Annotated in this window: 402 protein-coding genes and 6 pseudogenes (1 of these 408 running past the window's edge); 219 read left to right on the top strand and 189 right to left on the bottom strand. The window is 60.2% G+C overall.

Features of this window, described 5'->3' with window-relative positions; genetic code table 11:
* Window positions 1–230 precede the first annotated feature (230 nt).
* The gene (locus tag J4E63_RS26620; RefSeq protein WP_092167619.1) at window positions 231–1451 is read right to left on the bottom strand and encodes a CaiB/BaiF CoA-transferase family protein; all 1221 of its coding nucleotides are present in this window, start codon (window positions 1449–1451) and stop codon (window positions 231–233) included.
* A 13-nt stretch (window positions 1452–1464) separates the two neighbouring features.
* Window positions 1465–2646, bottom strand: a complete 1182-nt coding sequence (locus tag J4E63_RS26625; RefSeq protein WP_014335919.1) for an acyl-CoA dehydrogenase — start codon at window positions 2644–2646, stop codon at window positions 1465–1467.
* A gap of 156 nt (window positions 2647–2802) precedes the next feature.
* On the opposite strand from J4E63_RS26625, the gene J4E63_RS26630 reads away from it, so the two are divergent.
* The 10 genes from J4E63_RS26630 to J4E63_RS26675 all read left to right on the top strand — a co-directional run bounded on the left by J4E63_RS26630 (window position 2803) and on the right by J4E63_RS26675 (window position 12618).
* Window positions 2803–3699: a LysR family transcriptional regulator gene (locus J4E63_RS26630; RefSeq protein WP_060739787.1), complete on the top strand. Its 897-nt coding sequence runs from the start codon at window positions 2803–2805 to the stop codon at window positions 3697–3699.
* A 434-nt stretch (window positions 3700–4133) separates the two neighbouring features.
* The gene (locus J4E63_RS26635; RefSeq protein ID WP_060739788.1) at window positions 4134–5255 is read left to right on the top strand and encodes a Re/Si-specific NAD(P)(+) transhydrogenase subunit alpha; all 1122 of its coding nucleotides are present in this window, start codon (window positions 4134–4136) and stop codon (window positions 5253–5255) included.
* A gap of 15 nt (window positions 5256–5270) precedes the next feature.
* Window positions 5271–5594 carry an NAD(P) transhydrogenase subunit alpha gene (locus tag J4E63_RS26640; RefSeq protein WP_003187010.1) on the top strand — a complete coding sequence of 108 codons (324 nt, stop codon included), beginning with the start codon at window positions 5271–5273 and terminating at the stop codon, window positions 5592–5594.
* A complete protein-coding gene (locus J4E63_RS26645) occupies window positions 5594–7030 on the top strand; it encodes an NAD(P)(+) transhydrogenase (Re/Si-specific) subunit beta (RefSeq protein WP_207283810.1) in 1437 nt (478 codons plus the stop codon). The genes J4E63_RS26640 and J4E63_RS26645 overlap by 1 nt, the downstream gene beginning before the upstream one ends.
* Before the next feature lie 198 nt (window positions 7031–7228).
* Complete coding sequence (locus J4E63_RS26650) at window positions 7229–8722, top strand: acetyl-CoA hydrolase/transferase family protein (RefSeq protein ID WP_207283811.1); 1494 nt, start codon at window positions 7229–7231, stop codon at window positions 8720–8722.
* Between the two features lie 319 nt (window positions 8723–9041).
* On the top strand, window positions 9042–9257 hold the full coding sequence (locus J4E63_RS26655) for a DUF1127 domain-containing protein (protein ID WP_003187014.1): 216 nt from the start codon (window positions 9042–9044) through the stop codon (window positions 9255–9257).
* Between the two features lie 322 nt (window positions 9258–9579).
* The gene (locus tag J4E63_RS26660) at window positions 9580–9897 is read left to right on the top strand and encodes a DUF2388 domain-containing protein (RefSeq protein WP_003196441.1); all 318 of its coding nucleotides are present in this window, start codon (window positions 9580–9582) and stop codon (window positions 9895–9897) included.
* Between the two features lie 106 nt (window positions 9898–10003).
* Window positions 10004–10312 carry a DUF2388 domain-containing protein gene (locus J4E63_RS26665; protein WP_060739791.1) on the top strand — a complete coding sequence of 103 codons (309 nt, stop codon included), beginning with the start codon at window positions 10004–10006 and terminating at the stop codon, window positions 10310–10312.
* A gap of 27 nt (window positions 10313–10339) precedes the next feature.
* Window positions 10340–10660, top strand: a complete 321-nt coding sequence (locus tag J4E63_RS26670; RefSeq protein WP_003187020.1) for a DUF2388 domain-containing protein — start codon at window positions 10340–10342, stop codon at window positions 10658–10660.
* Window positions 10657–12618 (top strand): DUF4105 domain-containing protein, encoded by a 1962-nt coding sequence (locus J4E63_RS26675; RefSeq protein WP_207283812.1) that lies wholly within the window; start codon window positions 10657–10659, stop codon window positions 12616–12618. The genes J4E63_RS26670 and J4E63_RS26675 overlap by 4 nt, the downstream gene beginning before the upstream one ends.
* A gap of 99 nt (window positions 12619–12717) precedes the next feature.
* Here J4E63_RS26675 and trpA read toward each other — a convergent pair whose 3' ends face one another.
* Both trpA and trpB read right to left on the bottom strand, forming a co-directional pair.
* Window positions 12718–13530 carry a tryptophan synthase subunit alpha gene (gene trpA, locus J4E63_RS26680; protein ID WP_207283813.1) on the bottom strand — a complete coding sequence of 271 codons (813 nt, stop codon included), beginning with the start codon at window positions 13528–13530 and terminating at the stop codon, window positions 12718–12720.
* Window positions 13530–14762, bottom strand: a complete 1233-nt coding sequence (gene trpB / locus J4E63_RS26685; protein WP_053127073.1) for a tryptophan synthase subunit beta — start codon at window positions 14760–14762, stop codon at window positions 13530–13532. The genes trpA and trpB overlap by 1 nt, the downstream gene beginning before the upstream one ends.
* Before the next feature lie 112 nt (window positions 14763–14874).
* Here trpB and J4E63_RS26690 point away from each other — a divergent pair, with 112 nt between their 5' ends.
* Window positions 14875–15792 (top strand): LysR family transcriptional regulator, encoded by a 918-nt coding sequence (locus J4E63_RS26690; RefSeq protein WP_060739794.1) that lies wholly within the window; start codon window positions 14875–14877, stop codon window positions 15790–15792.
* On the opposite strand, the gene J4E63_RS26695 is transcribed toward J4E63_RS26690, so the two are convergent.
* Window positions 15765–16091 (bottom strand): YqjD family protein, encoded by a 327-nt coding sequence (locus tag J4E63_RS26695; RefSeq protein ID WP_025211165.1) that lies wholly within the window; start codon window positions 16089–16091, stop codon window positions 15765–15767. The genes J4E63_RS26690 and J4E63_RS26695 overlap by 28 nt on opposite strands.
* Window positions 16092–16247: 156 nt before the next feature.
* On the opposite strand from J4E63_RS26695, the gene J4E63_RS26700 reads away from it, so the two are divergent.
* Entirely contained in the window at window positions 16248–16463 is a 216-nt protein-coding gene (locus J4E63_RS26700; RefSeq protein WP_003177209.1) for a dodecin, read from the top strand.
* A gap of 116 nt (window positions 16464–16579) precedes the next feature.
* Window positions 16580–16801: a DUF1161 domain-containing protein gene (locus J4E63_RS26705; RefSeq protein WP_207283814.1), complete on the top strand. Its 222-nt coding sequence runs from the start codon at window positions 16580–16582 to the stop codon at window positions 16799–16801.
* A 54-nt stretch (window positions 16802–16855) separates the two neighbouring features.
* On the opposite strand, the gene J4E63_RS26710 is transcribed toward J4E63_RS26705, so the two are convergent.
* On the bottom strand, window positions 16856–17857 hold the full coding sequence (locus J4E63_RS26710; RefSeq protein WP_060739796.1) for an LLM class flavin-dependent oxidoreductase: 1002 nt from the start codon (window positions 17855–17857) through the stop codon (window positions 16856–16858).
* 238 nt (window positions 17858–18095) lie between these two features.
* On the opposite strand from J4E63_RS26710, the gene J4E63_RS26715 reads away from it, so the two are divergent.
* Both J4E63_RS26715 and J4E63_RS26720 read left to right on the top strand, forming a co-directional pair.
* Window positions 18096–18527, top strand: coding sequence for an OsmC family protein (locus J4E63_RS26715; protein WP_060739797.1), 432 nt, complete (start codon window positions 18096–18098; stop codon window positions 18525–18527).
* A gap of 149 nt (window positions 18528–18676) precedes the next feature.
* The gene (locus tag J4E63_RS26720) at window positions 18677–18910 is read left to right on the top strand and encodes a DUF1161 domain-containing protein (RefSeq protein WP_092150682.1); all 234 of its coding nucleotides are present in this window, start codon (window positions 18677–18679) and stop codon (window positions 18908–18910) included.
* 6 nt (window positions 18911–18916) lie between these two features.
* Here the strand turns inward: J4E63_RS26720 and J4E63_RS26725 are convergent, their stop codons facing one another.
* Together J4E63_RS26725 and J4E63_RS26730 are read right to left on the bottom strand one after the other, a co-directional pair.
* Window positions 18917–19342 carry a hypothetical protein gene (locus J4E63_RS26725; protein WP_207283815.1) on the bottom strand — a complete coding sequence of 142 codons (426 nt, stop codon included), beginning with the start codon at window positions 19340–19342 and terminating at the stop codon, window positions 18917–18919.
* A 41-nt stretch (window positions 19343–19383) separates the two neighbouring features.
* Entirely contained in the window at window positions 19384–19797 is a 414-nt protein-coding gene (locus J4E63_RS26730) for a hypothetical protein (RefSeq protein WP_207283816.1), read from the bottom strand.
* 57 nt (window positions 19798–19854) lie between these two features.
* On the opposite strand from J4E63_RS26730, the gene J4E63_RS26735 reads away from it, so the two are divergent.
* Complete coding sequence (locus J4E63_RS26735; protein WP_207283817.1) at window positions 19855–20946, top strand: aminopeptidase; 1092 nt, start codon at window positions 19855–19857, stop codon at window positions 20944–20946.
* 276 nt (window positions 20947–21222) lie between these two features.
* Here the strand turns inward: J4E63_RS26735 and J4E63_RS26740 are convergent, their stop codons facing one another.
* The 3 genes from J4E63_RS26740 to J4E63_RS26750 all read right to left on the bottom strand — a co-directional run bounded on the left by J4E63_RS26740 (window position 21223) and on the right by J4E63_RS26750 (window position 23030).
* Window positions 21223–21498 (bottom strand): HU family DNA-binding protein, encoded by a 276-nt coding sequence (locus tag J4E63_RS26740; RefSeq protein ID WP_060739802.1) that lies wholly within the window; start codon window positions 21496–21498, stop codon window positions 21223–21225.
* Window positions 21499–21689: 191 nt separating this feature from the next.
* Window positions 21690–22838, bottom strand: coding sequence for an NAD(P)/FAD-dependent oxidoreductase (locus J4E63_RS26745; protein ID WP_060739803.1), 1149 nt, complete (start codon window positions 22836–22838; stop codon window positions 21690–21692).
* Between the two features lie 24 nt (window positions 22839–22862).
* Complete coding sequence (locus tag J4E63_RS26750; protein ID WP_003177199.1) at window positions 22863–23030, bottom strand: rubredoxin; 168 nt, start codon at window positions 23028–23030, stop codon at window positions 22863–22865.
* Window positions 23031–23206: 176 nt separating this feature from the next.
* Between J4E63_RS26750 and J4E63_RS26755 the strand changes: the two genes are divergently transcribed.
* Window positions 23207–23770 (top strand): chorismate lyase, encoded by a 564-nt coding sequence (locus J4E63_RS26755; RefSeq protein WP_060743098.1) that lies wholly within the window; start codon window positions 23207–23209, stop codon window positions 23768–23770.
* Window positions 23770–24660 carry a 4-hydroxybenzoate octaprenyltransferase gene (gene ubiA, locus J4E63_RS26760; protein ID WP_207283818.1) on the top strand — a complete coding sequence of 297 codons (891 nt, stop codon included), beginning with the start codon at window positions 23770–23772 and terminating at the stop codon, window positions 24658–24660. The genes J4E63_RS26755 and ubiA overlap by 1 nt, the downstream gene beginning before the upstream one ends.
* Before the next feature lie 152 nt (window positions 24661–24812).
* On the opposite strand, the gene J4E63_RS26765 is transcribed toward ubiA, so the two are convergent.
* Window positions 24813–25196: a hypothetical protein gene (locus J4E63_RS26765; protein WP_207283819.1), complete on the bottom strand. Its 384-nt coding sequence runs from the start codon at window positions 25194–25196 to the stop codon at window positions 24813–24815.
* Window positions 25197–25348: 152 nt separating this feature from the next.
* Between J4E63_RS26765 and phoB the strand changes: the two genes are divergently transcribed.
* The 3 genes from phoB to J4E63_RS26780 all read left to right on the top strand — a co-directional run bounded on the left by phoB (window position 25349) and on the right by J4E63_RS26780 (window position 28859).
* Entirely contained in the window at window positions 25349–26038 is a 690-nt protein-coding gene (phoB, locus tag J4E63_RS26770) for a phosphate regulon transcriptional regulator PhoB (protein WP_003177195.1), read from the top strand.
* Window positions 26039–26118: 80 nt separating this feature from the next.
* The gene (gene phoR / locus J4E63_RS26775) at window positions 26119–27405 is read left to right on the top strand and encodes a phosphate regulon sensor histidine kinase PhoR (RefSeq protein WP_219734551.1); all 1287 of its coding nucleotides are present in this window, start codon (window positions 26119–26121) and stop codon (window positions 27403–27405) included.
* Window positions 27406–27518: 113 nt separating this feature from the next.
* Window positions 27519–28859, top strand: coding sequence for a hemolysin family protein (locus J4E63_RS26780; protein ID WP_014335895.1), 1341 nt, complete (start codon window positions 27519–27521; stop codon window positions 28857–28859).
* A 203-nt stretch (window positions 28860–29062) separates the two neighbouring features.
* Here the strand turns inward: J4E63_RS26780 and J4E63_RS26785 are convergent, their stop codons facing one another.
* The 8 genes from J4E63_RS26785 to J4E63_RS26820 all read right to left on the bottom strand — a co-directional run bounded on the left by J4E63_RS26785 (window position 29063) and on the right by J4E63_RS26820 (window position 39872).
* Window positions 29063–29959, bottom strand: coding sequence for a M23 family metallopeptidase (locus J4E63_RS26785; protein WP_192264179.1), 897 nt, complete (start codon window positions 29957–29959; stop codon window positions 29063–29065).
* Window positions 29960–30178: 219 nt separating this feature from the next.
* Complete coding sequence (locus J4E63_RS26790) at window positions 30179–31126, bottom strand: response regulator (protein ID WP_207283820.1); 948 nt, start codon at window positions 31124–31126, stop codon at window positions 30179–30181.
* A gap of 169 nt (window positions 31127–31295) precedes the next feature.
* Window positions 31296–32057: a phosphate signaling complex protein PhoU gene (gene phoU / locus J4E63_RS26795; protein ID WP_060739809.1), complete on the bottom strand. Its 762-nt coding sequence runs from the start codon at window positions 32055–32057 to the stop codon at window positions 31296–31298.
* A gap of 97 nt (window positions 32058–32154) precedes the next feature.
* On the bottom strand, window positions 32155–32988 hold the full coding sequence (gene pstB, locus J4E63_RS26800; RefSeq protein WP_058544183.1) for a phosphate ABC transporter ATP-binding protein PstB: 834 nt from the start codon (window positions 32986–32988) through the stop codon (window positions 32155–32157).
* Window positions 32989–33144: 156 nt separating this feature from the next.
* Window positions 33145–34815 (bottom strand): phosphate ABC transporter permease PstA, encoded by a 1671-nt coding sequence (gene pstA, locus J4E63_RS26805; RefSeq protein WP_207283821.1) that lies wholly within the window; start codon window positions 34813–34815, stop codon window positions 33145–33147.
* A 15-nt stretch (window positions 34816–34830) separates the two neighbouring features.
* The gene (locus tag J4E63_RS26810; RefSeq protein WP_207284192.1) at window positions 34831–36864 is read right to left on the bottom strand and encodes an ABC transporter permease subunit; all 2034 of its coding nucleotides are present in this window, start codon (window positions 36862–36864) and stop codon (window positions 34831–34833) included.
* Window positions 36865–37337: 473 nt separating this feature from the next.
* Complete coding sequence (locus J4E63_RS26815; RefSeq protein ID WP_106274475.1) at window positions 37338–38336, bottom strand: phosphate ABC transporter substrate-binding protein PstS; 999 nt, start codon at window positions 38334–38336, stop codon at window positions 37338–37340.
* Window positions 38337–38573: 237 nt separating this feature from the next.
* Complete coding sequence (locus tag J4E63_RS26820; RefSeq protein WP_207283822.1) at window positions 38574–39872, bottom strand: MFS transporter; 1299 nt, start codon at window positions 39870–39872, stop codon at window positions 38574–38576.
* 375 nt (window positions 39873–40247) lie between these two features.
* On the opposite strand from J4E63_RS26820, the gene J4E63_RS26825 reads away from it, so the two are divergent.
* A complete protein-coding gene (locus tag J4E63_RS26825) occupies window positions 40248–40652 on the top strand; it encodes an acyl-CoA thioesterase (RefSeq protein WP_003177184.1) in 405 nt (134 codons plus the stop codon).
* Between the two features lie 57 nt (window positions 40653–40709).
* A complete protein-coding gene (locus J4E63_RS26830; protein ID WP_207283823.1) occupies window positions 40710–41609 on the top strand; it encodes a D-hexose-6-phosphate mutarotase in 900 nt (299 codons plus the stop codon).
* Between the two features lie 137 nt (window positions 41610–41746).
* Here the strand turns inward: J4E63_RS26830 and J4E63_RS26835 are convergent, their stop codons facing one another.
* The 5 genes from J4E63_RS26835 to J4E63_RS26855 form a co-directional block, all read right to left on the bottom strand.
* Window positions 41747–42283 (bottom strand): DUF3299 domain-containing protein, encoded by a 537-nt coding sequence (locus J4E63_RS26835; protein ID WP_207283824.1) that lies wholly within the window; start codon window positions 42281–42283, stop codon window positions 41747–41749.
* A gap of 89 nt (window positions 42284–42372) precedes the next feature.
* Complete coding sequence (locus tag J4E63_RS26840; RefSeq protein ID WP_003187057.1) at window positions 42373–42618, bottom strand: GlsB/YeaQ/YmgE family stress response membrane protein; 246 nt, start codon at window positions 42616–42618, stop codon at window positions 42373–42375.
* Window positions 42619–42721: 103 nt separating this feature from the next.
* Window positions 42722–43807 carry a 5-(carboxyamino)imidazole ribonucleotide synthase gene (locus J4E63_RS26845; protein WP_060739813.1) on the bottom strand — a complete coding sequence of 362 codons (1086 nt, stop codon included), beginning with the start codon at window positions 43805–43807 and terminating at the stop codon, window positions 42722–42724.
* Window positions 43808–43819: 12 nt separating this feature from the next.
* On the bottom strand, window positions 43820–44311 hold the full coding sequence (purE, locus tag J4E63_RS26850) for a 5-(carboxyamino)imidazole ribonucleotide mutase (protein ID WP_003196369.1): 492 nt from the start codon (window positions 44309–44311) through the stop codon (window positions 43820–43822).
* A gap of 332 nt (window positions 44312–44643) precedes the next feature.
* Window positions 44644–45561, bottom strand: coding sequence for a LysR substrate-binding domain-containing protein (locus J4E63_RS26855; protein ID WP_192264172.1), 918 nt, complete (start codon window positions 45559–45561; stop codon window positions 44644–44646).
* A gap of 180 nt (window positions 45562–45741) precedes the next feature.
* Between J4E63_RS26855 and aspA the strand changes: the two genes are divergently transcribed.
* The 4 genes from aspA (at window position 45742) to J4E63_RS26875 (ending at window position 51420) form a co-directional block, all read left to right on the top strand.
* Entirely contained in the window at window positions 45742–47166 is a 1425-nt protein-coding gene (gene aspA, locus J4E63_RS26860; RefSeq protein WP_003196363.1) for an aspartate ammonia-lyase, read from the top strand.
* A 488-nt stretch (window positions 47167–47654) separates the two neighbouring features.
* Window positions 47655–49106 carry a sodium:alanine symporter family protein gene (locus J4E63_RS26865; RefSeq protein WP_207283825.1) on the top strand — a complete coding sequence of 484 codons (1452 nt, stop codon included), beginning with the start codon at window positions 47655–47657 and terminating at the stop codon, window positions 49104–49106.
* Window positions 49107–49238: 132 nt separating this feature from the next.
* The gene (locus J4E63_RS26870) at window positions 49239–50243 is read left to right on the top strand and encodes an asparaginase (RefSeq protein WP_207283826.1); all 1005 of its coding nucleotides are present in this window, start codon (window positions 49239–49241) and stop codon (window positions 50241–50243) included.
* Window positions 50244–50427: 184 nt separating this feature from the next.
* Window positions 50428–51420, top strand: coding sequence for an AraC family transcriptional regulator (locus J4E63_RS26875; protein ID WP_192264164.1), 993 nt, complete (start codon window positions 50428–50430; stop codon window positions 51418–51420).
* A 184-nt stretch (window positions 51421–51604) separates the two neighbouring features.
* Here J4E63_RS26875 and J4E63_RS26880 read toward each other — a convergent pair whose 3' ends face one another.
* On the bottom strand, window positions 51605–52255 hold the full coding sequence (locus tag J4E63_RS26880; RefSeq protein ID WP_207283827.1) for an HAD family hydrolase: 651 nt from the start codon (window positions 52253–52255) through the stop codon (window positions 51605–51607).
* Between the two features lie 80 nt (window positions 52256–52335).
* Window positions 52336–52881 carry a gamma carbonic anhydrase family protein gene (locus J4E63_RS26885; RefSeq protein WP_060739819.1) on the bottom strand — a complete coding sequence of 182 codons (546 nt, stop codon included), beginning with the start codon at window positions 52879–52881 and terminating at the stop codon, window positions 52336–52338.
* Window positions 52882–52953: 72 nt separating this feature from the next.
* On the opposite strand from J4E63_RS26885, the gene prlC reads away from it, so the two are divergent.
* From prlC to J4E63_RS26900, 3 genes are all read left to right on the top strand, one after another.
* On the top strand, window positions 52954–55032 hold the full coding sequence (gene prlC, locus J4E63_RS26890; protein ID WP_207283828.1) for an oligopeptidase A: 2079 nt from the start codon (window positions 52954–52956) through the stop codon (window positions 55030–55032).
* Window positions 55029–55307 carry a YheV family putative zinc ribbon protein gene (locus J4E63_RS26895; RefSeq protein ID WP_047230061.1) on the top strand — a complete coding sequence of 93 codons (279 nt, stop codon included), beginning with the start codon at window positions 55029–55031 and terminating at the stop codon, window positions 55305–55307. Before prlC ends, J4E63_RS26895 begins: the two co-directional genes overlap by 4 nt.
* Window positions 55308–55423: 116 nt before the next feature.
* A complete protein-coding gene (locus J4E63_RS26900; RefSeq protein ID WP_207283829.1) occupies window positions 55424–57475 on the top strand; it encodes a M3 family metallopeptidase in 2052 nt (683 codons plus the stop codon).
* On the opposite strand, the gene J4E63_RS26905 is transcribed toward J4E63_RS26900, so the two are convergent.
* Entirely contained in the window at window positions 57417–58097 is a 681-nt protein-coding gene (locus tag J4E63_RS26905; RefSeq protein ID WP_207284193.1) for a tyrosine-protein phosphatase, read from the bottom strand. The two genes, J4E63_RS26900 and J4E63_RS26905, sit on opposite strands and share 59 nt — an antisense overlap.
* 182 nt (window positions 58098–58279) lie before the next feature.
* Between J4E63_RS26905 and J4E63_RS26910 the strand changes: the two genes are divergently transcribed.
* The 3 genes from J4E63_RS26910 (at window position 58280) to J4E63_RS26920 (ending at window position 62052) form a co-directional block, all read left to right on the top strand.
* Window positions 58280–59338 carry a PA0069 family radical SAM protein gene (locus J4E63_RS26910; RefSeq protein WP_207283830.1) on the top strand — a complete coding sequence of 353 codons (1059 nt, stop codon included), beginning with the start codon at window positions 58280–58282 and terminating at the stop codon, window positions 59336–59338.
* Between the two features lie 364 nt (window positions 59339–59702).
* Complete coding sequence (locus tag J4E63_RS26915; protein WP_060739823.1) at window positions 59703–60434, top strand: carbonic anhydrase; 732 nt, start codon at window positions 59703–59705, stop codon at window positions 60432–60434.
* An 88-nt stretch (window positions 60435–60522) separates the two neighbouring features.
* Window positions 60523–62052 carry a SulP family inorganic anion transporter gene (locus J4E63_RS26920; RefSeq protein ID WP_207283831.1) on the top strand — a complete coding sequence of 510 codons (1530 nt, stop codon included), beginning with the start codon at window positions 60523–60525 and terminating at the stop codon, window positions 62050–62052.
* Window positions 62053–62581: 529 nt separating this feature from the next.
* Here J4E63_RS26920 and J4E63_RS26925 read toward each other — a convergent pair.
* Window positions 62582–63232, bottom strand: coding sequence for a hypothetical protein (locus tag J4E63_RS26925; RefSeq protein WP_060739825.1), 651 nt, complete (start codon window positions 63230–63232; stop codon window positions 62582–62584).
* Between the two features lie 373 nt (window positions 63233–63605).
* Between J4E63_RS26925 and coxB the strand changes: the two genes are divergently transcribed.
* The 4 genes from coxB (at window position 63606) to J4E63_RS26945 (ending at window position 67994) form a co-directional block, all read left to right on the top strand.
* Window positions 63606–64733 carry a cytochrome c oxidase subunit II gene (coxB, locus tag J4E63_RS26930; protein ID WP_092334156.1) on the top strand — a complete coding sequence of 376 codons (1128 nt, stop codon included), beginning with the start codon at window positions 63606–63608 and terminating at the stop codon, window positions 64731–64733.
* A gap of 82 nt (window positions 64734–64815) precedes the next feature.
* A complete protein-coding gene (gene ctaD / locus J4E63_RS26935; protein WP_207283832.1) occupies window positions 64816–66408 on the top strand; it encodes a cytochrome c oxidase subunit I in 1593 nt (530 codons plus the stop codon).
* 122 nt (window positions 66409–66530) lie between these two features.
* A complete protein-coding gene (locus tag J4E63_RS26940) occupies window positions 66531–67082 on the top strand; it encodes a cytochrome c oxidase assembly protein (RefSeq protein WP_092167719.1) in 552 nt (183 codons plus the stop codon).
* 24 nt (window positions 67083–67106) lie between these two features.
* Window positions 67107–67994 carry a cytochrome c oxidase subunit 3 gene (locus J4E63_RS26945; protein WP_207283833.1) on the top strand — a complete coding sequence of 296 codons (888 nt, stop codon included), beginning with the start codon at window positions 67107–67109 and terminating at the stop codon, window positions 67992–67994.
* Between the two features lie 8 nt (window positions 67995–68002).
* On the opposite strand, the gene J4E63_RS26950 is transcribed toward J4E63_RS26945, so the two are convergent.
* Window positions 68003–68206: a twin transmembrane helix small protein gene (locus J4E63_RS26950; RefSeq protein WP_092205492.1), complete on the bottom strand. Its 204-nt coding sequence runs from the start codon at window positions 68204–68206 to the stop codon at window positions 68003–68005.
* A gap of 70 nt (window positions 68207–68276) precedes the next feature.
* Here J4E63_RS26950 and J4E63_RS26955 point away from each other — a divergent pair, with 70 nt between their 5' ends.
* From J4E63_RS26955 to J4E63_RS27015, 13 genes are all read left to right on the top strand, one after another.
* Window positions 68277–69014, top strand: coding sequence for an SURF1 family protein (locus J4E63_RS26955; RefSeq protein ID WP_207283834.1), 738 nt, complete (start codon window positions 68277–68279; stop codon window positions 69012–69014).
* Window positions 68980–69573, top strand: coding sequence for a hypothetical protein (locus J4E63_RS26960; protein ID WP_060743101.1), 594 nt, complete (start codon window positions 68980–68982; stop codon window positions 69571–69573). Before J4E63_RS26955 ends, J4E63_RS26960 begins: the two co-directional genes overlap by 35 nt.
* Window positions 69574–69583: 10 nt before the next feature.
* The gene (locus tag J4E63_RS26965; RefSeq protein WP_060739832.1) at window positions 69584–70663 is read left to right on the top strand and encodes a heme A synthase; all 1080 of its coding nucleotides are present in this window, start codon (window positions 69584–69586) and stop codon (window positions 70661–70663) included.
* The gene (gene cyoE, locus J4E63_RS26970) at window positions 70651–71550 is read left to right on the top strand and encodes a heme o synthase (RefSeq protein WP_060739833.1); all 900 of its coding nucleotides are present in this window, start codon (window positions 70651–70653) and stop codon (window positions 71548–71550) included. Before J4E63_RS26965 ends, cyoE begins: the two co-directional genes overlap by 13 nt.
* Window positions 71547–72182, top strand: a complete 636-nt coding sequence (locus J4E63_RS26975; protein WP_207283835.1) for an SCO family protein — start codon at window positions 71547–71549, stop codon at window positions 72180–72182. Before cyoE ends, J4E63_RS26975 begins: the two co-directional genes overlap by 4 nt.
* A gap of 752 nt (window positions 72183–72934) precedes the next feature.
* Complete coding sequence (locus J4E63_RS26980) at window positions 72935–73297, top strand: DUF6124 family protein (protein ID WP_207283836.1); 363 nt, start codon at window positions 72935–72937, stop codon at window positions 73295–73297.
* A 553-nt stretch (window positions 73298–73850) separates the two neighbouring features.
* Entirely contained in the window at window positions 73851–74276 is a 426-nt protein-coding gene (locus tag J4E63_RS26985) for a hypothetical protein (RefSeq protein WP_207283837.1), read from the top strand.
* A gap of 242 nt (window positions 74277–74518) precedes the next feature.
* Window positions 74519–75511 carry a hypothetical protein gene (locus J4E63_RS26990; RefSeq protein ID WP_207283838.1) on the top strand — a complete coding sequence of 331 codons (993 nt, stop codon included), beginning with the start codon at window positions 74519–74521 and terminating at the stop codon, window positions 75509–75511.
* A 2-nt stretch (window positions 75512–75513) separates the two neighbouring features.
* On the top strand, window positions 75514–76146 hold the full coding sequence (locus J4E63_RS26995) for a DUF2997 domain-containing protein (RefSeq protein WP_207283839.1): 633 nt from the start codon (window positions 75514–75516) through the stop codon (window positions 76144–76146).
* Window positions 76147–76668 (top strand): 4Fe-4S single cluster domain-containing protein, encoded by a 522-nt coding sequence (locus J4E63_RS27000; protein ID WP_207283840.1) that lies wholly within the window; start codon window positions 76147–76149, stop codon window positions 76666–76668.
* 27 nt (window positions 76669–76695) lie between these two features.
* Window positions 76696–78306, top strand: a complete 1611-nt coding sequence (locus J4E63_RS27005; RefSeq protein WP_207283841.1) for an AAA family ATPase — start codon at window positions 76696–76698, stop codon at window positions 78304–78306.
* 150 nt (window positions 78307–78456) lie between these two features.
* A complete protein-coding gene (locus tag J4E63_RS27010) occupies window positions 78457–79005 on the top strand; it encodes a hypothetical protein (protein WP_207283842.1) in 549 nt (182 codons plus the stop codon).
* 186 nt (window positions 79006–79191) lie between these two features.
* The gene (locus tag J4E63_RS27015) at window positions 79192–79851 is read left to right on the top strand and encodes a hypothetical protein (protein ID WP_207283843.1); all 660 of its coding nucleotides are present in this window, start codon (window positions 79192–79194) and stop codon (window positions 79849–79851) included.
* Window positions 79852–79946: 95 nt separating this feature from the next.
* Here the strand turns inward: J4E63_RS27015 and J4E63_RS27020 are convergent, their stop codons facing one another.
* Complete coding sequence (locus J4E63_RS27020; protein WP_207283844.1) at window positions 79947–80384, bottom strand: hypothetical protein; 438 nt, start codon at window positions 80382–80384, stop codon at window positions 79947–79949.
* A gap of 954 nt (window positions 80385–81338) precedes the next feature.
* Here J4E63_RS27020 and J4E63_RS27030 point away from each other — a divergent pair.
* Together J4E63_RS27030 and J4E63_RS27035 are read left to right on the top strand one after the other, a co-directional pair.
* Window positions 81339–82034: a DUF1963 domain-containing protein gene (locus J4E63_RS27030; RefSeq protein ID WP_207283845.1), complete on the top strand. Its 696-nt coding sequence runs from the start codon at window positions 81339–81341 to the stop codon at window positions 82032–82034.
* Window positions 82035–82106: 72 nt separating this feature from the next.
* The gene (locus J4E63_RS27035; protein ID WP_207283846.1) at window positions 82107–82589 is read left to right on the top strand and encodes a hypothetical protein; all 483 of its coding nucleotides are present in this window, start codon (window positions 82107–82109) and stop codon (window positions 82587–82589) included.
* Between the two features lie 118 nt (window positions 82590–82707).
* On the opposite strand, the gene J4E63_RS27040 is transcribed toward J4E63_RS27035, so the two are convergent.
* A complete protein-coding gene (locus tag J4E63_RS27040) occupies window positions 82708–83547 on the bottom strand; it encodes an SDR family oxidoreductase (RefSeq protein ID WP_207283847.1) in 840 nt (279 codons plus the stop codon).
* Between the two features lie 86 nt (window positions 83548–83633).
* Here J4E63_RS27040 and J4E63_RS27045 point away from each other — a divergent pair, with 86 nt between their 5' ends.
* The 7 genes from J4E63_RS27045 to J4E63_RS27075 all read left to right on the top strand — a co-directional run bounded on the left by J4E63_RS27045 (window position 83634) and on the right by J4E63_RS27075 (window position 92587).
* The gene (locus J4E63_RS27045) at window positions 83634–84044 is read left to right on the top strand and encodes a helix-turn-helix domain-containing protein (RefSeq protein ID WP_310650718.1); all 411 of its coding nucleotides are present in this window, start codon (window positions 83634–83636) and stop codon (window positions 84042–84044) included.
* A 359-nt stretch (window positions 84045–84403) separates the two neighbouring features.
* Window positions 84404–85552 (top strand): ImmA/IrrE family metallo-endopeptidase, encoded by a 1149-nt coding sequence (locus J4E63_RS27050; protein ID WP_207283848.1) that lies wholly within the window; start codon window positions 84404–84406, stop codon window positions 85550–85552.
* The gene (locus J4E63_RS27055; protein WP_207283849.1) at window positions 85539–86018 is read left to right on the top strand and encodes a DUF4411 family protein; all 480 of its coding nucleotides are present in this window, start codon (window positions 85539–85541) and stop codon (window positions 86016–86018) included. The genes J4E63_RS27050 and J4E63_RS27055 overlap by 14 nt, the downstream gene beginning before the upstream one ends.
* Window positions 86019–86246: 228 nt before the next feature.
* The gene (locus J4E63_RS27060; RefSeq protein WP_207283850.1) at window positions 86247–87368 is read left to right on the top strand and encodes an AAA family ATPase; all 1122 of its coding nucleotides are present in this window, start codon (window positions 86247–86249) and stop codon (window positions 87366–87368) included.
* A 5-nt stretch (window positions 87369–87373) separates the two neighbouring features.
* Entirely contained in the window at window positions 87374–87811 is a 438-nt protein-coding gene (locus tag J4E63_RS27065; protein WP_207283851.1) for a hypothetical protein, read from the top strand.
* On the top strand, window positions 87811–89646 hold the full coding sequence (locus J4E63_RS27070) for a hypothetical protein (RefSeq protein WP_207283852.1): 1836 nt from the start codon (window positions 87811–87813) through the stop codon (window positions 89644–89646). The genes J4E63_RS27065 and J4E63_RS27070 overlap by 1 nt, the downstream gene beginning before the upstream one ends.
* A complete protein-coding gene (locus tag J4E63_RS27075) occupies window positions 89633–92587 on the top strand; it encodes a bpX6 domain-containing protein (protein WP_207283853.1) in 2955 nt (984 codons plus the stop codon). Before J4E63_RS27070 ends, J4E63_RS27075 begins: the two co-directional genes overlap by 14 nt.
* Before the next feature lie 61 nt (window positions 92588–92648).
* Here J4E63_RS27075 and J4E63_RS27080 read toward each other — a convergent pair whose 3' ends face one another.
* The 4 genes and pseudogenes from J4E63_RS27080 to J4E63_RS31420 all read right to left on the bottom strand — a co-directional run.
* Window positions 92649–92978 (bottom strand): antibiotic biosynthesis monooxygenase, encoded by a 330-nt coding sequence (locus tag J4E63_RS27080; RefSeq protein WP_207283854.1) that lies wholly within the window; start codon window positions 92976–92978, stop codon window positions 92649–92651.
* 31 nt (window positions 92979–93009) lie between these two features.
* A complete protein-coding gene (locus J4E63_RS27085; protein WP_207283855.1) occupies window positions 93010–93984 on the bottom strand; it encodes a zinc-dependent alcohol dehydrogenase family protein in 975 nt (324 codons plus the stop codon).
* A 64-nt stretch (window positions 93985–94048) separates the two neighbouring features.
* Complete coding sequence (locus J4E63_RS27090) at window positions 94049–94351, bottom strand: helix-turn-helix transcriptional regulator (RefSeq protein WP_060742867.1); 303 nt, start codon at window positions 94349–94351, stop codon at window positions 94049–94051.
* Between the two features lie 85 nt (window positions 94352–94436).
* Window positions 94437–94607, bottom strand: a pseudogene (locus J4E63_RS31420) (hypothetical protein); the annotation flags it as partial.
* A gap of 423 nt (window positions 94608–95030) precedes the next feature.
* On the opposite strand from J4E63_RS31420, the gene J4E63_RS27095 reads away from it, so the two are divergent.
* The 3 genes from J4E63_RS27095 to J4E63_RS27105 all read left to right on the top strand — a co-directional run bounded on the left by J4E63_RS27095 (window position 95031) and on the right by J4E63_RS27105 (window position 98379).
* Window positions 95031–96005: an aKG-HExxH-type peptide beta-hydroxylase gene (locus J4E63_RS27095; protein ID WP_207283856.1), complete on the top strand. Its 975-nt coding sequence runs from the start codon at window positions 95031–95033 to the stop codon at window positions 96003–96005.
* Between the two features lie 3 nt (window positions 96006–96008).
* A complete protein-coding gene (locus J4E63_RS27100; protein WP_207283857.1) occupies window positions 96009–96917 on the top strand; it encodes a DMT family transporter in 909 nt (302 codons plus the stop codon).
* A gap of 289 nt (window positions 96918–97206) precedes the next feature.
* The gene (locus J4E63_RS27105) at window positions 97207–98379 is read left to right on the top strand and encodes a hypothetical protein (protein ID WP_219738803.1); all 1173 of its coding nucleotides are present in this window, start codon (window positions 97207–97209) and stop codon (window positions 98377–98379) included.
* 156 nt (window positions 98380–98535) lie between these two features.
* On the opposite strand, the gene J4E63_RS27110 is transcribed toward J4E63_RS27105, so the two are convergent.
* The 5 genes from J4E63_RS27110 to def form a co-directional block, all read right to left on the bottom strand.
* Window positions 98536–98847 (bottom strand): tetratricopeptide repeat protein, encoded by a 312-nt coding sequence (locus tag J4E63_RS27110; protein WP_192261842.1) that lies wholly within the window; start codon window positions 98845–98847, stop codon window positions 98536–98538.
* Window positions 98848–99024: 177 nt separating this feature from the next.
* Entirely contained in the window at window positions 99025–100398 is a 1374-nt protein-coding gene (trkA, locus tag J4E63_RS27115; protein WP_060739847.1) for a Trk system potassium transporter TrkA, read from the bottom strand.
* A 24-nt stretch (window positions 100399–100422) separates the two neighbouring features.
* On the bottom strand, window positions 100423–101733 hold the full coding sequence (gene rsmB / locus J4E63_RS27120) for a 16S rRNA (cytosine(967)-C(5))-methyltransferase RsmB (protein ID WP_207283858.1): 1311 nt from the start codon (window positions 101731–101733) through the stop codon (window positions 100423–100425).
* Window positions 101730–102689, bottom strand: coding sequence for a methionyl-tRNA formyltransferase (gene fmt / locus J4E63_RS27125; RefSeq protein ID WP_207283859.1), 960 nt, complete (start codon window positions 102687–102689; stop codon window positions 101730–101732). Before fmt ends, rsmB begins: the two co-directional genes overlap by 4 nt.
* Before the next feature lie 72 nt (window positions 102690–102761).
* On the bottom strand, window positions 102762–103268 hold the full coding sequence (gene def, locus J4E63_RS27130) for a peptide deformylase (protein WP_003196300.1): 507 nt from the start codon (window positions 103266–103268) through the stop codon (window positions 102762–102764).
* Window positions 103269–103438: 170 nt separating this feature from the next.
* Here def and J4E63_RS27135 point away from each other — a divergent pair, with 170 nt between their 5' ends.
* From J4E63_RS27135 to J4E63_RS27145, 3 genes are all read left to right on the top strand, one after another.
* Window positions 103439–104464, top strand: coding sequence for a LysM peptidoglycan-binding domain-containing protein (locus J4E63_RS27135; RefSeq protein ID WP_207283860.1), 1026 nt, complete (start codon window positions 103439–103441; stop codon window positions 104462–104464).
* An 80-nt stretch (window positions 104465–104544) separates the two neighbouring features.
* Window positions 104545–105639, top strand: a complete 1095-nt coding sequence (gene dprA / locus J4E63_RS27140; protein ID WP_207283861.1) for a DNA-processing protein DprA — start codon at window positions 104545–104547, stop codon at window positions 105637–105639.
* Window positions 105640–105700: 61 nt separating this feature from the next.
* Complete coding sequence (locus J4E63_RS27145; RefSeq protein WP_014335849.1) at window positions 105701–106258, top strand: L-threonylcarbamoyladenylate synthase; 558 nt, start codon at window positions 105701–105703, stop codon at window positions 106256–106258.
* A gap of 691 nt (window positions 106259–106949) precedes the next feature.
* Here J4E63_RS27145 and J4E63_RS27150 read toward each other — a convergent pair.
* Window positions 106950–107927, bottom strand: a complete 978-nt coding sequence (locus J4E63_RS27150) for a quinone oxidoreductase (RefSeq protein ID WP_207283862.1) — start codon at window positions 107925–107927, stop codon at window positions 106950–106952.
* Between the two features lie 163 nt (window positions 107928–108090).
* Between J4E63_RS27150 and hemF the strand changes: the two genes are divergently transcribed.
* Window positions 108091–109005, top strand: a complete 915-nt coding sequence (gene hemF, locus J4E63_RS27155) for an oxygen-dependent coproporphyrinogen oxidase (RefSeq protein WP_192261837.1) — start codon at window positions 108091–108093, stop codon at window positions 109003–109005.
* Between the two features lie 13 nt (window positions 109006–109018).
* A complete protein-coding gene (gene aroE, locus J4E63_RS27160) occupies window positions 109019–109840 on the top strand; it encodes a shikimate dehydrogenase (protein ID WP_207283863.1) in 822 nt (273 codons plus the stop codon).
* A 112-nt stretch (window positions 109841–109952) separates the two neighbouring features.
* Here the strand turns inward: aroE and J4E63_RS27165 are convergent, their stop codons facing one another.
* The 3 genes from J4E63_RS27165 to betC form a co-directional block, all read right to left on the bottom strand.
* Window positions 109953–111521 (bottom strand): SulP family inorganic anion transporter, encoded by a 1569-nt coding sequence (locus J4E63_RS27165; protein WP_207283864.1) that lies wholly within the window; start codon window positions 111519–111521, stop codon window positions 109953–109955.
* Window positions 111522–111685: 164 nt separating this feature from the next.
* Entirely contained in the window at window positions 111686–112606 is a 921-nt protein-coding gene (gene choX / locus J4E63_RS27170) for a choline ABC transporter substrate-binding protein (RefSeq protein WP_207283865.1), read from the bottom strand.
* A gap of 16 nt (window positions 112607–112622) precedes the next feature.
* Entirely contained in the window at window positions 112623–114137 is a 1515-nt protein-coding gene (gene betC, locus J4E63_RS27175) for a choline-sulfatase (protein WP_207283866.1), read from the bottom strand.
* Window positions 114138–114251: 114 nt separating this feature from the next.
* Between betC and J4E63_RS27180 the strand changes: the two genes are divergently transcribed.
* Entirely contained in the window at window positions 114252–115202 is a 951-nt protein-coding gene (locus J4E63_RS27180) for a choline sulfate utilization transcriptional regulator (RefSeq protein WP_207283867.1), read from the top strand.
* Between the two features lie 84 nt (window positions 115203–115286).
* On the opposite strand, the gene J4E63_RS27185 is transcribed toward J4E63_RS27180, so the two are convergent.
* Window positions 115287–115946, bottom strand: coding sequence for an NAD(P)-dependent oxidoreductase (locus J4E63_RS27185; protein ID WP_207283868.1), 660 nt, complete (start codon window positions 115944–115946; stop codon window positions 115287–115289).
* A gap of 84 nt (window positions 115947–116030) precedes the next feature.
* Here J4E63_RS27185 and J4E63_RS27190 point away from each other — a divergent pair, with 84 nt between their 5' ends.
* The 10 genes from J4E63_RS27190 to J4E63_RS27235 all read left to right on the top strand — a co-directional run bounded on the left by J4E63_RS27190 (window position 116031) and on the right by J4E63_RS27235 (window position 127194).
* Complete coding sequence (locus J4E63_RS27190) at window positions 116031–116369, top strand: DOPA 4,5-dioxygenase family protein (protein WP_060739861.1); 339 nt, start codon at window positions 116031–116033, stop codon at window positions 116367–116369.
* Between the two features lie 383 nt (window positions 116370–116752).
* On the top strand, window positions 116753–118060 hold the full coding sequence (locus J4E63_RS27195; protein ID WP_060739862.1) for a CitMHS family transporter: 1308 nt from the start codon (window positions 116753–116755) through the stop codon (window positions 118058–118060).
* A 75-nt stretch (window positions 118061–118135) separates the two neighbouring features.
* Window positions 118136–118903, top strand: a complete 768-nt coding sequence (locus tag J4E63_RS27200; RefSeq protein WP_060739863.1) for a TerC family protein — start codon at window positions 118136–118138, stop codon at window positions 118901–118903.
* Window positions 118904–119227: 324 nt separating this feature from the next.
* The gene (locus tag J4E63_RS27205) at window positions 119228–120886 is read left to right on the top strand and encodes a Na/Pi cotransporter family protein (RefSeq protein WP_207283869.1); all 1659 of its coding nucleotides are present in this window, start codon (window positions 119228–119230) and stop codon (window positions 120884–120886) included.
* A gap of 185 nt (window positions 120887–121071) precedes the next feature.
* Complete coding sequence (locus J4E63_RS27210) at window positions 121072–122463, top strand: pitrilysin family protein (protein ID WP_207283870.1); 1392 nt, start codon at window positions 121072–121074, stop codon at window positions 122461–122463.
* 135 nt (window positions 122464–122598) lie between these two features.
* Window positions 122599–123624, top strand: coding sequence for a DUF5924 family protein (locus J4E63_RS27215; protein WP_207283871.1), 1026 nt, complete (start codon window positions 122599–122601; stop codon window positions 123622–123624).
* Between the two features lie 52 nt (window positions 123625–123676).
* Window positions 123677–124825, top strand: coding sequence for an ABC transporter permease (locus tag J4E63_RS27220; RefSeq protein WP_207283872.1), 1149 nt, complete (start codon window positions 123677–123679; stop codon window positions 124823–124825).
* Window positions 124822–125625 carry an ABC transporter ATP-binding protein gene (locus J4E63_RS27225; protein ID WP_060739868.1) on the top strand — a complete coding sequence of 268 codons (804 nt, stop codon included), beginning with the start codon at window positions 124822–124824 and terminating at the stop codon, window positions 125623–125625. The genes J4E63_RS27220 and J4E63_RS27225 overlap by 4 nt, the downstream gene beginning before the upstream one ends.
* A gap of 1 nt (window position 125626) precedes the next feature.
* Complete coding sequence (locus J4E63_RS27230; RefSeq protein ID WP_092167824.1) at window positions 125627–126565, top strand: MlaD family protein; 939 nt, start codon at window positions 125627–125629, stop codon at window positions 126563–126565.
* Window positions 126562–127194: an ABC-type transport auxiliary lipoprotein family protein gene (locus J4E63_RS27235; protein WP_060739870.1), complete on the top strand. Its 633-nt coding sequence runs from the start codon at window positions 126562–126564 to the stop codon at window positions 127192–127194. The genes J4E63_RS27230 and J4E63_RS27235 overlap by 4 nt, the downstream gene beginning before the upstream one ends.
* Window positions 127195–127199: 5 nt before the next feature.
* On the opposite strand, the gene J4E63_RS27240 is transcribed toward J4E63_RS27235, so the two are convergent.
* The 5 genes from J4E63_RS27240 to J4E63_RS27260 form a co-directional block, all read right to left on the bottom strand.
* The gene (locus tag J4E63_RS27240) at window positions 127200–128429 is read right to left on the bottom strand and encodes a nucleoside recognition domain-containing protein (RefSeq protein ID WP_192261824.1); all 1230 of its coding nucleotides are present in this window, start codon (window positions 128427–128429) and stop codon (window positions 127200–127202) included.
* Between the two features lie 203 nt (window positions 128430–128632).
* Window positions 128633–129964 carry a glutamate/aspartate:proton symporter GltP gene (gltP, locus tag J4E63_RS27245; protein ID WP_092167836.1) on the bottom strand — a complete coding sequence of 444 codons (1332 nt, stop codon included), beginning with the start codon at window positions 129962–129964 and terminating at the stop codon, window positions 128633–128635.
* Between the two features lie 702 nt (window positions 129965–130666).
* Window positions 130667–131131 (bottom strand): inhibitor of vertebrate lysozyme family protein, encoded by a 465-nt coding sequence (locus J4E63_RS27250; protein ID WP_207283873.1) that lies wholly within the window; start codon window positions 131129–131131, stop codon window positions 130667–130669.
* A gap of 2 nt (window positions 131132–131133) precedes the next feature.
* Window positions 131134–131298 carry a DUF1328 domain-containing protein gene (locus tag J4E63_RS27255; protein WP_003177151.1) on the bottom strand — a complete coding sequence of 55 codons (165 nt, stop codon included), beginning with the start codon at window positions 131296–131298 and terminating at the stop codon, window positions 131134–131136.
* 80 nt (window positions 131299–131378) lie between these two features.
* Window positions 131379–131663, bottom strand: coding sequence for a hypothetical protein (locus J4E63_RS27260; RefSeq protein ID WP_207283874.1), 285 nt, complete (start codon window positions 131661–131663; stop codon window positions 131379–131381).
* 437 nt (window positions 131664–132100) lie between these two features.
* Here J4E63_RS27260 and algB point away from each other — a divergent pair, with 437 nt between their 5' ends.
* Both algB and J4E63_RS27270 read left to right on the top strand, forming a co-directional pair.
* Complete coding sequence (gene algB / locus J4E63_RS27265; protein WP_053126909.1) at window positions 132101–133447, top strand: sigma-54-dependent response regulator transcription factor AlgB; 1347 nt, start codon at window positions 132101–132103, stop codon at window positions 133445–133447.
* A gap of 10 nt (window positions 133448–133457) precedes the next feature.
* Complete coding sequence (locus J4E63_RS27270; RefSeq protein WP_207283875.1) at window positions 133458–135248, top strand: ATP-binding protein; 1791 nt, start codon at window positions 133458–133460, stop codon at window positions 135246–135248.
* Window positions 135249–135267: 19 nt separating this feature from the next.
* Here J4E63_RS27270 and J4E63_RS27275 read toward each other — a convergent pair whose 3' ends face one another.
* The 7 genes from J4E63_RS27275 to J4E63_RS27305 form a co-directional block, all read right to left on the bottom strand.
* A complete protein-coding gene (locus J4E63_RS27275; protein WP_207283876.1) occupies window positions 135268–136881 on the bottom strand; it encodes an EAL domain-containing protein in 1614 nt (537 codons plus the stop codon).
* Between the two features lie 75 nt (window positions 136882–136956).
* Entirely contained in the window at window positions 136957–137736 is a 780-nt protein-coding gene (locus J4E63_RS27280; protein WP_092167853.1) for an N-acetylmuramoyl-L-alanine amidase, read from the bottom strand.
* A 104-nt stretch (window positions 137737–137840) separates the two neighbouring features.
* Window positions 137841–139946 (bottom strand): GGDEF domain-containing protein, encoded by a 2106-nt coding sequence (locus J4E63_RS27285; protein ID WP_207283877.1) that lies wholly within the window; start codon window positions 139944–139946, stop codon window positions 137841–137843.
* Entirely contained in the window at window positions 139943–140821 is an 879-nt protein-coding gene (locus J4E63_RS27290; protein ID WP_192261820.1) for an endonuclease/exonuclease/phosphatase family protein, read from the bottom strand. Before J4E63_RS27290 ends, J4E63_RS27285 begins: the two co-directional genes overlap by 4 nt.
* A gap of 15 nt (window positions 140822–140836) precedes the next feature.
* On the bottom strand, window positions 140837–141478 hold the full coding sequence (locus J4E63_RS27295) for a thiol:disulfide interchange protein DsbA/DsbL (protein ID WP_207283878.1): 642 nt from the start codon (window positions 141476–141478) through the stop codon (window positions 140837–140839).
* Between the two features lie 186 nt (window positions 141479–141664).
* The gene (locus J4E63_RS27300; RefSeq protein WP_060739880.1) at window positions 141665–142276 is read right to left on the bottom strand and encodes a cytochrome c; all 612 of its coding nucleotides are present in this window, start codon (window positions 142274–142276) and stop codon (window positions 141665–141667) included.
* A gap of 46 nt (window positions 142277–142322) precedes the next feature.
* On the bottom strand, window positions 142323–142613 hold the full coding sequence (locus J4E63_RS27305) for a cytochrome c5 family protein (RefSeq protein ID WP_003196231.1): 291 nt from the start codon (window positions 142611–142613) through the stop codon (window positions 142323–142325).
* Window positions 142614–142804: 191 nt separating this feature from the next.
* On the opposite strand from J4E63_RS27305, the gene yihA reads away from it, so the two are divergent.
* On the top strand, window positions 142805–143446 hold the full coding sequence (yihA, locus tag J4E63_RS27310) for a ribosome biogenesis GTP-binding protein YihA/YsxC (RefSeq protein ID WP_192261818.1): 642 nt from the start codon (window positions 142805–142807) through the stop codon (window positions 143444–143446).
* A gap of 436 nt (window positions 143447–143882) precedes the next feature.
* On the opposite strand, the gene polA is transcribed toward yihA, so the two are convergent.
* Window positions 143883–146651 carry a DNA polymerase I gene (gene polA / locus J4E63_RS27315; protein WP_207283879.1) on the bottom strand — a complete coding sequence of 923 codons (2769 nt, stop codon included), beginning with the start codon at window positions 146649–146651 and terminating at the stop codon, window positions 143883–143885.
* 74 nt (window positions 146652–146725) lie between these two features.
* On the opposite strand from polA, the gene J4E63_RS27320 reads away from it, so the two are divergent.
* Together J4E63_RS27320 and J4E63_RS27325 are read left to right on the top strand one after the other, a co-directional pair.
* Window positions 146726–147013, top strand: coding sequence for a DUF2782 domain-containing protein (locus J4E63_RS27320; protein WP_018602771.1), 288 nt, complete (start codon window positions 146726–146728; stop codon window positions 147011–147013).
* A 59-nt stretch (window positions 147014–147072) separates the two neighbouring features.
* Window positions 147073–148023, top strand: a complete 951-nt coding sequence (locus J4E63_RS27325) for a homoserine kinase (protein WP_207283880.1) — start codon at window positions 147073–147075, stop codon at window positions 148021–148023.
* Window positions 148024–148186: 163 nt separating this feature from the next.
* Here J4E63_RS27325 and znuA read toward each other — a convergent pair whose 3' ends face one another.
* Window positions 148187–149116 (bottom strand): zinc ABC transporter substrate-binding protein ZnuA, encoded by a 930-nt coding sequence (znuA, locus tag J4E63_RS27330; RefSeq protein ID WP_207283881.1) that lies wholly within the window; start codon window positions 149114–149116, stop codon window positions 148187–148189.
* Window positions 149117–149182: 66 nt separating this feature from the next.
* Here znuA and zur point away from each other — a divergent pair, with 66 nt between their 5' ends.
* The 4 genes from zur to J4E63_RS27350 are packed head-to-tail and all read left to right on the top strand — an operon-like array spanning window position 149183 to window position 151979.
* The gene (gene zur, locus J4E63_RS27335; protein WP_207283882.1) at window positions 149183–149665 is read left to right on the top strand and encodes a Fur family transcriptional regulator; all 483 of its coding nucleotides are present in this window, start codon (window positions 149183–149185) and stop codon (window positions 149663–149665) included.
* A complete protein-coding gene (gene znuC, locus J4E63_RS27340) occupies window positions 149665–150447 on the top strand; it encodes a zinc ABC transporter ATP-binding protein ZnuC (protein ID WP_060739886.1) in 783 nt (260 codons plus the stop codon). The genes zur and znuC overlap by 1 nt, the downstream gene beginning before the upstream one ends.
* Window positions 150440–151228, top strand: a complete 789-nt coding sequence (gene znuB, locus J4E63_RS27345; protein ID WP_003196213.1) for a zinc ABC transporter permease subunit ZnuB — start codon at window positions 150440–150442, stop codon at window positions 151226–151228. The genes znuC and znuB overlap by 8 nt, the downstream gene beginning before the upstream one ends.
* Before the next feature lie 37 nt (window positions 151229–151265).
* Window positions 151266–151979, top strand: a complete 714-nt coding sequence (locus J4E63_RS27350) for a PA5502 family lipoprotein (protein WP_207283883.1) — start codon at window positions 151266–151268, stop codon at window positions 151977–151979.
* 129 nt (window positions 151980–152108) lie between these two features.
* Here J4E63_RS27350 and katE read toward each other — a convergent pair whose 3' ends face one another.
* Window positions 152109–154247, bottom strand: a complete 2139-nt coding sequence (katE, locus tag J4E63_RS27355) for a catalase HPII (RefSeq protein ID WP_207283884.1) — start codon at window positions 154245–154247, stop codon at window positions 152109–152111.
* 262 nt (window positions 154248–154509) lie between these two features.
* On the opposite strand from katE, the gene J4E63_RS27360 reads away from it, so the two are divergent.
* The 5 genes from J4E63_RS27360 to J4E63_RS27380 all read left to right on the top strand — a co-directional run bounded on the left by J4E63_RS27360 (window position 154510) and on the right by J4E63_RS27380 (window position 158324).
* Window positions 154510–155517 carry a methionine ABC transporter ATP-binding protein gene (locus tag J4E63_RS27360; RefSeq protein WP_207283885.1) on the top strand — a complete coding sequence of 336 codons (1008 nt, stop codon included), beginning with the start codon at window positions 154510–154512 and terminating at the stop codon, window positions 155515–155517.
* Entirely contained in the window at window positions 155517–156191 is a 675-nt protein-coding gene (locus tag J4E63_RS27365) for a methionine ABC transporter permease (protein ID WP_003196204.1), read from the top strand. Before J4E63_RS27360 ends, J4E63_RS27365 begins: the two co-directional genes overlap by 1 nt.
* Before the next feature lie 79 nt (window positions 156192–156270).
* The gene (locus J4E63_RS27370; RefSeq protein WP_063323628.1) at window positions 156271–157044 is read left to right on the top strand and encodes a MetQ/NlpA family ABC transporter substrate-binding protein; all 774 of its coding nucleotides are present in this window, start codon (window positions 156271–156273) and stop codon (window positions 157042–157044) included.
* A 220-nt stretch (window positions 157045–157264) separates the two neighbouring features.
* The gene (locus J4E63_RS27375) at window positions 157265–157822 is read left to right on the top strand and encodes a hypothetical protein (protein ID WP_207283886.1); all 558 of its coding nucleotides are present in this window, start codon (window positions 157265–157267) and stop codon (window positions 157820–157822) included.
* A 127-nt stretch (window positions 157823–157949) separates the two neighbouring features.
* Complete coding sequence (locus J4E63_RS27380; protein WP_033062452.1) at window positions 157950–158324, top strand: lysozyme inhibitor LprI family protein; 375 nt, start codon at window positions 157950–157952, stop codon at window positions 158322–158324.
* A 160-nt stretch (window positions 158325–158484) separates the two neighbouring features.
* Here J4E63_RS27380 and J4E63_RS27385 read toward each other — a convergent pair whose 3' ends face one another.
* Window positions 158485–159180: a glutathione S-transferase gene (locus tag J4E63_RS27385; RefSeq protein ID WP_207283887.1), complete on the bottom strand. Its 696-nt coding sequence runs from the start codon at window positions 159178–159180 to the stop codon at window positions 158485–158487.
* 150 nt (window positions 159181–159330) lie between these two features.
* On the opposite strand from J4E63_RS27385, the gene J4E63_RS27390 reads away from it, so the two are divergent.
* The 3 genes from J4E63_RS27390 (at window position 159331) to J4E63_RS27400 (ending at window position 162026) form a co-directional block, all read left to right on the top strand.
* Complete coding sequence (locus J4E63_RS27390) at window positions 159331–159894, top strand: TetR/AcrR family transcriptional regulator (protein WP_060739893.1); 564 nt, start codon at window positions 159331–159333, stop codon at window positions 159892–159894.
* A 185-nt stretch (window positions 159895–160079) separates the two neighbouring features.
* Entirely contained in the window at window positions 160080–161204 is a 1125-nt protein-coding gene (locus tag J4E63_RS27395) for a diguanylate cyclase (RefSeq protein WP_207283888.1), read from the top strand.
* 402 nt (window positions 161205–161606) lie between these two features.
* The gene (locus J4E63_RS27400) at window positions 161607–162026 is read left to right on the top strand and encodes an organic hydroperoxide resistance protein (RefSeq protein WP_003196182.1); all 420 of its coding nucleotides are present in this window, start codon (window positions 161607–161609) and stop codon (window positions 162024–162026) included.
* Between the two features lie 72 nt (window positions 162027–162098).
* Here the strand turns inward: J4E63_RS27400 and J4E63_RS27405 are convergent, their stop codons facing one another.
* The 4 genes from J4E63_RS27405 to J4E63_RS27420 form a co-directional block, all read right to left on the bottom strand.
* On the bottom strand, window positions 162099–162887 hold the full coding sequence (locus J4E63_RS27405; protein ID WP_103310553.1) for an SDR family NAD(P)-dependent oxidoreductase: 789 nt from the start codon (window positions 162885–162887) through the stop codon (window positions 162099–162101).
* 272 nt (window positions 162888–163159) lie between these two features.
* Complete coding sequence (locus J4E63_RS27410) at window positions 163160–163885, bottom strand: hypothetical protein (protein WP_207283889.1); 726 nt, start codon at window positions 163883–163885, stop codon at window positions 163160–163162.
* Between the two features lie 359 nt (window positions 163886–164244).
* A complete protein-coding gene (locus J4E63_RS27415) occupies window positions 164245–165132 on the bottom strand; it encodes a lysophospholipid acyltransferase (protein ID WP_207283890.1) in 888 nt (295 codons plus the stop codon).
* A gap of 43 nt (window positions 165133–165175) precedes the next feature.
* Window positions 165176–165733 (bottom strand): DNA-3-methyladenine glycosylase I, encoded by a 558-nt coding sequence (locus J4E63_RS27420; RefSeq protein ID WP_060739899.1) that lies wholly within the window; start codon window positions 165731–165733, stop codon window positions 165176–165178.
* A gap of 81 nt (window positions 165734–165814) precedes the next feature.
* Between J4E63_RS27420 and glyQ the strand changes: the two genes are divergently transcribed.
* The 4 genes from glyQ to J4E63_RS27440 all read left to right on the top strand — a co-directional run bounded on the left by glyQ (window position 165815) and on the right by J4E63_RS27440 (window position 170216).
* Window positions 165815–166768, top strand: coding sequence for a glycine--tRNA ligase subunit alpha (gene glyQ, locus J4E63_RS27425; RefSeq protein WP_003177094.1), 954 nt, complete (start codon window positions 165815–165817; stop codon window positions 166766–166768).
* Complete coding sequence (gene glyS, locus J4E63_RS27430) at window positions 166765–168819, top strand: glycine--tRNA ligase subunit beta (protein ID WP_060739900.1); 2055 nt, start codon at window positions 166765–166767, stop codon at window positions 168817–168819. The genes glyQ and glyS overlap by 4 nt, the downstream gene beginning before the upstream one ends.
* 3 nt (window positions 168820–168822) lie before the next feature.
* Window positions 168823–169356 carry a D-glycero-beta-D-manno-heptose 1,7-bisphosphate 7-phosphatase gene (gmhB, locus tag J4E63_RS27435; RefSeq protein ID WP_060739901.1) on the top strand — a complete coding sequence of 178 codons (534 nt, stop codon included), beginning with the start codon at window positions 168823–168825 and terminating at the stop codon, window positions 169354–169356.
* Between the two features lie 80 nt (window positions 169357–169436).
* Entirely contained in the window at window positions 169437–170216 is a 780-nt protein-coding gene (locus J4E63_RS27440; RefSeq protein WP_207283891.1) for a 1-acyl-sn-glycerol-3-phosphate acyltransferase, read from the top strand.
* A gap of 189 nt (window positions 170217–170405) precedes the next feature.
* Here J4E63_RS27440 and J4E63_RS27445 read toward each other — a convergent pair whose 3' ends face one another.
* Together J4E63_RS27445 and J4E63_RS31425 are read right to left on the bottom strand one after the other, a co-directional pair.
* Window positions 170406–171677, bottom strand: coding sequence for an ATP-binding protein (locus J4E63_RS27445; protein ID WP_404943349.1), 1272 nt, complete (start codon window positions 171675–171677; stop codon window positions 170406–170408).
* A gap of 114 nt (window positions 171678–171791) precedes the next feature.
* Window positions 171792–171923, bottom strand: a pseudogene (locus J4E63_RS31425) (hypothetical protein); the annotation flags it as partial.
* Between the two features lie 233 nt (window positions 171924–172156).
* On the opposite strand from J4E63_RS31425, the gene J4E63_RS27450 reads away from it, so the two are divergent.
* Window positions 172157–172891, top strand: a complete 735-nt coding sequence (locus J4E63_RS27450) for a response regulator transcription factor (RefSeq protein WP_103310551.1) — start codon at window positions 172157–172159, stop codon at window positions 172889–172891.
* Window positions 172892–173019: 128 nt separating this feature from the next.
* Here the strand turns inward: J4E63_RS27450 and gabP are convergent, their stop codons facing one another.
* The 5 genes from gabP to dnaA all read right to left on the bottom strand — a co-directional run bounded on the left by gabP (window position 173020) and on the right by dnaA (window position 180934).
* Window positions 173020–174414, bottom strand: coding sequence for a GABA permease (gene gabP / locus J4E63_RS27455; RefSeq protein ID WP_072407671.1), 1395 nt, complete (start codon window positions 174412–174414; stop codon window positions 173020–173022).
* Between the two features lie 303 nt (window positions 174415–174717).
* Entirely contained in the window at window positions 174718–177135 is a 2418-nt protein-coding gene (gene gyrB / locus J4E63_RS27460; RefSeq protein WP_072407669.1) for a DNA topoisomerase (ATP-hydrolyzing) subunit B, read from the bottom strand.
* Window positions 177136–177140: 5 nt separating this feature from the next.
* On the bottom strand, window positions 177141–178244 hold the full coding sequence (recF, locus tag J4E63_RS27465) for a DNA replication/repair protein RecF (RefSeq protein ID WP_003196148.1): 1104 nt from the start codon (window positions 178242–178244) through the stop codon (window positions 177141–177143).
* Between the two features lie 20 nt (window positions 178245–178264).
* Window positions 178265–179368: a DNA polymerase III subunit beta gene (dnaN, locus tag J4E63_RS27470; RefSeq protein ID WP_003196145.1), complete on the bottom strand. Its 1104-nt coding sequence runs from the start codon at window positions 179366–179368 to the stop codon at window positions 178265–178267.
* Window positions 179369–179407: 39 nt separating this feature from the next.
* Entirely contained in the window at window positions 179408–180934 is a 1527-nt protein-coding gene (gene dnaA / locus J4E63_RS27475; protein ID WP_060739907.1) for a chromosomal replication initiator protein DnaA, read from the bottom strand.
* Between the two features lie 567 nt (window positions 180935–181501).
* On the opposite strand from dnaA, the gene rpmH reads away from it, so the two are divergent.
* The 23 genes from rpmH (at window position 181502) to J4E63_RS27590 (ending at window position 203836) form a co-directional block, all read left to right on the top strand.
* The gene (gene rpmH / locus J4E63_RS27480; RefSeq protein ID WP_003213577.1) at window positions 181502–181636 is read left to right on the top strand and encodes a 50S ribosomal protein L34; all 135 of its coding nucleotides are present in this window, start codon (window positions 181502–181504) and stop codon (window positions 181634–181636) included.
* Between the two features lie 16 nt (window positions 181637–181652).
* A complete protein-coding gene (gene rnpA / locus J4E63_RS27485; RefSeq protein ID WP_003207107.1) occupies window positions 181653–182054 on the top strand; it encodes a ribonuclease P protein component in 402 nt (133 codons plus the stop codon).
* Window positions 182047–182292, top strand: coding sequence for a membrane protein insertion efficiency factor YidD (yidD, locus tag J4E63_RS27490; protein WP_080921994.1), 246 nt, complete (start codon window positions 182047–182049; stop codon window positions 182290–182292). The genes rnpA and yidD overlap by 8 nt, the downstream gene beginning before the upstream one ends.
* A 2-nt stretch (window positions 182293–182294) precedes the next feature.
* The gene (gene yidC, locus J4E63_RS27495) at window positions 182295–183977 is read left to right on the top strand and encodes a membrane protein insertase YidC (RefSeq protein WP_060739908.1); all 1683 of its coding nucleotides are present in this window, start codon (window positions 182295–182297) and stop codon (window positions 183975–183977) included.
* 79 nt (window positions 183978–184056) lie between these two features.
* Window positions 184057–185427 (top strand): tRNA uridine-5-carboxymethylaminomethyl(34) synthesis GTPase MnmE, encoded by a 1371-nt coding sequence (mnmE, locus tag J4E63_RS27500; RefSeq protein ID WP_207283893.1) that lies wholly within the window; start codon window positions 184057–184059, stop codon window positions 185425–185427.
* A gap of 566 nt (window positions 185428–185993) precedes the next feature.
* Window positions 185994–187892 carry a tRNA uridine-5-carboxymethylaminomethyl(34) synthesis enzyme MnmG gene (gene mnmG, locus J4E63_RS27505; RefSeq protein WP_207283894.1) on the top strand — a complete coding sequence of 633 codons (1899 nt, stop codon included), beginning with the start codon at window positions 185994–185996 and terminating at the stop codon, window positions 187890–187892.
* A gap of 5 nt (window positions 187893–187897) precedes the next feature.
* Window positions 187898–188533 (top strand): 16S rRNA (guanine(527)-N(7))-methyltransferase RsmG, encoded by a 636-nt coding sequence (rsmG, locus tag J4E63_RS27510; protein ID WP_192261863.1) that lies wholly within the window; start codon window positions 187898–187900, stop codon window positions 188531–188533.
* A gap of 18 nt (window positions 188534–188551) precedes the next feature.
* Window positions 188552–189349, top strand: coding sequence for a ParA family protein (locus J4E63_RS27515; RefSeq protein WP_003207100.1), 798 nt, complete (start codon window positions 188552–188554; stop codon window positions 189347–189349).
* 9 nt (window positions 189350–189358) lie between these two features.
* Window positions 189359–190231 carry a ParB/RepB/Spo0J family partition protein gene (locus tag J4E63_RS27520; RefSeq protein WP_003187197.1) on the top strand — a complete coding sequence of 291 codons (873 nt, stop codon included), beginning with the start codon at window positions 189359–189361 and terminating at the stop codon, window positions 190229–190231.
* 148 nt (window positions 190232–190379) lie between these two features.
* Window positions 190380–190787, top strand: a complete 408-nt coding sequence (locus tag J4E63_RS27525) for a F0F1 ATP synthase subunit I (protein WP_053126821.1) — start codon at window positions 190380–190382, stop codon at window positions 190785–190787.
* 16 nt (window positions 190788–190803) lie between these two features.
* Window positions 190804–191673, top strand: coding sequence for a F0F1 ATP synthase subunit A (gene atpB, locus J4E63_RS27530; protein ID WP_039593180.1), 870 nt, complete (start codon window positions 190804–190806; stop codon window positions 191671–191673).
* A 131-nt stretch (window positions 191674–191804) separates the two neighbouring features.
* On the top strand, window positions 191805–192062 hold the full coding sequence (atpE, locus tag J4E63_RS27535; protein ID WP_003097235.1) for a F0F1 ATP synthase subunit C: 258 nt from the start codon (window positions 191805–191807) through the stop codon (window positions 192060–192062).
* Window positions 192063–192120: 58 nt separating this feature from the next.
* Window positions 192121–192591: a F0F1 ATP synthase subunit B gene (locus J4E63_RS27540; protein ID WP_047230097.1), complete on the top strand. Its 471-nt coding sequence runs from the start codon at window positions 192121–192123 to the stop codon at window positions 192589–192591.
* 12 nt (window positions 192592–192603) lie between these two features.
* Window positions 192604–193140 (top strand): F0F1 ATP synthase subunit delta, encoded by a 537-nt coding sequence (locus J4E63_RS27545; protein WP_060739913.1) that lies wholly within the window; start codon window positions 192604–192606, stop codon window positions 193138–193140.
* 21 nt (window positions 193141–193161) lie between these two features.
* Window positions 193162–194706 (top strand): F0F1 ATP synthase subunit alpha, encoded by a 1545-nt coding sequence (atpA, locus tag J4E63_RS27550; protein WP_053126819.1) that lies wholly within the window; start codon window positions 193162–193164, stop codon window positions 194704–194706.
* Between the two features lie 50 nt (window positions 194707–194756).
* Window positions 194757–195617 (top strand): F0F1 ATP synthase subunit gamma, encoded by an 861-nt coding sequence (atpG, locus tag J4E63_RS27555; protein ID WP_060739914.1) that lies wholly within the window; start codon window positions 194757–194759, stop codon window positions 195615–195617.
* A gap of 27 nt (window positions 195618–195644) precedes the next feature.
* Window positions 195645–197021 carry a F0F1 ATP synthase subunit beta gene (atpD, locus tag J4E63_RS27560; RefSeq protein ID WP_003187186.1) on the top strand — a complete coding sequence of 459 codons (1377 nt, stop codon included), beginning with the start codon at window positions 195645–195647 and terminating at the stop codon, window positions 197019–197021.
* A 45-nt stretch (window positions 197022–197066) separates the two neighbouring features.
* On the top strand, window positions 197067–197492 hold the full coding sequence (locus tag J4E63_RS27565; protein ID WP_060739915.1) for a F0F1 ATP synthase subunit epsilon: 426 nt from the start codon (window positions 197067–197069) through the stop codon (window positions 197490–197492).
* 115 nt (window positions 197493–197607) lie between these two features.
* Window positions 197608–198975, top strand: a complete 1368-nt coding sequence (glmU, locus tag J4E63_RS27570) for a bifunctional UDP-N-acetylglucosamine diphosphorylase/glucosamine-1-phosphate N-acetyltransferase GlmU (protein ID WP_092473813.1) — start codon at window positions 197608–197610, stop codon at window positions 198973–198975.
* 208 nt (window positions 198976–199183) lie between these two features.
* The gene (locus J4E63_RS27575) at window positions 199184–199960 is read left to right on the top strand and encodes a DeoR/GlpR family DNA-binding transcription regulator (protein ID WP_060739917.1); all 777 of its coding nucleotides are present in this window, start codon (window positions 199184–199186) and stop codon (window positions 199958–199960) included.
* Between the two features lies 1 nt (window position 199961).
* Window positions 199962–201794, top strand: coding sequence for a glutamine--fructose-6-phosphate transaminase (isomerizing) (gene glmS / locus J4E63_RS27580; RefSeq protein WP_158454954.1), 1833 nt, complete (start codon window positions 199962–199964; stop codon window positions 201792–201794).
* 334 nt (window positions 201795–202128) lie between these two features.
* The gene (locus J4E63_RS27585; RefSeq protein ID WP_103307929.1) at window positions 202129–202587 is read left to right on the top strand and encodes a helix-turn-helix domain-containing protein; all 459 of its coding nucleotides are present in this window, start codon (window positions 202129–202131) and stop codon (window positions 202585–202587) included.
* Window positions 202580–203836 (top strand): type II toxin-antitoxin system HipA family toxin, encoded by a 1257-nt coding sequence (locus J4E63_RS27590; RefSeq protein ID WP_207283895.1) that lies wholly within the window; start codon window positions 202580–202582, stop codon window positions 203834–203836. Before J4E63_RS27585 ends, J4E63_RS27590 begins: the two co-directional genes overlap by 8 nt.
* A gap of 3 nt (window positions 203837–203839) precedes the next feature.
* Here J4E63_RS27590 and J4E63_RS27595 read toward each other — a convergent pair whose 3' ends face one another.
* Window positions 203840–204547: an NUDIX hydrolase gene (locus J4E63_RS27595; protein ID WP_092200224.1), complete on the bottom strand. Its 708-nt coding sequence runs from the start codon at window positions 204545–204547 to the stop codon at window positions 203840–203842.
* Complete coding sequence (locus J4E63_RS27600; protein WP_060739922.1) at window positions 204537–205094, bottom strand: adenylyltransferase/cytidyltransferase family protein; 558 nt, start codon at window positions 205092–205094, stop codon at window positions 204537–204539. Before J4E63_RS27600 ends, J4E63_RS27595 begins: the two co-directional genes overlap by 11 nt.
* 182 nt (window positions 205095–205276) lie before the next feature.
* Between J4E63_RS27600 and J4E63_RS27605 the strand changes: the two genes are divergently transcribed.
* The 4 genes from J4E63_RS27605 to nudK are packed head-to-tail and all read left to right on the top strand — an operon-like array spanning window position 205277 to window position 208637.
* Window positions 205277–205924, top strand: a complete 648-nt coding sequence (locus J4E63_RS27605) for a nicotinamidase (protein ID WP_207283896.1) — start codon at window positions 205277–205279, stop codon at window positions 205922–205924.
* 9 nt (window positions 205925–205933) lie between these two features.
* Entirely contained in the window at window positions 205934–207163 is a 1230-nt protein-coding gene (gene pncB / locus J4E63_RS27610) for a nicotinate phosphoribosyltransferase (protein WP_060739924.1), read from the top strand.
* Window position 207164: 1 nt separating this feature from the next.
* Complete coding sequence (gene nadE, locus J4E63_RS27615; protein WP_207283897.1) at window positions 207165–207998, top strand: ammonia-dependent NAD(+) synthetase; 834 nt, start codon at window positions 207165–207167, stop codon at window positions 207996–207998.
* A 42-nt stretch (window positions 207999–208040) separates the two neighbouring features.
* Window positions 208041–208637, top strand: a complete 597-nt coding sequence (gene nudK / locus J4E63_RS27620) for a GDP-mannose pyrophosphatase NudK (RefSeq protein WP_060739927.1) — start codon at window positions 208041–208043, stop codon at window positions 208635–208637.
* A 13-nt stretch (window positions 208638–208650) separates the two neighbouring features.
* On the opposite strand, the gene J4E63_RS27625 is transcribed toward nudK, so the two are convergent.
* The gene (locus J4E63_RS27625; RefSeq protein WP_207283898.1) at window positions 208651–210864 is read right to left on the bottom strand and encodes an LTA synthase family protein; all 2214 of its coding nucleotides are present in this window, start codon (window positions 210862–210864) and stop codon (window positions 208651–208653) included.
* Window positions 210865–211197: 333 nt separating this feature from the next.
* Between J4E63_RS27625 and J4E63_RS27630 the strand changes: the two genes are divergently transcribed.
* Window positions 211198–212100, top strand: a complete 903-nt coding sequence (locus tag J4E63_RS27630; protein ID WP_072407627.1) for a LysR family transcriptional regulator — start codon at window positions 211198–211200, stop codon at window positions 212098–212100.
* A gap of 125 nt (window positions 212101–212225) precedes the next feature.
* A complete protein-coding gene (locus tag J4E63_RS27635; RefSeq protein ID WP_207283899.1) occupies window positions 212226–212852 on the top strand; it encodes a glutathione S-transferase family protein in 627 nt (208 codons plus the stop codon).
* A gap of 154 nt (window positions 212853–213006) precedes the next feature.
* Here the strand turns inward: J4E63_RS27635 and J4E63_RS27640 are convergent, their stop codons facing one another.
* From J4E63_RS27640 to J4E63_RS27675, 8 genes are read right to left on the bottom strand one after another with little or no spacing between them, the layout of a single operon-like run.
* Entirely contained in the window at window positions 213007–214137 is a 1131-nt protein-coding gene (locus tag J4E63_RS27640; RefSeq protein WP_207283900.1) for a glycosyltransferase family 4 protein, read from the bottom strand.
* The gene (locus tag J4E63_RS27645) at window positions 214138–215268 is read right to left on the bottom strand and encodes a glycosyltransferase family 1 protein (protein ID WP_207283901.1); all 1131 of its coding nucleotides are present in this window, start codon (window positions 215266–215268) and stop codon (window positions 214138–214140) included.
* Window positions 215259–216626 carry a glycosyltransferase family 1 protein gene (locus J4E63_RS27650; protein WP_207283902.1) on the bottom strand — a complete coding sequence of 456 codons (1368 nt, stop codon included), beginning with the start codon at window positions 216624–216626 and terminating at the stop codon, window positions 215259–215261. Before J4E63_RS27650 ends, J4E63_RS27645 begins: the two co-directional genes overlap by 10 nt.
* The gene (locus tag J4E63_RS27655; RefSeq protein WP_207283903.1) at window positions 216623–217888 is read right to left on the bottom strand and encodes an ABC transporter ATP-binding protein; all 1266 of its coding nucleotides are present in this window, start codon (window positions 217886–217888) and stop codon (window positions 216623–216625) included. Before J4E63_RS27655 ends, J4E63_RS27650 begins: the two co-directional genes overlap by 4 nt.
* Window positions 217888–218685 (bottom strand): ABC transporter permease, encoded by a 798-nt coding sequence (locus tag J4E63_RS27660; protein WP_060739935.1) that lies wholly within the window; start codon window positions 218683–218685, stop codon window positions 217888–217890. The genes J4E63_RS27655 and J4E63_RS27660 overlap by 1 nt, the downstream gene beginning before the upstream one ends.
* A complete protein-coding gene (locus tag J4E63_RS27665; protein WP_207283904.1) occupies window positions 218685–220127 on the bottom strand; it encodes a mannose-1-phosphate guanylyltransferase/mannose-6-phosphate isomerase in 1443 nt (480 codons plus the stop codon). The genes J4E63_RS27660 and J4E63_RS27665 overlap by 1 nt, the downstream gene beginning before the upstream one ends.
* Window positions 220128–220130: 3 nt before the next feature.
* On the bottom strand, window positions 220131–221099 hold the full coding sequence (gene gmd / locus J4E63_RS27670; RefSeq protein WP_060739937.1) for a GDP-mannose 4,6-dehydratase: 969 nt from the start codon (window positions 221097–221099) through the stop codon (window positions 220131–220133).
* On the bottom strand, window positions 221096–222010 hold the full coding sequence (locus tag J4E63_RS27675) for a GDP-mannose 4,6-dehydratase (RefSeq protein WP_207283905.1): 915 nt from the start codon (window positions 222008–222010) through the stop codon (window positions 221096–221098). Before J4E63_RS27675 ends, gmd begins: the two co-directional genes overlap by 4 nt.
* Before the next feature lie 424 nt (window positions 222011–222434).
* Between J4E63_RS27675 and J4E63_RS27680 the strand changes: the two genes are divergently transcribed.
* The 7 genes from J4E63_RS27680 (at window position 222435) to J4E63_RS27710 (ending at window position 231649) form a co-directional block, all read left to right on the top strand.
* A complete protein-coding gene (locus J4E63_RS27680; protein WP_207283906.1) occupies window positions 222435–224048 on the top strand; it encodes a glycosyltransferase in 1614 nt (537 codons plus the stop codon).
* Window positions 224042–225334, top strand: a complete 1293-nt coding sequence (locus J4E63_RS27685; protein WP_207283907.1) for a glycosyltransferase — start codon at window positions 224042–224044, stop codon at window positions 225332–225334. Before J4E63_RS27680 ends, J4E63_RS27685 begins: the two co-directional genes overlap by 7 nt.
* The gene (locus J4E63_RS27690; protein ID WP_207283908.1) at window positions 225331–226200 is read left to right on the top strand and encodes a bifunctional 2-polyprenyl-6-hydroxyphenol methylase/3-demethylubiquinol 3-O-methyltransferase UbiG; all 870 of its coding nucleotides are present in this window, start codon (window positions 225331–225333) and stop codon (window positions 226198–226200) included. Before J4E63_RS27685 ends, J4E63_RS27690 begins: the two co-directional genes overlap by 4 nt.
* On the top strand, window positions 226197–227351 hold the full coding sequence (locus J4E63_RS27695) for an acyltransferase (RefSeq protein WP_207283909.1): 1155 nt from the start codon (window positions 226197–226199) through the stop codon (window positions 227349–227351). Before J4E63_RS27690 ends, J4E63_RS27695 begins: the two co-directional genes overlap by 4 nt.
* Window positions 227345–228157 carry a class I SAM-dependent methyltransferase gene (locus tag J4E63_RS27700; protein ID WP_207283910.1) on the top strand — a complete coding sequence of 271 codons (813 nt, stop codon included), beginning with the start codon at window positions 227345–227347 and terminating at the stop codon, window positions 228155–228157. Before J4E63_RS27695 ends, J4E63_RS27700 begins: the two co-directional genes overlap by 7 nt.
* Window positions 228158–228318: 161 nt before the next feature.
* A complete protein-coding gene (locus J4E63_RS27705; protein WP_207283911.1) occupies window positions 228319–229512 on the top strand; it encodes a DUF3142 domain-containing protein in 1194 nt (397 codons plus the stop codon).
* Complete coding sequence (locus J4E63_RS27710; protein WP_207283912.1) at window positions 229499–231649, top strand: hypothetical protein; 2151 nt, start codon at window positions 229499–229501, stop codon at window positions 231647–231649. Before J4E63_RS27705 ends, J4E63_RS27710 begins: the two co-directional genes overlap by 14 nt.
* A 135-nt stretch (window positions 231650–231784) precedes the next feature.
* Here J4E63_RS27710 and lpdA read toward each other — a convergent pair whose 3' ends face one another.
* On the bottom strand, window positions 231785–233185 hold the full coding sequence (gene lpdA, locus J4E63_RS27715) for a dihydrolipoyl dehydrogenase (RefSeq protein ID WP_103307947.1): 1401 nt from the start codon (window positions 233183–233185) through the stop codon (window positions 231785–231787).
* A gap of 222 nt (window positions 233186–233407) precedes the next feature.
* Here lpdA and J4E63_RS27720 point away from each other — a divergent pair, with 222 nt between their 5' ends.
* The 5 genes from J4E63_RS27720 to cfaB all read left to right on the top strand — a co-directional run bounded on the left by J4E63_RS27720 (window position 233408) and on the right by cfaB (window position 240740).
* Window positions 233408–235369: a protease modulator HflK gene (locus J4E63_RS27720; RefSeq protein ID WP_207283913.1), complete on the top strand. Its 1962-nt coding sequence runs from the start codon at window positions 233408–233410 to the stop codon at window positions 235367–235369.
* A complete protein-coding gene (gene hflC, locus J4E63_RS27725; RefSeq protein WP_207283914.1) occupies window positions 235366–236406 on the top strand; it encodes a protease modulator HflC in 1041 nt (346 codons plus the stop codon). The genes J4E63_RS27720 and hflC overlap by 4 nt, the downstream gene beginning before the upstream one ends.
* Window positions 236403–237455 carry a protease modulator HflK gene (gene hflK, locus J4E63_RS27730; protein ID WP_060739949.1) on the top strand — a complete coding sequence of 351 codons (1053 nt, stop codon included), beginning with the start codon at window positions 236403–236405 and terminating at the stop codon, window positions 237453–237455. Before hflC ends, hflK begins: the two co-directional genes overlap by 4 nt.
* Window positions 237452–239371, top strand: coding sequence for a heavy metal translocating P-type ATPase (locus tag J4E63_RS27735; protein ID WP_207283915.1), 1920 nt, complete (start codon window positions 237452–237454; stop codon window positions 239369–239371). The genes hflK and J4E63_RS27735 overlap by 4 nt, the downstream gene beginning before the upstream one ends.
* 181 nt (window positions 239372–239552) lie before the next feature.
* On the top strand, window positions 239553–240740 hold the full coding sequence (gene cfaB, locus J4E63_RS27740; RefSeq protein WP_207283916.1) for a C17 cyclopropane fatty acid synthase CfaB: 1188 nt from the start codon (window positions 239553–239555) through the stop codon (window positions 240738–240740).
* Here cfaB and cls read toward each other — a convergent pair.
* Window positions 240737–242176 carry a cardiolipin synthase gene (gene cls / locus J4E63_RS27745; protein ID WP_207283917.1) on the bottom strand — a complete coding sequence of 480 codons (1440 nt, stop codon included), beginning with the start codon at window positions 242174–242176 and terminating at the stop codon, window positions 240737–240739. The two genes, cfaB and cls, sit on opposite strands and share 4 nt — an antisense overlap.
* A gap of 141 nt (window positions 242177–242317) precedes the next feature.
* On the opposite strand from cls, the gene J4E63_RS27750 reads away from it, so the two are divergent.
* The gene (locus tag J4E63_RS27750) at window positions 242318–242839 is read left to right on the top strand and encodes a DUF3617 domain-containing protein (RefSeq protein WP_063323704.1); all 522 of its coding nucleotides are present in this window, start codon (window positions 242318–242320) and stop codon (window positions 242837–242839) included.
* Window positions 242840–242963: 124 nt separating this feature from the next.
* Here the strand turns inward: J4E63_RS27750 and J4E63_RS27755 are convergent, their stop codons facing one another.
* From J4E63_RS27755 to J4E63_RS27775, 5 genes are all read right to left on the bottom strand, one after another.
* Complete coding sequence (locus J4E63_RS27755; RefSeq protein ID WP_207283918.1) at window positions 242964–243839, bottom strand: metal ABC transporter substrate-binding protein; 876 nt, start codon at window positions 243837–243839, stop codon at window positions 242964–242966.
* Window positions 243840–243850: 11 nt separating this feature from the next.
* Window positions 243851–244717 carry a metal ABC transporter permease gene (locus tag J4E63_RS27760; protein WP_207283919.1) on the bottom strand — a complete coding sequence of 289 codons (867 nt, stop codon included), beginning with the start codon at window positions 244715–244717 and terminating at the stop codon, window positions 243851–243853.
* The gene (locus tag J4E63_RS27765; protein ID WP_192261772.1) at window positions 244717–245385 is read right to left on the bottom strand and encodes a metal ABC transporter ATP-binding protein; all 669 of its coding nucleotides are present in this window, start codon (window positions 245383–245385) and stop codon (window positions 244717–244719) included. The genes J4E63_RS27760 and J4E63_RS27765 overlap by 1 nt, the downstream gene beginning before the upstream one ends.
* The gene (folE2, locus tag J4E63_RS27770) at window positions 245382–246278 is read right to left on the bottom strand and encodes a GTP cyclohydrolase FolE2 (RefSeq protein WP_207283920.1); all 897 of its coding nucleotides are present in this window, start codon (window positions 246276–246278) and stop codon (window positions 245382–245384) included. The genes J4E63_RS27765 and folE2 overlap by 4 nt, the downstream gene beginning before the upstream one ends.
* Window positions 246279–246393: 115 nt before the next feature.
* Window positions 246394–246786 carry a glutamine synthetase gene (locus J4E63_RS27775; protein WP_207283921.1) on the bottom strand — a complete coding sequence of 131 codons (393 nt, stop codon included), beginning with the start codon at window positions 246784–246786 and terminating at the stop codon, window positions 246394–246396.
* A gap of 144 nt (window positions 246787–246930) precedes the next feature.
* On the opposite strand from J4E63_RS27775, the gene zigA reads away from it, so the two are divergent.
* Together zigA and J4E63_RS27785 are read left to right on the top strand one after the other, a co-directional pair.
* Window positions 246931–248139: a zinc metallochaperone GTPase ZigA gene (gene zigA, locus J4E63_RS27780; RefSeq protein ID WP_207283922.1), complete on the top strand. Its 1209-nt coding sequence runs from the start codon at window positions 246931–246933 to the stop codon at window positions 248137–248139.
* Entirely contained in the window at window positions 248139–248789 is a 651-nt protein-coding gene (locus tag J4E63_RS27785; RefSeq protein WP_207283923.1) for a DUF1826 domain-containing protein, read from the top strand. The genes zigA and J4E63_RS27785 overlap by 1 nt, the downstream gene beginning before the upstream one ends.
* On the opposite strand, the gene J4E63_RS27790 is transcribed toward J4E63_RS27785, so the two are convergent.
* Complete coding sequence (locus J4E63_RS27790) at window positions 248786–249139, bottom strand: NADH:ubiquinone oxidoreductase (protein WP_192261769.1); 354 nt, start codon at window positions 249137–249139, stop codon at window positions 248786–248788. The two genes, J4E63_RS27785 and J4E63_RS27790, sit on opposite strands and share 4 nt — an antisense overlap.
* Window positions 249140–249166: 27 nt before the next feature.
* Between J4E63_RS27790 and J4E63_RS27795 the strand changes: the two genes are divergently transcribed.
* The gene (locus J4E63_RS27795) at window positions 249167–250132 is read left to right on the top strand and encodes a GTP-binding protein (protein ID WP_207283924.1); all 966 of its coding nucleotides are present in this window, start codon (window positions 249167–249169) and stop codon (window positions 250130–250132) included.
* A 12-nt stretch (window positions 250133–250144) separates the two neighbouring features.
* Here the strand turns inward: J4E63_RS27795 and J4E63_RS27800 are convergent, their stop codons facing one another.
* Window positions 250145–250567, bottom strand: coding sequence for a DUF3301 domain-containing protein (locus J4E63_RS27800; protein WP_060739962.1), 423 nt, complete (start codon window positions 250565–250567; stop codon window positions 250145–250147).
* A 119-nt stretch (window positions 250568–250686) separates the two neighbouring features.
* On the opposite strand from J4E63_RS27800, the gene pdxY reads away from it, so the two are divergent.
* The gene (gene pdxY, locus J4E63_RS27805) at window positions 250687–251559 is read left to right on the top strand and encodes a pyridoxal kinase PdxY (protein WP_207283925.1); all 873 of its coding nucleotides are present in this window, start codon (window positions 250687–250689) and stop codon (window positions 251557–251559) included.
* Window positions 251560–251681: 122 nt separating this feature from the next.
* Here the strand turns inward: pdxY and J4E63_RS27810 are convergent, their stop codons facing one another.
* Window positions 251682–252167, bottom strand: coding sequence for an acyl-CoA thioesterase (locus J4E63_RS27810; RefSeq protein ID WP_060739964.1), 486 nt, complete (start codon window positions 252165–252167; stop codon window positions 251682–251684).
* Window positions 252168–252446: 279 nt separating this feature from the next.
* Between J4E63_RS27810 and J4E63_RS27815 the strand changes: the two genes are divergently transcribed.
* Window positions 252447–254210, top strand: coding sequence for a cation:proton antiporter (locus J4E63_RS27815; protein ID WP_207283926.1), 1764 nt, complete (start codon window positions 252447–252449; stop codon window positions 254208–254210).
* A 13-nt stretch (window positions 254211–254223) separates the two neighbouring features.
* Here the strand turns inward: J4E63_RS27815 and J4E63_RS27820 are convergent, their stop codons facing one another.
* The 3 genes from J4E63_RS27820 to uvrD all read right to left on the bottom strand — a co-directional run bounded on the left by J4E63_RS27820 (window position 254224) and on the right by uvrD (window position 258123).
* On the bottom strand, window positions 254224–254631 hold the full coding sequence (locus J4E63_RS27820; protein ID WP_003187120.1) for an SMI1/KNR4 family protein: 408 nt from the start codon (window positions 254629–254631) through the stop codon (window positions 254224–254226).
* 138 nt (window positions 254632–254769) lie between these two features.
* Complete coding sequence (locus tag J4E63_RS27825) at window positions 254770–255645, bottom strand: Tim44 domain-containing protein (RefSeq protein WP_207283927.1); 876 nt, start codon at window positions 255643–255645, stop codon at window positions 254770–254772.
* 297 nt (window positions 255646–255942) lie between these two features.
* The gene (gene uvrD / locus J4E63_RS27830) at window positions 255943–258123 is read right to left on the bottom strand and encodes a DNA helicase II (protein ID WP_207283928.1); all 2181 of its coding nucleotides are present in this window, start codon (window positions 258121–258123) and stop codon (window positions 255943–255945) included.
* A 261-nt stretch (window positions 258124–258384) separates the two neighbouring features.
* On the opposite strand from uvrD, the gene J4E63_RS27835 reads away from it, so the two are divergent.
* Entirely contained in the window at window positions 258385–261258 is a 2874-nt protein-coding gene (locus J4E63_RS27835) for a bifunctional diguanylate cyclase/phosphodiesterase (protein WP_207283929.1), read from the top strand.
* Window positions 261259–261326: 68 nt separating this feature from the next.
* Here J4E63_RS27835 and J4E63_RS27840 read toward each other — a convergent pair whose 3' ends face one another.
* Window positions 261327–261641 (bottom strand): hypothetical protein, encoded by a 315-nt coding sequence (locus J4E63_RS27840; RefSeq protein ID WP_207283930.1) that lies wholly within the window; start codon window positions 261639–261641, stop codon window positions 261327–261329.
* A gap of 431 nt (window positions 261642–262072) precedes the next feature.
* On the opposite strand from J4E63_RS27840, the gene hexR reads away from it, so the two are divergent.
* Both hexR and J4E63_RS27850 read left to right on the top strand, forming a co-directional pair.
* On the top strand, window positions 262073–262939 hold the full coding sequence (gene hexR / locus J4E63_RS27845) for a transcriptional regulator HexR (protein ID WP_003187110.1): 867 nt from the start codon (window positions 262073–262075) through the stop codon (window positions 262937–262939).
* 253 nt (window positions 262940–263192) lie between these two features.
* Window positions 263193–263402 (top strand): PA3496 family putative envelope integrity protein, encoded by a 210-nt coding sequence (locus J4E63_RS27850; protein WP_060739970.1) that lies wholly within the window; start codon window positions 263193–263195, stop codon window positions 263400–263402.
* On the opposite strand, the gene J4E63_RS27855 is transcribed toward J4E63_RS27850, so the two are convergent.
* On the bottom strand, window positions 263344–264306 hold the full coding sequence (locus J4E63_RS27855) for a LysR family transcriptional regulator (protein ID WP_060739971.1): 963 nt from the start codon (window positions 264304–264306) through the stop codon (window positions 263344–263346). The genes J4E63_RS27850 and J4E63_RS27855 overlap by 59 nt on opposite strands.
* A gap of 187 nt (window positions 264307–264493) precedes the next feature.
* Here J4E63_RS27855 and J4E63_RS27860 point away from each other — a divergent pair, with 187 nt between their 5' ends.
* Window positions 264494–265909: an acetyl-CoA carboxylase biotin carboxylase subunit gene (locus J4E63_RS27860; protein ID WP_025216234.1), complete on the top strand. Its 1416-nt coding sequence runs from the start codon at window positions 264494–264496 to the stop codon at window positions 265907–265909.
* 13 nt (window positions 265910–265922) lie between these two features.
* A complete protein-coding gene (oadA, locus tag J4E63_RS27865) occupies window positions 265923–267731 on the top strand; it encodes a sodium-extruding oxaloacetate decarboxylase subunit alpha (protein ID WP_207283931.1) in 1809 nt (602 codons plus the stop codon).
* A 199-nt stretch (window positions 267732–267930) separates the two neighbouring features.
* On the opposite strand, the gene J4E63_RS27870 is transcribed toward oadA, so the two are convergent.
* From J4E63_RS27870 to J4E63_RS27880, 3 genes are all read right to left on the bottom strand, one after another.
* The gene (locus tag J4E63_RS27870) at window positions 267931–269973 is read right to left on the bottom strand and encodes an autotransporter domain-containing protein (protein ID WP_310650719.1); all 2043 of its coding nucleotides are present in this window, start codon (window positions 269971–269973) and stop codon (window positions 267931–267933) included.
* Between the two features lie 498 nt (window positions 269974–270471).
* Window positions 270472–271305: an amino acid ABC transporter permease gene (locus J4E63_RS27875; RefSeq protein ID WP_060739974.1), complete on the bottom strand. Its 834-nt coding sequence runs from the start codon at window positions 271303–271305 to the stop codon at window positions 270472–270474.
* The gene (locus tag J4E63_RS27880; protein ID WP_207283933.1) at window positions 271302–272123 is read right to left on the bottom strand and encodes an ABC transporter substrate-binding protein; all 822 of its coding nucleotides are present in this window, start codon (window positions 272121–272123) and stop codon (window positions 271302–271304) included. Before J4E63_RS27880 ends, J4E63_RS27875 begins: the two co-directional genes overlap by 4 nt.
* A 113-nt stretch (window positions 272124–272236) precedes the next feature.
* On the opposite strand from J4E63_RS27880, the gene J4E63_RS27885 reads away from it, so the two are divergent.
* Entirely contained in the window at window positions 272237–273136 is a 900-nt protein-coding gene (locus J4E63_RS27885; RefSeq protein ID WP_207283934.1) for a homocysteine S-methyltransferase family protein, read from the top strand.
* 283 nt (window positions 273137–273419) lie between these two features.
* Entirely contained in the window at window positions 273420–278372 is a 4953-nt protein-coding gene (locus J4E63_RS31015; protein ID WP_259334260.1) for an OTU domain-containing protein, read from the top strand.
* Between the two features lie 61 nt (window positions 278373–278433).
* On the opposite strand, the gene J4E63_RS27895 is transcribed toward J4E63_RS31015, so the two are convergent.
* The 3 genes from J4E63_RS27895 to J4E63_RS27905 are packed head-to-tail and all read right to left on the bottom strand — an operon-like array spanning window position 278434 to window position 280206.
* A complete protein-coding gene (locus tag J4E63_RS27895) occupies window positions 278434–279105 on the bottom strand; it encodes a GNAT family N-acetyltransferase (RefSeq protein ID WP_060739977.1) in 672 nt (223 codons plus the stop codon).
* A 10-nt stretch (window positions 279106–279115) separates the two neighbouring features.
* Window positions 279116–279562, bottom strand: coding sequence for a GNAT family N-acetyltransferase (locus J4E63_RS27900; protein ID WP_207283935.1), 447 nt, complete (start codon window positions 279560–279562; stop codon window positions 279116–279118).
* A 2-nt stretch (window positions 279563–279564) separates the two neighbouring features.
* Entirely contained in the window at window positions 279565–280206 is a 642-nt protein-coding gene (locus J4E63_RS27905) for an FMN-binding negative transcriptional regulator (RefSeq protein WP_207283936.1), read from the bottom strand.
* Between the two features lie 100 nt (window positions 280207–280306).
* Between J4E63_RS27905 and J4E63_RS27910 the strand changes: the two genes are divergently transcribed.
* Window positions 280307–281851 carry a PLP-dependent aminotransferase family protein gene (locus J4E63_RS27910; protein WP_207283937.1) on the top strand — a complete coding sequence of 515 codons (1545 nt, stop codon included), beginning with the start codon at window positions 280307–280309 and terminating at the stop codon, window positions 281849–281851.
* Window positions 281852–282070: 219 nt separating this feature from the next.
* Here J4E63_RS27910 and J4E63_RS27915 read toward each other — a convergent pair whose 3' ends face one another.
* The 10 genes from J4E63_RS27915 to J4E63_RS27960 form a co-directional block, all read right to left on the bottom strand.
* Window positions 282071–286684 (bottom strand): dermonecrotic toxin domain-containing protein, encoded by a 4614-nt coding sequence (locus J4E63_RS27915; RefSeq protein WP_207283938.1) that lies wholly within the window; start codon window positions 286682–286684, stop codon window positions 282071–282073.
* 244 nt (window positions 286685–286928) lie between these two features.
* Window positions 286929–288029: a polyamine ABC transporter substrate-binding protein gene (locus J4E63_RS27920; RefSeq protein ID WP_207283939.1), complete on the bottom strand. Its 1101-nt coding sequence runs from the start codon at window positions 288027–288029 to the stop codon at window positions 286929–286931.
* 11 nt (window positions 288030–288040) lie between these two features.
* Window positions 288041–289072 (bottom strand): histone deacetylase family protein, encoded by a 1032-nt coding sequence (locus J4E63_RS27925; protein WP_207283940.1) that lies wholly within the window; start codon window positions 289070–289072, stop codon window positions 288041–288043.
* Between the two features lie 173 nt (window positions 289073–289245).
* A complete protein-coding gene (locus tag J4E63_RS27930) occupies window positions 289246–289830 on the bottom strand; it encodes a hypothetical protein (RefSeq protein ID WP_207283941.1) in 585 nt (194 codons plus the stop codon).
* Between the two features lie 65 nt (window positions 289831–289895).
* A complete protein-coding gene (locus tag J4E63_RS27935; protein ID WP_207283942.1) occupies window positions 289896–290924 on the bottom strand; it encodes a hypothetical protein in 1029 nt (342 codons plus the stop codon).
* A 73-nt stretch (window positions 290925–290997) separates the two neighbouring features.
* The gene (locus J4E63_RS27940; protein ID WP_207283943.1) at window positions 290998–291561 is read right to left on the bottom strand and encodes a hypothetical protein; all 564 of its coding nucleotides are present in this window, start codon (window positions 291559–291561) and stop codon (window positions 290998–291000) included.
* A gap of 316 nt (window positions 291562–291877) precedes the next feature.
* The gene (locus tag J4E63_RS27945; RefSeq protein ID WP_207283944.1) at window positions 291878–292237 is read right to left on the bottom strand and encodes a DUF6124 family protein; all 360 of its coding nucleotides are present in this window, start codon (window positions 292235–292237) and stop codon (window positions 291878–291880) included.
* Between the two features lie 579 nt (window positions 292238–292816).
* Window positions 292817–293425: a hypothetical protein gene (locus tag J4E63_RS31020; protein ID WP_256587181.1), complete on the bottom strand. Its 609-nt coding sequence runs from the start codon at window positions 293423–293425 to the stop codon at window positions 292817–292819.
* Window positions 293426–293696: 271 nt separating this feature from the next.
* On the bottom strand, window positions 293697–294830 hold the full coding sequence (locus tag J4E63_RS27955; protein WP_207283945.1) for a type IV toxin-antitoxin system AbiEi family antitoxin: 1134 nt from the start codon (window positions 294828–294830) through the stop codon (window positions 293697–293699).
* Between the two features lie 213 nt (window positions 294831–295043).
* Window positions 295044–295664: a hypothetical protein gene (locus J4E63_RS27960; RefSeq protein ID WP_207283946.1), complete on the bottom strand. Its 621-nt coding sequence runs from the start codon at window positions 295662–295664 to the stop codon at window positions 295044–295046.
* Window positions 295665–295867: 203 nt separating this feature from the next.
* Here J4E63_RS27960 and J4E63_RS27965 point away from each other — a divergent pair, with 203 nt between their 5' ends.
* The 3 genes from J4E63_RS27965 to J4E63_RS27975 all read left to right on the top strand — a co-directional run bounded on the left by J4E63_RS27965 (window position 295868) and on the right by J4E63_RS27975 (window position 300835).
* Complete coding sequence (locus tag J4E63_RS27965) at window positions 295868–297301, top strand: hypothetical protein (protein WP_207283947.1); 1434 nt, start codon at window positions 295868–295870, stop codon at window positions 297299–297301.
* Between the two features lie 309 nt (window positions 297302–297610).
* Complete coding sequence (locus J4E63_RS27970) at window positions 297611–299044, top strand: P-loop NTPase fold protein (protein WP_207283948.1); 1434 nt, start codon at window positions 297611–297613, stop codon at window positions 299042–299044.
* A gap of 342 nt (window positions 299045–299386) precedes the next feature.
* The gene (locus J4E63_RS27975) at window positions 299387–300835 is read left to right on the top strand and encodes a hypothetical protein (RefSeq protein WP_207283949.1); all 1449 of its coding nucleotides are present in this window, start codon (window positions 299387–299389) and stop codon (window positions 300833–300835) included.
* A gap of 400 nt (window positions 300836–301235) precedes the next feature.
* Here the strand turns inward: J4E63_RS27975 and J4E63_RS27980 are convergent, their stop codons facing one another.
* Together J4E63_RS27980 and J4E63_RS27985 are read right to left on the bottom strand one after the other, a co-directional pair.
* Window positions 301236–301775 carry a hypothetical protein gene (locus tag J4E63_RS27980; RefSeq protein ID WP_207283950.1) on the bottom strand — a complete coding sequence of 180 codons (540 nt, stop codon included), beginning with the start codon at window positions 301773–301775 and terminating at the stop codon, window positions 301236–301238.
* A 567-nt stretch (window positions 301776–302342) separates the two neighbouring features.
* Window positions 302343–302702 (bottom strand): DUF6124 family protein, encoded by a 360-nt coding sequence (locus tag J4E63_RS27985; RefSeq protein ID WP_207283951.1) that lies wholly within the window; start codon window positions 302700–302702, stop codon window positions 302343–302345.
* A 1425-nt stretch (window positions 302703–304127) separates the two neighbouring features.
* Between J4E63_RS27985 and J4E63_RS27990 the strand changes: the two are divergent.
* Window positions 304128–304391, top strand: a pseudogene (locus tag J4E63_RS27990) (Fic/DOC family N-terminal domain-containing protein); the annotation flags it as partial.
* 38 nt (window positions 304392–304429) lie between these two features.
* Here the strand turns inward: J4E63_RS27990 and J4E63_RS27995 are convergent.
* The 16 genes from J4E63_RS27995 to tssA form a co-directional block, all read right to left on the bottom strand.
* The gene (locus tag J4E63_RS27995) at window positions 304430–305446 is read right to left on the bottom strand and encodes a hypothetical protein (protein WP_207283952.1); all 1017 of its coding nucleotides are present in this window, start codon (window positions 305444–305446) and stop codon (window positions 304430–304432) included.
* Between the two features lie 6 nt (window positions 305447–305452).
* Window positions 305453–309847: an RHS repeat-associated core domain-containing protein gene (locus J4E63_RS28000; RefSeq protein WP_259334261.1), complete on the bottom strand. Its 4395-nt coding sequence runs from the start codon at window positions 309845–309847 to the stop codon at window positions 305453–305455.
* A gap of 82 nt (window positions 309848–309929) precedes the next feature.
* Complete coding sequence (locus J4E63_RS28005) at window positions 309930–310208, bottom strand: hypothetical protein (RefSeq protein WP_060740010.1); 279 nt, start codon at window positions 310206–310208, stop codon at window positions 309930–309932.
* Between the two features lies 1 nt (window position 310209).
* Complete coding sequence (locus J4E63_RS28010) at window positions 310210–314649, bottom strand: RHS repeat-associated core domain-containing protein (protein WP_207283953.1); 4440 nt, start codon at window positions 314647–314649, stop codon at window positions 310210–310212.
* A 12-nt stretch (window positions 314650–314661) separates the two neighbouring features.
* Entirely contained in the window at window positions 314662–315096 is a 435-nt protein-coding gene (locus J4E63_RS28015) for a DcrB-related protein (protein WP_072407508.1), read from the bottom strand.
* Between the two features lie 18 nt (window positions 315097–315114).
* A complete protein-coding gene (tssI, locus tag J4E63_RS28020; RefSeq protein ID WP_092168355.1) occupies window positions 315115–317052 on the bottom strand; it encodes a type VI secretion system tip protein TssI/VgrG in 1938 nt (645 codons plus the stop codon).
* 158 nt (window positions 317053–317210) lie between these two features.
* On the bottom strand, window positions 317211–319901 hold the full coding sequence (tssH, locus tag J4E63_RS28025) for a type VI secretion system ATPase TssH (protein ID WP_207283954.1): 2691 nt from the start codon (window positions 319899–319901) through the stop codon (window positions 317211–317213).
* Window positions 319894–320946 carry a type VI secretion system baseplate subunit TssG gene (gene tssG / locus J4E63_RS28030; protein ID WP_060740015.1) on the bottom strand — a complete coding sequence of 351 codons (1053 nt, stop codon included), beginning with the start codon at window positions 320944–320946 and terminating at the stop codon, window positions 319894–319896. The genes tssH and tssG overlap by 8 nt, the downstream gene beginning before the upstream one ends.
* The gene (gene tssF, locus J4E63_RS28035; RefSeq protein WP_060740016.1) at window positions 320910–322769 is read right to left on the bottom strand and encodes a type VI secretion system baseplate subunit TssF; all 1860 of its coding nucleotides are present in this window, start codon (window positions 322767–322769) and stop codon (window positions 320910–320912) included. Before tssF ends, tssG begins: the two co-directional genes overlap by 37 nt.
* Window positions 322766–323278, bottom strand: coding sequence for a type VI secretion system baseplate subunit TssE (gene tssE / locus J4E63_RS28040; RefSeq protein ID WP_058542707.1), 513 nt, complete (start codon window positions 323276–323278; stop codon window positions 322766–322768). The genes tssF and tssE overlap by 4 nt, the downstream gene beginning before the upstream one ends.
* Window positions 323272–323697: a hypothetical protein gene (locus tag J4E63_RS28045; RefSeq protein WP_060740017.1), complete on the bottom strand. Its 426-nt coding sequence runs from the start codon at window positions 323695–323697 to the stop codon at window positions 323272–323274. Before J4E63_RS28045 ends, tssE begins: the two co-directional genes overlap by 7 nt.
* Entirely contained in the window at window positions 323697–324152 is a 456-nt protein-coding gene (locus J4E63_RS28050) for a type VI secretion system amidase effector protein Tae4 (RefSeq protein WP_060740018.1), read from the bottom strand. The genes J4E63_RS28045 and J4E63_RS28050 overlap by 1 nt, the downstream gene beginning before the upstream one ends.
* An 81-nt stretch (window positions 324153–324233) precedes the next feature.
* The gene (locus tag J4E63_RS28055) at window positions 324234–324722 is read right to left on the bottom strand and encodes a type VI secretion system tube protein Hcp (protein ID WP_025216165.1); all 489 of its coding nucleotides are present in this window, start codon (window positions 324720–324722) and stop codon (window positions 324234–324236) included.
* A 220-nt stretch (window positions 324723–324942) separates the two neighbouring features.
* Window positions 324943–326439 carry a type VI secretion system contractile sheath large subunit gene (gene tssC, locus J4E63_RS28060; protein WP_060740019.1) on the bottom strand — a complete coding sequence of 499 codons (1497 nt, stop codon included), beginning with the start codon at window positions 326437–326439 and terminating at the stop codon, window positions 324943–324945.
* A gap of 2 nt (window positions 326440–326441) precedes the next feature.
* The gene (gene tssB, locus J4E63_RS28065) at window positions 326442–326948 is read right to left on the bottom strand and encodes a type VI secretion system contractile sheath small subunit (protein ID WP_003206923.1); all 507 of its coding nucleotides are present in this window, start codon (window positions 326946–326948) and stop codon (window positions 326442–326444) included.
* A gap of 81 nt (window positions 326949–327029) precedes the next feature.
* Entirely contained in the window at window positions 327030–328073 is a 1044-nt protein-coding gene (tssA, locus tag J4E63_RS28070; RefSeq protein ID WP_207283955.1) for a type VI secretion system protein TssA, read from the bottom strand.
* 415 nt (window positions 328074–328488) lie between these two features.
* Between tssA and tagH the strand changes: the two genes are divergently transcribed.
* The 12 genes from tagH to tagQ all read left to right on the top strand — a co-directional run bounded on the left by tagH (window position 328489) and on the right by tagQ (window position 345884).
* Entirely contained in the window at window positions 328489–330012 is a 1524-nt protein-coding gene (gene tagH, locus J4E63_RS28075; protein WP_207283956.1) for a type VI secretion system-associated FHA domain protein TagH, read from the top strand.
* A 56-nt stretch (window positions 330013–330068) separates the two neighbouring features.
* Window positions 330069–330575: a type VI secretion system lipoprotein TssJ gene (gene tssJ / locus J4E63_RS28080; protein ID WP_060740022.1), complete on the top strand. Its 507-nt coding sequence runs from the start codon at window positions 330069–330071 to the stop codon at window positions 330573–330575.
* Between the two features lie 15 nt (window positions 330576–330590).
* The gene (tssK, locus tag J4E63_RS28085) at window positions 330591–331925 is read left to right on the top strand and encodes a type VI secretion system baseplate subunit TssK (protein ID WP_072407490.1); all 1335 of its coding nucleotides are present in this window, start codon (window positions 330591–330593) and stop codon (window positions 331923–331925) included.
* A gap of 6 nt (window positions 331926–331931) precedes the next feature.
* Window positions 331932–333245 (top strand): DotU family type VI secretion system protein, encoded by a 1314-nt coding sequence (locus tag J4E63_RS28090; protein WP_060740024.1) that lies wholly within the window; start codon window positions 331932–331934, stop codon window positions 333243–333245.
* Window positions 333242–336742, top strand: a complete 3501-nt coding sequence (tssM, locus tag J4E63_RS28095) for a type VI secretion system membrane subunit TssM (protein WP_207283957.1) — start codon at window positions 333242–333244, stop codon at window positions 336740–336742. Before J4E63_RS28090 ends, tssM begins: the two co-directional genes overlap by 4 nt.
* Window positions 336739–337392: a type VI secretion system-associated protein TagF gene (tagF, locus tag J4E63_RS28100; protein ID WP_207283958.1), complete on the top strand. Its 654-nt coding sequence runs from the start codon at window positions 336739–336741 to the stop codon at window positions 337390–337392. The genes tssM and tagF overlap by 4 nt, the downstream gene beginning before the upstream one ends.
* Window positions 337393–338124, top strand: a complete 732-nt coding sequence (locus J4E63_RS28105) for a PP2C family serine/threonine-protein phosphatase (RefSeq protein ID WP_060740027.1) — start codon at window positions 337393–337395, stop codon at window positions 338122–338124.
* Window positions 338121–341225 (top strand): serine/threonine-protein kinase, encoded by a 3105-nt coding sequence (locus J4E63_RS28110; protein ID WP_310650720.1) that lies wholly within the window; start codon window positions 338121–338123, stop codon window positions 341223–341225. The genes J4E63_RS28105 and J4E63_RS28110 overlap by 4 nt, the downstream gene beginning before the upstream one ends.
* On the top strand, window positions 341225–341941 hold the full coding sequence (locus J4E63_RS28115; RefSeq protein ID WP_060740029.1) for an ABC transporter ATP-binding protein: 717 nt from the start codon (window positions 341225–341227) through the stop codon (window positions 341939–341941). Before J4E63_RS28110 ends, J4E63_RS28115 begins: the two co-directional genes overlap by 1 nt.
* Window positions 341941–343137, top strand: coding sequence for an ABC transporter permease (locus tag J4E63_RS28120; protein WP_060740030.1), 1197 nt, complete (start codon window positions 341941–341943; stop codon window positions 343135–343137). The genes J4E63_RS28115 and J4E63_RS28120 overlap by 1 nt, the downstream gene beginning before the upstream one ends.
* Window positions 343130–344857: an SUMF1/EgtB/PvdO family nonheme iron enzyme gene (locus tag J4E63_RS28125; RefSeq protein ID WP_207283959.1), complete on the top strand. Its 1728-nt coding sequence runs from the start codon at window positions 343130–343132 to the stop codon at window positions 344855–344857. Before J4E63_RS28120 ends, J4E63_RS28125 begins: the two co-directional genes overlap by 8 nt.
* An 85-nt stretch (window positions 344858–344942) precedes the next feature.
* Window positions 344943–345884, top strand: a complete 942-nt coding sequence (gene tagQ / locus J4E63_RS28130; RefSeq protein WP_060740032.1) for a type VI secretion system-associated lipoprotein TagQ — start codon at window positions 344943–344945, stop codon at window positions 345882–345884.
* A gap of 882 nt (window positions 345885–346766) precedes the next feature.
* Here tagQ and J4E63_RS28135 read toward each other — a convergent pair.
* Window positions 346767–347150, bottom strand: a complete 384-nt coding sequence (locus tag J4E63_RS28135) for a DUF6124 family protein (protein WP_207283960.1) — start codon at window positions 347148–347150, stop codon at window positions 346767–346769.
* Between the two features lie 524 nt (window positions 347151–347674).
* Here J4E63_RS28135 and J4E63_RS28140 point away from each other — a divergent pair.
* The 3 genes from J4E63_RS28140 to J4E63_RS28150 all read left to right on the top strand — a co-directional run bounded on the left by J4E63_RS28140 (window position 347675) and on the right by J4E63_RS28150 (window position 351097).
* Window positions 347675–348058, top strand: a complete 384-nt coding sequence (locus tag J4E63_RS28140; RefSeq protein ID WP_060740034.1) for a hypothetical protein — start codon at window positions 347675–347677, stop codon at window positions 348056–348058.
* Window positions 348059–348200: 142 nt separating this feature from the next.
* Window positions 348201–349565 (top strand): delta-60 repeat domain-containing protein, encoded by a 1365-nt coding sequence (locus tag J4E63_RS28145; RefSeq protein WP_207283961.1) that lies wholly within the window; start codon window positions 348201–348203, stop codon window positions 349563–349565.
* A gap of 224 nt (window positions 349566–349789) precedes the next feature.
* The gene (locus J4E63_RS28150) at window positions 349790–351097 is read left to right on the top strand and encodes a hypothetical protein (RefSeq protein ID WP_207283962.1); all 1308 of its coding nucleotides are present in this window, start codon (window positions 349790–349792) and stop codon (window positions 351095–351097) included.
* Between the two features lie 68 nt (window positions 351098–351165).
* Here J4E63_RS28150 and J4E63_RS28155 read toward each other — a convergent pair whose 3' ends face one another.
* The 6 genes from J4E63_RS28155 to exbB all read right to left on the bottom strand — a co-directional run bounded on the left by J4E63_RS28155 (window position 351166) and on the right by exbB (window position 357979).
* Window positions 351166–352563 carry an aminoacyl-tRNA deacylase and HDOD domain-containing protein gene (locus J4E63_RS28155; RefSeq protein ID WP_060740037.1) on the bottom strand — a complete coding sequence of 466 codons (1398 nt, stop codon included), beginning with the start codon at window positions 352561–352563 and terminating at the stop codon, window positions 351166–351168.
* Between the two features lie 79 nt (window positions 352564–352642).
* A complete protein-coding gene (recG, locus tag J4E63_RS28160) occupies window positions 352643–354718 on the bottom strand; it encodes an ATP-dependent DNA helicase RecG (protein ID WP_103309438.1) in 2076 nt (691 codons plus the stop codon).
* A gap of 9 nt (window positions 354719–354727) precedes the next feature.
* Window positions 354728–355648 carry a hydrogen peroxide-inducible genes activator gene (locus J4E63_RS28165; protein WP_053126577.1) on the bottom strand — a complete coding sequence of 307 codons (921 nt, stop codon included), beginning with the start codon at window positions 355646–355648 and terminating at the stop codon, window positions 354728–354730.
* 169 nt (window positions 355649–355817) lie between these two features.
* Window positions 355818–356576: an energy transducer TonB gene (locus tag J4E63_RS28170; protein WP_207283963.1), complete on the bottom strand. Its 759-nt coding sequence runs from the start codon at window positions 356574–356576 to the stop codon at window positions 355818–355820.
* Window positions 356573–357001 carry a TonB system transport protein ExbD gene (gene exbD / locus J4E63_RS28175; RefSeq protein ID WP_060740040.1) on the bottom strand — a complete coding sequence of 143 codons (429 nt, stop codon included), beginning with the start codon at window positions 356999–357001 and terminating at the stop codon, window positions 356573–356575. The genes J4E63_RS28170 and exbD overlap by 4 nt, the downstream gene beginning before the upstream one ends.
* Window positions 357002–357007: 6 nt before the next feature.
* Window positions 357008–357979 carry a tonB-system energizer ExbB gene (gene exbB, locus J4E63_RS28180; protein WP_207283964.1) on the bottom strand — a complete coding sequence of 324 codons (972 nt, stop codon included), beginning with the start codon at window positions 357977–357979 and terminating at the stop codon, window positions 357008–357010.
* 187 nt (window positions 357980–358166) lie between these two features.
* On the opposite strand from exbB, the gene J4E63_RS28185 reads away from it, so the two are divergent.
* Entirely contained in the window at window positions 358167–359024 is an 858-nt protein-coding gene (locus J4E63_RS28185; RefSeq protein WP_207283965.1) for an SDR family oxidoreductase, read from the top strand.
* A gap of 142 nt (window positions 359025–359166) precedes the next feature.
* Here J4E63_RS28185 and argJ read toward each other — a convergent pair whose 3' ends face one another.
* Genes argJ through J4E63_RS28220 form a run of 7 tightly spaced genes read right to left on the bottom strand, consistent with a single transcriptional unit; the run spans window position 359167 to window position 366459 of the window.
* The gene (gene argJ, locus J4E63_RS28190; RefSeq protein WP_207283966.1) at window positions 359167–360324 is read right to left on the bottom strand and encodes a bifunctional glutamate N-acetyltransferase/amino-acid acetyltransferase ArgJ; all 1158 of its coding nucleotides are present in this window, start codon (window positions 360322–360324) and stop codon (window positions 359167–359169) included.
* Window positions 360321–361778, bottom strand: coding sequence for a class I adenylate-forming enzyme family protein (locus J4E63_RS28195; RefSeq protein WP_207283967.1), 1458 nt, complete (start codon window positions 361776–361778; stop codon window positions 360321–360323). Before J4E63_RS28195 ends, argJ begins: the two co-directional genes overlap by 4 nt.
* A gap of 19 nt (window positions 361779–361797) precedes the next feature.
* A complete protein-coding gene (locus tag J4E63_RS28200; protein ID WP_207283968.1) occupies window positions 361798–362625 on the bottom strand; it encodes a GNAT family N-acetyltransferase in 828 nt (275 codons plus the stop codon).
* A gap of 15 nt (window positions 362626–362640) precedes the next feature.
* On the bottom strand, window positions 362641–363384 hold the full coding sequence (locus tag J4E63_RS28205; protein WP_207283969.1) for an NRDE family protein: 744 nt from the start codon (window positions 363382–363384) through the stop codon (window positions 362641–362643).
* Window positions 363385–363386: 2 nt separating this feature from the next.
* Window positions 363387–364250, bottom strand: a complete 864-nt coding sequence (locus J4E63_RS28210; RefSeq protein ID WP_207283970.1) for a TauD/TfdA family dioxygenase — start codon at window positions 364248–364250, stop codon at window positions 363387–363389.
* 11 nt (window positions 364251–364261) lie between these two features.
* Window positions 364262–365650: an asparagine synthase C-terminal domain-containing protein gene (locus J4E63_RS28215; protein WP_207283971.1), complete on the bottom strand. Its 1389-nt coding sequence runs from the start codon at window positions 365648–365650 to the stop codon at window positions 364262–364264.
* Window positions 365647–366459, bottom strand: a complete 813-nt coding sequence (locus tag J4E63_RS28220) for an enoyl-CoA hydratase/isomerase family protein (RefSeq protein ID WP_092174372.1) — start codon at window positions 366457–366459, stop codon at window positions 365647–365649. The genes J4E63_RS28215 and J4E63_RS28220 overlap by 4 nt, the downstream gene beginning before the upstream one ends.
* A 220-nt stretch (window positions 366460–366679) precedes the next feature.
* Between J4E63_RS28220 and gntB the strand changes: the two genes are divergently transcribed.
* The 3 genes from gntB to J4E63_RS28235 all read left to right on the top strand — a co-directional run bounded on the left by gntB (window position 366680) and on the right by J4E63_RS28235 (window position 369403).
* On the top strand, window positions 366680–367654 hold the full coding sequence (gene gntB / locus J4E63_RS28225; RefSeq protein ID WP_207283972.1) for a guanitoxin biosynthesis L-arginine gamma (S) hydroxylase: 975 nt from the start codon (window positions 366680–366682) through the stop codon (window positions 367652–367654).
* Complete coding sequence (locus J4E63_RS28230; RefSeq protein WP_060740050.1) at window positions 367644–368543, top strand: DMT family transporter; 900 nt, start codon at window positions 367644–367646, stop codon at window positions 368541–368543. The genes gntB and J4E63_RS28230 overlap by 11 nt, the downstream gene beginning before the upstream one ends.
* A gap of 143 nt (window positions 368544–368686) precedes the next feature.
* A complete protein-coding gene (locus J4E63_RS28235; RefSeq protein ID WP_207283973.1) occupies window positions 368687–369403 on the top strand; it encodes a LuxR family transcriptional regulator in 717 nt (238 codons plus the stop codon).
* A 3-nt stretch (window positions 369404–369406) separates the two neighbouring features.
* Here J4E63_RS28235 and J4E63_RS28240 read toward each other — a convergent pair whose 3' ends face one another.
* Window positions 369407–369637 (bottom strand): hypothetical protein, encoded by a 231-nt coding sequence (locus J4E63_RS28240; RefSeq protein WP_060740052.1) that lies wholly within the window; start codon window positions 369635–369637, stop codon window positions 369407–369409.
* Window positions 369638–369773: 136 nt separating this feature from the next.
* On the opposite strand from J4E63_RS28240, the gene J4E63_RS28245 reads away from it, so the two are divergent.
* Window positions 369774–370400, top strand: coding sequence for an acyl-homoserine-lactone synthase (locus J4E63_RS28245; RefSeq protein WP_103309428.1), 627 nt, complete (start codon window positions 369774–369776; stop codon window positions 370398–370400).
* 158 nt (window positions 370401–370558) lie between these two features.
* Here J4E63_RS28245 and J4E63_RS28250 read toward each other — a convergent pair whose 3' ends face one another.
* The 7 genes from J4E63_RS28250 to J4E63_RS28285 all read right to left on the bottom strand — a co-directional run bounded on the left by J4E63_RS28250 (window position 370559) and on the right by J4E63_RS28285 (window position 377390).
* Window positions 370559–371692, bottom strand: coding sequence for a hypothetical protein (locus J4E63_RS28250; RefSeq protein WP_207283974.1), 1134 nt, complete (start codon window positions 371690–371692; stop codon window positions 370559–370561).
* Between the two features lie 392 nt (window positions 371693–372084).
* Entirely contained in the window at window positions 372085–372825 is a 741-nt protein-coding gene (locus J4E63_RS28260) for a hypothetical protein (protein WP_207283975.1), read from the bottom strand.
* Window positions 372826–372880: 55 nt separating this feature from the next.
* Window positions 372881–373261 carry a RidA family protein gene (locus tag J4E63_RS28265; RefSeq protein WP_014340863.1) on the bottom strand — a complete coding sequence of 127 codons (381 nt, stop codon included), beginning with the start codon at window positions 373259–373261 and terminating at the stop codon, window positions 372881–372883.
* A gap of 36 nt (window positions 373262–373297) precedes the next feature.
* Window positions 373298–375403, bottom strand: a complete 2106-nt coding sequence (gene spoT, locus J4E63_RS28270; protein ID WP_053126562.1) for a bifunctional GTP diphosphokinase/guanosine-3',5'-bis pyrophosphate 3'-pyrophosphohydrolase — start codon at window positions 375401–375403, stop codon at window positions 373298–373300.
* A 60-nt stretch (window positions 375404–375463) separates the two neighbouring features.
* The gene (rpoZ, locus tag J4E63_RS28275) at window positions 375464–375727 is read right to left on the bottom strand and encodes a DNA-directed RNA polymerase subunit omega (protein ID WP_003177259.1); all 264 of its coding nucleotides are present in this window, start codon (window positions 375725–375727) and stop codon (window positions 375464–375466) included.
* Window positions 375728–375895: 168 nt separating this feature from the next.
* Window positions 375896–376516 carry a guanylate kinase gene (gene gmk / locus J4E63_RS28280; protein WP_207283976.1) on the bottom strand — a complete coding sequence of 207 codons (621 nt, stop codon included), beginning with the start codon at window positions 376514–376516 and terminating at the stop codon, window positions 375896–375898.
* 10 nt (window positions 376517–376526) lie between these two features.
* The gene (locus tag J4E63_RS28285; RefSeq protein WP_060740055.1) at window positions 376527–377390 is read right to left on the bottom strand and encodes a YicC/YloC family endoribonuclease; all 864 of its coding nucleotides are present in this window, start codon (window positions 377388–377390) and stop codon (window positions 376527–376529) included.
* Window positions 377391–377664: 274 nt separating this feature from the next.
* On the opposite strand from J4E63_RS28285, the gene rph reads away from it, so the two are divergent.
* From rph to gltS, 3 genes are all read left to right on the top strand, one after another.
* Window positions 377665–378387, top strand: coding sequence for a ribonuclease PH (gene rph, locus J4E63_RS28290; protein WP_060740056.1), 723 nt, complete (start codon window positions 377665–377667; stop codon window positions 378385–378387).
* A 34-nt stretch (window positions 378388–378421) separates the two neighbouring features.
* Complete coding sequence (locus J4E63_RS28295) at window positions 378422–378790, top strand: DUF4870 domain-containing protein (protein WP_207283977.1); 369 nt, start codon at window positions 378422–378424, stop codon at window positions 378788–378790.
* A gap of 363 nt (window positions 378791–379153) precedes the next feature.
* Complete coding sequence (gltS, locus tag J4E63_RS28300; RefSeq protein ID WP_207283978.1) at window positions 379154–380362, top strand: sodium/glutamate symporter; 1209 nt, start codon at window positions 379154–379156, stop codon at window positions 380360–380362.
* A 95-nt stretch (window positions 380363–380457) separates the two neighbouring features.
* On the opposite strand, the gene J4E63_RS28305 is transcribed toward gltS, so the two are convergent.
* Complete coding sequence (locus tag J4E63_RS28305; RefSeq protein ID WP_013694557.1) at window positions 380458–381237, bottom strand: exodeoxyribonuclease III; 780 nt, start codon at window positions 381235–381237, stop codon at window positions 380458–380460.
* Between the two features lie 82 nt (window positions 381238–381319).
* Here J4E63_RS28305 and pyrE point away from each other — a divergent pair, with 82 nt between their 5' ends.
* Window positions 381320–381964, top strand: a complete 645-nt coding sequence (gene pyrE, locus J4E63_RS28310; protein WP_072406083.1) for an orotate phosphoribosyltransferase — start codon at window positions 381320–381322, stop codon at window positions 381962–381964.
* Between the two features lie 170 nt (window positions 381965–382134).
* Here pyrE and argB read toward each other — a convergent pair whose 3' ends face one another.
* The 4 genes and pseudogenes from argB to coaBC all read right to left on the bottom strand — a co-directional run bounded on the left by argB (window position 382135) and on the right by coaBC (window position 386393).
* Entirely contained in the window at window positions 382135–383040 is a 906-nt protein-coding gene (gene argB, locus J4E63_RS28315) for an acetylglutamate kinase (RefSeq protein ID WP_025216133.1), read from the bottom strand.
* A gap of 27 nt (window positions 383041–383067) precedes the next feature.
* Window positions 383068–384471: pseudogene (locus J4E63_RS28320) on the bottom strand (phosphomannomutase/phosphoglucomutase); the annotation flags it as partial.
* Window positions 384472–384723: 252 nt separating this feature from the next.
* A complete protein-coding gene (gene dut / locus J4E63_RS28325) occupies window positions 384724–385179 on the bottom strand; it encodes a dUTP diphosphatase (protein WP_053126549.1) in 456 nt (151 codons plus the stop codon).
* 5 nt (window positions 385180–385184) lie between these two features.
* Entirely contained in the window at window positions 385185–386393 is a 1209-nt protein-coding gene (coaBC, locus tag J4E63_RS28330) for a bifunctional phosphopantothenoylcysteine decarboxylase/phosphopantothenate--cysteine ligase CoaBC (RefSeq protein WP_003206865.1), read from the bottom strand.
* 144 nt (window positions 386394–386537) lie between these two features.
* Here coaBC and radC point away from each other — a divergent pair, with 144 nt between their 5' ends.
* Window positions 386538–387212: a DNA repair protein RadC gene (gene radC / locus J4E63_RS28335; protein WP_192262501.1), complete on the top strand. Its 675-nt coding sequence runs from the start codon at window positions 386538–386540 to the stop codon at window positions 387210–387212.
* 135 nt (window positions 387213–387347) lie between these two features.
* Here the strand turns inward: radC and J4E63_RS28340 are convergent, their stop codons facing one another.
* A complete protein-coding gene (locus J4E63_RS28340) occupies window positions 387348–388934 on the bottom strand; it encodes an ABC transporter substrate-binding protein (RefSeq protein ID WP_207283980.1) in 1587 nt (528 codons plus the stop codon).
* A gap of 437 nt (window positions 388935–389371) precedes the next feature.
* Between J4E63_RS28340 and rpmB the strand changes: the two genes are divergently transcribed.
* Window positions 389372–389605, top strand: a complete 234-nt coding sequence (rpmB, locus tag J4E63_RS28345; RefSeq protein ID WP_003177273.1) for a 50S ribosomal protein L28 — start codon at window positions 389372–389374, stop codon at window positions 389603–389605.
* Window positions 389606–389616: 11 nt separating this feature from the next.
* Window positions 389617–389772, top strand: a complete 156-nt coding sequence (rpmG, locus tag J4E63_RS28350) for a 50S ribosomal protein L33 (protein ID WP_003177274.1) — start codon at window positions 389617–389619, stop codon at window positions 389770–389772.
* Between the two features lie 88 nt (window positions 389773–389860).
* On the opposite strand, the gene J4E63_RS28355 is transcribed toward rpmG, so the two are convergent.
* From J4E63_RS28355 to J4E63_RS28365, 3 genes are all read right to left on the bottom strand, one after another.
* Window positions 389861–390079: a peptidase inhibitor gene (locus J4E63_RS28355; RefSeq protein ID WP_103310997.1), complete on the bottom strand. Its 219-nt coding sequence runs from the start codon at window positions 390077–390079 to the stop codon at window positions 389861–389863.
* 232 nt (window positions 390080–390311) lie between these two features.
* Complete coding sequence (locus tag J4E63_RS28360) at window positions 390312–390515, bottom strand: hypothetical protein (RefSeq protein ID WP_060740064.1); 204 nt, start codon at window positions 390513–390515, stop codon at window positions 390312–390314.
* 85 nt (window positions 390516–390600) lie between these two features.
* Window positions 390601–390963: a cupin domain-containing protein gene (locus tag J4E63_RS28365; RefSeq protein ID WP_060740065.1), complete on the bottom strand. Its 363-nt coding sequence runs from the start codon at window positions 390961–390963 to the stop codon at window positions 390601–390603.
* Window positions 390964–391197: 234 nt separating this feature from the next.
* Between J4E63_RS28365 and J4E63_RS28370 the strand changes: the two genes are divergently transcribed.
* Window positions 391198–392691: an aldehyde dehydrogenase gene (locus J4E63_RS28370; RefSeq protein ID WP_060740066.1), complete on the top strand. Its 1494-nt coding sequence runs from the start codon at window positions 391198–391200 to the stop codon at window positions 392689–392691.
* Window positions 392692–393150: 459 nt separating this feature from the next.
* Window positions 393151–394293 carry an MFS transporter gene (locus J4E63_RS28375; RefSeq protein ID WP_207283981.1) on the top strand — a complete coding sequence of 381 codons (1143 nt, stop codon included), beginning with the start codon at window positions 393151–393153 and terminating at the stop codon, window positions 394291–394293.
* A 37-nt stretch (window positions 394294–394330) separates the two neighbouring features.
* Here J4E63_RS28375 and J4E63_RS28380 read toward each other — a convergent pair whose 3' ends face one another.
* Together J4E63_RS28380 and J4E63_RS28385 are read right to left on the bottom strand one after the other, a co-directional pair.
* Complete coding sequence (locus J4E63_RS28380) at window positions 394331–395896, bottom strand: phospholipase D family protein (protein WP_103309573.1); 1566 nt, start codon at window positions 395894–395896, stop codon at window positions 394331–394333.
* Window positions 395897–395957: 61 nt separating this feature from the next.
* Window positions 395958–397391, bottom strand: coding sequence for a PLP-dependent aminotransferase family protein (locus tag J4E63_RS28385; protein WP_192262505.1), 1434 nt, complete (start codon window positions 397389–397391; stop codon window positions 395958–395960).
* Window positions 397392–397570: 179 nt separating this feature from the next.
* Between J4E63_RS28385 and J4E63_RS28390 the strand changes: the two genes are divergently transcribed.
* Window positions 397571–397816 carry a DUF1127 domain-containing protein gene (locus J4E63_RS28390; protein ID WP_207283982.1) on the top strand — a complete coding sequence of 82 codons (246 nt, stop codon included), beginning with the start codon at window positions 397571–397573 and terminating at the stop codon, window positions 397814–397816.
* Window positions 397817–397933: 117 nt separating this feature from the next.
* Here J4E63_RS28390 and J4E63_RS28395 read toward each other — a convergent pair whose 3' ends face one another.
* The gene (locus J4E63_RS28395) at window positions 397934–399247 is read right to left on the bottom strand and encodes an FAD-binding oxidoreductase (RefSeq protein ID WP_207283983.1); all 1314 of its coding nucleotides are present in this window, start codon (window positions 399245–399247) and stop codon (window positions 397934–397936) included.
* Between the two features lie 145 nt (window positions 399248–399392).
* Between J4E63_RS28395 and J4E63_RS28400 the strand changes: the two genes are divergently transcribed.
* The gene (locus tag J4E63_RS28400) at window positions 399393–399746 is read left to right on the top strand and encodes a YkgJ family cysteine cluster protein (protein WP_092442997.1); all 354 of its coding nucleotides are present in this window, start codon (window positions 399393–399395) and stop codon (window positions 399744–399746) included.
* A 135-nt stretch (window positions 399747–399881) separates the two neighbouring features.
* Here J4E63_RS28400 and J4E63_RS28405 read toward each other — a convergent pair whose 3' ends face one another.
* Window positions 399882–400370, bottom strand: a complete 489-nt coding sequence (locus J4E63_RS28405; protein ID WP_003206849.1) for an Lrp/AsnC ligand binding domain-containing protein — start codon at window positions 400368–400370, stop codon at window positions 399882–399884.
* Window positions 400371–400526: 156 nt separating this feature from the next.
* Between J4E63_RS28405 and dadA the strand changes: the two genes are divergently transcribed.
* The 6 genes from dadA to J4E63_RS28435 all read left to right on the top strand — a co-directional run bounded on the left by dadA (window position 400527) and on the right by J4E63_RS28435 (window position 406668).
* Window positions 400527–401831, top strand: a complete 1305-nt coding sequence (gene dadA / locus J4E63_RS28410) for a D-amino acid dehydrogenase (RefSeq protein ID WP_060743108.1) — start codon at window positions 400527–400529, stop codon at window positions 401829–401831.
* The gene (locus tag J4E63_RS28415; RefSeq protein WP_060740072.1) at window positions 401803–402156 is read left to right on the top strand and encodes a RidA family protein; all 354 of its coding nucleotides are present in this window, start codon (window positions 401803–401805) and stop codon (window positions 402154–402156) included. The genes dadA and J4E63_RS28415 overlap by 29 nt, the downstream gene beginning before the upstream one ends.
* Window positions 402157–402250: 94 nt before the next feature.
* Window positions 402251–403324 carry an alanine racemase gene (alr, locus tag J4E63_RS28420; RefSeq protein WP_207283984.1) on the top strand — a complete coding sequence of 358 codons (1074 nt, stop codon included), beginning with the start codon at window positions 402251–402253 and terminating at the stop codon, window positions 403322–403324.
* A 128-nt stretch (window positions 403325–403452) separates the two neighbouring features.
* Window positions 403453–404001: a cupin domain-containing protein gene (locus J4E63_RS28425; RefSeq protein WP_017135864.1), complete on the top strand. Its 549-nt coding sequence runs from the start codon at window positions 403453–403455 to the stop codon at window positions 403999–404001.
* Between the two features lie 183 nt (window positions 404002–404184).
* The gene (locus J4E63_RS28430) at window positions 404185–404598 is read left to right on the top strand and encodes a cytochrome c5 family protein (protein ID WP_092174467.1); all 414 of its coding nucleotides are present in this window, start codon (window positions 404185–404187) and stop codon (window positions 404596–404598) included.
* Between the two features lie 135 nt (window positions 404599–404733).
* A complete protein-coding gene (locus tag J4E63_RS28435) occupies window positions 404734–406668 on the top strand; it encodes an acetyl-CoA hydrolase/transferase C-terminal domain-containing protein (RefSeq protein ID WP_207283985.1) in 1935 nt (644 codons plus the stop codon).
* A gap of 107 nt (window positions 406669–406775) precedes the next feature.
* On the opposite strand, the gene J4E63_RS28440 is transcribed toward J4E63_RS28435, so the two are convergent.
* Both J4E63_RS28440 and rep read right to left on the bottom strand, forming a co-directional pair.
* Complete coding sequence (locus J4E63_RS28440) at window positions 406776–407348, bottom strand: xanthine phosphoribosyltransferase (protein ID WP_014340844.1); 573 nt, start codon at window positions 407346–407348, stop codon at window positions 406776–406778.
* Between the two features lie 57 nt (window positions 407349–407405).
* Window positions 407406–409415 carry a DNA helicase Rep gene (rep, locus tag J4E63_RS28445; protein ID WP_060740076.1) on the bottom strand — a complete coding sequence of 670 codons (2010 nt, stop codon included), beginning with the start codon at window positions 409413–409415 and terminating at the stop codon, window positions 407406–407408.
* 272 nt (window positions 409416–409687) lie between these two features.
* Between rep and J4E63_RS28450 the strand changes: the two genes are divergently transcribed.
* Entirely contained in the window at window positions 409688–411361 is a 1674-nt protein-coding gene (locus tag J4E63_RS28450) for a bifunctional diguanylate cyclase/phosphodiesterase (RefSeq protein ID WP_207283986.1), read from the top strand.
* 111 nt (window positions 411362–411472) lie between these two features.
* On the opposite strand, the gene J4E63_RS28455 is transcribed toward J4E63_RS28450, so the two are convergent.
* Window positions 411473–412867 carry a NorM family multidrug efflux MATE transporter gene (locus J4E63_RS28455; protein WP_207284198.1) on the bottom strand — a complete coding sequence of 465 codons (1395 nt, stop codon included), beginning with the start codon at window positions 412865–412867 and terminating at the stop codon, window positions 411473–411475.
* 158 nt (window positions 412868–413025) lie between these two features.
* On the opposite strand from J4E63_RS28455, the gene J4E63_RS28460 reads away from it, so the two are divergent.
* From J4E63_RS28460 to J4E63_RS28470, 4 genes and pseudogenes are all read left to right on the top strand, one after another.
* Window positions 413026–413946 carry a LysR substrate-binding domain-containing protein gene (locus J4E63_RS28460; RefSeq protein WP_060740079.1) on the top strand — a complete coding sequence of 307 codons (921 nt, stop codon included), beginning with the start codon at window positions 413026–413028 and terminating at the stop codon, window positions 413944–413946.
* 345 nt (window positions 413947–414291) lie between these two features.
* Window positions 414292–415206: pseudogene (locus tag J4E63_RS31430) on the top strand (Cache 3/Cache 2 fusion domain-containing protein); the annotation flags it as partial.
* 180 nt (window positions 415207–415386) lie between these two features.
* A complete protein-coding gene (locus J4E63_RS31435; RefSeq protein WP_371914151.1) occupies window positions 415387–416109 on the top strand; it encodes a methyl-accepting chemotaxis protein in 723 nt (240 codons plus the stop codon).
* A gap of 374 nt (window positions 416110–416483) precedes the next feature.
* On the top strand, window positions 416484–417698 hold the full coding sequence (locus tag J4E63_RS28470; protein ID WP_192262515.1) for an aldose 1-epimerase family protein: 1215 nt from the start codon (window positions 416484–416486) through the stop codon (window positions 417696–417698).
* Window positions 417699–417704: 6 nt separating this feature from the next.
* On the opposite strand, the pseudogene J4E63_RS28475 reads toward J4E63_RS28470, so the two are convergent.
* Window positions 417705–418355 (bottom strand): annotated as a pseudogene (locus tag J4E63_RS28475) (ATP-binding protein); the annotation flags it as partial.
* A gap of 255 nt (window positions 418356–418610) precedes the next feature.
* Between J4E63_RS28475 and J4E63_RS28480 the strand changes: the two are divergent.
* From J4E63_RS28480 to J4E63_RS28500, 5 genes are all read left to right on the top strand, one after another.
* Window positions 418611–419159, top strand: coding sequence for a TnsA endonuclease N-terminal domain-containing protein (locus J4E63_RS28480; protein ID WP_207284199.1), 549 nt, complete (start codon window positions 418611–418613; stop codon window positions 419157–419159).
* Window positions 419156–421078: a Mu transposase C-terminal domain-containing protein gene (locus J4E63_RS28485; RefSeq protein WP_207283988.1), complete on the top strand. Its 1923-nt coding sequence runs from the start codon at window positions 419156–419158 to the stop codon at window positions 421076–421078. Before J4E63_RS28480 ends, J4E63_RS28485 begins: the two co-directional genes overlap by 4 nt.
* The gene (locus tag J4E63_RS28490) at window positions 421075–421965 is read left to right on the top strand and encodes a TniB family NTP-binding protein (protein ID WP_207283989.1); all 891 of its coding nucleotides are present in this window, start codon (window positions 421075–421077) and stop codon (window positions 421963–421965) included. The genes J4E63_RS28485 and J4E63_RS28490 overlap by 4 nt, the downstream gene beginning before the upstream one ends.
* Window positions 421923–423044, top strand: coding sequence for a TniQ family protein (locus J4E63_RS31440; protein ID WP_207283990.1), 1122 nt, complete (start codon window positions 421923–421925; stop codon window positions 423042–423044). The genes J4E63_RS28490 and J4E63_RS31440 overlap by 43 nt, the downstream gene beginning before the upstream one ends.
* Window positions 423045–423549: 505 nt before the next feature.
* Window positions 423550–424476, top strand: coding sequence for a hypothetical protein (locus J4E63_RS28500; protein WP_259334262.1), 927 nt, complete (start codon window positions 423550–423552; stop codon window positions 424474–424476).
* Window position 424477: 1 nt separating this feature from the next.
* Here the strand turns inward: J4E63_RS28500 and J4E63_RS28505 are convergent, their stop codons facing one another.
* The 3 genes from J4E63_RS28505 to J4E63_RS28515 form a co-directional block, all read right to left on the bottom strand.
* Window positions 424478–425914: a hypothetical protein gene (locus tag J4E63_RS28505; protein WP_310650721.1), complete on the bottom strand. Its 1437-nt coding sequence runs from the start codon at window positions 425912–425914 to the stop codon at window positions 424478–424480.
* A 622-nt stretch (window positions 425915–426536) separates the two neighbouring features.
* Entirely contained in the window at window positions 426537–428609 is a 2073-nt protein-coding gene (locus J4E63_RS28510) for a HAMP domain-containing sensor histidine kinase (protein WP_207283991.1), read from the bottom strand.
* Window positions 428585–429274: a response regulator transcription factor gene (locus J4E63_RS28515; RefSeq protein WP_207283992.1), complete on the bottom strand. Its 690-nt coding sequence runs from the start codon at window positions 429272–429274 to the stop codon at window positions 428585–428587. The genes J4E63_RS28510 and J4E63_RS28515 overlap by 25 nt, the downstream gene beginning before the upstream one ends.
* A 281-nt stretch (window positions 429275–429555) precedes the next feature.
* Between J4E63_RS28515 and J4E63_RS28520 the strand changes: the two genes are divergently transcribed.
* Window positions 429556–429891, top strand: coding sequence for a YegP family protein (locus J4E63_RS28520; protein WP_207283993.1), 336 nt, complete (start codon window positions 429556–429558; stop codon window positions 429889–429891).
* A 72-nt stretch (window positions 429892–429963) separates the two neighbouring features.
* Complete coding sequence (locus tag J4E63_RS28525) at window positions 429964–430236, top strand: hypothetical protein (protein ID WP_207283994.1); 273 nt, start codon at window positions 429964–429966, stop codon at window positions 430234–430236.
* Between the two features lie 382 nt (window positions 430237–430618).
* Here the strand turns inward: J4E63_RS28525 and J4E63_RS28530 are convergent, their stop codons facing one another.
* From J4E63_RS28530 to J4E63_RS28540, 3 genes are all read right to left on the bottom strand, one after another.
* Window positions 430619–431065 (bottom strand): hypothetical protein, encoded by a 447-nt coding sequence (locus J4E63_RS28530; protein ID WP_207283995.1) that lies wholly within the window; start codon window positions 431063–431065, stop codon window positions 430619–430621.
* Window positions 431066–431262: 197 nt separating this feature from the next.
* Window positions 431263–431871 (bottom strand): MbcA/ParS/Xre antitoxin family protein, encoded by a 609-nt coding sequence (locus J4E63_RS28535; RefSeq protein ID WP_259334263.1) that lies wholly within the window; start codon window positions 431869–431871, stop codon window positions 431263–431265.
* Between the two features lie 50 nt (window positions 431872–431921).
* Complete coding sequence (locus tag J4E63_RS28540; RefSeq protein ID WP_207283996.1) at window positions 431922–432323, bottom strand: DUF6957 family protein; 402 nt, start codon at window positions 432321–432323, stop codon at window positions 431922–431924.
* Window positions 432324–433191: 868 nt separating this feature from the next.
* On the opposite strand from J4E63_RS28540, the gene J4E63_RS28545 reads away from it, so the two are divergent.
* Complete coding sequence (locus J4E63_RS28545; protein WP_207283997.1) at window positions 433192–434259, top strand: hypothetical protein; 1068 nt, start codon at window positions 433192–433194, stop codon at window positions 434257–434259.
* Window positions 434260–434407: 148 nt separating this feature from the next.
* Here the strand turns inward: J4E63_RS28545 and J4E63_RS31445 are convergent, their stop codons facing one another.
* The gene (locus J4E63_RS31445; protein ID WP_404943348.1) at window positions 434408–434851 is read right to left on the bottom strand and encodes a S8 family serine peptidase; all 444 of its coding nucleotides are present in this window, start codon (window positions 434849–434851) and stop codon (window positions 434408–434410) included.
* Between the two features lie 692 nt (window positions 434852–435543).
* The gene (locus J4E63_RS28550; protein ID WP_207283998.1) at window positions 435544–435726 is read right to left on the bottom strand and encodes a hypothetical protein; all 183 of its coding nucleotides are present in this window, start codon (window positions 435724–435726) and stop codon (window positions 435544–435546) included.
* A gap of 268 nt (window positions 435727–435994) precedes the next feature.
* Here J4E63_RS28550 and J4E63_RS28555 point away from each other — a divergent pair, with 268 nt between their 5' ends.
* Window positions 435995–436570: a DNA adenine methylase gene (locus J4E63_RS28555; protein ID WP_259334264.1), complete on the top strand. Its 576-nt coding sequence runs from the start codon at window positions 435995–435997 to the stop codon at window positions 436568–436570.
* On the top strand, window positions 436570–437403 hold the full coding sequence (locus J4E63_RS28560) for an 8-oxoguanine DNA glycosylase (protein ID WP_207284000.1): 834 nt from the start codon (window positions 436570–436572) through the stop codon (window positions 437401–437403). Before J4E63_RS28555 ends, J4E63_RS28560 begins: the two co-directional genes overlap by 1 nt.
* Here J4E63_RS28560 and J4E63_RS28565 read toward each other — a convergent pair.
* The 4 genes from J4E63_RS28565 to J4E63_RS28580 are packed head-to-tail and all read right to left on the bottom strand — an operon-like array spanning window position 437338 to window position 440146.
* Window positions 437338–438018 carry a nitroreductase family protein gene (locus J4E63_RS28565; RefSeq protein WP_207284001.1) on the bottom strand — a complete coding sequence of 227 codons (681 nt, stop codon included), beginning with the start codon at window positions 438016–438018 and terminating at the stop codon, window positions 437338–437340. The genes J4E63_RS28560 and J4E63_RS28565 overlap by 66 nt on opposite strands.
* Window positions 437996–438601, bottom strand: coding sequence for a 7-cyano-7-deazaguanine synthase (locus J4E63_RS28570; protein ID WP_207284002.1), 606 nt, complete (start codon window positions 438599–438601; stop codon window positions 437996–437998). Before J4E63_RS28570 ends, J4E63_RS28565 begins: the two co-directional genes overlap by 23 nt.
* On the bottom strand, window positions 438598–439806 hold the full coding sequence (locus J4E63_RS28575) for a PfkB family carbohydrate kinase (protein ID WP_207284003.1): 1209 nt from the start codon (window positions 439804–439806) through the stop codon (window positions 438598–438600). Before J4E63_RS28575 ends, J4E63_RS28570 begins: the two co-directional genes overlap by 4 nt.
* 19 nt (window positions 439807–439825) lie before the next feature.
* Window positions 439826–440146 carry a hypothetical protein gene (locus J4E63_RS28580; RefSeq protein ID WP_207284004.1) on the bottom strand — a complete coding sequence of 107 codons (321 nt, stop codon included), beginning with the start codon at window positions 440144–440146 and terminating at the stop codon, window positions 439826–439828.
* Window positions 440147–440997: 851 nt separating this feature from the next.
* Between J4E63_RS28580 and J4E63_RS28585 the strand changes: the two genes are divergently transcribed.
* The 4 genes from J4E63_RS28585 to J4E63_RS28600 are packed head-to-tail and all read left to right on the top strand — an operon-like array spanning window position 440998 to window position 445664.
* Entirely contained in the window at window positions 440998–442164 is a 1167-nt protein-coding gene (locus J4E63_RS28585; protein WP_207284005.1) for an SAVED domain-containing protein, read from the top strand.
* On the top strand, window positions 442164–443417 hold the full coding sequence (locus J4E63_RS28590; RefSeq protein ID WP_207284006.1) for a nucleotidyltransferase: 1254 nt from the start codon (window positions 442164–442166) through the stop codon (window positions 443415–443417). The genes J4E63_RS28585 and J4E63_RS28590 overlap by 1 nt, the downstream gene beginning before the upstream one ends.
* Window positions 443401–445185: a ThiF family adenylyltransferase gene (locus tag J4E63_RS28595; protein WP_207284007.1), complete on the top strand. Its 1785-nt coding sequence runs from the start codon at window positions 443401–443403 to the stop codon at window positions 445183–445185. The genes J4E63_RS28590 and J4E63_RS28595 overlap by 17 nt, the downstream gene beginning before the upstream one ends.
* Window positions 445182–445664, top strand: coding sequence for a Mov34/MPN/PAD-1 family protein (locus tag J4E63_RS28600; RefSeq protein ID WP_207284008.1), 483 nt, complete (start codon window positions 445182–445184; stop codon window positions 445662–445664). Before J4E63_RS28595 ends, J4E63_RS28600 begins: the two co-directional genes overlap by 4 nt.
* Before the next feature lie 17 nt (window positions 445665–445681).
* On the opposite strand, the gene J4E63_RS28605 is transcribed toward J4E63_RS28600, so the two are convergent.
* Window positions 445682–446230 (bottom strand): 3'-5' exonuclease, encoded by a 549-nt coding sequence (locus J4E63_RS28605; protein WP_207284009.1) that lies wholly within the window; start codon window positions 446228–446230, stop codon window positions 445682–445684.
* Between the two features lie 822 nt (window positions 446231–447052).
* Between J4E63_RS28605 and J4E63_RS28610 the strand changes: the two genes are divergently transcribed.
* Window positions 447053–447412 (top strand): hypothetical protein, encoded by a 360-nt coding sequence (locus J4E63_RS28610; protein ID WP_207284010.1) that lies wholly within the window; start codon window positions 447053–447055, stop codon window positions 447410–447412.
* Window positions 447413–447822: 410 nt separating this feature from the next.
* Here J4E63_RS28610 and J4E63_RS28615 read toward each other — a convergent pair whose 3' ends face one another.
* The 4 genes from J4E63_RS28615 to J4E63_RS28630 form a co-directional block, all read right to left on the bottom strand.
* Entirely contained in the window at window positions 447823–448875 is a 1053-nt protein-coding gene (locus J4E63_RS28615; protein ID WP_259334267.1) for a hypothetical protein, read from the bottom strand.
* A 76-nt stretch (window positions 448876–448951) separates the two neighbouring features.
* Complete coding sequence (locus J4E63_RS28620; protein WP_207284011.1) at window positions 448952–451276, bottom strand: S8 family peptidase; 2325 nt, start codon at window positions 451274–451276, stop codon at window positions 448952–448954.
* A 188-nt stretch (window positions 451277–451464) separates the two neighbouring features.
* Complete coding sequence (locus tag J4E63_RS28625) at window positions 451465–452454, bottom strand: AAA family ATPase (protein WP_207284012.1); 990 nt, start codon at window positions 452452–452454, stop codon at window positions 451465–451467.
* Window positions 452455–452520: 66 nt separating this feature from the next.
* Complete coding sequence (locus J4E63_RS28630) at window positions 452521–453162, bottom strand: DUF6088 family protein (protein WP_207284013.1); 642 nt, start codon at window positions 453160–453162, stop codon at window positions 452521–452523.
* An 806-nt stretch (window positions 453163–453968) separates the two neighbouring features.
* Here J4E63_RS28630 and J4E63_RS28635 point away from each other — a divergent pair.
* The 3 genes in view from J4E63_RS28635 to J4E63_RS28645 are tightly spaced (at most 10 nt apart) and all read left to right on the top strand, a layout consistent with a single transcriptional unit that may run on beyond the window.
* Complete coding sequence (locus J4E63_RS28635) at window positions 453969–454454, top strand: hypothetical protein (protein ID WP_207284014.1); 486 nt, start codon at window positions 453969–453971, stop codon at window positions 454452–454454.
* A 4-nt stretch (window positions 454455–454458) separates the two neighbouring features.
* Window positions 454459–455826: a Dyp-type peroxidase gene (locus J4E63_RS28640; RefSeq protein ID WP_207284015.1), complete on the top strand. Its 1368-nt coding sequence runs from the start codon at window positions 454459–454461 to the stop codon at window positions 455824–455826.
* 10 nt (window positions 455827–455836) lie between these two features.
* Window positions 455837–456278: the start of a cytochrome P450 gene (locus tag J4E63_RS28645; RefSeq protein WP_207284016.1), read on the top strand. The gene runs 836 nt beyond the window's last position; the window shows 442 of its 1278 coding nt (coding positions 1–442); the start codon lies at window positions 455837–455839; its stop codon lies beyond the right edge, outside the window.

Raw genomic sequence — 456278 nt, forward strand, 5'->3', positions numbered from 1 at the left:
TCTGCTCCTTCCTGGCTTCGATGAACTGAAGCCCCGCACCTCCGAAACCTACTTAACTCGTTGAATATCAAGGAGTTTTCCGTTTCGACTGCGCCGGAAGTGGGGCGAATTATAGACGTCCAGAATTTGCCGTCAACCCTTAATTTCGCTTTTCTATCAATAAGTTGCACAGCACCGGTAAACCTGTCGCTTTTGCCCTTCAACACGCTCCTCTATATAGAAGAGAAGACTCACAGCACCCCAGCCTCTCTGAACGCCATGACCGCAGCTTCGTCCAACCCCAACACTCGCTGCAGCACCTCTAACGTATGCTCTCCTAATAAAGGCGGCGCATTGCGATACTCCACTGGCGTCTCGGACAGTCGAATCGGACTGGCCACCTGCGGCACTTTACCCGCCAGCAGGTGAGGCAATTCCATCGCCAACCCACGAGCCTGTACCTGAGGATCGGCAAACACCTGGGCCAGGTCGTTGATAGGCCCACACGGCACACCCGCCTGCTCCAACTGAGTCACCCATTCAGCGGTGGTCTTGAACACCGTCGCCTGGCGAATCAATGGAATCAACACCGCCCGGTTCGCCACCCGCACCTTGTTAGTGGCAAAACGCGGATCATCAGCCCACTGCGGTTGACCGGCAACCTCGGCGAACTTTCGGAACTGACCGTCATTACCCACCGTCAGGATGAAATCGCCATCAGCCGTAGGAAAATCCTGATAAGGCACGATATTCGGATGAGCATTACCCAGCCGCTTCGGCGCATTGCCCGTGGTCAGGTAGTTCATCGCCTGGTTGGCCAGGCAAGCCACTTGAACATCCAGCAGGGCCATATCGATGTGCTGCCCGCCGCCGGCATGATCACGATGGGCCAACGCCGCCAGAATGGCAGCGGTCGAATAGAGCCCCGTGAGAATGTCCGTCAGCGCGACCCCTACCTTCACCGGCCCCGCGCCCTCATCGCCCTCAGGGCGACCGGTCAGACTCATCAAGCCCCCCAGTCCCTGAATCATGAAGTCATACCCGGCGCGCTTGGCATAAGGGCCGGTCTGGCCAAACCCGGTTATCGAGCAATAGATCAATTGCGGATTGATTGCCTTTAGCGAGTCATAGTCCAAGCCATACGCCGCCAGGCCGCCCACCTTGAAGTTCTCGATCAGGATGTCGGACTTGGCTGCCAGCTCTCGCACCAGCCGCTGCCCCTCTGGCCGCGTGAAGTCGATGGTCACCGACTGCTTGTTGCGATTGGCTGAAAGATAATAAGCGGCCTCGGTCGTGTTCTCGCCTCGGGCATCCTTCAGGAAGGGCGGCCCCCAGGCGCGGGTATCGTCACCATTGCCGGGACGCTCGACCTTGATGACATCAGCCCCCAGGTCCGCCAGGATCTGTCCGGCCCAAGGCCCGGCCAATACCCTCGATAAATCCAATACCCGCAGATGCGAAAGCGCGCCCATGACCGTTCTCCTATTAGTAGAACGCCTGGATACCGGTTTGCGCACGCCCCAAAATCAGCGCATGCACATCGTGCGTGCCTTCATAGGTGTTCACGACTTCCAGATTCACCAGATGACGCGCGATGCCGAACTCATCGGAAATACCGTTGCCGCCCAACATGTCCCGCGCCATGCGGGCAATATCCAGGGACTTGCCGCAGGAGTTGCGCTTCATGATCGAGGTAATCTCGACCGCCGCCGTGCCCTCGTCTTTCATACGCCCCAGACGCAGGCATCCCTGCAGGGCCAGCGTGATTTCAGTCTGCATATCGGCCAGTTTCTTCTGGATCAACTGATTCGCAGCGAGCGGGCGACCAAACTGCTGGCGGTCCAGCGTGTACTGGCGAGCGGTATGCCAGCAGAATTCAGCCGCCCCCAAGGCGCCCCAGGAGATGCCGTAGCGTGCCGAGTTCAGACAAGTAAACGGGCCCTTCAGGCCGCGGACATCCGGGAAGATGTTCTCTTCTGGAACGAATACGTTGTCCATGACGATTTCGCCAGTGATCGAGGCGCGCAGCCCGACCTTGCCATGAATGGCCGGCGCACTCAGCCCCTTCCAGCCTTTTTCGAGAACGAAGCCGCGGATATCACCGGCGTCGTCCTTACCCCAGACGACAAATACGTCAGCGATCGGGCTGTTGGTGATCCACATCTTGCTGCCCGTCAGGCTGTAGCCGCCTTCCACTTTGCGCGCACGAGTAATCATTGCACCCGGATCGGAACCATGGTTCGGCTCAGTCAGACCAAAGCAGCCGATCCATTCACCGGACGCCAGCTTCGGCAAATACTTCTGTTTCTGCGCCTCAGTCCCGAATTCGTTGATCGGCACCATGACCAGCGAGGATTGCACGCTCATCATCGAGCGATAACCGGAATCGACCCGTTCTACCTCACGAGCGATCAGGCCATAGCTGACGTAGTTCAACCCACTGCCGCCGTACTGTTCAGGAATGGTTGCCCCCAGCAGGCCGACTTCACCCATCTCACGGAAAATCGCCGGGTCGGTTTTCTCATGACGGAACGCTTCCAGCACTCGTGGTGCGAGCTTCTGCTGGGCAAACTGCTCGGCAGTGTCGCGGATCATGCGTTCTTCTTCGGTGAGCTGCTGATCCAGCAACAACGGATCGATCCAGTTGAAGCTCGCTTTACCGGCCATGAAAGAGTCCTCGCCAATTAAATGAAAATCGTGGATTGATCCTAGGCGCGGTTTCCTACAAGGGCAAACGAGGATTACGCACTAACCTGTGCTAATTTCTCACTCCGTAAACGCTACGAACCCCGTTTACATAGGCATTGAGTGAGGCTTACGTACATGCGCCGTAAAATCCCCAGCACCGCCGCCCTGGTCAGTTTCGAGGCTGCCGCGCGCCATGAAAGCTTCACCAAGGCAGCGCAGGAGCTTTCTCTCACGCAAGGCGCTATCTGCCGACAGATCGCCAGCCTGGAGGACTTCCTCAGCGTGGAGCTTTTCCGACGCTCGCGCCGCGGCGTCAAACTGACCGAAGCAGGTCTTTCCTACAGCCGACGCGTTGCCACCCAACTGGATGCCGTCGAGCGCGACACACTCTCAGTGATGGGGCACACCGGTGCGAACGTGATCGAACTGGCCGTGGTTCCGACCTTCGGCACCCAATGGTTGCTGCCACGCCTCAAGGACTTCCAGCAGCAGCACCCGGAAGTCACCGTCAACCTGACCAACCGCACGCGCCCCTTTCTCTTTGCCGATACGGAGTTTGATGCCGCCATCTATTTTGGCGATGCGGACTGGTCCGGTACCGAATCCCACAAGCTGATGGGCGAAAATCCGATGCCTGTATGCAGCCCCGCCTTGCTAGACGGTCGCAAGGGCCTGACACCAGAGGAAATCGCCGAACTGCCCTTGCTCCAGCAGACCACTCGTCCATATGCGTGGCGCCAGTGGTTCAACGCCCAGAACCTGAATATTGCGCGAGACCTGACAGGGCCGCGTTATGAACTATTCTCCATGCTCGCCCAAGCGGCTATGCATGACATGGGTATCGCGCTGATTCCGCCCTTTTTGATTCAACGCGAACTGGCAGAGAAACGACTGGTCGTGGCCAACCGTAACGCGCTGTCGAGCATCAAGGCCTACTACCTGATGATTCCGGAGCGAAAAGTCGAATCCGCCTCCCTTCGAGCTTTTCGTGACTGGCTCGTGAAACAAGCCGACAACTATCTTCTTGATTAATAAGGAAAAAACAAAAACCTACTTAGGTAGTAAACTAACAGAAGTCGCTACAGATATAAGTTTATGTCGCATTCAGTCAATCTGTTATCAAGCCCGTGCAGTAGTCTCCAAAGCGTCTAAATACATGGCTTCGAGCCATATCACGCAACGCATCAGCGCTTATTCATCTGGCCGATGGGAAAAATTGTCAATTTGAACCTGAATCCTTGGAAAGCACGGCCCACAAGGGCTGCCGATCGATAATCGCGACATTCGGTCACAGGGTGACTTGTAGTTAATTTTCCGTCACCCGTCATAATCTCTTGAAGGGCTGAATTTTCGCCTGCAAAATGCCGCGCCCCGCCTGATTTGGTGGGACCGTGCTGATCGGCCGCCCCAGCCGCACCATCCGAAGTGCCTGGGTTTACTCAATAAGATCACGCAGGAGATTTGACGTGCACATTGGTGTTCCCCTCGAAACCCAAACGGGTGAAACACGGGTTGCTGCTACCCCGGAAACCATCAAGAAGTTGATCGGCCAAGGCCATAAAGTCACTGTTCAAAGCGGCGCCGGTATCAAAGCCAGCGTTATCGACAGTGCCTATGAGGCAGCGGGCGCAACCATTGGCAGCGCCAGTGATGCATTCGGGGCCGAGCTGATCCTCAAGGTAGTGGCTCCCAGCGACAGCGAACTGACGCTGATCAAGAGCGGCACCGTTCTGGTGGGCATGCTCAATCCGTTCAACAACGAAACCATCGCCAAGCTGGCCGAGTGCGGTATTACCGCTTTCGCCCTTGAGGCCGCGCCACGTACGTCCCGAGCCCAGAGCCTGGATGTGCTGTCGTCTCAAGCGAACATCGCCGGTTACAAAGCCGTGTTGCTGGCCGCTCATTACTATCCGCGCTTCATGCCGATGCTGATGACTGCCGCAGGTACCGTGAAAGCGGCGCGCGTGCTGATTCTCGGTGCGGGCGTCGCCGGGTTGCAGGCGATTGCCACGGCCAAGCGCTTGGGCGCGGTGATCGAGGCTTCGGATGTGCGTCCGGCGGTCAAGGAGCAAATCGAGTCCCTCGGCGCGAAGTTCGTCGATGTGCCTTACGAGACCGACGAAGAGCGCGAGTGCGCCGTCGGCGTCGGCGGTTACGCCCGGCCGATGCCGGCCAGCTGGATGCAACGCCAGGCCCAAGCCGTGCACGAGCGCGCCAAACAGGCTGACATCGTCATCACCACCGCACTGATTCCGGGCCGCAAGGCACCGACGTTGCTGAGCGCCGAAACCGTCGCGCAGATGAAACCCGGCTCGGTGGTCATCGACCTCGCGGCAGCCCAGGGTGGTAACTGCCCGCTGACCGTGGCCGATCAGGTCGTGATCGAGAATGGCGTGACCATTTGCGGCCCGACCAACCTGGCCGGCGAAGTCGCGGCCGACGCGTCGGCGCTGTATGCCCGTAACCTGCTGGACTTCCTGAAGCTGGTCTTTACCAAGGAAGGTCAGTTCGACGTGAACCTGGAAGACGACATCGTCGCCGCGTGCCTGATGTGCCGCGACGGCCAAGTCATCCGCAAAAACGCCTAAGCAGGGATTCAGACAATGGAAGAGCTTATCTCCCCCGGTATCTACAACCTGATCATCTTCGTGCTGGCGATTTATGTCGGTTACCACGTGGTCTGGAACGTAACGCCCGCGCTGCACACACCGTTGATGGCGGTGACCAACGCCATTTCGGCGATCGTGATCGTCGGCGCCATGCTCGCTGCCGCGCTGACCGTGACGCCGCTGGGCAAGACCATGGGCACCCTCGCCGTGGCCCTGGCCGCGGTGAACGTCTTCGGTGGCTTCCTCGTGACGCGCCGCATGCTTGAGATGTTCAAGAAAAAAGCCCCGAAAGCCGTAAAAGAAGAGGCGCCCAAGTAATGAGCATGAACCTGGTAACGACGCTCTACCTGATCGCGTCGATCTGCTTCATCCAGGCCCTCAAAGGCCTGTCGCACCCCACCACCTCCCGCCGAGGCAACCTGTTCGGCATGCTCGGCATGGCGTTGGCGGTGCTGACCACTGTGGGCCTCATCTACAAACTGGGGGCCGAACTGGCAACCGCCGGCATTGTCTACGTGATCGTCGGCCTGCTGGTCGGCGGTACCGCCGGCTCGATCATGGCCAAGCGCGTCGAAATGACCAAGATGCCGGAACTGGTGGCGTTCATGCACAGCATGATCGGCCTGGCGGCGGTGTTCATTGCCATCGCGGCTGTCGTCGAGCCGCAGTCCCTGGGTATCGTCAAGCAATTGGGCGATTCGATTCCAGCCGGTAACCGTCTGGAGCTGTTCCTCGGCGCAGCCATTGGTGCAATCACCTTCTCCGGTTCGGTGATCGCGTTCGGCAAGCTTTCGGGCAAGTACAAGTTCCGCCTGTTCCAGGGCGCACCAGTACAGTTTGGCGGCCAGCACAAGCTCAACCTGATCCTGGGTCTGGCGACCCTGGGCCTGGGCCTGATGTTCATGTTCACCGGCAACCTCGGCGCGTTCGCCTTGATGCTGGCCCTGGCCTTTGTCCTGGGCGTGCTGATCATCATCCCGATCGGCGGCGCCGACATGCCGGTAGTGGTGTCGATGCTCAACAGTTATTCCGGTTGGGCCGCAGCGGGTATCGGCTTCTCGCTGAACAACTCGATGCTGATCATTGCCGGTTCGCTGGTGGGCTCGAGCGGTGCGATCCTGTCGTACATCATGTGCAAGGCGATGAACCGTTCGTTCTTCAACGTGCTGCTCGGCGGTTTCGGCAATACCGCAGATGCTGCTGGCCCGGCAGGCTCCAAAGAAGCCCGTCCGGTGAAATCCGGCTCGGCTGACGACGCAACCTTCCTGCTGACCAACGCCGATACCGTGATCATCGTGCCGGGCTATGGCCTGGCGGTGGCCCGGGCGCAGCACGCGCTGAAAGAACTGACCGAGAAGCTGACCCATCGCGGCGTGACCGTCAAATACGCGATCCACCCGGTGGCCGGTCGCATGCCCGGACACATGAACGTGCTGCTGGCCGAGGCCGAAGTGCCTTACGACCAGGTGTTCGAGATGGAGGACATCAACTCCGAGTTCGGCCAGGCCGACGTGGTGCTGGTGCTGGGCGCCAACGACGTGGTCAACCCGGCGGCGAAGAACGATCCGAAGTCGCCGATTGCCGGCATGCCGATCCTCGAAGCGTTCAAGGCCAAGACCATCATCGTCAACAAACGCTCGATGGCCAGCGGCTATGCGGGCCTGGACAACGAGCTGTTCTATCTCGACAAGACCATGATGGTGTTCGGTGACGCCAAGAAGGTCATCGAAGACATGGTCAAAGCGGTGGAATAACCTCGCTGCTTCACCCAAAACGCCCCGACCTGTCGGGGCGTTTTGATTTGTATCAAGGCAAAATGTTACCGATCCGGTAATGATGTTTTGCCTGAGACCCTCGTAATAGACGCCTAAAATGCGACCTTTGTAGCGGGTCGGGCACAGCGCTAATTCACTAGACTGCGCATCTTGCTTTCCAGCCCGAGATAACCACCTATGTACCGTGATCGCATCCGCTTGCCTTCGTTATTGAATAAAGTGATGAGCGCTGCCGAAGCAGCCTTGTTGATTCAGGACGGCATGACCGTCGGCATGAGCGGCTTTACCCGCGCCGGAGAAGCGAAAGCAGTACCCCACGCCCTGGCTGAACGCGCCAAGGTCACCCCGCTGAAAATCAGCCTGATGACCGGCGCAAGCCTGGGCAATGACCTCGACAAGGAGCTCACCGAAGCCGGCGTACTGGCGCGACGCATGCCGTTCCAGGTCGACAGCACGCTGCGCAAGGCGATCAACGCAGGCAAGGTGATGTTCATCGATCAACATCTCTCGGAAACTGTCGAGCAACTGCGCAACGGCCAGCTCAAACTGCCCGATATTGCCGTGATCGAAGCCGTGGCCATTACCGATCAAGGACATATCGTACCCACCACATCGGTGGGTAATTCCGCCAGCTTCGCCATTTTCGCCCGACAAGTGATCATCGAGATCAACCTGGCTCACAACCCGAATCTGGAAGGGCTGCACGACATCTATATCCCGACCTATCGCCCCACCCGTACACCCATCCCCCTGGTGAAAGTCGACGACCGTATTGGCAGCCCCGCCATTGCGATCCCGCCGGAAAAAATCGCCGCCATTGTCATTACCAACCAAGGCGACTCGCCTTCGACCGTCGCGCCACCGGACAGCGACACCCAGGCCATTGCCGATCACCTGATCGATTTCTTCAAGCAGGAGGTTTCGGCCGGACGCATGACCAACAAGCTCGGGCCGTTGCAGGCTGGTATCGGCAACATCGCCAATGCCGTGATGTGCGGGCTGATCGATTCCCCGTTCGAAGACCTGACCATGTATTCCGAGGTTTTGCAGGACTCGACATTTGACCTGATCGACGCCGGCAAGCTGAGTTTCGCCTCCGGCAGCTCGATCACGCTGTCGGATCGACGTAATGCCGATGTGTTTGGAAACCTGGAAAGATACAAGGACAAGCTGGTCCTGCGCCCACAAGAGATCTCCAACCATCCCGAGGTCGTGCGTCGCCTGGGCATCATTGCTATCAACACCGCGCTGGAGTTCGACTTGTACGGCAACGTCAATTCCACCCATGTCTGCGGCACGCGGATGATGAATGGCATCGGCGGCTCAGGGGATTTCGCCCGCAATGCCCACCTGGCGATTTTCGTCACCAAGTCGATTGCCAAGGGTGGGGCCATTTCCAGCGTCGTGCCGATGGTCAGCCATGTGGACCATACCGAACATGACGTCGACATCCTGGTCACCGAGATCGGCCTGGCCGACCTGCGGGGCCTGGCGCCAAGGGAACGCGCGCGAGTGATCATCGACAATTGCGTGCACCCTACCTACCACCAAGCCTTGAATGAGTATTTCGACGCCGCGTGCGCCCTGGGCGGACATACCCCGCATATCCTGCGCGATGCACTGAGTTGGCACCTGAACCTCGAAGAAACCGGGCGCATGTTGGCCGTCTGATACAACTGGATCACCGCTATCGCAAATACAGTTTTGGTTGAAGTCCGTCATACGCGCCTAACTCAGCAAAAACTGTACTGCTGTACCGGTGTTTTCTTACAGTCTTTTCCCACAAAACTACCCACAACACGCAAAAATGCACCAATAGCGTGCGGATAGGTACAGTTGCCTCAATATCGACCAGTACACCGCTCTTTAACAGTTAACTGGTCTCTCACAATACAGGTGAACTGTATCTAGAGAGACTGGCCAAACGAGAGGATCATGGGCACCAGTCAAACCACTACCTAATCCCGCCACAAGCGGAAGGATGTCAACCATGGAACGTACACTCAGTTCCGAGCTGTTTTTCGAAGACAAAGCTGAAAAAAACCAGGCTTCCCTGCCTCTTCGCGTTATCGCCAACCTGATGTTGTGGCAGCGCCGCATCGCCAGCCGTCACCAACTGGCTCGTCTGGATTCGCGCCTGCTGGCTGATGCCGGTATCAGCGAAGCACAACGCTACGAAGAGCTGAGCAAGCCGTTCTGGCGCTAACTCAGCGTCGCTGGCCCTGACCCACCGGGTCCACCGCCAGCACCGAATTGAACACACAAGACCCGTCGCGGGTAACCGCGACGGGTCTTGTCGTTTCGGGGGCCTGATTTTGACGAGAGCCTTGGAGACATAACAGTTTAAACAAGATATAAAACATACCAGTACAGTACGCCGACCCCATGCAGTCAACGAGCACCGCAAGGGCTGTCAGCCAACGCGTTCCTGTCCTAATATCGAGGCGAACGTGGCGAAGCGAGTCGAGCATGCGTCTCCTCTTCCAGCTACACGCACCTGCATCACCCATCATTCAAGGAGTTTCATCATGATCCGTCTTCGCCTGCTCAGCGCAGTTGCCCTGCTGGCCGTAGCCGCCCACTCCAACGCCAGCAGCTTCATCGTCACCACCGACTCCATCGTCGGAGCACTCAAGGCCACCTCCGACGTGACCTCCGATGCAACCTCATCCCTGCGTGACAACAAGATCGTTCAAGCCGCCCGTGATGATGCCGCCAGCTTCGTCGCCAGCGAAGGCGCCATCCGTGGTGTGAAACTGGAAAGCGCCCTGGATTACATCCGCCAGCAGGCACCGCAGCTCAACGCCACCGATGCGCAATTGGCCCAGGCCATCCTGGTGATCTGATGCAACATGAAACATCGGGCGCCAAATGGTGTTCCGATGTTTCAGCGCTGGCTCTGGCCCGCAGGTTTGCGCTAGCCTTCAAACTCGCCATCAACCGTCGAGTCCCATGCGTTTCTACTCAGATCTGTTCATCGCGTCTTTCTTCATCGTTTTTTGCTGGTCTGCTCCGGCCCATGCCTTCGATGTGTCCACCCAGCAAGTGGTGGTCAGCGGCTATGCCACGAGCATGGTGACCTCCGCGCCCTTCGACCATAAACTGATCGTCGCCGCTCACGATGACGCTGCGGCATTCGTCGCCAGCGACGGGCAACTGCGAGGAGCACAACTGGAATCGGCCCTGGATTACCTGCGCCGGGCCCAGCCAAAACTTCACGTCAGCGACCTTGAACTGGCACAGGCAATTCTCGTCCAATAGTTATCCTTATTTTTCCGGAGTCGTTCCATGCGTAGCCCGCTGATTGCTGCCGCCTTAGGCCTGCTGGTGTTGGCCGATGTGGCCCAGGCACATACCCTGGTAGCCACCAGTAACATCATCGTTCGCGCTTCCCAGCGCACGATCGATTTCACTTCCGACACCACCACGTCCATCCGTGATTCGAAAATCGTCCGCGAAGCCCATGACGATGCGGCCAGTTTTGTCGCCAGCAATGGTGAAATTCGTGGCGCTCATCTCGAGGCCGCCTTCGACACCTTGCGCACCCGCGTGCCGGAAGCCCGCGACGCCAGTGACCAGGTTCTCGCCGAAGCCATCCTCGCATTGTGAGGCGGTTCGCCGCCTGGCTGGCGGCCGGGGTCTTGCTGCTCACGGGCAGCATGGCCCAGGCCGGCCTGCAATTGCACCTCAACATCGAAGGCCTGAGCCCGGCGCAACAGCAGGCCAGCCAGGCGCTGCTCGATGAAGCCATGCAGGCCCTGCCGCCGCGCTTCATCGAGCGGCTGGACCGGCGCATCGATGTCGGCTGGACCGACCAGATGCCCGCCAATGCCTACGGCCAGGCCTCGCTGGTGTCGCAACTGGACCTCAATAGCAACCTGCTCGACAGCCTTGTCGACGGCAGCGCCGCGACACAAAAGACCCATCGCCCCCACGGCACCGTGCGCCGGGAAATGCTCGCCACGGTCCTGCACGAACTGACCCACATCTATGACCGCTCGCGTCTATGGCCAGAGACCGAACGCGCACTGATCCAGCGTTGCACCCGACGCAACAGCAGCGCCGGGTTGATCGGTCTTCCCGATGAATGCCGGGGCCAGAACGACCGCCGTTTCACCCTCAGCGATGATCCTCGCTTGTTGGACCTCGCCGGCTGGCCACAATACGTCGGCCGTCGCGGCGAACGGGAACAGCACAACCGCCAGGTCGCCCGCAGCCCGGATCTCTATGAAACGAGCAGCCCCAAGGAGTTCGTCGCGGTCAACATGGAGTACTTCCTCCTGGACTCCAGCTATGCCTGCCGACGCCCCGCTCTGTATCGCTATTACCAGGAACACTTCGGTTGGGCCCCCGCCGCCAAGGACACCTGCGCCCAATCGTTCGCCTTCCTCAACGCCGGAAACGATTTCGCCAAGACACCGCTGGGCAAGGTCGATCCGGAACGGGTCTATGCCATCGATTACCTGCTGGCCGAGGCCAATCAGAACTGGGTGAGCCGCTGGGGCCACAGCATGCTCCGGCTGGTGATCTGCGCACCGGGCCGCCCACGTGGCCCGGACTGCCGACTGGATCTGGACCAACACCTGGTGCTGTCATACCGCGCCTTCGTGGGCGATGTGCAGTTGTCGAGCTGGGACGGGCTGGTCGGCAAATACCCGTCGCGCCTGTTCGTATTGCCGTTGGCCCAGGTGATCGACGAATACACCAAGACCGAGCTGCGCAGCCTGGCATCGGTGCCGCTGAACCTGTCACGCACCGAGATCGAGGAAACGGTCGAGCACGCCGCCGAAATGCATTGGAGCTACGACGGCAACTATTACTTCCTGTCCAATAACTGCGCCGTGGAGAGCTTGAAACTGTTGCGCAGCGGCAGCAATAACGAGCAACTCAAGGGCCTGGACAGCATCATGCCCAACGGCCTGCTGGAGGTACTCAAGGGCCGGGGCCTGGCGGATACCAGCGTGCTGGATGATCCCAAGGAAGCCTTGCGGCTGGGCTACCGCTTCGACTCATTCCGCGAGCGGTACCAGGCGATGTTCGATGTGCTGAAGAAGTATCTGCCGATCAAGCAACAAACGGTGGAAGACTGGCTGGCCCTGGACGCCGCCGAACGTCGGGTCTGGTTCGAACAGGCCGACCTGCGCACCAGCGCGGCGTTGTTGCTGCTGGAACAAGCCAGTTATCGCCGGCAATTGTTGTTGGCGCAGGATGAAGTCAAACAGCGCTACCTCGGCGCCCGTGAATTGCAGAACGGCGGGATGGAAAGGGCCAATGCGACGCTGCAGCAGATCCTCGCCAACAGCGGTTTCCTGAGCCGTCCGGCCGAACTGTTGGGCAGCAGCGGCTACGGCTTGCCGCAACCCAGCGAATGGCAACGCTTGGAATCGGAAAGCAGCTTACGGCAGAAACAACTGCAAACGCTGACAGGCGATCTGGACAAGGAAGTCCGGGCATTGCTCGAGCCGAGCCGCGCGGCTGAAATTGCGGCGAGCGAGGCCAATGTGAAAGAGATTGGCGAGCATTTGCGCAAGCTGCACAAGGCCGGAGGCGGGTTGGAGTTGCCTTGACCTTGCAAAAAGCAGCGTCAAGACTGCTCCAGGTGGAATAAAAAAAGGGTTCAGAACCCCGTTCTGAACCCTTTTTTCGTGGCTGTCAGTTGAATCAAATCAGCTGAGACGCGCCTTGCGCACACCATCGGCCAGGGCGGCACACAAGCTCAACACCCCATCAATGGCCTGTTCCGATGTTTCGGCGCTGGCGATATGGTCGATCAGCGCCGAGCCCACCACCACCCCATCAGCCAATCGTGCGATGGCGGCAGCCTGCTCCGGCGTACGAATGCCGAAACCAATGCTGATGGGCAGATCGGTATGGCGACGCAGACGCGCCACGGCTTCTTCCACATGCTCCAGCGTCGCGGCACCGGCACCGGTCACGCCCGCCACCGACACGTAGTACACAAAACCCGAACTGCCGTTAAGCACCGTCGGCAAACGCACATCGTCGGTGGTCGGCGTCGTCAGGCGGATGAAGTCCAAGCCAGCCGCCTGGGCCGGATCGCACAGTTCGCTGTTGTGCTCGGGCGGCATGTCCACAACGATCAGGCCATCGACACCGCAATCCAGCGCTTCGCCAATGAAACGTTGCACGCCATAACGGTGGATCGGGTTGAAGTAGCCCATCAGCACCAGCGGCGTCTCAGTATTGTCCTTACGGAACTCGCGAACCATCTGCAGGGTTTTCGCCAGGTTCTGCTGGGCGCCCAAGGCACGAATATTCGCCAACTGGATCGCCGGGCCGTCGGCCATCGGGTCGGTAAACGGCATGCCCAACTCGATCACGTCGGCACCGGCCGCCGGCAGCCCCTTGAGAATCGCCAGCGACGTGTCGTAGTTCGGGTCGCCGGCCGTGACGAAAGTGACCAGGGCAGCGCGGTTCTGTTCCTTGAGTTCGGCAAAACGGGTTTGCAGGCGGCTCATCAGTGTTTCTCCTGCTGGGACTGTTCCATGTGGTGCATCACGGTTTGCATGTCTTTGTCGCCACGGCCGGACAGGTTGACCACCATCAGGTGATCTTTCGGCAGGTTGGGTGCGCGCTTGAACACTTCCGCCAGGGCATGGGCGCTTTCCAGTGCAGGAATGATCCCTTCCAGGCGACAGCATTTGTGAAAGGCTTCCAGGGCTTCGGCGTCGGTCACCGAGGTGTACTGGACGCGACCAATGTCGTGCAACCAGGCATGTTCCGGGCCGATACCGGGGTAGTCGAGACCTGCGGAAATCGAATGGGCATCGATGATCTGGCCGTCGTCGTCCTGCAACAGGAAGGTGCGGTTGCCGTGCAGTACACCCGGAACGCCGCCGTTCAGGCTCGCCGCGTGCTTGCCGGTCTCGATGCCATAACCGGCGGCTTCGACGCCGATGATCTCGACACTCTTGTCGTCCAGGAACGGGTGGAACAGGCCCATGGCGTTGGAGCCACCGCCGATGCACGCCACCAGGCTATCCGGCAGGCGACCTTCCTGGGCTTGCAGTTGATCGCGGGTTTCCTTGCCGATCACGGCCTGGAAGTCGCGCACCATGGCCGGATACGGATGCGGGCCTGCCACAGTGCCGATCAGGTAGAACGTGCTGTCGACGTTGGTGACCCAGTCGCGCAGGGCCTCGTTCATGGCGTCCTTCAGCGTGCCGGTACCGGCGACCACCGGGATCACTTCGGCACCCAGCAGCTTCATGCGGAACACGTTGGCCTGCTGACGCTCGATGTCGGTGGTGCCCATGTAGATCACGCAATCCAGACCGAAACGCGCGGCCACGGTGGCGGTGGCCACGCCGTGCATGCCGGCGCCGGTCTCGGCGATGATGCGTTTTTTGCCCATGCGCCGCGCCAGCAGGATCTGGCCGATGCAGTTGTTGATCTTGTGCGCGCCGGTGTGGTTCAGCTCTTCACGCTTGAGATAGATCTTGGCGCCGCCGCAGTATTCGGTCAGGCGCTCGGCGAAGTAGAGCGGGCTTGGGCGACCGACGTAGTCGCGCTGGAAGTAGGCCAATTCCTCAATGAAGGCCGGATCTTCCTTCGCCACTTCGTATTCACGGGCCAGATCAAGGATCAGCGGCATCAGGGTCTCGGCCACATAGCGGCCGCCGAATGCACCGAACAGGCCGTTGGCGTCGGGGCCGCTGCGCAGGTTGAAAGGGGTCGTAGGCTGGGTCATCGGGCGCTCCAGGCAAATGCGTTGAAAGACTATGAGGTTCACTCTACCCCTGACATCCCCCAGTGAAAACCGATAAGATCGCCACAACCTGTCAGGAAAACTCACAGATAAAATGAGCCATGATCTTCCCCCGCTCAACGCCTTGCGCGCCTTCGAGGCTACCGCCCGCCTGAATAGCGTAAGCCAGGCGGCCGAACAGCTGCATGTCACCCATGGGGCCGTGAGTCGACAGCTGAAGGTGCTGGAAGAGCATTTGGGCGTCAGCTTGTTCATCAAGGACGGGCGCGGCCTTAAACTCACAGATGCAGGCATGCGCCTGCGGGACGTCAGCGCCGATGCGTTCGAGCGGTTGCGCGGCGTTTGCGCGGAGCTGATGCAAAGTACGGCAGATGCCCCGTTTGTCCTGGGCTGCTCGGGAAGCCTGCTGGCGCGCTGGTTCATTCCCCGCCTGGGCAGGCTCAACGCCGACCTGCCGGATTTGCGCCTGCACCTGTCCGCCGGCGAAGGCGACCTGGACCCCAGGCGACCGGGGCTGGACGCCTTGCTGGTCTTCGCCGAGCCGCCGTGGCCGGCCGATATGCAGGTGTACGAACTGGCGAGCGAGCGGATCGGCCCCGTGATGAGCCCCCACTACGCCGGATTCGCCCGCTTGCAAGCCGCACCGGCCAACGCGCTGCTGGACGAGCCGTTGCTGCACACCACGTCCCGCCCCCAGGCCTGGCCGACCTGGGCACGACAAAACGCCCTGGAACCCCAGGCACTGAAGTTCGGGCAAGGATTCGAGCATTTGTATTATTTGCTGGAGGCCGCCGTCGCGGGGTTAGGCGTGGCGATCGCGCCCGAGCCGCTAGTGGCCGAGGACGTACGCGCCGGTCGCCTGGTCGCGCCATGGGGCTTCGATGAAACCGCGGCGCGACTGGCGTTGTGGCTGCCCAAGCGCGCCGCAGACGGGCGCGCTCGGCAATTGGCCCAGTGGCTCAGGCATGAGCTGAGCCAACCGACTCAGTCACCGCGCTTGCACAGCAGGTAAGCAGCCAGCAGACCCAGTGCACCGACTGCGACACCGGCCGTGGTCCATGGGTGTTCCTGCGCGTAGTCGCGTGTGGCGATCCCGGTTTCACGGGTTTTCACCTTGACCTCTTCATAGGCATCGCTGAGCAGATGACGAGAATGTTTCAGCGCGCTCTCGGCATTGGCCTTGAGCGACTTGAGGGTCTTACGCGACTCGTCCGAGGCGTCGTCCTTCAGGCTTTCCAACGACTTGAGCAGACTCTCGATCTCCGCTTCCATGCTTTGCAACGAGGCTTTGCGTAACGAATTGCTGGCCATGGTGGCTCTCTCCTGCAGTGGTTGAGTGGCGTGTGTGAATTGGGACTCCAGTCGTTTCTGAAAGTGCAGTAAATCTGAACTTCAGCGCGCGAACGACGACACACGTAAGGCGAAAAATCGCTGCTAGGCTGTTAAACACAACCAAGGAGAATCCCCATGAGTGATCATCACACTTACAAAAAAGTCGAGCTGGTCGGCTCGTCCCCCACCAGCATTGAAGATGCCATCAACAACGCCTTGGCCGAAGCCAGCAAAAGCCTCAAGCATCTGGAATGGTTCGAAGTCACGGAAACCCGCGGCCACATCGAAAATGGCCGGGCCGCGCACTTTCAGGTGACCATCAAAGTCGGGTTCCGGATAGCCAATAGCTGAGGTTCTTTTGAACTTGCACGCTGGCGGAGTGCCATAGGGAGTGGCGATGCGCTATGGTCTGCGCATTACGTTTTTCCAATACCTGCCCTATTTGATCCGACCAAGGAGTGCGAGCGATGAAAAAGTTGATGGTGGCCCTGGGTTTGCTGAGCCTTGCCGGTGGTGCGTTTGCGGCCGGTAAGCCCTGCGAAGAGCTGAAAAACGAGATCGCAGCGAAGCTGGACGCCAAGGGTGTGTCAGGTTATTCGCTGGAAATCGTCGATAAAGGCGCAGCGACTGACGGAAAAGTCGTCGGCACCTGTGAGGGCGGAGCGAAAGAAATCATCTATAAAAAGTGATTCTTTTCGAACATCAAAGCCGACGCATTGCGTCGGCTTTTTCATGGGCGGCATTCAGCCTTTCATGACCTGCGCCAACAACTCGTATGAGTGCAAGCGATCGGCGTGTTCGTACAGGTCACTGGTGAAAATCAGCTCATCGGCCTGGGTTTGCTCGATCAATACCTGCAGCTTGGCGCGAATCTTCTGCGGACTGCCGACCATGGCCAGGCCCAGGAAATCGCCAACCGCCTCTTTCTCATGGGGCAACCAGAGACCGTTCATGGTTTCCACCGGCGGACGCTGCACCAGGCTCTGGCCCCGCATCAGCGCCAGGATCCGCTGGTACACCGACGTTGCCAGGTAATCGGCCTGTTCATCGGTATCCGCCGCGACCAGCGGCACGCCGAGCATCACATAAGGCTTGTCGAGCACCGCCGACGGTTTGAAGTGGTTACGGTAGATGCGAATCGCCTCGTGCATGAAGCGCGGTGCGAAATGGGAGGCGAATGCGTAGGGCAAACCGCGCTCACCGGCCAATTGCGCACTGAACAGGCTCGAACCCAACAGCCATACCGGCACGTTGGTCCCGGTGCCGGGCATGGCGATGATGCGTTGATCCGGGGTACGCGGGCCGAGATAGCGCATCAGTTCGGCCACGTCCTCGGGGAAATCGTCCGCACTGCCGGAACGCTCGCGACGCAGCGCCCGCGCGGTCATCTGGTCGGAACCTGGCGCACGTCCCAGGCCCAAATCGATTCGACCCGGGTAGAGGCTTTCCAGCGTGCCGAACTGCTCGGCAATGATCAACGGCGCATGATTGGGCAGCATGACGCCCCCGGAGCCGACGCGAATGGTCGAAGTGCCCCCCGCCAGATAACCCAGCAGCACTGCCGTCGCCGAACTGGCGATACCGTCCATGTTGTGGTGTTCGGCCACCCAGAAGCGGGTGTAGCCGTATTTTTCCACGTGCTGCGCCAGGTCCAGCGAGTTGCGCAAGGACTGGGCGGCATTGCCATCGGCGCGGACAGGCACCAGGTCGAGGGTTGAGAATTTCACGTCGGACAGCTGTTTCATGGGCCGGGATCTCCAACGGCGTTCCGGGCTTTTCCTACGGGCAAAAGCCTGCCGTTTCTATAGGTGTGTTCCATGCAATGTGGGCATATACCCGAGTTTCAATAGCAGAGACGAAATTTCCTACTAAATTCGTCGGCTAATCGACAGGGTGAACTTTTACAGGCGGTCTATCCTCACAACCCAGACAGCTAAAAAACACCCAGGCGCGGCTTTCGCGCCGAATCTTCAGGAGGCAGACATGGCTATCATCAAGAAAGCATCGGCTCATTGGGAAGGTGACCTGAAAACCGGTATCGGCTCCATCTCCACGGAAACCGGTGTGTTGCGCGAAGCGCCCTATGGCTTCAAGGCACGATTCGAAGGCGGCAAGGGTACCAACCCCGAGGAGTTGATCGGCGCGGCCCATGCTGGCTGCTTTTCCATGGCCTTTTCGATGATCCTCGGCGATGCCGGGCTCAAGGCCGACAGCATCGACACCAACGCCGAAGTGACCCTGGACCAGGTCGAGGGCGGTTTTGCGATCACGGCGGTCAAGCTGGTGCTCAAGGCGAAAATCCCCGGTGCCAGCCAGGCGCAATTCGATGAGCTGAGCAAGAAGGCCAAGGAAGGGTGTCCAGTTTCCAAGGTGCTGAACGCCAACATCACCCTGGATGCGACGCTGGTGAGCTGACGCATGCAAGGATCGCAGCCTTTGCAGACGCTGGCGAAGGCTGCGATTTATTGAATGCGGTCGAGCTGTTTACCCTGGCGCAATTATGGTCGAATGAAGCCTGCAGTTTCAGCGCACAGGCAGTGCGCGCTGCCATGAGGAATTCGAACATGAAACGATCAGCCCTGGTGGTCATCGGCTGCGCATTCGCAGCATCAGCCCTTGCCGAACCGAAATCCTGTGAAGAGCTGAAAGCGGAAATCGAAGCGAAGATCCAGGCCAACAACGTGTCGTCCTACACGCTGGAAATCGTCACGAATGATGAAGTCCACGACCAGAACATGGTGGTAGGCACTTGCGAAAACGGCACGAAAAAAATCATCTACCAGAAGAACGACCGCTAAGACGTCCTATGGCATGCAGCGGGCTTGTCGATCTTCGGCAACGATTTCTCGCTTGGCGTCATAAAGCCGGGCGCTTGGCGTGTATGCCAGGTTACGCGCCTCCAAACGATAGCGCTGGCCGGCCTTGAAATGATCGTATCGCACGGTCAGATAACACAGTCGTTCTTGCGGCTCGCTCATCAAACCCAGCCCACCGCCACCAAACACCTCGAAGTCGAAGCGCACTTCCAATTCATGGCTACCCGGCGAAACCTGGAAGAAGCGCCCGTCTCGCAGCCGCTGGCCATCCAGCTTTTCAGCCATCAGTACCTTGCCACCCGGCGTAGGCGTCGCGAAATCGACCCAGGCCATGTTCGGATCGACCGATGGCAACGGGGTCGCTGTGCAACCGCCCATGGCAACGGAGGCCAGTAACAGCATGTGAAGGCGCATGGTGAGTTTCCTGAATAGTCAGGTCTTGAGCATAACGCCGATCAACTTTGCTGGCAGCCCGCCGGTGTACCCTGCCCCACTACTTTGCGCTGCTGATCGTAAAGCTTGGCCCACGGTCGGAAACCAATGCTGCCGGCCTGCAACTGGTAACGTTGGCCGGCGTTGAAGTCCTTGAATTTCAGGTTCAACCGGCAATCGCGCCACAGCGGCTCGGCATCCGGGCCGATGTTGCCGGGTTCGACGGCAAATTGATAACGCACCGTCAGCTCATGGCTGCCGGGTTGCACTTCGAAATAACGTCGGTCAATGGACATCTTGTCATCGACTTCCAGCGCTTGTAGCGCGGTGTCCTGCTGGCTTCCCAGGTCGATCCACGCCTGGGAGGGATCAGGATCAGGCAAACCGGCGCAACCGGTCAGCAGCAACAGGCCACTCGTCAGCATCAACACGCGCATAGCGAAGCTCCAGGCAAGCGAGATAGTCTGTGGGCAGACTTCCCAGGGTGATTCCAATTGATCAGGCCGCGTTCAAGCCATCGGTTACTCGACCGTGTTTTCCAGATTTTGTTTCCAGGCCTCCTGCTTTTGTTACTGAACGGTTGCAGTAGCGTCGGTTACTACAGCCAGCTCGTCGGCGGACAGCTGCGGTTGTTGCAAGCCCGAGAGCCTATCGACCAAGTCATCGCCGACCCCACCCGCGATCCCCAACTCAAGGCGCACCTGGCCCAGGCGCGCGAGGCACGGGCGTTTGCCAGCGATCACCTGCGTTTACCGGACAATCGAAGCTATCGCCTGTATGCGGATATAGGCCGGCCATTCGTAGTGTGGAATGTCTTTGCCACGCCAGAATTTTCCCTGGCGCCGCAGAATCATTGTTTCCCCATTGCCGGTTGCGTGGCTTATCGCGGTTATTACAGCCAGGGCGCCGCCCGTGGCGAGGCCGCGTTGCAGCGCTTGCAGGGCATGGACGTGGCAATTGGCGGTGTGGAGGCCTATTCGACGCTGGGCTGGTTCAACGACCCGATCCTGAGCTCGATGATGCACTGGGGCGACGAACGCCTGGCGACGCTGATCTTTCATGAACTGGCGCACCAGCGGTTTTATGTAAAGGACGACACCGAATTCAACGAATCCTTCGCCACCTTCGTTGAACAGGAAGGCACCCGGCAATGGCGTGCCAGTCGTGGCTTGGCGCCGGATAACGGCAAGCAGGTGCGCCAGCGCGACCAGTTCATCCAACTGATCCTCGACACCCGCCAGCGCCTGGAAACCCTCTACGCCCAGCCCCTGACAGCCGAACAGATGCGCCAACGCAAAGCTGCGGAGTTCGAGCGCCTGCGTGCCGACTATGTGCAAATGCGCGACACCCAGTGGGCGGGCGACAAACGCTATGACGCCTGGGTCTACGCGCCACTGAACAATGCGCGACTATTGCCGTTCGGGCTGTATGACCAGTGGGTGCCGGCATTTGCGGCGCTGTTCAGGCGCGAGGGCGGTGATTGGGTTGCATTTTATGCGGCGGTGGAAAAGCTGGGCGAATTGCCGATCGAAGCGCGCAAGGCGGCCTTGAAGGTATTGGCGCAGCCGAAGACTTCCGCTGACTAGGCGGACGTCATCGCGAGCAAGCTCGCTCCCACACTTGTTCGTCGCTATGCATGCCATCAGGCTTGACGCAGTTCCGATGTGGGAGCGAGCTTGCTCGCGATGACGACAGTACCGACACCCTTGAAGCAAGCTGACCCACCGCTATCGCGAGCAAGCTCGCTCCACATTGGATGCCTGGCTACAGCCAGCAACCCCGCACAAAAAAGGGCATACCGACTCATCGATATGCCCTTTTGATTGCCGCTTTCTTCCCCCCGGCCGAGGTACTCGTAGCGATTATGGGTTGACGCTTTCTTTCAAGGACTTGCCTGGTTTGAAGGCAACGGTGTTGCTGGCCTTGATCTTCACCGGCTCACCGGTCTGTGGGTTTTTGCCAGTGCGGGCGCCGCGGTGGCGTTGCAGGAAAGTGCCGAAGCCCACCAGGGTAACGCTGTCCTTGCGGTGCAGGGCGCCGGTGATTTCTTCCAGGACGGCGTTGAGGACGCGGTTGGCTTGTTCTTTGGTGAGGTCTGCTTTTTCCGCGATAGCGGCGGCGAGTTCTGGTTTACGCATGAATGAAGCCCCTTTGACGGTTTTTTTGTTGTTATGTCCGTGCTGCTCTCTTTGGAACAGCCCCTAAGGCGCCGCAGGCTCTACTCTGCGGCAGACGGAAGTGAGGATGGCACGGTGCCGAAAACGGCGCCAGTGTCCGGGCGACCTTTGTGGGACCAAAAGTAGGGTTTTTGCGACAGAACGACCAGTATTTACGCCAGCAGGGCTGGAAGCTCCTTGTTCAGCGCCAGTTTCTCCATCACCGCCGTGCCTGTCAGGGCATAACCCAACAGGTTGCCTTGAGCGTCGCGGCACAGCGCCTTGATGTCCGCCCCCTGCCCTTCGACGCTCCACACGCCCTCGCGGCCTCGCGGTGGCGGCGACACCACCAAGGGGCACACCGGGGTTTTTACGGTAATCGGCATGGGGCCGTAGCTGACGGCAGTCGGGTTGCCGGCCAGGGTTTGGGCCAGGGCCCGGGCGCAGCTCATCAGCGGCATGACATACAGCAGGTTCAAGCCGTCGACCTCGGCGCAGTCGCCCAGGGCGTAGATATTGGCGTGAGAGGTCTTCAGGTGACGGTCGACCACGACGCCGCGGTTGACCACCAGGCCAGCCGCGGCTGCCAGGTCGATACGGGGACGCAGGCCGATGGCCGAGACCACCAGGTCGCAGGCGATCACCTGGCCGTCGGACAGGTGCGCCTCCAGCCCGTCGGCGACCTTCTGCAAGCGGTTGAGCACAGGGCCCAAGTGGAAGCGCGCACCTAGGCTTTCCAGCCCGGCCTGGACCGCTGCCGCGGCGGCCGGGTGCAGCAGCGTCGGCATGACTTGCTCGCACGGCGCCACCAGTTGTACTTCGTAGCCACCCAGGCTCAGGTCGTTGGCGAACTCGCAGCCAATCAGGCCGGCCCCCAGCAGCAACACCCGACGCTTGCCGGCCGCCGCGGCCCTGAAGCGTGCGTAGTCTTCCAGGTCATTGATGGGGAAGATCAAGTCCGCCCCATCGCCCTGTACCGGCACGCGCACGGTTTCGGCACCCCAGGCCAGGATCAGGTCGCGGTAGTTCACCGCCTCTTCGCCGATCCACAGCCGTTTGTGGCCCGGATCGATGCCGCTGATGCGGGTATGGGTCCGCACTTCGGCCTTGAGTTGCTCGGCCATGGCCCCCGGCTCGGCCATGCTCAGGCCGTCGGCGTCTTTGTTCTTGCCAAAGCCTGTGGAGAGCATCGGCTTGGAATACGAGCGACCGTCGTCCGCAGTGATCAGCAGCAACGGGGTTTCGCTGTCGAGCTTGCGAAACTCCCGGGCCAGGTTATAACCGGCCAGGCCTGTACCGACGATGACGACAGGTGCGCTCATGTTGCTCTCCATTTGATGAAACGATCAGTTGATTTCGATCATTTCGAAATCCATTTTGCCGACGCCGCAGTCCGGGCACAGCCAGTCTGCCGGTACATCCTCCCAGCGGGTGCCGGGCGCGATGCCATCGTCAGGCCAACCGTCAGCTTCGTTGTAGATCAGGCCGCAGACGATACATTGCCACTTCTTCATTCCAATACTTCCTCAAGATGTCAGGCCTTGGCCGGTATTTTCCGGCTCAGGGCCGTTTTGTACTGATCGGTTGCGACAGATGCAAGCACGATCAGCAGGGCAGCCGGCCGGGCCCGTCAAAACCCGCGACCGACATGGTAAGCTCGCGGCCTCATTTGCTGCCATTCAAGACCTCTGTGCCGCATACAAATTCGATATTTCCTACACTCCAATGGCTGCCCCAGCACCTGCTGTCGCCCCGCCCCGATGCGGGTGTGCTCGATTGGCTGTTCGACGAAGGCTCCCTGACCCGGCGCCTCACGCGCCTGTCGGACGGCCATTTCAGCGTGACGCCGCTGTTCGAAGGCTGGCAGCCGTTACGCGCCGACGAATGTGCCGCCCTGGACCTGGCCGAGGGCAGCGAGGGCTGGGTACGCGAAGTGTATCTGCGCGGCCGCGACCAGCCTTGGGTGTTCGCCCGCAGTGTGGCGGCGCGCAGCGCCTTGCAGGGTGACGGGTTGCAGATGGACGAACTGGGCAGCCGCTCCCTGGGCGAATTGCTGTTTTGCGACCAGGCGTTCCAGCGCCGGGCCATCGAGGTTTGCCATTACCCCGAGGCCGGGTTGCCGGAAGACGTCCGCGCCAGCGGGCTGTGGGGTCGCCGTTCACGTTTCGATCGCGGTGCGTTGAGCGTGCTGGTGGCGGAAATCTTCCTGCCACGCTTGTGGACCGTCGCCCGCGCCTATTCGGAGAATTTCTGATGTACGTGCAACTGCTCAAATCCTTGAATCGCCTGAATCCACGGGCGTGGGACTTCGTGCAACTGACCCGTATGGACAAGCCCATCGGCATCTACCTGCTGCTGTGGCCGACGCTGTGGGCGTTGTGGATTGCCGGTGAAGGCTCGCCGTCCATCGCCAACGTGGTGATTTTCGTCCTCGGCGTGGTGCTGACCCGCGCCGGCGGCTGTGTGATCAATGACTGGGCCGACCGCAAGGTCGACGGCTACGTCAAACGCACCGAGCAGCGCCCGCTGGTGAGCGGCAAGATCAGTTCGAAAGAAGCGCTGGTGTTCTTCGCCGTGCTGATGAGCGTGAGCTTCCTGCTGGTGCTGTGCACCAATGCACCGACCATCCTGTTGTCCCTCGGGGGCCTGGCGCTGGCGTTCAGCTACCCGTTCATGAAGCGCTATACCTACTACCCGCAAGTGGTGCTGGGCGCGGCGTTCTCCTGGGGCATGCCGATGGCGTTCACTGCCGAAACCGGGCATCTGCCGGCGGCCGCGTGGTTGCTGTACATCGCCAACCTGCTGTGGACGGTGGGCTACGACACCTATTACGCCATGACCGACCGGGACGATGACCTGCGCATCGGCGTGAAGTCCACGGCGATCCTGTTTGGCGATGCCGATCGGGTGATCATCCTGACGCTGCAAGGCCTGGCCTTGGCTTGCCTGCTGCTGGCCGGATCGAAATTCCAGCTGGGCGGCTGGTTCCACCTGGGGCTGGTGGCCGCTGCCGCATGCTTCGCCTGGGAATTCTGGTACACCCGTGGCAGGGACCGGATGCGTTGCTTCCAGGCGTTCCTGCACAACCACTGGGCCGGGTTGGCGATTTTCGTGGGGATTGTGCTGGATTACGCGTTGCGCTGAGGCCGCCGGTCCAACACTGAACCTTGGGTCATGAAAGGCTTTGTGGCGAGGGAGCTTGCTCCCGCTCGGTTGCGCAGCGACCGCAAGATTTTGGGACTGCTTCGCAGCCCAGCGGGAGCAAGCTCCCTCGCCACAAAAGCGTTTCGGGGTGGTCAGTCGGGCTTGGCGACCTTCCAGGCGCCGTCCATTTTGCCGTCACCGGTCATGTCCCCCGCCTTCTTGTCCATGACGAAGGTGTACAACGGCTTGCCATCGTAGGCCCACTGCTTCGTACCGTCGTCACGGTTGATCACCGTCCATTCGCCCGTGGACTTGTCGTCGCTTTCAGCCTTGAGCGGTGGCCAGTTGGCGGCGCATTTGTCGTTGCACATCGACTTGCCGCCCGTGTCTTTGGCAAACGTATACAGCGTCATGCCTTTGTGATCGGTGAACATGCCGTCTTTTTCCATCGCCGGTTCAGCCGCGAACGCCCAGGTCGGCAGCGCCAGTGCAGCTGTGACCGCCAGAACCTTGATGGATTGGGTGAAGTAAGTCATGGAAACCTTCTTTTGTGGTTGTCAGGATTCGGACTGAAAAGCTTAGTCCAGGATCCCCCTTGCTGCCGGGCCAGGAAATAACTGTCACACGACTGCAATAATTCCGTTATCTAATGCGGCGCAAGACAGTTAAATGACAAGAGGATTACCCCATGGTTGGCAGGAGCATTCTGATCGTCGACGACGAGGCACCCATCCGCGAGATGATCGCCGTTGCGTTGGAGATGGCCGGCTATGACTGCATGGAAGCAGAAAACTCTCAACAGGCCCACGCCATCATCGTCGACCGCAAGCCCGACCTGATCCTGCTGGACTGGATGCTTCCCGGCACGTCAGGTATCGAACTGGCGCGACGCCTCAAGCGCGACGAGCTGACCGGGGATATCCCGATCATCATGCTCACCGCCAAGGGCGAAGAGGACAACAAGATCCAGGGCCTGGAAGTCGGCGCCGACGACTACATCACCAAGCCGTTTTCCCCACGGGAACTGGTGGCGCGCCTGAAAGCCGTGCTGCGCCGCGCCGGGCCGACCGATGGCGAAGCGCCGATTGAAGTCGGTGGCCTGCTGCTCGACCCGATCAGCCACCGCGTGACCATCGACGGCAAACCCGCCGAGATGGGGCCGACCGAATACCGCCTGCTGCAATTCTTCATGACTCACCAGGAACGTGCCTACACCCGCGGCCAATTGTTGGATCAGGTCTGGGGCGGCAACGTCTACGTCGAGGAACGCACCGTGGACGTGCACATCCGGCGCTTGCGCAAGGCCCTCGGCGATGCTTATGAAAATCTGGTACAAACCGTGCGCGGCACCGGTTATCGTTTTTCGACCAAGGCCTGATCCGAGCCCTTACCGCCCGACAAGCTGACAAGGACGCGCGTCACGTGAATCAAAACTGGCATGGCACCCTGATTCGCCACATGTTGTTGCTGGTGACCGGTTGTTTGCTGATCGGCCTGATCAGCGGTTATTACGGCTGGAGCCTGGCCGCCGGGCTGGGGCTTTACCTGGCCTGGACCCTCAAGCAATTGCTGCGCCTGCATGAATGGCTGCGCCTGCACCAACCCGACGAAGCCCCGCCCGACGGCTATGGCCTGTGGGGTGAGGTGTTCGACAGCATCTACCACCTGCAACGGCGCGACCAGCGCGTTCGCGGCCGCCTGCAGGCGGTGATCGACCGGGTCCAGGAGTCCACCGCCGCGCTGAAAGACGCGGTGATCATGCTCGACAGCGACGGCAACCTGGAGTGGTGGAACCGCGCCGCCGAGACCCTGTTGGGCCTCAAGACGCCCCAGGACAGTGGCCAGCCGGTGACCAACCTGGTGCGACATCCGCGCTTCAAGGAATATTTCGAGCAAGCCAACTACGCCGAGCCGCTGGAAATCCCTTCGCCCACCAACGATCGGTTGCGCATCCAGTTGTACATCACCCGCTACGGCAACAACGAGCACCTGATGCTGGTGCGCGATGTCACGCGGATCCATCAGCTGGAACAGATGCGCAAGGATTTCATCGCCAACGTTTCCCACGAACTGCGCACGCCGTTGACGGTGATCTGCGGTTACCTGGAAACCCTGCTCGACAACGTCGAGGAGGTGAACCCGCGCTGGACCCGGGCCTTGCAGCAGATGCACCAGCAAAGCGGGCGCATGCAGACCCTGCTCAACGACTTGTTGCTGCTGGCGAAACTGGAAGCCACCGACTACCCATCGGACAACCAGCCAGTGCCCATCGACGACCTGCTGCAAACCATTGCCGAAGATGCGCAGGAACTGTCCGGCCCCAAGCAGCAGACCATTACCCTGGAAGCCGACCCGGCCGTGCAGCTCAAAGGCAGCGAGGCGGAACTGCGCAGTGCGTTTTCCAACCTGGTGTTCAACGCGGTCAAGTACACACCGGAGCAAGGTCGGATCCATGTGCGCTGGTGGGGCGATGAGCAAGGCGCGCACCTGAGCGTGCGCGATTCGGGCATCGGTATCGACAGCAAGCACCTGCCGCGCCTGACCGAACGCTTCTACCGCGTCGACTCCAGCCGCAACTCCAACACGGGGGGCACCGGGCTGGGCCTGGCCATCGTCAAACACGTCCTGCTGCGCCATCGTGCCCGCATGGAAATCAGCAGCGTACCCGGCCATGGCAGCACCTTTACCTGCCATTTCGCCCCGGCCCAGGTGGTTCGCGCACGCCTCGCCCGCCCCGCTGATTGAGCACGCCCCCTAGGCAATCGCCGAGTCAGCCGCTACATTGACTGGCTTGCGCCTGCCTTTTCGGGCGCCCATTTCCAATTCCTACGACTATTCGGAACCCGCAAAACCCCATCATGGACCCTTCCCCTGGCTTGTCCCTCGTTACACTCTTCGCCGAATTCGGCATGATTCTTTTCGCTCTGATCCTGGTTTTGCTCAACGGCTTTTTCGTTGCGGCCGAATTCGCCATGGTCAAGCTGCGCTCGACCCGGGTCGAAGCCATTGCCGAGCAGAACGGCTGGCGCGGGCACATCCTGCGCACCGTCCACAGCCAGCTCGACGCTTACCTGTCTGCGTGCCAACTGGGTATCACCCTGGCGTCCCTGGGACTGGGCTGGGTCGGCGAGCCGGCGTTCGCCCACATCCTCGAGCCGTTGCTGGGCGCAGTTGGCGTACAGTCGCCGGAAGTGATCAAGGGCGTGTCGTTCTTCACCGCATTCTTCATCATTTCTTACTTGCACATCGTGGTCGGTGAACTGGCGCCCAAATCCTGGGCCATCCGCAAACCCGAGCTGCTGTCGCTGTGGACCGCCGTGCCGCTGTACCTGTTCTATTGGGCCATGTACCCGGCGATCTACCTGCTCAACGCCAGCGCCAACGCCATCTTGCGCATCGCCGGCCAGGGTGAACCCGGCCCGCACCATGAACACCATTACAGCCGCGAAGAACTGAAACTGATCCTGCACTCCAGCCGTGGCCAGGACCCGAGCGACCAGGGCATGCGCGTGCTGGCCTCGGCCGTGGAAATGGGCGAGCTGGAAGTGGTGGACTGGGCCAACTCCCGGGAAGACCTGGTGACGCTGGAGTTCAACGCGCCGCTCAAGGAAATCCTGGCGATGTTCCGTCGCCACAAGTTCAGCCGTTATCCGGTGTACGACAGCGAGCGCCAGGAGTTCGTCGGCCTGCTGCACATCAAGGACCTGCTGCTGGAACTGGCAGCCCTGGATCACATTCCCGAGTCGTTCAACCTGGCCGAACTGACCCGGCCGCTGGAGCGGGTGTCGCGGCACATGCCGCTGTCGCAGTTGCTGGAGCAGTTCCGCAAGGGCGGCTCGCACTTCGCCTTGGTCGAGGAAGCCGACGGTAACATCATCGGCTACCTGACCATGGAAGACGTGTTGGAAGTGCTGGTGGGCGACATCCAGGACGAACACCGCAAGGCCGAACGCGGCATCCTGGCCTACCAGCCGGGCAAGCTGCTGGTACGCGGCGACACACCACTGTTCAAGGTCGAGCGCCTGCTGGGGATCGACCTGGACCACATCGAAGCCGAAACCCTGGCCGGCCTGGTCTATGAAACCCTCAAGCGCGTGCCGGAAGAGGAAGAAGTGCTGGAAGTCGAAGGCCTGCGGATCATCATCAAGAAGATGAAAGGACCGAAGATCATCCTGGCGAAGGTGTTGATGCTCGATTGAGTCGTTGACTGAAGGTCGGCGGTGCTGCCTTCGCGAGCAAGCTCGCTCCCACAGGGGATCGCATTTCGGCCTGGAACAGCCAGCCCCTGTGGCGAGGGAGCTTGCTCCCGCTGGGTCGCGAAGCGGCCCTAAAGCGACAACTGCTTCGCAGCCGAGCGGGAGCAAGCTCCCTCGCCACAGAAGCGCCTTGGCTTGTGCAGAGGCTACTGCTTGCCCAACGCAAAGTTGGGCAAGTCGCCCACCGGCTGATTGAACTGGTAGGGAATCGACACCAGTCCCAACCCGGTATTGCGCTGCACCACGAAATGCAGGTGCGGGCCTGAGCTGTTGCCGGTATTGCCCGACAACGCCAGCGGCGTGCCCACCCCGACCCGCTGCCCTTCCCGTACGCTCACCGAGCCCTTCTGCAGGTGCAGATAGACACCCATGGTGCCGTCATCGTGTAGCACCCGCACGAAGTTGCCCGCGGGGTCGTCCCCGCGGCCGGTCTGCTCGTTTTCGGTCTTGATGACCACGCCGCCCCTCGCGGCGATGATCGGCGTGCCGACGGGCATGGCGATGTCCATGGCGTAGCGGTTCTTCGGGCCGTAATGGCTGTATTGGCCGTTGGCCCCCTGGCTCAGCCGGAACGGCCCGCCGCGCCAAGGCAGCGGGTACCGATAGGCCTCGGCGGCGCCTGCAGGGTCGCCCAGGGAATATTCGAACCGTGGGGTATACACCAGCGGCCTGCCGGGCCGGGTGGCCGTGAGCAGCACCAGACGCAGGTTGCTGCGCGCCGGCAGCACCCGACGAATCGGCCGGCTCGGCGCCCCGCTGACATTGCGCAGCCCGGCGAAACTCAACTCGATCTCCACCGGCGCGTACAGATCGTTGCGCACGAACACCGCGTCCGCGCCGTTCTGTTTCTTGATATCCAGAAACACCTGCCGCTCCAGGCGTTCGACCATGCGGTCGCGGAACACGAACACCTGGGCGCCCTTGCTGGGGCGGTCGCTATAGGACACCACGCCATTGGCATCGGTGGATTTGTAGATCGTCATGGCCACGGCCGAGGTGGAGGCCAGGACAAGACCACAGGCAAACAGCAGGGGCACGAGCATGGGCAAAGGTTCTGTCGAAAATGAAGGCCTGCACAGCAGCCTAGCAGCTGGGATGGACCAGCGTAGTCGACGGATGTTTCAAAATTGGATCAGCGATCGGTGTTGGATCTTATGGCCCCATCGCGAGCAAGCTCGCTCCCACACTCGATCCAGTGAATACTGAAGACCCCGTGTGGGAGCGAGCTTGCTCGCGATAGCGGCCTCAAAGGCGCCGCCGAATCAGGCGCCCGGCACGAAATGTTTCTGCGCCGTGCCGCGGGCGATCAGGCGGGAGATGTAGTCGAGTTTCTGCGGGTCTTTGTCGACGAAGCGGAACGTCAGTTGCAGCCATTCACTGTCGGGGGTCTGCTCATGGGCGACGATGGCATGCAGGTAGCCGTTGAGACGGGCCGTTTCGGCGTTGTCGCCCTGTTCCATGTCCAGCACTGCGCTTTCGAGCACTTGTGGCAGGGTGTCGGTGCGCTTGACCACCAGCAGCGCTTCCTTGAGGCTCAAGGCCTTGATCACGCATTGCTGGGTGCCGCTGGACAGGCGCAACTGGCCTTGGCCACGGTTGGTCGTCGAAGCGGCGGCTACCGGCGCCTTGACCGGTGGGCTGTTGAGCAGTCCACGGGCCGGGGCAGCCGCGGCTGCGGGAGCGGCCGCCGGCTTGGCAAACGGATTCGCCGCTGGCGCCGAAGCAACAGCCGCAACCGGCGCCTTATTGCCCGTCAGGGCGCTGAGGGAATCATTACCGAACGCCGAGTTCATCTTGGTCGGGGCACTGTTCATCAGCGTGTCGAGCTTGCCGACCTTGTGCAGGGCCTGCTTGACCTTGGTCAGCAACTGTTCGTTGGTGAACGGCTTGCTGACGTAGCCGGAAACGCCGGCCTGGATCGCCTGGACCACGTTTTCCTTGTCGCCGCGGCTGGTGACCATCACGAAGGGCATGCCCTTGAGGGTGTCCTGCTGGCGGCACCAGGTCAGCAGTTCGAGGCCGGACATTTCCGGCATTTCCCAATCGCACAGCACCAGATCGAATGCCTCGCGAGCCAGCAGGGCCTGGGCTTTCTTGCCGTTCACCGCGTCTTCGATACGCACGCCCGGGAAGTAGTTGCGCAGGCACTTCTTCACCAGGTCACGAATGAACGAAGCATCGTCCACGACCAACACACTGACCTTACTCATCCAGATACACCTCTAAAAAATCCCGGCAAGCATACCGCTTTTACTGATGGCATATTGCCAAAAAAACCGTCAGTCACGCCGGGACTTTTCGTTCGCGGGGTGCTGCTTTCGATTAAAAAAAACCCAAAAAAAAGCCCGACCAAAAGGCCGGGCGCTTTTCTTGGCAATCTTACTTATCGTCAGTTTCGCCCGGAACATTAGCGGTTTCGGACGGGGTGCCCTGAACTTCTTCCTTCATCCGCTTGAGCCCCAAATGGCGCACATCGGTGCCGCGCACCAGGTAGATGACAAGTTCCGAGATGTTGCGCGCATGATCGCCGATACGCTCCAGAGAACGCAGCACCCAGATAATGCTCAACACCCGGGAAATGGAGCGCGGGTCTTCCATCATGTAGGTCGCCAGCTCGCGCAGGGCGGTCTTGTATTCGCGGTCGATGATCTTGTCGTACTGGGCCACCGACAACGCCAGGTCGGCGTCGAAGCGGGCAAAGGCGTCCAGTGCGTCACGGACCATGTTGCGCACCTGGTCGCCGATGTGGCGAACCTCGACGTAGCCGCGGGGCGCCTCGCCCTCTTCGCACAACTGAATGGCACGACGGGCGATCTTGGTGGCTTCGTCGCCGATCCGCTCAAGATCGATCACCGACTTGGAGATGCTGATGATCAGGCGCAGGTCGGACGCAGCCGGCTGACGACGGGCCAGGATCCGCAGGCACTCCTCGTCGATGTTGCGTTCCATCTGGTTGATCTGGTCATCGATTTCGCGCACCTGCTGGGCCAGGCCGGAGTCGGCCTCGATCAGTGCGGTCACCGCGTCGTTGACCTGCTTTTCCACCAGCCCGCCCATGGCCAGCAAGTGACTGCGCACTTCCTCCAGCTCGGCGTTGAACTGTGCGGAAATATGGTGAGTAAGGCCTTCCTTCGAAATCATCTTGTTCGCTCCGCGAAAGTTGCAAGCTTCAAGCTGCAAGCTTCAAGCAGTTAAATGTTGATCCTGATAGCGCAGTGCGGCTATGCAGTTGCCTCGACTAGCCGTAGCGACCGGTGATGTAGTCTTCGGTCTGTTTCTTCGCCGGATTGGTGAACAGCGTATCGGTATCGCCGAATTCCACCAGTTTGCCCATGTACATGAACGCGGTGTAGTCGGAAACCCGCGCCGCCTGTTGCATGTTGTGGGTCACGATGACGATGGTGAACTTGGACTTGAGCTCGTAGATCAGCTCTTCGACTTTCAGCGTCGAGATCGGGTCGAGGGCCGAGCAGGGTTCGTCGAGCAGCAGCACTTCCGGTTCCACGGCGATGGTGCGGGCGATCACCAGACGTTGCTGCTGGCCGCCGGACAGACCGAGGGCCGACTCATGCAGACGGTCCTTGACCTCGTCCCACAGCGCGGCACCCTTGAGAGCCCATTCCACGGCTTCGTCGAGGATGCGCTTCTTGTTGATGCCCTGGATGCGCAAGCCGTAGACCACGTTCTCGTAGATGGTTTTCGGGAACGGGTTCGGCTTCTGGAACACCATGCCGACGCGACGGCGCAGCTCGGCCACGTCTTCGCCCTTGCGGTAGATGTTGTTGCCATAGAGGTTGATTTCACCTTCTACGCGGCAGCCGTCCACCAGGTCGTTCATGCGGTTGAAGGTGCGCAGCAAGGTTGACTTGCCGCAGCCCGATGGACCGATGAACGCGGTGACGCGCTGTTTCGGGATATTCAGGCTGACGTCATACAGCGCCTGCTTCTCGCCGTAGAACAGGCTCAGGCCGGGTACTTCGATGGCGACGGTTTCCTGCGCCAGATCCAGGCTCTGCTTGTCGCGGCCCAGGGCCGACATGTTGATGCCGTGTGTATGTGCTTCGTGTTGCATGGGAGGCTCCCTGTGCTAACAAATTCGGTTCGGAACGCCTGTGTGGCGGCCCCATGAAATTCCAGTGAACGCCGATCAATGTGGGAGCGAGCTTGCTCGCGAAGGGGCCCTCGAGGCCGCCAGAAGCTTCGCGAGCAAGCTCGCTCCCACAGACCATCAACTATCCAGTGCCTTGTACTTCTCGCGCAGGTGGTTACGGATCCACACCGCCGACAGGTTGAGCGTGGCGATCACCAGCACCAGCAGCAGCGCCGTGGCATAGACCAGCGGTCGCGCCGCTTCGACGTTCGGGCTCTGGAAACCGACGTCATAGATATGGAAGCCCAGGTGCATGATCTTCTGGTCCAGGTGCAGGTACGGGTAGTTGCCGTCCAGCGGCAGCGACGGGGCCAGTTTCACCACGCCTACCAGCATCAACGGCGCCACTTCACCCGCGGCACGGGCCACGGCGAGGATCATGCCGGTCATCATTGCCGGGCTGGCCATGGGCAGGACGATTTTCCACAGAGTCTCGGCCTTGGTCGCGCCGAGGGCCAGGGAGCCTTCGCGCACGGTACGCGGGATCCGCGCCAGGCCTTCTTCGGTGGCCACGATCACCACCGGCACCGCCAGCAGCGCCAGGGTCAGGGACGCCCAGAGCAGGCCCGGGGTGCCGAAGGTCGGTGCCGGCAAGGCTTCGGGGAAGAACAAGCGATCGACCGAACCACCCAGCACGTAGACGAAGAAGCCCAGGCCGAACACGCCGTAAACAATGGCCGGAACGCCCGCGAGGTTATTCACCGCGATGCGGATCAGCCGGGTCATCGGGCCCTGGCGGGCGTATTCACGCAGGTAGACAGCCGCCAGCACGCCGAACGGCGTCACGATCATCGCCATGATCAGGGTCATCATCACGGTGCCGAAAATCGCCGGGAAGATACCGCCTTCGGTGTTGGCTTCACGGGGGTCGTCGCTGAGGAACTCCCAGACCTTGCTGAAGTAGAAACCCAGCTTGGTGAACGTGCCCATGCCGTTTGGCTGGTAGGCGTGCACCACTTTGCCGATTTCGATCTCCACTTCCTTGCCGTTGGCATCGCGGGCCGTCAGGCTGTCGCGGTTGAACTGCGCATGCAGGTCGGCCAGGCGCACTTCGATGTCCTTGTAGCGGGCGTTGAGCTCGGCGCGCTCGCTTTCCAGATCGGCCTGGGCCGAAGCGTCGAGCTTGCCGTCCAGCTCCAGCTTGCGACCGTGCAGGCGGACACGCTCCAGGCCGGCATTGATGGCGCCGATGTCGACTTTTTCCAGGGTCTTGAGCTCGGCGGCCAACTGGTTGACCCGCTGTACGCGAGCCTGCAGTTGCGGCCAGGCCGCTTCGCCCTCGGCGATGACCTTGCCGCCTTCCTTGACGTTGACCAGGTAACCGTAGAAGTTGCCCCACTCACGACGCTCGATGGCCATCAGTTCCGGCGGCGTGGTCTGGTTGGTCAGCCAATCGCCGACGATCCAGGTGAAGTCAGTGCCATTCAGGTCTCGGTTACCGACCTTGATCAGTTCGCGGGTCATGAACTCGGGGCCTTCGTCCGGCACCGGCAGGCCGGCGCTTTTCAGGCGCTCGCGAGGCACTTCTTCTTTCTGCACGACTTCGCCAACCACCAGGTGCGCAGGCATGCCCGGCACGTTGTAGTTGGCGTGGATCAGGTCTGCCGGCCAGAAGTGGCCCAGGCCGCGCACAGCGATCACCGCCAGCAGGCCAATGGTCATGATGACCGCGATGGACACCGCGCCACCGCTGATCCAGACGCCGGGGGCGCCGCTCTTGAACCATCCTTTCAGGGAGTTCTGTTTCACAGACTTCTACCTTTCTTAAAGCGACGAATATTTCTTGCGCAGACGCTGACGGATCAGCTCGGCGAGGGTGTTCATGACGAAGGTGAACAACAGCAACACCAGGGCCGACAGGAACAGCACGCGGTAGTGGCTGCCGCCGACTTCCGACTCGGGCATCTCCACCGCCACGTTGGCCGCCAGGGTGCGCAGGCCTTCGAACAGGTTCATTTCCATGACCGGCGTGTTACCGGTGGCCATCAGCACGATCATGGTCTCGCCCACCGCACGGCCCATGCCAATCATCAGCGCCGAGAAAATGCCCGGGCTGGCGGTGAGGATCACCACGCGGGTCATGGTCTGCCACGGCGTGGCACCCAGGGCCAGGGAGCCCAGGGTCAGGCCGCGCGGCACGCTGAACACGGCGTCTTCGGCGATGGAATAGATGTTCGGGATCACCGCGAAGCCCATCGCCAGGCCCACCACCAGGGCGTTGCGCTGGTCGTAGGTGATGCCCAGGTCATGGGAGATCCACATGCGCATGTCGCCGCCGAAGAACCAGGCTTCCATGTACGGGCTCATGTACAGCGAGAGCCAGCCCACGAACAGGATCACCGGGATCAACAGGGCGCTTTCCCAGCCCTCGGGCACTCTCAAGCGAATGGATTCCGGCAGGCGGCTGAAGGCGAAACCGGTGACCAGGATGCCGATCGGCAGCAACATCAGCAGGCTGAAGATGCCCGGCAGGTGCCCTTCGACATACGGCGCCAGGAACAGGCCGGCGAAGAAACCGAGGATCACCGTCGGCATCGCCTCCATCAGCTCGATCACCGGCTTGACCTTGCGGCGCATGCCCGGGGCCATGAAGTAGGCGGTGTAGATCGCTGCGGCAACCGCCAGCGGCGCGGCCAGCAGCATCGCGTAGAACGCCGCCTTCAGGGTACCGAAGGTCAGCGGCGAGAGGCTCAGCTTGGGCTCGAAGTCGGTGTTGGCGGCGGTCGATTGCCAGACATATTTAGGTTCGTCGTAGTTTTCGTACCAGACCTTGCTCCACAACGCGCTCCACGACACTTCCGGGTGCGGGTTGTCCAGCGTCAACGGTTGCAGCTTGCCGCCCTGTTCAACGATCAGGCGGTTGGCCCGTGGCGACATGCCGAACAGGCCCTGGCCGTCGACCACCTGGTCCACCAGCAGGGTGCGGTGGGCGGTGCTGTGGAACACGCCGAGCTTGCCGGCGGCGTCGAGCGCCACGAAACCCTTGCGACGCTCTTCGGCGCTGATCTCGACGATGGGCGCGCTGCCCATCTGGAAGGTTCGAATCTGCTTGAAGCGCAGCTCACCGTCCGGATCCCGGGCCATGAACCATTGGGCCAGGCCGCCCTTGGAGTCGCCGATGATCAGCGAGATCCCACCCACCAACTGGGTGGCGGCGGTGACTTGGGCGTCGGCGTTTTCCAGCAGCTTGTAACGGCCGTTGAGGCTCTTGTCCCGCAGGCTGAACACATCGGCCTGGGCACGTCCGTTGACCACATACAGCCATTGCTGGCGCGGGTCGACGAAGATGTTCTTCACCGGCTCGGTCATCTGCGGCAGGTCGATACGCGTCTGCTCGCTGGTGACTTCACCGGTCATCATGTTTTCTTCGCTGGTGAGCGACAGCACTTGCAGCTGGGCGCCGCTGGAGCCGGCCAACAGCAGGGTCGAATCCGTGGCGTTGAGGCTGACATGCTCCAGGGCCGCGCCCTGTTCGTTCAAGGCGATCGGCGTCTCGCCGTAAGGGTATTCGACGGCGGGCGAGATGGTTTTCTTGCCGTCCGGGTAGGTGACCTTATAAGTGTGACGGAACACCAAGGCTTGGCCGTTGGACAGACCGATCGCCACCAATGGGCTGCCGGGCTGGTCCTCGCCAATGGCGGTCACGCTGGCACCGGCCGGGATCGGCAGGTCGACACGGCGCAGTTCGGCGCCACTGCTGACGTCGAAAAACAGCGCCTGGCCCTTGTCGGAAACCCGCATGGCGACCTGGTTCTGTTCTTCGATAGAGATCATCAGCGGTTTGCCGGCGTCTTGCATCCAGGCCGGGGTGATCGAGTCCTTGGCGGTCAGGTCCGCGCCCTGGAACAGGGGCAGCACCACGTAGGCCAGGAAGAAGAAAATCAGCGTAATGGCCGCCAGGACGGCGAGTCCGCCGACCAGCACGTACCAGCGGGTCAGGCGATCCTTGAGCGCGCGGATGCGACGCTTGCGTTGCAACTCAGGCGTATTGAAATCAATGCGCTTGGGAGGGGAAGTCGTAGTCATTGTGGAGTTGGCCAGATCATTCATGCGCACACCCTAGCGATCCTGTATGACAGAAAGATGACAGTGAAGTGACGCAACAAATCCGCCGCCAGCTAGAAGCGGCAGCGGACGGAAAATTCGTGTCTGTGGGAGCGGGCTTGCTCGTGAAGGGGCCAGCACATTCGACATGGATGCCGACTGATCCACCGCATTCGCGAGCAAGCCCGCTCCCACAGAGAGCCCGGGCGTTGGCCCGGGCTCAGGTATTACTGCTTGGCGACGTTGCCGCCTTCCTGCAGACCCAGGTCAGCCAGTGCCTTGGCGGCGACTTTGGCAGGTACCGGGATGTAGCCGTCCTTGACCACGACTTCCTGGCCTTGCTTGGACAGGATCAGCTTCACGAACTCGGCTTCCAGCGGGGCCAGAGGCTTGTTCGGCGCCTTGTTGACGTAGACGTAGAGGAAACGCGACAGCGGGTACTTGCCGTTCAGGGCGTTTTCTTCGGTGTCTTCGATGAAGTCAGTGCTGCCTTTCTTGGCCAGGGCCACGGTCTTCACGCTGGCGGTCTTGTAGCCGATGCCCGAGTAACCGATGCCGTTCAGCGAAGAGCTGATCGACTGCACGACCGAAGCCGAGCCTGGTTGTTCGTTGACGTTTGGCTTGTAGTCGCCTTTGCACAGGGCTTCTTCCTTGAAGTAGCCGTAGGTGCCGGATACCGAGTTACGACCGAACAGTTGCACTGGCTTGTTGGCCAGGTCACCGGTCACACCCAAGTCACCCCAGGTTTTCACATCGGCTTTGGCGCCGCACAGACGAGTGGACGAGAAGATCGCGTCGACCTGTTCCATGGTCAGGTGCTGGATCGGGTTGTCCTTGTGCACGAATACGGCCAGGGCGTCCACGGCAACCGGAATAGCGGTTGGCTTGTAGCCGTACTTCTGTTCGAAGGCCTGCAGTTCGTTGTCCTTCATCTTGCGGCTCATCGGGCCCAGGTTGGCGGTGCCTTCGGTGAGCGCGGGCGGCGCGGTGGAGGAACCGGCGGCCTGAATCTGGATGTTTACGTTCGGGTATTCTTTCTTGTAGTTCTCGGCCCACAAGGTCATCAGGTTGGCCAGGGTATCGGAGCCGACGCTGGAGAGGTTACCCGACACACCAGTGGTCTTGGTGTAGCTCGGGATCGCAGGGTCAACAGCGGCAACCGCGTTGGCAGTCGCAACGCCAGCAGCGACAAAAGTCATTGCCGCCATCAAACGCTTCAGTTTCATGCCTTACTCCTAGCAGATAGGTGTGTTAAGTCGGCCAAGTATTGGTAAGCCGTGTGAACACTCTATGGCTGAAATATGACAATTGGATGAAAGGCCAGCATTGAGTTTTACAGGATGATTCATGCCGCCCCAATCGCGAGCAAGCTCGCTCCCACAGTGGATTTGCGGTGAACGCAGCCCTCTGTGGGAGCGAGCTTGCTCGCGATGAAGCCTATGCAGTCAGCGAAAGATTCGGACCTAGCGCCCCTTCTTCCAGAGATAACCGCCCACGGCAATTCCGATACCGCAGATCACCGCCACGTAATAGGCCGGTCCCAGCGGGCTTTCCTTGAGCAGCAGGGTAACGATCATCGGGGTCAAGCCGCCGAAGATGGCGTACGCCAGGTTGTAGGAGAACGACAGGCCGCTGAAGCGCACCACGGCCGGGAACGCCTTGACCATGACGTAAGGCACCGCGCCGATGGTGCCCACCAGCAGGCCGCTCAGCGCATAGAGCGGGAATAGCCAGTCGGGGTGGTCGAACAGGCTGTGATAAAAGGTCCAGGAGGTGATCAGCAGCAACGCGCTACCGAAGACAAATACCCGCCCGGCGCCGAAGCGGTCGGCCAGCACGCCGGAGCCGATGCAACCAAAGCTCAGGAACACGATCGCCAGGCTGTTGGCCTGCAACGCGGTGGTCGGGCTGAAGTGGTAAACGGTCTGCAACACCGTCGGGGTCATCAGGATGATCACGATGATGCCGGCCGACAGCAGCCAGGTCAGCAGCATCGAAATCGCGATGGCGCCGCGATGATCGCGCAGCACGGCCCGCAGCGGTATTTCCTCGGCCAGGGCCTTGCGCAGTTGCAGCTCGGCGAACACCGGGGTTTCGTGGAGCCAGCGGCGCAGGTACACCGAAAACAGACCGAACACACCGCCCAGCAGGAACGGGATCCGCCAGGCGTAATCCGCCACTTCCACCGGCGTATAAATGCTGTTGATGGCTGTGGCGACCAGCGAACCCAACAGAATCCCCGCCGTCAGGCCGCAGGTCAGGGTGCCGCAGGCATAGCCGATGTGGCGCGCCGGAACATGTTCAGAAACGAAGACCCAGGCCCCCGGCACTTCCCCGCCGATGGCCGCGCCCTGGATCACCCGCATCAGCAACAGCAGGATGGGCGCCCACATGCCGATCTGCGCATAGGTGGGCAACAGGCCCATGATCAGGGTCGGCACAGCCATCATGAAAATGCTCAGGGTGAACATTTTCTTGCGCCCCAGCAGGTCGCCGAAGTGGGCCATGATGATCCCGCCCAGCGGCCGGGCCAGGTAACCGGCGGCAAAAATGCCGAAGGTCTGCATCAGGCGCAGCCACTCGGGCATTTCGGCAGGAAAGAACAATTTGCCGACCACGGTGGCAAAGAACACGAAGATGATGAAATCGTAGAACTCCAGCGCACCGCCCAAAGCTGAAAGCGACAGGGTCTTGTAATCGTTGCGGGTCAGTGGACGTGCTGGTTGTGCGGGCGTCGCCGTGCTCGAAGGCGCAGTGGTCATGGCAAGGGCTTCTCTTATAGTCAATTCTGCAACCCTGGCAATACGGGTTGGGGCCTGGGCAGGTCCGGCACGATAGCAAATTGTTCGAAAAAGCACATAGAGGCGCGTATTTGATAGTCGAAATCAGAACCGAGTGGTCGTCTCGACGTCTATCGCCCGATATACTCGCAACCTTGCAGTACTCTGTAAGGGGTTGCTGTGCGAAAACGTCGTTGGTGGTGTAATACCAGAACCAGCCGGTTTCGCAGAGTTTCCCTTTGGCACGCCTTTACGAAAAACGTGACGAACGCAGTATGTTCGGGCTGAATCGTTTTTTTCAAAGACGGCTATTCACCTGAAGTACCAGACAGCGTTACGGGTCAGAGGCCCCCCGGCATGATAGAGCTCGAACAAGAAGATCCAATCCCGCAAGGCGACCTGGCCCTGCAAATCACCGCGCTCCCTCGCGAGACCAACGGCTTCGGCGATATTTTCGGCGGCTGGCTGGTGTCCCAGATGGACCTGGCCGGCACCGCCATGGCCAGCAAAGTAGCCGGCGGACGCGTGGCCACCGTGGCGATCGATCGCATGGCGTTCCTGGTGCCGGTGGCGGTGGGTGCGCAGCTTTCCTTTTATACCCAGGCGCTGGAAATCGGCCGCAGCTCGATCCAGATGATGGTCGAGGTCTGGAGCGACGACCCGCTGTCCAGTGAATGGCGCAAGGTGACCGAGGCGGTCTTTGTCTTTGTCGCCATCGACGGCAGCGGTCGTACCCGCTCGGTTCCGCCGCGCGCCCGTTAAACACGGCGGCCGTTTTGCGGTCCATTGCAGTCCCTGTTCCCGAGCGAGATTTGCAACATGCCTACGCCCAACGTCGAAGCGGTCAAACTGGATGAACTGAACGCCTGGCGCATCCGTCACGGTCAGGCCGAGTTGCTGGTAGCCCAGCAAGGCGCGCACATCCTCAGTTATCAAGTGGACGGCCAGCCGCCACTGATCTGGCTCAACGACCAGGCCACGTTCAAGACCGGCAAGAGCATCCGCGCGGGCGTGCCGGTGTGCTGGCCGTGGTTCGGCAACCTGACGCGCAACCCCGACAGCGTACAGGCCATGCGCGTGAGCGACGACCCGGCCACGGCCCACGGCCTGGTGCGGGCGATGGATTGGGAATTGAAGGGCATCGAAGCCGAAGGCGAAAGCCTCAAGGTGGAGTTCGTGCTGCCTTACCCTGAAAACGGCCTCTCGGGCTGGCCTCACCAGGTCGACCTGACGCTGACCATCGTGATGGACGAGCAGTTGCACATCCGCCTCACCAGCCATAACCGTGGCAGCGAAACCGTCAGCCTCAGCCAGGCGCTGCACAGCTACTTCGCCGTGAGCGACGTGCGCAACGTGCAGGTCGAAGGGGTGGATGGCTTGAGCTACATCGAGACCCTGGACGACTGGAACACCCACACCCAGGCCGGCGACCTGACATTTGCCAGCGAGACCGACCGCATCTACCTCGACACCCCGCCGACGCTGAGCATCATTGACCCGCACTGGGAACGACGGATCGAACTGACCAGCAGCGGTTCGCGCTCGGCGGTGATCTGGAACCCCTGGACCGAACGCGCCAAGGCCTTCAGCGACATGGCCGACGATGGCTGGCAGCGCATGTTGTGCATCGAGACGGCGAATGTGATGGACGACGTGGTGACGTTGTTGCCGCAGGCCAGCCATACCCTTGGCGTGAGCATCTGCAGCAAGCCGCTCTAAACCCCACCACAAAAACCACTGTGGGAGCGAGCTTGCTCGCGATAGCGGACGGACAGTCAACCTCAGCGTCGACTGACACACCGCCATCGCGAGCAAGCTCGCTCCCACATTGGGTTTGGGTCAAGCCAACCAGCCGGTTACAAATCCGCCTCCTGCACCACCCTCACCTTCTCCGCCTCCAGCGCATACGCCGCACTCGCCAGGTCGTTGTCGACCTTTTCGATCTTCAGCGTGCCCGTCACCCAGAGCGGCGTGTAGATGTCGTCCAGCTTCAGGCCCTTGGGATAGCGCACCAACACCAATTGGTTAGGCGGCGGTGGCGGGACGTGGATGCAGGCGCCAGGGTAGGGCACCAGGAAAAACAGCGTGCTGCGGCCCTTGGCGTCGGTTTCCAGCGGCACCGGGTAACCGCCGATGCGGATGTGCTTGTCGTTCATCGTCGCCACGGTCTTGGTCGAATACATCACCGCCGGCAAGCCCTTGCTTTGCTTCAGGCCGCCCTTTTCGGTGAAGGTGCCGTTGGCTTCCGGGGAGTTGTGGTCGATCTCGGGCATGGCCTCGAGGGCTTTCTGGTCCGACTTGGGCATCAGTTCGAGCCAGTCGGTTTCCGGCAGCTCGGCGGCATGGGCCAGGCCACTGCCCAGCAGAAGAAGGGTCAATACTAGACGGCGCATGAAAGGGCTCGGCAATGAATGAAAAGTGAAACGCCGAGCATTCTAGCCCCCTCTGCTCGCCACGCAGAGAGGGCCTTGCTGCATTTGGATCAGTTTCTTTTGATCAGGCCGTAGATCACCAGCAACACGATCGCGCCCACCAGGGCACCGATGAAACCTGCGCCTTGGCCGGCCTGGTAGATGCCCAGGGCCTGGCCGCCGTAAGTGGCTGCCAACGAACCGCCGATACCGAGCAGGATGGTCATGATCCAGCCCATGCTGTCATCGCCCGGTTTCAGGAAGCGCGCCAGCAGGCCAACGATCAAGCCGATAAAGATGGTTCCGATGATTCCCATGGCATTTCCCCTCTCATTGAGTCGCTAAGCCAAAGCCCGGTCAGGCTTTGGCACTTAGCCATGAGAAAGATTAGCCGACGAATGGTTCCACCGCCGTTCCAGATTATTGTTCGGCGATCAGCGTCTCGACCTTGATGATCTGCTGGGCCAGCGTGGCCCGGTCAGCGCAGCGCAGGTTGGCGTGACCGACCTTGCGCCCGACCTTGAACGCCTTGCCATAGTGATGCAAATGACAGTCGGCAATCGCCAGGACCTTGTCGCTGTCCGGAACCTTGCCGATGAAATTGAGCATCGCGCTTTCACCGACCTTGGCGGTCGACCCCAGTGGCAGCCCGGCCACCGCTCGCAGGTGGTTTTCGAACTGGCTGCACTCGGCGCCTTCGGTGGTCCAGTGCCCGGAGTTGTGTACCCGCGGTGCGATTTCGTTGGCCTTGAGGCCGCCGTCCACTTCGAAGAACTCGAACGCCATCACGCCGACATAATCCAGTTGCTTGAGCACCCGGCTGGAGTAGTCCTCGGCCAGGGCCTGCAACGGATGATCGGTGCTGGCGACGGACAGCTTGAGGATGCCGTCCTTGTGGGTGTTGTGCACCAGCGGATAGAAGCGGATCTCACCGTCGCGGGCACGCACGGCGATCAGCGAGACTTCCCCGGTGAACGGCACGAAACCTTCCAGCAGGCAGGCCACGCTGCCAAGCTCGGCAAACGTACCGACCACGTCCTCAGGCTTGCGCAGGACTTTCTGGCCCTTGCCGTCGTAACCCAGGGTACGGGTCTTGAGCACGGCGGGCAGGCCGATGGCGGCGACAGCCGCGTCCAGGTCGGCCTGGGACTGAATGTCGGCGAAGGCCGGCGTGGGGATACCCAGGTCCTTGAACATGTTCTTTTCGAACCAGCGGTCACGGGCGATCCGCAAGGCTTCGGCGCTCGGGTAGACCGGAACGAACTGGGACAGGAAGGCCACGGTTTCGGCCGGGACGCTTTCGAATTCGAAGGTCACCAGATCGACTTCATCGGCCAACTGGCGCAGGTGATCCTGGTCGCCGTAGTCGGCCCGCAGGTGTTCACCCAGCGCCGCGGCACAGGCGTCAGGCGCCGGGTCCAGGAAAGCGAAGTTCATCCCCAGCGGCGTACCTGCCAGGGCCAACATGCGACCCAACTGGCCGCCACCGATTACACCGATCTTCATTCGTCAACAACCTCAGGCAATGCGTGGGTCTGGATTGTCCAGGACGCTGTCTGTCTGCTCAGCGCGGAATTTTTTCAGCACGGTATGAAACTGTGGGTGCTTGGCGCCCAGGATGCTCGCCGACAGCAGGGCCGCGTTGATCGCGCCAGCCTTGCCGATGGCCAGGGTCGCGACCGGGATACCGGCCGGCATCTGCACGATCGACAGCAACGAGTCGACGCCCGAGAGCATCGACGACTGGACCGGTACGCCCAGCACCGGCAGGTGGGTCTTGGCCGCGCACATGCCCGGCAGGTGGGCCGCGCCACCGGCACCGGCGATGATCACCTCGATGCCACGTGCCTCGGCCTCTTCGGCGTACTGGAACAGCAGGTCCGGGGTACGGTGGGCGGAGACCACTTTCACCTCGTAAGGGATGCCGAGCTTTTCCAGCATATCGGCGGTGTGGCTAAGGGTGGACCAATCGGACTTGGAGCCCATGATCACGCCAACCAGTGCACTCATCGTCGTGCCTCTTCTCTCTGGGCGCCCGCAGGCGCGTCAAAAAACAACAAGCCACGCAGGAAACCGGCGTGGCTTGTTGTACGAATTATGGCCGGGCGAACCGACCGAAGGCCGGGCAGTATACCGAAAATGGTGCGTTAAACGCACTTTCGCCGACCATCTGTCATTTGGGGTGAAGTGGCGGTTTTATTGACTCGCAGGTCAGCGAGCCAACAACCTAAATCCCCTGTGGGAGCGGGCTTGCTCGCGAATGCGGAGTGTCAGTCGCCACCTACATGACTGACACTCCGCATTCGCGAGCAAGCCCGCTCCCACAGGGGGGTCCGTTATTGTCAGACCCCGGCCACACCCTGCGCCGCACCGCCCTCAAGCTTGCGCCACAACAGCCGCACATTGGCCTTGCGCACCAGGGCGCAGCGGTACAGGCGGATCTCCAGGGGCACGTGCCATTGCGTGCCACCGCAGATCACCAGTTCGCCCCGGGCCAGTTCGGCGCGTACGCTCAGGTGCGGCACCCAGGCGATGCCCAGGCCTTCCAGGGCCATGCTTTTCAGGCTATCGGCCATGGCCGTCTCGTAGATCGTGGTGAACCGCAGCGCCCGCTGGCGCAACAACTGGTTGACCGAACGTCCGAGGAACGCCCCGGCGCTGTAGGCCAGCAGCGGCACGCTGGCCTCGCCTTCAAGGTCGAACAACGGGTTGCCGTTGGCATCGGCGGCGCACACCGGGAGCATTTCGGTCTGGCCCAGGTGCAGCGAAGGGAAGATCTCCGGGTCCATCTGCATGGCCGAATCCGGATCGTAGAAGGCCAGCATCAAATCGCAGCCACCTTCACGCAGGGCGTGGACAGCGTCGCCGACGTTGGTCGCCACCAGCCGCGTGGCGATGTTCATCCCTTCGTTGCGCAGTTGCGCGATCCAGCGTGGGAAGAAGCCCAGCGCCAGGGAGTGGGCGGCGGCCACTTGGATGACTTCGCCCTGCCCGCCTTCCAGGTGATGCAAATGGCGCAGCACTTCGCCCAATTGCTCCACCACGGTACGTGCCGTCACCAGGAACAACTGCCCCGCCGCCGTCAGCTCGACGGGCGTACGGGAGCGGTTGACCAGGGTCAGCCCCAGCGCAGCCTCAAGGCTGCGAATTCGCCGGCTGAATGCCGGTTGCGTCACGAAACGCCGCTCGGCCGCCTGGGAGAAACTGCGGGTCGCGGCCAGGGCACTGAAGTCCTCGAGCCATTTGCTTTCAAGATTCATCACGTCCTCCCCTACATGCACCAAAACAGGTCACACGTTCGCCGCACCGTCGGCGTCACACCGGCATTATGCCGAATATGCATAGGCCAGTGTTTAACAGCATTGGCCCTATTTTTTCCCAGAGCCTAGGATCCACAGCGTTCCGGCTCAGACCGGGTCCTTATCGAGATGATTTCCGTCATGTCCTCCGCTGCATCATTCCGCACAGAAAAAGACCTGCTTGGCGTACTCGAAGTACCAGCGCAAGCGTATTACGGCATCCAGACCCTACGAGCGGTAAACAACTTCCGTCTCTCCGGCGTCCCGATCTCGCATTACCCCAAGCTGGTGGTCGGTCTGGCAATGGTCAAACAGGCCGCCGCTGACGCCAACCGCGAACTGGGGCAGCTCAGCGAAGCCAAGCACGCCGCCATCAGCGAAGCCTGTGCACGATTGATCCGCGGCGACTTCCACGAAGAATTCGTGGTGGACATGATCCAGGGCGGCGCCGGCACGTCGACCAACATGAATGCCAACGAAGTCATCGCCAACATCGCACTGGAGGCCATGGGCCACCAGAAAGGCGAGTACCAGTACCTGCACCCCAACAACGACGTGAACATGGCGCAGTCCACCAACGACGCCTACCCGACCGCGATCCGCCTGGGTCTGCTGCTGGGTCACGACGCGTTGCTGGCCAGCCTCGACAGCCTGATCCAGGCGTTCGCGGCCAAGGGCGAAGAATTCAGCCACGTCCTGAAAATGGGCCGCACCCAGCTGCAGGATGCCGTGCCGATGACCCTCGGCCAGGAATTCCGCGCCTTCGCCACCACCCTGAGCGAAGACCTGGCACGCCTGAAAACCCTGGCGCCTGAACTGCTCACCGAAGTGAACCTGGGCGGTACCGCCATCGGCACCGGCATCAACGCCGATCCGCGCTACCAGGCCCTGGCCGTGCAGCGCCTGGCGACCATCAGCGGCCAGCCGCTGGTTCCGGCTGCCGACCTGATCGAAGCCACCTCCGACATGGGCGCCTTTGTGCTGTTCTCCGGCATGCTCAAGCGCACCGCGGTCAAGCTGTCGAAGATCTGCAACGACCTGCGCCTGCTGTCCAGCGGCCCACGCACCGGCATCAACGAAATCAACCTGCCGGCCCGCCAGCCAGGTAGCTCGATCATGCCCGGCAAGGTCAACCCGGTGATCCCGGAAGCGGTCAACCAGGTGGCATTCCAAATCATCGGCAACGACCTGGCCCTGACCATCGCGGCCGAAGGCGGCCAACTGCAACTGAACGTGATGGAGCCGCTGATCGCCTTCAAGATCTTCGACTCGATCCGCCTGCTGCAACGGGCCATGGACATGCTGCGCGAGCACTGCATCGTCGGCATCACCGCCAACGAAGCGCGCTGCCGCGAACTGGTCGAGCACTCGATCGGCCTGGTCACCGCCCTGAACCCGTACATCGGCTATGAAAACGCCACCCGCATCGCCCGTGTTGCCCTGGAAAGTGGCCGCGGCGTGCTGGAACTGGTGCGCGAAGAAGGCTTGCTCGACGACGCCATGCTCGACGACATCCTGCGCCCGGAAAACATGATTGCTCCGCGTCTGGTCCCGCTCAAAGCGTGATCGACACGGCCACCGCTCACCAGGTCGAGGGACTAGACACCTCTCACCTTTTGAGGGCTTGGGGATCTTCCCCAAGCCCTTTTTTTAATTGATAGCAGCCAAGGATGACCGAACCTGTGGGAAGGAACCTGCTCGCGATAAACGACGACGCGCTGCCCGTTGTAAACCGTGTCGCCAGCCAACGCGAGCAGGCTCGTCCCCACAAGAACCTGACCGTAAGGCCAGGTGTTTCAACGGGTCCGCTTCGTCGGACGCACCACAACTGTGCAGACGGGCACCGCACTGATAGGTATAGTGCCGCCCCTCTTCGCATGAGCGGTCGTCCGCAACGAGACCCTTAAACATGCGAAAACCGAACTAATAACAAACCCGCGAAAATGGACCGGGACGAAACTTCGCCTCACCTGTCGGGCCGCGCGCCGACCGATGTAACGCGATATTTCCAAATGGCCAGCATTTGCTTAAACAAAAAACAGCGAGGAATACTCATGCTCGAAGTCATCAACGACTTCCTATCAGGGAAAGTGCTGATCGTGCTCATTGTCGGGCTCGGTGGCTACTTCACGATCCGCTCGCGTTTCGTCCAGTTCCGTCACTTCTTCCACATGTTCACGGTGTTCCGTGACAGCCTGAAAAGCAGCACTGACCAGCTCAGTTCCTTCCAGGCCCTGATGCTCAGCCTGGCCGGTCGTGTCGGCGCGGGCAACATCGCCGGTGTCGGCATCGCCGTAACCCTCGGTGGGCCTGGTGCGGTGTTCTGGATGTGGGTAACCGCCCTGGTCGGTATGTCCAGCAGCTTCTTCGAGTGCTCCCTCGGCCAGCTCTACAAGCGCTGCGACTCCGAAGGCCAGTACCGTGGCGGCCCGTCCTATTACATCCAGCACGGCCTGCAGAAACGCTGGTTGGGCATGATCATGGCGTTCCTGCTGCTGGTCACCTTCGGCTTCGCCTTCAACGGCCTGCAAGCCCACGCCGTCACCCATTCCCTGAACAACGCCTTCGGCCTCGACACCACTTACACAGGCCTGGGCCTGGCCGTGCTGCTGGGCCTGGTGTTCATCGGTGGGATCAAGCGTATCGCCAAGGTTGCCGACCTGCTGGTACCGGTCAAGACCCTGGTGTACATCGGCGTGACCATCTACGTGATCGTGCTGCAGTTCGACCACGTACCGGCCATGCTGGCGACCATCGTCAAAAGCGCCTTCGGGCTGGACCCGGCCTTTGGCGGCCTGATCGGCAGCGCCATCGTCATGGGCGTCAAGCGTGGCGTCTTCGCCAACGAAGCCGGCCTGGGCAGTGCCCCTAACGTGGCCGCCGTAGCGTCGGTCGAGCACCCGGTAGCCCAGGGTGTGGTCCAGGCGTTCAGCGTGTTCCTGGACACCTTCGTGATCTGCACCTGCACCGCGCTGCTGATCCTGCTGTCGGGTTTCTACACCCCGGGTTTCGAAGGCGACGGCATTGCCCTGACCCAGAACTCCCTGGCAGCCGTGGTCGGTGACTGGGGCCGGATGTTCATCTCCGTGGCCCTGGCGTTGTTCGTCTTCACTTCGATCCTCTACAACTACTATCTGGGCGAGAACAACCTGCGCTTCATGCTCGGGGAGAACCGCAAGGCACTGATCGCCTACCGCGCGCTGGTGTTGGTCCTGATTTTCTGGGGCGCCATCGAAAACCTCAGCACCGTGTTCGCCTTCGCCGACATCACCATGACGCTGCTGGCGTTCGTGAACCTGATCGCGCTGTTCCTGCTATTCAAGGTCGGCATGCGCATCCTGCGTGACTACGATGACCAGCGTTCGGCCGGCATCAAGGTTCCGGTCTTCGACTCCAGCAAGTTCCCGGACCTGGATCTGGACCGCAAGGCGTGGCCAGCCACCCCGTCGGCGCCGGTTGCCAAGCCTGACGCCGCGACTGCTGGCGTGGCCGCAGCGCAACGCTGATCGGCAGGCCGATTGTAAAAAACCGGGCGCATCCCCTGCGCCCGGCGTGACACAGCGTAGGGTCGGCGTCATGCTCGGCCTTATGTTGTGGCGGCTGACCCAAGCTGCCGTTTTCGTCCTCGGAGAACAACCATGAATTCCTCGACCTACCCTGCCGCCCAGCACGTCATGGTGCTCTACACCGGCGGCACCATCGGCATGCAGGCCAGTGCCCACGGCCTGGCCCCGGCATCCGGTTTCGAAGCGCGGATGCGCGATTACCTGCACAGCCAACCCGAACTCGTCGTGCCGCAATGGCGCTTCCGGGAAATGTCGCCGTTGATCGACAGCGCCAACATGACCCCGGCCTATTGGCAGCAACTGCGCGAAGCGGTAGTCGATGCCGTGGACGTGCAGGGCTGCGACAGCGTACTGATCCTGCACGGCACCGACACCCTGGCCTACAGCGCGGCGGCGATGAGCTTCCAACTGCTGGGCCTGCATGCGCGGGTCTGCTTCACCGGCTCGATGCTGCCCGCCGGCGTGACCGACAGCGACGCCTGGGAAAACCTCAGCGGCGCCCTGGTCGCCCTCGGCCAGGGCCTGGCGCCGGGCGTGCACTTGTACTTCCACGGTGAGCTGCTGGCACCAACCCGTTGCGCGAAGGTGCGCAGCTTCGGTCGTCATCCGTTCAAGCGCCTGGAACGCCAGGGCGGCGGCACCCCGGCGCCGACCCTGCCAACGCAGTTGAACTACAACCAGCCCAAGCAACTGGCGAATATCGCGGCGCTGCCGCTGTTTCCCGGCATCAGTGCGCAGATCCTCGATGGCCTGCTGGGCAGCGGTATCCAGGGCTTGGTGCTGGAATGCTACGGCAGCGGCACCGGGCCGAGCGACAACCCGGCCTTCCTCGCCAGCCTCGAGCGGGCGCGGGACAGCGGCGTGGTGGTCGTGGCGGTGACCCAATGCCACGAAGGTGGCGTCGAGCTGGACGTGTATGAAGCCGGTAGCCGCTTGCGCGGTGTCGGCGTGCTGTCCGGCGGCGGCATGACCCGCGAGGCCGCGTTCGGCAAATTGCAGGCGTTGATCGGCGCTGGCCTGCCGGTGGAAGAGGTTCGGCGGCTGGTAGAGCTGGATCTGTGTGGCGAGCTTATCTGACACCCGGCAATCCCTGTGGGAGCGAGCTTGCTCGCGATAGCGGGCTGACAGTCGACTTCAGCGGCGACTGACACACCGCCATCGCGAGCAAGCTCGCTCCCACATTGGGTGTTGTATTGAGCTTCCGATTTTCATCCGGCATATAACTTGCTCCGTTTCCAGCTTCCCCTGGCTGGAAACGGACATGCTTCATTCCCACCTCACCACCCTCAACGCCGTCTCGCTGGTACTGAGCACCTTTAAAAGCGAAGGCTTGCCCAGTGATGCCTTGTTGGCCGGCAGCGGCATCAGCGCGGCGGACCTGAGCCGGGCCGATACGCGCATCACCACCAACCAGGAAATGCAGGTCTGCGCCAACGCCGTGGCCCTCAAGCGCGACATCGGCCTGGAATTGGGCCTGCGCATGCACGTTTCGTCCTACGGCATGCTCGGCTATGCCCTGCTCACCAGTGCCACCTTAGGTGACGCTTTGCGCCTGGCACTGCGCTATCCGGCGCTGTTGGGAACACTCTACGAGCTGAATCTGGACGACGATGGCGAGCACATCTGGTTCAGCGCCAGCGATTATCGGGAGAACCCGGCCCTGGCGGTGTTCAACGCCGAGTTCTGCATGGTTTCGCTGAAGGTGATCTGCAATGACCTCCTCGGCCATGCACTGCCGTTGCACGCTGCGCGCTTCGAACACCCGGCGCCCGATTACCAGGCGCGCTACACCGCGCTCTTCGACTGCCCGGTGCGCTTCGACAGCATCGATAACGCTTTCGCCTTCGACCGTCACTGGCTCGAGCAACCCTTGCCCCTGGCCGACCCCATCACCCATCACGCCATGGCCGAACGCTGTCGCCGGCAGAACACCGAATTCACCGGACGCCAAGCCTGGCTGGGACGGATCCGCCAGTTGCTCGACACCCAACTGGACGCCGCCCCCGGCCTGGAGGGCCTGGCCGAACAGATGAACTGCTCGGCGCGCACCTTGCGCCGCCACCTCAAGGACCTGGGCTGCAGCTACCAGGAATTGCTGGACGAACTGCGCTTCGAGCGGGCCAAGCAGATGCTCTGCGAGGACCAATTGCCGATCTATCGAATCGCCGAACGACTGGGCTTCAGCGAAACCGCCAGCTTCCGCCATGCCTTCGTGCGCTGGAGCGGCGTGGCGCCCAGCCAGTTCAGGGCCTGAATCAGCGCGTTCGTATACAGCGAGCCCCGTTTGGACCGGGACACGGCTACACCTTGGGGCCGGGGGTGTCTGTGCTGCCGCCATCGCGAGCAAGCTCGCTCCCACAGGCGTTGGGGCTGCTCGCAACATTTGTGAACAATGGCAATCCTCTGTGGGAGCGAGCTTGCTCGCGATGGCGACCCGGTCAGCGCCGCAAAAACGCCTGATGCAACGCTTCCACCGTCTGGAAGTGATACGCCGGGCGCTCGGTGCTGAGTTCTTCGTGGCTGCCAAACCCATACCCGACCGCTGCCGCATCCAGGCCATTGCTGTGGGCACCGATCAGGTCGTGTTTGCGGTCGCCGATCATCAGGGTGCTAGCCGGGTCGAGGCCTTCTTCGGCCAGCAGGTGGGCGATCAGCTCGACCTTGTTGGTACGGGTGCCGTCCAGTTCGCTGCCGTAGATCACCTTGAAGTGCCGGGCGAAGTCGAAGTGGCGGGCGATTTCCCGGGCGAAGACCCAGGGTTTGGAGGTGGCGATGTACAACTGACGCCCTTGGCCGCCCAAGGTTTCCAGCAGCGGCATCACGCCGTCGAAGACGCGGTTTTCGTACAGCCCGGTGACCTTGAACCGCTCACGATAGAAATTCACCGCTTCCCAGGCCTTCGCTTCGTCGAAGGCGTAGAACTGCATGAAGGCCTGCAACAGCGGCGGGCCGATGAAGTGCTCGAGGCGGGTCAGGTCGGGTTCGTCGATGCCCAGCTTGCTCAAGGCGAACTGGATCGAACGGGTAATCCCTTCCCGGGGGTCGGTGAGGGTGCCGTCGAGGTCGAAGAGTACGGTTTGGTAATGCATGGCAGTTCCTGGGGAATATCACTGACAAGCGGGAGCAAGCTCCCTCGCCACGATGAATGAGGGGATGGCAGGCGACCCCTTCAGGCCTGGTCGTAACCTTCGGCCAGATGCAGGTCCTTGAGCTTCACGTAGTTCGCCGCGCTGTAGGTGAAAAACGCGCGTTCCTTGTCTGTCAGCGGCCGGACCTGTTTCACCGGGCTGCCCACGTACAAAAAGCCGCTTTCCAGGCGCTTGCCCGGCGGTACCAGGCTGCCGGCGCCGATGATCACGTCATCTTCGACCACCGCGCCGTCCATGACGATGCTGCCCATGCCGATCAGGATCCGGCTGCCCACCGAACAACCATGGAGCATGACCTTGTGGGCGATGGTCACGTCGTCACCGATCAGCAACGGGAAGCCATCCGGATTGAAGGGCCCGGCGTGGGTGATGTGCAGCACACAACCATCCTGGACGCTGGTACGCGCACCGATACGGATGCGGTGCATATCGCCGCGAATGACCGTCAGCGGCCAGACGGAGCTGTCTTCGCCGATTTCGACGTCGCCGATCACCACCGCGGTGCTGTCGACAAAAGCGCCACGGGCTAGCCGCGGGCTGTGGTTCTGGTACGTGCGAAGGGTCACGATAGGCTCTCTCTTATCCGGTGATAGGCGCTGCTAGCTGCGGTGAACGCCGATTGTAATTAAGATGGGCCAATGTTTCTTCCAGCCAAGGTGTCGACCGTGAGCGTGAACAACCCTCTTTTGCAGCCCTATGACCTGCCGCCATTCTCGGCGATCCGTGCCGAGCACGTGCAACCGGCCATCGAGCAGATCCTGGCTGATAACCGTGCGGCCATTGCCGAAATCCTCAAGACCCAAGGCCAGCAGCCTACCTGGGCCCGCCTGGTTTTGGCGATGGACGAGCTCAATGATCGCCTGGGCGCCGCCTGGAGCCCGGTCAGTCATTTGAACGCCGTGCGCAACAGCCCGGAACTGCGCGAAGCCTACGAGGCCTGCCTGCCGGCGCTGAGTGCCTACTCCACCGAACTGGGCCAGAACCGCGAACTGTTCCAGGCCTTCGAAGCCTTGGCGAACAGCCCGGAAGCCGCCGGCTTCGACGTGGCGCAGAAAACCATCCTCGAACATTCCCTGCGTGATTTCCGTCTGTCGGGCATCGACCTGCCGCCCGAGCAGCAGAAGCGCTACGCCGAGGTGCAGAGCAAACTGTCCGAGCTGGGCAGCCGCTTCTCCAACCAACTGCTGGACGCGACCCAGGCCTGGACCAAGCACGTCACTGACGAAACCGCCCTCGCCGGCCTGACCGATTCGGCCAAGGCACAAATGGCCGCGGCCGCCCAGGCCAAGGAGCTGGACGGCTGGCTGATCAACCTGGAATTCCCCAGCTACTACGCCGTGATGACCTACGCCGAAGACCGCGCCCTGCGTGAAGAAGTCTACGCCGCCTACTGCACCCGCGCCTCGGACCAGGGCCCGAACGCCGGCCAGAACGACAACGGCCCGGTGATGGAACAGATCCTCGACCTGCGTCAGGAACTGGCCCAATTGCTCGGTTTCGCCAACTTCGCCGAGTTGAGCCTGGCGACCAAGATGGCCGAATCCAGCGACCAGGTCCTCAGTTTCCTGCGTGACCTGGCCAAGCGCAGCAAGCCGTTCGCGGCCCAGGACCTGGAACAGCTCAAGGCCTATGCCGCCGAACAGGGCTGCCCCGACCTGCAAAGCTGGGACAGCGGTTTCTACGGTGAAAAACTGCGCCAGCAGCGTTACAGCGTGGCCCAGGAAGCCCTGCGCGCCTACTTCCCGATCGACAAGGTCCTCAGCGGCCTGTTCGCCATCGTCCAGCGTCTCTACGGCATCGAGATCGCCGAACTGAAAGGCTTCGATAGCTGGCATCCGGATGTGCGCCTGTTCGAAATCAAGGAGAACGGCCAGCACGTCGGCCGCTTCTTCTTCGACCTCTATGCCCGCGCCAACAAGCGTGGCGGCGCCTGGATGGACGGTGCCCGTGACCGTCGTCGCACCTTCGAAGGCGTCCTGCAAAGCCCCGTCGCGAACCTGGTGTGCAACTTCACCCCGGCCGACAGCGGCAAGCCGGCGCTGCTGACCCACGATGAAGTCACCACCCTGTTCCACGAGTTCGGCCATGGCCTGCACCACCTGCTGACCCGCGTCGAACACGCTGGCGTGTCCGGCATCAACGGCGTGGCCTGGGATGCGGTGGAACTGCCGAGCCAGTTCATGGAGAACTGGTGCTGGGAACCCGAAGGCCTGGCGCTGATTTCCGGTCACTACAAAACCGGCGAACCACTGCCCCAGGACCTGCTGGAAAAAATGCTCGCGGCGAAAAACTTCCAGTCCGGCCTGATGATGGTCCGTCAGCTGGAGTTCTCGCTGTTCGACTTCGAGCTGCACGCCACCCACGGCGATGGCCGTAGCGTGCTGCAAGTGCTCGAAGGCGTGCGCGACGAGGTGTCGGTCATGCGCCCACCGGCCTACAACCGCTTCCCCAACAGCTTCGCCCACATCTTCGCCGGCGGGTACGCGGCGGGCTATTACAGCTACAAGTGGGCGGAAGTGCTGTCGGCCGATGCCTTCTCCAAGTTCGAAGAGGACGGCGTGCTCAACGCCGACACCGGGCGTGCCTTCCGTGAGGCGATCCTTGCCCGTGGCGGCTCCCAGGAACCGATGGTGCTGTTCGTCGACTTCCGTGGCCGTGAGCCATCGATTGACGCACTCTTGCGCCATAGCGGCCTGAGTGAGGACGCGGCAGCATGAGTGAGGGGCCTGTGATTACCAAACGACGCTTCATCGCCGGGGCGGTCTGCCCGGCGTGCAGTGAACCGGACAAGTTGATGATGTGGAACGAAGACGGCGTGCCGCACCGCGAATGCGTGGCCTGCGGTTATTCCGACACGCTCAACGAGCAAGGCCTGTCCGTGCCCAAGGAATTGGGCACCCGTGTGAACACCTCGGCGCTCAAGGTGCCGGACGCCAAGGTCCAGGCGGTGCAGTTTTTCCCCAACCCCAAGTTGAAGAAAAAAACCGACTGACATCTGCGGCATCACCTTCCGGGCCGCCCGGCCCGGAAGCGATACATATTTACCGCCGGGCCCGGGCCCTTCCTTTACAGACTGTCCAGCAAGTACAGACTGACCGGAAGGTTCCCATGCTCGACGCTGACAATCCGCTGTTGCAGGCCTATGACCTGCCCCCGTTTGCCCACATCCAGGCCCGACATTTCTCCCCGGCCCTGGACCGGATCCTGGTGGAAAGTCGCGCCCAAGTGGCCGATATCATCAAGACCCAGACCCCCTTTCCCACCTGGGATGACCTTGTACTGGCCGTGGACGAAATCCATGCACGCCTGGAGAGTTTCGGCTACCTGCTGCATCTGCTGACCACGACCAGGCCAGGGACGGCCTGGGCGCAGGCTTCCCTGGAATGCACTGAACGGCTGCATGACTTCCAGGTTGAACTCAAACAACACCCCACGCTGTTCACGCTTTACCAGCGCTTGGCAGACAGCCAGATCGCCGAGCATTTCGCCCCGGCTCGTAAACGGGTCCTGAAGAAAATCCTCGGCCAGTTTCACCAGAACAGGTCGGCAGAGCACCTGTCGGCCGACCTGAATCTGTTGAAGTTGCGCACCAACGAGCTCCAGGGGTTGTTCCTGGAAAACCTGCACATGGCCAATCAGGCCTGGAGCAAAGCGTTTGACGATGAAGCCCCGCTGAGCGGCCTGCCGTCGCGCTTCAAACAACAGATGGCCCAGCGGGCACGTGACGCTGGGCACACGGGATGGTTGCTGACGCTCAGCGAGGAATCGTTTGGCGTCGTCACTCAATACGCCGACAACCGCGCCCTACGTCAGCAGATGTACGAGGCTTACAGCACCCGCGCATCGGATCAGGGCCCCCAGGCGGGCCATTTCGACAACAGCGACATCCTCAGGCAGTTGTTGGAAGACCGTCATCGGTACGCCACCGTCCTGGGCTATGGGGATTTCGCTCAAATGGCGATCGAGAACGAGCAAGCCGTGTCGACCGAAGAAGTCCTGGCGTTCCTGCGGGCCCAACTCAAACGACAGCACGGCGCTTTCGACCGGGACGCGCGCCAGCTCAAGGCCTTTGCCACGCAACAGGGTTTCAACGAACTCCAGCCGTGGGACTATCCCTACCTGGCGAATCAACTTCGCCAGCAGGCAGCGGGCCTTTCCAAGGAAGCGCTGAGCGTCTGGTTCCCCTTGGAATCCACCTTCGCCCAGCTACTGCAGATAGCGACGGAGCTGTTCGGGGTGAGCTTCGCCGAGCGACATGACGTGGCGACCTGGCACCCGGATGTGCGCCTTTTCGAAGTCAGCGAATGGGGAGCGGTCATTGGCTACCTCTATTTCGATCCGTTTGCGGATGCAAGCCGAGACGGCTACCCCCATACCACCACCCTGAGAAGCCGCCGCATCACCGCCGAGGGACGCCCGCGACACCCCATTGCGACGCTGCATGCCTGGCTGCCGCGCAGCGTAGGGGCGGACCCGGTCCTGCTCGATCATCTGCAACTGCGGATTCTTTTCCATGAGTTCGGTCATTGCCTGCAGCATGTCCTGACCCGTGCCGAGTACCGTGACCTGTCGGGCGTCTCTGGCCTGTCCCGCGACACCGCCGAGTTTGCCGGGGTGTTGTTCGAGCAATGGTGCTTCTCCAGGCAATGCCTGCTGCGTGTCTCAAGGCACTATCAAACCGGGGCGACGATGCCTGACAAGGTCGCCGGCCAACTGCTGACCTTTGCCACCACCCAGGCCAGTTGGGAAACCGCCGTCCTGTTGCGCAACGCGTTATTCGATATGGAGCTGCACCGCACCCACGGCGATGGGCGGACCGTCCAGCAGGTGTTCGATCAAGCCAGTGCGCAGGTGGGGCATTTACCGGTGTCCGCGAACGAGCGCTGGCCCAATGGCCTGGATTACCTGGTGACCGGCTATGGCGCGCGGATCTACGCCTATGCCTGGTCGAAGGCACTGGCCGCCAACGTGTTCCAGCGATTCCAACGTGACGGGCTGTTCAACCCGGCAACAGGCCGGGCACTGCGCGAAACCGTTTTTGCCCCGGGCGACTTGCGACCGTTGTCCGAATCCATCGCCGCCTTTACCGGCACGCCGCCGATCAATGCTGCGGTAGCGCCACCTGGGGGTCGAGGTGCTGCGCCGGCGCCGTTGAATTGACCCAGCTTTCCAAGGAGCAAAGGGCAAAGACGCTGGTGCTGCAATCGCCGTTCGCCAGCGCCGTGCGGAGTTTGTCGATGTCGGCCTGCATCATGTAGCGCACTCCGTCCTTGAAGTGATGACTGTCACCGAAGCCACCCTCGGTCATTTCATTCAGGGCGTCTTCTTTGCTCCAGCCCTGGACCACCACCCGGTACATGGCGGCCACCAGCCCGGTGCGGTCCGAGCCGTGCTTGCAGTGCATCAGCACCGGCCCCTTGGCTTCGGCCGCCTGGACGGCGCGCAAGGCCCTGAGTATGTCGCTGTCATCGACGTGATTGGTGCGATAGGGCAACTGCACTTGCTCGATGCCGGGGGTGGACAGCCAGCGCTTGTCCGACTCCGGCAGGAAGGTGATGACCGTGCCGATCCTGAGCTTCGTCAGCAAGGGCACCGCCCCGCCGTCCGGCAGGGAGCTGCGGTAGAGCGTGGGGGACATCTGGTAGAGGTTGTAGTCCTTTTCCACCGGCTGTGCCCATTCAGCGGGCCTCGTCTCAGGGGAATCGGCCGCTTGAGCGGGTACCTCGGCCAGCCCGGTGAGCAAGGCCAGGCAGAGCAACGAACGGGAGCAGAACTTGAGCATGCACGGACGACCGACAATGAAGAAATACGAAAGGCTCAGTTTCGGCTCGCTGCGGTTAAAAGCCTGTGAGCAGAACGTCAAAGCGTTGTGAACGCCGATCCGGTATTTGGGCTGCTGAATGGCACTGGCCTTAATCGAATACAGCGAATACTGTATGCACATACAGCTTTCGGAGTATTCCCATGCCAGCCCCCCTTCCACCGCGCGGCCGCGGCACCGCGACCAACCCGCACAACCGCTTCGCCCCGAGTCGCTCGGTGGCCGAAGATGACGGCTGGTATCAGGAAGTCCCGCAGACCCAGGGCACCGAAGTGCGCATCGAAACGGCGAAGACCATCGTTACCCGCAACACCTCGTCCGATATCCCGTTCGACCGCTCGATCAACCCGTACCGAGGCTGCGAGCACGGCTGCATCTACTGCTATGCACGCCCCAGCCATGCCTATTGGGACCTGTCGCCGGGGCTGGATTTCGAAACGAAGCTGATCGCCAAGACCAATGCCGCCGATGTGCTGGAAGAGCAATTGTCCCGGCGCGGCTATCAATGCGCACCGATCGCGCTGGGGTCCAACACCGATCCCTATCAGCCTATCGAGCGCGAACAACGGATAACCCGCCGGATTCTCGAGGTGCTGCTGCGTTATCGGCATCCGGTGACCATCGTCACCAAGGGTTCGCTGATCCTGCGCGACCTGGACCTGCTGACCGAACTGGCGCAACAACGCCTGGTGCACGTGATGATCAGCCTCACCACCCTGGACGATGAACTCAAGCGCATTCTCGAACCCCGCGCGGCGGCGCCCAAGGCGCGGCTGCGGGCGATCAAGGTCATGCGGGAGGCGGGGATTGCCGTGGGAGTTCTGTGCGCACCGATGATCCCGATGATCAACGACAGCGAGATCGAGAGCCTGCTGGCCGAAGCCCACGCCGCCGGCGCGCAGAATGCCGCCTACGTCATGCTGCGCCTGCCGCTGGAAGTCGCGCCGCTGTTCGAGCAGTGGTTACAGGCGCATTACCCGCAACGCGCCGCCCACGTGCTGAGCCTGGTGCGCCAGAGCCGCGGTGGCGAACTGTATGACAGCCGCTTCGGTGCGCGGATGCGCGGCGAAGGCCCGTTCGCCGACCTGCTGGCCCAGCGATTCGCCAAGGCACTCAAGCGCCTGGGGCTGGAGCGTCGCGACGGCTACAATCTTGACTGCGATGCCTTCTGTCCGCCGGGCCGACAGATGTCGTTGATTTGATTAAAGTTGAACCTGGAACCGCTACTGGGGATGAACTGCGCCAGCGTTTCGCCACCCCTGGAATCATTGTCCTAGAGCCTTCGATTTCAGTTTGAGTTAAGTTTCGGCCGCTACCTTGTTCAGCGAGTGACTGACAGGTCGGGGATTACGACCTGGACGTATTTTAACCAGCCACGGGGTGGCCTGTGTGGTTAGTTCTGTTAGTTCAAATTCGGATGCCAGAAAGCCATAGCCAAGGCGCTGTGACGAGTCATAGCCCGCTATGGCGAGGAGCAGCAACGCAGGATATGGATTTCTGGCGCCGAAGTTGAGCTAAACAGAACTGACCACACAGGTCACAAATACCGTCAAAAGAGGATGAATCATGAGTGACAAGGATAAACAGCCGTTGGCTGCGTCGGCTTCAGCCCAACCCGAGGCGGAAACCGCCGATGCAGCGCTGCAGCATATTGTTGACGGCTTTTTGCATTTCCATCACGAGATCTTTCCGCAACAGGAAGAACTCTTCAAGAAACTCGCCACCGCCCAAGCGCCCCGGGCGATGTTCATCACCTGCGCCGATTCGCGCATCGTGCCCGAGTTGATCACCCATAGTTCCCCCGGCGACCTGTTCGTGACCCGTAACGTCGGCAACGTCGTGCCGCCTTACGGGCAGATGAACGGCGGCGTCTCCACCGCCATCGAATACGCCGTGCTGGCCCTCGGTGTGCAACACATCATTGTCTGTGGCCATTCCGACTGCGGCGCCATGCGTGCCGTACTCAACCCCGACACCCTGGAAAAAATGCCCACGGTCAAGGCCTGGCTGCGCCACGCCGAAGTGGCCAAGACCATGGTCCATGACAACTGCCCGTGCGGCGACGAAAAACAGACCATGCCCATTCTCACCGAAGAGAACGTGATCGCGCAGCTGCAGCATTTGCGAACGCATCCCTCGGTAGCGTCGCGCATGGCCAGCGGTCAGTTGTTCATCCATGGCTGGGTGTACAACATCGAGACCAGCGAGATCAAAGCCTTTGATGCGGACCAGGGACGTTTCCTGCCGCTCGATGGCAGCCATCCGATACCGGTGGCGACGCCCAAAGCGCGCTTCTAACCACTCTTAAACTTGTGTGGTTCAAGCCTTGCCGCCATTTGCGCGGTAGGGCTTCGCCATGCCTGAAGAAAACTTCGGGAGAGTTGCCATGCGTGCTGCTCAATTAAAAGCTGTTCTGCCACGGGAGCTGTTGGCTTCGGTGGTTGTGTTTCTGGTGGCCCTGCCTTTGTGCATGGGCATCGCCATCGCCTCTGGCCTGCCACCGGCCAAAGGTTTGATCACCGGCATCATCGGTGGTTTGGTGGTGGGTTTCCTGGCCGGCTCGAAGCTGCAAGTCAGTGGCCCGGCCGCCGGCTTGGCGGTGTTGGTCTTCGAACTGGTGCGCCAACATGGCGTGGCGATGCTCGGGCCGATCCTGTTGCTGGCCGGTCTGCTGCAATTGTTGGCCGGGCGTTTTCGCCTGGGCTGCTGGTTCCGGGTCACCGCGCCGGCCGTGGTGTACGGCATGCTCGCGGGTATTGGCGTGCTGATCATACTGTCCCAGGTCCATGTGATGCTCGACGCCGCGCCCAAGCCTTCCGGGCTGGATAACCTGGCGGCGTTCCCGGCGGCAGTGGCCCAGGCCTTGCCGTCCTTCGGCTGGCAGGCGGGCCTGCTCGGTCTGTCGACGATTGCGGTGATGTGGCTGTGGGAAAAGTTTCGCCCCCACAGTCTGCGCTTCGTTCCCGGTGCTTTGCTGGGTGTCGGCCTGGCGACCGTCGCCAGCCTGCTGCTGGCCTTGCAGGTCAAGCGGGTGGAAGTGCCGGAGAACATGGCTGAAGCCATTGATTGGCTGCGCCCGGCGGACCTGCTGAACCTGGCCGACCCGACACTGCTGATCGCCGCGTTCGCGGTGGCTTTCATCGCCAGCGCCGAAACCCTGCTGTCAGCGGCCGCCGTGGATCGCATGCACAGCGGTGAACGGGCAGACTTCGACCGGGAACTGTCGGCGCAAGGTATCGGCAACATGCTCTGCGGCCTGCTCGGCGCCTTGCCGATGACCGGGGTGATCGTGCGCAGCTCGGCCAACGTCCAGGCCGGGGCCACCACGCGGATGTCGACGATTTTCCACGGCCTGTGGTTACTGCTGTTCGTGCTGTTGCTGTCCAGCGTGCTGCAAAGCATTCCGGTGGCGAGCCTGGCGGGTGTGCTGGTCTACACCGGTTTCAAACTGGTAGACCTCAAGGCGTTTCGCAGCCTGGGCCGTTATGGCCGGATGCCGATGTTCACCTACGCCGCAACGGCCCTGGCGATCATCTTCACCGACCTGCTGACCGGTGTGCTGATCGGCTTCGGCCTGACTCTGGCGAAACTGGCCTGGAAAGCCTCGCGCCTGAAAATCAGCCTGATCGACCTGCCCCAGGAAGGTGAGATGGAACTGCGCCTGGTCGGAGCCGCCACCTTCCTCAAGGTGCCGGCATTGACCCAGGTACTGGGCACCATACCGACCGGCGCCACCGTGCATGTGCCGCTCAATAACCTGAGCTACATCGACCACTCGTGCCTGGAGTTGCTGGAAGAATGGGGCCGGGCGAATGCCAGCAAGGGTTCGAAGCTGCTGATCGAATCCCGCGGGCTCAAGCGTAGGTTGGAGGGGCGGTTGCGCACGACCGTGGGGGTTGGCGCGGCGTCCGCCTGACACCCAATAAACCCTGTGGGAGCGAGCTTGCTCGCGATAGCGGTGTATCAGCCAACTGTGATGTTGCTGGTCCAATGCAATCGCGAGCGAGCTCGCTCCCACAGGGGGCTGCTGCTGGACACATGCTTTATGAACAACCCGGATTCAATGTGGGAGCGAGCTTGCTCGCGATGGCGGTGTACCAGGCAACTGCGATGTTGCTGATGCAATGCCATCGCGAGCAAGCTCGCTCCCACAGGGGGCTGTTGCTGGACACATGCTTTATGAACAACCCGAATTCAATGTGGGAGCGAGCGTGCTCGCGATGGCGGTGTATCAGCCAACTGCGATGTTGCTGGTCCAATGCAATCGCGAGCGAGCTCGCTCCCACAGAGGGCTGCTGCTGGACACATGCTTTATGAACAACCCGGATTCAATGTGGGAGCGAGCTTGCTCGCGATAGCGGCGTATCAGTCAACTGTGATGTTGCTGATGCAATGCAATCGCGAGCAAGCTCGCTCCCACAAAGGTTTTAAGTTGTCCTGATGGATCAAGCCGCCGGCTGATCCAGCTCCAGTCCCACGCCCAGACGACGGGACATGCACGGCCAGCGCTTCCAGGCCGCACCGGTTTCCGGGCTGCTGAGCTTCTCGCGGTAGGTTTCCACCGACTCCAATGCAAACGTCTCGTCGTTGAGCATCTCATCGAACGTGTGATGGACCACTTCATCGAGTTGGTTGGCAAATGCCTCACCGATCAACTGGTGAGCGATCAGATTGGCGACCGTCATGTCCAAGGGGATCAATGGCTGGCCGAAATGCTTGATGTACAGGTCGTTGACCTCTTCGACGAACCGATGTGCCAGGTAGGCTTCGTCCAGAAGGCTGTCGAGCCCGACATGCCCGGCCATGATGGTCGGCGGTTGGAGGAAGTACTGTTCGGCAATCTTCAGTACCGGTTTGATCTGCGACTCGATACCCGCCTCCCTGGCGACATCATTGGCTGCATCCAGCAGGTCGGGTACTTCATCAATGTAGGCGGCGACAAAACGCGCCAGGACGTCGTTGGCGTTCGCGTCCGGCAATTGAATGGCTCGGTGCAGGTTCGGCAGTTGGGCCGTCAACTGACGGCTCAACTGACCGGTCTCGGCTTCGTGTTGTTGGGCTTTTTGGATCTGCTCGCGCAATGCGGCGGTGTTCATGACAACTCCAGGAAACAAAGGCAAAGAAATAGGGAAGACATAACTTAGCTGGCCCAAAAACACTCCTAAGACCTATTTTTCATAACCGCCTCATCCTTGCTGCGTCGCAGTTATATCGGTTTGCCATCACTCAGGCTCGCATCCTTCTCCATTCGTGGGCTCTAGCGCAAGCCCCGGCTGTTTCAAACGATTTACGCCATCGCGTTGCGAGGTTGCAGGTGCTGTCTATACTCGGGTTGGAATGGAGTTAGCTGATGAACCCGATACATAGGCAGCAAGGCACGGCGGTCGAGTTCGTAGTCTGATGTAGCCGCTCTCCCTTGCCGCAGGCGTTACGCCTACGGGATAACAAGAACGATAAGGGGAACCCGCAATGACGCGACATCCACACGTATGGATGGGCCTCCTGTTGTGGTCGATTTTCAGCCAGGCACAAGCGGCCTGGACTGTGAATATGGCGCCTGGAGCGACACAGATCAGCAACGCAGTGTTCGACCTGCACATGACCATCTTCTGGATCTGTGTGGTCATCGGCATCATCGTCTTCGGCGCCATGTTCTGGTCGATGATGATGCACCGCCGCTCAACCGGCCAGAATGCCGCGCATTTCCACGAAAACACTCGCGTCGAAATCCTCTGGACCATCGTGCCCTTCGTGATCCTGGTGCTGATGGCGATTCCCGCCACCGCCACCTTGATCAAGATGTACGACTCCAGCGAGTCGGACATCGATATCCAGATCACTGGCTATCAATGGAAGTGGCACTACAAGTACCTGGGCCAGGACGTCGAGTTCTTCAGCAACCTGGCGACCCCCGCCGAACAGATCCATAACCAGAGCGCCAAGGGCGAGCATTACCTGCTGGAGGTCGACAAGCCGCTGGTGCTGCCGGTCGATGCCAAGGTGCGCTTTCTGGTGACCTCCGCCGACGTGATCCACTCCTGGTGGGTGCCGGCCTTCGCGGTCAAGCGCGATGCGATCCCCGGGTTCGTCAACGAAGCCTGGACCCGTGTCGACAAGCCCGGCCTGTACCGCGGCCAATGCGCCGAGCTGTGTGGCAAGGACCACGGTTTCATGCCGATCGTGGTGGAGGTCAAGAGCAAGCCCGACTACGAGAAATGGCTGGGGGAACGCAAGGCCGAAGCCGCGCAGCTTAAAGAGCTGACCAGCAAGGAATGGACGCGCGAAGAACTCGTTGAGCGTGGCGACAAGGTCTACCACACCACCTGCGTAGCCTGTCACCAGGCCGAAGGCCAGGGCCTGCCGCCGATGTTCCCGGCGCTCAAGGGCTCGAAGATCGCCACCGGGCCCAAGGCCGACCACCTGAGCATTGTCTTCCACGGCAAGCCTGGCACCGCCATGGCCGCGTTCGGCAAACAATTGTCGGAAGTCGATATCGCCGCGGTCGTGACCTATGAACGCAACGCCTGGGGCAACAACAAGGGCGACATGGTGACGCCGAAAGAAGTGCTGGAACTCAAACAGGCGGAAAGCCAATGAGCCGGCCTGACGTGTGTTCCCGTAACCGGTCGGGGCTTGCCGCCCCGCACCGTCCAGCCCACTCGTTCGAAGGAGACAGGACATGAGTGCTGTGATCGATGACCACGGTCATGCCGGTGCCGACCACGCCCACGGCCCCGCCAAGGGCCTGATGCGCTGGGTACTGACCACCAACCACAAGGATATCGGCACGCTGTACCTGTGGTTCGCCTTCTCCATGTTCCTGCTAGGCGGCTCGTTCGCCATGGTGATCCGCGCCGAGCTGTTCCAGCCCGGCCTGCAGATCGTGGAGCCGGCGTTCTTCAACCAGATGACCACCATGCATGGCCTGGTGATGGTCTTCGGCGCGGTGATGCCAGCCTTCGTCGGCCTCGCCAACTGGATGATCCCGCTGATGATCGGCGCGCCGGACATGGCCCTGCCGCGCATGAACAACTTCAGCTTCTGGCTGCTGCCGGCGGCGTTCCTGATGCTGGTGTCAACGCTGTTCACCCCCGGCGGCGGGCCGAACTTCGGCTGGACCTTCTACGCGCCACTGTCCACCACCTATGCGCCGGAAAGCGTGACGTTCTTCATCTTCGCCATCCACCTGATGGGCATCAGCTCGATCATGGGCGCAATCAATGTGATCGCCACCATCCTCAACCTGCGCGCCCCCGGCATGACCCTGATGAAAATGCCGCTGTTCGTCTGGACCTGGCTGATCACCGCGTTCCTGCTGATCGCGGTGATGCCGGTACTGGCCGGCTGCGTGACGATGATGCTGATGGACATCCACTTCGGCACCAGCTTCTTCAGTGCCGCCGGTGGCGGTGACCCGGTGCTGTTCCAGCACGTGTTCTGGTTCTTCGGCCACCCCGAGGTGTACATCATGATCCTGCCGGCCTTCGGTGCCGTCAGCTCGATCATCCCGGCGTTCTCACGCAAGCCGTTGTTCGGCTACACCTCGATGGTCTACGCCACGGCCGCCATCGCGTTCCTGTCGTTCATCGTCTGGGCGCACCACATGTTCGTGGTCGGCATTCCGCTGGTGGGCGAGCTGTTCTTCATGTACGCCACCCTGCTGATCGCCGTGCCCACCGGGGTGAAGGTGTTCAACTGGGCCAGCACCATGTGGCAAGGCTCGCTGACCTTCGAGACGCCGATGCTGTTTGCCGTGGCGTTCGTGATCCTGTTTTCCATCGGCGGTTTTTCCGGGCTGATGCTGGCCATCGCCCCGGCGGACTTCCAGTACCAGGACACCTACTTCGTGGTCGCGCACTTCCACTATGTGCTGGTGCCCGGCGCGATCTTCGGGATCTTCGCCTCGGCCTACTACTGGCTGCCGAAATGGACCGGCCACATGTACGACGAAACCCTCGGCAAGCTGCACTTCTGGCTGTCGTTCGTCGGGATGAACCTGGCGTTCTTCCCGATGCACTTCGTCGGCCTGGCGGGCATGCCCCGGCGGATTCCCGACTACAACCTGCAGTTCGCCGACTTCAACATGGTCTCGTCCATCGGCGCGTTCATGTTCGGCACCACTCAGATCTTCTTCCTGTTCATCGTGATCAAGACCATCCGCGGCGGCGAGCCGGCACCGGCCAAACCGTGGGATGGGGCTGAAGGGCTGGAGTGGAGCGTGCCGTCGCCGGCGCCGTATCACACCTTTACCACGCCGCCGGAAGTGAAATGAGATGACTCATGGAATCCCTGTGGGAGCGAGCTTGCTCGCGATGGCAGCGACTCGGTGTGACAGACACACCGCTATCGCGAGCAAGCTCGCTCCCACAGGGTTCCTGGTAGGGACTGGAAATCATGGCTGATTCGATTTCGATGAAGAAACTGGTCACCCGCCTGTTGCTGGTGGTGGTGGCCATGTTCATCTTCGGGTTTGCCCTGGTGCCGATCTACGACGTGATGTGCAAGGCGTTCGGCATCAACGGCAAGACCGCCGGGCAATACGAAGGCGAGCAGACCGTCGATGAGTCGCGCCAGGTTCGCGTGCAGTTCCTGTCGACCAATTCGGTGGACATGCCCTGGGACTTCTACCCCAAGGGCGATCAGTTGGTGGTTCAGCCGGGGGCGGTGAACGAAATGGTCTTTGTCGCCCACAACCCCACCGACCGGCCGATGAGTGCCCAGGCGGTACCGAGCATCGCGCCGAGCACCGCGGCGGCGTATTTCCACAAGACCGAATGTTTTTGTTTTACCCAGCAAGTGCTGCAACCCGGCGAACGCATCGAAATGCCCATGCGCTTCATCGTCGACCGGGACATGCCCAAGGAAGTGAAGCACCTGACGCTGTCCTACACGCTGTTCGATATCACCGCTCGTCATCCACCGGTGGCTTTAAACACTGACCGATAGCGTGCCCGATAAGGAGAACAATAAATGGCAACTCATGAACACTATTACGTTCCGGCCCAGAGCAAATGGCCGATCATCGCCACGGTCGGGATGTTCGTCACGGTGTACGGCCTGGCGACCTGGTTCAACGACCTGAAAGCCGCCCGGCCCGAATCCCACGGCCCGCTGATCTTTTTCGTCGGCGGCCTGCTGGTGGCCTACATGCTGTTCGGCTGGTTCGGCGCGGTGATCAAGGAAAGCCGCGCCGGGCTGTACAGCGCCCAGCTCGACCGCTCGTTCCGCTGGGGCATGAGCTGGTTCATCTTTTCCGAAGTGATGTTCTTCATCGCGTTCTTCGGCGCGCTGTTTTACGTGCGCACGATCTCCGCGCCAGGTTTGGCCGGTGAAGGCGCCAAGGGCATTTCCCATATGCTCTGGCCGACCTTCGAGTTCGCCTGGCCGTTGCTGAACAACCCCGACCCGAAACTCTTCCCGGCGCCCAAGGAGGTCATCAGCCCCTGGGGCTTGCCGCTGCTCAACACCATTCTGCTAGTCAGCTCCAGCGTCACCGTCACCATCGCCCACCATGCCTTGAAAAAAGGCCATCGCGGCGCGCTGAAAATCTGGTTGGCGATCACCGTGCTGCTGGGTTGCGCCTTCCTGGGTTTCCAGGCCGAGGAATACATCCACGCCTATAAAGAGCTGGGCCTGACCCTGGGCTCCGGCGTCTACGGCGCGACCTTCTTCATGCTCACGGGCTTTCACGGCGCCCACGTCACCATCGGCACGATCATCCTGTTCGTCATGCTGATGCGGATCCTGCGCGGGCACTTCGACAACGAGCATCAGTTCGGCTTCGAGGCCGCGAGCTGGTATTGGCACTTCGTCGATGTGGTGTGGATCGGCTTGTTCATCTTCGTCTACGTGCTCTGAGGCAAACGCTACCAGGGCGCGTGGGACACCAACTGGCCACTGAAGAAACCCCAGGCGATCAAGCCGACGGTGACGGCGGCCAGGCTGACCCGAATCGCGAGGGCGATGACCAGGCGATTGGAATCGCTGTCGTCCTTGACCAGAAAAAACAGGCCGCTGAACAGGCTGGCAATCGTGGCAATCAGCATCAGGACGATGGCTGCTTTTAGCATCAGGAACACTCCGGGGGGACGCGATGCACGTGAGTATAGCTATCCCGTTCGACGGCTTTCGGACGGCGCCATGAAAGGTTTCCGGCCAGGCATCGTGCCGTCTCTGGTGGTGGCCGTGCTGGTGCCGGTGATGGTGTGCCTGGGGTTCTGGCAATTGAGCCGTGGCGAACAAAAACGCGTGCTCATGGACACTTACGCCGAGCGCCGCGTGGCGCCGCCGTTGGACAGCACCGAGCTGGCGCACACCACCGACCCAGCCTTTCGAGCGGTCACGCTGCAGGGCCAGTTCGACGCCGAGCACAGCATCCTGCTGGATAACCGCCAACACGACGGCAAGGTCGGCGTCGAATTGCTGCAGCCGTTCCTCGACCACCGCACCGGGCTGTGGCTGCTGGTCAATCGCGGCTGGCTGCCCTGGCCGGACCGGCGTACCCCGCCGGTCTTCGACACGCCGGAACAATCCATCAGCCTCCAGGCCTGGGTCTATGTCGCACCGGGCGCGACGTTCCAGCTCCACGCCGACCCGGCGGGCGCCCCCTGGCCGCGACTGGTCACTGCCATCGAGCCGGACAAGCTCTGGGCCGACCTGGGCCGCAGCGGCTTCGCCTATGAAATGCGCCAACAAAGCGGCCCCGGCGCCTACCGGACCGATTGGCCGGTGGTGGCCATGGGTCCGGAAAAACACCTCGGTTATGCCGTGCAGTGGTTCGCCATGGCGGCGGCCCTGTTCGGCCTTTTTCTTTATCTCGGATGGCACAACGCAGGGAGACACCATGGGAAGCACCATGAATCCAACCAACACGTCTGAGGCGCCCGCGGCACACAACCGTCGCAAGGGCCGCGTGCAATTGCTGCTGATCGTGCTGGGGGTGATCGGCCCGATGATCCTGGCCACCGGCATGTACAAGTTCCAGTTCTGGGTGCCCGACAGCCGCAGCTACCACGGCGAACTGATCGGCACCGGCCAGACCCGCGCCGAGATTGGCGTGCAGGCCGATGAACAGCGCTGGCAGATCCTGGTCACGGCGCCACAGGAATGCTCAGTGGATTGCCGGCAACTGGTGTACCTGGCCCGGCAGGTGCAGATCGGCCTCGGCCGCGACGCCTCCCGCGCCAGCCACGCCTTGGCTATCGCACAACCGCTGGACGCTGAATATGACGGGCAATTGCAGCGCGAATACCCGCAATTGCAACGTTATCCACTGGACCTGCCGGCCTATCAGAAAGGCGCCCAGGGCTCCGGCGGCGCCCAACTGTGGATCATCGACCCCCACAGCAACCTGGTGCTGCGCTACGACGCCCGGGTCAAGGGCAAGGACCTGCTCAACGACCTGCGCCATTTGCTGAAACTGTCGAACATCGGATGAGGGCATCGACATGGCCAAACCTGGATTTCGCCTCGCGCTGTTTGCCACGCTGCTGGCATTGATCGTCGTCCTGCTGGGCGCCTACACCCGGCTGACCCACGCCGGTCTCGGCTGCCCCGACTGGCCCGGTTGCTACGGGTTCATCAGCGTGCCCAAGAGCGAAGCCCAACTGGCCCATGCCGAGTTGCACTTTCCCGACACCCCGGTGGAAGCCCACAAGGGCTGGAACGAGATGGTCCATCGCTACTTCGCCGGGGCCTTGGGCTTGATGATCGTAGCGTTGGCGGCACGGTCCTGGATGAACCGCCACCGCCCGGGCCAACCATTGAAGTTGCCGCTATTTCTGCTGGCGGTGGTCTTCGCGCAAGCGGCATTCGGCATGTGGACCGTGACCCTGAAGCTCTGGCCGCAGGTGGTCACCGGGCATTTGCTGGGCGGCTTCGCGACGTTGAGCCTGTTGTTCCTGCTGACCTTGCGATTATCCGGCGTGCTGCCGGCGCTGACCGTGCCCAAGCGCCTGCAACATTGGGCCACCGCCGGGCTGCTGCTGGTGATCGGCCAGATCGCCCTCGGCGGCTGGGTCAGCTCCAATTACGCCGCCGTGGCCTGCATCGATTTCCCCACCTGCCACGGCCAATGGCTGCCACCGGCCGACTTTGCCAACGGTTTCCACCTGACCCAGCACATCGGCCCCAACTATCTGGGCGGGCAACTGGACAGCGACGCCCGCACCGCCATCCACCTGACCCACCGCATCGGTGCCTTGCTGGTGACCGTGGTGCTGCTGGGCCTGGCCTGGCAATTGAAGACCGTCGGCATGACCCGGCTGGCCGGCCTGGTGTTGATCGCACTAGGAGCGCAAATCACCCTGGGCATCAGCAACGTGCTGTTCCATCTGCCGTTGCCGGTGGCCGTCGCCCACAACGCCGGGGGCGCCGCACTGCTGCTGACCCTGGTCTTGGTCAACTATCACGCCCGTACCAGCCTGGTCCGGGTCAAGCATCAAGTCCCGCTGCGCTGGCGGTTCAACCCGCATAAACACGGCGCCAGCCCCCTAACAATAAAAGGAGAGATGCCATGGCAACCTTGACCGGTGAACGCCACAGCCAAGCGATCTGGCGCGATTACCTGGAGCTGACCAAGCCGAAAGTGGTGGTGCTGATGCTGATCACCTCGCTGGTGGGCATGTTCCTCGCCACCCGCGCCGGCGTGCCGTGGACGGTGCTGGTGTTCGGCAACCTGGGCATCGCCCTGTGTGCCGGCGGCGCGGCGGCGGTCAACCATGTGGTGGACCGGCGCATCGACGCAGTCATGGCCCGCACCCACAAACGGCCACTGGCCGAGGGGCGGATCTCCCCCGCCGCCGCACTGACCTTCGCCCTGGCCCTGGCCGTGATCGGCCAAGCCTTGCTGCTGGCCTTCACCAACCCACTGACCGCCTGGCTGACCCTCGCCTCACTCCTGGGTTATGCGGTGGTCTACACCGGCTTCCTCAAACGCGCGACGCCGCAGAACATCGTCATCGGCGGCCTCGCCGGCGCGGCGCCGCCATTGCTGGGCTGGGTGGCGGCCACCGGGCATGTCAGCGCCGAACCGCTGCTGCTGGTGCTGATCATCTTCGCCTGGACCCCACCGCATTTCTGGGCCCTGGCAATCCACCGCAAAGAGGAATACGCCAAGGCCGACATCCCGATGCTGCCGGTGACCCACGGCGAGCACTACACCAAGATCCATATCCTGCTGTACACCCTGGTGCTGCTGGCGGTGAGCCTGATGCCATTCGTGATCCATATGAGCGGGATGCTCTATCTTGTTTGCGCGCTCGTACTGGGCGCCAGGTTCCTGCAATGGGCCGTGGTGTTGTACCGTGGCAGTCGGCCGCACGCGGCGATCAACACGTTCAAGTACTCTATTTATTACTTGTTCCTGCTGTTCATCGCCCTGCTTGTAGATCATTACTTACTGTTGAGCCTATGACTCGAACCCAGAAAACCGTCTTCATCCTCGTGGCCGTGATCGCACTGATCCTGGGCCTGACCATCAACAAGGTGCTGTCGGGCAAAGGCCAGGGCGACCCGACCGCGCTGATCGACGCCGGCATCATCCTGCTGCCCCAGAGCCGCAGCCTGCCGGACGTGAAAATGACCGACCAGGACGGCCAGCCCGTGGCAATCGATGGCTTGAAGGATAAATGGAGCCTGCTGTTCTTTGGCTACACCTTCTGCCCGGACATCTGCCCCACCACCCTCGCCCAACTGCGCCAGATCAAAAGCGAGTTGCCGAAAGAGGCTGTGGATAAGTTGCAGATCGTACTGGTCAGCGTCGACCCGAACCGCGACACGCCCAAGCAACTGAAGCAGTACCTGGGGTACTTCGATCCGCAGTTCGTAGGCCTGACCGCGTCATCCGTCGAAGACCTGCAGAAACTGGCGAATGCGGTGAGCATTCCGTTCATTCCGGCGGATACCAGCAAGCCCAACTATACGGTTGATCACAGTGGCAACCTCGCGGTGATTGGCCCGGACGGTACTCAGCGCGGGTTTATTCGTGCGCCGTTGAATAATCAGAAGCTGGTGGCCCAGTTGCCGGAGATGCTGAAGCGCAAATAACCCTCCCAGGGGCACACCGTTCAGTTAAGCCATGCCGATTCCTTGTGGTGGGGGAAATTCCTTGTGGCAATGAAATCCACTGTGGCGAGGGAGCTTGCTCCCGCTGGGCTGCGCAGCAGTCCCCAAAAGGCTGAATGCGATCTACATGGCACAACCCGGCGGCTGCGTTCAGGACGAGGGACCTCCTGCCCCCAATCTCTCTGTGGGAGCGGGCTTGCTCGCGAAAGCGGCAGGTCAGCTTGCATCAATATTGAATGTGCCGCCCTCTTCGCGAACAAGCCCGCTCCCACACTGGGTGGTGGCGAACACAGCATCTGCAACAGCCCCCAATCCCTGTGGGAGCGAGCTTGCTCGCGATGAAATCGACACGCTTCCAGACCAAAACAAGTCTCCTGCATCGCCGGCAAACCCTGCTCCTACAGTCCCCACCTACACACCTCCACCAACCCACGCATCCTTGCGCCTTTGCCTACAACTACGCCAGAATCCGCCCGCTTGTGCGCCTTGTCCCGGAGTTCTATCGTTTCCTTGCCACTGCCCATCAGTGGTCGGGTTTAGTAGCCCGGTTAAGGATACGGTCGCATGAGTCTCATCAGTCGGGCATTGCCCGCACTCGATGGTGGCTGTGCGCATGGCGCCTTCGGGCGCGCCGGGTTTTCCGTTGTCCTACCGGTCTACTAACTTGCGCACAGCTGCCTCCCTTTCGTTTAGTAGCGAGACGGTAGCGGCCTACTAACAAAGGAAACGTGAAAATGTTCAAAGCAACTCCAAATCCCCCAGATGCAGACCCCACGCGGCAATCCGCAAAAACCAAAGCCAAGCAGCAAGACGAAACCACCAAACGCGTGCTCGATCACTACTTGCTACCGAAATCGGAAAAACCTCAAGACGACCCCAAACCGGGTCAGCTCTTCACCGTCGTGAAAGGCCTCGATAACGAATGCCTGCTCGCCAACCTCAGCGAAACCTTGGCTTCCGCTGATGCGATGGTGAGTGATCTGGCGTTTGATCTGGATGGATCGAGGCGTCATGTGGCGCAGGGAATCCAGCAGTTGATTGAGCTGAGTTCGTTGTTGGCAAATCGGGTGTTGGATAACGTAGAACCGCGGCAATAGTATTTATTCGCTAACGAAAACCCGACGTCTTGCGTCGGGTTTCTCGTTTTTCATCCCTAAAAGTGGACGGATAGGCTCTAAACATCCTCAATTTCTTAAACCTTGCCCGGTATGACGAACGACTCAGCGACGATGATGATCAGCCCAAACTCCTTGGAAATGTGGATGGATATATTTTCTAAGAAAACCTAGCGCATGGCAGAAAAAAAAGGATGCCTAAGCGCCCGTTTTCTTTCACCCCTTAGCCTGGTCGAGCCACCACATCCATCAAGTCACAGCCGTCACGCAAGGGGATGGCGAGCAGCTGCGAACAATCCTTGAGCACCACCATGTCGCAATCGAGTTCGGCACGAAAGGCAGTGTTTCCAGTGCCTGCGCAACGGATCGTCGTCAAGCAATGGGCAGCAGCTGTGCGCAGGTTGGCGAGCTGCGCCCCTCATATTCGATCATGGAACTTATCCATGGAATGATGTCAATATGATATCTTTTCTTGCCGCGAATTATCTTGGATCAATAAGCGCCGGGGGCGCCCTGGCAATCAATGGAGAGGAAGATGAAGGTCATCATTGCAGTGTTAATGATGTTAAGTGGATACGCTTATGCTGGTTGCGGTAACATCAGTGACAGCGATCAACGCAATTATTGCTATGCAAAGACTAAGGGGGAAAGCTGCGGCATTATCAACGACAGTGACCTGCGTAATACCTGCTATGCCGAAACCAAGGGCGAGAGCTGCGGTAACATCAGCGACAGCGACCAGCGCAATTATTGCTATGCCAAGACGAAGGGGCAAAGCTGCGGCATGATCAACAACAGTGACCTCCGTAATACCTGCTATGCCGAAACCAAGGGCGAGAGCTGCGGTAGCATTAGCGACAGCGACCAGCGCCTTTTTTGCTATGCCAAGACGAAGGGGGAGAGCTGTGGCTCTATCAGCAATAGCGACTTGCGTAACGAGTGTGAAGCCATGAAACGCTGATTGACGAGCTCGCCGAACGAACTGGAGTAAGCGGTAAAAGAGCGTCTTCGCATGATCCGTTTTGGATCGACTCATCACTTTCAAAATCGGCAATGGTCGAAATGAGCTCGAAACGCATGGCTACTTCAGACCATTCCTAGTGCGTGATAAACCAAAGATCGTCATGTAGCATAGACCGATGAGTAGTTCTGCAGTCATCCCCTCCCTGCCGCGCTTCTGCACCCAATCTAGAAGGTTTGTGAATGATAAAGACTATCCCGATGTGGGCTATGATGATGGCCACCAAAGGTAAGAAAACCGGACTTGCAGTACTGGCATCTTTTCCTATTTTCATCGTTACCGGTACGTGGATGTTTCTTGACGGGTTGCAAAATGGGCAAAAGCGCCAAGCTGCAATTGGGCTAATTTGTCTGGTTTTTTTTGGTGCATGCACCCTGCTATTTGCACCTTCAAAAAAATATATTCCCGGCAAAACATTTCAGGGTTATAGAAATAAAAAACTCAGCACAAAGACGGCCATAAATTACGGTTACGGGATCGTTGTTTTCATTTTCGCAGTTTTTTTATTTCTCGCACCAGAACACGCGCTGAGCATAATAGTTTCTGGTCTAGCAGGCCTATTTAGCCTTTATATTCTGTCAAAAAGCTTAAAGTTTCATGCCGATATCGACTTTTCGACTAATGAATACTTGGCAACCGCTCTGGGATTTCCTGTAGGGGAGAAAATTCTGGTTAGCTACCAGAATTTTGATGCGGACGGGGTTGAAATTGGTAGCAATGCTTTTGCCGCAACAGCGACAAGATTAACTCTAGCGTCGTTTGATGGTGAGCATTGGAGAAAACTGTCACGGGATCTGAGTCAGGTCTCGCGCATTGGCATCATTGGCGATGAAAATCAAAATTACTTCGTTAAATTGCAATTCAATGATGGAGCCGATGCTTTGTTGCGCATTGGACTATATGAAAAGCTCACATCAAATCCAACTCTGGTAATAAGAAAGCTGTTGGAAACGATTGATGCAGGTCTCCTTGGTGATAGTGGTACATCACCGGCAGCCCAAAGACGTCGAGTGGTTGTCAACTCTGGAACACCCATCTCGGTTTCAAAAACCGTTGCGCCTGAGGCTACGCTTGTATCCAAGGCACCTATGCGCAACCTTGAGGTTGCCCCTGACGTATTAATCGCTATCCAGAGCGCCGAAGAAGATGTTCTCCGGCGCAGGCTGGAGCTTTAACAATGTCTCATTGTACGACGTTTGAATTTTCTTATGTTGATGAAGAAGCCATTGCCAAAGCATTCGGCAAGATGGGCCTTAGCCCAACGACCGGTCTGGTTTCGGTATTTGTCAGCGACTTTAGTAAAAAGGTGTTGAGCAAAATAGGTTACATGGGCAAGCAGCAATTTAGAGCTATTTGTGGCCAAACGGCTGATAAATTCAATCTATTTGTCTGCCAAATTGAGAAGGGCTCCTATAAACTCCTCATCGAACGTGGAACTCTTTCGGCCGGCGATGAAGCGATAATGGCTGATTTGGCTTTAAACTTTCAGAAAGCGTACATCAGCGTAGCCATCGATGAAACCATCAAGCGCATAGAAGCATCAGGTGTTCCAGCAAGAGTGAAAGAAACTCTTCAAGGGTTCGAGATTGAATTTGGACCTAACCACGAATACAGCATTTATGTCACCTTTACGGGCGATAAAATTACCGAGGAAGTGCGTGGGGTGAAAGGGGATATCTGCACAAAACTTACTGAAGAGCTTGAATCTCTACTTTCTAGCCCTACTGCGGAGCTTGTGACTGAATGGAAACCGGAATATACCGTAGTTCATGAAGAGCAAACCCTTCAAATTCTCAGTGCGAACTTCTAAATGGAAATCAACGTACACCATATGGAGTTGAGCCGCGTTAACGGCCCTGGGTTACGCTTGACATTATGGGTGCAGGGTTGTGCGCTGAATTGTAAGGGCTGCTTCAATCAGAGCACCCACCCTCGCGAAGCGAGTACGCTGATGCCTATTTATGAATTGGCACAGAAGATAAATGCACTGGACATCGCTGGGGTTACCCTCTCTGGGGGGGAGCCGCTCGACCAGGCGCCGGCCTTGGAGCAATTAATACAGGCCGTGAATGGCGAGAAAAACTGGATACTTTATACAGGCTATACGCCAAAAGAAATATTCCAGAATGAAGCCATGATTCGAGTTGTTAAAGCCGTAGACTTGACGCTGGCGGGGCGGTATCGGCATAACGCGAAACATCCCTATCAGCACAAGCAGATTATCAAAACCAGTGACAGAGTCGATATTGACTTTTTCCGCACAAGAAGAGTCATCGAGTTTGTTATTTCAAATTCTGGCGTTACCAAAACCGGTCTTCCGATGCATGTATAACTCAGTTCAAGCGCAGGGGTAATAGGCATGAGGCGTACCAAGCAGATAACAGATTACCTCAAAGCGCGTTATGCGATTTTGGTGATTGAAACTTTCGAGGAAGAGCGTGCGCTCAATGAAGTTTCTGAAATTGCCAAGGCGCTTAGTCATCGTTTGTTCGTTTGGAACTCGACGCTGGGAGTCCAGATAAATGGCGTCGTGGCTGGGGATAAAACCTTTGATCTGAAAATGGCCTTGGACTTTTGCGAAGAAAAAGCGAAGGAAGAGGGCAGCAAAAATATTTTTGTTTTTTGTGATGCTCATAACTACCTTACCTCAAGCTCAAATCCTGTCTATCGTCGTCGGCTTCGAGATTTAGCCATAAATATCCGCTCACGTGGATATCGCAGCAATTGCATTATCGTGGCGCCCAGCTTTGAAATTGCAAATGATCTTCAAAAGGAAATCACGTTGATTGATTTTCCTTTGCCATCAAGAGATGAAGTTAAGGATCAGATAAATAATTTTGTTAACTCCTGGCAAGGCATTAACAACGTTAAGATTGATCTTTCTAGCGAAACAAAAGATAAACTTATTGATGCCGCTTTGGGCCTCACGGGATTAGAAATTGACAATAGCTTGTCTCGCTCACTGGTATCCAGTCTGAGTTTAAATGAAAGTACAGTAAAGGATCTGCTTTCCGAAAAAAAGCAAATTATACGGAAAACAGGTATCTTGGAATACATAGACTCAAAGGTAAATCTTGAGGATGTAGGAGGCCTGGCGACGCTTAAAAAGTGGCTCCATTTGCGTAGCCAGTGTTTTGGGCAGATTGCTAAGGATTTCGGTGTCGGAACCCCGAAGGGTTTGCTCTTAACTGGAGTTCCTGGTTGCGGTAAGTCTCTAACGGCGAAATGTGTATCGTCGTCATGGAACATGCCCTTATTACGTTTGGACATGGGAAAAATATTCCAAGGGGTGGTTGGCTCTTCAGAATCCAATATCCGTTCAGCGCTACGTACTGCCGAAGCTATTTCACCCTGCATCCTTTGGATCGATGAAATTGAAAAAGGACTTTCCGGCTCTTCCGGAGGATCATCTGATGGTGGCACGGCTACACGCGTATTCGGCACACTGTTGACTTGGATGCAAGAAAAAACGGCGCCTGTTTTTGTATTTGCTACCGCTAACAACATCAACAGCTTACCTCCGGAGTTGTTGAGAAAGGGGCGATTCGACGAAATATTTTTCGTTGATTTTCCGTCGACATTGGAAAGAAAGAAGATTCTTGAAATACATTTGAAAAAATTGAAACGAGACCCAGAAAAATTTGATTTGGATCGATTGTCTGCTCTAGGAGGCGAGTCGAATTTTGGTAAAGACATTGTGCTTTCTGGTGCTGAAATCGAAGCTTGGGTTGGGGACTCGCTGATTGAAGCGTTCTCACGACGGATGAATAACTCTGGCGATGTAAGCGACCTGACCATGGTTGATTTTGAAACTACTATTTCGCGCTTAGTACCCATGAGCAAAATGCGAAAAGACGAGTTTATAAAACTTCGTGATTGGGCGAATCAAAATGCAATTAGCGCTTCGGCTATGATTGCCGGTCAGAATGATACGGAAACTCAAATCGGCGGCAGGAAAATTGATTTTTAATCTGCTGTGATTTTTCAGTGGGTAAGGCTTTCTCCGCATCGCGGCTGATGGTTTGACCGGGGCAACATTTCTTCCCTCGAAACATACCGGTTAATGTTCGGTGCAACTGAATGCAGGCAATCAAAACCTTATTGTGAAAGCGGGTCAACCATGAAAAAAACACGGACGGCAATTCTTCTATTACTACCCGCCGCCGCATGCCTGAACGGTTGCTATGACTATCGCAGTGGTAAACATTGGAACGTCACTGACGACAGCGATTGGAAGTCGGTATCCCCCGTGGAGTGGGTCAATCAGTCCTGTAATTCACCCGCCAAGATCTCAACGGTAAAGGCCAGCGAAGGCTACGCTCATTCGCTATTCCTTATTCCGCTAGGGCTTGGGGGGACTGCTGATAATCCAACAACCACTTCTTTTTTTGTCATTGGAGCAGGTTTGACCGGCCACTGTGACAACACTGCGTTGGTCGTATCAGTAAATGGGCGCACGCGAAATGACACGACAATTTCAGCCTGTTTAAAAACCCAAGACTGCTGCGCAATATCCGTCCCTGTCAGCCGCGATGTCATGGAGTCGTTGCAAGTCGCGATCAACAACACTGTTGCGTCTTGTAGCTATGCCCCACTGCTGCTCAATAGCAGGCGGCACGTTTGCCTGCGTGAAACCCGGTTCGGTGGGTCGAATGGATGTGATTACTGAACAGTCAGGGGGCCAGATTTGTTTTTCTAACTCGATATGTCCGCTTCGGCCAAAAAGCGGTCTCTCAGGTACGCTGGGAACCCTCGGGAAAATCATTGGCCCACGGGAGTGGAGGAGAGCCCCACTCTCGTACACTGCCAATCTGCGGCCTTAATACCTGTAGTAAAAAAGGAGGTTTACATCGCCATGGACATCCAGGAAATCAAGCAACGCCTGGCCCGCCCCGCCGTGAAGCTCATTGCTGGCGGCTTTCGTCCTGCCGGCACCGATGAAGAAAGCTGGCTGGGCAACGTCTTCCTGTTCCGGCCTGATGAAGATGTACCCACCAACCAGGCGGGGCAACCGTTGCTCCCCTATGCGCAGTTTTACCTGCCTGCCCTGCCCATCCACAGCCCGCTGCTGGCGGGGGTTCGTGTATTGACGGTGTTCATTTCAAACCCGTTCCCCGAGCACCTTGAGCCAATGGGAAATAATTGGGTCATCCGCGAATATGGGCCGGATGATGTGCTGGTGCGCAAGTCTTTGCCGGTGGCAGGTACATTCCTCAAACCCTTCCCGCTGACAGCGCAAGTGGTTCCGGAGGACTTTCCACTGTGGGATGGCGGTGGTGTCCCGGAGGACCTTGAGCAAGCAATCCTCACGCTGGAACACCGGGGCGAGATACAGAGCTATTACGACTTGGTCACCCACACTTACGAACACAAGTTCGGCGGTTACCCTTCGTTTTGCCAGTCGGGTGTTGATCCGGGTGAAGGCTTCGAGTTTGTGTTCCAGATCTCATCGGACGCGAAGATCAATCTGAACGTGGTCGACAGGGGAGAAAACGTGGACAGACCACGATTATGAGACGGGCCGATTACAAGTGAACTCAAAATCGTAGTCTGTCCCTAGTTCCACGCTTTGTTGAGGCGCGAGGGGTATCGCATCAGAACGATGCGGCCTTAGAAAGGCCCTCGATTCAGCACAATGTGCCTCAGCTTTTCCAGCGCCTCAGAATAATGGGATGCTTTAACTCCCTCCTCAGGTGAGCCTGCCAACGTACTAGGTCCATGGGTGAAATTATTTAGCGTAGTGTTGATTTCCCCGGCCGCTCCCCCTGCCCCGGGAGTGTGCCAGAGAGTCGGGTTGCGATTTACTCGAACCACTGTCTCGAAGAGAACTGCAATGATGTCACCAGGATTCTCAACATTGAAGCCATCATCTTCAGTCAAAATAAGCTGATCAACCGAGGGCAACGGGGCTTTGTAGCGAGACTGAGCTTGAGCTCGGACCAGTTCCAGCATCTTTACTACATCGGCATCGCTCCCTGACTGAAGGTTGTAAAACCGAATCTCAGGATCACTACAAACGCCTACTGCATAGTCAATTAATTTTTTCACTTGGTGTATCTCTTTGATTGGATCCATATGGATGAGGGCTTAATGCCATCATTTCAAGACCTCTCGAATAAGGGGACGCATTTATTTGCTGATATCCCGTCCGCCCCCTTCGTCTTCTCAGCCAAGCTACTCAAAAGCGCCGCCGCTTGATGAACAATCCCATCCCCAGAGCCACGGCAAAGATTGACAGCAACCCCAGACTTGGCTTGCAGCAAGACAACCAACCGCACCCGCCGTCACCAGGACCATCCCTAGCCCCTTGCGCAGAAACACGGCTTGAGAAGCTGATCGAGCAGGAAGGACAACACCAAGGCAATGACCAGTTGGGTAATTTCGGACATGTGCGTCTCCAGTCAGGTCTTGATGGTCAGTGTCGAGAGGGTGTGCAAGCAGACAGACCGCGTTGGATGTTTGGGGCTGCCGCGCAGCCCAGCGGGGATAAATCCCCTCACCACAAGGTTTTGTGCGTGCTGGCTGCTTGGTTGATTGGCACTCGGGCGCGGTGGAATTTTTTATGAGCGCTTTGCAAGGAAAAACCCGGCCTCCCACGCCAGGTTTTCAGTTCTTCTCGAAGCCACAAACGGGTGAACGAACCGGGCTTTTGGGTCAGTTCACCCGAGTTAGCACGCTCACCCTTTGGAACTACCCTGCGCCGCTTCAATAATCAGCTCCGCGGAAACGGGGACAGACCACGATTATGAGACGGACCGAAGTGAACTCAAGTCGTGGTCCGCCCCTATTTCTCTTACCACTGACCAAGCCGGTATCGATGACACTCAGGTACGCTAGGAGCCCTTGGGAAAATCATTGGCCCAGGGAGCTAGAGGAGGGCCCCCCCTCATCCGTGAAGGAAGCTAATGCGGCCTAGCCCTGGGCAGAAAGCGCTGCTACCCACTCTCGTACACTGCCAATCTGCGGCCTTAATACCTGTAGTAAAAGGAGGTTTACATCGCCATGGACATCCAGGAAATCAAGCAACGCCTGGCCCGCCCCGCCGTGAAGCTCATTGCTGGCGGCTTTCGTCCTGCCGGCACCGATGAAGAAAGCTGGCTGGGCAACGTCTTCCTGTTCCGGCCTGATGAAGATGTACCCACCAACCAGGCGGGGCAACCGTTGCTCCCCTATGCGCAGTTTTACCTGCCTGCCCTGCCCATCCACAGCCCGCTGCTGGCGGGGGTTCGTGTATTGACGGTGTTCATTTCAAACCCGTTCCCCGAGCACCTTGAGCCAATGGGAAATAATTGGGTCATCCGCGAATATGGGCCGGATGATGTGCTGGTGCGCAAGTCTTTGCCGGTGGCAGGTACATTCCTCAAACCCTTCCCGCTGACAGCGCAAGTGGTTCCGGAGGACTTTCCACTGTGGGATGGCGGTGGTGTCCCGGAGGACCTTGAGCAAGCAATCCTCACGCTGGAACACCGGGGCGAGATACAGAGCTATTACGACTTGGTCACCCACACTTACGAACACAAGTTCGGCGGTTACCCTTCGTTTTGCCAGTCGGGTGTTGATCCGGGTGAAGGCTTCGAGTTTGTGTTCCAGATCTCATCGGACGCGAAGATCAATCTGAACGTGGTCGACAGTGGGAGCCTGATGTTCTGGAAGCACAACGAAACTGGGGAGTGGGCGCTTTACTACGACTTTTACTAGGAATAGGGGAACAGATTTATTTTCAGAAAATAAATACCCTTTTTGTCATCGCTGATCCTCAAAGGAAGATGTATGGCAACCGAACTGCATACCGGGACGCACGCCGGCTATAGCACTCTTGACTGGAACGATGGATACGACGTTAACCTGGGCGACCTCATTCGCCAGCTTCCTCAGCTCGTACGTGGCCGTTATGTGGCAATTGCTGCGTCGGATAGCGGGCCCTATAACCTTAGCGCTGCTGAGATCGCTAGCGGGTGGCAACGTGTAGGTGACTTGGCGATCAGCCCTATCATTACGGATATCGCTCAGTTGCCCACACCGGGCTTTGATGAGTGGTATGTTTTTGAGCGCCTACCTGATCAGGTAAAGCTCTCCAAATTTAGCAGCGCTATCGCATTTCAACCGTTCGGAGAGAGCGATAAGGTCGACAAGTTCTGGTCACAAATTGAAAATTTACAACCAGCGCATGCTCTGCTTGGCGGCTGTAGCCTCTTACTGATAACTCAAGACGCCGCAATACATGAGAACGTACTTACGTTCTATTCAACCTAAGGGCTGAGGCGATGTCTTGCACATATCTGCAGAAATAAGGGGATAGCGCCGTCAGCACTGCGTGCCGGTCGATGTCGACCGGCACGCGAGTCCATTGTCCCAGCCTTGGTTTGGCTGCTTAACCCAAAGACTCCGCAACCGACACAGTCCCCCGCCCAATCAACCGCCCCAACACCCCACTCTCATCAAACAACGCCCCTTTCGCCGCCGCCGCATCAGAATCCGCCAGCAACGCCGCCAACCCCGCTGGTAACCCCACACTGATCAACACCGCCTCAAACTCAGCCTGCGGCAGGTTCTGATAAACCACTGGCTTGCCGGTTTTCTGGCTGATCAACGCAGCCAGCTCGGTCAAGGTGTAGCTGCTATCCCCCGCCAGTTCATAGACTTTGCCCGCCTGCCCTTCAGTGGTCAGCACCACCGCTGCGGCTTGGGCGTAGTCGGCACGGGGGGCGGAGCTGATTCGGCCCTCCCCGGCGCTGCCGAGCAGGACGCCATGTTCCAAGGCGCTCGGTACGTTCGCCAGGTAGTTTTCGCTGTACCAGCCGTTGCGCAGTAATACGTGGGGCACGCCCGAGGCTTTCAAGGCTGCTTCGGTATCGCGATGTTCAGCGGCCAAGCCCAAGGTGGAGGTGTCGGCGTGCAGGACGCTGGTGTAGGCCAGGAGCGTGACACCCGCGGCCTTGGCGGCATCGATCACGGCGCGGTGTTGGGCGGCGCGGTTGCCCAGTTCATTGGAGGAGATCAACAGCAGTTTATCGACGCCTTTGAGCGCGGCAGTCAATGTGGCCGGTTGGTTGTAGTCGGCGGCGCGTACCACCACGTCCCGTGCAGCCAGGTCCTGGACTTTGCCGGGGTCTCTGACCAGGGCGACGATTTGCTCGGCTGGCACGCGTTCGAGCAGGGACTGGATAACAAGACGGCCCAGTTGGCCGGAGGCTCCGGTGATGGCGATCATGACAAATACCTTGATGGAAAAAGGACGAAAAGCCATCCTAGGGACCAAGGTAACTTTTTGTAAGTACGTACATAAAGGTAAGTATCGTGAACACACCCATCGGAAATTCCGAGCCGTTTAGCGCCGCTGTTCGACGCGGCGATGTACTGAGCGCCGATTGCCCTTCTCGGGAGGTCCTCAAGCACATGACCAGTCGCTGGGGCGTGCTGGTGCTGGTCATTTTGCTGGGCGGGATGCACCGCTTCAGCGAGCTGCGCCGCAAGATCGGCGGGGTCAGCGAGAAGATGCTTTCGCAGACGTTGCAGGAGCTTGAGGCGGATGGGTTGGTCAACCGCAAGTCGTTACCGGTGGTCCCGCCGCATGTAGAGTACCGCTTGACGCCGTTGGGTCGGGAGGCGGCGGAGCATCTTGAGGTGATGGTGAATTGGATTGAGGAGAAGATCCCGCAGATTATGGCGGTGCGGCGGAGTCGGTTGGGGGGTGAGGCGCAGGAGTGATTGGGGCTGCTCGGCGACAAGAGACAGGTCTATATTCAAGGGGTGTCCCCCTTCAATAACATTCGCGTGGATGCTTGCTCCTGCTTCTCCACCTTCTGAGAGTCAAGCCAGGGCCTGACCACCGCACCTCCAAGCCACATATCCTTGCGCCTTTGCCTACAACCGCACCAGAATCCGCCGGCTTTTCAGCCTTGCCCTCGGGCTCTATCGTTTCCTTAACACTGGCCGAGCCGGCATCGATGACACTCAGGCATGCTAGCTCCCCCTCGGGAAAGTCATAGGCCCGGCCGCATCAAACTTTCGGCAGCTAGCTTTGGTGGCTCATGTTCACCGGTACACACCGTCTATATACTCAAATCATGGAACGTATCCAATCAATCAATCTCGCGCGGATAGACTGGTGTTGTACCGATCACGGTATGACGCGGGACGAGCTCGCCCGTGAGATCGGTATAGCACCTGCCAGCTTTGAAAAAGTGATGGCCGGCGAGACGGGGCTGACCTTCAACCAGCTGCGTAAGCTGGCGGCCGTTTTCGGGCGAGGTACTTTGTTTTTCATGGAGCCAGGGCCGGTCAACGAGGCAAAGGTGCACTCGCCGCAGTTCCGCACCTTGAGCAATCAGAAACCGGAACTTTCGCACCACCTGAAGCTGCTGGTTGAGCGAGTGGAGCGTCAGCGCGCAGTGTTCCTTGCACTGCGTGAGGAGCTTGAACCGACGGAGGTCGTGCGCTTCTCGCCGCCCGACCTCGCAGGCCTGAGCATCCCCGATGCGGCCAGCCGTGTGCGTGAATGGCTGGGGCTGGCGAACCGTAACAATTTCGACAGTTATCGTAAGGCCATCGAAGCGCGCGGCCTGTTGGTCTTCCGCAGCAATGGCTACAACGGTAAATGGCAGATTGCGAAGGAAAGCCCGATCCTCGGTTTTTCACTCTACGACCCTGAATGCCCGGTAATCGTCATCAAGAAGCAGGATGCAGATACCCGCCAAAGCTTCACGTTGATGCATGAGTTAGGGCACCTGCTTATTCATCGGGCAAGCTCAATTGACGATGAAGAGGATTTGTATTCGGCGGACGATGAAGAGCAAGAGGCGAATGCCTTTGCCGGCCATCTGTTGGTCCCCGATCGGTTTCTGTTGAGCATTCATGACAATGAGCGCCCTGTTGAGGCGGCCGAATTTGATGGCTGGCTGGAACCACAACGCAGGGCGTGGGGTGTGAGTGGCGAGATGATCCTACGGCGTCTGATGGATGCCGGACGTTTGCCAAGCGAAGCCTATGCCGCATACCGACGGTGGAACAAGCAACGAGTGATGCCTGAAAAAGAGGGTGGCAGCCGAGAGCACCGCAATCGCGAGCCCCGGCACATTTTTGGCGATGGTTACGTGCGTACAGTGCTGGAAGCCATGAACGCTCGTCGTATCACTCTCGCCAAGGCAAGCAGCTATCTCGACAACCTTAAGATCTCGGACCTGCACAAGCTGGAACGCTTCTATGCAGGTGTTTGATGCCTCATCCATGCTCTACGCATGGGATAACTACCCTATCGCGCAGTTTCCGGGTCTTTGGGCATGGATGACGGATCGAGTGGCACAAGGTGTGATTCGGATGTCCGAGGTTGCCGCCGAAGAAGTTGGACACAAAGCACCGGAGTGCGTGACCTGGCTGAAGGAGGCAGGTCTGCAAACGATGCCCGTGACAGAGGCGATCCTGTTGGAAGCCTTTCGTATCAAGGGATTGCTTGAGATCGAAGAAGACAAATACGGCGCAGGGGTCGATGAAAACGATCTATATATCATTGCCACCGCGAAGCTACATGGCTGCGAGTTGGTCACGGATGAGGCGTTTCAGCCTTCTGCGAACAAGCACAAACGCAATTGGAAGATTCCCGCTGTTTGCAATATGGAAAGTGTGCAAACCCCCTGGATCAGCTTCCTTGACTACATCAAGCGATCACAAGCGGTTTTCGGGTAATGTCTTTAACTCATTTGAAATGATTCTCTGATTTATTTCCTGATATTCAGTCTACCCCTTCTTCTCCTCAGTCAACCTCCTCAACCCGCCGCCACTTCATAACCCCCCAGCTCCCCAGCAAAGCGCAACACAACGGGCTCAAGCTTGCGCATTGCATGCCGATGACCTTGCCAGCTCACCCTCTCCTTCAGGCAAGATGTGCCCCTCCAGATTCAAGGAAGACGCCCCATGTCCGCTTCGCTCGATCTCGCCGCCAGTCAGATCCGTCATGCCGTTCGCGCAGCCACCGAGGGCCTGGTCGGCCGCGAGCAGTTGGCCGAGTTGATCGTGCTGGCGGCTGTCGCCCAGGAACACATTCTGGTGGTGGGCCCGCCCGGCACGGCGAAAAGCGCCGTGGTGCGTCGGGTCGCGCAGTCCATGGGCGGTCGTTACTTCGAGTACCTGCTGGGACGCTTTACCGAGCCTTCGGAACTGTTTGGCACGGTCGATCTGAAGAAACTGCGCGAAGGCACGGTTGAAACCGATATCAGCGGCATGCTGCCTGAAGCCGACATTGTGTTCCTGGATGAAGTGTTCCTGGGCTCGACGGCCATCCTCAACACCCTGCTTGGCGTGCTCAACGAACGACGTTTCCGCCGTGGTCACACCCAGGTCCAGTGCCCCTTGCGCGTCTGTGTCGCAGCGGCGAACGGCCTGCCCGACGACGAATCGCTGGCGGCCTTCGGCGACCGTTTTTTGCTGCACCTGTTCGTGGACGCGGTACCCGACAACCAGCTCGAAGCGATGCTGGCCGGCGGCTGGCAGTCGGAGCAGCGCCCGGTTCCACAACTGCTGGGGCTGACTCAGCTCGACACGTTGGGCCACGCGCTCAAGGATGTCGATTTGTCACGGGTGCGGCCTGCGCTGGCCCAGGCCATCCGCCGGTTGCGGGAGGCCGGTATACAGCTCTCCGACCGACGTATCGTCAAATCCCAGCGTCTGATCGCAGCGGCGGCTCTGCTGCGCGGGCATCTGGAAGCCAGCGAAGCCGACCTCTGGCCGCTGCTTTACGTGCTGCCGACCCGGGAAATTCAGCAACACGGCCGCGAGGTGTTGCAGGATCTTTTTACCCAATGCAGCAACAGCCATCTGTTCAGTGCCGTCGAGGAAGCGACGCTGCAACCGATGGCTCGCCTGCATCGGCTGCTTGAAACGGCAGAGGATTACCTGGCGCGCAGCGAACCGCCTGCCAGCCCGTTGCTGGAAGCGCTGTTGCGCGAAATCGACGCCAACTTCAACAGCCAGACCATCCCCCAGCGCCTGCATGAAGCACGCGGACAGGTGGCCCATCTGCTGACAACCCAGGCATGACGACTATGGCCACCGCCACTGCCATCGACTGGAACTGGCGAGTGCGCCGCGAGCCCGGTCAACCACAGGCTGCCGTGGCCTGGGGCGAAGTGGCGGCGCGCCTGCACGCACGGCTGCTGCGCATGCCCGAAGACCAGACCGCGCAGTTGCAAGCCACTGCCAACCGTGACGTGCTGATCGTCACGGGCAATGCCGATGACCTGCCGTGGGTCGAGGGTGTCGATTACGCCTGCACCGAGCCCGCCGCACCCGGTCTGTGGCTGCCCACCAGTTGGGAACCCGACGCACCGCTCGACCTGATGGGGCAAGCGCTGCTCGGCAGATTTGCGCGTGCGCCGCTGCTGCTGTGGCATGCCCCCAGGGCAGTGGTGCCGCTCGACCGATGCCTGCCCGTCACGGCCCGGCATCTGCAACGCATTCAGGATGGATGGGCAGGTCGCTGATGCAATTACCGCAATCCCTGCAACCCTGGCGAGATTGGCTGCAATGGTTTCCTCCCGAACAGTTGCCCTTGCTGGCGGATCTGTTCGCACGCCTCAATCCGCTGCTAGGCCCATTGCGCGGCATGCAGCAGGGCGGCGTGCCCGAACCCGACGGCCTTGGCGACCTGCAACGCCGTGGCCCGTATGAACGACTACTCGCCAGCGAGTGGTTGCTGGCCGATGAGCTACCTGACGAATTTCTACGCAGGGCGGTAGTTGGCGAACACCTGTTCCTGGCGCCGCAATATCGCACTCATCAGGCCAACCGCATGATCGTTGTGCTGTTCGATGCTGGCCCGCTGCAACTGGGCGGCCCGCGACTGGTGCACCTGGCGCTGCTGATCCTGCTCGCCCGCCGTGCCAGCGAAGCCGGGGCCGAGCTGCGCTGGGGCATCCTGCAAAACGCGCCACAGTTGCATGAGTTCAAGGGCGCAGCGCATTTAAAGCAACTGCTCGACGCCCGCACATATCAGACCGTCAGTGATGAGCATTGGCATACCTGGCGCGCCTGGCTGTCGGAGCAGGATTACGACAGTGGCGAACGCTGGATCGTCGGCCAGCGACTGCCCGCCACCGACGCCCGCTCCTGCACTCATCGGGTCCAGATACAGCGCAGCCTCGATGGCCGCAGCCTCATGTTCGCGCTGCAAGACGTGGGCACCCGACAAGTTGCCCTGCCCAACCCCGACGAGCGCCTTGCCTTGCAATTGATCAAGGGCGAGTTCGACATCGCGCGGCAGATGGCTCGCACCGCGGTCAAGACCCCCGTTCCACGGGTTGCGCTGACGCTGGCCCCGATCATTGCCAGCAGCGGCTTCCATGTCGCCCTGAAATTACTCGATGAGCCTGGGCTTGTGGTGATCAAGCTTCCGGCTCCCCGGCAGAAAAAGCCGCTCGATGTTCGCCGGACGCTCTGGAACAACCGCAGCACACCACTGGCGATCACGTTCCCGGGCCGCATGCCCGGTGCGATCCTGAGCCTCGACGAGCAACTGGTCTTTTGGAACATGCCTGGCCTCAAGCCCGCCGCCCGGCCTGAGCGTGAACAACTGCAGATGCCCGTGGGCACTGCCACGCTGCTGCCCATGGTGTGGCTGCACAACGGCACCTACGGCCGGGTTTTCCTGCTCGACAACAAAGGTCATTTGGCCTTCTGGGTGGTCGACAACGGCAAGCTGCCCAGCCCGCACCCGCCCGGTGTCACCCACTCGATGGCCGATCAGGTGGTGGGCATGGCGCAGGTCGATCGCAACATGCTGGCCTATCTGCGCCACGATGCCGGTCGATTGTACGTCCACCGGATCAATCCCTGGATCAGCCAATCCATGGGCCATGTGGTCGGCACGGCGAAGGACGTCGACGTCGATCAGGTGTTGTTCCCGGCAAGCCCCCTCTGGGAACGCGCCTTCCACGGCTGTGCGTGGATGCGCCTGGTCGACGGGAAGCAACAGTGGCAAATGGTGGCCCCGGACCTTCAGACTAGCCAGGTAGACCTGGCACCCGGTTGGAAAGGCCTGGGATTGCTGATCGGGGAGGACGAGGTGCTTTCCATGGTCCTGCTCGGCCCCAACCAGCAGACTCTCGCCTTGTACTGCAGGGGTGAGCAACATGTGCTGTTCACCACCAACGAAACCATTGCCAGAATCAGCTTTTGCCCGATGAGCGGGCTGGTCGCCGCCCTGACCAAGGCTCGGGAACTGGTGGTGTATTCGGTCCGGGACGAGCGCAGGGTGTTGCAGGTCATGTGCAATCAGGCACAAACGCAGTCGGAGGACGCGCCTCATGTCCGGACCTGATTCGGTCGTTATTCGCCGTCCGGCACTGAGCGGTTATCAACCGATCGAGGCGCTGTGGTTCCCCGTTGAGCGCTTCAGCGAGCAGGAACGGGCGCGACTGATACTCACCCACTGGCAAACCGACGCCAGGGCCTATCGCTTTGCCGACGGCGACCTGCTGCGTTTTCCCAAGGCACGCGCCATGCTGTGTGAAGGGCTCGCTGGCTGGCCACTGATCCGCCAGGGCCGAGCGCTTTGCTCAGCACGGCTGAGCCCTGAAGAAATGCAGCGCCTGGCCCACGCCGATGTCTGGCTGGTACGCGGCACGCAGGTCAATGCCCTGCACCTGCGCGACGCAACTGCGCTGGCCCCCGCTCGATGGATCGACGTCAGCCAGTACGCCTTGCTCGACACTTACGACTGCCAGGACGTATTGCCGGAACCAGAAGTCGAACCGCTGGCGGTACAGACCGACATACGGGAAATCCTGGGTGACTCACTTGCGCCGGCCAGCCCCGAGCGCGAGGCGGTGATGCAAGCCCTGCTGGAGCGCCAACGTCAGGCCACCGCCCCTGGTGCCTCTACGGCGCGTCACAGCCCTGCGAACAATCCACAGAGTACCGGCTCGTTGCAACACGGCCTGCTAGGTCTCATTGCATTGGCAGTGGGTATGGGCCTTTACCAAATGCTTTCCCTCAACGGTCCGCAGTTACCAGCCGCTACCCGTGCTGCTGAGACAGCCAAGCCGCCACGCTCTGTGGATCCGTCCACGTTCGATCTGGGCAGCGTCTTGATCTGGACGGTAATTGGCGCGGCACTTTTCACCTTGATACTGATGGCGGTGCGTGCCTGGATGCGACGCAACGGTACCCATTCGGCAGCAAGCCACACGCCCCCTACCACGACCGCCAATGCCGCCCGACCATCGAAGCCGCCGGTGCCGCCACGGGCATCGGGCCAGCCACGTGGCCCGGCCAGATGGCGGCGCTGGCTGACGCGTCTGACCCAGAATTCACGCCTGTCAGCGCTTTACGGAAAGCGCCAGGCTGCTTACATGCAACGCATGCTGGAGATGTTCGAAAACGGCGACCTGGAAGAAGCACTGCGCCACGCCATTCCGCTGGGTGGCGGCCAGGGCAATGCAGGTCAAGCCTTCGGCACACCCAGCAGGCGCCAGGATCTGGCGCTCACCCAGCATTCAGGGCCTCGCACCAGCATGCTGTTTGAGGCGGATCTTGAAACCCACCTCAAGCAGGTCTACCGGCAGTCCTTCGAGCGACTGGATCGCGAGGGGCGTATCGAGGAAGCCGTGTTTGTCCTGGCCGAGCTATTGAGGGCACGCCAGGAAGCGCTCGACTATCTGGAAAAGCACCAGCGCTATCAACAGGCGGCTGACCTTGCGCTGGCCTGGGACATGCCCACCTCGACCATCGTGCGTCTGCTGTGCCTGGCAGGGGATTGGCAGCGAGCGCTGCAAGTCGCGCGGCGCGACAATGCGTTCGCCGATGCCGTCATCCTGCTCGAAAAAAATTGGCCGGACGCCGCCGCGCGCCTGCGCCTGGAATGGGCGCTGGCCCTGACCGAAAAAGGATTGTGGTTGCAGGCGGTGGACGTGATCTGGAGTCTACCGGCAGAGCACGAACGCGCCACCCAATGGCTGCTGGCCGCCGAGGCCGCAGGCGGTAGCCTCGCCATCGGCGCGCTGGTTAAACGGGCAGTCCTGCTTCCCGACACCCTCTCGACCTATGAAACCTGGGTCGAAAAACTGCGCAACGACCCCGAGCGGGTCGTGGAGCGCGCCGCGCTGGCCCAGGCGCTGCTGACGCACAAGGCCCACAGTCCCGCGCTGGCTTGGCTGGCTGCCGCGACCGTGCGGGCGATGATCTGTGATCAGGCCGGGCCACACGCTCATCTCACCCAGAATCAGCTTCAAGCGCTGGTAAAAATGAGCAAGGACAAATTGCTACAAGCGGACCTGCCCGGCAGCGCCCTGCCCAAGAACAAACTTCTCAATCAGAGCCTTGAGCGGGTAAGCCCCCCCTTGTCGTTCATGGCGCCAGAAAGGGGCAATCGGACTCTCTGCGATGCCGTACCCTTGACTGACGGACGCTACCTCCTGGCACTGGGCGAAGCTGGCGCGTCGGTGGTCGAGGCGAGCGGCAAGACGGCCTTTCACTTTCCGGTGCCCGCCCAGACCATCGTGCTGGGCCACAGCCGCCAGGTCGCGCTGGCGCTGGCACGTCGCGGCGACGTCTGGCGCATTTGCAAACTGGATCTGGTCAATCGCAGCGCCACCGATCTGGGCGTGCTGATGCTGGACGCTTTCGCCAAGCATTTCGACGGCACGACCTGGACCGTCGGCCGAGGCTCGCAATTGCGCGTCGTGGACGTGGATCGCCGGTTCGAAACGCTCTGGCACGTCGGCGATCTGCCCGGGCGGGTTGGCTTCCTTCGGGATGACGAACGCAACGAATCCGTATTGCTGGACACCCCACAGGACTTCCAGCTCTGGCATTACCGCCTGCCCGACCGCCGATTGCTCAGCCGCGAATCCATGCCCACCAGGCGTGAGGAGCACAGTTGGCAGGTGTATAACGCGGCAGGCCGGATCACTGAGTTCTGGATCGAACATGAAGCCGACAGTGATCCCATGCTGAGGGCGTACGAGGGCGGCACGAGCAAGCGCTATCCCTTGCCTGGCCTGACTCAAGAATTTACCGACCCGTTGAACGTCTACTCGTTCGAGCAGTGGCTGGTCGTCTGCTACGCAACTGGCGACGATGAGGCACGCTGGCACTTTATCCACCGCCAAAGTGACCGGTTATGCGCCGTCCTGCACTGGCCGCTGCATCATGCGCAACTGCGTTGCGTGGGCAATGAATGGGTGCTTTTCGACCATCAGGGCCGGTTGTGGCATATCGACACAACCCGCTCTGTGGTGCGCAGTCTGTCGGTGCAGTGAAGCGCCGCCGAGGTGGGGGGGTATGAGTGCTTCGCAACCCCCTCGCCACGGGCTGTTTGCTTTAAGGCCATAAGGCTCCTGCGGCGCTCGCGCTGGTCTCAAAAGCCGCCCCCTCAACATGGTAAACCTTCGGTTCCTCCGAAAAATATTCCTCCAACCCCATCATGAACAGCCGATGGTCTTCACTCGCTTCGAAGCCCGGAGAGTGGTCTTCCAGTGATTGCCACCGCACGATCAGGTTGAACTGCTCGGGGGTTTCGATCCCTTGCGCCAGCATGTGGCCGCCGTAACCCTTGGCCCGTGTGAGCAATGGAGCGACTTCGGCAAATGCGCGGCGGAACGTTTCGATGCGTTCTTTGTGAACAGGAAGCACTGCGATTTCGTAAACCATGACGCACCTCTGAATTGGTTAAAGTCGGCACTTACGGAATGAGCGATGGCTCGACGGCAATGGCGATTTTTCCTCGAAGACCGTTGTTGGCGCTTTCCAACCGGGCATGGGCCAGGGGAATGTCGGCCAGCGAATAGACGGCGCCGACATGTGGGCGCAGTTGACCGCGGGCTATCAATGCGCTCAGCTCATCGAGCTTGCCGCGGTTCTGCCGGGTAAACACGAAGTGATAGCTCGCATTCTTGCCCCAGGCCTGGACGAGGTTTTGTGGCTGGGCGATGTCCACGATCGAGACGACGCGGCCCAGTTGTGCGAGGACATCGGGGCTGCGGGACAGTGTGTTGCCGCCGATGGTGTCGAATACGACATCCACGCCGTGGCCACCGGTTTCCCGAAGGACAGCGTCGACATAATCTTCTTTCTCATAGTCGATGATCACGTCGGCACCCAAGTTGCGGGCGAACTCCGCGTTTGCTTCGCGCACAGTGGTGAACACCCGGGCGCCCATGGCTTTCGCCACTTGGATCGCGACATGCCCGACGCCTCCAGCGCCGCCGTGGACAAGAATGCTCTCCCCGACCCTGAGTGCCGCGCGCACCACCAGCGCCTCCCACACCGTCCCGCCCACCAGGGTCAGGCTTGCGGCCTCAAGGTGGCTCAACTCGGGCGGTTTCTTCCCGACAATGCTCTCGGCCGCGACGTGGTACTCGGCATAGCTACCTGCCCCTTCAAATATTTGCGGGGTGTACCAGACTTCGTCTCCTGGCGCGAAGGAAGTCACGCCAGGCCCTACGGCTTCGACCACGCCGGAGACGTCGTGGCCGGTGATGGCCGGCAGTGGCACCAGGTCGGGATAGTCGCCGCGTCGAACCTGGTAATCCAGCGGGTTGATGGAAGTGGCGTGTACGCGGACCAGGACTTGCCCCGCTTGCGGAACGGGCTTGGGCACGTCGCGGAGCTCGAACGATTCAGGACCGCCGAATGATTTAAGAATCATCGCTTTCATAGTAACTCCTCGTATCGATAAAAAGGGATATCGAGATATTTCGATATCCTATGTTAAAAAAACGCTATAGGTCTTTCCCAATGATCTCGGCGAGGGCACTGATGGTTGCTTCATTGCGTTTGTAATAGGTCCACTGGCCGATGCGCCTGACGTCGACCAGACCCACCCGTTGCAACGTGGCCAGATAACCGGACACCGTTGACTGCGACAGGCCGATCCCTTCCTGGATACTGCTGACGCAGACGCCGACCGTGTGAACGTCACCCTCATCCTGCGGGGGGAAGTTCTTTGCCGGATCCTTCAAACCTTTCAGGATTTGGAGACGTGTCGGGTTTGAGAGGGCTTTGAATATTTCGAGTAGGTCCATGTGGCGAGGATATCGAGGTTTTTCGATATGTCAATACGTGAATTGGGATAGCTCATGAGCTGGGGGTTTGAGGCTGCTTCGCAGCCTAGCGGGGATAAATCCCCTCGCCACAGGGTTTGTGTGTGGGTTGATTGGTGTTCGGGGAGCGGTGGGCTCGGACGGCTTCAAGGCCTTGTTCCCAGGCTTGGCGGGCCGCCGGTAGGTCGCCCTGGCCGTGGTGGGCCTTACCCAATAGTTTCCATGCCGCCGAATACTTGCATTAAATAAGGGGACAAATTTATTCCAGCCAATAACCCCCTTTTCATCATTGTCCCCTTTTCATGTCTTCGACGGCCAAGCAACAACCTATATTCCTATAAATTGGATCCAATATAGCAAATGAGTATATGGAGCAAAGAAATAATAGTGTCATTTATCAAAATGGCTATGTTAGTTTCGCTCTGCCTTGCAATGAAATGCGAATGGCATAACCTTTCAAAAAGATGGAGCTTTTTATGAAACTCGATATGTCCAAACTGATCGTATCTCAATCCGCACTGAGCCTGACTGCAATGGTTGCGCTGTCGAGCGTAAATAAATCTATCGGCGAATAAATTTCGACGGTGATTTATTAGAAGGACTGCCATATCGCTATGGCGGTCCTTCTTTTTATGGAGAGTCCGTTTCAAGGAGAAATCAATTGAGCATCTTAATCACAAATGAAGAGTATCGCCAAGATTCCTACGCATTGCTCAATCAATACAAAGAGTCGATGACCTACTTGGCAAGCGTGTTTAATGATGACTATCAAAAATCCGACGCTGTGACCAAGCTGCCTTGGAAGTCTTTCGCATTCTACAATAAGTGCATCAAGAGCTTGCAAGCTAATGATGCAGATTCAGGCTTGCATTTTTTTCAAGAAGCCAAGCAAAACGAAAGGCAAGGATCTGAAGGATTCAGGGTTTCTGGATTCTCTGAAAACAACCGAAAAGAAGAAATTGACTTGGTTGTCGATGAAATAAGAGAAGAGGCGTCTGGTAAAATCAGCATTGGTTTCATCGGCGCTGATGTTGTCGAGATCGAGAAAGCCAAATTAATCACAGGAATAGAACTTCTTAAGGCCCAATCGATAGACCTGTACAATGAGGCTGAGATCTTAATAGATGAAATAGTCTTGACGGGGCCTGGTGATGAATACCATATCAGATCGGCCAGCAGTTACAATTTATTAGGGCTGGTTTTGATATGGGCCGATGAAGTCCATAGCCCCATCTATTACGCACAACAGGTAGTCCATGAGGCCGCCCATTTAAGACTGTTTTTAAAAAGCACAGACGACAGGTTTGTCTTGAATCCAGAGAGTGAATTATACACAGCGCCATTCAGGCCTGATGCACGCCCCATGCTAGGTATATTTCACGCACTTTTCGTACTGGCTAGAATTGCACTCGCGATGTCTGGCTTGGGAAAAATAGCGTCTGGAAAACTAGCAGAGGAGGCACTTGAGAAAGGGCGGGTGGCTGAGAAGAGATTTTTTGCGACTGCCGCTCAGATCAAGCGGGACGGGGTGTTGACGCCCATGGGACAACAGATTTTCGATGAATGCTTGCAGGAAATCACCAAAATATCACCTTTTCGCAATGTCTATGATGACATGCTAAAAAGTGGATTCTGACCAATGAACAGTTCTAAAAGAATTGCCCCGCATGATTACGTATTTTTATTGCTAGTGGCGCTGATCTGGGGGGGGAACTTCGCCCTGATCAAAGTAGGGCTTGAACAAATCAAACCATTCGTGATGACATTCATCAGGTTTTCGCTTTGCGTCTTCCCGTTTGTATTTTTCATGCCAAGACCTAAGATTCCAGCGTATGTACTCGCCGCATATGGAATATTGTTTGGGGGCGGAATATGGGGGTGCGCCAACATTGCCATATATACAGGCACCTCCCCCGGCACGGTATCCCTCATCATTCAGCTCAGCGCATTCATTACATTTATCATTGGCCTGATTGCCTTTAAGGAAAGAGCTTCCAACATCAGCATTATCGCCCTCGCAATATCGCTCTCTGGTCTTTTCTTGATGCTTATCAAGAACAATCAGGGTTCAGGCCCGTTGGGCGTCGCTATCTGCTTGCTCGCAGCCTTCTGCTTTAGCTTGTGTACGTTCATTATTCAAAAGTACAAACCTAAAGACCTGCTGCCATTTATGATTTGGAGCTTATTATTCAGCCTTCCAATTCTATTTATTCTTGCCTTGTACTTTGAAGGGGCCGACGCATTCTATAGCCTGAGGGATGTAATGAACTACAAAGTCATAGTGTCGCTGATCTCACAGTCTTACGTGACTACTCTGCTGGGCTACTGGATATGGAACTACAACATAAGAAAATATTCCGGATCCACCGTGGCCCCCATAGGCTTGCTGGTTCCATTTTTCGCCATAATCATTTCCTACCTGTTCTTTAGCTACCCGATAAACGGAACAGTCATTCTATCGATAGGCTTGGTTTTCTGCGGCGTCATCTTGTTCAACCTACGACATAGCATTGAGCAGTTGTTCAACAAGACCGCCATACACAGATAACACGACCTTGCTCAGGTTTAAAATTTGCCGCAAGAGCGCATGCACCACTTCAATGCCGGCGCAGCCAAACCGCCCAAAAAAAGTGCGTTTCGTTTGTCATTTTGGAACGCTTTTTTTTGCTCGTTGATGTAGTTGCAAAGTTTAACTTTCAAAGCGTCTTAAAAACGGGGTTCTAGCGTGCACAAAAACGCTATGGCCAGCATTTATCACGGCCCAGGCGGTAGTTCACAGCGCTCAAGGATGCCGTTCACTTCCGTCATGCCGAAACGCTTACGATAGGGAAATCATCATGAAGCATTTTTCAAAAGAATTAGCTATTTTTTTAGTCTGCTCAACGGCTTACCGTCTATGTTCCGGGGCACTGGTGGTCTCCCTGACGTGGACCATCCTCAACCAGAACGAAGGTGGTTATTTGCCTTTGGCATTGGCGATCTTTTGCTCCTTCATTCCGGCCTTCATCACGCCGGTGGTTATCAAGCGGCTGTCGGCGCGAATGAACGGCCGAAAAATGAGCAGCTGGTTTACGTTTTGTCTGGCCGGTCTCAGCCTGGTGGTAGGGGCAAGCCGAGACATCACCCTTGCATTGCTAGCCGCCAACCTTTTTGTCTGGCTGGTTTTCATGCTGCTCGAAGCCAGCTTGGATATGTGGTTCACCCAGGTTCAGCGCGGTATGGATGAAGCCTCTGTCAGACGAATCAGTGGTGCCACAACTGCAACCGGTCAAGCGGCCCTGATGATTGGGCCGTTGTTGGCAGCCGGCTTGATGCCGATCCTGCCGGGCATGGGGTTCTTCATTTTTCTGGGCGCTGGATTCCTGCTGGTATCAGCGATTTGTTACATCCGCCATGGTCTCTCGGTGGTGACACAAGAGGCTAGCGAGACAGTTGCGCCAGCCAAGCTTCCACTCACCCTGTTTGTGCCAATGGTGCTGATCTGGCCAATCCTCGGTGCCTTCAACTTCATGCTTCCAGTGTATGTGTCGAGCCATGGCTGGGCGCTATTTGAGCTTGGTGTGCTGGATGCAGTGTTTGGCATGGGGATGGCGTTAGTGGGAGTACTGATCATTCTGAGTAATACCGGTCGCAATCTATCGGTATTTCTCTCGGGGCTGATCGGGCTGGCCGTCATTTCCGCAGCGGTATGGTTTATGGTGCCAGATACCCTAGTGCTCAAGGCTCTAAGCCTGCTGATCCTTGGCATGGCCTTTGGCGGTGCGCGGGTGCATATCCGAGCAGCGATTGCCTACCGCTACAGCGAGGCTGCCGTTGGTGCGTGTGTTAGCCGGGCGAACGCCCTCGCAACGCCGGTCTTGCTGTTAATCCTAAGCCTGCAACTGGCATTAATCGAGAGCGCGTGGCTGATACCGTTTCTGATGATTACCTTGTCCATTGTTCTATTGCTACAGACATCGGCGACTCGCTTTGCCCAGGGGCACACGAGCCCGGTAACAGCAGGTGCCTGATAGTCCTTATCCGGGGGCAACATAGTCCCTTAATGCCGGAGTTCAGTGTTGGCTGGTTGGCGGGCTGGTCTTGAGAACGTGGTGGACTTTTTTGTGAGTGCTTCGCACTCAAGCGGGAGCAAGCTCCCTCGCCACAAAAAGCGGTTTTGTGCGAAGTCAGTGGTGGCGATCCAGCTTTTTGAGGAACACGGTCATTTCTTTTTCCGCCTGCTTGTCGCCGTGGGCGCGGGCGGCTTCGAGGCCTTGTTCCCAGGCTTGGCGGGCTGCCGCTAGGTCGCCTTGGCCTTGGTGGGCTTTGCCCAGGAGTTTCCACGCGGCTGAATACTTGGGGTCGAGTTCGACGCAGCGTTGGAAGTGTTCGGCGGCGCGGGGGAATTCGCCGAGGTCGAGGTAGCCTTTGCCCAGGCCGAAGCGTAGCAGGGCGTTATCCATGCCTTTGGCGAGCATTTTTTCCAGGGAGTCGAGCATGGCGGCGTCCTTATCTGTTGTGTCAGGGGTTGATCGGTTGGCTGCTAGATAGCTATCGCGAGCAAGCTCGCTCCCACAGGGGGTTGGGGTTGCTCACGACATTTGTGAGCAATGGCGATCCTCCGGGGGAGCGAGCTTGCTCGCGATGAGGCCCTTTCTGTCACTGCACATCCCAGATCAGAAGAAGCTCAACCCCACATGGAACAGCTTCTCGACATCGCGAATGTGCTTCTTGTCCACCAGGAACAGGATGACATGGTCGCCGGTCTTGATCGTGGTGTCGTCGTGGGCGATCAGGACTTCTTCGTCGCGAATGATCGCGCCGATGGTGGTGCCCGGCGGCAGGCCGATGTCGCGGATGGCTTTGCCGATCACTTTGCTGGACTTGGCATCGCCGTGGGCAATGGCCTCGATGGCTTCGGCCGCGCCGCGGCGCAGGGAGTGGACGCTGACGATGTCGCCGCGGCGCACGTGGGCGAGCAAGGTGCCGATGGTTGCCAGTTGCGGGCTGATGGCGATGTCGATGTCGCCGCCCTGGATCAGGTCGACGTAGGCCGGGTTGTTGATGATGGTCATCACTTTCCTCGCCCCCAGGCGCTTGGCCAGTAGCGACGACATGATGTTGGCTTCGTCGTCGTTGGTCAGGGCCAGGAAGATGTCGGCGTCGGCGATGTTTTCTTCCAGCAGCAGGTCGCGGTCCGAGGCGCTGCCTTGCAGCACCACGGTGCTGTCGAGGGTGTCCGAGAGGTAACGGCAGCGGGCCGGGTTCATCTCGATGATCTTGACCTGGTAGCGGCTTTCGATGGCTTCGGCCAGGCGCTCGCCGATCTGTCCGCCGCCGGCGATGACGATGCGCTTGTAGTTCTCGTCGAGGCGGCGCATTTCGCTCATGACCGCGCGAATATTCGCCTTGGCGGCGATGAAAAATACTTCGTCGTCGGCTTCGATCACCGTATCGCCCTGGGGCAGGATCGGCCGGTCCCGGCGGAAAATCGCCGCGACCCGGGTCTCCACATTCGGCATGTGTTCGCGCAATTGGCGCAGTTGCTGGCCCACCAGCGGCCCGCCGTAGTAGGCCTTGACCGCCACCAGTTGGGCCTTGCCTTCGGCGAAGTCGATCACCTGCAGGGCGCCGGGATGCTCGATCAGGCGCTTGATGTAGTTGGTCACCACCTGCTCGGGGCTGATCAGCACGTCCACCGGGATCGCTTCGTTGTCGAACAGGTCGGCACGGGTCAGGTAGGCGGCCTCGCGCACCCGGGCGATTTTGGTCGGGGTGTGGAACAGGGTGTGGGCGACCTGGCAGGCGACCATGTTGGTTTCGTCGCTGTTGGTTACGGCCACCAGCATGTCGGCATCGTCGGCACCGGCCTGGCGCAGTACCGTGGGCAACGAGCCCCGGCCTTGTACGGTGCGGATGTCGAGGCGATCACCGAGGTCGCGCAGGCGTTCGCCGTCGGTGTCGACCACGGTGATGTCGTTGGCCTCGCTGGCCAGATGTTCCGCCAGCGAACCGCCGACCTGCCCTGCGCCGAGGATGATGATTTTCATCCAGTCACTCCTATCGAATCGGTCTTAACCGCGTGCGGCGGCGATCTTGATCAGCTTGGCGTAGTAGAAGCCGTCGTGCCCGCCTTCCTGGGCCAGCAACTGGCGGCCATGGGGCTGCTTCAGGCCGGCCTGGCTGGCGATGTCCAGTTCCCGGGCGCCCGGGGTGCGGGCGAGGAAGGCCTCGATCACTTCGGTGTTCTCGGTGGGCAAGGTCGAACAGGTGGCGTAGAGCAACATGCCGCCCACTTCCAAGGTCAGCCACAGGGCATCGAGCAGTTCGCCTTGCAACGTGGCCAGCGCGACGATGTCATCCGGCTGGCGGGTGAGCTTGATGTCCGGGTGGCGACGGATCACCCCGGTGGCCGAGCACGGCGCGTCCAGCAGGATGCGCTGGAACGGTTTGCCGTCCCACCAGGTTGCGGTGTCGCGGCCGTCGGCGGCGATCAGTTGGGCGTCCAGGCCCAGGCGTTCGAGGTTTTCCTTCACCCGCACCAGGCGCTTGGCTTCCAGGTCCACCGCCACCACGCCGGCCAGCTTCGGCTCGGCCTCGAGGATGTGACAGGTTTTGCCGCCGGGCGCGCAGCAGGCGTCCAGCACCCGTTGCCCGGGCGCCAGCTCCAGCAGGTCGGCGGCCAGTTGCGCGGCTTCGTCCTGGACGCTGATCCAGCCCTCGGCAAAGCCCGGCAATGCCCGTACGTCACCCGGGGTTTCCAGCACGATGCCGTCGCGGCTGTACTGGCATGGGATGGCCGGGATGCCCGCCTCGCCCAGCAACGCCAGGTAGGCGTCGCGGGTATGGTGGCGACGATTGACCCGCAGGATCATCGGCGGATGGGCGTTGTTGGCCGCGCAGATGGCTTCCCATTGCTCGGGCCAGAAGGCTTTCAGGGATTTCTGCAACCAGCGCGGGTGGGCGGTGCGCACCACCGGGTCGTGTTCCAGCTCGGCCAGCAGGGTTTCGCTTTCCCGTTGGGCGCGGCGCAACACGGCATTGAGCAAGGCCTTGGCCCAGGGCTTTTTCAGCTTGTCGGCGCAGCCCACGGTTTCGCCGATGGCGGCGTGGGCCGGGACGCGGGTGTAGAGCAGTTGATAGAGCCCCACCAGCAGCAGCGCTTCGACGTCGGCATCGGCGACCTTGAACGGCTTCTGCAACAGCTTGGCCGCCAGCGCCGACAACCGCGGCTGCCAACGGGCGGTGCCGAACGCCAGGTCCTGGGTGAAACCGCGATCACGGTCTTCCACCTTGTCCAGTTGGGTCGGCAGGGAACTGTTCAGCGAGGCTTTCCCGCTGAGTACCGCGGCAAGGGCCTTGGCGGCGGCCAGACGCGGGTTCATGAGGCGTCCGTCGCTTGGCCGAGGACGGTGCCGACGGCAAACTTCTCACGGCGGCTGTTGAACAGGTCGCTGAAGTTCAACGCCTTGCCACCGGGCAGTTGCAGGCGCGTCAGGCACAGCGCCTGCTCACCGCAGGCAACGACGAGACCGTCCTTGCTGGCGCTGAGGATTTCACCCGGTGCGCCCTTCCCTTCGGCGTAATTGGCCGCCAGCACTTTCAGGGCTTCGCCGTTCAAGGTGCTGTGGCAGATCGGCCAAGGGTTGAAGGCCCGCACCAGGCGCTCCAGCTCGATGGCTGGGCGGCTCCAGTCGATACGGGCTTCGTCCTTGTTCAATTTGTGCGCGTAAGTGGCGAGGCTGTCATCCTGCACTTCGCCTTCCAGCGTGCCGGTAGCCAGGCCGGCGATGGCCTCGACCACGGCGGGCGGGCCGATGAGTGCGAGGCGGTCGTGCAGGCTGCCACCGGTGTCTTCGGCGCTGATGGGGGTGCTGACCTTGAGCAGCATCGGCCCGGTGTCCAGGCCGGCTTCCATGCGCATCACCGTCACGCCGCTCTCGGCATCGCCGGCTTCCACCGCACGCTGGATCGGCGCCGCACCGCGCCAGCGCGGCAGCAGCGAGGCATGGCTGTTGATGCAGCCCAGGCGCGGGATATCCAGCACCACTTGGGGCAGGATCAGGCCGTAGGCGACCACCACCATCAAGTCCGGTTGCAGCGCCGCCAGTTCGGCCTGGGCCTGGGCGTCGCGCAGGGTCGGCGGCTGCAACACCTGGATGCCGTGTTCCAGGGCAAGCTGCTTGACCGGGCTGGGCATCAGTTTTTGCCCGCGGCCGGCCGGCCGGTCCGGCTGGGTGTAGACCGCGACGATGTCGTGGGGGCTGGCCAGCAGGGCCTTGAGGTGTTCGGCGGCAAATTCGGGAGTGCCGGCAAAGACGATGCGCAGGGGCTCAGTCATGGGAAGCTCTCAATTACAAAGCAGTCGCAAAAAGAAAAAGGCTTGCCGCGGCAAGCCTTTGAAGAGAGGGCATCAAGCATTCTGGCGATGAAGTTTTTCCAGTTTTTTCTTGATCCGGTCACGCTTGAGGGTAGACAGGTAATCCACGAACAGCTTGCCGTTGAGGTGGTCGCACTCGTGCTGGATGCACACCGCCAGCAAGCCTTCGGCGATCAGTTCATAAGGCTGGCCGTCACGGTCCAGGGCCTTGATCTTGACCTTCTGCGGACGGTCGACGTTTTCATAGAAGCCTGGCACCGAAAGGCAGCCTTCCTGATACTGGTCCATCTCGTCGGTCAGGGTTTCGAACTCGGGGTTGATGAACACCCGCGGCTCGCTGCGGTCTTCGGAAAGGTCCATCACGACGATACGCTTGTGCACGTTGACCTGGGTCGCGGCGAGGCCGATGCCTGGCGCCTCATACATTGTTTCAAACATGTCATCGACCAACTGACGCACTTCGTCGTCCACTACGGCCACCGGTTTGGCGATCGTGCGCAGGCGCGGGTCCGGAAATTCGAGAATGTTCAAAATGGCCATAAGCTTGATAAATGCACGTGTGAGGTAAAGTCGGGTGGCTGGCCTGGCGTGTCTTGGGATGCAGGCTACCGTTGTAAAACGTTGCCCTTGGGGAAAACAGCTCCGCAGGGCAGCGAGCCACGGGGGCTCTGGCGTTTCACGCGAACGCACATAATAAAGGGATTCACCGCATGAGGAAATCACTACTCGCCCTGCTGTTCCTGGCTTCGGCCGGTATCGCGCATGGGCAAGTGCAACTTCGGGAAGGTTTTCCCCAGCAATACACGGTGGTGACGGGGGACACATTGTGGGACATTTCCGGCAAATACCTGCGCGAGCCGTGGAAATGGCCCGAACTCTGGCAGGCCAACCCGCAGATCGAAAACCCCAACCTGATCTATCCGGGCGATACCCTGTCGCTGGTCTACGTCAACGGCCAGCCGCGCCTGACCCTCAATCGCGGCGCCTCCCGCGGCACCATCAAGCTGTCGCCGCGCATTCGCAGTTCGCCGGTGGCCGACGCCATCCCGAGCATTCCGCTGCAAGCCATCAACAGCTTCCTGCTGAGCAACCGCATCGTCGACACGCCTGAGGATTTCGACAAGGCGCCCTACGTCGTCGCCGGCAATGCCGAGCGGGTGCTCAGCGGCATGGGGGATCGGGTCTTCGCCCGTGGCACATTCGACTCGAACCAGTCGGCCTACGGCATCTTCCGCCAGGGCAAGGTCTACACCGACCCCGAGACCAAGGAATTTCTGGGCATCAACGCCGACGACATCGGCGGCGGCGAAGTGGTCGCCACCGAGGGCGATGTCACCACCCTGGCCCTGCAACGCACCACCCAGGAAGTGCGCCTGGGTGATCGCCTGTTCAGCGGCGAAGAGCGCTCGATCAACTCGACCTTCATGCCCAGCGCGCCAAAATCGGACATCAACGGGTTGATCCTGGACGTGCCCCGGGGCGTGACCCAGATCGGCGCGCTGGACGTGGTCACCCTGAACAAGGGCCGCCGCGATGGGCTGATCGAAGGCAACGTGCTGGCGGTGATGAAGACCGGTGAAACCGTGCGCGACCGCATCACCGGCGAGCCGGTGAAAATCCCCGATGAGCAGGCCGGCCTGCTGATGGTGTTCCGCACCTACGACAAGCTCAGCTACGGTCTGGTGCTGTACGCCTCGCGCTCGCTGTCGGTGCTCGACAAGGTCCGTAATCCGTAACGGGTCTCACAAGTTACCAACAGAGTTATCCACAGCTTGTTCCCGTTTGTACGGGGCTTATAACGGTCAAGGATGATCGCATGTCATTACCTGAATCTGCTCCGGTTTCCCCTGCGGAACTGGAGGCCCGGCTACGTCTTCACCGCTTGCCGGAACTCGGTCCCAAGCGTTTCATGACCCTGATGGAGGCCTTCGGCTCGGCCTCCAAAGCCATCAGTGCACCGGCCAGCGCCTGGCGAGCGCTGGGCCTGCCCATCGCCTGCGCCGAGGCGCGACGCAACCCGGATGTGCGTGACGGCGCCGCCCACGCATTGGCCTGGCTAGAGCGTGCGGGCCAGCATTTACTGATGTGGGACCAACCCGATTACCCCGCGCTGCTGGCACAGATCAGCGACGCGCCACCGCTGCTGTTCGTCGCTGGCGACGCCACCATTCTGGAAAAACCGCAGCTGGCGATGGTCGGCAGTCGCCGGGCATCGCGGCCGGGCATGGACACCGCGGCGGCGTTTTCCCGCAGCCTGGCCGGGGCCGGTTTTGTCATCACCAGCGGCCTGGCCCTGGGCATCGATGCGGCGGCCCATCAGGCGGCGCTGGACGTTGGCGGGCGCACCGTCGGCGTGCTGGGCACCGGCCTGGAAAATTTTTATCCACAGCGCAATCGTCGGTTGGCGGACGCGATGATTGCCCACGGCAGCGCGGTGCTGTCGGAGTTTCCGTTGGACGCGCCGCCCCACGCCAGCAACTTTCCGCGTCGCAACCGGATCATCAGCGGTTTGTCCCTGGGGGTGCTGGTGGTGGAAGCCAGTGTCGCCAGCGGCTCGCTGATCACCGCCCGACTGGCGGCGGAACAGGGCCGCGAGGTGTATGCCATTCCTGGATCGATCCATCACCCCGGCGCCCGGGGCTGCCATCAGCTGATCCGCGACGGTGCGGCGCTGGTGGAAACCGTCGAGCACATCCTCGAAGCGTTGCGCGGTTGGCAGCAGTTGCCGCTGGCCGCGACGCCTGAGCCGGTGACCCATCCGCTGCTGCGCCTGCTGCACGCCGCGCCGTTGAGCAGCGAGGCGTTGGCCGACGCCAGCGGCTGGGGCTTGCCCAAAGTGTTGGCAGCGTTGACCGAGCTGGAAATGGAAGGACGCGCCACCTGTGACAATGGGCGCTGGTTTGCACGCTAGGTTTTATGGGGAAGATCGGTAAACTGCCCACAGCCTTATTTGCGTTGCGGGAGAAACTTTCATGGTCAACAGTTGGCGTGTGCAACAAGCCGCGCGAGAAATTCGCGCCGGGGCGGTGATTGCCTATCCAACCGAAGCGGTCTGGGGCCTGGGTTGTGACCCGTGGAACGAGGAGGCGGTGGAGCGCCTGCTGGCGATCAAGTCGCGGCTGCCCGACAAAGGCCTGATCCTGGTGGCTGACAACATCCACCAGTTCGACTTCCTGTTCGAAGACTTCCCCGAAACCTGGATGGACCGCATGGCCAGCACCTGGCCGGGGCCCAATACCTGGCTGGTGCCACACCAGAACCTGCTGCCGGAATGGATCACCGGCGTGCACGACACCGTCGCGCTGCGGGTCAGCGATCATCCCACCGTGCGCGACTTGTGCTCGTTGGTCGGGCCGCTGGTGTCCACCTCGGCCAACCCCCAAGGGCGCCCGGCGGCGCGCACGCGGATTCGCGTCGAGCAGTATTTCCGTGGGCAGATCGACTTGGTACTGGGCGGCAACCTGGGCGGGCGCAAGAACCCCAGCGTGATTCGTGACCTGGCTACCGGGAAAGTGGTGCGACCGGACTGAGCCCGCACCCCATTCTGCATCTTGCATAAAACCCCTGTGGGAGCGAGCTTGCTCGCAATGGCGTCAGGTCAGCCAGCATTGATATTGACTGACACACCGCTATCGCGAGCAAGCTCGCTCCCACAGGAATTTGTGGCGAATGCCAGATCTGTGGACACCGCAAAACCTTTGTGGGAGCGAGCTTGCTCACGATGGCGACAGGTCAGCCAGTATTGATATCGACTGACGCACCGCTATCGCGAGCAAGCTCGCTCCCACAGGAATTTGTGGCGAATGCCAGATCTGTGGACACTGCAAAACCTTTGTGGGAGCGAGCTTGCTCGCGATGGCGACAGGTCAGCCAGTATTGATATCGACTGACGCACCGCTATCGCGAGCAAGCTCGCTCCCACAGGAATTTGTGGCGAATGCCAGATCTGTGGACACCGCAAAACCTTTGTGGGAGCGAGCTTGCTCACGATGGCGACAGGTCAGCCAGTATTGATATCGACTGACGCACCGCTATCGCGAGCAAGCTCGCTCCCACAGGAATTTGTGGCGAATGCCAGATCTGTGGACACTGCAAAACCTTTGTGGGAGCGAGCTTGCTCGCGATGGCGTCAGGTCAGCCAGTATTGATATTGACTGACACACCGCTATCGCGAGCAAGCTCGCTCCCACAGGTTCTGCTGGACACCTTCGTCCCTGTAGCTCAAGGCAGGAGAATGGTCGACCCCGTCGTGCGCCGCGCCGACAGCTCGGTCTGGGCCTTGGCCGCTTCCGCCAGTGGATAACGCTGGTTGATGTCCACCGTGAGCTTGCCGCTACTGATCATCCCAAACAGTTCATCGGCCATGCGCTGCAGGTTTTCGGCATTGTTGGCGTACGTCGCCAGGGTCGGGCGGGTGACGTACAGCGAGCCCTTGGCCGAAAGAATCCCCAGGTTCACACCGTCCACCGCCCCCGAGGCATTGCCGAAGCTCACCACCAGGCCACGGGGGGCGACGCTGTCCAGGGAGGTCAACCAGGTGTCCTTGCCAACCCCGTCGTACACCACGGGCACCTTCTTGCCGTCAGTCAATTCCAGCACGCGCTGTGCGACGTTTTCCTTGCTGTAGTCGATGGTTTCCCAGGCGCCGTGGGATTTGGCGATGGCGGCTTTTTCCGACGAGCTGACGGTACCGATCAGCTTCACGCCCAAGGCCTTGGCCCACTGGCAGGCCAAGGAGCCCACGCCACCGGCGGCGGCGTGGAACAGGATGGTTTCGCCACCCTTGAGCTCATAGGTCTGGCGCAACAGGTATTGCACGGTCAGGCCCTTGAGCATCACGCCGGCGGCCTGTTCGAAACTGATGGATTCGGGCAGATGCACCAGGTTGGCTTCGGGCAACACATGGACATCGCTGTAGGCCCCCAGCGGTCCGCTGCCATACGCCACCCGGTCGCCGACCTTGAACCGCGTGACGCCGGGACCAATGGCCTCGACCACGCCCGCGCCCTCGGCGCCCAGGCCCGAAGGCAGCGCCGGTGGCGGATAAAGACCGCTGCGGTAGTAGGTGTCGATGAAATTCAGGCCGATTGCCTTGTTGCTGACGCGTACCTGCTGCGGGCCCGGCTCGGCCGGCTGATAGTCGACGTACTCGAGCACTTCGGGACCGCCGTTGGAACTGAACTGGATACGTTTGGCCATCTTCACTTTCTCCTTGTCGCAGACTTTTTACCAAGCCTGCTATCGGACTCCTAAGCTTGACCGTCGTCAACTGTGGCGTGGGCAAGTGCGGTGGTATCCTGTGCGCCCATTTGCCACCGGCCCGCTATACGCCGCGTAGCGTAGCCCTGATCAAGGTGACGTCATGTCCACTCGTACCGAGGCCGTGAAAGCCTATCTGCTCGACCTGCAAGACCGCATCTGCGCCACCCTGGAAGCCGAGGACGGCGGCACGCGCTTCGTCGAAGATGCCTGGGCTCGGCCCGCCGGGGGAGGCGGTCGCACGCGGGTGATCGAAAACGGCACGGTGATCGAAAAGGGCGGCGTCAACTTTTCCCACGTCTTTGGCAGCGGTCTGCCACCCTCGGCCAGCGCCCATCGGCCGGAACTGGCCGGGCGCGGCTTCGAAGCCCTGGGCGTGTCGCTGGTGATCCACCCGCACAACCCCCACGTACCGACCTCCCACGCCAATGTGCGTTTCTTCATCGCCGAAAAGGAAGGCGAAGAGCCGGTCTGGTGGTTTGGCGGTGGCTTCGACCTGACCCCTTACTACGGCGTAGAAGAGGACTGCGTGCATTGGCACCGCGTCGCCGAGCAAGCCTGCGCGCCGTTCGGCCCCGAGGTGTATCCGCGCTACAAGGCCTGGTGCGACAGCTACTTCCACCTCAAGCATCGCAACGAGCCCCGGGGCATCGGCGGCCTGTTTTTCGACGACCTGAACGAGTGGGGTTTCGACACTTGCTTCGCCTTCATCCGCGCCATCGGCGACGCCTACATCGATGCCTACCTGCCCATCGTGCGTCGCCGCAAGCATGACGCGTTCACCGCCAAGCAACGGGAATTCCAGGAATTTCGCCGTGGGCGTTACGTGGAGTTCAACCTGGTCTACGACCGCGGCACCCTGTTCGGGCTGCAATCGGGCGGACGTACCGAGTCGATCCTGATGTCCCTGCCGCCGCAGGTACGCTGGGGCTATGACTGGAAAGCCGAGCCGGACAGCGAAGAGGCGCGGCTGACCGAGTACTTCCTGCAGGATCGCGATTGGCTGGCGAAGGCCTGAACGGGGATATTCCATGGATCGCTACGTTGTAATGGGTAACCCGATCGGCCACAGCAAATCGCCGTTGATCCATCGCCTGTTTGCCGAGCAGACCGGGCAAACCCTGGACTACAGCACGCTGCTGGCACCGCTGGAGGATTTCTCCGGTTGCGCCCAGGCATTTTTCCGCGAGGGCCGTGGTGCGAACGTCACGGTGCCGTTCAAGGAAGACGCCTTCCGCCTGGCCGACACCCTGACCGAGCGGGCCCAGCGGGCCGGGGCGGTCAATACGTTGAGCAAACTGGCCGACGGCCGCCTGTTGGGTGACAACACCGACGGCGCCGGGCTGGTCCGGGACCTGACCGTCAACGCCGGCTTCAGCCTCCAGGGCAAGCGCATCCTGTTGCTGGGGGCCGGCGGCGCGGTGCGCGGCGCCCTGGAACCGCTGCTGGCCGAAGCGCCGGCCTCGGTGATCATCGCCAACCGCACGGTGGAAAAAGCCGAACTGCTGGCCAAGTCGTTCGCCGACCTGGGCCCGGTCTCGGCCAGTGGTTTCGACTGGCTGCAAGAGCCGGTGGACCTGATCATCAACGCCACCTCCGCGAGCCTGTCGGGGGATGTACCGCCGATTGCCGCCAGCTTGATCGAGCCCGGCAAGACGGTCTGCTACGACATGATGTATGGCAAGGAACCGACCTCATTCTGCCGTTGGGCCAGTGAGCACGGGGCGGCGGTGGCGATGGATGGCCTGGGCATGCTCGCCGAACAGGCGGGCGAAGCGTTCTACCTGTGGCGCGGGGTACGCCCGGACACCGCGCCGGTGCTGGCCGAGTTGCGCCGCCAATTGGCGCTGTAGGAACTGCGTAGGAGCTGTCGAGTGCAACGAGGCTGCGATCTTGCCCCAGACAATTGAGTCGCACATGAAAGAAGATCGCAGCCTTCGGCAGCTCCTACAGGGTTGAATCAGTTCAATCCTCAAAATGGATCGGGCAATGCTCCGGTCCCTCCAGCTTCAACAACTCCTCCACCACCTGGGGCCGGGCCTTGCGCAAGGTCAGGCTACGCCCCTGGCCGCGCAGGCGCCGGGCTTCCTGGTGGAGCATTTCCACCCCGGAATAATCGATGAAGTTGATCTGCTGGGCATCGATGACCACCCGCTGCGCCTGCAGCCGTTGCAGGCGTACTTGCAGGTAATGGCTGGCGCCGAAAAAGATCGAGCCTCCCACCCGCAGGATCTCCGCCTCCCCCTCGCGAAAGTGCTGCACCCGCGGCTGTGAGGTGCGCTTGAGGTAGAAAAACAGCGAAGCCAGTACGCCGGCGTAGATAGCGGTTTGCAGTTCCAGCAGCAACGTGGCCAGGCAGGTCAGGCTCATCACCATGAATTCGGCGCGGCTCACGCGGTACAACGCCCGGATACCACGGTGGTCCACCAGCCCCCAGGCGATCAGCAGGATGCTGCCGGCCATGGCCGGAATCGGGATGTGCGCGATCAGTTTCGCCCCGGCGACCGCAAACAACGCCACCCACAAGGCCGAGAACACCCCGGCCAGGGGCGAGCAGGCCCCGGCTTCATAGCTGAGGCCGGAACGGGTGAAGGAACCGGCCGACAAGGATCCGGAGAAAAATCCGCCAACGAGGTTGGAAAGCCCCTGCGCCCTCACCTCCTGATTCGCATCGAGCAATTGCCCGGAACGTACCGACAACGAACGGGCGATGGACAAGCTGGTGACCAGCCCGAGCATGCCCACCGCGACGGCCCCGGGCAGCAAGCGCAGGATCAGTTCCAGGTCCAGCGGCAGCAGCGTCAGCGGCGGCAGGCGCCCGGCGAAGGCGCTGACCAGCGCCACATGCCCGAACATCGCCGGCCACAGCCAGACCACCAGGCTGCTGATGATTAAAGTTATCAACAGGCTCGGCCAGCGCGGCAGCAAGCGCTTGAGCACCACGCCCAGGAGCAGCGTGCCCAGTCCCAGCAGCAATGACGGTTTATCCACAGCCTCGATATGGCTGACCAACATCAGCAGGCCCTTCAATGCCGTGGCTTCATTGGGCAAATCGAGGCCCAGCAGGTTCGGCAACTGCCCCAATGCGATCACCACCGCCGCCCCCAGGGTGAAACCCAGCACCACCGAGTGGGAGACGAAATTCACCAGCGCGCCGAAACGCAACAGCCCCAGCAGCCACTGGAAAATCCCCGCCAGGACGGTCAGCAGCAGGATCAAGGTGATGTAGTCCTGGCTGGCGGGCACGGCCAACGGACTGACGGTGGCGTACAAGACGATGGAGATTGCCGCCGTAGGGCCGCAGATCAGGTGCCACGACGAACCCCAGAGGCAGGCGATCAGCACCGGCACGATCGCTGCGTACAAGCCGTATTCGGGGGGCAAACCGGCAATCAGGGCGTAGGCGATGGACTGCGGCAACGCGAGAATCGCGCCACTCAGGCCGACGATCAGGTCACGGCCGACACTGGCGCGGGTCTGCCGGGGCAGCCAGCTCAGGAAGGGGAAGAGTGAACGGCGCGTGGGGATTGCCATGGGGCCTCAAGGATGGGGTTTGGCGCAAGAGTATCAGGCGAGGGATCACCCGTGGCGAGGGAGCTTGCTCCCGCTCGGTCGTGCAGCGGCCGCAAAAAATCGGGACCGCTGCGCAGTCCAGCGGGAGCAAGCTCCCTCGCCACAAAAGCCACTCGCCATTATGCCTAGAGCTTGGCCTTCACCGCCGCCAACGCATCCTTGCCATCCAGGGTCTTCACGCCGTCCAGCCACTTATCCAGCACTGCCGGGTTGGCCTTGATCCAGGCCTTGGCCGCATCGGCGTTGCTGACTTTGTTGTTCAGCACCTCGGCCATGATGCTGTTCTCCATTTCCTGGGTGAAGCTCAGGTTGGTCAACAGCTTGCCAACGTTCGGGCAGGCCTGCGCATAACCCTTGCGGGTCAGGGTGTAGACGCTGCCGGTGTCGCCGAAATACTTCTCGCCGCCCTTGAGATAGTGCATTTTCAACTGCACGTTCATCGGGTGCGGCGTCCAGCCGAGGAAGGTCACGAACTTCTGTTTCTTCACTGCCCGGGAGACTTCCGCCAGCATCGCCTGCTCGCTGGACTCCACCAGTTTCCACTCGCCCATGCCGAAGTCATTGGTCTTGATGATTTCTTTCAGGGAGAGGTTGGCCGGGGCGCCGGAGCCGATGCCGTAGATCTTCTTGTCGAACTTGTCGGCGAATTTGTTCAGGTCGGCAAAGTTATGCACACCGGCGTCCCAGACGTAGTCCGGGACCGCCAGGGTGAATTCGGTGCCGTCGAGGTTCTTGGCCAGTTGCGTGACATCGCCAGTGGCCACGAACTTGTCATAGAAGCCCTGCTGCGCCGGCATCCAGTTACCCAGGAACACATCCACCTGGCCGTCCTTGAGGCCACCGAAGGTGATCGGCACCGCAAGGGTGTCGACCTTGGCCTTGTAGCCCATCCCGCCCAACAGGAAACCGGTGATGGCGTTGGTCGCGGCAATGTCGCTCCAGCCCGGATCGGCCATTTTCACGGTCTCGCAGCTCTGCTCGGCCCAAGCCGAAACACTGCTCAACGCCAACAGTCCAGCGGTGAGTACTGTGGATAACTTTTGCATGTGCGTGCCCCTTACGTTATTGGTTTTGGCAGGGTTGTGGATAACGGGCCTTGCGCTCCAGATCGTCGAGGTCGATGTGGTTACGCATGTACTGCTGGCTGGCGTCCACCAGCGGCTGGTGGTCCCAGCTCTTGAGTTTGCCCAGGGTCAGCGCCTGGGCGACAAAACGGCGGCGGCGCTGGCTGGCGAGCACCTGTTGGTGAATAGCCGGAATATCCCACTTGGCGCGCGCCTCGGCGAGAAAATCGGCGAACAGGGATCGATGCTCGGGAGATTGGCTGAGATCTTCCAGCTCCTTGGGATCGTTGCGTACGTCGAACAGCAGGCACGGGTCATCTTCGCTGTAGATGAATTTCCACGGGCCACGACGGATCATCATCAAGGGGCTGATGGTGCCTTCGGCCATGTATTCACCGAAAACTTCGTCATGCCCGCCCTGCCCTTGCAGATGCGGCACCAGCGAACGGCCATCCAGTGGCAAGCCGGGTTCCAGCGTACCGCCGGCCAGTTCCACCAGGGTCGGCAACAGGTCGGCGGTGGACACAGCTGCCCCCACCCGGCCGCTGGCGAACTGCCCCGGTGCGCTGATGAGCAACGGTACGCGGGCAGCCATTTCAAACCAGTGCATTTTGTACCACAGGCCTTTTTCGCCGAGCATGTCCCCATGATCGCCGGAGAAGACGATGATCGTGTCGTCCAGCAGACCGGTATCTTCCAGGGTTTGCAGCAGCTTGCCGACGTTGCTGTCAATGTAGCTGCACGCGCCGAAATAGGCGCGGCGGGCATCACGAATCTTATCCACAGGCAGTGGTTTGTCCCACAGGTCATAGACCTTCAACAGCCGCTGGGAATGTGGATCGAGGTCCGTTTGCGCCGGGGTCTGCGGCAATGGAATGTCGTTGTCGTCATACAAATCCCAGAACGCCTTGGGAATCGTGTACGGGTCGTGTGGGTGGGTCATCGACACGGTGAGGCAGAACGGCTGGTCACCGTCTTCGCGGATGTGGTCGAACAGGTACTGTTGGGCCTTGAACACCACTTCTTCATCGAAATCCAGCTGGTTGGTGCGCACGCAAGGGCCGGCCTGCAACACCGACGACATGTTGTGGTACCAGCTCGGCCGCACGTCCGGCTCGTCCCAGTTCACCGACCAGCCGTAGTCGGCCGGGTAAATGTCGCTGGTCAGGCGCTCTTCGTAGCCGTGCAGTTGGTCGGGACCGCAAAAGTGCATCTTGCCGGACAGCGCCGTGCGATAGCCGAGCCGACGCAGGTAATGGGCGTAGGTCGGCACGTCCGCAGGAAAATCCGCCGCGTTGTCGTAGGCGCCGATCTTGCTGGGCAACTGGCCGCTCACCAACGTGAAACGCGACGGCGCGCACAACGGGCTGTTGCAATAGGCGGCGTCGAACACCACGCCCTCGGCGGCCAGGCGCGACAGGTTCGGCAGCTTGATCGGCGAAGGACCGTAGATCGGCAACATTGGCGCGGCCATTTGATCGGCCATGATGAAAAGAATGTTCTTGCGCTTCATGTATTCGCGGCATTCCATAGTAGGCAGTTATGCGATATTGCTGCGATCGAGCATGTAGCCCCCGGGTTTTGGGGTAAAGCCCATGCAGGATAATGACTAGGATAAGCACAGCTTATGTATGACGCCCTGGGTGATCTGTCTCTGGAACTGTTCCGTGCCTTTGAAGCCGCGGCCCGCCAACAAAGCTTTACGGCGGCGGCGATTGAGCTGGGCACCACGCAACCGGCCATCAGCCAGCAGATCAAGCGCCTGGAGGAGCAACTGGGTACACGGTTGTTCGACCGGATCTACCGTGGCATCGAACTGACCGAGGCCGGGACGATCCTGTTCGAGCAAGTGCAGGCCGGTTTGCAAAGCATCGATGCCGGGCTGAGCGCGATCACCGCCCAACACCAGCATGAGGTGCTGCAGGTGGCCACGGACTTCGCCTTCGCCGCTTACTGGCTGATGCCGCGCCTGCATCGCTTTCACGCCGCCAACCCTCAGGTGGACGTGAGCCTGGTGACCAGCGAACGCAACCACAACATGTTGCGGACCGATATCGACGTTGCCGTGCTGTTCGGCGACGGTCGCTTCAAACAAGGTGAAAGTCGCTGGCTGTTCAGCGAAGAAGTCTTTCCGGTGTGCAGCCCGCTGCTGCTCAAGGATCGCCCCCTGCCCTTGCCCGCCCAGGCCTTGGCGGAATTTCCATTGCTGCACCTGCGCGCGAGCAACAGCAATAGCTGGTTCGACTGGAGCGGCGTATTCCGCGAGCTGGGCATCACGTCGTCGCCAGCCCCCGGGCAATTGCGCTTCGACAACTACACGCTCCTCATCCAGGCGGCGATTGGCGGCCAAGGCGTCGCCATCGGCTGGCGACACCTTGTGGATAACTTATTGGCCCAGGGGCTGCTGTGTCGTCCCATCGCCGAAACAGTGCTGTCGCGGCTGGGGTATTACGTGGTCTTGCCCCAGCGTAAACGACGCGGGGGGTTGATCCGGCTGTTTGTGGACTGGCTGATGGAAGAACAGACCAACAGTGCTGAATCGCTCACGGGGTTGCCGTTGCCTTCGATTGCGGTTTGAGGCCGTGGCGAGCGCCATGTTTTTGGGGCTGCTTCGCAGCCCAGCGGGAGCAAGCTCCCTCGCCACGGATGTGAATGTCGACAGCTAGTGGGCGGCGACAAAGCTGACATGCTCGCCCACATGCAGCTTCAGGCGTAGCTCATCGGCGATGCCGACCGCCACGCGGTTGAGCCGCTCCAGGGATTCGGCCAGGCCGGGTTCGAGGCTGGTGCTGACCTGGCTGAAATGCTCGATGCCCAGGCCAGGCGCAGCGTAAGGGGCGTTGACCAAGGTCCATTGCAAGGTGCTGTTCTTGAGGGCGTCGAGCACTTCTTCGGCGGCATGGCGTTGCAAATCGTCGTCGGCCTGCTCTTCGTCGAGCACGGCGAAGTCGCCGATCAGGAACAACCGGGGCACGTTCACCGCTTGCATGCCGGCGATCAGTGCATCCACCGCCAGGACTTGCTCCACCGGGCCGGGAATCAAGGTGCGCTCCACTTGTTCGCTGTTCATCGGCAACCCCGGCGCGTTCAACAGGCACACCACGGCGCTGGCGCCGGCAACGCTTTGCTTGACCCGCTCCGGGTCGAAAAGATCGCCGGTCTTGGTCCGCAGGCCCGGGCGTGGAGCCAGGGCGGTAAGATCGTCGAGAATCGCAATGACCTCATGCTGGCGCCGCAGCATTTCAGCCATCAACGCACTGCCGAGGCTGCTCATGGCACCATAGAGCACCACTTTGATGACCGGGGTTTCAGCGTTTTTCATGGCTGTTTTCCTCTTTAACGCGCATGTAAAGGCTCTGACCCGCGGCAAACGGCGAGGGTTCGGCCTCTTTTCCAAGGAGTACAGATGCAGCGAATCAAGGGCTACCACGCCCACGTGTATTTCGACGCCAGCACCCTCGACCAGGCGCGGGCCCTGTGCGAGGAAGCGGCGCAGCTGTTCCCGCTGAAAATGGGCCGTGTCCATCAACGTCCGGTCGGCCCGCACCCGGACTGGAGCTGTCAGTTGGCGTTCGATCCGCAGTACATCGGCGTGGTCCTGCCGTGGCTGGCGCTGAATCGCAAGGGCCTGGTGATTTTCCTGCACCCGGAGACCGGCGATGACCTGACGGACCACACCGAGCATGCGATCTGGATGGGCGCGGTGCGGCCGTTGAATCTTTCAGCGTTTAAGGCAAGCACCTGATTGCTGTTGTGGCGAGGGAGCTTGCTCCCGCTCGGTCGCGCAGCGGCCGCAAAATCCTGGGGCCGCTTCGCAGCCCAGCGGGAGCAAGCTCCCTCGCCACAACAGCAACACAGACCCGCTTGACCAACCATCAGCCATTGCAACGGCGAAAGCTTGCTGAAAGCTAGCGCGATTAGGATCACCTCACTTCCGGCAAAAGACCGGTCGGCCAAAAGCGAGTTTTCAAGGCTCGTTCGGCCCTTTTAACAACAACAATGGTGATTCTGATGTCCGCTGCTACCCGTCCCGTTGCACCCACTCCATCCGTCCCCCTCGTGCTTTGCATCTCGCGCTGACCTGACCGGTTCGCCTTTCATAGCCGCGCCACGCCTGGAGTATTTCCCATGCTGACTTTCCTTGGCTTCGCCATGGTCATCACGTTCATGTTCCTGATCATGACCAAGCGCCTGTCCGCGCTGATCGCCCTGATCATCATTCCGATCCTGTTCGCCCTGTTCGGTGGTTTCGCGCCGAAGATCGGCCCGATGATGCTCGAAGGCATCACCAAGCTCGCCCCGACCGGGGTGATGCTGATGTTCGCGATTCTGTATTTTGCCCTGATGATCGACTCCGGCCTGTTCGACCCGGCCGTGCGCAAGATCCTCAAGCTGGTCAAGGGCGACCCGTTGAAAGTTTCGGTCGGTACCGCCGTCCTGGCGCTCGTCGTTTCCCTCGATGGTGACGGCGCGACCACTTACATGATCTGCGTGGCCGCGATGCTGCCGCTCTACAGCCGTATCGGCATGAGCCCACGCATCATGGCCGGCCTGATCATCCTCGCCGGTGGCGTGATGAACATGACCCCGTGGGGCGGCCCGACGGCCCGGGCGGCCAGTGCGCTGCATGTGGACCCGTCCGACATCTTCGTGCCGATGATTCCCGCCATGCTGGCCGGCGTCGTGGCGATCCTGGCGATCTCCTACATGTACGGCAAACGCGAGCGCGCACGCCTGGGTGAATTGCACCTGGCGGGCGACGAGATCGACCACAGCGAAATCAGCGTGTCCCAGTTCCCGGACGCTCGCCGTCCGAAGCTGATCTGGTTCAACGGCGCGCTGACCCTGGCCCTGATGTGCACCCTGATCGCCGGCCTGTTGCCGCTGCCGGTGCTGTTCATGGTGGCCTTCAGTATCGCGATGATCGTCAACTACCCGTGCCTGCAACAGCAGAAAGACCGCGTCGCGGCGCACGCCGGCAGTGTGTTGGCGGTGGTCGGGCTGATTTTCGCCGCGGGTATCTTCACCGGCATCCTGTCCGGTACCGGCATGGTCGACGCCATGTCCAAGAGCCTGCTGGCGGTGATTCCGGAGTTCCTCGGTCCTTACCTGGCAGTCATCACTGCGCTGGTGAGCATGCCCTTCACCTTCTTCATGTCTAACGACGCATTTTATTACGGGGTGTTACCGGTTTTGGCCGAAGCCGCCAGCCACTACGGCATCACCGCCGTTGAAATGGCCCGTGCCTCCATCGTCGGTCAGCCCGTCCACCTGTTAAGCCCGCTGGTTCCGTCGACCTACCTGCTGGTAGCCTTGGCCGGGATCGAGTTCGGCGATCACCAGCGCTTCACCTTGAAGTGGGCAGTACTGGTTTGCCTGTGCATAATGTTCGCCGCCTTGCTGATGGGGATTTTTCCGCTGTTCAGCACTCTATAAAAGCAACGCTCGCCCTGCCGTGCCGATCTGACAAGAAGGCTCGGCTCGGCCTAACACTCGCTCAAAGGAACTCACATGGAATGGCTGACCAACCCGGAAATCTGGGTTGCCTTCTTTACCTTGACCGCCCTGGAAATCGTCCTGGGCATCGACAACATCATCATGATCTCGATCCTGGTCAGCCGCATGCCCAAGCACATGCAGGCGCGCACCCGGATCTTCGGCCTGGCGCTGGCCATGATCACGCGGATCCTGTTGCTGCTGTCCATCACCTGGGTCATGCGCCTGACGGCGGATTTGTTCGAAGTGTTCGGCCAAGGCATCTCCGGTCGTGACCTGATCCTATTCTTCGGTGGCCTGTTCCTGCTGTGGAAAAGCTCCCAGGAGATGTACCACGCGCTGGAAGGCGAAGATGAAACCAACGACGAACCTTCGGGCAAGGGCGGCAACTTCATCTACACCATCATCCAGATCGCGATCATCGACATCGTGTTCTCCCTGGACTCGGTCATTACCGCGGTCGGCATGGTCTCCCATGTACCGGTGATGGTTGCCGCCATCGTCGTTGCCGTACTGGTGATGATGCTGGCTTCGGGCACCATCAGCACGTTCATCGACAAGCACCCGTCGCTGAAGATGCTGGCGCTGTCGTTCCTGCTGGTGGTCGGTACCGTGCTGATCGCCGAGTCGTTCGACGTGCACGTGCCAAAAGGCTACGTCTACTTCGCCATGGCGTTCTCCCTGGCGGTGGAAGCGGTCAACATCAAGATGCGTACCGCGATTGCACGCAAGCGCAAACAGCAGGATCCGGTGAAACTGCGCAAGGATGTTCCGGGCCAGTAATGGCATCGGGCATTTGAATGAAGGGGCTCTTTGGAGCCCCTTTTTCATGCCCATAGAAAGGCCGGTGCGCATAACCCTGTGGGAGCGAGCTTGCTCGCGATAGCGGTCTGTCAGCCAAAGAAGATGTTGAATGTCTGGGCCCCATCGCGAGCAAGTTCGCTCCCACAGGGGCTGCGGGGTATTTTTATGACAGTTTTGTTTCAAACGATTCTTTAGCTGTGCAATGCTGGCGCCCGAACCGTTCGCCAACTACAGCTTAAATACAAGAACGAAGAATGTGGCATCGTCAATTTGTTCCTTTGGGACGCTAACAGGGGGCCTCTCATGCTGACCCTGCTGAATTTGCTCTCCGCCGTGGCCCTGCTGATCTGGGGCACGCATATCGTGCGTACCGGCATCTTGCGGGTCTACGGCTCGAACCTGCGCCATGTCATTGGCCAGAACATGTCCCGGCGCTGGCTGGCGTTTATCGCAGGGATCATGGTCACGGCCATGGTCCAGAGCAGCAACGCCACGGCCATGCTCGTCACCTCGTTCGTCGGCCAGGGCCTGATGGCGTTGACGCCGGCCCTGGCGACCATGCTGGGCGCCGATGTCGGCACCGCGCTGATGGCACGGGTGCTGACCCTCGACCTGTCGTGGCTGTCGCCGCTGCTGATTTTCCTCGGGGTGATTTTTTTCCTCTCGCGCAAACAGACCCGCGTCGGACAAATGGGCCGGGTCGGCATCGGTCTGGGCCTGATCATCCTGGCCCTGCAATTGATCGTCGAAGCCGCCGCGCCCATCACCCACGCCCAAGGCGTGAAAGTGATCTTCGCCTCACTGACCGGCGATATCCTGCTCGATGCGCTGGTCGGCGCGCTGTTCGCGATGATTTCCTATTCCAGCCTGGCCGCCGTGCTACTGACCGCGACGCTGGCCGGTGCCGCGGTGATCAGCCTGCCGGTGGCCATCGGCCTGGTGATCGGCGCCAACATCGGCAGCGGCGTATTGGCGTTCCTCAGCACCAGCATGCAGAACACCGCCGGACGCCAGGTGGCGCTGGGCAGCCTGCTGTACAAGCTGATCGGGCTGTTGTTGATCATTCCGGTGCTCGATCCGCTGGTGGGCTGGCTCGACAGCCTGGATTTCAGCCCCCAGGAAACGGTGATCGGTTTTCATCTGCTCTACAACACCGTGCGGTGCCTGGTGCTGCTGCCCAGCGTCGGCCCGATGGCCAGGCTCTGTGCCTGGCTGCTGCCGGAACGGCCCGAGACCAACGGCACGGCCAAGCCCCGCCACCTGGACCCCACGGCCCTCGCCACCCCGAGCCTGGCGCTGGCGAACGCGGCCCGTGAAACCCTGCGCATCGGCGACCTGATCGAGAACATGCTCGAAGCCATGCTGGACGTGCTGCGCGGCCAGCAGACCGCGGTGACCCAGGACGTGCGGCGCATGAGCGATGACGTCGAGGCGCTGTGCAGTGCAATCAAGTTGTACATGGCGCAAATGCCCCGTGAAGACCTCAGCGAACAGGACAGCCGCCGCTGGGCGGAGATCATCGAACTGGCGATCAACCTCAAACTCGCCAGCGACCTGATCGAGCGCATGTTGCGCAAGGTCCAGCAGCAGAAGACCTCCCAGCGCCGCTCCTTTTCCGATGTGGGCCTGGAAGAGTTGGCGGGGCTGCACAGCCACTTGATCGCCAACCTGCGGCTGGGGTTGTCGGTATTCCTCAGCGCCGACCGGGAAAGCGCCCGCCAGTTGCTGCGTGAGAAACGTCGTTTTCGGGCGCAGGAACGGCGCATGGCCCATGCCCATGTCAGCCGCCTGCAACGCAAAGTCGTCCAAAGCCTGGAGACCAGTTCCCTGCACCTGGAGCTGATTGCCGACATGCGGCGCCTCAATTCGCTGTTTTGCGGCAGCGCCTATGTGGTGCTGGAGACGGCCGAGATCGGTGCGCTGGCGGCGGATGAAATTAGCGACATTACCCATTCGCCTTGAACAACTGGCGCATTGGTCAGTCAGTAACAATGGCTCGGGCCCGAAACCGTTCAGCGGCCCGCCTGCTCCCGTTGTCATGAATACTGCATAGATTCGATAGGGGGAGCGAGCCAACTCCGGGCGCGATCCGCCGATGACGGCCTGCCCAGCACCATGGACCTCCACTCAGCCGCCAGGAAGCCCCTATGCGTTGTCTGTTGCTCGCCTTTCTTTTGCTCGGCTCACTGCCCGTGGTTGCCCTGGACCGGTTCCAGGTCGAAGGCTATACGCTGCCCAACGGCATGCAGCTGATGCTCAAGCCCGGCACCGAGCGCGGGCATGTGGCGATCCGGCTGGTGGTCGGCGTGGGCCTGGACGACTTCAGTTGCGCCGACAAGGAACTGCCACACCTGCTCGAACACCTGCTGTTCAGCGGCGTCGATGACAGTGGTGAAGGCGGCCTGGAAGAGCGCATGCAGGCCTTGGGTGGCGAATGGAATGCCTTTACCAGCAACGCCGACACCACGTTCGTCATCGAGGCGCCGGCGCGCAATCAACGCAAGGTGCTGGACCTGCTGCTGACGCTGTTGACCCGCACCCGTATCGACGAAAAAGCCCTGGAGGCGGCCAAGCGGGTGGTGGAGCGCGAGGACGGTGGTCACTACACCCACCTGCAACGCTGGCTCGATCACCAGGACCTGGGCCACAAGGCCAGCAACCAACTGGCGGTCGAGTTGGGCCTGCGCTGCGCGGAACGGGCCGAGGTCCAGCGCCATACCCTCGCCCGCCTCGAACAAGTGCGCAAGGCCTGGTACGCGCCGAACAACATGACGCTGATCGTGGTCGGGGATCTCGACCGACTGCTGCCCGCCTACCTGGAACGCGCCTTTGGCGAACTCGAGCCGGTGGAACCCAGTGCCCACGAGGCGCTGCCGCAGATCCGCTACAAGGCAGTGACCAAGCGCAACCTGATCCGTGGCCTGGCCGGCGACAGTGCCAAGCTTCACTGGCTGTTCCCGGAACCGGTGCTGGACGAGCAGCATGACGAAACCTTCGACCTGCTCAAGGACTACCTGGATTGGGCACTTTATCGCCAACTGCGCCTGGCCCGCGGCCTGTCCTACGGGCCATGGACCGAGCGCGAAGTATTCGGCGGCGTCGGCTTCTTCAGCCTGAACGCCGACCTGTCCCGCGAAGACTTGCCCGAAGCCGAACAGGCGCTGGAAGAACTGCGCAAGACCTTGCTCAAGGATGGCCTGGACCCCGCCAGTTTCGTGCGCATCAAACGCGCGGCCATCGCCCATCAATCCTGGGCGGTTCAAGGTAACAGCGCGCTGGCCGATTACTACTGGGGCGCCTTGGGCGACTATGAAGACGGTCGCTTCGCCAACCCGGCCGTGCGCCTGCAGGAGGTGAGCCTGGAACAGGCCAACGTGGCCCTGCGCGAACTGCTCAAGGACCCGGGTTACCTGCGCATCGAGAAGCCGTTGCTCAGTGACGATGAGCTCGTCTGGGGGCTGGGCGGCTTGCTGGGGTTGCTGCTGCTCGGCTTGGTGATGTGGCAGGTACGCCGACGGGCCCGACCGAACGAAGACTGAAAGACCGCATCGCGTCCATCATGGGCAAGCCTTGCTCCCACAGAAAAATCCCTCAGCACAAGAGTGCTCGTCACATCGATGCCCTGGCGATACTCTGTCAGGGATATTTCCTACGACTTACTGTGAAACTACCGAATGCAAAACCTGACGGTCTATATCCAGCGCATCCTTGAATTGATGAAGCGCTATCCAGGGGTCATTGCGCTCGGTGGTTTCATCTCCGGGGTCGGCAGTTTCATGCTGGTGGACCGCCAGCAGGGCCTGGCGACCTGGATCGCCATCATGATGCTGGTGAGCTGGCTCTGGCTGATGGTCGAGAACAGCATGACCCGGCTGTTCACGCGGATTTTCAAACGGGAGATCCCCCAACCGCTGTTGCGCTACGCCACGCAGATGATTCACCAGGAAAGCCTGTTTTTCGTCCTGCCGTTTTTCTTCATCACCACCACCTGGAACAGCAGCCAACTGATTTTCACCGGCCTGCTGACGGTCGCGGCGCTGATCTCGATCACCGATCCGCTGTACTACAAATGGCTGGCGCCACGGCGCTGGGCGTTCCTGGCGTTGCACACGCTGACCCTGTTCGCCGCCCTGCTCACCGCGTTGCCGGTCATCCTGCACCTGACCACCGACCAGAGCTTCAAGCTGGCCCTGGGCATTGCCATGCTGCTGTCGTTCCCCAGCCTGGCCTCGATCTTCCCGATCCGCACCGTACGCAACGCCCTGGCCATTTTGTGTATCACCGTCGGGATTGGTGCCGCCGGCTGGGTGCTGCGCTCCTGGGTACCGCCAGCGACATTGTGGATGACCGAGGTGGCGATCAGCACCCAACTGGAAGACCGCACCCCCGGGGCCAGCCTCAAGGAAGTCAGCGCCGCCCAGATCCGCGGCAACGGCCTGTACGCCTACACCGCGATCAACGCGCCACGTGGGCTCGACGAGCGGATCTATCACGTCTGGCAGTTCAACGGTAAGGAAGTGGATCGTATCGCCCTGGACATCCATGGCGGGCGCAAGGAAGGCTATCGCGCATGGACGCACAAACAGAATTTCCCGGACGACCCGACCGGCAAATGGCAGGTGCGGGTGCTGACGGAAAATGGCCAGATGATCGGTGTGCTGCGTTTCAACGTGAGCGCCACTGCACCCGAAGCAAAATGATGGCGATTGTGCTATCAGGTAGCGCTGTTCAAGCCGAACGAGCATGGAGCTTATGACCCCCAGCCCCCACATGGGCAGTGCCCGACTCGACACGTCCGGCTCGCCGGCGCAGCTGTGGATCAGCGGCGACTGGACGCTGGCCCATTACCCACAGCTCAAGCGCCTGGGCGAATCGCTGCGCGGCCGGTACGACGAAAACACCCGGATCGACCTCAACGGCCTCGGCGCCCTCGACACTGCCGGGGCTTCGTTACTGGTGGAACTGCTGGGTTCCGAACGGCTGGGCAAGACCACCGAACACCCGGACTGCAGTTTGCCGGCAGCCGAGCGCGCGTTGTTGCAGACGGTGTACTGCTCGCTGACGGATTTCTGCGTACCGGACAAAGAACCGAAAGTCAGCGTCGTGACCCAGTTGCTGACCCGCATCGGTCGCGCCGTGGAGAAGGTCTGGCAGGACACCCTGCAATTGCTCGGTTTTGTCGGCCTGATCCTGGAAACCCTGGCCCGCGGGCTGTTTCACCCGCGGCGCTGGCGCATTACGCCGATGGTCGTGCACATCGAGCAGACCGGCCTGGACGCGGCGCCCATCGTGGCCTTGCTGACGTTCCTGGTGGGCGCGGTGGTGGCCTTTCTCGGGGCGACGGTGCTGGCGGATTTCGGCGCCAGTATCTTTACCGTGGACCTGGTGGCGTTCTCGTTCCTGCGCGAATTCGGCGTGTTGCTGACGGCGATTCTCATGGCGGGCCGCACCGCCAGCGCATTCACCGCGCAGATCGGCTCGATGAAAGCCAACGAAGAAATCGACGCGATCCGCACCCTTGGCCTCGACCCCGTCGAGCTGCTGGTGGTGCCGCGGGTGCTGGCCCTGCTGGTGGCGCTGCCCATGCTGACGTTCGTGGCCATGCTCTCGGGCATCATTGGCGGCGGTGTCGTGTGTGCGCTGTCGCTGGGCATCTCCCCGGCCATGTTCCTGTCACTGCTGCAATCGGACATTGGCGTGCAGCACTTCGTGGTGGGGATGGTCAAGGCGCCGATCTTTGCCTTCCTGATCGCTGCCGTGGGCTGCCTGGAAGGCTTCAAGGTCAGCGGCAGCGCCGAATCGGTCGGGGCCCACACCACCTCCAGCGTGGTGCAGTCGATTTTCGTGGTGATTGTGCTGGATGCCGTGGCCGCGCTGTTTTTCATGGAGATGAGCTGGTGAGTCGACCTTCCAGAACGCCCGCCGAGGCGGTGATTCAGGTGCGTGGTCTGTGCAATCGCTTTGGCCGCCAGAGCGTGCATGAAAACCTCGACCTGGACGTCTACAAAGGCGAGATCCTCGCCGTGGTGGGCGGCTCCGGCAGTGGCAAGTCGGTGCTGCTGCGCAGCATCGTCGGCTTGAACCAGCCCAGCGAGGGTTCGGTGCGGGTGTTCGGCCAGGACTTGCCGAGCCTGTCTCAGGAGCAGCGTTCGCGGGTGGAACGGCGCTTTGGCGTGCTGTTCCAGAAAGGCGCGCTGTTTTCGTCCCTGACCGTGACAGAAAACGTCGCCCTGCCCCTGATCGAGCACGCCGGCCTCAGTCGGGCAGATGCCGAACACCTGGCGGCGGTGAAACTCGCCCTGGCCGGGCTGCCGCTCTCGGCCGCGGACAAGTACCCCGCCTCGCTGTCCGGCGGCATGATCAAGCGCGCCGCCCTCGCCCGTGCGCTGGCCCTGGACCCGGACATCCTGTTTCTCGACGAACCCACCGCCGGCCTCGACCCCATCGGCGCGGCGGCGTTCGACCAGTTGATCCTGACGCTGCGCGACGCCCTGGGCCTGAGCGTATTCCTGGTCACCCATGACCTGGACACCCTCTACACCATCACCGACCGGGTGGCGGTGCTGGCGCAGAAAAAAGTGCTGGTGGCCGATGTCATCGACAAGGTGTCGGAAACCGACGACGCCTGGATTCATGAATACTTTCATGGCCCTCGCGGCCGCGCGGCTTTATCCGCCGCTACACAGTCCAACGAGGTTTGACATGGAAACCCGAGCCCATCATGTGCTGATCGGCCTGTTCACCGTCATTGTGGTGGTCAGCGCCCTGCTGTTCGGCCTCTGGCTGGCCAAGTCCAGCGTGGACAGCGAGTTCAAGGATTACGAAGTGGTGTTCAACGAGGCCGTCAGCGGCTTGTCCAGGGGCAGCTCGGTGGAATACAGCGGTATCAAGGTCGGTGACGTGGTGAACCTGCGCCTGGACCCGAACGACCCGCGTCGGGTGCTGGCGCGGGTGCGCTTGAGCGGCGAGACACCGATCAAGCAAGACACCCAGGCCAAGCTGGCGCTGACCGGCATCACCGGCACCTCGATCATCCAGCTCAGCGGCGGCACGCCCCAGAGCCCGCCATTGACCGGGCACGACGGCGAGCCGCCGGTGATCATCGCCGCGCCCTCGCCGATCGCCCGCCTGTTGAACAACAGCGATGACGTGATGACCAGCATCAACCTGCTGCTGCACAACGCCAATGAAGTGTTTTCCTCGGACAACGTCCAGCGCCTGAGCAATACCCTCGATCATCTGGAGCAAACCACCGGGGTCATCGCCGATCAGCGTGGCGATATTCGCCAGGCCATGCAGCAATTGGCGGCCGTCGGCAAACAGGCCAGCGCCACGCTGGAACAGACCACGGCGTTGATGCGCAATGCCAATGGGCTGCTCAACGACCAGGGCAAACAGGCCTTCGGCAGTGCCGGCCAGGCCATGGACTCTCTGGCCCGCAGCACCGCGACTCTCGACAAACTGCTGAACGACAACCGCGATTCGCTGAACAACGGCATGCAGGGCCTCAATGCCCTGGCGCCAGCCGTGCGCGAGCTGCGGGAAACCCTGAGTGCCCTGCGCGGTATATCCCGACGCCTGGATGCCAACCCCAGCGGCTATTTGCTGGGCAATGACAAGGACAAGGAATTCACGCCATGAAACCGTTCCATCGATTCGTCTGTCCGGGCCTGGTGCTGGCGGGGTTTATCCTGTTGGCCGGTTGTTCGATCCTGCCCAAGGCCGAGCCTTCGGACATCTATCGCCTGCCCGCCGCCCAGGCACCGGCCTCCGCCGGCACGCCGGTGAGCTGGTCGTTGCGCCTGGCCAGCCCGCAGGCCAGCGAAGTGCTCAACAGCCCGAAAATCGCGGTCATTCCCCAAGGCAACCTGTTCAGCAGCTACGCCGCCTCGCGCTGGAGCGACCCCGCCCCGGTATTGGTGCGCAACCGCTTGCTCGACGGCTTTGCCCAGGACGGGCGGGTCCGGCTGTTGAGTGTCGCTGACAGCAACCTGCAGGCAGACCTGGAGCTGGGCGGGCAATTGCAGGCGTTCCAGACCGAGTACCAGGGCAGCGCCGCCAGCGTGGTGGTTCGCCTGGACGCGTTGCTGGTGCGAGGGTTCGACCAGCGCATCCTGGCCAGCCGCCGTTTCGAAGTGCGCCAGCCATTGAACGATGTGAAGGTGCCGGCGGTGGTGGACGGCTTTGGCCGGGCCAGCGACCGACTGACCGCCGAGGTGGTGAACTGGACGTTGGAGCAGGGCCAGCGTTTCGCAACGCCGGCCCCCTGACGGCCTCAGCCAAAGAACCAGTAGCAGACCCCGATCGCCGACAGGACGCCCGCCAGTTCGGCCAACAGCGCGCAACCCACGGCGTGGCGCGCCCGCTGGATGCCGACGGCGCCGAAGTACACCGCCAGCACGTAGAACGTGGTCTCGGTGCTGCCCTGGATAGTCGCCGCTACCAGGGCCGGGAAGCTGTCCACGCCGGAGGTCTTCATGGTCTCGATCAGCATCGCCCGGGCGGCGCTGCCGGAGAACGGCTTGACCATGGCGGTCGGCAAGGCATCGACGAACCGCGTATCCCAGCCGGCCCACTCCACCAGGTGGCGAATGCCGTCGAGGCCGAAATCCAGCGCCCCCGACGCCCGCAGCACGCCGACGGCGCAAAGCATCGCCACCAGGTACGGCAACAGGTTCTTGGCAACGTCGAACCCTTCTTTCGCGCCTTCGATGAAGGCCTCGTACACCTTGACCTTGCGCAGCGCGCCTACCACCAGAAACATAATGATCAGGCCAAACAGGGTCAGGTTGCCCAGGATCGATGACAACCCCGCCAGGGCCGTGGCCGAGAGCGTCGCCAGCAACGCCATGAAGCCGCCCAGCGCCAGCGCCCCCGGGATCAGGTAGGCCAGCACCACCGGGTCCCAGAGGCGCAGGCGCTGCATGAATGCCACGGACAACAACCCCATCAGGGTCGAGCCGCTGGTGGCGATCAGGATTGGCAGGAACACCAGGGTCGGGTCCGGCGCGCCTTGCTGGGCGCGGTACATGAAGATCGTCACCGGCAGCAGCGTCAGCGACGAGGCGTTGAGCACCAGGAACAGAATCTGCGCATTGCTGGCGATGGTCGCGCTGGGGTTGAGGTCTTGCAGGGCACGCATGGCCTTGAGGCCGATGGGGGTGGCCGCGTTGTCCAGCCCCAGGCCGTTGGCGGCGAAGTTGAGGGTGATCAGGCCGATCGCCGGATGGCCGGCCGGCACTTCTGGCATCAAGCGCAAGAACAGCGGGCCGAGGGCCTTGGCCAGCCAGTCGACGATGCCGGCCTTTTCGGCGATGCGCAGGAAGCCCAGCCAGAGGGTCAGGGTGCCGAACAGCAGGACCATGACCTCCACCGACAGCTTGGCCATGGCGAAAATACTTTCCACCATGGCCGCGAAGATCCCGGCGTTGCCGCCGATCAGCCACTGCGCCAGCGCCGATACGGCTGCCACGATAAAGAAGCCAAGCCACAGGCCATTGAGCATCGGTTAAATCCCCCGGAAGATGCGGCGAATGATAGCGGGGCTGGCAGAAACGACAAACCCCGGATTTCTCCGGGGTTTGGTAGTCACTGTGCAGGCCTCCTGTGGGAGCGAGCTTGCTCGCGATGGCGTCGGCCCAGTCAGCATTGATGTTGGCTGATACACCGCCATCGCGAGCAAGCTCGCTCCCACAGAGGAGGTACGCATCAGCGGCTGGAGGTTTCTCCTACCGGCAGCGGCTCCTTGCTGCGCCAGTGCGGCAGGGAGTTCCAGTAGCGCTGGCCCTTGGCATCGTCGTACATGCCTTCCCAACGGGCGATGACCAGCACGGCCAGGGCGTTGCCGATGACGTTCAGCGCGGTACGGGCCATGTCCATGATGCGGTCGACACCGGCGATGAAGGCCAGGCCTTCCAGGGGAATGCCCACGCTGCCCAGGGTGGCCAGCAACACCACGAACGACACGCCCGGTACGCCGGCGATGCCTTTGGAGGTGACCATCAGGGTCAGCACCAGCAGCAGTTGCTGGCTGATGGACAGATCGATGCCGTACAACTGGGCGATGAAGATCGCCGCGATGCTCTGGTACAGGGTCGAACCGTCGAGGTTGAACGAGTAACCGGTAGGCACCACGAAGCTGCAGATGGCCTTCGGCGCGCCGTAGGCTTCCATCTTCTCGATCACCCGCGGCAGCACGGTTTCGGAGCTGGCGGTGGAGTAGGCCAGCACCAGCTCGTCCTTGAAGATGCGCATCAGCTTGAGCACCGAGAAGCCGAACAGACGGGCGATCAGACCCAGCACCACGAAGGCGAAGAAGGCGATGGCGACATAAACCAGGATCACCAGTTTCGCCAGCGGCAGCAGGGATGCGAAGCCGAAGTTGGCAACCGTCACCGCGATCAGGGCGAACACACCGATTGGCGCGTATTGCATGATCATGTGGGTGACCTTGAACATGCTTTCCGACACGCCCTGGAACATCTTCACCAGAGGCTCGCGCAGGTCCGATTGCAGGCTGGACAGACCCAGGCCGAACAATACGGAGAAGAAGATGATCGGCAGCATCTCGCCACGGGCGACCGCTGCGAAGATGTTCGACGGGATCAAGTTGAGAATGGTCTCGATGAACGCATGCTCATGCTGGACTTCAGCGGCGGTGGCCTGGTACTTGGAAATGTCCACCGTGCCCAGGGTGCTCATGTCGATGCCGCTGCCCGGCTGGAAGAAGTTGGCCAATAGCAGGCCGACGACGATGGCGATGGTGGTGACGATTTCGAAGTAGAGAATGGTCTTGAGGCCGATACGCCCGAGTTTCTTCGCGTCGCCGACCCCGGCAATGCCGACGATCAGCGAGGAAATCACGATCGGGATCACGATCATCTTGATCAGACGGATAAAGATGTCGCCCGCCGGTTGCAGCACATTGCTGATCCACCAGGCCTTTTCGGCACTGAAATGGTTGAGCAGCGCGCCCAATGCGATCCCGAGCACCAGACCGATGAGGATCTGCCAGGCGAGGCTTAGTCGTGCCTTCTTCATATCGTTACCCTTACTTCAGTTGGACTCGGGCAGTGGCACGAACGGCTCGTCGATGACGAAAAACGTTCGCGCCACTGCCCCCGTATAAGGTCACCCCGAGCGCATTAGCGGCTTACTGGCAGGCGAAAAAAGGCGCAACTATTGCGATGCCAGGGGGGCTCGTCTAATGCCGTAAACGCCTACCCCATGCCGAATCGGCATGAGAATTTCCAAACGAAACCCGCATTACAAGCGGTTCGAATGCGACATTTTTGCAGGCATAAGTGCCGTGAACCGGCCATTTCAGCGTAGCTGGGCTTTTTCTTCCAAGCGTGGGGAATCGATGAAACGGCAACGGGTCGAGACGCGATCCACGAGAGAAATCGTCTCGCTATTCTCCGATATACGGTCAGGGAAAGGGTAATAAATTGGCGAGAGGAGACAAAATGCCGCATCGCGGCCTGCTTGCGACACCAGAATCGAGCATCCGCTCTGGCCCACGCAGGGTGCGACACGAAGCTCTACGCAAGTTCGCCAAGCCGGGAGGGCTTTGCGAACTTGCGTCACAGCTTTTTACCTGACCCGGCCCTTTCGCAGGCACCCCTTGTGCCCGTAGGTCACTCCGACGCACATCCGCCAGAACGTCCCAGCCCCTTGGTCATGCACTGGCCCTCCTCGGGCTGTGCAACAGGAAAAAACAGGGCTGCTTTTTCCATTTCAGAATCAGTACCAGTTCGGATCTTTCTTGAGTTGTTCCATTAACAGTTTTTGCATACCTTCATCGGGATCACCGAGAAAACGGTAGTCGGCATGACGGGTCGGCGACTTGTCGGCCGGCAGTCCGGCAGGGACTTCCACCAACATGGCGTAGGCCTCGTCCTTGTCGAAACTGAAGGCCACGATCAGGCGCTTGCTGCGACACGTGGCCTGGGTTTCACACAGCGGTCCCACCAGGTACTTGTCGCCGTCTTCCTCGACAGCATTCATCTGTTCCGAATCGCCTGACAGGTTCATCACCCATTCGGGCAGGCGTTCTTCTTTTTTGACGACATGCTGCCAAGTCTCACGGTATTGCGGGTCCGCCCCCAGCAACTGGTTGGCGCGCATCTGTCCGTCATTGGCAGCCATTGCCACGGCACTGCCGCCCAACAACAGGGCGGCGGCCAGTCCTTTGAATGAAACGCTCATGGTCAGCCTCGGCCACGACGGCCAAAGAAGAAGGAAGCGATGAACATCACCAGGAACACGACAAAGAGAATCTTGGCGATGCCCGTGGCGGTGCCTGCGATACCACCGAAGCCCAGTACGGCGGCGATGATGGCAATGATCAGGAAGGTAATTGCCCAGCTCAACATGGTGATTCTCCTTACGCTTTTCTATTTAGTGAGGGTCTCGCGGTGATGGTTCCGGCGCAGTGGACGACCGGTACATCGGGTTAAAACACCCAGCGCTCTTCACGCGGCATATCGGTCACTGGCTGAGCCTGATCGACATCCATCATGCGCATGGAAGCAGAAGCTTCTGCGACGCTGACGGCGGTGAAATGGGTTTGTGGGGCACGGTAAATGGACACCTGGGGCGCTTCTGGCTGTTGACGTTCGTGCCAGAGCAACCATTGCTGGCCAATCACGAGCGTGACCAGCAATGCCAGGGCAGCCCATAAGCCCTGCTGAATGTTCAAGGAAGAGAGTCGAAACTGCACGGCACATTGACGATTCATCCTGAAATTCCTCCCACCCGGGTGTGGTGATCTGGTTGAGGCGCTCTTACGCCACGTTGACCAAGGCATTGCAGCCGGCGTGCCAGGATTTTTTAACAGTTAAATCCTTTTAAAATCAAATAGTTAATAAATTACTGAGCGACATGGGGAACGCATCCTGCACGATGGCCCACACGCACGTCGTGCGTATTGCACGAATGGAAAGGAAAAGGCGTAAGGTTGTTTTGGAATTTCCTGTCAGACGCAGCCATCGGAATCAGCGATGCGAACCGTCCGACCCGTAAGAATCATAAAAAAAGGAACTCAAATCAGTCTTTTAGGAGTCACACGTCCACAGAGGCAAGTTCGGTGGGTAATATCCCCTCAGAATCGACCATGCAACTTGCCCGATTTTTCTGACACTAACCAACATCATTCATTAAAGGAGCGTAGGAAAAATGGAATCCGCCACTGAGCACCAAGGCCGCATTCTGCTGGTAGACGATGAGTCCGCCATCCTGCGTACGTTCCGTTACTGCCTGGAAGACGAAGGCTATACCGTCGCCACCGCCAACAGCGCCGCCCAGGCCGACACACTGCTGCAACGCCAGGTGTTCGACCTGTGTTTTCTCGACCTGCGCCTGGGGGAGGACAACGGCCTGGATGTCCTGGCACAAATGCGTATCCAGGCGCCCTGGATGCGGGTTGTCATCGTCACCGCCCACTCGGCCGTCGACACCGCTGTCGATGCGATCCAGGCAGGGGCCGCCGATTACCTGGTCAAGCCTTGCAGCCCGGATCAACTGCGCCTGGCCACCGCCAAGCAGTTGGAAGTGCGCCAGCTGTCGGCAAGGCTCGAAGCCCTGGAAGGGGAAGTGCGCAAACCCAAGGACGGCCTCGATTCCCACAGCCCGGCGATGAAAGTCGTCCTGGAGACCGCCCGCCAGGTCGCCAGCACCGACGCCAATATCCTGATCCTCGGCGAATCCGGTACCGGTAAAGGTGAGCTGGCCCGGGCGATCCATGGCTGGAGCAAGCGCGCGAAAAAATCCTGCGTCACCATCAATTGCCCGTCGCTGACCGCCGAATTGATGGAAAGCGAATTGTTCGGCCACAGCCGTGGGGCCTTTACCGGCGCCAGCGAAAGTACCCTGGGACGGGTCAACCAGGCCGACGGCGGTACGCTGTTTCTCGACGAGATCGGCGATTTTCCCCTGACGTTGCAGCCCAAGTTGTTGCGGTTCATCCAGGACAAGGAATACGAGCGGGTAGGGGACCCGGTCACCCGCCGCGCCGACGTGCGGATTCTCGCCGCCACCAACCTCAACCTCGAGGACATGGTGCGCGACGGGCGCTTTCGCGAAGACCTGCTGTATCGCCTGAACGTCATCACCCTGCATCTGCCACCGTTGCGTGAGCGCGCCGAAGACATCCTGACCCTGGCCGACCGCTTCCTGGCCCGCTTCGTCAAGGAATATGCGCGCCCGGCCCGGGGCTTCAGCGACGAGGCTCGCGAAGCGCTGCTAGGTTACCGATGGCCCGGCAACATTCGCGAACTGCGCAACGTGGTCGAGCGCGCCAGCATCATCTGCCCGCAGGAAAAAGTCGAAATCAGTCACCTGGGCATGGCCGAGCAGCCAGTCAACAATGCACCGCGCATCGGTGCCGCACTGAGCCTCGACGAATTGGAAAAAGCCCACATCGGGGCGGTGCTGGCCACGGCTGACACCCTCGATCAGGCGGCCAAGACCCTGGGTATCGATGCCTCCACGCTGTATCGCAAACGCAAGCAGTACAACCTGTGAGCGACACCTTATGAAACTGGCGATGAAGCTGCGTACACGGCTGTTTCTCAGCATCTCGGCCCTGATCACCGTGGCATTGCTGGGATTGGTGCTTGGCTTGGTCAGCGTCATGCAAATGGCCAGTACCCAGGAACAATCGGTACGCGACAACTTCATCCTGCTGGACCTGGGTCTCAAGCTGCGCCAGACCCTCGGCGATCAGTTGATCATCATGCTCGACGACAACCCCGACCTGGCCGCTCTGGAGGCATCCGAGCGGCAATACCTGGCGTTGATCGACCAAGGGATCGCCCACGAAAGAAAGCTGGACAACACGGCCGCCAGCTTCAGCAGGGCCAAGGCCGACTACGTTGAATTTCTCGAGGCCTTCACCGCGTCTCGCCAGCAACCGAGACAGCTCACGGGCATCAAGGACCTCACCGAAAAATTCAACGTGCTGCGCAATGGACTGATCGAAGGTTATCGCCAGGCCCTGACCAAGATCGGTGAAACCCAGGACCGCGCGCGCGAACGCGCCTTGTGGATTTCCGGACTGCTGGGGCTGGTGGGGTTTGCGGTACTGGTCATCGGTTTTATCACGGCCCATGGCCTTGCCCGGCGTTTCGGCGCACCGATCGAGGCGCTGGCCGCGGCGGCGGATGACATCGGCCAGGGCAATTTCGAGGTCACGCTGCCCGTTTCTTCCGCCGCCGAGTTGAATTTGCTGACCCGTCGTTTCGGGGTCATGGCCCAGGCACTGCGCGAACATCAGGCCACCAATGTCGATGAACTGCTCGCCGGCCAGCAGCGTTTGCAAGCGGTGCTCGACAGTATCGACGACGGCTTGCTGATGATCGATCGCCAAGGCCAGCTGGAGCACCTCAACCCGGTGGCCCAGCGTCAATTGGGCTGGGATGAGGCGCGCCTGGGCCAAGGGCTCGGCGAGGCGCTGGGACGCCTGGAACTGGATGAAGAATTGCACCTGGTGCTGCGCGGCGGAACCCTGGAGCGGGCGCCGGAAGACCTGACCATCGAGGTCGATGGCGAGTCACGGGTGCTGACCTACAGCCTCACACCGGTCAGCCACACCCAGGGCCACATCCTCGGCGCGGTCATGGTGCTGCATGACGTCACCGAACAGCGCGCCTTCGAACGGGTGCGCAGCGAGTTCGTCCTGCGTGCCTCCCATGAGCTGCGCACGCCGGTGACGGGCATGCACATGGCATTCGGCCTGTTGCAGGAGCGCCTGCACTTCCCACCGGAGTCCCGCGAGGCGGACCTGCTCAACACCGTCACGGAAGAAATGCAGCGGCTGATGCAACTGATCAACGACCTGCTGAATTTCTCTCGCTACCAGAACGGCCTGCAAAAGCTGACCCTGGCGCCTTGTTCCATCGACGACCTGTTGGAAGAGGCCCGCCTACGGTTCGCCGAACAGGCCCAAGCCAAGGGTATCGAGCTGCTCGTGGCGATCCAGGGCCCATTGCCACGGCTGCATGCCGACGCTGCGCAACTGGATCGGGTGCTCGATAACCTGATCGACAACGCCATGCGCCATACCGGCGAAGACGGCCAGATCCGCTTGCAGGCCCGACGCCACGGCGAGCGGGTAATCATCAGTGTCGAAGACAACGGCGAAGGCATTGCCTACGGCCAACAGGGAAGGATCTTCGAGCCTTTCGTCCAGGTCGGACGCAAGAAGGGTGGCGCCGGCCTCGGTCTGGCCCTGTGCAAGGAGATCGTCCAGCTCCACGGCGGCCGCATGGGCGTTTATTCAAGGCCGGGGCAGGGCACGCAGTTCTACATGGCGCTGACGGTTTGAGCGCACGGCCTGGGGCAACCTAGGCTTCATCATCAAGGCGGCGCCCACGCAGGCGTCGGCCACGGGTGATCAATTCGATGAGTTGCACCGCGCTGAGGGCATGGGCGAACAGCCAGCCCTGGCCAAACCTCACCCCTTCGCTGCTCAAATAAGAGGCCTGGGCTTCATGCTCGATGCCTTCGGCGATCACCTTGAGCTGCAGCGCGTGGGCCATGCGGATGATGTGCGGGGCCACGCCGCTGCTAGCGGCATCGTGGCCCAAGGCGTCGATGAAGGCCTTGTCGATTTTCAGGCAGTCCACCGGCAGGGTTTGCAGGTAGGCCAGGCTGCAATAACCGGTGCCAAAATCGTCGATCAGCACCTGATGCCCAACATCGCGCAGCGATTGCAAGTTATCCCGGGCAACCAACACATCGATCAGCCCGCGCTCGGTCACTTCGAAGGCAATCTGGTGCGCCGAGACCCGATGCAACGCCAGCAGGCGAGCGATCACTTCGCCAATACGCGGCACCATCACATCGCAGGCCGCCAGGTTCACCGAGATATACAGCTGCGGATTGGCCCGCAACAGCTGGCCCAATTGATCGAACAGCCGCTGCAGCACGAAATCGGTGATCTGGCGGATCTGCCCGGTGTTTTCGGCCATCGGGATAAACAAGTCCGGGCTGGTCAGGGTGCCGTCCGGTCGTCGCCAGCGCAGCAAGGCTTCGGCACCTACGCAGTTGCGGCTGTCCAGGTCGAAAATCGGCTGGTACAGCACCTGCAATTCACCGCGCCGGATGGCCCCGTGCAGTTCGGCGTCCATGGACTGGCGATGGCGCGCCAGCAGAAACACCTGGAAACCAATCCCCAGACCCAGCACCAGACTGATGGGCAGCATCCACCAGGCATTGGCCGGGATCTTAAAACCGTTGCGCTGGGCGATCAGCACCAGTTGATATTCCGGGCTGTCGGTGGGCATCCGATAAATCAGCCGGGTCTGCGTCACCTGCAAGGCATTCTGGCTTTTCGGGGGCCAAGGCTCTGTGGGCGGCCAGTATTGTTGGGTGCCCAACACGGGAATGGCCCGCGTGCCGTGATCCAGGACCACCAGCAGGCTGCTGCCCGGTGGCAGGTCGACCACGTCGGCCAAATGCCCTCGGGAGGTGGCGACTCGGAAATTGCCACGGCCCAGCATCAACGCAGCGCGGTCTTCGTTGGGTTCGGTGGTGGTATTGAGCCAATAGCTATAGGTCGGGCCTCGCAGATCGGGCGGACGGGCCACCGACAACCCGCTCTGGCGCGGACGATTGGAACAGACGCCGCTGCCATCGATGTACACCGCTTCATAAACGAAACGGTAATTGAAGCTGACTTCTCGCAAGGTCGCGATCATGTCATCGTCGCAGCCGCGCAACGGCTGGTTTTGCAGGTCGTCGAGGCTTTCTCGCAATTGCCCGAAAAGCTGTTCCAGCCGTTGCAGGAAGCGCTCGCCCTGGGCATTCATCTGGTCGCTTTCACGCTGCTGGATCTGCTCCACGACCACGAACAGACTACCCGTAAGCAGTAGGAGCGTACTCAGGGCAGCCGCCATCATCGCCAGGAACAAGGGGCGATGGAGCCAGCTCTGTAAGGTTTCGCGCGCAGCCGTCATCATCGGTAATCCGAAAGTTACCAATGAGTTATAGCTTCTGATTTGAATTTGGCCCGATTCGTCGGACGGGCGTCATTATTTTGTCTGGTTGAGTACCTGCAGAATCGCCGCGCTTTGCGGGTCCGGCATGCCATCGAAGCGGGTCGGCCTATAGTGCATCTGAAACGCGGCCAGCACATGGTGGGTGGCTACGTCCCATTCACCGGTCTGGGGCGTCGGGTAGCCCAGACGGGCCAGCTCGGCCTGGAACCAACTGGCAGGCGGTAGCTGCGTTGCGAAGAAAACCTGCTGGCGTGCGACGGCCTGTTCATCCGGCCACACCCCCAGGCCCGCTTGCGCCAGACGCTTCCAGGGGAACAGCGGCCCCGGATCGAGCTTGCGCAGGGGCGCGATGTCGCTGTGGCCGATGATGCTGCGCGGGCTGATCCCGTTGCGCTGGATGATGTCCTTGAGCAAGACGGTCAAGGCCTGGACCTGAGCTTCGCTGTAGGGATACCAGAGGCGCCCGGTGGGCGTGTCGACGAAACCCGGATTGACGATTTCGATGCCGATGGAGCTGGAGTTGAGCCAGGTCCGGCCTTCCCATTCACTTTCCCCGGCGTGCCAGGCGCGCCGGCTTTCATCCACCAGCTTGTAGATGGTCGCGTCTTTATCGTCGCCAATCAGGTAATGGGCGCTGACTTCGCCATGGGTCAGCAGGGCCAGTGAACGCTCCAGGGACGCCGAGGTGTAATGCACCACCACGAATTGGATGCGGTTGTCATGGTTGACGGAGGGGTGACTGGTGTCGAACCGAGGGCCGCTGGTGCAGCCGGCCAGGATAAATAAAGAAACAATGAGCGAGAAAAATTTCATGGCGGAAGGCATTACGCGCTGGAAGTAATGCAACAGTGTAACGTATCGCCCCCGCGATGATCCGGTGCGTGGGACGATATTAAACAAATTGGAACAATTAGCCCTCAGCCCAGCTCCACGCGGTTGCGTCCGGCATTTTTGGCCCGGTAGAGCGCCTGATCGGCTCTTTTAAGCACCGAATCGCTGTGTTCGCCCGGCTTGAAAGCCGTCATGCCCACCGATACCGTCACCGTCACCGGTTCGCCCTTGAAATGAAACGGGCAGGCTTCGATGGCCAGACGCAGCGCCTCGGCCAGCTTGGCGCCAGCCGCCAGGGGGGTATCCGGCACCAGCAGGACAAACTCCTCGCCACCAAAACGCGCAATGAAATCGCCGCCACGCAGGCGTTTGCGCAGGACCGAAGCGATCAGTTTCAACACCCGGTCACCGGCCAGATGGCCGTAGTTGTCATTGATGCGCTTGAAATGATCGAGATCGAGCATGGCCAGCAGCAAGCTGTTGCCGTGCTGTTGCCACTGGACGACTTCATGCTCCAGACGCTCGGACCAGGCGGCGCGATTGGGCAACCCGGTGAGCGGATCGACCAGCGCCTTTTGCCGCTGTTCCTCGAGATTTTCCCGCACGACCTGGGCGTCCTGCTCCATCAGCGCGACACGATCGGCCAGGCTTTTCAGGCGCGCCGAGACTTCCTGCTCGCGTTGATCACGTTGCTGGCGGTGTTGGTCCATCGTCCCGAGCAAGCCTTCGAGGTGATTCTCAAGCACCTGCTTGAGGCCTTCCAAGTCATCGGCTTGTTGCACACTGCTTTGCAGGCCATCCACCTGTTCGCGAATCTGGGTGTCCATTTCCCGGGAGGCCGACAGGTTGTCGGCGTGGTCTTCACTGGCGGCCTGCAGGCTGCTCTGGAAGGACTCGAGACGATCATTGAGACGTTGCAGGTACGCTTCGAATTCATGCTGGCCGGTGTCGGTGATAGCCAGCATCAACACCGCCAGATCATCGAGGATCGGCAGCAGTTCGTACCAGTTCAAGCCATTTCGCAACCGCTCACCCATGGCTTCGGCTTGTGGTCGATGACGCTCGGGCAAGGTCAGGTCGCCCAACAGGCCCAGCAAAGTGTCTTCGATGTGCTTGGCGACCGAGCTGTAGGACGGTTCCGGCGAGTCGGGCAGGGCGTATTGGGCGTCAGCCAAATCGGCGGCGGCCAAGGACGCGGGCGCGTCAGGCTCGGCTTCTGCTGGAGGCACCGAGGGGTCGGGGAGGGCCTGTGGCACCTCTTCGGACATCAGCTCGTCGGGATTTTCCAGGGTGGGTGCCGCTACCGGGAGTTCGTCGGCGACCACCGCTGGCAAGGGGGCTGGTTCGGCGACTTCGTCCGGCTCGCTGATCGGCTGAGCCACTTCGGCTGCTGGTGCCGGAGCGGGCGTCGGCGCGGGTTCGGTCTGCGGGGTAACCTGGTCGACCGGTTCGGGCGTTGCCTCAGGAGTGGGTGCTTGCTCCGCTACCGACGGGACGGTTGCCGGTGCTGGTGCTGGTGCTGGTGCTGGTGCTGGTGCTGGTGCTGGTGCTGGTGCGACGGATGCTGTGTGAACTGCCGGCTCAACGGCGACTGGCAGGGCCGTGTCTGCCAGAGGCGCCACACTGGCCTGGGCGGGCTCGTGAGGCTGGGGCGGCGCTTCCTCATGGCCTGGGCCACCAAACAGCCGTTGCAGCAATCCGGGGCGGCTCGGTTCGACAGGGGCGTCCAGGGCACTCAGTGCCTTGCCTTGCAAACCGCTCAATTCGCTGAGCAGCAGCGGAATCTCCCTGGCCTGGCCGACCCGCTCTTCCAACTGCTTGGAAAATTTCTTCAGGGGCCGGCTGACTTCCTTCGGCAGCGGCAGGCTTTGCAACTGGGCCACCAGGGCCGTCAATGCAGTGCTCATCTGCTCGATGCGGGTTTCGCGGCGCTGCTCGGAATCGAGTACGGCTTTCTCCAGGCGCGGCAGCAGGGCGGCGAGGCCGGCGTCCATGTCATCGGCGCGCACCACCTCGCGCATCTCTTTCATGCATTGGTCGACGACCCGATCAGTGCCCTCGGCGGCCAGGGTGCTGCGCACCAGGCCACGACGCAGCAAGTCGAGCCGAGCATCCCAACGGCGCTCGAGCTTTTCCTGCTGTTCGATGCTCTTTAAGTATTTCTCTCTCCAGCGTTCAGCTTCGTCGCTCATTCATCGGATCCGCGAGGGGCAGTACTCAGCGCGGGGAATGCATCGGCCGTGAGCGAACCCGGCAAACGAATTTCTACCGCGACCGGCAGGTGATCGGAAATGGGTTGGGCCAACACCTCGACGCGTTCGAGGGTCAGGGTCGGGCTCAACAGGATATGGTCCAGACAGCGCTGGGGGCGCCAGCTGGGGAATGTCGCTTCCAGTTGTGGTGCGAGCAGACCGAGATCGCGCAGGGGCGAGGTCTGCAGCAGGTCGGTGGCGTGGGTGTTCATGTCGCCCATCAGTATCTGGTGCTTGTAGCCGCCGATCAGCTCGCGAATGTACGCGAGCTGCATCGTTCGGGTACGCGCCCCGAGCGCCAGGTGCATCATGACCACGACCAGCGCTTCCGGACCTTCGCCAAAACGCGCAAGAATCGCCCCGCGTCCCTTGGGGCCCGGCAGCGGATGGTCCTCGATCGCCCAGGGACGCAAACGACTCAACACGCCATTGCTGTGCTGGCCAAGACGTCCGAGGTTGCGATTGAGTTGCTGGTACCAGTAGGGGAAGGCGCCCAGTTGGGCCAGGTGTTCCACCTGATTGACGTAGCCTGACCGCAGGCTCCCGCCGTCGGCCTCTTGCAGGGCTACCAGGTCGAAGTCCTTGAGCAGGTCGCCGATTTTCTGCAAGTTGCCGGCACGCCCGGTGTGCGGCAGCAAATGTTGCCAGCCGCGGGTCAGGTAATGCCGGTAGCGTTCGGTGCTGATGCCCACCTGGATATTGAAGCTGAGCAGCCGCAAGCGGCTGTCGCCAGGCAGGCCCGTGGACGTGACATGGTGCTCGTTGACCCGTGGTTCATGCAGGCCAACGATGCGTTCGCTACTCCAGCGGGCCATGGGCGAGGGCCGCGCTTAGTTGGCGGCAGCCTTGGTGGCCGCTCGCTCTTTGGCGATCAGTTGGTCGGCCAGTTGCAGCGCTTGTTCGGCACCGCCGGCAGAGCCGATGTCAAAGCGATATTTACCGTTGACGATCATGGTCGGCACGCCCGTGATCTCGTATTTCTTCGCCAGGTCGCGGGCCTTCTTGATCTGGCCCTGGATGGCAAAGGAGTCGAAGGTGGCCAGGAACTTGTCCTTGTCCACGCCTTGGGTCGCCAGGAAATCGGCCATGTCTTGCTTGTCGGTCAGCTTCTTGTGTTCTTTCTGGATCGCGTTGAAAACGGCTGCGTGGACCTGGTGCTCGACGCCCATGGCTTCGAGGGTCAGGAACATCTGGCCGTGAGCGTCCCATGGGCCACCGAACATGGCAGGGATGCGGACGAAGTTAACGTCCGATGGCAGTTTCTCGACCCATGGGTTGATGACCGGTTCGAACGCATAGCAATGCGGGCAGCCGTACCAGAACAACTCCACGACTTCGATCTTGCCAGGCGCTGCCACCGCAACGGGGTTGGTCAATTCGACATAGGGTGCGGCGGGCTTTTCAGCCGCCTGGGCAGTCATGCCGAACAGGCTGGCGGCGACGAGCGCGGCGCTGATGATCAGATTACGCATGCTTTACTCCTGGACAATGAGGGGGCCTCGCAAGACCTGCTTCTTAAGACAGACCGTGGCGGGTTCAGTTTCTCTAGTGTAACGGCAGCAGCCACAAAAAAGGGCGGCCAAAGCCACCCTTTTGATGCTCGCATCGACAGATTAATCGAGCGTTAACGTTGCAAGAGGTGTATCCCCCCAACGGCCTTAGTGCAAGCCCTGAATGTAGGCGGAGACGGCCGCGATATCTTCGTCGCTCAGCTTTTTGGCGATGCTCTGCATGGGCTTGGTGTCGCCATCGTTGGTCCGGCCACCTTCTTCTTTGCGGAAGTCGGCCAGTTGCTTGCCGACGTACTGGGCATGCTGGCCGCCCAGGTGTGGGAAACCGGCAGCGGCGTTGCCTTTGCCATCGGGGGAGTGGCAACCGGTGCAGGCTGGCAAGCCTTTGTCGAGATTGCCGCCGCGGAACAGCGCTTCACCGCGAGCCACGAGTTTTGGATCGGCGGCGCCGACGCTGCCCTTCTGGCTGGCGAAATAGGCCGCGATGTCCGCCAGGTCCTGATCGCTCAGGTTGGTCAGCAGGCCGGTCATTTCCAGCACCGTGCGCTTGCCGGACTTGATGTCGTGCAGTTGCTTGTTCAGGTAACGCTCGCCCTGGCCCGCCAGTTTCGGAAAGTTGGGCGCCATGCTATTGCCATCCGGGCCGTGGCAGGCCCCGCATACGGCCGCTTTCGCCTGACCGGCAGCGGCGTCGCCAGCGGCGTGGGCTACGCCGGATATCCCCAAGGTCAACAGCAGACTCACGATCAGTTTGTTCATCAGCTAATCCAACTACGGCTAAGGGTTAAAGAGTTATGGACCGGGTTTACTCGCTCATCCACTGGATGATGGCTCGGTAATCCTCGGCACTGCAGTCCATGCACAAACCACGCGGCGGCATCGCCTTGAAACCCTGGGTCACGTGTTGCACCAGCGTCTCCATACCTTTCGCCAACCTCGGCGTCCAAGCTTCCTGATCGCCCTTGCGGGGCGCCATGGGGAGTTGGCCGGAATGACAGGCACCACAAACACGGTTGTACACAGCTTCCGGATCCTGTGTAGCCTGAGCGCTGTAAAGCGGCATCAAGACACCGGCAGCTAGCAGCCATTTCGTCATAAAACGACCTTTTCAGGGTTGGGAACGAGCTGCGTTCTAATGCGCAATTTCGGTCGGTCGCTCCCGTGAGCTTCATCCTACGCTGGGACAAAGCGCACACAAAATCTGCGGCATTATATACTGGCGTCACTGAAACGGAAACGACACAGCTTGCCGCGTCCATTCCCGACGCCGCCCACATCGGAAATCCCATGCAACTGAAGAACCCCATCCTTGGCCTGTGCCAACAGTCCACCTTCATGCTCAGCGCTGCCAAAGTCGATCAATGCCCAGACGACGAAGGCTTCGAAGTGGCTTTTGCCGGGCGTTCCAACGCCGGCAAATCCAGCGCGCTGAACACCTTGACTCATGCGAGCCTGGCACGCACCTCGAAAACCCCGGGTCGCACGCAGCTCTTGAACTTCTTCAAGCTAGACGATGAACGGCGTTTGGTCGACCTGCCCGGCTACGGCTACGCCAAGGTCCCGATCCCGCTCAAGCAACACTGGCAGCGCCACCTGGAAGCGTACCTGGGCGGCCGCGAGAGTTTGAAAGGCCTGATCCTGATGATGGACATTCGCCATCCGATGACCGACTTCGACCTGTTGATGCTCGATTGGGCGGTCGCCAGCGGCATGCCGATGCACATCCTGCTGACCAAGGCCGACAAGCTCACCTACGGCGCGGCGAAAAATACCTTGCTCAAAGTGCAGTCGGAAATTCGCAAGGGCTGGGGCGACGCGATCACCATCCAACTGTTCTCGGCGCCCAAGCGCATGGGCCTGGAAGAAGCCTACACGGTGCTGGCCGACTGGATGGAATTGGCGGACAAGGGCAGCGAAGAGGCCGAATAAGCCAAATCGCAGGCAAAAAAAACCCCGGACTTCTTATGGGGAGGGGGAAGTTCGGGGTCCAAGTTCCGGACCGCTAGGGCGGGGTCCAGATATCTGCCAACACTTAACACAACATAGGAGCATTGAAGGGCTTCACCAGCCATTCAAAATCTCTGAGTGGCGATTCACGGGTTTAGTTCAGATTATTTTTGGAAATAACCGTAGGAATTTTCCGAGCTAATGAGGCCGCACCTGGGTTTTCGGTGACTCAATGGGGCATGGGTGTCTGGGCCGACGCTATCGCGAGCAAGCTCGCTCCCACAGGGAATGGGTGTTGGGCTCGGTATTCGGCTCGACTCAAAACCATTGTGGGAGCGAGCTTGCTCGCGATGACCATATTTCATTCCCCGCAGATTTATCAGCCGCCACAAGAGCCCTCGACCTCAGGGCTTGGGAATCAGTGCGCCTCGTCCCAGTTATTGCCCACGCCCACTTCCACCAACAGCGGCACGTCCAGCGTGGCGGCGGTGCTCATGTGCTGGCGGATTTCTTCGCGCACCTGATCGACCAGGTCTTCACGCACTTCCAGCACCAGTTCGTCGTGGACCTGCAGGATGACCTTCGCATCCAGCCCGGACGCCGTCAGCCAGCGGTCCACGGCGACCATGGCTTTCTTGATGATGTCGGCCGCCGTGCCCTGCATCGGCGCGTTGATGGCGGTGCGCTCGGCGCCTTTGCGCAGGGCCGGGTTTTTCGCGTTGATGTCCGGCAGGTACAACCGGCGACCGAAAATGGTTTCGACAAAACCTTGCTCGGCCGCCTGGGCGCGGGTGCGTTCCATGTATGCCAGCACACCCGGGTAGCGAGTGAAGTAGCGGTCGATGTAGGCCTGGGACTGCTTGCGATCGACGCCGATCTGCTTGGCCAGACCGAACGCGCTCATGCCGTAGATCAAACCGAAGTTGATCGCCTTGGCGCTGCGGCGCTGGTCATGGGTAACCGCGTCCAAATCGACGCCGAACACCTCGGCCGCCGTGGCCCGGTGCACGTCCAGGTCATTACGAAACGCATGAAGCAACCCTTCGTCCTTGGCCAGGTGCGCCATGATCCGCAGTTCGATTTGCGAATAGTCCGCCGCCAGCAGTTTGTAGCCTTTCGGCGCGACGAACGCTTGGCGGATGCGTCGGCCTTCGGCCGTGCGAATCGGGATGTTCTGCAGGTTCGGGTCGATGGATGACAGGCGCCCGGTCGCGGCGACGGCCTGCTGGTAATTGGTGTGGACGCGGCCGGTGCGGCTGTTGATCTGTTCCGGCAGGCGATCGGTGTAGGTGCTCTTGAGCTTGCTCAGGGAGCGGTACTGCATCAGCACCTTGGGCAGCGGGTAATCCTGCTCAGCCAGCTCGGCGAGCACCGCTTCGGCGGTGGACGCCTGGCCCTTGGCGGTTTTGCTGAGCACCGGCAAGCCGAGCTTTTCGTACAGGATCACGCCCAATTGCTTCGGCGAACCCAGGTTGAATTCCTCGCCGGCGATGGCAAACGCCTCACGCTCCAGCGCCACCAGTTTTTCGCCCAGCTCGACACTCTGTACGCCCAGCAGGTTGGCATCGACCAACGCCCCCTGGCGCTCGATGCGCGCCAGGACCGGCATCAGCGGCATTTCGATATCGTTGAGCACCGGCCCCAGGCTTGGCGTGGCGGCCAGCTTTTCCTGCAAGGCTTGATGCAGGCGGAAAGTCACGTCGGCGTCTTCGGCGGCGTAAGGGCCGGCCAGTTCCAGGGAGATCTGGTCGAAGGTCAGTTGCTTGACCCCTTTGCCAGCGATGTCCTGGAAATCGGTCTTGCTCTGGCCCAGGTACTTGAGCGCCAGGCTGTCCATGTCGTGGCGGGTCGCGGTGGAGTCCAGCACGTAGGATTCGAGCATGGTGTCGAAGGCGATGCCCTGGACCAGGATGCCATTGTTCTGATCGCCACCGATGGCGCAGTTGGCCAGGATGTTGGTTTCGAACTTGGCGTGCTGGCCGATCTTGAGTTTGTTCGGGTTTTCCAACAACGGTTTGAGCGCCTTGAGCACGGTGTCGCGGTCCAACTGCTCCGGCACGCCCATGTAGGAGTGGGTCAGCGGGATGTAGGCCGCCTCGAAAGGAGCCACGGCGAACGACAAGCCCACCAGTTGCGAATGCTGGGCATCGCCGCCGTTGGTTTCGGTGACAAAAGCGAACAGCGGCGCCTTCTCCAGTTTCGCCAGCCACGCCTCGAAGCGCGCCTGCTCGAGAATGACCTCGTACTTGGCCTCGGCCGCGCCGGGCTGTTCTTCGGCAACTTCGACGATCTCCTGGCCGGCACGCTTGGCGTCCCGCTGGTTTTCCTCGAACCAGCTCTTGAACTCCAGCAACGTGTACAGCTCGGCCAGCTTCTCGTGATCGGGTGCGCCCATTTGCAGGTCGTCCAGGCCGACATCCAATGGCACGTCGGTCTTGATGGTCGCCAGCTCGTAGGAAAGCAACGCCATTTCCTTGTGCTCTTCGAGCTTGGCGGCCAGGGTCTTGGCGCCACGGATCGGCAAGGTGGCAACGATATCCAGTTGCGCGTACAGCTCGGTCAGGCCGCCATTGACGCCCACCAGCAGGCCGGAAGCGGTCTTCGGTCCGATGCCCGGAACGCCGGGGATGTTGTCGGACGAATCGCCCATCAGCGCCAGGTAATCGATGATCTGCTCTGGAGCGACGCCAAACTTCTCCTTCACGCCAGCCACGTCCAGGGCGCTACCGGTCATGGTATTGACCAAGGTAATGTGCCCGTCGACCAACTGCGCCATGTCCTTGTCGCCGGTGGAGATCACCACCGGGCGGTCGGCCGCCGCGCTGCTGCGGGCCAGGGTGCCGATCACGTCATCGGCTTCGACGTTGTCCACGCACAGCAGCGGGAAGCCCAGGGCCTTGACGCTGGCATGCAGTGGCTCGATCTGCACGCGCATGTCGTCGGGCATGCTCGGGCGGTTGGCCTTGTATTCGGCGTACAGCGCATCGCGAAATGTCCCACCCTTGGCGTCGAACACCACGGCGAACGGACTGTCCGGATACTGCTTGCGCAGGCTCTTGAGCATGTTCAACACGCCTTTGACCGCACCGGTCGGCAGGCCTTTGGACGTGGTCAGCGGTGGCAGCGCGTGAAAGGCGCGGTACAGATAAGAAGAACCGTCCACCAGGACGAGGGGGGCTTGGCTCATGAGCAGGATCAACCTTTTCGGCGGGTCCGGGGCTAGAATAGCGGGACCGTTGACGACAAAGGGACAAGGTTATCATGCGTACACTAAATCGCCTGTTACTGGCTGGCTTGTTTGCAATCACCCCGTTAGCTGTCATGGCAGCGGATGACGCACCCTCGGCGGACCCGGATGTCACCATCCGCACCGAAGGCGATAAAACCATTCAGGAGTATCGGCAAAACGGATTTTTGTACGCGATCAAGGTCACGCCCAAGAACGGCAAGCCTTATTTCCTGGTACGCGCCGATGGCACTGATGCAAACTTCATCCGCTCGGACCAGCCGGATATGCTGATCCCTTCGTGGAAAATCTTTGAGTGGTAGCCCCACTCTGCACTTCAACCGGCGCCCGCTGAAGGGCGCCCGTACTGGCAGTTTTAACCATGTCTGTGTTCACGCCCCTGGCTCGGCCCGAGCTGGAAACCTTTCTCGCCCCTTACGGGCTTGGCCGTCTGCTTGATTTCCAGGGGATCGCCGCCGGCAGCGAAAACACCAATTTCTTTATCAGCCTGGAGCAGGGCGAATTCGTCCTGACCCTGGTCGAGCGCGGCCCGGTGCAGGAAATGCCGTTCTTCATCGAACTGCTGGACGTGCTGCATGACGCCGACCTGCCGGTGCCTTACGCCTTGCGCACCACCGACGGCATCGCGCTGCGGGAGCTGGCGGGCAAGCCGGCGCTGTTGCAACCGCGCCTGGCGGGCAAGCACATCAAGCAGGCCAACGCCCAGCACTGCGCCCAGGTCGGGGAGTTGCTGGCGCATCTGCACTTGGCGACCCGCGACAACATGATCAAGCGCAAGACCGATCGTGGCCTGGACTGGATGCAGGAGGAGGGCGGCAAGCTGCTCTCGCACCTCGACGCCGAGCCGCGTCGGCTGCTCGAAACGGCACTGGATGAAATCGCGCAGCAGAAGGTTGGCATCCTGGCGCTGCCGCGCGCCAACATCCATGCCGATCTGTTCCGCGACAATGCGATGTTCGAAGGCACGCACCTGACCGGGTTGATCGACTTCTACAACGCCTGCTCCGGGCCGATGCTGTATGACGTCGCCATCGCCTTGAACGACTGGTGTTCGGATGACGACGGTGTGCTCGATGGTCCGAGAGCGCGGGCATTGCTGGGTGCCTATGCGGCTCTGCGGCCGTTCACCGCCGCCGAGGCCGAGCTATGGCCAACCATGCTGCGCGTGGCGTGCGTGCGGTTCTGGCTGTCGCGGTTGATCGCCGCCGAGTCGTTCGCCGGGCAGGATGTGTTGATTCACGATCCGATGGAGTTCCAGCAGCGCTTGGCGCAGCGGCAGACAGTTCACGCCTTGCTGCCGTTCGCCCTCTAAGTACCAATAGAAGGCTTTCGCCGAACGCTGCTTTTGTGGCGAGGGAGCTTGCTCCCGCTGGGGTGCGGAGCAGCCCCAAAATCTTGCGGTCGCTGCGCAACCGAGCGGGAGCAAGCTCCCTCGCCACAGGATCCATGTTCGGCAGGAGCGCGCGGGGCTGGGGTCATAGCGACTCCAGGCACCCCGCCAGATCATTCCCCAGCTTCTCCAACAACTGCTCATACCCTTGCGCCGTCGCCGGGGTATAACCGCCCAGTGCATCCAGCTCCGCCAGTTTCACCGGCAACCCGGCCACCAGGGTTTCGGCCAGGCGCGGGCGCAACGGCGGTTCGCTGAAGACGCAGGTCTTGCCCACCGCTTGCAAGCGCGTGCGCATCGCCGCCACATGCTGGGCGCCGGGCTGGACTTCGGCGGCCACGGCGAACACCCCGGCGTGCTTGAGGCCGTAGTTGTCTTCGAAATAGTCGAACGCTTCGTGGAACACGAAATACGGTTTGCCCGCGACCCCGGCCAGACGCGTCTTGAGGCGCGCGTCCAAGGCGTCGAGACGCTGGTTGAAACCCGCGAGGTTGCTCTGGTAGCGGGCCGCATTCGCCGGATCCGCCGCGCTCAGGTCGGCCGCCATTTTCGCGGCGATCACCCGCGCATTGTGCGGCGATAGCCACAGGTGGGCATCCACGGTGCCGGGTCGGTGGTCGTGATCGTGCTCATCGCCGTCATGGTCATCGTCCTCGTGGGACGCGCTGTCCTGGGCGAAGTGACGCAACTTGAGCCCCGGCAGTGCCTGCACCGCGACCGACGGCAGCGTACGACCGTTCAACACGCGCGGTAGGAAACCTTCCATGTCCGGCCCAATCCAGTACAGCAGGTCCACCGACTGCACCTTGCGCACGTCCGATGGGCGCAATGCATAGTGATGCGGCGAAGCCCCTGGCGGCAGCAACACTTCCGGGATGGCCACGCCGTCCTGCACGGCGGCGGCAATCAACTGCAACGGCTTGATGCTGGTGAGGACCTTGACGTCGGCCTGGGCCGGACCAATCAGTAGAAAACTTGCGACAAAAGCGACAAAGAGCGAAAAAAATCGGGACACGATGACCACTCGAAGAGGCGAGAACGGGTAACATAATAACGTCTCTCACTAAACTCGTCGCTGCCCATGCCTATTACGCCCCTTGCCAGTCGTCCCCACGATCACTCCCACTGCGTGCACACCGCGCTGTCCGAGGCCGACGCCATCTGCGCGCGCCAAGGGTTGCGCCTGACCGCCCTGCGTCGGCGCGTGCTGGAATTGGTCTGGCAAAGCCACAAGCCGCTGGGCGCCTACGACATCCTGGCCGTGCTCAGCGAACAGGACGGGCGCCGTGCCGCGCCGCCAACGGTCTATCGGGCGCTGGATTTCCTCTTGGAAAATGGCCTGGTGCATCGCATTTCGTCGCTGAACGCCTTCGTCGGCTGCAACCATCCGGAGCACGCCCACCAGGGCCAGTTCCTGATCTGCCGCGAATGCCACGCCGCCATCGAGCTGGAACAGAAGTCCATCAGCGATGCCATCATCGCCAGCGCCCAGGATGTCGGCTTCGTGGTCGACACCCAGACCGTTGAAGTGGTCGGTCTCTGCTCCGGCTGCCAGGGGGCCTGATGAGCAATGCGTTGATCCGTCTCGAGCAGGTGGCCGTAACGTTCGCCGGGCAGAACGTGCTGGACAACATTCACCTGAGCGTCGAGCCGGGGCAGATCGTGACCCTGATCGGCCCCAATGGAGCCGGCAAGACCACCCTGGTGCGCGCCGTGTTGGGTTTGCTCAAGCCCGACAGCGGCAGCGTCTGGCGCAAGCCCAGGTTGCGCGTCGGCTATATGCCGCAAAAACTTCACGTCGATCCGACGCTGCCACTGTCCGTGCTGCGCTTCCTGCGCCTGGTGCCTGGCGTGGACCGCGCACGGGCCTTGGCCGCGCTCAACGAAGTCGGTGCCGAACAGGTGATCGACAGCCCGGTGCAAAGTGTCTCCGGGGGCGAGATGCAACGCGTGCTGCTGGCCCGCGCCCTGCTGCGCGAGCCTGAATTGTTGGTGCTCGACGAGCCGGTGCAAGGGGTCGATGTGGCCGGCCAAGCCGAGCTGTACAGCCTGATCACCCGCCTGCGCGACCGCCATGGCTGCGGCGTGCTGATGGTGTCCCACGACCTGCACCTGGTGATGAGCACCACCGACCAGGTGGTCTGCCTCAACCGCCACGTCTGCTGTTCCGGGCATCCCGAGCAGGTCAGCGGCGATCCGGCCTTTGTCGAGCTGTTCGGAAAAAACGCACAAAGCCTGGCGATTTATCACCACCACCATGACCACGCCCATGACCTGCATGGCTCGGTGGTCAGCGCCCCTTCCGCTTCCAATCATGTTCATGGAGATGGCTGCAAGCATGGCTGATTTTCTGTTGTACGCCCTGCTCGCAGGCCTGGCACTCGCCCTGGTCGCCGGCCCCCTGGGTTCGTTCGTGGTCTGGCGGCGCATGGCCTATTTCGGCGACACCTTGTCCCACGCCGCATTGCTCGGCGTGGCCTTGGGGTTTCTGCTGGATGTCAGCCCGGCGGTAGCAGTGACTGTTGGTTGCCTGTTGCTGGCGGTGGTCCTGGTGACCCTGCAACACCGCCAGCCGCTGGCGTCCGACACGTTGCTGGGCATCCTCGCGCCGAGCACCTTGTCCCTCGGGCTGGTGGTGCTGAGCTTCATGCATGACGTGCGCATCGACCTGATGGCCTATCTGTTCGGCGACCTGCTGGCGATCAGTCCGACGGACCTGTCGTGGATCCTGGGCGGTAGCGCGGCGGTGCTGCTGTTGCTGGTGGCGCTCTGGCGGCCATTGCTGGCCGTCACCGTGCACGAAGAGCTGGCCCGGGTCGAAGGCTTGCCTGTACTGGGTTTGCGACTGGCGCTGATGCTGCTGATTGCGGTGGTCATCGCCGTGGCGATGAAAATCGTCGGTGTGTTGCTGATTACGTCATTGCTGATCATCCCGGCGGCTGCGGCACAGCGTCACGCCCGCTCGCCCGAGCAGATGGCGCTCGGCGCGAGCCTGCTGGGCATGCTCGCGGTATGTGGCGGCCTGGCACTTTCCTGGTTCAAGGACACCCCGGCCGGGCCATCGATCGTGGTCAGCGCCGCGGCGTTGTTTCTGCTGAGTTTTGTCCTGCCTCGTCGAGGGGTGTAGACTTGCTCGCTTTTTGCGCAAATAGAGAGTCGCAGGAATGAAGCCGTTCGCCTCCCGTTATCTGCTCCTTGTCGCATTTTCCCTGCTGCTGGGCGCTTGCCAGAGTACACCGCCGGTCACCCAGGCTCCCGATACGCGGGGCCCGGCCATCGCGCAGCTTGAGCAAAGCCTGGCCAGCAATGAGCTGGCCACCGCTGAAGACCAGCTGGCCGCCTTGCAAGCCCAGTCGCCCGAAGACCGGTCGCTGGAACCCTACCAGCGGCAATTGGCCGAGGCGTATTTGCGCCGCAGCCAGATCGACTTGCAAAAAGGCGACGTAAACGCCGCCGCCACCGCCCTGAGCCGTGCCCGGGCGTTGATGCCCAAGGCCCCGGCCCTCACCGGCGAGGTCAACACCGCCATCGCCGAAGCCCGCAAGGCCGACCTGGAAAAAGCCGAGGCCGACCTCAAGGCCGCCGAAGCCAAACCGGTCGCCAAAGTGATCGACCCGAGTGCCGAGAGCACCACCGTTGCGCTTAATATCGGCGATATCCAGAAAATGCGTCGGCAACTGGATGCCATTGCCGCTGATGTGGTGAATTACCAGTGCGACGTCAGCATCCAGGCGCCGCGCACCGATGATTATCCTTGGCTGGCGACGTTGCTGACCAAGCGGGTTAAAAAGCTTGATCCGGGGTTTGAACTGAATCTACGCAAGCAGACCCTGCGCAATGTGCCGGCGCAGATGGTGCTGACACCGCGCAAGCCTTAACAGCATCGCGAGCGAGCTCGCTCCCACATTGGATCCAGGGTGATCACAGTTTAGTGATCGACACCTGACCCTGTGGGAGCGAGCTCGCTCGCGATAGCGCCCTACCGGCAACCAGCCTCTTTCAGACACTCAAGCCGGAATCGCCTTCGCCTTAGGCTCCCGCGCCCACACCCGATGCTGGGCAATCGCGTCGAAGAACGCCTGGAACTTGCCAGCATCCACGTCAGGAATCAACCCCGCATCCGCCTCCAGTTTCAACAACACCAGTAACTGCCGCGCTTCGCCATTCAGAGCGATGGCCTTGAGGTGCTTATAGGCTTCCAGCAAGTAATGCAGGGCCACGCCGTCGGTACTCAAGGCCTTGATCGACTCCGCGCCACCCGGCACGAACACCGCATCAAAGGCAATAGACGGCAACCCTTCCATGGACGCATCCACCGGTAGCGTTTTCCCATCAGCGGTGGTCACTGGCGCAGAAGTCGGCCCCAGCACCTTGGCGTGGGCGCCCTTCGCTTTCAAAGCCTTCTTGAGCGCATCGATGATCGCCCCATCAACGCCGTTAGCCACCAGCACGGCCACTTTTCGCGTCTTGATGTCCCCAGACAGCAGGTTCGCCTGACTCAAGGCCGGGGATTGCTTCAGCGAGGGTTTCGGCACATCGACGGTGCCGGCGGTGGGGGCGGGCAGGCCCAGGTTTTTCGCCACCCGCGCGGCCAGTTCCAGATCGATGTTGGCCAGGATCTCGTTGACCTGCCGCGCCCGGATGAACTCACGCTCTACCTTGCCCAGCTCGAAGCTGTAGGCCGCGATGATGTGCTCTTGCTCGTGGGCGCTCATGCTCTTGTAGAACAACCGCGCCTGGGAGAAATGGTCGGAGAACGACTCACTGCGCTGGCGGATCTTGTAGGCATCGATGCGCTCCGGATAGCTTTCGAAACCACCGCCTTCAGGGCCAGGTGGGGTTTCCTTCGGCCAGCCACCATCGATGGAGTTCGGCTCGTAGGACGTGCGGCCCTTGTCGATGGTGGTGCGGTGCATCGCATCGCGCTGACCGTTGTGCACCGGGGTGATCGCCCGGTTGATCGGCAGCTCATGAAAATTCGGCCCACCAAGTCGGCTGATCTGCGTATCGGTGTAGGAAAACAGCCGACCTTGCAGCAATGGGTCGTTGGAAAAGTCGATGCCCGGCACGATATGCCCGGGGCAGAACGCAACCTGCTCGACTTCGGCGAAGAAGTTGTCCGGGTTACGGTTCAACACCATCTTGCCCAGGGGCGTGATGGGCACCAGCTCTTCAGGGATGATCTTGGTCGGGTCGAGCAGGTCGAAGTCGAACTTATGCTCGTCTTCCTCAGCAACGATCTGCACGCCGAACTCCCATTCCGGGTAGTCGCCCATCTCGATCGACTCCCAGAGATCGCGACGGTGGTAGTCCGTATCCTTGCCGGCCAGCTTCTGGGCTTCGTCCCAAACCAACGAGCAGGTACCGACTGTTGGCCGCCAATGGAATTTGACGAAGCTGCTTTTGCCTTCGGCGTTGATCATGCGAAAGGTGTGCACACCGAAGCCCTGCATGCTCCGCAGGCTTTTAGGAATGGCCCGGTCGGACATCGCCCAGATCACCATGTGCGCCGATTCCGGCACCAGCGAGACGAAATCCCAAAACGTGTCGTGGGCTGAACCGCCCGTAGGGATTTCATTGTGAGGTTCGGGCTTCACCGCGTGGACGAAGTCGGGAAACTTGATCGCATCCTGGATGAAAAATACCGGCATGTTGTTGCCCACCAGGTCGAAGTTGCCCTCATCGGTGAAGAACTTGACCGCAAAGCCACGAACGTCCCGCACGGTGTCGCCGGAACCCCTTGGACCTTGCACGGTGGAAAAACGCACGAACACCGGTGTTTTCTTGCTCGGATCTTGTAGGAATCCGGCCTTGGTCAATGCCGAATGAGCTTCGTAGCTCTGAAAATAACCATGGGCACCGGTACCGCGAGCATGAACGATGCGCTCCGGGATGCGTTCATGGTCAAAATGCGTGATTTTTTCACGCATGATGAAGTCTTCCAGCAGCGAAGGCCCACGGGCACCAGCGCGGAGGGTGTTCTGGTTGTCGGCGATTTTCACACCCTGGTTGGTGCGCAACGCCTGTTCGGTGGCGTCGGAGCGAAACTGTTCCAGGCTCTCGAGCTTGGCGTTGGTGTTGCCGCGATCCAGGGTGTCGGTCCCGGCCAGTTGGCTCTTGTTGACCGTGGGCTTTTTGGTACTCATCAGGCATAACTCCTCTTTGCGATCCCGGAGGCCAGGACTCTTGGGTTCGATACCGCAGGTTCCGTACCCGGGCATTTTCGAGTGGCTTAATGAGTGACCGATGCCGTTTGGCCGTGTTCCTTTTTTATGGCCTTTGATCGCGTTATTGCCAAATGACTGGTCCGATCGCAAATAAATGCTAAGAACCTCTATACGGACAGGCTAAAATGCGCGCCCGGCTAACCGCTGATCCTTTTCCAACGCGCCCCACAAGGTTCGCTACGTGATCGAGTTTCAAGACGTCCATAAAACCTACCGGGTCGCCGGTAGGGATATCCCCGCCCTGCACCCGACCAGTCTGAAGATTGAGAACGGTCAGGTCTTCGGCCTGATTGGCCATTCCGGTGCGGGAAAAAGTACCCTGCTGCGCCTGATCAATCGCCTGGAAGACTCCACTGGCGGCAAGATCATCGTCGACGGCGAAGAAGTCACCGCCCTGGACGCCAGCGGTCTGCGCCGCTTCCGCCAGCAAGTCGGGATGATCTTCCAGCACTTCAACCTGCTGGCGTCCAAGACCGTGGCCGACAACGTGGCGCTGCCACTGACGCTGGCGGGCGAATTGTCCCGCAGCGAAATCGACCAGCGCGTCGCCGAGTTGCTCGCCCGCGTCGGCTTGTCCGACCACGCCAAGAAGTACCCGGCGCAATTGTCCGGCGGCCAGAAGCAGCGCGTCGGCATCGCCCGCGCCCTGGCGACCAAACCCAAGATCCTGCTGTGCGACGAGGCCACCAGCGCCCTCGACCCGCAGACCACCGCCTCGGTCCTGCAACTGCTGGCGGAAATCAACCGCGAGCTGAAACTGACCATCGTACTGATCACCCATGAAATGGACGTGATCCGCCGCGTTTGCGATCAAGTGGCGGTGATGGACGCCGGCGTGATCGTCGAGCAAGGCCCGGTGGCCGAGGTGTTCCTGCACCCCAAGCACTCGACCACCAAGCGTTTTGTCCAGGAAGACGAGCAGATCGACGAAAGCGAACAGCGCGACGATTTTGCCCACGTGCCCGGACGCATCGTGCGTCTGACGTTCCAGGGCGACGCGACCTACGCGCCATTGCTCGGCACCGTCGCCCGGGAAACCGGTGTGGACTACAGCATCCTGGCCGGTCGTATCGACCGCATCAAAGACACCCCCTACGGGCAACTGACCCTCGCCATCACCGGCGGTGACATGGAGGCGGCGTTCGCCCGCTTCACCGCGGCCGATGTCCACATGGAGGTGCTGCGCTAATGGAACTGTTGAGCTCATTCTTCTCCAACATCGACTGGCTGGAAATCTGGCTGGCCACCGGCGACACCTTCCTGATGCTGTTCGGTTCGCTGCTGTTCACCGTGCTGCTCGGCCTGCCCCTGGGGGTGTTGCTGTTCCTCTGCAGCCCGCGCCAGTTGCTCGAAGCCCGCGGTGTGTATGCGCTGCTGTCGCTGATCGTGAACATCCTGCGTTCGCTACCGTTCATCATCCTGTTGATCGTGATGATCCCGTTCACGGTATTGATCACCGGCACCTCCCTGGGCGTGGCCGGCGCGATCCCACCGCTGGTGGTCGGCGCGACACCGTTCTTCGCCCGCCTGGTGGAAACGGCCCTGCGCGAAGTCGACCGCGGCATCATCGAAGCGACCCAGGCCATGGGCGCTACCACGCGGCAGATCATCGTCAATGCCTTGCTGCCGGAAGCCCGTCCAGGCATTTTTGCAGCGATTACGGTGACAGCGATTACGCTGGTGTCCTACACGGCCATGGCCGGTGTGGTCGGCGCCGGTGGTTTGGGCGACCTGGCGATCCGCTTCGGCTACCAGCGTTTCCAGACCGACGTCATGGTGGTCACGGTGGTGTTGCTGCTGGTGCTGGTCCAGGTGCTGCAAACCGTGGGCGACAAACTGGTTGTGCATTTTTCTAGAAAATAAGGCCTCGCGGCCAATAAACCATGAGCCGGCCATTCGCTGGCAGGCGCCGAGAGCAGGCGCCTCACAAGGAGTTAGCTGAATGAAAAAACTACTGGTTGCCTTCGCTGCCGCCGCAGCGTTTTCCGCCCACGCCGCCGACACCCTGACCGTCGCCGCAACGCCGGTCCCGCACGCGGAAATCCTCGAATTCGTCAAACCGGCCCTGGCCAAAGAAGGCGTCGACCTGAAGGTCAAGGTCTTCACCGACTACATCCAGCCGAATGTACAGGTCGCGGAAAAGCGCCTGGACGCCAACTTCTTCCAGCACCAGCCGTACCTGGATGAGTTCAACAAAGCCAAGGGCACGCATCTGGTCAGCGTGGCAGGTGTGCACCTGGAACCCCTGGGCGCGTACTCCAGCAAGTACAAGGCACTGACAGAACTGCCGGGCGGCGCCAACGTGGTGATCCCGAACGACGCCACCAACGGCGGTCGTGCACTGTTGCTGCTGGCGAAGGCTGGGGTGATCAAGTTGAAGGATTCGAACAACATCCTGTCGACCACCAAGGACATCGTTGAGAATCCGAAGGACCTGAAATTCCGTGAGCTGGAAGCGGCAACCATTCCGCGGGTGCTGACCCAGGTGGATCTGGCGTTGATCAATACCAACTATGCGTTGGAGGCGAAGCTTGATCCTTCCAAGGATGCTTTGGTTATCGAAGGCAGTGACTCGCCGTATGTGAACATCCTGGTGGCTCGTGAGGATGACAAGGACAGTGAGGCGATGAAGAAGCTGGTTGCGGCGTTGCACACGCCGGAAGTGAAGGCTTTTATTCTTGAGAAGTACAAAGGCGCGGTTTTGCCGGCGTTTTGATCTGATCGGGTGGTGAAAAAACGGGGCTGCGTGGGAATGCAGGCCCGTTTTTTTTGCTCGGAGGTATGCGGCGTTAAGGAAAGCCCAGCGGGAGCAAGCTCCCTCGCCACGAATGTTTGACCGGCCCCTCGCTCGATGCCTGGTAGCTACTTGTCTTTCGGTCCGCAAAGGGGGGGTGGAGGGCAGGGTAGACTTGCCCCTTTTCTATCCGAATGCACTCATGAATTCATTACGCGAAGACAATCGAAAGCGCTTGATACGACTCATCGACCAGATCCCTGTTGATAAGAACCCCGAGGGTTGGACTCATATTGCTTCGATAGCCGTCGGTGGGCTGCTATCGGTAGGGTTTTCACAAAAAGGTCCCTACTTGCTGGTCGTCTCAAGCTCGGGTCGGAGTGTCGTGCACTGCGACACAGGAGAAAAAATTGAGCGCGACTATGAAGAATATGCGGGCTTGAGCGAGCTCGGCTTGCATTGCCAGGGCATTGGCGTGATCGCCGATGAAGTCATACCGCTGTGTGGCATTCAGGGCGGTGGCTTGCCAACCGGCAACATCGCCGGGGAAGGACTGGAGTTGGTTTCCCCGGATTGGCCTGAAAACAGTCTTATTCTGAGCAAACCCTTCAAAAATACTCTGATTGAGGGTCATCAAGCGGATTGCACGGTGATCTACACGGACCACGTGAGGGCGTTCGGATTCTCCTGGTGTGGGAACTACATCGTTGCGGCGTGCAGCAGCGACCTCGATCTTTGGTCGAGAAAGTCAAAGTTGTAACGAAAGGCCGTCGCCGGCAGCGCGGCGGCCAAGGGCGTTGCAGTTCTGCTTCATTGTTCAACAACCCTCATGATAAATTCCCCGCCGCGACCTCTAATCAATAGAGGGCATTCAGGGAGAGAAGTAAGTGATCAAGTCTTTGTTGGTTGGGGCATTGCTGGCAATGGCATCAGCATCGGCATCTGCGATGAGCTGCGATAACCCTAGAAACGCCTATGACAGAACCTATTGCGCGTCGCTGAAAATGGTTCAGTCGGATCAGGACATCAATGATCAATACAAGAAGACCATGAGCGCCCTGAACCCGGATCAAAAGAAAAAAGTGAAAGCGGCTCAAATCCAGTGGATCAAAAATCGTGACAGCGCCTGCTCCAACGATGGCCTGCTCTACCTGGACTGTGCCAATGAGAAGACCGAGGCGCGTATCGTCATACTCAAAGCTGTCGAGCGCGAGTGCCGTGCTGCCGGTTGCGACGACGCCAAGCTGTCGCAAGTCGAGTAACCCGTAAGCAATGAGCACATGGGGCTTGCCCTAATGCCAGTAAGCCCCAAACCTGTGGGAGCAAGCTTTGCTCCCACAGGTTTGTGTCGTTTGATCCTTAACTGACTGGCATTAGCCCTTGCCCTTTTTCATGCCTGGCGCAGGCGAGTCATGATCAGTGCTACGCAGCGCCACGCTCGACCATGGCACGCCATGCCTGGACGCTGGAGCGCTCCTGCATCCTGGCGTGCCATGCTCGAAGCGCCACGCACTCTTCAGGCACGGGGAGTTGCACCAGCGAGGCGAAGATCATGCCGCCCAGTACCGCAATGTCGGCCATCGAAAACTTGTCGCCCGCCACAAAGGGCCGGTCTTTGAGAAGGTTGTCGAAATAGCGCATGCCCCTGATCGCCTTATCGCGCATCCGGGCGCCCCACTCGGCATTCTGGTACAGCTCGACATCGGGGCCGAGGCCCGGCGTGGCATGGTGGAAGTACGCGCTGACGGCGTCGAGAAACTCGATCTCGGCACGTTTGGTCATCATATGGATGATGCCTTTTTCAACAGGCGTTTCACCCGTCAACGTCGGATGACCGTCCAGGCTATCCAAGTATTGGGTGATCGCCGTGCACTCCGCGATCCGCGTCCCATCGTTCAGCTCCAGCACGGGCAGTGTCCCGGAGTAATTGATGGCCAGGAACTCGGGTTTCTTGTGCTCGCCGGCCCAGAGATTCACCGGTACGAATTCGATGTTCGGCAGCAATCCTTTTTCCGCCAGCGCAATGCGGACGCGGGCGGGGTAGGGGCCGTTGAACCAATCGTAGATTTTCATCGTAGGAACAGTGGAAACATCAACGCGCTGTTGTGGGGAAGTCATGATTCAAGCACCTGCCTGTCAATTGGTAGGTAAAGATTGAGCCGCCGATTTAGTGCTGTCAATCCCCTACCTGACAATTGGCAGGTAAACGGATCTGCGCGTAGAATCGCCGTTACCTGAGTGAGTCGAATCTCGAAACGAGGCTGCAACGTGAACGAAAATGCTCGAGAAGCCATCTTGGCGGCAGCGAAAGCCGCTGCCCAATTGCACGGTTACAGCGGTATCAATTTCCGTAGCATTGCCGACCAGGTGGGCATCAAGAACGCCAGCATTTACTACCACTTTCCGAGCAAGGCGGGCCTGGCTGCGGCAGTTGCTGAACGCTACTGGCAGGACGCGCTGCGCATGCTTGAAGCGATACGCGCCGCCCATACCGATCCGAAGGCGTGTGTACGGCTGTACCCCTCCATTTTTCGAAAGTCGCTCGAGGACGGCAACAGGCTTTGTCTGTCCAGCTTCATGGCAGCCGAATACGAAGACCTTCCCGATGAAGTGTCGCGAGAGATCAGGGCTTTTGCGGACGTCAACGTGGCGTGGCTCGCCCAGGTACTGGCAGATGCTGGAACAGGTAGCGCAGAAGAATGTGAACGCCGAGCCCGCGCCATTTACACCGCTGTTGCGGGTGCCCAGTTAATCGCGCGGACGCGGGCGGATGTCGGCCTGTTCGATGATCTGATTTTGAGCTACCGGGAAGCAGGGTTGATTCCAGCCTGATCCTGTAAAGCGGATGATGCCGTTTGGTTGTAGGAATGGTGGGCGCTACTTCGCAGCCCAGCGGGAGCAAGCTCCCTCGCCACGGGGTTTTGTTCAATTGGGGCCGTGGGTGTAATTCAGTTGTTTGCATTGGTGGCCGGGTGCCACAATCGCCATTTTAGTTGCATCACGATCAGGTGGATCAAATGGATGGCCCAAGATCTCGGAACGGCCAAGCTTTTTTCATAGCCGAGCAGGTGCGAACTGACCGATTGCAGCAACTGTTTCGCCAATCCGTTTCTGCGGTTTTCGGCAGTTACCTGGCTGCCATCATGTTGAGTTGGCTGTGTTGGGATCGGTTTGAGCACAGCGCTATTCTTTGGTGGCTGGCCATCCTGACCGCATCGACGCTGTTGCGTATCGCGATGTTCGTCGCCTATTTTCGCAGCCCCGAAAGTGAGCGTACGCCTCAACGCTGGGAGCGCCGATACTGGATCACGCTGGTGTTATCCGCCAGCATCTGGGGCGGTGGTGCGTTTGTGGTCATGCCGGCGGACGATCTGTTGTCCCAGGCGTTGGTCATGCTCTTTACCGTCGGGATGACCGTCAGCGCGGTATCCTGCTACTCCGCCTACCGCGATATGACGCTGGTCTCCATTGGCCTGGTGCTGTTTCCATGCACCGTCTGGCTGCTGTTTCAACCGTCCCCGATCCAAGTCGGCATGGCCCTTTCGATCCTGGTGTTCGCGGCATTTGCGGCCCGCGCCACGCACAAAATGTCCCAGGCACTGGAAGTCGCCTTTCGTCTTACTCGTGAAATGGAACAGGCGAACAGCATTTCAACCCGCGCCGCACAAACCGATGAACTGACCGGCCTGAAGAGTCGGCGGGCTTTTTTCGAGCATGCCCAGCAGCTTTATGACGAATGCAAGACCAACCGGTTAGGGTTGTGCGCCGTCATGTTGGACATGGATCACTTCAAGCACATCAACGACACCTATGGCCATCAGGTCGGGGATCAGGTTTTGCGCGAGATGGGGCTGGTCATCAGTTCGTCGTTTCGGGCGACGGACATTCATGGCCGGCTGGGTGGGGAAGAGTTCGCCATTCTGCTTCCGGACACCTCCATCGAGGTCGCTACCCAGATTGCAGAACAGCTCATCGATACGATTGCGGGGTTGATGATCGAACCTGTTCACTGCATAACCGCCAGCCTTGGCGTCGCGTCTACGGAGGTCTGTAATAAGGATCTTCACGGCTTGATGAACGATGCCGATAAGGCCCTGTATCGGGCGAAGGCGCTGGGACGCAATCGAGTGGCTGTTGCTTAGTCTTAGTCGGGTTGGCTTCGCATCATTAGCCAGAATTTGATCGCCCCCACGCTACGTCACATTCCAGAAGCGGAACGCTAAGCGTCCCTGGCGGCGTTCCCACGCGGGAACGTGAGAACGATCGAGAAACCCTGAACGCCCTCTCTTCAAAGGCCTGCAATTACGCAGGCACTGACCCCTGGCACCTCCTTCTCCTTGGCTCACCTCGCGGCGGGTGATACTGCGCGGCCCGAAAATAAATTCCTTTTTAGATCAACTGGTTAATTCAAAGTGATAATTTTTGAAAATTTATATTGCGCGCAAAGTATTTGAGCGTTAACTTTATCTCAACTGATTAGCGCACAAACATTTAGCGCAGACCAAAACAGAACTCGATCAGCCCATTCAGCAAGAGGAAACACCATGAACGTTCTCTATACCGCAGTCGCAACCTCTACCGGTGGCCGTGATGGCCGTGCTGTTTCCAGCGACAAGATTCTCGACGTGAAACTGGCCACGCCAAAAGCCTTGGGTGGTGCCGGTGGTGAAGCCACCAACCCTGAGCAACTGTTCGCAGCCGGCTACTCGGCCTGCTTCATCGGCGCACTGAAGTTTGTCGCCAGCCAGAGCAAACGCAGCATTCCTGCCGACGCCTCGATCACGGCACACGTTGGCATCGGCCAGATCCCTGGCGGTTTCGGTCTGGACATCGACCTGCACATCAACCTGCCAGGTCTGGATCAAGCCGATGCCCAAGCGCTGGTCGACGCGGCTCACCAGGTCTGCCCGTACTCCAACGCAACACGCGGCAACGTCGACGTCCGTTTGCACGTTACCGTCTAACTCACTTCATCTACGAATAAAAAACGCCGCTTATCTCTCATGAGGAAGCGGCGTTTTTTGTGTCATAGGATCCTAAACGATGCTATCCACCACACCCCCATCGACACGCAGCGCCGCCCCCGTGGTGGCCGAGGCCTGCTCCGAGCTGGCGTAGATGATCATGTTGGCAACTTCCTCGACGCGTGCCGCACGCTGGATGATCGAGGTGCTGCGGTGCTCGTTGACGAAATCCGCCGCGACCTTTTCCAGGCTTTCCCCACTGCGCTCGACGTCTGCCTGGAGCATCTGGGCAACGCCTTCGGAAAGCGTCGGCCCAGGCAGCACCGAGTTCACCGTCACGCCCGTGCCGGCAAGGCGCTTGGCCAAGCCGCGAGCGATGGACAGTTGGGCGGTCTTGGTGAAGCCGTAGTGGATCATGTCGGCGGGAATGTTCACGCCCGATTCCGACGAGATAAACACAATCCGCCCCCAACCGCGCTCGACCATGCCTTGCGCGTAGGCCCTGGAAACACGCACGCCCGACATCACGTTGGTTTCGAAGAAGCGTTGCCATTCGCTGTCCGGTGTTTCGAAGAAATCCTCCTGTTTGAAAATGCCCAGGTTGTTGATGACGATATCGAAGCTGGGGTGCTTGGCGATCAGTGCCTGGCAGCCTGATTCATTGCTCAGGTCGCCAACAAAACCGACGGCATTTGAAGCAAGGGTGCCCAGGCGCTGCAATGCGTCGTCCACGCTGCTCTGGCTGCGACCGTTGATGACTACATGAGCGCCGGCTTCGAGAAAGCCTTTGGCGGTCGCGAAACCGATACCGCTGGTAGACCCAGTGACCAGGACCTGACGTCCGGTGAAATCGATGTTCATGAGGGGGACTCCTTGATTAATGAACCAGAGGAAGTGCGATATTTCTGACTGGACGGTAGTCCGAAGGATTTAGAGATGGCTTTTCCATCCCAACGTCGCCGATATCGCAGGCCCTTAATCATGGACACGATTGAGGCTTTGCGCCTCCTCGTGATCAATCAACCATCAGGAAGCCGACCACACCGCCAGCTCATAGCTGATCATGGGGAAGGGCTGCTGCGCAGCCCGGCGGGAGCAAGCTCCTTCGCCACACGATTCGGTAGAGCCTGCTTTCAGGCCTGCGCGCTGAATCGCTGCGCAGCACGCCGTTCAAGCATCGCGGCTTCCGTCTCTCGCGTCGCCCGTTCGCCTTTGTACGCCAGCTGGTTGAAAAACAGCCCGTCCGAAAATTCCTGGGGCGGCACCGAGCCGGCGCGCTTGAGCATCGGCGCCAGATCGATGGTGCTGGCGAAGTTTTCCTTGGTCAGGTTGTAGAGACCCAGATAGCTGCCGGACCATGGCGAGTCGGCGTCGACCATGTCGATGGAGGCGTCGCGGAACGCAACGGCGGCGGCTTTCAGATCGGTGGATTCGTTGAGCAGATCCGTCAGCCGCTGGGCGTCCGAGCTGCTGAGCTGGCCGGCCGAGTTGAGCACTTTCAGCTTGCCGTCAGCCTCGACGGTGAAGCCGTATTTCTTGCTGGCCAAATCCGGGTGGGTCGCTGACAACGTTGATTGGAATGTCTCGAAGGAGGTGGTCAGCGTGCTTTTTGCTCCCGCGGTGATCGCAGCATATCGCGGGAAATCTGGCGATTGGGATCGACCGATCCAGGTGACGGTAAACACCGGTGTTCCCACCGTGGTTTGAGAGTCTTCACTGGGGTGGTAGATGGCTGCTGGGCCGCCGTTTGCCAGTTCCTTTACGGAGCCTGCTGGAGGATTGGTGACCAACTTCTGATCGGAGCGGGTGAGGTGGGTGTTGGCGGGTGCAATAGAGGCAGCGCTAAGGGAGAGTTCCATTTCATCGGTCCATGATTGGCGGATACATCGGGTTATCGACAGCCGGGGACCGAGCTTTAGAAGGGGAGATGGCGTGGGGTGAGGTCAGTTAGTTATGTGGCGGCTGTTAGGGCACTATCGCGAGCAAGCTCGCTCCCACCAGGGATTTATGATGGACACAATGTCTGTAAACAGCCCGGAAAAACTGTGGGAGCGAGCTTGCTCGCGATAGCGGTGGGTCTGCTTGCATCGATGTTGAGTGTGCCGCCGTCATCGCGAGCAAGCTCGGCTCCCACATTAGGTACTCCCACATAGGGACTTGGGTGTTCACAGATCCTGCATTCACCACAAATCCCCCACTCATATGAAGCAACAGATCTTCAGTACCACCGCGCCTCGCCCGGCGGGCGCTTCTTGAAGCGTTTCATGCTCCACATGTACTGGCTCGGGTAGGCCCGGACGTAGCGCTCCACCACTTGGCTCATGGCCGCGCAGGAGGTTTCGGTGTCGGTGCTATACATCGCCTCTGGCGCGGCTTCGAGGATGACTTTGTAGCCGGAGCCGTCGGGCAGGCGCAGGGCGTGGAGGAAGACGCCGACCGCTTTGCCGCCGGCGAGCATGTTCGGCACGAACTTGCTGGTCAGGGCCTGGGTGGCGAAGAAGGGCACGAAGATGCCGGCGGATTCGGCCGGCTCCGGGTCGGCGGGGATGCCGACCTGGCCGCCCTTACGCACTTCCTTGATGACGCTGAGGATGCCTTCCTTGGTCGACGCCGCGACCTTGTTGCCCAACTGAACACGTTGCTTTTGCAGCAATTCATCCACCGCCTTGAGCTTGGGCGGGCGGTAGAAAATGATCGGTTTGCACTGGCTGCAATAGAAGTGGTTGAGCACTTCCCAGTTGCCCAGGTGGCTGGTGATACCCACCACGCCTTTGCCGGAGGCCAGGGCTTCTTTCAGCACCTCCAGGCCTTCGACTTCGCGCACCAGGTCGATGGAGCGCTGGGCCGGCCAGATCCAGGCGCAGGCGCTTTCGGTCAGGGATTTGCCAATGTCCTTGAGGCTCTGGCCCACCAGGCGTTCGCGCTCGGCCGGGTCCATCTCGGGAAAGCACTTGGCGAGGTTGATCCGCACCACATCGCGGGAACGGTTGGGAAATTTCCACATGAGCCAGCCAATCGCCGAGCCCACTGCCTGCACCGCTCGCCAGGGCAGCAGCGCAAACAACCGCAGAGCGCCGACCAGCAAGGCGCCTTTCAACTTATCCACAGGTCACTCCTGAATGTATGGGCCGTGTTGCGAGCCGGCTATTCTAACCGCCGTTTACCAACTCGGCGTAGCGGTCGCAGTCTTGGGTGTGGTCCATGACCATGCCCGAGGCCTGCATCAAGGCGTAGCAAATGGTCGGCCCGACGAAAGTGAACCCGGCTTTTTTCAGGCCTTTGCTCATCGCCAGTGCCTCGGGCGTGATGGCCGGCACTTCGCTGCGGTCCTTGAAATGGTTGATGATGGGTTTGCCGCCCACGAACGACCAGAGGAACGCCACCGGGTCTTCCAGCGCCAGCCAGGCCTGGGCATTGCGACGGGCGGCCTTGAGCTTGAGGCGGTTGCGGATGATGCCCGGGTCGAGCATCAGCTCGTCGATTTCCGCGTCGCTCATCTGCGCCACGCGCTGCACATCGAAGCCGTACAACACTTCCCGGTAGCGCTCGCGTTTGCGCAAAACGGTGATCCAGGACAACCCGGCCTGGAACCCTTCGAGCAAAAGCAACTCGAACAAACCCTGCGCATCGCGCAGCGGCGTGCCCCACTCCTGATCGTGATAAGCCATGTACAACGGATCGTCAGAACACCAAAAGCAGCGTGGCATAAGGCTCCAGGGGGCGTGCGCACGAACGAATCGGGTATACTCCCGCTCTTTAAATCGCAGCCCAAGAAACAGGTGAATTTCGTGAGCCAGCCTACGCCAGCCGTGCGTACCTTCCAAGACTTGATCCTCGCCCTCCAGCAATACTGGGCCGAGCAAGGTTGCGTGGTACTTCAGCCCTACGATATGGAAGTAGGCGCCGGCACTTTCCACACTGCCACGTTTCTGCGTGCCATCGGCCCGGAAACCTGGAACGCCGCTTATGTGCAGCCCAGCCGCCGCCCGACTGACGGCCGCTACGGCGAAAACCCGAACCGCCTGCAGCACTACTACCAGTTCCAGGTGGTCCTGAAGCCGAACCCGGAAAACTTCCAGGAACTGTACCTGGGCTCCCTCAAGCACGTCGGCCTCGACCCACTGGTGCACGACATTCGTTTCGTCGAAGACAACTGGGAGTCGCCGACCCTGGGCGCCTGGGGCCTGGGCTGGGAAGTCTGGCTCAATGGCATGGAAGTGACCCAGTTCACCTACTTCCAGCAGGCGGGCGGCATCGAGTGCTACCCGGTCACCGGCGAGATCACCTACGGCCTGGAACGCCTGGCCATGTACCTGCAAGGCGTGGATTCGGTCTACGACCTGGTATGGGCCGACGGCCCGTTCGGCAAAGTGACCTATGGCGACGTGTTCCACCAGAACGAAGTGGAGCAGTCGACCTACAACTTCGAACACGCCAACGTCGAGAAGCTGTTCGAGCTGTTCGATTTCTACGAGAGCGAAGCCAAGCGCCTGATCGAGCTGGATCAGCCGCTGCCGTTGCCGAGCTATGAAATGGTGTTGAAGGCGTCCCATACCTTCAACCTGCTGGACGCACGCCGGGCGATTTCCGTGACCGCGCGCCAGCAATACATCCTGCGTGTACGCACCCTGGCGCGTTCCGTTGCGCAAGCCTACCTGCTGGCCCGTGCCAAGCTGGGCTTCCCGATGGCGACCCCGGACCTGCGTGATGAAGTGTTGGCTAAGCTGGAGGCTGCACAATGAGTGCTCAAGATTTTCTGGTTGAACTGGGCACCGAAGAACTGCCACCCAAAGCCCTGAACACCCTGGCCGATGCGTTCCTGGCCGGTATCGACAAAGGCCTGCAAGCCGCTGGCCTGAGCTACGAAGCCAAACAGGTGTACGCCGCGCCGCGCCGCCTGGCCGTGCTGATCACCGCCCTGGCGACCCAGCAGCCGGACCGCAGCATCAACCTCGACGGCCCGCCACGCCAGGCCGCGTTCGACGCCGACGGCAACCCGACCCAGGCCGCCCTGGGCTTCGCCAAGAAGTGCGGCGTGGACCTGAGCGAAATCGACCAGAGCGGCCCGAAGCTGCGCTACAGCCAGAGCATCAAGGGCAAGCCGACCGCCAGCCTGTTGCCGACCATCGTCGAAGACTCCCTCAATGACTTGCCGATCCCCAAGCGCATGCGCTGGGCCGCGCGCAAGGAAGAGTTCGTACGTCCAACCCAGTGGCTGGTGATGTTGCTCGGTGACCAGGTCATCGATTGCACGATCCTGGCCCAGAAAGCCGGTCGCGATTCCCGTGGTCACCGCTTCCATCATCCCCAGAGCGTGCGCATCACCTCGCCGGCCAACTACCTGGCCGACCTGCGTGCCGCCTACGTACTGGCCGACGCCAACGAGCGGCGCGAGCTGATCAGCAAGCGCACCGAAGAGCTGGCCACCCTGCAGGAAGGCACCGCCATCGTGCCGGCCAACCTGCTGGACGAAGTGACCGCGCTGGTGGAATGGCCAGTGCCGCTGGTGTGCTCGTTCGAGGAACGTTTCCTCGAAGTGCCGCAGGAAGCACTGATCACCACCATGCAGGACAACCAGAAGTACTTCTGCCTGCTGGACGCCGAAGGCAAGTTGCTGCCGCGCTTCATCACGGTCGCCAACATCGAAAGCACGGACCCGCAGCAGATCATCGCCGGTAACGAAAAAGTCGTTCGCCCGCGCCTGACCGATGCCGAGTTCTTCTTCAAGCAAGACAAGAAACAGCCCCTGGAAAGCTTCAACGAGCGCCTGCGCAACGTGGTGTTCCAGGAAAAACTCGGCAGCGTCTACGACAAGGCCGAGCGCGTTTCGAAACTGGCGGCATTCATCGCCCCACGCATCGGCGGCGACGCCCAGCGCGCGGCCCGTGCCGGGATCCTGTCCAAGTGCGACCTGTCCACCGAAATGGTCGGTGAGTTCCCGGAGATGCAAGGCGTCGCCGGTTACTACTACGCCCTCAACGATGGCGAACCGCAGGACGTGGCCCTGGCGCTGAACGAGCAGTACATGCCCCGCGGTGCCGGCGCTGAACTGCCAACCACCCTGACCGGTGCGGCCGTGGCGATCGCCGACAAGCTCGACACCCTGGTCGGCATCTTCGGCATCGGCATGCTGCCCACCGGCAGCAAGGACCCGTATGCCTTGCGTCGTGCGGCCCTGGGCGTGTTGCGAATCCTGATCGACAAGCAACTGGACCTGGACCTGAACGACGCCGTGGCGTTCGCCGTCAACGCGTTCGGCAGCAAGGTCAAGGCTGCCGGCCTGGCCGATGCGGTGCTGGAATTCATCTTCGACCGCCTGCGTGCGCGTTATGAAGATGAAGGCGTCGACGTCGCCACCTACCTGTCGGTGCGAGCCCTGAAACCGGGTTCGGCCCTGGACTTCGACCAGCGCGTACAAGCGGTGCAAGCCTTCCGCAAATTACCGGAAGCCGCCGCGCTGGCAGCGGTGAACAAGCGGGTATCGAACCTGCTGGGCAAGGCCGAAGGCAATATCGCGGCCACCGTCGAAGCCAAGTACTTCGACAACGCCAACGAGTTTTCCCTGTACTCGGCGATCCAGCAGGCGGACCAGGCGGTCCAGCCAATGGCGGCGGCGCGTCAGTACAGCGAAACCCTGGCGCGCCTGGCGGCACTGCGCGAACCGGTGGATGCGTTTTTCGAGGCGGTGATGGTCAACGCCGAAGATGCCAAAGTACGGGCCAACCGCTACGCGCTGCTGGCGCGTCTGCGTGGGCTGTTCCTCGGCGTCGCCGATATTTCGTTGCTGGGGTAACGCTTGAAACTGCTGATTCTCGATCGGGACGGGGTAATCAATCACGACTCCGACGCTTACATCAAATCGGTGGAGGAGTGGTTGCCGCTGCCCGGTTCGATCGAAGCCATCGCGCAGTTGAGCAAGGCCGGCTGGACGGTGGCGGTCGCCACCAACCAGTCGGGCATTGCCCGCGGTTATTATGACCTCACCGTCCTGGACGCCATGCATGAGCGCCTGCGCGCCCTGGTGGCCGAGCAGGGCGGGGAAGTCGGCTTGATCGTCTATTGCCCGCATGGGCCGGACGACGGCTGCGATTGCCGCAAGCCCAAACCAGGCATGTTGAAAACCATTGCCGCGCATTACGATGTGGCCTTGGCAGGTGTGTGGTTCGTCGGTGACAGTCTCGGTGACCTGGAGGCGGCCAAGGCCGTCGATTGTCAGCCAGTTTTGGTAAAGACCGGGAAAGGCGAGAAGACTCTGGGCAAGACCCTCCCGGTGGGCACCTTGATTTTTGACGACCTGGCGGCGATTGCCGCTGAACTTATCCACAATTAGAGCTCCCAAGACATCCTGATCAAGGACTGTTCGGGAAGCGCTTGAACAGGCGGGCATTGCCCGCAACGGTAAACGCCGCTATGTCGATATTGCAGGCCATCAGAAGCTTTCTCTTTTACCTGCTGCTGGGCACCAGTTCCTTGTTGTGGTGTTCCCTGAGTTTTTTTATCGCGCCCTTCCTGCCGTTCAGGGCGCGCTACCGTTTCATCAACGTGTACTGGTGCCGCTGCGCACTTTGGCTGAGCAAGGTGTTCCTGGGCATCCGCTATGAAGTGAAGGGCGCCGAGAACGTGCCGGACCGGCCCTGCGTGATCCAGTCCAACCACCAGAGCACCTGGGAGACGTTCTTTCTCTCGGCCTATTTCGAGCCGTTGAGCCAGGTCCTCAAGCGTGAGCTGCTGTTCGTACCGTTCTTTGGCTGGGCCATGGCCATGCTGCGCCCGATTGCCATCGATCGCGACAATCCCAAAGTGGCGCTCAAGCAAGTGGCGAAAAAGGGCGACGAACTGCTCAAGGACAACACCTGGGTGCTGATCTTCCCCGAGGGCACTCGTGTTCCTTACGGGACGATCGGCAAGTTTTCCCGCAGCGGTTCCGCATTGGCGGTGAACGCGAACCTGCCGGTGCTGCCAATTGCACACAATGCCGGCAAATTCTGGCCCAAGGCAGGTTGGATCAGAACACCAGGCGTCATCACCGTGGTGATCGGCGCGCCGATGTATGCCGAAGGCACTGGGCCCCGCGCCATCGCCGAGCTCAATGACCGCGTACAAGCCTGGAATGAACAGGCACAACGGGAGATGGGCTCGCTTCCTCCAGGTCCTGTCGCGGAAGTCCCCACGGAACAAGCCGCTGTTTGAGATCTGTGGATAACCTGTGTACCGTTTTTTCGAAATCCGTTGCTTTTATGTCGTAAGACTATGTTTTTTATACATATTTCCTAAACACATAAAACCCACGTTCAGGTGCATAAGTTTTTATAGCAGCAAAATATCGTAGCCTTCGGGGGTTGGAAACGTCCTGTAGGAGCTGCCGAAGGCTGCGATCTTTCAATCTTCCAATAACGGGAAGCGCAAGCTGAACGTCGTGCCTTTACCCACCACGCTACGACATTCGATTTTCCCCTCGTGATGGTCGACCACGGCCTTGACCATCGATAATCCCAGGCCAATTCCATCGACCCCGTGGGCCGAGGAAAACCGCCGGTACTGACTGAACAGGTCCGGCAGTTCTTCAGCGCTGATGCCTTTTCCTTGGTCAGCAACATTGCAGATCAACCAACCCGACACGCAATGCACCTGCAGGGAAATGCAGGCATCGGGCGGGCTGTACTTGATGGCATTTTCCAGCAGATTGAACAGGGCACGGGTCAACAACGATTGATCCGCCCTCACCATCGCGTCTTCATCCTCTATTTCGTGAACCAACTGGATACGCTTTGCCTGGGCGATGGGCAGCGCCTGATCGAGCACGTCCAACACCAGCATGGCGAACAGCGTCGGCTGGAACTGATAGGCCTGGGACTCGGCCTTGGCCAGCTGTACGAAACCCTCGGTCAGGTCCAGGGCGCGCCGTACCTGGCGCTCGATCTGGTCGAACAGCGGATGATCGCCACCCGCCTGATGCCGCTGCACATCGAGCAGCGCAAGGATCGCCGAGTGAGGGGCGCGCAAGTCATGGGAGAGGAACCGCAGCATGACACTGCGCTGTTCTTCCGCCTCACGTTCGGCGCTCAGGTCCGTGAGGCTCAGCAACCAGCCAATCGGCGCATCGCCATCCACCGGCAACAGTGCAGCCCGCTCCAGGCGCAAGCTGCGCTCGCGAATGTCGCGAAACTCCACCAAGGGCAATGTGGATAACCGGTGATGCGCCCCGTGCTCCAGCCCCGGATACCCCAATTGCCCAAGGTGCTCCAGCACATCGCCGCCCGCCAGGCCATGGCCGAACAGCTCGCGCGCCTTTCGGTTACCCAGCAACAGCTTGCCTTGGGGATCGCTGATCATGGTTGCCACTGGCAAGTATTCCAGGCCGTCGGCAATGAAGCGCCGGGTGTCGCGGGTTCGGCTCATGGCTTGTTCCAGGGCCATGATCTGGCCCTGCAAACGGTCGCTGCCGGTGTAGGAGGCGCGACGACGCTCCGGGAACACTTTGGGCTCCGCGTCCAGGCGTGCCAGCTCCCAACCGAAATAGGCCAATACCACGCTCAGCCGTCGCCAGTTCCAGATCAGGTAGCCGAACATGATCCCCAGCACACTAGCCATCGGCGACCACCACCAACCCCGCGCGCCCAGCATGGCGCTGATCAACAGGGCCAGGCTCATACCACCTACCGTTGTCCACAGGGCCAGGCGCGGGCGCAACAACAGCAAGCCCAATACGCAACCCACCAGGCACACCGACAACAACGCGGCGCCTGAATGGTCACCTGTGGATTGACTGCTCAATGACAGCAAGGCCGTCAGCGGCAACAGCAGCAGACTTATCCACAACCACTCCCGCACCAACTGTCGAAACAACCGCTGAACCTGGGTTGGTTCACGACTTTCACGGCGACGCTGGTTACTCATAGGCCTCCTGGCCGAACTCAAGGACTGTGGATATCTTCACTGGCCTGCGTAAGTCGACAGGCTTGAAAGCCCACGACTATAACGGACTCGATGGGTGGCGCGCTGCTGCCTTTCCCTCTGTGTCGCGAGCCGGTATTGTCGCAGCCAGCGACAGGTCAATGAATCAGCCACTGGCTGCCTTTCATTGCCACCTGCAGATGTCCGTTACTCTCGAGATCAAGGAATCGCATTCCATGCGTGTCGCCATACTGGACGATGAACCGGCCGAGTTGCGCCGGGTAGAACAGACGCTGCAACAAATCCCCGGCAGAGGCGAGCAAGCCTGGACCCTGCACAGTTTCGAACGTGGGGAAGACTTGTTGCGGCAACTGCGGCGGGAAACCTTCGACTTGTTGATCCTCGACTGGCAACTGCCCGATATCAGCGGGCTTTCATTGCTGCGCTGGACCCGCGAGCACATGGATTCGCCACCGGCCGCCATCATGCTGACCAGCCGCGACGGCGAGCACGACATCGTCCAGGCCCTCAACGCCGGCGCCGACGACTACGTGAGCAAACCCTTCAGGCCCAACGAGCTCAAGGCCCGGGTCACTGCCGTGCTGCGTCGCCACAACCTGCAACGCGCGCCCGCCAGCGACGTGCTGGTGTTCAACGACCTGGCGTTCGACGACGCCGAGCTGACCATCACCCGTGCCGGCATCCCCATCAGCCTGACCGAACGGGAATACCGCCTGGCCCGGTGCCTGTTCGCCAACCTGGGCCGGCCGCTGTCCCGGGAATACTTCTACGAACGCTTCTGGACCCACGAGGAAATGACCTCGTCCCGCCCGCTCGACACCCATATCTATCGCCTGCGCAACAAGCTCGGGCTGACGGCGGATCGGGGTTGGCAGTTGCTGACGATCTACGGGTATGGGTATCGGTTGGAGAGTGTGGTGGCGGGGAGTGAGGCGTCGGTGGCCAGTTAGGGAACCGACTGCTCATATTGAATGGCATCTGTGGCGAGGGAGCTTGCTCCCGCTGGGCTGCGCAGCAGCCCCTTTTGTGAGCGCTTAGCACTCAAGCGGGAGCAAGCTCTCTCGCCACACAATGGATATCACCCGATCGTCGGTACCAAGCTTCCTGCTTTTGCGATCCGACGACGCTGTATCAGCACGCCGGATATCACCACCAAGACACTCAGCAGACCGGTCGCGAGGATTTCCACACGATGGGCTTCCTGGAACAGCATGATGGTCAAGGCGCCGACGATGAAGATAATCACCGCGTAGGTCAGGCCGGGAAACAGCCACATGCTGAATGCGATTTTTTCCCCACGAGCCATGCGTTGTTTGCGCATACGCAGCTGCGAAATCGCGATGACCAGGTACACCAGCAACGCAATGGCGCCAGAGCTGGCCAGCAGGAATTCGAAGACCGCCGCCGGTGCCACGTAGTTGGCGAACACCGCCAAAAAGGCCGCACCGGTCGACAACATCACCGCCCAGTGAGGCGTGCCGCTCTTGTTGGTGCGCTGGGAAACGGCCGGCGCATCACCGCGCTTGCCCAACGAGAACATCATGCGCGAAGCCGTGTACAGCGCCGAGTTCAGGCAACTGGTGACCGCCACCAGGACCACGATATCGACGATCAGCTTGGCATTGGGGATGCCCATGCGCTCCAGCACCGTCTGGTAGGAGCCAACACTGGCCAGGAGCGGGTCGTTCCATGGCACCAGCGCGACGACGATGAAAATGGAGACGAGATAGAACAAACCAATCCGCCAGATCACCGAGTTGGTTGCCTTGGAAATCTGCTGGCCAGGGTTCTTCGATTCGGCCGCGGCGATGGTCACGATCTCGGTGCCCATGAACGAAAACATGGTGGTCAGGATCGCCCCCAGCACCGCGCCCATGCCATTGGGCAGGAAGCCCTGAGTGTCGAACAGGTGCGAAACACCGCTGACCTGGCTGGTTGGCAGAAAACCGAATATCGCCATCAGACCCAGCCCGATGAAGCCGATGATCGCCACCACCTTGACCAGGGCGAACCAGAATTCGAACTCTCCGTAATTCTTCACACTGAACAGGTTGGTGACCGTCAGCAGCAGGGTGATGACCAACGTGAAGACCCAGATGGCCACGTTCGGGAACCAGGCGTGCAGGATCGTTGCAGCAGCGTTGGCCTCCAGCGGAATCACCAGGACCCAGAACCACCAGTAGAGCCAGCCGATGGTGAAGCCCGCCCAATGACCAATCGCCCGGTCCGCATACGTCGAGAAGGAACCCGTGTCCGGCGACGCCACCGCCATTTCGCCCAGCATCCGCATCACCAGCACCACCAAGGCACCTGCGGCAGCGTAGGCCAACAGCACGGCCGGACCGGCCGCTGCGATCGCATGGCCGGAGCCGACGAACAGACCGGCGCCAATCACACCGGCTATGGAAAGCATCGTCACATGACGGGGCTTTAGCCCTTGCGCCAGATTATCGGAAGTTTGCGTACCGCTCATTGAGACTACCCTTGGCATTTGGATTTATTCGTACCACCTCGACCCATCGCTTTCTGTAAATTTAAAAAAACGATGTGTAAGTTATTAAACACGCAAGTTTTGCGCCAGGAAATCCAAGGTCCCCGGTATCCGGGGCCTTCATCCAATTCCTAACCCTTTGACAATGAAGGCTTTATGCCAGGGTGTTACCCAGTTACACCGTTTTTGACCGGTGGGTCTTAGAAGGAGTGGGTATTTTCCAGCGTAAAAAAAAGCCAACGCATGTGCGTTGGCTTTTTTGCTGGAGCAGGTGCTGCAGAAGGATCAGAAATCCAGGTTGGACACTGCCAACGCATTGCTCTCGATGAAGTCACGACGAGGCTCGACCGCATCACCCATCAGGGTGTTGAAGATCTGGTCCGCGCCAATGGCGTCTTCGATGGTGACTTTCAGCATCCGGCGCGAGCTTGGGTCCATGGTGGTTTCCCACAGCTGATCCGGGTTCATTTCACCCAGACCTTTGTATCGCTGGATGGTGTGGCGCTTGGTGCTTTCCGCCATCAGCCATTCAAGGGCTTCCTTGAACTCGGTCACGGCTTTCTTGCGTTCACCTCGTTGGATGTACGCACCTTCGTCCAGCAGCGTGCTCAGTTGCGCGCCAAGGGATACGACGGTCTTGTAGTCGTTGCTGCCGAAGAAGTCGCGGTTGAAGGTGACGTAGTTCGACAGGCCGTGGGAGATCAGTTCGACCTCCGGCAGCCAGACGTTACGCTCACGGTCTTCGCGCAGGCTGGCTTTGTAGACCAGGCCGGATTTTTCGACGGTGCGCAGGCGTACTTCGTACTGGGCCAGCCAATCCTGCATCGCGGCGTGATCGGACAGTTGCTCCAGGCTCACGGCTGGCAGGTAGATGAAGTGCTCGGTCAGTTCCTGTGGGTACAGGCGCGACAGGCGCTTGAGGGTCTTCATCACCAGGCGGAAGTCGTTGACCAGGCGCTCGAGGGCTTCACCGGAAATACCCGGGGCGTCTTCGTTCAGGTGCAGGCTCGCGTCTTCCAGGGCCGACTGCGTCATGTACTCTTCCATGGCGTCGTCGTCTTTGATGTATTGCTCTTGCTTGCCTTTCTTGACCTTGTACAGCGGCGGCTGGGCGATGTAGATGTAGCCGCGCTCGATCAGCTCCGGCAACTGACGGAAGAAGAACGTCAGCAGCAGGGTGCGGATGTGCGAACCGTCGACGTCAGCATCGGTCATGATGATGATGTTGTGATAGCGCAACTTGTCGATGTTGTACTCTTCGCGGCCAATGCCGCAGCCCAGCGCGGTGATCAAGGTGCCGACTTCCTGGGAGGAAATCATCTTGTCGAAGCGCGCCTTCTCGACGTTGAGGATCTTGCCCTTGAGCGGCAGGATGGCCTGGGTGCGACGGTTACGGCCCTGCTTGGCGGAACCGCCAGCAGAGTCACCTTCCACCAGGTACAGCTCGGACAGGGCAGGGTCCTTTTCCTGGCAGTCGGCCAATTTGCCCGGCAGGCCGGCGATGTCCAGCGCGCCTTTGCGGCGGGTCATCTCACGGGCCTTGCGCGCGGCTTCACGGGCACGGGCGGCGTCGATCATCTTGCCGACCACCAGCTTGGCTTCGTTCGGGTTCTCCAACAGGAAGTCGGAGAAGTACTTGCCCATTTCCTGTTCGACCGCGGTCTTCACTTCGGAAGACACCAGCTTGTCTTTAGTCTGGGAGCTGAACTTCGGATCCGGCACCTTCACCGAAATGATCGCTGTCAGGCCTTCGCGGGCATCGTCACCAGTAGTGGCGACTTTATGCTTCTTCGCCAGGCCTTCCTGTTCGATGTAGTTGTTCAGGTTACGGGTCAGCGCCGAACGGAAGCCCACCAGGTGGGTACCGCCGTCGCGCTGCGGAATGTTGTTGGTGAAGCACAACAGGTTCTCGTTGAAGCTGTCGTTCCACTGCAGGGCGATTTCCACGCCGATGCCGTCTTCACGCTGGATGTTGAAGTGGAACACCTGGTTGACCGGGGTCTTGTTGGTGTTCAGGTACTCAACGAACGCCCGCAGGCCACCTTCATACTTGAACAGCTCTTCCTTGCCACTGCGCTCGTCCTTGAGGACGATGCCGACACCGGAGTTGAGGAAGGACAGTTCGCGAATCCGCTTGGCCAGGATGTCCCAGCTGAAGTGGATATTCTTGAAGGTTTCGCTAGACGCCTTGAAGTGAATCTGGGTGCCGGTGGACTCGCTGTCACCAACGATCGCCATGGGTGCCTGAGGCACGCCATGGACGTAGGTCTGTTCCCAGATCTTGCCACTGCGGCGCACCGTGAGAACCAGCTGTTCGGACAGCGCGTTCACCACCGATACACCTACGCCGTGCAGACCGCCGGAGACCTTGTAGGAGTTATCGTCGAACTTACCGCCAGCGTGGAGGACGGTCATGATGACCTCGGCGGCGGAAACACCTTCCTCTTTGTGCACGTCTACCGGGATGCCACGGCCGTTGTCGCGAACGGTGATGGACTCATCCGGGTGGATGATGATGCTGATGTCGTCGCAATGGCCGGCGAGGGCTTCGTCGATGGAGTTGTCGACCACCTCGAACACCATGTGGTGCAGACCGCTGCCATCGTCGGTGTCACCAATGTACATACCGGGACGTTTGCGTACGGCATCCAGGCCTTTCAGCACTTTAATGCTCGTTGAGTCGTACGTATTTTCTTCGCTCAATGCCTTCACTCCCGATGGTCGTGGGTCTGGGTGATACGGCCCTGTTCCACGTGGAACAGGGCGACTGGCGTTTCCGTCTGCCAGCCTTCCCTCAATAATTCGTGGTCTACACAGGTGATGAACACCTGGCAGCGTAAGTCTTCCAGCAAGCGGCACAACGCGCGGCGGTGGGCTTCGTCCAGCTCGGACGGCAAGTCATCCACCAGATAAATACACTGACCGCGCCGGGCCTGGCTGACCAGATGCCCCTGGGCGATACGCAAGGCACACACCACTAGCTTCTGCTGCCCCCGGGACAAGATGTCCGCGGCGTTATGTGCGCCCAATCTGAGGCGCAAGTCAGCGCGTTGTGGTCCAGCCTGGGTATGGCCCATCTGCTGGTCCCGCTGCAGCGAGCCAGCCAGCACGGTGCTCAGTTCCCGATCCTTGTCCCAGCCTCGGTAATAGCTGAGCGTCAGGCCCTCAAGCTCAACCAGTTCGCTCAAGGTCTGCTCGAAGACCGGTTTCAAGGCTTTGATGTAAGCGCGGCGGTATTCATCGATTTCAGCGCTGGCCTGGCACAGTTCCCTGTCCCAAACCGCTTGCGAAACGGCGTCAAGTGTACCATGTCGCAGCCAAGAGTTTCTCTGGCGCAGCGCCTTCTGCAAGCGCTGCCAAGTCGTCATGAAGCGCGGTTCCACGTGGAACACGCCCCAGTCGAGAAATTGCCGGCGAATCTTCGGCGCGCCTTCCAAAAGGCGGAAGCTGTCCGGGTTGATCAGCTGCAACGGCAGGATCTCGGCCAGCTGCGCGGCGCTGCGAGCGTTCTGTCCATCGATGCGAATCTGGAACTCCCCTTGCCGGTCCCGCGAGATCCCCAGGGCGCTATGGCCACCTTCCGCCAGTTCCACCTGCCCGAACACCGTACACGCCAGTTGATCGTACTGGATGACCGGTAACAGCCGGGTGCTGCGGAACGAACGGGCAAGCCCGAGCAGGTGCACGGCCTCCAGGACGCTGGTTTTGCCGCTGCCGTTGGCGCCGTAAAGGATATTGATGCGGGGGGAAGGGGAGAAGGTCACCGGGTGCAGATTGCGCACCGCGGTGACCGAGACGCGACTTAAGGACATCTAGCTTCTGCTGGGCATGATTACAGACGCATCGGCATGACGACGTAAGCCGAATCGTCGTTATCGGACTCTTGCACCAGCGCACTGCTGTTGGAGTCAGACAGGATCAGACGCACTTGCTCGGTGGTCATCACGCCCAGCACGTCGAGCAGGTAGCTGACGTTGAAGCCGATTTCCAGGGAGCCACCGTTGTACTCAACGCCTACTTCTTCTTCCGCCTCTTCCTGCTCCGGGTTGTTCGCCTGGATCTTCAACTGCCCGTTGGCCAGTTGCAGACGAATGCCACGGTACTTCTCGTTGGACAGGATCGCGGTACGGCTGAAGGCTTCGCGCAGGGCCTGGCGATCGCCCAGGACCAGCTTGTCACCGCCTTTTGGCAGCACGCGCTCGTAGTCTGGGAACTTGCCGTCTACCAGCTTCGACGTGAAGGTGAACTCACCGGTGGTGGCGCGGATGTGGTGCTGGCCCAACACGATGCTGACGTTGCCGTCGGGCTCGGTCAGCAGGCGGGCCAGCTCCAGGATACCTTTACGCGGCACGATTACCTGGTGGCGATCCGGCTGACCGATATCGGCCTGCATCGAGCACATCGCCAGACGGTGACCGTCGGTGGCGACGGCGCGGATAACGCCGGCCGATACTTCCAGGAGCATGCCGTTGAGGTAATAACGCACGTCCTGCTGGGCCATGGCGAAACTGGTGCGTTCGATCAAGCGACGCAATTTGCTCTGATCCAGGCTGCAGGTCAGCGAACCCGGGCCTTCTTCAACGGTCGGGAAATCGTTGGCGGGCAGGGTGGACAAGGTGAAGCGGCTGCGACCGGCCTTGACCACGAGCTTCTGCTCATCGACCTTGATGTCGATCAGCGCGTCGTTGGGCAGGCTCTTGCAGATGTCCATCAGCTTGCGCGCCGGCACGGTGATGGAACCCGGATCGGCCGGTTCCTCAAGTTGCACACGACCGACCAGCTCGACTTCCAGGTCGGTACCGGTCAGCGACAATTGCTGGCCTTCGACAACCAGCAGCACGTTGGAAAGTACCGGCAAGGTCTGGCGGCGTTCGACGACGCCTGCGACCAGTTGCAGGGGTTTCAACAGGGCTTCGCGTTGAATGGTGAAATGCATGGTCTAGTCCCTTGCCTTAATAAGCTGCGCTGGTGGTCATCAAGTGGTCAGTGTACGCAGCAGGTTCTTGTAGTCCTCGCGGATGTCCGCGTCGGATTCCTTAAGTTCGTTGATCTTGCGGCACGCGTGCAGCACGGTGGTGTGGTCGCGTCCGCCAAACACATCGCCGATTTCCGGCAGGCTGTGGTTGGTCAGTTCCTTGGACAAGGCCATGGCCACCTGGCGCGGACGTGCCACCGAACGCGAACGGCGTTTGGACAGCAGGTCGGAGATCTTGATTTTGTAGTATTCAGCAACCGTTCGCTGAATGTTATCCACAGAAACCAATTTGTCCTGGAGCGCCAACAGGTCCTTCAAGGATTCGCGAATCAACTCGATGGTGATATCGCGGCCCATGAAGTGCGAATGGGCGATCACCCGCTTGAGGGCACCTTCGAGCTCACGCACGTTCGAGCGGATACGCTGGGCGATGAAGAATGCCGCGTCGTGAGGCAGCTCGACCTTGGCCTGGTCGGCCTTCTTCATCAGGATCGCGACCCGAGTCTCCAGCTCCGGCGGCTCGACGGCCACCGTCAGGCCCCAGCCGAAACGCGACTTGAGGCGTTCCTCGAGGCCTTCGATCTCTTTCGGGTAGCGGTCACTGGTGAGAATGACCTGCTGCCCGCCTTCAAGCAATGCGTTGAAGGTGTGGAAAAACTCTTCCTGGGAACGTTCCTTGCGGGCGAAGAACTGAATGTCGTCGATCAGCAAAGCGTCCACCGAACGGTAGAAGCGCTTGAACTCGTTGATGGCGTTCAGTTGCAGCGCCTTGACCATGTCGGCCACGAAACGCTCGGAATGCAGGTACACGACCTTGGCATTCGGGTTCTTCTTTAATAGGTGGTTGCCCACGGCGTGCATCAAGTGGGTCTTACCCAAGCCAACGCCGCCATAAAGGAAGAGCGGGTTGTAACCGTGCTTGGGGTTGTCCGCGACCTGCCAGGCCGCCGCGCGGGCCAGCTGGTTGGATTTACCTTCGACGAAATTCTCGAAGGTAAAGGTCCGGTTCAGGTAGCTGGTGTGCTTGAGCGCGCCTTCGACCTGGACCGTGCGCTGTTCGGCCCGCACCGGAGCCTGCTGGGAGCTGGCACCGGCCATGGGGTCGAAGCTGTCCCGGGAAGGCTCTTCGCTGACTTCGGCGACTTTTTGCGTGTTGCGTTTGCTCGGGGCAGGCGCGGGCGCCGGGGCGGCATGGTTGTTCACAGGGGCCGGGGCAGCCTGCTGGGCCTGTGACGCCGCGGCGGCCAGCGGCGCATTGGGCGCGGCGCGGGGTGCCGAACTGCGTTTGCTGCCTATTAATAAGGACAACGCAGGCGCCATGCCATTGCCGTGCTCGTCGAGCAGTTCCATGACCCGGCCCAGGTACTTTTCGTTGACCCAGTCGAGAACGAAACGGTTCGGTGCATAGACACGCAACTCGTCGCCTTCGGCTTCGACCTGTAGTGGACGGATCCAAGTGTTGAATTGTTGGGCAGGCAGCTCATCGCGCAAAAGCTCCACGCACTGCTGCCAAAGTTCCACTGACACGGATATCCCCTAAGTTGAAAGCCGGTGAGGCAAAAACAAGCGGCCATTGTAGCGAGCAGACGTGCACTTATCCACACGCAGGTTGCTCATTGCCCATGATTTATCAATGCGTTAACCGAGAGAAAGACGACCGACGGTCGGTGGATAAGCTCTGTGGATAACCGTGCCTGAGGTCGTTGCACAAGTGGGGGCGAAACTCGGTGGATAACCGCCCTGTGGATAACCAGCCATTCCACCCACAGCTTATCCGACAGCGCAGCACAGGCTGGCCACTGCTTTCCCCTGTAGTTGTCATTCTCTGTACATGGCGAATTACAAGGCCTCGGCGTGGTTATCCACAGACAGGTGGCGACCTTGCTTTTATAAGCTTTACAGAAAAGCTTTAAATAATTCCCTTCTTTATTTCTATATCTAGCGCTGTGTGATGAATCGGCCGAACGCGGCTGGATATCTATTTAAAGGAAACGCTGGTTGGAAATTGACCTAGAGGCTTGCTTTCTCTAGAATCCCCGGTCTCTTAAAACGGGGGCCATTCCGGCCCGTTGTGGACGAACCAGGTAACACGACATGAAACGTACTTTCCAACCAAGCACTATCAAACGCGCTCGTACCCACGGTTTCCGTGCTCGCATGGCTACCAAGAACGGTCGTGCCGTCCTGTCGCGTCGTCGCGCCAAAGGTCGTGCGCGTCTGGCAGTTTGATAATCCGGCACTGGAGGTGAGTCAGGACTTCAGTCGGGAAAAGCGTCTGCTTACACCCCGGCATTTCAAGGCAGTCTTTGACTCCCCTACCGGCAAGGTTCCGGGGAAAAATCTCCTGCTCCTTGCGCGCAGTAACGATCTCGATCACCCCCGACTAGGGCTGGTTATCGGGAAAAAGAGCGTCAAGCTCTCCGTTCAGCGCAATCGCCTCAAACGTCTGATGCGCGAATCGTTTCGCCTGAACCAGGATTCACTGGTTGGATGGGACATCGTTATCGTCGCGCGCAAAGGTTTGGGTGACGTAGAAAACCCCGAATTGATTCAGCATTTCGGCAAGCTCTGGAAACGTCTGGCACGCAACAAGCCAGTACCAGCGGTCAACACCGAAACTGTAGGGGTAGACAGTCCCGATGCGTAAACTGGCACTCGTTCCGATCCAGTTTTATCGCTATGCCATTAGTCCTTTGATGGCCAATCACTGTCGTTTCTACCCCAGTTGTTCCTGCTACGCGTACGAAGCCATAGAAAATCATGGCCTCTTGCGCGGAGGCTGGCTGACCTTTCGTCGTTTAGGTCGCTGTCATCCGTGGAATCCCGGCGGTTATGACCCGGTTCCGCCTATCCCTACCTCCCGTTCTTCTTCGATGGCCGAGTAATCATGGATATCAAACGCACGATCCTGATCGTCGCCCTGGCAATCGTGTCCTACGTCATGGTCCTTAAATGGAACCAGGACTATGGCCAGGCTGCCCTGCCGACTCAGAATGTTGCAGCCAGCAATACCGCACCGAGCCTGCCGGATGCTCCCGTTGGCAACAACGCTGCCAACAATGACGACATCCCACGCGCGGCAAGCGATACCAGCGCTCCTGCCGAAGCCCCTGTGGCCGCAAGCAAAGATCTCATCCAGGTCAAGACGGACGTGCTCGAGCTGGCAATCGATCCACAAGGTGGTGACGTCGCCCAGCTGAAGCTGCCGCTGTACCCGCGTCGCCAGGATCATCCGGACATCCCGTTCCAGTTGTTCGACAACGGTAACGAGCGCACCTATCTGGCCCAAAGTGGCCTGATTGGTAGCAACGGCCCGGATTCGAACCCGGCCGGTCGCCCGGTCTACTCTGCCGAGAAGAAGACTTATCAACTGGCTGACGGTCAGGACCAATTGGTCGTGGACCTGAAGTTCAGCAAGGACGGCGTCAATTACATCAAGCGTTTCACCCTGAAACGTGGCCTGTATGACGTCACCGTTTCCTACCTGATCGACAACCAGAGCGCCCAGCCTTGGTCTGGCGCGATGTTCGCGCAACTCAAGCGTGACGCCAGCGACGATCCTTCCTCCAGCACCGCCACCGGCACCGCGACTTACCTGGGCGCCGCCCTGTGGACAAGTTCGGAGCCGTACAAGAAAGTGTCCATGAAGGACATGGACAAGGGCCAGCTCAAGGAAACCGTACAAGGTGGCTGGGTTGCCTGGCTGCAGCACTATTTTGTAACGGCCTGGATCCCGCAGAAGGGCGACAGCAACGTTGTCCAGACGCGTAAAGACAGCAAGGGCAACTTCATCATCGGTTACACCGGCCCGACATTGACTGCCGCGCCAGGTGCGAAAGCCGAAACCAGCGCCATTCTGTATGCCGGTCCAAAAAGCCAGGCGGTGCTGAAAGAGTTGTCCCCAGGCCTGGAACTGACCGTGGACTACGGTTTCCTGTGGTTCATTGCCCAGCCGATCTTCTGGCTGCTGCAACATATCCACAGCATCGTCGGTAACTGGGGCTGGTCGATCATTTTCCTGACCATGCTGATCAAGGGGATCTTCTTCCCATTGTCGGCCGCCAGTTACAAATCCATGGCGCGCATGCGTGCAGTGGCGCCGAAACTGGCCGCCCTGAAAGAACAGCATGGCGATGACCGGCAGAAAATGTCCCAGGCCATGATGGAGCTGTACAAGAAAGAGAAGATCAACCCGCTGGGTGGATGCTTGCCGATTCTTGTGCAGATGCCAGTGTTCCTGTCGCTGTACTGGGTGTTGCTGGAAAGCGTGGAGATGCGCCAGGCACCGTTCATGCTGTGGATTACCGACCTGTCGATCAAGGATCCGTTCTTCATCCTGCCGATCATCATGGGCGCGACCATGTTCATCCAGCAGCAACTGAACCCGACGCCTCCGGACCCGATGCAGGCGAAGGTCATGAAAATGATGCCAATCATCTTCACCTTCTTCTTCCTGTGGTTCCCGGCGGGTCTTGTGCTGTACTGGGTTGTGAACAACGTGTTGTCCATCACTCAGCAGTGGTACATCACGCGTAAGATCGAAGCGGCGACCAAAAAAGCCGAGGCGTAACTTGCTCTGTGGATAACCACACAAAACGCCCCCTAGTGGGGCGTTTTGCTATCTGCCACTTTTGTCTGGATACCGGTTTATGAGCGCACCGCGTGAAACCATCGCCGCCGTTGCCACCGCCCAAGGTCGCGGCGGTGTCGGCATCGTCCGTATTTCGGGACCCTTGGCCAGTGCCGCGGCCAAGGCTATCAGCGGTCGTGAACTCAAGCCGCGGTTCGCCCATTACGGCCCGTTTTTCAGTGATGACCAGCAGGTGCTCGACGAAGGGCTGGCCTTGTATTTCCCGGGGCCAAACTCGTTCACCGGCGAAGACGTACTGGAACTGCAGGGACATGGCGGCCCCATCGTACTGGACATGCTGCTCAAGCGCTGCCTGGAATTGGGTTGTCGACTGGCCCGGCCGGGGGAATTCAGCGAACGGGCGTTCCTCAACGACAAGCTCGACCTGGCCCAGGCTGAAGCGATTGCCGATTTGATCGAAGCCAGTTCTGCACAGGCTGCGCGCAACGCGTTACGTTCCTTGCAGGGAGCGTTTTCCCAGCGTGTGCATAACCTCACCGAGCAATTGATCGGCCTGCGGATCTACGTCGAGGCCGCGATCGACTTCCCGGAAGAGGAAATCGACTTCCTCGCCGATGGCCACGTGCTGAGCATGCTCGATAAAGTGCGCGATGAGTTATCCACAGTACTGCGCGAAGCCGGGCAGGGTGCCTTGTTGCGCGATGGGATGACCGTGGTGATCGCTGGCCGACCGAATGCCGGCAAATCCAGCCTATTGAATGCCCTGGCCGGCCGCGAGGCGGCGATCGTCACCGAGATCGCCGGCACCACCCGGGACATCCTTCGTGAACATATCCACATCGACGGCATGCCGCTGCACGTGGTGGATACAGCCGGTTTGCGCGACACCGACGATCATGTGGAAAAGATCGGGGTTGAGCGGGCACTGAAAGCTATTGGCGAGGCCGATCGTGTGTTGCTGGTGGTCGATGCCACCGCACCGGAAGCGGACGATCCGTTTGCGTTGTGGCCGGAGTTCCTCGAGGTCCGCCCGGATCCCGCGAAAGTCACCCTGATTCGCAACAAGGCCGACCTGACTGGGGAATCGATTGCCCTGCAAGTCAGCGATGACGGGCACGTGACCATCAGCCTGAGCGCGAAGTCGGCAGGCGAAGGCCTGGAACTGCTGCGCGAGCACCTCAAAGCCTGCATGGGCTACGAGCAGACCTCGGAAAGCAGCTTCAGCGCCCGCCGGCGGCACCTTGAAGCGTTGTGGCATGCCAGTGCCGCCCTGGAACACGGTCGCGCGCAGTTGACCTTGGCGGGGGCTGGTGAGTTGTTGGCCGAAGACCTGCGCCAGGCGCAACAGTCCCTTGGGGAAATTACCGGCGCCTTCAGCTCCGATGACTTGCTGGGGCGGATCTTTTCCAGCTTTTGCATCGGTAAATAGCCCCTCCTTTGCAACCGGGTTTGTCCTCGACAATCTGACGAGCGCAACGCAAACCCGGTTCCCCCTCTCTTTTTTTGAACCGATTGCCCCTGATGGCGGCTTGCCTGTGGGCGCTGATGCGACCCGTAGCGGCAGTTTTCTGTGGATTAAGCCCTGTGAATAACTGCCATTGAGGTCGGTTGATAAGCGGCCTTCAAAACTGAAGATAACCGCCTCTGTGGATAACCACCTCATTCATCCACAGGCTTACACCGGTTATCCAAGCCCCTCAATGCCACATGACCACAGGGTTTTTAATCTCTGTACACGAGGTAAATAAAGGCCTATAGAACGTTATCCACAGATAGGTGGGGCAGTAAGAATAAACATAAAAACAAAGATTTTATAAATTTCTTTCTTTTTTATTTTTTTAACCGCGAGTTCTCCACAGCTGGTTAAATTTTGTGCAAAGGGTTCTTTAGAAAGGATGAAGTCCCTATACTTGCCGACCTGGCTCGAAAAACGCCCAGGGCCAGACTCAAAACCTATTTCCGAATTACCTGAATAAAGCAGGCACGAGGTGCGTGGTGGATTTCCCTTCCCGTTTTGAAGTGATCGTCATCGGCGGCGGTCATGCCGGTACCGAGGCAGCACTTGCATCAGCGCGCATGGGGGCAAAAACCCTGTTGCTGACGCATAACGTGGAAACCCTCGGCGCCATGAGCTGCAACCCTGCCATTGGTGGCATTGGCAAAAGCCACCTGGTCAAGGAGATCGATGCCCTTGGGGGCGCGATGGCCATGGCCACCGATAAGGGGGGGATCCAGTTTCGCGTATTGAACAGCCGCAAAGGCCCAGCCGTGCGCGCTACTCGCGTCCAGGCCGATCGCATCCTGTACAAGGCCGCTGTCCGCGAAATCCTGGAAAACCAGCCGAACCTGTGGATATTTCAACAAGCGGCCGATGACCTGATCGTCGAGCAGGATCAGGTACGCGGTGTCGTGACGCAGATGGGCCTGCGTTTCTTCGCCGATTCCGTGGTGTTGACCACCGGGACCTTCCTCGGCGGACTTATCCACATTGGTTTGCAGAACTTTTCCGGCGGGCGCGCGGGTGATCCGCCGTCGATCGCTCTGGCTCACCGTTTGCGTGAGCTGCCATTGCGTGTCGGGCGCTTGAAAACCGGTACGCCACCGCGTATCGACGGTCGGTCTGTGGATTTCTCGGTGATGACCGAGCAGCCTGGCGATACACCGATCCCGGTAATGTCGTTCATGGGCAACAAGGAACAGCATCCACGGCAAGTCAGTTGCTGGATCACCCACACCAATGCCCGCACCCATGAAATCATTGCGGCGAACCTCGATCGTTCGCCGATGTATTCCGCTGCCGGTGAAATCGAAGGCATCGGCCCACGTTATTGCCCGTCGATCGAAGACAAGATCCATCGCTTTGCCGACAAGGAAAGCCACCAGGTCTTCATCGAGCCCGAAGGCCTGACGACCCACGAGCTGTACCCGAACGGGATCTCCACCTCCCTGCCGTTCGATGTGCAACTGCAGATCGTGCAATCGATTCGCGGCATGGAAAACGCCCACATCGTTCGCCCCGGCTACGCCATCGAATACGACTATTTCGACCCGCGAGACCTGAAGTACAGCCTGGAAACCAAAGTCATCGGCGGCCTGTTCTTCGCCGGGCAGATCAACGGCACCACCGGTTACGAAGAGGCCGGCGCCCAAGGGTTGTTGGCCGGTGCCAACGCGGCACTGCGGGCCCAGGGCAAAGACAGCTGGTGCCCGCGCCGCGATGAGGCATACATCGGTGTGCTGGTGGACGACCTGATTACCCTGGGTACCCAGGAACCGTATCGGATGTTCACCTCCCGCGCCGAATATCGCCTGATCCTGCGTGAAGACAACGCCGACCTGCGCCTGACCGAGAAAGGTCGCGAGCTGGGTCTGGTGGATGACGTGCGCTGGGCCGCTTTCTGCACGAAACGCGAGCGTATCGAGCTGGAAGAGCAGCGCCTGAAAAGCACTTGGGTTCGTCCCGGTACCGAGCAGGGCGATGCCATCGCGGCGAAATTCGGTACGCCGCTGACCCACGAATACAACCTGCTCAACCTCTTGAGCCGTCCGGAAATCGATTATGTCGGGCTGGTGGAAGTGACCGGCCAGGGCGCGGAAGATCCGCAGGTGGCCGAACAGGTCGAGATCAAGACCAAGTACGCCGGTTACATCGACCGCCAGCAGGATGAAATCGCCCGCCTGCGCGCCAGCGAAGACACCAAGCTGCCTGTGGATATCGATTACACCGGCATTTCCGGGTTGTCGAAAGAAATCCAGAGCAAGCTCGGTGCGACCCGTCCAGAGACCCTGGGCCAGGCCTCGCGCATTCCCGGCGTCACGCCGGCGGCGATTTCCCTGTTGATGATTCATTTGAAAAAACGCGGCGCGGGCCGCCAGTTGGAGCAAAGCGCTTGAGTTCGATGGTCACCTCGCAACACGCTGAAGAGTTATCCACAGGTGCCCGTGAACTCGGCGTCAGCCTGACCGAAGCCCAGCACGCGCAATTGCTGGGTTATCTGGCGCTGTTGATCAAATGGAACAAGGCCTACAACCTGACCGCCGTGCGCGATCCGGATGAAATGGTCTCGCGGCATTTGCTCGACAGCCTCAGCGTGATGTCCTTCATCGAAAACGGTCGTTGGCTGGACGTTGGCAGTGGCGGTGGCATGCCGGGCATTCCGCTGGCGATCCTGTTTCCCGACTCGCAAGTGACCTGCCTGGACAGCAACGGCAAGAAAACCCGCTTCCTGACCCAGGTCAAACTCGAACTCAAACTGGATAACCTGCAAGTTATCCACAGCCGCGTCGAAGCGTTCCAGCCTGCCGAGCCGTTCAACGGGATCATCTCCCGGGCGTTCAGCAGCATGGAGAACTTCAGCAACTGGACTCGCCACCTGGGCGACGCCGATACGCGCTGGCTGGCAATGAAGGGCGTTCATCCGGCCGATGAGCTGGTAGCATTGCCGGCAGACTTCCACCTCGATAGCGAACACGCCTTGGCCGTACCCGGTTGCCAAGGCCAACGCCATCTGCTGATACTGCGCCGCACGGCATGATTGGGAACACAAGCAAGAATGGCTAAGGTATTCGCGATAGCGAACCAGAAAGGTGGTGTGGGCAAGACCACCACCTGCATCAACCTCGCAGCATCCCTGGTCGCGACCAAGCGCCGGGTGCTGTTGATCGATCTCGATCCACAGGGCAACGCCACCATGGGCAGCGGTGTGGATAAACATGGCCTGGAAAACTCCATCTACGACGTCCTGATCGGCGAATGCGATCTGGGCCAGGCCATGCACTTCTCCGAACATGGCGGTTATCAACTGCTGCCGGCCAACCGTGACCTGACGGCGGCCGAAGTGGTGCTGCTGGAAATGCAGATGAAGGAAAGCCGCCTGCGCAGCGCCTTGGCGCCGATCCGGGAAAACTACGATTACATCCTGATCGACTGCCCGCCGTCGCTGTCGATGCTGACCCTCAACGCCTTGGTGGCCGCCGATGGGGTCATTATCCCCATGCAGTGCGAGTACTTCGCCCTGGAAGGGTTGAGCGACCTTGTGGATAACATCAAGCGCATCGCCGAACTGTTGAACCCGGACCTGAAGGTCGAAGGGCTGTTGCGGACCATGTACGACCCGCGCCTGAGCCTGATGAACGATGTCTCGGCCCAGCTCAAGGAACATTTCGGCGAGCAGCTCTACGACACCGTCATCCCCCGTAACATCCGTCTGGCCGAAGCGCCGAGCTACGGCATGCCGGCCCTGGCCTACGACAAACAATCCCGTGGTGCGCTGGCTTACCTGGCCCTGGCGGGCGAGATGGTTCGTCGTCAGCGCCGCAACCCACGCACCGCTGCAGCCCAGCCAACTTAAGGAAACCCCATGGCCGTCAAGAAACGAGGTCTCGGACGTGGACTGGATGCACTGCTCAGCGGTCCGACTGTCAGCTCGCTGGAAGAACAGGCCGTACAGGCCGACCAGCGCGAGCTGCAGCACTTGCCCCTGGACCTGATCCAGCGTGGCAAATACCAGCCGCGTCGGGACATGGACCCGCAGGCGCTGGAAGAATTGGCCCAATCGATCAAGAGCCAGGGCGTGATGCAGCCGATCGTGGTCCGGCCGATCGCCAATGGACGCTTCGAGATCATCGCCGGCGAACGTCGCTGGCGCGCCAGCCAGCAGGCCGGCCAGGAAACCATCCCGGCGATGGTCCGCGATGTGCCGGATGAAACGGCCATCGCCATGGCGCTGATCGAGAACATCCAGCGTGAAGACCTCAACCCGATCGAGGAAGCCGTGGCCCTGCAGCGCTTGCAGCAGGAATTCCAGCTGACCCAGCAACAGGTTGCCGAGGCGGTGGGCAAGTCCCGCGTGACCGTGGCCAACCTGCTGCGCCTGATTGCGTTGCCGGAAGTCATCAAGACCATGCTGTCCCATGGCGACCTGGAAATGGGCCATGCCCGTGCATTGCTCGGTTTGCCGGAAAATCAACAGGTTGAAGGGGCGCGACATGTTGTCGCACGAGGCCTCACCGTGCGCCAAACCGAGGCACTGGTTCGCCAGTGGCTCAGTGGCAAACCGGCACCTGTCGAGGCACCCAAGACCGACCCGGATATCGCCCGCCTCGAACAACGCCTGGCCGAGCGCCTGGGCTCTGCGGTGCAGATTCGCCACGGGAAGAAGGGCAAGGGCCAATTGGTGATCGGTTATAACTCCCTCGATGAGTTGCAAGGTGTCCTTGCACACATTCGCTGAAACAATTGCTCTTGTAGCGCGCAGTCGGAAATCACTACCTGACAGTTGAATAGGGGCAGAACCGCCCCTATACTCTGCGCGCATTTTGTCGGCACAAATTATGCCAAGTTATTGAATTATGGCGGCCGACTATTGGAGAGCAAAAGCGATGGAAACCCGCACGCCAAACCGCTTGCCGTTCCATCGTCTGGCAGTTTTCCCGGTTCTGATGGCTCAATTCACCGTCGTACTGATCGCCACATTGGCGCTCTGGCAATGGAAAGGAGTCGTCGCCGGATACTCAGGCCTTTGCGGAGGCCTGATAGCCTTGCTTCCCAATATTTACTTCGCTCACAGGGCTTTTCGGTTTTCCGGCGCCCGAGCAGCCCAGGCTATCGTCCGGTCTTTTTATGCCGGCGAGGCGGGGAAACTGATTTTGACGGCAGTGCTGTTTGCACTGACGTTCGCAGGTGTGAAGCCATTGGCGCCGCTGGCTGTATTCGGCGTCTTCGTGCTGACCCAACTGGTCAGCTGGTTCGCTCCCCTGCTAATGAGAACAAGACTTTCGAGACCTTAGGGCGTTTGAGGCAACCATGGCAGAGACAACCGCTTCGGGCTATATCCAGCACCACTTGCAGAACCTGACCTTCGGTCAGCTACCCAACGGCGGCTGGGGCTTTGCCCACACCGCAGCAGAAGCCAAGGAAATGGGCTTCTGGGCTTTCCACGTCGATACCCTCGGCTGGTCGGTCGCACTGGGCCTGATTTTCGTTCTTCTTTTCCGCATGGCGGCGAAGAAGGCGACCTCCGGTCAACCAGGTGCACTGCAGAACTTCGTTGAAGTACTGGTCGAATTCGTCGATGGCAGCGTGAAAGACAGCTTCCATGGCCGCAGCCCGGTGATCGCACCGCTGGCACTGACCATCTTCGTCTGGGTGTTCCTGATGAACGCCATCGACCTGGTACCGGTCGACTGGATTCCTCAGCTGGCCATCCTGATCTCCGGCGATGCACACATCCCCTTCCGCGCCGTGTCGACCACCGACCCGAACGCGACCCTGGGCATGGCGTTCTCGGTTTTCGCACTGATCATTTTCTATAGCATCAAGGTCAAGGGCATCGGCGGCTTCATCGGCGAACTGACCCTGCACCCGTTCGGCAGCAAGAACATCCTCGTTCAGGCCCTGCTGATTCCGGTGAACTTCCTGTTGGAATTCGTGACCCTGATCGCCAAGCCGATTTCCCTGGCACTGCGTCTGTTCGGCAACATGTATGCCGGCGAACTGGTGTTCATCCTGATCGCTGTGATGTTCGGCAGCGGCCTGCTGTGGCTCAGCGGCCTGGGTGTAGTTCTGCAGTGGGCGTGGGCTGTGTTCCACATCCTGATCATCACCCTGCAGGCGTTCATCTTCATGATGCTGACCATCGTCTACCTGTCGATGGCGCACGAAGAAAACCATTAAGGCCAGTCTCGACTAGTCTGATGTCCTTCCCGGTCAAACGGGAAGGAGCCCGAACCGGGCTGAGAAACGATTTGTTTTACCGCTTTAATCTAAAAAACCTAAACCATACGACGTAAAAGTCGGGAGGAAAGATGGAAACTGTAGTTGGTCTAACCGCTATCGCTGTTGCACTGTTGATCGGCCTGGGCGCACTGGGTACCGCAATTGGTTTCGGCCTGTTGGGCGGCAAGTTCCTGGAAGGCGCAGCGCGTCAGCCAGAAATGGTTCCAATGCTGCAAGTCAAAATGTTCATCGTGGCCGGTCTGCTCGACGCCGTGACCATGATCGGTGTTGGTATCGCGCTGTTCTTCACCTTTGCGAACCCGTTCGTTGGTCAAATCGCTGGCTAATTACTCGGATGTCTCGAGTAGATTGGTGTGATGGACAACGTAACTGCGAGGTGTTGGCGTGAACATTAATGCGACCCTGATTGGCCAGTCCGTTGCGTTCCTGATTTTTGTACTGTTCTGCATGAAGTTCGTATGGCCTCCGGTCATTGCGGCATTGCACGAACGTCAAAAGAAGATCGCTGATGGTCTGGACGCTGCCAGCCGTGCAGCTCGCGACCTGGAGTTGGCCCATGAGAAAGTGGGTCAGCAACTGCGCGAAGCGAAAGCTCAGGCAGCTGAAATCATCGAGCAAGCCAAGAAACGCGGTACCCAGATTGTCGACGAAGCCCGTGAACAGGCTCGCGTCGAAGCTGACCGTGTGAAGGCTCAGGCTCAAGCCGAGATCGAACAGGAACTCAACAGTGTCAAAGACGCGCTGCGTGCCCAAGTGGGTGCTCTGGCCGTTGGCGGTGCTTCGAAGATCCTGGGTGCCACAATCGATCAAAACGCGCACGCAGAGCTGGTAAACAAACTGGCTGCTGAAATCTAAGCGAGGGCGATCATGGCAGAACTGACCACGTTGGCCCGACCTTACGCTAAGGCGGCCTTCGAGCACGCTCAGGCCCACCAGCAACTGGCCAATTGGTCAGCCATGCTCGGCCTGGCAGCAGCGGTGTCGCAAGACGGCACCATGCAGCGCGTGCTCAAGGCCCCGCGACTGACGAGCGCAGAAAAGGCCGCCACGTTCATTGACGTGTGCGGCGACAAGTTCGATGCCAAGGCACAGAATTTCATCCATGTCGTTGCCGAAAACGACCGTCTCCCGCTTCTGCCGGAGATCGCCGCTCTTTTCGACCTGTACAAGGCCGAGCAAGAGAAATCGGTAGACGTGGAAGTCACCAGTGCTTTCGCATTGAACCAAGAACAGCAAGACAAACTCGCCAAGGTTCTCAGTGCACGACTCAACCGGGAAGTGCGCCTGCAAGTCGAGGAAGACAAGTCCCTGATTGGGGGCGTTGTCATCCGCGCCGGCGACCTGGTTATCGATGGCTCGATTCGCGGCAAAATCGCGAAACTTGCCGAAGCATTGAAATCTTGAGTTTGAAGGGGCAGCAGAGCAATGCAGCAACTCAATCCTTCCGAAATAAGTGAAATTATCAAGGGCCGCATCGACAAGCTCGATGTGACCTCCCAAGCCCGTAACGAAGGCACTGTCGTCAGCGTATCTGACGGCATCGTGCGGATTCACGGTCTGGCCGACGTCATGTACGGCGAGATGATCGAGTTTCCGGGCGGCGTCTACGGTATGGCCCTCAACCTGGAGCAAGACTCTGTAGGTGCCGTGGTACTGGGCGCATACACGACGCTGGCTGAAGGCATGAGCGCCAAGTGCACCGGCCGCATCCTCGAAGTTCCGGTAGGTAAGGAACTGCTGGGTCGCGTTGTCGACGCACTGGGTAACCCTGTTGACGGCAAAGGTCCGCTGAACAACACCGAGACCGACGCGGTCGAGAAAGTTGCTCCAGGCGTGATCTGGCGTAAGTCGGTAGACCAGCCTGTACAGACTGGCTACAAGGCTGTCGATGCCATGATCCCTGTCGGCCGTGGCCAGCGTGAGCTGATCATCGGCGACCGTCAGATCGGTAAGACCGCTCTGGCGATCGACGCGATCATCAACCAGAAAAACAGCGGCATCTTCTGCGTCTACGTGGCAATCGGTCAGAAGCAATCGACCATCGCCAACGTGGTTCGCAAGCTGGAAGAAAACGGTGCACTGGCTAACACCATCATCGTTGCCGCCAGTGCTTCCGAATCGGCCGCACTGCAGTTCCTGGCACCGTACTCCGGTTGCACCATGGGCGAATACTTCCGCGACCGCGGTGAAGACGCGCTGATCGTTTATGACGATCTGTCCAAGCAAGCAGTGGCCTACCGCCAGATTTCCCTGCTGCTGCGCCGTCCACCAGGCCGTGAAGCCTACCCAGGCGACGTGTTCTATCTCCACTCCCGTCTGCTGGAGCGCGCATCCCGCGTTTCGGAAGAGTACGTAGAGAAGTTCACCAACGGCGCAGTGACTGGCAAGACCGGTTCCCTGACCGCGCTGCCGATCATCGAAACCCAGGCTGGCGACGTTTCCGCGTTCGTTCCGACCAACGTGATTTCCATCACCGACGGTCAGATCTTCCTGGAATCGGCCATGTTCAACTCGGGCATCCGTCCTGCTGTGAACGCCGGTGTTTCGGTATCCCGTGTGGGTGGTGCCGCTCAGACCAAGATCATCAAGAAGCTGTCCGGTGGTATCCGTACCGCCCTGGCCCAGTACCGTGAACTGGCGGCATTCGCCCAGTTCGCTTCTGACCTGGACGAAGCGACCCGTAAGCAACTTGAGCATGGTCAGCGCGTTACCGAGCTGATGAAGCAGAAGCAATACGCACCAATGTCGATCGCTGACATGGCGCTGTCGCTGTATGCCGCTGAGCGTGGGTTCCTGACTGACATTGAAATCGCCAAGATCGGCAGCTTCGAACAAGCGCTGATCGCTTTCTTCAACCGCGATCACGCCGATTTGATGGCCAAGATCAACGTTAAAGGTGACTTCAATGACGAAATCGACGCTGGCCTCAAGGCCGGTATCGAGAAGTTCAAGGCCACCCAAACCTGGTAAGCCGCAGCGGGAACCGCAAGGCTCCCGCTTGCTAACCTGATAGGTGTTACATGGCAGGCGCAAAAGAGATTCGCAGTAAGATTGCGAGCATCAAAAGCACGCAAAAGATTACCAGCGCCATGGAAAAAGTGGCGGTCAGCAAAATGCGCAAGGCACAAATGCGCATGGCTGCTAGCCGTCCTTATGCGGAGCGCATCCGCCAGGTGATTGGTCATCTGGCCAACGCCAACCCGGAATACCGTCACCCGTTCATGATCGAACGCGCCGTCAAGCGCGTCGGTTACGTTGTGGTGAGCAGTGACCGTGGTCTGTGCGGTGGCTTGAACACCAACCTGTTCAAGGCCCTGGTCAAGGACATGGCGGCAAACCGCGAACAAGGCGTCGAGATCGATCTGTGCGTGGTCGGTAGCAAGGGTGCGGCTTTCTTCCGCAACTTCGGCGGCAACGTCGTCGCTGCTATCAGCCACCTGGGTGAAGAACCGTCGATCAATGACCTGATCGGCAGCGTCAAGGTGATGCTGGATGCTTACCTGGAAGGCCGGATCGACCGCCTGTCCGTGGTATCCAACAAGTTCATCAACACCATGACGCAACAGCCGACCGTGGAGCAGTTGATTCCACTGGTGGCGACCCCGGAACAGGAACTCAAGCACCACTGGGACTATCTCTACGAACCGGATGCCAAGGAGCTGCTCGACGGCTTGATGGTCCGCTACGTGGAGTCGCAGGTCTACCAGGCGGTGGTCGAGAACAACGCAGCTGAACAAGCGGCGCGGATGATCGCGATGAAGAACGCTACCGACAACGCCGGTGATTTGATCAGCGATTTGCAGCTGATCTACAACAAGGCGCGTCAGGCTGCGATCACCCAAGAGATCTCGGAAATCGTCGGCGGCGCTGCCGCGGTTTAACGGTTCAAATATTCAGAGGATCCAGCTATGAGTAGCGGACGTATCGTTCAAATCATCGGCGCCGTTATCGACGTGGAATTTCCACGCGACAGCGTACCGAGCATCTACGACGCCTTGAAGGTTCAAGGCGCCGAAACCACCCTGGAAGTTCAGCAGCAGCTGGGCGACGGCGTGGTTCGTACCATTGCGATGGGCTCCACCGAGGGCTTGAAGCGCGGTCTGGACGTCAACAACACTGGCGCAGCCATCTCCGTACCGGTCGGTAAAGCGACCCTGGGCCGGATCATGGACGTACTGGGCAACCCGATCGATGAAGCTGGCCCGATCGACACCGAAGAACGCTGGGGCATTCACCGTCCTGCGCCAACCTTCGCTGAACAGGCTGGTGGCAACGAACTGCTGGAAACCGGCATCAAGGTTATCGACCTGGTTTGCCCGTTCGCCAAGGGCGGTAAAGTCGGTCTGTTCGGTGGTGCCGGTGTAGGCAAGACCGTAAACATGATGGAACTGATCCGTAACATCGCCATCGAGCACAGCGGTTATTCCGTGTTCGCCGGTGTGGGTGAGCGTACTCGTGAGGGTAACGACTTCTACCACGAGATGAAGGATTCCAACGTTCTGGACAAAGTGGCACTGGTCTACGGCCAGATGAACGAGCCGCCGGGAAACCGTCTGCGCGTAGCCCTGACCGGCCTGACCATGGCCGAGAAGTTCCGTGACGAAGGTAACGACGTTCTGCTGTTCGTCGACAACATCTACCGTTACACCCTGGCCGGTACCGAAGTATCCGCACTGCTGGGCCGTATGCCTTCGGCAGTAGGTTACCAGCCGACCCTGGCTGAAGAGATGGGCGTGCTGCAAGAGCGCATCACTTCCACCAAGCAAGGCTCGATCACCTCGATCCAAGCGGTATACGTACCAGCGGACGACTTGACCGACCCGTCGCCAGCGACCACCTTCGCCCACTTGGACGCCACCGTCGTTCTGTCCCGTGACATCGCTTCCCTGGGTATCTACCCAGCGGTAGACCCACTGGACTCGACTTCGCGCCAACTGGACCCGAACGTGATCGGCCAGGAGCACTACGACACCGCTCGCGGCGTTCAGTACGTGCTGCAGCGTTACAAGGAACTGAAGGACATCATCGCGATCCTGGGTATGGACGAGCTGTCGGAAGCCGACAAGCAGTTGGTAAACCGTGCTCGTAAGATCCAGCGCTTCTTGTCGCAGCCGTTCTTCGTGGCTGAAGTCTTCACTGGTGCCTCGGGTAAATACGTTTCCCTGAAAGACACCATTGCTGGCTTCAAAGGCATCCTCAACGGTGACTACGACCACCTGCCAGAACAAGCGTTCTACATGGTCGGCGGCATCGAAGAAGCGATCGAGAAAGCCAAGAAACTGTAATCCCGGCGCCCGGCAACGGGCGCTAATTTAGGTTGAGGCAATCAGATGGCTATGACAGTCCATTGCGATATCGTCAGTGCGGAAGGGGAAATCTTCTCCGGTCTGGTCGAGTTTGTGGTTGCGCACGGTGAGCTGGGTGATCTTGGTATCGCCCTGGGTCACGCACCGCTGATCACCAGCTTGAAGCCAGGTCCGATTACTCTGACCAAGCAGGGCGGGGAACGGGAGGTGTTCTACATCTCCGGTGGTTTCCTCGAGGTTCAGCCGAACATGGTCAAGGTCCTTGCCGACACCGTGCAACGTGCTGCCGACCTGGACGAAGCTTCCGCTCAGGAGGCCGTCAAGGCCGCCGAGAAGGCCCTGCACGAGCGCGGCGCGGAGTTCGACTACGGTTCTGCTGCCGCACGTCTGGCCGAGGCCGCAGCCCAGCTGCGTACCGTCCAGCAGATCCGCAAGAAGTTCGGCGGCTAAGCCGTCTGCTTTCTGTGCGATTGATTAAAAAGGGTAGCCTCGGCTACCCTTTTTTCTTTTCCCCACATTCATTACCTGGTCGCAGCCGCTGACCACCCAGGATTGGTAGCCAGTCATGTCTCTTGAAATCGTTATCCTCGCGGCCGGCCAAGGCACCCGCATGCGTTCGGCGTTGCCCAAGGTCTTGCACCCGGTCGCCGGCAATTCCATGCTCGGTCATGTTATCCACAGCGCGCGGCAACTTGATCCACAGCGCATTCACGTGGTCATCGGCCATGGTGCCGATGCGGTACGCGAACGCCTGGCGGCGGATGACCTGAATTTCGTCCTGCAGGACAAACAACTGGGCACCGGCCATGCCGTGGCCCAGGCCGTGCCGTTCATCACGGCCAATACAGTGTTGATTCTCTACGGCGATGTGCCGCTGATCGAAGTCGAGACCTTGCAGCGTCTGCTCAAGCACGTCGCCCCGCAGCAGTTGGGCCTGCTGACCGTCGAGCTGGATGACCCCACCGGTTACGGCCGCATTGTGCGCAACGCCGATGGCCAGGTGACGGCGATTGTCGAGCAAAAGGACGCCAACGAAGCCCAGCGCGCGATCACCGAGGGCAACACCGGAATTCTTGCCGTGCCGGCCGAGCGCCTGGGCGACTGGATGAGTCGTCTGTCGAACAACAACGCCCAGGGTGAGTACTACCTGACCGATGTGATTGCCATGGCTGTTGCCGATGGGCTGGTGGTCGCCACCGAGCAGCCGCTGGACGCCATGGAAGTGCAGGGCGCCAACGATCGCCGGCAACTGGCGGAGCTGGAGCGCCACTATCAATTGCGCGCCGCCCGCCGCCTGATGGCCCAAGGCGTGACCCTGCGCGATCCGTCCCGTTTCGACGTGCGTGGTGAAGTCAGCGTGGGTCGCGACGTGGTCATCGATATCAACGTCATCCTCGAAGGCAAGGTGGTCATCGAAGACGACGTGGTCATCGGCCCGAACTGCGTGATCAAGGACAGCACCCTGCGCAAAGGTGTGGTGATCAAGGCCAACAGCCATCTCGATGGCGCGGTCATGGGCGAAGGCAGCGATGCCGGCCCGTTTGCGCGGTTGCGTCCAGGCTCCGTGCTGGAAGCCCGTGCCCATGTGGGTAACTTCGTCGAACTCAAGAACGCTCATTTGGGCGAAGACGCCAAGGCCGGCCACCTGACCTATCTGGGGGACGCTGAAGTCGGCGCCCGCACCAACATTGGCGCCGGCACCATCACCTGCAACTACGATGGCGCCAACAAGTGGAAAACCGTAATGGGTGACGATGTTTTCATCGGCTCCAACAACTCCTTGGTGGCGCCTGTGGATATCTCCAGCGGTGCGACCACGGCAGCCGGTTCGACCCTGACCCAGAATGTGGATAACGGCCAATTGGCGGTGGCGCGCGCGCGCCAACGCAACATCGACGGCTGGAAGCGGCCGGAAAAAATCAAGAAGCCCTAAAGTTATCCACAACCCCTGTGGGAGCGAGCTTGCTCGCGATAGCGGTGTATCAGGTAAAGCTGTTATTGCCTGGCCTGGCCCCTTCGCGAGCAAGCTCGCTCCCACAGTGATGAGAGGATTTCTGAATTTTTCTCCGGGCGCCTTGACGATATCGTTGCAATAGGTTTTGATTGCTTACGTTATCTTTCGAATCGAAACTTAAGTCGCCATGTCGAAACGCAATACGCCACAGCGCCGTCACAACATCCTTGCTTTGCTCCAAGAGCAGGGCGAGGTCAGTGTGGATGAGCTGGCCAAGCGCTTCGAAACCTCGGAGGTTACGATTCGCAAGGACCTCGCCGCCCTGGAAACCAATGGCCTACTGCTGCGTCGCTACGGTGGCGCGGTGCCGATGCCGCAGGAGTTGGTGGCCGATAACGGGCAAACCGTCTCCAAGTACAAACTCGCCATTGCCCGGGCCGCCGTGAAGCGGATCCGCGAACACGCGCGGATCATCATCGACAGTGGCAGCACCACCGCCGCCATGATCCCTCAACTCGGCCAACAGCCGGGCCTGGTGGTGATGACCAATTCCCTGCACGTCGCCAATGCCTTGAGCGAACTGGAGCACGAGCCGGTGCTGTTGATGACCGGCGGCACCTGGGACCCTCACTCCGAGTCGTTCCAGGGCCAGGTGGCCGAGCAGGTTCTGCGTTCCTACGACTTCGACCAGTTGTTCATCGGCGCCGACGGCATCGATCTGGTTCGAGGTACCACCACCTTCAACGAACTGCTGGGCTTGAGCCGTGTGATGGCTGAGGTTGCCCGGGAAGTGATCGTGATGGTGGAGGCCGACAAGATCGGCCGCAAGATCCCCAACCTGGAGCTGCCGTGGAGCAGCGTCCATACCCTCATTACCGATGATCGCCTGCCCGTAGAGGCCCGCGATCAGATTCAGGCCCGCGGCATCACCGTGATCTGCGCGCCTGTCAGCCAGGAGAAATAGCATGTGTGGAATTGTCGGCGCCGTTGCTGAACGCAACATCACAGCAATCTTGCTCGAAGGTCTCAAGCGCCTGGAATACCGCGGCTACGACAGCGCCGGTGTGGCGGTGTTCACCAACGACGAGAAGCTCGAGCGCATGCGTCGTCCGGGCAAGGTCAGCGAGCTGGAGCAGGCGCTGGACGCCGAACCGCTGCTCGGTCGCCTGGGCATTGCCCACACCCGCTGGGCCACCCATGGCGCGCCGTGCGAGCGTAACGCTCACCCGCATTTCTCCGGCGATCTGGCGGTGGTGCACAACGGCATCATCGAAAACCACGAAGCCCTGCGTGAACAGCTCAAGGCGCTCGGTTATGTGTTCACTTCGGACACCGACACTGAAGTCATCGCCCATCTGCTCAACCACAAGCTCAAGGACCTGGCGGACCTGACCGTGGCCCTCAAGGCCACCGTCAAGGAGCTGCACGGCGCCTATGGCCTGGCGGTCATCAGCGCGAAACAACCTGATCGCCTGGTCGCAGCCCGCAGCGGCAGCCCATTGGTGATCGGCCTGGGCCTGGGGGAAAACTTCCTGGCTTCCGATCAGTTGGCGCTGCGTCAGGTCACCGACCGCTTCATGTACCTGGAAGAAGGCGATATCGCCGAGATTCGCCGCGACAGCGTGCAAATCTGGGACATCGACGGCAAAGCCGTGGAGCGCGAGACCGTTCAATACCGCGACGGTGCCGAAGCGGCCGACAAGGGCGAGTTCCGCCACTTCATGCTCAAGGAAATCCACGAACAACCGGCCGTGGTGCAGCGCACCCTGGAAGGCCGCATGAGCCAGAGCCAGGTGTTGGTCCAGGCGTTCGGCCCACAGGCGGCCGAACTGTTCGCCAAAGTGCGTAACGTGCAGATCGTCGCCTGCGGCACCAGCTATCACGCCGGGATGGTCGCCCGTTACTGGCTCGAAGAACTGGCCGGTATTCCGTGCCAGGTCGAAGTGGCCAGTGAGTTCCGTTACCGCAAGGTGGTGGTGCAGCCGGACACCTTGTTCGTCACCATTTCCCAGTCCGGGGAAACCGCCGACACCCTGGCGGCCCTGCGCAACGCCAAGGAACTGGGTTTCCTCGCCAGCCTGGCGATCTGCAACGTCGGCATCAGCTCGCTGGTGCGCGAGTCCGACCTGACCCTGCTGACCCAGGCCGGCCGTGAGATCGGTGTGGCGTCGACCAAGGCATTCACCACGCAACTGGTGGGTCTGCTGTTACTGACCCTGTCCCTGGGCCAGGTCCGCGGTACGCTGGGCGAGGGCGTCGAGGCCAAACTGGTGGAAGAACTGCGCCGCCTGCCGGCCCGCCTGGGCGAAGCCCTGGCCATGGACAGCACGGTGGAAAAAATCGCCGAACTGTTCGCCGAGAAGAACCACACCCTGTTCCTCGGGCGTGGCGCGCAATTCCCGGTGGCGATGGAAGGGGCCTTGAAGCTTAAGGAAATCTCCTATATCCACGCCGAGGCCTACCCGGCCGGTGAACTCAAGCACGGCCCGCTGGCGCTTGTGGATAACGACATGCCGGTGGTCACCGTGGCGCCGAACAACGAGCTGCTGGAAAAGCTCAAGTCCAACCTGCAGGAAGTGCGCGCCCGTGGCGGCCAGTTGATTGTCTTTGCAGACGAGCAAGCCGGCATGACCAACGGTGAGGGCACCCACGTGGTGCACATGCCGCACATCCACGACATCCTGTCGCCGATCCTCTACACCATCCCGCTGCAACTTCTGTCGTACTACGTCGCGGTGCTCAAGGGGACTGATGTGGACCAGCCGCGGAATCTGGCGAAGTCTGTGACGGTGGAGTGAGTCGTCTACCGAGAGCCAGGCTTCGGTGATCCTAGGTAATGAATCTGGTCGGGTTTAGCACTGCTAAACCCGCTCATTCGTTCAGCCGCATCGGTCCCTACAAATGGATGACACCTTGAGGGTCTATCCCGACCCTTCACCGAACAGCTGAAGAGAAAACCGACCTGACATCTGCGCTGATCTTTGAGAAACCAAAATTTGGCTTGGAAGGTATTTTTCGATTTTCTTTATGAATATGAAGAAATACTTTCATTTTTTCTCGTTATGGGCAGATTCCGACCATCCACGTGCTAGTATTTTTTCAAATCCTCGAAGAAATTGAAAAAATACTGCCATGCCGAAAAAAACAGCACCCCTCATGCCATCCGCTGAGCGGCTCCTGCGCCAGCTTGGCGAACGGATCGAGCTGGCTCGTAAGCGCCGTAAGATCACTGCGGCGCAAATGGCTGCGCGGGCGGGCATGAGCGCTCCCACGTTGAGGGCGCTGGAAAGTGGCAGTCCTGCTGTGACCATCGGAGCCTACGTTTCGGTATTGGTAGCCTTGGGGTTGGAGAAGGACCTTGAATTGCTCGCACGCACGGATGAATTAGGCCGTGATCTGCAAGATGCCGAATTGAAAGGGCGTTCTGCAGTCGAGCACATCAAGCCAAAAGTACGGCTGCCCCAGTTTCATTGGGACAACCTGATCAGCGTCTCGGCAAAAGAAAACAGTTCTACCTCACCAGCCGCTGACAGCCGAAGCCAGACAAGCTCGGAACTGGCTAAGAAGCTTTTAGGGGACGACGATGCCTGAAAGGATTTTCGTCTACGCAGACTGGAATGAAACAGCACCCGTACTGCTTGGAACCCTTCATTCCCGCAGATTGGCAGGATCCGAGCGTATGGAGTTCGAGTACGCGCGGGCTGTTCTTCAAACCCTTCACACTCAGATTGCGATCGACCCTCGGATTCAGCCTTACGAAGGGCGGCAATATCCAACGGGAAATTGCTTTGGGTGCGTATCGGACTCCTCGCCTGATCGATGGGGGCGACTGTTGATGGATCGTCGCTTGGAGCGGGACAAAAGAGCAGGAGTCGTACCGCAGGACGCGCGGCTGTTTGACTCGGACTATCTCATCGGGGTTCACGACGCCTACCGGGTAGGGGGACTGCGTTTCAAAGTCGAGGAAGAAGGAGCGTTCCTTGACGACCATGTGGAGCATGCCGCTCCCCCGATGGCCCGCATGCGTGAGCTTGAAGAGGCTTCGCGTCGATTTGAAGCTGGAGAGGATCGGGGGGCTCAGGGGCAGGACTGGATTCGAATGCTCATTGCTCCAGGTGGCTCTCTGGGTGGAGCAAGGCCCAAGGCAAGCGTAGTAGATGACGATCACGCACTCTGGATAGGAAAGTTTCCCAGTAATAGAGACACCCACGACGTGGGCGGCTGGGAGATGGTCGTCAATACATTGGCCCAAGGCTGTGGGCTCTATGTGGCTGAAGGAAAAGCGCAACGGTACGCGAGTGAGTACCACTGTTTCATGGTTAAGCGCTTTGACAGAACAGCAACGGGTGGTCGACTTCACTTTGCTTCAGCGATGACCCTGACGGACCATCAGGATGGTGATGGGCATGAGACAGGGGCCAGTTACCTGGAGATTGCAGAGGTATTGGTCAGGGAGGGGGCCGCTGCCGACGTGGATCTTCCCGAGCTTTGGCGAAGAATTGTCTTCAACATGCTGGTTTCGAATACTGATGATCATCTACGAAACCACGGCTTCCTATTGGAGCCAGGGCGCGGTTGGCGTCTTTCGCCTGCGTATGACATGAACCCTGTCCCTGGTGACACTGGCTTGAGGCTCAACGTTTCAGAGGCCGATAACGCCATAGACCTTGATCTGGCAATGAGCGTGGCCGGTTATTTCCGCGTCTCCGCTGACGATGCCAGACAAACCATCGAGAGGTTCCAGGGCGTCGTCAGAAAATGGCCCAGGGTCGCACGCTATCTGGGCATCTCAAGCAATGAGCAGGAGCGGATGGCGCCAGCATTTGCGCTGGCCCCCTAAGCGCTATTCCAGAAAGCAACGATCAAAAAGATAAACGCTTCCCGGCTTGAGGTTTTCCACCGTGCGTTGCGGGCGGCCGCCGTCGCCGCTTTTCTTGCGGCCGGTTTCCTGCAAATAACCCGCCTCGGTCATCTTCAGCAAACGCTGGCGCATGCTGGTCTTGAGCACCGGGCGGTCGAGCACCACGGAGAAAATGCTCACCGCTTCCGGCGCGCTGAACTCCGGGCCCAGGAACATCAGCGGCAGGCTGCTGTAGAGGGCTTTGGACAACAACCGTTCCTGGACGGCGGCCACCAGGCTGTTGTGGTCGAAAGGGAGTTTGATCGAGGCGTCGGCGACATCCTTGAGGGGGAAAAAACCCTGGTGTTCGGCGAGCTGGACCGCCTCGCTGACAATCGCCAGGTAGAACGTTGACGATGACCAGCAGCGTGGGTCGCGGAACGCGTCGCCGACGGTGCCCACCTGTTCGATCCAGGCCAGCGGCATGCCCACTTTGCTCGAGCTACGCAGGCGCTCCACGGCGTCGTTCAGCGTGAGATCTTCGACGCCACCATTGACCACGATCCCGGGCAGCGCCCAATGGCCGGCGAACGGCTCGGCTTCCCGTCGGTTCAGGAGGATTTCCAGCGCCTGGGTCTCCCGGCAGAAGCGCAGCACACAGAGGTCGATGGTGTGCAGGTAACCGCGGGCGGGGGCTGTGCTAGTGGGCATGTCGATTTCCGTGGGTAGCGTAAAGGTCATAGTTTAACGGGTTCATGCCGGGTGCCATCCAGTCGCTGGGAAGCGGCTCGCCCAAGGCCAGTCGTTCGCGAACCACGGTGCTGCGCACGTGGATCTTTTCCTCCACGCGAAGGATGGAAAAACGCTCCAGCAATTCCTGTCCGCGATAGAAGGTCGGCAGCAGGTCCGCGACATCCTGGCCCACCACCAACGCGATCCGCTTGCCGTCCAGGGCCAGGCTGTCGGCGAGGTGGGCGAGGAGGGTGTAGCTGTAGATCGCGCCTTCAACGCCGCGGGCCACGACCTGTTCCACCCGGCTTGCACGCACTTCGGCGCGGCACAGCGGCTGAACGTTCTCGACGATCGATTCCAGCCAGTTCAGGCGCACCTCATAGTCAACCATTTGCTTGCCGTAGGGATGCCGCAAGCTTGGGACCACCAGCACGCGTCTGGCCTGACATGAGGCCTCGATCATCACCTGGGCATGACCGGCGTGAGGGGGATTGAAGGCGCCGCCATAAAGGGCTATCTCGAACATGGCTCATCCTCTGTTAGTACATGACATGTACTCTATCAGCAAAATCTTTTTTGTGAAAACCCGCTTTCTGTTTCACCAATTGGTTTGGATAGAAAGGGCACGTCAAAAATATTTTCTACGGATGGCTTGTTATGAAAGTACACCTTATATACTCTCGTGACCATGAAGAGGAGAAACCCAGCATGAACAGCCTGACCCGGAAAACCGCTTCCTTCGATGTCGATGCGCAAAAGAGCTTCACGCCGCTATGCCCCGATGAGCTTCCGGTGCCGGGCGGTGACCAGATTGCCGGTGAGCTGAATTTCATCGCGTCCCTGGCCAGCCTCCGTATCGGCAGCAAGGACGCCCATTCGCCCCTGGCCCCGTGGGTGGTCGCCGATCACGCACAGATGTTCGTGCCGACCGGGCTCGAGCACGCCGACATCACCTGGGTCAGCCACTGCGTCCCTGGTACCGAAGGTTTCGCCCTGCTGGATCAACTGCCGGCCCCGTACGACTACGACTATTTCGTCTGGAAGGGGGTCGAGCCGGATTTGCACCCGTACGGCGCCTGCTACCACGACCTGCACGGCAAGCTGTCCACCGGGGTGATCGAGTACCTGAGGGGCTTGGGAGTGGAGCAGGTCATTGTCGGCGGGCTGGCGCTGGATTTCTGCGTCAAGACCACCGCCCTGCAACTGGCTGCCGCCGGCTTCAAGGTGATCATTCACCTCCCGGCCTGCCGGGCCATCAGTGAGGAGGGGGCGATTCAAGCCATCCAAGACATGCAGCAAGCGGGGATCTCGGTTGCCGCGACCCGCGAAGAAACCATCCGCCTGGCAAACGCATAAGGAAAAGACATGGACAGTGCATTCGACTCAAGCAGTGGCACCATCCAGAGCCTTCTGGATACCGACTACTACACCTTCACCATGATGCAGGCGGTCTTGCACCAGCACCCGAATGTCGAGGTGGAATACCAGTTCATCGTGCGTTCCAAGGAGCGGCTCGGTCACCTGATCCCGGACATTCGTGTCGAACTGGAGAAGCTCGCCGGGTTGCAGTTGCGCGAAGGAGAGCAGCGGTTCCTGTTCAACAAGCGTTTCCGTGAGTACCTGACCCCGGACTTCGAACAGTTTCTTGGCCTGTTTCGCTTCAACTTGCGTTACATCCACGTTGCGGAAGTCGATGGCCAACTGCACATCCGCGTCCGTGGCCCGATGCTGCACTGCATCATGTTCGAGCAACCGGTATTGGCGATGGTCAGCGAACTGCGCAACCGCGAGAAATACCCCGAGGTCGAGTTGGCCGACGTCACCCGCAAGCTGTACCAGAAGTTCGAATGGCTGGAGAAAAATGCCAGCCGTGAAGAACTCGCCGAGTTTCGCGTTTCAGACTTCTCCACCCGGCGGCGGCTGTCGTTCAGGGCCCAGCGTGAAGTGGTGAATGTGATGCGCAGCGATTTTCCTGGGGTCTTTGTCGGCACCAGTAACGCTCACTTGGCCTACGAGTTCGATCTGCCCCTGATTGGCACCATGGCTCACCAGTGGCTGATGGTGCACCAGCAACTCGGGCGCTTGCGCGAGAGCCAGAACGCGGCGTTGGAAAACTGGGTGCGCGAATATCGCGGCCGCCTCGGTATCGCCCTGACGGACTGCATCAGCACCGACTTTTTCCTCAAGGATTTCGACCTGTACTTTGCCAAGCTCTATGACGGCCTGCGCCAGGATTCCGGTGATCCGATCGTCTGGGCCGACAAGGTGCTGGGGCGCTATCAGGAACTGGGCATCGATCCGCGTACCAAGGACCTGATGTTCTCCGATGGCCTCAATTTCGAAAAGTGCCTGCCGATCCTGCGCCATGTCCGCGGCAAAGCCAAATTCGGCTTTGGCATGGGCACCAGCCTGGCTTGCGATGTCGACGGTGTGGAACCGCTGAGCATCGTCATGAAACTGGTGCGGGTCCACGGCGAACCGGTGGTGAAGTTCTCCGACGACCCGATCAAGAACGTCTGCGAGGATGTCTCGTTTCTGCGGTACGCCGCCCAAGTGTTCAACGTCGCCTTGATCAATCCACAGTTGGGAGCTTGATATGACTTCGTTTCAGCAAGAGAGCATTGCCCGGGAGCTGGGCATCGACCGCCAACTCACGCAGGGCGGCGAAGCAACCGAGATTGCCCGCCGCGTCGAGTTCATAAAGCAGATCTTGCGCGAGTCGGGTTGCCAGTCCCTGGTCCTGGGGATCAGTGGCGGCGTCGACTCCCTCACCGCCGGCCGCCTCTGCCAGTTGGCGGTGGAGCAACTGCGGGGTGAAGACTACGCGGCGCGGTTTATCGCAGTCCGGCTGCCGTACAAGGCCCAGGCCGATGAGCAGGACGCCCAGGCTTCCCTGGACTTCATCCGGCCGGACGTGATCACCACCAGCAACATCGCCGCGTGCGTCGACGGACTGATGGGCAGTATCGCCATCGATGGCTTGCAGCCTTCGGCCGAACTCAGCGACTTTGCCAAAGGCAACGCCAAGGCCCGGGCACGGATGCTGGCGCAATACGCCATCGCCAACTTAAGCAACGGGTTGGTGGTGGGTACCGATCATGGGGCTGAGGCGGTGATGGGATTTTTCACCAAGTTCGGCGACGGCGCGTGCGACCTGGCACCGTTGTCCGGGCTGACGAAGACCCAGGTGAGGTTGTTGGCCGACGCGATGGGCGCCCCCGCACACCTGGTGCGCAAGGCGCCGACCGCGGACCTGGAAGACCTGGCGCCCGGCAAGTTGGATGAAGTGGCGTACGGCTGCAGCTACGAGGAAATCGACGCGTACCTGATGGGCCAAGAGGTGTCGCCCCAGGCGCGACAGATCATTGAGCGCGCCTACCTAAAGACCGCCCACAAACGCGCATTGCCACGCGTCCCCGCATCGTTGTAATAGGGTTCTAATGGGACCTTTGGTTTTGAACGGAGTGGGTAAATGACACAGGCAATCAGCATCAAGGATCGCGTACGCATCAAGCACGTCGAAGTCCTCTCGGACGATTGGTACGTGCTGCGCAAGACCACCTATGACTACCTCGGCCGCAACGGCCAATGGCGCGAACTGACGCGCGAGACTTATGACCGCGGCAACGGCGCCACCATTCTGCTGTACAGCAAGGCCAAGCAAACGGTGGTGTTGACCCGGCAGTTCCGCTTCCCTGCCTTCGTCAACGGGCACGATGACCTGTTGATAGAAACCTGCGCCGGCCTGTTGGACAACGACGACCCACACACCTGCATCCGCAAGGAAACCCAGGAGGAAACCGGCTACATCATCCAGGACGTGCGCAAGGTGTTCGACGCCTTCATGAGCCCGGGCTCGGTGACTGAGCGGGTGCATTTTTTCGTCGGCGAATATTTCGACGAAGACAAGCAGCACGAAGGCGGTGGCCTTGAAGCCGAGGGCGAAGAGATCGAAGTGCTGGAGCTGTCCCTCGACCAGGCCTTGGGCATGATCGAGAGCGGGGAGATTTGCGACGGCAAGACCATCATGTTGTTGCAGTACGCCAAGTTGCATCGGTTGCTGGATTAGCCGCGTTTTTTGTTCAACTGGATTGGGCCTCGCTGTCTTCCTGCATATCGTCCAGGTATTGCGGCTGGTCCGTCTGGTCTGGCAGTTCGGTCACAACGCTGAAGTCGCTGATTTCGATGGCGCCGACGCCATGGCCGAGCAGATGGAAGGAAAACGCCTTGCGCTGCTGTGGGTTGTCGAAACTGATGTTCATCACCAACGGCTGGTCGGGTGTCACCGCCACCTCGGTCGGCAGGTCCATTGGCACATCCTGTTCGAACTCCTTGGCCTTGAGAGAGATGTAGGCGGCATGGTCTGCCTCCACCGCGCGGATGGTCAGGCTGACGCGGGTCTGTGAACCCTTGGGCATCTCCAGGTATTGGGCACCGATCAGGTTGTCGGTCCAGTCGTTGGTGACCAGGGCCGGCAGCGGGATTTTATCGGCGCTGCCGAACTGATAGTGCTGGTTCAGGGGCGTGCGCATCAGGGTCTGGTCCAGGGCCGTGGCCCGGGCGCTGATCAATCGGGCGCGCTGGCCGCTGTATTGCCCGCCGTAGGTGGCACGGTCGGCAATGAAGCCTTCGCTGCTGTAGTAACGGCAATGCTGGAGGAAATCGCATTCGGTAAACGTGCCCTTGCCGTCGTGGTAGCGCAGCTTGCCATTGGTGAACGACATGATTTCCCGGCCCGTCGGGTAGTCCCTGAACATCGAGCGACCGGATAACGATGTGGGCACCGTGAAGCCGAAGTAATCGAGGATCGAGGCGGTCAGGTCCACATGCCCGTAGGTGCCTGACTTGATCCGGGGCAATGGTTCCGGCGCCAGCGTCAGGTTGAACCCCCAGGACGAGGCCAGCCGCACATCGTCGATGCCGTGGGATTCGTCCGAGGTGATGACCACCAGGGTGTTGTCCAGGATGCCCTGGCGTTCCAGGCTCGCCAGGAAGCTCGCCAGTGCGTCGTCCAGGTAACCCACCGCCGCCTGCTTGGCGGTGTCGTAGCGTTGCAGGTAGTCATCCGGCGCCGAGTACGGCTGGTGGGTGCCCACGGTCAGCAGGGTCAGCATCCACGGTTTGTCCGCCTGCTGCAGTTGTCCGACGTAGTCCAGTGCGCCTTCGAAGAAGGTCTTGTCGTCCTTGCCCCAAGGAAATTCCAGGTAGGCGGGGCGAGTGAACCACTCCATGCCCAGGGTCGTGTCGAAGCCGATGTGCGGCATGATCCGGTCCTTGGCCATGAACCGCAGACCCGCGCCCTGGAGGAAATGCGTGGAAAAGCCGTTCTGGCGCAACTGGGCCGGCAGGCAGGCCTGGTTGCGCTGGGTCTGGTTGAGCATTTCGACGCCTTTGGGCGTGCCGTCGTCGAGCTTGTCGTAGTCGCCACACAGCATCGCGTACAAGCCACGAATGGTCTGGTGGCTGTGCAGGACGTAATCAGGGGTGTTCATGCCACGCTCGGCCCAGGCGCTGAGGTGTGGCATCAGGTTTTCCTGATAGCTGCTGTTCAAGGCCTGGCGGTTGGCACTCACGTAGGCGCCAGGAATGCCCTCCAAGGCGATGACCAGAACGTTGCGCGCACGCCCCGGTTCGGCCAGCAGCCTGTTGCCATCGAGGTCCAGACGGGTCAGCCCTGCCATGGGCGGGGCGGGGTCCACGGCATCGCCGTCGAGCCATTGCCGGGCTTGGTCCTGCCCGGCCGCGACACCTGCGGTGACGAGTTGGTGAGGCAGGTTGAACACGTTCCATTGGTCCGCTTCACTGGGACGCCAGGCTTGCAGCGCGCCATGGCTCAGCAGGAGCAACACGGGTACGGCCCAGGCGTGGCGAGGCAAGCGTGGCGCCCGGTGTGGGCGGCTGGTCCGTTGGGTCATCAGCCAGAACGCCAGCGCGGCCAACTGGATCGCGGCCAGCCACGGATGGGCGAAGCCCCCGCTGGTGGAGTTTTCAACGAACTGCGGGTCGGTCAGGTAATGAATGTCCGAAGGGTTGGGCATCCGCCCCACCGCACTGACCAATTCGATGCTGGCCAGCGTCAATGCGCTCCAGGTCAGCAATACCGGCAGTACCAGCCACCAGGGGCGACGGTGAAGCAACGCGATCAGTAACCCACCGACGCCCAGGTCCGACAGATAGCCCAGCGGGTCGGACCAGCCCAGGGCGAGACGCAGGCCCATGGGGACGAGTAATACGCAGCCAATCAGGGTGATGAGGGCGGCGCGGGGGTGGGTTGAAGCGCGATAAATAATATTCACGAGAAACGGGCCTTTCTGTTGAAGCCAATCCATTGAACGACACCCACCCTGTGGGAGCGAGATTGCTCGCGATAGCGGTGTATCAGTCCATATGGCATGTGACTGACTGACGCCATCGCGAGCAAGCTCGCTCCCACAGCAGGTTCTTCCTTCGGTCATGAAATTGTCATGAGAAGGGATGGTACCAAGGGCAATCGCCCCTGGCCGAGCCAATGTCCCGGTGTCCGGCTGCGCTAGGCTGTGGTTCACTGGCGCAGGCCTCTACAATGGCGGCGCAGCGCTGTTTTTGAGGCGCGCGGAAAACTTGTATCAGGATTTCTCATCGGGGGATGGATGGACAGGTTCCAGGAAATGCAGGTTTTTCTCGCCGTGGCCCAGGAGTCGGGTTTTTCAGCGGCGGCGCGGCGCCTGGGCCTGTCGGCGGCCAGCGTCACGCGGGCGGTGGCAGGGTTGGAACAACGCATCGGCACGCCATTGCTGGTGCGCACCACCCGCAATGTGTACCTGAGCGAAGCCGGTCAGCGCTTTCTCGAGGACTGTCGGCGGATCCTGAGCGATTTGCAGGAAGCCGAGGATTCGGCGGCCGGCAGTCACGTTCAGCCCCGTGGGCAATTGACGATCACCGCGCCGGTGCTGTTCGGCCAGTTGTTCGTCACGCCGCTGCTGGTGGATTACCTGCATCGGTTCCCCGAGGTCAGCATCAACGCTTTGCTATTGGACCGTACGGTGAGTCTGGTGGAGGAGGGCATCGACGTTGCCCTGCGCATTGGCGAGCTGCCGGACAGCAACCTGCACGCGGTGCGGGTCGGTGAAGTACGGCGAGTGGTGTGCGGCTCCCCGGACTTCTTCGCACGCCACGGACGGCCCCGGCATCCGGATGACCTGGAGCGAATGCCCGTGGTGGCGTCGTCGGCCATTGGCCAGGTCAAAAGCTGGACCTTTATCGATTCAGGCCAAGCGTTGGCCGTCCGGCCCGTGCCTCGGCTGGTGGTGACGGCCAACCAGGCGGCGATCACTGCCGCTTGCCAGGGGTTGGGAATGACGCGAGTCCTGTCTTACCAGGTGGCGGGCAACGTGGCCGCCGGCGAACTGGAAATCGTCCTGGCCGATTTCGAATTGCCGCCTCTGCCGATCCATGTGGTGTACCAGGGCGGACGCAATGCGCCGGCGCGGGTCCGCAGTTTTGTCGATTTTGTCGTCAGTGCATTGCGCGAACATCCGGCCTTGAGCGACTGACGTATTGTTTCTCTGGCTGAAACAATGGATTGCATTTCTGGGTGATTCTCTTGTTTTGGCCCGGAGCGGAAGATGACCCCATCGACGCCGTTGTGCTGATGGCGTCACTTCCTGCGGAGTCGACCATGAACCCTATCAAGCACTATCACTTCCCGCTTTCCGGCCATTCCCATCGCGTTCAATTGATGCTTTCGTTGCTCGGGCTACCGGTCGAGAAGGTCTTCGTCGACTTGGCCAAGGGCGCGCACAAACAGGCGGGTTTCCTTGCGCTCAATGCGTTTGGCCAGGTACCGGTCATTGACGATGACGGCGTGGTGCTGGCGGACTCCAACGCAATCCTGGTGTACCTGGCGCACAAATATGGCAAGGGCCGCTGGCTGCCCACCGATCCAGTCGGCGCCGCGCGGGTGCAGCGCTGGTTGTCGGCGGCTGCCGGGCCGATCCATGCGGGGCCGGCCACGGCACGGCTGATCACGGTGTTTGGCGCGGCCTACAACGCCGAGGACGTGATTGCCCGTTCCCACGCTGTGCTGAAAGTCATCGATCAGGAATTGAGCAGTTGTGATTTTCTGGCGGGTGATACGGCGACTGTCGCGGACATCGCCGGCTACAGCTACATCGCCCACGCACCGGAAGGCAATGTATCGTTGGAAGACTATGCCCATGTGCGGGCCTGGCTGGTGCGGATCGAAGCCTTGCCCGGGTTCGTGGGCATGCCGCGTACGGTTGTCGGGTTGCAAAAGCACGCCTGAAACAGACCCGGTGGTGAGGGGGTTATCTTCACTGTGGGAGCGAGGCTTGCCCGCGATGAAGGCACTGCGGTCTTTCAGAGATCGAGGCGCCTGTTTCGCGAGCAAGCTTTGCTCCCACACGGCAGAGATTTCGTCGCTCTATCGTGATTTGGTATCAGGCGTAGGAAAGCGCCTTTTCCTCCAGCAGTTCCTCGTACAGCTGCACCCACTTTTGGCCCATCTCTTCGGAGGTGAACAACTGGCGGTAACGGGCTTCGGCCTTGGCGCCCATTGCCCGGGCCTGGGCCGGGTTTTCCCACAGGGTGCGCATCGCCTCGCGGAAAGCCTCGGGGTTACTGGGGGGCACCACCAGGCCGGTTTCGTCGTGGATGTTGATGTAGCTGGTGCCGGTGCCGATTTCGCTGGAGATCATCGGCTTGCCGAACATCGCGCCTTCGAGCAGAGAGATGCCAAAGGCTTCGGAGCGCAGGTGCGAAGGGAACACGATGGCATAGCTCAGTTCCAGCAATGCGACCTTGTCTTCGTCCCCCAGGCGCCCGAGGAAATGCAGGTTACGCAGGCCCAGTTTCGTGGCCTGGGCATGCAGCTGCTTTTCCAATGGGCCGGCGCCCAGGATGACGACGGGGTAATCCACGCCTTTGAGGGCGTCGAGCAGAATGTGCAGGCCTTTGTAATAACGCATCACCCCTACGAACAAAAAGAAGCGCTCGCCCAGTTTTGCCTTCCACTGCGCCATGCGCTCGGCGTCAGGCTGTGGATAACTGGTCTTGTTCAGGCCGTAGGTGATGACGCGGGTCTTGGCGCTGTATTCCTTGAGCACATCGCTGGTATGAACATAGTTCGGCGAGGCCGCGACGATACGGTCAGCGCCGTCCAGGAAGCGTCGCATCAGCGGCCGATAGAGCTTGAGCAGGTGCCGTTGGCGAACGATGTCCGAATGGTAGGTCACGACGTAGGGTTTTTTCACGGCACTGCAAAAGTGCACCAGGTCCATGAACGGCCAGGGGAAGTGGTAGTTGATCACGTCCGCTTCGGCGGCCAGCTCACGGAATTTCTTGAACACGCTGTAGGAGAAACCGGTGGACGCCAGTTGGAAGTCCATCCGGGCTTGGTGGACGACATGCTGTCGAAGCTGGATCGGTTCTGGTGATGGCTGCCCGCTCAGGGTCAACACGGTGTTATCGATATTCAGCCGATCAGTGCTGTCGCAGAGTTGAAAAATCACCTGTTCGATGCCACCCATGGAATCAGGCAAATAGGTTTTGTAAAAGTGCAGGACTCGCATTCAACCTCCCAAGGCCTGGCGATACGCGTGGGCAGTGACCTTTGCACAGCGTTCCCAGGAAAACAGCGCCGCCTGTTGCAATCCCGCTTCCCGACATGCCTGCCAGTGCAGGCGGTCTTCAATCAACCGCTCCATGGCGTCGCGCATGCGTTGCGGATCGTCGGGTTCGCAATAGATACCGGCCGGCCCGGCCACTTCCGGCATCGCCGAGCAGCGGGTGGTCATCACCGGTGTGCCACTGGCCATCGCTTCAAGCACCGGCAGGCCAAAGCCTTCGTAGTACGACGGAAACACCAGTGCCCGTGCTCCCGCCAACAATTGGGCGACCTGTTCGTCAGGCAGGTAACCCGCCAGACAAACATGACCGCCAGCCAGGGCGCGTTTCAACTCATCATTGAGCTGCGCCTGTTGCCATCCGCTCATTCCTACAATGAACAAAGGAAAAGCCTGACGTAGGGATTCCGGGAGCCCGGCATGGGCGCGCAGGGCCAACGACAGGTTCTTGCGTGGCTCCAAGGTGCCGACACAGAGAAAGTATCGGCCGTGCTCCAGGCCATGGGCCTTGAGCACGGCGTCGATCGCTTCCGGTTCGCGCGGGTGGAAACGTGCCGCGACCCCCAGTGGCGCGACCCTCAGGCGCTCGGCGGGCAGGCCGAAATACTGTTGGGCTTCATCGGCGATGAACTGCGAGTCGGTCAGGATCAGCTGCGCCTGTGCCACCGCGCGGCTGAGTCGTCGCTCGATTTCCTTCAGGCGTGCCGGTGGTTGCGTCTCGGGGTAGCGCAGGTGCGTAAGGTCATGGAGGGTGATCACCGTCGGCCCTTCGAAGGCCAGCGGCCAAAGGCTGGGCTCGTGATACAGGTCGATAGCCTTTGAACGGCCCTGATCGAAGCGTTTCTGCTCCAGCCAGCGCCGCGCCTGATAGGCGCCCGGAACCCGTCGCAGCAAGGGGCTCAGCCTTGAATAGCCAGGCTTGGCTGTTGGCGGCAATTGCGGGCTCCAGCCCCAACCGTGGAACAGTGACAACTGTACATCCGGCTCTTGGGCCAAGGCCGTCGCCAGTTCCGCCACGTAGTGGCCGATGCCGGTGCGTGGCGCCTGGAGAATGCGTGCGTTGAGGGCTATCCGCATGCTGTTTCCCTGTCGACGATGACTTCGTCGACGTGTCGCTCGATCCGCTCCACCAATTGCGCACTGGCCTGGCGCCAACTCAGCCATTGCCATTGATCCAGGTTGCGCCTGGCCGGGAATACCCCAGTGTGTTCCATGTCGATGACCAGGTTCGCCAGGCTTTGGGGATCGTCGAGATCGAAGTAGACCATGAAGTCACCGCCGATTTCCCGAAACACCGGGATGTCGCTGCCCATCGCCGGCAAGCCGCGTTGCATGGCCTCCACCAACGGCAGGCCGAAGCCCTCCACGTAGGACGGGAACACCAGCGCGGTGGAGTGCCGATAGGCGTGTTCCAGGCTTTGGTCCGCCAGGTTGTTGAACATGAACAGGCGGCTGTCGAGTTGTGGATGACGTTGGATACGTTCGATCAGGGCTTCGCATTTCCAGCCGATTTTCCCGACGATGCATAACCGTGCTTGTGACCCGGCGGCCCAGGCCCGCTCGAACGCATCGATCAGGTAGGCATGGTTTTTCCGCGGTTCGATGGTGCTGACCATCAGGAACACCGGCTCGGGGCGCTTGAACAGCCGCAGCAAGTTCGGGTCGACCGCGTGAGTGGCGTCGATCAGGTCCAGTTCGCTGCCCAAGTGGAAATAGTCGAACCAGCGCTCGCGCACCTGTTGTTCGCCAATACGTCGGACCATTTCCTGGCGAAGCTGGTCGCGGATGGTGGTGGAGATGGCGATGTAGCCATCGGCGGTGCGGGCAATCCAGTCGAACCAATGGTCGAACACCTTGACCAGCCCGGCGTCGCAGAATTGTGGGTGGGTCAGGGGAATCAGGTCATAGATCACCGAGATGATCCCGACGCCATCACGCTTGAGCTGTTCGGCCAGGGGAAAGAAACCTGAGTGCCAGGAAGAGTCCAGCAATACCAGTTGATCGCCGGCTCGATGTGCCAGCGGTACGCTGCGCGCCGGGGCAGGCTTGCGTTTGAGCAGACGATCGAGGATTCGAATGGGCAGGCTCAGGCACCCCAGGGCGAACAGTCGGCAAGCAACGTACAGGAAGCGGCGCGCCCAGATCGACTGGCTGAAGGGGCGCTGCTGTTCGAGGGACCGATGTCTGACCCAGAACAGGTTGGCGAACTGTAGCAGCCGTACTCGCAGGCCGGCCAGATCCAGTCCGTCCGTGGGCAGGGGAGCCAGGCTTATCACTTCATACAGCTTGCCCTGCAGCATCACCACGGGAATGCATTCGCGGTCCTGGTCCTTGGCCGGCAATTCGCGAATGACGTTGCGCACCACTCGCTGAATGCCGGAGTTGTCATTCGGGTGGTCGTATACGTAGGTGCAATCCACCAGCAAACGGCTCATGGCAACTCCTTTTGCGGCAACGCCTCGACGGCAGTCTGGTTCGAACGCTGGATACTGGTCCGGGCCTGGAGCCAGGAACAGCCGACGAAATCCTCCTGGCGATTATTGATGACGTGAAACACCAGCCCATAGTCGCGCCATTCGAAATTACGGTCCAGGTGCGAGTCCAGTCGCGACAGGCTGAGCGCGACGGAGTAATTGCCCTTGCCCAGGCGCATGTCGAAACTGAAACGGAAGGTGATCTGTTCGCCGGCCTTGAGGTCGGTCACGGCTTTGTCCTGGCGATGGGTGTTGATGCCGTACATGGGTTGGCCAAGGCGGTCCTTGATCAAAAAGCCCAGCACCAGCCGCTCGATGTCCTGGCGGATTTCAACCCGCACTTGCAACACCATTGGCTGGCCGATCTCGGCCACTTCCACCGACTGCCCCTGGCTGTTGAGCAATTGCACATCGACGATGCCGGCCTCGCCGGTACCGGAAATCGTGCGTATCTGGCCGTTGGCGAGCATTTCCTGGCGAACCACCTGGCCCTCGCGCTGGGCCAGCATCGCGTTGTAATAATCCATCACCTCTTCCGGCTTGCCGCGCATGGCCATGCGCCCGTGTTCGAGCAGGATGGCGGTGTCGCAGATCGACTGGATCGCCGAGCGATCGTGGGACACGATCAGCAGCGTGGTACCGGCCTTGCGGAAGCTGCGGATGCGCTCGAAGCTCTTGTGTTGGAAGTAGGCATCGCCCACCGACAGCGCTTCGTCGACGATCAGGATGTCCGGGCGTCGGGCGGTGGCAACGCTGAACGCCAGGCGCATCTGCATGCCGCTGGAATAAGTGCGTACCGGCTGGTCGATGGCCTCGCCGATTTCGGCGAACCCCTCGATTTCGGGCATCAACGCTTCGATTTCCTCCACGTGCATACCCAGCAACTGACCGGCCATGAACGCATTCTGGCGGCCGGTGAAGTCTGGATGAAAGCCCATGCCCAATTCCAGCAACGCGGCGACGCGGCCTTGCAATTGGATGTGGCCGCAGGTGGGTTGGGTGGTGCCGGTGATCATCTTGAGCAACGTGCTTTTGCCGGCACCGTTGACCCCGACGATGCCGACGGCTTCACCGGGCTGGATCTCGAAGTCCACACCTTGCAGGATCCAGTGCAGTTGATGGCGCTGGCGGGAAAAGGGGATCAACCACTCGAACAGCCGGCTCCAGCGGTTCGGATACTGCTTGTAGGCCTTGCCCAGGCCGGTGACGCGCAAATGTCCCATCAGAGTTCATCCACCATTTCACCGCCGCGCCGGCGAAACATGCGCAGGCCCAAGGCACACAACAACAAGGCCACCACCAGCAACGGCACCAGCGAACTCCAGACCGGCCACTGGTTGTAGAGAAACAGGTTCTGGTAGCTCTGCATCAGGGCGGTCATGGGGTTGAAGGCGAGCAGTTGCTGGATCGATGGCGGCAGGATCGTCATCGGGTAAACGATTGGCGTGAGCCAGAACCAGAATTGCAGGCAAATGCCGAACAACTGCCCGACATCGCGGAAAAACACATTGAGGATCCCCAGCAGCATGCCCAGCCCGGCGGCGAACATCACTTGCAGGGCCAGCAGCGGCACCAGGGCCAGCAAGGTCATGCCTGGCCAGCGCCCGGTGATCAGCAGGAAACCGAGAAAGAGCCCGAGGATGATCGCGAAGTTGATCCCCGCATTGAACAGCACGATCACCGGCAGGCAGATCCGGGGGAAGCTGATCTTTTTCAGCAGGTTGGCGTTTTCCAGGAACATGCCCTGGCTGCGGGTGGTGATTTCCGCGAACAACCCCCAGGTCAGCAGCCCGGCACAGAGGTAGACGCTGTAGGCCATGCCATCTTCGACCCCGGGCAGGCGGGCACGCATGATGTGGGAAAAAATCACCGTGTAGACGAGGATCATCGACAACGGGTTGAGCACCGTCCACAACGCGCCGAACAACGAGTTGCGATAGCGTGCCTGGAACTCGCGCTTGACGCTGCCCAGGACGAAGCCGCGGTAGCTCCACAGTGAGCGTTGCAAGGCCAACAGCATCAGACGGCCCTGCCGTAGTGGTCTTCGAAGCGGACGATGTCGTCTTCCCCGAGGTATTCGCCGCTCTGGACCTCGATGATGACCAGGTCGATGACACCGGGGTTTTCCAGGCGATGCTTGTGGCCGGCGGGAATGAAGGTCGATTCGTTCTTGGCGACCAGGTGCGAGCCCGAACCGTTATTGGTGACCTTGGCCATGCCTTCGACCACTACCCAGTGTTCGTTGCGGTGATGGTGCATTTGCAGCGACAGCGATGCGCCAGGCTTGACCACGATGCGCTTGATCTTGAAGCGTGGACCTTCTTCGAGGACGGTATAACTGCCCCATGGACGGCTGACCGTGCGATGCAGGCGATAGGCTTCGTGGTCCTTGTCCTTGAGTTGCCGGACGACGCGGCGAACATCCTGGGCGCGGTCGGCATGGGCCACCAGCACGGCGTCGGCGGTGTCGATGATGATCAGGTTTTCCACGCCCAGGGCGGCCACCAGGCGGCTGTCGCTCTGGACGAAGTTGTTCTGGCTGTCGATAAACAGGGCTTCACCGGTGGTGCGGTTGTTTTGCCCGTCGGCGGGTACCAGGCTGGCGACGGCGCTCCAGGAACCGATATCGCTCCAGTCGAAGGCGGCCGGGATCACCACGACATTGGCTGAGCGCTCCATCAGGGCGTAGTCGATGGAGATGTCTGGCATTTCGGCGAAATGCGCCGCGGACAATTCCTGCTGCACACAACCTGAGGTTTCCACCGCCGTGCTGGCCGTGACACAGGCGCGCGCCTGTTCCAGCAGCTCGGGGGCGTGGGCGTGCAGCTCCGCCAACAGGGTCTTGACCGAGAAGCAGAACATCCCCGAATTCCACAGGAAACGGCCACTTTCCAGGTACTGCGTGGCGGTCTGCAAGTCGGGCTTTTCGACAAAGCGCACGACCTTGGCCGCGCCCTTGGTATCCAGGGGCTGGCCCCGTTCGATATAGCCGAAGCCGGTTTCCGGCGCCGAGGGCAGCACGCCGAAGGTCACCAGATGGCCGTTTTTGGCCAGCTCCACGGCGTGCTCAACGGAGGCCTTGAAGGCCGCCTCGTCCTTGATCAAGTGATCGGCAGGCATGACCACCAGGATCGCCTCGTCACCGTGCAGGGCCTGTACCGCGAGGGTGGCCGTGGCAATGGCCGGCGCGGTGTTGCGACCCGTGGGTTCAAGTACGAAGTGACCGCGATAACGCTCCAGGTGGGCGCTCTGATAGTGGTCGCGGCTCTGGAAGTAGTACTCGCGATTGGTGACGGTGACGATGTCGCCTCGACCGTCGAACAACCCCGCCGCCCGCCGATAGGTCTTGCCCAGCAGCGACTGGCCGTCGGGCAAGAGCATGAAGGGCTTGGGATGGCCCTCGCGGGACACCGGCCACAACCTCGTCCCGGCACCGCCGGAGAGAATCACGGGAATGAGCATGGCCTACTCCTTGGCGACGCGTTTCATGTCCGCATCCATCATCATGCGGATCAGGGTGTCGAGGTCGGTCCGAGGCTTCCAGCCCAGGACGCGTTGTGCCTTGGCCGGGTTGCCGAGCAACACCTCGACTTCGGCCGGGCGGAAAAACGCCGGGTCGATCTTGACGAAGTCACGGTAGTCCAGGCCCACGTGTTCGAAGGCAATCCTGCACATCTCGCGCACGGTGGTGGTGACGCCGGTGGCCACCACGTAATCGTCGGGGCTGTCCTGTTGCAACATCAGCCACATGGCCTCGACGTAATCGCCGGCAAAGCCCCAGTCGCGCTTGGCGTCGATATTGCCCAGGCGCAACTCCTGCTGCTTGCCCTGCTTGATGCGCGCAGCGGCATCGGTGACCTTGCGAGTCACGAACTCGATGCCGCGCAGCGGTGATTCGTGGTTGAACAGGATGCCGCTGCTGGCATGCAGGCCGAAGCTTTCCCGGTAGTTGACGGTGATCCAGTGGCCGTACAGTTTCGCCACGCCATAGGGGCTGCGTGGATAGAACGGGGTGTGCTCGTCCTGTTGCTCGGCCTGGATCAGGCCGAACATTTCGCTGGTGGAGGCCTGGTAGAAGCGGGTCTGCACACTGAACTGGCGAATGGCTTCGAGCAGGTGGGTAACCCCGAGCCCATCGACGATGCCGGTGGTCACCGGCTGGTCCCAGGAGGCCGCGACGAAACTTTGCGCGGCCAGGTTATACACCTCGTCCGGCGCCGACTTGATCACTGCCCGTTGCACGGAGCAGGCATCGGCCATGTCACCGTCCAGGTAAACGATGTCCTGTTCGATGCCCATCTCTCGCAGCCGCCAGCGCGAGTCGCTGCTGCGTCGCGCCACCAGGCCGTGGACTTTGTAACCCTTGTCGAGCAGCAACTTGGCCAGATACGCGCCGTCCTGGCCGGTGATCCCTGTGATCAATGCACTTTTCATTCTTGTTGTACCCGTATCTCCCAGTCGGACAGGATCGTCCGCAAGGATTGTTGTGTTGTTGTTTCGGGCGTCCATCCGGTGGCCTGTCGTAGCTTGGCTGGGCTACCACAGACGCGACGCTGTTCTGCGCGGCGAAGACGCGCAGGGTCCTGGATAAGTTGCACATCGACCTGGGCGAGATCGCCCAGTTGTTCGATCAGGCTGCGAATGCTTTGCTCGCGCCCCGAGCAGATGTTGTAGACCTGCCCCGGGGCGCCTTTTTCCAGCAGGGCCAGGTAGGCCGAAATCACATCGCCGACATCGAGGAAGTCGCGGGTCACGTCGATATCGCCCACTTGCAGCCGGGCCGGTTGCAGGCCCAGCTTGATCCGGCTGATCTGCCGGGCGGCGCTGGCAATGACGAAGCTGTCCTTCTGGCCGGCGCCGATGTGATTGAACGGGCGGGCCACCAGCACCGGCCAGCCTTCGCTCATGCCCCACTGCAGGCTCAGCAGTTCGGCCGACAGCTTGCTCACGGCATACGGGTTGCGCGGGGCGGGCGGTTGCAGTTCGGTAATCGGCAGCCGGTCTTCGCTGACCTGGCCATAGACATCACCGGAGCTGACATACAGGAACGTCCCGGTGAAACCCCGGGCCTTGAGGGCCTGGAGCAGGTTCAAGGTGCCCATCAGGTTGATGTGCAGGGTGCGCGCCGGATCGCGAAAGGCTTCGGGCACAAAGGTTTGCCCGGCCAGGTGGATCACGGCGTCGGGAAGCTCGGGCCAGAGGCCCTCCAGGGTCTTGGCATCCGTCAGGTCGTAGCGTGCGGCGACAGGCATCACCTGCCACGCTGAATCATGACCGTTCAGTCGAGATTTGAGATGACGTCCAACGAAACCGCTGAGGCCCGTAACGAACAGACGTTTTTTCAAGCTCCAGCCCCCTTGACGGTTGCTTCGTCTATTGCGAACTGAGTGGGAAATTTCCGTAAGATCGGGGAAAAGTCACTCAACGATTAGCCTAGAGAAGCGTTTGTTGTAGTTGTTTGGTTGCCAATCTGTGCCAATTTTGCAGCAATTTCAACAGCGCAAACCGTGACTGGTCAGTTCTCATATTTATAGCTGGTTTATTCTCGCCGGGCGGTTCACGAACCCTCGGCGGATGTGTTTAGAATGCCCCTCGTCACGATGTCCCAGGTTTCGATCTTCGAGATGCACCCAGGGGCGGGACATAAAAAAACAAGAACGAGACGGGTAGCGAGATGAACGACACGTGGCGGCCCCCGGGCCGGCTCGATGCGTGACTCGACCGTCATGAAGTGGGGCCGCCGGGACGGCGGCGCCATGATGGGATGCCATGAATTTCATTCTTTACTCGGACGTAAACGATCACTCCATCAGCCAGAGCCTCGGCCGCCCTGAGTACAGCTATTACTTCGTGCTCAAGGCCTATCGTCCCGTGCTGGAAAGCCTGGGGCCGGTGCATGTGGTGTCGTCGGTCGCCGAGGTCGATCCGCTGTATCAGACACTGCAGCAGGCCGGGCAGGACTGCTTGTTCCTTTCGTTTTCACCCCCGCACAAGACGCCGCTGGACCTGCTTTGCCCGATGGTCTGCGTGGTGGCCTGGGAGTTCGATTCGATCCCGGCCGAGCACTGGGACGACGACCTGCGGCATGACTGGAGTCGCACGCTGGCCCGTCATGGCCGGGTGATTACCCTGTCCAGCCATACGGCCGAGGCGATCCGTCGGACCTTGGGCGAGGATTTCCCGGTATTGGTATTGCCCACGCCGCTGTGGGAGCGTTTCGCGGCGGTTCGCGAGCAATACCCGAGCCTGCCGGTCAACCCGGGAACGACCTTGCAGATCAAGGGCTGCATCATCGACAGCCGGCTCCTCGGGTTGTCGGCCGATGGCTTGATCGCGCCGATCCTCGAAGAAGTGCCGGAACCAGCGCCGGAACCGATCATTGAGCCACCCCCTCTGACTTGGCGGCGGCGCGCATTCATTTCCCGCCATTACCTGCGCGAAATTATCCGCGCCTTCGCCGGCAAGCGCGAGCAGGGGCCCGTGTGGCTGTGCAAACACAACCTGCTGTGCTGGTATCGTGAGGCGGTCCGCGACCTGGTGCCCGTGCCGGTGCGTGTTGCCACCAGCAGGATCCTGAGGGGGCCGGCACCGCTGCCGGTGGCCGTCGAGCCCGTTCCAGAGCCTACCGCCGAACCGGCGGCGCCGGCACATCCCCAGGCCGTGCTGCTGGACACCCACCAAGTGGTGGAAACCGAAGTCAGCGGCGTGGTGTACGTCAGCGTGTTCAACCCCGATGACGGTCGAAAAAACTGGCATCAGTTGGTCACCGCATTCTGTTGGGCCCTGCGTGACGTCGAGGACGCCACGCTGGTGCTGAAGATGACCCAGAACGACCTGTCGACCTACTACGTCGAACTGTTGACGCTGCTGTCCCAACTGTCGCCGTTCAGTTGCCGGGTGGTGGTGATGCACGGTTACCTGGAGGACGAGCAATTCGCCCGGCTGTATGGCGCGGCGAGTTTCTACGTCAATGCGTCCCGCTGTGAAGGCCTGTGCCTGCCGTTGATGGAATTCATGTCCTGTGCACGCCCCGTCATCGCGCCGGACCACACGGCAATGCGCGATTACATCGACGCCGAGGTGGCCTTCATCGTCAAGTCCAGCCGCGAACCGACCATCTGGCCGGAAGACTCGCGCATTTTGTATCGTACCCTGCGCCATCGACCCGACTGGGGCTCATTGAAACTTGCCTATCAGCAGAGCTACGCCATGGCCAAGCACCAGCCGCAGGCCTACCAGGCCATGGCGGTTGCCGCGAACGAGCGGATGCGCCGCTATTGCGCGTTCGCCCCGGTGCAGCAGCGCCTGGCGGATTTCCTGGCGGAGCCAGGCTGTGACGAAGCGCTGCCGCTGGCGGTCCAGGCAGGTAGCGCCTCATGTTGATCATCATTTATTCGGAAACCAACCAGAGCAACATTCTGGAAAACCTCGGTAAGCCCGAGTACAGCTATTACTTCGTGCTCAAGGAGTTTCGCCCGGTGCTGGAGCGGTTGGGGCGGGTGGTCGAAGTGACCCGGCCTGACGAGGAGGTCGATCAGCTGTACGCCGATTGCCTGGGGCGTGGCGAGGATTGCGTATTCCTGTCGTTTTCACCGCCTCATCGCACCGCTGCCCACTACGCCTGCCCGACAATCCCGGTGTTCGCCTGGGAATTCAGCACCATTCCTACCGAAAGCTGGCAGGGCGAGGCACGGCACGACTGGCGAGTGGTCTTGGGCGCGACCGGCATGGCGATCACCCATTCCAGCTTCACCGTCAACACCGTTCGTGAGGCGATGGGCGCGGACTTTCCCATCACCGCTGTCGCCGCGCCGGTATGGGACCGCTTTGCCGCCCGTGGCGCGGTGCTGGCCCAGCGGCCGACCGTGGATCACATGCGCCTGCAATTGCGTGGCCTGCTGATTGACAGTCGCACCACCGACCTGCGGCCTTATGGCCCACCGGTGCATCAGGCCGGCACGCCGCTGGTGCTGGACGGCCCGGCCGAGGATTGCGAGTTACTGCTGGACGGTGTGATCTATACCTCGGTGTTCAATCCCTACGACGGTCGCAAGAACTGGAAGGACATGATCAGCGCATTTTGCGCGACGTTTCGCGATGTTCCTGACGCTACCCTGGTGCTCAAGCTGACCCACCACGATGTCACCGCCGCGCTCACCGACATGCTCCACCACGTCTACAAGAACCAGTCGTACCGCTGCCGCATCGTGCTGATCCACGGTTACCTGGCGGACGCGGACTACGAACGGCTGGTGGAAGCCACCCGGTACGTGGTCAACAGTTCCTATGGCGAAGGGCAGTGCCTGCCGTTGATGGAGTTCATGTCCTGCGGCCGTCCGGCGATTGCGCCCTTGAACACGGCGATGGCCGACTACATCGATCACGACAATGCCTTTGTGGTGGATTCGACCGAGGAATTGACCGCCTGGCCCCACGACCCGCGTGCGGCTTACCGGACCCTGCGTTATGTCACCGATTGGGACTCGCTGTGCTCGGCCTACCGCGCCAGCTACGACGTGGCTAAAAATGATCCCGAGCGGTATCGCCGCATGTCGGCCCATGCCGTGCGCAGCCTGGAGAAATTCTGCAGCCAGGCCAACGCCGAGCAGCGTTTGCGGGCGTTTTTCGAACAACTGTCCGAGCGTCGCCGGAACGCGGCGCAGCCATGATCCGGCGATGGCTGGCCGGGCGCAGGCCTGTGGCGCCTTCGCCCGCGCCGACGGTGGCCGTTTCGCCCCGGGATGCCGGCCTCTACGACGCGATGCTCGACGGCTGGTTTCGCAGTGAAACCGGCGAATTGCTCAAGGGCTTTGCCATCACGGCCGACGATACCTTGCTGGATGTGGGCTGCGGCGAGGGTGTGGCGACGCTGTTTGCCATGCGCCAGGGTGCGTCCGTGATCTTTACCGACAGCGAACAGGACAAGGTGCGCGACCTGGCTCGCCAAGTCGAAGCCCAGGCCGCCGCGCCGTTCCTGGGGCTGGTCAGCAACAGCTTGCCGCTGCCCCTGGCCGATGGCTGTGCGAACAAGATCGTCTGCATGGAGGTGCTCGAGCATATCCATGAGCCCGAGCCGTTCATGGCCGAGCTGGTGCGCATGGGCCGACCCGGGGCGCAGTATCTGCTCAGCGTGCCGGCCCCGGTGGGCGAGCATTTGCAGCAAGGCATCGCGCCGCCGGGCTACTTTCAAGCGCCCAACCATGTGCAGATTTTCAGTGCCGAACGATTCGCCGCGCTGGTGGAGGACGCCGGGCTGGTGATCGAGCATCGCGAGGCCAGCGGTTTTTTCTGGGTCATGGGCATGATTTTCTTCTGGGCCAGCGAACGAGCGGCTGGCCGGGACCTCGAGGGTGCCGTGCGTGACCGTATCCAGGCGCCGTATCCACCCTTGATGGAGCGCTGGGCGAGCCTCTGGCAGGACTTGCTGACGCAACCCGACGGCCTGGTGATCAAGCAGGTGCTGGACCGGTTCATGCCCAAGAGCCAGGTCATCATCGCGCGTAAACCCGATCCTTCTTCCGGGAGTACTTCATGAGCGGCAAGCGGATCCTGGACATCGAATTGCTGCGCGCCGTTGCGGTGATCGGCGTGCTGTTCCATCACCTGCAAGGCATGCCGTTTCCTGGCGGATGGCCGCGCCTGGCGGCCCTGGCCGACAGTTTCCAGCTGTGGTGGGGCGTGGACCTGTTTTTCGCGATATCCGGGTTCGTCATCGGGCGCAGCCTGATCCCGCAATTGCGTCGCTGCGACAGCCCCCGGCAATTCTGGGCCGTCACCCGGGATTTCTGGATTCGCCGGGCGTTTCGCCTGTTGCCGTCGGCCTGGCTCTGGCTGCTGCTGGTGTTGTTCGCGGTGTTCTTCCTGAACCGTTCCGGTGCGTTCGGCAGCGTGCAGGCCAACCTGCAGGCGACCCTGGCCGGTTTCCTGCAATTCGCCAACCTGCGTTTTGCCGATGCCTTCATGCAGTATGAATACGGCGCGAGCTTCGTGTACTGGACGCTGTCGTTGGAAGAACAGTTCTATCTGATCCTGCCGCTGCTGGTGTTCGTCTCGCGCCGCTATTTGGTGTGGGTGCTGCTGGCGGTGGTGCTGGTGCAGTTTTTCACCTGGCGGGGGCTGTGGCTGTCGGTGATCCGTACCGATGCCTTGGCGCTGGGTGTGTTGTTGTCGATCTGGAGCCTGCGGTCCAGCTACTGGCGCTTCGAGCCCACGTGGATGCGCCGCCCGCCCCTGGGTGCGCTACTGGTGCTGGGTCTTGGCGGCGTGATGGCCTGGATCGCGACCGAGCACTTCAATTTGTCGTTCTACCGTCTCGGGGTCATTGCGGTGCTCAGTGCCTTGCTGGTCTGGGTGGCCTCTTACGATCGGGATTACTTGTTGCCCCGCGGTCGGTTGAAAACGGCGCTGACCTGGGTGGGCAGTCGTTCCTATGGGATTTACCTGATCCACATCCCGGTGTTTTTCCTGCTGCGCGAGTTGTGGTTTCGTTTCGCCCCCTTGGGCTCGCCGGACCCGGCAAGCCATCCCTGGCCGGCCCTGGCGTGTGCGTTGTTGCTGATCGGGCTGTTGAGCGAGCTCAACTACCGCTGGGTCGAAATGCCCATGCGCAATCGTGGCGCCCGGTTGGTTGAACGCTTGTCCGCCGCCCGAACCGTCCTTCCTGTTTCTGGAGCCCCGTCATGCTGAGCCTTTTGAAGAAACTCACCACGGGCACGCCCGCGCCCGCCGAACCGGTGGCCGAGAAAGTCGACCCGTACATGCTTGGGCTGCACGATGCGATGCTCAGCGGCTGGTTCAACCAGCAAACCGGCGAACTGTTCACCGGTTTCCCTGTGACGCCTGAGGACACGTTGCTGGACGTGGGGTGTGGGGACGGCGGCAACGTGCATTTTTGTGCGATGCGCGGGGCGAAGATCATCATCGCCGACATCGATGCGGCCAAGGTCGAAGCCACGCGCCAGCGCTTGAGCGACACCCCTGCGCGCGACGTCGAGTGCCATGTGACCGACTGCAACCCGCTGCCCATTGCCGATGCCACGGCCACCCGGGTGGTGTCCACCGAAGTCATCGAGCACGTCGACGACCCGGCGCAGTTCCTCGCCGAACTGGTACGGGTCGGCCAGCCCGGCGCGCTGTACCTGCTGAGCGTGCCGCACCCCAGTTCCGAAGACCTGCAAAAAGACATCGCCGCACCGGAGTACTTCCGCAAACCCAACCACATTCGCATCATCAGTGAAGAGCAGTTCAAGGCGATGGTCAGCGAGGCCGGGCTGGAGGTGTTGAGCCACAGCCAATACGGCTTCTATTGGTCGATGTGGATGCTGTTGTTCTGGGAGGCCAAGGTCGATTTCAGCAACGCTGACCACCCGTTGCTCAATCACTGGGCCGACACCTGGCAAGCGGTGCTGAACTCACCGCGCGGGGCGCAGATCAAGCAGGCGCTGGACGCGGTGGTGGCCAAGAGTCAGGTGATTATTGCGCGTAAGCCTTGATGACGTTGGTAAGCCTCAACCCTGTGGGAGCGAGCTTGCTCGCGATAGCGTTGGTTCAGCCGCCTATAGATTGACTGATGTACCGCTATCGCGAGCAAGCTCGCTCCCACAATGACGCGCTCGGCGTTAATCTGCACATCTTTTGCGCGCGGTAAGGCTTCATGACTGTTTTTTTCCGGCTCTCCCTGGCCCTCGCCATGTTGCTTTTGGCGGGCTGCGAACAACCGCCACCCCCAGCCCTGGATCAACAGTTGTATATCTGGCAGCGCCAATGGACAAAGGCTCATGAGCCGGCGCTGCGCCAGAGCCGGGGCGATTTTTCCACGCTGCGGGTGCTGGCGTTGCAGGCTTTTCCCGGGGCGGGCTGGCGCCGTGCGCGGATCGACCCGGACCTGCTCAAGGCGGACGGCCGTCCGCTGATCGCCGTGATTCGTCTGGACGGCCAGCTCAAGGCCTTGGATCAGGACGAGGTCATTGCGCAAATCCAGCAAGTGCTGGGCGATTGGCAAGCCCAAGGCCTGACCCCAGTGGGCGTGGAGGTCGACCACGATGCTGGCAATGCACGGCTGCCGGCCTATGGGAATTTCCTCGGCCAACTGCGGCACAGCCTGCCGGCCAACCTGCGGCTCAGCATCACGGCGCTACCAGCCTGGCTCGACAGCCCCGCATTGCCGGGATTGTTGGACGCGGTGGACAGCAGTGTGCTGCAGGTCCACGCGGTGAGCGATCCACGGCAAGGCCTGTTCGATCCGAAACAGGCCCGGCATTGGGCACAACGCTGGAGCGAGGTCACCACGGGGCCGTTTTATCTGGCCCTGCCAGCCTACGGCGTGGCGCTGCTGACCCAGGAGAGCGGCGTACCGGTGGTGGAAAGCGAAGTGCCGATCGATCGTGGTGGCGAGCGTCGGGAGTTGCTGGCCGATCCGCAACAAGTGGCCGGGCTTGCGGCTGATTTGCGGGCTGATCCGCCGAAACATCTCGCCGGGCTGATCTGGTTTCGCCTGCCTCTGGCCGGCGACCGGCGAGCGTGGAGCTTGACCACGCTCGGCGCCGTCGCCCGGGGCGATCACCTGGACAGTCGCCTGGCATTGCAGTGGGAGGAGCGGGGCGGTTTGTACGATATCCGCCTGGTCAACCAGGGCAATCTCGACCACCCCTGGCCCCAGCGCCTGACGTTGGCGGTCGGGGCGTGTGACGGCGTCGATGCCTTGGCCGGTTACACGTTGCAACAAACTCCCGGACTGCTTACCTTCACCCGCATTCAGGAAGGCCGCTTGGCGGCTGGTAGCCAACGAGCAATCGGTTGGGCGCGCTGTACGAAAATCGACCAAGGAGGTTTCAATGTTTACCCGTAAGTGGCCTCGTCACCTGCTGTGCCTGAGCCTGTGCCTGCCGCTGGGCCCGGCGTTGGCCTGCGGTCCGGATTTTCCGATGCGCCTGCTGGATAACCGCGCCCAGACCCTGGCGGAGTTGCCCGAAGGCAGCTTTCGCTTCGAGGTCAGCCGTCTCGGCCAGGCGATTGCCGGGCTCAAGCCGGCCACCGAGGCGACGCGCAACCCGGACTACAGCTATGACGACCTGCCTTCCTACATCGAACAACGCAACCAGGCCGAGCAGATTGGCCTGACCCCGCCGCAACAAGCGGTGGTGGAGCGCCTGCGGGCGCTGACCAATATCGACCAGGTGACGGCCGAAGCGGCCAACCTGCCCGATGAGCTGCGCCTGTATGCGCTCGGCGCGGCGGCTTTTAACGTCGGTGAGCATCAGCGCGCCGTGGAAGCGTTCCAGCAATTGCTGGCATTACCGGCTGACCAGCGACGGTTGCGCAGCACCTGGGCCGCGTATTCCCTGGGGCGGGCATTGTTTGCCGTGAGCACCGAGGCGGGCAGCGGCGACCCTGTGGCCTTGCAGGATCAGGCGCGAACGGCGTTTCGCCAAGCCCGGGAAATGAGCATCGCCGGGTTCAGCGATCCGCTGGAACTGGGCATCGCCAGCCTCGGCGAAGAAGCCCGGGTGGCCTACACCGCCGATGACTGGGAGAGCGCCATCGGTCTGTACGCGATCCAGAACCGGCAAGGGTCCCCGGTCGGCTACAGCTCGTTGCTGCAATTGGCACAAGGCCTGAGCGTCGAGTCGGATGAACGCTTGGGCGAACTGCTCAAGACCCAGGCGGTGCAGCGACTGGTCACCGCCTACCTGCTCAGCCGCGTTGGCTGGTGGGACGGTGAAGAACCTTCGGGCGAGAAAAGGCTGGTCAAACTGTTGCAGACCAACGCCCGGGACAACCTGGACGATGCTGACCGTTTGGCGGCGGTGAGTTACCAGCACGGCGATTACGCCAACGCCCAGGCGTTTGTGCAAAAGGCTCCCGACACAGGCTTGGCCTGGTGGGTGCGCGCCAAGCTGGCCTTGCGCGACGGCGACAAGGTGGCCGCGGCGGCGGCCTATGCCAAGGCTGCCCAGGCGTTTCCGAACGATGAATCCTGGGGCAGCCGGCGCACACCGGATTGGAATTACGAATCGGTGCAACCCAAGTGCCGGGTCGAAGGGGAAAGCGCGATCCTGGCCTTGCAGCGCGGTGATTACCTGCAAGCCTTCGATCAGCTCTATCGCGGCCAGAGCAACTATTGGTATGACGCCGCCGCCGTCGCCGAGCGGGTGCTCACAGTGGATGAGCTCAAGCAGTACGTCGACGCTCAAGTCCCGGCGCCACCGGCGTTGAGCCAAGAGGACCGGGACAACTACGTGCCGCTGCCGGTGGCTGCCAGCTTGCGCAATCTGCTGGGCAGGCGTTTGCTGAGGGAAGGGCGCTTTGATGAGGCGCCGGCTTATTTCGATAACCCGGACCTGCAGAACAAGGCCCGTGCCTATGGGCAATTGCGCCAGGACGCCGAGTCCAAGTGGTGGCCAACCCGGCGGGCCGAGGCGTATTTCCATGCGTCGTGGATGGCGCGCAAATGGGGTATGGAACTGCTCGGCTATGAGATGGCGCCGGATTACGCCAGCCTGGGCGGCAATTACAGCCTGGAACCGGTCGAGCTGAACGTCGGGCCACTGGTGGCCGAAGGTGAAGTGCAACGCCAGCAGGCCAGCGTCGCGCAGCCGGACGTGCGTTATCACTATCGGTTTGTCGCCACGGCGCTGGCGAGCCAGGCGGCGGATTACCTGCCCCATACCAGCCAGGCGTTTGCGGCGGTGCTGTGCAAGGCGGTGGGGTACAACTCCAGCCTTGAAGAGCAAAGCGCGTTGTACCAGCGCTATGTGAAGGACGGCCCGTACGTGGATTGGGCTGGGGATTTTGGTCATCAATGCCAGGAACCGGACTTCGGCAAGGCGAACAAACGCTACGTGACCCAGGCCCTGGACCCGATCCGCTCGACGCTGCGACCTTACAAGGTTTGGCTGGAAGTGGGCGGGCTCGTGCTGGTGGTGGCAGTGGGGTTGGGGTTGATCAGTCGTCGTCGGCGCAAGGCCCGGATGTCAGCCTCCTGAGGTGAAGCACCCATTGTGGGAGCGAGCTTGCTCGCGATAGCGGCATTGCAGGCACTACCAGTGCCTATGAATGACCTCATCGCGAGCAGGCTCGCTCCCACAGGGGCGGGTGTTATCGCCCGTGGAGCGTTGTTCCTACATCTGCGTCGCCATCCCCTCCACATTCATGGCCGCCTGGCGCAACGCCTCCGAACGGGTAGGGTGCGGGTGGCAGGTCAGGGCGATGTCCTCGGCCGAGGCGCTGAACTCCATGGCCACGCAGTACTCCCCGATCATCTCACTGACGCTCGGGCCCACCAGGTGCACGCCAAGGATTTCATCGGTGCGCTCATCGGCCAGGACCTTGGCGAACCCTTCGGTCTCGTGGTTGATCTTGGCCCGGCTGTTGGCCGTGAACGGAAACTTGCCGACCTTGTAGGCGCGGCCTTCGGCCTTGAGCTGTTCCTCGGTCTGGCCGACGCTGGCCAGCTCCGGACGGGTGTAGATGACGCTGGGGATCAGCGCATAGTTAACCTCGGCGGCCTTGCCGGCGATCTGTTCGATGCAGGCCATGGCTTCGTCTTCGGCCTTGTGGGCCAGCATCGGTCCGGCCGTCACGTCGCCGATCACCCAGACGCCGGGTGCTTCGGTACGGTGATGCTGGTTGGCGAGCATGCCGCGTTTATCGGTGCTCAACCCGACGTTTTCCAACCCCAGCCCTTGCGTGTAGGGCCGTCGACCAATGGCGACCAGCACGTAATCGGCGTCCAGGGACTGTGCTTCGCCGCCCGCCGCCGGTTCGATCTGCAATTGCACACCGCTGGCCGAGGTCGTGGCGCCGGTGACCTTCGAACTCAACTTGAACTGGATACCTTGTTTAGCCAAGGCCCGTTGCAAGGTCTTGCCGGCCTCGCCGTCCACGCCCGGGCAGATGCGATCGAGGTATTCCACCACGGTCACCTGGGCGCCCAGGCGCCGCCAGACCGAGCCCAGCTCGAGGCCGATGACGCCAGCGCCGATCACCACCAGATGTCGGGGCACCTCTCCCAGGGACAAGGCGCCGGTGGAGTCGAGGATGCGCTGGTTGTCGATGGTCACGCCTGGCAGCGGCATGGGTTCCGAGCCGGTGGCGATGACGATGTCCTTGGCGGTGAGTTCGGTCTTGCTGCCATCGTCACCGGTGACGGTCACCTTGCCCGGCCCGTCGATGTGGCCCCAGCCTCTGATCCAGTCGACCTTGTTCTTGCGAAACAGAAACTCGATGCCCTTGGTCAGGCCCGTCACGCTTTCGTCTTTCTGCTTCATCATTTGCGCAAGATTGAGGGTAGGGCTGACCTCAATGCCCAAGTTGGCGAACTCCGTTCCCGTGGCCGCTTCGTACAGTTCCGAAGCGTGCAACAAGGCCTTGGAGGGCATGCAGCCGACGTTCAGGCAGGTGCCGCCCAAGGTGGCTCGACCTTCGACACAGGCGGCCTTCAACCCTAACTGCCCGGCCCGAATCGCCGCGTTATACCCGCCGGGTCCACCGCCCAGAATGACCACGTCGTAGTTGCTCATCGCTGTTCTCCCGCTTGGCCTGATAAAAAATTATGGGCGTAATATGAGCGTTTCCAGAGATTCCGGTCAAGGCTTAAGTCAAGAGGTCGGCGTGGGCCTTGTCATGAAGAATTCAAAACGGAAATTTCACAGTAATCGTTATAAGGTAACGGCATATAACGGGAGCGGCGGTGGCGTCTGCCCACAGGCCCGGATTTTGATCGCCACGAAAGCTGGGGTGGTATGCAAGTCGATCTAGATATCGAGGGGGCACAAGTGGCCGAATGGCCGCGTTTCCAGCGAGCGTCGTTTCAAGGGCGCCGCTTGAAGCGGATCGCCTGCGCCTTGGGAGGCGTGGCGGGATTGGGTCTGGTCCTGGCGTTTTTTATCGGGGTGTTTTCGCCGCAATCGCTGTGGCCGGTCTTGCTGGTCAGCCAAAGTGCGGGACTGTTGGTGTTGGTGGCCGGCTTGCAATCCGCCTGGTGGGTGACGCAATGGCGCAGCAGGGCATTGTGGCCGGCTGTGGATAACCTGCCGACGGAAAACGAGCCTGTTGATAACTTGGGTTGGTATGAGCGGCTGCTGGAGCGCATCGGTGCCCGTTCGGTCGGCCTGCTCAAGCAAATCGGTGCGCCCGCGTTGTGGCTGGCCGGTTGGGCCGTACTGGTAGTGCTGGGCCTTGAGCACGCCTGGGACTTGCAATTGACGGCTGCCGCCCTCGGTGTTTCGGCCAGCGTGGGGGCGGTGCTGTCGTTGCTGTTGGCGTTCGGGTTATTGGTGTTCGAGCGGCAATTGGCCCAGCAGTCCCCCGTGGAATGGCCGGAAGCACCAGCGCTGGCGCAACTGACGCGGGTGGCGATCATCGTGCTGGTGCTTGGCGCCTTGTGCTTGCTGTTCGCTGCAGAAACGTCCATCTGGCCGGTGCGCCTGGCGGTGCTGATGGGGCTGTTGCCGGGGCTGGTGGCGGCGGAGTTGTTGTTGCGCGCGGTGCTATCGTTGTTCATCCCGCGCCGGGACGCCCTGGAACCGACGCTGCTGGGCCGCAGTGTTATCGCCGATCTGCTGCGCTGGCCGCCGCAACCGTGGCTGGCCTTGCAGCATGAACTGCATAACCGTTTCGGCATCGACCTGCGCCAGATCTGGGCCTTCAGCTACATGCGTCGGGCTTTTTTGCCAGTGTTGGCGTTGGTGGCGATGGTGGGGTGGTTGTTGACAGGTGTGCACGAAGTGCCGCTGCAGGGGCGGGGTATCTATGAGCGCTTCGGTAAACCGGTAGAGGTGTTCGGTCCCGGCTTGCATGTCGCGTTGCCTTGGCCGTGGGGCAGGGTGCTCAACGTCGAGAATGGCGTTGTGCATGAACTGGCGACCAGCGTCGCGCAGAGTCGTGCAGAGGTCGAGGCTGAAGCGGCGGAGGGGCCGGCACCGGCCATTGCCAATCGGTTATGGGACGCCAGCCATGTGAACGACAAATCCCAGGTCATTGCCAGCCGTCGTGCCGACCAGCAGAGCTTCCAGATCGTCAACATGGATGTGCGTTTTGTCTATCGCATCGGCCTGACGGATGCCGCGGCATTGGCGGCGACTTACAACAGCGCCGATGTGCCGACGCTGATCCGCAGCACTGCCAGCCGCATCCTGGTGCATGAGTTTGCCTCGCGTACGTTGGATGGTTTGCTGGGTGCCGACCGCGTGAGCCTGGCCGACGAAATCGGTCGCGCTGTCCAGGCTGATCTGCAATCCCTCGACAGCGGTGTGGAAATCCTGGCGACGGTGGTGGAGGCGATTCATCCGCCGGCCGGTGCGGCCAATGCCTACCACGGCGTGCAGGCCGCGCAGATCGGCGCCCAGGCATTGATCGCCCGGGAGCGTGGCGCGGCGGCGGAACAGACCAACCAGGCGCAATTGCAAGCCAGCATCGCCCATGACCGGGCCATTGCCACTGCGCGGGAAATCAACGCGACCGCCCGGGCTGCCGATTTGCGTTTCAACGCCGACCGCAAAGCCTACGCCACGGCGGGGCACGCTTTTGTGCTGGAACATTATTTGAGCCAACTGAGCCAGGGCCTCGGCAATGCCCAGTTGCTGATTCTCGATCATCGCCTGGGCGGTAGCAGCAACGCGCCGACCATCGACTTGCGAACCTTCACGCTGCCGGCCGACCCCGCGTCGCCGCGTAACCCTGTCCCGCCAGGAGCTGCCCATTGAGCCAGTCCTCTTCACACGGTCACCACGACCACGCCGGTCACGATCACGGCCATGCCGGTCATCACCATGGTCATCATCACCACCATCACGGCGACCCGCAGCAAGCCGGGCCATTTCCTTGGCGACGGATGGGCTGGGCCGTGTTGCTGGTGGCCTTTGCCGTCGCGGCCGCGAGCCTGGTGCAAGTGCGGTCGGGGGAGGCCACGGTCATTACCCGTTTCGGCAATCCGGCCCGGGTGCTGCTGCAACCTGGCCTGGGGTGGCGCTGGCCGGCGCCATTCGAGGCGGCGATCCCGGTGGACCTGCGATTGCGCACCACCTCAAGCGGCCTGCAGGATGTCGGTACCCGCGATGGACTGCGGATCATTGTCCAGGCCTACGTGGCCTGGCAGGTCCAGGGTGACCCGGACAACGTGCAGCGTTTCATGCGCGCGGTGCAGAACCAACCGGACGAAGCTGCGCGGCAGATCCGCACATTTGTCGGCTCCGCGCTGGAAACCACGGCCGCCAGTTTTGACCTGGCGAACCTGGTCAACACCGATGCCAGCCAAGTACGCATTGCCGATTTCGAAGCGCAGTTGCGTCAGCAGATCGATCAACAGTTGCTCACCACTTACGGTGTACGGGTGTTGCAAGTCGGTATCGAACGCCTGACGTTGCCATCGGTAACGCTGACTGCAACGGTCGACCGCATGCGAGCCGAGCGCGAAACCATCGCCACCGAACGCACCGCCATCGGCAAGCGCGAAGCGGCGCAGATTCGCTCCGCCGCAGAACGTGATGCCCGCGTCGTGCAAGCCGATGCCACGGTAAAGGCCGCTGATATCGAGGCGCAATCCCGGGTAGACGCGGCCGAAATTTATGGCCGGGCATACGCCGGCTCTCCCCAGCTCTACAACCTGCTCCGTTCGCTGGACACCTTGGGCACCATCGTCAGCCCAGGCACCAAGCTGATTTTGCGCACCGATGCCGCACCATTCCGTGTCCTGGTGGACGGTCCTGCTTCCATGGACGGCAAAGGTGGAACACAACCATGAGTTTGGTTCCACGTGGAACAAATGCGTTATCCAGTCCGTGGATCCAGGCCGGGCGTTTGGCGTTTCTAGCGCTTTACGCTGTCACGGTGTTGGCGGCGTTGGCCTGGGTCTTTTCCAACGTGCGCCAGATCGACCCGCAGAGTCGTGCGGTGGTGCTGCACTTCGGCGCCTTGGATCGTATCCAGAATGCCGGCCTCTTGCTGGCTTGGCCGCGCCCCGTGGAACAAGTGATCCTGCTGCCAGCAGCGGATCGGGTGCTGGAACGGCGGGTGGAAAACCTGCTGCGCTCGGACGCGGCCTTGCAGGCTGATCGTGTGGCCAGTTTCGCCACGCCGGTCAGCGATGCATTGGCCGGCTCTGGTTATTTATTGACCGGTGATGCCGGTGTGGTGCAACTGGATGTGCGGGTGTTCTATAAGGTCACGGACCCTTACGCTTTCGTCTTGCAAGGCGAACATGTCCTGCCGGCACTGGATCGACTGGCGACCCGCAGTGCCGTGGCCCTGACCGCGGCCCGGGACCTGGACACCATTCTGGTGGCTCGCCCCGAACTGATGGGCAGTGACAACCAGGCGGCCGAGCGCCGCGAGCGCTTGCGAGGCGATCTGGTTCAGGGGCTTAACCGACGCCTGGCTGACCTGGCGGCGACGGGGCAGGGGCTGGGCATCGAAGTGGTGCGGGTCGACGTGCAATCGAGTCTGCCCGGGCCGGCGGTGAGTGCTTTTAACGCGGTACTGACCGCCAGCCAGCAGGCCGACAAAGCCGTGGCCAACGCACGGACTGAAGCGGAAAAACTCACCCAGGTCGCCCGCCAGGACGCTGACCGTGCCGTGCAAGTCGCCCATGCCCAGGCCAGCGAGCGGCTTGCCAAGGCTTCGGCCGACACGGCCACGGTGCTCGGGCTGGCGAAGACCCAGGGCAGCGATCCGCAAATGCTGCTGCGCCTGTATCGCGAACGCATGCCTGCCATCCTTCGCCAGGCCGGTTCAGTGACCACGGTCGACCCGAAAGACGATTCTCGGCTGATCATCCAGGGAGCCGGCCAATGACCGCTCGAACACCCGCTGTACCGGTGTTGTCCTCGGCGGAGCAACGCATCGCCGCCCGGCAACTGACCTTGGCGATGCTCGCTCTCGGCTTGCTCGCGTTGGGCCTGGCCTGGCGCGGTTGGTCGCCAGAGCAGAGCGGCGTCAGCCAACTGCTGTTGGGGTTCGCCTCGCTGTTGGTGGCGGTGCCGGTGATGCGTTCGGCCTGGTACAGCTTGCGGTACCCAAGCCTGCACGGAATCACTGACCAACTGATCGCCCTGGCGATGCTCGGCGCCTGGGCCACCGGCGATCTGCTGACCGCGGCGTTGCTGCCGATCATCATGATCTTCGGCCATGTGCTGGAAGAGCGCAGTGTCATCGGTTCCCAAGAGGCGATCCATGCCCTTGGCCAACTGACCCGCAGCCAAGGTCGCAAGGTACAGGCCGACGGCTCGATCATCGACGTCGACAATGCGACGCTCCAGGCCGGCGATGTCGTGGAGGTGCGCGCGGGTGACCGGGTGCCGGCCGATGGTCGGGTGTTGTCCGGCCAGGCCAGCCTCGACACCGCGCCCATCACCGGTGAGTCGGTGCCGCTGGAGGCGGTGGTCGGCACGGAAGTCTTCGGTGGTGCGATCAACCTCGATGGCCTGCTGCGCCTGGAGGTGACCCGTACTGGCGAAGAGTCCACCTTGGGCAAGGTCATCGCCCTGATGCAAAACGCCGAACGCTCCAAGCCACCCATCACCCGTTTGCTGGAACGCTACGCCGGCAGTTACCTGGTATTGGTGTTGTTGCTGGCGGCAGTGACCTGGTTCGTGACCAACGATGCCCAGGCGATGTTGGCGGTATTGGTGGCGGCGTGTCCCTGCGCGTTGGTGCTGTCGGCGCCGGCCACCGCCATTGCCGGGATCGCGGTGGCGGCGCGCCACGGGATCCTGATCCGCAGCTCGGCCTTCCTGGAGGAACTGGCGGACCTGACCTCGTTGGTCGTCGACAAGACGGGTACCTTGACCTATGGCGTGCTGCGCCTGCAATCCATCGAACCTGCCCAGGATGCTCACGCATCGTTGTTGCTGCCGCTGGCTGCCAGCCTCGGGTCGGCCAGCAGTCATCCGGTCAGTCGTGCCTTGGCGGGGCTGGTGGAACAGGACAACTGCCTGGCCCTGACGGACATTCGTGAGCGCCAAGGGTTGGGGGTGGTCGCGATGACGGCTCAGGGCGAAGCGGCCCTCGGTCGGCCGGAGTTGTTTGCACAGTTGGGCATTCAAACCCCAGCGGTTCCTGAGCACGACGGCCCGATTGCCGGTCTGGCGCTGGATGGGCAGTTCCTCGCCTGGTTGCTGTTGGCCGACAGCGTCAAGCCGGAGGCACAGGTGGCCATGGCCGAGTTGCGCGAGTTGGGTCTGGGCCGTCAGTTGCTGTTGACCGGCGACCGCCAGAGCGTGGCCACGACCCTGGCCCGGGATGTCGGCATCGGCGATGTGCAAGCCCAGGCCTTGCCGGAAGACAAACTCAAGCGGGTCATGGCTGAAATCGACCATGGGTTCCGCCCGATGGTGGTGGGCGATGGCATCAACGACTCCCTGGCGCTCAAGGCCGGTGTGGTGGGCGTCGCCATGGGAGCCGGAGGTGCAGACATCGCCTTGGCGTCAGCAGACATCGTGCTGATCGGCAGCGACCTGCGGCGCCTCGGCACCTGCGTGCGACTGAGTCGCCAGTGTCGGCGCACGTTGCAGGTCAACGTGATCATTGGCCTGGGCTGGACGCTGGCCATCGTTGCCTTTGCCGCCTTCGGCTGGCTTGGCGCGGCGGGGGCGATGATCGCTGCGTTGCTGCACAATCTCAGTACCCTGCTAGTGTTAGGTAATGCCGGGCGCTTGCTGCGGTTCCAGGAGCCACTGCTCAAGATCCAAGCGAAGGGCACCGTTGGGTAGGGTCAGCGAACTGTGCGTTGTACTTGCAGTCTGCTATTGGAGAGGGCGTGCCAGCGCAGGAGTTACCCGCCACAGGAGTGATTTGGGACAGCGATAGAAAAAGGCTATAAATTCGATAGCCTGCTATTTTTCTAGCATGGTCTACCCTCATTTCAGACGTCTGAAACAAGGGGGATTTTCCATGCTCGCGCAACTTCCACCGGCCTTACAGAATCTGCATTTACCGCTTCGGCTGCGGCTCTGGGATGGCCATGAATTTTCACTGGGGGCCGACCCCAGCGTCACGATTGTGGTCAAGGACCCACAAATGGTCGCGCAATTCACTCACCCCAGCCTGGACGCATTGGGGGCGGCGTTTGTCGAAGGCAAACTGGAACTCGAAGGCCCGATCCACGAAGTCATTCGGGTCTGCGATGAATTGAGCCAGGCCTTGGTCGAGGACGATCCCGACAACCAGCCGGTGCGCTCGGTCCACGACAAGGAAACCGACGCCAAGGCGATCTCCTACCACTACGATCTTTCCAACGCGTTTTATCAGCTATGGCTCGACAGCGACATGGCCTATTCCTGTGCCTATTTCGAGACGGGCAGCGAAACCCTCGAGCAGGCCCAGCAAGCCAAGTTTCGCCACCTGTGTCGCAAGCTGCGATTGCAACCGGGTGACTACCTGCTGGATGTCGGTTGCGGATGGGGCGGCCTGGCGCGTTATGCCGCGCGGGAGTTTGGTGCCAAAGTCTTCGGCATTACCCTGAGCAAGGCGCAGCTGGCGTTGGCCCGGGAACGGGTCAAGGCCGAAGGCCTGGAGGATCAGGTCGAGTTGCAACTGCTGGACTACCGCGACCTGCCCCAGGACGGCCGCTTCGACAAAGTGGTCAGCGTGGGTATGTTCGAGCATGTCGGCCACGCCAACCTCGAGCAGTACTGCAAGACGCTGTTCGGCGCCGTGCGCGAAGGTGGGCTGGTGATGAACCATGGCATCACCGCCAAGCACACCGACGGGCGTCCGGTCGGTCGCGGCGCGGGCGAGTTCATTGAGAAGTACGTATTCCCCAACGGCGAGCTGCCGCACCTGTCGATGATTTCCGCGCAGATCAGTGAAGCGGGGCTGGAGATCGTCGATGTGGAAAGCTTGCGCACGCACTATGCGCGCACGCTCGATCACTGGAGTGAACGCCTGGAGGACAATCTCGAGGCAGCGTCGAAGGAAGTGCCGGAGCAGGCATTGCGGATCTGGCGTCTGTACCTGGCCGGGTGCGCCTACGCGTTCGCCAAGGGCTGGATCAATCTGCACCAGATCCTGGCGGTGAAGGCCCATGCCGACGGTAGCCATGAGCTGCCATGGACCCGCGACGACATCTACACCCCTTAAAGAATCGGGGAAATAAGCCGGGCGATCCGCATGCCGATCTTCTGCAGGCGGTGGGTCTCCCGGCTTTCCTGTTTGTCGATTTCCTGGGCTTGGGCGAAGTCCTCTTCAAGCATTTGCTCGACCTCACTGGCGAACGGGATATCCACGGTGAGCAGCATGACTTCGAAGTTCAAGCGGAACGAACGGTTGTCCAGGTTCGCACTGCCAATGGCGCTGATTTCCCGGTCGATCAACACCACTTTCTGATGCAGGAAGCCCGGCCCATAACGGAACATCCGCACACCGGCCCGTACCGCTTCAAACGCGTACAGGCTGGACGCTGCGTAGACGATCTTGTGGTCGGGCCGCGAGGGCAGCAGGATGCGCACATCCACGCCGCGCAGTACCGCCAGGCGCAAGGCTGCGAACACCGCTTCGTCGGGGATGAAGTAGGGCGTGGTGATCCAGACGCGTTCGCTGGCGGCGTGAATGGCCTCGACGAAAAACAGCGAGCAGGTTTCATAGGCGTCGGCCGGGCCGCTGGCCAGCAACTGGCAAAGCACACCATCGTCCGGGTAGCTGTCCGGCAGGATCAGCGGGGGCAGGGAACGGGCTGCCCAGAACCAGTCTTCGGCGAACGACTCTTGCATGCTCGCCACCACCGGCCCGCGCACTTGCACATGGGTGTCGCGCCACGGCGCCAAGGGTGGTTTATCGCCCATGTATTCGTCACCGATGTTGTGCCCGCCGACGAACCCTTGCACGCCGTCCACCACCACGATCTTTCTATGGTTGCGAAAGTTGACCTGGAATCGGTTGAGCCAGCCGCTGCGGGTGGCGAACGCTTTTACGTGGACGCCACCGTCGCGCAAGGCTTGCACGTAGCGGTGGGGCAGGGAGTGGCTGCCAATGCGGTCATAGAGCAGGTACACGGCCACGCCTTCGGCGGCTTTCTTCAAGAGCAGCGAGTGCAAGCGTTGACCGAGGCGGTCGTCATGGATGATGAAGAACTGGATTAGCACGGCCTGTCGTGCCTGTTCGATGGCCTGGAAAATCGCCTCGAACGTGGCGTGGCCGTTGACCAGCAAACGCACCTGATTATTGGCCAGGCATGGTGTGCGTCCCAGTTTCGGCATGGCCCGTAACGAGGCGTAGGCTTGGGAGGCGCGAGCGGTCAGGGCTTCTTCTACCCAGGGGCGCCAGTTCAATTCGGAGATTGCCTTGCGCATTTCTTCGTTGGCTTGCCGGCGCGCCTTGATGTAACCATCGAACGTGCTGCGGCCGAACACCAGGTAAGGAATCAACGTCAGGTAGGGAATGAAGGTCAGCGACAGGGCCCAGGCAATCGAGCCTTGGGCGGTGCGCACCGTCAGCACGGCGTGGACGGCGGCAATGGAACCCAGGGTGTGGAGCAGCGCGATCAGGTAACCGAAAACATGCGGGCCGAAATAATCCATGGGGCAGCCTTGCTCCTGAAGTTTCAATGCTTAACAGACCATGTTCCGTGACGAATGTCGCTATTTAATTCACAGGTCCGGGCCCTGAACCGAAGCCCGTGGACGGCGTCTAACGGCCACTTGTCCTCTGGAGTTCGTGTAATGAATGTTCGTCTGCTGGGTGTGGCCTTGGCGATGGGTTTGTCGGTTCCGATGGCGGCTCAGGCGCAGATGCTCCAGCCGGGTTTGTGGGAATTGACCACCAGCAATATGAAGGTCGATAACCAGAACCTGCCGGACCTGCAACTGATCCTTGGCCAGTTGCAAACCCAGATGACCCCGGAGCAACGGGCGATGCTGGAAAAGCAGGGGATTACCATGGGGGGTAAAGGCATTCGCGTGTGCCTGACCCCGGCGCAGGTGCAAACCAATGACATTCCGCTGCAAGACCCGCAATCGGGTTGCAAGCAGCAGATCACCGAGCGCACCGGCAATCAGTGGAAGTTTCGCTTCAGTTGCCCGAAAGCCCAGGGTACTGGGGTCGCGACATTCCAGAGTGATCGTGAATTCACCACCAAGGTCAACGGCACGTTCAATGCCACCGGCATCCAGCAGAACGGTAGCCTCGACACTCGTGCGGTCTGGCTGGGGCAGGATTGCGGGACGGTCAAGCCGAGGGCTTGAAGCTCATTTGAAGTAATCGCTTGGTGAGCCTGTGGGAGCCAGGCTTGCTCGCGATGCAGACAATTCGGTGAGTCGCCAAGGGCGTCACAGTTCATCGCGGGCAAGCCTTGCTCCCACAAATGCTCTAAGGCCGACTCAGCGCCTCGTACAACGTATTGAGGTTGTATTCGAACAGGCCGGTGAACGTGCTCGCCGGTCCGCTGGCGGCGAGTGCGTCGGAGTACAGCGTGCCGCCGATGTGAGCGCCGCTCTCGTCGGCGATCTGCTTGAGCAGGCGCGCGTCCTTGATGTTTTCCATGAACACCGCTTTGACTTTCGCCTGACGGATCTGGGTAATCAGCGCCGCGACTTCTGCTGCCGACGGTTCACGTTCGGTGGATAACCCCTGGGGCGCCATGAACTCGATGCCATAGGCCTGGCCCAGGTAACCGAATGCATCGTGGGACGTTACGATCTTGCGATTACCGGCAGGCAATGCGCCGAGCTTGGCCTTGGCTTCGGCGAGTAGGGCGTAGATTTTCTTCAGGTATGCCTGACTGTTGCGTTCGTAGTCGGCCTTGTTGGCCGGGTCGGCAGCTTCCAGTGCCTTGGTGATGTTGCTGACATACAGCTCGGCGTTCGCCAGGTTGTGCCACGCGTGCGGGTCGGGGATGGTCTCGCCGTCCTCATCCAGTGACCGGGGGATGACGCCACGGCTGGCGCTGATCACCGGGGCGCCAGTTTCGGTGCTGGTCACCAGGCGGTCCAGCCACGGCTCGAAGCCCAAGCCATTCTTGATGATCAGTTTTGCCCTGAGCAACGCCTTGGCGTCGTCTGGGGTGGGTTCGTAGGTGTGTGCATCGGCGTCCGGCCCGACCATGTTGGTGATTTGAATATGCTCACCACCGACCTGTCGGGTCATGTCGGCGAGGATGCTGAAGCTGGTCACCACCTGGAGTTTTTCGGCGGCGGACAGGGACATGGACAGCATCAGACTGATTAGCACGAGCAGTACGCGCATCGGGAAACACCTCATTGGGATGTGAGCAAGGGCGGGCGGCGCAGCAAACCGTGCACCGGCCCGAATACCACCGACAGCAGATACGACACGCCCGCCACCAGAACGATGGACGGTCCGCTGGGCAGTGAGTAATAGAACGACAACAGCAGGCCAAGCCAAACCGAGAGGCAACCGAGCAGCGCGGCGATCAGCATCAGCAGCGGCAGGCGACGGCTCCAGAATCGCGACGCGGCGGCCGGCAGCATCATCAGGCCGACCACCATCAACGCGCCGATGGCCTGGAAACCGATCACCAGGTTCAGCACCACCAATGTCAGGAACACGCCGTGGGCCAAAGGGCCGAGACGACTGACGGTTTGCAGGAACAGCGGGTCGAGGGTATCGAGCAGCAGCGTTCGATAAATCAACGCCATTGCCACCAGGCTGGCGCCGGAAACCCACAACATGCCGGTGAGTGTGGGGCCGTCCACCGCCAAGGCCGAGCCAAACAGCAGGTGCAGCAAGTCCAGGCGTTTGCCGGCCATGCCGAGGATCAACACGCCGGCCGCCAGGGAAATGGGATAAATCGCCGCGAGGCTGGCGTCCTCTCGTAGGCCAGTGCGCCGGGTAATCCAGGCGGCGAGCCCGGCCATGCTCAGGCCCGCGCCCAGGCCGCCCAGGGTCAAGGCCGGCAGGCTCAGCCCGGCAAACCAGAAGCCCAGGGCGGCGCCGGGCAGGATGCCGTGAGCCACGGCGTCACCGATCAGGCTCATGCGCCGAAGAATCAGGAACACACCCAACGGCGCCGTGCTGCACGCCAACACCAGGCCACCCAGCAAGGCCCGACGCATGAAGACGAACTCTTGGAAGGGTTGCCAGAAATGCGTGGCCACGAGCATCAGGCCACCCACGCATGGGGTTGTTGGGCGATCAAATCGACACTGCGGCCCAGCACGCAGCCGGTGTTTTTGATCAGCAGCGTATGGGGGACATGTTGGCGTACCGCTGCCAGATCATGACACACCACCACGATGGTCCTGCCTGCTGCGTGCCAGCGATGGATGTGTTTCCACAGTAGCGCCTGGCCTTGTTCGTCGAGGGCGGCGTGGGGTTCGTCGAGCAACAGCAAGGGCGCTTCGGCCAGGCTCAGGCGAGCGAGCAGGGCGCGTTGCAGCTCGCCTCCCGACAGCGCCATGAGCGGACGCTGCTCAAGGCCGTTCAATGCCCAATCGTCCAGTACGGTCTGCAGTAACTGTCTACGCATGGCTGGCGTGTGGCGATTGCCCCAAGAACCGGCGGCCACCAGGTCTTGCAAGTTGATGGGAAATTGCCGATCCAGATGTTGCTGCTGGGGCATGAATGAGACGCCACCACGTCGTGGAACATTCAAGGCGACTTTGCCGGCCAGCGGCTTTTGCAGCCCCGCGAGCACTTTCAACAGGCTGCTTTTGCCCGAACCGTTGGCGCCGATGATGGCGGTGAGGCTGCCTGCCGGTCGCTCCATGGCGAGGGGCGGTGTGAGGGGTTGTCCGGGTGCACCCCAGCGCAGTGCTTGGCAGTCGATCATGATGGCTCCCGGGTCCAGCGGCTTTGCGCCACGGCGTCATGGGCATGAAGGCTTTCGGCATGAACGACGCGTACATCCAGGGCGGTGATCTCCGTTGAGCGGGCCAGGGCCGTGCTCAATCGCCGCGCGGCGTCTTCGCAGAACATCAGGTTTTGCCCGTTGGCCAGGGCGAAGGCTTGTTCATCGGCGCGTTTCACGGCGGTCTGCACGGCGGTGCCAAGGGCTGCTTCGGCTTGGTTGATGAATGACTGCAGTGGTAATTCGTCGACAGCGGTGTCCAGACGCAGGGTCAAGGTCGCCGTGCTGCGCTGGCTATGAGGGGTGGCGACAATGCCGTTCGATGAGCCCAGCCAGGCGAGAATTTCGGCATGCTCAAGTTTCTTGTTAGCGAAGTCGTCGACAAATTGCTGTTGGATCAACTGCCGGGCAAGGGCCGCCGAACAAGGGCAAGTCGAGGAATAGGGGATCTGAATTTTTAGTTCCACGTGGAACATTGTGTTTTTCAACTGAGCTTCGATGCTCACCGGATAACCTTTCCAGCCTGCCAACGGGCTTATTAACGCCGGACGTTTGAGCAGTAGATTGGTATGCACGCTGAGCGAAGCCGCATGGGATAAGCCTTCATGGCTATCAAGAAATTGCTCCAGGATTCGGCGCAATAGCGCTGGAGAAAGTGGCGTCTCTTCCAGCAATCCCAGCGCCAGATATAAGCGCGACATATGAATGCCGCGTGCCTCGCTGTCATCGAGGCTCACACCAGCGTCGACCGTTGCGCTGAGGCGCTGGCCATCAATCAACACCGGCGTTGCGATACCACACATGCCTACCCAATCAAGGGGCAGGGTTTGATGTGAAACCTGCGCAGCCACATCGGGCAGCGTTAACGCATTCATGGTCAAGGCCCATCGAAGGTTAAAATTAGATGTTATAGTATAACAGTTAATTTCAAGAAACCTTTTCCATGAAAGGAGTTTCATCTCCCTGAATGTTCACGTTCCACGTGAAACATTAACGCGATGAATCCTGGCACCCGTTCATGCGCCCGCATGTAAATGCACCGGTGCTACCGCCCGAGCTGGAAAAACGATTGAGGGTGGTCCAGCCCACACGCCGGCTATATCCAACCCAACTTTCTCCATCCGACGCCAGTCCGGTAAAGAACGTGAGCTGACCATAACGGCTGTTCGTTTGCGCCCAATAGCGGCGACTGGCGGCTTCAAAACCGCGCAAATAAAGAGTGTTTCCAGCCGTCGCAACGCTATAGGCATTGCCTTGCATATCCACACACGCCAGCAAATTCGCGCTACGGGTGCAGTTTGCCAAGAGCGGAGTCTGGGCCGCAGCGCCTAACGCCCACAGCAACAGTGAGCCCGCAAAAATAAAATTCAGAGGATTGCGCATGAATGGATCTCAGACCAATGAGGAGCGGCGGGGCTGGTTGAATTGTGTTGTTATACTATAACATAAAAATAACCAGGCCCTGAACCCAGCCGAACCCTGGAAACGAGCCGTTATCGAAGCGGCCGCCCGATGAGGATATACCTGATGCCCAATCGTCTTCCCGTCACCGTACTTTCCGGATTCCTCGGTGCCGGTAAAAGCACACTGCTCAATCACATCCTGCGTAATCGCGACAACCTGCGGGTTGCTGTGATCGTCAACGATATGAGCGAGATCAACATCGATGGCAGCGAAGTCCAGCGAGATGTCACCCTGAGTCGTTCCGAAGAGAAACTGGTGGAAATGAGCAACGGCTGTATCTGCTGCACGTTGCGCGAGGACTTGCTCGAAGAAGTCGGGCAACTCGCCAGGGAAGGGCGTTTCGACTACTTGCTGATCGAGTCCACCGGTATTTCCGAACCGCTGCCAGTGGCGGAAACCTTCACGTTTCGCGATGAAGAGGGCCGAAGCCTGGCCGATGTGGCGCGACTCGATACCCTGGTCACGGTGGTCGATGGGGTGAATTTCCTGCTGGATTACCAGGCCGCCGAAAGCCTGGCGTCACGGGGCGAAACCCTGGGTGAGGAGGATGAGCGCTCGATCACCGATCTGCTGGTCGAACAAATCGAGTTTGCCGACGTGATTCTGATCAGCAAGATCGACCTGATCAGCCAGCATGAGCGGGAGGAATTGACCGCGATTCTGCAGCGTCTCAACGCCCAGGCGCAGATCATTCCCATGGTCATGGGGCAGGTGCCACTGGGCAGAATCCTCGACACCGGCCTTTTCGACTTCGAGCGCGCCGCCCAGGCACCTGGCTGGCTACAGGAGCTGCGCGGTGAGCACGTGCCAGAAACCGAGGAATACGGCATCGCCTCGACCGCTTATCGGGCTCGCCGACCGTTTCATCCCCAGCGGTTCTTCAACTTCATCGACCGGCCGTGGCCCAATGGCAAACTCCTGCGCTCCAAGGGGTTCTTCTGGCTGGCCAGCAAGCCTGAGGAGGCGGGCAGCTGGTCTCAGGCTGGCGGCTTGATGCGACATGGCTTCGCCGGGCGCTGGTGGCGGTTCGTGCCGAAAAACCAATGGCCGCAGGACGAAGAGAGCACCGCGGCGATCATGAAGAACTGGCTGGCTGCCACAGGCGATTGCCGCCAGGAGCTGGTCTTCATTGGTCAGGACATTGATTTTGGCCAACTCGCCGCTGAACTGGATGCTTGCCTGCTCACCGATGCGGAAATGGCCCTCGGGGTCGAAAATTGGCGCTTGTTGCCGGATCCGTTCGGGCCGTGGCATGAAGAGGTTGCAGCGTGATGCTGGCGCCCAGTCTGAAACGAGCGACGCAGGTACGACAGGCCCAAGGTGATACGCCAGGGGTATTCACGCAGATCCTGGACGACGGCACCAACCTGGCGGTCTGGCAGCGTCAGCTTCCCGCCCACATCAGCGATTTTGCGGCCATGGTGCTGGCGATGGACCAGCCGCTGGCTGAATCACGGGTGCTCGATTTGCCAGAGGAAGACACCCAGCCAGCGCTGCACGGTCTGGCCGCGGGTTTCGGTGACCTGCAGGGCTATGAGGGCTTTATCGCCGATGTTTCCTGGCTGGTCTGTGCGTTTGCCTGCCTGTTGGACGCGCAACGTGTCGGTCTGCGCCTGCGCACGCTGGACAAGGCCATGTGCCCGCGCTTCCACGTTGACCACGTACCGGTGCGGCTGCTGACCACTTATGCGGGCGTCGGCAGCCAGTGGCTCAAGGAAGAGGCCATGGACCGTCGGTACCTGGCACAGCCAGAGGCAGAGCCGGTTGATCCGCGCGTGATCCAGCAGTTTGGTTGCGGTGATGTCGGCTTGCTTAAAGGCGAGAAATGGCACGGTAATGAGGGGTTCGGCCTGATCCATCGCTCGCCGGCGCCTGCGTCGGGAGAGCGTCGCCTGATTCTCACGCTGGATTGGCTGGCTTAGGGCTTGAGCCAGGTGCCTTGGCTTTGCCCTTCGCAAAATGGCTGCAGGTACGCGGCATCGGTCGCCACGCCGTAATAGTGAATATCCTGGCGGTAAGGCATATTGGCGACCTGGGCGTTGCTGCATACGCCGAACGCGCCGCCAGGGCATTGATCGACGTATTGCACCTCGACCTTCTGGCCGGCAAGGTTTGGCTGGCAGAAGCCATCGGCAAACAGCTTCTGCGGAATGCTGCGGTTCTGTTGGCAGACTTTCACATCGAGTCGCTCCGCCTGGCTGTGAACCACGCAGGCCTGGGCCAGCGCCTGGTCCGACATCAGTGCCAGTAACAACCAGCCGATCAATCGCATATTCACCTCCATCGAAAGCCGTCGATTATGTTGCAGCACATTCCCACCCATGTCATCGCCGGCCCCTTGGGCGCCGGCAAGACCAGCCTGATCAAGCATCTGCTGGCCCAGCGACCGGTCAATGAACGCTGGGCGGTGCTGATCAACGAGTTCGGCCAGATCGGCCTGGATGCCGCGCTGCTGACCCAGGCTGGCGATGGTATCGCACTGGGCGAAGTGGCCGGCGGCTGCTTGTGCTGCGTCAACGGCGCGCCGTTTCAGATCGGTCTTGGGCGTTTGCTGCGCAAGGCCCGGCCGGATCGGCTGTTCATCGAACCCTCGGGCCTGGGTCATCCGGCACAGTTGATGCGGCAACTGAGTGAGGCGCCCTGGCTCGGCGTGCTCGCGGTACAACCTTGTGTGCTGGTGTTGGATGCCCGGGCGATGGCGGACGGCAAACCCTTGCCCGATGCGCAGCGACAAACCCTGGCGGATGCCGGACTGCTGGTGCTGAACAAATCCGAGAGCCTCACGCAAGCCGATCGCGAACGGGTGACGGCGCAACTGTCAGGGGCTGCGTTGTACTGGACGCAACACGCGGCATTACCGATCGATCGATTGCCAGGCCTCGGGGCTAAGGGCAGCGGGTCTGTGGATAACGTGAACCTGCCCAAGAGTCTGGGGCAGATCCCGGCCATCTGGACCGACCCGACGCAACCCATCTGCCTGTATCAGCAGCAGGACGGAGGCTGGAGTATCGGCTGGCGCTGGCACCCAAGCCAACGATTCGACGCGGCGGCGCTGACGCGATGGCTACAAGACCAGGGCTGGAAACGGGCGAAGATGGTTATCCACAGCCGCGACGGTTGGGTTTCAGCCAATGCGTTGGAGGGGGCGGCGCTGGGCTGGCAAGCCAGCGAGTGGCGCCAGGATTCTCGGGTCGAGCTGATTTTCCATCAGCCGCAAGACGTCGATCGCCTGAAAGCCGGTCTGGTGAGTTGTCGATGTCCCTGAATCAGCCCTGTTTCAAGGCTTCCACTTGTTGTGTTCCTGGCGCCATTGGCTCAATTCGATGACTTCAGCCCTGGGCCTGGTCTGGACCGGTTCGATAGGCGCTGGCGGTGTTTCTTCGAAGGGCATCGGGTAGGGCGCCAGCTCTATATGTGCGCTGTGGGCACCAAATTGGGTGATGGTGCCCGAATGGCGGCTTTCGCCGGTGACGGTGAACTCGAAGTTGTAGACGCGAGCCAGGCGTCGTCGTCCATTGGCGTCCTTCACGAAGCCGATTTTTTTCAGCGCCACATTGCCGTCCAGCAGCTCGATCTTGAGGTTGGCGCAATGCTGCATGACCCTCGCCAACGCCCGTTCGCGCAAGCCATGGTTGTGCCACAGCCAGGCGCCGCCGGTAGCCAGCAGCATCAGCACGAAGATGTTTCCAAGGGTCAGCATGAACGAAGTGCTCCAACAAGTTGCTGTCAGCTTAACTGTCTCGCCGGTCTGTCGTACAGGCTGCGTTTAGTCGCATACTGCGCGGCTTGAATTTCAATCGTTTTACGGAAACTTCCCGCATGAAACGTACGCCTCATCTGCTTGCCATTCAGTCCCACGTGGTGTTCGGTCACGCTGGCAACAGCGCCGCAGTGTTTCCGATGCAGCGGGTCGGCGTGAACGTCTGGCCGCTCAATACCGTGCAGTTTTCCAATCACACCCAGTACGGCCAATGGGCCGGTGAGGTGTTGGCGCCAGAGCAGATACCGGCATTGGTGGAAGGCATTGCCGCTATCGGTGAGCTGGGGCATTGCGATGCGGTGTTGTCCGGTTACCTGGGCAGCGCGGCTCAGGGGCGGGCGATTCTGACGGGCGTGGCGCGGATCAAGGCCGCCAACCCCAAGGCGCTGTACCTGTGCGACCCGGTCATGGGGCACCCTGAGAAGGGCTGCATCGTGGCGCCCGAGGTGAGCGAATTTCTCCTGGAAGAAGCCGCTGCCGTGGCGGACCTCATGTGCCCGAACCAACTGGAGCTGGACAGTTTTTCGGGGCGCAAGGCGCAGTCGTTGCTGGACTGCCTGGCCATGGCCCGCGCGTTGCTGGCCCGTGGCCCGAAGGCGGTGCTGGTCAAGCACCTGGTCTACCCCGGCAAACCCGATGACAGTTTCGAAATGCTGCTGGTGACCGCCAATGACAGTTGGCACCTGCGTCGTCCACTGCTGGCTTTCCCGCGCCAGCCGGTGGGGGTGGGCGACCTGACGTCGGGCCTGTTCCTGGCTCGGATTCTGCTGGGGGACAGTTTGGTCGCGGCGTTCGAATTCACCGCCGCGGCGGTGCACGAAGTGTTGCTGGAGACCCAGGCCTGTACCAGCTACGAGCTGGAACTGGTCCGCGCCCAGGACCGGATCGCCCATCCACGGGTGCGCTTCGAGGCTGTGCCAATCAGCCTCTGATCGCCCGTGGAGATGCTGCAAATCCCTGTGGGAGCAAGCTTGCTCGCGATGAGGCCATCACACTCAACATCGATGCTGGCTGTGACACCGCCATCGCGAGCAAGCGCGCTCCCGGCGGCTGATTAAGGCCCGTCCGCCTTGATCTCCTGGTAGCGCCTCTCCAGTTCCTGGCGGATCTGCCGGCGTTGCTGGGCTTGTTCGTAGCGGCGTTTTTCTTCGCTGTTTTGCGGCTGCAAGGGCGGCACGGTCGCGGGCTTGCGTTGGTCATCCACCGCAACCATGGTGAAGAAGCAACTGTTGGTGTGGCGCACCGAGCGTTCGCGAATATTTTCGGTCACGACTTTGATGCCCACTTCCATCGACGTGTTGCCGGTGTAGTTCACCGAGGCCAGGAAGGTCACCAGTTCGCCGACATGAATCGGCTCACGAAAGATGACCTGGTCGACCGACAGGGTCACCACGTAGCGTCCGGCGTAGCGGCTGGCGCAGGCGTAGGCGACTTCGTCGAGGTATTTGAGCAAGGTGCCGCCATGGACATTGCCAGAGAAGTTGGCCATATCGGGGGTCATCAACACCGTCATCGACAGCTGGGCGTTTCCGGGTTCCATAACGTACTCACGGTTCAAGGCAGTCATTCGGGAGGCACCTCTGCGGGTGCTAGGGGCGGCCTGCGAACAGGTCACCAGGTTTTAAAAACCACACGATATCGGGACGCTGCGCCTGTGGTTGCCGTCACGCGCCGATGGATCTGTTTCCATATATTGCACCGTCTTTTTGTCGGAAGTCGCGGTGTTACCCTTCAAAAGCCCGTTGCGAGGGCAATTCCTACAGAGGAAACGGATTTCTCCAGCTCTGCAGTGAGTCAATTTTGAACAGGGAGCCCCGACATGCATGCCATCAGTTTCATCCAGGATTTGGCGATCATCATGATGGCGGCGGGGTTGGTGACCGTACTCTTTCATCGTTTCAAACAACCGGTGGTATTGGGCTACATCGTGGCCGGCTTCATCATTGGCCCGCATACGCCTCCGTTCGGCTTTATCCATGACGAAGACACGATCAAGACCCTGGCCGAGCTCGGGGTGATCTTCCTGATGTTTTGCCTGGGCCTGGAATTCAGCCTGCGCAAACTGTTCAAGGTCGGCGCCACGGCCTTCATCGCGGCGTTCCTCGAAATTGTGCTGATGATCTGGATCGGCTACGAAATCGGCCGCTGGTTCGACTGGAGCACCATGGACTCGCTGTTCCTCGGCGCAATCCTGGCCATTTCCTCCACCACGATCATCGTCAAGGCGCTCAATGACCTGAAGATGAAAAACGAGCGCTTCGCCCAGCTGATTTTCGGGGTGTTGATCGTCGAGGACATCCTGGGCATTGGCATCATTGCCTTGCTGTCGAGCATTGCCGTCAGCGGCACCGTGAGCTCCGGCGAAGTGTTTTCCACCGTCGGCAAGTTGTCGCTGTTCATGATCGTCGCGTTGGTCATCGGCATTCTGCTGGTGCCGAGAGTGCTGGCCTACGTGGCGAAGTTCGACAGCAACGAAATGCTGCTGATTACCGTGCTTGGCCTGTGTTTCGGCTTCTGTCTGCTGGTGGTGAAACTGGAATACAGCATGGTGCTCGGGGCGTTCCTGATCGGTGCGATCATGGCCGAGTCCCGGCAACTGCTGAAGATCGAGCGGTTGGTGGAGCCGGTGCGTGATCTGTTCAGCGCGATCTTCTTCGTCGCCATCGGATTGATGCTCGATCCGGCGATACTGCTGCAGTACGCCTGGCCGATTGCCGTGATCACGGGCGCAGTGGTGCTCGGCAAGATGCTGTCCTGCGGCCTTGGTGCTTTTATCGCCGGCAATGACGGACGCACCTCGCTGCGCGTTGGGATGGGGCTTTCCCAAATCGGCGAATTTTCCTTCATCATCGCTTCGCTGGGGATGACCCTGCAGGTCACCAGCGATTTTCTCTATCCAGTCGCCGTCGCCGTCTCGGTGTTGACCACTCTGCTGACGCCGTACCTGATCCGGGCTGCCGACCCACTGTCCGTCAAGTTGGCGACGGTCATGCCGCAGCGCCTGACGCGGGTGCTGGGGATGTACGGTGAATGGCTGCGTAGCATCCAACCCCAGGGTGAAGGGGCGATGGTGGCGTCGATGATCCGGCGGATTTTGCTGCAGGTCGGCGTCAACCTGGCGCTGGTGATTGCGATTTTTGTCTCGGGTGGTTTTTTCGCCGAACGGATGTCGGCTTACCTGCAAGCCTGGATCAGCGACCCGAGCTGGCAGAAAGCACTGATCTGGGGTGGGGCGTTGCTGCTGTCGCTACCGTTCCTGATCGCCGCGTACCGCAAGCTCAAGGCGCTGTCGATGCTGCTGGCGGAAATGGGCGTGAAGCCGGAGATGGCTGGCCGCCACACCCAGCGTGTGCGTCGGGTGATCGCCGAAGTGATCCCGATTCTCTCGCTGTTGGTGATTTTCCTGCTCTTGGCAGCCTTGTCGGCCAGCATTCTGCCGACCAACAAGTTGCTCGTACTGATCGCCGTGGTGGCGACTGCCGTGGCGGCACTGCTCTGGCGCTGGTTCATCCGCCTGCATACGCGGATGCAGGTGGCCTTGCTTGAAACCCTGGACAACCACAAGGAGTCGTCCGGGCATTGATCGGCGGCGGGGCTCAGCTTTCCAGCCAGACGTCCCGGGCCCAGTGCCAGACCGATTCCCAGGTTTCCTCGGCGATCAGTTCTTCTTCGGCCTGCCACAGCACCACCGTGCCGTCCTCCTCGACGCAGTAATAATCGTCGCCGTCCTGGCAGATCGGGATCAGGCTGCGGTCGACACCGGCATCCCAGGCGTTGGCGGCCACGTCCGGCAGGTAGGTGTGGGATTGTGGATCGGTGACGGTCACCGGCTCCAGGCTGCCGTAGACGACATCGCTGACGGTCAGCAAAAACTCCCTGAAGACGAATGGGATATCGATGAACAGCTGCTCTTCGATCTCTACCAGTAAATCTTCGTCGGGCAATTCCAGCGGGACCGGTACGGGCTCGTTGGCTTCACGCAATTGTTCGATGATTTCTTCCACGTCCGGGATCCTCTTTCTCGATGGCGCGGTTTATATGGAGCGGTTTATACAGTAGCTCGCCATAGATGCAACCGCGAAATAGAAAACCCCGGCCTGGGCCGGGGTTCTTTTATTTCAACATGCAAAACGGGCAAAGGTTCAACCGTTCTGGCGGATACCTGCCACCAGCCAAGGCTGGTCATCGCCCTGGGCGCGTTCCATGTTCCAGCTTTCGCTGAACGCTTCGCCCTTGTCGAAGCGAGAATCCTTCGACACACCGATGAAGGTCAGGGTGGCGATGGTCTTGTCGGCGCGATCGTCGACACCGTCCAGTTGCACCTGCAGGTTATCGATGTAGGTGGACTGGAAGCCATCACCCAGCTCGGCTCGCTCGCGCTTGAGGAACTCCAGCAGTTGCGGGGTCACGAACTCGGCGATCTTGTCCATTTCGTTCGCGTCCCAATGCTGTTGCAGGGCCATGAAGTGGTTGCGGGCGGCTTCGATGAAGCGTTGCTCGTTGAACCAGGCCGGCGCATTGATGACCGGACGAGCGGCCGCAGGCGCTGCCGAACCACCGAAGATCGAACCACTGGCAGGCTGCTGGTTGAACACTTCACGCTGCATCGGCGCATGGCCGGCTGGAGCGAGTTGCTCCTGCTGCTTGCGACGACGAGCGGCAATGAAGCGGAAGACCAGGAAGGCGATGACCGCCATGATCAGGATGTCGAAGATCTGCATGCCCTGGAAGCCGTCGCCCATGAACATGGAGGCGAGCAAGCCACCGGCGGCGATGCCGGCCAGGGGGCCGAGCCAGCGGGAAGCGCCGCTGGCCTTGGTGGCAGCGCCAGCGGCACCGGCCGCGCCTGCGGTGGCAGCGGTGGAGCCGGCGGCAGAAGACGGCGCCATCTGGCTGGTCTGGTGAGTCGGGGCTGCTCCCGAACTTTTACCACCGCCAAAGCGCTTGGCGGCATTGGCGTCGATGGCCATCGTCAGGCCGATGCATAACGCCATGGCGATGCTAAGAAAACGTTTCATATAAAGGCATTCCCATTTGTGGATAGCACGCGCGCCATGTTGCACAGCTGAACTGTTGCTGGCTAGCGGCAGAGTGTTTCGGGCTTTTGCGTGACAGGTGAGGTTCAGCTTCAGCTGTGCAAGAGGGCCTGTTCGCTTTGGGCTGTAGGAAAGAGGAACAAGTTCTATCGGAAATGTTTCCCAAAACAACTGTGGGAGCGAGCTTGCTCGCGATAGCGGTGTGTCAGTCAGCATCAATAATGACTGATCGACCGCTATCGCGAGCAAGCTCGCTCCCACGGGGGCCTACATAAATCTCTAGATCGCCTCGAGCTTGGCATACCCCAGCATCAGCCACTTGCTGCCTTCGCTGAAGTTCACCTGCACCCGGGCCTGGGCACCGGCGCCTTCGAAGTTGAGGATCACGCCGTCGCCGAACACCGAGTGCCGCACGGTCTGGCCGAGGCTGAAGCCGGTTTCCGGGATGTCGCTGCCGCCGAACAGGCTGCTGCTTTGTTGCTGGCCGCCACCGAACGGTCGGCTGACACTGTTGGACAGCCGCACTTCCTGGATCAGGCCCTTCGGCACTTCACGTACGAAGCGCGACACCTTGTTGTAGGTCTCGCTGCCATACAGGCGTCGGGTTTCGGCGTAGGTCAGCACCAGATTCTGCATGGCCCGGGTGATACCAACGTAGGCCAGGCGTCGTTCTTCCTCCAGGCGTCCCGGTTCTTCCAGGCTCATCTTGTGGGGGAACAGGCCTTCTTCCATGCCCACGAGGAACACGTAGGGGAATTCCAGGCCCTTGGCGCTGTGCAGGGTCATCAGTTGGATGCTGTCTTCATGTTCGTCGGCCTGGGTGTCGCCGGCCTCCAGGGAGGCGTGACCCAGGAAGGCCGACAGTGGCGACAGGTCCTCGTCTTCTTCGGTGTTCTCGAAGTTGCGCGCGGCGCTGACCAGCTCCTCGAGGTTTTCCACCCGAGCCTGGCCTTTCTCGCCTTTTTCCGCTTCGTGGTAGGCGATCAGGCCGGACTGCTCGATGACGGTCTGGGTCATCAAGTGCAGAGGCATCTCCCCGCACTTGGCGGCCAGGTCTTCGATCAGGTCCATGAAGGCCTTCAGGGCGCCGGCGGCGCGACCGGTCACGCCTTTGTTGGCCACCAGTTGGCGCATGGCTTCCCACATGGACACGTGGCTGTGGCGCGCGTGATCGCGAATCGCTTCGACGGTTTTCTCGCCGATGCCTCGCGTCGGCACGTTGATCACCCGCTCCAGGGCCGCGTCGTTGCCGCGACCTTCGAGCAGGCGCAGGTAGGCCATGGCGTTCTTGATTTCAGCACGTTCGAAAAAGCGCTGGCCGCCATAGATGCGGTAGGGGATCCGTTCGCGCAGCAACGCTTCTTCCAGCACCCGCGATTGGGCGTTGGAACGGTACAGGATGGCAATGTCGCTGCGGGCCAGGCCGGTTTTCAGCGCGCTCTCGATGGTTTCCACCACGTAGCGGGCTTCATCGTGTTCGTTGAAGGCGGCGTAGAGGTTGATCGCCTCGCCTTCGCCGCCGTCGGTCCACAGTTCCTTGCCCAGGCGCCCGGTATTGTTGGCGATCAGGGCGTTGGCGGCCTTGAGGATGCCGGCGGTCGAGCGGTAGTTCTGTTCCAGGCGGATGACTTCGGCGTCAGGGAAGTCCGCCGAGTACTGGTGAATGTTCTCGATCTTGGCGCCGCGCCAGCCGTAGATCGACTGATCGTCGTCACCCACCACCATCAGGCTGTCGCCGCCCTTGGCGAGCAGGCGCAACCAGGCGTATTGCACGGCGTTGGTGTCCTGGAATTCGTCCACCAGTACATGCCGGAAGCGCTTCTGATAGTGGGCCAGCAGGCCTGGGTGGTCGCGCCACAGGTCCAGGGCCCGTAGCAGCAGCTCGGAAAAGTCGATCACCCCGGCACGCTGGCACGCCGCCTCGTAGGCTTCGTAGATGCTGCGCATGGTCGCCAGGAACAAGTCGCCGCTGGCCTGAATGTGCTGCGGGCGCAGGCCTTCGTCTTTCTGGCCGTTGATGAACCATTGGGCCTGGCGGGCCGGCCAGCGCTGTTCGTCCAGGCCCAGCTCGCGGATCACCCGCTTGACCAGGCGCTGCTGGTCGTCGCTGTCCAGGATCTGGAAGGTCTGGCTCAGCCCGGCCTCCTGCCAATGCGCCCGCAACAAGCGGTGCGCCAGGCCGTGGAAGGTGCCGACCCACATGCCGGCGGGATTGATGCCCATCAGTTGTTCGATGCGATGGCGCATCTCGGCCGCGGCCTTGTTGGTGAACGTCACCGACAGGATCGAATGGGGCGAGGCGTTCTCGACCTGGATCAACCAGGCGATACGGTGCACCAGCACTCGGGTTTTACCGGAGCCGGCACCGGCCAGGACCAACTGACGACCCACGGAGGCAGCTACGGCCTGACGTTGGGCATCGTTGAGGGAGTTCAGCAGAAGGGAGAGATCATCGCGCATCGGGGCATTCTAGGGTGCGGCGCCACCCCGGGCAAACCGAGCTTTGCATCAGCCGATAAAAGACCACTTGGTGATGACCGGCGGGTCACAGGCTACAGGCGTTGACGGGACTCGCTCGGGAGCGGCGCCACCCAATGAAATAGCGACTTTTTTCCTTGTTTTTATGAGCTGGGGCAGTGTGGGATGGCCCATGGCTTGTGTATGCTCGGTGCTCGTTTCGGGTTCTCCACGCTTGACTGAATAAGAACAAGAACAGTGCCAATGACCCTCAATTCCGATCCGGCGGGCCCCTGTGTGGAACCGCGGGTCATCTGCAAGCAGTACGCCACGGAGATGGCGGTCGAGCGAACACGTCTGTTGTATCAAGGCTCACTGCTGCCCACGCTGTTCATGCTGCTCAATGGTCTGGTCTGCGCCGCACTGTTATGGGAGCCGCGGCGCTATTTCCTGGTCAGCGTCTGGCTCGTCTGGTTGTTGTCGCTGGTGGCGCTGCGGGTGATCCAAGTGGCGGCTTTCGATTCGGCGATGCCAAGCCGCCAGGCGCACCCGATCTGGTTGCGCATGTTTTTGCTGGGCTCGGCGATGACCGGCCTGACGCTGGCCGGGGCCGGCATCGCGTTGGTCCCGGCCGACAGCTTCCAGCAGCAGGCCTGGGTGTTCGGGCTGATTGGCGCGGCGGTGCTGTCGGCCAGTGTGGCCTATGCCGTGAGCCTTCCAGCGTTCCTGTCCTTCACCTTGCCCTGCCTGTTACCGGCCATCGGTTATCTCTTCTGGGGCGGCGATGAGCAGCAACATGGGTGGGGCTGGCTGGGGCTGATTGTGCTGGTTTCCCTGAGCGTGGTGGCCTGGCAAGTCAATCGCTTGATCCAGAGTGGCATGCTGCGCCGCTTCCAGAACCAGGCCCTGATCGAGCATCTGCAGCAAACCCAAACCCGCAGTGCGTTGCTCAACGAGGCGCTGGCCCGGGAGGTCGAGCAACGTCGCTCGGCCGAGGAGAAACTGCGGGCGGCCCAGGTTGGCCTGGAGGCGCGGGTCGCGCAACGCAGCCTTGAGCTGGAGGTCGCCAGCCAGGCCCTGAGCAAGAGCGAGGCGCGTCTGGCCCTGGCCCTCAAGGCCAGTGAGCTGGGGTTGTGGGACTGGAACCTGCAGACTGACGAAGTCCATCACACCCAGCTCAAGGAGCTGTTCGGCCTGGAGCCCGAATACGTCACGGCGATGCTCAGCCACCTCACCCCGCGCCTGCACCCCCAGGACGTGCCGGCGCTCAAGCGGGCCCTGGTCGAACACCTCAAGGGTCGCAGCGAGGATTACCAGATCGAGTACCGTGTGCGTCACGGCGATGGTCACTGGGTCTGGATCGAAGACCGCGGCCGGGCCGTGGAGCGTAGCGCGAGCGGACGGGTGCTGCGCATGGTCGGCACCCGGCGCGACATCAGCGCCAGCAAGGAGCTCGAGCAGCAACGCCAGCTGGCGGCCACGGTGTTCGAAGCCGCCAGCGAAGGTATTGTGATTTTCGACCCCAGCTACCTGTTGCTCGCCGCCAATCAAGCGTTCACGCGGGTCACCGGTTTCAATATCGAGGACATGCTCGGGCGCAACGTGGTCGACCTGCCGTGCAGCCGCGATGCGCGCCGGCACTACTCCGTCATTCGCCAATCGCTCAAGCAGCACGGCACCTGGCAGGGTGAGTTGGTGGAGGCGCGGGCCAACGGCGAGCTGTATCCGCAGTGGCTGCAACTGAACGTCGTGCGCGATGCTCGGGGGAATGTCAGCCATATCGTGGGCTTCTTCGCCGATCTTTCGGCACGGCGCGAATCCGAAGAACGGATGCGTTACCTGACCCATTACGACGAATTGACTGGGTTGGCGAATCGCTCGCTGTTTCGCGAACGCCTGAACGAAGCGCATCAGCGGGTGCGCCAGGGTGGACGGCGCAGCCTGGCGTTGCTGCATATCAATCTGGACCGTTTCAAACTGCTCAACGACAGCCTCGGCCATGACATCGCCGACCAGTTGTTGCAGAAAATGGCGCGGCGCCTGATCAATGCGCTGCCCGAGGCGGATACCATCGCCCGGTTATCCGGCGATGAGTTTGCGGTGTTGTTCGATGCCTACGGCAACCTTTCAAGCCTGGCGCGGGTGGCGACCCGATTGGCCTCCAAGCTGCGCGTGCCGCTGACCATCGAGGGCCATGAGCTGGTGCTCAGCGCTTCCATCGGCATCAGCTTGTTGCCTGACAACACGCGGGAAATTGCCACGCTGGTCAGCCAGGCGAACATGGCCATGCAGCACGCCAAGCATTTGGGGGGCAACAACTTCCAGTTCTACACCGAGAGCCTCCAGGCCAGCACGCTGGAGCGCCTGCAACTGGAAAACCAACTGCGCAAGGCCTTGGAAGAGCAACAACTGACGGTCTTTTATCAGCCGAAACTGTGCCTGGCGACCGGTCGCCTGAACGCCGCCGAGGCGCTGGTGCGCTGGGATCATCCGGCCATGGGGCGGGTTCCGCCGGGGGATTTCATCGGCCTGGCCGAAGAGACCGGGTTGATCGGGCCGATTGGCGAGTTCGTGTTGCGCCAGGCCTGTTGGCAGGCGTGCGAATGGCAGCGCCAGGGGCTCGAGCCGATCAGGGTGTCGGTCAATCTGTCGGTGCATCAATTGCGCCAGGGCAAGCTGGTCAGCCTGGTGCGACAAGTGCTGGAAGAAACCGGTCTGGCGCCCCAGTACCTGGAGCTGGAGTTGACCGAGAGCCAGTTGCTCGACAGCGTCGAACACATCATCGCCACGTTCCAGCAATTGCGTGACCTTGGGGTCAAACTGGCGATCGACGATTTTGGCACCGGCTACTCATCCCTGAGCTACCTCAAACGTATCCCGGTGGACTACGTGAAGATCGACCAGGCATTCATTCGCGGGCTGGGCGAGGGCAGCGTGGATACCGCCATTACCCGGGCAATCATTGCAATGGCCCATGGGCTGTCGCTCAAGGTAGTGGCCGAAGGCGTCGAGCGGCAGGAGCAGCTCGATTTCCTCAGGAACGAGCGTTGCGATGAGGTGCAGGGGTATCTGATCAGTCGGCCAGTGGAAGCTGATGGGCTGGCCGGGTTGTTGCGGATGCAACACTTGGCTGAATGAGTCAGATCCTCGATTGGAACTTCCCGCCAGACGCTTTTAGTGTCTGGCGGGAAGTTATTAACATGCGCTTAGTTGGTCACGAGTACTTCATCAATGTGATGCAGCAACTGCCCTTCGAAAAAAATGCTCACGCCGGTGACATGAGACTCGCCGGGTACTTTGTATTCGACGACTTTGTCGGTTATGACCGGCAGCGAAACTTCAGTGGAAGATTCAAGTTTCAACTCCAGTCGCAGATCAAAGGACTTGTCCTGCATCGGGCTTCGTACCAGCGTTGGCGTAATGCCGGTGTGGGGTACGGTTACAGTGCCGAAGGTACGGAACGACGCGGCACCTGGCATGCGATCGATTTGTGCGGTCCAATCTTTGGTTGTGATTTTCATGGTAGTAACTCCTGTAGTTAAGTTGATTGCGTCCTGCGGGAGCCAATATATCGACTTTGACTTGATAGTGTCTGGAAAATCGAGATGGGTATTGTAAGAAGACGTTAGTTGCTGAGTGAGTTGTCAGGTTCTTCGTGGGTCATGTTATCGATGAGCGCTGGAGTATGTTGTTGGAGAAGTAGTCAGTAGTCAGTGATTGAACAGACGTTTTTTCCCCTGCCAGAGGTTCTGGTCGCATCTGGGGATCAGCGGATCGGCAGCGCAGAGGGTTGGCGCTAAGACCCAGGCTGCTACATCTGGCGATCCTCGGCCAAAACAAAGGGGCAGCGCGGCAATCCAGTTACGTTTTGGACGGGCAAAGCGCCAATTCTTGTAGTATAACTACAAGCTTGCTACATCCCGGCATTTGCCCATAACAAGAGTCCAGCCCCTTGAACCTGTTGCAACACATCGCCCAGTCACGCCACTTGCTGCGCAAGTCGGAGCTGAAAGTCGCCGATCACGTACTGCTTGATCCAGCGGCCGTGATGCATAGCTCCATGGCCGATCTTGCCCACAGCGTCGGCATCAGCGAACCGACCATCGTGCGCTTCTGCCGGGCCATTGGTTGCTCGGGTTTCCAGGACCTGAAACTCAAGCTGGCGCAAAGCCTGGCCGCTGGGGCGAGCTTCGGTCAGTTTGCGATCCATGAAGATGACTCGGTGGCGGACTACAGCCTGAAAATCTTCGACACCACCCTGCATACACTGATGGAGGTTCGCGAGAAGCTTGACCCGGTGGCGTTGCAAAAAGCCGTCACGGCCATGTCCCAGGCCCAGCGTGTCGAGTTCTATGGCTTCGGCGCTTCGGGCGCGGTGGCGGCCGATGCCCAGCACAAGTTCTTCCGGTTGCTGCTCACGGCGGCAGCCTATTCCGACCCGCACATGCAAGCCATGTCAGCGGTGACGTTGAAACCCACCGATGTGGCGATCTGCATTTCCCAGTCGGGGCGCTCCAAGGATTTGCTGATCACCGCGAACCTGGTGCGTGAAAGCGGTGCCTCGCTGATCACCTTGTGCCCGAGCCAGACGCCACTGGCGGAGCTGTCCACAGTGAACCTGGCCATCGACGTGCATGAAGACACCGAGATCTACACGCCGCTGACCTCGCGCATCGCCCATCTGGTGGTGATCGACGTCTTGGCAATGGGCGTCGCCATGGCCCGTGGCCCGAGCCTGGTCAACCACCTCAAGAGCGTGAAGCGCAGCCTTCGCAGCCTGCGGCTGTCGCCCAAGTCGGTGAAGGCGCTGGACGACTAAAGTCCCGAGCTTTGGGTTGAGGGGCTTTTGTGGCGAGGGAGCTTGCTCCCGCTGGGTTGCGAAGCGACCCCCAACGCTTATCCAGACACGCCGCATTGGCAGGTTTGCGACTGCTGCGCAGCCGAGCGGGAGCAAGCTCCCTCGCCACAGGGTGTCATCCGCCCGAATTCATCGTTCTGTAACCCCCGCGCCGCCAAACGGTCATCGCGCGCCTTCATCGTGAAACTCCCGTATACGTCTTGGGAGTCTCGACATGACCCAGTCCTACGAAGAACGCAGCGCCGTCAAAACCCGTCGTCAGCAGGAAGATCAGCGCCGCATGGCGTTCCGTCGCGCCATCGAAGACCGCTATGAGCAGCGCCAGCTCCTGGCCGAGATCAGCGAATTTCCTGACGCGGCAGAATTCAATTACTGGCAGGCATCGTCGGCGGTTTCCCGTCGAAACGCTCAACCAGGCCAATGATCTGAGCGCGCTCGCCGCGCACGAACGCCAGGAAGGCGTGGGCCACCGGTGACAGGCGCTTGGCCCTGGCCTGCACCAGGCACCAACTGCGGTACAGCGGCAACTCCTCCACCGGCAGCTCGATGAGTGCGCCGGACGACAGCTCCCGGCTCACGGCGTGGCGCGTCAACAGCGCCACGCCCAGCCCGGCCACCACGCATTCGCGCTGGGCCTCCGCCGACGCCACTTCCAGCGTCTGGGTGAAATGCACCCGTTTCTCCTTGAAGTATTCTTCGCAGGCCAGTCGCGTGCCGGACCCCGGTTCGCGCAACAGCAGCGTGTAGGGCTCCAGGTCCTGCAACCGCAGCGGACCCAGGTGGCTCAGCGGATGATCGGGCGGCGCCACGGCGACGATCGGATTGTTGAGGAAGGGCAGAAACTCCAGGCCCATGTCCTGGGGCACCATGGACATGATCACCAGGTCGTCACGGTTGTCCGAGAGGCGGCGGATGACCTGGCCGCGATTGACCACCGTGAGGTTCAGATTGACCTCCGGATGCTGGCGCTTGAACGCGGCGAACAGGTGCGGGACGAAGTACTTGGCGCTGGACTCCACCGCCAGCTTCAATTGGCCTTGCAGCGACCCCTGCATGTCCGAGAGCTGCATATCGAGGTTTTCCAGGCGCCCGAAGATGTCTCGGCTGGCACGTTGCAGGGCTTCGGCGGCTTCGGTCATGTAGAGTTTCTTGCCGACATACTCGAACAGCGGCTGGCCAATCAGCTCTTCCAGGGATCGAATCTGTAGGCTAACGGCCGGTTGTGTGAGAGACATTTCGTCGGCTGCACGGCTGTAAGACCTCAGGTCGCACACCTCGTTGAAAATCTGCAATTGACGCAATGTCATACGCATCAATGACTTACGCATTTTCTAAGCACTCTGGGGTGGGGCGGGTAACACAACTATAAGTCTTTGCTTATGCATGACCCAATAATTATTCATTTTTGTTAATCCACAGCCAGGACTAGTGTGGAGCTGCGACCAATTGTTACATCTGGTCACGCGTCGGCCTGGACCTCAGGCCGTGGTATCACCGGCTCAAGGGAACCTCCAATTGATAACAAAGATCCTGATCGCCAACCGTGGTGAGATTGCCGTCCGCATCGTGCGCGCTTGCGCCGAGATGGGCATTCGCTCGGTCGCGGTCTACTCCGACGCGGACCGTCATGCGTTGCATGTCAAGCGTGCGGACGAGGCCCACAGCATCGGCGCCGATCCGCTGGCCGGCTACCTCAACCCGCGCAAACTGGTGAACCTGGCGGTGGAAACCGGCTGCGATGCCTTGCACCCCGGTTACGGTTTCCTTTCGGAAAACGCCGAACTGGCGGACATCTGCGCTGAACGCGGCATCAAATTCATTGGCCCGTCGGCGGAAGTCATTCGCCGCATGGGCGACAAGACCGAAGCGCGCCGCAGCATGATCAAGGCCGGTGTGCCGGTCACGCCAGGCACCGAAGGCAACGTATCGGGCATTGAAGAAGCGCTGACCGAAGGTGATCGGATCGGTTACCCGGTGATGCTCAAGGCCACGTCTGGCGGCGGCGGTCGCGGTATCCGTCGCTGCAACAGTCGTGAAGAACTCGAACAAGCCTTCCCCCGGGTCATCTCCGAAGCCACCAAGGCATTCGGTTCGGCGGAAGTGTTCCTGGAAAAATGCATCGTCAACCCCAAGCACATCGAAGCGCAGATCCTGGGGGACAGTTTCGGCAACGTGGTGCACCTGTTCGAGCGTGATTGCTCGATCCAGCGCCGCAACCAGAAGCTGATCGAAATCGCCCCGAGCCCGCAATTGACCCCCGAGCAGCGCGCCTACATCGGCGACCTGTCGGTGCGCGCGGCCAAGGCCGTGGGCTACGAGAATGCCGGCACCGTGGAGTTCCTGCTCGCCGAAGGCGAGGTGTACTTCATGGAAATGAACACTCGGGTGCAGGTGGAACACACCATCACCGAAGAAATCACCGGTATCGACATCGTTCGCGAACAGATCCGCATCGCTTCCGGGCTGCCACTGTCGGTCAAGCAGGAAGACATCCTGCACCGGGGTTTCGCGTTGCAGTTCCGTATCAACGCCGAGGACCCGAAAAACAACTTCCTGCCCAGCTTCGGCAAGATCACCCGCTACTACGCCCCGGGCGGCCCGGGTGTGCGCACCGACACGGCGATCTACACCGGCTACACCATTCCGCCGTTCTACGATTCGATGTGCCTGAAACTGGTGGTCTGGGCGTTGACCTGGGAAGAAGCGATGGACCGTGGCCTGCGAGCCCTGGATGACATGCGCCTGCAGGGGGTCAAGACCACTGCCGCGTATTACCAGGAGATCCTGCGCAATCCGGAATTCCGCAGCGGCCAGTTCAATACCAGCTTCGTTGAAAGCCACCCTGAACTGACCAACTACTCGATCAAGCGCAAACCCGAAGAGCTGGCCCTGGCCATCGCCGCCGCCATTGCCGCCCACGCAGGCCTGTAAGGAAAGTATGACCATGTCCAAGAAGATCTTTGTTACCGACACAATCCTGCGCGACGCCCACCAATCGCTGCTCGCCACCCGCATGCGCACCGAAGACATGCTGCCTATCTGCGACAAGCTCGACAAAGTCGGCTATTGGTCGCTGGAAGTCTGGGGCGGCGCGACATTCGACGCCTGCGTGCGCTTCCTCAAGGAAGACCCGTGGGAGCGCCTGCGCCAACTGCGCGCGGCGCTGCCCAACACTCGCTTGCAGATGCTCCTGCGCGGCCAGAACCTGCTGGGCTACCGTCATTACAGCGATGATGTGGTCAGGGCGTTCGTGGCCAAGGCCGCCGTCAACGGCATCGACGTGTTCCGTATTTTCGATGCGATGAACGACGTGCGTAACCTGCGGGTCGCCATCGAAGCGGTGAAGGCCGCCGGCAAGCACGCCCAGGGCACCATCGCCTACACCACCAGCCCGGTGCACACCATCGAGGCGTTCGTGGCCCAGGCCAAGCAGATGGAATCCATGGGTTGCGACTCGGTGGCGATCAAGGACATGGCCGGCCTGCTGACCCCGTATGCCACTGGCGAACTGGTGAAGGCGCTGAAGGCCGAGCAATCGTTGCCGGTGTTCATCCATTCCCACGACACCGCCGGCCTGGCCGCCATGTGCCAGCTCAAGGCCATCGAAAACGGTGCCGATCACATTGACACCGCGATCTCCAGCTTCGCCTGGGGCACCAGCCATCCGGGCACCGAATCGATGGTCGCGGCCCTTAAAGGCAGTGAGTTCGACACGGGGCTGGACCTGGAGCTGTTGCAGGAAATCGGCCTGTACTTCTACGCCGTGCGCAAGAAGTACCACCAGTTCGAAAGCGAGTTCACCGCCGTGGACACCCGCGTCCAGGTCAACCAGGTACCGGGCGGGATGATCTCCAACCTCGCCAACCAGTTGAAAGAGCAGGGCGCACTGAACCGGATGAACGAAGTGCTGGCGGAGATCCCGCGGGTGCGCGAAGACCTCGGCTTCCCGCCGCTGGTGACCCCGACCTCGCAGATCGTCGGCACCCAGGCGTTCTTCAACGTGTTGGCTGGTGAGCGCTACAAGACCATCACCAACGAAGTGAAGCTCTACCTGCAGGGCGGCTACGGCAAGGCGCCGGGTTCGGTGAGTGAAAAGCTGCGTCGCCAGGCCATCGGCAGCGAAGAGGTGATCGACGTGCGTCCGGCCGATTTGCTCAAGCCGGAAATGACCAAGCTGCGTGGCGAAATCGGTGCGCTGGCCAAGTCCGAAGAGGACGTGCTGACCTATGCCATGTTCCCGGACATCGGTCGCAAGTTCCTCGAAGAACGCGACGCCGGCACCCTGACCCCGGAAGTGCTGCTGCCGATCCCCGAGGCGGGCAGCGTCAGCTCCGCGGGCGGCGAAGGTGTGCCGACCGAGTTCGTCATCGACGTTCACGGGGAAACCTACCGCGTCGACATCACCGGTGTGGGCGTCAAGGCCGAAGGCAAGCGTCACTTCTACCTGTCCATCGATGGCATGCCGGAAGAGGTCGTGTTCGAACCGCTCAATGAGTTTGTCAGCGGCGGCAGCAGCAAGCGCAAGCAAGCCACTGCGCCGGGCCATGTCAGCACCACCATGCCGGGCAACATCGTCGATGTCCTGGTCAAGGAGGGCGACGTGGTGAAGGCCGGCCAAGCGGTGCTGATCACCGAAGCCATGAAGATGGAAACCGAAGTGCAGGCGGCCATCGCCGGCAAGGTCACTGCCATTCATGTGGCCAAGGGCGACCGGGTCAACCCGGGCGAGATCCTGATCGAGATCGAAGGCTGACTGAACAGCCTCGATACAACGTTTTAACCTCGGGGGGGCATGTGCTCCCCTTTTTTTTTGCCTGGCTTTGCGCGGTCCCCCTGTGGGAGCGAGCTTGCTCGCGAAAGAGGTGTGACCGCCAGCAAAAATGTTGAATGTGCCGACGCTTTCGCGAGCAAGCTCGCTCCCACAGGGGATGGTGGTGTCTGCCCAAAATGAGTCAGAACATCATCCGCCACTGCCCCATCAGCGCGCTGTTGCGATTGTCCTGGCCGGTTTCACCCTGGTAGCTCACCCCCAAGGTGTGTCGTGGCGAAACGGCCAGGTCCAGGCCGGCTTCCAGGAGCAAGCTGTCCCGGTCCAGCTCGATGCCCTCGACGGTATAGGGCTTGCCGCCGTCGACCAGACGTTGACGAGAACTGCCTCGGACGTCGCCATAGAGGTGTTTCCAGCCGACATTCAGGCGCGGCGTCAACCGCGCTCCCTGGTCAAGAACGAAGGGGCGGGCGAGGTGCAGGCCCAGTTCGCTGGTGTAGTGGTCTTGGGTCTGGCTCTCGAACCGCAGCGCCGCGTCGCCACCTTTCTCCGTGAAGTGATCGCGTTGGTAGCGCTGGTAACCCAACTGGACATAGGGCTCGATATCGAAATGCCCGACGTCCAGGTTGTAGCCGACTTGCCCGAAGACCTGTTGCGTGTTGGCGTCGTAACGACCTTTGAGTCGATCGCTGAAACCGTTGAAAGCCACGTGGCGCTTGGTGCTGCCGTCGTGATCGCCATACACCGCGCCCAGGCGTAGCGCCAGCGGCCCATCCTGGCGCAAGGCATAGGCGCCGACATGCCAACTGTCGAGCCGGCCATCGAATCGATGACCGTCCAGCCGCGTCTCGCTCTTGGCGCCAATGACCCCCAGGCGCCAAGTCGGGTTGATCGCCCAGTCGGTTCCCAGCAGCAAACCTGTTGTCGAATGCTTTAGCGCGGAGTCGTCCAGATGCTTACCGATACGGCCACTGTTGCCGATGGCCTGGACCCAGACCTGCCCATTGCCATGGGCGCTCTGCGAAGTGTTCTGGCCCATGGCCGCGAGTATCCCGGTGCTGATGGGAACGACACTGCTCAGCGTGGCGTTGCCCAGGTCGGCTGTGTCGTATCCGCTCAACTGGTCGAGGGCATCGGCGGCGGTGACCAGGTTGCTGCCGAGCAGGGCGTTGATGGCGGCGTTGGGCTTGGGGCCCGGTTGGGTGGTTTGCGCTTGGCTGGCGGGGGTAGGCGTGGCGCTGGCGATTTTTGCGGGTTCCGCGGGCTTGGGTGTGACGTGATGGGGTTGCAGCTCGGTGGCAGGCGGTTGTGGGGCTGTTGCCGTGACGACGGTTTCTGGGGCTGGCGCCAGGATGCTGGCTGCAAGTGCCTGGCCGCTATCAGTGGTCGCGGCCTGTTCGAGCGGGACATTGTTACGTGTGTAGGTCAGGCCGACCTGTTTTCCTGTGGTGTAGTCCACTGTAGCCGTCATGTACGCAAGGTCATTGACGATCTTCCCGAATTCCCCCTCGACCGTATCCGCGTCGATCACGATGTGCCTGCTCGTGTCGATGTATTCGCCCGGTACGGCTGCGATTTTCAAGATGGCATTGTCCAGGGTGGCGGTGCCGCCGACCTTGATCGTGGCGCTGTCTTTCTTTGCGTCGACGCCATAGACCAGCGTCGCGCCCTTGGAAAACCTGAGGTCGTTGACCACTGACGGGGCGCCCATATCAGGACCGACTTCCATCGAGCCCGCCACGTCCAGCGCGTCGACCGTTCCGCTGCCGCTGAACCTGGCCTTTTTCCCCACGAAGACCGGCCCGGTGACGAAGCCCTGGTTAGCGAACTCACCCAGAACGTGAACCGCGCCACCGATACGGCCGGTGTTGATCAATTTGGCGTTCGAATCAATCAGGCTGCGGCTGTCGAAGTCCTTGCCGTTCGACCATTCGCCTCGCTTCAAATACACATCCTGGATATTGCGTATCTCGCCTAACTCGCCGCCCTTGGCGATCTCCAGTTGCAAGACATTGGCACCGCCACCACCGTCGGTGAGCCCGACGAGTTCGCCTTGCCTGCTGACAAGCACCAGATCGTCGCCGTCGTCCTGCGACAGCGGCATTTCCTGGGCGTTGATGACCCGCTTGATATTGATGCCCGGCGTAGCTGCGAACGCCTTGAGGCGAGCCTGCATTTCGGCGGTTGTTTCGAATGGACGGGGTGGCCCGTCAACGGACTGCGCCATCGAAACCTCGACACAACCAAGTGCCAAGGCAATTGCCAGCGCGAGATGCTGGGGCAGAAACAGGTGCTGGGTAGGCATCGAATGGAACCTCTGATGGAAGAGGTCGCACTTTAAAAATTTCACCTGGGCGGCGATGCCAGCCACTTTCTCGCCGTGGGCAAGATTCGGCGGATGAAATCTGTAGGCTGCTCATGCTGCGATCAGCGTGGCGGTTCGTTGGCTTTCATGGTTCGAAGCTTTGCCTTACAGCCCGCACGGACCTTTCTATTTGACCGGCGTTTGACGGAGCAATGTCCCAACACCCGGCACCTCGCCTAGGCTCGGTGTGCCTGGTTAGGAATGAACGCGTATCTCCTGTGGGAGCGAGCTTGCTCGCGATAGCGGTGAGGCAGCTTGCGATGATGTTGGCTGTGCCGACGTCATCGCGAGCAAGCTCGCTCCCACAGGGTTTTGTACCGTGCCGTGTGGGTGAGTCATACCGGCAACTCTGGCAACAGCTCAGCGGTTATTCAGATACGCCTTCCCATAATGCCGCTCCATCCGCGCCTGGATCAGCTCCAGCGCAATGGACATCAACCAGTAAATGATCGCCGCCGTGGTGAGCATTTCGATGTAGCGATAGCTGGAACGACCATAGGACTGCGCCAGGAACATCACCTCCCAGACCCCCATCACCGAGATCAGCGAAGAGTCCTTGAGCATCGAGATGAATTGGTTGGTGGTCGGCGGGATGATGGTGCGCATGGCCTGGGGCAGGGTGACGCGCCAGAAGATCACGGTTTCGCTCAGGCCCAGGGCGAGGGAGGCTTCGCGTTGGCCGTTGGGGACGCCGAGGATGCCGGCGCGGAAGATTTCGCTCAGGTAGGCGCCGTAGTTCAGCGACAGGGCGATGATCCCGGCGGCGATGGCGCCCGGGACCACGCCCAGTTGGGGCAGGCCCAGGTAGATCAGCAGGATCTGGATCAGCAGCGGCGTGCCGCGAAAGAACGACGCGTAGAAACTGGCGATGCCGAACGCCACCGCGCTGCTGGACAGCCGCGCCAGGGCGGTGATGAAGCCCAGCAATGACGAGGCGACGATCGAGCACAGGCACAGGAACAACGTCAGCACCGCACCCTGCAAAAAGCCATTGGGCGCCAGGTGCACACCCAACAGGTTCGGCAGTTTGTCGAGGATGATGGAGAACTTCAGGTCGAAGCTCAGGAAGAAGCTCGCGAACAGCACCAGCATGGCCGCCCAAGTCAAATACAGCCGGGTGCGAAAACCGAAGATTTTTTGCAGGCGTGACTCAGCCACCGATGGCGGTGGCTGAGGGGGTGGAAAAGAAGTCATTGGGTGATGTCGGCGCCGATCCATTTTTGCGAGAGTTTGCTCAAGGTGCCGTCCTGTTTCAACTGGGCGAAGACTTCACGCACTTTGCTGTCCCATTGGGCGTCGCCTTTTTCGATGGCCACCGAGTTCGGTTCGGAATAGAGCGGCTCGCCGGCCAGCTTGAAGCGCTTGTCTTCGGTCAGGCGCGGCTGCGCCGTCACCAGGTTGGTCAGCACCGCGTCCAGGCGCACCCCGGCGCCCAGGCCCAGGTCCTGGAACGCCACGTTGTCGGTGTCGTACGGGGCGATCTGCACGTCCTCGAACGGGTAGCTCAGTTGGGTATCCTCGGCACCTTCGATCACCAGGTTCTTGTTCAGGTAGCTTTCGTAGCTGGAGGCGCTAGTGAGGCCGACTTTCTTGCCGCTCAAGTCCTTGGCGCCGTGGATACGGTCGTCCTTGGCGTTGACCACGATCACCGCGGGCGAAGCGTAGTACTGCACCGGGAAGTCGAACACTTCGGCGCGGGCCTTGCTCGGCGTCATGGAGCAGATGCAGATGTCATAGCGCCCGCTCCAGTGACCGGCCGCGATCACGTCCCAGGACGGCGTCTCCAGGCGCAGCTTCACCCCCAGTTTCTGCGCCACGGCCTTGGCCACGTCGACGTCGAATCCGTCGAGTTGGTTCTGATCGTTGAGGAACGAGAAGGGCGGATAGCTTTCCATCAACACGCCGACCAGTTCTTTTTTCTGTTCGATGCGATCCAGCGTGGCACCGGCAAACACTTGCGAAGAGGCGGCCAGCAGCGTCAGGCCCAGGGCCAGCAATGGTTGTCGTTTCATGTGAGGGCCCTGTTAGAAAAATAAGTTGTAGTTCTCTGAATGGTGCGTATTAAATAGTTATAAGAACAACTCCGGTAGTGAGTATTTTTCATAAGCTTATGAGTGAATCGCATATGGGCGCAGCAACGACAGTCATTCTCGATGGCGGCATGGGCCGCGAACTGCAACGCCGGGGCGCGCCGTTCCGCCAGCCCGAGTGGTCGGCCCTGGCCTTGAGCGAAGCGCCCCAGGCGGTTGAAGCCGTGCACGCGGCCTACATCGCCAGCGGCGCCAACGTGATCACCAGCAACAGCTATGCGGTGGTGCCGTTCCATATTGGCGAAGCGCGTTTCGCCGCCGAAGGCCAGGCCCTGGCCGCATTGGCTGGCGAGTTGGCGCAACGGGCGGTGCAGGCCTCAGGCAAAGCGGTGCGCGTGGCCGGGTCGCTGCCGCCGCTGTTCGGTTCCTATCGGCCGGATCTGTTCGATGCTTCCCGCGCCAGTGAACTGTTGGCGCCCCTGGTAAACGGCTTGGCCCCCCACATCGATTTGTGGCTGGCCGAGACCCAAAGCTCGACCGTTGAAGCGCGGGCGATCCACGCCGGGTTGCCGAAGGACGGCAAGCCGTTCTGGCTGTCGTTCACCCTGAAAGACGAAGACACCGATGAAGTGCCGCGCCTGCGCTCCGGCGAACCGGTGGCAGACGCCGCGGCAGTGGCGGCCGAACTGGGCGTCGAAGTGCTGCTGTTCAACTGCAGCCAGCCGGAAGTGATCGGCGCGGCGATTGACGCTGCCCGCGATACCTTCGAGCGCCTGGGCGTGGCGATCCACATCGGCGCCTACGCCAACGCCTTTCCGCCGCAACCCAAAGAAGCGACCGCCAACGACGGGTTGGACCCGCTGCGCGAAGACCTCGATCCACCGGGTTATCTGCAATGGGCGGCGGACTGGCGCAAGCGCGGGGCCAGCCATTTGGGCGGCTGCTGCGGGATCGGGCCGGAGCATATTGCGGTATTGGCACAGCAACTGGGTTGAGCCGTCTGGCGATGTCGGCAGATGAATGAATCAATCGTCAAAACGATGCAAAGCTTGTGGGAGCAAAGCTTGCTCGCGAGTGGATAAGTCAGTCGACACCGGTACTGGCTCGTGCCCAGCAATCGCGAGCAAGCTTTGCTCCCACGGGGCTGTGGCTTAGCTGAGCGACATCCGCGATTACGTTTTTCGTTGAATGACGTAGCCAAGCCATACATATGTATGCCGTTTCGGGTCGAACGGCGCGATAGGGTCCGGACTCTTCAATCAGAACCGGACCATTCAGATGGCTACTTTCTCCAAAGGCGACCCGGCCAACGCCGTCGTCCCCCAGGGCGAACCGCTCAGCGCCCAGGCAAGGGTGCAACTCAGGCAACTGGAGTTGCTGGACACCAACCAGATTCAACTCACCCGGTTGTTTGCAGGCCTTCCCACGTTCGACGGGGTGCTTGGGAACCTGCTGGTCAGCCTGCTCAAGGCGAAGATTCCCGCCGACAGATTCCGCCCATCGCTGCTCGCGGATATCGATCCGGATAACTGCTACGTGAACCGCTTCACCACGGACCAGGCCGGTGGCCGCACCCTGACGTCCTCGGAGCGTTTCACCGATGTCCTGCACAACGGTTTGCTCAGCGACACCGCGCCTGACTTCACGAACGGTGGCGTCGGCTTCTTCACCCGTCCGGACTCGCTGGAGGAGGCCGACAATGTATTCGCCCGGCAACCGGACGCGCAGATGCTACGGGCCTTGGAGTCGGTGTTCCATTTTCCCCGGCCCACCGCGAACGAACGGGTAATACGTCAGTTCCGTGACGAACTGGCGCGCTTTCGCCTGGGCAAGAACCGGGGCGACGCCAGCGAGGCGACCGCACCGTCCACGGCTGAAGCGGTCCTCGCCCAATTGCTTTCCCAACGATTCCTGCACCTGTTCAACTTGTATAAAGCGGATCGGGATCCTGCCGCTCCACTCAGCCAAGCCGCGCGAATCCAGCAGGCCGATGACGATCGCCTGCTGGACCTCATCACCACCCATCCTTCCCAGGCTGACAGGAACCGGCTGCTACGGGCGCCCATTCCCCATGTCTATGCCGTCCTGCTCGACCAGGGCATGGCCTCGCCGCGGAAATGGCCCGCGGCGATGGTGATCAAGTTCACCGACAGGCAGTCGCTGTTCCTGTACTCCCTGGAGCACGGGCTGCAGCGATTTCGTTCATTCCAGGATCTGGTCGCTCACGTGCGGCCCAGCGTCCAGGGCCAGGAACGCACGATCCTGGATATCTCCATGGAGCTGTCCGGGCATGTCTTTGAAGTGGCGTCGGCGGACCTGTTGCAGAGCCAAAGCGCTGCGCTGGACAGGGCCCTGAATGCGCCAGGCAACGAAACCCTCGCCGTGCGCGTGTTCGCTCAACGAGCCGAAGACGCCTTGGGTTTACCCATGTTGTCCTTGGCCGGGCCACTGGCGACTCGTCAGGAAAACCTGGCGGAGAATCGTCGCCCCGGCTTCTACAAAATGGCGACGTTTGCCGAGCAGGTCCGCTATCGCCGTCTGGAAGGGCAGGTATTCCAGGCGGTCTATGCACTGGGCAGCGATATTCCGACGCTGGTGCAATTCACTCACCAGAAGATCAGGCAATACCTGCAGCGAACCATCCATCCGCGCCTGGACCTGGATCCTGACCGAACCATGATCCGGTTTTCCTTCGGTGATGCAGCCAACCCGAGACAGTCGCGGGTCAGCAGCCTGACCCAGTTGATGCTCGATAACCTGCGCCCGCCGCAGTACCCCAACGCCATGCGCGAAGTGCTGGCGGTCCAGCTGGTCGATAAACATGGACAACGCGTGCGTCACCCGGCGAGCGGTTTTCTGATCACCTTGACGGGCGGTGAGCTGGCGAGGATGGCGTCGAGCATCGATGCCGGTGGCAACTACGAAATTCTGCTTCGCGAGCAAATGAACCAGCCTCGATACAAGGCTGCTTGGCAGACCGCCTACCGCGCCAGTCTGGAGTTCAAAGGCTACGAGGCGGTGCTCAAGGGCGACGAAGTGTTCAAGGCCACTGTGATCGATGAAGTGTGCGACCCACCCAAATCGCAAAAGCTGGTCGCGCAATGGCTGGAAGCGGTCTTGCAAGCGCCCAGCGCTGCGAAACGTGCGCTGGTAGGTGGGCGCAGGGTGCACGTCCATGGCCTGCTGCTGGGCGGAACCGTCGGTTTGCAACGTGGCACCATGGGCAACGCGGTCACCATTGACGGCGCGCTGATCCTTTCAGACCAGAGCGGGCCGGACATCAAGGGGGCCGTGGGCGTTTACTTCCCGGACAGTCCTCATGGCAATGACCTTCACGAATTCGCCGACCTGAGCGATGGCGTCACAGGGTTGCTGCAAGAGCAAGAGTGGCGAGCGTATTTCCGCTCGCGCATTTCGACCCTCGACCAGGAGGAGATCAAGCGTGCGCTGGGCCAGCACCGCGGTCGGCCACTGATCCGTGGCTATCTGCTCAACGGCGATGTACTTGAAGAGCTTCACCGGGCCCACGTCAATTTCCACAGTGCCTACGCGGACCACCGCTCCAACAGCAACCGCGATATCGGCCTGCAAACCGCGGCGCGGATCGTGATGATGGTGGTGGAGATCGTCATGGACCTGGCCGGCCTGCTGCTGATTCCCGGGTTCCAGCTGCTCACGCGTGCCATCCGCACGGGCCTGTTGGTGGTCAAGACCGGCGGGGTTCCGACGGACCTGGCAACGCTGGTATTCGTCCATCGGGTGGCAAACACCCGCACCACGACAGGCTTCGGCGGCGTGAGCGTCAACTTGCGAGGGCAGGCCTCATTCCGGGCAATAACGGCGCAGCAGAGCCAGGCTGAAGCATCGATCGGATTGCCCCTGGAGGAGGCGCTTTATCGCCGCTATGCCGTGGCGGATACCACGCTGATCCAGAGCCTGCCAGCCGATGCCCAGGGCTTCTATCGACCGGTGATTACCGATGGCGCCACCGGCAGCGTGACCCGGCCTGTGTTCGTACGCCAACCTGATGGGACGGTGTTCCGGGTCCACGACAACACGCCGATCAGGGCTACCGAGGCCAACATCGTCGACCCTGTCACGGGGGTGAACATTCGCTCCAGTGGCGTGATGCGCAGCACCGTGGCGCGCGCGCCCGATGGTGAGTGGCGTGCCGTAGGGTTTGGCATGGGCGGGGGCAAACGGTCGCAGCCAGGTTCCCCTGAAGCGGGCCCGTCGGCACCCAAGCGACCGGCCACATCGTTGCTTCGCGCCGTTTCCGACCTGATCCGTACGCCCAACCAATGGGACGTAGAGATCATGGATCTGGTGCCGTCCGTCATCACCCGCCTTCCGAATTGGCCGCAGAACCGCAGTCTGTTGATCATCGATCAAAGGCGCGGGCACCAGGACTGGTCCGTACGCTTTACGCCGGGACAGGATGAAGTCGGCTATCCGATGCGCACCCATCCGCTTAGATCGAGCACCGACGTGGTGCTGCTGCGCACGGGTGAAAACCACTACACGTTGATGCTGGATCAGGATAATGAAGTCTTGTTCCCGGCCGACGGCAATTGCTTCTTCAACGCGGTCGCCCGGGGCCTGAACGAGGGGCCGGTGCAACGAAGATTCACGATGCAGCGACTGCGCAATGACATTGCCGACTATATCGACCAGCATCCGGAGATGGGGAACTACCTGGTGGCGCAGCCCACTGCGATGCAACAGGCACTGGCTTACAACGCCCCGGCGCTGGAAAATTTGTTGGGCGAGTCGGCGGTATTGGACCTGACGCAAATCGTCTTTGGGTCGCCCAATCCCCAGGGTCTGTTTCAACCGGTCTTGAACCGCCTGAATCAGTATGCCCTGGACATGGGGCGCCGCTACTTGAATCAGGCCGAAGGCGCCAACCTGCCACCGGAGATGCTGCGCCTGATCGGCAGCTATCTGTCGCCGCGCACGCCCGTTCGCCTGCCATTGAGCAGCACGCCTTTTTACTCGTTGAAAGATCAAGCACTGCGAACCTTCTTCGAGGACACGTTGTTGGGACCGGTCCTGCACCAGGAGGTCACCGAACTGCTCAACAATGAGTATTTGATGCTGTCCCAGGACGTGCTCCATATCATGCTCGAGTACGGCGTCCGGGCCCGGGAGCTGACCGATCACCACCCCAAGAACCAGCTGGGCTATGTTGCGTACGACCAGGCCTTGCATGGTCACCTCAGCTACGAGCAAATGGAGGAGCTGCTCAATGGCGCGCTTCTGGTGGAAAGCGACGATCTGGCAAAAGTGAAGACGCGATACGAGCGCGAGACCGGCGATGTCATGGACGACGCTTCGGACCTGTTGGATCAGTTTATCTATTACGACCGGGCTGAAGACCTGGTCGATCTGTTGACCGTTGTCCTTGGGCGTTACCCGATCTTGCTGCGGCGGGCCAATATCCTGCTGCAGTCTCCGGTGATTGCTTCCAACCTGGGCGGGCTGCTGCCCTTGAATGTCGTTTCGCAATGGATACGCACCCCGGCGTTGTCCGATGCGCGCCTGCAGGTGATTGCCGAGTATGCCGGCAGCCGGTATCAGGAAGTGGCGAACCGGGGCCGCATTGATATCGATTGGATGCGGCGGTTCAATGACCGGAACCTGCGTCGCCTGTTCAATCAGCGCTCTGCAGTGTCGAACTTCTTCACCTTTCTTGGCGGTACCCGGTATGTCGAGGACAGTGACATGGCGGCGATCGCCAGGCTGTTCAGCGTTGCCGGTGGGCCCGTTCCCAATAGCCGGATCGCCATCGTGCTCGATACGCTGGATATATGGGGCTCTCTACAGAATATGCCCGGTATCACGCTCCAGAGCGCCAGGGGCATCTGGGAAGACCTGATGGGGCCGCAGTTCACCGACGACAACATCCGCTTCGCCCTCGGGCGGGCGGGTTCGCTAAGTTCCGAGGCGGCGTTTACCCAAGCCTTGATCGACAGCCTGGTCGAGGAAGAAGCCCTGGCGCACCAGCTGATCATGGACGCGTACGTCGTGACCCGAAGACAGGCCCAGCACTTTCTCCACAACTTTCAATTCACTAACCATCGTGCCGATCACAGCCGGTTGAACCTGGCTCGCTATGTGAATATCAATGGCGAGATACCACAATGGGCATGGCCCTACGCCCGCCCCGGGGTAAGCGACGAAACGCTCGCAGGGTTCCTGGAGCGCAGGAAGCCGTCCAAGCCGAAGTAGCGCGTCCTGATCGATCGCCAGCGCGAAGCGGTTCGCGCTGGCGATCATCCGTCACTTAAACCTATGCGCGGCATTGCGCCAGGCTGCGCACCTGTCCGCCGTCGCGCTGATTGGCCTCGCTCAACCACTGCTCGAACCCGGCGCCAATGGCGGGCCACTCCGAATCCAGCATCGAATACCACGCGGTGTCACGGTTCTGGCCCTTGACCACCATGTGCTGGCGGAACACACCCTCGAACGTGAACCCCAGCCGCTCGGCGGCGTATTTGGAGCGAGCGTTGCCGTTGTTGCACTTCCACTCCAGCCGGCGGTAACCCAGGGCGAAAGACTCCTTGGCCAGCAGGTAGACCGCCTCGGTGCTTTTCGGCGAGCGCTGCATCGGTGCGCCGAAGGTCACGTGGCCGATCTCGATGCGACCCTGGGCCGGGACGATGGACATCAGGCTGAGAATGCCCTGCACCTCGCCGCTGGCGCGGTCGATCACGCTGAAGAAATACGGGTCGGTGTTGGCGGCGTGGTTGTTCAGCCAGGCATCGAACGCGCCGCGATCCTTGAACGGGCCATAGGGCAAGTAATCCCAGAGCTTCGGGTCGGCCCCGGGGCCTTCGAGGGCTTGCCAGAGGCCGTCGGCATGCCGCGCCGGATCGAGTTTTTCCAGGCGGATGAAACGCCCTTCGAGCAACTGCGCAGACGGCGCCGGGACACCTTTCCAATCAGCGAGTGAAGACGACATGGGGTGCTCCTTAAAGGGCTTTGCGAAATTGAATGAAGCCTGGGCGCTCGGCGATGCGCTCGTACAGCTGGATCGCCGTGGCGTTGGTTTCGTGGGTCAACCAGTGCACCTTGCAGCAGCCATCGGCCTTGGCGGTGGTGTAGACGAATTCGATGAGCTGGCGACCCACCCCGGTGCCACGGCTCTGTTCTGTCACCAGCAGGTCTTGCAGGTAGCAGGAGTTTTCGATGCTCCAGTTCGAGCGATGGTAGATGAAATGTACCAGGCCGACTGCCGTGTCGCCGTTCCAGGCGAGGGCGCCGTGGGTGGGCTCGCGGTCGTCGAGCAAGCGCTGCCAGGTGCTTTGGCTGACCGCCTCCGGCAGCTCGGTGTTGTAGAAACGCAGGTAGGCCTGCCACAGCGGCAACCACGCGGCGTGATCGTTGGCGCTGACGAGGCGGATTTCAATCTGGCTCATGTTCACTCCTTGGACGATGGATCAGGCATCAGCCGCGCGAGCGTCTGGTCCTGCGGGTCGGGGCTGGCGGCAAGGCCGTTGCGTACCCCGGCGACATCCGCGAGGCTGCGGTTCTGGCTGAGCTTGCGCTTGCCTTCCAGGCGCTGGATGGGCAGGGCGAAGCCGACGATGGCCTTGAGCATGCTGTCGATGTACTCCGGCGGTGCATCGTCGATTCTCCACGGCTGCTCGCGAGCGGTTTCGTGGCGGTCGGTGAGGGCGCCGACCAGGTTGCGCAGGCGCTGCGCATCGCTGAACACCTCAGCGCTGCCGTAGGCGTGTACGGCCACGTAGTTCCAGGTCGGCACGACCTTGCCGTGTTCGGCCTTGCTCGGGTAGAAACCCGGGCTGACGTAGGCCTCGGCACCGGCGAATATCACCAGGGCCTCGGCGCCGGCTTCCAAGTCGCGCCATTGTGGATTGGCCCGGGCCATGTGCCCGTAAAGGGTGCCGTTCGGCCCCTGTTGCGTGTCCAGCAACAGGGGCAGATGGCTGGCCTGCAAACCGTGTTCACCGTGGGTAACGAGCACGGCCAAGCGGCAATCGCCCATCATCTGGTGCAATTGGGGCAAGTCTTCGACGGCAAAGGCTTTGGGGTTGTACATGATGATTTTCCTTGGCGAATGCGAGCATCCTAGGCAGGCTATTGGTCTGTTGTAAGAGCCACTTCCGGCCAATTCGATAGGTCCATTCGTGAGGGCTGCCATGCACAACGTCGTGCCGCCACTGTCGTTCAACCCCGCAGGCATCGAACTGGACCGCCGCCAGGGGCTCAGCCGCCAGCTTTACCAGGCGTTGCGCGCCCGGGTGCTGGACGGACGCCTGGCCAGCGGCACGCGCCTGCCGGCCAGCCGTGACCTGGCGGCGGCCTTGTCGATCTCGCGCAACAGCGTGGTGCGGGCCTACGACCAGCTCTACGCCGAAGGTTTCATCGAAGGGCGGGTAGGGGACGGTACTTACGTGGCGAAACTGTCCTCGACGACCCTGCCGCTGAAAAACATATCCACAAAAGTATCCACAGGGTTTTCAACAGGCTTACCCACAGCCTTATCCACAGATTGGCTCGATTTGCCTGTGGTTCCATCCAGTAAAGTTATCCACAGCGATGGGTTGAATCGTGTCGAAAACCACCATTTACCCCAGCCGCCCAGTGGCCCGCCGCGAGCATTCAGGGTCGGTGTGCCGGCGTTCGATCTGTTCCCTTTCGACGTCTGGGCCAAGCTGAACGCGGCTTTCTGGCGCAAGCCGGATCTGCAACAGTTGTGTTATGGCGACCCCCAAGGGGATGCGCGCTTGCGCGGGCTGATCGCCGCTTACCTGCGCAGCTCCCGGGGGCTGCACTGCACGGCTGAACAAATTGTGATCACCAGTGGCGCACAGCAGGGCATCAGCCTTTGTGCACAGCTGCTGGTGGACCCGGGCGACGTCGTGGCGGTGGAAAATCCCGGCTATCGCGCGGCCGGGCATGCGTTCGCCGTCGCCGGTGCCGACGTCAGAGGCGTGCCGGTCGATGGTGATGGCCTGGATTGCACGGCGCTCGGTGGGTTGAGCCATTGCCGGCTGGCCTACGTCACCCCGTCCCATCAATACCCGACCGGGGTGGTCATGAGCCTGCCCCGGCGCCTGGAACTGCTGGCCTGGGCCGAACGCAACAACGGCTGGATCGTCGAGGACGACTACGATGGCGAGTACCGCTACAGCGGCGCGCCCCTGGCGCCCTTGGCGGCATTGGATCGCCAGGGGAGGGTGCTCTACGTCGGTACGTTCGGCAAAGTGGCGTTCCCGGCCCTGCGCCTGGGCTACCTAGTGCTGCCGCCGGGCCTGGTCAACGCCTTCGCCCGGCGTCGCGCCGTGGACGTACGCCATTCCGAAGTCAGCACCCAGGCCGTGATGGCCGAGTTCATGGCCGCCGGGCATTTCCAGCGCCACATCCGGCGCATGCGTCGGGCCGCGCTGGTCCGACGAGACGCGCTGCTGGCGGGTTGGCCCAAAGACATCCCGGGGGTTGGCACCTTGCCGACCGTCGTGGCCGGGCTGCATGTCACGGTGCCGGTGGACAGCCTCGCCCGGGAACGCGAACTGATCGCCCAGGCGACGGCGGCGGGGGTCGAAGTCAATGGTTTGAGCAGCTACTGGTTGCCCAGCACCACCACGCCTATCCACGGCGGGTTGGTGCTGGGATTCGCCGCAGTCCCGCCCACGGCGATCGCGACCGCGTTGGCGAGCCTGGCCCAAGCCTGGAGGCTCTGACGCCCCGGGTGCATGACCGTAATACGGTTCACTTAAGGCAATCGACAAACCCGTGGCGAGGGAGCTTGCTCCCGTTGGGCCGCGAAGCGGTCCCAAAACCTGCCAAATGCGCAGCATCAGACACACCGCACCCGCCGGTTTACGACTGCTTCGCAGCCGAGCGGGAGCAAGCTCCCTCGCCACAGGTCCATCATTTTTCTTAAATGAACCGCATTGGGTTCATGAGCGGGCTTTTTGAAAGAACACCTCCTTGGCCTGGTCCACGGCAATTTCGCTGCGATAACGGTCGACCAGCTGGCGCTGGCTGAGGACTTGTGTGGCATCGGCGGCAGTGGCTTCTCGGCTGGCTTGCTCAATGGTTTTCAAGCGCGCCGAAAGGAACGCATAGGCGGGCACCCAGTTCGTCGAATAGCGGAAATCGGCAAACCAGAGGGTCTCACCGCTTTTCACGTCCCTGATCTCATACCGGTCAAGGTAGCCGTAGGGCGGAGTCTTGATGCGCTGCCGGCTCTTTTGTTTGGTAATGGAAATCTGGTTCCGGCTTTTAAGCCACAGGATGCTGCTCATGGTCGGCGGGCGTTGCTTGATGACATTCAACACGGTGTCGAACCCCAGGACATACAACGCGCTCGCTTCCCGCTGAAGCTGCGCGCGCAGGGTCTCGGCCGAGCGCCGCTGTGCTTCTGGCAGCTCGAAGGTTTCATTCGAAGCCACACCTTGCGCCTGGTCGAGGGCCTTTTGGATGGCCGCGCTGATTTTCTCCATCCTGCCGGCATGGGCATTGAGGATCATCCCGATCCCGGCAGGTGTATGGCTGGGCTGTTTGACGGTGGCTTGCATTTGCGCCTTGAACGCCGTCAGGCCGTTGATCAGGTCCTGACCCTTGGTGACGCTGACGTCCAGGGGCGGGACGGCGGGCGGCGTCGCGTCGGGTTTGACATGAGGGATCCACTCGCCGGTTTCTTTGCGGTGGAACGTAATGATGATCTCCCCGGAAAACGGGTTCTTCACATCGACCCAATCGGTTTCCTCCATCAACCGAGACAGGCGCGGCTCGCCGCTGACCAGGCCCCAGAAGCGCGCCCGGATGAATTTTTTCCTCGGCCGAGGGCGTTGCACGTACGGGGAGCCGGCGCTGCGCTGGTCCCTGCGTTCTTCGAGGGCCGCCGCCAAGTGCCGCATCGTCGATTGTTCAAGCGTGCCAATCCCCTTGCGCAGGCGGGCGAGCTGGGGCGGGCGCACGCTGCCCTTGTACTCGTTGCCCAGGTAGGTGAGATGTTCGTCGATGGCGGCGAACTGTTCGGCCAGGCTGCCGAAGGCGTCGATGCGCTCATCGAGCCGGATCACGCTGCGTTCATCGATTGCGTCGCGCAGGCTCTGGTAGGCGACCGTGGCGTTGTCCACGATCTGGTTGATCGCTTCCCAGCCTTCGGGCATCGACTCGACGCTGTCGAGTGTCAGGCACAAGTGACGGAACATATCGAGCTTGATCAGGCGCAGGTCGGCGCCGGTGTAGAGCGGCATCTTCTTGCGGTGCCGTCGGATGAATTCGAAACCTTCGTAGCCAAGGCTCTTCAGTTCGGTGAAGCGCGTCTCTATGTAGTCCAGGCGTTCGGTCATGTCGTCGCCGACGCTGATCATGCTTTCGGCCGCGTCGATGTGCTCTTGCTCCAGCACCTTGATCCCGGAGGTGATCATGCCCTTGGCTTTGTCCATGGCCGGGGCGAACCGATCCTCCAGGGCTTCCATCTCGGCAAAGGTGAAGTTGATCTGCGCATTCAGGTAGCCGAGCCGAGTGCGGGGGTAGTCGGGCCTGGACTGGAAGAGCGGCCATTCCAACAGCAGCGCCAGTGCCTGCTCATAGTTTTCCCGCTGCGTCTTCAGTGCCGCGACATAGGCGTCGCGTTTCACCTCCTTGGCAGCGCCCGAGGCCACGTCCATTTCCACCGCTTGCATGGTCAACAGTTTCTGGTTCTGCGGTTTCTTCGCTTCGAATTGATTGAGCGAGGCAAGCAGATCGATCCGGCGCCGCTGCGCATCGGCGATGACTTTTTGCCGGATGCCCTTGGACCCGCTGCCACGTACGCGCAGGCGCGTGTCGATGTGCCATTTGCCGTGGGTGTCACTCATCAGCGGAGGGCCTTCACGCGCGGGATCCTTTGCGTCGACGATAGAAACCAGCTCGCCTTCGACCTGCACCTTGAACCACTTGCCGGCCATTTTTGCGTGCCAGACGCCGTCCTTTTCGTAGAGCCCCTTGAGGGCCCCCCAGGTTCGGAACTGTCCGGGGTCTTCGGGTTCGGCGATGCTGAAGGTGTCGAGAAACCGGGCGCTTTCTTTCGATTTGCCCATCAAGGCACCGCTGGAGCGAATGGCTTCGTAGTGTTCGGTCGGCAGCGAAGCGCCTGGAAGCGGTGGGAGTCGCTCGATCACCAGCTCATGGGGGGGCTTGGGCAGGCTTTCCAGTTCCCTTACTTCTTGCGAGGCCTGGAGCCGGTGGGGGCTCCTGGCTGACCTGGCGCGGTCAATGGCATGAGTGATGATCGCCAGCGCAACGTTCAGCAGCAGGTCGGTGAACGCCTCCCACTTGGCCGGTTTGTCGGCGCCTTCCTTGCCCTGCGTGAGCTTGTCGATGTCGTCCAGGATCTGCCAGAGCCAGCCGGCCGTGCCTACGGCGGTTCCCAGGTACGGCAGGGCCAGGTTGAACAGCAGCCAGCCTGCCCGTTTGAAGGTCTCCCAGCGGTTTTCCCGATTGGACACCGATTGACGATCGGCCAGTTCGACCAAGGCGTTGGCATTGGCCTTGAACAGCTGCGGCAAGAAATTCGCCCCCAGGGTCTTGTCGGTCAAACTGACAGGACCGCTGTTGGCCAAGGAACTCAACGGATCGACCACGAATGCCACGATGCTCCAGGGGGAGGGCAACAGGTCCGGGAAGACAAACCGGCCGTAATCGTCCCGTACCCCATCGGGCAACCAGGCCAGTACCGACTGGCGTAACGACGGGGTTTGCCTGATGGCGTACAGCAGGTTGCTGAAGGAGGGGTACTGGCTCAACTGTGGTTCCAGCAGGGGCCGATACAACAGGCAGGGCCCGGCGCTGGAATCCTCGGGGCCGATGATGAACATATTGCCCACCACGTCTTGCGCATCGCCCAGTTGCAGTTCCGGCACGAAGGCCAGTTGGCGCAGGACAATGGTTTTTCCGTCCACCTTGCGATCCGCCTCGGCAGGTTCCATCAGCGCGGCGACGTAGCGGTAACCCGTATCGTCCAGGTGGTCCTCTCTGCGGATCTTGCGTTCCAACGCCAACATCGGCAGCTGGATGCGCAACTGAGAGGTGTACAGCTGTTCGCGACGGCTCGATTCGGTTGGATCGTCGAGCAGCTTGTGCTTGATCAGCTCGGGGTAGACACGACCGATGTCGGCCTGGGTGATGAGGTTTTCGATGTACTCGACGGTCATCCATCCGGGCAGTTCCGTGTCGTCCCGAAACTTGACGGTCTTGTCGCCAAGGGGCAGGGCGATCAGGTTCTGCAAGGCCAGTTCGACGAGGCTGAACCGGGTGGTCTCGATCTTGCCGGGCAGCACGAAGCTTCCCCAGACCACGGGGCTGCGCACCTCGATCTCGATGTTCTCCAGATCGAATGTCGAGGCGTCGGCATGGTCCGAGACCATCTGCTGCTTCAGCAGGTTCAAGGTGAACGTCTTGATCGGCACGATCCCGTCCAGGTAGGTCTTGCCGGCATGCTCCTGGTTCAAGATCGAGAGGTTTTTCATGTGCTGGGCAAACAGGATCTGATCGGACGGCGAGGCGTCCAGCAACCAGTGGGGCATCTGCCTCTGGAACCAGGCCACGAGCGCATCTTCGTCGCTTTCTTCACCGCTGGCGGGGGGATCGTAGGTCGCCCATGTCTGCGGGGAAGAACCGATGATCTTGACCTGCTCGGCAATCATCCCGCAGGCCTTGTGATCGAAGAGATTGCCCTCGGGCTCATACAGTCGCCACTGGATCTTGCGGTAGGTGGCCGTACCGAAATGGGTCGTGAGGGATTGACCAAGGGCCTGCTGTGAATCGAATTTCTGGTAGCCGTTGGCGATCGAGTATTTGAGGATGACCTCCTTTTTGTCGATGGTACCGATCAGCACGACGATGGAATTGTCGCCCAGGCGCTTCACCTCGGAACCGTCGACGTTATCGATGTCGATCAGATAACCATGGCTATCGTAGGGGTCGTTCTCCTTGCGGTCCTTGCGGTCGGGGTGGTGGAACAATTGCCTGGCCATGTCGCATTCGGTCGTCGTCCAGCCGCGGACGCGCCCGACGTTCCAGGCTTGACGCAGCGCACTGGAAAGCTGATGCCAGCGGGGCCCGGACTCGCCGAGGGAGGCATTCCAATAGGCCAACTGTTGCTCCTGGCAGGCCGTCAGCATGGCCGGCACCAGCTCGTTGAGCAGATGCCCGATCTGGTCGATGCGCACCGGTAAATGCACATCGGGAGAGGTGAGCGGCAGTCGGGTAAGGAAATGCAGGCCTTCGATCAACAGCATCGAATTGCCTTCCTCGTTCACCAGCCCGGCCAGCATTTCACTGAGGGTTTCGTAGCGGGTGGGCCGTCGCACGATTTCATCGTCGACAATCTCCCAGTCCGGCTCGCCCACCACGGTGTTGTGTGGATCGAGGTTCAGCGTGGGGTAGAGCTTCTTGAGGGCATCGCGCAAGAGAATGGACGCGACCTCCGGATACGTGGGCCCTGCGAGCAACTGATTGAGGATTGCATCTTTGGGATTGGCATTGGCCCTGGGGGCCGTGATAGGGGGCGTGGGTGTCATCTGAGTCTTCCTGTCTCTCGCGACGAATGGAATGGCGAAGCCGAGCGCTTCGGGATAGCCATACTAGTGAGGCGAAAAACAGGGAAGGTGGTAACTATGTATGGGGCGTGGAGGTGGCGGGGATAACGCCTGTGGGAGCGAGCTTGCTCGCGAAAGCGATGTATCAGGCGCCGATAATGTTGAATGTACCGGCGTCTTCGCGAGCAAGCTCGCTCCCACAGGTTTTCTGTTTAGCTTGACGAGCTCACTGACCGGACTTGATCCGCGTCCAGGCCCGCGTCCGCGCCCGTTCGGCATCTCGTGGCAACGGTTGCAAGGTGTAGAGCGTGGCCATGGCCGCTTCGGTCGGGTACAGGTTGGGGTTGTTGCGGATCGCCGGGTCGACCATCTCGGTCGCGTCCTTGTTCGGGTTCGGATAGCCGACAAAATCACTGACCGGCGCGATCACCTGCGGTTGCAGCAAATAGTTGATGAAGGTGTAGGCGTCGCCTGGGTTGGCGGCGCCTTTGGGAATGGCGAGCATATCGAACCAGATCGGCGCGCCTTCCTTGGGCAGGCGCATGTCCACCGTCACGCCGTTCTTGGCCTCCTTGGCGCGGTTGGCCGCCTGGGAAAAGCTGCCGGAGTAACCCACGGCCACGCAAATGTCGCCGTTGGCGATGTCGGCCATGTATTTGGACGAGTGGAAATAGGTGATGTGCGGGCGAATCTTCATCATCAGCGCTTCGGCCTTGGCGTAGTCCGCCGGCTTCTTGCTGTTGGGGTCCAGGCCCAGGTGCTGCAAGGCCAGGGGCAGGATCTCCGACGGCGAATCCAGCAGCGCCACGCCGCACTGCTTGAGCTTGCTGATGTTCTCTTCCTTGAAGATCAGGTCCCAACTGTCCACCGGCGCGTTGTCGCCCAGGGCGGCCTTGACCTTGTCCGGGTTGAAGCCGATCAGGATGGTGCCGTACATGTAGGGCACGGCGAACTTGTTGCCTGGGTCGTTGGCTTCGATCAGCTTCATCAGCTTGGGATCGAGGTGGTTCCAGTTTGGCAGCTTGCTGCGGTCCAGGGGTTGGAACACCCCGGCCTCGATCTGCTTGGCCAGGAACACGTTGGACGGCACCACCACGTCATAGCCGGAGTTACCCGTCAGCAGCTTGGCCTCCAGGGCCTCGTTGGTGTCGAAGATGTCGTAGACCAGCTTGACCTGGCTGTTCTGCGCCTTGAAATCGTCCAGGGCCTTGGGCGTGATGTAGTCGAACCAGTTGTAGACGCGCAAGGTGCGCTCCTCGGCCTGGACAGCGCCGCAAAGCAGCGCGGCGCACACGGCTGGAGCCATAAAACGCTTGAGTCTGTTCATGCTGTGATTCCTCATGGGGCGCTTTGGAAACCTTCAAGAACGTTCACGGCATTGATGCCGATTTCTGCCACCGCGTAGCCGCCTTCCATCACGAACAGCGTCGGCTTGCCGAGCGCCGCGATGCGCTTGCCCATCGCCAGGTAATCCGGGCTGTCGAGCTTGAATTGCGAGATGGGGTCGTCCTTGAACGTGTCGACACCCAGGGACACGACGATGACATCGGCGTCGTAACCCCGGATTTGCCCGCAGGCCTGCTCCAGCGCCGCGCTCCAGGTGTCCCAGCCGGAGCCGGCCGGCAAAGGGTAGTTGAAATTGAAGCCCTCGCCGTCGCCCTCGCCATGCTCGTCGGCATACCCCAGGAAGAACGGAAACTCCGCCTCGGGGTGACCGTGGATCGAGGCGAACAACACGTCGCTGCGCTCATAGAAAATCGATTGGGTGCCGTTGCCGTGGTGGTAATCCACATCCAGGATCGCGACCTTCTGATGGCCCTGGTCGAGAAAGGCCTGGGCGGCGATGGCGGCGTTGTTGAGGTAGCAATAACCGCCCATCAAATCGCCGGCGGCGTGGTGCCCCGGTGGGCGGCACAACGCAAAGGCACTGCGCGCCCCGCGCTGGATGTCCGCCTGAGCGGTGAGGGCCACTTGCGCGGCGCTGTAGGCCGCCTGCCAAGTGCCGGCGGTAATCGGCGCGCCGCCGTCGAAACTGTAATAACCCAACTGGCCGTGCAGGCTCGTGGGAATGACCGAGCGCAGCGTTCGCGCCGGCCAGGTAAAGGGCAACAAATCACCGTCGCGGTTGTACTTGGCCCAGCGGTCCCAGGCGCCTTTGAAAAACTCCAGGTACGCCGCACTGTGGATGCGCTGGATCGGCCCCAGGCCAAAATCCTGCGGCGCCTCCACCGGCCCCAGCCCCTGCGCCTTGACCCGCTCCAACACATGATCGGCCCGGGACGGCATCTCGAAGCAGGGCATCAATTGCCCATCCATCAACTCGCAGCGCCCATGGTGCAGGTGGTGATCGTCTGAGTAGATCGTCAGCATTTTTTTGTTCTCCGCTAGGCTGATTCGGTTTGAACACAGTCTTGCGGCCAGCGGCGTTTCAGAGAACGGCAGGAGAGGCCAAAAGGGGATCGAAATGGCCAAAAGGTTTGACCGTAAATCGCCCCTTGTTGGCGCGGGTGTGCGCGGGGTTGGGGCATGGGGAGCTAATCAGACTAGAGATTGTGGGTATAGCCGCATTTATTTTTTGATTTTGAGTAGTAAGCCAGGTCGATTTTAAAAAGAGCGCGGACGTGGGTGAGCTGTTCTTTAAGATGAGCTTTAGCCATACCTTCACTATCTTCAGAAAACATAAGGTGGTAAATGGCGGGCCAAGTCACCGCAGCATCAGAAAAGTATATTGCCTTGCGAGAACCGACAATTGAGATGCATTCTGTACTAGAAAAAAGTGCCAGTAAAAATTTTTCATGGATCATGGAACAAGCAGATAAGAATAGGCGACGTTTCTTCAGGTGAGGTGCTAGGATCTTTGCAAGATCTGTATAACTTATCTCATCCTGATTGGTAGTAAATAACCCGTGTTTATTCCCATGAGCTGAGATGTGTAGGTAGCGATATCTCGATTTTCCGAACTCTGTAACGGCTTCGATGAATTGATCTCGCGTCCTGACATAACGGTAGATGGGGTTTTTTTCGTGTAGCCTTAAGACTGAAGAAATAACACCCCCTTCAAAGCGGCCATTGCCCTCATCGTCAGGATTAAGTGTTTCAATAATGAAAACGTCAGGGATAGAGGCCATTTAGAGGTGCTCAAGTAATTTTGCTTGTAATGGATAATATTTTTGATCACGCAAGATTTCGTGATTCAGCTCTGTTGAAAATAGAAAATACCGTTGTTCTTGAATTTGTCGGCGTACCAAGCAACGCCAAGAATATGCTTCATTGCTTCCTTTTCTCCGGAAGGAACATCGTCCCGGTTTTTTAAGAATTCTTCAAATTTTACATTGTGGTTGGGAAATATTTCATTTAGCTCATTTAGTTTTTTTCGTCCATTTTCTACGGTTATGGACTTGCTTTTCTTTGAAAACCTATTGGGGTACAACAGATTGAAAGAGGACGAAAGGCGCCAGTGATTGGATACCCTGAGGTCATTGAAGTAGTTGAAATGTCGGTTGTAGATATTGGTGAGCAAGACAAAATCCACGAGATCGAATCGTTCATGCTCAATTGGACTGTTCTCGGTAAAGAATCCACCCTCACCAAACAGGTAGCCACGCCACAGTTGCATGTCGATCTCTTCGTGACAGCACACAATCAATATGTTGGTGTCTTCGACTCTGCATTGCTTGACTTTTGCTTGGGTGGATTCCAGAAAATCCTTCATTACGTTATCTAGATTTTTCCCTTCTTTCACTGTCTTGCCTTGTGGCGTTAAGCGCTCACGCGCTTCCTTAAGCGCCTGTTCGCGGAGTGCGTTATGGGGCATTCTGTTTGAAAAGGTAAGCGTCACTTCGTCAGGGGAGCGTACTTCATCTTTGTAAGAGGCACATTTTACTTCGAGATTATATTTTTCCCCTTTTACAGTTACGCTGAAGTCAACATCTTTAGGCGACGTGACTTTATCTTCGTAGACGAATGCCGCATTGGGGTAGTCGATAAATTCATTCATGGCTGTTAGCTCGCAAGCAGCCTGTATATATTGACTTTCGTTAAAAGCCCCGGCGCGAACTTGCAATTTATCTCGGATGAGACGCTTGACTTGTTTCTCACCTATCTTAGCTTGAAGCGAGTTGAGGATTTTATTCAGCGCGTGTAGGTACTCGTCGTAATGAATGCTGGTTTTTACAAGGTAGTGCTGGTTGTCAGTAATTTCACTCAGGTGATCGAGGAGCATGCGTCATATTTCCTTGTTCATTTGTTAGCTGAACGAATGCGCGGGTTAACGGGGGAAGCCCCCTGGGCATTGGCTATTCAGGTTTGATAGCGGGAAGCGAAAGGGATGAACGTATTGCGTTCAAGGACGCGTAGAAATCCTCAGTGTTGCCGAACGCCCCTCTGTAGATCTTGTGAACGAGAGCCTCATCTTGCTTGGCGATCTCAATGAACACGGCAAACGTCAAAGAGATGCCCCGTGGCAGCCGGAAGTAACCTTTGTCTATAAGTTGCTTGGCACGCAGTTCAAGCAATGGGAGGTTCGTCTTGAACATAGCATCCACCTTATCGATGCTGTCCAGTTTGAGTTCGCCGCTGAGGTAGCGGTCGTATCGAATGGTGTGGTCGCTTTCATACCATTCCGAAAGAATCTCGATGCCGAACTTTTTCGCCAGCTCGGCATCCATCGCCGAAACCAGCAGATTCGACCGGGCGTAGGTGGAGATGTAGGCGTAGAACTCCCGCTCCAAGGTCTCCAGGATCAAGGCGTTTTTCGATTTGCCAAGGGTATTGGCGACAGCGGCAATGGTCCTGTCCAGGCTGCTGCTCAAATTACGCAGCGTGTAGGAGACCGTTTCGGCCTTTTCAACATCGTTCATAGGGAATGACTCTGGGAAAGCTCCTCCGACGTAGAAGAGATGGAACCATCGTCTACCTGAAAAACCATTTAGTCAATTGTGGTTCATAAAATAAAATATGGTTATTTTGTTGTGATGTGAATTTCGATGGTTCTAGGACGTGCCTTATCCCGAGGCGATCACAGAGCGGGCACCCACCACCAATCCCCTGTGGGAGCGAGCTTGCTCGCGATGGCTGCAGCCCATACACATCTAAATCCGCCCCCTCCTCGGTCTGAAGGTGCAGGTGATCCGTGGCCAGAGATTGCTCCCTCGCCACGGGTTGGTGGTGTAGCAGTTAGCGCGGGTCGACGTTATCCAGCACTCGGTTTGCCAGCAATGAACTCATTTCGATCAGTTGCTGGATGCCGAGGGCGATGTGGCGGCGGGGGCCTTCCAGGTCGAAGGCCAGGTTGCTGATCATCGCGTCGGCGGATGCCAGGTTCTCGCTGAGGTTGGCGAGCAGGCATTCGTTGTCGGCGTTTTTTGCCACGGTGAAGAGCTGGCCTGGTTTGGATGTATCTTCGGACTTTTCCGGTTTCGGTAGCAGGTAATGATCCAAGGCACGTTTGGCGGCTTCGTCGTGCCTTTTAGCCTCGGATCTGGTGTGCGGGGAGGTGCGGTCTGTCCCTGGGGGATTCGGTGTAGGCTTGAACATGTGCTGATACTCCATGGTTAAGCCGCAACCTCTTCCCTACTAAAAGAAGGGTGGCGGCTGTACGCAGGTTAGTAGACCGGGGAGATCAGCATTGCCGGCGCGCCGAAGCGCCCTGCGCACAGCCACCATCAAGGACAGGTTAGGAACCTGCTTCGATGGAGAGCTTGTACATCTTACTGACACAACCCCGGGCTACTAAACCCGACCACTGATGGGCAGTGGCAGGGAAACGATAGAACCCGGGGGCAAGGCGCACAAGCGGGCGGATTCTGGCGTAGTTGTAGGCAATGGCGCAAGGATTCGTAGCTTGGTGGAAGCGTTGCGAAGGGAGAATAAACAAGCCTTCGTAATGCCCAGGATTCGGGGCGAAGGAGCTCGTTCCCGCTCGGTGGCGCAGCGGTTTTTCTGTAGGAATGCGCCGGCCTTTTTGGGGCTGCTGCGCAGCCCAGCGGGGATAAATCCCCTCGCCACAAAATGTACGTCCACCGCCACCGCCTTGTGGGAGCGAGCTTGCTCGCGATGGCGGCAGCACAGCGGTCATGCCAGAGTGCAGTCTAAAGGTGTTTGAACAACCCGAAGTCAGGCCATTTGAGCTTCAATTTCTGCGAGCAAGCCTTGAATTAAGCCTGCCGCATAACGCTGTGCGCTAATGAGGTCGTCTTCATCTTCGCCGCCATGAAACCGTGCGTATGCGACTGCCCCCACCTTTTCAAAACCTTCGCTGAAATGATCATCGCCAAAACGCCGGGCCAATGCAGCCAACCCATCGCTTACGGCCTCTCCATGCCTCCCCGTGCGAATTCGCTCGACAAAAAGCCTGGCAACATTTTCAAGTGAGCCTGAGTACCGAACTACATGGATGAGATCCGCTGCATCCTTGTTCTCTTGCCGCTGGTCAAGGGCAAGCGCTTTCAGAATCACGAATGCAGGCACGTCTGCAAAACGTATGATATCGACCGACATTCCTCCACTGTCGAGCAGTTGAGCACCGACCTCTTTTTCTTGATACCAGTCGTGCACGATTCTGGCGTGTTTAATGGTGAGTGCTGAGACCTGCTCACCGCTGACGCTTACGGCCTTTCCAGGTTGCTCGTCACCGGCATCACGCAGTAGCTCTACGACGACCTCAATATGCTCATCAACTTGTCTGCGCCATCTCCAAGACGTTGGTTTCCATTCTCGACCCAACGTACAAATCCTCGCGCCTTCAACTGATCGGCAAGGCTAACGTATTCGTCGCCGGTCGCTAGGACTTCCAGGTTCAGCACAATATCTACATCAGACGTACCCGCATGCGTTGGCACCTCTGGTGGTGCCTCTGGAGTCAGATAGCGAGGCACTAGGCCGCCGACTAAGCGCAATGTGCCCTTCAAATTACCAAACGCACTGAGTAGCGTGAGCAAGGTCCTCTCACAGGCGTTCGTCACATCAGCGTCGTACCCCGCAGCCGTGCGGGGTTTCAATTCCTTGCCCATTCAACCTCCAAAAAATTCCTGATGTGCTCTGCCAGCTCTTTGTTTCGCCCTCTACCATCAAGGAGATCAAGATAAAGAATGTATGGGCTTGCAAAATATGCAGGGTATTCAGGGTGCGGCTGCCTGAACAGCAAGCTAGCGCCTTCACGCTCAGTGATGGTTACGTTCGACCCTTTTTTTGCGGGCTTGAGCCCGAGCACATCCGCCATGTCCTGCGTGTACCCCTTAGGAACAATCAGATCGACGGTATCTGTGCTTGTGAGCAAGGGTGCGAATACGTTTCCAGCAGCGGTCCCTGTGAATGCCCATGGATAATCGACCTGCTTTTCGGCAACTGTTTCTGCAGCCCGGGCAAGTAAGTGCTTTGAGCTTTCCACAAACGTATACCAAGTGGATGAGTTCTCACGTGCTCGCGCCTGCCATTGCTCGGCCCACGCGTCGAGTAAGGCTCCAGGGTTGACCAACCGTCTCCGGCGGGTCGGCCCTCCACCTACAGACTCGCACCATTCGCGCTGCGTTAGCTCTTGAAGCACCAGTGAGCAGGTGTACTGAGAGGTTTCTGCCAAATTCGATAGCTCGGTTCCTGTCAGCCATTCATGACTGTGCACTAGCAGCGAATGAATGACGTTTTCGCGAGCACCTGTAAAAAGCTGTATCGCTCGCCTTGAGGTGTTGGGTTTTGATGGCCGCTGTATATCAACTAGCCAGTGGCCATGTTTTAGGTAGAGGCTTCCACCTAGCTCAAAAAATGCGATGTCTCTCTCTTTCAGTTCTTTCTTTGCGCCAGGACTCAGCGATTCCGCTGCAATCATCCGGACACTATCCACATCGCGGAGGCGATTTCGTTCAAAACTGTCCAGGCGCCAGACTGCGTCTCGGATGTCTCGGGGGTAAGCACTGCCAATGATCTCGACGAGGATCTTTAGGTCTTTAGCTGACATGCTCAGCTCGATCACACCGTCGGGACTTGCGTTTAGGCCTTCATGCCCATGATAAAAATCTAGGCCTGAGTGCACTTTAACGTGTGCCTCGTGACCAAAGGCGTCAGTGAGACTGTGCTCTAAGCTATCCAAGACCTGACCCTCAAGCTTGGAGTCCCAATCATGATGTCGTTCCATATCTTAGCTCCAATCCCATCTTTAGCTGGCCAGAAAAACCTCTGCAAGAGGCAATACCTTAGCTCAAATTAGGTGTTTAGCTGAGCAGCTAAATAAGCCGAATAAGCTAATCATAGATCATTTTTTGACCTATTAGGATCCTGGGCGCGTTAGGACGGGCTTGTAGCTGGTTGGCGACGGTGCTTGCTCCTCGCTCGGGGGCGGCTACGCCGGTCAAACGATTGAATCGAGATCCAGCGTATACGGTTCACCAATAGCGTATCCGTGAGCACCACGGATCAATTCACCGTCGTCATCCCGGGCCGGTGCCATCGCCAGTTGCTCCACCTCCCTGTTTTCCGGGTGTGCCTGCCAGCGGGCCAGGTTTCGTGCCAGTTGCTCGGGGTGTTCCGACAAGCTCCCATAGACGTCTTTTTCGCTGACCGACGCAGTGCGCAATGTAGCCAGGCGCGCGCGGGTGCTGTGCAGCTTGTCGACCTCGCGGATGAGCGCAATGTTGATGTCGCTTTCGCTACGTCCATTGGGTGCGCTCCGTCCCGCTAGGGAGCGCTCTTCATCACGTAGCTGTTGGGTAATGCGTGCCAGCGCATTGTCGATCCATTCATATTCGCGTTTTGTCGCCAGTGGGCTTTCGGTTATGTGCGCTTCCTGCCAGCGCCGTAAGGTCGCCCAGCAGGCGGGGATGTAGCTGGGAAGCATGAAATGGTTGCCGGTCTGGATGAGTTGGGCCAGTAATGCAGGGCGGTGCGGCAGGCCATGTTTGTGCTCTAGGGCCACCTCGCAGGCGGCGTGTTGGGTGATGGTGTCGACCGAGGAAGTCGCCCGGTTGGACAAACAATCTGACCGCTAACGGCCAGAAGCGGACATTCAGGATATAAACGCTGGTTGACTTTTAGCCCCTAGATCGTCCCGAGACGACTTGCGAGGGTGATGGCACTCTACTATCGTACGTACGGCGAGTTCTGTGCTCAGATCAGCGATAGTAGAAAAAGTGATCCTGGCAAAACTCTAGAGACGATCATTTCGGAGATTCTGCAATGGAGCTGGAGCATGCTGGGAATAGCCGACATGAGTTTCATTTAAATGACGAGCATTTCATAAAGACAAGAGTGTCTGAGATTTCTCTCTGCCTTGCATTTATGATTTTTTTGACGGGCTGCACAAGCACTTCCGAACAACGCGGGTATCTCATTCCTGAATACTCCGCAAATGCGCAAATAGTGAACGTAGCGGTAGCTGCACCTGCACCTGCACCTGCACCTGCACCTGCACCTGCAGTCACACCCACACCTGAAGCCCTAGCAAAGGGAAAACCGCTAAATCTCACACCTCTGAGTGGGTTTGATGACGACTGGGGATATGAAGGGGCAGACGGAGAAAACTTTTCCGACTCCTACACGAGATTATTGATTCTTAGCGATATACCTGCTTATCGACACGGAGACGCCGGTGACTCGCTGCCGGTGATGGGCTACGAAAAAAGAGGTTGGTTATCACGCTTTCTGGTCGGGCGCGACTTTTCCATAAACTTGACGGCAGGTGTCACAGTGGGGGGATTTGAATCAACCATCCCACTGGCAACCATAGGCCACGTAAGTGATTCGAATGGCGAACAGTGGAACCGGGTTATCCATCACTCTAAGGCTAACTTCCCATTATTTCTGGTAAAAGCAGATGGTAGCGCTTCAGTTCCCGTCGTTAAGCTTACAGTCAACGGTACGCAATCCTATTCCTCTAGAGGTGCCGCAGCGGCTGTTCAGGTTGCACTTGGAGTGGCGCGCGCCTCTGCAGGGTCAGCGTCAGTGATAACGCGGCTCTCCGAACAGGCAACGAAAGACAAAGCAAGAGCGATTGATGATGCTATATCTCGTCTTTTTTCTAGCGGTGTCACCGAGGAGCATTGGACTGACAGAGATCTTCGATTCTGGAGAACGGGGAACAACAACGAGCCTCAGGGTGTGAAAGTGAGTTTCCACATACCGAATGATACGACTGACTGGAACTCGGCGCCTTCGCCCGTGGGAAAATGGATTATCACCTTCGATCATCCGCGACCGTCTATATTTTCAGATTGGCGAGTGTGTAGTGCGTCGACCTTTCCCAAATGTGCAGCATCCAGGAGAGCCGCACTGGAGAAGATTCATAAAGAAATTGATGTTAGCCAAGTGCTTAACTATAAGCTGACCAGTGATCCCCTGGGGCTCGGAAGCATCAAAGCATTTATTTCTCAGCAGGATTGGTACACGTCGGCACAGATGAGTTTTATGAATCCTTTGGCCAAGAAGGCTGCTGCAGATGCCTTTTGTAGAAGGGTTCTCAATGAAGTCGGTGGTTTAGGGTTAAATGGCACCGATGCAAGAATAGTTTTATGGTCTGTAGTTAAAGGCTTGCCAATGGCAGGCGATGTCGACTTTTTAAGTGTCAGTAGCTGCAATGATTCTTTGAGTGAAGTGGAGGCGGATCGGGCTTGAGCTTTTAACACTCTCAGTATGCAGCAGACGGTGCTTTTTCATCACATCAGAAAAGCTCGAGAGTCAAATAGATGGTTGCGAAAACTTTTTCCTTAAGATCAGCCACGATGGCTTGATATCTGGCTGTTGTAGTTCAGGTAGGGCGATCGGTCATGGATGGCAGCAAACGGCCAAAAGCGGACGTTCACACGCTACCGCTTCCGGCTAGGAGCGGACTATCAAACAGATCGACAAAAGAAGTAGCGATTCGGCGATACTCAGACGAGCATTTGGTCATCACCAACACGAATTTAAAATAGGAGAAACCTTTTGACTACGGACGCTACGACTCCTTCTGAGAGAAAATCAATCCAACTACGCTTCAAAAGTCTCCAATTCGATACAAACACTTGGCCTTGTCCTCAAGACTTACTAGGGCGGCATGCAGAGATTGAGAATCTGTCGCCAGTTTTGCTGAATGCGCAGTCTCCATTGGTTTTCGCTATAGATGCCCCGTGGGGGGGAGGAAAAACTACTTTTTTTCGGCTTTGGCAGTGTTACTTGAGTTACGAAAAAAAAGTCAGCCTATATCTCAATGCTTGGGAAAGCGATTTCGCTGAGGACCCCTTGCTGCCGATGTTATCGGTACTGGATCGCTGGCTTAGCGATCAGAGTAATACGCCTGCCGTCAGAAGTGCGTGGGAGAAAGCCAAAACATATGCGCCAAGCATTATCAAGTCCACCGCAGTTGCTGCCGCAAAGGCTGCAACCTTTGGAGCCCTGGATCTAGATAAGGAATACGAAAAACTTGCTTCCGAGTTGGCCGGTGGCTCTGTTGGTAGTTTAGTAGATAGCTTTAATATCAAGCAGAAATCCTTAGAACGCTTTAAGGTTCAGTTGAGTAAAGCTCTCGATGCATTGCCAGAAGGACAAGAAAATCTAATTCTTTTTGTTGATGAATTGGATAGATGCAAACCAACTTACGCAATCGAGGTTTTGGAACGAATAAAGCATTTATTCGACGTGGATCGCCTGGTCTTTGTTCTTGCAATAAATCGCAATCAACTTAGTAAAAGTTTTCAGGGGGTTTACGGCCCAGCATTCGATGGCTCTCATTATTTGAGAAGGTTTATCGATTTGGATTACCATCTAAACTTGGTGGATGTGGATGCATACATTAACGCTCGAATTAGGCAGCCCGACATATTAGACTACTTTAAGTCGCGACATTCAGAGCGGGATGATTATGAGTATGGAGCGAAAGTATTAAGCTTTTTAGCAGTGCGATTTAAGTTTACTCTTCGAGATATTGATCAGCTTGTTGTTAGGTTAAGATTGATACTGCGCAGCATTCCAAAAGATCACTTCTTAGATATTCCTTTGCTAATCCCCCTAATGGTATTGCGCCAGGAAAATCCGGACCTATACCATAGATATACGGCAAATGCTTCATGCGCAAATGAAGTGGCCGAATTTATCCTAGGTGGCCCAATCGGAAATGTAGTCTTTGACCATTCAATTGCTGTGGTTGTCGGTTATCTGATCGCAGCGGCGCGAGATCCATATGAGCGGGCTTCCGTTGAACATTTGATTATTCCTTGGAGAGACTGGATTGGACAAATGCCAGATAAAGACCCGCAGGAAGCAGTTGTACGAACTGTTGTAGAGTTTGCATCCGACGCTAGAGATTTTCGACATCGTAGAGAAATGCAGAAGCTTGCATCTTCACGGATCGAACTTGTCAACAAAATGGATGTTTCTTGAATTTAAGCTGCAAGAAGCTATCGTGGTTTTATGCTGTTTCTCGGCCTGATAAATCAAATCAAAAACTTAATAAGGAATTTACTCGGGCATTTGTTGCAGTAGTATATAGCGAATGGTTCCAACCGTTCGCTTCGCTCAACGGGACGGGTTGGAGCCCGCCCCTTAATCAAACGATTGTGTTCGCTTTGGCCTATTTCTGCCTGTGGCAAGGGCTTCATCGACCACAAGCAATCTTTTCGCCCCAAACGACGATGATATATCTCTACACTCGTCAATCTGAATGCGACAGTGTCAGGTTTGCCAATATCGAATGACTCGGTCTGGGGCTTTTTGGAGAAAATCATGGAAAGGAAAACGTTGGAATGTGCGTTCAGCGGCATCTGGGCTAGATTTAAGAACTCCAACCAAGATAAAGTAAATCTGGAAGAGATTGAAAGCTGGGCGGTGGCGAAAGGTTTAACCGTCTCCGGAGTCGTACGCAGAGATGTGGGGAGATTTGGCAAGACCGATTGCGTGATAATTCATACTGAGCACGGAAGCGCATGCTTTCCAGTGACCACAGAAGCGAGCCGAGAAGCTTGGATTAAGCGGGACGAGTCATATTCAAAGACGGCAGCAATTTGGGAAAAGCTCGAGTGGTTCTCCCCGTTCTGGGTCTGTAGAGAAGATGTGACAAAAATACTCAATGACTGTGAGCACCGAACCGCCGAAGACGCGATAAAGCTGTTCAATTATCATACTTCCACTATTTACACGCTTTCTTTCGAAGCTGTCTGCATAGAGCAAATAATGGTCGGCGCGTCATGCCTCGCTGATATCCGCCCATTGGCCAGAGAAGCGTATTTGGCATTTTACGCCGGTTACAAATCGGCAAGCATAGCGGCGCTCATCCCAGCCATTGAAGGTGCAGTTTCAAAAATACTTCCCATGGAAACCCAGTCCTTAGCGACCATGGAAAGAGTGAACAAAGCCGTTGCTGGAGCCATCAGTAATGCCGCCGAGCTGCACTTCGAAGGGATGTGGACTCCCACGAACTACAAAACCACTGAATATCTGTTCGGCATGGACGAGATGGTTTTTGCTTTTGAAACATTCAGGCGGTGGCTGCAAGATTCATTCTACAAAAACACAGACGGATACAAAGGTGCGGCTCGCTTAAATAGACATCTCTTTGCACATGGGCTTTCGCCCGAATGGCAACAGGCAAATTTGTCTCGATTGATTGTTGCCATATCTACGGTGAGTGTCATTGAGTCGTGGTACCACCAAGATAATTCAGCTCCACTTCTCTTTCCGGCGACGAACAAAGACAGCGAACTATTATGGCAGCAAGCGATTCTTCATGGATCTGCTCAAATGGTCATAAAACTCATGGAGGAGAAGCATTATCAAGAAAACGGCAAATTGGTCCCTATCGTGCCAACCGACGACGGAGCGACCCTTCGAAAGGCGCTGCTTATGAAGGATTGCATCGACGATTTAGTACGTCCTTTAAGAAGCGCTGGATGGGCAGTTGAGTTTACGGATAATTCAAGTGATCTTTATGTAAAAGTATCAGCCCAAAGCAAGGAAGGTGTGCTTAACGTGGCACTCCTGTACAGCTGCGCCAGCGATAACTCTTTGTACAAAGAGCTGGAGAAAGATTGTAATGCGATTTTGTATAGAGGGGCTCCATACCTACAAGAGCAATTCGCCAGAGGTGTGAAGGTACACGTTGGGCCGGTTGCAGGATGGCAACCGCCACTTGCGATCAATTATGGGAAGAAAGGTCCTGGCGATGATTCTCTTTGAACCGGTACCCACGCAGATATGGTGGATAAAGAATGCTGCTCCGTAGGTCGAAATACGCACAGTTTGACACTTTCAGTCTGTTCGGAGTATCCACGGCGACCGCGCATCAAACCTGTCTTCTCCACAGGCAGCTATTGGCCGTTTTCTGCCCTAAGCACTCACTCGGTTTATGGACTTTTGAAAAAAATGCGCCAAAGTTGATCCGGCCTGCCACAACTACTCCCACTGTCTATTTCATCGTGAGCCCATTCTCCGGATTTCCTCCATACGACTGAATTCCATCTAGGGCACCTACCGCTAAACGTTGCGCATACCCGGGCGGAACACCAAACATCTCTACGATTAAGGGGCTGGCTTTAGCCGGTCCCGAATGAGCGAAGCGAGCGACTTGAACCAGTTGTTAGCCCTCACCTACGGCGGTCAATACGTGGCCGTGAGGTACATCAACGGCGTACCAAGCAGAGTAATCTACAGCTTCTGGGTAAGAATTGGATGCCACTATGAAGTGCAACGATGTTATCCGACACGCAGGAACCAGTGGCAACACGATCTCAAAACCATCGTTGCAGTAGTTAACCGGGTAAGGCGCGTTTAAGAGGCCATGCTCTGTTAAACGAATGCTAAGACTATCGAGGTCCTCTGTGCCAATGAGAACAAGTTTTTCACCAAGCACCCAAGATTGTGCATCCAAGCATTCTCCAGATGGTCGATCATCCCAAGGGCCTGGAACCTTAACCCACTTGCAAGAAATCGTAACGGTGTTGATTGGTACTTGCGGTTTAAGTACGACTAGTACTGCTTCAAGTAAATCGACGCTCATCCTAGGAGGAAGACGAGGTTCTAGTTGCGTATGTTTAAAGATGGCTTCGTCGGTAGCCAGTGCCCGGCCTTTCGCGTAAGCAGAGAAGAACAGTGCGCCGATAGTTGTTTGGATAACCATTATTCTGCCGTGAGTGCTAACGTTTAGGTTAAGGGGCTGCGGCACGCAGTCCCAGAGAGCGAGGCGAGGAGGAAAAGCGACATGACTTGGGCACACATTACTGGCGTATTAGCAGTGTGTCCATGCTCTGCTTTTGGCCGGTTGCTGTCTGTGGCTAGAAGGAGATTCATCATGGGGAGAATGGAAAAGACATTATGTCAGTCGGGACGTCGCGAAGGTGATTTGAGGTGTATTCGACCGCATCGTCGATGCCTTTCACGATTCCTGTAGTCCACACGCGTCCAGCCGTGTGTCCGTGGCAAATCCTTAATTCTCTGCCCTTGATCAGGATTTCTTAAGTGGGCCAAGAAAATCTTCAGTTGAGGGGGCTTTTCTGATTTTTTCTTAACTTGCAGCGCACCTAAAAAATAGTAAAGCAGAGTTCCTCCGAACAAACGCCCTCCACCAATTCTCTGTGGGAGCGAGCATGCTTGCGAAGGCGGCAGCGGGTTACATGCTTGCTTTTGAGGTGTAGGCGATCCGTGGTGAGGGAGGAAGTTCCTCACCACGGGATCGATGCTGTAGCGGCTAGCGTGGGTCGACGTTATCGAGCACTCGGTTTGCCAGCAATGAACTCAGTTCAATCAGTTGCTGGATTCCGAGGGCGATGTGACGGCGGGGGCCTTCCAGGTCAAAGGCCAGGTTGCTGATCATCGCGTCGGCAGATGCCAGGTTTTCGCTAAGGTTGGCGAGCAGGCATTCGTTGTCAGCGTTTTTTGCCACGGTGAATAGCTGGCCCGGTTTGGATGCATCTTCGGACTTTTCCGGTTTCGGTAGCAGGTAGTAATCCAAGGCGCGTTTGGCGGCTTCGTCCTGCTTTTTGTTTTTGCTACCGGAACGGGTAGTGGTTGGGTCTGTTTCTGGAGGGTTCGGAGTTATCTTGAACATATGCATTTTTCCCTTTAGTAGGCCGCAACCATCTCGCTACTAAACGAAGGGGTGGCAGCTGTGCGCAAGTTAGTAGACCGGTGGAAAACACATAAAAGCCCGGCGCGCCCGAGGGCGCCATGCGCACAGCCACCATCAAGTGCAGACAACGCCTGACTGATGAGACTCATGCAACCATTATGTATTTCCAACCAGGGCTACTAAACCCGACCACTGATGGGCAGTGGCAGGGAAACGATAGAGGCCAGAGACAAAGCGCACAAGCGGGCGGATTCTGGCGTAGTTGTAGGCAATGGCGCAAGGATTCGTAGCTTGGTGGAGGCGTTGCGGAGGGAGAATAAACAAGCCTTTGTAATGCCCAGGATTCGGGGCGAGGGAGCTTGCTCTCGTTCGGTGGCACAGTGATTTTTCTGTAGGAATGAGCCGGCTGTTTTGGGGGGTTATCGTCCAGCGGGATTGTGGTGCTGCGGAGAGGGGGAGGCGACATAACCCGGCATTCGGCTCGTCGGCAATGAATGAGTTTGAGCAGTCGTTGGACGTCGGGCAGGGAAACCGTACGGTGAATTCCTTGATGTTCTACAAGCCCATCCTAACTGGTACCAGAGTCTTGATAGATCAAAAAATGATCGATTATTAGCTTGTTTGGCATGTTTAGCTATACAGCTAAATATGCAATTAGAGCTAAGGTATTGCACGTATAGGAAGTTTTGCTGCTGTCTCTGAACCACTCCAAATTTGGTAAGGATCCTTGAAAGGACTCCTAGATCCGCACGTACTAGCCGAGCTCATGGTGAATTTTTTACTTTTCTGCCTTAGGCCCAGTTTTTCTTCAGTGCGCCAAGAAAATCTTCACTTACGCTGGTTTTGCGGATTTTTTCTTAACTTGCAGTACACCTTAAGGCGCGCAGGCTGGGCTTCACAGGACGGGGAGGCCGCCTCCTTTGTGGGAGCGAGCTTGCTTGCGAAGGCGGCAGCCATACCTACCTGGCTTCAAGGTGTATGCAGACCGTGGCGAAGGAGCTTGCTTGCGTTCGGTGGCGCCGCCGTAAACCGGTTGCTGCGGTCTGCATGGGAGAATGCGTCAGCCTGCTTTGGGGCGGCTTCGCCACCCAGCGGAAGCAAGCTCCCTCGCCACGGGGGGCTGCGGTTAGCGAGGGAGTTGCCCTCGATCCCCCAGGAGTTCATCGATCAGTTTGTCAAAGGCTCGATGAGCGCTGAAGCCATTCAGGACGCCTCCATTGTGTCGCTAAAAAGCCATTTCGACGACACGTTCCGTTCTCATGTCGTCGCCAACGACATGAGAGGATGACGTGTCGCAAAAATCGAAAAACAGCGACACGTTATTCCGTCGTGTTCACACTGACGACATGAGAGGGCGCCTGACCGAGCGCCCTCGCCCCTTATCTAAAGGACCAGGATCGCCCCATGACTGCAGCCCCTCCCATCTGGCAGCCCGATAAACCGTATAACCAATTACCGCCTCTGCCTCCAGCCGCCGAACTGGAAACCCGTGCAGTACTCAAGCGCTGTATCGAGGCACGCACGGCCTTGGCTGAGCTGAAGCAGGCAGCCGAACTGATCCCCAACCAAACGGTGTTGATCAACACCATCCCCTTGTTGGAAGCCAAGGACAGTTCCGAGATCGAAAGCATCGTGACCACTACGGACTTGCTCTTTCAGCATGCCCGCCCAGCGGGAGCAAGCTCCCTCGCCACGGGGATTTGTGCTTAACCTGCGTGGCTGTACAAGATGTTGTAGAACGAGGTGTGCTCATCGTTGATCAAGGCAAGATCCTGCCCCGTGGGAATTTTTTTGAACAGCGCTTTGTCGACCCCCATCCGACGCCGGATGATCACTTCCAGCAATTGGCCAAACAACGCTTCATCACGGACGTGTTTTTTCAGTTTTAGAACGTCGCGAGGTTTGTCTTTCAGGATGTGAAAGGCGTAATTCATCACAACCATATTGGAGACGAACAGGTTTGCCGTTGATTGAAGCGGATTGACCGCATCGATCAACGCATCAAATATTTTTTTCGGGTCCTGAGCGTACGTGAGCAGAAATACATCGGGGTACATAAGCTCGCTGTGGCGATCATTGATCGCGAAGCGGTAATGAGTCTCGTCGGGCTCGGTGAGTAATCTGACGGTGCTTGTTTGAAAGGTTTTCAGCGTCCTGAGCAGTTCATGCTCTTTCCTGCTGTCGGCCTTGATCGTTTTGTAGACCCGATCAATCACATCCAGAAAAGCCACGGGCCCCAGCCCGTCGGTCGCCATCATCAGTTGATTGCCTTCGATGCTGAACCGGCGATAAGCCTCGTCATCAATGCTCAATTCGAAAAGCAGGAACCTGAGCATGTAGTTCCTCAGGTGCGCGTCCGCATCCAGGGCGCTGTTCTTCAAGCTGATCAGCTGGATCAGGTAGAAGAAAATAAAGTACTGCTTGTTGGTTCGTTGACGGTTGTCGATTTCAAGCAGGTAGCCAAAACGCGACAGGACCAGCAGCAGGGCGTAGCAGTCGGGTTCTGTGAAGCCGTTCTTCAACATGGCTTTTTCGAAAGCGCTGACGGAAAACAAATCATGCCAGCGGCTAACGCTGAAGGGCGCGCCATTGCGTTTTCTGGCGACAGCGGTCAGCAGCGCAGGCTCGTCTTCTTCGTAAAAAACAGCACCCAACGCCTTCGGATACGGCCGGACGTTCAGGAAGTTTTCAAGCTTGTAGGAGAGAAGATCGAATATGTCCATCTGGCGTTATCCGCAGGTCTTCCATTTTCCGTTCGGGCCTTTTTTCTCGACACGAAATGACGTAATGGTTTTATTGAATTTATCCAATAATCGGAAACCGATGCCTCTGGCCTTGGGCTCATTCGTCTTGGACAGCACGCCATCTTTCAGGCCCGTCTCTTTATAGTCAACGGTAGAGATGTCCTTGTGATTATTGAGCATGCTCACACCTTCGTTATTAACGGTGGCCACTACCCGATACTTCTCATTGCCTGGGTTGAATCCAGGGTTACTGTCCTGGTTGACCCACACCGCTTTCTCTCCTCGGATATTCGGAACCAGGCCACCTTTGCCTCCGTTGGCAGCCTTGGACGAGACGGTTTCGCTCTCGCCCATGTACCGGATAATCTCATTCTCTTTGAGCCCCAGCGGGTCGATCCAGGTAAATGGATTCGGTGCGTAGCGATAAAGATTCAGGCTTGCCGCCAGGCCCAACGGGTCGGGCGTGGTAAAGCGGCCTATGTCGGGATCATAGAAGCGGAAGGTGCTGTAGTGCAGGCCCGTTTCCCGGTCCAGGTACTGCCCCTGAAACCGCAGGTTCTGTTCTTCGATGTAGTACGGTTCACGGACTTCATCAGTGGTGTTGCCCCATACCTGGTAGCGAGCGTGCCATAGCGGATGGCCGTCACTTTCCGTCAAGGCTTGTGGCAGGCCATTGGGGTCGTTGTGGTAATAGCGGATGCGTTGATGTTCATCGATGCCGTCGACGCGGGCCAAGGGCTCGTGACTGTCGCCGATGTAGAGGTACAGGCTGGTCAGGCTATTTTTATGTTCCTTGAGTAGTTGCAGGCCATCCCAGTCGAAACGCGTGCAGGCGATGAGACGCCCGTCGTCATCGTGTTCGGTTTTCTCAATCCTTCGGCCCAACGGGTCGTAGCGCATCCTGACGATGCTTTCACCGTCGGACTTGTGCGTTCTAACTTCAACCAGTCGATGATCCGAGTCGTAGCTGAAACGCTGCAGGCCATGCCGGCTGCTGCGCTTTTCAATCATTCGGCCAAAGCCATCGTAGCGATAGTGCTTATCCTGATAGCGCTTGAGTTGGTTGTGCGTAACCCGCCCACCGGTGCCGGAACTGTCGAGGAGATTGGCGGCGGCATCGAAGGAAAATGTTTCATTCTGGCTTTGCCGAGTGCCCTGGCTGGCCAGGATCCGGCCCGTCACATCGTAGTGCAGCAATTGGCGTTGTTGACCTGTTGGCAGCCGCTCAAGGCGCCCCACCAGGTGGTCACCAGGATCAAACTCGAAATGGGTCTGATCGGTGGCAGGGATCAACGCCGGTTGGCGGGTATGCCGACGTTGGCGGCTGCGTAAGCGCCCGCTACGGTCGTACTCACTCCGTGTGCTGATTTGGCCTTGGGTGCGCAGCACCTCTCGATGCAGCCGATCGCGTTCGAAGTCGCTGATGACGTGGCCGTCGAGGTTGATTTGGTGCAGATGACCACTGCCGTAGTACAAACGGTTGACCCAACGGCCATCGGGTAGGTAGGTCTGGATCAGGTTGCCGAGTTCATCGTAGTGATGCTTCAGAACACCTGCTGAACTCTGCTCCTCAATCAGATAACCCAGAGCGTCATAGGCAAAGCCCAGTCGTTGTTCGTTGCCGTCGTTATCGATGACCGTGGCTTCGATTAACTGATTCAACGGGCTATAGCTGTACCGCGACTGTCCATCCGGTGTGATTCGGGTTGTCAGCCGGCCAATGGCATCACGTTCTAACTGATGAACAAGGGGCTTTTCACTGGGCTGATGACCACCTCGCGACGCGGCGACGGTTTCGACTCGCTTTACGTTGTTGAGGGCGTCGTACGTGTAGCCTTTGGCGCTGCCATCAAGGTTGCGCTGTTCGGCCAACCGATCCCCTGCATCCCAGGCAAACCGGTAGCTTTCGCCATTCTCGTTGGTCAGCGCTTGCAGCCGGCCGAAGCTGTCGTAGACAAACTGCACCTGCCGACCCTGGGCGTCGGTGCGTTGGCGGACCTGGCCGCGGCGGTTGTGTTGGTAGAGCGTGGTGTGCCCGGCCGGGTCGGTGTAGCCGGTGAGCTGGCCGGCGGTGTCGCGCTGGTAGCGCTCGGTGCGGCCGTCCGGCAACTGGCTGCCGAGCAAACGCCCCTGGGCGTCGTAGCTGAACTGGGTGCGCTCGCCGAGGGCGTCGGTGATGGTCTGCAGGTAACCGCGGGCGTCGTAGCTGAAGCGCGTCGGGTAACCCGAGCAATCGACGTGTTCCACCAATTGGCCGAACGGGTTCCAGCGCAGTTTTTTGCTTTTGCCGGTGGCGTCGATGATTTCCACGACCTGGCCGTGGGCGTCGTGGCGATAGCGGGTGACGTGGCCCAGCGGGTCGGTTTGCGCTGTGCAGTTGCCGCGTTGATCGTAGCGGTATTTCCAGCTGTGGCCGGCGGGGTTGGTGTCCACCCGCGGCAGGGCCCAGTGTTCGAGCCAGAGGGTGGATTCGCTGCGGCCCAACGGGTCGGTTTCGCTGATCAGGTTGCCAGCGTCGTCGTAGTTGAATTGGTACTGGCCGCCTTGTGGATCGGTGGCGCTGAGCAATTGGCGTTCGTCGTTCCATTCGAACAGCCAGGTCTGGCCGAGGTTGTCGGTGTAGTGGGTGATCTGGTGCTGGCTGTTCCACTGCCGGGTGCTGACGCGTTGCAGGCTGTCGCTGATGCGGGTGATGCCGGCCTCGAGGTCATAGTCGAACTGGTAGGCGTCGCCTTCGTCGCTCCAGTGCCGGACCACGCGCCATTCCTGGTCGTCGATCAGGGCCCATTCGTAGAAGCAGTGCAGGCCGGTGGGCAACTGGTGCTCGACCATCCGCTGCCCGGCGTCGTAGCGGAAGCGCCGTTGCACCTGGCCGCTGGCGTCGCGCACTTCGGCGAGTGTGTTGGCCGTGTCGTAGGCGTAGCTGACCAGCACCTCCCGCGTTTGGTCGGGGTAGAGGCGCTCGATGTGGGTGACGCGTTCGCCTGCGCGGATCAGCTCGACGTGCACCAAGTCGAAGGTGTCGCGCAGCCGTACCAGGCGTCCGGCGTCGTCGTAGTCGAGGTGGATGCGGTTGTCGTTGCGGTCGCCCAGTTGGCTCAGGCGCAGGTGTGAGGGGTTGGTTGGTGACGGTTCGAACAAACGGTACAGGCCGTCTTCGCTTTCGATCAGCAATTGCCCGTTCACGTGGCGGCGCACGGCCAGGCCTTCGCCGGCGCTGAACACCGCGCCGCCCAACGGGATGGAGCCCATGTCGATGGGCCGGCCCTGTTCGTCGGTGTAGACCAGGGTTTCGCCGCCCTCGGGGTGGGGCTGGATTTGCACCTGGACTTCGTAGGCGATGCTCCAGCCGGCGCCGAACAAACTGTCGCGGCGTTCGTCGCGGCTGTTGTAGACGCGCTGCCAGTCAATCGGCAGGATGCCGGGCAAGACGAAATCCAGGTCCTCGTCAGCGCCCAGCACCTTGGCTCCGGTGGCGGCATGCACCGGGTTCGACGAACCCATGGCGGCGTTGGCGGCCGCGTTCGCCGCGCTGCTGGCAGCCATGGACACCGCGCCGCCCACCAGCATGCACGGCAGTTTGCTGAAGAACTTGCCCTTGCCGCCCTTGAGCATCAGCAGTGCGGTGACCGCCAGGCCCACGCCCGGGGTCTTGCCGCTGCGAATCTCGCGCACCACCACCGAGCCGCCGCCAATGGTCACGTCAGGGGAAATCAGCCCGGCCGACACCACCGTGGCATCGCAGGTGCTGCGGTCGCCGCTGCGCACGGCGGGCTGGCCGTTGATGGTGACCTTCTCCGAACCTTCGGCCATGAACTGCGGTGGCATGGGTGGGTGCTTGGTGCAGATCACCAGGTCTTCCGGTCGGGTCTCCGTACCGGGGGCGGGCGAGGCGACAGTGGGGCGCCACATTTGCGAGAAGAAACTCCCGGCCATGTCCAGGTAACTGGGTTCTTCTTCCGGCTCGGGCATTTCCAGTTCGGTGCCGGCCGGTGCGACATGGGAAACAACCGCGCCGGCGGCCCGGGCCGAGGGGATGTTGTTGGTGAAGGTGTCCTTGGAGCCGGTGAGCATGTTGGCCTGCACCGTGGGCGGAAAGAGGGCGTTGCCGATGCCCTCGCATAAATTGCTCAGGCCTTTGTCGGCCCCGGTCTTGCTCATGGCCAGGCCGACGATGGTGCCCACCACCAGGCCCAGGACGAAGCAGCCCAGGCCGCCGGTGACCACGGTGATGCCCGTGGCCGCGACCACGGCGGCGGTCGCCAGGGCGGTGATCGCAATGTTGGCCGCCACCTCCAATACACCGCCCAGGATGTCGGCCATCATCGAGGTGTGGTTGAGTGCATCGCCCAGGCGGGCGGCCCAGAGCGCGTCAGACATGCACGTTGCTCAGGCGGGTAGGGTGGTTGGGGAGGGTGCGTTCAAGCAGTTGGATGCCTTCCATTGCATCTGTCCTTGTGGGTTAGGGCATGCTCATCAGGGCCATTCTCAGGCGCTTGATCAGTTTCGGGGTCTTGAGGCAATCGGCCGGGCGTTTGTTACCCAGGGCGGGCACGGTCTGTTCCAGCCACCATAAGCCTTCCTTGAGCCCCCTTTTGCCATAGAGCACCACGGCCATGTCGAGGTTGTCATCCATGGCCTTGGCCAGCACGCGGGCGTTGTCGTCGAGGTAGTCCTCTTCGTACAACCGCACGAAATGCTGCCAATCGGCATCGCCGACGTATTCGTCTTCCAGTCCCATTTTAAAAACCTGCAAACGAAATCAAGTTGCTGCCGGTCGGGTTTCGCGCCGACGGCGCCAGGATCCCATCATAACCATTAGCCTTGGCCCAGGCGCCGATTTGATGGGTCTGGGTGTATTTGTCGCCGGTAATGCTCTTGAGGGAGACCCCCAATTGTTTGCGCACATCGGCCCGGGTCAGGTCCAGGACGTTGTTGAGCTGCACTTTCTTGCTGACCAGCACCCGTGTGGACAGGTCCACGCCCCAGTGATTGACTTCGCCCATGGCTGTCTTGCGTGAGTTGGCGCCATAGACACCGCCCAGGCCGGGGGCGGTGTAACGGTGCCTGGAGGCGACGTTCCACTTGTGCGCCGTCCAGGTCGTGCTGATCCGCCCCGGCTCTTCAAAGCGATACACCGTTCGGTTGACCTTGCGACCCTTGGGCGGCGTCGAGCATTTCATCAGCCCGAAGGGGTCGATCCAACTCACCGGGTTCGGTGCGTACTGGTAGAGGTTCAGCCCACCGGCTAGGCCGATCGGGTCCGGTGTGGTGAAGCGGCCGATGTCCGGGTCGTAGAAACGCAGGGTGTTGTAGTGCAGCCCGGTTTCGCGGTCCAGGTATTGGCCCTGGAAGCGCAGGTTCTGCTCTTCGATGTAATACGGTTCGCGCAGCTCTTCGGCGGTGTTGCCCCAGACCTGGTAACGGGCTCGCCAGAGTGTGTGGCCGTCGGCTTCCGAGAGCTGTTCGGGCAGGCCGTTGAAGTCGTTGTGGTAGTAGCGGACCTTCTGCTGATCGCCCAGGCCGTCGACCCTCGCCAGGGGTTCGTGGCTGTCGTCGGCGTAGATGTAGAGGCTGGTCTGGCTGTCGCGGTGTTCCTGCAAAAGTTGCAGCGCATCCCAGGTGAAACGGGTGCGGCTGAGCAGCGTGGCGTTGCGGTCGTACTCGGCTTTTTCGATGCGTCGACCCAACGGGTCATAGGTCATTTTTACGACCGAGCCGTTATCGTTGCGCACTTCCACCAGGCGTTGTTCGGCATCGTAGCGAAAACGCTGGACGCCACGTCGGGCGCTGCGTTTTTCCACCATGCGACCGAAACCGTCATAGCGGTAGCGCTTGTCCTGGTAGGTCAACAAGCGGTTATGCGCGACCTGGCCTGTGCCCAGGCCGTCCAGCAGGTTGGCGGCCGGGTCATAGGCGAAGCTTTCACGCTGGCCTTGAAGGTTGTCCTGGCTGGCAAGAATGCGGCCGGTGGCGTCATAGTGCAGTAACTGGCGATGGGACGCTTCGGGCTGGCTGTCGAAGCGCTCCACCCGTTGATCGCTGGCGTCATAGCCAAACAGCGATTGCGCCACAGGCTGCAGCAGCGTGGATTGACCCTGTTGCCGCCGCTGGCGGGCCCGCAGGCGGCCACTGCGGTCGTATTCGCTGCGGGTGCTCTGGCGCCCTTGGGTGCGCAGTACTTCGCGGTGCAGGCGGTCGCGCTCGAAATCGCTGATGACCTGGCCGTCGAGGTTGATCTGGTGCAGGTGACCGCTGCCGTAGTGCAGGCGGTTCAGCCAACGACCGTCGGGAAGCAGCGTCTGGTTCAGGTTGCCCAGTTCGTCATAGCGATGTTCGAGGTTCCCCGCCCAGCCTTGCTCGGTAATCAATTGCCCCAGGGCGTCGTAACGCAAGCCCAGGCTTTGTACTTCACCGGTCTGGCTGGTGAAGGTGATCGCGTTGACCTGGTCGAGCGCGTCATAGCGGTACTCGGTGCGCCCGTCTGCGGTGACTTTCGCCACCAGTCGCCCCATCGCATCGCGCTCCAGCTCATGAATGATGGGGGCTTGGGGGGCGAGGTCCAGGTCGGTGTTGCCAGGCACCGCGAGCGCTTCCACGCGGGTGACGTTGTCCAGCGGGTCGTAGGCGTAGCGCTTGAGGCTGCCGTCCAGGCTGTGTTGGGCGGTCAAGCGGTCGGCGGCGTCCCAGGCGAACCGGTAGCGCTCACCGTTTTCGTTGGTCAGGGCCAGCAGGCGCCCGTAGTCGTCGTAGCTCAGCTCCACCCGGCGACCATGGGCGTCGGTGCGCACCCGCAGTTGGCCGCTTAGGGTGTGTTGGAAAGTTGTCGTATGCCCGGCCGGATCGCTATAGCTGATCAACTGTCCGCTTGCGTCACGCTGATAGTGCTCGGTGCGCCCGTCCGGCAGTTGCTTGCTCAGCAGTCGACCCTGGTCGTCGTAGCTGAAAAGCGTCCGCTCTCCCAGTGCGTCGGTGCTGCTGAGCAATAGCCCTCGCTCGCAATAGCTCAACCGTGTGGTGTAACCGGAACAATCGATGTGTTCGCTGAGTTGCCCAAGCGCCGTCCAGCGCATGCGCTTGCTTTTGCCGGTGGCGTCGATGACCTCCACCACTTGACCGTGGGCGTCGTGGCGATAGCGGGTGACGTGGCCCAGCGGGTCGGTTTCGCGAATACGGTTGCCCCGCGCGTCATAGCGGTACTGCCAGGTATTTCCCGCGGCATCGGTTTCAGCCAGGGGCAGGGCCCAGTGTTCGAGCCACAGGGTTGACTCGCTGCGCCCCAGCGGGTCGCGGGTTTCGCAGAGGTTGCCCGCTTCGTCATAGCTGAACTGATGTTGTCCGCCGTTGGGATCGGTCGCCCCCAGCAACTGGCTTTCGTCGTTCCACTGGAAGGTCCAGGTGCGACCCAGCGCGTCGGTGTTTTCGGTAATCTGATATCGGGTATCCCAGCGACGGGTGCTGATGCGCTGCAAACCGTCGGTGATGCGCGTGGTCCCGGCGGCCAGGTCGTAATCGAAGGTGTAGGCGTCGCCCGCGTCGGTCCAGTGGCGAACCACGCGCCATTCCTGGTTTTCAACCAACGCCCATTCATAGAAACAGCGAAGCCCGGTAGGCAGTTGGTGTTCCACCATTCGCCGCCCGGCGTCGTAGGCGTAGCGACGTTTTACCTGGTCGTTGGACTGACGGACCTGCGCGAGATCGCCCTGGCCGTCGTAGCCATAGTGCATCAGCACTTCCCGGCGTTGATCGGCATAGAGGCGGTCGATCCGGCTGACCCGTTGTGGCCAGCGCTCGTCATACGCCAGTGCGATGCGGGTCAGGTCGAAGGTGTCACGCAGTTGCGCCAGGCGTCCGTTATCGTCGTATTCCAGGTGGATACGGTTGTCGTTGCGGTCACCCAGTTGGTTCAGGCGCAGCAGCGCTGCATTGGCTGGCGTGGGTTCGAACAAGCGGTACAGCCCGTCCGCGCTCTCTATCAGCAACTCGCCGTTGGCATGCCGGCGCACGCTGAGGCCTTCACCGGCACTGAACACGGCACCGCCCAGGGGGATCGAGCCCATGTCGATGCGGCGGCCCTGTTCGTCGCTATAGACCAGGGTTTCGCCGCCGTCTGGATGGGGCAGGATTTCGACGCGCACCTCGTAGGGCACGCTCCAACCGGCACCGAACAATCCGTCGCGGCGTTCGTCGCGGCTGTTGTAGAAGCGTTGCCAGTCGATCGGCAAGATGCCGGGCAGGACGAAGTCCATCTCCTCGACATCGCCCAACACTTTGGCCCCGGTGGCGGCGTGCACGGGGTTCGACGAGCCCATCGCGGCGTTGGCCGCGGCGCCCATCGCGCTACTGACCGCCATCGACGCCGCACCGCCGATCAACATGCAGGGCAGGTTACTGAGGAATTTACCCTTGCCGCCCTTGAGCATCAGCAGCGCCGTGACCGCCAGCCCGACGCCCGGGGTCTTGCCGCTGCGGATCTCGCGCACCACCACCGAACCGCCACCGATGGTCACGTCAGGTGAAATCAGCCCGGCTGATACCACGGTCGCATCGCAGGTGCTGCGGTCGCCACTGCGCACGGCGGGCTGGCCGTTGATGGTGACTTTGTCCGAGCCTTCGGCCAGGAACTGCGGCGGCATCGGCGGGTGTTTCATGCAGGTGATCATGTCCAGCGGCTTGGGCACGGCACCGGGCGCGGGCACGGCGACGGTGGGACGCCACATCTGCGAGAAGAAATTCTCGGCCATGTCCAGGTAGCTGGGTTCGGCTTCGGGTGCTTCAAGTTCGGTGCCGGCCGGCGCGACATGGGACTCGATCGCCCCGGCGGCGCGGGCGGCAGGGATGTTGTTGGTCAAGGTGTTGGTGGAGCCGGTGAGGATGTTGGCCTGCACCGTGGGCGGGAAGAGGGCGTTGCCGATGCCCTCGCAGAGGTCGCTTAGCCCCTTGTCGGCCCCGGTCTTGCTCATGGCGAGGCCGACCACGGCACCCACCACCGCGCCGAGCAGGAAGCAACCCAAGCCGCCAGTGGCAACGGTAATGCCCGTGGCCGCGACCACGGCAGCCGTCGCCACCGCGGTGATCGCAATGTTCGCGGCCACTTCCAGGACGCCGCCGAGGATATCGGCCATCATCGAGGTGTGGTTCAGCGCGTCGCCTAGCCGAGCGGCCCAGAGTGCGTCAGACATGCAGGGTGCTCATCAAGCCTGAACGTCGAACAGCAGCGAACCCTTGATCGTTGCCCAATGCGCCGCTTCGGCATCGCCCAGTTTCTCGGCTTTCACGTAGCTCAGGGCAAGCATTTTGCGGGTGCCGGGCAGCACCAGGGCCAGCTGGAACTGGAAGACCTTTTCATTGCCCTTGTTGAACTGGCTGCGCAGTTCGATGGCTTCGACTTCCTGGTTGGCGCCTACGCGCACGGTGGCGCCCGGTTGGCAGCGCAGGTCCTGGACCTGTTTTTCCAGGCGCTTGAGCTGGTCGTCGAGGTTGCTTTGCAGGGTCTCGCCCTCGGCCAGCAAGCTGCGGCTGACGATCAAGGACGTGCCCAGTTCGGGGAACTTGAGGATGTTGATTGTCGCGTCCAGCAATTCGCTGGGCGGCAGCTGGAACTGGAATTCATTGAGGCGGTAAGTCATGGCGCGAAAATCTCGAGGTTAGCCCTTGGGTGCAGGGAACGCGGCTTGGATGTTGGCATCAATGCTGCCCTTGACGCCCTGGCCGTCCGGCGTGGCTCCGGGGCCGCCACCGTTGTTCAGGTGCAGCACGCCGCCGGTGTTGAACTCGGCATCGCCGCTGGCGTAGAAGCTGATCTGTACGCCGGTCAGGTTGATCTGGCCGCTGGCGTTGAGCTCCAGGATGCTTTCGCCACATACCAGGCGCAGGTTTTCGCCCACTTCAATCACGTAGCTCTGGCTGATGCTGTCGGTCTTGCGCTGGCCGACGGAGAGGATGTCCTCCTGCTTGACGATGCGCAGGCGGTTGTTGCCGATGGTCACCGTCTCGTTGTGGCCGATGCTCTTGTTGCGGTCATGGCCCACCGAATGGCTTTCATCCACCTCGACCACGATGTCCTGGTTACGCTCGGCGTGGATGTACAGTTGCTCGGCGCCTTTCTTGTCTTCCATGCGGATTTCGTTGAAATTCGCTGGCGTGCCGCCCTTGCTCGAACGGCTTTTCATGCCGCTCTGGGTGGCATTGGCGGGCAAGTCGTAGGGCACGGTCTGTTCGGCGTTGTAGACGCGACCGGTGATGATCGGCCGATCCGGGTCGCCTTCGAGGAAACTGACGATCACTTCCTGGCCAATTCGCGGGATCTGCATCGAGCCCCAGTTTTTCCCGGCCCATGCCTGGGACACGCGAATCCAGCACGAGCTGTTTTCGTTGGATTGGTCGTGACGGTCCCAGTAGAAATGCACCTTCACCCGGCCGAACTGGTCAGTCCAGATTTCCTCGCCCTTGGGACCCACCACTAACGCAGTCTGCGGGCCTTTGACGATAGGGCGATGGGTGATGGGCAGTGGCCGATAGCTTTGCTGGGCGTCGATACAGATCAGGCTGCTTTCGAACTGCGCCGAAGGCGCGCCGCCGCCGGTTTCGCCGCTTTCCTGGGAAATGTAGTAGCGGGCGCCGACGATCAGGTATTCGCGGTTCTGGTCCTGGCGGGTGAAGCCGGTGAGGCTGAACAGATGCCCCGAGCCCAGGCCCCGAGCGTTACCGGCCAGCTCGACCTGTTCGTGCTGGGTCTGCAAGGCTTCGATGCGGGTGCGGGCGTAGTGTTCGCCGTCCTGGCTCTGCACGTAGGTGCCAGGGTAGTCGTACAGGGGATAGTCGCCGGCCGTGTGCGGGCGGGGCATGGCCGAGCGCACGTCGATGCGCGCACTCGGGCGCTGGAAGTCGTAGTCGTTGAGCTCCAGGGAGCCGGGCTGGACTTCCTGGGCCAGGTGCCAGTTGTGAATGTGGTCACGCTCGCGCTGCTGCTCGTTCTTCGGGTAGTACGGTACTGAGCCGTAGCCGGGGGCCGTGGTGTGGGCGCCATAGGCATCGGCCAGCACCAGCACATGCCGGCCCTGCTCATGGCGGAAGAAATAGTAGATGCCTTCCTGTTCCATCAAGCGGCTGACGAAATCGAAGCTGGTCTCGCGATACTGCACGCAGTATTCCCACTCGCGATACGTCTGGCTCAAGGCGTCTTCGAAATCGGAAAAGCCCAGGTCGCGAAACACCTGCTTGATGATCTGCGGGATGGTCAGGTTCTGGAAAATCCGGCAATCGGAGGTGCGGGTCAGCAGCCAAAACCACGGGCGCAGGGTGGCCTGGTAACTGGCGAACTGGCCCTGGTCGACGTTCTGGCTGAAACGGGCGACGATGCCATGGAAATAACGCTCGCCACCGCCATCGAGTTGCAGGCTCACGCACATGGGCTTGCCGAGCACCTGATTGAGGTCGATGGCGTTGTCCAGCGAGTGCAGCTGCAGCTCATAGTTGAACAGCCGCCCCAGTTCTTCGCCGCCGCCCATGTCCTTGAGCAGCAGTACCTCAGGTCCCAGGGGGCTGGTGATCTTGGCCAGGCGTGAGGCTTGGTTGAATAACATCGCTCATCTCATCGTTGTAATGGCTGCGCCGCTGATTGGAACAACTGTGGGAGCGAGCTTGCTCGCGATGGCGGTATGTCAGTCAACACGGATGTTGAATGTGACTGCGCTATCGCGAGCAAGCTCGCTCCCACGGGGTTTTGCAGTGTTCCTTACCGTCAGGCCGCGTCGCTGAAATCGTACTGCAATTCGTTGTCCACCGCGCTGATCCGCACGCCGGCCAAGGCCTTGCCTTCGAGCATGCGGGTCAGGAACTCGCGGCTCATGTCCGGCAGCAGGCTGTTGGTCAGGATGGTGTCGATCATACGCCCGCCGCTTTCGGTTTCGGTGCAACGCGAGACGATCAAATCGATCACCGCGTCGTCGTAGTCGAAGGCCACTTTGTGGGTGCTCTCCACGCGCTTCTTGATGCGGTTGAGTTGCAGGCGGGTGATGGCCTTGAGCATCTCGTCGCTGAGCGGGTAGTACGGGATCGTCACCAGGCGGCCGAGCAAGGCCGGCGGGAAAATCTCCAGCAGCGGCTGGCGCAGGGCCTTGGCGATTTCTTCCGGCTCGGGCACGTTCTGCGGATCCTTGCAGACGTCGGCAATCAGCTCGGTGCCGGCGTTGGTGGTCAGCAGGATCAGCGTGTTCTTGAAGTCGATCACCCGGCCTTCGCCGTCCTCCATCACGCCTTTGTCGAACACCTGGAAGAAGATTTCATGCACATCCGGGTGGGCTTTTTCCACCTCGTCCAGCAGCACCACACTGTACGGTTTGCGCCGCACGGCTTCGGTCAGCACGCCGCCTTCGCCATAGCCGATGTAGCCCGGTGGCGCACCCTTGAGGGTGGACACGGTGTGGGCTTCCTGGAACTCGCTCATGTTGATGGTGATGACGTTCTGCTCGCCGCCGTACATGGCTTCGGCCAGGGCCAGGGCGGTTTCGGTCTTGCCCACGCCGGAGGTGCCGGCGAGCATGAACACGCCAATCGGCTTGCTCGGGTTGTCGAGGCCGGCGCGGGAGGTCTGGATGCGCTTGGCGATCATCTGCAAGGCATGGTCCTGGCCGATGATGCGTTTTTTCAGGTGCTGGTCGAGGTTGAGCACGGTTTCCAGTTCGTTGCGGGCCATGCGGCCCACCGGGATACCGGTCCAGTCGGCGACCACCGAGGCCACGGCCTGGTAATCCACGGTGGGCAGGATCAGCGGGGTTTCGCCTTGCAGGGCGGTCAGGCGCTGTTGCAGGTCCACCAGTTTCTCGCGCAGGGCGTGGCTTTCGTTGTCGGAGGCTTCGCTGGCGTCTTCGCTGTCCACCACGCCGACGCGCTCGCGCAGGGTGGCGCGGGTGGCGAGCAGTTCGTCCACCAGGGTTTTCTCTTCGGCCCAGCGGCTTTCCAGCTCGGCCAGGCGCTCGCGTTCGGCGCTCAGCAGGCTTTCGCTGTGGGTCTGGCGAGTGCCGATGACCACGCCAATCGCGTGCTCACGGGCGATGATTTGCAACTCGGTTTCCAGCGCTTCGATGCGCCGGCGGCTGTCGTCCACTTCGGCCGGCACGGCGTGCAGGCTGATGGCGACGCGGGCGCAGGCGGTGTCCAGCAGGCTCACGGATTTGTCCGGCAGCTGGCGCGCGGGAATGTAGCGGTGGGACAGCTTGACCGAGGCTTCCAGGGCTTCGTCGAGGATCTGCACCTGGTGGTGTTTTTCCATGGTCGAGGCCACGCCGCGCATCATCAGCAGGGCTTTGTCTTCCGACGGCTCGGCCACTTGTACCACTTGGAAACGGCGGGTCAGGGCCGGGTCTTTTTCGATGTGTTTCTTGTACTCGGCCCAGGTCGTGGCCGCCACGGTGCGCAAGGTGCCGCGGGCCAGGGCCGGCTTGAGCAGGTTGGCCGCGTCGCCCGTGCCGGCGGCGCCACCGGCACCCACCAGGGTGTGAGCTTCGTCGATGAACAGGATGATCGGCTTGGGCGAAGCCTGGACGTCTTCGATGACCTGGCGCAGGCGCTGTTCGAATTCGCCTTTCATGCTCGCGCCGGCCTGCAACAGGCCCACGTCGAGGCTGCGCAGTTCCACGTCCTTGAGGGCCGGCGGCACGTCGCCGGCGACGATGCGCAGGGCAAAGCCTTCGACCACGGCGGTCTTGCCCACACCGGCTTCACCGGTGAGGATCGGGTTGTTCTGCCGGCGGCGCATGAGAATGTCCACCAGTTGGCGGATCTCTTCGTCACGGCCGACGATCGGGTCGAGCTTGCCGCTGCGGGCCTGCTCGGTGAGGTCGACGGTGAAGCGCTTGAGGGCTTCCTGCTTGCCCATGGCGCTGGGGGCCATGGCGCCGCTGGCTTCGCCCGGCACGGCGCCGGCATTGAAGCCGTCGCTGGCGGTCAGGGCGTTTTCCGGCGAGTCGCCGACGTATTCGTCAAAGCGCTCGCTCAGGGCTTCGACCTTGACCTTGTCGAACTCCGACGACAGGCCCAGCAACGCGTGGCGCAGGCTCGGCGTCTTGAGGATGCCCAGCACCAGGTAACCGGTGCGTACCTGGCTTTCGCCGAACATCAGGCTGCCGTAGACCCAGCCGCGTTCCACGGCTTCTTCGACGTGGGAGGACAGGTCGGTGATGGAAGTCGAACCCCGTGGCAGGCGGTCGAGGGCTTCGGTGAGGTCACGGGCCAGGCGCGCCGGCTCGATGTTGAACTGGCGGATGATGCGATGCAGGTCCGAGTCCTGCAGTTGCAGCAACTGGTGAAACCAGTGGGCCAGTTCCACATAAGGGTTACCGCGCAACTTGCAGAACACGGTGGCGGCTTCGATGGCTTTGTAGGCCACGCTGTTGAGTTTGCCGAACAACGCGGCGCGACTGATTTCACCCATGCTCATGGCTCCTTGAGGTCTGTGAGGTGTTGGCCTGTTCGGCGTAATGCCGGGCCAGTATTAAATCGTTGGCATCTGTTTCGGGGCGGCCGAGCCAGGTATTGAACCCCAGGCGGAAACGACCGTTGAGTTGCAGTGCCGGGACTTCGGGCTGTTCCAGGACCAAGTTCAGGTCCCAGTCCAACTCATGGCCCAGGTATTCGGCGACCCAGGCCACCAGCTCGTTGAACGGTTGGCTGCCGGGCAGCATGCCCATGTAGTCGACGAGCTTGAGTGGCCCCAGGCGAATGCGGAATTTGTGCTGGCGATCCCACACGAAGCGGCCCAGGCAGAAGTCCACGCCCAATTGATGAGCGCTGACCCCGACGCGGCTGCGTTCGGGCAGCTCCAGCCATTGGCCGACGTATTCTTCGATCTCCACCGGCAGGCCGAAGTACTCGCTGAGAATCGCCTTCAAACCGTCCGGGTAACGGGTTTGCGCCGACAGGTGGCCGCTGTAATGGAGTTTCGCCGTGTCGGGGATCAGCCCCTGGTTGAGCAGGCTCGGCATGCCCCGGCCGCTGAGCGCCGCCAGGCGCGCCGACCAGTAGTCATCGTCCGGGCGGTCATGGCTGACGGTCGGCCGCGCTTCGGCCCAGGCCCGGTAGAACAGGCTGAGCAGGCGATGGTGAAACACATCGAGGAAGCGTTTGCTGGTGCTGTCGGCGTTGTTGCGCTGGCGTTCGCGCACGTATTCGGTGATGTGCAGCGGCATCGGGCCGTTGGGGCCGCCGAGGCCGAAGAAAAATTGCTCCAGGCGCGCCGGCGTACCGTCACCGCCCGGTTGCACCGAAGCGAGGGTGGCCGGGGCGAAGGTGCAGTCGGCCTGTTGCCCGAGGCGCAACGGGTCATCGGCCAGGCGCAGGGAATGGCCCAGGCGCGGCAGCTCGGGGGATTCGCACTCGATGCGCCGCAACGCCTGGAAGAAGTCGTATTCCCAGGGTTCCTGGTGCATCGCTTCCAGGGTACTCACAGGGTCGGACGACGTCCGGGCTTGGCTTTCCATCGCATGATCTCGCCGCGTTCGGTGGTACGGATCACCGTCTCGGTAAAACTGTTGATCGACACGTAGCGTGCCAGGAAGCGCTCGAACACCGCACCGAGCAGGAACACCCCGGTGCCGCGAAACGCGTTTTCATCGAATTCCAGGGTGATCTCCAGGCCCCGACCGAACACGATCGGGCCGGGCATCGGCAAGCGCCGGGTGCAAGCCTTGCTGCTGACTTCCCGCAGGCCTTCGATCTGCAATTGCAGCGCCGCGTCGTTGCTGTCGCCGTACAGGCGCAGCAGTTCACGCAGGGCGGCGGCGCCTTGGCCTTGTTCGCTCAACGACAAGTAGTTCAGCGACAACTGGCTGATCAGCCGCCAGGCCTTGGCATCGTGGGCATGGCTGGCCCGTGGGCGACTGGGACCTGCCACGCAGCGCACGGCGCCAACCGGCGCACTGTCGGCCAGGGTGAAGTCGGTCTTGCCGTTGCCCACGCCCATGAACAGCGGCAGGTCGCGGTTGGTGCACAACGCCGTCACGCCCAACTGGCGCAGGTCGTGGCGGTAGGGCGCTTGCTGGCTGTCCACCAGGCTGACGAAGGTTTCGCTGCCGATGTAGGTCGAGCGCGGGCCGTTGCGCCGTTGGTCGCTGGACAGCACGCGCGGTTCGCGGCGCACGGTGTAGTAGGCCTGGTCGCGGCCATAGCGGGACGGATCGCGCACGGCGTAGAACGGCAAGAACGGCTGCTCCGGTCCGGTGCCGTGGCCGGTGAGGCCGCTGAGCGAATGCACTTCGAAATCCATCGGCCGGGTGCGGTCGGCGATCACGTGGTGTTCGTTGACCCGCTCCGACAGGTGAATGCGATCCAGGCGCTTGGGGAACAGGTTGATGGCCGGGGTGCAGAACGGCAGGAATTGCGAAGCCCCGACGCTGCCCTCCAGGCTTGGATCGTGACGGTCGAACAGCACGATCAACTCCAGTTCCTGGCCGTCGCAGCGTTTGACCGCACGGCTCAACTGGGTGAAATCGACAAACAGGAAGCGGTGGGGCAGGGCGAAGTATTCCTGCAACAGGCGATAGCCCTGGAAGGCCCGGGACACCACCGGCAGCGCGGCGTCGGCATCGTCGAAGCCGCGCGAGCGCAACGCATCCTGGGGCAGGCGCTCCACCCAGTCGCCGCCGGGCTTGCGGGCGAACACCGCGCAGGCATTGCCCAGCAGTTGTTCGTAGAGGCGGAAGGGCTGTTCGTCGGCGCCACTCAAGTACAGCGGCAGGTTGTCCAGGGCCAGGCTGTTGAACGGCAGTTCGGCACCGGTGCGCAGTGTGATGCGCAGCCCGGCCTTGGCCTTGGGCTCGCTGGCGGCCAGGCGCCCGAGCACCACGGACGGGTTGCCGAAGTATTCGGCCTGGCTGACCTGCAACGGCCACAATGTCACCGCGTGGGCGGTGCGGTACTCGCAGCAGGTCTGGGTTTCGCGACCCAGGGCGGCGCGCAGGACGGTATCGCGGGGCAGCGGGAAGCCACTGCTCAGCGAGCCTTCGTCCGGGTCGGCCTGCATCTGCACCACGGTCATCGACGGTGTCGGCGCCAGGTAATGGGGGTAGGCGATTTCCAGCAGGTTGTGGGTGAAGGTCGGGTACTCGGCGTCGAGCTTGAGCTGCACCCGCGCCGTCAGGTAGGCGAAGCCTTCCAGCAGGCGCTCGACATACGGATCGGCGCAATCCATGCCGGACAACGTCAGCCGACTGGCGATCTTCGGGTATTCCTTGGCGAACTCCGCCGCGCTTTCGCGCACGTGGTGCAGTTCCTGGTTGTACAGCTCCAGCAGGCGCGGGTTCATGAGCGTCTCCGCTGGTCGGCGTTGACCACGCGCACATGGCCGGTTTCCAGATCCAGGTCGGTCTGCAGCATCAGGCGCAGGGGCACCGGCTGGGCCCAGAGGTCGCCCTCGATCTCGAAACTCAAGGCGTTGTGGTTCATCTCGGCGGTCGCCCGGGCGCGCACCCGCAGGGTGTGGCGCAGGATGCGCGGTTCGAAAGTAGCAATGGCTTGGTGGATCAAGGTTTCCAGGGCCGAGACATCGACGTTCGACGCGCTGTTGCCGGCCAGTGCCGGCAGGCCGAAATTCACCACCGAGGTGCCCGCCGGGGTGTGCAGCGTGGCATCGGCGTCGAGCAGTGAGGTGGTGTTGAGCAGCCACGCCAGGTCACGCAGCACCGAGGCTTTCAATTGGGTCAGGGACAGCACGCGTTTGTCGGCGCTTTCCTTGGGGTTGGTCGGATCGTCGTCGGTCAACCGGTCCAATAGGGAGGGTTGGAGGCGATCGCGGGTGGCGATTTCGGTTACCACGTAAAGGGTGCCACGTACATTTTCTGGTCTCCGCCGGAGCCGCAAGCTGCATACAGGCTGACCGTTCCCGCCTCAAAACCTTCCGGCATCTGACGAATAGCCTGCATTTTGCTCAGACAATCGCGGCTGGGAGCGGGCATGTGTTCGCTGCGCCAGACCGCAAAAATCGGGATGTTGTTGAACATTTCCACGCGCAGTTTCTGCTGTTTATCCAGGCTGAAGCCGCACGGCCATTCCATGTCCAGCTTCATGCGACTCTGGTCGGGTTTGACCAGCGTGCATTGGCCCTGATCGTCAACCAGGCTGAGTGACTGGCCCTCGAAAACCGCCTGGGTCGTCGGCGCCCCGGCATGCTCGGCGCACGCGCTCAGGCTGATCAGGCTAGTCGTCAGGCATAAGGCGAGCAGGGGCTTGTTCATTAAATGAGCTCCCAGAACCAGACCTTCTTGGATCGATAGAAAAGGTCGCTGGTTTGGGTCAGGCCACGATTCCATAGATCGATATGGTCGCCGCTACGACCTTCGGCAGTCTCTCCTGATTGCTGAAAGCAGTCCTTGAAGAAAATCAGGCCGGTCTTGCCCATCAATGTCTTTCGATCTTCGGGGCTGTTACTGAGAATAGTTGGATGGCCCAGATGATGTTTCCACAACCAATTCGCCAATGACTCGGCGCCCCTGGCGTGTTCATGCTTACACAGGGGGTCTTTGGTGTAGGTGGATTTGTTGACCTTGATGGTTTTCTCCGCATTGAGCGTCAGGCTCATGCGTATGGCGCATTGGTTTGCCCAGGGACCGTCACAGGGTTTTGCGTCAGGATGGGCAATCAGCAGGTCGGAATAGGCTTTCCACAAATTGATAAACGAAGGCTTGGCCATGACTCAGACACCGAAAGGGAAAAGATTGGATTCGAGCAAGCACCAAACACCCCCGGTGCGTGGCACCGGGGGTATTTTCGATTACACCTTGACGTTCTGACGGATGTTCCAGCCGAACTTGACCGGACCGCCTTCCTTGGTGCCGTCGGCTTTCTGTGGCTGGTAGTCCACCAGCACCTTGGCGAAGTTCAGGGTGACGTTTTCAGTCAGGCGATCATCGCCGCCCGAGCCGCCAGTGCTCAGGGAAGTGACCAGCACTTCTTCCAGGTTGATGATCATGTACTCGACCTGGCTTTCACCGCCGGCCTTGCGCACGGTCAGCTTGACCTTGTCGATGTGCTTGCCGCTGGCGCAGTGCATCATCAGGTTCGGCGAAGCCTTGTCGACGAACTTGGTCAGCGACAGGTCCTGGACGTTGACCTTGCCGGCACCGCCGCCGCTGCCTACGTGCATGTTGCCGGACTGGGACATGCCCCAGCTCCAGTTCAGGACGTCGATCTCGTCCTTGTGGGCCTTGTCCATGGACTCGCCCTTGATGTCGCCGATCTTGATGAAAATATCAACAGCCATGTTTTCTCCCTGTGTGGTTTCTAACCACATTGTTTGGTTGACGCTGACCTTGCGAAATCTGTGAACTCAATGAAGATCTCCTGTGGACCACCCTGTGGCGAGGGAGCTTGCTCCCGCTTGGGTGCGCAGCGCCCACAAGAAGGGGCCGCTACGCGACCCAGCGGGAGCAAGCTCCCTCGCCACAAAGGGCCTCCACAGGAAAGCCCATTTCAACTGTTGTTTACGCGCCCTTGGCCGACGGCAGTTTCGATACCAGGCGCAGCGACACGGTCAGCCCTTCGAGCTGGTAGTGCGGGCGCAGGTAGAACTTGGAGTTGTAGTACCCCGGGTTGCCTTCGACTTCTTCGACGATCACTTCGGCGGCAGCCAGTGGATGCTGGGCCTTGGTGGTCTCGGTGGAGTGTGCCGGGTCACCGTCGACGTAGTTGAGGATCCAGTCCTGCAACCAGCGCTGCATCTCGTCCTTCTCTTTGAAGGAACCGATCTTGTCGCGCACGATGCACTTCAGGTAATGGGCGAAACGGCAGGTGGCGAACAGGTACGGCAGGCGCGCGGCCAGGTTGGCGTTGGCGGTGGCGTCCGGGTCGTCGTATTCGGCCGGTTTCTGCAACGACTGGGCGCCGATGAATGCGGCGAAGTCGGTGTTTTTCTTGTGCAGCAGCGGCATGAAACCGTTCTTCGCCAGTTCCGCTTCACGGCGGTCCGAGATGGCGATTTCGGTCGGGCACTTCATGTCCACGCCACCGTCGTCGGTCGGGAACGTGTGGGCTGGCAGGTTTTCCACTTCGCCGCCCGATTCAACGCCACGGATGCGCGAGCACCAGCCGAAGTGTTTGAACGAACGGTTGATGTTCACCGCCATCGCGTAGGCGGCGTTGGCCCAGGTGTACTTGGAGCTGTCGGCGCCGTCGGTGTTTTCTTCGAAGGCGAAGGCTTCCACCGGGTCGGTCTTGGCGCCATAAGGCAGGCGCGCCAGGAAGCGCGGCATGGTCAGGCCGATGTAGCGCGAGTCTTCCGACTCACGCAGCGAGCGCCAGCCGGCGTATTCCGGGGTGGTGAAGATCTTGGTCAGGTCGCGCGGGTTCGACAGTTCCTGCCACGAGCCCATGCCCATCACGGTCGGCGATGCCGCGGCGATGAACGGGGAGTGCATGGCCGCGCAGACTTTCGACAGCTCGCCCAGCAGCTCGACATCCGGTGGCGACTGGTCGAAGTAGTAGTCGCCCACCAGGCAGCCGTAAGGTTCGCCGCCGAACTGGCCGTATTCTTCTTCGTACATCTTCTTGAAGAGCGGGCTCTGGTCCCACGCGGTGCCCTTGAATTTCTTCAGGGTCTTGTGCAGGTCGGTCTTGGAGATGTTGAGCACGCGGATCTTGAGCTGCTCATCGGTCTCGGTGTTGTTGACCAGGTAGTGCAGGCCACGCCAGGCGCTTTCCAGTTGCTGGAAGTCGGGGTGGTGGATGACCTGGTTGACCTGGGCGGTGAGCTTGGCGTCGATGGCGGCGATGATCGATTCGATCGACTTGATGGCGTCGTTGGACACCAGGTCGGTCTGCGCCAGGGCCTGTTCGGCCAGGGTCCGCACGGCGGTCTCGACGGCTTCGCGGGCGCGCTCGGTCTTGGGTTTGAATTCTTGCAGCAGCAGGGACGCGAACTCGCTGGTTTCTTCTGTCGCGCCGAGGTTCTGTGCGCCTTCGCGGGCTGTATTGTCAGTCATGATCATTGGTCCTGTGCTGGCTTCGGCGCGCTCGCCAGGGCCTGCAACAGCGCTGGGTCCTTGATCGCCTTCATGATGATTTCTTCGGCGCCGGTCTTGCCGTCCATGTAGGTCAGCAGGTTGGCCAACTGGGTGCGCGCTTCGAGCAGCTTGTTCAGCGAGTCGACCTTGCGGGCCACGGCCGCCGGGCTGAAGTCGTCCATGCTTTCGAACGTCAGGTCCAGGCTCAGGTTGCCTTCGCCGGTCAGTTCGTTAGGCACATGGAACGCCACGCGCGGCTGCATGGCCTTGAGGCGCGAGTCGAAGTTATCGACGTCGATCTCGAGGAACTTGCGGTCGGCTACCGCAGCCAGAGGCTCGGCGGGCTTGCCGGCGAGGTCGGCCATGACGCCCATGACGAAGGGCAACTGGACCTTTTTCTCGGCGCCGTAGAGCTCGACGTCGTACTCGATCTGCACTCGAGGCGCGCGGTTGCGCGCGATGAATTTCTGAGAACTTTGCTTCGCCACGTTGCTGCTCCTGGTCGCTTGAGCGACGGTGTTGGCGTCATCGGGGGTGCCGGTGACGTGACTGCGTGATCCGCTCGCTTTTTATTCGCTGTCTGGGCCGCGCAGGTTTTCAAATTGACTCATGCCGTCGGGAATCAGGTTGCGCACAATGGCCGCGAAATCGGCGTGCACCAGATTCTTGGCCCGGTTCAACAGCACCGGCAGCGGGCTGGAGGGCTCATGACGGGTGTAGTACGCGAGAATCCGGTCCAGGCTGCGCAGCACGTCGTCGCGGTTGTTGATGTCGCCGCTGACGGTGTTGGTGCTGTTATTGGTGTTGCGCGGTGAGCTTGTGACATTTGCATGCTCAGCGGGCGCTGCGCTGTTGTCGCTGACGGAATCGGCCTGGGCGCTGTCGCCACTCTGCGGGGCGAACTGACCGAGAATCTGCAGGGCCATCTTCAACGGTTGCTTCAACGGGCCGAGGTCCACGCCTTGGGCGGAACCGACCTGGTCGCTGACCTGCTGCTCGATGGCTTCGGCGGCGCTGCGGGCTTCGAGCAGGGCGGCGCGGGTGATTTCCAGCTGCTCGGGGTCGCTGTCGAGCAGGGCCCCGGCGAGCTGTTCGGCACCGAGGTTTTCATCCGGGAAACTTTGCAGGCCACTGGCGTTGGCGGCGGCGCGCAAGCTGACGGCACCGAAGGTCCGTGAACGGGTCAGGATGCTTTCACGCAACAGGCGGATGGTGAGATCGGACGTCAGGCCGGCGAGGGCATTGATGCGCACGGTGGGGTCGTTGTCGTCATCTGCGTCCAGGCGCGGATGCAGTTCGGCCCAGTATTGCTTGAGCAATTCGCTGATCAGCGTCAGCACACGGGCCATGCCCGGCAGGCCTTCGAGGGCCAGGGAGCTTTGCATCAGGAAATGGGTGATGCGCAGGTCTTTGCTGCGCTGCAGCAAGTCCAGGCTCTGCTGCTGGATGCTGCGCCATTCAGGAGGTTCGGCAGGCAGGATCGAATCGCCCATGCTGCGCTCGGGTTGGCCCCGGGAGTCGCGTTCCAGGCGCAGGAAATCCGCGTCATATTCCAGATCTTCACCGCACGGAGAAGTCGCGGAAACGGCGGCGAGCAGCAAAGGCACATCCACTTGGATCGATCTCCCTATCACCCGCTTGATAGAAGTCGGGCAGTTCACACGCAAGTTTCGGATGAAACTTCACATGTTCCTTGACGGTAATGGCCCTTTAGATCTGCGATGATCCTAAAGTGCCATCATGTATATTCAAGAAGTTGTGCATTTTTGGTGTAGTACTTATCGCTTGTCAAGGTAAGCTATTTCGCCTGTGTATGCCCTATGTAACAGTTGTGATGCGCTTAACAGCCTGTCCGACCTGCCGGTCGAAGCGGCAACTGACGTGGGGTTTTTGTCACGCAAGCCGGTTATGATCAGCGATCATGCTGGCAAAAAGCCGTTTTTACGGTTGTTGGCAGGTTGCCGGCGGGTGGTCAGGGTCTGAACCCTCACTCCTGCCCGCGCGCGAAGTATTCAGCAAGGAGGCAAGATGCCGCTGTGTTTGACTATCACTAGTTATCACAAAATTACCCCAGGCCAGTGTTCTGAAAAGTCCATGGACCAGGGGGTGATGGCAATTGGCCGTAATTCCGATAATGACTGGGTATTACCGGACCCTGAGCGCCTGGTTTCCGGTAAACATTGCGTTATCCAATACAAAGACGGGCGTTATTATTTGACCGATAACAGCACCAATGGTGTGGAATTGGTCAAGGCCGGCGTTCGCTTGCGCAAGGGCAACAGCGAGCCCCTGCAGGACGGCGAAGTGATCCGCATTGGTGATTATGAAATCCAGGCCCGCGTCGATTTCAACCTGCCGGTCACCGACAGCAATCCGTTCGCCGAATCGCCCAGCAGTTTCGAGGCCTTGATGGGGCAGCAGAGCGCCGCGGCGCATGTGCCGTCGCCGATCCAGGTGGCTTCGCCTGCGCATTTCCAGGGCGTGTCGGCCATGGACACCCTGCCGGACCTGTTCGACTTCTTGGCCCCGAGCAGTGTCCCGCCGGCCACCCAGCCTGACCATGTCCCGGCCGAGCAACACAACTTCCGCCCGCCGACGCCAATTGCCCGGCCGAGCCCGCCACCCGTGGTCGAGCCGGTTGTACCGCCGTCTGCCTCGGTGATTCCGGACGACTGGGACCCGTTCAGCGACAAGCCTGCACCGGTGGCGGTTGCCCCGCTGCCCGTGGCCCCGCCGCCGGTGCCGCTACCGCCGGTGGTTGAGCCGATCGCGACCCCGGTTTCGCAGCCTCCGCTCGTCGACATCTTTGCTGAAATCAGTGCACCGCCGCCGGCGCCCGTGCGTGAAGCACCGGTGACCCGCGTCGAGACCCCGGTCGCACCTCCAGTTGCCCCGGTTGCTCCAGTTGCCCCGGCCGCCTCAGTTGCCCCAGTTGCTCCGGCCGCCCCGGTCGAGGCCGCCCAACCCGACTTGCTGCAAGCCTTCCTGCGCGGCGCCGGGCTGGATCAGTTGCGCCTGGACAAGGCCAATGCCGAAGCACAGATGGAAAGCATCGGGCGCAGTTATCGCTTGATGGTCGAAGGCCTGATCGATGTCTTGCGCGCCCGCAGCAGCCTCAAGGGTGAGTTCCGCATCCAGCAGACGATGATCCAGCCGGTGGAAAACAACCCGCTGAAGTTCGCCCCCAATGTCGACGAAGCCTTGCTGTTGCTGTTGCGCCACGGCAACCAGGCGTTCATGGCCCCGGACGCGGCGGTGCGTGACAGTTTCGATGACTTGCGGGCCCACCAACTGGCGGTAATGGCCGGTGTGGAAGCGGCCATCAAGCATTTGCTGGGGCGCTTCGAGCCGGCGCAACTGGAAGAACGCATGGCCAAGCCCGGCGGGCTTTCGGGGATTTTCAGCGGCTCGCGGCAGGCCCAGTACTGGCAGCAATTCACCGAGCTCTACAGCAACATTTCCCGGGAAGCCCAGGAGGATTTCCAGGACCTGTTCGGTCGCGAGTTCAGTCGCGCCTACGAAGAACACAGCACACGACAGCGACGCCGTTGAGCGGCGCTGTCCTATAACAATAGAACGGATAGCTCAAACGTCATTGAGGACGCAGGATGATTCCCAGGTTTTTACTCGCAGTCGCCACCGCGCTTCTGCTGACGGCGTGCGCCAAGGATGCGGCCAACCCCCAGCCCGAAGAAGCTGAGGCCGACACCGCCGCCATCGAGTTGCATTTCCATGCCATTGCCGGCCTCAACCCCGGCGCCACCGGCCAGCCGGCCCCGGTCCGGGTACGCATTTTCGAACTGAAAAATGCCGCGACCTTTGGCCGTTCCGATTATTTCGCCCTGGCCGAACGGGCCCAGGCCACGCTAGGCGCCGACCTGATCGACCAGGACGAGGTGCTGATCCAGCCCGGCCAGCAACTGAGCCTGCAACGCGACCTCGACCCGGCCACGCGGCATATCGGAATACTGGTGGGCTATCGCGAGCTGGACCAGTCGTTGTGGCGCACGGTGATGAATGTCCCGGCGCGCGAATACACCGAATACCAGATCAGCCTCGATGTGCGCGCCGTGCGCAGCGCCGTCGTCGTTCCCCCATCCAGCCCTGCCCAATAAGCAATCGGAGCCCCCATGTCCTGGAACAATCGCGTGGTCTGGTCGGAAGGCATGTTCATTGGAACGCAGCACTTCCAACAGCATGACCGTTACCTGGAAAACCTCATCGACGCACGCAGCCGCCCATTGTCGGCCGGCGCTTGGGGTTTTTCCGAATTGCTGATCGACCAGGGCCTGCTGGCCCAGGGCAAGCTGGCGATCATCTCGGCGCGGGGCCTGTTGCCGGACGGCACGCCCTTCAACATTCCCCAGGATGACCTGGCGCCCACACCGCTGAACGTCGATGACAACCTGCGCGATGGCCTGGTGTACCTGGCCTTGCCGCTCAAGCGCGCCGGCGCCCGTGACACCGTGGACGAAGGCGAGGACCTCGGCGCTGCACGTTATGTGAGCCAGGTGTGCGAAGTGCGCGACGACAACGCGCCGTTCGAAAACCGCGCGCCGGTGGCCCTTGGCTCCCGGGCCCTGCGGTTGTTGACCGAACAGGATGGCATCGGCGACTACGCCGCCATCGGTGTGGTGCGCATCAAGGAAAAACGTGCCGACCGTGCCTTGGTGCTCGACGACACCTACATCCCGCCACTGCTGGATGTCATCGCCTCCAAACCGCTGGCGGCGTTTCGCAGCGAACTGCTGGGCCTGCTGCATCAACGCGGCGAAGCCTTGGCGGGGCGGGTGGTGGCGTCCGGTGCCGGTGGCGCCTCGGAGATTGCCGACTTCATGCTGCTGCAACTGGTCAACCGCGCCCAGCCGTTGATCCAGCACCTGAGCCAGTTGAGCCCGCTGCACCCCGAGCGCTTCTACAGCGAACTGGTGAGCCTGGCCGGGGAGTTTTCCACGTTCACCGCGTCCGGGCGACGACCGCAGCAATACCCGCCGTACCAGCACGATGACCTGGCCCTCAGCTACGCGCCGGTGATGCAGGCCCTGCGCGAAGCCTTGTCGATGCTGATCGACAGCAAGGCGACGCCGATTCCGATTGTCGAGAAAGCCTACGGCATCCACGTGGCGATGCTGGCCGACAAGACCCTGCTCGACAGCGCCAGTTTCATCCTGGTGGTGCGTGCCGATGTGCCGGCCGAAACCCTGCGCAGCCGCTTCGGCCAGCAGAGCAAGGTCGGCTCGGTGGAGCACATCCGCGACCTGGTCAACCTGCAACTGCCGGGCATCGGCCTGCTGCCGTTGCCGGTGGCGCCACGGCAACTGCCGTACCACGCCGGCTCCACCTACTACGAACTCGACCGGGGCAGCGACCACTGGCAGCAGTTGAGCAACTCCGGCGGCTTTGCGTTCCACATCGCCGGCCAGTTCCCAGGGCTGAACCTGGCTTTCTGGGCGATCCGAGGATAAACCGCGATGAGCAACGACGATCGTACCCAATTCATGCCGACGCCCGGTGGCCGTGGCGCCGATCCATTCCGCCCGGACCCTGGCCGTCCGGACCCGGCTCGTCCACAGCCGGCGCCGCTGTCGATGCCGGCCGCGCCGGTCCTGACCGGCAAGGCCGAGGGCCTCAACCCGTTGGAAAGCGCCGCCGGCCCGCTGTTGGCCCTGCTGACGCGCCTGCGCAATACCATCGCCCACCCGGCGCCGGCCAGTTTGCGCGCACAACTGCTGGCCTATCTGCGCCAGTTCGAAGAGCGCGCCGAGGCCGCCGGTGTGGTGCGCAACGATGTGTTGCTGGCCCGCTACGCCTTGTGCACCGCGCTGGACGAAGCGGTATTGAGCACGCCGTGGGGCGGCACCAGTGACTGGGGCAAGCAAAGCCTGTTGATCACCGTGCACAACGAAGCCTGGGGCGGCGAGAAGGTGTTCCAGTTGCTGGAGCATTGCCTGCAAAGCCCCCGCGAGCGCCTGTATCTGCTGGAGCTGTTGTACCTGTGCATGTGCCTGGGTTTCGAGGGGCGCTACCGGGTGATGAACGACGGTCGCAGCCAACTGGAAGCGTTGCGTGAGCGCACCAGCGCGGTAATCCGCAGCGCCCGGGGCGACTACGAGCGCGAGCTGTCGCCGCACTGGCGCGGTGTCACCGTGGCCCGTGATCGACTGGCGCAATTCATGCCGCCGTGGATCGCCGTGGCCATCGGCGCGGCCTTGCTGCTGGCGCTGCTGTTCGGCCTGCGGATGAAACTGGCCTCCGATGCCGAGCCGGTGTTCAAGAACATTCACTTCCTGGGCGAAATCCCGGTGCAGACCATCGACCGCCCCGTGGTGCAGCCCAAAGTGGTCGAGCGCCCACGTCTGGCAGGCTTTTTGGCCGATGAAATCCGGGCCAACCGGATTGCCGTGGAAGACGCCGTCGACCGCTCGGTGGTGACCATCCGCGGCGACGAACTGTTCGCCTCGGGCAGCGCCAGCATCAAGGACGATTTCCAGCCGCTGATGCTGCGCATCGCCGATGCGGTGCGCAAGGTCAAGGGCCAGGTCCTGGTCACCGGCCACAGCGACAATCGGCCGATCGCCACCCTGCGGTTCCCGTCCAACTGGGCGTTGTCCGAAGCGCGGGCCCAATCGGTGCTGCAAATCCTTTCGGCCAAGACCGGCCAGCCCGAGCGCTTCAGCGCCGAAGGCCGCAGCGACACCGAGCCGTTGGCGTCCAACGCCACCCCAGAGGGGCGTGCGCGCAATCGTCGGGTTGAAATCACAGTATTGGCGGAGGGGGTCGAGTGAAGGCGTTTTTCAGTTTTATGACCCGCTGGGTCATCCCATTGCTGGGGCTGATCGCCCTGAGCCTGATCATCTGGTTCGTCGGCCCGCTGCTCGATTGGCTGGTGCCTGAAGGCCGCCGCTGGGCCTTGATCATTCTGGTGTTCGCGGTGTGGATCGCCTACCGGGTGTTCCGCATCATCCAGGCGCGCCGTCAGGCCGCCGAAGTGATGCGCAGCCTGGCCGCGCAAACCCCGCCCGACCCCACCAGCATCGCCACCGCCGAAGAGCTCGAAACCCTGCGCCAGCGCATGGACGAAGCCTTGGCCCTGCTCAAGAAAGCCAAGCTGGGCGGTGACGAGCGTCGCAACCTCTACGAGCTGCCGTGGTACGTGATCATCGGCCCGCCGGGGTCGGGCAAGACCACCGCGCTGGTCAACTCCGGGCTGCATTTCCCACTGGCCGCGCAACTGGGCGCCGGTGCCGTGCGCGGTGTCGGCGGTACGCGCAATTGCGATTGGTGGTTCACCGACCAGGCCGTCCTGCTCGACACCGCCGGCCGCTACACCACCCAGGACAGCGACGCGACCATCGACAAGGCCGCCTGGCTGGGCTTCCTGGGGCTGTTGAAAAAGCAACGGGCCCGCCGCCCGATTGACGGTGCGTTCATCGCCATCAGCCTGTCCGACCTGCTGCTGGGCAGCGACGCCGAGCGCGCCGCCCATGCCGCGGCGATTCGCTTGCGGATCCAGGAGCTGTACACCCAGCTGGGCGTGCGCTTCCCGATCTACCTGATGCTGACCAAGCTCGACCTGGTGCCCGGGTTCATGGAGTATTTCGATACCCTGAGCAAGGAAGAGCGCGCCCAGGTCTGGGGCATGACCTTCGCCCTGGACGATGGCAAGAGCAACGACAGCCCGCTGGCGCACCTGCAAAGTGAATTCACCGGCCTTGAGCAACGCCTCAACGACCGCCTGGTGGAGCGCCTGCAACAAGAGCGCGACCCGGCGCGGCGCGACCTGATCTACGGCTTCCCGCAGCAGTTCGGCGCGCTGAAAGATTGCCTGCAAAGCTTCCTCGAAGGCGTGTTCAAACCCAACGCCTTCGAAGAGCGCGTGTTGCTGCGCGGTGTGTATTTCACCAGCGGCACCCAGGAAGGCAGCCCGATCGACCGCCTGATCGGCTCCATGGCCCAGAGCATGAACCTGGACCGTCAACACCTGGCGCGCCAGACCGGCACCGGGCGCAGCTACTTCATCGAAAAACTCTTCACCGCCGTGGCCTTCGCCGAGCGCGGGCTGGTGGGCGTCGACCCGAAAGTCGAGCGTCGGCGCAAGTGGATCGCCCGCGGCGTTCTGGCCTCCACCGTGGTGCTGGTGCTGGTGGTCAGCACGTTGTGGTGGGTCAGCTACCGTGCCAACCAAGCCTACATCGCCCAGGTCGATCAAAAGGTCGCGCCGCTGGGCCAGACCGTGCAGAACCTCAGCCCGGCGCAACGGGATGTGCTCGCGGTGTTGCCCTTGCTCAACGCCGTGAAACACCTGGCCGACGACGCCCCGAGCTGGGCCGAAGGCCTGGGCCTGTACCAGGGTGACATGCTCGAAGCCGAGTCCGGCAGCGTCTACCGCAAGCTGCTAATCGCAGTGTTTGCGCCACGCCTGCTGACGCGCATCGAAGAGCAACTGCACAGCGGCGGCAATTCGGATTTCCTCTACGAAGGCCTGAAGGCCTACCTGATGCTCGCCGACACCGAGCATTACGATGCCGACTTCATCAAGGCCTGGATCGCCCTGGATTGGGACCGCAGCCTGCCGCGGGACTTGCCGGCCGAGCAGCGCCAGGCCCTGGCCGCGCATTTGCAGGCGTTGTTCGAGCGGCGTCCGCCCCTCGCGCGCCTGGACCAGCGCCTGGTCGAAGACCTGCGCCGCCAGTTGCAGCAATTGCCGGTGGCCCAGCGGGTCTATGACCGGATCAAGCGCCAGAAACTGCCCGAAGGCATCCCGGACTTCCGCATCAACGAAGCCGCCGGGCGTGACGCGGCGCTGGTGTTCAGCCGCAAGAGCGGCAAGCCGCTGGGCGAACCACTGAGCGGGTTCTTCACCGTCAAGGGCTACCGCCAGGGCTTCTTGCTCACCAGCCTGAGCCAGACCGGCACCCTGGCCGAAGAGCAGTGGGTGCTGGGCCACGAACAAGCCGATCAGCAGAACGTCGCCAGCCTGGCTGCCGATGTGCGTCGCTTGTACTTCCAGGACTACCTGCGCCAATGGGACGCCTTGCTCGCCGACATCGACTTTGTACCGATCACCAGCGTGGCCCAGGCGGCCGATGTGCTGCGGGTGATTTCCGGCCCGACCTCGCCGCTGAAAAAACTGCTGGTGGCGGTGGCGAAGGAAACCGACCTGCAACAGGATGAACGCCTGCTGGCCGCCCAAGGTGCGCCGGTGGAAGGCGGCGTGGACAAGCTCAAGGAACGCCTGGGCAGCTTGCTCGGCCAGGAGCAGGCGACGCCAAACGCGCCGGCGACGAGCGATGACCCGATCACCGCGCACTTCGCCGAGCTCAACAGCATCGTCAGCAAAAGCGAAGGCGAGCCGGCGGCCATCGACGGTCTGTTGGCCGACATGAACGCTCTGTACGTGCAGGTCAGCGCCATGGTCGGGGCCAGCGGCGACGCCTTGCTTGGCGAAGCCAAGAACCAGGCCACGGCCGCCGCCACTCGCGTCAGCCTCAACGCCGAACGCCAGCCGCCGCTGGTGCAAGGGCTGGTCAAGTCGGTGGTCAACTCCACCACCAACAGCATGATGGGCGGGGTGCGCAACCAACTGAACGCCGCCTGGACCAGCGAAGTGGTGAACATCTATCGCCAGTCCCTGGCCGGGCGCTATCCGATGTCGCCGGGCAGTGCGCGGGACGCGACCCTGGACGATTTCGGCCAGTTCTTCGGCGTTGGCGGGGTGATGGACAACTACTTCCGCAAGTACCTGCAACCCTACGTCGACACCTCGACGCCGACCTGGCGCTGGCAGCCGGGCGCGGCGCAGAAGCTCGGCATCGCCCCCGGCGTGCTGCAGACCTTCCAGCGCGCGGCGACCATCCGCGATGCGTTCTTCCGCTCCGGCGGCACCCAGCCGATGGTGCGCTTCGAACTCAAGCCGGTGGCGATGGACTCGACCATCACCCAATTCCTGCTCGACCTCGACGGCCAACAGTTGAGCTATGACCACGGCCCGAGCCGCCCGACCGCCATGCAGTGGCCGAACCCGGGCAGCATCGGCGTGGTGCGGATCTCCATCATGCCGCCGTCGTCCAGCGGTCGTTCCGGCATCACCCTGGACGGGCCGTGGGCCTGGTTCCGCTTGCTGGAACAATCGGACCTGACCGCCGGCAACTCGCCGGATCGCTTCAACCTGCGGCTGCGGGTCGATGGTGCCAGTGCCTCTTACGAGTTGCGGGCCAACAGCGCCTTCAACCCGTTCAAGAGCCGGGTGCTCAGCGGCTTCAGCCTGCCGGAGCGGCTATGAGTACGCCGGGCTTCTACGGAAAGTTGGCCAGCCGCGGCGATTTCGTCAGCCGGGGTTTGCCCCAGGGGTTTATCGGCCCGTGGGATTCGTGGTTGGCGGCGGGTCTGCTCGCCAGCCAGAGCAGCCTCGGCGAGCGCTGGCTGGATGCTTATCTGGTCAGCCCGCTGTGGCGCTTCATGCTCGCGCCGGGTGTGTGTGGCCCGGACGCTGCCGTCGGGGTGGTGATGCCGAGCATCGACCGGGTCGGCCGTTATTTCCCGCTGACCGTCGCGGTGCTGCTGGAGCCCGACGCGGACCCGGCGTCCGTGGTGGGCGGTGCGGACGAGTGGTTTGAGCGGGTCGAGAACCTGTTGCTGAGCACGTTGAGCGTGGAGGCCAGTTTCGAGGCGTTCAACGAACAGTTGGAAACCCTCGGTAGCCCGATGTACCTGCCGCGCACCTCGAGCAGCCGTTTCGCCAGCCTGCATCGCTTCGATGCCACCGACCCGCAGCGGCGCATGAGCGCCTTGGCCGAGTCGGCCTGTGAAGGCGTGAGCCTGTGGTGGGGCCAGGGATCGGAGCGCATTGCCCCGGGTTTGATGCGCTGCCAGGGATTGCCGGCAGCCGCTGATTTTGCGCAATTTTTGCTCGGCCAAGAAGGTGTTGTGTAGATGCGTCCAAGTGCCGGAAAAGCAATCAAGTCTGCAAGCAAGAGCCATGTCGGGATGGTCCGCCAGGTCAACGAAGACGCCTGCCTGGACCTGCCGGAAAACGGCCTCTGGGTGGTGGCCGACGGCATGGGCGGGCACGCGGCGGGCGATTACGTCAGCAGCCTGATCGTCGACAGCCTGCGCGGCATCGCCGTGGGGCGTTCGCTGGACGAATACGTCGCGGCGCTGCAAAGCGACCTGCTACGGGTCAACGCCGCCGTGCGGGAAGAAACCGCCAACCGTGGCGTGACCATGATGGGCAGCACCGTGGTGGTCCTGGCCGTCCGTGACCTGCGGGGCATGTGCCTGTGGGCCGGTGACAGCCGCCTGTATCGCCTGCGCGACGGCGTGCTCGAAGGCATCTCCCGGGACCACAGCTACGTCCAGGATCTGCAGGACAGCGGCCTGCTCAGCGAAGCCGAGGCGCGGGTGCACCCGCGGGCGAACATCGTCACCCGGGCCATTGGCGTCGAGGCGCAACTGAACCTGGCGCTGACCGAATTGCTGCTGGTGCCTGGCGACAGCTACCTGTTGTGCAGCGACGGCCTGACCAAGACCGTCGAGGATGAGGAGATCCGCGAAGTACTGAGCCACGACGAGCCCGGCGAAATCGCCAGCAGCCTGGTGTCCCTGGGCCTGATGCGCGGCGCGCCGGACAACATCACCGTGGTGGTCGTGAAGGTGCCGTCATGAGCTTGACCCTGAACATTGTCATCCCCGGCTACGACATCGAAGGGCCGATCGGCGAAGGCGCGATGGCCAGCGTGTACCTGGCGACCCAGCGTTCGCTGGAGCGCAAGGTGGCGTTGAAAGTGATGGCGGCAGCCCTGGCCGCCGACCCGACGTTCTGCGAGCGGTTTTTGCGCGAAGGCAAGACCCTGGCGCGCCTGTCGCACCCGCACACCGTCACCATCCATGACATCGGCAACGTCGGTGAGCTGTATTACATGGCGATGGAGTACCTGCCCAACGGCACGCTCAAGGAACGCATCGCCGCGGGCCTGACGCCGGAGCAAGGCCTGACCTACATCCGCCAGATCGCCTCGGCCCTGGGGTATGCCCACGGCTTGGGCCTGGTCCACCGCGACGTCAAACCGGCCAACATCCTGTTCCGCGCCGATGGCACGGCGGTGCTCTCGGACTTCGGCATCGCCAAGTCCCTGGACGACCGCACCCAGTTCACCCAGGCCGGCTTTGCCGTCGGTACGCCCAGCTACATGAGCCCGGAACAGGCCCGTGGGCAAGACATCGACGGTCGCGCCGACCTGTACGCCCTGGGCGTGGTGCTCTACGAAATTCTCGTCGGCAAACTGCCGTATACCGGCAACGACGCACTGTCCACGGCCCTGGCGCACCTGACCGAACCTTTGCCGGAGTTGCCGGTGCACCACGGCCGTTATCAGGACGTGTTGCGCAAACTGTTGGCGAAGGACCCGGCGGAGCGTTTCCCGGACGCGGCGGCATTGCTGCGGGCGCTGGATAACCTGCCTGAGGAATCGTCGGAAGCGACGCTGATCCGGCCGTTGTCGTTGCAACTGCCGACCACGTCGCCTGCGGTGGATGACTTGGCGGGCTTGACGCCCATGTCCATCGACATTCCCAGCGGCCCGGCTTATTCACCACCGCAGTCACAGTCGAAGCCACAGTCCAAGCCCGTTCCGCCGCCGATAAAACCGACGGCTCAATCCTCGGTGTCGGAGCAACGCAAGGGCCCGGTGTTCGCCCTGGCTGCCGTTGCGGTCGCCGTGGCGCTGGCGTTGGGTGGCGCGGGTTATTGGTGGTTGGCCGGTGACGACGGCAAAGAAGTGAAGACGCCGGTGGCCACGACCACCTCGGTCAAGCCACCGGAAGTGAAGCCGCCGAAGGCCCCGGACGTGCCGGCGGTCAAGCCACCCGTCGCCCCGCCGGCCCAGCCCCCCGTGGCGACCGATGCCGACGGTGGCCAGCGTCCGCTGTTGATGGCCGGCAAGAAAACCCTGTTCCAGCGTGTGCTCAGCAAGCCGGGGGCGAAACTCGCCGAGGCGCCGGGTGCCGCACCGGGCAAGGCACTGCCGGCGTTTTCGGTGTTGTACGTGTATCAGCGCAAAGACCTCGATGGCAGCGCCTGGGTACGGGTCGGCGCGGCCACCGACGGGCGCAGCGACGGCTGGTTGCCTGCCGCCCAGGTCAGCGACTGGAAGCAAAGCCTGGTGCTCAAATTCACCGAACGTTCCGGTCGTGCGCCAGTGATGTTCCTGCGTCAGCCTGGCGAAGTGGAAAAGCTCCTGGCTAACCCCTCGGCCGCCAAGAACGTGTTGCTCAAGGCCCAGCAGAGCCCGCAGGACGACCAGCAAGTGCTGGCCCTTGAGCCGGCCGCCAGCGCGGTGCCGCAGAGCCAGTTCTATCTGTTGCCGATCTTCGATTCCCGCGAAAGCCTCGATGAAAACGGCCAGCCGGTGCAGTTGCTGAACGTGGCGTCCATCGACCCTGGCAACACCCCCAAGGCGGCGGGCAACACGCCGATCACCACCGCCAACGCCGACGCGTTCCGCACCGCCGTGGTGCTGGTGGTGGACACCACCGTGTCGATGCAGCCCTACATCGACCAGGTGCGCGACGTGGTCCACGAACTGCAAACCCGCATCGCCGAGCGCGGCGAGTTGGACAGCGTCAGCTTCGGCATGGTGGGTTTCCGCAGCAGCATCAAGAAAACCCCGGGCCTGGAATACGTCGCCAAGACCCTGATCACCCTCGAACAGGGGCGCGACCCGCAACGCTTCATGGAGCTGGCGCGGCAGGTCAAGGCGTCCACGGTGTCGAGCCATTCGTTCAACGAAGATGCGTTCGCCGGGGTCATGGAAGCCGTCGAAGGCATGGACTGGTCCGGTTACGGTGGGCGCTTGATCCTGTTGGTCACTGACGCCGGTGCCCTGCGCAAGAACGATCCATTTGCCGCCACGCAAATGAACGAGGCCGAAGTGCGCCAGGCGGCGCTGGGCAAGCAGATCAAGATCTACGCCTTGCACCTGCTCAGCGACGCGGGCAAGAAAACCCATGCCGGCGCCCAGAGCCAGTACCGCACCCTGACCGCCGACGCCAACCCGCAGATCGGCGACCTGTACATTCCGGTGCCGGGCGCCGACGTGCGCAAGTTCGGCGAGCGGGTCGACGAGATCGGTTCGGTGTTCGCCGACCTGGTGCATCAGGTGCGCAGCAACAAGGCGCAAAGCGTGCCGCTGCTCAGTGCCGCGCCGAGCCTGGCCGACAAGTCGGCCGCGGTCGGCTACGCGATGCACATGGATTTCCTGGGGCGCAAATCCGCCAGCCAGGCGCCGCAACTGGTCAGCGCCTGGACCGCCGACCGCGACCTGACCAACCCGGCGCTGCCGGCGTTCCAGGTCTGCGTGATGCTGACCAAGCTGCAACTCAACGACCTGCAGCAGTCGCTGAAGCTGATTGTCGACGCGGCCCGCAAGACCCAGAGCTCGCCCAAGGATTTCTTCCAGGAAATCGCCAGCGCCAGTGCCTACATGAGCCGCGACCCGTCGGCCCTGCGCAAGGGCGGCAACCTGGCCGACGGCGGCATTCTGGGCGAGTACCTGGAAGGGCTGCCGTACCGCAGCAAGTCGCTGAACATGACCCAGGACTTGTGGCTGTCCTTGAGCGTGGCCGAGCAGGAAGATTTCATCGACGAGCTGGATTCGAAAATCCGCCTCTACGAAACCTTCCACAACGACCTCGCCAACTGGGTGCGCTTCGGCGACGCCGAGCCGGGTGATGCCTTGTACCGCGTTCCGTTGTCGACGCTGCCGTGATGCTGACCCTCAACGCAGTGCACAAAAGCCGGGGCGCCGGCAGCCAGCGCTACAGCCTGGTGATTCCACGGCTGCAATTGCGCGGCGGTGAACAACTGGCGGTGGTCGGCCCCAGCGGTTGCGGCAAGAGTACGTTGCTGGACCTGCTGGCGCTGGTGTTGGCACCGGATCAGGCCGGACAGTTCGACTTCACGCCCGCCGACACGCCGCTGGACATCGCCAAATTGTGGCGTGCGTCGCAACAGGGCACCTTGGCCGAGCTGCGCAGTCGTTACCTGGGTTATGTTCTGCAAACCGGCGGCCTGTTGGGCTTCCTGGATGTGCGCGGCAACATCGCGTTGTCGCGCAAATTGCTGGGCTTGAAGGATGACGCAAGCGTGACGCGCCTGGCTGGGCAGTTGGACATCGCCGATCAACTGGACAAGAAACCGGCGGACTTATCCGTCGGCCAGCGCCAGCGGGTCAGCTGTGCCCGGGCGTTGGCCCATGGGCCGCGCCTGCTGCTGGCCGATGAGCCGACCGCCGCCCTCGACCCGCTGAACGCCGAGCGCGTCATGCACTTGCTGGTGGCCCAGGCTCGCGAACATGGCGTGTGCTGTGTGGTCGCCACCCACGACGAGGCGTTGGCTCGCGCCAGCGGTTTGCAGGTGCGACGCATCAGTTGCCGTCGCGATGCCGACGGCGGTGTCACCGCCACCCTCGGGGAGGCTTGCTGATGCGAGGCGCGCTGGTGGCTTCCCTGGCCTGGCAGGATTACCGCAACGATGCCTGGCTGTCGGCCTGCTCGGTGCTTGCTCTGGTGGCTGTGGTGGCGCCGTTGCTGGTGTTGTTCGGCCTGAAGTTCGGCCTGGTCAGCAGCCTGACCGAGCGCTTGCAGAACGACCCGGCCACCCGGGAAATCATCCCCTTGGGCGGCGGTCGCTTCAGTGCCGAATTCATCGAGCAGTTGAGCCAGCGCGGCGACGTGGCCTTTGCCTTGCCGCGCACCCGCCAGATCGCCGCCACGGCGGATCTGAGCAGCGATGCTTCGGCCGTCACGGTCGAGATGATCCCCACTGCGGCCAACGATCCCTTGTTCGAGCATTTGCCGGTGCCTCAAGGCTTGGATCAAGTGGTGCTCAGCCAGACCGCCGCTGAAAAGCTCGGCGCCAAGGCTGGCGATTGGGTGCAGGCCAGTTTCGGCCGGCAGGTGGCCGGTCGCAGCGAGGCGCAGCGCACCCGCGTTCAGGTATTGCACGTGCTGCCCTTGGAAGCCTTCGCCCGGGACGGCCTGTTTGCACCGCTGGCCTTGCTGGAGGCCGCCGAGGATTACCGAGACGGCCGTGCCGTGCCCGCGTTCGGCTGGCCGGGCGATGCGGTGAGTGTGGCCGGGCAACGGGTCTACCCGGCGTTTCGTTTGTATGCCCGCAGCCTCGGCGACGTCGAGCCGCTGCGTCAGTATTTCGCCGGGCAGAACCTGCTGGTCTCGACCCAGGCCCAGACCATCGCACAAGTGCAATCGCTGAGCCGCAATCTGTCGATCGTGTTCTGGATCATCGCCGGGTTGGCCTTGGCCGGCGCGTTCGCGGCGATCTTTGCCGGCGCCCTGGCGGCGGTCGAGCGTAAGCGTCGGGAGCTGTCGGTGTTGCGCCTGTTGGGGGTTTCCACCGCGGCGCTGTTGCTGTTCGTGGTGTTGCAGGCGCTCTACAGCGCCACGTTCGCGGCCCTGCTGAGTGCCGGCCTGTATGGCCTGGCGCAGTCGGGCCTGAATTATTTATTTGCACAGATGCCCGGCGAATACGCCAGCCATCTGTTGGTGCGTCACTACACTTTGGCCCTGGTGGCCGTGCTCGGCGTCAGTGCCGTCGCGGCGGCTTGTGGTGGCTGGCGGGTGGCGCGCATCCAGGCGTGTGAAGGAATTCGCGATGTATAAGTTATTGGGCGCCGCCGTGGCGCTGAGCCTGGCCGGTTTGGTCTGGGCAGATGAAAGCACGGACAAACTGGACAACCCCAAGCCATTGCCCGACGACGTCAGCCTGCCGCTGCCGTGCGAAGGCCAGATGGTGTTCCGCTACGTCTACATCCTCGCCCAGGGCACCCTGGACGACCGCGAGATCAGCCTCGGTTACCCGTTCAGCGAAGGCGAGGCGGGCTATCAACAGTCGTTCATTTCCGGCTACCGGCGCGACTTCATCAACGGCCAGTTTACCCTCAAGGACTTGCCCAAGGACTGGAATAAGACCATCACGCCGTTGATGCCCAAGACCGATGCCAAGACGCCGCTCAAGCCGATGCTGTACTTCATCGGCAAGTACGAGGTCACGGCCCGCCAATACGCCCAGGTCATGGCCCAGGCGCAATCGCTGGCCAGCGGCGAAGCGGCGCCGGCCTGCGAAACCCTGCAAGCCGATTTGCCCCAAGGGGTGGCGGGGCGTTTGCCCAAGGTGAAACTGTCGAAGTTCGAGGCCGAGCGCTTCTCGGCGGTGTACAGCGCCTGGCTGATGAAATACCACAAGGACCTGCTGCCGGTGAGCGGTCGCGGCACCTCCGCCGAAGACGGCGGGTTGGGTTTCGTGCGCTTGCCGACGGAAGTCGAATGGGAATTCGCCGCCCGTGGCGGTCAAGCCGTCAGCCGCCAGGACCTGGAAGGGCGCCTGTTTCCCCGGCGCCTGGAGGGCAGTGAAAGCGACGGGCCGCTGGCCGATTGGGCGGTGTTCAACCAGGTCGCCGGTGGCACCGGTCAGGCGGCGCGGCTGATGCCCATCGGCACCAAGTTGCCGAACCCTATCGGCCTGTTCGATGTGGTGGGCAACGCGGCCGAGATGGTCCAGGAATCCTTCCAGTTGGTGCACGCCGGTCGCCGCCAGGGCGCTTATGGCGGCTTTGTAGTCAAGGGCGGCAACTACCTGGAAGGCGAGGGCACGCTGTTCACCGGCATGCGCCGCGAATACCCGTTGTTCGCCGCCGACGGCACCGAGCAAAGCAACGAAACCACCGGTTTTCGCGTGGCCGTCGGGGCGTTGTCGGCGCCGCGTTCGCGCTACAAGGAATTGTTCGCCCAATGGCAGAAAGAAGGGCGGCTCGCGTCCCTGACCGACGCCATCGATGACGCCGACGACCCGACCAAACGCCTGGACAGCATCATCGCCGCCAGCGTCGATCCGCAGCTGCAAGCCGAACTGGGCCTGGTCAACGAAGAGCTCAAGCGCAACGTCTCGCTCATCGCCCAGCAGCGCGAGGAAGCGGCGGGCAACCTGATCCAGTCGTCGGCCCTGGTGGCCGAGACCGTCAACAACTACAACATTCGCCTGACCAATCTGCAGAACAGCCGGCAGGCCGCGCTGGATGCCAAGGATGAGGCCAGCGCCACGCTGTTTGCCACGGCCATCGACAACGGCCGCAGCGCACTGGATGGCGCGGTGGCGATCTACATCGACAACCTGGCCACCGGCACGCGCTACACCGATGCCGTGATCCAGGCGCAGTTCCAGCGCATCAAGGAAGAGTTGGAGCGCAAACCGGTACTGGGCAAGAGCCTGGTGGCGCGTGCAACGTTATTCGTTCGTCATGTCGGGGATTATCGTCAGCAAAAACGAGCCGACCCGGCGGCGATATTGAAGGAATTGCTCGCATCGAACGCTCAGCGGTCTTGAGTGTTCGTTGTCAGCGAGCTTGGAAGGGACTCAGGCGGCGATAGCGCCGTGCTGAGCTGGTCAACACTTAAACGAGAACACAACTATGCTTTTCTCCCGTAAACCATTTGCTTCGGTTTCCAAGCGTCACTTGCTGATGGTCGCTGTCGGCTTCAGCACCGTACTGACCGGCTGCGCCACGTCGCCGACCTCCAAGGTCGCCTCGAGCACCAAGGTCGAGTACTACCCGAACTGCTACGAGCCGGTGCAGCACCTGCGCTCCACCGAAGGCAACATGACCAAGTCGGTCGTCACCGGTGCCGCTGTCGGCGCCGTCGGTGGTGCACTGCTGGGCGCCCTGACCGCCGACAAGGAAGACCGTGGCCGCAACGCCGCCATCGGTGCCGCGGGCGGTGCATTGGCCGGTGGCGCAGCCGGTTACTACACCGAGCGCCAGAAGCAGATCGCCGATGACAACCAGCGCATCGCCTCCTACGCTGCCGACGTCAACAAAAGCGTCTCCGACATCGACCGCAGCACCGCTTACGCCAAGACTTCGCAGCAGTGCTACCAGAATGCGTTCAGCAAACTGGTTGCCGACCGCAAGGCCAAGACCGTCAACGACACCGAAGGCCGCAAGCGCCTGGCGGAAATCGTTTCCGGCCTGAAAGAGTCGAATGACCTGATCGTCGCGGTCAACGGCAAAGCCTCGGAAGACCTGAACAACTACACCCAGGCCTACGAGAAAGACCTGCAGCAGGTGGGTGTGCAGCGTACTGACGTGGTGACTGTGGCCACTGCTGATACCCCGGCGGTCGTGGCTCAGACCACCAACAACAAGAAAATCAAGAAAGTGCAGCCGGCGAAGAAGAAAGACCTGCCGACCGTGCCGAAAGAAGCGGTGACCACCGAGAAAACCCTGCAGACCGCCAAGGTCAAGCAGGATGAAAGCAAGCAGGTTGCCAGTGCCGGTACCACTCAGGTCAACAGCATGTGCAAAAACCCGGACCTGGGCGACTGGGCACCGGTGCCTTGCCCGAATGTTTGATTGAGTGAGGGCTGCTGATCTTTGGTCAGCAGCCAAAACCTGTGGGAGCGAGTCTGCTCGCGATAGCGTCCGTTCAGTTGGCATCCATGTCGACTGACCCGCCGCCATCGCGAGCAAGCTCGCTCCCACAGTTGTTTTATGTTGCCGGTGATATCTGCGACACCTCCAATCCCCTGTGGGAGCGGGCTTGCCCGCGAAGGCGGCCTTACAGCCGGCCTGTCTCTTCCGGCTGTACTCCGATCAAACTGTGGGAGCCGAGCTTGCTCGCGATGGCGGTCTGATTGAGTACATATCCATTTCTGCGGTAACGGCGGCTGGCGGTTCCGCTCTTACAGCGGGTCACTTTTGGCAAACGCCCCAAAAGTAACCAAAAGGTCTTTGCCCCACCACTCGGCACCTCGCCTAGGCTCGGTGTGCCCTCACTCCGGCATTGCTCCGTGGGCCGCCGCGAAGGGCCATCCATGGCCCAGCGCGGCTATCCCGGCATCCATGCCGGGATGCCCACTGCGCAATACCTGCGTTCGGCCAGCGTGGTCAACGGGGCCCCAGATCAAAAGCCCGCCGAGGCGGCCTTATAGCCGACCTGGCTCTTTGGCCATCCCCCGATCCAATTGTGGGAGCAAAGCTTGCTCGCGAAGGCGGCCTAGTAGCCGGCCTATCTCTTGCGGTTGTACCCCGATCCAATTGTGGGAGCGAGCTTGCTCGCGAAGGCGGCCTAGTAGCCGGCCTATCTCTTGCGGTTGTACCCGATCCAATTGTGGGAGCGGGCTTGCCCGCGAAGGCGGCCTAGTAGCCGGCCTATCTCTTGCGGTTGTACCCGATCCAATTGTGGGAGCGAGCCTGCTCGCGATGGCGTCGGCTCAGCCTGCATCAATGCAAGCGCTATCCCTTGGCATCAGGCGCCGCCATCTCCTTGGTTTCCAGATGATCCAACGCCCGCTCGACCAACAACTGCACCCCATCGGCCATGCGGCTGATTGCCAGGGCGATGCAGCGGCGTGAGTCATCCACGTCGTCAGCCAGGTCGGCGGCGATGGTGCTGATGGACAGCAGGTCTTCGGAGGCGTTGGCGAGCAGGGTTTCGGTGTCGATGTGGGGAGCAACGATGAAGAGCTGGCTTTTATCGATTTCGGGTGGGGCAGAGGGTTTGGGGTTGAGGTAGTAGTCGAGGGCGCGGGTGGCGGCGTCCTCGAGCTTTTTTTCTTCCTGCGCTTCGACGCGGGATTTGTGGCCGCTTTGTGGCGGATTTGGAGTGACCTTGAACATATCTATGTACCAGAGTTGGGGTCGACATCCTTTCGCTTGCATTCGAAGAGGTGGCAACTGTGCGTAGGTGTGCAAGACCGGCTGGTACCCCCGGCAGACCCGAAGGTCTCCCACGCACAATCGCCATAACGGACGCGAGCATAAAAAAATGCTCGGTCAATAGCCATGACCAATTGCGTACCAATCCGGACTTGCACGTCCGTGTCACCGTTTTTTGCGATGACGAACAAAGGTTAGCGGTGCCCCAGAGCCCTGCCTAGTTCACGAACAGCCCGGCGTGTTGAAGGAAATGTCCGAGGGTTTGGCAGGGGAAAGGGATCAAAAGATCGCAGCCTTCGGCAGCTCCTACAGAAACCGATGTAGGAGCTGCCGAAGGCCGCGATCTTTTGATTTCAGGTTTTGTGACTTGGCAGTCATCTTTCGCGAAAACCAGCTTATCTTCCGACAAAGCGATCCGATGATGGCGTTGTGCCGAAGAATCGCTAAACTGCCAGCCATTGATCTTTTCTCACGAGGCTGTGCCCATGAAATTTCGTTTTCTGCTGTGGATGCTGGGGTTGTTGATGGGCAAGGCCAGCCGGACCAATCCGGCGTTCCAGCAGCAGTTGGGTGACAAGGAATTGGTGTTTCAGCTGCAAACCCTGGACGGCAAGGTCGCCCGGCATTTCACCGTGAAAAACCAGCGCATCACCAGCCAGTCCGGTACTTACCCGGAGCCTGCGTTCGCCATCGCCTTCAAGGACGCCGCCTATGGCTTCGCCACGATGCAGGCCAAGAACAAGCAGTTGGCGTTCATGACAGGGATCCAGGACAAGTCGATCCAGATCAAGGGCAACCCGGCGCTGGTGATCTGGTTCCAGGGGCTGACCAAGTATCTGAAGCCGAAGAAGGCCAAGCCGAAGGCTTGATCGGGTTTGGCCTGAAAGGCCATTGATTTGGCCGTCAGGGATCATGGTGACTGTCAGCTCTGACAGGTGTGTGGATCGGTGTTTGGGTGCTCCATTGTGATGAAACCCGCGTGGTTTCATACACCTTGATGGAGTGACGATCATGGCCCAGGCACCAAGCGCCGTTCAGGCTGGCACGCTCGACCCGACCTTTGCCGAAGAGGGGGTACTGACACTGCCGACTCCCGATTTAACAGGCTATCGCACGCTAGCCATCCTGCCGCTGGCTGAAAACAAACTGCTGATCACCGTGCTTTTACCGGGAGACCCCGCCCCTATCAGACTGGCGAAAGTGAATGAGGATGGATCGCTCGATATGGCGTTTGGTGGCGCCGGGACGGGCTTGGTGGAGTTCTCCATCAAAAATACAGACTTGGAGGTCTACCAACTCTGCGGCCTGAGCGATAGTGGATGGTTGGTGATCGGTCAATTTTCATCGTTCGATCAGAGCGGTGCTTATGTCGTGCGATTCCTCGAGGATGGACGGCTGAATACGCTCTTTGGCGAGGGCGGTGTGCGCTTGCTTCCGTATCGCAATGAGCCAAGGGCTGAAGATAGGGAAGATGGCCCGGCGACTTTCAGTCGGCGGGAGCGAGAACCCTCCGCAGGGGCTGCGCGATCTTCAGGCAATCAGGGCGTCTCTGCGGTTGTGCAGTCGGATGGGAAGATCGTTCTGCCCAGTTGGGTAGAGTTCGGCACGTCACCAGGGCAGTGGGCGGTGCTTCGTCTTAACCCGGATGGGTCTACTGACGACACGTTTAACGGGAGTGGATTCGTGGTTATCGAACTCCCCGGCATTCCCCGTACACCTACCAGTATCAGAAGTGTTGTCCTTCAGGCAGATGGCCAGGTGTTGGTTTGCGGGGAGTATTCTTCCCAAGACACTCCGGATTCCAACGGTATCTATGTGATACGTCTGGATGTAACGGGGCGTCTCGATACCAGTTTCAATGGCGGCGTCGGCGTTGTGACCGTTGCGAATCCCACTTTCATGAATGCGAATGCGATGGCGCTGAGAGAAAGCGACGACGCGATTGTTGTTGTCGGGGATGTTTGGCGCGACCAATACAGGCACGGGCTGATGTTCGTGTTGAGTCGCGATGGATTCTTCGATTTTGCGTTCAATAGCGGGCAGCCGCTGTTCTCTAAGTGGGTGGATCAGGGGCATGACTGGTATCGCTGCGCATGGCAGGCAGACGGTTCCATTCTTGTCGGGGGCAGTACCGGCAGAGGGGTTGTGGAAGAGGGCGTGTCAGCGCTCACCGCACGGTTCCGTTCTGATGGTTCGCCGGACCTGACCTTCAACGGCGTTGGTTTTGTGCTTTTTGACGAAGAAGGACAGTACGAGACGGTCGAGGATATGGCGCTAATGCCAGACGGACGGATCGTCGTTGGCGGTTTTGCGCGGCTACCCGGCCCGGTTTGGTCCCGGATTATTGGAAGCTGGATCCTTCGCTATCTGGCTTGAGTAACCATGGGATTGGGGGCGAGGGGGCACGCTCTGCCCTTGGCGTAAAGGCACCCTCATCTCCTGGCGCTTGAGCCATTCAGTGTCTGCAATGGCCGGTCAGCTCAGCACGTTGTCTGTACGGGCAATCAGAACTGTCATCTCTGACAGGTGTGTGATCGCGGGTTGAGGTGTCTACTCAACATCGTTGTTGGATTCCCCATGCACCGATGGAGCACAAAATCATGACTCATCCTGCAGGCGGTCTTAAGGCGGGCACCCTCGACCCATCCTTTGGGGAAGGGGGCGTGTTGCATCTTCCCATACCAGAAGTTTCCGCGGCCGGAGCACCCGGTATATTGGCACTTCCTAGCGGCAAATTGCTTGCAGTCATGCCGTTACTGGGAGTGGGGGCTCCTATGGTGGTCTTGCGTTTGAACGAGGATGGAACACTCGACAGCACATTTGGCAATTCGGGAACGGGTTATATTGAATTGCCAGAGAGAGGGATGCACCCCAATTTACTGGGTATTAATTCATTGTCTGACGGCGGATCGATTATAGGTGGCCGATTTGCTAATGACGATGATTTCGGCACCATTATCATAAAGTTGCGTGAGAATGGCGAGTTCAATAGCGAGTTTGGAAATAATGGTGTCGTCCGTCTGCCTATTTGGGGGCGCAAGCAACAGAGCGAGCAGGGTTCAGAAGGTGAAAGTTATTCAGGCAAGGCGGAGGGAAACTGGAGATATTCTGCGATTGAGGACGCAAACGGCAAGATTGTATTGGTAGATCAAACTTATCTTACGCAAGGTATCAGAGCCATTGCTATTCGTTTGAACGTAGATGGTTCGTTGGATGACACTTTCGACAGACGCACTTCAATTGTTGAACTCCCTGGCGTCGAGTACAGATGGACTACTGCTTCAGGTGTCACCGTTCAGTCGGATACAAAAGTGCTGGTCTGCGGTCATTATGGTGATGAAATACAGTATGGGCTTTATGTTGTACGTTTCGACAGTGAGGGGCGGGTGGATCCAGATTTCAATAACAACCGTCCCATCGTAATCCCCCTCGCCAACACGGCAAGATTTTTTTCAATAGCGATAGGCAGAAGTGCGGGTTTTGAGAAAATCCTTGTTGTCGGTGAATCTGTAGAGAGTGATGGCACAAAAGGAGTGCTTGTTGTTTTGAATGAGCAAGGATCCTACGATTCCGCTTTTAATAATGGAGCTCCCTTGTTTGCCACGTTGTATGCCAGGAATCTTACTTGGACAAAATGCGATTGGCGACCTGATGGCGCGATAGTTGTTACAGGCGCCGTGGGGCATCTCGATACTTCTCGTAATGGAGTGCTGACAGCGCGATACCGTCCTGATGGCTCTTTAGACCCGCAATTCAACGATGGCGTAGGCTATGTTGTTTATGAGGGGATCGATGGGGCGAACGTACCGGAAGATATGGTTGTCATGGCGGATGAACGGATCGTGATCAGTGGCTTTCGAGTTTTCGGTAGTTCCAGACAAGACTGGATTCTACGTTACTTGGGCTAAACCGCCTGCGGTGTCCGTTGCGAGCGAAGCCGCTCTCACTGGGTGGCAAAACCCAATGAGAGCGGTGCTCAGCTGTGAAACTGCGAGGCCAGTTCCCGAAGCAGCACTTCTGCTTCAAGCACCTTGCTGACCACGTCGTTGGCCTTTTCCCGGGTCAGGCCCACGCGTTCGAGCAGGGCATCCGGGATGTCTTCGTCCGGGCCGGAGCCGATGCTGCGGGCGCGCAGCAGGCGCACGGCCAGGCACACCAGGTTCGGGTAGGCGGCGTATTCACCGTCGTAGTTGGGGTCGTGCTGGAAGCGCAGGGCGGTGGCCAGTTCGTCGGGCATGTCCCAGTAGCGCATCAGCCAGGCGCCAATCTGCTCGCGGCTGATGCCCAGCAGGTGCTGCTCCACGTAGCTGTGGCACAGGTGCGGGTTGACCTCCAGGTGCCGGCAGATCAGCGAGAAGTGCGGTGGGAACACGTGGGCCAGCAGCAGGTAGCCGAAGTTGTGCAGCAGGCCGGACAGGTAGGTCAGGCCACCCTCGGGACGTTGCGCGCGCGGCATGGCGCGGGTCAGGCCTTCGATGACGGCGGCGGTGTAGATCGACTGGTGCCAGTACGGCGTGGTGTGTTGCGGGTGGTCCTTGGGCAGGCTCAGGGTCTTGCCCAGGGCCAGGCCCAGTGCCAGGTTGATCACCAGGTCGAAGCCCAGTACCCGCACGATGGCGTCTTCCACTGAGCGAATCTTGCCCGGCGACGCGTAGTAGGGTGAGGCGGCCCAGCTCACCACTTGCGCGGCCAGGGCCGGGTCGGTTTCCACCACGCCGGTGATGTCGTCGATGGTGGCGTCGGGGTCGACCCGCAGCTTGATGATTTTTTGCGCGGTTTCAGCCAGCGGCGGGATCTCGATGGTTTCTTCCAGCCGTTGCTGGATACGCCGGGCGGTGAACGCCTGCACAGCCTGGGTGATTTCCGCGCGGTCGTCGTGGGGGCGGTCCAGGTTGGGGGTGATGTTGCTCACGGCTTCGCCGAACGTCGCGGCGCTGGCCTTGGTGAGCATGGTCTTGAACGCTTCGCTGGTCACTTCCAGCAGCAGCCCCGGCTCGCCGGAGTTGATCAGCAGCTTCGGTTCGCGCAGCAGGCTTTCTTCGTACAGGCACGGTGAGCTGGTCAGCGCCGGCAGCCCGGGCAGCAGGCTCAGGCTGTGTTTGCCAAGCATGCGCTCCAGGCGTTCGGTCGGCACCGCCGTGAGCTTGCGGCCGGTGAGTTCGGCCAGGCGGTTGAGGTCCAATAGCTGGCTTTGCGGAAACAGCACCATGAGCGCGCCAACGGCATCGTGCAGCAACACCGCCTGCACTTTGCGTGCGGGGTTCAGACCGGGTCGTTCGAGTACTTCGTCATAGCCGATGCCCAATTTCTCGAGCAACAGCCGAATAACAGACGGAGCGTGCGGGGCTTCGGGGACGAGGGCAGCTTCTGTCATGGTCTGTATCCGTTTTCCTACAAGTTGGTCAGTATAACCAGCTTGTCCTGCACGCGGGTCTGGAAAACTGAGCGCGTGCTCACACTTGGCCGTATTGCTGCCCATGACGCAGCCAGCGATCCAGCAGCGGGCTGACGTGGTCGGGCCAGCGTTCCAGCAGGGCCTGGGCGGCGTCGCGTACGGCGGGGAGCAGATCGGCGTCGCGCATCAGGTCGGCTACCTTGAATTGAAGCAGACCTGTCTGGCGTGTGCCGAGCATTTCACCGGGGCCGCGCAATTCGAGGTCTTTTTCGGCGATGACGAAACCGTCGTTGGTTTCGCGCATGATCCCCAGCCGTTGGCGGCCGATCTGCGACAGCGGCGGGTGATAGAGCAAGACGCAATGGCTGGCGGCGCTGCCCCGGCCCACCCGGCCGCGCAGCTGGTGCAATTGCGCCAGGCCCAGGCGCTCGGGGTTTTCGATGATCATCAGGCTGGCATTGGGCACGTCGACGCCCACCTCGATCACGGTGGTGGCGACCAGCAGTTGCAGGGCGCCGGCCTTGAATTCAGCCATCACCGCGGCTTTCTCGGCGGGCTTCATGCGGCCGTGGATCAACCCGACCTTCAACTCGCCGAGGGCGGCGGTGAGGTCCTCGAAGGTGGTTTCGGCCGCCTGGCAGGTCAGTTCTTCCGACTCTTCGATCAGCGTACACACCCAATAGGCCTGCCGACCCTCGGCACAGGCGCTGCGCACGCGTTCGATCACTTCCACCCGTCGGGTATCGGTGACCAACACGGTATTGACCGGCGTGCGGCCGGGAGGCAGTTCGTCGAGGATCGAGGTGTCGAGGTCGGCGTAGGCGCTCATCGCCAGGGTCCGTGGGATCGGCGTGGCGGTCATGATCAATTGATGAGGGCACATCCGCCCACCGACGCCTTTCTGCCGCAGGGCCAGGCGTTGTTGCACGCCGAAGCGGTGCTGTTCGTCGATGATCACCAGGGCCAGGTTCTTGAACTGCACTTCGTCCTGGAACAGCGCATGGGTGCCGACCACCATCGGTGCGCCCTCGGCGATCTGCGCCAGGGCGGCGGCGCGGTTCTTGCCCTTGAGCTTGCCGGCCAGCCAGGCGACTTCGATGCCCAGCGGTTCGAGCCAGCGCTGGAAGGTGATGAAGTGTTGTTCGGCAAGGATCTCGGTGGGCGCCATCAGCGCCACCTGATAACCCGCCTCCAAGGCCTGCAGCGCGGCGAGGGCGGCGACCACGGTCTTGCCGGCGCCGACATCGCCCTGGATCAGCCGCAGCATTGGCTCGGGCTGGCTCAGGTCGTAGGCGATTTCGTTGCCAACTCGTTGCTGGGCGCCTGTGGGGGTGAAGCCGAGGTTGGCCAGGTAGCGGGTCGGCAGATCCCTGGCCTTGGGCATGGCCGGGGCGCGCAGGGAGCGCAGGCTTTCGCGCAGGCGTTGCTGGGACAGTTGATGGGTCAGCAGCTCTTCGAACGCCAGACGATGCTGGGCCCAGTGATGGCCGAGGGCGAGTTCGTCCACGTCGGCGTCGGCGGGCGGATGATGCAGGTAGCGGATCGCGTCGGCCAGCGGCGCCAAGTGGTAATCCCGGGCCAGTTCCGTGGGTAGCCAGTCGGGCAGGCTGCTGGGGCCGAGCAACGTCAGGGTTTGCTGGCAGAGCTGGCGCAGGCGTTGCTGGGTCAGGCCTTCGGTGAGCGGATAGACCGGGGTCAGGGTTTCATCCACGGGCGGCGGTTCGTCGCCGGTAATGCTGCGGTATTCCGGGTGGTAGATTTCCAGTCCCGACGCCCCGGGCCGCGCCTCACCGTAGCAGCGCACGCGGGTGCCACGCTTGAGGCCTTCCTTTTGCGCATTGCTGAAGTGATAGAAGCGCAGGCTGAGCCCGCCGGTGCCGTCCTGCAGGCGCACCACCAGGCTGCGGCGACGGCCCATGACCACGTCGGCGCCGCTGACGGTGCCTTCGATCACCGCATCCTGTCCCGGGCGCAGATGGCCGATGGGCACCACGCGGGTGCGGTCCTGATAGCGCAACGGCAGGTGGAACAGCAGGTCCTGGAGGTTTTCCAGGCCGACCTTGGCCAGTTTCTCGGCCATGGCTTCACCGACACCCTTGAGTGTCGTGACCGGCACCTTCGACAGCTCAGTCATGACCGCGGCTTACTTGCCAGCGGGCGGCTTGGCCACGGAGCACAGGCGGATCGAGTCGGCGAGGATTTCGATGGCCTTGGGCCGCGGGAAACTGGCGCGCCAGGCGATGGCGACGGTACGGAACGGCACGGGCGGCGTCAGCGGGCGGACTTCGATCACCCCGGGGGAGTAATGATGGCTGTCCACTGCCGACAGCGGCAGGATCGAGATGCCCAGGCCGGATGCGACCATGTGGCGAATGGTTTCCAGGGAGCTGGATTCCACCGTGGTGTGCTTGGCCCCTTCGCTGCCCTTGGTCAGGGTCGGGCAGGCTTCGAGCACCTGGTCGCGGAAGCAATGGCCTTCGCCGAGCAGCAGCAGGCTCTTGTCGTTGAGCAGGGCCGCGTCGATGGTTTTTTTCTGGGTCCAGGGGTGCTCTGCCGGCATCAGGACGTAGAAGGGTTCGTCGTAGAGCGGCAGGGTAAGGACGTCGGCTTCGTTGAACGGCAGGGCGATGATGATCGCGTCCAGCTCGCCGTTGCGCAGCTTGTCGCGCAGCACGTGGGTGAAGTTTTCTTCGATGTACAACGGCATCTGCGGGGCGACCCGGTGCAGTTGTGGAATCAGGTGGGGGAACAGGTATGGGCCGACGGTGTAGATCGCGCCGACTTTCAGCGGGGCGGTCAGTTGGTTCTTGCCGGCCTGGGCCAGTTCGCGAATGCCTTGGGCCTGCTCCAGGACTTTCTGTGCCTGGGCGACGATGCCTTCACCCACCGGGGTCAGGCGCACGGCGCTTTTGCTGCGCTCGAAAATCAGTACACCGAGTTCGTCTTCAAGTTTTTTCACGCCCACCGACAGCGTCGGCTGGCTGACGTGGCAACGCTCGGCCGCATGGCCGAAATGCTGCTCTTGGGCGAGGGTCACGATGTAGCGTAATTCTGTGAGGGTCATGGCGAGCGTCCGTGAAGTTGCGAGCCAAGCATACCGGCTGCAATCGATAGACGCACGTTATCAGACTGGGGGCGCAGTGTGACACTGTCGAATGTCTGTGTGGTCAGGGATTTATTTAAGAATGTGGAGAAACAAAAAGCCCCTGTTACAGGGGCTTGCAAATTTGCGATCAGCGCCGACGCTTGTCGATGGAGTACACAAACGGTGCCGTCAGTTCGATGGTGCCGTTGGTCAGCAACTCCGCCGGTGGCTTGGGCAGCGGTTGGGCGCGGCGGATCATTTCCAGGGTGGCCCGGTCCAGCAACTCCGTGCCGGAACTGCCCACCAATTCGAATGACAGCACGTTGCCGTCGGCATCCACCACGAAACGCAAGCGGTTGGTGCCTTCCTTGTTCATTTGCTGGGCCCTGGGCGGGTACTTCTTGTACTTGCCCAAGTGCGCCAGCAGCGTGCCCTGCCAATTGGCCTTGGCGGCCGTTTGCGCAGGTGACGGGCCGGGCGCCGGTTGCGCGGACTTCTCGGTCGGTGCCTGGGTCGGCTGAGTGTCGCTCGGTTTCGGCTCCGACGGCTGTTCCTTCGGCGGCTCCGGCTTTTTCTCGACCACGGGCTTGGGTTTGGGCGGTTGAGGCTTGGGCTTGGGCTTGACCGGCTTGGGCACGGCGATTTCCGGCGTCGGCGCCTCGGCAAGCTTGGGCAGCGGCAGCTCTTCGACCGGCTCGGGCGGTTGCGGCGGTGTGACGACTTTTGGCGGTGCCGGCGGTGGCGGGGCTGGCACTGGCGCCAGTTCGACCATCATCGCCTGGGGCGGCAATTCGATGGGCGCGCGCGAGGTCCAGTTCAGCGCCAGGGCGATGGCGAGCGCATGCACGCCCAATACCACCATCAGGCTACCGCTGTAACGCGTCAGCTTTTGGCGCGTCGTGATCATTTCTTGGGCGCCGTCTCGAGTCCGACCAGGCCGACCTTCAGGTAGCCGGCGCTTCGCAGCGCATCCATCACGCTCATCAGGTCGCCGTAGTCCACGCCTTTATCGGCCTGGAAGAAGATCGTCGTGTCTTTCTTGCCCTGGGTCTTGGCATCGAGGGTCGCACCGAGGGTGTCGGCCTTGACCTCGTCTTCACCCAGGAACAGGCGTTGGTCGGCCTTGACGCTGAGGAACACCGGTTTTTCCGGGCGCGGCGAAGGCTTTGCCGTCGACGCCGGCAGGTCGACCTTGATGTCCACGGTGGCCAGCGGGGCGGCCACCATGAAGATGATCAACAGCACCAGCATCACGTCGATGAACGGCGTGACGTTGATTTCGTGGTTCTCGGCCAGATCGTCGTCTGCGCCTTCTTTCAAATGCAGGCCCATGGCCGATTACCCCACTTTCACCATGTGCGGTTGCGAGCTGCGCTCGGACGGCAGGTGATCGAGGTCACGGCTGACCAACAGCAGGACTTGCGCCGAAGCGTCGGAGACCTGGGCCTTGTAGCCGGCAATGGAGCGGGCGAAGACGTTGTAGATCACCACGGCTGGAATGGCTGCGACCAGGCCCAGTGCCGTTGCCAGCAGGGCTTCGGCGATGCCTGGAGCGACGACGGCGAGGTTGGTGGTCTGGGTCTTGGCGATGCCGATGAAGCTGTTCATGATGCCCCACACGGTGCCGAACAGGCCGACGAAGGGGGCGGTGGAGCCGATGGTGGCGAGCACGCCGGTGCCGCTGCTCATGTTGCGACCGCAGGCGGCGACCAGGCGCTCCAGGCGGAAACTCACGCGTTCCTTGATGCCTTCTTTCTCGCGGCTGTTGGCCGACAGGCGCATCTCTTCGAGTGCGTCATGCACCAGCAGGTTGGCGAGGGTGCCTTCCTTCGCGGCGGTGGCGCTGGCGTCCTTGAGGGTGGCGGCTTTTTTCAGGGCGGCGATTTCACCGCGCAAGCGACGCTTGGCACCCAACAGCTCGAAGCCTTTGGCAATCCAGATGGTCCAGGTGATGATCGAGGCGATGGCTAGGCCGATCATCACGATTTTCACGATGATGTCGGCGTTCTTGTACATGCCCCATGGCGACAGGTCGTGGGCCATGCCCAGCGAGTTGTCGGCTTCGAGCGCTTCAGGTGCCTGGGCCTCGACGGCTTGGGCCGGATCGATGGCGACCGGCGTCGCAACGGGAGCGGCCGGGTCTGCCGGTGCCTGGGCGGCGGCCGGGGTTGTGGCTGGGGCCGTGGCGGGCGTCTGCGCATCAGCGAACGCGGCGACAGGTGCCAGCAGCAGGCTGAACAGCAGGGCGGCTACCGTGCTCCAGGCACGAGGTCGGTTGGTTGGCGAAGCGGGGGATAGAGAGCGTTTCATGCTGGCCGGACCTGAGAAAAAAAGAAGGTTGATGTTCTTCCAGGCCTCGTGGGCCGAGAACAAAAGTGGCAGGCATTATTGCAAGTAATTCTTGTTAACAAAAGTAATACAGTTACTTTTTTTGTCCCATGGCTAGCCGCTCGTCCCTTTCGGAGGCTAGTCTGCGGCTTTGCCAGAGGAGTTCTTGATGTCCGCGCCTTCTGTTTTGATCGCCGGCTGCGGTGATATCGGCGGCCGCCTGGCCCGCCAGTTATTGGCCGCACATTGGCAGGTCCATGGCTTGCGGCGTACGGTTTCGAACCTGCCGGCCGGCGTCATCGGGGTGGCGGGGGATTTGTTCAGCGAGCAATGTCCTGCCGATTGGCCCACCGGGTCGCTGGATTACCTGGTGTACAGCGCCGCGGCCACCGACCATGACGAAGCGGGCTATCGCACGGCGTATGTCGAAGGCTTGCAGCATGTGTTGGGCTGGCTGGAGCAGCACGGGCAGCGGCCCAAGCGCCTGCTGTTTGTGTCCAGCAGCAGTGTGTATGGGCAGCAAGCGGGGGAATGGGTGGATGAAACCTCGCCCACCGTGGCCGGGGGGTATTCCGGCCGGCTGATGCTCGAAGCCGAGCAAGTGGCCTTGGACAGTGGTATCCCCGCCAGCCGCGTGCGCCTGACCGGCATCTACGGCCCGGGTCGCGAATGGCTGCTGAGCCAGGTGCGCCAGGGCTACAGCGTGGTGGAGGATCCGCCCCTGTACGCCAACCGCATCCACGCCGACGACGCGGCGGGCCTGCTGGCCTTTCTGCTGGAAGCCGATCGCCAGGGCAAGCCCCTGGAAGACTGCTACATCGGCGTCGACGACACTCCCGCCGCGCTGGCCGACGTGGTGGCCTGGCTGCGCGACTACCTGGGTGTCACCCAATGGGCCGAAAACGCCAGCGTCCGCCGCGCCGGTAGCAAACGCTGCAGCAACGCCCGGGCCAAGGCCCTGGGCTGGTCGCCGCGTTATCCGAGTTTTCGCGAGGGGTATGCGGCGATTCTGGAAGGGCGCTGCTGACACGGCATCAACGATGTCCTCGGGGACTAGGCTCGCTCGTTGGCCGTGAGCCGCTATTGCTGTGGCATACGCAGGATCCGTGGTGCCCATTGAATGCACGGGCACCACGGGTCCACCTTCGAACTCCAGCCCACGCCTGCACTCAGGTCGTGTAGTCGGCGTTGATGCGGATGTAACCCTCCGAAAGATCGCACCCATAGACGGTGAACTGCCCTTGGGCGATGTTCAGGTCTACCGAGATCAGCACTTCCTTGCCCTGCAGGTAACCCTTGACCGCCAGTAGCCCAGCCTCGTTCAACTGCTGTGGATACGCCTCGGTCTCACCAAAAACGATGCGTACCTTGTCCGGGTCGATGTCCTGCTCTGCCTCGCACTTGCCGATTGCCATGGCTACGCGCCCCCAGTTCGGGTCTGCGCCATGGACAGCGGTCTTGACCAGCGGCGAGTTGACGATGGCCTTGGCCACACGCTTGGCCTGCGCATCATCACGCGCCCCCGTGACGTGCACCTCCAGCGCCTTGCTCGCGCCTTCGCCGTCCGAGGCGATCATGCGCACCAGCCCAAGGGCGATGTCATAAAGTGCTTGCTCGAATTCGACCATGTCCACTTCGCCCGCCAGTCCGTTGGCGAGGATCGCCGCCGAGTCGCTGGTGGAGGTATCGGTATCGATGCTCAAGGCATTGAAGGTCTTGTCGATCACCCGACGAAACAGCACATCCAGCACATCGGGGGCGATGCGGGCATCGGTAAAGAAGAACGTCAGCAGGGTCGCCATGTTCGGCTCGATCATCCCCACGCCCTTGGCGATGCCAACCAGGCTTGCGCTGCCGACCTGGCGTGCTGCGTACTTGGTATGGGTGTCGGTGGTCATGATCGCCGCCGCGCAGCGTTGGAAGTCGGCGGGTTGCAGGGGCGGTACGTTGCCCAGGAAGGTGCGGATCTTCTCCATCGGATACTGGCGACCGATCACGCCGGTCGAGGCGATCACCAGCGCCTGCGGGTCGACGTCCACGGCCCGGGCCAGCCCCGCGCGAACTTCCTGGGCATTGGCCAGGCCCTCTGGGCCCGTGGCGACGTTGGCGTTGCGCGCGATCACCACCACGCCTTGTGCGGTATCACGTTGGGCGACCTCGCGGGACAGCGTCACACTCGGGCCGGCAAAGCGCGACTGAGTGAACACGGCACTGATGCTGGCCGGAACGTCGGAGATGACGGCCATGAAGTCGTCGCGGCTGTCCTTGATGCCCAGGTTGGCGATGATGCTACGAAAGCCTTTTGGCTGAATGTGCGTGGCGCTCATGTCAGGTCCTTCAGATGAATGATTGATTCCATGCCTGTGTGCCTTGTGCCAAGCAGCATGCGCAAGCGCATGCGGTCCGGCTTGCCGGTCGGCGTCAACGGTATCCTTTCGATTGCCGCGATGCCAGCGGCAACACCCAGTCGCTCCAGCAGCATGACCAGCGTCGATCGCTTTTGAGCTGCGATGACAGGGCTGGCTTGCAGCACCACGTGGGCGCGACGGCGATCATGTTCGTCAACAAGCACGACCACCCGTTCGAGTACCAGCGACTGTGCAAGACGTCCTTCCAGGGCGGGCGTGAATTGTGTCCCCTGTGCGGTCAGCAGGGCGTCGTTCGTGCGTCCCAAGGGCATCAGGCTGCCATCGTCCAGTCTTCGTGCGACATCCCCGGTGGGATAGGCGTCGTCCTCGACCGGGTTGGCCGGGAGGGGGAAGTAACCGGAGCCCCGATGCGCAGAGCGAGCGACGATTTCGCCGACCTCCGGCTGCGCGGGGTCGAGTACCGCCAGCGTCACCTCGACATCCCCCACCGCACGCATGCCACAGTTGACCTGCAGGCCGGGGGCGAAATTGGCCAGGATCATGCCGAACTCGGTGGAACCATAGATTCGCTTGATGTGTATGCCCAGACCGCGTTCGGCTTCCAGCACCACCTGATCGTCCAGGTAGGCGCCGCCGCAGAACGGCCGGGTCAGCGCCGGCAACCGGGTACCGAGCCGTTGCGCGGCTTGCGCCAGCGCCAGGTATTGCGAGGGCAACGCGCTCATCACGCTGATGCGCTGCTCGTCGAGGGTGCGCAGGGTGTCCTCGATTCGGGACGCTTCGCCCAGGTAAAGCGTGGCGCCCGTCAGCAAGGCTGGGAACACATGGAGGTCGACGGCATGGCCGCCATCGAGGGTGTGGATGTTCAGGTAGCGCGCGCTGTCATCGAGGCCGGCGCACTCGACCCAGTGCAGGATCTCCCGAAACAGGCGGTCCTGGCGCCATAGGGCGAGTTTCGGCGTACCCGTGCTGCCGGAGGTCTCCTGCATGCGCATCAGCCCGGTTCGCTCCTGCCAGGCGGGAGCTTCCTGGTTGACGGGGAGCGAGGAGTGCAGGGCGAAGCCGGGTACATCGATGCCGTCGGGTACGATGCCCCGTTCATTGACCAGCACGGTGGCACCGACCTGGGTCAGGCGCATCGCCCGGTGCTCGGCACTGCTGGCCAGATTGATCGGGCAATGGACCAGGCCCAGGCTGGCCATGGCGAACAAGAGCGCCACATAGCCGGTGCTGTTGCCAAGTTGGGTCGCCACCACATCGCCTTCTCGCAGGCCCGCCGCCTGCAAGCGGGCGCGCAACAGGTCGATGGCTTGCAGCAGGTCGCCGTAGGTGCTGGGCGTGCCGTGGCTGTCGATGACTGCCGGATGGTTTCGATGATGCGCAACCATGCTGAGAAACTGGCGCTGGAACATTCGTTGGATTCCTTGGTGATCAGCCGAAATACAGCTTCAAATGTTCGCCCACTGTGCGAAAGCCGATCTCACCCAGGCGATGACGCAACGGGCCGCCGCTGCAGGTAAACGTCAGCGGCTTGCGCTGACGGCGGTGGATGCCGGCACAGACGTCACTCAGCAGCCTGTCCGAAACGCCACGCAGCCGGTGACGGGCCTCGACGAAGATGAAGCCCAGTTGCTCGTGCTGTTCGTCCCGGCTGGTCAGGGCCGTGCAGCCGCCGAGCTGGCCGTCCACCTCGATCACATGCAGCGCCTGGCGCTGGGTGAGCTGGCGGACGGTATGCGTGGCCTGTTCGCTACTGGACACGAGCTTTACGCCGGAGTCTTTCTCCATCTGGATCCGGTAGCCAACCAGGGTGGCTTCATCCTCAGGCCCGGCCAGGCGGGTGCTGAGTGCCGGTATCGATTCGACCGGGAAGGGGGCGAACTGTTTGAGCAGCACTTCGTCGCGCCGCCCGATCAGCGGCAGCCAGGCGGCCGGCCAGTGTTCCAGCAAGCGCTCCAGGACGGCCTTGGGACCGATTGCCATCTGCGGGCTGACATGCCCTGCGGCAACGTGTGCCAGCAACGCTGCGTCCGGCTCGCCGGTAACGAGGATGACCGGCACGGCGAACGGCGGCAGGCTGGGCAACAGGGCGACGGCACCGAGCAGGTGGTCGCCCTCCTGACGCACATAGACCTGCAGGCCCTCGGCGCGATTGCTCAGTGCGCCGGCGAGGAACAACTGGGCGTCGGCATCGTTCGACTGGCCGATGAAAGCCAGCAACTGGGGGTATTGGTCCGGCGCGAGGAGGTGGATGTTCAAGGCGGCATTCTCGTTCTAATGGGATAAAGGGGATGGCAAGTTGCGCCAACTGGTCGGGTCCAGTGGCGAGGCGCTGAAGTCCAGTCGCGACTGTTGTTTGCCCAGCGCCAGGCAAGCGGCCGATTGAGAGGCCCAGGGGCCGCCTTCAACGTCGCGCCGCCACATCAGCGCATCGTCGGCGCTGCTGTACTGGCCGCCATCGGCCAATAGGTGCAGCCAGCGACCCCAGGCTTGCGCCGGGGAGGCCGTCGCGAGAGGCCGAGGCAGCGGGCTGACGGCGAAACGGGGCAGGTGTCGCGCCAGGCGTGGGTGATCCTCGCCGATGCCGCGGTAGCACAGGCCGTGGAAACCCTTGCCCAGATGCACCGAGCGCAGGGTGCGGGTGTCCCATTGATGGAGCACCAGGCCGTTGGCATCGGCCAATCCCAGGATGAAGCCGTTGTACTGGCTCAGGCTGTCGGCGTCCCAGCGGTGCGCGGGTGCTTGCAATGCGATGAGCGGCAGGTCGCCACGGCTGCGGGTTTTACCGGCGACGTGCTCTGGGCGGTTGACCAGAAAACTCGCGCGGTGCTGGTGAACGTCAAGCGCCAGCCAGGTGCCGCCGGATTGCAGGTCCAGGCCGCCGATCACCTGTGGATGCTGCTCGGGCCAATGCGCGGCCGGGGCTTGCCATGGCCGCGCGACCGACTCGTCCCGCACCGTGGCCAGCATCACCGGCCACTGCGGTGAAAGGCCGAGCGCGGCAATGATCGTGCACACGCTCAGGCACTCTCCAGCGCCGCGCCGGGTGCCGAGGCGATGGCCTCGAACGTCACCTGGCCGCGTAGCAGCTTGCGGCAGGTATTGGGCAACAGCCCGCGCCGGCCGTGCAGGGTGCGCTGGTTATCGATGATCAACAGGTCACCCTTGCGCCAGCGATGGCAGTACAGGTACGGGTCGGCTGTCAGGTGCCGTTCCAGTTCCGCGAACCAGGCAGCCGATGCGTCCTCGCTCAGCCCCGGCACGCGAACATCCCAACTGGCCTTGACCTGGCTGTCGAAAGGCAACGCGAGGTTGAGCGAGCGGACACGGCCGTAGTCGCGGAACGTGGATATCGGATACCAGCCCTCGGGCACCGTGGCGAAATAGCCTCGCTCGAAGGCCAGGTATTCGAGCCGGCCGTCCAGCAGCGGTTGGCGCAACGAATCGGGCATGTCCTTCCAGGCCGCGAGCTGGTCGCACACGACGGTTGCACCATCTTCGTCGATGTTCGCAACGTCGGCGGCATACAGGATGATGAGGTCGACCTGGGTGCCGAGCAGGATGCCGTCCGTATGCAGCGGCAGGCTGCCCCGGCCGGTAATGACCTTTTCCTTATCGTGGGTGCCGTCGAGCTTGAGGATGTCGGCGAAGCCGTAGCCAACGTTGGCGTTGCCCTCGTCGTAGGACACCTTGTCCCCCAGGCTTTCGACGAACTGCCGGAAGCTGTCTTCGTCGAGGTGGACGTTGCGCAGCAGGGTCACGCCATGGTCGAGCACCGCCTGGCGAACAGCCGCCAGCGGTGTTTCGTCCGGCAGATGGACGCCCAGGCCAGAGGCGGTCAGGGTCTGGCCGCGCAGGTCGCGCAAAGAAACGGATGAGTTCATGGGCGGTTCCTTCAGCGGCGGTGAGCGAGTGAGTGCAGGGCGCGGTCGAGTACTTCTTCGGCACACAGCGGCGCCAATGGGGCTCGTACGGCCTGGTCCAACTGGGTCGCCAGCATCTGGCGGTACAGCGCCGGCGCGCTGGCGGACTGGTGGGTGGTGACGTCGATCAACTGCGACAGCGCCGTGCCCAACCCATTGCCGTGGTGGATGGCGGTCTTCTTGCGCCAGGCGACCTCGGCAGGCAGCCATTGCTCGGCGGCAAGGCGCAGGTGGCCCTTTTCGCGGCCGCGGGTGGTCTTGACCGACGGACACGTGTCCAGCGCGCTACGCAGCACGGGCAGGTCCCAGTAGGGATGAACCAGTTCGCTGCCGCAGGCTTGGGCCGCGATGCCTGTGAGTTCGCTGGAGTAACGGGTCTTGTCGACCTCGACCGCGATGCTGCTGCGGATATCTTCAGCCAGGCCGTCACCCGTGGCCATGCCGGAGTTGATCAGATCCGAGCCATAACCGGTGAAAATCGTCCGGCCTTCTTCCAACTGCCGACAGAACGCGGTGATTGCCACGCCGATCTCTACGGCTTGGGGCTGCGGATGGCCAAAGGCGCGGATGGTCTGGGGCAGTGCCAGCAGGATCGATTGCGGGTCGAGTTCGACACGGTTCAACGGGCGTCCGAGTGCGTCGGCCAGTTGCTGGGCGTCATCGAACTCGTTGCCCCAGGGGGTACCGATGCTGAAGGCTTCGAAGTCCGGGCACTGCGCGGCGAGCAGGGCGGCGACCAACCCGGAGTCGACACCACCGGAAACCAGTGCGGCGACCTTGCCGGGCCGCTGCAGATGGCCGGCGATACTTTCCTGCAACGCCCTGATCTGCGTCTGTCCGGCGAACAGGGCGTTGCCGTAGCGGTCGCTTTGCAGGGCCAGGGTGTCTTGCATTGCGTCACGTCCGACGCGCACCTGGTTGCCCTGCAACACAACCTCAAGGCGGCTGCTGTGCAACAACCGGCCGATGCCATGGATGCTCGAGCGATCGTCCAGGTGCACGCCCGCCTGTTCGCGCACGCCCAACTGGCAATCGGTCAGGCTCATCCAGGCGCTGGCAGCGATCAGCAGGTCGGTCGACAGGACGAAGTTGCCTTGATGGTCGGCGCTCCAGTACAGCGCGCAGGTGTTACGGCTGCTGGTCGTCACGGTCAGCTGGTCGCCTTGCACCTCGATCAGGTTGTCTCCCCCTACGTGCAGGCGCGTGCGAGGACGGCCAGACGCATCGTGACGGTCGTCGGGAGCGGGAACCGGCCAGGCCGAGGCATAGCCGTGGAAAGCCGAGGCGGCCAGCGGCACGTGGGCGGATTCGAAGCGGTCGAGGGGACGGCTGGAAAGCAGCAACCAGGGTTGTACGGTCATGGGGTCGCCTCCAGGCTCGGTTGCACACTGGAGCGGTTGAGGATCGTCTTCATCCGGCCTTGTGCCTCGCCAGCGGCGAAGGCCGCGCGATGCGCCTGTTTGCCGGCGATGCGGGTCTGCTCCAGCCCGGCGATGAAGTCTCGGTTGAGGTAGGTCTTGGTATTGCGGAACGCGGCATCGGTGAACGCGGCGGCGCGGTGGGCCTGTTCCAGGGCGCTGGCGCGCAGTTGTCCGGCATCGGCCACTGCATGCAGCAGCCCGTCGGCCATGGCGCGCGGTGCTGGCCACTCGGCACAGGACATCAGCATGTTCTGCATCAGGCTGCGGCCGACGATCTTCTCCAGCATGAAGCCGCCGAAGGTGCAGGCGATGCCCAGTTCGAACTCGGGCATCTTCAGCACGCAGCGATCGCTGCCAATCCGGTAGTCGGCGGTCAGGGCTATCTGCAGGCCGATGCCGATGGCGTAGCCATCGATGGCTGCGATCAGCGGACGGTTCAACTGCAGGGCTGCGATGTACAGGTCGGTGACGTGGTCGATCCAGACATCGACCTCGTTGCCACCGGTGAATGTCGAGGTTTCGTGGAAGCTGCCGCCGGCACCGAACGACCGGCCCTCGCCGCTGTGCAGCAGCACTGCACCTACCGCGTCATCCTCGTTCAACTGTCTCAGCAGTCGGGTCAGCTGGGCCATCCGCGGCATCGACCACAGGTTGTGCCGGTGCGAGTCGGTGAAGGCCACCAGCGCGACGCTGTTTTCGAAAGTAATGTCGAAATCGTAAGTGAGGTAATCGTTTTCAAGACCTGGCATCGCTAACTTCCCGTGGCGTCCTTGGTGCGAAGTGGTGCTGTCGGGCCCGATAGCGCCCGGCACTGCCTAGTAGATAGGGCGCGCGTACGGCCTGGTACCTCCCGGAACAGGGAGGTTGTTAGCGTCATGGCAACTCACTAGTTTCTGCGGCCGCTCGAAGGCTGGCGGACGCCCTATCCGCAGGGCCCGAGTCTCCATGGCGAATGAAACAGGATCATCGATGTTACCCAGACACCGGTTCTCGAAAGAGATCAAGGACCAGATCAAGCAGTTGTACCGCTACGACAATTACCATGGCCCCCTCGCGTTGCTGCAGAACCTGTTCTGGATCAGCCTGGCGATCTACCTGGGCGAGTCCAGTCCCTGGCTGCTGCCGTTGTCCATCCTGCTGATTGGTTCACGACAACGGGCATTGGCCACGCTGCTGCACGAAGCGGCGCATGGTGCGCTGTGTCGCAGTAAACGGCTGGAAAAATTCCTCGGCACCTGGTGCTCGGGTTACCTGATTTTCCAGGGCTGGGCCAGCTACAAGTGCTCCCACACCCTGGATCACCACCACAAGTTGGGTGACCCGGAGCGCGATCCCGACTATCGGTACTATCAGCAGTCCGGGGTGTTCGAGGCGCGCTCGACGGCCAGGTTCGCGCTTGCGCATCTCATCAGGCCGCTGCTATTCCTGGGCGCACCGCAGAGCTTGAAGTATCTGCTGGTCAACCGACTGATCCGCAGCCCCAGCAAGCGTGAGCTGTTTGCGGTGCTCGCCTGCCAGGGCCTGCTCGGCGTGGGCCTGACGATGCTGTTCGGCGCCAAGGGCTATGTCCTCTACTGGCTCTTGCCCTACCTCAGTACCTTCCAGGCCTTGACTTGGTTCATCGAGCTCGCCGAGCATTACCCGATGATCGCCCAAGCCAAGAGCGATCTGCAGGCCACCCGAAACCGCTTCAGCCATCCGCTCGAGCATTTCTTCACGGCCATGCATGGAGAGAACTTCCACCTGATCCACCATCTCTTCCCTGCCATTCCGTACTGGAACCTCAAGAAGGCTCATCGGATCCTGCTCTGCGACGCGGCATACGCCACCACGAATGCGGGGTTTGGCGGGATCTTCATATCCTCCAATTTCGCGCCGTCGATGTGGGCCGACATTTTATCGAACGACCTACCAGCGACAGGGACCGTCATCAATGCAAGCTAGTTTCAGCAAAGGCGTTATCTTTGCACTCTCCGCCGCCGCACTTAACGCCACGATCGGCGTGCTCAGTAAAGTGCTCATGAGCAATGGCTTTACCGCCAGCAGTGTCGCCGTCATAAAGACGGTCCTGGGTTGTCTGCTGCTCTCGGCTTTGCTGCTGTTTCTCAAGCGTCCGGCGACGACAGCCAAATGGACCCAGGCGGCGATCTGTGCGTTCCTCGGTATCTTCGTGCTGTTCCACTTCGAAACATCTGCCTATCGGCATTACGCTGCGGCGGGCGTGGTCGTGATGTTGATGGCCAGCGCATCCATCTCCTCCATCGTGCTCGGCCGCATATTCCTCAAGGACGCCATCACCGCCAACGCCACCGTGGGCGCGGCCCTGGCTATCGCCGGGATCGCGGTGATCTTCGGTGCCGACCTGCGGCAGGGCTTCACTCTCCAAGGCGCTGCGCTGGCTTCCATGGCGGGCTGCGGCTACGGGGCGTTTTCGGTTGCCATGAAGCGGATGGGCGTGTCCGGTGGGTTGCACTTCACCCGTCAACTGCTGTTCTTCGGCAGCCTGTACTTGTTGATGCCGGCCGCGGCCGACGGTTTCGTGATCGGTGAGCTGTCGTCCCTGGCGGTTGCCGCGCTGCTGGCGCTGGCCGCGTTGCCGACCATCCTCGGCTTTTTCTGCACCACCAAGGCCATCGAATACCTCAAGCCCTCCCAGGTGCAGGCCTTGGAGCTGACCGAACCGCTGTTCGCCGCCCTGCTGGCGTTTGTGGTGCTCAATGAGGTGCCTCGCGAAAGTCTGTACGCGGGCGCGGCACTGATCATCATCGGTTTGTGTTTCTCCAACGAGCTGATCCGCCTGGGCAGAAAAACGCCTGTCCCGTCTCGCGCGTGAGCCTTTGCCAGAGGGCCTCGCTCGCACATTGATTTCAAAGCGCCATATCTCTATCTTATCGCCCCACTTTTGCGAGGGGGGCGGTTTCCCTCACGTGCTGTCTCAGGATGAGAGCACCGTCGAGCGGTGTCACAAGGAAGGGAATGGCTGTGCTGGCAATGGATGAGCTGATACAACTCAGCGAAACGGAGTGCTTCGAGGATTGGCTGGCAGGGTTGAAGACGCTGACCCGCAAGCTGGGCTACGCGAACTTCCTGTTGGGCCTCAAGCCCGGCCCCGCTGCCATGAACCAGCAGGTGCTGATCCACAGTGACTATCCCGGCGCCTGGCGCAAGCGTTACGACGCCCAGGGCTATGTGGCGGTTGACCCGATCGTCCAGCATTGCCTGAACCTGAACCAGCCGTTGCTCTGGAACCGTGAAAATTACCGTCGGCCCTCGGAATCGGCGTTCTTTGAAGAGGCTGCCATGTATGGGCTCCAGCGCGGACTGGCGCTGCCCCTGCATGGCCCACGGGGTGAGGCGGGTATGCTCTGTCTCAAGCACTCCGAACACGACGCCCGAGCCACCCGTGCCATGATCGAAACCTTGCCCCTGGCGACAATGCTGCGTGACTACGTCATCGAGCGGGTCCTCAAGGCCCAGGCTGAACACCATGCACCGGTGCATGTGACGAAACGGGAGAAAGAGGTGCTGCAATGGAGCGCGGCGGGCAAGACGACTTGGGAGATCGCGATGATCCTCTCTTGTACAACCTCGGCAATCGACTTCCATTTCAAGAACATTCGCCGCAAGTTTCAGGTCAGCTCGCGCCAGATGGCAGTGCTCAAGGCTATCCAGCAGAAATCGATCACGCCTTGAGCGTCACTGTGGACGCTGGGCGAGGTCGCTCTCCTGCAGGCGCCCGCTCAAGTACAGGCGCAACAGAATGTAAACCGGGGCGGGGACCTGGCTGGTGCATTCGATACGACTGGCGCAGGCCTGGCTGATGCCGAACCTTGACCAGAACTCGGTCTGGCTCTGCTTTTGATCCAGGCGCAGGCTGATGGCTTGGCGCGCAACCTCGCGCACGGTCGAGGTGTTGAGTAGCTTCATCGGGCTGAGTCCTTCAAAAGGCAAAAACTAGCAAATCCGTCCGGCCCGAACTACCTCCCGGATCGGGGAGGGTCTCATTTATTCATTGCGAATATACGCTGTGCGACATATTTCAATCCGCCGGTATATACCCGTCATGTTTATTTCCATTGGCCGTCGCCACAAGATCAATCCTCAAGCGCTGAATAACATGCACAAACTTCGGGCGCGCATCTTCAAGCAAAAGAAGATGTGGGATATACCGCTGATCAATGACATGGAAATCGATGGGTACGATGCACTCGATCCTTATTACATGATCATCAATCGAAGCGCGGAGCAGGCATACGTCTGCGGTTGCTGGCGGATCCTTCCTACCACCGGGCCGAACATGTTGGCGCATACATTTCCCGAACTGCTGCACGGACAACCGGCGCCGTGCTCCGATTCGATCTGGGAGTTGAGCCGGTTTGCCATCGAGATGCCCCATGACAACCGCTTCGGTTTCTCCCAAGGCACTGTCCAGGCGATCCACGCCATTGTGAATTTCGCCCTCGGGTGTGGGGTGAAGCAGTTCGTGACGGTTACCACCGTCGGTGTCGAGAAGATGCTCATCCGTCTGGGATTGGACACCAGCCGCTTCGGCCCGGCCCTGCAGGTTGGCGTGGAACGGGCGGTGGCGTTGCGCATCGAGCTGAATGATCGAACCACGGCCGCGCTGGAGCGAGCGATCGAGGTCTATATATACAGATCCCAATGTCTTGGAGACGCTGCCGATTTTTAGCATGCAACCCTTTCCCCGCGTCGGCCAACCATGCGCAGGCCAAAGTCCTCCGGCAGAGGTGGGCCGAAGCCGCCGGCAATGGTCAGGACCTCAGAGATGATGCCTGCCCACACGACGCTGTGGCTTGAAGTCGACCCCCGGTTCGTTTCCCGCGAAAGCTACATCTCGCCTCGGCGCAGTTCCTCAATCGCCTTTTGCAAGCCTTTGGAGTCGACTGCCATTTCCTCCCCGAGCGATTTACCAGGTTCGAGTTTTTTCATCACAGCCATACTTTGATCATCATATAGAAACAGTTGTGCTCCCGATGGCAACGTTACGGTACGGGCAACTCGGGAGTTCCCTCCGAGCGTAGGCGGTGGCGTCGTATCAACAACCCCCCCACCACCGGGTCGAGTTGGTTGGCCTAGTCGTTGACCTGACTGTCCTAGGCTTTTCACGTCATAGTTCAGGTCTCTTGCGAAAACAGCCGAGCACCTGTCTCTCAGTATGGCCGGGACATTGTTCTCGCCAATACTTTCATACAGGTCAAGGCACAGATAAAACTGATCATCTACACCGATCACCGAGCCAGCAATTTTCTCGACACTGGCGGCAACCACTGCCATAACGTCCTTATTGATTTCGCTCGTGCTTGCCAAGGTGGAGGCGCTTGATCCAGAAGCCGTAACCAGCGACTTTCTCGCCTCCTTCAGCGCAGCCTCAATGGCGTCAATCGACGTTTTCAACTGCTTGGCTTCATCAGTCGCCGGATCCATGCCCTTGTACTTTGCACTCGCCGCGTTCAACTGGGTGGTCAGCTCAAGTACGGTGCCCGCCCTGTCCGCTGTCGCCGAGCCGCTCAGCGTCACACTTGGACCACGAACCACTCCCGTGAGCTGTTCGATCGCCATTAAAGCGACTGTGTTGCGCTGGTTCCTGGTGAGCATCATCCGGTACGCGCTCGGTGTAATGCCGGAGTTACCGTAGGCTTGGCAAATGCTGTAGAGCTGATCCCTCAGCAGCTGAATAGAATGGGTTCGCAGGCCGATACTTGCCCCCGATTCCTGAAACGCTGCCGCCAGCGCAGCCACGTCCTCTTTTTCCAGGGATAACGAACCAGCCAAGGTCTTGAGCGCATCCGGGCTGGGCTCGGGGCACAACACTTCGGTGTTCTTGCCAGCCCTATCCACGCGAGTGGAGTAGGTCAGTAAACGCTCGTCGGCCTCAAGAACTCGAGACTTCTGATAAGGCGCACACCCCGTCAGTAAACAGACACTCACAATCAACACGGATGACCAAGCCAAGTTCTTCATGATCTCTTCCCTAAGAATGCGAAGGGGAGGCGGTGCTGCATGCCCAATCGGAGCGTAGATGGCAAATTGCTGCCTCGCCAATCCCTCGCCATGCATCCTCAGAAAGGCGACGGCGGTGAGAACCGTCCCATGCTGAAAGCCTTTCGCTCACGCATTTGAAGCATTCCTTCGGGACGCTCAAACAATGGATGGGCGCGACGTACTTCCTGACACTAAAGCTTGCGGGGGTGAGTGCCGAGATGAGCTTGAACGTGCTCGCCTTCAACCTGAAGCGGGTCATGAAAGTCATGCACACAGGGAGGGCTCAAGGGCCGGGCTTGCTCGCGATGGCGGCGTTGCTTCACCGCGCTATCGCGAGCAGAGGATTTCGGTCTGAAGGGCTCAGATCCGACTTACTGCTTTTCCAACACCCACTGCCGGTTGCCCGGCGTGAACGACGGCATTTCATCGGCCAGCGCTGCATTCACCGTCTGGAAAATTTCCAGCGTCTTGCCATTGCGGGCAAAGATCCAGGTGTTGCCCTGGCCGTTCTGTTGCAGCCAGATATTGTCGTTGCCGCCGCTCATGGAGGCGCAATCGCCGGCCAGGCACAGGGCGTAACGGTCAGCGCCCGGCAGGCCGCTGACCTGGCCGTCGGGTTGGAATTGCACGGTGGCGCCCTGGCCGGGGCCGCTGGCGATGTTCCAGGTGCCGCCCAGGTAGGCGGCATACAGCGCGCGTTCGAAACTGGCGCCGATGGGGGCGCCTTCCGGTACCTGGACTTGCGCGCGGTGAAACACCTGCTGCGGTTCGTTCTCGGTGGCGGCCTGGCTCAACTGGTCGCCGTCGCGCTTGAGTTCGCTGGCGGAGCTGCCGTAGAAGTCGACTTTCCAGGCGCCGTCTTCTTCGCCCAGCAGCTTGCCTTCGACGTTTTCAAAACCATTGGTGTAGCGCGCCTGGCCGGCCCGGGTATTGACGTCCCATTCCAGGTTCGGGCCATAGCCTTGCAGCGCTTCGCGCAGCGGGCCGCCCTTGGCGGCAGCGTCGATGGCCGCCTGGTTGATCCAGGTGCCGCTGATGTCACGGTCGGCAGGGTCGCTGGCGCAACCGCCCAGAAAAAGGGCGAGCAGCGAGAAAGCAAGCGCTTTGCGCATGGTGGAATCCTTTCAAGACGAAAACGGCGCAGCGGGGGAGGCTGCGCCGACCTTATTACTCGATGACCAGGATGGCATCCATCTCAACCTGCGCGCCCTTTGGCAGGGCCGCCACGCCAATGGCGGCGCGGGCAGGGTAAGGCTGGTCGAAGTACTTGCCCATGATCTCGTTGACCTTGGCGAAGTGGCTCAGGTCGGTGAGGAAGATGTTCAGCTTGACGATGTCCTTGAAGGAACCACCGGCGGCCTCGGCCACGGCCTTGAGGTTTTCGAACACCTGCACGGTCTGGGCTTCGAAGCCTTCCACCAGCTCCATGGTCTTCGGGTCCAGCGGGATCTGGCCCGACATGTACACGGTGTTGCCGGCCTTGATCGCCTGGGAGTAGGTGCCGATGGCGGCTGGGGCCTTGTCGCTGGTGATAACGGTCTTGGTCATTGATGACTCCTTGTAAGGAATAGGGCTATTGAGGCGCTATGCGCGCATGCGGGTGATGCGGATAACGCCGGTCAGGGCGCGCAGTTTCTTGATCACACGGGCCAGGTGCACACGGTCGTGCACGCTGACCACCAATTGGACGACGCTGATGCGGCCATCGCGCTCGTCCATGCTGATTTTTTCGATATTGCCGTCGGCGGCATTGACGCTGCTGGCCAGCAGCGCGATCAGGCCGCGCTGGTGTTCCAGCTCGACCCGCAGCTCGACGTTGAATTCGCCGGTGACATCCTTGGCCCAGGAGAGCTGGATGCATTTTTCCGGGTTATGGCGGATTTCGCTGATGTTGCGGCAGTTGTCCAGGTGCACCACCATCCCCTTGCCGGCGGACAGGTGGCCGACAATCGGGTCGCCCGGGATCGGCGTGCAACACTTGGCATAGCTGAGCACCAGGCCTTCGGTGCCGCGAATCGCCAGCGGGCCTTCGGGGCTTGGCAGTTGTTCGCCTTCGCCGAGCAGGCGACGGGCGACGACATAGGCCATGCGATTGCCCAGGCCGATGTCTTCGAGCAGGTCTTCGATCAATTCGAGGCGGTATTCGTGGAGCATCACCTGCACGCGCTCGCCGGGGATCTTGTCCAGGGAGCTGTCGAAACCGTTCAGGACCTTGTTCAGCAGGCGTTCGCCGAGGCTGATGGATTCGGAGCGGCGTTGCAGTTTCAACGCATGCCGGATGTGCGTACGGGCCTTGCCGGTGACCACGAAGTTGAGCCATGCCGGGTTGGGCCGTGCGCCGGGGGCACTGACGATCTCCACCGTGGAGCCGCTTTGCAGCGGCTCGGACAACGGTGCCAGGCGCCGATTGATGCGACAGGCGATGCAACTGTTGCCGACGTCGGTGTGCACCGCATAGGCAAAGTCCACGGCCGTGGAGCCTTTGGGCAGCTCCATGATCCGGCCTTTGGGCGTGAACACATAGACCTCGTCCGGGAACAGGTCGATCTTCACGCTCTCGATGAATTCCAGGGAATTGCCAGCGCGCTGCTGCATTTCCAACACACCCTTGACCCACTGCCGGGCACGGGCGTGGGTGCTCTTGGGTTGTTCGTCACCGCTGGATTTGTAGAGCCAATGGGCGGCAATGCCGTTGTTGGCCATCTCTTCCATTTCGCGGGTGCGGATCTGGATTTCGATCGGGACGCCGTGCATGCCGAACAACGTGGTGTGCAGCGACTGGTAGCCGTTGGCCTTGGGGATCGCGATGTAATCCTTGAAGCGCCCCGGCAACGGTTTGTACAAATTATGTACAGCACCCAGCACGCGGTAGCAGGTGTCGACCTTGTCGACGATGATCCGGAACGCATAGACGTCCATGATCTCGTTGAAGGCCCGCCGCTTGCCGCGCATTTTCTTGTAGATGCCGTAGAGGTGTTTCTGGCGCCCGCTGACTTCGCCTTCGATGCCGTCGATGGCCAGGCAGTGGCTCAGGGACTCTTCGATCTTGTTGACGATTTCCTTGCGGTTGCCCCGGGCGCGCTTGACGGCCTGGTTGATCCGCGCCGAACGCATCGGGTGCATGGCCTTGAAGCCGAGGTCTTCGAACTCGATGCGGATCGCGTGCATGCCCAGGCGATTGGCGATGGGGGCGTAGATTTCCAGGGTTTCCTTGGCGATGCGCCGGCGTTTTTCGCCGGACAGCACTTCCAGGGTGCGCATGTTGTGCAGGCGGTCGGCGAGCTTGACCAGGATCACGCGGATGTCGCGTGCCATGGCCATGGCCATTTTCTGGAAGTTCTCGGCCTGGGCCTCGGCCTTGGTCTCGAAGTTCATCTGGGTCAGCTTGCTGACCCCGTCGACCAGTTCGGCCACGGTTTCGCCGAACTGCGCTTGCAGCGCTTCCTTGGCAATGCCGGTGTCTTCGATCACGTCATGCAGCATCGCCGCCATCAGGCTCTGATGGTCCATGTGCATGTCGGCAAGAATATTCGCCACGGCAAGCGGGTGCGTGACGTACGCCTCGCCGCTGCGGCGGCGTTGGCCGTCGTGGGCTTGTTCGGCGTAGAAATAGGCTCGGCGGACCAGGTTGACCTGGTCCGTGCCGAGGTAGGCCGATAAGCGATCGGCGAGGGCGTCTATGCTCGGCATGATGATGACTCCTGCCGTTTGCTGTGACCCCGCGCCGTGCTACGTCGACCAGGCATAGGCTTAGACCGCCTCGTTGGACTCGTCCTCGAACGCTGCGAACAGCGGTTCGTCTTCGACGATTTCAGCGTTGGCGATGAACTCGTAGCTCATCAGGCCCTCGGCGATTTCACGCAGCGCTACCACGGTAGGCTTGTCGTTTTCCCACTGGACCAATGGCTCTTTGCCGCCGGTGGCCAGTTGACGGGCACGCTTGGTAGAGAGCATGACCAGCTCAAAGCGGTTTTCCACGTGTTCTAGGCAGTCTTCAACGGTTACGCGGGCCATGGTATTCCTCGGAGCGAATGCAATATGCGCGCTGCCCGGTTGGGCGAGCGGACTCGACAGTTTAAAAAAACACCAGCGTTTAGGGAAGCGCTGATTTTTTAACCAAACCCCCTCGGCGCGCTGCGAGTACCAATGTAAAGCCGTCGCAGCGGTTTTGGGAAGGGCTGTTCAGCCCAACAGTTCGGCCAATAATTTACCGAAACGTTGCTGCTGGCGTTTCTGCTGCAGCTGGCTGGCGCGGAAAATCGCCTTCAGATCGTCCAGCGCGTGGGCGAAATCGTCGTTGATGATCAGGTAATCGTACTCGACGTAGTGGCTCATTTCGCTGACCGCTTCACGCATCCGGCCTTCGATGATCTCGTCGCTGTCCTGGCCGCGATTGGTCAGGCGCTGGCGCAACGCCTGCTGGCTCGGCGGCAGGATGAAGATCGAACGGGCCTGGGGCATCAGCTTGCGCACCTGCTCGGCGCCTTGCCAGTCGATTTCCAGGATCAGGTCATGGCCTTCGTCGAGGGTCTGCTGCAGATAGCTTTGCGAGGTGCCGTAGAGGTTGCCGAAGACTTCGGCGCGCTCCAGGAAGTCGCCGTGTTCGGCCATCTTCACGAATTCTTCGCGGTCGACGAAGTGATAGTTCACGCCGTTCACTTCGCCCGGGCGCATGGCACGGGTGGTGTGCGAGACCGAGACGCGGATCTGCGGCTCGGCGTCGATCAGGGCCTTGACCAGGCTGGTCTTGCCGGCGCCCGAGGGCGCGGAAATGATGTAGAGAGTGCCGGTGCTGTGGGTCATGTTGTTAGCCTTACTCAATGTTCTGCACTTGTTCGCGCATTTGCTCGATCAACACCTTGAGGTTGACCGCCGCCTGGGTGCTGCGCGGGTCGAAGGCCTTGGAGCCCAGTGTATTGGCTTCGCGGTTGAGCTCCTGCATCAGGAAGTCGAGGCGGCGACCGGCCGCGCCGCCGGACTTGAGCACCCGGCGAACTTCGATGATATGAGTGCTCAGGCGATCCAGTTCTTCGGCCACGTCGCTCTTTTGCGCGAGCATGACCATTTCCTGTTCCAGCCGTTGCGGGTCCAGCTCGGCCTTCATATCGGCGAAGCGGTCGAGGACTTTCTGACGCTGGGTGGCGAGCATCTGCGGGACCAGCTCGCGCAGGGTGCTGACGTCTTCTTCGATGGAGGTCAGGCGCTCGTTGATCAGCCGGGCCAGCTCCGCGCCTTCACGCTCGCGACCGGCCTTGAGTTCTTGCAAACCTTGGTTGAACAGCGCCAGCGCCTCGGCGTTCAGCGCTTGCGGGTCGCTCGCGTCACCCACCAGCACGCCGGGCCAGGCCAGGACTTCCAGCGGGTTCAGGGCGGCGGGGTTCTTGATCAGGCTGGCGACGGTTTCAGCGGCAGCGACCAGTTGCGCGGCGCGCTCGCGGTCCACTTGCAGGGTCTTGCCGGTATTTTCTTCGGTGAAACGCAGGGTGCATTCCAGTTTGCCCCGGGACAGGCCCTGGCGCAGCGCTTCGCGCACACCGCCTTCCAGGTCGCGGAAGGACTCGGGCAAGCGCAGGTGCGGCTCCAGGTAACGGCTGTTGACCGAGCGCAGTTCCCAGCTCAGCGTGCCTTGGGCCCCGGCTTTTTCGACGCGGGCGAAGGCGGTCATGCTGTGCACCATGGGGGTTCCTCGCAATGCAGGCCGCCCGACGGTGGTCGTGGGCCTGGGATCTGTAGATAAAAGCCCGAGGGCAGCAAAGGCGCAGGATTGTAGCGCAGTGGGACGCAAGCGCCCAAACAGCTCCGGTAACAAAGCGCCGCAGCCCGTCGGCCGGGGCTTTGAGGGCGCTCACCCGCGCCAGCTTTTTAGCGCTGTGCGACGTTTTAACTGCCCTCTGACGGTTCACGGCTCTATAATGCCAGGCAGTTTTCCGTCCTCTGTACAGGTGTTCCCTATGAAACGTCCAAGTGGTCGCGCTGCCGATCAGCTTCGCTCGATCCGCATTACCCGCAACTACACCAAACACGCCGAGGGATCTGTACTGGTCGAGTTCGGTGATACCAAGGTCATCTGCACCGTCAGCGTCGAAAACGGCGTGCCACGGTTCCTCAAGGGCCAGGGCCAGGGCTGGCTGACCGCCGAATACGGCATGCTGCCGCGCGCCACCGGTGAGCGGAACCAGCGTGAGGCCAGCCGTGGCAAGCAGGGCGGTCGTACCCTGGAAATCCAACGGCTGATCGGCCGTTCGCTGCGCGCTGCGCTGGACATGTCCAAGCTGGGCGACGTGACGCTGTATGTCGATTGCGACGTGATCCAGGCCGATGGCGGCACCCGTACGGCCTCCATCACCGGGGCCATGGTTGCGCTGGTCGATGCCTTGAAAGTGATCAAGAAGCGCGGCGGCCTCAAGGGCGGCGACCCGCTCAAGCAAATGATCGCCGCTGTGTCCGTGGGCATGTACCAGGGCGAGCCGGTGCTCGACCTGGATTATCTGGAAGACTCCGCCGCCGAGACCGACCTGAACGTGGTCATGACCAGCGCCGGCGGTTTCATCGAAGTCCAGGGTACCGCTGAAGGCGCGCCGTTCCAGCCGGAAGATTTGAACGCTATGCTGGAGTTGGCGAAGAAAGGCATGAACGAGATCTTCGAATTGCAAAAGGCCGCGTTGGCCGACTGATCGATCCCTGCTTCAAGACAACAAGGAGAGCGTCATGAGTGATGAGCAAATCCTGCTGCCCCAGCCGAGCCAAGAGGCGCGTCAATGGGCAATGTTTTGTCACCTGTCCGCCTTGTTGGGGATCTGGATTCCGTTTGGCACGCTGATCGGGCCGTTGGTGCTCTGGCAGCTCAAGCGTGAATCCGACCCGTTCATCGATGCCCAGGGCAAGGAAGCGCTGAACTTCCAGATCACCGTGGCGATTGCTTCGGCGATCTGCCTGCTGCTGATGATCGTGGTGATTGGCTTCTTCCTGTTCGGCCTGGTGGCCATCGGTGCGCTGGTGCTGACCATCATAGGTGGCGTGAAGGCCAATGAAGGGCAGCCGTATCGGTATCCGTTCACCTGGCGGTTGGTCAAGTAACGATCAATGCCGTGATTCAAAGGAAATGCCCCGATTTATCGGGGCATTCCTTTTTAACAAAAATGTTTTTCTCCATGTAGGGCATACAATTGCCCGACGCATTATCGTGCGCATACATGTACCGCTCTTAAATTTTTAGTCACAACTCACGAAGTTTCAAAGCGGTCTATGTCCTTGGCAATAACACGCGTCGATTGATAGAGTTGCCCCAAGTTATATTCCTTTAGAAATATTTCGATATATTCAGACCATTGAAGGTCCCTGAATTCAAAGCCAATCAGTGTTGAGGCAATCAACCTGTTCAAGCGGCGTGCCCAGGTAAAAAGTTCGCCCTGAATAGATATATTCAAAGAATAAACACTTATGTTTCAGCTCGACTTCTACGGAACCCTTGTCGCCGCCTCTTTAGTGCTTTTGCTGGGCCGCGGTCTTGTTAAACGTGTCGGTTTTCTACGCGTCTACAATATTCCCGAACCCGTGGCGGGAGGGTTGGTAGTTGCCCTGATTCTCCTGGCGTTACGGGGGCTTGAAGTTGAAGTGCGTTTTGATACTTCATTGCAAACACCCTTGATGCTGGCGTTTTTTGCCACGATTGGCCTGAGTGCGGATTTCGCCAGCCTGAAGAAAGGTGGGCGCGTGGTGGGGATTTTCCTGTTGGCGGTCACCGGCCTGTTGGTGGTCCAGAATGCCATGGGCATCGGACTCGCAAAAGCATTGGGGCTCGATCCGTTGATGGGATTGCTGACCGGCTCGATTACCTTGGCGGGCGGTCACGGCACCGGCGCGGCGTGGGGAACGGTGTTCAGCGAGAAGTTCGGTCTGGCTTCCGCCTCCGAGCTTGCGATGGCTTCTGCGACGTTTGGCTTGGTGTTGGGTGGCTTGATCGGTGGGCCGGTTGCGCGCCTGCTCATCAAGCGTGTCCAATCGCCCGGCGGCCTTGAGCCAGAAAAGCCCCGCGTGCCCAAGGGCTTCGAACAGCCAAACAAAGAGCGCTCGATTACGCCATTTTCGTTTATCGAGACGCTCGCCCTGATCGCGGTCAGCCTGTTGGCCGGCACGCTCCTGAATGGACAGCTCCACGACACCGCATTCGAGTTACCGACGTTCGTTTGTGTCCTTTTCGTGGGTGTTATCCTGCGCAACGGGCTTTCGGCCCTCGGCCTGTATCAAGTATTCGAGCGAGAAGTGTCCGTGCTCGGCAACGTCAGCTTGTCACTGTTCCTGGCGATTGCCTTGATGTCACTCAAGTTGTGGGACCTGGCATCACTGGCCTTGCCGATCTTTATCATTCTGGCGGCCCAGACATTGGTCATGGCCCTGTTTGCGATTTTCGTGACGTTCAGGCTCATGGGCAGTCACTACGATGCCGCGGTATTGGCGGCGGGGCATTGCGGTTTTGGACTGGGCGCCACGCCAACGGCCATCGCCAACATGCAAGCCGTGACGCAGCGCTACGGACCTTCGCAGATAGCGTTTCTGGTGGTGCCGATGGTAGGGGCGTTCTTCATCGATATCATTAACGTCATCGTCATCAAGTTGTACCTGGCCCTGCCGTTTTTTGCCGCGGCTTGATGATCGAGGCGCTAGCGCGCCCCATGAAAAATGCCCGTATCTTGCGATACGGGCATTTTTTGGGGCGATCGGCTTGAAGGCTGTCGCCGATACGCTTAGATGGTCAGCGTCCAGTCGTAATCCACGATCAGCGGCGCATGCTGCGAGAACCGTGGCTGGCGCGGCAGGCGGGCGCTGCGTACGAAGCGGCGCAGCCCAGGCGTCAGCAACTGGTAGTCGAAACGCCAACCGAGGTTGAGCATTTCGGCCTGCTCGTTGTCCGGCCACCAGCTGTACTGGTCGCCTTCGCGGCTGACTTCACGCAGGGCATCGACATAGCCCATGTTGCCAATGATCTCGTCCATCCAGGCCCGTTCCGGCGCCAGGAAACCAGGAGATTGTTGGCTGTCGCGCCAGTTCTTGATATCCAGCTTCTGTTGCGCCACGTACAGCGAGCCACAATAGATGTACTCGCGACGTTTGCGCCGCTGTTTATCCAGGTAACGGGCGAAGTCGTCCATCAACTTGAATTTCTGATTCAAATCTTCATCGCCGTTCTGCCCCGAAGGGAGCAGTAAGGTCGCGATGCTGACCTTGTCGAAATCGGCTTGCAGGTAGCGCCCGTAGCGGTCCGCCGTCTCGAAACCGAGACCGTTGATGACAGCCTTCGGTTGCAGCCGCGAGTACAAAGCCACGCCACCCTGGGCGGGGACTTCGGCATCGCAGGCATAAAGGAAGTAACCATCCAGTTGGAAGGCTGCATCGTCCAGTTCAAAGGCGGAGGCGCGGGTGTCCTGCAGGCAGATGACGTCGGCATTCTGTGCTTGCAGCCAACTGAGCAAACCACGCTCCACTGCAGCCTGAATACCATTGACGTTCACACTGATGATCCGCATAAATGGCCCCAAAAATCACGTGCGTGTATGATACACGCCGTGTACCTATTTAGCTAAATCCGCGGTATTTGAGGCTTTTTTCATGCAGGCGTATCAGCGCGATTTCATTCGTTTTGCCATCGATCGCGGGGTTTTGCGCTTCGGTGAATTCACCCTCAAGTCCGGGCGCACCAGCCCGTACTTCTTCAATGCGGGCCTGTTCAACAGCGGAACCGCCCTGGCGCAGTTGGGCCGTTTCTATGCGGCGGCCATCGTCGAGAGCGGCATCCCGTTCGATGTATTGTTCGGCCCGGCCTACAAAGGCATCCCGCTGGCTGCCACCACCGCCGTCGCCCTGGCCGAACACCATGACCGCGACCTGCCTTGGTGTTTCAACCGCAAGGAAGCCAAGGCCCACGGCGAAGGCGGCAGCCTGGTCGGCGCGCCGCTGACCGGCGATGTGTTGATCATCGACGACGTGATCACTGCCGGCACCGCCATTCGCGAAGTGATGCAGATCATCGCTTCCCAGGAAGGTGCCAAGGCGGCCGGCGTGCTGATCGCCCTGAACCGCCAGGAGCGTGGCAACGGTGAGTTGTCGGCGATCCAGGAAGTGGAGCGCGATTTCGGCATTCCGGTGATCAGCATCGTGTCGCTGAACCAGGTGCTGGAGTTTTTGGCCGACGACCCGCAGCTCAAGCAGCATTTGCCGGCGGTTGAGGCTTATCGCGCGCAGTTCGGTGTCTAAAAGGCTTGCGCCAAGCCTTGTGGGAGCGAGCTTGCTCGCGATGGCGGCCTATCATTCAGCATTACTATTGACTGACCCACTGCTATCGCGAGCAAGCTCGCTCCCACAGTAGTCAGAAAAAAAGACCCCGCTCAACCTGGTTGAGCGGGGTCTTTTTTTACCGGTATCGCTTAAGGACGCTTGCGATTGCTGATCAACGTACCCACACCCGTATCGGTGAAGATCTCCAGCAGAATCGCATTCGGTACCCGGCCATCGATGATCAGCGAGCTGCCGACGCCGCCCTGTACCGCTTCCAGCGCGCAACGAATCTTCGGCAGCATGCCGCCGTAGATGGTGCCATCGGCGATCAGGTCATCTACCTGCTGGGTCGACAACCCGGTCAGGACCTTGCCGGTCTTGTCCATCAGGCCGGCGATGTTGGTCAGCAGCATCAGCTTTTCAGCTTTCAGTGCCTCGGCAACCTTGCCCGCCACCAGGTCGGCGTTGATGTTGTACGACTCACCGTTGGCGCCCACGCCGATTGGCGCGATCACCGGGATGAAGTCGCCCTTGACCAGCAGATTCAGCAGGTCGGTGTTGATGCCGACCACTTCGCCCACATGACCGATGTCGATGATTTCCGGCTGGGTCATCTCCGGCGTCTGGCGGGTGACGGTGAGTTTCTTCGCCCGGATCAGCTCGGCGTCCTTGCCCGTCAGGCCAATGGCGCTGCCGCCATGGCGGTTGATCAGGTTGACGATGTCCTTGTTGACCTGGCCGCCGAGGACCATTTCCACCACATCCATGGTCTGTGCGTCAGTCACGCGCATGCCGTCGATGAAGTGGCTCTCGATCGACAGGCGCTTGAGCAGGTCGCCGATTTGCGGGCCGCCGCCATGGACCACCACCGGGTTGATGCCCACGGCCTTCATCAGCACGATGTCGCGGGCGAAGCCGGTTTTCAGCTCCTCGCTTTCCATCGCGTTGCCGCCGTATTTGATCACCAGGGTCTTGCCGACGTAGCGTCGGATATAAGGCAACGCTTCGGACAGGACCTTGGCGGTGTTGGCGGCGGCTTCGCGTTCGAGGGTCATTCAGGGCTCCGGTAGTGCTTCAAAAAATCAAAACGGTAGTTGGAGATCAGGTGCAACACGTTTGAGTTGGGTGTGGAACACGTCCTTGATGCGCTGCAGTTCAGCCTCGTTGTCGGCCTCGAAACGCAGCACCAGCACCGGGGTGGTGTTGGACGCGCGGACCAGGCCCCAGCCTTGTGGGTAGTCGACCCGTACACCGTCGATGGTGGTCAGTGCGGCGCCTTCGCCCCACTGGGCGTCGTGCAGTGCATCAATGATGCTGAATTTGCTCTCTTCGGTCACATGGATATTGATTTCCGGCGTAGAAATATCGTTCGGGAAGGTCGCGAACAGTTCTTCGGCCGTGGATTTTTCCTTGCTGAGGATCTCCAGCAGGCGCGCGGCGCTGTAGATACCGTCGTCGAAACCGAACCAGCGCTCCTTGAAGAAGATGTGGCCGCTCATTTCACCGGCCAGCAGGGCGCCGCTCTGTTTCATTTTCTTCTTGATCAGCGAATGACCGGTTTTCCACATCAGCGGACGACCGCCATATTCCTTGATCAGCGGGACCAGGCGACGGGTGCACTTAACGTCGAAAATGATTTCGGCATTCGGATTGCGCGCCACTACGTCGCGAGCGAACAGCATCAGCAGGCGGTCGGGGAACACCACGCTGCCGGTATTGGTCACCACGCCGACGCGGTCGCCGTCGCCGTCGAAGGCCAGGCCCAGGTCGGCGTTGGTTTCCTTGACCTTGGCGATCAGGTCTTGCAGGTTTTCCAGTTTGCCCGGGTCCGGGTGGTGGTTAGGGAAGTTGCCGTCCACGTCGCAGAACAGCGGGATGACTTCGCAGTTCAGGGCTTCGATCAGTTGCGGAGCGATCACGCCGGCCGCGCCGTTGCCGCAGTCGACCACCACTTTCAGGCGTCGGGCGAGCTTCACGTCCTTGACGATCTCGTCGTTGTAGCGCTCGAGGATGTCGACCTTGGTCACGCTGCCCTGGCCGCTGCTCAGGTCGTTGGTCTTGAGGCGGGTGTGCAGGGCCTGGATCTGCTCGTTGGCGAGGGTGTCGCCGGCGATGACGATCTTGAAGCCGTTGTAGTTCGACGGGTTGTGGCTGCCGGTGAGCATGACCCCGGACTTGCCAGCCAGCACGTTGGCGGCGTAGTACAGCGCAGGCGTGGGCACCAGGCCCACGTCACTGACGTGGCAGCCGCTGTCGGCAACGCCTTTGATCAATTGTTCGACCAGCTCGGGGCCCGACAAGCGGCCGTCGCGGCCGACGCACACGTTCGGTTCACCCTGGGCCAGGCTTTGGGAGCCAATGGCGCGACCGATCCAGTAGGCGGTTTCGGCGGTGAGGGTTTCCGGTACCACGCCACGGATGTCGTAGGCGCGGAAGATGCTATCAGGGAAGATCGGGGCGATTGCGGCTGGGGTGTTCATGGGCGGGGCGCTCTATCAGGAAAGTGACTGGACAGGCCGACACTGGGTGTCGGCAGGCTCAAGCTGAAGGGTATGACGGCGTTTTTGACAGAGAGTTCGTGGTGGGAAAATGCCATGAGACAGCGTTACCCCGGCCTCGCTCGCCTAATACATTGATTCCGGATGGGAAACCTAGCAGAAAGCCATTGCGCATTTTTTGTCCTGAAACAGAAGCTTAACAAACGGGCCGGGCAGGACGCCCGGCCCGGAACCGCACGGTCAATGGCTGCCGGAGTGCCCGAAACCACCGGCGCCGCGCTGGCTCTCGTCGAATTCCTCGACCAGTTCGAAGTGGGCCTGGACCACCGGCACCAGCACCAACTGCGCGATGCGTTCGCCCACAGCAATGTTGAAGGCCGTTTGGCCGCGGTTCCAGCACGACACCATCAATTCGCCCTGGTAGTCGGAATCGATCAGGCCCACCAGGTTGCCCAGCACGATGCCGTGCTTGTGGCCCAGGCCCGAGCGCGGCAGGATCAGCGCGGCCAGGCCCGGGTCGCCGATGTACACCGACAGGCCGGTAGGAATCAGCAGGGTCTGGCCTGGTTCCAGGATCGTGTCCTGCTTGAGCATCGCCCGCAGGTCGAGGCCGGCGGAGCCCGGTGTGGCGTATTGCGGCAGCGGGAATTCGCTACCGATGCGTGGATCGAGAATCTTGGCTTGTAAGGCGTGCATGAAAATTAAACCTGGTTCAGACGTTCGGCGATAAAAGTGATCAGCTGGCGGGCAATCTTGCTCTTGCTGGTCTGGGCGAAAAGCGTGGCGTGCAACTGGCGGTCGATCACGCTGCAGGCGTTTTCTTCGCTGTTGAAGCCAATGCTCGGATTGGCGACGTCGTTGGCGACGATCAAGTCGAGGTTCTTGTCCTTGAGCTTGCGGGCGGCGTAATCGAGCAGGTGTTCGGTCTCGGCGGCGAAGCCGACACTGAACGGGCGGTCGGGGCGGGTGGCGATGCTGGCCAGGATGTCCGGGTTGCGCACCATTTGTAGTAGCAGGCCGTCGCCGCTTGTAGGGTCTTTCTTCAATTTTTGCGGGGCAACGACTTCGGGGCGGTAGTCCGCTACCGCAGCCGAGGCGATGAACAGGTCGCAGGGGATGGCCGCTTCACACGCCGCGAGCATGTCCCGGGCACTGACCACGTCGATGCGCGTGACCCGGTCCGGGGTTGGCAGGTGCACGGGGCCGGTGATCAGCGTCACCCGGGCGCCGGCTTCCACGGCGGCTTCGGCCAGGGCGAAGCCCATTTTCCCGGAGCTGTGGTTGGTGATGTAGCGCACCGGGTCGATGTTTTCCTGGGTCGGCCCGGCGGTGATCAGCACGTGCTTGCCGGTCAGGGCCTGGCGCTGGAAGCAGTCGGCGGCGCACTGGGCCAGGTCCGTGGCTTCGAGCATGCGCCCCATGCCGACATCGCCGCAGGCCTGGCTGCCGGAGGCCGGGCCGAAGACTTTCAGGGCGCGGCTTTCCAGCAATTGCAGGTTGGCCTGGGTGGCCGGGTCGCGCCACATGGCCTGGTTCATGGCGGGTGCGACGGCGACCACGGCGTCGGTGGCGAGCACCAGGGTGGTCAACAGGTCGTCGGCGATGCCTTGGGCCAGGCGGGCGATCAGGTCGGCCGTGGCCGGGGCGATCAGCACCAGGTCGGCCCACTTGGCCAGTTCGATATGGCCCATGGCGGCCTCGGCCGCCGGGTCGAGCAAGTCCAGATGGACCGGGTGCCCCGACAAGGCTTGCATGGTCAGTGGGGTAATGAACTCGCTGCCGCCACGGGTCATGACGACCCGTACTTCCGCGCCCTGGTCGATGAGTCGGCGAACCAGCTCGGCGCTCTTGTAGGCGGCAATGCCGCCGCCGACGCCCAGAACGATGCGTTTCCGATACAGCCGCTGCATAGGCCTGCCTTTCGATTTCAGTGGTCAGTGCAAGGCGAACCCCTTGGCAGCAGCTGCCAGGGTGCAAATCGCCTGCAAAAAAGATGGGCTACGATATCACAGCGACCGCTACGGAACAGCGGCGCCCACAATCAGGCAGATGCCATGAGTATTCGCGATTGGCCTGTGGCCGAGCGGCCGCGGGAGAGGTTATTGGCGCTGGGGGCGGGGAGTCTTTCGGACGCCGAGCTGCTGGCGATTTTTTTACGAACCGGCGTGTCCGGCAAAAGCGCGGTGGATCTGGCGCGACAACTGTTGATTCAATTTGGCAGCCTGCGCGCGCTGCTTGAAGCGGATCAGATCACATTCAGCAACCACATGGGGCTCGGGCCGGCGAAGTTTGCCCAACTGCAGGCGGCTCAGGAAATGAGTCGGCGGCATTTGGCTGAACGAGCGCGGGAAAAGACCATGCTGGAAAGCCCGTTCGCGGTTCGTGAATACCTGAAATCCATGCTGCGCCACGAACCCCACGAGGTGTTCGGTTGCCTGTTTCTCAATTCCAAGCATCAGGTGCTGACCTTCGAGGCGCTGTTTCGCGGTTCTATCGACAGCGCCAGTGTCCATCCCCGGCAGGTGGTCAAGCGCGCACTCGCCCACAACGCCGCCGCGTTGATCCTGTGCCACAACCACCCCTCCGGCAACACCGAGCCCAGCCAGGCCGACCGGGTGCTCACCGAGCGGCTCCAGGAGGCCCTGGAACTGATCGACGTGCGGGTGCTCGACCACTTCATTGTTGGCGATGGGGAGCCGCTGTCGATGGCGGAGTATGGGTGGATGTAGGCGCGGTCTGACGATACGAGGCCTTTGTGGGAGCGAGCTTGCTCGCGATAGCGGTCGGTCAGTCAACATCGATGTTATCTGACGCGCCGCAATCGCGAGCAAGCTCGCTCCTACAGGGTTTGCTATGGGCCGGGGTTACTTGAGGCTGACCTTGGAGTAATCCTGCCGCCCAAACGGGCTTACTGCATAACCCTGCACATCCTTGCGGGTCAGTGCGAAGGCGGTGGGGTGCGCCAGGGGCAGCCACAGGGCCTGCTGCTGGATCTGGGCCTGGGCCTGCTCGTAGAGCTTGGCACGCACGCCTTGTTCGCCGGTGGTCTTGCCGGCGCTGATCAGTTTGTCCAGGTCCGGGTTGCAGTAGCGGGCGAAGTTGGTGCCGGACTTGAGTGCCGCGCAGGAAAACTGCGGTGTGAGGAAATTGTCCGGGTCGCCGTTGTCGCCGGCCCAGCCCATGAACAGCAGGTCATGTTCGCCGGCCTTGGCGCGGCGGATCAGTTCGCCCCATTCGATCACGCGGATTTCCGCCTGGATGCCGATCTGCGCCAGGTCGGATTGCAGCAGCTGGGCGCCAACGCTGGGGTTGGGGTTCAGCAGGCTGCCGGAAGGGCGGGTCCAGATGGTGGTCTGGAAGCCTTCCTTCAAGCCGGCCTTGGCCAGCAGGTCGCGGGCCTTCGCTGGGTCGTGGGCGTAGCCGGGCAGGCTCTTGGCGTAGCTCCAGGTGTTGGGCGGGTAGGGGCCGTTGGCGGCTTCGGCGGTGCCTTCGAAGACAGTCTTGAGGTAGCTGGCCTTGTCGAAGGCCAGGTTGATGGCTTGTCGCACCTCAGGCTTGTCCAGTGGCGGATGCTGGCTGTTGATCGCCACGAACGCGGTCATGAAGGCGTCGGTCTGGGCCACGCTCAGGGTCGATTCCTGCCGGGCGGCCTGCACGTCCAGCGGCTTGGGCGACAAGGCGATCTGGCATTCGTTGCGGCGCAGTTTCTGCAGGCGCACATTGGCATCCGGCGTGATAGCGAAGACCAGCGGGTCCACTTTGGGCTTGCCGCCGAAATAGGCTTCATTGGCCTTGTAGCGGATCGAGGCGTCCTTCTGGAACCGGCTGAAGATGAACGGGCCGGTGCCGATCGGCTGATTGTTGAGTTTTTCCGGCGTGCCGGCCTGCATCAGCTGATCGGCGTATTCGGCCGAATAGATGGAGGCAAAGCCCATGCTCAACGTTGCCAGGAAGGTCGAATCGGCGTGATCGAGGGTGAAACGCACGGTCAGCGGGTCCAGGGCGTCGATTTTCTTGATCAGTGCCGGCAATTGCATGGACTGGGCGTGGGGGAAGCCGCTTTGCGCAACCTTGTGCCACGGGTTCGCCGGGTCGAGCATGCGCTCGAAGCTGAACTTCACGTCCTCGGCGGTCAGGTCGCGGCGCGGCGTGAAGTACTCGGTGTGATGGAACTTGACCTGTGGCCGCAGCTTGAACACGTAGGTCAGGCCATCGGTAGAGATCTCCCAGCGCTCGGCCAGGCTGGGGACCACTTTGCCGCTGGCGGTATCGAAATCCACCAGGCGGTTCATCAGCACGTCGGCGGAGGCGTTGGTGGTGGTCAGGGAGTTGTACTGGACGACATCGAACCCTTCCGGGCTGGCTTCGGTGCAGACGCTCAGGGCGGCGGCCCAGGCCTGCGGGGTGATCAGCAGAGGGGCGAGCAACAACGGTAGGGCAGCGAGGCGCATGGTCGGTTTCCTGTGCAAGTCGAAGGCCCATCTGCGAGTGCAGTCTGGAAAAAGCCTACCCTAGTGGGCTCGCCGCCAAATGACTATCCCCTTTTTGCATTTTCCGGCACTCTGCGGCGACGGTATGGGTGGCCAGAACCTGCCGCACGTGAAAAAAACCTGCGTGCAGCGACGAGCGGTCAGGGGCCGTGCCAGCCTCTGCCCCAGCCGTCCGGGGCGGTGAGCCGATGTTTCTCCAGGAAGACAAATCACATCGGCTGTTGTTGCGCTGTGGTCTTTCTGGTATAAAGCAGCGCTCTTTTCTAGGGGCCCGGTTCCTTCACTGTAGGTGTAGCCGGTAAGACCCTTAAAGAAACGCGGCGCCTGGCGCCAAATGACTGAGAGATTAAGCGGCCAACCCATGCCGGGTTGGGCATGTGGTTTTAGAGGGCTGAGGCATGTCGAGAGTCTGTCAAGTTACCGGTAAGGGTCCGGTGACTGGGAATAACATTTCCCACGCAAACAACAAAACCCGTCGTCGTTTCCTGCCGAACCTGCAGCATCACCGCTTCTGGGTTGAAGAAGAGAAACGTTTTGTGCGTCTGCGCGTATCTGCCAAGGGCATGCGTATCATCGACAAGCGTGGCATCAGTGTCGTGCTGGCCGAACTTCGTCGCGATGGCAAGGTTTAAGGGAGCTAATCATGCGTGAATTGATTCGTTTGATCTCGAGCGCCGGTACTGGTCACTTCTACACTACCGACAAGAACAAGCGTACTACCCCGGACAAAATCGAGATCAAGAAATATGATCCGGTTGTTCGCAAGCACGTGATCTACAAGGAAGGCAAAATCAAGTAATTGATTTTTCCCTCTTACGAAAAAGGCCCGTATCGCGAGATACGGGCCTTTTTTGTTGCTCAGGTTTCGTGGTCAGCAACGAGAGGGGTCAACCGCAGTGGATGCTGACAATGATCCTGTTGGCATCGGTGTGCAGGTTGATGCGTCGCGGACGCAGGTCCCAGCTCGAAGGATACTTCGGCCCCGTAGCGCGTACGGGAGCCCCATTGGCCAAGGCGCGAACCTCTTCAAGCAGCTCGGGGGTGCATTTTTGGCCGATGGTGTATCGGGCGATGGCCAGGTCGCATTGATCGGGTAAGACGGGCATGTTTGCCTCCTTGCAAATAGTTATGGGGTCGGGGCGCTCACTTGTCGGGTTGACCGCACGTCCTGTGCGTTGTCGTTGCGACAATAAAATGCGTGGCGCCCGTGAGCAGTCTTATCTGTGGTGGGAGACATTGGCCAGCGATAGAGTGTCAGCTTCTTTTTCGGTGGCTAAAAAAGGGCCCGTATCGTGAGATACGGGCCCTTTTTTGTTACTTGTTCGATGTGTCTTGTTTTCAGCCGAAGCGGAACGATTCAATGGTCCCACAAGCATTGGCGACGACGCGAATTCGATTGGGATCCCATTCCCTAGAGGCCCCTTCATTAGGGCCTACGACGTGTGCACGCCCGGTCAGCTCGCTGATGTAAGCCTTCAGGGAGGATACATAAGAGCTGCCAATCAGGTAGCGGAGCTTGTGTTGGACCTCGTCATTGGTCATGGTCATTAATCCTTTGAGTAAGAAGTGATGTCCGGATGGACAACTCGATCTTCTTCCTCGGCGCCACACGCTGTGCGGTACATATTTATAGCTTTGCTTCAAACACCACGTAGATCTTGCGGCAAGGCTCGAGCACTTCCCAGGTGCCCTTGAATCCGGCCGGGATCACGAAGCGGTCGCCGGCCCGCAGGGTCTTGGCGTTGCCATCGTTGTCCCGCAGCACCGAGACGCCCTGGACGATCTCGCAGTATTCATGCTCGGTGTAATTGACCGTCCATTGGCCGACGGCGCCTTCCCATACGCCAGCGTTCATTTGCCCACAGGGGCTGCTGTAGTGGTTGAACACCGTTTGCTCGGGATCGCCCTTGAACACTTTGGCCGGGTCCGGGCGATAACGCTCGGCGGTGGTATTGGCCTGGCTGAAGTCGACGATGTCCTGAATGCTCATGCGGTTGATCCCCAGTGATCGCTTGGAAGGCCTCGAGTCTATGTTTATTAAAACGAACATCGCAAGGCCGTTTGCCGTCGATGTGTCAAATATATTGAAACATGACCGGCCGCTGGTTTAGGGTGGCGGGTGCCCTATGCCGAAAACAGCGCCGAAAACAGGCTGGCCGGGCAGAATTCTTTTGAGCGCTGCGCATTGCGCGGCGTTCGTACTCAATAAGAGGAGGACACACGCATGACCACCCTGACTCGTACCGATTGGGAACAACGCGCTCGCGACCTGAAGATCGAAGGCCGCGCCTTCATCAACGGTGAGTACACCGATGCGGTGTCCGGCGAAACGTTCGATTGCCTCAGCCCGGTGGATGGCCGCCTGCTGGGCAAGATCGCCAGTTGCGACGTGGCCGACGCCCAGCGTGCCGTCGAAAATGCCCGCGCCACCTTCAACTCCGGCGTCTGGTCGCGCCTGGCGCCAAGCAAGCGCAAAACCACCATGATCCGTTTCGCCGGCTTGCTCAAGCAGCATGCCGAGGAACTGGCGCTGCTGGAAACCCTGGACATGGGCAAGCCGATCAGCGATTCGCTGAACATCGATGTGCCCGGCGCAGCCCAGGCGTTGAGCTGGAGCGGTGAAGCCATCGACAAGCTCTACGACGAAGTGGCGGCCACCCCGCACGATCAACTGGGCCTGGTGACCCGTGAGCCGGTGGGTGTCGTGGGGGCTATCGTGCCCTGGAACTTCCCGTTGATGATGGCCTGCTGGAAGCTCGGCCCGGCGCTGTCCACCGGTAACTCGGTAGTGCTCAAGCCGTCGGAAAAATCCCCGCTGACCGCCATCCGTATCGCTGCGCTGGCGATCGAGGCCGGCATTCCGAAAGGCGTGCTGAACGTGTTGCCAGGCTACGGCCACACCGTCGGCAAGGCCCTGGCCCTGCATATGGACGTCGATACGCTGGTGTTCACCGGCTCCACCAAGATCGCCAAGCAACTGATGATCTATTCCGGCGAATCCAACATGAAGCGCATCTGGCTGGAAGCCGGCGGCAAGAGCCCGAACATCGTGTTCGCCGATGCCCCGGACCTGCAAGCCGCCGCCGAATCCGCTGCCAGCGCCATCGCCTTCAACCAGGGCGAAGTCTGCACCGCCGGCTCGCGACTGTTGGTGGAGCGCTCCATCAAGGACACGTTCCTGCCGCTGGTGATCGAAGCCCTCAAGGGCTGGAAGCCGGGCAATCCCCTGGACCCGGCCACCAACGTCGGCGCCCTGGTCGATACCCAGCAGATGAACACCGTGCTGTCCTACATCGAGGCGGGCCATAGCGACGGCGCCAAACTGGTGGCCGGTGGCAAGCGCATCCTTGAGGAAACCGGCGGCACATACGTCGAGCCGACGATTTTCGACGGTGTGAGCAACGCCATGAAAATTGCCCAGGAAGAGATTTTCGGCCCGGTGTTGTCGGTCATCGCCTTCGACACCGCCGAGCAGGCCATCGAGATCGCCAACGACACGCCGTATGGCCTGGCCGCAGCGGTATGGACCAAGGATATCTCCAAGGCTCACCTGACCGCCAAGGCCCTGCGTGCCGGCAGCGTATGGGTCAACCAGTACGACGGCGGCGACATGACCGCACCGTTCGGTGGCTTCAAGCAGTCGGGCAACGGTCGCGACAAGTCGCTGCATGCGTTCGACAAATACACCGAGCTGAAGTCGACCTGGATCAAGCTCTGACAGTGACGGCCCCGGATCCTGTCCGGGGCTTTCATGCAGCGCTGATTCCCTCTGTGGGAGCGAGCTTGCTCGCGATAACGGTACGACAGTCGACGACTTCGTTGAATGTTGCGCCGCCATCGCGAGCAAGCTCGCTCCCACATTGGTCGGGGATGGGCGGGAGATTAGCGGCCAATAAAAGTCCCCTGTGGGAGCGAGCTTGCTCGCGAAAGCGGCATGACAGTCGACGACGTTGTTGAATGTTGCGCCGCCATCGCGAGCAAGCTCGCTCCCACATTGGTCGGGGATGGGCGGGAGATTAGCGGCCAATAAAAGTCCCCTGTGGGAGCGAGCTTGCTCGCGAAAGCGGTATGACAGTCGACGACGTTGTTGAATGTTACGCCGCCATCGCGAGCAAGCTCGCTCCCACAGTGTTTTGGGTGATGGTTGAGATTGATAACCCTCCACAGGAGCGTGGAAATGCGTTGGGCAACCTATTTCGCCGTGCTGGCGTCTGTCCTGAGCGTCGGCCTGGCCCTGGGCGTGAGCATGCCTTTGGTGTCGCTGCGCCTGGAGGGCTGGGGTTATGGCTCGTTCGCCATCGGTGTGATGGCGGCCATGCCGGCGGTGGGGGTGTTGCTCGGGGCCAAGGTGTCGAGCCGGCTGGCGGCGCGGTTCGGCACGGCGGCGTTGATGCGCCTGTGCCTGTGGGGCGGTGCGGTGTCCATCGGGTTGCTGGCGCTGCTGCCCAGCTATCCGGTCTGGTTGCTGCTGCGCCTGATGATTGGCGTGGTCCTGACCTTGGTGTTCATTCTGGGGGAGAGCTGGATCAACCAACTGGTCATTGAAAAATGGCGTGGACGGTTGGTGGCGCTGTACGGCAGTAGCTACGCCCTGAGCCAGTTGTCCGGCCCGCTGCTGCTGGGCGCGCTGGGGACCGATCATGACTACGGGTTCTGGGTGGGCGTCGGCCTGCTGTTGGTCGCGCCCTTGTTGTTGCTGGGCCGTAGTGGTGCACCGAGCAGCGAGGCCGGCAGCGTCACGTTCGGCGATTTGTGGACGTTTTGCCGTGGCTTGCCGGCGATTGCCTGGGCGGTCTCGTTGTTCGCTGCGTTCGAGGCGATGATCCTCACGTTGTTGCCGGTGTATTGCCTGCGCCAGGGTTTCACGGCCGACATTGCGCTGGCGATGGTCAGCACCGTGGTGGTCGGTGATGCCTTGCTGCAATTGCCCATCGGCGCCCTGGCTGATCGCGTGTCTCGCCGGGCCCTGTTGACGGGGTGCGCGGTGGCGTTGATGTTATCGAGCCTGGCGGTTCCGCTGTTGATCGATACCCTGTTGATCTGGCCGCTGTGGGTGCTGTTCGGTGCCAGCGCGGGCGGGTTGTTCACGCTGTCGCTGATCCTGATCGGCGAGCGTTACCGCGACGATGCGCTGGTGCGGGCCAATGCCCATATCGCGCAGTTGTGGGGGATCGGCTGCCTGGTCGGTCCGCTGGTGGCGGGAGCGGGCAGCCAATGGGTCAGCGGACATGCGCTGCCGTTGTTCATGGCGGCCGGGGCGTTCGGGTTGGTGATCCTGCTGTTGCGCCAAGGGGCGTTCGGGGCAACCCAAGCGGCCTGAGCACACCCAAATCCCTTGTCACAAAAGCGGGCTGCCTCTAAAGCATCCGCTCCAACCCGACAGTCGTGGCGAACCAGGCATTGAACCGGCGCCACCAACTGCCCGGTTCGCGGTCCAGGTCGTGGATCTTGCCGTTGTCTTCGGTGGTCCATACAAGCTTTCCATCTTTCAGCCTGGCCTGGTAACTCAGGGCCGGCGCCATGCCTTGCAAGGCCAGCTCGCGGACTTGGCCGGCGAGTTCCGGGCTGTCCACCAGCACGCCGACTTCGGTGTTCCACAGCACTGAGCGCGGGTCGAAATTGAACGAGCCGATGAAGGATTTCTGCTGGTCGAAGATGATCGCCTTGCTGTGCAGGCTGGAGTCCGATTCGCCGTAGGATTTGCTGTAGAACAGATGCGGGCTGCCGCCGGTGTCGCCCGGTTGTCGTCGCAGTTCGAACAGGCGCACGCCATGTTGCAGCAGGGCCTTGCGGTACGGTGCATAGCCGCCGTGCACGGCGGGCACGTCGGTGGCTTCCAGGGAGTTGGTCAGCAGGCTCACCGACACGCCGGCATCGGCGCGACTGGTCAGGTACACCAAGCCTGGCTGGCCGGGGACGAAGTAGGCGGAAATCATGATCAGTTCTTTGCTGACGCCCGTCAGCTCGGGGGCCAGTTGGGTGGTCAGCAACAACTGAGGGTCCGGTTCGTCCTTGGCCAGCACTTTGCTGGGCGCGTCCCACAGCGCCTGGTTCCAGGCCCAGATCAACTGGTCGCGCCAGGTGTCCAGGCGCGGTTGGGTCTTGTAGGCGGTCAACTGCTGGTAGAGCGCGTGGTTTTCCTTGTGGGTCTGCTCCAGGGACTCTTGCAGGCGCAGGCGGCTGTTGGCCAGGTCCTTGGGCGTGGGGCGATGGGACAGGAACTGTTCGATGGGTTTGCTCAGGGCGCTGTTCCAGTACTGGTCGAAGCTGTGGCCCAATTGTTCGGCCACCGGACCGACACTGAGCAGGTCGATGTCGGTGAAGTTCAGGTTGGGTTCGGCGTCGAAGTACTCATCGCCCAGGTTGCGACCGCCGACGATGGCCATGCTGTTGTCCGCCAGCCACAGCTTGTTGTGCATCCGGCGGTGTTGCAACGACAGGTCGAACAGGCGTCCGAGGCCGCGAGTCACGCCGGTGGCGCGTCCCAGGTGCAGCGGATTGAACAGGCGGATCTGGATTTGCGGATGGGCGGCGAGGGTGGCGATGATCTGATCCTGGCCATCGCTGGTGGTGTCGTCCAGCAGGATCCGCACGCGTACGCCCCGGTCGGCGGCCTTGAGCAGTTCATCCACCAGCATCCGCGTGCTGATGCCGTCATGGACGATGTAGTACTGCAAATCCAGGCTGCCTTGGGCGTGGCGAATCAGCTCGGCCCGGGCGGTGAAGGCCTCGGTGCTGTCCGACAGCAGCCGAAAGCCCGAGCGCCCTTCATGGGCGGCGGCCTGGGCCTGGACCGAGCGGCCGAACGAGGATTCGGTGGCCGGCAGGGCCTGGGACGGCTCGCGGGTGATATCAAGACCGGCGCAGCCGCTCAGCAGTGAGCCGACTAACAGTAGCGCAGGCAGGATCGGTCTGGATCTCACGTAGGATCGTTCCGCTTGTTCACGTTGATCGGCTATTGGGTGCTGCTTCCCTGGATAAAGTTCAGACGACGTCGCGCTGGGTTTCGTTCAACAGCGCGATAGCGGCGGCCCCGACCTTGCGCACGGCCTCTTCGATCTGGGCCGTTGGCTTGGCAGCGTAGTTCATCCGCAAGCAGTTGCGGTACTTGCCCGATGCCGAAAAAATACTGCCGACGGCGACCTGCACGCCTTGGTCCAGCAGAGCCCGATTGAGCCTCAGCGTGTCGAAGCCGTCGGGCAATTCGATCCACAGCATGAAACTGCCCCGTGGGCGACTGGCACGGGTGCCCGCTGGAAAATAGCGGCTGACCCAGTCGATCATTACGTCGCGATTGCGCTGGTATTGCGTACGCATCCGCCGCAAATGGGGTTCGAAATGCCCGCCCTTGAGAAACTCGGCAATGGCAATCTGCGGCTGTGGCGCGGTAGAGCCGGTGCTGATGTATTTCATGTGCAGCACCCGCTCCAGATACCGGCCTGGCGCGACCCAGCCAATGCGCAGGCCAGGCGCCAGGGTCTTGGAAAACGAACTGCAGAGCAGCACGCGACCGTCTTCATCGAAGGACTTGATGGTGCGTGGGCGGGGGTAGGTGTAGGCCAATTCCCCATACACATCATCTTCGATGATCGCCACGTCGAAGCGCTGTGCCAGGTTCAGCAGCGCGCGTTTATTGGCGTCGGGCATGATGTAGCCCAGCGGGTTATTGCAGCTGGGGGTCAACTGTATGGCCTTGATGGGCCATTGCTCCAGGGCCAGTTCCAGTGCATCCAGGCTGATGCCGGTGAGCGGGTCGGTGGGGATTTCCAAGGCCTTCATGCCCAGGCCCTTGAGGGTTTGCATGGCCCCGTGAAAGCTGGGTGAGTCCACGGCGACGATATCGCCTTGTTCGCAGGTGGCGCGGATGCTGACCGACAGGGCTTCATGACAGCCGGTGGTGACGATCAGGTCGTTGGGGCCCAGTTGGCAGCCGGAGTCCAACGACAGTCGGGCGATCTGTTCACGCAACTCGAGGTTGCCGTAGATGTTGTCGTAATACAGGCCGGGCATGTCTTGCCGGCGGCTGATCTGCGCCAGGCTGCGCAGCAACGGTTTCATGGTCGGCGAGTTGATGTCCGGCATGCCGCGTCCCAGTTGCACCACATCCGGGCGCGGTACGGCGCGTATCAGCTCCAGCACCTGGTCCCACTGGGAAATATCCACGGGGCGTTGGGCCGGACGGCCTACTACCGGCAGGTCTGGCAATTCGCGGCCCACGGGTACGAAGTAACCGGACTTGGGTCTCGGCATCGCCAGCCCACTGTCCTCCAGCACCCGATAGGCCTGCTGCACCGTACTCAAGCTGACCCCATGTTCGGTGCTCAATGCCCGCACCGACGGCAGCCGGTCGCCGGGGCGGTAGAAGCCCTGTTCGATGCGGGTGCCGAGCAGTTCGGCGAGGTTCACGTAGAGGGTCATGGTGCGCTCCCGATGAGATGGACAACTGCGACCGATACAGTTGGATTGGAAAATGACAATTCAGTGGCGGAAATACCGAATCTGTATGCTTATAAAAGGAATAGGTTGAATCTGTATTGCTTTTAGCCGTTCGCGCATCATGAAACCTCTGGCTACCCAAGTAAACAGGAGCGATCAAAATGAACGGCTTGAGCGATGTGCGGCTGACGTTACACAGTCAGGAACTGGCGGCAGGGCAGGAGAAGGGGCTGCGCAGCGCGACATTGCGCAATTCGCCGTCCGGCCTGAGCCGCTGGGCCCTGTTCTGGCATCGTCTGCATACACGCAAGGCCCTATTGGAACTTACACCCGAACAGTTGCGTGACGTCGGGCTGAGTCGGGAGCAGGCGTTGGAGGAGGGGCTCAGGCCGTTCTGGCAGCTTTGAAGCAATAGGAACCCGGTGGCGAGGGAGCTTGCTCCCGCTGGGCTGCGTAGCAGACCTTCTTTTTTGCGGTTGCTGCGCAACCGAGCGGGAGCAAGCTCCCTCGCCACGGATCCAGGACTAAACCAACTCTTTCAACCGATGCCACAACATCCCCAGCGCCAACAGCGGTGAGCGCAAGTGCTTGCCCCCCGGGAAGGTCATGTGCGGGACCTGGGCGAACAGGTCGAAACCGCTGCTGTGCTGCCCGCTGATGGCTTCGGCCAACAGTTTGCCGGCCAGGTGCGTGGCATTCACCCCATGGCCGGAATAGGCCTGGGCGTAATACACATTGGGCTGGTCCTTCAGCCGGCCGATCTGCGGCAAACGGTTGGCACCAATGCCGATCATCCCGCCCCATTGATAATCGATTTTCACATCCGCCAATTGCGGGAACACCTTGAGCATTTTCGGACGCATGTAGGCGCCAATGTCCTGCGGGTCGCGGCCGGAATAGTGACAAGCCCCGCCGAACAGCAAGCGGCGATCCGCCGAAAGCCGGTAGTAATCCAGTGCGACCCGTTGATCACAGACGGCCATGTTCTGCGGCAACAGCGCCTGTGCCTGGGTCTGGCTCAAGGGCTCGGTGGCGATGATGTAGCTGCCGGCCGGCAGGACTTTGCCGCCGAGTTGCGGATTGAGTCCATTGAGGTAGGCATTGCAGCCCAGCACCAGCGTCTTGGCACGGACCGAACCCTGTTGGGTGTGCACGTTCACCTCAGGGCCGTAGTCGATGCGCGTGACCGCCGATTGTTCGAACAGCCGGACCCCCAATTGCTGCGCCGCGGCGGCTTCGCCCAGGGCCAGGTTCAACGGATGCAAATGGCCCGAACCCATGTCGATCAGTCCGCCGACGTAGCGATCCGAACCCACGACGCTGTGCATTTCGTCGGCTTGCAGCAGTCGGGTCGGGTGGCGATAACCCAGGCTGCGCAATTCTTCGGCGTCTTCGGCGAAGCCTTCCAGGTCGCTGGGTTTGTTGGCAAGGTCGCAGTAGCCCCAGGTAAGGTCACAGGGGATTTGAAAGCGCTCGACGCGCTGTCGGACGATTTCCACGGCCTCGAGGCCCATGAGTTTCATCTGGCGCACGCCGTCGGTGCCGAGGATCGGCGCGAACTGGTCGAGGCCATGACCGACGCCACGGATCAATTGGCCGCCGTTGCGCCCGCTGGCCCCCCAGCCGATCCGGTGCGCTTCCAGCAGCACCACGCTCATGCCGCGTTCGGCCAGTTCGATCGCCGTGTTCAACCCGGAGAACCCGCCGCCGACGACGCAGACATCCGCCCGCAACTCGCCCTGCAGCAGCGGATGGTCCGGTTGCGGCAGGCTGCTGGCGGCGTAGTAAGAGGCGGCGTGCGCGTGGTTCGGGACCGGTTGCTGAACACGGGCGTTCATGTGCGTAATCCTGATTGTTGTGTTTGAGAAATTTTACGGAGCATAAGCCGGGGCTTCCTTCCTGGGCAACACCGGTCGGTTGGCGCTGTCTGGCACGCGGCCTTTAAGGCAGAATCCCGGTTTGTCCCTCTCGGTAACCGCCTCGATGAGCTGCAACAGTCAGAAGATCCGCACGCTACGCCAGCAGATTCCCTCGTTCGAGTGCGTACCGGGCTGCCATGACTGCTGCGGTCCGGTCACCACCTCGCCCGAGGAAATGGCCCGCTTGCCCCGCAAGACCCGCGCCGAACAGGACGCTGCCATGGACGCCTTGGACTGCGTGCACCTGGGGCCCGACGGTTGCACCGTCTATGACGAGCGACCGCTGATCTGCCGGCTGTTCGGCACCACGGCGACCTTGCCGTGTCCCAATGGCCGGCGGCCGGTGGAACTGATTCATCCGCGGGTCGAGAAGCAGATTCATGAGTACATGGCCAGCACCCGGCAGGTGTTGGTCTAGCCGCCAGGGGGGCCGAGTCGCGGCCTTCGCGAGCAAGCTCGCTCCCACAATGGATCTCGGTTCGTTCGCAAGCACGTGCTCATCCCTTAGCTGGCTGGGAGCGAGCCTGCTCGCGAAAGCGGTCCGGAGCCAGGCTCAATCCGGAATCGGCAGGTTCAAGCTTTCCTTCACTTCTTCCATCACGATGTAGCTCTTGGATTCGCGCACGTGGGGCAGCTTGAGCAGGATGTCCCCCAGCAGCTTGCGGTACGAAGCCATCTCGGAAATCCGTGCTTTCACCAGGTAATCGAAATCCCCTGACACCAGGTGACATTCCAGCACGTGAGGCAGTTTCAGCACGGCGCGTCGGAACTCTTCGAAGGTGTCGCCGGATTTGTAGTCGAGGCTGATCTCGACAAATACCAGCAGGCTGCCCTTCAAGTGCTGTGGATTGAGCCGGGCGTTGTAGCCCATGATGATGCCCTCGCGCTCCAGGCGTCGAACCCGCTCGGTACAGGGCGTGGTGGACAGGCCGACCTTTTCCCCCAGCTCGGTGAAGGAGATCCGTCCGTCCGCCTGGAGAATGCGCAGGATGTTGCGGTCGATCTTGTCCAGCTCGCGTTTGGTCTGGGTGTTGGTACGCACAGGTGATGCGCCTCCATGAAAAGGGGTTTTGCCGAGAATTCTCGCCAAATATAGGTGTTTATATAGTGAAAAGCACTGGCTGATCTTTTTTACACTGCGCCCATCAAAGCTTTGTACAACAAACGTCAGCGGTTCATCCGCGATGAGGGCATCAACATGCGCGTTCTGGTCTTGGGTAGCGGCGTCATCGGTACCGTCAGTGCTTATTATCTGGCTCGTGCCGGGTTTGAAGTAGTGGTGGTCGACCGTCAGCCAGCGCCTGCCATGGAAACCAGTTTCGCCAACGCCGGCCAGGTGTCGCCGGGTTATGCCTCGCCATGGGCCGCGCCGGGCGTGCCGCTCAAGGCCATCAAGTGGCTGCTGCAACGGCATGCGCCACTGGCGATCAAGGCCACGGCCGACATCGATCAATACCTGTGGATGGCGCAGATGTTGCGCAACTGCACCGCCAGCCGCTATGCCATCAACAAGGAACGCATGGTGCGCCTGTCCGAGTACAGCCGTGACTGCCTCGACGAGCTGCGCGCCGAAACCGGCATTGCCTACGAGGGCCGTAGCCTGGGGACTACACAGTTGTTCCGCACCCAGGCCCAGCTCGATGGCGCGGCAAAAGATATCGCCGTGCTGAAAGAGTCCGGCGTACCGTTCGAAGTGCTCGACCGCGAAGGCATCGCCCGGGTCGAGCCGGCCCTGGCCAATGTCACCGACATCCTGGCCGGTGCCTTGCGCCTGCCTAACGACCAGACCGGCGACTGCCAGATGTTTACCACGCGCCTGGCGGAAATGGCGGTGAAGCTGGGTGTGCAATTCCGCTTCGGCCAGGATATCCAGCGCCTGGACTTCGCTGGCGACCGCATCAACGGTGTCTGGATCGACGGCAAGCTGGAAACCGCCGACCGCTATGTGCTCGCTCTGGGCAGCTATTCGCCGCAATTGCTCAAGCCCCTCGGGATCCGCGCGCCGGTGTATCCGCTCAAGGGTTATTCCCTGACCGTGCCGATCACCAACCCGGCGATGGCCCCGACCTCGACCATTCTCGACGAAACCTACAAGGTCGCGATCACCCGCTTCGACAATCGCATTCGGGTGGGCGGCATGGCGGAAATCGCCGGTTTTGACCTGTCCCTCAACCCGCGTCGGCGTGAAACCCTGGAGATGATCGTCAACGACCTTTATCCTCAGGGCGGCGATCTGGCCGAGGCCAGTTTCTGGACCGGCTTGCGTCCGACCACCCCGGATGGCACGCCCATCGTCGGTGCCACGCCCTTCAAGAATCTGTTCCTGAACACCGGCCACGGTACCCTCGGATGGACCATGGCCTGTGGTTCCGGTCGCCTGTTGGCCGACCTGATGGCGAAGAAAAAGCCGCAGATCAGCGCCGAAGGCCTCGATATTTCCCGTTATGGCAGCAAAACCCAGGAGTCTGCAAAACATGTCAATCCAGCGCCAGCTCACCAATGACCGCATGAGCCAGGTTGTCGTGCACAACGGCACCGTTTACCTGGCCGGGCAGGTCGGCGACGACATGAACGCCGGTATTGAGCAGCAGACCCGCGAATGCCTGGCCAATATCGAGCGTTTGCTGGAGTTGTCCGGGACCGACAAGACGCGTCTGTTATCGGTGACGATCTACCTGAAGGACATCGAGGCTCACTTCGCAGGCATGAACGCGGTCTGGGATAAGTGGTTGCCCAAAGGCGTCGCCCCGGCCCGGGCCACGGTCGAGGCCAAGCTGTGTGAACCGCAGATCCTGGTGGAGCTGTCCGTCGTGGCTGCGCTGCCTTAATACCTGCCTAAACGATCCCTCTCCCGGCGCTGGGTGGTTCACCCTGCCAACCTGCGCCGGTTTTTTATTCATGACCGCCTAGAAGCCTGCCGCCATGCGTCCTGCCCGTGCCCTGATCGATCTCCAAGCCCTGCGTCACAACTACCAATTGGCCCGCGAAGTCACGGGGGCCAAGGCCCTTGCGGTGATCAAGGCCGACGCCTACGGGCACGGTGCGGTGCGTTGCGCCGAGGCGCTGCAGGCCACGGCGGACGGGTTCGCCGTGGCCTGCATCGAAGAAGCCCTGGAGCTACGGGCCGGAGGGATCCGTGGGCCGATCCTGCTGTTGGAAGGGTTTTTCGAAGCCGATGAGCTGCTGTTGATCGTCGAGCATGATTTCTGGTGCGTGGTGCATTCGTTGTGGCAACTCGAAGCGATTGAAAAAGCGGCGCTGAGCCAGCCGATCACGGTCTGGCTCAAGCTCGATTCCGGCATGCACCGGGTCGGCCTGCATCCGGCGGATTACCAGGCGGCCTACCGTCGCCTGCTGGCCAGCGGCAAAGTGGCGAAGATTGTCCTGATGAGCCACTTCGCCCGTGCCGATGAACTGCACGATCCCAGCAGCACCGAGCAACTGGTCGTGTTCGAGGCGGCCCGCCAGGGGCTGGCGGCAGAGATCAGCCTGCGCAACTCCCCAGCGGTGCTGGGTTGGCCGCAGATGCCTAGCGACTGGGTGCGGCCGGGCATCATGCTCTACGGCGCGACCCCCTTCGACGAACCCAACACTGTCGCCTCGCGCCTGCAACCGGTGATGACCCTGGAATCGAAGATCATCTGCGTGCGTGAATTGCCCGCCGGTGAGCCGGTGGGCTACGGTGCTCGCTTCGTGACCACGCAACCGACCCGGGTCGGGGTGGTCGCCATGGGCTATGCCGACGGCTACCCGCGCCAGGCGCCTAACGGCACGCCGGTGCTGGTGGATGGGCAGCGCAGCCAACTGGTCGGGCGGGTGTCGATGGACATGCTGTGTGTCGACTTGACCCATGTCCCCCAGGCCGGACTCGGCTCGACCGTGGAATTGTGGGGCAAGAACATCCTCGCCAGTGATGTCGCCAAGGCCGCCGACACGATTCCTTATCAGATTTTCTGCAACCTGCGGCGGGTGCCACGGCTCTATTCCGGGGGCTGAGACGAAGCGCCACCTACCGAAAGTCGCTTCACCGCACAGGATTCGGGTCAAAGTGTTGTAAATACTGAACGCTGTCGCCATGATAACGCTCACTTTCCTCACAACCTGATTCCCTGGAGGCTCCAGCATTGGACGTCGGTGAACGACTGCAATCCATTCGTAAACTCAAAGGCCTTTCCCAGCGTGAACTCGCCAAGCGCGCGGGCGTCACCAACAGCACTATTTCGATGATCGAGAAGAACAGCGTCAGCCCCTCGATCAGCTCGCTGCGTAAGGTCCTTGGCGGGATTCCCATGTCCATGGTCGAGTTTTTCTCCGAAGAGATCCTTCAGGAAAAACCGACCCAGATCGTCTACAAAGCCAACGAACTGATCGACATCTCCGATGGTGCCGTGACCATGAAGCTGGTGGGCCGGGCACATCCGAGCCGGGCGATTGCCTTCCTCAACGAGATCTATCCGCCGGGTGCCGATACCGGTGAAGAGATGCTCACCCATGAGGGCGAGGAGACCGGGATCCTGGTGGAAGGGCGGCTGGAACTGGTGGTGGGCCTCGAAACCTTCGTGCTCGAGGCTGGCGACAGCTACTATTTCGAAAGCACCAAGCCCCACCGTTTCCGTAATCCGTTCGACGTGCCGGCGCGACTGATCAGCGCAGCCACGCCGGCCAATTTCTAGACCAAGAGGCGCCAGGCCCGCGTGGCAAAGGCGCCCACCTGTTGGGCTGTCATGACAAACAAGACCCTTGCGACTTTGGGGTTGTTTCAGAGTGACAGGCTTACCGCTATACTTGCGCCCGCCTGCAAACCGTGGCCGCAGGCGTGACTAGCCACCATTGAGGGTGTACGCGTGAACCTAATTATGAAAATGCTGGCTGCACCAGCAACCGTATTGGCCCTATGGGCTGCGACCGCTCAAGCGGCGCCGAACGACGAAATCGCCAAGCGCCTTGAACCCGTCGGCCAGGTCTGCGTCCAGGGCAAGGAATGCAAGGGTATGGAAGTCGTGGCCTCGGCCGGCGGCGCCGGCGGTGCCAAGGCGCCGAAAGACGTAATTGCAAAGCATTGCAACGCTTGCCACGGCACGGGCCTGCTGGGCGCGCCGAAAATTGGTGACAAGGCTGCGTGGAAAGAACGCGCCGATCACCAGGGCGGTCTCGACGGCATCCTGGCCAAGGCCATTACCGGCATCAACGCAATGCCGCCTAAAGGCACCTGCGCCGATTGCTCGGATGACGACCTCAAGGGCGCCATCAAAGAGATGTCCGGTCTGTAATACGCCGGCATCCTTCACAAAAAAGCCGCTTACGAGCGGCTTTTTTGCGCCTCGGATTTTTCGGGACTGTTCATCGCAACCAAGACCCGGCAAGCTCGGTCCAACCCACATTCATGGAATGTCCTGGAGGGTCCGATGGTGCAGTTGTGTTCAATCGAACAGGCGGTGGATGACGTGCTCGAGCGCCTGCCCGCGCATATCCACCTCGGCATGCCCCTGGGGCTGGGCAAGCCCAACCTGTTCGCCAACGCGTTGTACCGGCGCATCGCACAACTGCCCGAGCGACAACTGACGATCTACACCGCCCTGAGCCTGGGCCGGCCAAACCTGGGCGATGGTTTGCAGAAGCGCTTCCTCGAACCCTTTGTCGAACGGGTCTTCGGCAACTATCCCGAGCTGGATTACCTGGTTGACCTGCACCAGGACAGTCTGCCGGCCAACATCCGCGTCCAGCAGTTCTTCATGCAGCCCGGCAGCCTGTTGCACAGTGCGTCGGCCCAGCAGGACTATGTCAGCAGCAACTACAGCCATGCGGCCCGGGACATCAACGCCGCCGGCTTGAACCTGGTGGCGCAACTGGTGGCGAGCGCCCCGGAACACCCGGATCGCCTGAGCCTGAGCTGCAACCCGGACATCACCCTCGACCTGCTGCCGATGATCGCCAAGCGCCGGGCGGCCGGGGAAACCATTCTCCTGGTCGGCCAGGTGCACAACGATTTGCCTTACATGCCGGGCGACGCGGAAGTCGGCATCGACGCTTTCGACCTGTTGATCGACGAGAAGGACAGCCACACGCTGTTTTCCACGCCGAACATGCCGGTGGGGTTCCAGGATCATCTGATAGGCCTGCACGCCAGTACCCTGGTGCGTGACGGCGGGACATTGCAGATCGGCATTGGCGCCATGGGCGACGCGTTGACGGCGGCGCTGCTGGCGCGTCAGGCCGATAACGCCGGTTACCAGGCGTTGCTGGCGGACCTGAACCTTAGCCAGTGGGCGCAACTGATCGAGCGCGAGGGCGGGGTCGAGCCGTTTGCCAAAGGGCTGTACGGTTGCAGTGAAATGTTCGTCAACGGTTTGCTGGTGCTGGCCGAGGCCGGGATCATCCGGCGCAAGGTCTACCCCGACGAGCCGACCCAGGAACGAGCGAACGCCGGAACCCTCGACGAGGCGGCACAACCCGACGGCATCTGCATACACGGCGGCTTCTTCCTCGGCCCGCGCAGTTTTTACGAGCGCCTGCGCGAGTTGCCGCAGAGCCGGCGTCTCGAATTCAACATGACGCGCATCAGTTACATCAACGAGCTCTACGGCCAGGAGCCGCTCAAGCGCCTGCAGCGCCTCGATGCCCGCTTCATCAATACCGTCTTCACCATGACCCTGATGGGGGCCGGGGTGGCCGATCAGTTGGAAGACGGACGGGTGCTCAGCGGCGTGGGCGGGCAATACAACTTCGTTGCCCAGGGCCATGCGCTGGAGGGCGGGCGCTCGATCCTGCTGCTGCGCAGTTGGCGCGAGGCCGGGGGCGAGATCAGCTCGAACATCGTCTGGGAGTACGGCCATTGCACGATTCCCCGGCATCTGCGCGACATCGTGGTGACCGAATACGGCATCGCCGACCTGCGCGGCAAGACCGACGCCGCGGTGATCGAGGCGTTGCTGAACATCAGCGACTCACGCTTCCAGCCCGGGCTGATCGAGCAGGCGCAGAAGGCTGGCAAATTGCCGAAGGATTTCCGCCTCGATCCGCGGTTCGCCGACAACACGTCGGAGCGGTTGCAGGCGATCCAGGCTCGGCATCCGAATCTGTTTCCCGAATACCCGCTGGGCTGTGATTTCGACGGGGTCGAGCGGGACCTGTTGCGGGCGCTGAACTGGCTCAAGAGCAAATTCAAGCTCACCGAGATCCTGGAGTTGGGCAAAGCCGCGCTGGATGCGCCAGAGCCCTGGGAATTTGCCGGGCATCTGGAACGGATGCAGCTGACCAGTCCTGAAGGGCTGAAGGAGGAGCTGTTCCAGCGGTTGCTGTTGGCCGGTCTCAAGGCTACTGCACAACAACAATCAACCTGAAACCCCTGTGGGAGCGAGCTTGCTCGCGATGGCGATCTGTCAGACACCTTTTATGTAACAGATACACCGCTATCGCGAGCAAGCTCGCTCCCACAGGGGACACTGGGTCAATCGATGAAGGTCACGACCCCACCCGCCAGCGACTGCACCCGGGCCAACGACTCGACGCGATAACCCTGGGCATCCAGTTCCGCGCGGCCGCCCTGGAACGACTTCTCGATCACGATCCCCAGCCCGGCGACGGTGGCGCCGGCCTGCTTGATGATGGAAATCAGCGCCTGGGAGGCTTTGCCGTTGGCCAGGAAGTCATCGATGATCAGCACCCGATCGCTGCTGGTCAGGTGACGCGGGCTGATGGCGACGGTGCTTTCGGTTTTCTTGGTAAACGAATACACGGTGGCCGACAGCAGGTTCTCCGTCAGGGTCAGGGATTGTTGCTTGCGGGCGAAGATCACCGGTACGCCAAGGTTCAGCCCGGTCATGATCGCCGGGGCAATGCCCGAGGCTTCGATGGTGACGATCTTGGTGATGCCCGAATCCTTGAACAGCGCGGCGAATTCGTCGCCGATCAGCTTCATCAATTGCGGGTCGATCTGGTGGTTCAGGAAAGCGTCGACTTTCAGGACCTGATCGGAAAGCACGATGCCTTGTTCACGAATTTTCTGGTGCAGGGCTTCCATGAAGCCTCCTCTGATGACGCCTTCAGCGCCTGAAGTCGTTGAAAAAAGTAGTCGATTCTAGCGCTTTAGCATCGCGCGTATATCCGCCAGGGCACTGTTGCCGCGAACGACTTTGACTTCCGTCGGCGTGTCGTCGTTGCCTTCCCAGGCCAGGTCGTCCGGCGGCAGCTCATCGAGAAAACGACTCGGGGCGCAGTCGATTACTTCGCCGTACTGCTTGCGCTTGGCGGCGAAGGTAAAGGCCAGCGTCTGGCGTGCCCGGGTAATGCCGACATAGGCCAGGCGCCGTTCTTCCTCGATGGTGTCGGCCTCGATGCTGGAACGGTGCGGCAGGATTTCCTCTTCCATGCCCATGATGAACACGTAGGGAAATTCCAGGCCCTTGGAAGCGTGAAGGGTCATCATCTGCACGCCTTCGGCGCCGTCTTCCTCTTCCTGCTGGCGCTCGAGCATGTCCCGCAAGACGAGTTTGCCGATGGCGTCCTCGACCGTCATCTCGCCGTCTTCGTCCTTTTCCAGGGTGTTCTTCAACGCCTCGATCAGGAACCAGACGTTACCCATGCGGTAATCGGCGGCCTTGTCGCTGGAGCTGTTGGTGCGCAGCCAGTTCTCGTAGTCGATGTCCATGACCATGCTGCGCAGCGCCGAGATCGGATCTTCCCCGGCGCACTGCTCACGTACCTTGTCCATGAAACGCTTGAAGCGCGCCAGGCGATCGGTGAAGCGGCTGTCCAGATGTTCGCCCAGGCCGATTTCATCGGTGGCGGCGTACATCGAGATCTTGCGCTCGGTGGCGTAGTTGCCGAGTTTTTCCAGGGTGGTCGAACCGATTTCCCGGCGCGGCACGTTGATCACCCGCAGGAAGGCGTTGTCGTCGTCCGGGTTCACGATCAGGCGGAAGTAGGCCATCAGGTCCTTCACTTCCTGGCGCCCGAAGAAGCTGTTGCCCCCCGACAGGCGGTAGGGGATCTGGTGATGCTGCAATTTCAGCTCGATCAGCTTGGCCTGGTAGTTGCCGCGGTACAGGATCGCAAAGTCGCTGTACGGCCGGTCGGTGCGCAGGTGCAGGCTGAGGATTTCCATGGCCACGCGCTCGGCTTCGGCGTCTTCGTTGCGGCAACGGATCACGCGGATCTCGTCGCCGTGGCCCATCTCGCTCCACAGTTGTTTTTCGAACTCGTGGGGGTTGTTGGAAATCAGCACGTTGGCGCAGCGCAGGATGCGGCTGGTGGAGCGGTAGTTCTGCTCCAGCATCACCACTTTGAGCGACGGGTAGTCGTCCTTGAGCAACATCAGGTTTTCCGGCCGCGCGCCGCGCCAGGCATAGATCGACTGGTCATCGTCGCCCACCACGGTGAACTGGTTGCGTTTGCCGATCAGCAGCTTCACCAGCAAATACTGGCTGGCGTTGGTGTCCTGGTATTCATCCACCAGCAGGTAGCGGACCTTGTTCTGCCATTTTTCGAGAATGTCGGCGTGGTCCTGGAACAGCTTGACCGGCAACAGGATCAGGTCGTCGAAGTCCACCGCATTGAACGCCTTGAGGGTACGCTGGTAGTGGGTGTAGACGATGGCGGCAGTCTGTTCCTTGGGGTTGCGGGCGTTCTCCAGGGCTTCGGCGGGCAGGATCAGGTCGTTTTTCCACGAACCGATCATGTTCTTGATCTCGTCCACGCCGTCGTCGCCCGAGTATTCCTTTTGCATGATGTCGGTCATCAAGGCCTTGACGTCGGTCTCGTCGAAAATCGAGAAGCCCGGTTTGTAGCCCAGCCGCGCGTGCTCCTTGCGGATGATGTTCAGGCCCAGGTTGTGGAAGGTACACACCGTCAGGCCGCGGCCTTCGCCGGCGCGCAACAGGCCGCCGACCCGCTCTTTCATTTCTCGGGCGGCCTTGTTGGTGAACGTCATGGCGACGATGTATTGGGCGCGGATGCCGCAATTCTGGATCAGGTGCGCGATCTTGCGGGTGATTACGCTGGTCTTGCCGGAGCCTGCACCGGCGAGCACCAAAAGAGGGCCGCCGACATAGTTCACGGCTTCTTGCTGCCGGGGATTGAGTCGGGACATGACAGAGTCAGGGAGTCGTTTGCGAAATGGGCCGGCATTTTAACAGGCTCAGAGAATTGTGCTGCTCTGTCCGACTTGTGACGCACACAGGATTGTCATTTGCCGCTTCTGCCACTTTCACGCAGGATGTGGAACCAATTGGGTCCCGCGCAGCATTTCGAGCGGGAAAAACCACCGAAAGCGCGTGTTTGAGAACCGTTGGCATTGGTCATTGCCCATCGGCAGGTCATAATGCCCGGCGCCTACCACCTTGCAGAGTCTAGGGAGTCAGCTTGTCAACGCCTGTCGAACCCTTGCGTTTGCTGTTATTGGCCCAAGAGCCAGAGTGGTCAGCAATACTGCGCGAGTGCCTGGTGCCCATGGGGCCCTCGGTCGTGTTGATCAGCGCCCCGAGCTGGGAGTCCGTCAGCAGCCTGTTCGAAGACAATCGCAACGCGGTGTTGCTGACTGTTGCGGCGTTGCAGCCGACGCCGGGCCGTTGCAGCCTGCCGACCATCCTGTTGCTCGAGCACGAGCCGGCGGTTGCCCCCGACGGTGCCAGCGACTGGTTGGTGCGCGATGTCCTCGACAGCGCGACCCTGCGTCGTTGCCTGCGCCATGTGCGCGAGCGCGGCGTGCTGGAAAACACCCTGCAGCGCCTCGCCGAGCAGGATCCATTGACAGGCATCGCCAATCGCCAGGGTTTCCAGACATTGCTGGCGGCGCGTCTGGCGGAAAACGACGGCCGAGGCCTGGCGCTCGGTCACCTGGACCTGGACAACTTTCGCCACGCCAACGACGCCCTCGGTCACCAGGCCGGCGACCGTTTGATCCTGCAAGTGGTATCGCGGCTCAAGGGGTCGCTCGAAGCCGGCGATCAATTGGCGCGGCTGGGCAGTGATGAATTTGCCTTGCTGATCGACACCCGCCGCGCACCGCAGCGGGCCGAATGGATGGCCGAGCGTATTACCGAAGCCTTGGCCGAACCCTATTGGGTGGACGGCGAAAGCCTGCTGATCGGTTGCAGCCTGGGCGTCGCCCATGCTCGCGCCCAGGCCGGCGCGGATCCGCTGATGTGGCATGCCCACATCGCCATGCAGCAGGCCAAGAGCACCCAGGGCTGCACCTTTCATATCTTCAACGAGCGCATCAATCGCAATGCCCGCAGCCTTGCCGACCTGGAAAGCGAACTGCGCCGGGCACTGCGCCGTGACGAGCTGGAATTGCATTACCAGCCGCGCCTGGACCTCGATGGCGGCCACATCGTCGGCCTCGAAGCCCTGGTGCGTTGGCGCCATGGCGAACGCGGCTTGTTGCCACCGAGTGAGTTCGTGCCGCTGGCCGAACAGAGCGGCCTGATCGTGCCGTTGGGCTACTGGGTGATTTCCCGGGCACTGCGGGACATGCAGGCCCTGCGCGAACGGGGGCTGGCGCCGTTGCACATGGCGGTCAACCTGTCGTTCCGGCAGTTCCAGGACAGCCAGTTGCTGCCGACCTTGAGCCGACTGATTGCCGAGCGAGGTGTCGAGGCGCAATGGCTGGAGTTCGAACTCACCGAAACCGCCGTCATGCGCCGCAGCGAACTGGTCAAGCAGACCATGGATGCCCTGGGCCGCCTGGGGGTGCGCTTCTCCCTGGACGACTTCGGCACCGGGTTCTCCTCGTTCGTGCACCTCAACAGCCTGCCGATCGCCTTGCTCAAGATCGACAAGAGCTTCGTCGGCGGCATGGAGCAGCGCGAAGAAAACCGCAAACTGGTGCACGCCATGATCAACCTGGCCCACAACCTTAACCTGGAGGTGGTGGCCGAAGGTGTGGAAACCCAGGCACAACTGGACCTGCTACGCGGTTTCGGTTGCGACCAGGTGCAGGGCTTCCTGATCAGCAAGCCGTTGCCGTTGCCGGAATTGGTTGAGTATTTGACGTTCGAGGGTGATCAGCACTCCACACACGACGTCGTGGTCTGACACAAAACCCTGTGGGAGCGAGCTTGCTCGCGATAGCGGTGTGTCAGTCAAAATAGATGTGACAGACCTATCGCCATCGCGAGCAAGCTCGCTCCCACAAAGGGATGGACTTCACTTGGCCTGAATGGCTTCGAAACCGGGCTGCCCAGCCTCACTGCGAATCATCCGCTTCATCTTCCATTCAAACGCCAGGGTCAGGCTCACGGCCGCGCAGGCCAGCCCCAGGGCCAGGCCCCACCAGACACCGGTCGGTCCCCAGTTCAGGTGGAACGCCATCCACCACGCCGATGGTGCGCCGATGAGCCAATAGCAACCCAGGCCCACCAGGAAGGTGGTCTTGGCGTCCTTGAGCCCGCGAATGCAGCCCATGGCGATGGTTTGCGTGCCGTCGAACAGTTCGAACCACGCCGCCACCGCCAACAGGCTCACGGCCAGGTTGATCACGTCGCGGAACGCCGGGTCATCGTGGTCCAGGAACAAGCCGATCAATTGATGGGGCAGCAGCCAGAACACCATGGCGAACGCCAGCATCGCGGCCGCGCCAAAGCCAATGCCGACCCGACCGGCCTGGCGCGCCCTCCATAGCTGCCCGGCGCCGTAGTGCTGGCCGATGCGCATGGTGATGGCGTAGGACATTCCGGCCGGTACCATGAACGCCACCGAGACGATTTGCAGGGCGATCTGGTGGGCCGCCAACGGCGTGCTGCCCATGGTGCCCATGCACAGCGCGGCGAACGCGAACAGCCCGACTTCCACCGCATAGGTGCCACCGATCGGCAGGCCCAGGCGCCACAGCTCCTTGAGGTATTGGCGATTGGGCCGCGACAGCCCATCCAGCAGCGGATAGGCACGGTAGGCCGGGTGCCGATGGATGTGCCAGGCCAGGGCCAGGGCCATGCAGTTGGCGACAATGGCCGTGACCAGGCCGATGCCCATCAGGCCGAGTTTTGGCAGGCCGAACATGCCGGTGATGAGCGCGTAGTTGAGCAGGAAGTTGGCCACCGTGCCGCCGAGGCTTATCACCATGACCGGCGTGGCCCGGCCAATGGCGCTGGTGAAGCCGCGCAGGGCCATGAAGCTCAGGTAGCCGGGCAGGGCGAACGGCAGCGCCAGCAGGAACTGTCCGGCGGACAACACGTTGGTTTCGGTCTGGCCGAACATCAGCAGCACGGGCTTGAGATTCCACAGCAGCAACCCGGCCATCAGCGCCATCAACCAGGCCAGCCAAAGCCCGGCCTGGGTCAGCCGGGTGGCGCCTTCGACATCGCCTGCGCCCTGGCGGATCGCGACCAGGGTGCCCACCGCAGCGATCACACCGATGCAGAAGATCGACACGAACGAATAGGTGGCCGCCCCGAGCCCGCCTCCGGCGAGGGCTTCGGGACTCAGGCGCGCCATCATCACGGTGTCGGTGAGCACCATGAGCATGTGCGCCAACTGCGAGGCAATCAACGGCCCCGCCAGCCGCAGGATGGCCCAGAGTTCGGTACGCACCGGATGCCGCATGATCATCACGCTCCATGTTCAAACAAGGCAGTAAAGCGACGATTCTCGGCGCTCTCGGCGGATTGCACAAAAGGATAAAAAAGATCGCTGGCATGATTAAAACTCATGCTGGATGGGTTTCTGGTAGGGTTTGCAGACCACGCCATGGAGCTTTTGCGATGTCCCGTCGTCTTCCTCCTCTTTATGCGTTGCGGGCATTCGAAGCCGCGGCGCGCTATAGCTCGTTCACCCGGGCCGCCGAAGAGCTGTCGATCACCCAGAGCGCCGTCAGCCGGCACATCCGCACGCTGGAAGATCACTTTGCCTGCCGGCTGTTCCTGCGCAGCGGCCGCAACCTGCAGTTGACCGAGGCGGCGCGGTTGCTGCTGCCGGGCGTGCGCGAGGGTTTCATGGCGCTGGAGCGGGCCTGCCACACCTTGCATGGCGAAGACGGCATCCTGCGCATGAAAGCGCCTTCCACGCTGACCATGCGTTGGTTGTTGGCGCGCCTGAGTCGCTTCCGGCATTTGCAGCCCGGTAACGAGGTGCAACTGACCAGTGCCTGGATGGACATCGATTCGGTGGACTTCAACGTCGAGCCCTTCGATTGCGCCGTATTGCTGGGCAACGGGCATTTTCCGGCGGACTGGGAGGCCAGTTTGCTGTTTCCCGAGGAATTGATTCCGGTGGGCGCGCCGAACCTGTTGAACGATCAGCCCTGGGATGTGGCGCGGCTGGCCAGTGCTGAGCTGCTGCATCCGACGCCGGATCGCCGGGACTGGCGCAACTGGCTGCAACGCATGGGGCTTTCCGACAAGGTCTCGCTCAAGGGTGGACAGGTGTTCGATACCCTGGAGCTGGGCATGATCGCGGCCGCACGTGGCTATGGGGTCTCCATGGGCGACCTGCTGATGGTGGCCGAGGACGTTGCCCAAGGGCGCCTGAGCCTGCCATGGCCGACGGCTGTCGCCAGTGGGGAACACTATTACCTGGTCTGGCCGAAAACCCGGCCGGGAGGTGAACGTTTGCGCCGGCTCAGCGACTTCCTCCAAGGCGAGGTCAAGGCCATGCAACTGCCTGATGTACAACGTCTAAGCTGAAACGTTGAAGTTGGCGTGCTAGCCACTGGGCATTAATCCGTGCAAACCGCTCAAGTATTTGGTTTTGCCGCCGAATCCGTGAACATGGAACCCTCGTTCAGAAAGGGTCTACTTACACCTCACCCGAATAAAATGCCGAGCGTGCGACGTGATCAGGATGATCCGGTCTCTCGGCCAGGAGCCGTCATGTCTCAACCCCGCGCCCGGATCGCCTCACAGCTAGGCCTTGCCCTTGCCGTGATACTGGCGATCGTGATCTCCGGCAGTACCGTCTTCGCCTTGCGTTCGCTGGACGCTGCCAACCTTGCCACCCGTGAAGAGCACTTGGCCAGCGAAGCGCGCCTGATGGCCGATCAGCTCAATACGTTCCACGGCACTTTGCGCGAGAGCACCCAGCGCTTGGCCGGTCTGTTCGAAAAGCGCTTCAGCGCGGGCCTGAGCGTGCATCCGGACCAGCCGGTGACGGTGGCGGGCGTACAAACCCCAGGCTTGAACCTGGGTAGCGAAGTGTTGAACAACAACTTCAAGGAAGTGGACGACTTCAAAGCGATGACCGCTGGGGTCGCCACGGTATTCGTGCGCAGCGGCGACGATTTCATCCGAGTCAGTACCTCCGTCAGCAAACAGGACGGTACGCGGGCCATCGGCACCGTGCTCGACCGCGCCGGCCCCGCCTACGGTCCGGTGATCAGCGGGCAGAGCTACATTGGTCGGGCCCTGCTTTTCGGGCGCTTCTACATGTCGCAGTACACGCCTGTACGTGACAGCAGCGGCAAGATCATTGCCGTGTTGTACGTAGGCTTCGACTACACCGATGCGCAGAACGCGCAGTTCGAAAACCTCAAGCGCTTCCGCATCGGCCAGACCGGCTCCCTGGCGCTGCTGGACGAACAAAACAAATGGCTGGTGCCGCCCGCCGGCGTGCAGGCGCTGGACAGCGCCACCACGGCCATCACCGGCTTGATCAAAAAGCCGGGCAAGGGCGCGTTCTGGGCCGATACCGCCGAAGATTTCTACAGCGTTGCCGTACCGTTCGAGGGTGGGCCGTGGGCGGTGGTGGCGAGCATGCCGAAAACCGAGATCCGCGCCGTGACCTGGAGCGTCGGTACGCAACTGGCCATTGGCAGTCTGCTGGCGATGCTGTTGGCGGTCGGTTCGGCAATGTGGTTGTTGCGTAGCAAACTGGCGCCATTGGGGGATCTGGTGCGCCAGGCCGAAGCGTTGGGCGCCGGCGATCTGAGCGTGCGCCTGAACGTGTCGAGCCATGACGAAATCGGTCAGTTGGCCCGTGCCTTCAACCAGATGAGCCAGGCCCTGTCGACCATGGTCGAGCACATCCGCAAGGCCTCCCAGGAGGTGAACAGCCGCGCCCAGGCCCTGTCCGGGTTGTCCAGCGGGGCGTACGAAGGCATGGAGCAACAATCCGGCGAAATCACCAGCATGGCCGGCGCGGTGGAAGAGTTCAGCGCGACCTCCCTGAACATTGCCGACAACATGGGCAACACCGAGCGCCTGGCCCAGGAAAACGCCCAGCAAACCCGCATTGGCCGGACCTCGATGGATGAAGCGTCGTCGTCCCTGGAGCAAATTGCCGGCGCGCTGAACAGCACGGCCACGGTCATCAATACCCTGGGCCAGCGTTCCCAGGAAATCGGCGGCATCGTGGGGGTCATCACCTCGATTGCCGAGCAGACCAACCTGCTAGCCTTGAACGCGGCCATCGAAGCTGCCCGGGCCGGCGAGCAGGGCCGTGGTTTCGCCGTGGTGGCCGATGAAGTCCGCAGCCTGGCGTCCCGCACCCGTCAGGCCACTGACGAAATCTCCGGCATGATCAACAGCATCCAGCAGGAAACCGGCAATGCCATCAGCACCATGGAACAGGGCAACCTGTTGATGCAGGAAGGCCTGTCGCGCAACGCCAATGTGGCCTCGGCCCTGGCGCGAATCGACGAGCAGAGCCGTTCGGCTGGCCAGCAATTCGCGGCGATCACCACCGCCACCCAGGAACAAAGCAGCACCGCGACCCTGCTCAGCAGCAACCTGCAAAGCATCGCCATGGCCAACAGCGAGCAGCGCCAGGTGGTCTCGAACCTGGCGGTCACCGCGAAGGAACTGGAAAAACTGGCCCAGGACCTGCGCCAAGAGGTTGATCGGTTCCGCTGAAGCCTCCTGTCACAAGCCCGCTCCCAGAGATTTGCGGTGGAAGCGGGCTTGCTCACAATTGGGGCTGCCCAGCCAACATCGTCTCAATCTGACCCAGCGCCATCGCGAGCGAGCTCGCTCCCACAGTTTGATTGCCAGTGCATACCAAACCCGGGCCACCCTCGATTCCCTGTGGGAGCGAGCTTGCTCGCGATGACGGCTGCCCAGCCAACATCACTTCAATCTGACCCACCGCTATCGCGAGCAAGTTCGCTCCCACAAATCGCTGTCGATCATGTAGGCGTGATTTTTTAAGGGTATTGCTGTTTTTAAGCTTGCTGAAACGTTTCTTCAAGTCTATAAAAACCGCACAACTCCAATAAAAGGTCGCGTCCATGACTCCGCTCAAACTCCTCGTTACCCTTGGCGCCTTGGGCGCTGCCTCCCAGGCGATGGCTTGGGATTATGTCCTGCTGGATACCGATAAAGCCGCCCAACCCTGGCAAATCACCAGCCAGCAGCTCGGCGTGAAAACCGACAAACCTTTCTCCGTGACGATGCGCACCCTGCACGGTGGCCGGCAAGAGGGCGTCAGCATCGTTGATATCGACAACGGCACCCTGAAGCTTTCAGTCGTCCCGACCCGTGGCATGAATGTGTTGCAGGCGTCGGTCGGGAATGTGCGCATGGGGTGGGATTCGCCGGTCAAGGAAGTGGTCAACCCGGCGTTCATCGAGCTCAACGGCCGAGGCGGCTTGGGTTGGCTCGAAGGCTTCAACGAGTTGGTCACCCGCTGCGGCTACGAATGGGTCGGCCATCCCGGCATGGACAATGGCGAGCTGCTGACCCTGCATGGCCGCGCCGCCAATATTCCGGCCAATAAAGTCACCTTGCACATCGATGAAAAACCGCCCTACGCCATCACCCTGCGGGGCGAGTTGAAGGAGCAGGCGTTCAAGAAGGTCGATTTCTCGGTGCAGACCGAACTGGTCACCGAGCCAGGCAGCGTGACGTTCGCACTCAGCGACACGCTGACCAACAACGGCGATTACCCGAAGGAATACCAAGCGCTCTACCACAGCAATTTCAGCACGCCTTTCCTGGAGCAGGGCGCTCGTTTCGCGGCACCGGTCAAGCAGGTCTCGCCGTTCAACGACAAGGCCAAGGGCGACTTGCCGGATTGGCAAACCTACCGAGCCCCGACCAAGGATTACGACGAAACCGTCTATAACGTCGTGCCCTACGCTGACGCCAAGGGCGATACGCTCACGGTCCTGCACAACAAGGCCGGCAGCCTCGGTGTGTCGGTAGGCTTCAACACCAGCACGCTGCCCGTGTTTTCCCTGTGGAAAAACACCGATACCCAAGGCCAGGGCTACGTGACCGGGTTGGAACCAGGCACCAGTTTTTCCTATAACCGCCGGTATCAGCGGCCACTGGGCCTGGTGCCTACGATCGGGCCGAAAGAGCACAAGCAATTCCAGATCCACTACAGCCTGTTGGCGGACAAGGGCGCTGTGGATAAGGCGCTCAAGCGCATCGATGCGATCCAGAACGGTCAAAAAACCGAGGTCCGGGAAACACCGTTGGTAGACCTGAGCAAGCCGTAAAGCGGTTCACGCCGACGCCGGCCGATACTGCAATGCTTCGGCCAGGTGCTCGCGGCGAATGTTCCCCGCTTGCTCCAGGTCCGCCAGTGTCCGGGCGACCTTGAGCAAGCGGTGGGCGGCGCGCAGCGACAGGGTCAGCCGCTCGCAGGCGGTTTCCAGCCAGGTTTCATCGGTTGTGGATAACTTGCAATGCCGGCGCAACCCCGGTAGATCGAGGAAGGCGTTGGCGCAGCCCTGGCGGCGGTGCTGGCGTTCCCGGGCTTCGGCCACGCGCTCGGCGACCGTGGCCGTATCGTCCCCGGGTTCGAGCCTGGGGTTCAATGCCGTGGCTTCCCGGGCGACGGTCAGGTGCAGGTCGATACGGTCCAGCAACGGGCCGGAGAGTTTGTTGCGGTAGCGCTGCACCATCTCCGGTGTACAGGCACAGCGGCCGCTGGGTTCGCCGAGATAGCCACAGGGGCAGGGGTTCATCGCCGCCACCAGTTGGAAACGGGCAGGGAAGCGCACTCGGTCCCGGGCGCGCGAGACCACGATGTGCCCTGACTCCAGCGGTTCTCTCAAGACCTCCAGCACCTTGCGGTCGAACTCCGGCAGTTCATCCAGAAACAGCACGCCATGGTGGGCGAGGGTGATCTCCCCTGGCTGCGGTTTTGACCCGCTGTCGGCTTCCTAAATAGCTGCGAAAGCACTAGGCTAGAGGCCGCGAGGTACGGTTTCTGATTGCGTAAATAAATGCGAAAAACTTTCAAATTGGATGCGACAGGATTGAAAATGCCTCGAAATAGCTGCGACCAGCCTAAGCAAGTCCGCCCTATCAAGCCGACACGTCGCAGCGTTTCAGGTTTCTTGCCGTTTCGCGGCGCAGGTGGCGTGCCGTACGAGTCACTGCTTGAGCGCGACTTCTTAAAGCGAATGAGGTTTTCTTATCGGGTCGAGTCAGTGGTTGCCCAGCCAGTCCGTGTCGACTTTGTTGATTCGCGAGGGCGCGATTTGACCTACACCCCTGACTTTCTGGTGCATTACCGCCAGCCGGCGGGCGTTAGCTACATGGACTACATCAAGCCGATGCTGGTCGAAGTGAAGCCCGCCTATGAGTGGCGAAATAACTGGCGCACCTGGCTTGGGAAATGGAAGGCAGCGCGCCGCTACGCGCGGGAAGAGGGCTGGACCTTCAGCATCTATGACGAGTCGCGCATTCGTGGGTTGCCTCTCGATAACATCACGTTCCTGGAACGTTTCGAGCGCTTGGACTTTGATCGTGAAGACATTGAGATGGTCCTGAAGACGCTTCAGGAAATGGAATTTGCGCCTGTGCACTATCTCTTGGCTCGCCATTTCAAAGGCGTGTACCGAGATCGTGGTGTCGCGCTGTTCTGGCACCTTATCGCTACTGGCCGGGTGGAGTGCGATATCACCGAGCCGCTGAATGAATACCTTGAACTCTGGGTGGCTACGCCATGAACATTTATGAAATCGACACGGATGAGCACTTCACCCCATACGAACCCTCCAGAGAGCGTGTCTTGGTTGAAGTCGGGGAAATGGTTAGCTGTGACAAGCAAATCTTTCGAATCGTCCAGCTACTCGACTTTCAGAACGTCGTCGGAGTAGAAGTCGAGACCGGCCGCAGCGTCTCACTCCGCATTTCCGAACTCCAACCTGTCGCGCAAGACCGAGTCGACGGCCTGTACGTGAACTACGACATCTCGACGATCAGCTCGGATGAATGGGCAATAGCGCAACAGCGGTTCTCAGCCATCAAGCCCTTACTGCGCGCTTCGATCTTGCCCAGAGCGAGCGTAGAGGAGAGAGCCAAAGAAGTAGGTGTTGATACTGCCACTCTCTATCGGTGGCTGGATCGGTATCAAAGTTGGCACGAAGTGCTTGCGCTCGTGCCGCGCAAGCGGGGTTGGCAATCCGGTAATAGCCGATTGACTGCACAAGCCGACAAACTCATTGATGAAGTGATCGAGCAGCACTACCTGACAATTCAGCGGCGAACTGTCCAATCGACCATTGCCGAAATCGAGTCACAGGCCAAGGCGCAGGGAATTAAGCCCCCCAGCGCATCCGCTATCAGGGCAAGGATCAAGCGTATTCCTGAGAAGATCAAACTGCGTAGACGCGGATATGCTGATCAAGCTCGTAATCGGCATACACCCTCAGTTGGTAAGTTTCCAGGCGCCGATTACCCGCTGGCGGTCGTTCAAATTGATCACACCCCGATTGATCTGATAATTGTGGATGATCGGCATCGCAAGCCCATTGGACGTCTGTGGCTAAGCCTAGCGATCGATGTGCACTCGCGCATGATCACTGGCTATTACCTTGCCCTTGAGGAACCTTCCGAAATTTCCGTCGGCATGTGCGTTGCCCACTCTATCCTGCCAAAAGAGGCGTGGCTGAATCTTCACAACGTTCGCGGTGAATGGCCAGTGTGGGGTTTCCCTCGAATGGTCCATACCGATAACGGACCTGACTTCCAGGCAGAAAATTTTCGTCGTTCGTGCGCAAATTACAATATCGAAAACCAATTCCGCCCGGTAAAGCGGCCTAAATACGGCGGCCATATTGAACGCCTGCTCGGTACGTTCATGAGAGAGCTACATGAACTGCCAGGTACCACGCACAGCAGCGTTCCCGATAGAGACGGCTACGATTCCGACAAGCATGCTGCACTCACGATGGGTGAGTTTGAGGAGTGGCTGGTTCGAACGATCATTCTGTATCACAACCGACCCCACTCAGCGCTTTACATGAGCCCTTCGCGCAAGTGGCATTTAGGTTTCTTCGGGAGCCGTGAAGCCGATGCGTTGGTGAGTATTCCGCCTCGACCTGCGGATCCTCTTACGGTGCAGCTGGATTTCATGCCCTCGTACCGCCGGACCGTTCAACATTATGGCGTCCAGCTGGATGTGTACTATTACTCGGAGGCATTGCGTCACTGGATCGGTACGACGGACCCAGAGACTGCCCAGGCGCGTAAATTTGTATTCAGACGGGACCCTCGCGACATTAGCGTTATCTGGTTCTACGATCCTGTCCTGAAACAATATTTCCGGGTGCCGGTGGCGAACCAGGCGTTCCCTGCAGCTACTTTGTGGGAATTCCGAGCGGCCAAGAAACAAGCTGTTGATGAAGGTCGAAAGCACATTGACGAGGCTTTGATCGGCAGATTGATTTTGGAGCGTCGCCAGATCGTCGATGGGTCATCCGCAAGCACTAAGAAAGCGCGCCGTGAAGCTCAGAAGCACAAGGTACATAGTAAAAATGCGACCCCGGCGCAGCCTGTCAAAGCGCCGATGCAAGCCATGCCTTCCATCTCTACAAGCGAAGGGTTACTGCTTGATGATGTTGATCTGATCGGTGATATCCAATGACTGAGTACGCACACCTGCACGCCGATTTCAGGCCAGTGCTGCAGCTATCAGCTCGGGAGCGTATTCGCTTCATGGGTGAACCTCGGTGGATCGGCTACAAGGCAGCACATCACATATTGGATAGCCTTGAATGCCTGCTCGAGGCGCCCAAGCGCCCAAGGATGCCGAACATGCTCATTGTCGGTGATTCGAACAACGGGAAAACGACGATCGTCAGGCATTTTGAGAAGATGCATGGGCAAGGTTATGTGGACGAGAACTCGGAGGCGGTGCGACCGATCATCGTGGCCGAGGCACCGCCCTCTGCTGAGGAGAAGGACCTATACATCGCCATCCTCGATCGCATGTGGATGCCTTACAGAACGACCGATTCAAAGGTAACGCTTCGGTTTCAGGTGATCCACGCGTTGCGCGAGCTAAAGGTACGCATGCTGATCATCGATGAAGTGCACTCAATGCTCACCGGCTCCGCTATGAAGCAGCGTGAGGTCATGAACGCGCTAAAAATGCTGTGCAACACCTTGGTAATCCCGGTTGTTGGTGTAGGAACGCCGGACGCTGTGCAGATCCTGCACCTGGACCCGCAGCACGCAAGCCGGTTTGATGTAATCAAACTGGAAACGTGGAAGTTAGACGCCGAATTTCAGCGAATGCTGAAAGCTTTCGAAGCCGTGCTACCGTTGAAAAAGCCGTCGGCTATCTACAAGCCTGAGCTGGCTCAGCTGATCCATTCCGTTTCAGGCGGCAATACTGGAGACCTGCACGGTCTGTTACTCGAGTGCGCCACGGAAGCCATCAATTCTGGGAAGGAATGCATTGATCGGCAACTGATTGAGGCTAAGTCGTGGAAGCGACCTACACGTGGCATCAGGGAGCGCGTTGTCTAAATCCTCGTTGGCCACTTAGTCCTGAGATGTTGCCTGATGAGCTGTTCTCTTCCTGGCTAGTGAGAACAGCGCATGCCCATAGGTGCTTGCCCAGCACGTTGACCGGCATCGTATGGCCTGATGCTCAAGCGTGGAAAGTTGACCTTGATCGTAGGCATTCCTGGACAAACATGGAGGTCTTGTCCAGCATGACCGGCCTCCAGGTCCCCTCACTCCTGGCCTCTACGCTTTGGCCTATCGTGCAAAAATTGCACCCCAACGGTGTAGCTGAGCAGACAGCGCATCTGCCCTGGATTTTGCCGCTCGGTTGTCGGAACCGATCTCACGCAGGCGGGCTGCTCTGCTGTCCTTGTTGCATGACGGACACCATTCCTCATTATCTTTTGCAGTACCGCCTGGCGTGGCACACAGTCTGTCCTCGCCATCGCACTTTGCTTATTGATCGGTGCTTGCGGTGCAGTTCGGCCCTCCAGCCAAATCGCCTTCGTCCTGATCGTCCCTTATCCGTGTGCCACCACTGTGGCCAGTCATTGGCTGACGTTTCGCCCGAGCCCATTGTGAAATCAGCTTTGGCGTTTCAGAGCTTTGCGGACTCAGCCAGTCAATCGACAGCGCTTTACGGTCTGACTTCATTGAGCTTTGCGGAGTGGATGTGCATTGCTCGGGTCATGGTCAGCTTTCTCAAGAACGTAACGCGCAATCCTACGACCAAATCGCAACTGTTCTGCCAGGCGATGGGTTTGGATCTTTCACAGCTGAAGCCATCGTCGCTCGGATTGCCTTTCGAATACGCAACGCCTGCCGAGCGTGCTGGGTTGTTGGGGCAGGCTTGGGTGATAATGCAGGCAGGTCCGGAGCGTTTTCTGGAGCTTGCGGGTGAGGTTGAGTTGCCTGTGACGATATTTCCGGTCCGGGGGATTGGAGGATCGCCGATTCTCGCGCAAATGGTCTCAGTACTCGTGCAGCATACTCGACACCAGTCAGGTCGGCTAAGTCGCAGGCAGACACGCGAGCCCCTCGAAGTTTGGCGTATGTGGAATCGATTGCAGAGAAGGACGCATAGAAATGGCATCTCATGACACACCCACTCCGTCGGGCTGCCACGGCTGCGGCGGCGAGATGGCCAAAGCCAAGAAGGTGCATGCGAACAAGCGCTACTGCGAGACATGCTACGCACGGCTCTTCAAACGGCGAATGTGTTCTAGCTGCGGGCACTTCGCTCGACTTCCGATTTTTGATCAGTCGGCACACTGCTCAGCCTGTGAGCGCGCCGAACCTTGCGTACGATGCGCAAAAGTGGATTTTAAAATAGGCCTACGTACGCAATACGGTCCAGTGTGCAAGCCGTGTCGCCCTTATTTCAACGTCCCGGAGCCATGCGAGGTGTGCGGCAGGCTTTCCCAGCGACTGGCTCGGAGCAAGTCGACAGGACTGCGCAGATGCCCGAGTTGCAGTGGCCCTGCGAAGGGGACTTGTCCACGCTGCCGGCGTCATCGCGTATTAATCAGTGGACAGGACGGCTCCACTGCTTGCGAACTTTGCACTGTTGCGATCTCCCACCCGTGTGATACATGCGGCAAACAGATGCCTGCTGGTCGCGGCCGCGAATGCGAAATATGTGAGTGGCTACGCGTTTTTCATAAGCGGTTAGCGATCAACGTCAAAGGTTTCAGCAGTGACCACATCACTGAGCTGTTCAGTCAATTCGGGGAATGGTTCCTAGCGAGTGTAGGGGCACATAAAGCTGCGCTGAACATCAACGTTCACTACCGTTTTTTTGCAGTACTCGACTCGAACTGGAGTGCGGCACCTTCCTACGAACAACTCCTGCAGCATTTCGGTGCGGCAGGGCTGCGCAAGGCCGAAAGTCCAATGCGGTTTTTGACAGAAACTGGTGTGGTTACTGTCGATGTGCAGCTGCGCGATGAGCACACAGAGCATCGCCGCCTTGCGGCAATTTTGTCGGAGCCTTCCAGCAGATGGTCGGCTCAGTTGCTTAACGAGTATGTCAGCGTCTTGAAGGCGAAAATGGAACAAGGCCTTACAGATCTGCGGTCAGTCCGGCTAGCCGCCCGCGCCGCCGTTAACTTGCTCGAGAATGCTCAACTGAAATTGGGGGAGTTGCCGGCTCAGAAATCGTTACAGTCTTTCTGGCGAGGCTCACCAGGCCAGGTTGCGGCAGTCGCTGGTTTCATCGGCCATTTAAATAGGCGTCACGGACTCGAACTGCAAGTGAAGCCTGATGCGCGCTGGTTGTCTCAGGCGAGACGGCAAAAAGCAGAGCGTGAGCTGGTGGCAATGTTAAGTGAACCTGCCGAGGGCGACTTCGAGGGACGTTGGATCGTGAAGGCGCTCGCCTATTTTCACGATGTGACGAGGGCAAGTCGGAAAAAACTGGTTTTCCAGCGGCAGGACTACCGAGACGTCGCTGGCTACAGCGTTACCCATGAGGAGAAAAATCTTTGGGTGCCGTCAGCTAGCAGTTATCGGCGAGGCGAGCATCCAGGATGAGTCAATCAAGCGTCACTCCCATTTCCCTAAATACGTTAATCAAACGGCTTCGATAAAGCACTTTTGCATCCCTCTGGTGATGCTTGAAGATCTTGGCGTTGGGCGGGAAATACCTGTGCATGTGTATGAACCTGCCCATGACGTATCGCACCCGCGAGCAAATCTCCTTGACGAATTCTTCAAACTCTTCGGGGCTGTGGACGTGTGACCTCATGAGCACGCCAGAGTATTCAGCCTTGTTAGGATTGATCGGCTGAACCTCGAAACAAAAGTAGTTTTTTCCATCTATCACAATGCGCAGTACCATTAATCCCCGACACTTACCGGTTTTGCGATCCAGGTATACCCATCCTAGGGCAGATTTGTCCTCCGGTTCCCAATCAGGTGTTGGCCGCAACAAAATGGCCCTCGGAGGACCCTGATCCCGGAACTTCGGAGGTGTGTACCAATTCACCTTCGTCACTCGACTTGGGTTAGCCGCCATGATCGATCGGAATGCATTCCAGATGTCATTAAGGAAGCCATGCGTTTCGAGTTCGACATCGACATCGGGATCGGGATCGGCGACATGCTCTAGCTTGCCGATGTTCTTGCCGGAACCGGTTTCTTCTCCGGATGAATGCGAGTTCGCCTCTGAAGGGCGCGGGCCGAGGCGCCCACGGTTGGCTTTGATCACTTCCTTAATTTTTTTAACTTTGCGTTTTTCGCCCAAAGTTTTGAAAGGTGGCGTTTTAACGATAACGGTTTCGGAGTGGTTGTCTGGCTCGGCATGGGAATGCTCAGTTAAGAATTCTTCGGCCTCGGCCGTTCGGACCGGCCTGGGGAGCACTATCCGTCCACCATCCTCACCTTCGCTGCTGTCGAAGTTCTTGCGCTGCCATTCAATTTCTTGCCCGGCCGGTTGAGAGGAGCCAATCAGATTTAGGCACAGGAAGGTATTACCGTTATTGATCCATCTGCCTCGACACTGGAGCTGCCCTTTGCCCCGAAACCAGGGGGGCGCCTCCATGAATATCTGCGACAACGGATCTTGCGACGTAAATTGTGCATTCACGTGCTTGATACGGTCTTCTGTGTAATCGTCGTAGAGCAGGTGCGCGAGAAAAACCGCATCATAGTTGCGCATTTTCCTGGATGGCCTGACTAACCATCGATGCTCTTCACGTCGCTCATCATCATAAAAAACGGATTTAACGTCGGACCAACGCAACGTTGCCAAGGCTCGGCAAATTTCCATATTCCTGGCGTAAGCACGCACGAAGTATTCAGTGCATGGAATGAGCAAATTCTTGTTGCCACCCAGCTTGAAGTCGATCACGCGAGAAAGATCGTGCCGGTACTTCAGAGGGTATTCGTCATGATGGAAAACGTTAGCCCTATCTTGCTTTAGCAAGTCGGCTCTTGACGTCAGCGACCACCCTGACTCGTTGAAGTCCACATCAAATATCCGTGCGGGTGAGGCTAGATTCGTATCGGAGATACATTTGCCGTTACGCCAAATGGTGCCTTTTCGATAATGAGGCAAGCTGCTGAGTGGCACTGTGGCCGAAGTCCAGGGGCCTGGCACATCGTTGAACAGCTGTCTGAAATGCACCTTGGCTAAAGGGATAGTTCGGGTGGGCCTTCCTGGGCGAATAGGACCGTACCACCAGACCAAGTGATCGCCTTTTAGGCTTTCGACAGAGCTATCGGGATGCCGGAGATTAGCGCGAGAGTACGACAAATCAATGCGTTGAAGCTGTCCAGCCAAACCGATACTCCCGTCATGTTAGATCGCCATGATTAAGAGTCTACCGGTTTGCTTTCTCTCCCGCGACGCAAAAGTGGCGCCTATTTGATGACGTTTCGCGGCCTGCAAATTTGGTAACGCTTTCCAATTCAAATGATTGGCTGGAACGCCTTACGAAGCTTTTCCCTTTGCTCTTGCCGATACTCCTACAGCTTTCAGGTTGGCGCCGTTAAGCCTTCTTTCAAAATATACAGCCATGCAATTCACGCTGTATCGGCTTCGCCGGCAGAGGTCTGGATTTCACTACGTGCTGCTCACGATCTGTCAGGTCCTAATGTGCCCTCGCGAGCTTGATTGCAAACCGCACCCCACCTTCGACGTTCTTGACGTGAACGTCGCCACCCATCTTTTTTACATACTGCTTGGCAACGAACAGCCCTAAACCCTGATGTTCACCGTCCGAGTCACGGCTGCTCACGCCGTACTCGAAGATTTCGTCAATCAGATCAGGCGGGATCTGTGGCCCCTGATTACCTACCTCGATTAAAACCCAGCTTGCGTCGGCGAACACCTTGAGAGTGATTTCCGTTCCCTGATTTCGGAACTCTTTGGCGTTATTCAGGATTGCGGTCAGTAATGCTTCCAGCATGTCGCCGTCGGCACTGACATACAACGAGCCGGAAGAATGAGCAAAGGTAATCCCATCACTGGATTCGGCGGCATTTTCCAGATACTCAACCACGTTTTCTTTGGTGAGGTGGCCACGAGATGCGCTAATCGCTTCCTTGGGGCCGAGCGACTTTCCGGAACTCGGCGCCGTAGGGTTACCGGAGAGCATTTTTAAGGCATAGGACATTCGCTTAAGGCTCTTAGCACTGGGATCGTCGGGTTTATTGTGACGTATCAGCAGCTCTTGCAAGGGAGACTTGATTTCATGGCCAATGGCGCGAAGGATATCGCTTTCATTCTTGGCGTTCTCCAGCGCCTCTCGCCCATATGTGGTAATAGATTTGTGCAAATCTTCAATACTTGCCCATAGCACGCCCACTTCGTCATGCTGATTTAAGATCAAGTACGGTAACTTGAAATCATCCGCATCCGAGTAACGCCCTCGCATATAGATAGTGTTACGCCTGACCTTATTCAGAGGTGCCAGTACATAGTGGTGAATCGCGAAACCACTTATCACCAGGAGAGTGCCGAGGATCGCTGCAAACGCCAAAATTGCTTTTGCTGCAGCGCTCCACCCGCCTAATACCAAGGCAGGGTTTCCGCTCAACTCTATCCTGCCGCCATTGGAGAGTACGACGGCTTTCTGAGTAGCAATCGAAGGCGTCACCAGCTCAACGACTCTGTTGGCCAAGCGTGCCAGCGCAGAGCGGCTTTCATTGCGGCCTCCGTGGTTACCGGCAAACACCTCGATAGGCTCACTTCCGGGAGAAGCAATGAAGCGAAGGCTTTCTCCTGGTGACAAGTACTGCGACATGGACTCAAAAGAGAATACAGGTCGCTCGTTGGTTTCTAGGCCATTCATGAGTATCTGGCCTTGCCCGTCACCGATAGGTCCAAGCAATTTTAACGCGACTCTCGCCTGAGAAATGTCTTCAGGAGGCCAGATGGTCTGCGTCTCCGGCGCTTCGAGGTAAGCATACAAGGGTAATTGAAGAATGAACTCGTAGCTGCTGACCGCTCCTTCAGGGGTCAGGTGAGCCAAAATACGACCCTTGATATCACGCTCACGGGTAAAATCATCTGCCCCTTGCTTGGTGGTTTTGAAACCAGCAATGCTCCACGCTGGAGAGAACAGCTTGGCGGTCGAAGCATCCGCTCGGCGTACCGGATCGAAGGTGGCAACAAAGTGGCTGGTGCGACCCCGTGCGGTCACCGCGACGCTGAAGTGGTGGGCCTTGAAGGGGGATTTCGCATAGGTCGGTGAAGTCAGCTCGCTGTCGACATGAAACGTACCGCGAAGATACACTAGCGCACCATAATCGCGATTTTCTAACACCCCAGCGCACAGTTGATCGCGTGAATCCTTCAGGGTTTTGAAGCTGCAGCCTAGAAGCGGCTTGAGATCTTCGACATGTCCAGGAATGACATTGATAAACTCAAGAGGCAATTTTGCCACGGGTATACCGTGCCCATCTGAAGACTGCTCTCCGAAGTTAGAAAAGGCAATGTTACCCTCCAAACTTTCGAACTCAGCCGCGACACGTTGTAACGTTCTCTGAATGGCTGCCTGGTATTGCTGTGCTACTGAAACATAGCTGAACCGCAACACTGCAATCGTGCCAAAAAAAACCAGCAAGACCATGCCGGTCATAATGCCCACGATCAACACCCGAGCCTTGGCTCGGTAAAGATTCCCTTTTAACTTGTTTAAGGATTGACGCAGTCTTGCCATTGCACACCTTTCATCCTGATTACTACGACATGATCCGGCGATTCACCCACCTCCTCTAAGGCGTCACGTATATTCTTAACATGCTGACGGATAGCTTCAGGGTTACGGCCTGATTTCACCAACTCGAAAAAATCGGCATATGGGACATAAGAGCCTCTGCGTTCGTAGAGCCGCCAGAGAATATTCTTGGCCGTCTGAGGAATATTCAACGCTTTATTCTTGAAGCGCATTCTTGTAGTGGATTGGTCGTATGTAATCAGCGCTTCCTTATCCTCCACACTCGGTCCAGTCTGGGCCCTGAGCACCCGCAGTACCATTTCGACAAACTCTTGACCGTCCGGAGGAATGGGTTTTTCCATGTAGTCCCAAACATCCAGTTGGCGCATGACACCACGATACAATGAGGCATCAAGTCCGGAGACCACCATGACCGGTGACTTGTGGTTACTTATATTTGTTCGCAGTATTCCAACACCAGCATTTTTCTCCGGCAGCAACTCGATGTCCAAGACAATTAAACTAAAAGCCGTTTCTACAATCGCCTTCTCGGCGCTTTCTCTATCAAAGAATTGATGAACTTCAATGTCCTTGGCAATGCTCTTGCAAAACCCAGCAAGGGCATTATTCGTGTCAGGAGAATCTTCAATGATTGCAATCTTTTTCATGCTTTTTACCTCGTGCGCATAATGGGCTAGGGTATCAGCTCTACAACCCCCACAGCTCCGCATAAACGTGAGAGTTTGCTCACGTTTGAGGCTGAAAACTTGCATTGGCTAGCAAAAACCTCTCAACGCGGTGGAGGAACAAGCGCCCGGTAATGGATCCAATTGTTAGCGCCTAGCCCACTAACGACTCCTTGCGTAGCCTTCAGTTCAAGCCAATTACGGCCCACAACATGCGCCATTACCGCGCTTGTTCATTAATTCGCAACTGATCCGAGGTTCACATGGCTGCACATTATGAGATTTTCCGCTCCTCCCAGAACAACCAGTATTACTTCCACTTGAAAGCGCCGAATGGCGAAATCATCCTAGCCAGCGAGGGGTATCTCCAGAAATCTGGCTGCGAGAACGGGATTGCTTCCTGCAAAGCGCATTCGCCGTACGATCAGTACTACGATAAACGCGTTGCACAGAACCTGCGCCCGTATTTCGTACTGCGTGCTGCGAATAATCAGATCATCGGCACCAGCCAGACCTACAGCTCGGCCTACGCCCGCGACCAGGGGATCGTCGCAGTAAAGACCTATGGCTCGACCGCCACCACCATCGATCTGACCTAATGCTCTGAACGGGCCGCATCATCGCGAGCGGCCCTTCGACTCCTCCAATTACATTTCTGTCCGGAGCCAATCATGACTAGCTTCACCGTGTCGTATGACCTCATAAAAAATAAGGACTACAAGCTGTTGATCGATGAACTCAAACGTCTCGGGGCGCATCGCTCGCAAGAGTCCTTTTGGCTGGTGGCCGATAACGGCACCGCAAAGGGCTTGCATGACCACCTCAGGAATTTCATGGATGGCGACGACAAACTCTGGGTATCCGAGCTGACGCGCAACCATCACTACGCCCAAGCCAACAGTGGCACCAATGCCTGGATCGCGCAGAACCCGCCTGCCCGCTAGTTAACTGCGGATTGCGGTTGTGGCGGCAACAAGCCTCGACGGATCGGGGCTATGGGCGCTCTGTACGTTAGCCCGCTGAAGGGTGGCCTTATCAATATGTTGGATCGCGGGAGATAAAGACGTTCGCAAGCCCGCGCTGCGTCTGGGGTTTCTGAATCAACGGTCGTTTGCACGCCGACCGTGCCAGTTGCATCTATTTCGAGATAGTTGCAACTATTGCGAAATGTCACAGCTCTATTCCCCATTACTGGAAGAATGCGATGCCGTAAACCATTGTGCTCCCAAATCGGATGCTCTCGACGTGCGTGAGTAAGCCATTTTTGCGGCGTTCGACATCACAAATTGATTGGGGGTAATCGTCACCGATTGAGGTACTAGATCCTTAATGCGGCATAACCTGGTCCTTACGCCAAATGGTTCCTGCTATTGCTGCAGGCTTAAAGTTGGTGAGTCCGGCTGCGCCCAGTGGCGAAGTGGCTTGCAACGGTGGATCAAGGGTGAGCGTCTGTCCGGTGCTGCTGAGCTGCAGCTGAGTGAAGTACACGTCGTGTGAGTCGTTGACCCTGTTGACTTGACGCCCGAACAGACGGCTACCTCTTGGGATAGCCACGTTCTCGTAGTCGTCATAAACATTCTCATAGAGCATTGCCGATACATAATCAGGATCGACACGCTCCAACGTCAGGTTTAGAAAGGTGCCCTGCGCCACCTCGTACGGTTCGCTCACCACCCGCGGAGTCAGTACTGCCGGCTGTTGGGCCTGCGCAACACCCGAAAAAATCATGGCCTGGACCATCGCCAAGGCCCAAATGAGTTTTTTACTTTCCATCAATAACTCCAGTAACACACACATGAAATGCCTTCGCGCGCACATAGTGGTGTCGACGACCTGTGACGTCCCTGTTCAAGCACTTGGCCGCTAATGAAGCCAGTCGGCCAATGCGCGCATTTGGGTAGTGGCATTACGATATCTCGGCCGGTTTAGGAAGGCTACGACACTTTACTACCGCCTTACGAGCCATGAGCTCAAAGGGTCATTCCCTCTGTGCCCTGAGTGAGCAGTTCCTCTACTCGACGCGTTCCAGGAGTGGTGGAAAGCATTTCGAAGGGGGTTTTGCCTGAAAATTGCGATTTCGGTTTGGAGAGCCAGCGCGTGGCTTTTTCAATGTCCCCGAAGAGGATCTCGGCAAGGCTGATGATGTGAGCAATCCTGAAGATGTAGTCGCTTTCACTTAGGGTTGAACGCTCGCCGCTCGAAAACTTGTGCTGCAAATCAATGTTGAGTAACCCGAAGTCAACGAGTGCTTGGACACTGTTCGCGGTGAAACCCGATTCGACCAGATCGTGAATCTGTTGATCCGTGGCGTCGATAGGAATGTGGAGGAGAGATTTTAGGCCGCTGCGATAGAGGCGCGATGCACCTGTGCGCGACTCTTGTCTATCACTCACTGGGCTGGGGGATGATTCAGCGACAGGCCTGAGTTCGATAGAGCCGTTCACGACCGTAATCAGTAGTCGATCTCCAATCACCAGCCCCATTTGATTCAACAATTCATGAGGAAAATTGACGATGATATCGCCGGTGCCATCGTTGGGATCTTCGCAGCGTACCGTCCAGACCTCACGCTTATCCATAATCGTTAACCTCGAACGTGCTTGTGTCGATGTGTTTATCCGCAGGGGAATCATTGCCCCGAGAGTGCACTGAGATCATCGACGGTGATCACCTGCCGCTTTCCCCTACCAAGCAGCACGTACACGGTATTTTTTGTGAGGAAAAAACTTGGCGCCTCATAGCTTGTTTGAAAGGAGCTGCGCACCCAATCACTTGGCTGGTAACGTCTACGGCTGTCCAGCACAACGCACGATGCATAAACCACCACCGGCTCTAAGCCTCGCGAGCGAAGAGCATTGAGTTCCTCGTCGCCTACATGGAGGTCCAGAATCGTCCATTGGCTCACCAAGCAAAATGGACGCGGTGAAAACTTTTCGTGAGCCGTGATTGCAGCCTCTTGGGCAGACAAGTTACAGCCGTCCACCGGCGTGTGTTGCCTGTCAAAAAAAGCTGCGAGCTGTGTAAGGTTCATCCGCCACCTCTCGCGAATTAACGCTGCTGTGCGCACATTTTGCGCTCTCCCTCCGCGCTTAAAGCAACCGTTGGTCACCGGAATAGCGCTAGGCTCCTGGCGATTCATTTCCCAAGCGTCCTGTGCCGTGCTTACCTGTGCCGTGCTTATAGGCCGCGAGTTGGAAGGCAGGATCTGCTGGCGCTGGGTTGACCATGGCCAGTGGCTCATTCCTGGCAGATACCTTTGGCTCACGTGAACCGAGCCCCGGCGGCGGAGCCGCGTTGTCTCGGCCCTTCTGGCTTCGACTCTCTTGCTTTCGGCGAGAAGTTGGCCTACGCATTCTGTTTGACTCTGTGCCGGGGGCGGTGAGCGGTCAACCTGCAAGTGATCTGGGCAGCAGGACTATGTAAGGCTCATAATCCCGTGCGCTGGCTGACGGAGGTGCCCGCTAACCAACTGCGTCAGGTGAGCGAGGTATTCACGGAGCGGGGGAAATTTGAAATGGTGATATGGGCGAGCAAGGCGCTCCGGAACCAGCGAAGGAGTAACCTAGCAGCCCTAAGGCTGTTTTCAGCCAGCAAAAATTTCAAAGTCAAGACTTGTCCAGCTCCGCGACACCTGCCACTTTTTTAAAGATAAACTCAGTGCAAGCCTGCCCTAGATCAGTAACCTATTCTGGCGGGATTTTATGCTACAAGTGCTATCTGACAGTGAGAGCCTGATCGCTATGCCAAGAAATAAAGCGCCTAGTTCCGTAAAGCCAGGAACGATAAAAAAGAACAGAACTAACGATTTGTGTATAGCCCATCTCCGAACTAAATGGCGAGCTATCTTAGTCACAAGATTCGAATATTTTTTCAAGAAGTCACCCGAAAGTGCTCAGCGTATGGAGCTGATACTGGACTCTATGCTTCAAGGCCTGGAATCCCTATTTTTGAGCTTTTCAGAGTTAAAAGACACTCAGTTCAATACGCAAGTAATGCTGGATGATGTTGGTATATATTCACAGCGAATGGCAGAGTTGCTATTTTACTATCGGCTTTTAGGGATGGGCTTTTACGATATTGATAGCAAGGATGCTGGGCCTGACTTTGTCGCGAAGAAGAGTGGTGAAATATTTTGTTTCGAAGTGGTCACGCCAACCCCGCAAGCTACTATCAGAGAGCTTATTGGCCGGAGAGAGTTAACGCCTGAAGAGCGAGACTTGGTCTTTCGTGAGCGTTTGTTATCGGTTACATCAGCTATTAACGACAAATTAGTAAAGTTAGAAGCTCACAAAACGGCCGGACACGTACCAGAGGGTGCACATTACATAATCGTCGTCAATGATTCACTGCTGCTACCCTATGACCAGCCCTGGTATGGAGTCCTTGCTGAACTTTGCTTTGGTGACAGTACTTTACCCATTGCCGTGGATGCAACGCTTGGGTCTGGGGATATAGATTTTTCTGATCTTCTCGGTCAAGCCTCTGGAGACGAGGAAGGCGACGAGTTCCAAGGTTTGATAATGAAGGGTAATTTTGGGATTTCAATAGATGGAGGGGCACCGGTTACTCCAGAGGATTCCTTGTTGCGCGTAAAAATCAGGCAAAAAATTCCCACCAGAAAGAACTCCGACACAGTCCTTGTCGATATTGCTGAATCTGTGGGGGCAGCTGGTATTTACCAGATAACATTGCGGGAAGATTTGATGTTCTACCATTCATTTCAGTCTTGTAGGAAAGTAATGCCCGCTTCCGCATTGATCAGCTCGGTGAAAAATAAGCTGTTGCTTAGGGGCGCGATACTATTTACATCAACATATGCAAAGGATGAGGATCTGGTTCAGCCCCACATGTCGCCTGCGCGTCTGTTTGGTCGCGAGCCAGATGAGTTCAATAACAAAAATGTATATGATAATTTCTTCAGGCCATTTCTGATTGGTGGGGAGTTTTATAAGCCGCCAAATCCTTAAGGTTCGGCGATAATTCAAAACTCAAACCAGCAGTCATCACTTCGGTAGGTAGAAGAAGGGCACGTAATGATGATTGTATTGGCGATCATTCAGGAACGATGTGAATAATAACCAAGACATCCAACAGCCGACTTATTTGACCAAACTTTTAAGTCCAAACGGACAAGCCAAGTGTCTGTAGGAACATCTTCCCAAGAATAGGGCTTGGGCTCAAAGCCGCGTCTAGGGCACCCTTATAGCTCCTGGCTCGCTGTGTGTCACCCAGTGCGTCTGAGGTCAACTGATCTACCGCAGATGACCACGCCGAAGGGCGGCCTTTGTCACGATCATCAAGGCTGGTGATGGCCATGCTGAACACGCGCTGCTTGTCGGGCTGAAGAGTTTCGGGTCGAGCGACCGCATTCATGGTCAACGAACCATAAGATTCGCGCTGGTTGCCTTGGGCGCCAGGGAGCAGCTTTACGGATTCGATACGGTGAGAAATGGATACCGGCCCTTGGGCCGACAAGGGATCGATCAGATCGCCGTAGAGCGCAACGCCGGTACCATGGCCGACGTCATCTTGACTGGATAGGAATAATCCGTTTCCCAACGACCGATAATTTCGGGGTTGTGATGGGAGAGCGGGAAGAACACCACGTACACTGAAATTAGCGCTGCGAGGGCACTCAAGGTAGTAAGGACAGTGTTAATTTTCTTGGTTTCGGCGACGACGCCCAGTTGAGGAATTTCATAGGGTTTCCATTTTCAAAGGCAGAAGGATCGTTGATGAGCTGCGCGTTGAGCCACAACAGGAAACCGTATCGGCGGTAGCGAGTAAGACAAGAGGTGAGTGCGCCGAATACACTCCGGCTCACGTGACGATGTGGGCGCCTATCCCCACTCAAATGGCGCTTGGGGGCTTGCGCGGGGTAATCAAAATCAGTAAATTCAAAACCTGATGCGCGGGGCTTCTATGTTGTCGTTCGCAACAACAGCTTCGTAGTTGTACCCAGCTGCTCCTTCCAATGCGTTGCGGCAAAGGAAGTCAAAAAGGCCTCGATACTTCGGTAACGAGGTTTTTTTTTGCCCGCTCGCCGAGGCGAAATGCGACAACAATCTCCTTTGCAGCGGCCTTCGAAATTCGTTTTGGTTGTACCTAACCAGAGGACTAAAAGACCTTACGCTATAGATAAGGCATCCAGCTTGGCGAATTTGGATGCCCTTATCACCTCCGTTATTTAGCTACCTCGTTGCACGGTGTAGTGGTTCCCGGCGAAAAATCACCGGGAATCTAATTTTCCGTTAGCGAGAAATGTAAATGATGGTTTGACCCGACCAGCGCAATCCTACGCCCCCAAGAACGAAAGGACGTTTCAGTGGGATTTTTTTTTGAGCCGTTTTTACTGGCTTTGGAATGGGGTGTTTTTTCCGTTTCGAAATCGCTTTGGCGTTGCGTTGGGCGTTGCGGTTTTTAGTGGTTTTCATGGGGTCAAATCTCGAGATTTAAGGTAGGTGAAGCCCGTACAGCAATGGCCTCATCGCTAAATTAGTATTCTCAAAAACAAACACGCCCTCAGCTTGAACTCCAGTTTGTGTAGCCGTTCGGCGGCCCTCTATTGACATCATCGTCATATCTGACGATGCTTTGCGCATGAGATATCCAGGCGGAAAAGGCAAGTGCTACCAGCGCTTGATCAACCTGATGCCACCGCATCAGACCTACATTGAGTCCCACCTCGGCGGAGGGGCTGTCATGCGCAATAAAAAAGCAGCTCAGCGAAGCATTGGTCTGGATTTGGATGCCACCGTCATCGAACGGTGGCGTGCTGAACAGGTAGGCACGTGTGAGCTTCATCAGGTGGATGCGGTGGCGTTCCTAGAAGCTTTTACCTATACCGGCAACGAGCTTGTCTATGTTGACCCGCCCTATGTGCCGCAGACCCGGCGCCGAGCCAAGGTCTACCGATGCGACTACACCGAAGAAGACCATGTTCGATTACTCACTTGCCTGGCTGCACTACCTTGCAAAGTGATGATTTCAGGCTATGACTCTGAGCTCTACAACCGAGAGCTCGCGGGGTGGCGCAAGGTAAGTTTCCCGGCCAAAACTCACGTCGATGTACGCGAGGAAGTGGTCTGGATGAATTACAAACCCTCGAGTCGTTTGCACGACTCCCGCTACCTGGGTGAGACATTCAGGGATCGGCAAACCATTCAACGTCGCCAGGCTCGTCTGCGCTCTCGAATCGACAGCATGAGTGCGCTAGAGCGGCACGAGCTACTGCAATGGATGCAGGAAAACTACGGCAATGCCGAGGAGGCCGCCTGATGCAATTAGGCGCTATTTTCATCGACCATCTGGTATTCAATGTCGAGCTGCCTAAGGCTGACGACGAAGTCATTCCTGGTGTGCCTTGGGGGGCTGTAGAGGCTTTCCCAACGCCTGCATATTGGGCCTACCAGGTGTACGCCCGTCGACTGCATGGCGAACGCATTGATTACAAGCTGGGCGCAACACTCAAGGAAGAAGTCGGCGCTTGCCTGTTAGGGGGACACGGCATCCCATCCAGTATTGGTCTTGCAGCCTTTCACCATGTCAAAGAACGTGGCGCCTTTGGTGAAGAACCTCCATCCGAAGAGGTGTTGCTGGAGTGGCTGAGGGAACCCATGAACGTGGCTGGCCGATTGGTCCGTTACCGTTTCGCCAAACAAAAGGCCCGCTACCTGGCGGCAGCCCTGCAAAAACTCTCCGCCGAGTATCCTCCGCTGAGTTCAGGCAAAGCCTTACGTGACTGGCTGCTGGATGTTCCGGGGATTGGTTACAAAACCGCCTCTTGGGTCGCTCGCAACTGGTTGGATGCCGATGATGTAGCCATCCTCGACATCCATATCCTGCGTGCCGGTTTACTGGGCAAATTCTTTGAAACCAACCTAACGGTTGAGCGGCACTATCTGCAGTTGGAAGAGCAGTTCATTCGGTTCAGCAAAGGCCTCGGTGTCAGGGCTTCCGAACTGGACGCCCTGATCTGGCTGGAGATGATGTCTTCCGCTCAGACTGTTCACAGCATCATGGGCATGGGACGCGGTGCTGAAGAGTCACGACCTCGCAGCAAATCCAAGAAGCCCAAAACCCACGCCAGCCAGTTGTCCCTCATCGGATAAAGCACTGGCCCATGGTTCACCCGTAATGCCCAGTGGACAGAACGTCAGTCCCTGGGCATGGGCTGTCAATGCCATGATTGCCAAAAGCGCGCCGGCGTCCCTCCAGACCAAGCTGCAGCCCTCATCGTATTTGGTCAGCGTCTTCCCAGGCTCGGCAACAAAAAGCAGCCTTACTGCAGACGGACCTTCAAGCACCTTGGCGCTGTGCTCGAGCAGTCCTGCAAGCTGCTCTGATGCCTTGATCAATTCGACCAGATAATGGCCTTGCGGCTGATAAAGCCACCAGCGGCAGTCGCCTGGTTTATTGATCAATACATGGATGGGGTGAATCGCTCCGGCGGAAGGGGTCGATCTATGTTCCAAATCAAATCCTAGATCGGACGGCCAAACTTCGCGGCATCGACAAGCCTGCCATAGGAGCGCACCAAGCTGTTGGTCGTCGATAGGCCCGAACTGACGATCGGATTTGCGACCCTCGATAACCTGATTGAAGGTCGTTGTTGAGTCAGCCGTGCTAGCTGTCAGGCGCTGGACCTCTCCCGTTTGCCATTTCACCAAGTTGTACCGGCTCGGCGTAAGCTTGGGTGAGGGATTACCCAGGTCGATCCAAGTCATGGCCAACCTCATCGAACACTGCGAAATACTTGTTGCAACCGCGGCAGTTGCCGCAAGGAACGTCGGCCTTGTGGCAACTGTGCGCCCAAGCCAAATAGCCGGCGGGGATGCCAGACGTTCGGACAAGCTCCGCGGTATCCATTTCGATTGCGGGCGCCTCCACGACCATTCCTCCCTCCTGTATCGTCAGCAGGTGACTGATGGCCGCCATGAACTCAGGCGAACCATCCCGATGGAAGCCGTCGGACTTCACTGTCCCTAACCACAGATGGGTGACCCCGAAGGAAATCGCTTTCATGGCTGCCAGCGTCACCAGCATCTGATTCCTATAGGGCCACCAGTCCGAGGCCGGCGCCAGATCGTCAGCCTGCCTTCCAGCCATATCGCCAGAGCCTAGATGCCGACAGTCAATTTCAAGCACATGGTGCGCAATCGCCAGGTGCTGGCAGATCGCACGAGAGGCGGCAATCTCCGCGTTAGCGGCCAGTTGACCATAGTTGAGAGTGATGGCGAGGTCCGGGCGCTTCCACCAAGCGATCGACAATGAATCCATTCCGCCAGAGAGCAAAAGCGCAGATTTCATAGCACGCACGCCTCCCAAACGGTCTGGTAGATCGCGCTGACGTAGTCATTGCTGATTCGGCAGTCGGAGCCCTCCATCATTTTCTTGTCTTGGGTCGACTCATTTTCCACGTACACCACGACGGGTTTGTTTAACGCCCTGGCGTAGCCGATTTCATAGACGGTTCCGGAATCCAATCCGTCTCCGATGGCGAATATCAGATCGCAGTCGTGAATGGCCTGGAGATCCTTTTGTACAACGTCATCGGCTGACCCCAAGCCTACATCGTGGTAAGGCGAAAAGACGCGCAGCCCGAGATCGGTGAGAGCATTTCGGGCTTCCGTGATCATCCACAGTTGGGCGAGGGTGAAAAATGGGCCAGCCAGGTAGACCTGAGGCCTGAAACCGTTGCGGTAACGCTCGGAAGGCTCAAGCGGTGTTGCGTTGTAACCGGCAAATAACTTCGGGCTGGGATGACCCTGCGTATCGCAATAGTAAGCCGTTGCTTTGGAGGCTCGAACCGCGGCTTCGTGTGCCGACAAGCCTTCCTCCATCCATGCCAACGCAAAGTGTGCAACGAAGGTGTCACCTGAGCCAATTTTCCAGACGCGGTTCGTTCGGTAAGCCGAGACGCGACTGATGCTCCCTTTGTCATAGACCAGGGCTCCCAGAGGCCCCATCTTGATAATCACCACTTCAGCCTGCTGCTTGTCAGCAACGGTTGTTGCGAGAGCTTCTGGGGACAGGGAGTGGTCGCCGATGAACAACCCAGCCTCATTGCGATTCAGCACCAAGGCCAAGTGCTCCGCTTTGGAGCCGTTGGCACCAAACGATTGTGGCGCGTCGGCGCTTTGCGGGTCATAGACCGCGTACTCGGCATCGACAACGACGGATGCTTCCATCATTCCGAATCGCAAGACCTTTTCAGCACTGGTTTTGAGCTCCGTTACGGCGCCTATTGGGCCAGCCACCGTCGGCGTCGACAGGCCATGTAGATATTCGAAAGACAGACCGCGGGGGGCGATATATGGATGGAACTTGAAGCCCTCGAGGGCCGCCCGGCTCTCCATGATGAACTGTTGGTCGATATCTACAATGCCGTGTAATTCAACCTGGCCACCGAACCTGGCGATCGCTGTCGCGGCCCTTCCAGCAGAACCATAAACCTCGTCCCACGCGGGTCGCACGCAGTGCTCGCCGTAAATACCGCCGACAATGGTGATCATGGAAGCCTCCTTGCTTCGTTCAGACTGGGTAGATGTGGACGCGTACTTGTCCGCTGATGATCGATACAACGCGTGCCGAGTACATGGAACCATCGGTCATGCATTGGCGCAGGCGCTGTAACCTGCGATCAGCAATGCCCCCGACTTCCTGCCCATTCCAGAGAGCGAGCACGACCGATTGACCGTGATGATCTCCGGGCATGATGTCCAGGATGAAGTTCTCTCGCAGCTGTTCGACTACGTCATCCTTGGGCGACGCTATTTGAGTGGTGAACGAAAGCTGGTCGCACGCAATGATGGGGTCGACCGGCCCACGAGGGCCGCCGTCTCTGCCTGACATGTCGCATCTCCCTTGCAAAGTCTAGAGTAGCTAAACCAATACCATGCGCTGATGTCCTTTTGCCACATCTAAAGCAAAAACACCGACCAAAGTCGACGAAAGCGCTACCGGACTTGTTTGATAGTTCATTTACCGTGACGAATATTTGCCAGCGGAAGAACGACGCCTTTAGCTGCTCGACGATGTTGCAAGTAGTGCTCGCAACATCGTCGGACAACAGTGTCAAAGATATGTAGTTTTGGCGGTCAATGAACAAAGCTCATGACATGTGTTGTCACGAAGGTCACGACTTCTGGGATGTGCGGAAGTGCGGATTCAACGGCGTAGCCGATGGTTGTGTGGATTGCGATAACGAGAATATGTTTTGTGTAATTTTTGAGAGATTTTTTAAGCGAATGCATTGAAAGTAATTGATTAGGTACCTTTTTTTACTTTTGTTAAAGAGGACTCGTCAAGTTTTTTGGCGCAGACACAGATTTCTTTTTGTGGCAGGCGTGCCTCTTGCAAGAGCGGCTCTGAACCTCAGACCATCCCCACGTTTTGTTTACCCCTCCACAGAGTTCGGACAAGCCCAACCGATCTGCATCGAGACCGCTCAGAAAAAATCGAAGGTGTGGCTGTCGCTGATTCGATCAGATGGCACTGGAGCATTCGGACGAGATGACGGCGCTATCTAGCTGCTCTGAAACCCAAGCCCAGACGCGCCGTCGACAAAAGGTGAGCCAAAGAGCAACAAAAATTCAGATTCTGGTCACCGCCTTGCCTCTTGAAATCAGGTGAAATGGCCTCAATGTGATCTTATCTGGCCATCATCAGCTGCAATAATGGATGTTTCTCGGGGGAAAGGTCGAATGGCAGAACAAGAAGAGTCCAAGCCTGCGAATGGGCGTTTCAACACGAATGAGCTAACCAAGCAAATCGTATGGATTCAGACCGCTGGCCACTGCGAGCTATGCGGCACGGATCTTACGTTCGACTATCGAGCTGGCAAGCCAATGAAGTGGGGCGAGGTGGCGCATATCCTGCCGGCCAGCCCCAAAGGCCCTCGTGGCCGAGCAGATCATGACGCTGAAGCGCATACGAACGATACCGCCAATCTCATGCTCCTGTGCCCAAGCTGTCACGACAAAATCGATCGTGACGCGGATGGCTATCCCGAAAACGATTTGAGTGGTTTGCACCAGGCGTTCCTCGAGCGCATCCGACTCGCCGCAACGGCCCCCGATGGCGGCAGAGCCATTCCGCTAATTGTCCAGAGTCAGCATTTCCAGACAAACAATGACATCCCAGTTCGCGATCTGTTGACCGCAATGTCTGCCGAAGGATTAACGGCCTTCGATCATGGCATCAAAATCACTTTCCCTGCACCCGGGCCACGAGGCAGAGACTCCACCTATTGGCAGAACATTACGGACGACATCCAGCATCGGTTGGAGCAGCAAATTACTCGTCGTGGCGGCACCTATGGCGATGCTCCGGCGTTGGCTGTAGTGGGGGTGGCCGATATTCCTGCGTTGATGCTGTTGGGCCAGACGATCGGCGATCGTTCCAAGCGTTTAATCTTCTCCTTTAATCGCGAACACCTTCTGCGCTGGCCTGATCAGTCCGCTGAGCCACCTGAGTATCTATTCACTCCGCCGCCGGCAGGCGATGGTCCGCTCGCGTTGGTGCTTTCGATTTCTGCGCAAATTCCAGTTCGCGACGTCACCGAGGCTCTACCAGGTGCGCGTATCGCGGAGCTGACGATTCCAGAACCAAGCTATTCGATGGTTCATAACCGCCGGGTAATTCATGCCTTTCGCGACGCGCTTCAGATACGGCTGAGCCAGCTCGAGGCTATGACCCCGAACCCTATCCACGTGTTTGCGGCAATTCCTGCGGCATTGGCCATCGAGTTTGGCGCTTTGCTCACCACACAGCATCAGCACCCGTACCTGATATTTGATCGGGACAGAGATAACCAAAATCGGTTCACGCAAACATTGCATTTGGGCCCCCAGGCCCTGGAGGCCAAGTAATGCTTATGAGCAACGAACAGACCAAACGCAGCAGTTGGGAATACTTCCTGCTTCGTGCCGCACGGGACATCTCACTGTCGGAAGCACAGTACGAGAAGATCAATGATCGCTACTCTCAACTGGAAAAAATCCTTTCGGCATCCGATAACCCTCTACTTGCTGAGGCCCACATTTTTGTCCAGGGCTCGATGCGGTTGAAGACGACCATCAAGCCCATCGCTGGAGCACCAGCAGATCTGGACACCATTGATGCAGACGCCATCATCTGGCTCCCGCATGCTCAAGGCGCTGGGGCACAGGAAGTCCTAGAGGCGATAGAGGAGCGCTTTAAGGAAGGCTCTCGCGTTCAGGAAGAAATTAAGCAGCTACGTCGTGGCATTCGGATCGTTTACGCTGACGAAAATCCCGGCTTCCATATCGATGTCACGCCTGCCCGCGCGATTGCCGGAAATGGCGAAGGAAATGGCGAGGGTAAGTTGGAGGTTCCGGACCGTGTTACTGGTTGGAAAGCAAGCAGCCCAATTCCCTACTCGAATTGGTTGCAGGTTGCCTCTGCTCAGGAAATCTCTCTCGAGGAGAGTCTCGTGATTGCCAAAAGTCAGCGGATGCTTGATGAGGCGACACAGGCTCCGCTGCCGCAGTACCAAGACTATATCGATCAGGATCCGCTACGTGCGACCATCAAGCTTCTAAAACGACATCGTGACGAATGGGCCATCAAAACCAAGAGCGCGGATACCCGCCCCATATCGGCGGTTATCACGACCCTAGCGACCCATGCCTACCTAGATGTCGTGAAAGAATCCAAGTCGAAACCGCTGCCGCCGCTAGATGCGATTCTGGAGATTGTCCGCAGGATGCCGGAGCATATTGCTAAAAGAGGCACTGACTGCTTTGTTTGCAACCCCGCTGACACCGGGGAAAATTTTGCAGAGAAGTGGAACAGGCCTGGTGAGGGGCATGGCTACCGCCAGGCATTCGCTAAGTGGCACGCTGACGCCAGTGCATCGGTGTCTTTAGGTTTGGAGAGCTTCGAGTCCACGGACTCCTTTGCCAAGGCAGTGAAAGAGAACTTCGGTATGGCACCGGCGTTCATCACGGCAGTGAACAATGAAATTCCAGCCAACTGGACGATGCCTGGTCGACCGGATGGCACCACTCGCAACTCTGCTTCGATGGGCGCGCTCTTCGGAGGGGCCAGTGGTGGCGGAAACTCTCAGTCGAGCGTAAAGCCAGTTGGGCGCCTTGGCTGATCCTACTAAAACGCCATTGCAGCGCGGCATTGCCGCGCTGCGAAATGTCCTAGGTCAGGATGCAGCTGATGCACTGCTCCAGCCCGCACCAATGCGGGCTGACGAAGCAGCGAGTTTTCACTTTCCTTTGCCGATCGACTACACGGGGCGAGAGCGGCGACTGCGTATTGGTTTTCCCACTAATTTCCCCCGTGGTCATTTACGGCTGAATGTTGAACCTTCTCCATGGCTAATCTGGCCGCATGCCACGAAGGCTGGACTTTGCCTACACGGATTTCAGGAGCGCCCAATCATGGGTGCCCCAGAGGTTGTCGTAGAGGACAGTCTTGCGCGCTTGGCCAAGGTCGTTTCTTTATCTGAGATGGGATCAAGCCAGGCAACGCGCGATATCGAATTTCAGAACGAGATTACTACCTACTGGTCAATGCAGCACGGCCAGTCGTACCAGAACCTCTTGCTCTTAGATCGACCTCAAGTTGCTTCGGAGTTGTTTGCTCTCAGCGATCCTCGCCGGGCTTTGCCATCCGGCCAGGAAACCGTGTGGATGGCATCTGACGTAGCTGCGCTGAAAGCGCATTACAGGCGGGTTGTCGGGCGCGCCGCAGTAGTTCGTGCGGCCGAAACTCCAGGATTCTACGTCAAACTTCAGAGTTATCCGGATATCCGCACTCCGAACCCAGAAGAGTTATTGCCGTGGCTTACACCTCACCTTAACCCGGACGATGCCAAGCAACTGCTGGCATGGTTTGACCTGCACGGAACGTTGGCAAGTCGGTGGATTGTTCTGGAGCTTCCGGGGGCGACGGGCGCTCCCATCTATTGCCTTAATGTTCGTTCCTTCGGCGTGCAGCCAGAGCGGGGGGCAAAGTTTGGCTTGCGCACGGCGCGACGCCGTCCAGGGATGCCCAACGCACATGTCCCAGCGCTCGTCCGAGCAACAGCATTGGACGTGCTTGATCGGGCTTCTATTTTGTCCCGCGATATAAGCGGCACTGCAAAGCAGCTTGAGAATGCTCGAGTAGTTTGTGTCGGCGTCGGCTCATTGGGCAGTGCGGTGGCCATGCAGTTGGCGCGATCCGGTGTTGGCCATCTTACCCTCATTGATCCGGACACTTTGGTGTCGGCCAACCTTGGTAGACACGTTCTGGGAGCGGACAATTTGGGAAGCCTAAAGGCCACGGCTTTACGAGACAAAATTATTAGAGATCTTCCGACTACAGAATGCGCCGCTTATCCAACGTTCGCTGAAGTTGTGATGAGCAGCAAACCTGAAGTATTCGATGCGGCAGATCTGGTAGTGATCACGACTGCAGATTGGCAATCCGAGGTCACGGTATGGCGGGCCAAGTCCAGCGGTACCACTTGGAGTCTGCTACAGGCTTGGAGTGAACCTCACACTCAGGTAGGGCACGCGCTTCTCGCACCAACTGGCGCCTTTGATGGCAGGCATTTGTTCACCGACAACGGTGACTTCAGGCACAAATTCACCGAGTGGCCGGGAGGCGGTATCGTCCCGCTCCCTGCCTGTGGGGAAAGCTTCATTCCAGGCGGATCGCTGGGAATGACAAACATCGCCTCGATGGTGTCGCACACGGCTTTGCGCGCGTTGACCGGCAATATTGTGACGGCAGCTTGGGTGAGTAGTATTTACAGGCCTGATGACGTGCCGGTCCTGGGTGGGAAATACCATGGACCTGAATTGCCTAATGGCGCGCAACAACTCTTGCTGGAGCGCGGGTGGCCGGAACACAAGGAAGAAATGCTATGACGGATATCGCTTGGCGTTGGAGATGGCCGGGTGTGGATTCTGAGCTCTTGGTGTCGCAAGCGGTCGCGGACGTCTTGGACAAGCATAGGCAAGGCCTTTTTGGCGTGGAGCGCGGGGGACAATTATTCGTTAATCCAGTTAACCCTACTGGCTTACTGTTAGCCTTGGCCACGCTGCCTCATCGCTCTGATCGGTCAGGCTGGTCGTGGCTAGAGTTGGATGCGGAGCGTTGCCGGCAGGAGATCCAGGATGCCAACGATCAAGGATTACGCCTAGTGGGGTACTGGCATACGCACCCCCAATCTGTACCGACAATCTCTTCAGCAGATGTCGGAAGCTTTTCCAGATTTGCGGCGCGTTATACGCAGGATTTACCGCATCCAATAGCCATTATCGTCGGCAAGTCCGAAAAACCAGAAGGCATCAAGGCGTGGTCGTTCAGGGGCGGTAGGTATATCGAGGCAACCTGGCTCAAATAAGACCTGTGAGATGCGGATCAGCGTTTACCTCTATCCGCCAGCATTAGCGAAAAGAGCTCTGCCTGAAAGCGAGCATCATCCAGTGCGTTGTGGTTCGGTGCGCTGAGTGGTTTCAGCGTTGCGGTCATTTGGGAGGACTTTGTTCCCTTCCAGGCGCAACCTGTGGCGCCCATGAAGTAGGCCTTCATATCGATTGCGGTAAAGCCAAAAGGGTTCGCTCCCAAATACCTATGGAAGTAGTAGTTGACGAATGACCAGTCAAACGGCGCGTTGAGCCCTACGAATATTACTTTCTGCCCTGTTGGACAAGACGACTTCAGCCACTGATCAAACCTCTGCATCGCTTCTTGCGGAGCTAGGCCTTCGCGCGCCAATTTTTCCAGATTCAGCCCAGATACCGCCAGTGCTTCTGAATCGTGTTTCGGACTGTCTGGTTGGAGTTCGAGATAAATGGATGTTGCAGGCTCGACTACAAGGCAGGCTCCAATAGAAAGCAGACTGAATTCGCCAGGGATCGGCCCGGAAGTCTCGACGTCGACTGAAACATAAAGCTCATCGCTGTTCATGTCATATCCCTTTCGTTAAAGCCCATTGACACATTGGTGATGGCTGCCCGAAGGCATCCTGAACCGAACCAAGTCTTCTTCAGTCCTCGTTGCCTAGGCTACTGAACCTTTTTGGTCTTGGAATCGAACCTTTGCCGCGCAGTGCAGCTTTGACATATTGGGCCGCTAGTTCAAGGCTCTCTCGGTCTGCCAAGTACAACGCATCGATAAGCCTAATCCTGGCTAGTCGTTTGACCTCCAATATGTCCTCAGCAGTCGAGTCTGCCGAAAGCTTGTGGCTTTTACTCATATGACGACCCGCTTTTACGGTTGCCTGCCAAAACTACACATCGATCGTAATGCTGTTTCCGTTTTTGACATAGGGCCTCCGCTCTTCCATCTCTTTTTTCTCTTGGGGATGGAAGCCGTCAAGCTGCCTTATACCTGGATTTTCACCTTTTGGGAGAGAGCAACAGAACTAATCATCTGATCGATTCTCGCGAGTGTGCGTAACTCTCCGGCCAAGTCATCTACCCATTGATAAAAATTGGCAGAAGGCCTGATCAGCCCGTGGACTCTGGGTCCCAAAAACTAGCTCTTCGCTAGGTCACCACGCAGCGGGCGAGCGAAATCAATCGGTTGCGGCCATAAGTGGCGGCCGGGCTAATCACGTAAGGCTTGATGGCCGGACTTATACCGCCAATCGCCGAGCAAACGGGATGAAAGTTCTGGTGCCTGACACGCGTGTAATGCTGGGGTAAGTACCACGATTGCGATTTTGATACCTAGAACTGCGTGCCGCATTACCTAAAATGCCGGCACATTCATCAGAAGGACGGAACCGTGGAACTGACCGATCATAAAATGCCGACACTGGGCTACTTCAACAAGGTGGCGTGTGATTGTTTGGGGCTATGGGCCAGCGATAATAACGACGTTACCTTCACGGTTCCCGCAACCGAAAAGAGCCGGCGCGCGGCACTGCACGAAGCGTTCGAGACTATAAAAAAAGCAGACGGTGTATACGGCTCGCTAAATGAGTTGGTGGCCGTCACTACGCAAATCGCCCCCCAAGAGGCTGCGCTTACTCATCCGAACCGACCAGCGTTACTCGTTGAGCTTTGCCGAGAGCCATTTAGTCTTCCCGTTTGCACCTTTACCGGTCTCCAACAAAAAGATCTGACCATCGAGTCCACGCGATGAGAAGTCGATGGAGCCATCTGTCGGTGTGTAGATTCTTGCTGTAGACCGGTACGGACGGAATGCGGAAAGCAGGTACTGTCGGCCATCGGCCAGTGATGTGAAATAACACCCAAGACTTCCAGCAGATGTCTTATTTGACCAGACCTTGAAGTCCAACCGAGCAAGCCATGTCCCTGTGGGAACATCTTCCCAAGAATAGGACTTAAGCTCAAAACCCGCTTCCAGCGCACCCTTGTAGCTCCAGCCTCGCAGCGAACTTTCGGCGGGCATTTCAAACGTTTCTTCCACTGTTTTATCTCTCCGTGATCGGTCTGCCTATAGAGGCTGCGCACCGACATTCCCATGGTGTGTAACTAACGTCAATTTCGTGTTGGATATGAAGGGGGCTGGGCTGATTCGGCTGCAGCGTTTCACTCGTAAGGAAGCCCGCCGAACAGCTCAATCATCAGATCGCCTCGCAGTACCTCGAACGGTACTTCGACATACTCATCCGGATGCCGGGGCAATGCTTTTTTCTCATGGCTCGAATTCTTGGTATGACCTTGTACCTTCTGCCCGTTCTCCTTGATGTACGGCAGCACCACGATGCGGCCGTGGTTCTTGGAGATGATCGTACCTTCGTGCCATAGCGTTTCACCGCTCTTGCTGGCTGAATCACCACTGACAGTTTTGACAGTCCAGCCAGGTGTACCAGTTTCCTCATACCAGAACACAAAGCCCGCAACGACGACCACCCGTTGACCACGGGCTTTGGCTTCGATCAGCAATTTCTGAACGCTGGCCAACTGTAAAAGCTTGTTGGCTCTCGGGAGCAGCTCGGCGCGGATTTCGACTTTGGTTTTTCCCCAATGCGCGGTACCGCACAGACCAAAGCCTCGGGCGATCTTTTCGCGCGAACAGTGCATCGCGCACTTTTTAGTCGGGTTCAATCGACGCGACCAGTCGAATTCGCCACTTCGGGCCAATGCAACCTTGTATCTGGGGAAGAATGCGATTTGGAGATAGGGTGCTTCCTGCAACTGCTCAAATAGCGCGTCACCTAAGATTTCAAGATCGGGTGGCAAGATCAGATCAGATCGTTGAGGGCGTGCGGCAGAGGCGTTTCGGCGTAGCGCCTCTGTGAACATCATGCATTCTTCATCCGCCATGCGTTCCTGCACGATGATTTCTTTTTCTGCCTTCAGCGTCAGAGACGTGCGCAAAACCTCATCGATGTCGAGGGAGGCCGCCCTATCCGCGATCTGCGCATTGAACTGCGTGGAAAACGCTCGGGCGTCCTCATACGTGTCGAATGTTTGGCCTTTTGCATGGCCATTCTCTTCGATGTAGTGAGGCATCCAAGTGACATCGCCCGGTGAAACGTGCTTCAGCGCGCGGATTATCCACCGCCCCGTCTCGTACCAGCGGAAAGGAAACAAAGCCAATGTCACTTTCCCGTAGCCTGGCAATTCGCATAGCTGCATGAGGCACCCTTCATTAGGCCCAGCAAATCATATGACGGCTCATACGGCGCGCGGGGTATCGCGCGCGCCGTCTTCTTCAGATAACGATCGCCGTAGCGTTGGTAATCGCAACATCCACAGCGTTGTACAGGTCGACTTCCGTCTGCTGCGTCTTGATCGATACGACCAGGCTGTACCTCACGTCGTCGTTGTATCGTTGCTGCTTAACCAATGTTTTCCACCATCCCGGCGCAGGATAAATGCCGATCATCCCCAACCCTGCCAAGTCCGAGGCAGGCCCTCGCCAGATGTCAGAGTGTAGCGACCCCTTATGGCGACCCCGTGTCCCCATCAGCCACCGAGAATCTGAAGCGCTGCTCAGGTAGGGGCTGTCATCATCTTCTTCTCGGGCGCGTTTGTTGATGCGCTGACGGAACAGTGTCGCATCCTCGCCAGATCGACTGACCTCAAAGCGCAATCCATGGGATTCGTATCGATAGCGCCCTTTAAGCCCGCGCTGTGCTACACCCGGATTGGGTTCCACGAAGTAGGACAGGGTTACCCGCATCTCGACCTCCTCGTTGCCAAGGTTGAGTAACTCCTGCTGAGGCCAAGGAAGTAGGTGAAGGTGCATGTCACGAGCCGTTGCCGGTTTAGATCCCTGTCGCGTGAATGGGCGAAGTGAGTCTTCCACCACCAAAGTCAATGAATTGGACGCGCTCCACAGTGCTCGACCGATATCCGGGACGCCAAAACCGCAGGTACGAACGAGCGTTTCGTAGTCTGACTTCGCTTCGCCAGCCAGAAATTCGGCTTTCATTCGCTCCGTCCACTCGGCGGAGTGCACCACCAAAGCACGAACCGTCTCGGGCCAAAGCTCGGGATAGGCGGAAGCAATTTGTGCAGCCATGCGCGAGGCCAGCGCGGAAGCAGCGCTGGTGGCCCACGTGGTTGAGAACAGGCGGTTTTCTGGCCGATGTGACGTTGTCAGGAGCGAAAGAGAGGTATGGCTGAAAATGCCATGAGCATCGCAAACCAAATTACCGCCTTCGAAGACGACATCCGGTTTCAGAGGCCAAGGGGTTTTCGTCCAGGTACAGGACGTGGTGCTGTAGGGGCTGAGGCTGCCATTGGCAGCGAGAACGGATTCTCCTGCGACCACCGGATCCAGCGTAACCTTTTGAGTGTACGCACCCACGCATAGGGCGTTCCAGGATTGGCCAGGGTCATGAATACCGTCGGTTTGGTTACTGAAGGGGTAACGGACGTATTGTTCCGTGTTGGCATTGCCGGCGGAAACGATCATCAAGCGTGGCTGTGATCGTCCACCCAGCGCGTCGGAGGTCAGTAGATCCACCGCAGACGACCACGCTGAGGGGCGGCCCCTGTCACGATCATCAAGGCTGGTGATGGCCATGCTGAACACGCGCTGCTTGTCGGGTTGAATAATCTCTGGTCGCGCCACTGCATTCATGGTCAACGCACCGTAGGACTCGCGCTGGTCGCCACGGGCAGCAGGTAACAGCTTCACGGACTCGATACGATGGGAAATGGATACCGGCCCATGCGCCGACAGGGAGTCAACTAGGTCGCCGTAGAGGGCAACACCGGCAAGGCCGGTACCATGGCCTACATCATCTTGAACCCCCCAGTCGTCATCGACCGTGTGCAGATCTGCCATCCCGATATGGTTGCTCAGCAGAGGGTGGCCGGGGTTAACGCCGGTATCAATCAGGCAGATACGAACGCTGTCGTCGTCGCCACCGGAGGTGCGCCCTAGTAGTTCATCAATCCATTCGCGCTGTTCGCCTGGACTCAATGCATCGAAGAACTCTGCCGTTTCCTTGGCTCGGCGAATTTCAGCGACCTCATTGAGCAATGCCATCGATGCGCTAATGGCCGCTTGGGTGCCATATACGTTGACGACCGTACGCTCCGGGAAAATCAGCGCTTCATGTGAGATCTGGAACTCAAGCACCTCCGCAATCGTGCGGAATCGCTGAAGAACAGCGGCCTGGTTATCGCGAGCGGGCAACCAGAACTCCCACCAGATCGGCTCATCGGGAGAGCTTGGCAAAGCGTCTGCACTGTCAGTCCACAGTGCACTGAATGTTGCAGTTCGGATTTCAAGAATGGGATTCAAAAGAGGGGTATTGCGTGGAATGCCTTTACTGGTTGTGGCGCGCAGGTACTGAGTTACCAAGGCTTCGAATGCGCTCAGCTTTCCATCAGGAATGAAGACGGTCGCGAAATGTGTTTGGGTGGCTCCGTCGTAGCGCAGATTCAGCAACTCGATTCGCTGCTGGCCTCTAGCTAATCCCTCGAATGCCAGTTCAAAGCCTGGCTCACTCACAAACTCAAGCTGCAAGCCAAAGCCGTCCTCCTGGCCTTCGGAGCGTTGCAGTTGGACGGCTTGTGCCATCCGTGTTCCGAAGTACTCCAGTTGGCTGAGCAGCCTTTCCCCATGCCCTATGCGATCACGTCGGGGGTAAACGGGGTCTCGGGTCGGGGATGCGGTTGACTGATACCGTTCCGGCCGCCCTGTACGCTGTAAGTGAAAGTGTCGTCGCTGCCCTGCGTTCGGTTCCGTCATCGAAAAGCTCTACTGGCTTATTGTCGTTGTCTTCCGTGGAAAGCCTTACGTTCTCCGAGATGCTTTGCCACGTCCCTAGCGTCTACATCGGCGCGATCATGAATGATCGCGTCTTTAATCGAGTCATCTGCCGCCCGCGCCAGTTCGGCGTAGCTGAGGCCCTTGGCGACCTCCGTGAGGTCATCCCAGCTTTTAATCGATTTCGAAAAGTTTACGAGCCGATTTTTCAACACCGCGCGAATCTGCTCCGGGTTGGGCAGCCCGTACTCGATAACATCATCAAAGCGCCGGAACAAGGCATAGTCGAGAATTTCCGGATGGTTCGTGGCGGCAATGATCAGGCTGTTTGACTGATCCTGCTCAATCATCTGCAAGAAGCTGTTGAGCACTCGACGAATCTCGCCAACATCATTGGCCAGTCCGCGCTGAGATCCAATGGCGTCAAACTCGTCGAAAAAGTAGATCCCACGAGTATCTCGGATGGCGTCGAACACCTGCCGAAGCTTGGCCGCTGTCTCACCCATGAACTTGGTGATCAGGCTATCGAGGCGAACAATGTACAGCGGAATTCCAAGTTCTCCGGCCAGAGCAGATGCCGTCATTGTTTTGCCCGTGCCCGGCGGGCCGACCAAAAGTAATTTGCGGCGAGGAGACAGGCCGTGTGCACGTATTTTTTCGAAGTTGCGCTGTTCATTGATAATGCGGGCAAGTCGGCCGTGGGTGGCGTCGTCCAGAGTCATTTCAGAGAAGCGAGTCTGTGGAAGGGAAACAGACAGCAGATTGCTCAGCTCGCCTCGGGGCTGGCCGATGGGAACAGGCTGTGTCGAGGGCATTTGCTTACGTTTGGACTGAGCAGAGTCGATCAACGTGCGCAAATCTTCAGCAAGCTTTCCATGCCCTTGCTTGGCCTCGTGTGCAGCCATTTGCATGGCAACGGCAAGGAAATGACTGTCATCTCCTTTGATGTGTGAGCGCAATAACGCTTTTAAATGCTCGCCGCTAGCCATGTCTGTCTACCTTTTTCATCCCGTTAGTTTAATCGCTAAGACCTGCTGATACCTTTCAGTGCACCATTAATTTCGTGGCCGTTGGTCAGTAGCGCCGCTTCCTTTGCTTAATCCACCGTAGAGGCCGGCTTTACCGATAGCAGCGGCCATCCAGCTGGGTAGACTAGCCCGAACAGACGAAAGAGCCTCCCATTGAGAGACTGAAAGTTGGCTGTGAAGCTGGGAAGCCGCACCCTCAGCGCACTCTGCTCCCATCCAGGCCAGTGCTCGAACCGCGTCGCCAGCCAGTGAATTCCCCAGAGCCACCATCCAATAAGGCGCATGTTGCAGTGAGGCTTTTGTCGCACCGACGGCAAGCTGTTTACTGCGACCCGAGGTTAGGAACACCACCTCATCCGGCGTTTGCGCGATAAGCCCAAATGATTTTGCAGCTACAGCGCCACTGCTGGTGATTGCTGCCTTTCCCTTGGCTGCAATCGAAAGTGCCACGGCCTCTGTCCCCACAACGTGCGTTCCGGCTTCTCCCTGTGCGCAAGCAACGTAGATACCGCGAGCGACGCGCAGGAGACTTCCTGCTTTGGCTAAGCGCGAAAAGGCTTGATCCACGGCGGCACGGCTACCCAGGTGAAGAAACTCCTTTGGGCTTAGAACGTGGCCTTTTGGAAGGGTCAGGCTTTTTTCCAGAATCGCTGCAGGTAGAGATGGCATCGGCAAAGTCACTTAAAGGCAATGTCAGATATTAAACATCGTATCTGACATTTGCTCAAACCGCGTTGTGTGCCAGGCGATTTTCCCGACGGTCGGGGGAGGTTGGGAATGCGCTACGCAATGCAAGCGGAACACCACGCGCACTATGAATGCGCTGCGCGGCAGATCGCTGCCATTATGACTACGCGGATGATTTCTGCGGCATAGCTTTAGTTTTATGCATGGTTACGTTGTGTTCAACGGCAAAGACTGTAAGTACCGGTGCAGTTGACAGTGTATGCGGATTGATCCTGACTGCTTTTACCTGATAAACCGACATAGTGAGCAGTTCCCACGCTCATTAACCTTGTCAGCTGCGGATAATCAAAGAGTCTGCAGGAATTTCAACAACGCGTGCGTCGGGCAATAGCACGTGCTCCGAACGTCAGGAGGCGCGATCGCGGTCAGGGCGCGTTCCTTCATGGCAAGATCAGCTTCGATGTAGCCGTGCGTCGTCACCGAACTCTCATGGCTAAGCCACAGTGCTATGACTGAGAGGTCGACACCGGCCGAGCTATTTCGCTTATGGGGGGGCAAGACCGCAGCGCTGCCGATTCAGCCAGACATTCTTGACGGGTGAATTAGACCAAGCTCCGCTCGGCCTGACTGAAACGCCTCATCAGAAAACTTGCCTCTGCTGGCCGAATATAAATCCTGTACTACTATAAGGATGCCCGTTTAAACGTACGGTATGGCGAATAACTCCTTCTATAGTCGGAAGACCACTGCAATACCCGTTCTAGGACGGATTGAGGAGAGGACTAAGCATGGAAAGCATAATTAGTAAGACCATCGGACAAGTCACTGAATTGACCGTAATCACTCCGATTATCGAAGGTAAGGCTAATGATTTAAGGAAAGTTCTCAATGGGATTCAGGTTAGTCCGGACAGCCCGATCAAGCGTATTTCGTCGATTCACTACGCACGCTGGGTAATTTTCGACAATGACTCCCGGCTATTATTTACAAGTAATTTTGACGGCACATGGGAGAAGTACCTACGGGATTTCGTCGAGCTGGCTGCGGCAGGGTTGGATGCAATTTGGAACAACTGCGTTGGCTACCCCGGAGCAAAACCCTACGAGGGGTTCGCAACGTACGTGCGCTCCCACCAAGTGGAGACCAATCTCTTCTACGCGGCCTATCCGGCCGCAAGTGTGCCGACGGTACTCAAAGCACTCGATTGGGCAGAAAAGACGACCACTTATCAGCGCGAACTTGCTAAGCCCCCTGGTTTAGGTGGGAGTAGCTGAAAGAATGAAAACAGCCGATGACATTTACCTGAATCTTGCCGATATCCAAGGCAACATTCTCAAGGCATATCGGCATCCATGCGCCGCTTATCTTTTTTTGCAATTTCCAGGTGCGACTGAAGGTAAAAAATGGTTGCATCATTTGCTGGAGGTGGGTGTCACAAGTTCGGAAATTTGGCCAGAAGACTTCGCAACGGGACACCGCAAAAAGCCTTCTGCGACCCTGAACTGTGCCCTCACCTTTGCTGGACTTGTGACTTTGGGGGTTGCTCCCCAACGATTAACTCTTTTGCCAGCAGCCTTTCGAGAGGGAATGTACGCTCGTGCTTACCAGTTGGGCGACACCGGCATGAGTGCGCCCGAGCATTGGGAGCCCCAGCTTCACGATGCTGCCATACATGCGATGGTGATGGTGAACGCTGATAGCGAGAGCGCTCGGCAGACCCGCGTCGCGGCCTTGCAGCAGGCGGCCAATACCTTTGGGCTAATTGAAGTGGCCGGGGTGATCTGGGCCGATGCACTAGCGGAGCAGCGTGAGCATTTCGGGTTTCGAGATGGCATAGGGCAGCCGAGCATTGAGGGTGGCTTGGTCGACGAACCCGGTATGGGAGTTCCGCAAAACGACGGCAGATGGCGACCGCTCAAACCGGGTGAGTTCCTACTTGGATACACACAGGAGCGAGAAGCGCCGCCATTCCCGCCCCTCCTTCTCGATCTTTGCTCAAACGGTACATACGTAGTCTTTCGAAAACTGGCGCAGGATGTAGCAGCCTTTCGGGCTTTTGTGCGGGATACTGCTTTAAGTGCATTTGGTTCCGACAGCCAAGTGGCACAGGATCGCATGGCGGCGAATCTCATAGGGCGTTGGCGCAGTGGTGCGCCACTTGTGTTATCACCGTCCCATGACCCGGGATCGGCTGAGAACAACTTTCGTTACCGGGGCGACCCGACAGGCCAGCGCTGCCCTCTCGGAGCGCACATTCGGCGGACCAATCCACGCGATGCGCTCGGCGATGATACACATGTCCCCTTCCACCGCATCCTGCGGCGCGGCTTGCCCTACGGCCCCCCCTTCGAGACCGCCCCCGACGTTGATCGCGGCGTTGTGTTTCTCGCGCTAAACGCAGACATAGAAGCTCAGTTTGAGTTTATCCAGGAGCAGTGGGTGAACAAAGGCGAGTTCGCCGGCCTGTTAGCCGAGGAAAGAGACCCGATCATTGGTGCGAACCTCGACGGTCAGATCACAGTGCCAGGCGCAACTCATAATCCGTTTGTTTTTGGTTTGAGCCGATTTGTATCAACGCGCGGCGGTGGGTATTTTCTAATGCCGGGTATCACGGCACTCGGGCGCTTAGCAGGCGGCATGCTTTAAGGAGACCTCCATGGAAACGTCGTTTCTCGTCGAGTACAAAGCCCTTGAGAGTCTGTTCGAGAATCCGATGGAATTGGCTGCAGCTCAAGCGAGCCTAGTGCGCGACTGGCTTACTACCAAAACCAAGGCCATGTTTGACGAACTGCGTCGGTCAGAACCCATTTTCAAATCCCCACGGGCCATCATCGTCACGCGCCAGCCGGACGTGCGTGAAATCCTGTACCGCGATGCTGAATTTACTGAATCGATCTACACGCCGCGCATGCAGCGCGTCCACGCGCACTTCTTTCTAGGCATGCCGGATTCGCCCGAGTACGAGCGCGAGGTGTCGACCCTTCGCCTAGCTTCGGGACGGGGAGATCTCGTGGGCATCCAGCAGTTTGTCGAAAGCGAAGCTGAGAGGCTGGTCGCGACAGCTAAGCACGGTAGCCTGGATCTGGTTCGGGATCTCG

Origin of the sequence: Pseudomonas sp. FW300-N2F2, from assembly GCF_017351655.1 — a bacterium.
Classification (GTDB): Bacteria; Pseudomonadota; Gammaproteobacteria; order Pseudomonadales; family Pseudomonadaceae; genus Aquipseudomonas; species Aquipseudomonas fluorescens_AA.

Excerpts from the sequence above, each read along its gene's own strand:
- J4E63_RS26620 (WP_092167619.1), bottom strand. The coding sequence starts at position 1,451 with ATGGGCGCGCTTTCGCATCTGCGGGTATTGGATTTATCGAGGGTATTG.
- J4E63_RS26625 (WP_014335919.1), bottom strand. The coding sequence starts at position 2,646 with ATGGCCGGTAAAGCGAGCTTCAACTGGATCGATCCGTTGTTGCTGGAT.
- J4E63_RS26630 (WP_060739787.1), top strand. The coding sequence starts at position 2,803 with ATGCGCCGTAAAATCCCCAGCACCGCCGCCCTGGTCAGTTTCGAGGCT.
- J4E63_RS26640 (WP_003187010.1), top strand. The coding sequence starts at position 5,271 with ATGGAAGAGCTTATCTCCCCCGGTATCTACAACCTGATCATCTTCGTG.
- J4E63_RS26645 (WP_207283810.1), top strand. The coding sequence starts at position 5,594 with ATGAGCATGAACCTGGTAACGACGCTCTACCTGATCGCGTCGATCTGC.
- J4E63_RS26650 (WP_207283811.1), top strand. The coding sequence starts at position 7,229 with ATGTACCGTGATCGCATCCGCTTGCCTTCGTTATTGAATAAAGTGATG.
- J4E63_RS26655 (WP_003187014.1), top strand. The coding sequence starts at position 9,042 with ATGGAACGTACACTCAGTTCCGAGCTGTTTTTCGAAGACAAAGCTGAA.
- J4E63_RS26660 (WP_003196441.1), top strand. The coding sequence starts at position 9,580 with ATGATCCGTCTTCGCCTGCTCAGCGCAGTTGCCCTGCTGGCCGTAGCC.
- J4E63_RS26665 (WP_060739791.1), top strand. The coding sequence starts at position 10,004 with ATGCGTTTCTACTCAGATCTGTTCATCGCGTCTTTCTTCATCGTTTTT.
- J4E63_RS26670 (WP_003187020.1), top strand. The coding sequence starts at position 10,340 with ATGCGTAGCCCGCTGATTGCTGCCGCCTTAGGCCTGCTGGTGTTGGCC.
- trpA (WP_207283813.1), bottom strand. The coding sequence starts at position 13,530 with ATGAGCCGCCTGCAAACCCGTTTTGCCGAACTCAAGGAACAGAACCGC.
- trpB (WP_053127073.1), bottom strand. The coding sequence starts at position 14,762 with ATGACCCAGCCTACGACCCCTTTCAACCTGCGCAGCGGCCCCGACGCC.
- J4E63_RS26690 (WP_060739794.1), top strand. The coding sequence starts at position 14,875 with ATGAGCCATGATCTTCCCCCGCTCAACGCCTTGCGCGCCTTCGAGGCT.
- J4E63_RS26695 (WP_025211165.1), bottom strand. The coding sequence starts at position 16,091 with ATGGCCAGCAATTCGTTACGCAAAGCCTCGTTGCAAAGCATGGAAGCG.
- J4E63_RS26700 (WP_003177209.1), top strand. The coding sequence starts at position 16,248 with ATGAGTGATCATCACACTTACAAAAAAGTCGAGCTGGTCGGCTCGTCC.
- J4E63_RS26705 (WP_207283814.1), top strand. The coding sequence starts at position 16,580 with ATGAAAAAGTTGATGGTGGCCCTGGGTTTGCTGAGCCTTGCCGGTGGT.
- J4E63_RS26710 (WP_060739796.1), bottom strand. The coding sequence starts at position 17,857 with ATGAAACAGCTGTCCGACGTGAAATTCTCAACCCTCGACCTGGTGCCT.
- J4E63_RS26715 (WP_060739797.1), top strand. The coding sequence starts at position 18,096 with ATGGCTATCATCAAGAAAGCATCGGCTCATTGGGAAGGTGACCTGAAA.
- J4E63_RS26720 (WP_092150682.1), top strand. The coding sequence starts at position 18,677 with ATGAAACGATCAGCCCTGGTGGTCATCGGCTGCGCATTCGCAGCATCA.
- J4E63_RS26725 (WP_207283815.1), bottom strand. The coding sequence starts at position 19,342 with ATGCGCCTTCACATGCTGTTACTGGCCTCCGTTGCCATGGGCGGTTGC.
- J4E63_RS26730 (WP_207283816.1), bottom strand. The coding sequence starts at position 19,797 with ATGCGCGTGTTGATGCTGACGAGTGGCCTGTTGCTGCTGACCGGTTGC.
- J4E63_RS26740 (WP_060739802.1), bottom strand. The coding sequence starts at position 21,498 with ATGCGTAAACCAGAACTCGCCGCCGCTATCGCGGAAAAAGCAGACCTC.
- J4E63_RS26745 (WP_060739803.1), bottom strand. The coding sequence starts at position 22,838 with ATGAGCGCACCTGTCGTCATCGTCGGTACAGGCCTGGCCGGTTATAAC.
- J4E63_RS26750 (WP_003177199.1), bottom strand. The coding sequence starts at position 23,030 with ATGAAGAAGTGGCAATGTATCGTCTGCGGCCTGATCTACAACGAAGCT.
- ubiA (WP_207283818.1), top strand. The coding sequence starts at position 23,770 with ATGTACGTGCAACTGCTCAAATCCTTGAATCGCCTGAATCCACGGGCG.
- J4E63_RS26765 (WP_207283819.1), bottom strand. The coding sequence starts at position 25,196 with ATGACTTACTTCACCCAATCCATCAAGGTTCTGGCGGTCACAGCTGCA.
- phoB (WP_003177195.1), top strand. The coding sequence starts at position 25,349 with ATGGTTGGCAGGAGCATTCTGATCGTCGACGACGAGGCACCCATCCGC.
- phoR (WP_219734551.1), top strand. The coding sequence starts at position 26,119 with ATGTTGTTGCTGGTGACCGGTTGTTTGCTGATCGGCCTGATCAGCGGT.
- J4E63_RS26780 (WP_014335895.1), top strand. The coding sequence starts at position 27,519 with ATGGACCCTTCCCCTGGCTTGTCCCTCGTTACACTCTTCGCCGAATTC.
- J4E63_RS26785 (WP_192264179.1), bottom strand. The coding sequence starts at position 29,959 with ATGCTCGTGCCCCTGCTGTTTGCCTGTGGTCTTGTCCTGGCCTCCACC.
- J4E63_RS26790 (WP_207283820.1), bottom strand. The coding sequence starts at position 31,126 with ATGAGTAAGGTCAGTGTGTTGGTCGTGGACGATGCTTCGTTCATTCGT.
- phoU (WP_060739809.1), bottom strand. The coding sequence starts at position 32,057 with ATGATTTCGAAGGAAGGCCTTACTCACCATATTTCCGCACAGTTCAAC.
- pstB (WP_058544183.1), bottom strand. The coding sequence starts at position 32,988 with ATGCAACACGAAGCACATACACACGGCATCAACATGTCGGCCCTGGGC.
- J4E63_RS26810 (WP_207284192.1), bottom strand. The coding sequence starts at position 36,864 with ATGCAAGACGCCGGCAAACCGCTGATGATCTCTATCGAAGAACAGAAC.
- J4E63_RS26815 (WP_106274475.1), bottom strand. The coding sequence starts at position 38,336 with ATGAAACTGAAGCGTTTGATGGCGGCAATGACTTTTGTCGCTGCTGGC.
- J4E63_RS26820 (WP_207283822.1), bottom strand. The coding sequence starts at position 39,872 with ATGACCACTGCGCCTTCGAGCACGGCGACGCCCGCACAACCAGCACGT.
- J4E63_RS26825 (WP_003177184.1), top strand. The coding sequence starts at position 40,248 with ATGATAGAGCTCGAACAAGAAGATCCAATCCCGCAAGGCGACCTGGCC.
- J4E63_RS26830 (WP_207283823.1), top strand. The coding sequence starts at position 40,710 with ATGCCTACGCCCAACGTCGAAGCGGTCAAACTGGATGAACTGAACGCC.
- J4E63_RS26835 (WP_207283824.1), bottom strand. The coding sequence starts at position 42,283 with ATGCGCCGTCTAGTATTGACCCTTCTTCTGCTGGGCAGTGGCCTGGCC.
- J4E63_RS26840 (WP_003187057.1), bottom strand. The coding sequence starts at position 42,618 with ATGGGAATCATCGGAACCATCTTTATCGGCTTGATCGTTGGCCTGCTG.
- J4E63_RS26845 (WP_060739813.1), bottom strand. The coding sequence starts at position 43,807 with ATGAAGATCGGTGTAATCGGTGGCGGCCAGTTGGGTCGCATGTTGGCC.
- purE (WP_003196369.1), bottom strand. The coding sequence starts at position 44,311 with ATGAGTGCACTGGTTGGCGTGATCATGGGCTCCAAGTCCGATTGGTCC.
- J4E63_RS26855 (WP_192264172.1), bottom strand. The coding sequence starts at position 45,561 with ATGAATCTTGAAAGCAAATGGCTCGAGGACTTCAGTGCCCTGGCCGCG.
- aspA (WP_003196363.1), top strand. The coding sequence starts at position 45,742 with ATGTCCTCCGCTGCATCATTCCGCACAGAAAAAGACCTGCTTGGCGTA.
- J4E63_RS26865 (WP_207283825.1), top strand. The coding sequence starts at position 47,655 with ATGCTCGAAGTCATCAACGACTTCCTATCAGGGAAAGTGCTGATCGTG.
- J4E63_RS26870 (WP_207283826.1), top strand. The coding sequence starts at position 49,239 with ATGAATTCCTCGACCTACCCTGCCGCCCAGCACGTCATGGTGCTCTAC.
- J4E63_RS26875 (WP_192264164.1), top strand. The coding sequence starts at position 50,428 with ATGCTTCATTCCCACCTCACCACCCTCAACGCCGTCTCGCTGGTACTG.
- J4E63_RS26880 (WP_207283827.1), bottom strand. The coding sequence starts at position 52,255 with ATGCATTACCAAACCGTACTCTTCGACCTCGACGGCACCCTCACCGAC.
- prlC (WP_207283828.1), top strand. The coding sequence starts at position 52,954 with ATGTTTCTTCCAGCCAAGGTGTCGACCGTGAGCGTGAACAACCCTCTT.
- J4E63_RS26895 (WP_047230061.1), top strand. The coding sequence starts at position 55,029 with ATGAGTGAGGGGCCTGTGATTACCAAACGACGCTTCATCGCCGGGGCG.
- J4E63_RS26900 (WP_207283829.1), top strand. The coding sequence starts at position 55,424 with ATGCTCGACGCTGACAATCCGCTGTTGCAGGCCTATGACCTGCCCCCG.
- J4E63_RS26905 (WP_207284193.1), bottom strand. The coding sequence starts at position 58,097 with ATGCTCAAGTTCTGCTCCCGTTCGTTGCTCTGCCTGGCCTTGCTCACC.
- J4E63_RS26910 (WP_207283830.1), top strand. The coding sequence starts at position 58,280 with ATGCCAGCCCCCCTTCCACCGCGCGGCCGCGGCACCGCGACCAACCCG.
- J4E63_RS26915 (WP_060739823.1), top strand. The coding sequence starts at position 59,703 with ATGAGTGACAAGGATAAACAGCCGTTGGCTGCGTCGGCTTCAGCCCAA.
- J4E63_RS26920 (WP_207283831.1), top strand. The coding sequence starts at position 60,523 with ATGCGTGCTGCTCAATTAAAAGCTGTTCTGCCACGGGAGCTGTTGGCT.
- J4E63_RS26925 (WP_060739825.1), bottom strand. The coding sequence starts at position 63,232 with ATGAACACCGCCGCATTGCGCGAGCAGATCCAAAAAGCCCAACAACAC.
- coxB (WP_092334156.1), top strand. The coding sequence starts at position 63,606 with ATGACGCGACATCCACACGTATGGATGGGCCTCCTGTTGTGGTCGATT.
- ctaD (WP_207283832.1), top strand. The coding sequence starts at position 64,816 with ATGAGTGCTGTGATCGATGACCACGGTCATGCCGGTGCCGACCACGCC.
- J4E63_RS26940 (WP_092167719.1), top strand. The coding sequence starts at position 66,531 with ATGGCTGATTCGATTTCGATGAAGAAACTGGTCACCCGCCTGTTGCTG.
- J4E63_RS26945 (WP_207283833.1), top strand. The coding sequence starts at position 67,107 with ATGGCAACTCATGAACACTATTACGTTCCGGCCCAGAGCAAATGGCCG.
- J4E63_RS26950 (WP_092205492.1), bottom strand. The coding sequence starts at position 68,206 with ATGCTAAAAGCAGCCATCGTCCTGATGCTGATTGCCACGATTGCCAGC.
- J4E63_RS26955 (WP_207283834.1), top strand. The coding sequence starts at position 68,277 with ATGAAAGGTTTCCGGCCAGGCATCGTGCCGTCTCTGGTGGTGGCCGTG.
- J4E63_RS26960 (WP_060743101.1), top strand. The coding sequence starts at position 68,980 with ATGGGAAGCACCATGAATCCAACCAACACGTCTGAGGCGCCCGCGGCA.
- J4E63_RS26965 (WP_060739832.1), top strand. The coding sequence starts at position 69,584 with ATGGCCAAACCTGGATTTCGCCTCGCGCTGTTTGCCACGCTGCTGGCA.
- cyoE (WP_060739833.1), top strand. The coding sequence starts at position 70,651 with ATGGCAACCTTGACCGGTGAACGCCACAGCCAAGCGATCTGGCGCGAT.
- J4E63_RS26975 (WP_207283835.1), top strand. The coding sequence starts at position 71,547 with ATGACTCGAACCCAGAAAACCGTCTTCATCCTCGTGGCCGTGATCGCA.
- J4E63_RS26980 (WP_207283836.1), top strand. The coding sequence starts at position 72,935 with ATGTTCAAAGCAACTCCAAATCCCCCAGATGCAGACCCCACGCGGCAA.
- J4E63_RS26985 (WP_207283837.1), top strand. The coding sequence starts at position 73,851 with ATGAAGGTCATCATTGCAGTGTTAATGATGTTAAGTGGATACGCTTAT.
- J4E63_RS26990 (WP_207283838.1), top strand. The coding sequence starts at position 74,519 with ATGATAAAGACTATCCCGATGTGGGCTATGATGATGGCCACCAAAGGT.
- J4E63_RS26995 (WP_207283839.1), top strand. The coding sequence starts at position 75,514 with ATGTCTCATTGTACGACGTTTGAATTTTCTTATGTTGATGAAGAAGCC.
- J4E63_RS27000 (WP_207283840.1), top strand. The coding sequence starts at position 76,147 with ATGGAAATCAACGTACACCATATGGAGTTGAGCCGCGTTAACGGCCCT.
- J4E63_RS27005 (WP_207283841.1), top strand. The coding sequence starts at position 76,696 with ATGAGGCGTACCAAGCAGATAACAGATTACCTCAAAGCGCGTTATGCG.
- J4E63_RS27010 (WP_207283842.1), top strand. The coding sequence starts at position 78,457 with ATGAAAAAAACACGGACGGCAATTCTTCTATTACTACCCGCCGCCGCA.
- J4E63_RS27015 (WP_207283843.1), top strand. The coding sequence starts at position 79,192 with ATGGACATCCAGGAAATCAAGCAACGCCTGGCCCGCCCCGCCGTGAAG.
- J4E63_RS27030 (WP_207283845.1), top strand. The coding sequence starts at position 81,339 with ATGGACATCCAGGAAATCAAGCAACGCCTGGCCCGCCCCGCCGTGAAG.
- J4E63_RS27035 (WP_207283846.1), top strand. The coding sequence starts at position 82,107 with ATGGCAACCGAACTGCATACCGGGACGCACGCCGGCTATAGCACTCTT.
- J4E63_RS27040 (WP_207283847.1), bottom strand. The coding sequence starts at position 83,547 with ATGATCGCCATCACCGGAGCCTCCGGCCAACTGGGCCGTCTTGTTATC.
- J4E63_RS27050 (WP_207283848.1), top strand. The coding sequence starts at position 84,404 with ATGGAACGTATCCAATCAATCAATCTCGCGCGGATAGACTGGTGTTGT.
- J4E63_RS27055 (WP_207283849.1), top strand. The coding sequence starts at position 85,539 with ATGCAGGTGTTTGATGCCTCATCCATGCTCTACGCATGGGATAACTAC.
- J4E63_RS27060 (WP_207283850.1), top strand. The coding sequence starts at position 86,247 with ATGTCCGCTTCGCTCGATCTCGCCGCCAGTCAGATCCGTCATGCCGTT.
- J4E63_RS27065 (WP_207283851.1), top strand. The coding sequence starts at position 87,374 with ATGGCCACCGCCACTGCCATCGACTGGAACTGGCGAGTGCGCCGCGAG.
- J4E63_RS27070 (WP_207283852.1), top strand. The coding sequence starts at position 87,811 with ATGCAATTACCGCAATCCCTGCAACCCTGGCGAGATTGGCTGCAATGG.
- J4E63_RS27075 (WP_207283853.1), top strand. The coding sequence starts at position 89,633 with ATGTCCGGACCTGATTCGGTCGTTATTCGCCGTCCGGCACTGAGCGGT.
- J4E63_RS27080 (WP_207283854.1), bottom strand. The coding sequence starts at position 92,978 with ATGGTTTACGAAATCGCAGTGCTTCCTGTTCACAAAGAACGCATCGAA.
- J4E63_RS27085 (WP_207283855.1), bottom strand. The coding sequence starts at position 93,984 with ATGAAAGCGATGATTCTTAAATCATTCGGCGGTCCTGAATCGTTCGAG.
- J4E63_RS27090 (WP_060742867.1), bottom strand. The coding sequence starts at position 94,351 with ATGGACCTACTCGAAATATTCAAAGCCCTCTCAAACCCGACACGTCTC.
- J4E63_RS27100 (WP_207283857.1), top strand. The coding sequence starts at position 96,009 with ATGAACAGTTCTAAAAGAATTGCCCCGCATGATTACGTATTTTTATTG.
- J4E63_RS27105 (WP_219738803.1), top strand. The coding sequence starts at position 97,207 with ATGAAGCATTTTTCAAAAGAATTAGCTATTTTTTTAGTCTGCTCAACG.
- J4E63_RS27110 (WP_192261842.1), bottom strand. The coding sequence starts at position 98,847 with ATGCTCGACTCCCTGGAAAAAATGCTCGCCAAAGGCATGGATAACGCC.
- trkA (WP_060739847.1), bottom strand. The coding sequence starts at position 100,398 with ATGAAAATCATCATCCTCGGCGCAGGGCAGGTCGGCGGTTCGCTGGCG.
- rsmB (WP_207283858.1), bottom strand. The coding sequence starts at position 101,733 with ATGAACCCGCGTCTGGCCGCCGCCAAGGCCCTTGCCGCGGTACTCAGC.
- fmt (WP_207283859.1), bottom strand. The coding sequence starts at position 102,689 with ATGACTGAGCCCCTGCGCATCGTCTTTGCCGGCACTCCCGAATTTGCC.
- def (WP_003196300.1), bottom strand. The coding sequence starts at position 103,268 with ATGGCCATTTTGAACATTCTCGAATTTCCGGACCCGCGCCTGCGCACG.
- J4E63_RS27135 (WP_207283860.1), top strand. The coding sequence starts at position 103,439 with ATGAGGAAATCACTACTCGCCCTGCTGTTCCTGGCTTCGGCCGGTATC.
- dprA (WP_207283861.1), top strand. The coding sequence starts at position 104,545 with ATGTCATTACCTGAATCTGCTCCGGTTTCCCCTGCGGAACTGGAGGCC.
- J4E63_RS27145 (WP_014335849.1), top strand. The coding sequence starts at position 105,701 with ATGGTCAACAGTTGGCGTGTGCAACAAGCCGCGCGAGAAATTCGCGCC.
- J4E63_RS27150 (WP_207283862.1), bottom strand. The coding sequence starts at position 107,927 with ATGGCCAAACGTATCCAGTTCAGTTCCAACGGCGGTCCCGAAGTGCTC.
- hemF (WP_192261837.1), top strand. The coding sequence starts at position 108,091 with ATGTCCACTCGTACCGAGGCCGTGAAAGCCTATCTGCTCGACCTGCAA.
- aroE (WP_207283863.1), top strand. The coding sequence starts at position 109,019 with ATGGATCGCTACGTTGTAATGGGTAACCCGATCGGCCACAGCAAATCG.
- J4E63_RS27165 (WP_207283864.1), bottom strand. The coding sequence starts at position 111,521 with ATGGCAATCCCCACGCGCCGTTCACTCTTCCCCTTCCTGAGCTGGCTG.
- choX (WP_207283865.1), bottom strand. The coding sequence starts at position 112,606 with ATGCAAAAGTTATCCACAGTACTCACCGCTGGACTGTTGGCGTTGAGC.
- betC (WP_207283866.1), bottom strand. The coding sequence starts at position 114,137 with ATGAAGCGCAAGAACATTCTTTTCATCATGGCCGATCAAATGGCCGCG.
- J4E63_RS27180 (WP_207283867.1), top strand. The coding sequence starts at position 114,252 with ATGTATGACGCCCTGGGTGATCTGTCTCTGGAACTGTTCCGTGCCTTT.
- J4E63_RS27185 (WP_207283868.1), bottom strand. The coding sequence starts at position 115,946 with ATGAAAAACGCTGAAACCCCGGTCATCAAAGTGGTGCTCTATGGTGCC.
- J4E63_RS27190 (WP_060739861.1), top strand. The coding sequence starts at position 116,031 with ATGCAGCGAATCAAGGGCTACCACGCCCACGTGTATTTCGACGCCAGC.
- J4E63_RS27195 (WP_060739862.1), top strand. The coding sequence starts at position 116,753 with ATGCTGACTTTCCTTGGCTTCGCCATGGTCATCACGTTCATGTTCCTG.
- J4E63_RS27200 (WP_060739863.1), top strand. The coding sequence starts at position 118,136 with ATGGAATGGCTGACCAACCCGGAAATCTGGGTTGCCTTCTTTACCTTG.
- J4E63_RS27205 (WP_207283869.1), top strand. The coding sequence starts at position 119,228 with ATGCTGACCCTGCTGAATTTGCTCTCCGCCGTGGCCCTGCTGATCTGG.
- J4E63_RS27210 (WP_207283870.1), top strand. The coding sequence starts at position 121,072 with ATGCGTTGTCTGTTGCTCGCCTTTCTTTTGCTCGGCTCACTGCCCGTG.
- J4E63_RS27215 (WP_207283871.1), top strand. The coding sequence starts at position 122,599 with ATGCAAAACCTGACGGTCTATATCCAGCGCATCCTTGAATTGATGAAG.
- J4E63_RS27220 (WP_207283872.1), top strand. The coding sequence starts at position 123,677 with ATGACCCCCAGCCCCCACATGGGCAGTGCCCGACTCGACACGTCCGGC.
- J4E63_RS27230 (WP_092167824.1), top strand. The coding sequence starts at position 125,627 with ATGGAAACCCGAGCCCATCATGTGCTGATCGGCCTGTTCACCGTCATT.
- J4E63_RS27235 (WP_060739870.1), top strand. The coding sequence starts at position 126,562 with ATGAAACCGTTCCATCGATTCGTCTGTCCGGGCCTGGTGCTGGCGGGG.
- J4E63_RS27240 (WP_192261824.1), bottom strand. The coding sequence starts at position 128,429 with ATGCTCAATGGCCTGTGGCTTGGCTTCTTTATCGTGGCAGCCGTATCG.
- gltP (WP_092167836.1), bottom strand. The coding sequence starts at position 129,964 with ATGAAGAAGGCACGACTAAGCCTCGCCTGGCAGATCCTCATCGGTCTG.
- J4E63_RS27250 (WP_207283873.1), bottom strand. The coding sequence starts at position 131,131 with ATGAGCGTTTCATTCAAAGGACTGGCCGCCGCCCTGTTGTTGGGCGGC.
- J4E63_RS27255 (WP_003177151.1), bottom strand. The coding sequence starts at position 131,298 with ATGTTGAGCTGGGCAATTACCTTCCTGATCATTGCCATCATCGCCGCC.
- J4E63_RS27260 (WP_207283874.1), bottom strand. The coding sequence starts at position 131,663 with ATGAATCGTCAATGTGCCGTGCAGTTTCGACTCTCTTCCTTGAACATT.
- algB (WP_053126909.1), top strand. The coding sequence starts at position 132,101 with ATGGAATCCGCCACTGAGCACCAAGGCCGCATTCTGCTGGTAGACGAT.
- J4E63_RS27270 (WP_207283875.1), top strand. The coding sequence starts at position 133,458 with ATGAAACTGGCGATGAAGCTGCGTACACGGCTGTTTCTCAGCATCTCG.
- J4E63_RS27275 (WP_207283876.1), bottom strand. The coding sequence starts at position 136,881 with ATGACGGCTGCGCGCGAAACCTTACAGAGCTGGCTCCATCGCCCCTTG.
- J4E63_RS27280 (WP_092167853.1), bottom strand. The coding sequence starts at position 137,736 with ATGAAATTTTTCTCGCTCATTGTTTCTTTATTTATCCTGGCCGGCTGC.
- J4E63_RS27285 (WP_207283877.1), bottom strand. The coding sequence starts at position 139,946 with ATGAGCGACGAAGCTGAACGCTGGAGAGAGAAATACTTAAAGAGCATC.
- J4E63_RS27290 (WP_192261820.1), bottom strand. The coding sequence starts at position 140,821 with ATGGCCCGCTGGAGTAGCGAACGCATCGTTGGCCTGCATGAACCACGG.
- J4E63_RS27295 (WP_207283878.1), bottom strand. The coding sequence starts at position 141,478 with ATGCGTAATCTGATCATCAGCGCCGCGCTCGTCGCCGCCAGCCTGTTC.
- J4E63_RS27300 (WP_060739880.1), bottom strand. The coding sequence starts at position 142,276 with ATGAACAAACTGATCGTGAGTCTGCTGTTGACCTTGGGGATATCCGGC.
- J4E63_RS27305 (WP_003196231.1), bottom strand. The coding sequence starts at position 142,613 with ATGACGAAATGGCTGCTAGCTGCCGGTGTCTTGATGCCGCTTTACAGC.
- yihA (WP_192261818.1), top strand. The coding sequence starts at position 142,805 with ATGCAACTGAAGAACCCCATCCTTGGCCTGTGCCAACAGTCCACCTTC.
- polA (WP_207283879.1), bottom strand. The coding sequence starts at position 146,651 with ATGAGCCAAGCCCCCCTCGTCCTGGTGGACGGTTCTTCTTATCTGTAC.
- J4E63_RS27320 (WP_018602771.1), top strand. The coding sequence starts at position 146,726 with ATGCGTACACTAAATCGCCTGTTACTGGCTGGCTTGTTTGCAATCACC.
- J4E63_RS27325 (WP_207283880.1), top strand. The coding sequence starts at position 147,073 with ATGTCTGTGTTCACGCCCCTGGCTCGGCCCGAGCTGGAAACCTTTCTC.
- zur (WP_207283882.1), top strand. The coding sequence starts at position 149,183 with ATGCCTATTACGCCCCTTGCCAGTCGTCCCCACGATCACTCCCACTGC.
- znuC (WP_060739886.1), top strand. The coding sequence starts at position 149,665 with ATGAGCAATGCGTTGATCCGTCTCGAGCAGGTGGCCGTAACGTTCGCC.
- znuB (WP_003196213.1), top strand. The coding sequence starts at position 150,440 with ATGGCTGATTTTCTGTTGTACGCCCTGCTCGCAGGCCTGGCACTCGCC.
- J4E63_RS27350 (WP_207283883.1), top strand. The coding sequence starts at position 151,266 with ATGAAGCCGTTCGCCTCCCGTTATCTGCTCCTTGTCGCATTTTCCCTG.
- katE (WP_207283884.1), bottom strand. The coding sequence starts at position 154,247 with ATGAGTACCAAAAAGCCCACGGTCAACAAGAGCCAACTGGCCGGGACC.
- J4E63_RS27365 (WP_003196204.1), top strand. The coding sequence starts at position 155,517 with ATGGAACTGTTGAGCTCATTCTTCTCCAACATCGACTGGCTGGAAATC.
- J4E63_RS27370 (WP_063323628.1), top strand. The coding sequence starts at position 156,271 with ATGAAAAAACTACTGGTTGCCTTCGCTGCCGCCGCAGCGTTTTCCGCC.
- J4E63_RS27375 (WP_207283886.1), top strand. The coding sequence starts at position 157,265 with ATGAATTCATTACGCGAAGACAATCGAAAGCGCTTGATACGACTCATC.
- J4E63_RS27385 (WP_207283887.1), bottom strand. The coding sequence starts at position 159,180 with ATGACTTCCCCACAACAGCGCGTTGATGTTTCCACTGTTCCTACGATG.
- J4E63_RS27395 (WP_207283888.1), top strand. The coding sequence starts at position 160,080 with ATGGATGGCCCAAGATCTCGGAACGGCCAAGCTTTTTTCATAGCCGAG.
- J4E63_RS27400 (WP_003196182.1), top strand. The coding sequence starts at position 161,607 with ATGAACGTTCTCTATACCGCAGTCGCAACCTCTACCGGTGGCCGTGAT.
- J4E63_RS27405 (WP_103310553.1), bottom strand. The coding sequence starts at position 162,887 with ATGAACATCGATTTCACCGGACGTCAGGTCCTGGTCACTGGGTCTACC.
- J4E63_RS27410 (WP_207283889.1), bottom strand. The coding sequence starts at position 163,885 with ATGGAACTCTCCCTTAGCGCTGCCTCTATTGCACCCGCCAACACCCAC.
- J4E63_RS27420 (WP_060739899.1), bottom strand. The coding sequence starts at position 165,733 with ATGCCACGCTGCTTTTGGTGTTCTGACGATCCGTTGTACATGGCTTAT.
- glyS (WP_060739900.1), top strand. The coding sequence starts at position 166,765 with ATGAGTGCTCAAGATTTTCTGGTTGAACTGGGCACCGAAGAACTGCCA.
- J4E63_RS27440 (WP_207283891.1), top strand. The coding sequence starts at position 169,437 with ATGTCGATATTGCAGGCCATCAGAAGCTTTCTCTTTTACCTGCTGCTG.
- J4E63_RS27445 (WP_404943349.1), bottom strand. The coding sequence starts at position 171,677 with ATGAGCCTGGCCCTGTTGATCAGCGCCATGCTGGGCGCGCGGGGTTGG.
- J4E63_RS27450 (WP_103310551.1), top strand. The coding sequence starts at position 172,157 with ATGCGTGTCGCCATACTGGACGATGAACCGGCCGAGTTGCGCCGGGTA.
- gabP (WP_072407671.1), bottom strand. The coding sequence starts at position 174,414 with ATGAGCGGTACGCAAACTTCCGATAATCTGGCGCAAGGGCTAAAGCCC.
- recF (WP_003196148.1), bottom strand. The coding sequence starts at position 178,244 with ATGTCCTTAAGTCGCGTCTCGGTCACCGCGGTGCGCAATCTGCACCCG.
- dnaN (WP_003196145.1), bottom strand. The coding sequence starts at position 179,368 with ATGCATTTCACCATTCAACGCGAAGCCCTGTTGAAACCCCTGCAACTG.
- rpmH (WP_003213577.1), top strand. The coding sequence starts at position 181,502 with ATGAAACGTACTTTCCAACCAAGCACTATCAAACGCGCTCGTACCCAC.
- yidD (WP_080921994.1), top strand. The coding sequence starts at position 182,047 with ATGCGTAAACTGGCACTCGTTCCGATCCAGTTTTATCGCTATGCCATT.
- yidC (WP_060739908.1), top strand. The coding sequence starts at position 182,295 with ATGGATATCAAACGCACGATCCTGATCGTCGCCCTGGCAATCGTGTCC.
- mnmE (WP_207283893.1), top strand. The coding sequence starts at position 184,057 with ATGAGCGCACCGCGTGAAACCATCGCCGCCGTTGCCACCGCCCAAGGT.
- rsmG (WP_192261863.1), top strand. The coding sequence starts at position 187,898 with ATGGTCACCTCGCAACACGCTGAAGAGTTATCCACAGGTGCCCGTGAA.
- J4E63_RS27515 (WP_003207100.1), top strand. The coding sequence starts at position 188,552 with ATGGCTAAGGTATTCGCGATAGCGAACCAGAAAGGTGGTGTGGGCAAG.
- J4E63_RS27520 (WP_003187197.1), top strand. The coding sequence starts at position 189,359 with ATGGCCGTCAAGAAACGAGGTCTCGGACGTGGACTGGATGCACTGCTC.
- J4E63_RS27525 (WP_053126821.1), top strand. The coding sequence starts at position 190,380 with ATGGAAACCCGCACGCCAAACCGCTTGCCGTTCCATCGTCTGGCAGTT.
- atpB (WP_039593180.1), top strand. The coding sequence starts at position 190,804 with ATGGCAGAGACAACCGCTTCGGGCTATATCCAGCACCACTTGCAGAAC.
- atpE (WP_003097235.1), top strand. The coding sequence starts at position 191,805 with ATGGAAACTGTAGTTGGTCTAACCGCTATCGCTGTTGCACTGTTGATC.
- J4E63_RS27545 (WP_060739913.1), top strand. The coding sequence starts at position 192,604 with ATGGCAGAACTGACCACGTTGGCCCGACCTTACGCTAAGGCGGCCTTC.
- atpA (WP_053126819.1), top strand. The coding sequence starts at position 193,162 with ATGCAGCAACTCAATCCTTCCGAAATAAGTGAAATTATCAAGGGCCGC.
- atpG (WP_060739914.1), top strand. The coding sequence starts at position 194,757 with ATGGCAGGCGCAAAAGAGATTCGCAGTAAGATTGCGAGCATCAAAAGC.
- atpD (WP_003187186.1), top strand. The coding sequence starts at position 195,645 with ATGAGTAGCGGACGTATCGTTCAAATCATCGGCGCCGTTATCGACGTG.
- J4E63_RS27565 (WP_060739915.1), top strand. The coding sequence starts at position 197,067 with ATGGCTATGACAGTCCATTGCGATATCGTCAGTGCGGAAGGGGAAATC.
- glmU (WP_092473813.1), top strand. The coding sequence starts at position 197,608 with ATGTCTCTTGAAATCGTTATCCTCGCGGCCGGCCAAGGCACCCGCATG.
- J4E63_RS27575 (WP_060739917.1), top strand. The coding sequence starts at position 199,184 with ATGTCGAAACGCAATACGCCACAGCGCCGTCACAACATCCTTGCTTTG.
- glmS (WP_158454954.1), top strand. The coding sequence starts at position 199,962 with ATGTGTGGAATTGTCGGCGCCGTTGCTGAACGCAACATCACAGCAATC.
- J4E63_RS27585 (WP_103307929.1), top strand. The coding sequence starts at position 202,129 with ATGCCGAAAAAAACAGCACCCCTCATGCCATCCGCTGAGCGGCTCCTG.
- J4E63_RS27590 (WP_207283895.1), top strand. The coding sequence starts at position 202,580 with ATGCCTGAAAGGATTTTCGTCTACGCAGACTGGAATGAAACAGCACCC.
- J4E63_RS27595 (WP_092200224.1), bottom strand. The coding sequence starts at position 204,547 with ATGCCCACTAGCACAGCCCCCGCCCGCGGTTACCTGCACACCATCGAC.
- J4E63_RS27600 (WP_060739922.1), bottom strand. The coding sequence starts at position 205,094 with ATGTTCGAGATAGCCCTTTATGGCGGCGCCTTCAATCCCCCTCACGCC.
- J4E63_RS27605 (WP_207283896.1), top strand. The coding sequence starts at position 205,277 with ATGAACAGCCTGACCCGGAAAACCGCTTCCTTCGATGTCGATGCGCAA.
- pncB (WP_060739924.1), top strand. The coding sequence starts at position 205,934 with ATGGACAGTGCATTCGACTCAAGCAGTGGCACCATCCAGAGCCTTCTG.
- nadE (WP_207283897.1), top strand. The coding sequence starts at position 207,165 with ATGACTTCGTTTCAGCAAGAGAGCATTGCCCGGGAGCTGGGCATCGAC.
- nudK (WP_060739927.1), top strand. The coding sequence starts at position 208,041 with ATGACACAGGCAATCAGCATCAAGGATCGCGTACGCATCAAGCACGTC.
- J4E63_RS27630 (WP_072407627.1), top strand. The coding sequence starts at position 211,198 with ATGGACAGGTTCCAGGAAATGCAGGTTTTTCTCGCCGTGGCCCAGGAG.
- J4E63_RS27635 (WP_207283899.1), top strand. The coding sequence starts at position 212,226 with ATGAACCCTATCAAGCACTATCACTTCCCGCTTTCCGGCCATTCCCAT.
- J4E63_RS27640 (WP_207283900.1), bottom strand. The coding sequence starts at position 214,137 with ATGCGAGTCCTGCACTTTTACAAAACCTATTTGCCTGATTCCATGGGT.
- J4E63_RS27645 (WP_207283901.1), bottom strand. The coding sequence starts at position 215,268 with ATGCGGATAGCCCTCAACGCACGCATTCTCCAGGCGCCACGCACCGGC.
- J4E63_RS27650 (WP_207283902.1), bottom strand. The coding sequence starts at position 216,626 with ATGAGCCGTTTGCTGGTGGATTGCACCTACGTATACGACCACCCGAAT.
- J4E63_RS27655 (WP_207283903.1), bottom strand. The coding sequence starts at position 217,888 with ATGGGACATTTGCGCGTCACCGGCCTGGGCAAGGCCTACAAGCAGTAT.
- J4E63_RS27660 (WP_060739935.1), bottom strand. The coding sequence starts at position 218,685 with ATGCTGTTGGCCTTGCAACGCTCACTGTGGAGCTACCGCGGCTTCGTC.
- J4E63_RS27665 (WP_207283904.1), bottom strand. The coding sequence starts at position 220,127 with ATGCTCATTCCCGTGATTCTCTCCGGCGGTGCCGGGACGAGGTTGTGG.
- gmd (WP_060739937.1), bottom strand. The coding sequence starts at position 221,099 with ATGAAAAGTGCATTGATCACAGGGATCACCGGCCAGGACGGCGCGTAT.
- J4E63_RS27680 (WP_207283906.1), top strand. The coding sequence starts at position 222,435 with ATGAATTTCATTCTTTACTCGGACGTAAACGATCACTCCATCAGCCAG.
- J4E63_RS27685 (WP_207283907.1), top strand. The coding sequence starts at position 224,042 with ATGTTGATCATCATTTATTCGGAAACCAACCAGAGCAACATTCTGGAA.
- J4E63_RS27690 (WP_207283908.1), top strand. The coding sequence starts at position 225,331 with ATGATCCGGCGATGGCTGGCCGGGCGCAGGCCTGTGGCGCCTTCGCCC.
- J4E63_RS27695 (WP_207283909.1), top strand. The coding sequence starts at position 226,197 with ATGAGCGGCAAGCGGATCCTGGACATCGAATTGCTGCGCGCCGTTGCG.
- J4E63_RS27700 (WP_207283910.1), top strand. The coding sequence starts at position 227,345 with ATGCTGAGCCTTTTGAAGAAACTCACCACGGGCACGCCCGCGCCCGCC.
- J4E63_RS27705 (WP_207283911.1), top strand. The coding sequence starts at position 228,319 with ATGACTGTTTTTTTCCGGCTCTCCCTGGCCCTCGCCATGTTGCTTTTG.
- J4E63_RS27710 (WP_207283912.1), top strand. The coding sequence starts at position 229,499 with ATGTTTACCCGTAAGTGGCCTCGTCACCTGCTGTGCCTGAGCCTGTGC.
- lpdA (WP_103307947.1), bottom strand. The coding sequence starts at position 233,185 with ATGAGCAACTACGACGTGGTCATTCTGGGCGGTGGACCCGGCGGGTAT.
- J4E63_RS27720 (WP_207283913.1), top strand. The coding sequence starts at position 233,408 with ATGCAAGTCGATCTAGATATCGAGGGGGCACAAGTGGCCGAATGGCCG.
- hflK (WP_060739949.1), top strand. The coding sequence starts at position 236,403 with ATGAGTTTGGTTCCACGTGGAACAAATGCGTTATCCAGTCCGTGGATC.
- J4E63_RS27735 (WP_207283915.1), top strand. The coding sequence starts at position 237,452 with ATGACCGCTCGAACACCCGCTGTACCGGTGTTGTCCTCGGCGGAGCAA.
- cfaB (WP_207283916.1), top strand. The coding sequence starts at position 239,553 with ATGCTCGCGCAACTTCCACCGGCCTTACAGAATCTGCATTTACCGCTT.
- cls (WP_207283917.1), bottom strand. The coding sequence starts at position 242,176 with ATGGATTATTTCGGCCCGCATGTTTTCGGTTACCTGATCGCGCTGCTC.
- J4E63_RS27750 (WP_063323704.1), top strand. The coding sequence starts at position 242,318 with ATGAATGTTCGTCTGCTGGGTGTGGCCTTGGCGATGGGTTTGTCGGTT.
- J4E63_RS27755 (WP_207283918.1), bottom strand. The coding sequence starts at position 243,839 with ATGCGCGTACTGCTCGTGCTAATCAGTCTGATGCTGTCCATGTCCCTG.
- J4E63_RS27760 (WP_207283919.1), bottom strand. The coding sequence starts at position 244,717 with ATGCTCGTGGCCACGCATTTCTGGCAACCCTTCCAAGAGTTCGTCTTC.
- J4E63_RS27765 (WP_192261772.1), bottom strand. The coding sequence starts at position 245,385 with ATGATCGACTGCCAAGCACTGCGCTGGGGTGCACCCGGACAACCCCTC.
- folE2 (WP_207283920.1), bottom strand. The coding sequence starts at position 246,278 with ATGAATGCGTTAACGCTGCCCGATGTGGCTGCGCAGGTTTCACATCAA.
- J4E63_RS27775 (WP_207283921.1), bottom strand. The coding sequence starts at position 246,786 with ATGCGCAATCCTCTGAATTTTATTTTTGCGGGCTCACTGTTGCTGTGG.
- zigA (WP_207283922.1), top strand. The coding sequence starts at position 246,931 with ATGCCCAATCGTCTTCCCGTCACCGTACTTTCCGGATTCCTCGGTGCC.
- J4E63_RS27785 (WP_207283923.1), top strand. The coding sequence starts at position 248,139 with ATGCTGGCGCCCAGTCTGAAACGAGCGACGCAGGTACGACAGGCCCAA.
- J4E63_RS27790 (WP_192261769.1), bottom strand. The coding sequence starts at position 249,139 with ATGCGATTGATCGGCTGGTTGTTACTGGCACTGATGTCGGACCAGGCG.
- J4E63_RS27795 (WP_207283924.1), top strand. The coding sequence starts at position 249,167 with ATGTTGCAGCACATTCCCACCCATGTCATCGCCGGCCCCTTGGGCGCC.
- J4E63_RS27800 (WP_060739962.1), bottom strand. The coding sequence starts at position 250,567 with ATGCTGACCCTTGGAAACATCTTCGTGCTGATGCTGCTGGCTACCGGC.
- pdxY (WP_207283925.1), top strand. The coding sequence starts at position 250,687 with ATGAAACGTACGCCTCATCTGCTTGCCATTCAGTCCCACGTGGTGTTC.
- J4E63_RS27810 (WP_060739964.1), bottom strand. The coding sequence starts at position 252,167 with ATGGAACCCGGAAACGCCCAGCTGTCGATGACGGTGTTGATGACCCCC.
- J4E63_RS27815 (WP_207283926.1), top strand. The coding sequence starts at position 252,447 with ATGCATGCCATCAGTTTCATCCAGGATTTGGCGATCATCATGATGGCG.
- J4E63_RS27825 (WP_207283927.1), bottom strand. The coding sequence starts at position 255,645 with ATGAAACGTTTTCTTAGCATCGCCATGGCGTTATGCATCGGCCTGACG.
- uvrD (WP_207283928.1), bottom strand. The coding sequence starts at position 258,123 with ATGCGCGATGATCTCTCCCTTCTGCTGAACTCCCTCAACGATGCCCAA.
- J4E63_RS27835 (WP_207283929.1), top strand. The coding sequence starts at position 258,385 with ATGACCCTCAATTCCGATCCGGCGGGCCCCTGTGTGGAACCGCGGGTC.
- J4E63_RS27840 (WP_207283930.1), bottom strand. The coding sequence starts at position 261,641 with ATGAAAATCACAACCAAAGATTGGACCGCACAAATCGATCGCATGCCA.
- J4E63_RS27850 (WP_060739970.1), top strand. The coding sequence starts at position 263,193 with ATGACCCAGTCCTACGAAGAACGCAGCGCCGTCAAAACCCGTCGTCAG.
- J4E63_RS27855 (WP_060739971.1), bottom strand. The coding sequence starts at position 264,306 with ATGCGTAAGTCATTGATGCGTATGACATTGCGTCAATTGCAGATTTTC.
- oadA (WP_207283931.1), top strand. The coding sequence starts at position 265,923 with ATGTCCAAGAAGATCTTTGTTACCGACACAATCCTGCGCGACGCCCAC.
- J4E63_RS27870 (WP_310650719.1), bottom strand. The coding sequence starts at position 269,973 with ATGGCGCAGTCCGTTGACGGGCCACCCCGTCCATTCGAAACAACCGCC.
- J4E63_RS27875 (WP_060739974.1), bottom strand. The coding sequence starts at position 271,305 with ATGACTTCTTTTCCACCCCCTCAGCCACCGCCATCGGTGGCTGAGTCA.
- J4E63_RS27880 (WP_207283933.1), bottom strand. The coding sequence starts at position 272,123 with ATGAAACGACAACCATTGCTGGCCCTGGGCCTGACGCTGCTGGCCGCC.
- J4E63_RS27885 (WP_207283934.1), top strand. The coding sequence starts at position 272,237 with ATGGGCGCAGCAACGACAGTCATTCTCGATGGCGGCATGGGCCGCGAA.
- J4E63_RS31015 (WP_259334260.1), top strand. The coding sequence starts at position 273,420 with ATGGCTACTTTCTCCAAAGGCGACCCGGCCAACGCCGTCGTCCCCCAG.
- J4E63_RS27895 (WP_060739977.1), bottom strand. The coding sequence starts at position 279,105 with ATGTCGTCTTCACTCGCTGATTGGAAAGGTGTCCCGGCGCCGTCTGCG.
- J4E63_RS27900 (WP_207283935.1), bottom strand. The coding sequence starts at position 279,562 with ATGAGCCAGATTGAAATCCGCCTCGTCAGCGCCAACGATCACGCCGCG.
- J4E63_RS27905 (WP_207283936.1), bottom strand. The coding sequence starts at position 280,206 with ATGTACAACCCCAAAGCCTTTGCCGTCGAAGACTTGCCCCAATTGCAC.
- J4E63_RS27910 (WP_207283937.1), top strand. The coding sequence starts at position 280,307 with ATGCACAACGTCGTGCCGCCACTGTCGTTCAACCCCGCAGGCATCGAA.
- J4E63_RS27915 (WP_207283938.1), bottom strand. The coding sequence starts at position 286,684 with ATGACACCCACGCCCCCTATCACGGCCCCCAGGGCCAATGCCAATCCC.
- J4E63_RS27920 (WP_207283939.1), bottom strand. The coding sequence starts at position 288,029 with ATGAACAGACTCAAGCGTTTTATGGCTCCAGCCGTGTGCGCCGCGCTG.
- J4E63_RS27925 (WP_207283940.1), bottom strand. The coding sequence starts at position 289,072 with ATGCTGACGATCTACTCAGACGATCACCACCTGCACCATGGGCGCTGC.
- J4E63_RS27930 (WP_207283941.1), bottom strand. The coding sequence starts at position 289,830 with ATGGCCTCTATCCCTGACGTTTTCATTATTGAAACACTTAATCCTGAC.
- J4E63_RS27935 (WP_207283942.1), bottom strand. The coding sequence starts at position 290,924 with ATGCTCCTCGATCACCTGAGTGAAATTACTGACAACCAGCACTACCTT.
- J4E63_RS27940 (WP_207283943.1), bottom strand. The coding sequence starts at position 291,561 with ATGAACGATGTTGAAAAGGCCGAAACGGTCTCCTACACGCTGCGTAAT.
- J4E63_RS27945 (WP_207283944.1), bottom strand. The coding sequence starts at position 292,237 with ATGTTCAAGCCTACACCGAATCCCCCAGGGACAGACCGCACCTCCCCG.
- J4E63_RS27955 (WP_207283945.1), bottom strand. The coding sequence starts at position 294,830 with ATGGAACGACATCATGATTGGGACTCCAAGCTTGAGGGTCAGGTCTTG.
- J4E63_RS27965 (WP_207283947.1), top strand. The coding sequence starts at position 295,868 with ATGGAGCTGGAGCATGCTGGGAATAGCCGACATGAGTTTCATTTAAAT.
- J4E63_RS27975 (WP_207283949.1), top strand. The coding sequence starts at position 299,387 with ATGGAAAGGAAAACGTTGGAATGTGCGTTCAGCGGCATCTGGGCTAGA.
- J4E63_RS27980 (WP_207283950.1), bottom strand. The coding sequence starts at position 301,775 with ATGGTTATCCAAACAACTATCGGCGCACTGTTCTTCTCTGCTTACGCG.
- J4E63_RS27985 (WP_207283951.1), bottom strand. The coding sequence starts at position 302,702 with ATGTTCAAGATAACTCCGAACCCTCCAGAAACAGACCCAACCACTACC.
- J4E63_RS27995 (WP_207283952.1), bottom strand. The coding sequence starts at position 305,446 with ATGGACATATTCGATCTTCTCTCCTACAAGCTTGAAAACTTCCTGAAC.
- J4E63_RS28000 (WP_259334261.1), bottom strand. The coding sequence starts at position 309,847 with ATGTCTGACGCGCTCTGGGCCGCCCGCCTGGGCGATGCACTCAACCAC.
- J4E63_RS28005 (WP_060740010.1), bottom strand. The coding sequence starts at position 310,208 with ATGGGACTGGAAGACGAATACGTCGGCGATGCCGATTGGCAGCATTTC.
- J4E63_RS28010 (WP_207283953.1), bottom strand. The coding sequence starts at position 314,649 with ATGTCTGACGCACTCTGGGCCGCTCGGCTAGGCGACGCGCTGAACCAC.
- J4E63_RS28015 (WP_072407508.1), bottom strand. The coding sequence starts at position 315,096 with ATGACTTACCGCCTCAATGAATTCCAGTTCCAGCTGCCGCCCAGCGAA.
- tssI (WP_092168355.1), bottom strand. The coding sequence starts at position 317,052 with ATGTTATTCAACCAAGCCTCACGCCTGGCCAAGATCACCAGCCCCCTG.
- tssH (WP_207283954.1), bottom strand. The coding sequence starts at position 319,901 with ATGGGTGAAATCAGTCGCGCCGCGTTGTTCGGCAAACTCAACAGCGTG.
- tssG (WP_060740015.1), bottom strand. The coding sequence starts at position 320,946 with ATGGAAAGCCAAGCCCGGACGTCGTCCGACCCTGTGAGTACCCTGGAA.
- tssF (WP_060740016.1), bottom strand. The coding sequence starts at position 322,769 with ATGAACCCGCGCCTGCTGGAGCTGTACAACCAGGAACTGCACCACGTG.
- J4E63_RS28045 (WP_060740017.1), bottom strand. The coding sequence starts at position 323,697 with ATGAACAAGCCCCTGCTCGCCTTATGCCTGACGACTAGCCTGATCAGC.
- J4E63_RS28050 (WP_060740018.1), bottom strand. The coding sequence starts at position 324,152 with ATGGCCAAGCCTTCGTTTATCAATTTGTGGAAAGCCTATTCCGACCTG.
- J4E63_RS28055 (WP_025216165.1), bottom strand. The coding sequence starts at position 324,722 with ATGGCTGTTGATATTTTCATCAAGATCGGCGACATCAAGGGCGAGTCC.
- tssC (WP_060740019.1), bottom strand. The coding sequence starts at position 326,439 with ATGACTGACAATACAGCCCGCGAAGGCGCACAGAACCTCGGCGCGACA.
- tagH (WP_207283956.1), top strand. The coding sequence starts at position 328,489 with ATGCCGCTGTGTTTGACTATCACTAGTTATCACAAAATTACCCCAGGC.
- tssJ (WP_060740022.1), top strand. The coding sequence starts at position 330,069 with ATGATTCCCAGGTTTTTACTCGCAGTCGCCACCGCGCTTCTGCTGACG.
- tssK (WP_072407490.1), top strand. The coding sequence starts at position 330,591 with ATGTCCTGGAACAATCGCGTGGTCTGGTCGGAAGGCATGTTCATTGGA.
- J4E63_RS28090 (WP_060740024.1), top strand. The coding sequence starts at position 331,932 with ATGAGCAACGACGATCGTACCCAATTCATGCCGACGCCCGGTGGCCGT.
- tagF (WP_207283958.1), top strand. The coding sequence starts at position 336,739 with ATGAGTACGCCGGGCTTCTACGGAAAGTTGGCCAGCCGCGGCGATTTC.
- J4E63_RS28105 (WP_060740027.1), top strand. The coding sequence starts at position 337,393 with ATGCGTCCAAGTGCCGGAAAAGCAATCAAGTCTGCAAGCAAGAGCCAT.
- J4E63_RS28110 (WP_310650720.1), top strand. The coding sequence starts at position 338,121 with ATGAGCTTGACCCTGAACATTGTCATCCCCGGCTACGACATCGAAGGG.
- J4E63_RS28115 (WP_060740029.1), top strand. The coding sequence starts at position 341,225 with ATGCTGACCCTCAACGCAGTGCACAAAAGCCGGGGCGCCGGCAGCCAG.
- J4E63_RS28120 (WP_060740030.1), top strand. The coding sequence starts at position 341,941 with ATGCGAGGCGCGCTGGTGGCTTCCCTGGCCTGGCAGGATTACCGCAAC.
- J4E63_RS28125 (WP_207283959.1), top strand. The coding sequence starts at position 343,130 with ATGTATAAGTTATTGGGCGCCGCCGTGGCGCTGAGCCTGGCCGGTTTG.
- tagQ (WP_060740032.1), top strand. The coding sequence starts at position 344,943 with ATGCTTTTCTCCCGTAAACCATTTGCTTCGGTTTCCAAGCGTCACTTG.
- J4E63_RS28135 (WP_207283960.1), bottom strand. The coding sequence starts at position 347,150 with ATGTTCAAGGTCACTCCAAATCCGCCACAAAGCGGCCACAAATCCCGC.
- J4E63_RS28140 (WP_060740034.1), top strand. The coding sequence starts at position 347,675 with ATGAAATTTCGTTTTCTGCTGTGGATGCTGGGGTTGTTGATGGGCAAG.
- J4E63_RS28145 (WP_207283961.1), top strand. The coding sequence starts at position 348,201 with ATGGCCCAGGCACCAAGCGCCGTTCAGGCTGGCACGCTCGACCCGACC.
- J4E63_RS28150 (WP_207283962.1), top strand. The coding sequence starts at position 349,790 with ATGACTCATCCTGCAGGCGGTCTTAAGGCGGGCACCCTCGACCCATCC.
- J4E63_RS28155 (WP_060740037.1), bottom strand. The coding sequence starts at position 352,563 with ATGACAGAAGCTGCCCTCGTCCCCGAAGCCCCGCACGCTCCGTCTGTT.
- recG (WP_103309438.1), bottom strand. The coding sequence starts at position 354,718 with ATGACTGAGCTGTCGAAGGTGCCGGTCACGACACTCAAGGGTGTCGGT.
- J4E63_RS28165 (WP_053126577.1), bottom strand. The coding sequence starts at position 355,648 with ATGACCCTCACAGAATTACGCTACATCGTGACCCTCGCCCAAGAGCAG.
- J4E63_RS28170 (WP_207283963.1), bottom strand. The coding sequence starts at position 356,576 with ATGATCACGACGCGCCAAAAGCTGACGCGTTACAGCGGTAGCCTGATG.
- exbD (WP_060740040.1), bottom strand. The coding sequence starts at position 357,001 with ATGGGCCTGCATTTGAAAGAAGGCGCAGACGACGATCTGGCCGAGAAC.
- exbB (WP_207283964.1), bottom strand. The coding sequence starts at position 357,979 with ATGAAACGCTCTCTATCCCCCGCTTCGCCAACCAACCGACCTCGTGCC.
- J4E63_RS28185 (WP_207283965.1), top strand. The coding sequence starts at position 358,167 with ATGTCCGCGCCTTCTGTTTTGATCGCCGGCTGCGGTGATATCGGCGGC.
- argJ (WP_207283966.1), bottom strand. The coding sequence starts at position 360,324 with ATGAGCGCCACGCACATTCAGCCAAAAGGCTTTCGTAGCATCATCGCC.
- J4E63_RS28195 (WP_207283967.1), bottom strand. The coding sequence starts at position 361,778 with ATGTTCCAGCGCCAGTTTCTCAGCATGGTTGCGCATCATCGAAACCAT.
- J4E63_RS28210 (WP_207283970.1), bottom strand. The coding sequence starts at position 364,250 with ATGAACTCATCCGTTTCTTTGCGCGACCTGCGCGGCCAGACCCTGACC.
- J4E63_RS28215 (WP_207283971.1), bottom strand. The coding sequence starts at position 365,650 with ATGACCGTACAACCCTGGTTGCTGCTTTCCAGCCGTCCCCTCGACCGC.
- J4E63_RS28220 (WP_092174372.1), bottom strand. The coding sequence starts at position 366,459 with ATGCCAGGTCTTGAAAACGATTACCTCACTTACGATTTCGACATTACT.
- gntB (WP_207283972.1), top strand. The coding sequence starts at position 366,680 with ATGTTACCCAGACACCGGTTCTCGAAAGAGATCAAGGACCAGATCAAG.
- J4E63_RS28230 (WP_060740050.1), top strand. The coding sequence starts at position 367,644 with ATGCAAGCTAGTTTCAGCAAAGGCGTTATCTTTGCACTCTCCGCCGCC.
- J4E63_RS28235 (WP_207283973.1), top strand. The coding sequence starts at position 368,687 with ATGGCTGTGCTGGCAATGGATGAGCTGATACAACTCAGCGAAACGGAG.
- J4E63_RS28240 (WP_060740052.1), bottom strand. The coding sequence starts at position 369,637 with ATGAAGCTACTCAACACCTCGACCGTGCGCGAGGTTGCGCGCCAAGCC.
- J4E63_RS28245 (WP_103309428.1), top strand. The coding sequence starts at position 369,774 with ATGTTTATTTCCATTGGCCGTCGCCACAAGATCAATCCTCAAGCGCTG.
- J4E63_RS28250 (WP_207283974.1), bottom strand. The coding sequence starts at position 371,692 with ATGAAGAACTTGGCTTGGTCATCCGTGTTGATTGTGAGTGTCTGTTTA.
- J4E63_RS28260 (WP_207283975.1), bottom strand. The coding sequence starts at position 372,825 with ATGCGCAAAGCGCTTGCTTTCTCGCTGCTCGCCCTTTTTCTGGGCGGT.
- J4E63_RS28265 (WP_014340863.1), bottom strand. The coding sequence starts at position 373,261 with ATGACCAAGACCGTTATCACCAGCGACAAGGCCCCAGCCGCCATCGGC.
- spoT (WP_053126562.1), bottom strand. The coding sequence starts at position 375,403 with ATGCCGAGCATAGACGCCCTCGCCGATCGCTTATCGGCCTACCTCGGC.
- rpoZ (WP_003177259.1), bottom strand. The coding sequence starts at position 375,727 with ATGGCCCGCGTAACCGTTGAAGACTGCCTAGAACACGTGGAAAACCGC.
- gmk (WP_207283976.1), bottom strand. The coding sequence starts at position 376,516 with ATGACCCACAGCACCGGCACTCTCTACATCATTTCCGCGCCCTCGGGC.
- J4E63_RS28285 (WP_060740055.1), bottom strand. The coding sequence starts at position 377,390 with ATGGTGCACAGCATGACCGCCTTCGCCCGCGTCGAAAAAGCCGGGGCC.
- rph (WP_060740056.1), top strand. The coding sequence starts at position 377,665 with ATGAAACGTCCAAGTGGTCGCGCTGCCGATCAGCTTCGCTCGATCCGC.
- J4E63_RS28295 (WP_207283977.1), top strand. The coding sequence starts at position 378,422 with ATGAGTGATGAGCAAATCCTGCTGCCCCAGCCGAGCCAAGAGGCGCGT.
- gltS (WP_207283978.1), top strand. The coding sequence starts at position 379,154 with ATGTTTCAGCTCGACTTCTACGGAACCCTTGTCGCCGCCTCTTTAGTG.
- J4E63_RS28305 (WP_013694557.1), bottom strand. The coding sequence starts at position 381,237 with ATGCGGATCATCAGTGTGAACGTCAATGGTATTCAGGCTGCAGTGGAG.
- pyrE (WP_072406083.1), top strand. The coding sequence starts at position 381,320 with ATGCAGGCGTATCAGCGCGATTTCATTCGTTTTGCCATCGATCGCGGG.
- argB (WP_025216133.1), bottom strand. The coding sequence starts at position 383,040 with ATGACCCTCGAACGCGAAGCCGCCGCCAACACCGCCAAGGTCCTGTCC.
- dut (WP_053126549.1), bottom strand. The coding sequence starts at position 385,179 with ATGCACGCCTTACAAGCCAAGATTCTCGATCCACGCATCGGTAGCGAA.
- coaBC (WP_003206865.1), bottom strand. The coding sequence starts at position 386,393 with ATGCAGCGGCTGTATCGGAAACGCATCGTTCTGGGCGTCGGCGGCGGC.
- radC (WP_192262501.1), top strand. The coding sequence starts at position 386,538 with ATGAGTATTCGCGATTGGCCTGTGGCCGAGCGGCCGCGGGAGAGGTTA.
- J4E63_RS28340 (WP_207283980.1), bottom strand. The coding sequence starts at position 388,934 with ATGCGCCTCGCTGCCCTACCGTTGTTGCTCGCCCCTCTGCTGATCACC.
- rpmB (WP_003177273.1), top strand. The coding sequence starts at position 389,372 with ATGTCGAGAGTCTGTCAAGTTACCGGTAAGGGTCCGGTGACTGGGAAT.
- rpmG (WP_003177274.1), top strand. The coding sequence starts at position 389,617 with ATGCGTGAATTGATTCGTTTGATCTCGAGCGCCGGTACTGGTCACTTC.
- J4E63_RS28355 (WP_103310997.1), bottom strand. The coding sequence starts at position 390,079 with ATGCCCGTCTTACCCGATCAATGCGACCTGGCCATCGCCCGATACACC.
- J4E63_RS28360 (WP_060740064.1), bottom strand. The coding sequence starts at position 390,515 with ATGACCAATGACGAGGTCCAACACAAGCTCCGCTACCTGATTGGCAGC.
- J4E63_RS28365 (WP_060740065.1), bottom strand. The coding sequence starts at position 390,963 with ATGAGCATTCAGGACATCGTCGACTTCAGCCAGGCCAATACCACCGCC.
- J4E63_RS28370 (WP_060740066.1), top strand. The coding sequence starts at position 391,198 with ATGACCACCCTGACTCGTACCGATTGGGAACAACGCGCTCGCGACCTG.
- J4E63_RS28375 (WP_207283981.1), top strand. The coding sequence starts at position 393,151 with ATGCGTTGGGCAACCTATTTCGCCGTGCTGGCGTCTGTCCTGAGCGTC.
- J4E63_RS28385 (WP_192262505.1), bottom strand. The coding sequence starts at position 397,391 with ATGACCCTCTACGTGAACCTCGCCGAACTGCTCGGCACCCGCATCGAA.
- J4E63_RS28390 (WP_207283982.1), top strand. The coding sequence starts at position 397,571 with ATGAACGGCTTGAGCGATGTGCGGCTGACGTTACACAGTCAGGAACTG.
- J4E63_RS28395 (WP_207283983.1), bottom strand. The coding sequence starts at position 399,247 with ATGAACGCCCGTGTTCAGCAACCGGTCCCGAACCACGCGCACGCCGCC.
- J4E63_RS28400 (WP_092442997.1), top strand. The coding sequence starts at position 399,393 with ATGAGCTGCAACAGTCAGAAGATCCGCACGCTACGCCAGCAGATTCCC.
- dadA (WP_060743108.1), top strand. The coding sequence starts at position 400,527 with ATGCGCGTTCTGGTCTTGGGTAGCGGCGTCATCGGTACCGTCAGTGCT.
- J4E63_RS28415 (WP_060740072.1), top strand. The coding sequence starts at position 401,803 with ATGTCAATCCAGCGCCAGCTCACCAATGACCGCATGAGCCAGGTTGTC.
- alr (WP_207283984.1), top strand. The coding sequence starts at position 402,251 with ATGCGTCCTGCCCGTGCCCTGATCGATCTCCAAGCCCTGCGTCACAAC.
- J4E63_RS28430 (WP_092174467.1), top strand. The coding sequence starts at position 404,185 with ATGAAAATGCTGGCTGCACCAGCAACCGTATTGGCCCTATGGGCTGCG.
- J4E63_RS28435 (WP_207283985.1), top strand. The coding sequence starts at position 404,734 with ATGGTGCAGTTGTGTTCAATCGAACAGGCGGTGGATGACGTGCTCGAG.
- J4E63_RS28440 (WP_014340844.1), bottom strand. The coding sequence starts at position 407,348 with ATGGAAGCCCTGCACCAGAAAATTCGTGAACAAGGCATCGTGCTTTCC.
- rep (WP_060740076.1), bottom strand. The coding sequence starts at position 409,415 with ATGTCCCGACTCAATCCCCGGCAGCAAGAAGCCGTGAACTATGTCGGC.
- J4E63_RS28455 (WP_207284198.1), bottom strand. The coding sequence starts at position 412,867 with ATGCGGCATCCGGTGCGTACCGAACTCTGGGCCATCCTGCGGCTGGCG.
- J4E63_RS28460 (WP_060740079.1), top strand. The coding sequence starts at position 413,026 with ATGTCCCGTCGTCTTCCTCCTCTTTATGCGTTGCGGGCATTCGAAGCC.
- J4E63_RS31435 (WP_371914151.1), top strand. The coding sequence starts at position 415,387 with ATGGCCGGCGCGGTGGAAGAGTTCAGCGCGACCTCCCTGAACATTGCC.
- J4E63_RS28470 (WP_192262515.1), top strand. The coding sequence starts at position 416,484 with ATGACTCCGCTCAAACTCCTCGTTACCCTTGGCGCCTTGGGCGCTGCC.
- J4E63_RS28480 (WP_207284199.1), top strand. The coding sequence starts at position 418,611 with ATGAGGTTTTCTTATCGGGTCGAGTCAGTGGTTGCCCAGCCAGTCCGT.
- J4E63_RS28485 (WP_207283988.1), top strand. The coding sequence starts at position 419,156 with ATGAACATTTATGAAATCGACACGGATGAGCACTTCACCCCATACGAA.
- J4E63_RS28490 (WP_207283989.1), top strand. The coding sequence starts at position 421,075 with ATGACTGAGTACGCACACCTGCACGCCGATTTCAGGCCAGTGCTGCAG.
- J4E63_RS28500 (WP_259334262.1), top strand. The coding sequence starts at position 423,550 with ATGCCTGCTGGTCGCGGCCGCGAATGCGAAATATGTGAGTGGCTACGC.
- J4E63_RS28510 (WP_207283991.1), bottom strand. The coding sequence starts at position 428,609 with ATGGCAAGACTGCGTCAATCCTTAAACAAGTTAAAAGGGAATCTTTAC.
- J4E63_RS28515 (WP_207283992.1), bottom strand. The coding sequence starts at position 429,274 with ATGAAAAAGATTGCAATCATTGAAGATTCTCCTGACACGAATAATGCC.
- J4E63_RS28520 (WP_207283993.1), top strand. The coding sequence starts at position 429,556 with ATGGCTGCACATTATGAGATTTTCCGCTCCTCCCAGAACAACCAGTAT.
- J4E63_RS28525 (WP_207283994.1), top strand. The coding sequence starts at position 429,964 with ATGACTAGCTTCACCGTGTCGTATGACCTCATAAAAAATAAGGACTAC.
- J4E63_RS28530 (WP_207283995.1), bottom strand. The coding sequence starts at position 431,065 with ATGGAAAGTAAAAAACTCATTTGGGCCTTGGCGATGGTCCAGGCCATG.
- J4E63_RS28535 (WP_259334263.1), bottom strand. The coding sequence starts at position 431,871 with ATGGATAAGCGTGAGGTCTGGACGGTACGCTGCGAAGATCCCAACGAT.
- J4E63_RS28540 (WP_207283996.1), bottom strand. The coding sequence starts at position 432,323 with ATGAACCTTACACAGCTCGCAGCTTTTTTTGACAGGCAACACACGCCG.
- J4E63_RS28545 (WP_207283997.1), top strand. The coding sequence starts at position 433,192 with ATGGAGCTGATACTGGACTCTATGCTTCAAGGCCTGGAATCCCTATTT.
- J4E63_RS28550 (WP_207283998.1), bottom strand. The coding sequence starts at position 435,726 with ATGAAAACCACTAAAAACCGCAACGCCCAACGCAACGCCAAAGCGATT.
- J4E63_RS28555 (WP_259334264.1), top strand. The coding sequence starts at position 435,995 with ATGCGCAATAAAAAAGCAGCTCAGCGAAGCATTGGTCTGGATTTGGAT.
- J4E63_RS28560 (WP_207284000.1), top strand. The coding sequence starts at position 436,570 with ATGCAATTAGGCGCTATTTTCATCGACCATCTGGTATTCAATGTCGAG.
- J4E63_RS28565 (WP_207284001.1), bottom strand. The coding sequence starts at position 438,018 with ATGACTTGGATCGACCTGGGTAATCCCTCACCCAAGCTTACGCCGAGC.
- J4E63_RS28570 (WP_207284002.1), bottom strand. The coding sequence starts at position 438,601 with ATGAAATCTGCGCTTTTGCTCTCTGGCGGAATGGATTCATTGTCGATC.
- J4E63_RS28575 (WP_207284003.1), bottom strand. The coding sequence starts at position 439,806 with ATGATCACCATTGTCGGCGGTATTTACGGCGAGCACTGCGTGCGACCC.
- J4E63_RS28580 (WP_207284004.1), bottom strand. The coding sequence starts at position 440,146 with ATGTCAGGCAGAGACGGCGGCCCTCGTGGGCCGGTCGACCCCATCATT.
- J4E63_RS28585 (WP_207284005.1), top strand. The coding sequence starts at position 440,998 with ATGGCAGAACAAGAAGAGTCCAAGCCTGCGAATGGGCGTTTCAACACG.
- J4E63_RS28590 (WP_207284006.1), top strand. The coding sequence starts at position 442,164 with ATGCTTATGAGCAACGAACAGACCAAACGCAGCAGTTGGGAATACTTC.
- J4E63_RS28600 (WP_207284008.1), top strand. The coding sequence starts at position 445,182 with ATGACGGATATCGCTTGGCGTTGGAGATGGCCGGGTGTGGATTCTGAG.
- J4E63_RS28605 (WP_207284009.1), bottom strand. The coding sequence starts at position 446,230 with ATGAACAGCGATGAGCTTTATGTTTCAGTCGACGTCGAGACTTCCGGG.
- J4E63_RS28615 (WP_259334267.1), bottom strand. The coding sequence starts at position 448,875 with ATGCAGCTATGCGAATTGCCAGGCTACGGGAAAGTGACATTGGCTTTG.
- J4E63_RS28620 (WP_207284011.1), bottom strand. The coding sequence starts at position 451,276 with ATGGCACAAGCCGTCCAACTGCAACGCTCCGAAGGCCAGGAGGACGGC.
- J4E63_RS28625 (WP_207284012.1), bottom strand. The coding sequence starts at position 452,454 with ATGGCTAGCGGCGAGCATTTAAAAGCGTTATTGCGCTCACACATCAAA.
- J4E63_RS28630 (WP_207284013.1), bottom strand. The coding sequence starts at position 453,162 with ATGCCATCTCTACCTGCAGCGATTCTGGAAAAAAGCCTGACCCTTCCA.
- J4E63_RS28635 (WP_207284014.1), top strand. The coding sequence starts at position 453,969 with ATGGAAAGCATAATTAGTAAGACCATCGGACAAGTCACTGAATTGACC.
- J4E63_RS28640 (WP_207284015.1), top strand. The coding sequence starts at position 454,459 with ATGAAAACAGCCGATGACATTTACCTGAATCTTGCCGATATCCAAGGC.